Source organism: Methylomonas sp. DH-1, from assembly GCF_046097555.1.
GTDB classification, from domain to species: Bacteria; Pseudomonadota; Gammaproteobacteria; order Methylococcales; family Methylomonadaceae; genus Methylomonas; species Methylomonas koyamae.
In genome coordinates, this window is record NZ_CP143089.1 from 3,320,599 (window position 1) to 3,781,971 (window position 461,373).

Annotated in this window: 420 protein-coding genes, 9 tRNA genes, 4 pseudogenes and 1 CRISPR repeat array (1 of these 434 only partly in view); of the genes and pseudogenes, 147 read left to right on the forward strand and 286 right to left on the reverse strand. The window is 55.7% G+C overall.

Going from position 1 to position 461,373, the window contains the following annotated elements:
- Window positions 1-157 precede the first annotated feature (157 nt).
- The 7 genes from VXJ35_RS15060 to VXJ35_RS15090 all read left to right on the forward strand — a co-directional run bounded on the left by VXJ35_RS15060 (window position 158) and on the right by VXJ35_RS15090 (window position 8,889).
- On the forward strand, window positions 158-310 hold the full coding sequence (locus tag VXJ35_RS15060; protein ID WP_054758538.1) for a hypothetical protein: 153 nt from the start codon (window positions 158-160) through the stop codon (window positions 308-310).
- Window positions 311-319: 9 nt separating this feature from the next.
- Window positions 320-844, forward strand: coding sequence for a cytochrome C oxidase subunit II (locus VXJ35_RS15065; RefSeq protein ID WP_064022193.1), 525 nt, complete (start codon window positions 320-322; stop codon window positions 842-844).
- Window positions 837-2,456 (forward strand): b(o/a)3-type cytochrome-c oxidase subunit 1, encoded by a 1,620-nt coding sequence (locus VXJ35_RS15070; protein ID WP_064022194.1) that lies wholly within the window; start codon window positions 837-839, stop codon window positions 2,454-2,456. The genes VXJ35_RS15065 and VXJ35_RS15070 overlap by 8 nt, the downstream gene beginning before the upstream one ends.
- 2 nt (window positions 2,457-2,458) lie before the next feature.
- Window positions 2,459-3,106 carry a cytochrome c gene (locus VXJ35_RS15075; protein ID WP_064022195.1) on the forward strand — a complete coding sequence of 216 codons (648 nt, stop codon included), beginning with the start codon at window positions 2,459-2,461 and terminating at the stop codon, window positions 3,104-3,106.
- 74 nt (window positions 3,107-3,180) lie between these two features.
- Window positions 3,181-3,972: a hypothetical protein gene (locus VXJ35_RS15080; protein ID WP_064022196.1), complete on the forward strand. Its 792-nt coding sequence runs from the start codon at window positions 3,181-3,183 to the stop codon at window positions 3,970-3,972.
- 231 nt (window positions 3,973-4,203) lie between these two features.
- The gene (locus VXJ35_RS15085) at window positions 4,204-5,745 is read left to right on the forward strand and encodes a P-loop NTPase fold protein (RefSeq protein WP_064022197.1); all 1,542 of its coding nucleotides are present in this window, start codon (window positions 4,204-4,206) and stop codon (window positions 5,743-5,745) included.
- A 3-nt stretch (window positions 5,746-5,748) separates the two neighbouring features.
- On the forward strand, window positions 5,749-8,889 hold the full coding sequence (locus tag VXJ35_RS15090; RefSeq protein WP_064022198.1) for an NACHT domain-containing NTPase: 3,141 nt from the start codon (window positions 5,749-5,751) through the stop codon (window positions 8,887-8,889).
- 59 nt (window positions 8,890-8,948) lie between these two features.
- On the opposite strand, the gene VXJ35_RS15095 is transcribed toward VXJ35_RS15090, so the two are convergent.
- Both VXJ35_RS15095 and VXJ35_RS15100 read right to left on the reverse strand, forming a co-directional pair.
- Entirely contained in the window at window positions 8,949-9,713 is a 765-nt protein-coding gene (locus tag VXJ35_RS15095) for an inositol monophosphatase family protein (protein ID WP_064022199.1), read from the reverse strand.
- A 90-nt stretch (window positions 9,714-9,803) separates the two neighbouring features.
- A complete protein-coding gene (locus tag VXJ35_RS15100; protein ID WP_408953914.1) occupies window positions 9,804-10,967 on the reverse strand; it encodes an ammonium transporter in 1,164 nt (387 codons plus the stop codon).
- Between VXJ35_RS15100 and VXJ35_RS15105 the strand changes: the two genes are divergently transcribed.
- A complete protein-coding gene (locus tag VXJ35_RS15105; protein WP_231879379.1) occupies window positions 10,966-11,139 on the forward strand; it encodes a hypothetical protein in 174 nt (57 codons plus the stop codon). The genes VXJ35_RS15100 and VXJ35_RS15105 overlap by 2 nt on opposite strands.
- Before the next feature lie 89 nt (window positions 11,140-11,228).
- On the opposite strand, the gene VXJ35_RS15110 is transcribed toward VXJ35_RS15105, so the two are convergent.
- The 3 genes from VXJ35_RS15110 to VXJ35_RS15120 form a co-directional block, all read right to left on the reverse strand.
- On the reverse strand, window positions 11,229-11,567 hold the full coding sequence (locus tag VXJ35_RS15110; protein ID WP_054758601.1) for a P-II family nitrogen regulator: 339 nt from the start codon (window positions 11,565-11,567) through the stop codon (window positions 11,229-11,231).
- A 180-nt stretch (window positions 11,568-11,747) separates the two neighbouring features.
- Entirely contained in the window at window positions 11,748-13,151 is a 1,404-nt protein-coding gene (locus tag VXJ35_RS15115; RefSeq protein WP_064023540.1) for an ammonium transporter, read from the reverse strand.
- A gap of 22 nt (window positions 13,152-13,173) precedes the next feature.
- Window positions 13,174-13,512 (reverse strand): P-II family nitrogen regulator, encoded by a 339-nt coding sequence (locus tag VXJ35_RS15120; protein WP_054758519.1) that lies wholly within the window; start codon window positions 13,510-13,512, stop codon window positions 13,174-13,176.
- A 396-nt stretch (window positions 13,513-13,908) separates the two neighbouring features.
- Between VXJ35_RS15120 and VXJ35_RS15125 the strand changes: the two genes are divergently transcribed.
- The 7 genes from VXJ35_RS15125 (at window position 13,909) to VXJ35_RS15155 (ending at window position 22,571) form a co-directional block, all read left to right on the forward strand.
- Window positions 13,909-15,252, forward strand: a complete 1,344-nt coding sequence (locus VXJ35_RS15125) for a porin (RefSeq protein WP_231914755.1) — start codon at window positions 13,909-13,911, stop codon at window positions 15,250-15,252.
- Between the two features lie 150 nt (window positions 15,253-15,402).
- Window positions 15,403-16,812 carry a glutamate--ammonia ligase gene (gene glnA / locus VXJ35_RS15130; protein ID WP_064022201.1) on the forward strand — a complete coding sequence of 470 codons (1,410 nt, stop codon included), beginning with the start codon at window positions 15,403-15,405 and terminating at the stop codon, window positions 16,810-16,812.
- Window positions 16,813-16,917: 105 nt separating this feature from the next.
- Window positions 16,918-17,694: an exodeoxyribonuclease III gene (locus VXJ35_RS15135; protein ID WP_064022202.1), complete on the forward strand. Its 777-nt coding sequence runs from the start codon at window positions 16,918-16,920 to the stop codon at window positions 17,692-17,694.
- 375 nt (window positions 17,695-18,069) lie between these two features.
- The gene (gene glnL, locus VXJ35_RS15140; protein ID WP_064022203.1) at window positions 18,070-19,125 is read left to right on the forward strand and encodes a nitrogen regulation protein NR(II); all 1,056 of its coding nucleotides are present in this window, start codon (window positions 18,070-18,072) and stop codon (window positions 19,123-19,125) included.
- Window positions 19,112-20,533, forward strand: coding sequence for a nitrogen regulation protein NR(I) (gene ntrC, locus VXJ35_RS15145; RefSeq protein ID WP_064022204.1), 1,422 nt, complete (start codon window positions 19,112-19,114; stop codon window positions 20,531-20,533). The genes glnL and ntrC overlap by 14 nt, the downstream gene beginning before the upstream one ends.
- A 148-nt stretch (window positions 20,534-20,681) precedes the next feature.
- Window positions 20,682-22,046: a hypothetical protein gene (locus VXJ35_RS15150; protein WP_064022205.1), complete on the forward strand. Its 1,365-nt coding sequence runs from the start codon at window positions 20,682-20,684 to the stop codon at window positions 22,044-22,046.
- 24 nt (window positions 22,047-22,070) lie between these two features.
- Window positions 22,071-22,571, forward strand: coding sequence for a hypothetical protein (locus VXJ35_RS15155; RefSeq protein ID WP_064022206.1), 501 nt, complete (start codon window positions 22,071-22,073; stop codon window positions 22,569-22,571).
- On the opposite strand, the gene VXJ35_RS15160 is transcribed toward VXJ35_RS15155, so the two are convergent.
- Window positions 22,557-23,381 (reverse strand): DUF2066 domain-containing protein, encoded by an 825-nt coding sequence (locus tag VXJ35_RS15160; RefSeq protein WP_231914756.1) that lies wholly within the window; start codon window positions 23,379-23,381, stop codon window positions 22,557-22,559. The genes VXJ35_RS15155 and VXJ35_RS15160 overlap by 15 nt on opposite strands.
- 80 nt (window positions 23,382-23,461) lie before the next feature.
- On the opposite strand from VXJ35_RS15160, the gene purM reads away from it, so the two are divergent.
- The 3 genes from purM to VXJ35_RS15175 all read left to right on the forward strand — a co-directional run bounded on the left by purM (window position 23,462) and on the right by VXJ35_RS15175 (window position 25,763).
- Window positions 23,462-24,502 (forward strand): phosphoribosylformylglycinamidine cyclo-ligase, encoded by a 1,041-nt coding sequence (gene purM / locus VXJ35_RS15165; RefSeq protein ID WP_064022208.1) that lies wholly within the window; start codon window positions 23,462-23,464, stop codon window positions 24,500-24,502.
- 160 nt (window positions 24,503-24,662) lie between these two features.
- Window positions 24,663-25,001: a zinc ribbon domain-containing protein YjdM gene (locus VXJ35_RS15170; RefSeq protein ID WP_064022209.1), complete on the forward strand. Its 339-nt coding sequence runs from the start codon at window positions 24,663-24,665 to the stop codon at window positions 24,999-25,001.
- A 378-nt stretch (window positions 25,002-25,379) separates the two neighbouring features.
- Window positions 25,380-25,763 (forward strand): hypothetical protein, encoded by a 384-nt coding sequence (locus VXJ35_RS15175; RefSeq protein ID WP_064022210.1) that lies wholly within the window; start codon window positions 25,380-25,382, stop codon window positions 25,761-25,763.
- A gap of 187 nt (window positions 25,764-25,950) precedes the next feature.
- On the opposite strand, the gene trmL is transcribed toward VXJ35_RS15175, so the two are convergent.
- From trmL to secA, 3 genes are all read right to left on the reverse strand, one after another.
- Window positions 25,951-26,433: a tRNA (uridine(34)/cytosine(34)/5-carboxymethylaminomethyluridine(34)-2'-O)-methyltransferase TrmL gene (trmL, locus tag VXJ35_RS15180; protein WP_064022211.1), complete on the reverse strand. Its 483-nt coding sequence runs from the start codon at window positions 26,431-26,433 to the stop codon at window positions 25,951-25,953.
- Window positions 26,434-26,440: 7 nt separating this feature from the next.
- Window positions 26,441-28,942: a glycogen/starch/alpha-glucan phosphorylase gene (locus tag VXJ35_RS15185; protein ID WP_064022212.1), complete on the reverse strand. Its 2,502-nt coding sequence runs from the start codon at window positions 28,940-28,942 to the stop codon at window positions 26,441-26,443.
- Window positions 28,943-29,070: 128 nt separating this feature from the next.
- Window positions 29,071-31,815, reverse strand: coding sequence for a preprotein translocase subunit SecA (gene secA / locus VXJ35_RS15190; RefSeq protein ID WP_064022213.1), 2,745 nt, complete (start codon window positions 31,813-31,815; stop codon window positions 29,071-29,073).
- Between the two features lie 289 nt (window positions 31,816-32,104).
- On the opposite strand from secA, the gene trkA reads away from it, so the two are divergent.
- The gene (trkA, locus tag VXJ35_RS15195; protein ID WP_064022214.1) at window positions 32,105-33,460 is read left to right on the forward strand and encodes a Trk system potassium transporter TrkA; all 1,356 of its coding nucleotides are present in this window, start codon (window positions 32,105-32,107) and stop codon (window positions 33,458-33,460) included.
- Here the strand turns inward: trkA and VXJ35_RS15200 are convergent.
- The 6 genes from VXJ35_RS15200 to VXJ35_RS15225 are packed head-to-tail and all read right to left on the reverse strand — an operon-like array spanning window position 33,448 to window position 37,114.
- Window positions 33,448-33,999 (reverse strand): hypothetical protein, encoded by a 552-nt coding sequence (locus VXJ35_RS15200; protein ID WP_064022215.1) that lies wholly within the window; start codon window positions 33,997-33,999, stop codon window positions 33,448-33,450. The two genes, trkA and VXJ35_RS15200, sit on opposite strands and share 13 nt — an antisense overlap.
- Window positions 33,990-34,523 carry a hypothetical protein gene (locus VXJ35_RS15205; RefSeq protein WP_064022216.1) on the reverse strand — a complete coding sequence of 178 codons (534 nt, stop codon included), beginning with the start codon at window positions 34,521-34,523 and terminating at the stop codon, window positions 33,990-33,992. The genes VXJ35_RS15200 and VXJ35_RS15205 overlap by 10 nt, the downstream gene beginning before the upstream one ends.
- Window positions 34,524-34,527: 4 nt before the next feature.
- Entirely contained in the window at window positions 34,528-34,902 is a 375-nt protein-coding gene (locus VXJ35_RS15210; RefSeq protein ID WP_054758599.1) for a VOC family protein, read from the reverse strand.
- Window positions 34,903-34,933: 31 nt separating this feature from the next.
- On the reverse strand, window positions 34,934-35,731 hold the full coding sequence (locus VXJ35_RS15215; protein WP_064022217.1) for a hydroxypyruvate isomerase family protein: 798 nt from the start codon (window positions 35,729-35,731) through the stop codon (window positions 34,934-34,936).
- On the reverse strand, window positions 35,731-36,609 hold the full coding sequence (locus tag VXJ35_RS15220; RefSeq protein WP_064022218.1) for an NAD(P)-dependent oxidoreductase: 879 nt from the start codon (window positions 36,607-36,609) through the stop codon (window positions 35,731-35,733). Before VXJ35_RS15220 ends, VXJ35_RS15215 begins: the two co-directional genes overlap by 1 nt.
- Before the next feature lie 10 nt (window positions 36,610-36,619).
- Window positions 36,620-37,114 carry a nucleoside triphosphate pyrophosphohydrolase family protein gene (locus VXJ35_RS15225; RefSeq protein WP_064023542.1) on the reverse strand — a complete coding sequence of 165 codons (495 nt, stop codon included), beginning with the start codon at window positions 37,112-37,114 and terminating at the stop codon, window positions 36,620-36,622.
- 222 nt (window positions 37,115-37,336) lie between these two features.
- Between VXJ35_RS15225 and VXJ35_RS15230 the strand changes: the two genes are divergently transcribed.
- Window positions 37,337-39,514 carry a TonB-dependent receptor domain-containing protein gene (locus tag VXJ35_RS15230; protein WP_064022219.1) on the forward strand — a complete coding sequence of 726 codons (2,178 nt, stop codon included), beginning with the start codon at window positions 37,337-37,339 and terminating at the stop codon, window positions 39,512-39,514.
- A 75-nt stretch (window positions 39,515-39,589) separates the two neighbouring features.
- On the opposite strand, the gene VXJ35_RS15235 is transcribed toward VXJ35_RS15230, so the two are convergent.
- Genes VXJ35_RS15235 through VXJ35_RS15250 form a run of 4 tightly spaced genes read right to left on the reverse strand, consistent with a single transcriptional unit; the run spans window position 39,590 to window position 41,309 of the window.
- Complete coding sequence (locus VXJ35_RS15235) at window positions 39,590-39,841, reverse strand: GIY-YIG nuclease family protein (RefSeq protein WP_064022220.1); 252 nt, start codon at window positions 39,839-39,841, stop codon at window positions 39,590-39,592.
- Between the two features lie 13 nt (window positions 39,842-39,854).
- A complete protein-coding gene (locus VXJ35_RS15240; protein ID WP_064022221.1) occupies window positions 39,855-40,127 on the reverse strand; it encodes a hypothetical protein in 273 nt (90 codons plus the stop codon).
- Between the two features lie 21 nt (window positions 40,128-40,148).
- Window positions 40,149-40,592, reverse strand: coding sequence for a ribonuclease HI (gene rnhA / locus VXJ35_RS15245; protein ID WP_054758492.1), 444 nt, complete (start codon window positions 40,590-40,592; stop codon window positions 40,149-40,151).
- Complete coding sequence (locus VXJ35_RS15250) at window positions 40,593-41,309, reverse strand: class I SAM-dependent methyltransferase (RefSeq protein ID WP_064022222.1); 717 nt, start codon at window positions 41,307-41,309, stop codon at window positions 40,593-40,595.
- 296 nt (window positions 41,310-41,605) lie between these two features.
- Here VXJ35_RS15250 and VXJ35_RS15255 point away from each other — a divergent pair, with 296 nt between their 5' ends.
- Window positions 41,606-42,991 (forward strand): LysM peptidoglycan-binding domain-containing protein, encoded by a 1,386-nt coding sequence (locus VXJ35_RS15255; RefSeq protein ID WP_408953915.1) that lies wholly within the window; start codon window positions 41,606-41,608, stop codon window positions 42,989-42,991.
- A gap of 409 nt (window positions 42,992-43,400) precedes the next feature.
- Window positions 43,401-44,333 carry a hypothetical protein gene (locus VXJ35_RS15260; RefSeq protein ID WP_157198196.1) on the forward strand — a complete coding sequence of 311 codons (933 nt, stop codon included), beginning with the start codon at window positions 43,401-43,403 and terminating at the stop codon, window positions 44,331-44,333.
- A gap of 236 nt (window positions 44,334-44,569) precedes the next feature.
- Here VXJ35_RS15260 and VXJ35_RS15265 read toward each other — a convergent pair whose 3' ends face one another.
- The 11 genes from VXJ35_RS15265 to rsxA all read right to left on the reverse strand — a co-directional run bounded on the left by VXJ35_RS15265 (window position 44,570) and on the right by rsxA (window position 53,393).
- Window positions 44,570-45,499, reverse strand: coding sequence for an HDOD domain-containing protein (locus tag VXJ35_RS15265; RefSeq protein ID WP_082409601.1), 930 nt, complete (start codon window positions 45,497-45,499; stop codon window positions 44,570-44,572).
- A gap of 13 nt (window positions 45,500-45,512) precedes the next feature.
- Window positions 45,513-46,808, reverse strand: a complete 1,296-nt coding sequence (locus VXJ35_RS15270; RefSeq protein ID WP_064023543.1) for a sigma-54-dependent Fis family transcriptional regulator — start codon at window positions 46,806-46,808, stop codon at window positions 45,513-45,515.
- Window positions 46,809-47,134: 326 nt separating this feature from the next.
- Window positions 47,135-47,599 carry a bacterioferritin gene (bfr, locus tag VXJ35_RS15275; RefSeq protein ID WP_064022225.1) on the reverse strand — a complete coding sequence of 155 codons (465 nt, stop codon included), beginning with the start codon at window positions 47,597-47,599 and terminating at the stop codon, window positions 47,135-47,137.
- A 28-nt stretch (window positions 47,600-47,627) separates the two neighbouring features.
- On the reverse strand, window positions 47,628-47,825 hold the full coding sequence (locus VXJ35_RS15280) for a bacterioferritin-associated ferredoxin (RefSeq protein WP_054758485.1): 198 nt from the start codon (window positions 47,823-47,825) through the stop codon (window positions 47,628-47,630).
- 2 nt (window positions 47,826-47,827) lie between these two features.
- The gene (locus VXJ35_RS15285; RefSeq protein WP_064022226.1) at window positions 47,828-48,091 is read right to left on the reverse strand and encodes an RnfH family protein; all 264 of its coding nucleotides are present in this window, start codon (window positions 48,089-48,091) and stop codon (window positions 47,828-47,830) included.
- A gap of 12 nt (window positions 48,092-48,103) precedes the next feature.
- The gene (locus tag VXJ35_RS15290; protein WP_064022227.1) at window positions 48,104-48,826 is read right to left on the reverse strand and encodes an electron transport complex subunit E; all 723 of its coding nucleotides are present in this window, start codon (window positions 48,824-48,826) and stop codon (window positions 48,104-48,106) included.
- A 90-nt stretch (window positions 48,827-48,916) separates the two neighbouring features.
- The gene (gene rsxG, locus VXJ35_RS15295) at window positions 48,917-49,660 is read right to left on the reverse strand and encodes an electron transport complex subunit RsxG (RefSeq protein WP_064022228.1); all 744 of its coding nucleotides are present in this window, start codon (window positions 49,658-49,660) and stop codon (window positions 48,917-48,919) included.
- An 8-nt stretch (window positions 49,661-49,668) separates the two neighbouring features.
- Window positions 49,669-50,730 (reverse strand): RnfABCDGE type electron transport complex subunit D, encoded by a 1,062-nt coding sequence (locus VXJ35_RS15300; RefSeq protein ID WP_064022229.1) that lies wholly within the window; start codon window positions 50,728-50,730, stop codon window positions 49,669-49,671.
- The gene (gene rsxC / locus VXJ35_RS15305; protein WP_064022230.1) at window positions 50,727-52,256 is read right to left on the reverse strand and encodes an electron transport complex subunit RsxC; all 1,530 of its coding nucleotides are present in this window, start codon (window positions 52,254-52,256) and stop codon (window positions 50,727-50,729) included. The genes VXJ35_RS15300 and rsxC overlap by 4 nt, the downstream gene beginning before the upstream one ends.
- An 11-nt stretch (window positions 52,257-52,267) precedes the next feature.
- A complete protein-coding gene (gene rsxB, locus VXJ35_RS15310; protein WP_064022231.1) occupies window positions 52,268-52,801 on the reverse strand; it encodes an electron transport complex subunit RsxB in 534 nt (177 codons plus the stop codon).
- A gap of 10 nt (window positions 52,802-52,811) precedes the next feature.
- Entirely contained in the window at window positions 52,812-53,393 is a 582-nt protein-coding gene (gene rsxA, locus VXJ35_RS15315; RefSeq protein WP_064023544.1) for an electron transport complex subunit RsxA, read from the reverse strand.
- A gap of 268 nt (window positions 53,394-53,661) precedes the next feature.
- Here rsxA and nifL point away from each other — a divergent pair, with 268 nt between their 5' ends.
- The 4 genes and pseudogenes from nifL to VXJ35_RS15335 all read left to right on the forward strand — a co-directional run bounded on the left by nifL (window position 53,662) and on the right by VXJ35_RS15335 (window position 59,186).
- Window positions 53,662-55,293 (forward strand): nitrogen fixation negative regulator NifL, encoded by a 1,632-nt coding sequence (nifL, locus tag VXJ35_RS15320; RefSeq protein WP_082880945.1) that lies wholly within the window; start codon window positions 53,662-53,664, stop codon window positions 55,291-55,293.
- Window positions 55,286-56,812, forward strand: coding sequence for a nif-specific transcriptional activator NifA (gene nifA, locus VXJ35_RS15325; protein WP_064022232.1), 1,527 nt, complete (start codon window positions 55,286-55,288; stop codon window positions 56,810-56,812). The genes nifL and nifA overlap by 8 nt, the downstream gene beginning before the upstream one ends.
- A gap of 124 nt (window positions 56,813-56,936) precedes the next feature.
- Window positions 56,937-57,928: pseudogene (locus VXJ35_RS15330) on the forward strand (transposase).
- A 181-nt stretch (window positions 57,929-58,109) separates the two neighbouring features.
- The gene (locus tag VXJ35_RS15335) at window positions 58,110-59,186 is read left to right on the forward strand and encodes an acyltransferase (protein WP_064022233.1); all 1,077 of its coding nucleotides are present in this window, start codon (window positions 58,110-58,112) and stop codon (window positions 59,184-59,186) included.
- A 144-nt stretch (window positions 59,187-59,330) separates the two neighbouring features.
- Here the strand turns inward: VXJ35_RS15335 and fchA are convergent, their stop codons facing one another.
- Together fchA and cysS are read right to left on the reverse strand one after the other, a co-directional pair.
- Window positions 59,331-59,960: a methenyltetrahydrofolate cyclohydrolase gene (fchA, locus tag VXJ35_RS15340; RefSeq protein ID WP_064022234.1), complete on the reverse strand. Its 630-nt coding sequence runs from the start codon at window positions 59,958-59,960 to the stop codon at window positions 59,331-59,333.
- Between the two features lie 109 nt (window positions 59,961-60,069).
- Window positions 60,070-61,443: a cysteine--tRNA ligase gene (cysS, locus tag VXJ35_RS15345; protein WP_064022235.1), complete on the reverse strand. Its 1,374-nt coding sequence runs from the start codon at window positions 61,441-61,443 to the stop codon at window positions 60,070-60,072.
- Between the two features lie 181 nt (window positions 61,444-61,624).
- On the opposite strand from cysS, the gene VXJ35_RS15350 reads away from it, so the two are divergent.
- The 4 genes from VXJ35_RS15350 to VXJ35_RS15365 all read left to right on the forward strand — a co-directional run bounded on the left by VXJ35_RS15350 (window position 61,625) and on the right by VXJ35_RS15365 (window position 65,373).
- Window positions 61,625-62,137 carry a peptidylprolyl isomerase gene (locus VXJ35_RS15350; protein ID WP_408953916.1) on the forward strand — a complete coding sequence of 171 codons (513 nt, stop codon included), beginning with the start codon at window positions 61,625-61,627 and terminating at the stop codon, window positions 62,135-62,137.
- A gap of 39 nt (window positions 62,138-62,176) precedes the next feature.
- Entirely contained in the window at window positions 62,177-62,926 is a 750-nt protein-coding gene (locus VXJ35_RS15355; RefSeq protein WP_064022237.1) for a UDP-2,3-diacylglucosamine diphosphatase, read from the forward strand.
- A gap of 248 nt (window positions 62,927-63,174) precedes the next feature.
- Window positions 63,175-63,954, forward strand: a complete 780-nt coding sequence (locus VXJ35_RS15360; RefSeq protein WP_064022238.1) for a S1C family serine protease — start codon at window positions 63,175-63,177, stop codon at window positions 63,952-63,954.
- 30 nt (window positions 63,955-63,984) lie between these two features.
- Window positions 63,985-65,373, forward strand: a complete 1,389-nt coding sequence (locus VXJ35_RS15365) for a TIGR03013 family XrtA/PEP-CTERM system glycosyltransferase (protein WP_064022239.1) — start codon at window positions 63,985-63,987, stop codon at window positions 65,371-65,373.
- 41 nt (window positions 65,374-65,414) lie between these two features.
- Here VXJ35_RS15365 and VXJ35_RS15370 read toward each other — a convergent pair whose 3' ends face one another.
- From VXJ35_RS15370 to VXJ35_RS15400, 7 genes and pseudogenes are all read right to left on the reverse strand, one after another.
- Window positions 65,415-66,608 carry a glycosyltransferase gene (locus VXJ35_RS15370; protein WP_064022240.1) on the reverse strand — a complete coding sequence of 398 codons (1,194 nt, stop codon included), beginning with the start codon at window positions 66,606-66,608 and terminating at the stop codon, window positions 65,415-65,417.
- A 100-nt stretch (window positions 66,609-66,708) separates the two neighbouring features.
- Window positions 66,709-67,521 (reverse strand): PEP-CTERM sorting domain-containing protein, encoded by an 813-nt coding sequence (locus VXJ35_RS15375; RefSeq protein ID WP_064022241.1) that lies wholly within the window; start codon window positions 67,519-67,521, stop codon window positions 66,709-66,711.
- A 153-nt stretch (window positions 67,522-67,674) separates the two neighbouring features.
- Window positions 67,675-68,337: a DapH/DapD/GlmU-related protein gene (locus VXJ35_RS15380; RefSeq protein WP_064022242.1), complete on the reverse strand. Its 663-nt coding sequence runs from the start codon at window positions 68,335-68,337 to the stop codon at window positions 67,675-67,677.
- Between the two features lie 16 nt (window positions 68,338-68,353).
- Window positions 68,354-69,958 (reverse strand): tetratricopeptide repeat protein, encoded by a 1,605-nt coding sequence (locus VXJ35_RS15385; protein ID WP_197495850.1) that lies wholly within the window; start codon window positions 69,956-69,958, stop codon window positions 68,354-68,356.
- 237 nt (window positions 69,959-70,195) lie between these two features.
- Window positions 70,196-70,428: pseudogene (locus VXJ35_RS15390) on the reverse strand (integrase core domain-containing protein); the annotation flags it as partial.
- 54 nt (window positions 70,429-70,482) lie between these two features.
- Window positions 70,483-71,556 carry a nitroreductase family protein gene (locus VXJ35_RS15395; RefSeq protein WP_064022245.1) on the reverse strand — a complete coding sequence of 358 codons (1,074 nt, stop codon included), beginning with the start codon at window positions 71,554-71,556 and terminating at the stop codon, window positions 70,483-70,485.
- Window positions 71,557-71,594: 38 nt separating this feature from the next.
- Entirely contained in the window at window positions 71,595-72,461 is an 867-nt protein-coding gene (locus VXJ35_RS15400) for a ThiF family adenylyltransferase (protein WP_064022246.1), read from the reverse strand.
- A 311-nt stretch (window positions 72,462-72,772) separates the two neighbouring features.
- On the opposite strand from VXJ35_RS15400, the gene VXJ35_RS15405 reads away from it, so the two are divergent.
- From VXJ35_RS15405 to VXJ35_RS15415, 3 genes are all read left to right on the forward strand, one after another.
- Entirely contained in the window at window positions 72,773-73,843 is a 1,071-nt protein-coding gene (locus VXJ35_RS15405) for an ABC transporter permease (protein WP_197495852.1), read from the forward strand.
- Window positions 73,843-74,586, forward strand: a complete 744-nt coding sequence (locus tag VXJ35_RS15410; RefSeq protein WP_064022248.1) for an ABC transporter ATP-binding protein — start codon at window positions 73,843-73,845, stop codon at window positions 74,584-74,586. Before VXJ35_RS15405 ends, VXJ35_RS15410 begins: the two co-directional genes overlap by 1 nt.
- Before the next feature lie 140 nt (window positions 74,587-74,726).
- Window positions 74,727-75,584, forward strand: coding sequence for an HlyD family secretion protein (locus VXJ35_RS15415; RefSeq protein ID WP_064022249.1), 858 nt, complete (start codon window positions 74,727-74,729; stop codon window positions 75,582-75,584).
- An 11-nt stretch (window positions 75,585-75,595) separates the two neighbouring features.
- Here the strand turns inward: VXJ35_RS15415 and VXJ35_RS15420 are convergent, their stop codons facing one another.
- The 3 genes from VXJ35_RS15420 to cysC all read right to left on the reverse strand — a co-directional run bounded on the left by VXJ35_RS15420 (window position 75,596) and on the right by cysC (window position 78,297).
- On the reverse strand, window positions 75,596-76,534 hold the full coding sequence (locus tag VXJ35_RS15420; RefSeq protein ID WP_157198197.1) for a hypothetical protein: 939 nt from the start codon (window positions 76,532-76,534) through the stop codon (window positions 75,596-75,598).
- Between the two features lie 181 nt (window positions 76,535-76,715).
- Entirely contained in the window at window positions 76,716-77,669 is a 954-nt protein-coding gene (locus VXJ35_RS15425; protein ID WP_064022251.1) for a hypothetical protein, read from the reverse strand.
- Complete coding sequence (gene cysC / locus VXJ35_RS15430) at window positions 77,650-78,297, reverse strand: adenylyl-sulfate kinase (protein WP_064022252.1); 648 nt, start codon at window positions 78,295-78,297, stop codon at window positions 77,650-77,652. The genes VXJ35_RS15425 and cysC overlap by 20 nt, the downstream gene beginning before the upstream one ends.
- Window positions 78,298-78,521: 224 nt before the next feature.
- On the opposite strand from cysC, the gene dusB reads away from it, so the two are divergent.
- The 4 genes from dusB to purD all read left to right on the forward strand — a co-directional run bounded on the left by dusB (window position 78,522) and on the right by purD (window position 82,716).
- Window positions 78,522-79,499 (forward strand): tRNA dihydrouridine synthase DusB, encoded by a 978-nt coding sequence (dusB, locus tag VXJ35_RS15435; RefSeq protein ID WP_064022253.1) that lies wholly within the window; start codon window positions 78,522-78,524, stop codon window positions 79,497-79,499.
- Window positions 79,500-79,763, forward strand: coding sequence for a helix-turn-helix domain-containing protein (locus tag VXJ35_RS15440; RefSeq protein ID WP_054760407.1), 264 nt, complete (start codon window positions 79,500-79,502; stop codon window positions 79,761-79,763).
- A gap of 29 nt (window positions 79,764-79,792) precedes the next feature.
- Window positions 79,793-81,349, forward strand: coding sequence for a bifunctional phosphoribosylaminoimidazolecarboxamide formyltransferase/IMP cyclohydrolase (purH, locus tag VXJ35_RS15445; protein WP_064022254.1), 1,557 nt, complete (start codon window positions 79,793-79,795; stop codon window positions 81,347-81,349).
- A gap of 80 nt (window positions 81,350-81,429) precedes the next feature.
- Window positions 81,430-82,716: a phosphoribosylamine--glycine ligase gene (gene purD / locus VXJ35_RS15450; protein ID WP_064022255.1), complete on the forward strand. Its 1,287-nt coding sequence runs from the start codon at window positions 81,430-81,432 to the stop codon at window positions 82,714-82,716.
- A gap of 68 nt (window positions 82,717-82,784) precedes the next feature.
- On the opposite strand, the gene VXJ35_RS15455 is transcribed toward purD, so the two are convergent.
- Window positions 82,785-83,189, reverse strand: a complete 405-nt coding sequence (locus VXJ35_RS15455; protein WP_054760409.1) for a septal ring lytic transglycosylase RlpA family protein — start codon at window positions 83,187-83,189, stop codon at window positions 82,785-82,787.
- A gap of 158 nt (window positions 83,190-83,347) precedes the next feature.
- Window positions 83,348-83,992, reverse strand: coding sequence for a SirB2 family protein (locus VXJ35_RS15460; protein WP_231914757.1), 645 nt, complete (start codon window positions 83,990-83,992; stop codon window positions 83,348-83,350).
- Window positions 83,993-84,111: 119 nt separating this feature from the next.
- On the opposite strand from VXJ35_RS15460, the gene VXJ35_RS15465 reads away from it, so the two are divergent.
- Complete coding sequence (locus tag VXJ35_RS15465; protein ID WP_054760411.1) at window positions 84,112-84,309, forward strand: hypothetical protein; 198 nt, start codon at window positions 84,112-84,114, stop codon at window positions 84,307-84,309.
- A gap of 10 nt (window positions 84,310-84,319) precedes the next feature.
- On the opposite strand, the gene VXJ35_RS15470 is transcribed toward VXJ35_RS15465, so the two are convergent.
- On the reverse strand, window positions 84,320-84,463 hold the full coding sequence (locus tag VXJ35_RS15470; protein WP_157198198.1) for a hypothetical protein: 144 nt from the start codon (window positions 84,461-84,463) through the stop codon (window positions 84,320-84,322).
- On the opposite strand from VXJ35_RS15470, the gene VXJ35_RS15475 reads away from it, so the two are divergent.
- Window positions 84,449-86,725: a Tex family protein gene (locus tag VXJ35_RS15475; RefSeq protein ID WP_064022256.1), complete on the forward strand. Its 2,277-nt coding sequence runs from the start codon at window positions 84,449-84,451 to the stop codon at window positions 86,723-86,725. The two genes, VXJ35_RS15470 and VXJ35_RS15475, sit on opposite strands and share 15 nt — an antisense overlap.
- 94 nt (window positions 86,726-86,819) lie before the next feature.
- A complete protein-coding gene (locus VXJ35_RS15480) occupies window positions 86,820-87,200 on the forward strand; it encodes an exosortase system-associated protein, TIGR04073 family (protein ID WP_064022257.1) in 381 nt (126 codons plus the stop codon).
- Between the two features lie 46 nt (window positions 87,201-87,246).
- Here VXJ35_RS15480 and VXJ35_RS15485 read toward each other — a convergent pair whose 3' ends face one another.
- The 15 genes from VXJ35_RS15485 to VXJ35_RS15555 form a co-directional block, all read right to left on the reverse strand.
- On the reverse strand, window positions 87,247-90,693 hold the full coding sequence (locus tag VXJ35_RS15485; RefSeq protein ID WP_064022258.1) for an SbcC/MukB-like Walker B domain-containing protein: 3,447 nt from the start codon (window positions 90,691-90,693) through the stop codon (window positions 87,247-87,249).
- Between the two features lie 117 nt (window positions 90,694-90,810).
- The gene (locus VXJ35_RS15490) at window positions 90,811-92,838 is read right to left on the reverse strand and encodes a hypothetical protein (protein ID WP_064022259.1); all 2,028 of its coding nucleotides are present in this window, start codon (window positions 92,836-92,838) and stop codon (window positions 90,811-90,813) included.
- A gap of 81 nt (window positions 92,839-92,919) precedes the next feature.
- Window positions 92,920-93,396: a prepilin-type N-terminal cleavage/methylation domain-containing protein gene (locus tag VXJ35_RS15495; RefSeq protein ID WP_082880949.1), complete on the reverse strand. Its 477-nt coding sequence runs from the start codon at window positions 93,394-93,396 to the stop codon at window positions 92,920-92,922.
- Between the two features lie 200 nt (window positions 93,397-93,596).
- The gene (locus tag VXJ35_RS15500; RefSeq protein WP_231914758.1) at window positions 93,597-95,216 is read right to left on the reverse strand and encodes an asparagine synthetase B; all 1,620 of its coding nucleotides are present in this window, start codon (window positions 95,214-95,216) and stop codon (window positions 93,597-93,599) included.
- Window positions 95,217-95,393: 177 nt separating this feature from the next.
- On the reverse strand, window positions 95,394-96,749 hold the full coding sequence (locus tag VXJ35_RS15505) for a phenylacetate--CoA ligase family protein (protein WP_064022260.1): 1,356 nt from the start codon (window positions 96,747-96,749) through the stop codon (window positions 95,394-95,396).
- Window positions 96,739-97,812 (reverse strand): glycosyltransferase family 4 protein, encoded by a 1,074-nt coding sequence (locus VXJ35_RS15510; protein WP_064022261.1) that lies wholly within the window; start codon window positions 97,810-97,812, stop codon window positions 96,739-96,741. The genes VXJ35_RS15505 and VXJ35_RS15510 overlap by 11 nt, the downstream gene beginning before the upstream one ends.
- Window positions 97,813-97,931: 119 nt before the next feature.
- On the reverse strand, window positions 97,932-99,137 hold the full coding sequence (locus tag VXJ35_RS15515) for a TIGR04063 family PEP-CTERM/XrtA system glycosyltransferase (RefSeq protein ID WP_064022262.1): 1,206 nt from the start codon (window positions 99,135-99,137) through the stop codon (window positions 97,932-97,934).
- A 53-nt stretch (window positions 99,138-99,190) separates the two neighbouring features.
- Window positions 99,191-100,258, reverse strand: coding sequence for a nucleotidyltransferase family protein (locus VXJ35_RS15520; protein ID WP_064022263.1), 1,068 nt, complete (start codon window positions 100,256-100,258; stop codon window positions 99,191-99,193).
- Complete coding sequence (locus VXJ35_RS15525; RefSeq protein ID WP_197495854.1) at window positions 100,255-101,112, reverse strand: HprK-related kinase A; 858 nt, start codon at window positions 101,110-101,112, stop codon at window positions 100,255-100,257. Before VXJ35_RS15525 ends, VXJ35_RS15520 begins: the two co-directional genes overlap by 4 nt.
- Before the next feature lie 372 nt (window positions 101,113-101,484).
- Window positions 101,485-102,270, reverse strand: a complete 786-nt coding sequence (locus tag VXJ35_RS15530) for a hypothetical protein (RefSeq protein ID WP_157198199.1) — start codon at window positions 102,268-102,270, stop codon at window positions 101,485-101,487.
- Window positions 102,271-102,369: 99 nt separating this feature from the next.
- Complete coding sequence (locus VXJ35_RS15535; RefSeq protein ID WP_064022265.1) at window positions 102,370-104,259, reverse strand: XrtA/PEP-CTERM system amidotransferase; 1,890 nt, start codon at window positions 104,257-104,259, stop codon at window positions 102,370-102,372.
- A gap of 21 nt (window positions 104,260-104,280) precedes the next feature.
- Entirely contained in the window at window positions 104,281-105,417 is a 1,137-nt protein-coding gene (locus VXJ35_RS15540; protein ID WP_064022266.1) for a TIGR03088 family PEP-CTERM/XrtA system glycosyltransferase, read from the reverse strand.
- A gap of 4 nt (window positions 105,418-105,421) precedes the next feature.
- On the reverse strand, window positions 105,422-106,618 hold the full coding sequence (locus VXJ35_RS15545) for a TIGR03087 family PEP-CTERM/XrtA system glycosyltransferase (protein ID WP_064022267.1): 1,197 nt from the start codon (window positions 106,616-106,618) through the stop codon (window positions 105,422-105,424).
- 2 nt (window positions 106,619-106,620) lie between these two features.
- Complete coding sequence (locus VXJ35_RS15550; protein WP_064022268.1) at window positions 106,621-107,640, reverse strand: FemAB family XrtA/PEP-CTERM system-associated protein; 1,020 nt, start codon at window positions 107,638-107,640, stop codon at window positions 106,621-106,623.
- Between the two features lie 2 nt (window positions 107,641-107,642).
- Complete coding sequence (locus VXJ35_RS15555) at window positions 107,643-108,092, reverse strand: DUF3473 domain-containing protein (protein WP_231914759.1); 450 nt, start codon at window positions 108,090-108,092, stop codon at window positions 107,643-107,645.
- A gap of 186 nt (window positions 108,093-108,278) precedes the next feature.
- On the opposite strand from VXJ35_RS15555, the gene VXJ35_RS15560 reads away from it, so the two are divergent.
- Window positions 108,279-109,376 carry an IS5 family transposase gene (locus VXJ35_RS15560; protein ID WP_064019980.1) on the forward strand — a complete coding sequence of 366 codons (1,098 nt, stop codon included), beginning with the start codon at window positions 108,279-108,281 and terminating at the stop codon, window positions 109,374-109,376.
- Between the two features lie 153 nt (window positions 109,377-109,529).
- On the opposite strand, the gene VXJ35_RS15565 is transcribed toward VXJ35_RS15560, so the two are convergent.
- From VXJ35_RS15565 to VXJ35_RS15610, 10 genes are all read right to left on the reverse strand, one after another.
- Window positions 109,530-109,865 carry a polysaccharide deacetylase family protein gene (locus VXJ35_RS15565; protein ID WP_082880953.1) on the reverse strand — a complete coding sequence of 112 codons (336 nt, stop codon included), beginning with the start codon at window positions 109,863-109,865 and terminating at the stop codon, window positions 109,530-109,532.
- A gap of 7 nt (window positions 109,866-109,872) precedes the next feature.
- Window positions 109,873-110,997, reverse strand: a complete 1,125-nt coding sequence (wecB, locus tag VXJ35_RS15570; protein ID WP_064022269.1) for a non-hydrolyzing UDP-N-acetylglucosamine 2-epimerase — start codon at window positions 110,995-110,997, stop codon at window positions 109,873-109,875.
- A gap of 8 nt (window positions 110,998-111,005) precedes the next feature.
- Window positions 111,006-112,034: an XrtA/PEP-CTERM system-associated ATPase gene (locus tag VXJ35_RS15575; protein ID WP_054760438.1), complete on the reverse strand. Its 1,029-nt coding sequence runs from the start codon at window positions 112,032-112,034 to the stop codon at window positions 111,006-111,008.
- Between the two features lie 10 nt (window positions 112,035-112,044).
- On the reverse strand, window positions 112,045-113,712 hold the full coding sequence (locus tag VXJ35_RS15580; protein WP_082880954.1) for a TIGR03016 family PEP-CTERM system-associated outer membrane protein: 1,668 nt from the start codon (window positions 113,710-113,712) through the stop codon (window positions 112,045-112,047).
- Window positions 113,699-114,607, reverse strand: a complete 909-nt coding sequence (locus VXJ35_RS15585) for an XrtA-associated tyrosine autokinase (protein ID WP_064022270.1) — start codon at window positions 114,605-114,607, stop codon at window positions 113,699-113,701. Before VXJ35_RS15585 ends, VXJ35_RS15580 begins: the two co-directional genes overlap by 14 nt.
- A gap of 10 nt (window positions 114,608-114,617) precedes the next feature.
- A complete protein-coding gene (locus VXJ35_RS15590; protein ID WP_064023548.1) occupies window positions 114,618-116,174 on the reverse strand; it encodes an XrtA system polysaccharide chain length determinant in 1,557 nt (518 codons plus the stop codon).
- Between the two features lie 57 nt (window positions 116,175-116,231).
- Window positions 116,232-116,906, reverse strand: coding sequence for a polysaccharide biosynthesis/export family protein (locus tag VXJ35_RS15595; protein ID WP_231914760.1), 675 nt, complete (start codon window positions 116,904-116,906; stop codon window positions 116,232-116,234).
- A gap of 27 nt (window positions 116,907-116,933) precedes the next feature.
- Complete coding sequence (locus VXJ35_RS15600; protein WP_064023549.1) at window positions 116,934-119,327, reverse strand: tetratricopeptide repeat protein; 2,394 nt, start codon at window positions 119,325-119,327, stop codon at window positions 116,934-116,936.
- 67 nt (window positions 119,328-119,394) lie between these two features.
- Window positions 119,395-120,132, reverse strand: a complete 738-nt coding sequence (locus VXJ35_RS15605; RefSeq protein ID WP_064022272.1) for a PEP-CTERM/exosortase system-associated acyltransferase — start codon at window positions 120,130-120,132, stop codon at window positions 119,395-119,397.
- A 31-nt stretch (window positions 120,133-120,163) separates the two neighbouring features.
- Window positions 120,164-120,637 (reverse strand): Crp/Fnr family transcriptional regulator, encoded by a 474-nt coding sequence (locus tag VXJ35_RS15610; protein WP_054762477.1) that lies wholly within the window; start codon window positions 120,635-120,637, stop codon window positions 120,164-120,166.
- Between the two features lie 76 nt (window positions 120,638-120,713).
- Between VXJ35_RS15610 and prsK the strand changes: the two genes are divergently transcribed.
- Window positions 120,714-122,801, forward strand: coding sequence for an XrtA/PEP-CTERM system histidine kinase PrsK (gene prsK / locus VXJ35_RS15615; RefSeq protein ID WP_064022273.1), 2,088 nt, complete (start codon window positions 120,714-120,716; stop codon window positions 122,799-122,801).
- Window positions 122,798-124,165, forward strand: coding sequence for a PEP-CTERM-box response regulator transcription factor (gene prsR, locus VXJ35_RS15620; protein WP_064022274.1), 1,368 nt, complete (start codon window positions 122,798-122,800; stop codon window positions 124,163-124,165). The genes prsK and prsR overlap by 4 nt, the downstream gene beginning before the upstream one ends.
- A 23-nt stretch (window positions 124,166-124,188) precedes the next feature.
- Here the strand turns inward: prsR and VXJ35_RS15625 are convergent, their stop codons facing one another.
- From VXJ35_RS15625 to VXJ35_RS15645, 5 genes are all read right to left on the reverse strand, one after another.
- A complete protein-coding gene (locus VXJ35_RS15625) occupies window positions 124,189-124,962 on the reverse strand; it encodes a PEP-CTERM/exosortase system-associated acyltransferase (RefSeq protein ID WP_064022275.1) in 774 nt (257 codons plus the stop codon).
- A 146-nt stretch (window positions 124,963-125,108) separates the two neighbouring features.
- Window positions 125,109-128,420, reverse strand: a complete 3,312-nt coding sequence (locus VXJ35_RS15630; RefSeq protein ID WP_064022276.1) for a DUF2126 domain-containing protein — start codon at window positions 128,418-128,420, stop codon at window positions 125,109-125,111.
- Window positions 128,417-129,673: a hypothetical protein gene (locus tag VXJ35_RS15635; RefSeq protein ID WP_064022277.1), complete on the reverse strand. Its 1,257-nt coding sequence runs from the start codon at window positions 129,671-129,673 to the stop codon at window positions 128,417-128,419. The genes VXJ35_RS15630 and VXJ35_RS15635 overlap by 4 nt, the downstream gene beginning before the upstream one ends.
- A gap of 100 nt (window positions 129,674-129,773) precedes the next feature.
- Complete coding sequence (locus tag VXJ35_RS15640; protein ID WP_064022278.1) at window positions 129,774-130,715, reverse strand: alpha-E domain-containing protein; 942 nt, start codon at window positions 130,713-130,715, stop codon at window positions 129,774-129,776.
- Window positions 130,709-132,136, reverse strand: a complete 1,428-nt coding sequence (locus VXJ35_RS15645; protein WP_064022279.1) for a circularly permuted type 2 ATP-grasp protein — start codon at window positions 132,134-132,136, stop codon at window positions 130,709-130,711. Before VXJ35_RS15645 ends, VXJ35_RS15640 begins: the two co-directional genes overlap by 7 nt.
- A 226-nt stretch (window positions 132,137-132,362) precedes the next feature.
- Here VXJ35_RS15645 and VXJ35_RS15650 point away from each other — a divergent pair, with 226 nt between their 5' ends.
- Window positions 132,363-133,253, forward strand: coding sequence for a PfkB family carbohydrate kinase (locus VXJ35_RS15650; RefSeq protein ID WP_064022280.1), 891 nt, complete (start codon window positions 132,363-132,365; stop codon window positions 133,251-133,253).
- Here VXJ35_RS15650 and VXJ35_RS15655 read toward each other — a convergent pair.
- The 5 genes from VXJ35_RS15655 to VXJ35_RS15675 all read right to left on the reverse strand — a co-directional run bounded on the left by VXJ35_RS15655 (window position 133,250) and on the right by VXJ35_RS15675 (window position 139,197).
- Window positions 133,250-133,984 (reverse strand): DUF5765 domain-containing protein, encoded by a 735-nt coding sequence (locus tag VXJ35_RS15655; protein ID WP_064022281.1) that lies wholly within the window; start codon window positions 133,982-133,984, stop codon window positions 133,250-133,252. The two genes, VXJ35_RS15650 and VXJ35_RS15655, sit on opposite strands and share 4 nt — an antisense overlap.
- A gap of 157 nt (window positions 133,985-134,141) precedes the next feature.
- Window positions 134,142-135,299: an HlyD family efflux transporter periplasmic adaptor subunit gene (locus tag VXJ35_RS15660; RefSeq protein WP_064022282.1), complete on the reverse strand. Its 1,158-nt coding sequence runs from the start codon at window positions 135,297-135,299 to the stop codon at window positions 134,142-134,144.
- Between the two features lie 5 nt (window positions 135,300-135,304).
- Complete coding sequence (locus VXJ35_RS15665; protein ID WP_064022283.1) at window positions 135,305-136,753, reverse strand: efflux transporter outer membrane subunit; 1,449 nt, start codon at window positions 136,751-136,753, stop codon at window positions 135,305-135,307.
- Window positions 136,753-138,330, reverse strand: a complete 1,578-nt coding sequence (locus tag VXJ35_RS15670; RefSeq protein ID WP_064022284.1) for a DHA2 family efflux MFS transporter permease subunit — start codon at window positions 138,328-138,330, stop codon at window positions 136,753-136,755. The genes VXJ35_RS15665 and VXJ35_RS15670 overlap by 1 nt, the downstream gene beginning before the upstream one ends.
- A gap of 18 nt (window positions 138,331-138,348) precedes the next feature.
- The gene (locus tag VXJ35_RS15675; protein ID WP_064022285.1) at window positions 138,349-139,197 is read right to left on the reverse strand and encodes a hypothetical protein; all 849 of its coding nucleotides are present in this window, start codon (window positions 139,195-139,197) and stop codon (window positions 138,349-138,351) included.
- Between the two features lie 122 nt (window positions 139,198-139,319).
- Between VXJ35_RS15675 and VXJ35_RS15680 the strand changes: the two genes are divergently transcribed.
- Window positions 139,320-140,195, forward strand: coding sequence for a LysR family transcriptional regulator (locus VXJ35_RS15680; protein WP_064022286.1), 876 nt, complete (start codon window positions 139,320-139,322; stop codon window positions 140,193-140,195).
- On the opposite strand, the gene VXJ35_RS15685 is transcribed toward VXJ35_RS15680, so the two are convergent.
- Together VXJ35_RS15685 and VXJ35_RS15690 are read right to left on the reverse strand one after the other, a co-directional pair.
- Window positions 140,192-141,178 carry a 2Fe-2S iron-sulfur cluster-binding protein gene (locus VXJ35_RS15685; protein ID WP_064023550.1) on the reverse strand — a complete coding sequence of 329 codons (987 nt, stop codon included), beginning with the start codon at window positions 141,176-141,178 and terminating at the stop codon, window positions 140,192-140,194. The two genes, VXJ35_RS15680 and VXJ35_RS15685, sit on opposite strands and share 4 nt — an antisense overlap.
- 15 nt (window positions 141,179-141,193) lie before the next feature.
- A complete protein-coding gene (locus VXJ35_RS15690; protein WP_054758345.1) occupies window positions 141,194-141,574 on the reverse strand; it encodes a group 1 truncated hemoglobin in 381 nt (126 codons plus the stop codon).
- 198 nt (window positions 141,575-141,772) lie between these two features.
- On the opposite strand from VXJ35_RS15690, the gene VXJ35_RS15695 reads away from it, so the two are divergent.
- From VXJ35_RS15695 to VXJ35_RS15735, 9 genes are all read left to right on the forward strand, one after another.
- Window positions 141,773-142,402 carry a metalloregulator ArsR/SmtB family transcription factor gene (locus VXJ35_RS15695; protein ID WP_064022287.1) on the forward strand — a complete coding sequence of 210 codons (630 nt, stop codon included), beginning with the start codon at window positions 141,773-141,775 and terminating at the stop codon, window positions 142,400-142,402.
- A gap of 128 nt (window positions 142,403-142,530) precedes the next feature.
- Complete coding sequence (locus VXJ35_RS15700) at window positions 142,531-143,694, forward strand: D-alanyl-D-alanine carboxypeptidase family protein (protein ID WP_064022288.1); 1,164 nt, start codon at window positions 142,531-142,533, stop codon at window positions 143,692-143,694.
- Entirely contained in the window at window positions 143,691-144,533 is an 843-nt protein-coding gene (locus tag VXJ35_RS15705) for a D-amino acid aminotransferase (protein WP_064022289.1), read from the forward strand. Before VXJ35_RS15700 ends, VXJ35_RS15705 begins: the two co-directional genes overlap by 4 nt.
- Window positions 144,530-144,796 (forward strand): YbeD family protein, encoded by a 267-nt coding sequence (locus VXJ35_RS15710; RefSeq protein ID WP_064022290.1) that lies wholly within the window; start codon window positions 144,530-144,532, stop codon window positions 144,794-144,796. The genes VXJ35_RS15705 and VXJ35_RS15710 overlap by 4 nt, the downstream gene beginning before the upstream one ends.
- 8 nt (window positions 144,797-144,804) lie before the next feature.
- Window positions 144,805-145,419, forward strand: coding sequence for a lipoyl(octanoyl) transferase LipB (gene lipB, locus VXJ35_RS15715; RefSeq protein ID WP_082880955.1), 615 nt, complete (start codon window positions 144,805-144,807; stop codon window positions 145,417-145,419).
- Window positions 145,416-146,378, forward strand: coding sequence for a lipoyl synthase (gene lipA, locus VXJ35_RS15720; RefSeq protein WP_064022291.1), 963 nt, complete (start codon window positions 145,416-145,418; stop codon window positions 146,376-146,378). Before lipB ends, lipA begins: the two co-directional genes overlap by 4 nt.
- A 238-nt stretch (window positions 146,379-146,616) precedes the next feature.
- Window positions 146,617-146,916 carry a PilZ domain-containing protein gene (locus tag VXJ35_RS15725; protein ID WP_064022292.1) on the forward strand — a complete coding sequence of 100 codons (300 nt, stop codon included), beginning with the start codon at window positions 146,617-146,619 and terminating at the stop codon, window positions 146,914-146,916.
- Window positions 146,917-146,951: 35 nt separating this feature from the next.
- The gene (locus tag VXJ35_RS15730) at window positions 146,952-147,356 is read left to right on the forward strand and encodes a 6-carboxytetrahydropterin synthase (RefSeq protein ID WP_064022293.1); all 405 of its coding nucleotides are present in this window, start codon (window positions 146,952-146,954) and stop codon (window positions 147,354-147,356) included.
- Window positions 147,357-147,358: 2 nt separating this feature from the next.
- The gene (locus VXJ35_RS15735; protein WP_054758341.1) at window positions 147,359-147,805 is read left to right on the forward strand and encodes a DUF1249 domain-containing protein; all 447 of its coding nucleotides are present in this window, start codon (window positions 147,359-147,361) and stop codon (window positions 147,803-147,805) included.
- 216 nt (window positions 147,806-148,021) lie between these two features.
- On the opposite strand, the gene VXJ35_RS15740 is transcribed toward VXJ35_RS15735, so the two are convergent.
- The 3 genes from VXJ35_RS15740 to recQ form a co-directional block, all read right to left on the reverse strand.
- Entirely contained in the window at window positions 148,022-148,315 is a 294-nt protein-coding gene (locus VXJ35_RS15740) for a type II toxin-antitoxin system RelE/ParE family toxin (protein ID WP_082880956.1), read from the reverse strand.
- Window positions 148,300-148,533, reverse strand: a complete 234-nt coding sequence (locus VXJ35_RS15745) for an addiction module protein (RefSeq protein ID WP_064022294.1) — start codon at window positions 148,531-148,533, stop codon at window positions 148,300-148,302. Before VXJ35_RS15745 ends, VXJ35_RS15740 begins: the two co-directional genes overlap by 16 nt.
- A 281-nt stretch (window positions 148,534-148,814) precedes the next feature.
- Window positions 148,815-150,950: a DNA helicase RecQ gene (recQ, locus tag VXJ35_RS15750; protein ID WP_064022295.1), complete on the reverse strand. Its 2,136-nt coding sequence runs from the start codon at window positions 150,948-150,950 to the stop codon at window positions 148,815-148,817.
- Between the two features lie 237 nt (window positions 150,951-151,187).
- Between recQ and gshA the strand changes: the two genes are divergently transcribed.
- The 3 genes from gshA to VXJ35_RS15765 are packed head-to-tail and all read left to right on the forward strand — an operon-like array spanning window position 151,188 to window position 154,212.
- Window positions 151,188-152,774 (forward strand): glutamate--cysteine ligase, encoded by a 1,587-nt coding sequence (gshA, locus tag VXJ35_RS15755; RefSeq protein ID WP_064022296.1) that lies wholly within the window; start codon window positions 151,188-151,190, stop codon window positions 152,772-152,774.
- A 3-nt stretch (window positions 152,775-152,777) separates the two neighbouring features.
- Window positions 152,778-153,500 (forward strand): phosphoadenylyl-sulfate reductase, encoded by a 723-nt coding sequence (locus VXJ35_RS15760; protein ID WP_064022297.1) that lies wholly within the window; start codon window positions 152,778-152,780, stop codon window positions 153,498-153,500.
- Window positions 153,501-153,528: 28 nt separating this feature from the next.
- Entirely contained in the window at window positions 153,529-154,212 is a 684-nt protein-coding gene (locus VXJ35_RS15765; RefSeq protein WP_064022298.1) for a DUF4336 domain-containing protein, read from the forward strand.
- Window positions 154,213-154,288: 76 nt separating this feature from the next.
- Here VXJ35_RS15765 and VXJ35_RS15770 read toward each other — a convergent pair.
- From VXJ35_RS15770 to VXJ35_RS15790, 5 genes are all read right to left on the reverse strand, one after another.
- Window positions 154,289-154,364 (reverse strand) — tRNA-Glu (locus tag VXJ35_RS15770).
- Between the two features lie 72 nt (window positions 154,365-154,436).
- A tRNA-Glu gene (locus tag VXJ35_RS15775) sits at window positions 154,437-154,512 on the reverse strand.
- A gap of 20 nt (window positions 154,513-154,532) precedes the next feature.
- Window positions 154,533-154,608 (reverse strand) — tRNA-Ala (locus VXJ35_RS15780).
- A 50-nt stretch (window positions 154,609-154,658) separates the two neighbouring features.
- A complete protein-coding gene (gene gltX, locus VXJ35_RS15785; RefSeq protein ID WP_064022299.1) occupies window positions 154,659-156,056 on the reverse strand; it encodes a glutamate--tRNA ligase in 1,398 nt (465 codons plus the stop codon).
- A 7-nt stretch (window positions 156,057-156,063) separates the two neighbouring features.
- The gene (locus VXJ35_RS15790; protein WP_054758352.1) at window positions 156,064-156,507 is read right to left on the reverse strand and encodes a tetratricopeptide repeat protein; all 444 of its coding nucleotides are present in this window, start codon (window positions 156,505-156,507) and stop codon (window positions 156,064-156,066) included.
- Between the two features lie 169 nt (window positions 156,508-156,676).
- On the opposite strand from VXJ35_RS15790, the gene VXJ35_RS15795 reads away from it, so the two are divergent.
- Window positions 156,677-157,858: an OmpA family protein gene (locus VXJ35_RS15795; RefSeq protein ID WP_064022300.1), complete on the forward strand. Its 1,182-nt coding sequence runs from the start codon at window positions 156,677-156,679 to the stop codon at window positions 157,856-157,858.
- Between the two features lie 119 nt (window positions 157,859-157,977).
- Complete coding sequence (locus VXJ35_RS15800) at window positions 157,978-158,508, forward strand: hypothetical protein (RefSeq protein WP_064022301.1); 531 nt, start codon at window positions 157,978-157,980, stop codon at window positions 158,506-158,508.
- A gap of 56 nt (window positions 158,509-158,564) precedes the next feature.
- Here the strand turns inward: VXJ35_RS15800 and VXJ35_RS15805 are convergent, their stop codons facing one another.
- The 58 genes from VXJ35_RS15805 to VXJ35_RS16090 all read right to left on the reverse strand — a co-directional run bounded on the left by VXJ35_RS15805 (window position 158,565) and on the right by VXJ35_RS16090 (window position 222,213).
- Complete coding sequence (locus VXJ35_RS15805; RefSeq protein ID WP_064022302.1) at window positions 158,565-159,221, reverse strand: TIGR02281 family clan AA aspartic protease; 657 nt, start codon at window positions 159,219-159,221, stop codon at window positions 158,565-158,567.
- A 133-nt stretch (window positions 159,222-159,354) separates the two neighbouring features.
- Window positions 159,355-162,843, reverse strand: a complete 3,489-nt coding sequence (gene dnaE / locus VXJ35_RS15810) for a DNA polymerase III subunit alpha (RefSeq protein ID WP_064022303.1) — start codon at window positions 162,841-162,843, stop codon at window positions 159,355-159,357.
- 4 nt (window positions 162,844-162,847) lie between these two features.
- Complete coding sequence (rnhB, locus tag VXJ35_RS15815; protein WP_064022304.1) at window positions 162,848-163,438, reverse strand: ribonuclease HII; 591 nt, start codon at window positions 163,436-163,438, stop codon at window positions 162,848-162,850.
- A complete protein-coding gene (lpxA, locus tag VXJ35_RS15820; RefSeq protein WP_064022305.1) occupies window positions 163,413-164,183 on the reverse strand; it encodes an acyl-ACP--UDP-N-acetylglucosamine O-acyltransferase in 771 nt (256 codons plus the stop codon). Before lpxA ends, rnhB begins: the two co-directional genes overlap by 26 nt.
- Complete coding sequence (gene fabZ, locus VXJ35_RS15825; protein ID WP_064022306.1) at window positions 164,184-164,627, reverse strand: 3-hydroxyacyl-ACP dehydratase FabZ; 444 nt, start codon at window positions 164,625-164,627, stop codon at window positions 164,184-164,186.
- Between the two features lie 108 nt (window positions 164,628-164,735).
- On the reverse strand, window positions 164,736-165,236 hold the full coding sequence (locus tag VXJ35_RS15830) for an OmpH family outer membrane protein (protein ID WP_082881104.1): 501 nt from the start codon (window positions 165,234-165,236) through the stop codon (window positions 164,736-164,738).
- A gap of 83 nt (window positions 165,237-165,319) precedes the next feature.
- Entirely contained in the window at window positions 165,320-167,650 is a 2,331-nt protein-coding gene (gene bamA / locus VXJ35_RS15835; protein WP_408953949.1) for an outer membrane protein assembly factor BamA, read from the reverse strand.
- Between the two features lie 201 nt (window positions 167,651-167,851).
- Window positions 167,852-169,141 carry an NAD(P)/FAD-dependent oxidoreductase gene (locus tag VXJ35_RS15840; protein WP_231914761.1) on the reverse strand — a complete coding sequence of 430 codons (1,290 nt, stop codon included), beginning with the start codon at window positions 169,139-169,141 and terminating at the stop codon, window positions 167,852-167,854.
- Window positions 169,142-169,152: 11 nt separating this feature from the next.
- Window positions 169,153-169,443, reverse strand: coding sequence for a c-type cytochrome (locus tag VXJ35_RS15845; RefSeq protein WP_064022309.1), 291 nt, complete (start codon window positions 169,441-169,443; stop codon window positions 169,153-169,155).
- 4 nt (window positions 169,444-169,447) lie between these two features.
- Window positions 169,448-170,191, reverse strand: a complete 744-nt coding sequence (gene rlmB, locus VXJ35_RS15850; protein WP_064022310.1) for a 23S rRNA (guanosine(2251)-2'-O)-methyltransferase RlmB — start codon at window positions 170,189-170,191, stop codon at window positions 169,448-169,450.
- Window positions 170,188-172,506, reverse strand: coding sequence for a ribonuclease R (gene rnr, locus VXJ35_RS15855; RefSeq protein ID WP_064022311.1), 2,319 nt, complete (start codon window positions 172,504-172,506; stop codon window positions 170,188-170,190). Before rnr ends, rlmB begins: the two co-directional genes overlap by 4 nt.
- A 62-nt stretch (window positions 172,507-172,568) precedes the next feature.
- Complete coding sequence (locus VXJ35_RS15860) at window positions 172,569-174,164, reverse strand: hypothetical protein (protein ID WP_064022312.1); 1,596 nt, start codon at window positions 174,162-174,164, stop codon at window positions 172,569-172,571.
- 92 nt (window positions 174,165-174,256) lie between these two features.
- Window positions 174,257-174,580 (reverse strand): hypothetical protein, encoded by a 324-nt coding sequence (locus VXJ35_RS15865; RefSeq protein ID WP_064022313.1) that lies wholly within the window; start codon window positions 174,578-174,580, stop codon window positions 174,257-174,259.
- Window positions 174,581-174,635: 55 nt separating this feature from the next.
- The gene (locus tag VXJ35_RS15870) at window positions 174,636-175,082 is read right to left on the reverse strand and encodes a hypothetical protein (protein ID WP_064022314.1); all 447 of its coding nucleotides are present in this window, start codon (window positions 175,080-175,082) and stop codon (window positions 174,636-174,638) included.
- Window positions 175,083-175,176: 94 nt separating this feature from the next.
- Window positions 175,177-178,155, reverse strand: a complete 2,979-nt coding sequence (locus VXJ35_RS15875) for a DUF748 domain-containing protein (RefSeq protein WP_064022315.1) — start codon at window positions 178,153-178,155, stop codon at window positions 175,177-175,179.
- A gap of 13 nt (window positions 178,156-178,168) precedes the next feature.
- Window positions 178,169-179,929 (reverse strand): hypothetical protein, encoded by a 1,761-nt coding sequence (locus tag VXJ35_RS15880; protein ID WP_331711074.1) that lies wholly within the window; start codon window positions 179,927-179,929, stop codon window positions 178,169-178,171.
- 223 nt (window positions 179,930-180,152) lie between these two features.
- On the reverse strand, window positions 180,153-180,551 hold the full coding sequence (locus VXJ35_RS15885) for an RNA-binding S4 domain-containing protein (RefSeq protein WP_064022317.1): 399 nt from the start codon (window positions 180,549-180,551) through the stop codon (window positions 180,153-180,155).
- Window positions 180,544-180,903, reverse strand: a complete 360-nt coding sequence (locus VXJ35_RS15890) for a rhodanese-like domain-containing protein (protein ID WP_064022318.1) — start codon at window positions 180,901-180,903, stop codon at window positions 180,544-180,546. Before VXJ35_RS15890 ends, VXJ35_RS15885 begins: the two co-directional genes overlap by 8 nt.
- 16 nt (window positions 180,904-180,919) lie before the next feature.
- Window positions 180,920-181,876, reverse strand: coding sequence for a 4-hydroxy-3-methylbut-2-enyl diphosphate reductase (gene ispH / locus VXJ35_RS15895; RefSeq protein ID WP_054758325.1), 957 nt, complete (start codon window positions 181,874-181,876; stop codon window positions 180,920-180,922).
- A gap of 37 nt (window positions 181,877-181,913) precedes the next feature.
- Entirely contained in the window at window positions 181,914-182,399 is a 486-nt protein-coding gene (gene rraA, locus VXJ35_RS15900) for a ribonuclease E activity regulator RraA (RefSeq protein WP_064022319.1), read from the reverse strand.
- 15 nt (window positions 182,400-182,414) lie between these two features.
- A complete protein-coding gene (gene yegQ, locus VXJ35_RS15905) occupies window positions 182,415-183,770 on the reverse strand; it encodes a tRNA 5-hydroxyuridine modification protein YegQ (RefSeq protein WP_064022320.1) in 1,356 nt (451 codons plus the stop codon).
- Between the two features lie 85 nt (window positions 183,771-183,855).
- A complete protein-coding gene (locus tag VXJ35_RS15910) occupies window positions 183,856-184,998 on the reverse strand; it encodes a glycosyltransferase family 4 protein (protein ID WP_064022321.1) in 1,143 nt (380 codons plus the stop codon).
- Entirely contained in the window at window positions 184,995-186,950 is a 1,956-nt protein-coding gene (gene asnB, locus VXJ35_RS15915; RefSeq protein ID WP_064022322.1) for an asparagine synthase (glutamine-hydrolyzing), read from the reverse strand. The genes VXJ35_RS15910 and asnB overlap by 4 nt, the downstream gene beginning before the upstream one ends.
- Before the next feature lie 3 nt (window positions 186,951-186,953).
- The gene (locus VXJ35_RS15920; protein WP_082880958.1) at window positions 186,954-188,117 is read right to left on the reverse strand and encodes a glycosyltransferase; all 1,164 of its coding nucleotides are present in this window, start codon (window positions 188,115-188,117) and stop codon (window positions 186,954-186,956) included.
- Window positions 188,104-188,907, reverse strand: coding sequence for a bifunctional 2-polyprenyl-6-hydroxyphenol methylase/3-demethylubiquinol 3-O-methyltransferase UbiG (locus VXJ35_RS15925; RefSeq protein WP_064022323.1), 804 nt, complete (start codon window positions 188,905-188,907; stop codon window positions 188,104-188,106). Before VXJ35_RS15925 ends, VXJ35_RS15920 begins: the two co-directional genes overlap by 14 nt.
- A 109-nt stretch (window positions 188,908-189,016) precedes the next feature.
- The gene (locus VXJ35_RS15930; protein WP_064022324.1) at window positions 189,017-189,919 is read right to left on the reverse strand and encodes a bifunctional 2-polyprenyl-6-hydroxyphenol methylase/3-demethylubiquinol 3-O-methyltransferase UbiG; all 903 of its coding nucleotides are present in this window, start codon (window positions 189,917-189,919) and stop codon (window positions 189,017-189,019) included.
- Window positions 189,916-191,316 (reverse strand): hypothetical protein, encoded by a 1,401-nt coding sequence (locus tag VXJ35_RS15935; protein WP_064022325.1) that lies wholly within the window; start codon window positions 191,314-191,316, stop codon window positions 189,916-189,918. Before VXJ35_RS15935 ends, VXJ35_RS15930 begins: the two co-directional genes overlap by 4 nt.
- Window positions 191,313-192,434: a polysaccharide pyruvyl transferase family protein gene (locus VXJ35_RS15940; RefSeq protein WP_064022326.1), complete on the reverse strand. Its 1,122-nt coding sequence runs from the start codon at window positions 192,432-192,434 to the stop codon at window positions 191,313-191,315. Before VXJ35_RS15940 ends, VXJ35_RS15935 begins: the two co-directional genes overlap by 4 nt.
- Window positions 192,427-193,677, reverse strand: coding sequence for a glycosyltransferase (locus tag VXJ35_RS15945; protein ID WP_064022327.1), 1,251 nt, complete (start codon window positions 193,675-193,677; stop codon window positions 192,427-192,429). Before VXJ35_RS15945 ends, VXJ35_RS15940 begins: the two co-directional genes overlap by 8 nt.
- 12 nt (window positions 193,678-193,689) lie before the next feature.
- A complete protein-coding gene (gene wecB / locus VXJ35_RS15950; RefSeq protein ID WP_064022328.1) occupies window positions 193,690-194,844 on the reverse strand; it encodes a non-hydrolyzing UDP-N-acetylglucosamine 2-epimerase in 1,155 nt (384 codons plus the stop codon).
- A complete protein-coding gene (locus tag VXJ35_RS15955) occupies window positions 194,844-195,899 on the reverse strand; it encodes an acyltransferase (RefSeq protein ID WP_197495856.1) in 1,056 nt (351 codons plus the stop codon). Before VXJ35_RS15955 ends, wecB (VXJ35_RS15950) begins: the two co-directional genes overlap by 1 nt.
- A 56-nt stretch (window positions 195,900-195,955) precedes the next feature.
- On the reverse strand, window positions 195,956-196,645 hold the full coding sequence (locus VXJ35_RS15960) for a cephalosporin hydroxylase family protein (protein ID WP_197495858.1): 690 nt from the start codon (window positions 196,643-196,645) through the stop codon (window positions 195,956-195,958).
- Between the two features lie 92 nt (window positions 196,646-196,737).
- The gene (locus VXJ35_RS15965) at window positions 196,738-197,646 is read right to left on the reverse strand and encodes an NAD(P)-dependent oxidoreductase (RefSeq protein WP_064022330.1); all 909 of its coding nucleotides are present in this window, start codon (window positions 197,644-197,646) and stop codon (window positions 196,738-196,740) included.
- Window positions 197,646-198,872, reverse strand: a complete 1,227-nt coding sequence (locus VXJ35_RS15970; RefSeq protein ID WP_064022331.1) for a class I SAM-dependent methyltransferase — start codon at window positions 198,870-198,872, stop codon at window positions 197,646-197,648. The genes VXJ35_RS15965 and VXJ35_RS15970 overlap by 1 nt, the downstream gene beginning before the upstream one ends.
- Complete coding sequence (locus VXJ35_RS15975; RefSeq protein ID WP_197495860.1) at window positions 198,869-199,477, reverse strand: dTDP-4-dehydrorhamnose 3,5-epimerase family protein; 609 nt, start codon at window positions 199,475-199,477, stop codon at window positions 198,869-198,871. Before VXJ35_RS15975 ends, VXJ35_RS15970 begins: the two co-directional genes overlap by 4 nt.
- Complete coding sequence (gene rfbG / locus VXJ35_RS15980; protein WP_064022332.1) at window positions 199,416-200,492, reverse strand: CDP-glucose 4,6-dehydratase; 1,077 nt, start codon at window positions 200,490-200,492, stop codon at window positions 199,416-199,418. Before rfbG ends, VXJ35_RS15975 begins: the two co-directional genes overlap by 62 nt.
- Window positions 200,482-201,261: a glucose-1-phosphate cytidylyltransferase gene (gene rfbF / locus VXJ35_RS15985; protein ID WP_064022333.1), complete on the reverse strand. Its 780-nt coding sequence runs from the start codon at window positions 201,259-201,261 to the stop codon at window positions 200,482-200,484. Before rfbF ends, rfbG begins: the two co-directional genes overlap by 11 nt.
- Window positions 201,262-201,414: 153 nt before the next feature.
- On the reverse strand, window positions 201,415-203,196 hold the full coding sequence (locus VXJ35_RS15990) for an ABC transporter ATP-binding protein (protein ID WP_064022334.1): 1,782 nt from the start codon (window positions 203,194-203,196) through the stop codon (window positions 201,415-201,417).
- Window positions 203,197-203,238: 42 nt separating this feature from the next.
- Entirely contained in the window at window positions 203,239-204,111 is an 873-nt protein-coding gene (locus tag VXJ35_RS15995; RefSeq protein ID WP_064022335.1) for a class I SAM-dependent methyltransferase, read from the reverse strand.
- 1 nt (window position 204,112) lies between these two features.
- Complete coding sequence (locus tag VXJ35_RS16000; protein ID WP_064022336.1) at window positions 204,113-205,009, reverse strand: glycosyltransferase family 2 protein; 897 nt, start codon at window positions 205,007-205,009, stop codon at window positions 204,113-204,115.
- Between the two features lie 132 nt (window positions 205,010-205,141).
- The gene (locus VXJ35_RS16005; RefSeq protein WP_082880960.1) at window positions 205,142-206,212 is read right to left on the reverse strand and encodes a FemAB family protein; all 1,071 of its coding nucleotides are present in this window, start codon (window positions 206,210-206,212) and stop codon (window positions 205,142-205,144) included.
- 3 nt (window positions 206,213-206,215) lie between these two features.
- Window positions 206,216-207,259, reverse strand: coding sequence for a pseudaminic acid synthase (gene pseI / locus VXJ35_RS16010; RefSeq protein ID WP_064022337.1), 1,044 nt, complete (start codon window positions 207,257-207,259; stop codon window positions 206,216-206,218).
- A 5-nt stretch (window positions 207,260-207,264) separates the two neighbouring features.
- Window positions 207,265-207,972, reverse strand: coding sequence for a PIG-L deacetylase family protein (locus VXJ35_RS16015; protein ID WP_064022338.1), 708 nt, complete (start codon window positions 207,970-207,972; stop codon window positions 207,265-207,267).
- Between the two features lies 1 nt (window position 207,973).
- Window positions 207,974-208,693, reverse strand: coding sequence for a class I SAM-dependent methyltransferase (locus tag VXJ35_RS16020; protein WP_197495862.1), 720 nt, complete (start codon window positions 208,691-208,693; stop codon window positions 207,974-207,976).
- A gap of 157 nt (window positions 208,694-208,850) precedes the next feature.
- Entirely contained in the window at window positions 208,851-210,383 is a 1,533-nt protein-coding gene (gene pseG / locus VXJ35_RS16025; protein ID WP_082880961.1) for a UDP-2,4-diacetamido-2,4,6-trideoxy-beta-L-altropyranose hydrolase, read from the reverse strand.
- Window positions 210,380-211,669, reverse strand: a complete 1,290-nt coding sequence (locus VXJ35_RS16030) for an aminotransferase class III-fold pyridoxal phosphate-dependent enzyme (protein WP_064022340.1) — start codon at window positions 211,667-211,669, stop codon at window positions 210,380-210,382. Before VXJ35_RS16030 ends, pseG begins: the two co-directional genes overlap by 4 nt.
- Before the next feature lie 5 nt (window positions 211,670-211,674).
- On the reverse strand, window positions 211,675-212,451 hold the full coding sequence (locus VXJ35_RS16035; RefSeq protein WP_064022341.1) for a cytidylyltransferase domain-containing protein: 777 nt from the start codon (window positions 212,449-212,451) through the stop codon (window positions 211,675-211,677).
- Window positions 212,448-213,341, reverse strand: a complete 894-nt coding sequence (locus VXJ35_RS16040; protein ID WP_064022342.1) for an aldo/keto reductase — start codon at window positions 213,339-213,341, stop codon at window positions 212,448-212,450. The genes VXJ35_RS16035 and VXJ35_RS16040 overlap by 4 nt, the downstream gene beginning before the upstream one ends.
- Complete coding sequence (gene pseC / locus VXJ35_RS16045) at window positions 213,338-214,492, reverse strand: UDP-4-amino-4,6-dideoxy-N-acetyl-beta-L-altrosamine transaminase (RefSeq protein WP_064022343.1); 1,155 nt, start codon at window positions 214,490-214,492, stop codon at window positions 213,338-213,340. The genes VXJ35_RS16040 and pseC overlap by 4 nt, the downstream gene beginning before the upstream one ends.
- Window positions 214,489-215,487: a UDP-N-acetylglucosamine 4,6-dehydratase (inverting) gene (gene pseB, locus VXJ35_RS16050; RefSeq protein ID WP_064022344.1), complete on the reverse strand. Its 999-nt coding sequence runs from the start codon at window positions 215,485-215,487 to the stop codon at window positions 214,489-214,491. Before pseB ends, pseC begins: the two co-directional genes overlap by 4 nt.
- 43 nt (window positions 215,488-215,530) lie before the next feature.
- Window positions 215,531-216,079, reverse strand: coding sequence for a dTDP-4-dehydrorhamnose 3,5-epimerase (rfbC, locus tag VXJ35_RS16055; protein ID WP_064022345.1), 549 nt, complete (start codon window positions 216,077-216,079; stop codon window positions 215,531-215,533).
- 31 nt (window positions 216,080-216,110) lie between these two features.
- Window positions 216,111-216,641, reverse strand: coding sequence for a hypothetical protein (locus tag VXJ35_RS16060; RefSeq protein WP_064022346.1), 531 nt, complete (start codon window positions 216,639-216,641; stop codon window positions 216,111-216,113).
- Entirely contained in the window at window positions 216,641-216,940 is a 300-nt protein-coding gene (locus VXJ35_RS16065; RefSeq protein WP_064022347.1) for a nucleotidyltransferase domain-containing protein, read from the reverse strand. Before VXJ35_RS16065 ends, VXJ35_RS16060 begins: the two co-directional genes overlap by 1 nt.
- 30 nt (window positions 216,941-216,970) lie before the next feature.
- Window positions 216,971-217,855 (reverse strand): glucose-1-phosphate thymidylyltransferase RfbA, encoded by an 885-nt coding sequence (gene rfbA / locus VXJ35_RS16070; RefSeq protein ID WP_064022348.1) that lies wholly within the window; start codon window positions 217,853-217,855, stop codon window positions 216,971-216,973.
- Window positions 217,856-217,857: 2 nt separating this feature from the next.
- On the reverse strand, window positions 217,858-218,754 hold the full coding sequence (rfbD, locus tag VXJ35_RS16075; RefSeq protein WP_064022349.1) for a dTDP-4-dehydrorhamnose reductase: 897 nt from the start codon (window positions 218,752-218,754) through the stop codon (window positions 217,858-217,860).
- On the reverse strand, window positions 218,751-219,821 hold the full coding sequence (gene rfbB, locus VXJ35_RS16080; RefSeq protein WP_064022350.1) for a dTDP-glucose 4,6-dehydratase: 1,071 nt from the start codon (window positions 219,819-219,821) through the stop codon (window positions 218,751-218,753). The genes rfbD and rfbB overlap by 4 nt, the downstream gene beginning before the upstream one ends.
- A 77-nt stretch (window positions 219,822-219,898) precedes the next feature.
- Window positions 219,899-220,588 (reverse strand): sensor histidine kinase KdpD, encoded by a 690-nt coding sequence (locus VXJ35_RS16085; RefSeq protein ID WP_231914763.1) that lies wholly within the window; start codon window positions 220,586-220,588, stop codon window positions 219,899-219,901.
- Window positions 220,585-222,213 carry a tetratricopeptide repeat-containing response regulator gene (locus tag VXJ35_RS16090; protein ID WP_064022352.1) on the reverse strand — a complete coding sequence of 543 codons (1,629 nt, stop codon included), beginning with the start codon at window positions 222,211-222,213 and terminating at the stop codon, window positions 220,585-220,587. The genes VXJ35_RS16085 and VXJ35_RS16090 overlap by 4 nt, the downstream gene beginning before the upstream one ends.
- Before the next feature lie 125 nt (window positions 222,214-222,338).
- On the opposite strand from VXJ35_RS16090, the gene htpG reads away from it, so the two are divergent.
- The 3 genes from htpG to VXJ35_RS16105 all read left to right on the forward strand — a co-directional run bounded on the left by htpG (window position 222,339) and on the right by VXJ35_RS16105 (window position 225,140).
- Window positions 222,339-224,276 (forward strand): molecular chaperone HtpG, encoded by a 1,938-nt coding sequence (htpG, locus tag VXJ35_RS16095; protein ID WP_064022353.1) that lies wholly within the window; start codon window positions 222,339-222,341, stop codon window positions 224,274-224,276.
- A gap of 117 nt (window positions 224,277-224,393) precedes the next feature.
- Window positions 224,394-224,855, forward strand: coding sequence for a lysozyme inhibitor LprI family protein (locus VXJ35_RS16100; protein ID WP_064022354.1), 462 nt, complete (start codon window positions 224,394-224,396; stop codon window positions 224,853-224,855).
- A 141-nt stretch (window positions 224,856-224,996) separates the two neighbouring features.
- Window positions 224,997-225,140 carry a hypothetical protein gene (locus VXJ35_RS16105; RefSeq protein ID WP_157198201.1) on the forward strand — a complete coding sequence of 48 codons (144 nt, stop codon included), beginning with the start codon at window positions 224,997-224,999 and terminating at the stop codon, window positions 225,138-225,140.
- On the opposite strand, the gene VXJ35_RS16110 is transcribed toward VXJ35_RS16105, so the two are convergent.
- Complete coding sequence (locus VXJ35_RS16110; RefSeq protein ID WP_197495864.1) at window positions 225,131-226,132, reverse strand: IS110 family transposase; 1,002 nt, start codon at window positions 226,130-226,132, stop codon at window positions 225,131-225,133. The two genes, VXJ35_RS16105 and VXJ35_RS16110, sit on opposite strands and share 10 nt — an antisense overlap.
- Before the next feature lie 342 nt (window positions 226,133-226,474).
- Between VXJ35_RS16110 and VXJ35_RS16115 the strand changes: the two genes are divergently transcribed.
- Together VXJ35_RS16115 and VXJ35_RS16120 are read left to right on the forward strand one after the other, a co-directional pair.
- Window positions 226,475-227,026, forward strand: coding sequence for an REP-associated tyrosine transposase (locus VXJ35_RS16115; protein WP_064022355.1), 552 nt, complete (start codon window positions 226,475-226,477; stop codon window positions 227,024-227,026).
- Window positions 227,027-227,314: 288 nt separating this feature from the next.
- Window positions 227,315-227,791: a hypothetical protein gene (locus VXJ35_RS16120; RefSeq protein ID WP_064022356.1), complete on the forward strand. Its 477-nt coding sequence runs from the start codon at window positions 227,315-227,317 to the stop codon at window positions 227,789-227,791.
- A gap of 280 nt (window positions 227,792-228,071) precedes the next feature.
- Here VXJ35_RS16120 and VXJ35_RS16125 read toward each other — a convergent pair whose 3' ends face one another.
- Both VXJ35_RS16125 and VXJ35_RS16130 read right to left on the reverse strand, forming a co-directional pair.
- Complete coding sequence (locus VXJ35_RS16125; protein WP_064022357.1) at window positions 228,072-229,424, reverse strand: diguanylate cyclase; 1,353 nt, start codon at window positions 229,422-229,424, stop codon at window positions 228,072-228,074.
- A 93-nt stretch (window positions 229,425-229,517) separates the two neighbouring features.
- The gene (locus tag VXJ35_RS16130; protein ID WP_197495866.1) at window positions 229,518-230,168 is read right to left on the reverse strand and encodes a response regulator transcription factor; all 651 of its coding nucleotides are present in this window, start codon (window positions 230,166-230,168) and stop codon (window positions 229,518-229,520) included.
- Window positions 230,169-230,366: 198 nt separating this feature from the next.
- Here VXJ35_RS16130 and VXJ35_RS16135 point away from each other — a divergent pair, with 198 nt between their 5' ends.
- The gene (locus tag VXJ35_RS16135) at window positions 230,367-231,248 is read left to right on the forward strand and encodes an NAD(+) kinase (RefSeq protein WP_064023559.1); all 882 of its coding nucleotides are present in this window, start codon (window positions 230,367-230,369) and stop codon (window positions 231,246-231,248) included.
- Window positions 231,249-231,252: 4 nt separating this feature from the next.
- Entirely contained in the window at window positions 231,253-232,941 is a 1,689-nt protein-coding gene (gene recN, locus VXJ35_RS16140; protein WP_064022359.1) for a DNA repair protein RecN, read from the forward strand.
- Between the two features lie 4 nt (window positions 232,942-232,945).
- Here the strand turns inward: recN and VXJ35_RS16145 are convergent, their stop codons facing one another.
- Window positions 232,946-233,857 carry a DMT family transporter gene (locus tag VXJ35_RS16145; protein ID WP_064022360.1) on the reverse strand — a complete coding sequence of 304 codons (912 nt, stop codon included), beginning with the start codon at window positions 233,855-233,857 and terminating at the stop codon, window positions 232,946-232,948.
- 509 nt (window positions 233,858-234,366) lie between these two features.
- The gene (locus VXJ35_RS16150) at window positions 234,367-235,464 is read right to left on the reverse strand and encodes an IS5 family transposase (RefSeq protein ID WP_064021678.1); all 1,098 of its coding nucleotides are present in this window, start codon (window positions 235,462-235,464) and stop codon (window positions 234,367-234,369) included.
- Between the two features lie 212 nt (window positions 235,465-235,676).
- Between VXJ35_RS16150 and VXJ35_RS16155 the strand changes: the two genes are divergently transcribed.
- The 10 genes from VXJ35_RS16155 (at window position 235,677) to VXJ35_RS16200 (ending at window position 243,552) form a co-directional block, all read left to right on the forward strand.
- Window positions 235,677-236,207 carry an REP-associated tyrosine transposase gene (locus tag VXJ35_RS16155; RefSeq protein ID WP_064022361.1) on the forward strand — a complete coding sequence of 177 codons (531 nt, stop codon included), beginning with the start codon at window positions 235,677-235,679 and terminating at the stop codon, window positions 236,205-236,207.
- A 190-nt stretch (window positions 236,208-236,397) separates the two neighbouring features.
- Window positions 236,398-237,495, forward strand: coding sequence for an IS5 family transposase (locus tag VXJ35_RS16160; RefSeq protein WP_064019980.1), 1,098 nt, complete (start codon window positions 236,398-236,400; stop codon window positions 237,493-237,495).
- Between the two features lie 223 nt (window positions 237,496-237,718).
- A complete protein-coding gene (locus VXJ35_RS16165) occupies window positions 237,719-238,816 on the forward strand; it encodes an IS5 family transposase (RefSeq protein ID WP_064019980.1) in 1,098 nt (365 codons plus the stop codon).
- 177 nt (window positions 238,817-238,993) lie between these two features.
- Window positions 238,994-239,620, forward strand: a complete 627-nt coding sequence (locus tag VXJ35_RS16170; protein ID WP_064022362.1) for a hypothetical protein — start codon at window positions 238,994-238,996, stop codon at window positions 239,618-239,620.
- Window positions 239,604-240,599: a DUF262 domain-containing protein gene (locus VXJ35_RS16175; protein ID WP_064022363.1), complete on the forward strand. Its 996-nt coding sequence runs from the start codon at window positions 239,604-239,606 to the stop codon at window positions 240,597-240,599. Before VXJ35_RS16170 ends, VXJ35_RS16175 begins: the two co-directional genes overlap by 17 nt.
- Before the next feature lie 321 nt (window positions 240,600-240,920).
- Window positions 240,921-241,073, forward strand: coding sequence for a hypothetical protein (locus VXJ35_RS16180; RefSeq protein WP_231914764.1), 153 nt, complete (start codon window positions 240,921-240,923; stop codon window positions 241,071-241,073).
- A complete protein-coding gene (locus VXJ35_RS16185) occupies window positions 241,073-241,393 on the forward strand; it encodes an REP-associated tyrosine transposase (protein WP_331711075.1) in 321 nt (106 codons plus the stop codon). Before VXJ35_RS16180 ends, VXJ35_RS16185 begins: the two co-directional genes overlap by 1 nt.
- A 253-nt stretch (window positions 241,394-241,646) precedes the next feature.
- Window positions 241,647-241,862 carry an antitoxin MazE family protein gene (locus VXJ35_RS16190; RefSeq protein WP_197495868.1) on the forward strand — a complete coding sequence of 72 codons (216 nt, stop codon included), beginning with the start codon at window positions 241,647-241,649 and terminating at the stop codon, window positions 241,860-241,862.
- On the forward strand, window positions 241,859-242,182 hold the full coding sequence (locus VXJ35_RS16195) for a type II toxin-antitoxin system PemK/MazF family toxin (RefSeq protein WP_064022364.1): 324 nt from the start codon (window positions 241,859-241,861) through the stop codon (window positions 242,180-242,182). The genes VXJ35_RS16190 and VXJ35_RS16195 overlap by 4 nt, the downstream gene beginning before the upstream one ends.
- Before the next feature lie 392 nt (window positions 242,183-242,574).
- Window positions 242,575-243,552 (forward strand): IS110 family transposase, encoded by a 978-nt coding sequence (locus VXJ35_RS16200; protein WP_064022365.1) that lies wholly within the window; start codon window positions 242,575-242,577, stop codon window positions 243,550-243,552.
- Window positions 243,553-243,800: 248 nt separating this feature from the next.
- Here the strand turns inward: VXJ35_RS16200 and VXJ35_RS16205 are convergent, their stop codons facing one another.
- The 3 genes from VXJ35_RS16205 to VXJ35_RS16215 form a co-directional block, all read right to left on the reverse strand.
- Entirely contained in the window at window positions 243,801-247,133 is a 3,333-nt protein-coding gene (locus VXJ35_RS16205) for an NAD-glutamate dehydrogenase domain-containing protein (RefSeq protein ID WP_064022366.1), read from the reverse strand.
- A gap of 111 nt (window positions 247,134-247,244) precedes the next feature.
- Window positions 247,245-247,670, reverse strand: coding sequence for an ATP-binding protein (locus VXJ35_RS16210; protein WP_064022367.1), 426 nt, complete (start codon window positions 247,668-247,670; stop codon window positions 247,245-247,247).
- Window positions 247,671-247,685: 15 nt separating this feature from the next.
- Complete coding sequence (locus VXJ35_RS16215; protein ID WP_054763501.1) at window positions 247,686-248,018, reverse strand: STAS domain-containing protein; 333 nt, start codon at window positions 248,016-248,018, stop codon at window positions 247,686-247,688.
- Between the two features lie 197 nt (window positions 248,019-248,215).
- On the opposite strand from VXJ35_RS16215, the gene VXJ35_RS16220 reads away from it, so the two are divergent.
- The 3 genes from VXJ35_RS16220 to VXJ35_RS16230 are packed head-to-tail and all read left to right on the forward strand — an operon-like array spanning window position 248,216 to window position 252,346.
- Window positions 248,216-249,856, forward strand: coding sequence for an alpha-keto acid decarboxylase family protein (locus tag VXJ35_RS16220; protein ID WP_064022368.1), 1,641 nt, complete (start codon window positions 248,216-248,218; stop codon window positions 249,854-249,856).
- A gap of 23 nt (window positions 249,857-249,879) precedes the next feature.
- Window positions 249,880-252,123, forward strand: coding sequence for a PAS domain S-box protein (locus tag VXJ35_RS16225; protein WP_064022369.1), 2,244 nt, complete (start codon window positions 249,880-249,882; stop codon window positions 252,121-252,123).
- A 52-nt stretch (window positions 252,124-252,175) separates the two neighbouring features.
- Window positions 252,176-252,346 (forward strand): hypothetical protein, encoded by a 171-nt coding sequence (locus VXJ35_RS16230; protein ID WP_197495870.1) that lies wholly within the window; start codon window positions 252,176-252,178, stop codon window positions 252,344-252,346.
- Window positions 252,347-252,427: 81 nt separating this feature from the next.
- Here the strand turns inward: VXJ35_RS16230 and VXJ35_RS16235 are convergent, their stop codons facing one another.
- The 6 genes from VXJ35_RS16235 to VXJ35_RS16260 form a co-directional block, all read right to left on the reverse strand.
- Window positions 252,428-252,778, reverse strand: coding sequence for a DUF4186 domain-containing protein (locus VXJ35_RS16235; RefSeq protein WP_064022370.1), 351 nt, complete (start codon window positions 252,776-252,778; stop codon window positions 252,428-252,430).
- A gap of 7 nt (window positions 252,779-252,785) precedes the next feature.
- Window positions 252,786-253,799 (reverse strand): dihydroorotate dehydrogenase-like protein, encoded by a 1,014-nt coding sequence (locus VXJ35_RS16240; RefSeq protein ID WP_064022371.1) that lies wholly within the window; start codon window positions 253,797-253,799, stop codon window positions 252,786-252,788.
- Entirely contained in the window at window positions 253,792-257,424 is a 3,633-nt protein-coding gene (gene nifJ / locus VXJ35_RS16245) for a pyruvate:ferredoxin (flavodoxin) oxidoreductase (RefSeq protein ID WP_064022372.1), read from the reverse strand. Before nifJ ends, VXJ35_RS16240 begins: the two co-directional genes overlap by 8 nt.
- A 316-nt stretch (window positions 257,425-257,740) precedes the next feature.
- Window positions 257,741-258,274, reverse strand: a complete 534-nt coding sequence (locus VXJ35_RS16250; RefSeq protein ID WP_064023560.1) for a hypothetical protein — start codon at window positions 258,272-258,274, stop codon at window positions 257,741-257,743.
- A gap of 71 nt (window positions 258,275-258,345) precedes the next feature.
- A complete protein-coding gene (locus tag VXJ35_RS16255; RefSeq protein ID WP_064022373.1) occupies window positions 258,346-258,822 on the reverse strand; it encodes an SRPBCC family protein in 477 nt (158 codons plus the stop codon).
- Between the two features lie 163 nt (window positions 258,823-258,985).
- Window positions 258,986-260,656 carry a murein L,D-transpeptidase gene (locus VXJ35_RS16260; protein ID WP_231914766.1) on the reverse strand — a complete coding sequence of 557 codons (1,671 nt, stop codon included), beginning with the start codon at window positions 260,654-260,656 and terminating at the stop codon, window positions 258,986-258,988.
- Between the two features lie 260 nt (window positions 260,657-260,916).
- Between VXJ35_RS16260 and VXJ35_RS16265 the strand changes: the two genes are divergently transcribed.
- Entirely contained in the window at window positions 260,917-262,200 is a 1,284-nt protein-coding gene (locus VXJ35_RS16265; protein ID WP_064022375.1) for a hypothetical protein, read from the forward strand.
- Here the strand turns inward: VXJ35_RS16265 and VXJ35_RS16270 are convergent.
- The 3 genes from VXJ35_RS16270 to VXJ35_RS16280 form a co-directional block, all read right to left on the reverse strand.
- Window positions 262,197-262,712, reverse strand: coding sequence for an O-acetyl-ADP-ribose deacetylase (locus tag VXJ35_RS16270; protein ID WP_064023561.1), 516 nt, complete (start codon window positions 262,710-262,712; stop codon window positions 262,197-262,199). The genes VXJ35_RS16265 and VXJ35_RS16270 overlap by 4 nt on opposite strands.
- A gap of 253 nt (window positions 262,713-262,965) precedes the next feature.
- Window positions 262,966-263,262 carry a hypothetical protein gene (locus VXJ35_RS16275; RefSeq protein ID WP_157198202.1) on the reverse strand — a complete coding sequence of 99 codons (297 nt, stop codon included), beginning with the start codon at window positions 263,260-263,262 and terminating at the stop codon, window positions 262,966-262,968.
- Window positions 263,263-263,360: 98 nt separating this feature from the next.
- The gene (locus VXJ35_RS16280; protein WP_231914767.1) at window positions 263,361-263,861 is read right to left on the reverse strand and encodes a hypothetical protein; all 501 of its coding nucleotides are present in this window, start codon (window positions 263,859-263,861) and stop codon (window positions 263,361-263,363) included.
- Between the two features lie 461 nt (window positions 263,862-264,322).
- On the opposite strand from VXJ35_RS16280, the gene VXJ35_RS16285 reads away from it, so the two are divergent.
- From VXJ35_RS16285 to VXJ35_RS16295, 3 genes are read left to right on the forward strand one after another with little or no spacing between them, the layout of a single operon-like run.
- A complete protein-coding gene (locus VXJ35_RS16285; RefSeq protein WP_054763430.1) occupies window positions 264,323-264,538 on the forward strand; it encodes a DUF2905 domain-containing protein in 216 nt (71 codons plus the stop codon).
- Between the two features lie 11 nt (window positions 264,539-264,549).
- A complete protein-coding gene (locus VXJ35_RS16290) occupies window positions 264,550-265,053 on the forward strand; it encodes a YqiA/YcfP family alpha/beta fold hydrolase (RefSeq protein ID WP_157198203.1) in 504 nt (167 codons plus the stop codon).
- 17 nt (window positions 265,054-265,070) lie between these two features.
- The gene (locus VXJ35_RS16295; protein WP_064022378.1) at window positions 265,071-265,244 is read left to right on the forward strand and encodes a rubredoxin; all 174 of its coding nucleotides are present in this window, start codon (window positions 265,071-265,073) and stop codon (window positions 265,242-265,244) included.
- Between the two features lie 40 nt (window positions 265,245-265,284).
- On the opposite strand, the gene VXJ35_RS16300 is transcribed toward VXJ35_RS16295, so the two are convergent.
- The 4 genes from VXJ35_RS16300 to VXJ35_RS16315 form a co-directional block, all read right to left on the reverse strand.
- Window positions 265,285-265,656, reverse strand: coding sequence for a hypothetical protein (locus VXJ35_RS16300; protein WP_064022379.1), 372 nt, complete (start codon window positions 265,654-265,656; stop codon window positions 265,285-265,287).
- Between the two features lie 96 nt (window positions 265,657-265,752).
- Entirely contained in the window at window positions 265,753-266,721 is a 969-nt protein-coding gene (hflC, locus tag VXJ35_RS16305) for a protease modulator HflC (protein WP_064022380.1), read from the reverse strand.
- Window positions 266,718-267,698 (reverse strand): FtsH protease activity modulator HflK, encoded by a 981-nt coding sequence (hflK, locus tag VXJ35_RS16310; RefSeq protein ID WP_054761462.1) that lies wholly within the window; start codon window positions 267,696-267,698, stop codon window positions 266,718-266,720. Before hflK ends, hflC begins: the two co-directional genes overlap by 4 nt.
- A gap of 52 nt (window positions 267,699-267,750) precedes the next feature.
- On the reverse strand, window positions 267,751-270,894 hold the full coding sequence (locus tag VXJ35_RS16315; RefSeq protein WP_064022381.1) for an EAL domain-containing protein: 3,144 nt from the start codon (window positions 270,892-270,894) through the stop codon (window positions 267,751-267,753).
- A 245-nt stretch (window positions 270,895-271,139) separates the two neighbouring features.
- Between VXJ35_RS16315 and VXJ35_RS16320 the strand changes: the two genes are divergently transcribed.
- Complete coding sequence (locus tag VXJ35_RS16320) at window positions 271,140-271,670, forward strand: peroxiredoxin (protein WP_082881105.1); 531 nt, start codon at window positions 271,140-271,142, stop codon at window positions 271,668-271,670.
- 19 nt (window positions 271,671-271,689) lie between these two features.
- Here the strand turns inward: VXJ35_RS16320 and VXJ35_RS16325 are convergent, their stop codons facing one another.
- A complete protein-coding gene (locus VXJ35_RS16325) occupies window positions 271,690-272,091 on the reverse strand; it encodes a hypothetical protein (protein ID WP_054761457.1) in 402 nt (133 codons plus the stop codon).
- Window positions 272,092-272,620: 529 nt separating this feature from the next.
- Window positions 272,621-274,045, reverse strand: coding sequence for an efflux transporter outer membrane subunit (locus VXJ35_RS16330; protein ID WP_064022382.1), 1,425 nt, complete (start codon window positions 274,043-274,045; stop codon window positions 272,621-272,623).
- A 120-nt stretch (window positions 274,046-274,165) separates the two neighbouring features.
- Here VXJ35_RS16330 and VXJ35_RS16335 point away from each other — a divergent pair, with 120 nt between their 5' ends.
- Window positions 274,166-275,530 carry an IS1380 family transposase gene (locus VXJ35_RS16335; RefSeq protein WP_064020516.1) on the forward strand — a complete coding sequence of 455 codons (1,365 nt, stop codon included), beginning with the start codon at window positions 274,166-274,168 and terminating at the stop codon, window positions 275,528-275,530.
- Between the two features lie 290 nt (window positions 275,531-275,820).
- Here VXJ35_RS16335 and VXJ35_RS16340 read toward each other — a convergent pair whose 3' ends face one another.
- The 3 genes from VXJ35_RS16340 to VXJ35_RS16350 form a co-directional block, all read right to left on the reverse strand.
- Window positions 275,821-276,798, reverse strand: coding sequence for an IS110 family transposase (locus VXJ35_RS16340; RefSeq protein ID WP_064022383.1), 978 nt, complete (start codon window positions 276,796-276,798; stop codon window positions 275,821-275,823).
- Between the two features lie 306 nt (window positions 276,799-277,104).
- Entirely contained in the window at window positions 277,105-280,167 is a 3,063-nt protein-coding gene (locus VXJ35_RS16345; RefSeq protein ID WP_064022384.1) for an efflux RND transporter permease subunit, read from the reverse strand.
- Window positions 280,164-281,342 (reverse strand): efflux RND transporter periplasmic adaptor subunit, encoded by a 1,179-nt coding sequence (locus VXJ35_RS16350; RefSeq protein WP_231914768.1) that lies wholly within the window; start codon window positions 281,340-281,342, stop codon window positions 280,164-280,166. The genes VXJ35_RS16345 and VXJ35_RS16350 overlap by 4 nt, the downstream gene beginning before the upstream one ends.
- Before the next feature lie 134 nt (window positions 281,343-281,476).
- Here VXJ35_RS16350 and VXJ35_RS16355 point away from each other — a divergent pair, with 134 nt between their 5' ends.
- Complete coding sequence (locus VXJ35_RS16355) at window positions 281,477-282,508, forward strand: IS5 family transposase (RefSeq protein ID WP_064022385.1); 1,032 nt, start codon at window positions 281,477-281,479, stop codon at window positions 282,506-282,508.
- A 72-nt stretch (window positions 282,509-282,580) separates the two neighbouring features.
- On the opposite strand, the gene VXJ35_RS16360 is transcribed toward VXJ35_RS16355, so the two are convergent.
- Together VXJ35_RS16360 and VXJ35_RS16365 are read right to left on the reverse strand one after the other, a co-directional pair.
- A complete protein-coding gene (locus VXJ35_RS16360; RefSeq protein WP_064022386.1) occupies window positions 282,581-283,177 on the reverse strand; it encodes a TetR/AcrR family transcriptional regulator in 597 nt (198 codons plus the stop codon).
- A gap of 105 nt (window positions 283,178-283,282) precedes the next feature.
- Complete coding sequence (locus tag VXJ35_RS16365; protein WP_064022387.1) at window positions 283,283-284,098, reverse strand: oxidoreductase; 816 nt, start codon at window positions 284,096-284,098, stop codon at window positions 283,283-283,285.
- A gap of 101 nt (window positions 284,099-284,199) precedes the next feature.
- Here VXJ35_RS16365 and VXJ35_RS16370 point away from each other — a divergent pair, with 101 nt between their 5' ends.
- Entirely contained in the window at window positions 284,200-284,643 is a 444-nt protein-coding gene (locus tag VXJ35_RS16370; RefSeq protein ID WP_064022388.1) for a helix-turn-helix domain-containing protein, read from the forward strand.
- 352 nt (window positions 284,644-284,995) lie between these two features.
- On the opposite strand, the gene VXJ35_RS16375 is transcribed toward VXJ35_RS16370, so the two are convergent.
- Entirely contained in the window at window positions 284,996-286,531 is a 1,536-nt protein-coding gene (locus VXJ35_RS16375) for a cation:proton antiporter family protein (RefSeq protein ID WP_082880962.1), read from the reverse strand.
- A gap of 230 nt (window positions 286,532-286,761) precedes the next feature.
- Between VXJ35_RS16375 and VXJ35_RS16380 the strand changes: the two genes are divergently transcribed.
- A complete protein-coding gene (locus VXJ35_RS16380; protein ID WP_064022389.1) occupies window positions 286,762-287,895 on the forward strand; it encodes an aminotransferase class V-fold PLP-dependent enzyme in 1,134 nt (377 codons plus the stop codon).
- A 3-nt stretch (window positions 287,896-287,898) separates the two neighbouring features.
- On the opposite strand, the gene VXJ35_RS16385 is transcribed toward VXJ35_RS16380, so the two are convergent.
- The 11 genes from VXJ35_RS16385 to VXJ35_RS16435 all read right to left on the reverse strand — a co-directional run bounded on the left by VXJ35_RS16385 (window position 287,899) and on the right by VXJ35_RS16435 (window position 298,028).
- A complete protein-coding gene (locus VXJ35_RS16385; RefSeq protein WP_064022390.1) occupies window positions 287,899-288,825 on the reverse strand; it encodes a vWA domain-containing protein in 927 nt (308 codons plus the stop codon).
- Window positions 288,826-288,877: 52 nt separating this feature from the next.
- Complete coding sequence (locus tag VXJ35_RS16390) at window positions 288,878-289,444, reverse strand: hypothetical protein (RefSeq protein ID WP_064022391.1); 567 nt, start codon at window positions 289,442-289,444, stop codon at window positions 288,878-288,880.
- Window positions 289,438-290,421, reverse strand: coding sequence for a vWA domain-containing protein (locus VXJ35_RS16395; RefSeq protein WP_064022392.1), 984 nt, complete (start codon window positions 290,419-290,421; stop codon window positions 289,438-289,440). The genes VXJ35_RS16390 and VXJ35_RS16395 overlap by 7 nt, the downstream gene beginning before the upstream one ends.
- On the reverse strand, window positions 290,418-291,332 hold the full coding sequence (locus VXJ35_RS16400) for a nonribosomal peptide synthetase MxaA (RefSeq protein WP_231914769.1): 915 nt from the start codon (window positions 291,330-291,332) through the stop codon (window positions 290,418-290,420). Before VXJ35_RS16400 ends, VXJ35_RS16395 begins: the two co-directional genes overlap by 4 nt.
- Window positions 291,329-292,210: an MxaS protein gene (locus VXJ35_RS16405; protein ID WP_231914770.1), complete on the reverse strand. Its 882-nt coding sequence runs from the start codon at window positions 292,208-292,210 to the stop codon at window positions 291,329-291,331. The genes VXJ35_RS16400 and VXJ35_RS16405 overlap by 4 nt, the downstream gene beginning before the upstream one ends.
- Before the next feature lie 12 nt (window positions 292,211-292,222).
- Window positions 292,223-292,849 carry a hypothetical protein gene (locus tag VXJ35_RS16410; RefSeq protein WP_054761440.1) on the reverse strand — a complete coding sequence of 209 codons (627 nt, stop codon included), beginning with the start codon at window positions 292,847-292,849 and terminating at the stop codon, window positions 292,223-292,225.
- A 4-nt stretch (window positions 292,850-292,853) separates the two neighbouring features.
- Window positions 292,854-293,873: a MoxR family ATPase gene (locus tag VXJ35_RS16415; protein WP_054761438.1), complete on the reverse strand. Its 1,020-nt coding sequence runs from the start codon at window positions 293,871-293,873 to the stop codon at window positions 292,854-292,856.
- 378 nt (window positions 293,874-294,251) lie between these two features.
- A complete protein-coding gene (locus VXJ35_RS16420) occupies window positions 294,252-294,533 on the reverse strand; it encodes a methanol dehydrogenase [cytochrome c] subunit (protein ID WP_054761452.1) in 282 nt (93 codons plus the stop codon).
- 116 nt (window positions 294,534-294,649) lie between these two features.
- Entirely contained in the window at window positions 294,650-295,126 is a 477-nt protein-coding gene (moxG, locus tag VXJ35_RS16425) for a cytochrome c(L), periplasmic (protein WP_064022394.1), read from the reverse strand.
- A 13-nt stretch (window positions 295,127-295,139) separates the two neighbouring features.
- Window positions 295,140-295,982, reverse strand: a complete 843-nt coding sequence (gene moxJ / locus VXJ35_RS16430) for a methanol oxidation system protein MoxJ (RefSeq protein WP_064022395.1) — start codon at window positions 295,980-295,982, stop codon at window positions 295,140-295,142.
- A gap of 237 nt (window positions 295,983-296,219) precedes the next feature.
- Window positions 296,220-298,028: a methanol/ethanol family PQQ-dependent dehydrogenase gene (locus tag VXJ35_RS16435; RefSeq protein WP_064022396.1), complete on the reverse strand. Its 1,809-nt coding sequence runs from the start codon at window positions 298,026-298,028 to the stop codon at window positions 296,220-296,222.
- A gap of 482 nt (window positions 298,029-298,510) precedes the next feature.
- Here VXJ35_RS16435 and VXJ35_RS16440 point away from each other — a divergent pair, with 482 nt between their 5' ends.
- Complete coding sequence (locus VXJ35_RS16440) at window positions 298,511-299,167, forward strand: response regulator transcription factor (RefSeq protein ID WP_054761450.1); 657 nt, start codon at window positions 298,511-298,513, stop codon at window positions 299,165-299,167.
- A 407-nt stretch (window positions 299,168-299,574) separates the two neighbouring features.
- On the opposite strand, the gene VXJ35_RS16445 is transcribed toward VXJ35_RS16440, so the two are convergent.
- The 4 genes from VXJ35_RS16445 to csrA all read right to left on the reverse strand — a co-directional run bounded on the left by VXJ35_RS16445 (window position 299,575) and on the right by csrA (window position 300,123).
- Window positions 299,575-299,650, reverse strand: a tRNA-Asn gene (locus tag VXJ35_RS16445).
- Window positions 299,651-299,675: 25 nt separating this feature from the next.
- A tRNA-Arg gene (locus VXJ35_RS16450) sits at window positions 299,676-299,752 on the reverse strand.
- Window positions 299,753-299,830: 78 nt separating this feature from the next.
- Window positions 299,831-299,921, reverse strand: a tRNA-Ser gene (locus VXJ35_RS16455).
- A 10-nt stretch (window positions 299,922-299,931) separates the two neighbouring features.
- Window positions 299,932-300,123 carry a carbon storage regulator CsrA gene (gene csrA / locus VXJ35_RS16460; RefSeq protein WP_054758195.1) on the reverse strand — a complete coding sequence of 64 codons (192 nt, stop codon included), beginning with the start codon at window positions 300,121-300,123 and terminating at the stop codon, window positions 299,932-299,934.
- A 256-nt stretch (window positions 300,124-300,379) separates the two neighbouring features.
- Here csrA and VXJ35_RS16465 point away from each other — a divergent pair, with 256 nt between their 5' ends.
- Window positions 300,380-300,868 (forward strand): hypothetical protein, encoded by a 489-nt coding sequence (locus VXJ35_RS16465; RefSeq protein ID WP_064022397.1) that lies wholly within the window; start codon window positions 300,380-300,382, stop codon window positions 300,866-300,868.
- A 27-nt stretch (window positions 300,869-300,895) separates the two neighbouring features.
- Here VXJ35_RS16465 and VXJ35_RS16470 read toward each other — a convergent pair whose 3' ends face one another.
- Genes VXJ35_RS16470 through def (VXJ35_RS16485) form a run of 4 tightly spaced genes read right to left on the reverse strand, consistent with a single transcriptional unit; the run spans window position 300,896 to window position 303,550 of the window.
- On the reverse strand, window positions 300,896-301,234 hold the full coding sequence (locus VXJ35_RS16470) for a DUF2845 domain-containing protein (protein ID WP_054758193.1): 339 nt from the start codon (window positions 301,232-301,234) through the stop codon (window positions 300,896-300,898).
- Between the two features lie 5 nt (window positions 301,235-301,239).
- Window positions 301,240-302,076, reverse strand: a complete 837-nt coding sequence (locus VXJ35_RS16475) for a quinoprotein dehydrogenase-associated SoxYZ-like carrier (protein WP_064022398.1) — start codon at window positions 302,074-302,076, stop codon at window positions 301,240-301,242.
- 20 nt (window positions 302,077-302,096) lie between these two features.
- Complete coding sequence (locus VXJ35_RS16480; RefSeq protein ID WP_231914771.1) at window positions 302,097-302,984, reverse strand: quinoprotein relay system zinc metallohydrolase 2; 888 nt, start codon at window positions 302,982-302,984, stop codon at window positions 302,097-302,099.
- A gap of 23 nt (window positions 302,985-303,007) precedes the next feature.
- Window positions 303,008-303,550, reverse strand: coding sequence for a peptide deformylase (gene def, locus VXJ35_RS16485; protein WP_064022400.1), 543 nt, complete (start codon window positions 303,548-303,550; stop codon window positions 303,008-303,010).
- A 194-nt stretch (window positions 303,551-303,744) separates the two neighbouring features.
- Here def (VXJ35_RS16485) and VXJ35_RS16490 point away from each other — a divergent pair, with 194 nt between their 5' ends.
- Entirely contained in the window at window positions 303,745-304,086 is a 342-nt protein-coding gene (locus tag VXJ35_RS16490) for a hypothetical protein (protein ID WP_054758189.1), read from the forward strand.
- A 42-nt stretch (window positions 304,087-304,128) separates the two neighbouring features.
- Here the strand turns inward: VXJ35_RS16490 and VXJ35_RS16495 are convergent, their stop codons facing one another.
- The 5 genes from VXJ35_RS16495 to VXJ35_RS16515 form a co-directional block, all read right to left on the reverse strand.
- Complete coding sequence (locus VXJ35_RS16495; RefSeq protein ID WP_064022401.1) at window positions 304,129-304,452, reverse strand: iron-sulfur cluster assembly accessory protein; 324 nt, start codon at window positions 304,450-304,452, stop codon at window positions 304,129-304,131.
- 3 nt (window positions 304,453-304,455) lie between these two features.
- A complete protein-coding gene (locus tag VXJ35_RS16500; protein ID WP_064022402.1) occupies window positions 304,456-305,571 on the reverse strand; it encodes a cysteine desulfurase family protein in 1,116 nt (371 codons plus the stop codon).
- Window positions 305,571-306,056, reverse strand: coding sequence for a Fe-S cluster assembly transcriptional regulator IscR (gene iscR, locus VXJ35_RS16505; RefSeq protein WP_064022403.1), 486 nt, complete (start codon window positions 306,054-306,056; stop codon window positions 305,571-305,573). Before iscR ends, VXJ35_RS16500 begins: the two co-directional genes overlap by 1 nt.
- A 128-nt stretch (window positions 306,057-306,184) precedes the next feature.
- Complete coding sequence (gene cysE / locus VXJ35_RS16510) at window positions 306,185-306,937, reverse strand: serine O-acetyltransferase (protein ID WP_064022404.1); 753 nt, start codon at window positions 306,935-306,937, stop codon at window positions 306,185-306,187.
- A gap of 4 nt (window positions 306,938-306,941) precedes the next feature.
- Entirely contained in the window at window positions 306,942-307,673 is a 732-nt protein-coding gene (locus VXJ35_RS16515) for an RNA methyltransferase (protein ID WP_064022405.1), read from the reverse strand.
- 89 nt (window positions 307,674-307,762) lie between these two features.
- Here VXJ35_RS16515 and VXJ35_RS16520 point away from each other — a divergent pair, with 89 nt between their 5' ends.
- From VXJ35_RS16520 to VXJ35_RS16530, 3 genes are all read left to right on the forward strand, one after another.
- On the forward strand, window positions 307,763-308,557 hold the full coding sequence (locus VXJ35_RS16520; protein ID WP_054758186.1) for an inositol monophosphatase family protein: 795 nt from the start codon (window positions 307,763-307,765) through the stop codon (window positions 308,555-308,557).
- 86 nt (window positions 308,558-308,643) lie between these two features.
- Window positions 308,644-309,552, forward strand: a complete 909-nt coding sequence (locus tag VXJ35_RS16525) for an NAD(P)-dependent methylenetetrahydromethanopterin dehydrogenase (RefSeq protein ID WP_064022406.1) — start codon at window positions 308,644-308,646, stop codon at window positions 309,550-309,552.
- A 45-nt stretch (window positions 309,553-309,597) separates the two neighbouring features.
- Window positions 309,598-310,503 (forward strand): NAD(P)-dependent methylenetetrahydromethanopterin dehydrogenase, encoded by a 906-nt coding sequence (locus VXJ35_RS16530; RefSeq protein ID WP_064022407.1) that lies wholly within the window; start codon window positions 309,598-309,600, stop codon window positions 310,501-310,503.
- Between the two features lie 43 nt (window positions 310,504-310,546).
- Here the strand turns inward: VXJ35_RS16530 and VXJ35_RS16535 are convergent, their stop codons facing one another.
- Window positions 310,547-311,185, reverse strand: a complete 639-nt coding sequence (locus VXJ35_RS16535) for a response regulator (RefSeq protein WP_054758184.1) — start codon at window positions 311,183-311,185, stop codon at window positions 310,547-310,549.
- A 161-nt stretch (window positions 311,186-311,346) separates the two neighbouring features.
- On the opposite strand from VXJ35_RS16535, the gene VXJ35_RS16540 reads away from it, so the two are divergent.
- Window positions 311,347-313,092, forward strand: a complete 1,746-nt coding sequence (locus VXJ35_RS16540) for a proline--tRNA ligase (protein ID WP_064022408.1) — start codon at window positions 311,347-311,349, stop codon at window positions 313,090-313,092.
- A gap of 70 nt (window positions 313,093-313,162) precedes the next feature.
- On the opposite strand, the gene VXJ35_RS16545 is transcribed toward VXJ35_RS16540, so the two are convergent.
- Entirely contained in the window at window positions 313,163-313,333 is a 171-nt protein-coding gene (locus VXJ35_RS16545) for a rubredoxin (RefSeq protein WP_054758182.1), read from the reverse strand.
- 270 nt (window positions 313,334-313,603) lie between these two features.
- Here VXJ35_RS16545 and pepA point away from each other — a divergent pair, with 270 nt between their 5' ends.
- Entirely contained in the window at window positions 313,604-314,440 is an 837-nt protein-coding gene (gene pepA, locus VXJ35_RS16550) for a flocculation-associated PEP-CTERM protein PepA (protein WP_157198204.1), read from the forward strand.
- Between the two features lie 78 nt (window positions 314,441-314,518).
- Here pepA and holA read toward each other — a convergent pair whose 3' ends face one another.
- Genes holA through leuS form a run of 3 tightly spaced genes read right to left on the reverse strand, consistent with a single transcriptional unit; the run spans window position 314,519 to window position 318,643 of the window.
- Window positions 314,519-315,532 carry a DNA polymerase III subunit delta gene (holA, locus tag VXJ35_RS16555; protein WP_064022410.1) on the reverse strand — a complete coding sequence of 338 codons (1,014 nt, stop codon included), beginning with the start codon at window positions 315,530-315,532 and terminating at the stop codon, window positions 314,519-314,521.
- Window positions 315,533-315,537: 5 nt separating this feature from the next.
- Window positions 315,538-316,035 (reverse strand): LPS assembly lipoprotein LptE, encoded by a 498-nt coding sequence (gene lptE, locus VXJ35_RS16560; protein ID WP_054758272.1) that lies wholly within the window; start codon window positions 316,033-316,035, stop codon window positions 315,538-315,540.
- A 19-nt stretch (window positions 316,036-316,054) separates the two neighbouring features.
- The gene (gene leuS / locus VXJ35_RS16565) at window positions 316,055-318,643 is read right to left on the reverse strand and encodes a leucine--tRNA ligase (protein ID WP_064022411.1); all 2,589 of its coding nucleotides are present in this window, start codon (window positions 318,641-318,643) and stop codon (window positions 316,055-316,057) included.
- A gap of 89 nt (window positions 318,644-318,732) precedes the next feature.
- On the opposite strand from leuS, the gene VXJ35_RS16570 reads away from it, so the two are divergent.
- A complete protein-coding gene (locus VXJ35_RS16570) occupies window positions 318,733-319,221 on the forward strand; it encodes a zinc ribbon-containing protein (RefSeq protein ID WP_054758180.1) in 489 nt (162 codons plus the stop codon).
- Window positions 319,222-319,279: 58 nt separating this feature from the next.
- Window positions 319,280-320,053 carry a ParA family protein gene (locus VXJ35_RS16575; RefSeq protein ID WP_064022412.1) on the forward strand — a complete coding sequence of 258 codons (774 nt, stop codon included), beginning with the start codon at window positions 319,280-319,282 and terminating at the stop codon, window positions 320,051-320,053.
- Window positions 320,054-320,271: 218 nt separating this feature from the next.
- Here VXJ35_RS16575 and VXJ35_RS16580 read toward each other — a convergent pair whose 3' ends face one another.
- Both VXJ35_RS16580 and phoU read right to left on the reverse strand, forming a co-directional pair.
- Window positions 320,272-320,628: a hypothetical protein gene (locus VXJ35_RS16580; protein WP_064022413.1), complete on the reverse strand. Its 357-nt coding sequence runs from the start codon at window positions 320,626-320,628 to the stop codon at window positions 320,272-320,274.
- A gap of 36 nt (window positions 320,629-320,664) precedes the next feature.
- The gene (gene phoU, locus VXJ35_RS16585; protein WP_064022414.1) at window positions 320,665-321,402 is read right to left on the reverse strand and encodes a phosphate signaling complex protein PhoU; all 738 of its coding nucleotides are present in this window, start codon (window positions 321,400-321,402) and stop codon (window positions 320,665-320,667) included.
- 252 nt (window positions 321,403-321,654) lie between these two features.
- On the opposite strand from phoU, the gene VXJ35_RS16590 reads away from it, so the two are divergent.
- On the forward strand, window positions 321,655-322,449 hold the full coding sequence (locus VXJ35_RS16590) for a UDP-2,3-diacylglucosamine diphosphatase (protein WP_054758177.1): 795 nt from the start codon (window positions 321,655-321,657) through the stop codon (window positions 322,447-322,449).
- Between the two features lie 53 nt (window positions 322,450-322,502).
- Here VXJ35_RS16590 and VXJ35_RS16595 read toward each other — a convergent pair whose 3' ends face one another.
- Window positions 322,503-323,405 carry a proline dehydrogenase gene (locus tag VXJ35_RS16595; RefSeq protein WP_157198205.1) on the reverse strand — a complete coding sequence of 301 codons (903 nt, stop codon included), beginning with the start codon at window positions 323,403-323,405 and terminating at the stop codon, window positions 322,503-322,505.
- Window positions 323,406-323,421: 16 nt separating this feature from the next.
- Window positions 323,422-324,438: a GNAT family N-acetyltransferase gene (locus VXJ35_RS16600; protein WP_064022416.1), complete on the reverse strand. Its 1,017-nt coding sequence runs from the start codon at window positions 324,436-324,438 to the stop codon at window positions 323,422-323,424.
- Between the two features lie 162 nt (window positions 324,439-324,600).
- On the opposite strand from VXJ35_RS16600, the gene VXJ35_RS16605 reads away from it, so the two are divergent.
- The 4 genes and pseudogenes from VXJ35_RS16605 to VXJ35_RS16620 form a co-directional block, all read left to right on the forward strand.
- Window positions 324,601-325,722 (forward strand): GNAT family N-acetyltransferase, encoded by a 1,122-nt coding sequence (locus VXJ35_RS16605; protein WP_064022417.1) that lies wholly within the window; start codon window positions 324,601-324,603, stop codon window positions 325,720-325,722.
- Window positions 325,723-326,151: 429 nt separating this feature from the next.
- Window positions 326,152-328,590: an ExeM/NucH family extracellular endonuclease gene (locus VXJ35_RS16610; protein ID WP_231914772.1), complete on the forward strand. Its 2,439-nt coding sequence runs from the start codon at window positions 326,152-326,154 to the stop codon at window positions 328,588-328,590.
- Between the two features lie 64 nt (window positions 328,591-328,654).
- Window positions 328,655-329,281, forward strand: coding sequence for a hypothetical protein (locus tag VXJ35_RS16615; RefSeq protein ID WP_064022418.1), 627 nt, complete (start codon window positions 328,655-328,657; stop codon window positions 329,279-329,281).
- Window positions 329,223-330,175, forward strand: a pseudogene (locus VXJ35_RS16620) (IS481 family transposase); the annotation flags it as partial. The gene VXJ35_RS16615 and the pseudogene VXJ35_RS16620, both read left to right, overlap by 59 nt.
- A 431-nt stretch (window positions 330,176-330,606) precedes the next feature.
- Here the strand turns inward: VXJ35_RS16620 and VXJ35_RS16625 are convergent.
- Both VXJ35_RS16625 and VXJ35_RS16630 read right to left on the reverse strand, forming a co-directional pair.
- Window positions 330,607-332,865 carry a heavy metal translocating P-type ATPase gene (locus VXJ35_RS16625; RefSeq protein ID WP_064022419.1) on the reverse strand — a complete coding sequence of 753 codons (2,259 nt, stop codon included), beginning with the start codon at window positions 332,863-332,865 and terminating at the stop codon, window positions 330,607-330,609.
- Window positions 332,866-332,911: 46 nt separating this feature from the next.
- The gene (locus VXJ35_RS16630) at window positions 332,912-333,121 is read right to left on the reverse strand and encodes a heavy-metal-associated domain-containing protein (RefSeq protein ID WP_064022420.1); all 210 of its coding nucleotides are present in this window, start codon (window positions 333,119-333,121) and stop codon (window positions 332,912-332,914) included.
- Between the two features lie 119 nt (window positions 333,122-333,240).
- On the opposite strand from VXJ35_RS16630, the gene VXJ35_RS16635 reads away from it, so the two are divergent.
- From VXJ35_RS16635 to mutM, 4 genes are read left to right on the forward strand one after another with little or no spacing between them, the layout of a single operon-like run.
- A complete protein-coding gene (locus VXJ35_RS16635; protein ID WP_064022421.1) occupies window positions 333,241-334,446 on the forward strand; it encodes an EAL and HDOD domain-containing protein in 1,206 nt (401 codons plus the stop codon).
- A gap of 27 nt (window positions 334,447-334,473) precedes the next feature.
- Window positions 334,474-334,911 (forward strand): rhodanese-like domain-containing protein, encoded by a 438-nt coding sequence (locus tag VXJ35_RS16640; protein ID WP_064022422.1) that lies wholly within the window; start codon window positions 334,474-334,476, stop codon window positions 334,909-334,911.
- Window position 334,912: 1 nt separating this feature from the next.
- Entirely contained in the window at window positions 334,913-335,536 is a 624-nt protein-coding gene (gene hflD, locus VXJ35_RS16645; protein ID WP_054761188.1) for a high frequency lysogenization protein HflD, read from the forward strand.
- 9 nt (window positions 335,537-335,545) lie between these two features.
- Entirely contained in the window at window positions 335,546-336,361 is an 816-nt protein-coding gene (gene mutM / locus VXJ35_RS16650; RefSeq protein WP_064022423.1) for a bifunctional DNA-formamidopyrimidine glycosylase/DNA-(apurinic or apyrimidinic site) lyase, read from the forward strand.
- A gap of 8 nt (window positions 336,362-336,369) precedes the next feature.
- Here mutM and VXJ35_RS16655 read toward each other — a convergent pair whose 3' ends face one another.
- The gene (locus tag VXJ35_RS16655; RefSeq protein ID WP_064022424.1) at window positions 336,370-338,043 is read right to left on the reverse strand and encodes a fused response regulator/phosphatase; all 1,674 of its coding nucleotides are present in this window, start codon (window positions 338,041-338,043) and stop codon (window positions 336,370-336,372) included.
- Window positions 338,044-338,172: 129 nt separating this feature from the next.
- On the opposite strand from VXJ35_RS16655, the gene VXJ35_RS16660 reads away from it, so the two are divergent.
- Entirely contained in the window at window positions 338,173-338,538 is a 366-nt protein-coding gene (locus tag VXJ35_RS16660) for a DUF6164 family protein (RefSeq protein WP_064022425.1), read from the forward strand.
- On the opposite strand, the gene VXJ35_RS16665 is transcribed toward VXJ35_RS16660, so the two are convergent.
- From VXJ35_RS16665 to VXJ35_RS16685, 5 genes are read right to left on the reverse strand one after another with little or no spacing between them, the layout of a single operon-like run.
- Window positions 338,535-338,774 (reverse strand): TIGR02647 family protein, encoded by a 240-nt coding sequence (locus VXJ35_RS16665; RefSeq protein WP_054761180.1) that lies wholly within the window; start codon window positions 338,772-338,774, stop codon window positions 338,535-338,537. The two genes, VXJ35_RS16660 and VXJ35_RS16665, sit on opposite strands and share 4 nt — an antisense overlap.
- Window positions 338,775-338,796: 22 nt before the next feature.
- Entirely contained in the window at window positions 338,797-339,570 is a 774-nt protein-coding gene (locus VXJ35_RS16670; RefSeq protein WP_064022426.1) for a DUF3530 family protein, read from the reverse strand.
- Between the two features lie 5 nt (window positions 339,571-339,575).
- On the reverse strand, window positions 339,576-340,643 hold the full coding sequence (locus tag VXJ35_RS16675) for an AI-2E family transporter (RefSeq protein WP_064022427.1): 1,068 nt from the start codon (window positions 340,641-340,643) through the stop codon (window positions 339,576-339,578).
- A 24-nt stretch (window positions 340,644-340,667) separates the two neighbouring features.
- Entirely contained in the window at window positions 340,668-341,303 is a 636-nt protein-coding gene (locus VXJ35_RS16680; RefSeq protein ID WP_064022428.1) for a DedA family protein, read from the reverse strand.
- Between the two features lie 52 nt (window positions 341,304-341,355).
- Window positions 341,356-341,685 (reverse strand): cold shock domain-containing protein, encoded by a 330-nt coding sequence (locus tag VXJ35_RS16685; protein ID WP_054761174.1) that lies wholly within the window; start codon window positions 341,683-341,685, stop codon window positions 341,356-341,358.
- Between the two features lie 52 nt (window positions 341,686-341,737).
- Between VXJ35_RS16685 and VXJ35_RS16690 the strand changes: the two genes are divergently transcribed.
- Window positions 341,738-341,935 carry a hypothetical protein gene (locus tag VXJ35_RS16690; RefSeq protein ID WP_064022429.1) on the forward strand — a complete coding sequence of 66 codons (198 nt, stop codon included), beginning with the start codon at window positions 341,738-341,740 and terminating at the stop codon, window positions 341,933-341,935.
- 21 nt (window positions 341,936-341,956) lie between these two features.
- Here VXJ35_RS16690 and VXJ35_RS16695 read toward each other — a convergent pair whose 3' ends face one another.
- The 6 genes from VXJ35_RS16695 to VXJ35_RS16720 form a co-directional block, all read right to left on the reverse strand.
- Complete coding sequence (locus VXJ35_RS16695; RefSeq protein ID WP_054761170.1) at window positions 341,957-342,319, reverse strand: hypothetical protein; 363 nt, start codon at window positions 342,317-342,319, stop codon at window positions 341,957-341,959.
- Window positions 342,320-342,425: 106 nt separating this feature from the next.
- A complete protein-coding gene (locus VXJ35_RS16700) occupies window positions 342,426-342,836 on the reverse strand; it encodes a ketosteroid isomerase-related protein (protein ID WP_064022430.1) in 411 nt (136 codons plus the stop codon).
- Window positions 342,837-342,898: 62 nt separating this feature from the next.
- Window positions 342,899-343,435 (reverse strand): cob(I)yrinic acid a,c-diamide adenosyltransferase, encoded by a 537-nt coding sequence (gene cobO / locus VXJ35_RS16705; protein WP_054761216.1) that lies wholly within the window; start codon window positions 343,433-343,435, stop codon window positions 342,899-342,901.
- Window positions 343,436-343,545: 110 nt separating this feature from the next.
- Entirely contained in the window at window positions 343,546-343,806 is a 261-nt protein-coding gene (locus tag VXJ35_RS16710) for a SemiSWEET transporter (RefSeq protein WP_064022431.1), read from the reverse strand.
- Between the two features lie 6 nt (window positions 343,807-343,812).
- Window positions 343,813-344,007: a hypothetical protein gene (locus VXJ35_RS16715; protein ID WP_064022432.1), complete on the reverse strand. Its 195-nt coding sequence runs from the start codon at window positions 344,005-344,007 to the stop codon at window positions 343,813-343,815.
- Window positions 344,008-344,012: 5 nt separating this feature from the next.
- Window positions 344,013-346,331 carry a DNA translocase FtsK gene (locus VXJ35_RS16720; protein ID WP_064022433.1) on the reverse strand — a complete coding sequence of 773 codons (2,319 nt, stop codon included), beginning with the start codon at window positions 346,329-346,331 and terminating at the stop codon, window positions 344,013-344,015.
- Between the two features lie 171 nt (window positions 346,332-346,502).
- On the opposite strand from VXJ35_RS16720, the gene trxB reads away from it, so the two are divergent.
- On the forward strand, window positions 346,503-347,459 hold the full coding sequence (trxB, locus tag VXJ35_RS16725; protein WP_054761214.1) for a thioredoxin-disulfide reductase: 957 nt from the start codon (window positions 346,503-346,505) through the stop codon (window positions 347,457-347,459).
- Window positions 347,460-347,609: 150 nt separating this feature from the next.
- Here the strand turns inward: trxB and VXJ35_RS16730 are convergent, their stop codons facing one another.
- Entirely contained in the window at window positions 347,610-348,182 is a 573-nt protein-coding gene (locus VXJ35_RS16730) for an isoprenylcysteine carboxylmethyltransferase family protein (protein WP_064022434.1), read from the reverse strand.
- 84 nt (window positions 348,183-348,266) lie between these two features.
- Here VXJ35_RS16730 and VXJ35_RS16735 point away from each other — a divergent pair, with 84 nt between their 5' ends.
- The 3 genes from VXJ35_RS16735 to VXJ35_RS16745 all read left to right on the forward strand — a co-directional run bounded on the left by VXJ35_RS16735 (window position 348,267) and on the right by VXJ35_RS16745 (window position 352,727).
- A complete protein-coding gene (locus VXJ35_RS16735) occupies window positions 348,267-348,962 on the forward strand; it encodes an ABC transporter ATP-binding protein (protein WP_064022435.1) in 696 nt (231 codons plus the stop codon).
- Window positions 348,959-351,370 (forward strand): FtsX-like permease family protein, encoded by a 2,412-nt coding sequence (locus VXJ35_RS16740; protein ID WP_064022436.1) that lies wholly within the window; start codon window positions 348,959-348,961, stop codon window positions 351,368-351,370. Before VXJ35_RS16735 ends, VXJ35_RS16740 begins: the two co-directional genes overlap by 4 nt.
- 223 nt (window positions 351,371-351,593) lie before the next feature.
- Window positions 351,594-352,727: a methyl-accepting chemotaxis protein gene (locus VXJ35_RS16745; RefSeq protein WP_064022437.1), complete on the forward strand. Its 1,134-nt coding sequence runs from the start codon at window positions 351,594-351,596 to the stop codon at window positions 352,725-352,727.
- Between the two features lie 23 nt (window positions 352,728-352,750).
- Here VXJ35_RS16745 and VXJ35_RS16750 read toward each other — a convergent pair whose 3' ends face one another.
- The 4 genes from VXJ35_RS16750 to VXJ35_RS16765 all read right to left on the reverse strand — a co-directional run bounded on the left by VXJ35_RS16750 (window position 352,751) and on the right by VXJ35_RS16765 (window position 357,914).
- Window positions 352,751-353,155, reverse strand: a complete 405-nt coding sequence (locus tag VXJ35_RS16750) for a hypothetical protein (protein WP_064022438.1) — start codon at window positions 353,153-353,155, stop codon at window positions 352,751-352,753.
- 94 nt (window positions 353,156-353,249) lie between these two features.
- Complete coding sequence (locus tag VXJ35_RS16755; RefSeq protein ID WP_064022439.1) at window positions 353,250-354,746, reverse strand: NAD(P)/FAD-dependent oxidoreductase; 1,497 nt, start codon at window positions 354,744-354,746, stop codon at window positions 353,250-353,252.
- Window positions 354,746-356,338 carry an aldehyde dehydrogenase family protein gene (locus tag VXJ35_RS16760; RefSeq protein ID WP_064022440.1) on the reverse strand — a complete coding sequence of 531 codons (1,593 nt, stop codon included), beginning with the start codon at window positions 356,336-356,338 and terminating at the stop codon, window positions 354,746-354,748. The genes VXJ35_RS16755 and VXJ35_RS16760 overlap by 1 nt, the downstream gene beginning before the upstream one ends.
- 49 nt (window positions 356,339-356,387) lie before the next feature.
- Window positions 356,388-357,914: an NAD(P)/FAD-dependent oxidoreductase gene (locus VXJ35_RS16765; RefSeq protein ID WP_064023566.1), complete on the reverse strand. Its 1,527-nt coding sequence runs from the start codon at window positions 357,912-357,914 to the stop codon at window positions 356,388-356,390.
- A gap of 803 nt (window positions 357,915-358,717) precedes the next feature.
- On the opposite strand from VXJ35_RS16765, the gene VXJ35_RS16770 reads away from it, so the two are divergent.
- Complete coding sequence (locus tag VXJ35_RS16770) at window positions 358,718-359,200, forward strand: hypothetical protein (protein ID WP_157198206.1); 483 nt, start codon at window positions 358,718-358,720, stop codon at window positions 359,198-359,200.
- A gap of 7 nt (window positions 359,201-359,207) precedes the next feature.
- Window positions 359,208-359,588 carry a hypothetical protein gene (locus tag VXJ35_RS16775; protein WP_064022442.1) on the forward strand — a complete coding sequence of 127 codons (381 nt, stop codon included), beginning with the start codon at window positions 359,208-359,210 and terminating at the stop codon, window positions 359,586-359,588.
- Between the two features lie 62 nt (window positions 359,589-359,650).
- Here the strand turns inward: VXJ35_RS16775 and VXJ35_RS16780 are convergent, their stop codons facing one another.
- From VXJ35_RS16780 to fdhF, 5 genes and pseudogenes are all read right to left on the reverse strand, one after another.
- Window positions 359,651-359,887, reverse strand: coding sequence for a phosphopantetheine-binding protein (locus VXJ35_RS16780; RefSeq protein ID WP_064022443.1), 237 nt, complete (start codon window positions 359,885-359,887; stop codon window positions 359,651-359,653).
- 368 nt (window positions 359,888-360,255) lie between these two features.
- A pseudogene (locus VXJ35_RS16785) lies at window positions 360,256-360,919 on the reverse strand (IS5 family transposase); the annotation flags it as partial.
- A gap of 133 nt (window positions 360,920-361,052) precedes the next feature.
- Window positions 361,053-361,481, reverse strand: a complete 429-nt coding sequence (locus VXJ35_RS16790; protein ID WP_064022444.1) for a molybdopterin-binding protein — start codon at window positions 361,479-361,481, stop codon at window positions 361,053-361,055.
- A gap of 104 nt (window positions 361,482-361,585) precedes the next feature.
- Window positions 361,586-362,395 carry a TOBE domain-containing protein gene (locus tag VXJ35_RS16795; RefSeq protein WP_064022445.1) on the reverse strand — a complete coding sequence of 270 codons (810 nt, stop codon included), beginning with the start codon at window positions 362,393-362,395 and terminating at the stop codon, window positions 361,586-361,588.
- 2 nt (window positions 362,396-362,397) lie between these two features.
- Window positions 362,398-365,265, reverse strand: a complete 2,868-nt coding sequence (gene fdhF / locus VXJ35_RS16800; protein ID WP_064022446.1) for a formate dehydrogenase subunit alpha — start codon at window positions 365,263-365,265, stop codon at window positions 362,398-362,400.
- Between the two features lie 571 nt (window positions 365,266-365,836).
- Here fdhF and VXJ35_RS16805 point away from each other — a divergent pair.
- Window positions 365,837-366,100: a formate dehydrogenase subunit delta gene (locus tag VXJ35_RS16805; RefSeq protein ID WP_064022447.1), complete on the forward strand. Its 264-nt coding sequence runs from the start codon at window positions 365,837-365,839 to the stop codon at window positions 366,098-366,100.
- A 960-nt stretch (window positions 366,101-367,060) separates the two neighbouring features.
- Here VXJ35_RS16805 and VXJ35_RS16810 read toward each other — a convergent pair.
- The gene (locus tag VXJ35_RS16810; RefSeq protein ID WP_064022448.1) at window positions 367,061-368,158 is read right to left on the reverse strand and encodes an IS5 family transposase; all 1,098 of its coding nucleotides are present in this window, start codon (window positions 368,156-368,158) and stop codon (window positions 367,061-367,063) included.
- A gap of 440 nt (window positions 368,159-368,598) precedes the next feature.
- On the opposite strand from VXJ35_RS16810, the gene VXJ35_RS16815 reads away from it, so the two are divergent.
- Window positions 368,599-368,979 carry a hypothetical protein gene (locus VXJ35_RS16815; protein ID WP_064022449.1) on the forward strand — a complete coding sequence of 127 codons (381 nt, stop codon included), beginning with the start codon at window positions 368,599-368,601 and terminating at the stop codon, window positions 368,977-368,979.
- A 326-nt stretch (window positions 368,980-369,305) separates the two neighbouring features.
- On the opposite strand, the gene VXJ35_RS16820 is transcribed toward VXJ35_RS16815, so the two are convergent.
- From VXJ35_RS16820 to VXJ35_RS16920, 21 genes are all read right to left on the reverse strand, one after another.
- Window positions 369,306-370,304 (reverse strand): Gfo/Idh/MocA family protein, encoded by a 999-nt coding sequence (locus VXJ35_RS16820; RefSeq protein ID WP_197495872.1) that lies wholly within the window; start codon window positions 370,302-370,304, stop codon window positions 369,306-369,308.
- Between the two features lie 19 nt (window positions 370,305-370,323).
- The gene (locus VXJ35_RS16825) at window positions 370,324-371,055 is read right to left on the reverse strand and encodes an SDR family NAD(P)-dependent oxidoreductase (RefSeq protein ID WP_157198208.1); all 732 of its coding nucleotides are present in this window, start codon (window positions 371,053-371,055) and stop codon (window positions 370,324-370,326) included.
- A gap of 33 nt (window positions 371,056-371,088) precedes the next feature.
- Window positions 371,089-372,222 carry a tetratricopeptide repeat protein gene (locus VXJ35_RS16830; protein ID WP_064022451.1) on the reverse strand — a complete coding sequence of 378 codons (1,134 nt, stop codon included), beginning with the start codon at window positions 372,220-372,222 and terminating at the stop codon, window positions 371,089-371,091.
- Window positions 372,223-372,308: 86 nt separating this feature from the next.
- A complete protein-coding gene (locus VXJ35_RS16835) occupies window positions 372,309-373,133 on the reverse strand; it encodes a hypothetical protein (protein WP_064022452.1) in 825 nt (274 codons plus the stop codon).
- Window positions 373,134-373,323: 190 nt separating this feature from the next.
- A complete protein-coding gene (locus VXJ35_RS16840; protein WP_157198209.1) occupies window positions 373,324-373,509 on the reverse strand; it encodes a hypothetical protein in 186 nt (61 codons plus the stop codon).
- A gap of 169 nt (window positions 373,510-373,678) precedes the next feature.
- Complete coding sequence (locus VXJ35_RS16845) at window positions 373,679-373,906, reverse strand: hypothetical protein (protein ID WP_064022453.1); 228 nt, start codon at window positions 373,904-373,906, stop codon at window positions 373,679-373,681.
- Window positions 373,907-374,187: 281 nt separating this feature from the next.
- A complete protein-coding gene (cas2, locus tag VXJ35_RS16850; protein ID WP_064022454.1) occupies window positions 374,188-374,463 on the reverse strand; it encodes a CRISPR-associated endonuclease Cas2 in 276 nt (91 codons plus the stop codon).
- Complete coding sequence (gene cas1, locus VXJ35_RS16855) at window positions 374,450-375,397, reverse strand: CRISPR-associated endonuclease Cas1 (protein WP_064022455.1); 948 nt, start codon at window positions 375,395-375,397, stop codon at window positions 374,450-374,452. Before cas1 ends, cas2 begins: the two co-directional genes overlap by 14 nt.
- A 178-nt stretch (window positions 375,398-375,575) precedes the next feature.
- A CRISPR array of direct repeats spans window positions 375,576-376,579; the repeat unit is 36 nt; unit sequence GTCTTAATCCCTTCGTGAACAGGGCTGTTATTCAAT.
- Between the two features lie 66 nt (window positions 376,580-376,645).
- Complete coding sequence (locus VXJ35_RS16860; RefSeq protein WP_064022456.1) at window positions 376,646-377,851, reverse strand: Card1-like endonuclease domain-containing protein; 1,206 nt, start codon at window positions 377,849-377,851, stop codon at window positions 376,646-376,648.
- A gap of 18 nt (window positions 377,852-377,869) precedes the next feature.
- The gene (gene cas6 / locus VXJ35_RS16865; protein WP_064022457.1) at window positions 377,870-378,802 is read right to left on the reverse strand and encodes a CRISPR system precrRNA processing endoribonuclease RAMP protein Cas6; all 933 of its coding nucleotides are present in this window, start codon (window positions 378,800-378,802) and stop codon (window positions 377,870-377,872) included.
- 10 nt (window positions 378,803-378,812) lie between these two features.
- Window positions 378,813-379,946, reverse strand: coding sequence for a type III-B CRISPR module RAMP protein Cmr6 (gene cmr6, locus VXJ35_RS16870; RefSeq protein ID WP_064022458.1), 1,134 nt, complete (start codon window positions 379,944-379,946; stop codon window positions 378,813-378,815).
- Window positions 379,943-380,329 (reverse strand): type III-B CRISPR module-associated protein Cmr5, encoded by a 387-nt coding sequence (cmr5, locus tag VXJ35_RS16875; RefSeq protein WP_064022459.1) that lies wholly within the window; start codon window positions 380,327-380,329, stop codon window positions 379,943-379,945. Before cmr5 ends, cmr6 begins: the two co-directional genes overlap by 4 nt.
- 2 nt (window positions 380,330-380,331) lie before the next feature.
- On the reverse strand, window positions 380,332-381,216 hold the full coding sequence (gene cmr4, locus VXJ35_RS16880; protein ID WP_064022460.1) for a type III-B CRISPR module RAMP protein Cmr4: 885 nt from the start codon (window positions 381,214-381,216) through the stop codon (window positions 380,332-380,334).
- Between the two features lie 17 nt (window positions 381,217-381,233).
- Window positions 381,234-382,484 carry a type III-B CRISPR module-associated Cmr3 family protein gene (locus VXJ35_RS16885; RefSeq protein WP_082880968.1) on the reverse strand — a complete coding sequence of 417 codons (1,251 nt, stop codon included), beginning with the start codon at window positions 382,482-382,484 and terminating at the stop codon, window positions 381,234-381,236.
- The gene (gene cas10 / locus VXJ35_RS16890; protein WP_064022462.1) at window positions 382,477-384,426 is read right to left on the reverse strand and encodes a type III-B CRISPR-associated protein Cas10/Cmr2; all 1,950 of its coding nucleotides are present in this window, start codon (window positions 384,424-384,426) and stop codon (window positions 382,477-382,479) included. The genes VXJ35_RS16885 and cas10 overlap by 8 nt, the downstream gene beginning before the upstream one ends.
- Window positions 384,423-385,445, reverse strand: coding sequence for a type III-B CRISPR module RAMP protein Cmr1 (gene cmr1 / locus VXJ35_RS16895; protein WP_064022463.1), 1,023 nt, complete (start codon window positions 385,443-385,445; stop codon window positions 384,423-384,425). The genes cas10 and cmr1 overlap by 4 nt, the downstream gene beginning before the upstream one ends.
- A gap of 71 nt (window positions 385,446-385,516) precedes the next feature.
- Window positions 385,517-386,632, reverse strand: a complete 1,116-nt coding sequence (csm6, locus tag VXJ35_RS16900; RefSeq protein ID WP_064022464.1) for a CRISPR-associated ring nuclease Csm6 — start codon at window positions 386,630-386,632, stop codon at window positions 385,517-385,519.
- Between the two features lie 24 nt (window positions 386,633-386,656).
- Entirely contained in the window at window positions 386,657-386,977 is a 321-nt protein-coding gene (locus tag VXJ35_RS16905) for an STIV orfB116 family protein (protein ID WP_064022465.1), read from the reverse strand.
- 318 nt (window positions 386,978-387,295) lie between these two features.
- Window positions 387,296-388,393 carry an IS5 family transposase gene (locus VXJ35_RS16910; protein WP_064022466.1) on the reverse strand — a complete coding sequence of 366 codons (1,098 nt, stop codon included), beginning with the start codon at window positions 388,391-388,393 and terminating at the stop codon, window positions 387,296-387,298.
- 260 nt (window positions 388,394-388,653) lie between these two features.
- Window positions 388,654-389,751: an IS5 family transposase gene (locus tag VXJ35_RS16915; RefSeq protein ID WP_064019980.1), complete on the reverse strand. Its 1,098-nt coding sequence runs from the start codon at window positions 389,749-389,751 to the stop codon at window positions 388,654-388,656.
- Between the two features lie 81 nt (window positions 389,752-389,832).
- Window positions 389,833-390,498 carry a hypothetical protein gene (locus tag VXJ35_RS16920; RefSeq protein WP_064022467.1) on the reverse strand — a complete coding sequence of 222 codons (666 nt, stop codon included), beginning with the start codon at window positions 390,496-390,498 and terminating at the stop codon, window positions 389,833-389,835.
- A gap of 59 nt (window positions 390,499-390,557) precedes the next feature.
- On the opposite strand from VXJ35_RS16920, the gene VXJ35_RS16925 reads away from it, so the two are divergent.
- Window positions 390,558-391,655 carry an IS5 family transposase gene (locus tag VXJ35_RS16925; protein ID WP_064019980.1) on the forward strand — a complete coding sequence of 366 codons (1,098 nt, stop codon included), beginning with the start codon at window positions 390,558-390,560 and terminating at the stop codon, window positions 391,653-391,655.
- Here VXJ35_RS16925 and VXJ35_RS16930 read toward each other — a convergent pair.
- The 14 genes from VXJ35_RS16930 to VXJ35_RS16995 form a co-directional block, all read right to left on the reverse strand.
- Window positions 391,621-391,959, reverse strand: a complete 339-nt coding sequence (locus VXJ35_RS16930) for a type I restriction enzyme HsdR N-terminal domain-containing protein (RefSeq protein ID WP_082880969.1) — start codon at window positions 391,957-391,959, stop codon at window positions 391,621-391,623. The two genes, VXJ35_RS16925 and VXJ35_RS16930, sit on opposite strands and share 35 nt — an antisense overlap.
- A 58-nt stretch (window positions 391,960-392,017) precedes the next feature.
- On the reverse strand, window positions 392,018-394,012 hold the full coding sequence (locus VXJ35_RS16935) for an ABC transporter ATP-binding protein (RefSeq protein WP_064022468.1): 1,995 nt from the start codon (window positions 394,010-394,012) through the stop codon (window positions 392,018-392,020).
- Entirely contained in the window at window positions 394,009-395,190 is a 1,182-nt protein-coding gene (locus VXJ35_RS16940; RefSeq protein WP_064022469.1) for an ABC transporter permease, read from the reverse strand. The genes VXJ35_RS16935 and VXJ35_RS16940 overlap by 4 nt, the downstream gene beginning before the upstream one ends.
- The gene (locus tag VXJ35_RS16945) at window positions 395,183-396,256 is read right to left on the reverse strand and encodes an ABC transporter permease (RefSeq protein WP_064022470.1); all 1,074 of its coding nucleotides are present in this window, start codon (window positions 396,254-396,256) and stop codon (window positions 395,183-395,185) included. Before VXJ35_RS16945 ends, VXJ35_RS16940 begins: the two co-directional genes overlap by 8 nt.
- 15 nt (window positions 396,257-396,271) lie before the next feature.
- Entirely contained in the window at window positions 396,272-398,119 is a 1,848-nt protein-coding gene (locus tag VXJ35_RS16950; RefSeq protein WP_064022471.1) for a peptide-binding protein, read from the reverse strand.
- A gap of 251 nt (window positions 398,120-398,370) precedes the next feature.
- The gene (locus VXJ35_RS16955) at window positions 398,371-400,239 is read right to left on the reverse strand and encodes a SurA N-terminal domain-containing protein (protein ID WP_064022472.1); all 1,869 of its coding nucleotides are present in this window, start codon (window positions 400,237-400,239) and stop codon (window positions 398,371-398,373) included.
- A gap of 98 nt (window positions 400,240-400,337) precedes the next feature.
- A tRNA-Asp gene (locus VXJ35_RS16960) sits at window positions 400,338-400,414 on the reverse strand.
- A gap of 6 nt (window positions 400,415-400,420) precedes the next feature.
- Window positions 400,421-400,496, reverse strand: a tRNA-Val gene (locus VXJ35_RS16965).
- A 13-nt stretch (window positions 400,497-400,509) separates the two neighbouring features.
- Window positions 400,510-400,782, reverse strand: coding sequence for an HU family DNA-binding protein (locus VXJ35_RS16970; RefSeq protein ID WP_054759825.1), 273 nt, complete (start codon window positions 400,780-400,782; stop codon window positions 400,510-400,512).
- A 206-nt stretch (window positions 400,783-400,988) separates the two neighbouring features.
- The gene (gene lon, locus VXJ35_RS16975) at window positions 400,989-403,388 is read right to left on the reverse strand and encodes an endopeptidase La (RefSeq protein ID WP_305080092.1); all 2,400 of its coding nucleotides are present in this window, start codon (window positions 403,386-403,388) and stop codon (window positions 400,989-400,991) included.
- Window positions 403,389-403,556: 168 nt separating this feature from the next.
- Entirely contained in the window at window positions 403,557-404,834 is a 1,278-nt protein-coding gene (clpX, locus tag VXJ35_RS16980; RefSeq protein ID WP_064022473.1) for an ATP-dependent Clp protease ATP-binding subunit ClpX, read from the reverse strand.
- 104 nt (window positions 404,835-404,938) lie between these two features.
- Entirely contained in the window at window positions 404,939-405,544 is a 606-nt protein-coding gene (gene clpP, locus VXJ35_RS16985) for an ATP-dependent Clp endopeptidase proteolytic subunit ClpP (protein ID WP_054759870.1), read from the reverse strand.
- A gap of 48 nt (window positions 405,545-405,592) precedes the next feature.
- Entirely contained in the window at window positions 405,593-406,885 is a 1,293-nt protein-coding gene (tig, locus tag VXJ35_RS16990) for a trigger factor (protein WP_064022474.1), read from the reverse strand.
- 107 nt (window positions 406,886-406,992) lie between these two features.
- Window positions 406,993-407,076 (reverse strand) — tRNA-Leu (locus VXJ35_RS16995).
- A gap of 69 nt (window positions 407,077-407,145) precedes the next feature.
- Here VXJ35_RS16995 and VXJ35_RS17000 point away from each other — a divergent pair.
- Entirely contained in the window at window positions 407,146-407,631 is a 486-nt protein-coding gene (locus tag VXJ35_RS17000; protein ID WP_082880970.1) for a DUF192 domain-containing protein, read from the forward strand.
- Here the strand turns inward: VXJ35_RS17000 and topA are convergent.
- The 4 genes from topA to VXJ35_RS17020 all read right to left on the reverse strand — a co-directional run bounded on the left by topA (window position 407,628) and on the right by VXJ35_RS17020 (window position 412,631).
- Entirely contained in the window at window positions 407,628-409,943 is a 2,316-nt protein-coding gene (gene topA / locus VXJ35_RS17005) for a type I DNA topoisomerase (RefSeq protein WP_064022475.1), read from the reverse strand. The two genes, VXJ35_RS17000 and topA, sit on opposite strands and share 4 nt — an antisense overlap.
- 16 nt (window positions 409,944-409,959) lie before the next feature.
- On the reverse strand, window positions 409,960-410,427 hold the full coding sequence (locus VXJ35_RS17010; RefSeq protein ID WP_064022476.1) for a DUF494 family protein: 468 nt from the start codon (window positions 410,425-410,427) through the stop codon (window positions 409,960-409,962).
- An 8-nt stretch (window positions 410,428-410,435) separates the two neighbouring features.
- Window positions 410,436-411,482, reverse strand: coding sequence for a DNA-processing protein DprA (gene dprA / locus VXJ35_RS17015; protein ID WP_064023567.1), 1,047 nt, complete (start codon window positions 411,480-411,482; stop codon window positions 410,436-410,438).
- Between the two features lie 117 nt (window positions 411,483-411,599).
- Entirely contained in the window at window positions 411,600-412,631 is a 1,032-nt protein-coding gene (locus tag VXJ35_RS17020; protein WP_054759833.1) for a LysM peptidoglycan-binding domain-containing protein, read from the reverse strand.
- A gap of 240 nt (window positions 412,632-412,871) precedes the next feature.
- Here VXJ35_RS17020 and def (VXJ35_RS17025) point away from each other — a divergent pair, with 240 nt between their 5' ends.
- From def (VXJ35_RS17025) to rpsI, 8 genes are all read left to right on the forward strand, one after another.
- Window positions 412,872-413,378: a peptide deformylase gene (gene def / locus VXJ35_RS17025; RefSeq protein ID WP_064022477.1), complete on the forward strand. Its 507-nt coding sequence runs from the start codon at window positions 412,872-412,874 to the stop codon at window positions 413,376-413,378.
- A gap of 8 nt (window positions 413,379-413,386) precedes the next feature.
- Window positions 413,387-414,313, forward strand: coding sequence for a methionyl-tRNA formyltransferase (fmt, locus tag VXJ35_RS17030; RefSeq protein WP_064022478.1), 927 nt, complete (start codon window positions 413,387-413,389; stop codon window positions 414,311-414,313).
- Window positions 414,310-415,605 (forward strand): 16S rRNA (cytosine(967)-C(5))-methyltransferase RsmB, encoded by a 1,296-nt coding sequence (rsmB, locus tag VXJ35_RS17035; RefSeq protein WP_064022479.1) that lies wholly within the window; start codon window positions 414,310-414,312, stop codon window positions 415,603-415,605. Before fmt ends, rsmB begins: the two co-directional genes overlap by 4 nt.
- Window positions 415,580-416,146, forward strand: coding sequence for a DUF4390 domain-containing protein (locus VXJ35_RS17040; protein ID WP_064022480.1), 567 nt, complete (start codon window positions 415,580-415,582; stop codon window positions 416,144-416,146). Before rsmB ends, VXJ35_RS17040 begins: the two co-directional genes overlap by 26 nt.
- A complete protein-coding gene (locus VXJ35_RS17045) occupies window positions 416,128-418,287 on the forward strand; it encodes an ATP-binding protein (RefSeq protein WP_064022481.1) in 2,160 nt (719 codons plus the stop codon). Before VXJ35_RS17040 ends, VXJ35_RS17045 begins: the two co-directional genes overlap by 19 nt.
- On the forward strand, window positions 418,280-419,641 hold the full coding sequence (locus tag VXJ35_RS17050; RefSeq protein WP_064022482.1) for a sigma-54 dependent transcriptional regulator: 1,362 nt from the start codon (window positions 418,280-418,282) through the stop codon (window positions 419,639-419,641). The genes VXJ35_RS17045 and VXJ35_RS17050 overlap by 8 nt, the downstream gene beginning before the upstream one ends.
- Before the next feature lie 77 nt (window positions 419,642-419,718).
- On the forward strand, window positions 419,719-420,147 hold the full coding sequence (rplM, locus tag VXJ35_RS17055) for a 50S ribosomal protein L13 (protein ID WP_054759837.1): 429 nt from the start codon (window positions 419,719-419,721) through the stop codon (window positions 420,145-420,147).
- Window positions 420,148-420,162: 15 nt separating this feature from the next.
- Window positions 420,163-420,552 carry a 30S ribosomal protein S9 gene (gene rpsI, locus VXJ35_RS17060; RefSeq protein ID WP_064022483.1) on the forward strand — a complete coding sequence of 130 codons (390 nt, stop codon included), beginning with the start codon at window positions 420,163-420,165 and terminating at the stop codon, window positions 420,550-420,552.
- Window positions 420,553-420,616: 64 nt separating this feature from the next.
- Here the strand turns inward: rpsI and VXJ35_RS17065 are convergent, their stop codons facing one another.
- Window positions 420,617-421,315 (reverse strand): 4'-phosphopantetheinyl transferase superfamily protein, encoded by a 699-nt coding sequence (locus VXJ35_RS17065; protein WP_064022484.1) that lies wholly within the window; start codon window positions 421,313-421,315, stop codon window positions 420,617-420,619.
- A gap of 153 nt (window positions 421,316-421,468) precedes the next feature.
- On the opposite strand from VXJ35_RS17065, the gene VXJ35_RS17070 reads away from it, so the two are divergent.
- The 9 genes from VXJ35_RS17070 (at window position 421,469) to waaC (ending at window position 430,471) form a co-directional block, all read left to right on the forward strand.
- A complete protein-coding gene (locus VXJ35_RS17070) occupies window positions 421,469-423,205 on the forward strand; it encodes an acetolactate synthase 3 large subunit (RefSeq protein WP_064022485.1) in 1,737 nt (578 codons plus the stop codon).
- Window positions 423,205-423,696 (forward strand): acetolactate synthase small subunit, encoded by a 492-nt coding sequence (gene ilvN, locus VXJ35_RS17075; protein WP_054759842.1) that lies wholly within the window; start codon window positions 423,205-423,207, stop codon window positions 423,694-423,696. Before VXJ35_RS17070 ends, ilvN begins: the two co-directional genes overlap by 1 nt.
- Before the next feature lie 99 nt (window positions 423,697-423,795).
- The gene (gene ilvC, locus VXJ35_RS17080; RefSeq protein WP_064022486.1) at window positions 423,796-424,812 is read left to right on the forward strand and encodes a ketol-acid reductoisomerase; all 1,017 of its coding nucleotides are present in this window, start codon (window positions 423,796-423,798) and stop codon (window positions 424,810-424,812) included.
- A 67-nt stretch (window positions 424,813-424,879) separates the two neighbouring features.
- Window positions 424,880-425,653 carry an outer membrane protein OmpK gene (locus tag VXJ35_RS17085; protein WP_064022487.1) on the forward strand — a complete coding sequence of 258 codons (774 nt, stop codon included), beginning with the start codon at window positions 424,880-424,882 and terminating at the stop codon, window positions 425,651-425,653.
- 166 nt (window positions 425,654-425,819) lie between these two features.
- Window positions 425,820-426,560: a CDP-diacylglycerol--serine O-phosphatidyltransferase gene (gene pssA / locus VXJ35_RS17090; RefSeq protein ID WP_064022488.1), complete on the forward strand. Its 741-nt coding sequence runs from the start codon at window positions 425,820-425,822 to the stop codon at window positions 426,558-426,560.
- Window positions 426,561-426,563: 3 nt separating this feature from the next.
- Window positions 426,564-427,409 carry a CHAD domain-containing protein gene (locus VXJ35_RS17095; protein WP_064022489.1) on the forward strand — a complete coding sequence of 282 codons (846 nt, stop codon included), beginning with the start codon at window positions 426,564-426,566 and terminating at the stop codon, window positions 427,407-427,409.
- Window positions 427,410-427,508: 99 nt separating this feature from the next.
- Window positions 427,509-428,435: a branched-chain amino acid transaminase gene (locus tag VXJ35_RS17100; protein WP_064022490.1), complete on the forward strand. Its 927-nt coding sequence runs from the start codon at window positions 427,509-427,511 to the stop codon at window positions 428,433-428,435.
- Window positions 428,436-428,441: 6 nt separating this feature from the next.
- The gene (gene waaF, locus VXJ35_RS17105; RefSeq protein WP_157198210.1) at window positions 428,442-429,455 is read left to right on the forward strand and encodes a lipopolysaccharide heptosyltransferase II; all 1,014 of its coding nucleotides are present in this window, start codon (window positions 428,442-428,444) and stop codon (window positions 429,453-429,455) included.
- Window positions 429,452-430,471 (forward strand): lipopolysaccharide heptosyltransferase I, encoded by a 1,020-nt coding sequence (gene waaC, locus VXJ35_RS17110; protein ID WP_064022492.1) that lies wholly within the window; start codon window positions 429,452-429,454, stop codon window positions 430,469-430,471. The genes waaF and waaC overlap by 4 nt, the downstream gene beginning before the upstream one ends.
- Here the strand turns inward: waaC and VXJ35_RS17115 are convergent.
- Together VXJ35_RS17115 and VXJ35_RS17120 are read right to left on the reverse strand one after the other, a co-directional pair.
- On the reverse strand, window positions 430,468-431,622 hold the full coding sequence (locus VXJ35_RS17115; protein ID WP_064022493.1) for an HD domain-containing phosphohydrolase: 1,155 nt from the start codon (window positions 431,620-431,622) through the stop codon (window positions 430,468-430,470). The genes waaC and VXJ35_RS17115 overlap by 4 nt on opposite strands.
- Window positions 431,623-431,665: 43 nt before the next feature.
- On the reverse strand, window positions 431,666-432,889 hold the full coding sequence (locus VXJ35_RS17120) for an HD-GYP domain-containing protein (RefSeq protein ID WP_064022494.1): 1,224 nt from the start codon (window positions 432,887-432,889) through the stop codon (window positions 431,666-431,668).
- A 318-nt stretch (window positions 432,890-433,207) separates the two neighbouring features.
- Between VXJ35_RS17120 and VXJ35_RS17125 the strand changes: the two genes are divergently transcribed.
- The 5 genes from VXJ35_RS17125 to VXJ35_RS17145 all read left to right on the forward strand — a co-directional run bounded on the left by VXJ35_RS17125 (window position 433,208) and on the right by VXJ35_RS17145 (window position 442,479).
- Window positions 433,208-434,665 carry a hypothetical protein gene (locus VXJ35_RS17125; RefSeq protein WP_197495875.1) on the forward strand — a complete coding sequence of 486 codons (1,458 nt, stop codon included), beginning with the start codon at window positions 433,208-433,210 and terminating at the stop codon, window positions 434,663-434,665.
- 63 nt (window positions 434,666-434,728) lie between these two features.
- A complete protein-coding gene (locus tag VXJ35_RS17130; RefSeq protein WP_054759866.1) occupies window positions 434,729-435,004 on the forward strand; it encodes a cupin domain-containing protein in 276 nt (91 codons plus the stop codon).
- A gap of 112 nt (window positions 435,005-435,116) precedes the next feature.
- The gene (locus VXJ35_RS17135; protein ID WP_064022496.1) at window positions 435,117-436,307 is read left to right on the forward strand and encodes an MdtA/MuxA family multidrug efflux RND transporter periplasmic adaptor subunit; all 1,191 of its coding nucleotides are present in this window, start codon (window positions 435,117-435,119) and stop codon (window positions 436,305-436,307) included.
- Window positions 436,304-439,381, forward strand: coding sequence for an MdtB/MuxB family multidrug efflux RND transporter permease subunit (locus VXJ35_RS17140; RefSeq protein ID WP_082880972.1), 3,078 nt, complete (start codon window positions 436,304-436,306; stop codon window positions 439,379-439,381). The genes VXJ35_RS17135 and VXJ35_RS17140 overlap by 4 nt, the downstream gene beginning before the upstream one ends.
- Window positions 439,378-442,479 carry a multidrug efflux RND transporter permease subunit gene (locus VXJ35_RS17145; protein WP_064022497.1) on the forward strand — a complete coding sequence of 1,034 codons (3,102 nt, stop codon included), beginning with the start codon at window positions 439,378-439,380 and terminating at the stop codon, window positions 442,477-442,479. Before VXJ35_RS17140 ends, VXJ35_RS17145 begins: the two co-directional genes overlap by 4 nt.
- Here the strand turns inward: VXJ35_RS17145 and VXJ35_RS17150 are convergent.
- On the reverse strand, window positions 442,464-443,786 hold the full coding sequence (locus VXJ35_RS17150; RefSeq protein WP_064023569.1) for an HD-GYP domain-containing protein: 1,323 nt from the start codon (window positions 443,784-443,786) through the stop codon (window positions 442,464-442,466). The two genes, VXJ35_RS17145 and VXJ35_RS17150, sit on opposite strands and share 16 nt — an antisense overlap.
- Before the next feature lie 500 nt (window positions 443,787-444,286).
- Between VXJ35_RS17150 and VXJ35_RS17155 the strand changes: the two genes are divergently transcribed.
- Genes VXJ35_RS17155 through VXJ35_RS17165 form a run of 3 tightly spaced genes read left to right on the forward strand, consistent with a single transcriptional unit; the run spans window position 444,287 to window position 448,751 of the window.
- Complete coding sequence (locus VXJ35_RS17155; protein WP_231914773.1) at window positions 444,287-445,432, forward strand: efflux RND transporter periplasmic adaptor subunit; 1,146 nt, start codon at window positions 444,287-444,289, stop codon at window positions 445,430-445,432.
- Complete coding sequence (locus VXJ35_RS17160) at window positions 445,429-447,366, forward strand: MacB family efflux pump subunit (RefSeq protein WP_064022498.1); 1,938 nt, start codon at window positions 445,429-445,431, stop codon at window positions 447,364-447,366. Before VXJ35_RS17155 ends, VXJ35_RS17160 begins: the two co-directional genes overlap by 4 nt.
- Window positions 447,363-448,751, forward strand: coding sequence for an efflux transporter outer membrane subunit (locus VXJ35_RS17165; protein ID WP_064022499.1), 1,389 nt, complete (start codon window positions 447,363-447,365; stop codon window positions 448,749-448,751). Before VXJ35_RS17160 ends, VXJ35_RS17165 begins: the two co-directional genes overlap by 4 nt.
- A 93-nt stretch (window positions 448,752-448,844) precedes the next feature.
- On the opposite strand, the gene VXJ35_RS17170 is transcribed toward VXJ35_RS17165, so the two are convergent.
- Complete coding sequence (locus VXJ35_RS17170; RefSeq protein WP_064022500.1) at window positions 448,845-449,330, reverse strand: hypothetical protein; 486 nt, start codon at window positions 449,328-449,330, stop codon at window positions 448,845-448,847.
- Between the two features lie 569 nt (window positions 449,331-449,899).
- Between VXJ35_RS17170 and VXJ35_RS17175 the strand changes: the two genes are divergently transcribed.
- Window positions 449,900-452,254, forward strand: coding sequence for a TonB-dependent receptor (locus VXJ35_RS17175; protein WP_064022501.1), 2,355 nt, complete (start codon window positions 449,900-449,902; stop codon window positions 452,252-452,254).
- A 57-nt stretch (window positions 452,255-452,311) separates the two neighbouring features.
- Here the strand turns inward: VXJ35_RS17175 and VXJ35_RS17180 are convergent, their stop codons facing one another.
- The 7 genes from VXJ35_RS17180 to nifB all read right to left on the reverse strand — a co-directional run bounded on the left by VXJ35_RS17180 (window position 452,312) and on the right by nifB (window position 457,394).
- Window positions 452,312-452,914, reverse strand: a complete 603-nt coding sequence (locus tag VXJ35_RS17180) for a nitrogen fixation protein NifQ (protein ID WP_064023571.1) — start codon at window positions 452,912-452,914, stop codon at window positions 452,312-452,314.
- Window positions 452,915-452,956: 42 nt separating this feature from the next.
- Window positions 452,957-453,307, reverse strand: coding sequence for a 2Fe-2S iron-sulfur cluster binding domain-containing protein (locus tag VXJ35_RS17185; RefSeq protein ID WP_054763156.1), 351 nt, complete (start codon window positions 453,305-453,307; stop codon window positions 452,957-452,959).
- A gap of 19 nt (window positions 453,308-453,326) precedes the next feature.
- Window positions 453,327-453,614, reverse strand: coding sequence for a 2Fe-2S iron-sulfur cluster binding domain-containing protein (locus VXJ35_RS17190; RefSeq protein ID WP_054763155.1), 288 nt, complete (start codon window positions 453,612-453,614; stop codon window positions 453,327-453,329).
- A 203-nt stretch (window positions 453,615-453,817) separates the two neighbouring features.
- Window positions 453,818-455,098 (reverse strand): FprA family A-type flavoprotein, encoded by a 1,281-nt coding sequence (locus VXJ35_RS17195; protein ID WP_064022502.1) that lies wholly within the window; start codon window positions 455,096-455,098, stop codon window positions 453,818-453,820.
- On the reverse strand, window positions 455,095-455,520 hold the full coding sequence (locus VXJ35_RS17200) for an ArsC/Spx/MgsR family protein (RefSeq protein ID WP_064022503.1): 426 nt from the start codon (window positions 455,518-455,520) through the stop codon (window positions 455,095-455,097). The genes VXJ35_RS17195 and VXJ35_RS17200 overlap by 4 nt, the downstream gene beginning before the upstream one ends.
- A 5-nt stretch (window positions 455,521-455,525) precedes the next feature.
- Window positions 455,526-455,810 carry a 4Fe-4S dicluster domain-containing protein gene (locus VXJ35_RS17205; RefSeq protein WP_054763154.1) on the reverse strand — a complete coding sequence of 95 codons (285 nt, stop codon included), beginning with the start codon at window positions 455,808-455,810 and terminating at the stop codon, window positions 455,526-455,528.
- Window positions 455,811-455,900: 90 nt separating this feature from the next.
- A complete protein-coding gene (gene nifB, locus VXJ35_RS17210) occupies window positions 455,901-457,394 on the reverse strand; it encodes a nitrogenase cofactor biosynthesis protein NifB (protein ID WP_064022504.1) in 1,494 nt (497 codons plus the stop codon).
- Between nifB and VXJ35_RS17215 the strand changes: the two genes are divergently transcribed.
- Together VXJ35_RS17215 and VXJ35_RS17220 are read left to right on the forward strand one after the other, a co-directional pair.
- Window positions 457,393-457,665 (forward strand): hypothetical protein, encoded by a 273-nt coding sequence (locus VXJ35_RS17215; RefSeq protein ID WP_064022505.1) that lies wholly within the window; start codon window positions 457,393-457,395, stop codon window positions 457,663-457,665. The two genes, nifB and VXJ35_RS17215, sit on opposite strands and share 2 nt — an antisense overlap.
- 189 nt (window positions 457,666-457,854) lie before the next feature.
- A protein-coding gene (locus VXJ35_RS17220) for an autotransporter domain-containing protein (RefSeq protein ID WP_064022506.1) crosses the window boundary here: on the forward strand, window positions 457,855-461,373 show its 5' portion. The gene runs 639 nt beyond the window's last position; 3,519 of the gene's 4,158 nt are visible here — the first part of the coding sequence; the start codon lies at window positions 457,855-457,857; its stop codon lies beyond the right edge, outside the window.

Consider the following 461,373-nt stretch of genomic DNA (forward strand, 5'->3'; position numbering starts at 1 on the left):
TTGAGTTATCCGATTTTGAGCCGGCCATTCTTTGAGAGTATGATAACCCCAGCAATCGGCTGGTTAAGTCATCAGCAAGAATGACGGAGCCTGTGCTGTTCATGCCGTTGGTTGCCAACTCAATTCCTGTCACAACCGCATACAAGAAAGGAAGGATATGAACAATCTGACTGAAGAAGAACGCAAAAAAATCCTGGAGAGCTCGCCGGTCGGCACCTGGGCCTTGATGTTGATCGTCGGCGGCGGCATGGTGATCGCCTGGTTGCTGATGTATTACGGGGTGTTCCTGCCTCGCGGCCATATCGGTTAGGGGGACACCATGCATATTGACCAACTGGAAAAAAGATGGGCCGGCATCGCCTTGGGCATCGCCGGCTTTTTTGTCGCGGTGATTCTGGGCTCCGCCCTATTTCACGGCATCCACGCGCCGAGCAACGTCGAGACCATCGATTCGGCGAAACTGCACCTGTCGGAAGAATTTGCCGAAGATAAACTCGGCGCCAGCACCAACCCGGACGGCAGCGTCACGGTGCGGATGGTGGCCGGGCGCTACGGTTTTTATCCGAAAACCTTGACCCTGCCGGCGGAAACCAAACTCACGTTCCGCTGGGTCAGCCTGGACGTGATCCACGGCGTGCATATCCCGATGACTAACATGAGTACGATGATCGTGCCGGGTTACGTCGCCCAGGTCCAAACCGAACTGCACCACGCCGGCGATTATCCGCTGCTGTGCAACGAATACTGCGGCATGGGCCACGCGCATATGTGGAGCAATATCAAGGTGGTCAGCAAAGCGCAATGGGAAGCGCTCAACACACAACGGGGAGCAAACCATGGATAACAGCGTAGAGAAAAAATTGGCGCTAACCCATTTCTGGGTTGCGTTCGGCGCCTTCGGGCTGGCCGCGGTGATGGGCTTGTATCAAGTCATCGAACGCAGCGGCTTCTTCGGCTTTTTGGAATCGCGCGAGGTCTATTACGCCTCGGTCAGCACCCACGGCGTGCTGATGGGCTTTGTGTTGACCACCTTCTTCATCATGGGCTTCGGTTACTACGTCGCCACCAGTAGCTTGAAACTGCCGGTGTGGAATAAAACCTTCGCCTGGACCGGTTTCGGCGTGGCGCTGGCCGGCGTGGTGATGGCCGCGCTGCCGTTGCTGTTCGGCCAGGCCTCGGTCCTGTTTACCTTTTACCCGCCGTTGAAGGCGCATCCGTTGTTCTATATCGGCGCTACCTTGTTGGTGGTCGGCTCCTGGTTCTGGTGCGTGTCGATGATTGTGATGTACGTGCAATGGAAAAAAGCCAATCCCGGCGTGCCGGTGCCGCTGGCGATGTTCGCCACCACCGGCAACGCCATCCTGTGGTTGTGGACCAGCGCCGGCGTCGCCGCGGAAGTCTTGTTCCAATTGATTCCGTGGGCGTTGGGCTGGATCGATACCATCGATGCCGGCTTGGCTCGCACGCTGTTCGCCTGGACCTTGCACCCCATCGTCTACTTCTGGCTGATTCCGTCCTACACCGCGTTTTACTGCCTGGTGCCAAAACAGGCCGGCGGCTTTCTGTTCAGCGACGAGATGGCCCGCGCCGCCTTTATCCTGTTGGTGGTGTTCAGCTTGCCGATCGGCTTCCACCATTTGTACATGGACCCGGAACAAGGCCACGGCTGGAAACTGCTGCACGCGGTCGGCACCTTCGTCGTCACGCTGCCGACCTTCATCACCGGCTTTACCGTGATTGCCTCGCTGGAAATCGCCGGCAGACTGAACGGCGGCAAAGGCCTGTTCGGCTGGATCGCGGCGCTGCCGTGGAGCAACCCGCTGGTGCTGGCCTTGATCCTGGGCTTATTGATGTTGATCTTCGGCGGCTTCGGCGGCCTGATCAATGCCAGTTACGCGATGAACGCGATGGTGCATAACACCGCCTGGATTTCCGGCCATTTCCATCTGATCTTCGGCGGCACCACCGTGATCATGTATTTCGGTATCGCCTATTACTTCTGGCCGGTGTTGAGCGGCAAACCGCTGTACTGCCCGTCTCTGGCAATCGCCCAACTGTGGAGCTGGTTTATCGGCATGATCATCATGACCACGCCCTGGCACATTTTAGGCCTGCTCGGCCAACCGCGCCGGATCGACAGCGTGCACTACAACAACCTGCTGACGCTGTCATGGGAACCGTACGAGGTGACGATGATATTCGGCGGCCTGATTCTGCTGGGCTCGGCCGGCTTGCTGGTTTATATCTTGTATAAAACCCAGATTAGCCAGGAAAGCTATCAAGGCGACATCGAGTACGCCGAACCGATCCATGCCGTGAAGGATTTGCCCGGCTATCTGAACAGCTTCGGCTTGTGGAACGCCATCATCGCCGTATTCATGTTGATTGCCTTCGGTTATCCGATTCTGCAATTCTTCTTGATGGAAACCTTTGGTTCAGGCAGATGGGGGGTCTGATCATGAAAAAACTGATACTTACTACAGCCTTGCTGCTGCCGACCGCATTAGCGGCGCAACCTTCGTCGCAAGTGGCCTGGACGGCCGACGAGCTGAATTTTGTCAAAGCCGGCAATCCGCAGAAAGGCCAGGAGCTGGCCAAAAACTGCGGGGGCTGCCACGGCGAAAGCGGCATCAGCACCATGCCCGGTACGCCGTCGCTGGCCGGCCAGTTGCCGACCTACCTGTACAAGCAATTGCGCGATTACGCCGACGGCAGCCGCGACAATCCGATGATGTCCGGCCCGGCCAAATCGTTGAGCAAGCAGGACGCCGCCGACTTGGCCGTTTGGTTTTCCAGCCGGCCGCCGGCGTTCAAGTCGCGCAGCCCCATGGTTTACGAACAGGCGGAAAAGCTGGTAACCCAAGGCAGCAACGACCGGATATTGCCGCCGTGCGAAGTGTGCCACGGCGGTAACGGCCAAGGCCAGGAAATGGATACGCCGGCCCTGGCCGGCCAAAATGCCGAGTATTTGGTCACTACCTTGAAGGCCTTCAAAACCGGCAGTCGCCATAACGACATCTACAGCCGGATGCGTTTAATCGCCGAAGCGCTTAGCGAAGACGAAATCAACGAGTTGGGCTTCTTTTACCAAAACGTCAATAAATAACCGGGCGCCGGGCGGCCGCGACATTGCGGCCGCCCGTTTACGCCCGCTCCGCCAATTCAGCGACCGGATAGCTTATGTCCACCGATTCCAATATTCCCGTTAAGTATGCCTACAAGGGCGCAAACCTGATCAGCTTCGGCACCAGTATCAAACTGTTGTTCACCGGCTACCTGGTCACGATCGGCGCCGGCTACCTGATGGCGCTGACCCAGATTTTATTTACCCACGGCATGGCCGACGGCAAATTCGGTTTGTCGCTGGACGATATCGTCTACAGCTACTACGGCGACCGCTCCGGTTCGGTGTTGGAATCCAAACTCAACGGATCGATGAAAATGAACGCGCCGGACCAGGAGCGGTTCAAGATTATCCAATGGGTGCGCGACGGTGCCGACGAAGCAAAATACAACGCCGACATCAAACCGATCGTCGAAAAGAACTGCGTGATCTGCCACAATGCCAACGCCGGTTCGTTGCCGGACTTTTCCAAATTCGAAGCCTTGAAAAAGGCTTCCGAATCCAGCGAAGGCGCCACCTTTGCGTCGCTGACCCGCTTGTCGCACATTCATTTATTCGGCATCAGCTTCATTTTCATGTTCGTCGGCGTGATCTTCAGCTTCAGTACCGGCGTACCGTGTAAATACAAATATCCGGCTATCGTCATGCCCTACTTGTTTTTGCTGGTCGATATCGCCTCGTGGTGGCTGACTAAACTGAACCCGCACTTTGCCTGGCTGGTCATCGTCGCCGGCGCCGGCCTCGGCATTTCCTTCGCCTTCATGTGGACCGTGTCGATGTACCAGATGTGGATACTGGGCGGCGTGCTGAAACAGTCCGACCGGCGCAATGCGGTGTTGCGGGATTAGCCTTAAATTGTTATTCGGGATGGGTGCGGATAACGCCCATCCTTTTCGATTACCGACCACGACCGTATAGTACCTATCACCGGACTGAAGGATTTGTAACGGCAAATCCGGCCTGCTCCACCGATTTCCCTATTCCCCGACTATCACTTGCCCGCTATCTTCGGGCAACCTCTGCGGCAAACCCAGAATTCTGTATACAATTGGGCCAATCCAAAATCACCGGGAAAGGCAATGCCAGCGACCTATATCAACGACCAATGGGTGCAACAAGACCAACTGGGACTGGGGCGGGCCGGCGACGAACTGGCGCGCATGAGCCTGGAAGTCAATCCGCCTTTCACCATCGGGATTACCGGCAAATGGGGTTGCGGCAAAACCAGCGTAATGCGCAGGGCTTTCGCTACCCTGGGTGGTAAACCGATCAGCCAAGGGTTACGGCTGGGCCAAGACAAAATCGAGTTAAATGAAACCACATTGTCCGAATTAAACAGTTTGCGGCACCGTTTCGAAAATGGCCGGAGAAATTTCGCTCTCGATTGGACCACGGACTTACATAATGTTGCGGACCAGAGTCTAAGCATATGGTATTCCCCTTGGCAGCATCAGGAATCAGCTAACCCATTAATTCCACTGTTACAGGAAATCCGGGCTCAATACCAAGTTAAGCGTCGAATTCTGGAAAACGGCAGACAACTCAACCGGCAAGGCGGATTGGCGGCTTTGACTTTGATAGAGCACGTCATCGACGCCGCGATCAGTTTTACCAGCGGTAAACCCGTCAAAGCCGCCGTCGGCGTTAGCGAAAACGTGCGCAAGGCCTGGAATGAGAACAATCCGGAAAACCTGGCTAAACCGAGCGACGGCCAACGCTTCCATCTATTGTTCGAAGATGCTATCGAAAATTTGTTGGACGACCTGAATGGTTCAAGCCGCAAAAAACTGAGCTATGAAGCCCGCCTGATCGTCTTTATCGACGACTTGGATCGCTGCGAGGAGAAAGCTGTGGTGGCCTTATTGGAAGCGATCAAGCTCTACCTGGGCACCAGCCGCTGCGTATTTATTTTGGGAGTTGACGACGTCGCGGTCGGCGACGCGTTGAAACGCCACTGGCAAGGCCGCAGCGACGACAACAACCGCGAGTATCTGGAAAAACTGTTTCAGGCCACGCTTCCGGTGCCGCAACCGCAACCCAAACAGGTGCGGGCGTTGATCCTACAACAACTGGAAAGCCACGGCTTTCCCGCCGACGCAAGGGAAGCCTTGGCAAACGATATCGAAGCTCTGCTGGAACCCAATCCGCGCAAAGTGAAAAACTTTTTGAACAGTCTCTGCATCAACTGGCAGATGCTGCGCTGCAAGGCCATGAAGGAAGCGGAGAACTGCCGGCGTCTGGTCATGTTCCAGTATTTGCGAGTCAACCATCGCCCGGTATGGCGCCTGCTGGAACGCGAGCCGGTGTTGTTGCAACTGCTGCTTCGCGTATTCACCGATAGCACGGATCCGTTGAACATAGACTCCAAAAGTTTAAGCACGGACGAATTACGTCTAACCCGCGAAATATTTTCCCGCTCCTTCGCCCACGTGTTGAAACACGACGATGGCAAAGACATGAAACTGCATCGCAGCCAATCCCTCGATGCCGCGGTAGACAAGGCCCTGGAGCGCCTGGACCGGCGCCGCTCCGACCAATATTTCGTCGAGTGGATGAAGCAGACTGTTTCTCCCAACGAAAGCCTGCCTGCCATGTATTTGCAAATCACCGATACCGACTAAGCCATGGCAGATTTCAATAGCCCCGCCGAACAAAACGCCAGAATGCAGGCCAGAGCCGGCTATTTTCGTTGGCTCAACAAGCATTACGGTAATGCAGAACTTGCGGAAATAACCGACGAGCCGGAACCGATCAGTTTGCGCCAAATCTTCGTGCCGATGCGGGTCAGCCGTAAGAAGCGTTCGGAAACCAACATGGCGCCGCCGGAAAAAGTCGTCGAATTGGAAACCCCGGACCGGCTCAGGGGCGAGGATGCTTTCGATTTGGTTGCGGAAAGTTCGTTCGTTTGCCTGTCCGGTCTCCCCGGCAGCGGCAAAACCACGCTGACCAAAGCCTTGGTCGGCGAGCTATGCGGCAGCCATCCGAGCCGGCTGCGCACAACGCTGCAAGGGCAACGCGGCATAGCGCCGATTCCTATCGTTCTGCGCGACATTGCCGGCATCGACACTATCCACAGTCTCGAGGAATTGATGGAAGCTTGGTGGCGCAATCTGCAGCGGCAGGCGGCACAGAGCGACAGCCTGGACATTGCCCGGCTGCGCGCCAGTTTCTCGACCGAAGGCGACGCTTTCCCGTTGTTGTTGTTGTTCGACGGTCTGGACGAAACCGGCGGCCCCGACCTACGCCAAGCCCTGCTGGATATGGCAATCGCCGCGCACAACCATGGCGGCCACCGGGTGGTCGTCACAGGCCGCCCGAGCGGCTTCGAGGGCCTGGATATCCCTTATTTGGTATCGAAGGAAGCGGACAATATCGGAAAAATTCGGTGGGCTAAAACCCGGCGCGAAACGGTTGGCATCAACTTAACCAAAGACTGCCTTTACCATTTATTACCGTTGGCCTGGCCGCAAATCGAAAATTTCATCGACAGTTGGTACCGCTTGCGGCCGGAATGGGCAATCAAACGCAACGAAGGCAGTGCCCACTTTCTGGAGGCACTTAAAGATCCGCAGCGCGATTATCTGCTGACGCTGGCTAGGCGCCCGATTTTTTTGACCTTGATGGCACTGGTGCATTGCACCCGTAACGAAATGCCGCACGGCCGGGCGGATTTGTACGAAGCCATCGTCGATCTCTACCTGAACCGCCAGGACCGCCACCGCCAACACGAAAACCGCCGCAATACCCAGGGCCATCAGTTGAAAGACTGGCCGACGCAGGAAAAGCGCCGGGTATTGGCCCGGATTGCCTACCAAAGCCAAGTGATGGGATCGGAAAATGCCGACGCCGGCACACATCCCGACCGGCGCCGGATTGTTTGGCAACGAGCCGACCTGGAAAGCTTTATTGCCGATTACCTGCTGGGGCGCGCCACTCTGGGCGGCATCCCCGCCGAAGACGCCAGCCAATTACTGGATTACTACCTGCACCCCGCCGGTTTACTGATCTCGCCGCGCAAAGGCGAAATTTGCTTTGCCCATTTGAGCTTTCAGGAATACCTGTGCGCGGAAGATATCCAGCGCCGGTTGGCCGGCACCCGCTTTGCCGACGTGTTTCGCGAGGATTTGGTACAACGCCTGGGCCAACCGGGCTGGGACGAGGTCGGCATGTTGTTGCTGGCCATGCAAAAAAGCCGTACAGATCAAGGCCATCTGGAATTGCTGGGAGTGTTGCCGCCGGACCAGGTAGGCGCTGTCGGCTTATTGGTCAGAGCGGTCTGCGGCAAGGAATTGGGACTGACGCCGGAACAGCAACGGGCTTGGCTGCCGGCATTGTTGATGTCTAGCCTCCGCCATCCCTATCTCGGATTAGGTCAACTCATGGGTCAATGCGACAGTCTGGCATCTCCCGGTTTGGAACAATTAATCCAATTATTTTTCCTCGCGGCAACGCCTGAAGAGCAATGGCAGGTCTTAGAATCAAAACTTAAGGAAAACATCTACTTAAACTGGACAGATGAATCAAAATCCGAAATCCGGCAAATTTGGTTAACTCAAGCATGGAACCCGGATGAGCCGGCGCCGGCATTGCGTCTTTACAGCTTGTTAAACCTTATTTCCGATACCAATTGGGGGCTTGGCAAAGAAGCTGATTATCCTCAAAGCATGCCAATCATCGACCCGAACACAGCATTAGAGGAAATATTGATTCCTACAATTAATAATGATCGTTTACTTTGGCAACGGAAGAAACATGGCGATATTGATATTTTCCCTCACCCTACAAGCGCTTGGTTAAAAATTGACGGGATATTGCCGATCACCGGTAGACTTTGGCAACGGATATTAGAATCAATTCCACCTGACTTCTGGTTTCTGCATGTAGAGAATTCTTATAGCGGCATGGCTTCGATACAATCGGCACTGTATCCAAAACAAACATTGCCAGTACGAACTAAATTGTCACTGGGTTTGTTCAATCTTTTGCTGCTCTGTGAATGTTTTCCCTTGATACAAGTTAAATTGGAACGAGCCAACTATCGAGTGGATTTTCTGGCACTTGCAACTAAAAGTGTTGGATCTCGGACAAGGTCACTCATCAGATGGGTAAATATTCTCCGATCAAAGCATCGATCTTGGCTCCGCACTCTGCTACCGATGATGTCATTTTTAAATATCGATTATTTTTCTGAACTACTCACATTTCCTCAAATCCGATCCGATTTTAAAATACTAAGTCACTTAGAAGAATGCAATAAGAAGCTGAAGTCAGGCGATTTGTCTGCTGATGTAAAAAATGCGTTCCATAAAGCTTTCGATTTATACGGCTACCGCTACTCCGCCCACGACTGGTTTACCGAGCAAGCCGAAAGCCCGGATTTGGCCCGCCGCCGCAGTTTGATCCCCGGCGAGCCATTGCCGCGCAGCCTGGGTTTGTTCGACGAGCGCGGGATACCGCTGGCGCGGCAGGATCGGCAATCATGGCTGGCGTTGCAAGCTTGGTTGAACGACGACGATGCCGTGTTGGCCTTCTTCTTCCCGGAAGGCCTCACTGCCGGAGACGACCGCCTGTTACGCAGCGATCTGGCGATTCTGAAACAACAACCCTGGTCGCCGCACGCTTTTCTCAGTGCCGCACTGGCCGAGTGGCCGGAGCAGCAACGCTACCGGGATTTCGGCTTAGAGACCGCTCAGCAAGAAATGTTGATGGCTTGCGAGCAATTTCTGGCGCAAACCGAAAGCGGTCCAGACCGGAACGAAACCTGATCGGACCGGTTATCGCCGATAAACCGACGCAACGGTCGGCGCGCCGCCACCGCGCCGGCTCACATCAACGGCAAGATCTGATCCAGCAATTTGCCGTTGGTGGCCAGGATTTGTTTGGGGAAGACGCCGGGATTGCCGGCGAAATCGGTCAGCGTGCCGCCGGCTTCCATCACGACCAAAGCGCCGCCGGCAACGTCGTAAAGATTCAGCTCCTGCTCCCAAAATGCATCGACTTGGCCGTCGGCGACGGTGCACAAGTCCAATGCCGCCGAGCCCAGGCGGCGTTGGCCGGTGGTGGCTTGGGCGATGCGGGCGAAACGGGCCAGGTTGTTGTCGGTTAAATATTGGCGCAAACAGGCAAAGCCGGTCGAGACCATGCTGGCACCGAGGTCGGTTTCGTCGGAGACGCGGATCGGTTGGCCGTTTTTCCAGGCGCCCTTGCCTTTCTCGGCGCAATAGTAATCGTCCAAGGCCGGGCCGTAGACCACGCCCATGACCAGTTCGCCGTCGATTTCCAACGCCACGCTGATGCCCCAATAATATTGGCCTTTGGAAAAAGAATGGGTGCCGTCGATCGGGTCGACGATCCAACGGCTGCTTTGGTTGGCGGTCTGGCCGCTCTCCTCGCCCCAAAAACCGTATTCCGGGCATCGTTCGGTCAACGCTTGTTTCAGATAGTTTTCGACGGCAACGTCGGCGTCGGTGACTAGATCGCGCGCGCTTTTTTTATTGACGGCCAGATTGGGCAGATCGTTGAAATAATTCATCGCCACGCTGCCGGCGGCGCGAATGATGGGTTCCAAGGCTTGGAGTGTGATTGGCATGGTGGTCTCGGCTTAAAATGTCGGTAGCGGGATGTTGGCACACCCCGCTGGTTTGAATCAGCCGGCTATTTTAACCCGCAATGCCGCCGTTTACAGATTGTGGTAGCCGGTCTCCTCGTGCAGCACGATATCCAGGCCTTGCTGTTCCTCGTCTTCCGTAACGCGCAAGCCGATCAGCAGATCCAGCGTTTTCAACAGGCCGTAACTGAAAACGGCGCTCCAGGCCGCGGTTACCAATACCGCCAGGGCTTGGACCGCCACCTGGTGGCCGATGCTGACGCCGTTCAAACCCAGGCCGCCGAAACTCTCGGCCGCGAATACCCCGGTCAAAATAGAACCGACGCAGCCGCCGACGCCATGGACCGGAAACACGTCCAACGAATCGTCGATTTTCAGACGGCGTTTGACGAATTGGGTGGCATAAAAGCAAACCCCGCCAGCCACCACGCCGATCGCCAATCCGCCGACCGGGCCAACGAAACCGGAGGCAGGCGTGATGGTGCCCAATCCGGCCACCATGCCGGTGACGATACCCAGCACGCTGGGCTTGCCGAAACGCAGCCATTCGATGGCCATCCAGGTCAGCGAGCCGGCCGCGGCGGCGATATGGGTTACCGCGATGGCCATACCGGCCGAGCCGTCCGCTTTCAGGGCGCTGCCGCCGTTGAAGCCGAACCAGCCGAACCAGAGCATGCCGGCGCCGGTCACGACCATCGTCATGTTGTGCGGCGGCATCGCCACGCTCGGGAAGCCTTTGCGCCGGCCCAGTACTAACGCCGCCACCAACGAGGCAACGCCGGCGTTGACGTGGATCACGATACCGCCGGCAAAGTCCTTGGCACCCAGCGCCGCCAACCAGCCGTTACCCCAGATCCAGTGGCAGATCGGCATGTAAACGAATACCAGCCACAATCCGCTAAACCAGAGCATGGCCGAAAATTTCATCCGCTCGGCAAAGGCGCCGACGATCAAGGCCGGCGTGATGATCGCGAACGTCATCTGGAACATGAAAAACACGGTTTCCGGAATGTCGCCGGTCAAGTTGCCGATCCCCATGTCCGGCAGAAATAGCTTGGACGCGCCGCCCAACCACGGTTGCCAGTCGCTGCCGTCGGCGAAGACAAAGCTGTAGACGCCGGCCAGCCAAAGCAGGGATACCAAACAGGTGATCGAAAAACATTGCATCAATACCGACAGCACGTTTTTGCTCCTGACCAGACCGCCGTAAAACAGCGACAGGCCGGGAATGGTCATGAATAATACCAATGCGGTCGAAGTCAGCACCCAAGCGGTATTGGCTTGGTTTAACTCATCGGCGGAAGCCGAAACGGGTATGGCCCAGGTGAAGGCGATGAGCGTCAACGCTCTTATAATTGTTGTCATGGTCTATCACGAAATGGTTGTGTTGTTTTTTGACGGGCTATAAACAACAAAATCGCCCTGGTCTGCGTTTTACCCGCAGACCAGGGCGATTTTTGCCGATCTTACGCCCGATCTTATTGTGTTATCGGTCGATCAAATCGCGTCTTCCCCGGTCTCGCCGGTTCTGATCCGAATGATTTGCTCCAAATTGGTGACGAAGATTTTGCCGTCGCCGATTTTGCCGGTATTGGCGGCTTTGACTATGGTTTCCACGGCCTGATCGACGATCTGCTCCGCGACTGCGATCTCCAATTTGACTTTCGGCAGAAAGTCCACCACATACTCGGCCCCGCGATACAGTTCGGTATGGCCTTTTTGCCGGCCGAAACCTTTGACTTCGGTCGCCGTGACTCCGGCCACGCCGATTTCGGACAGGGCCTCTCTGACGTCGTCCAATTTGAACGGTTTAATGATTGCTGTAATAAGTTTCATGCTATCCCCAATATTCGAATGGTTAACCAGCTGTTTCGTGACAGTTGCCGTCCATGATAAATAATTCCGCTGCATCTCACAATTTAGCTCGGTGCAGCTCTGCCGCGAAACCGGTGCCGGGTTGACGGGCAGCCTGCGAGAAGCTACCCGTCAATGCTCCGGCACCGCGGCGTCTATGCGTTACACGTGGTAAGCGGTCTCGCCGTGCTCGGTGACGTCCAGACCTTCGCGTTCGGTCGCTTCGCTGACGCGCAGACCCAGTGCCACGTCGGCAATTTTGAAAGCAATGAACGATACGACGCCGGACCAAACGATGGCCACACCGACACCCCAGGCTTGGCTGCCGAGTTGGGTCAATATGCTGTAGTCCGGAGCGGTAGCGTTGGTAACGTAATCCCACACGCCGGCACCGCCCAGGGCCGGGCTAGCCACGACGGCAGTACCCAGCGCACCGATAATGCCGCCGATACCGTGAACGCCGAACGCGTCCAACGAATCGTCGTAGTTCAACGCATGTTTCAGATAGGTAACCGACCAGAAGCAGACGGCGCCGACCACCAGGCCCAACGCAATCGAACCCATCGGCCCGGCCCAACCGCAGGCGGGGGTAATCGCCACCAGACCGGCGATCGCACCGGAAGTCGCGCCCAGCATGCTCGGTTTACCGCGCACCAGCCATTCCGCAGCCATCCAGGCCAGCGTCGCGGCGGCGGCGGCCAACAAGGTGTTCAAAAATACCATCGCCGCCAGGCCGTTGGCTTCCAAGTTGGAACCGGCATTGAAACCGAACCAGCCGATCCACAGCAAAGAAGCGCCGATCATGTTCATCGTGACGCTGTGCGGTGCGATGAATTCTTTGCCGTAGCCGATGCGTTTACCGATCATCAAGCAACCGACCAGGCCGGCGATACCGGCGTTAATGTGCACCACGGTGCCGCCGGCAAAATCCAACGCGCCTTTTTGGAACAGGAAGCCGGCGGTGGCACCGGCGGTTTCGGCGGCGGCGGCATCGGTGTAGGCATCCGGACCGGCCCAGAACCAGACCATGTGCGCCATCGGCAGATAGCAGAAACTGAACCACAACACGGTGAACAGCAATACCGCGGAAAACTTAACCCGCTCGGCAAACGCACCGATGATCAGTGCCGGAGTGATTGCCGAGAAAGTCAGCTGAAAGGCGATATAGATGTATTCGGGAACGTAAATGCCTTTGCTGAAAGTTCCCGCCATCGAATCCGGCGTAATGCCGCTGAGAAAAGCCTTACTGAAGCCGCCGAAGAAAGCGTTGCCCTCGGTGAAGGCGACGCTGTAGCCGTAGGTTGCCCACAGTATCGCCGTCAACGAGAAAATCACGAATACTTGCATCAAGATCGACAGCATGTTTTTCGCCCGCACCATACCGCCGTAGAACAAGGCCAGTCCCGGTATCACCATTAACGCAACCAATACGGTCGCCACTATCATCCAGGCGGTATCGCCTTTATTGACGGTGGCCTGTACCGCGGGCGCCGCCACTTCTTGAGCCCACGTTGCACCAGAAAGCCCGAACAGCGCCAGTAGCGCCATGCTTGATAAATATCTCATTGTTTGTTTCCCCATCTTGATGTTAAAGAGCTTCTTCGCCGGATTCGCCGGTTCTGATTCGAACCACCTGTTCCAAATCGGTGACAAAAATCTTGCCGTCGCCGATTTTGCCGGTATTGGCAACCTTGACTATGGCTTCGACGGCCTGGTCGAGCAGCGCGTCCGCAACCGCCACTTCGATTTTGGCCTTAGGTAAAAAATCGACGACGTATTCGGCGCCGCGATACAGTTCGGTATGGCCTTTCTGCCTGCCGAAACCCTTAACCTCGGTCACCGTTACGCCCGACACGCCGATATCCGACAGCGCCTCGCGCACATCGTCCAGCTTGAACGGCTTAACCACCGCTGTGATCAGTTTCATAGTTAAACACCTCGTTGCTTGAGTTAGTAAAATCCCGAAACCGACAAAGCATGATGCATGCCACTATTTATACCCATGATTTATAAGCGGTTGTAAGGATTACGCCTCGGAAACGAGATAGATTCGCACCTCAATGGTGCATTCGCTGAGGCGGCGCACCACTGCGACTCAGATCTTGATACTCCAAGTCAAACATCGTTGCTAAGTGGTCTCATCTGATTGATTTGCCTGCACGAACGGGAGCTGCACCAAAATGGATCGACAAGGCAAAATCGCACCGTTTAGGATCAAAAAAATCGGATATGCCGGACGTATCTTATTGATTTGTGCCAAAAATAAAATTGGCCCCAAAAATGCTAACTTTTATGCAGTAGTCACACACCAAGAGGTAAACCTATGAAAAAAGTCTTTCCATCACTCACGCTTGGCATTCGCGGCTCGTTGGCGGCGGTCATCGCGCTGTGCTGCGGCAGCGCCGTCGCCGAGACCTGGAGCCAGGCTTCCGGCTTGTTGGGCGCGGCTGGCATTGACCCCAACGAAACCAAATTCATGCAGGACCACAATCTGAAGTTGGGCGGATGGTTGAATTCCAGCGTTTCTGCAAACATGAACAGTAACGGCGACGGCTTCAACGGCCCCGTCACCTTCAACGACCGTACCGGCGAATTGCAACTGAATCAGCTTTACCTTTATCTGCAAAAAGCTGTCAACGTCAGCGGCGACGCCTTCGATATCGGTGGACGTTTCGACATCATGTACGGTACCGATGCAATTTTCACCCAAGCCTACGGCACGTCGTGGGCGGATATCGACAGAGGCAGTTGGGACCTGAATCTGAGCGGGCATGGCGAACGCTTCTACGGCTTGGCTCTGCCGCAGGCTTACGCCGAACTCAACCTGCCTATCGGTAACGGCATCGACGTCAAAATCGGCCACTTCTACACCATCATCGGCTACGAAGTCGTCACCGCACCGGATAACTTCTTCATTACCAAACCGTACACCATGCAATACGGCGAGCCGTTCACCCACACCGGGGTATTGGCAAGCTACGCCTTCAACCCGAATTGGAGCGTCTCGGCCGGCGCAGTCACCGGCAGCAATAGCGGCGGCTGGGACGGTAACTGGGACCGCCAACTCGGCAACTGGTCGTTCCTGGGTGGCGTGACCTGGACCAGCGACGATGCCGGAACCTCTTTGGCAGTGACATCCACCGCCGGCAAGACTGCGGAAGGCAATAATTCGTCCTGGGCCATGTACAGCGTGGTCGGCAAACACAACTTTACCGATAAATTGCATTTCATCATGCAACACGACCACGGTTTCGCCGAAAACGCGCCGACCGCGGGAGTAACCGGCGAGTGGTACGGCCTGAACCAATACCTGATTTACGATGTGACGGATAAATTCTCGGCCGGCCTGCGTGCCGAGTGGTTCAGAGACCACAACGGCCTGAGAGTCGGCGGCCCCGGCCGCTGCTTTGCCGCGCAAACCGCGGAACAAGGCACCATCAACGGCAACTATGCCTGCGATACCGCAGCATGGAGCGCCTACACGGCCGACAACGACCTGACCTCCAGCTACTACGGCATTACCGCCGGCGTCAGCTATAAACCGGCCAAGTGGTTGAACTTGCGTCCGAACGTTCGCTACGACATCACTGATGGCGCCAGAGCGTTCGACAACGGCACCCGTCAGAGCCAGTTCCTGTTTACCGCAGACGTGGTCGTGACTTTCTAAGCCGGACAGGCGGGTTTTAACGCGCTTCCAGGGTGGGTTAGGCGCCCTGGAAGCTTTGATTTTTCTGGCCCTTGCTAGCAATTGATGCTATCGTAACTGCCGGTGTTTTTAACCCTAAAACAATAACCATCCACTAGGAGATTTTGGCCGATGTCAGTAGATCACGTTCTTAAACTCATCCAAGAAAACGACGTCAAATTCGTCGATTTCCGCTTCTGCGATACCCGCGGCAAGGAACAACACGTCACCTTCCCTGCGCATACCATCGACGAAGACACCTTCGAAGAAGGCAACATGTTCGACGGTTCGTCGATCGCCGGTTGGAAACACATTAACGAATCCGACATGATTCTGATGCCGGACCCCAGCACCGCCAAAATCGATCCGTTTTTCGACGATAAAACCCTGATCTTGCGCTGCGACATCATCGAACCGAAAGACATGCAAGGCTATGTTCGCGACCCGCGCTCTATCGCCAAACGCGCCGAAGCTTACATGCAATCGACCGGTATCGCCGACACCGCGTTGTTCGGACCGGAAAACGAATTCTTCATTTTCGACGACGTGCGCTGGAGCGCCGGCATGGGCGGCTGCTCATACCAAATCGACTCCGAAGAAGCCGGCTGGAACTCGGAAAAAGTCTACGAAAACGGTAACATCGGCCACCGTCCAGGCATTAAAGGCGGTTACTTCCCCGTCCCGCCAGTCGATTCCTTCCAGGACATGCGCTCCGCGATGTGCTTGGTTCTGGAAGAAATGGGCCAAACCGTCGAAGTTCACCACCACGAAGTGGCGACTGCCGGCCAATGCGAAATCGGCTCCAAATTCAACACCCTGGTCAGAAAAGCCGACGAAGTGTTGGAACTGAAATACGTCATCGCCAACATCGCCCATGCTTACGGCAAAACCGCGACTTTCATGCCTAAACCGCTGGTAGGCGACAACGGCAGCGGCATGCACGTCCACCAATCTTTGGCTAAAGGCGGCGTCAACCTGTTCACCGGCAACCTGTACGGCGGCCTGTCAGAAACGGCGCTGTACTACATCGGCGGCATCATCAAACACGCCAAAGCCCTGAACGCAATCACCAACGCCTCAACCAACAGCTACAAACGTCTGGTTCCCGGCTTCGAAGCGCCTGTGATGCTGGCATACTCAGCGCGTAACCGCTCTGCCTCCATCCGTATTCCTTACGTCAACAATCCGAAAGGCCGCCGTATCGAAGTACGTTTCCCGGATTCAACCGCTAACCCATACTTGGCGTTCTCCGCCATGTTGATGGCGGGCCTGGACGGCATCCAAAACAAAATCCATCCGGGCGATGCGATGGACAAAGATTTGTACGATCTGCCACCGGAAGAAGAAAAAGCCATCCCACAAGTCGCCTTCTCTCTGGACGAAGCGCTGGATGCACTGGACAAAGACCGCGAGTTCTTGACCCGCGGCGGCGTATTCACCGACGACGTGATCGACGGCTACATCGAGCTGAAAAAACAGGATGTTACCCGCCTGCGCATGAGCACTCACCCGGTTGAGCTGGACATGTACTACAGCTTGTAAGATGTAGGACTGTTTCAGACAGTCCCGCATATTCCCAGAACCCCGCAAGCGTCAAGGCTTAGCGGGGTTTTTTATGCCTCTCGCCGCCTCCATCCCCAAACCGCCATGCTCCGCATTATTTCCGCCAACTTGAACGGTATCCGTTCCGCAGCTAATAAAGGTTTTTACCAATGGCTTCGCAACCAGAATGCCGATTTCGTTTGCCTGCAGGAACTGAAAGCTCAAGCCGCCGACCTAACTGCCCAGATGCTGAATCCGGACGGCCTGCACGGCTACTTCCATTACGCCGAGAAAAAAGGCTACAGCGGCGTCGGCATTTATAGCAAAACGCCGGCCGATGCCGTTATCGAAGGCCTGGGATACGCCGATATCGACAGCGAAGGCCGCTATTTGGAGATCCGGGTCGGCAACTTGTCTATCGTCTCGCTGTACCTGCCGTCCGGATCCAGCGGCGAAGAACGCCAGGCGATCAAATTCAGCGTGATGGAGCGATTTTTCCCACATTTGGCAGAGCTAATCGGCAGCGGCCGCGAGGTTGTGGTTTGCGGCGACTGGAATATTGCGCATCGGCCGGCCGATCTGAAAAACTGGCGCGGCAATCAAAAGAATTCCGGCTTTTTGCCGGAAGAACGGGCCTGGATGACGCGGGTGCTGGACGAATTGGGCTGGGTGGACACTTACCGTTATTTGCATCCCGACGCCACCGACGACTGTTACACTTGGTGGAGCAACCGCGGCCAGGCTTGGGCCAAGAATGTGGGATGGCGCATCGATTACCAGATCGCCACACCGGGAATCGGCGGCAAAGCGACGGCCGCGCAAATCTACAAGCAACAGCGTTTCAGCGACCACGCGCCACTGACCATCGACTACCTGCCCTGATTCCAAACAAACGCTCAATCATGAAGGATGCCGCTCGTGCCGTGCCTCGATTAACCCTATCGCACGCAGCCCTCAGAACAAGACCAACAAGGCCAATCGGCGCTCGGCCTAAACCTGCATCGAGCTGATGTTTGCCGAACCCTGAGCGGTCCAGTATCTGCCCGAAAAAATTTCCGCCGCACCGACGAGCCGGTGCTAGACGAATCGGCAAGCACCAGCAGAGCGCACCATTATGGTGCTATTGCTCCAGCATATGCACTAAAATAGCAGGCTCATCGAGCACTTTACCTGAAAAGGCGCGCCGGGCCTAAGATTCAGGGCGTTGGCGTACATATTGCTTTAATTGGTCAGGACTTTTAAGGATATCCGTTTCCAGTGCACAAAAAAATACTCGACCACTTAAACGAAGCAATCCTGCTATTCGATAAGGATTTGCGGCTGATCTACATTAACCCGGCGGGCGAGATGCTGTTGGCGGACAGCGCCAAGCATTTGCTTGGCCATACCGCGCACAAATTATTCAAAACCGCACACAACAGTCTATTTAATGAATTACTGCCGCGCTTGTATATGCTGGAGCCTCTGGTCGATAGAGAACTGATCCTAGAGCGGCTCAACCAGTCGATTACCGTGAACCTCAGTGCAACGCCGTTGTTGGAAGACGGCGAACTCAGCGAGATCTTGATAGAGCTGCAGCAGGTGGACCGGCATTTGCGTATTACCAAGGAAGAGCAATTGCTGGCCCAGCAAAACACCAGTCGGATGCTGGTGCGCGGTTTGGCCCATGAAATCAAGAATCCGCTCGGCGGCCTCCGCGGTGCGGCGCAATTGCTGGATTTGGAATTGCAAGACCCGGAACTGAAGGAATACACCCAAATCATCATCGCCGAGTCCGACCGTTTGCAGGATCTGATGGACAAAATGCTGGGCCCGAACAAGCCGGCCAATAAAAGCTTGCTGAACATTCACGAAGTGCTGGAACGCGTCCGCCATCTGGTGGCGGCGGAATCGACCAAAGGCATCGTACTGCAAACCAACTACGATCCGAGTATTCCGGAGATTTTCGCCGACAAAAACCAATTGATTCAGGCGTTGTTGAACATCGTCCGCAATGCGGTGCAGGCCTTACAGAACGACGGCCGGATTACGATCAAGACCCGGGTGCAACGGCATATGACGATAGGCCGCAAACGTTACCGGCTGACGGTAAAAATAGACATCATCGACAATGGTCCCGGCATCAAACCCGAGCTGATGGGACAAATTTTTTACCCGATGATCACCGGCCGCGCCGAAGGAACCGGGCTGGGCCTGTCGATCGCGCAATCCTTGATCAACCAGCATAACGGCCTGATCGAATGCGAAAGCGAACCCGGCCACACCGTGTTTTCCATCTACCTACCTTTGGAGAAAAATCATGCAAATTCCTGACAAGGTCTGGATTGTCGATGATGACAAATCCATCCGCTGGGTACTTGAAAAAGCCCTGCAGAAAGCCGGAGCCAGTACCCAGAGCTTCTCCAATGCCGGCGAATTGTTGAAATCGCTGCCCCAGGGTTTGCCGCACGTGCTAATTACCGACATCCGCATGCCGGGCATGGACGGTTTCGAATTGCTGCGCAACATACAAAACAGTTATCCCGAGCTGCCGGTCATCGTAATGACCGCGCACTCGGATCTGGAAAGCGCGGTTTCGGCATTCCACGGCGGCGCTTTCGAATACCTGCCCAAACCCTTCGATGTCACCGAAGTCGTCGAAACGGTACAGCGCGCCTGCGCCCATAGCCGGCAACGCCACAGCGACAATAGCCAGGAACAGGACCGGGTGCAGGAGACGCCGGAAATCATCGGCGAAGCGCCGGCGATGCAAGAAGTGTTTCGCGCCATCGGCCGCCTGGCCCGTTCTCACATTACCGTCCTGATCAACGGCGAATCCGGCACCGGCAAGGAACTGGTGGCGAAAGCTCTGCACCGGCATAGCCCACGCGCCGACCAGCCTTTCATTGCGTTGAACATGGCGGCGATTCCGAAAGATTTGATGGAGTCCGAACTGTTCGGCCATGAAAAAGGCGCGTTTACCGGCGCCCAAGCCCGCCGCATCGGCCGCTTCGAACAAGCCAACAACGGCACGCTGTTTCTGGACGAAATCGGCGACATGCCGGCCGAATTGCAAACCCGATTATTGCGGGTGCTGGCGGACAATGAATTTTATCCGGTCGGCGCGCATACTTCGGTCAAGGTCAACGTCCGCATCATTGCCGCCACTCACCAGGATTTGGAGGCGCTGGTCGCCCAAGGCCGGTTCAGGGAAGATTTATTTCACCGCTTGAACGTGATCCGCATCCATATTCCGCCGTTGCGCGAGCGGCGGCAGGACATCGGTTTGCTGATGCGGCATTACCTGTACCAAAGCGCGAAAGAATTGAACACCGAAATTAAGGTGTTAAAACCCGATACCGAGGCCTTCCTCAGCACCTTGCGCTGGCCGGGCAACGTGCGCCAGTTGGAAAACATTTGCCGTTGGCTGACAGTAATGGCATCCGGGCGCGAAATCCATATCGAAGACCTGCCTCCCGAGTTGAGCCACAGCCACGCCGAAACGGCTACTAGCGAATCCGGCAGCGGCGATTGGGAAAGCCAATTCAAGACCTGGATCAAGCAGCAGCTAACGTCCGGCAAAGTCGACATCGCCAAACATGCGATTCCGTCGGTCGAAACCCTATTGATCGAAGCCGCGTTGAACCATACCCATGGCCGTAAACACGAGGCCGCCTTGTTATTGGGCTACGGCCGCAACACGCTGACCCGCAAAATCAAGGAGCTCGATATCAAGGAATAAGCCGCGGCACGGGGCCGCGCTTCATCCATCCCCTGCCCCAGACTTGCCGGCGGCTTCCGGCAGGTTTTTTTCTCCTATTAAGGCCATCGGTGTATACTCCCGCCGTCTGATGAACACCCCACAACCAGCAGCATAAGGTTCACATACCATGGCGGATAAAACGGTAAGCAAGCACCTGACCAATCTCGAACGGCAATTCGCGGCCAACGATCCGATTTTGCAGAAAACCGCAAAAATCTTTCAGGAGTTGGATGAAATCGAATTCGAACTGGGCTTGATCGACCACGACGAAACCACCGCCCGCAAAACCAGTTGGTGGCCTATCGTCAGCACGCTGGGCGGCTACTCTCCCGCTAAGTCCGAATTCATCAACCGTTATCTGGGTGTGCAACTGAACACCTCGCGCCACAAATTCACGGTATTGCAATATACCCCGCAAGCGACGACCGCCACCCTGCCGGGAACCGCTCTGGACGCCGACCACCGCCTGCCGTTCTACCAGATCAGCCGCGTACTCGAACAAACCGTACCCGGCGAAGGCGGCAAAACCAACGCCTATCTGGAGTTGGTGACCGCCAATAGCGCCAAATTGAAAAACAAACTGGTCATAGACACCCCGGTCTTGAATCCGAATCAGGAATCGCCGACGTCGGCACTGTTGCGCAAATACGTGATCGGCATTTCCGATCTGGTATTGGTGTTTACCGATTTGTTCGAGGCCGACGCCGAATTGATCAAAGACACGCTGAGCACCATCGTTGCCCATCAGGATTCGAACAAATTCCTGTTCGTTGTCGACCATTCCGAAATCACTATCGATCCGGCCAAAAGCCAGGAAATCGCCGCATCCTGGCAGCGCCGTCTGGCCGGACTCGGCATCCATACCGGCCAGTTCGCGGTACTGTCCCAAGCCGGCGACACCGCACCCTTCGACCAGCGCTTCGGCAATCTCAATAACGCTCGCTCTTACCGGATCCTGGACTCGCTGGAAAGCAGCATACTCGCCATCGACCAGGTGATCATGCCGGAAGTGGAAGATGCGCTGAATACCTGGAAAGAACGCTCCAATGCGTCGACGCTGATCGTGCTGAGCTTCATCATCATGTTACTGCTGTTTGCCGAAATCGCGGTCGGTATACTCGATCTGCTGTTCGACCCCATCATCGGGCCAATCATGGTGCTGGCATTGATCGCCATCATGACGCCGTTGCACATGATCGTTAGCCGGGTCAATGCCAAATTCGTCATCAAACAACTGCTGAAACGCCAGGCCCAACTCAACCTGACCGAAAACCTGGTGGGTTTATTCGAAAAAAGCCTGGGGTTCTGGCGAACCCTGCTGCCTATCACCGAGCCGGTCGGCAGAAACAAGAAAAACGGGAAACGCCTGCTCGGCCTGATGGAGCAAAGCAAAGATTTGGTGCAGGCTTTGAACGACCAATTCAGCCACGTCCAGCAAGCGGACTACCGCGGCCCTTACGACGCCTATCCTTATCCCGAGACGGAAGAATAAACCACAAGCCGAGGTATCGCTCCCATGGACATCATCAGACAGTATTTTCCGCTGTGCTGGCTCAATGTCTCGGTATTGAACCTGCCGCGATCAACCCGTTTCTTCAAACACAATCTGATTTTCTATTTCACGATCGTGTTCTTCATCCAGTTCAACATGGTTGACGATATCGATTCCATCCTCGAGGTCCTGCTGGAGACCTCGCTAACCTTGGCTTTCATTGCGCTGGTGTTGCTGCTCAACGGGACCATCGACGCTTTCATCCAAGTGTCGTCAGCGGTATTGTTCTGCGAGAACGTGGTGGCGCTGTTCCTGGCGCCGATCTTGTTTTGGGCGACCGTAGCCGAAGACACGCCCAGCTACATGACGCTCGCCCTGTTCCTGTTGTGGGATTTGATTATTGTCGGCAGGATTTTCAAAGACGTATTGCGCGTCAACAACGCGGCCGGCCTGGTCGTAGCTCTCTTCTATTTTTTGACCAGTTACGGCGGTGCTTACGGCCTGTACAGCTTATTGGTTGGCTGACGGCTTGACGCCGTAATAATTGGACAATACTTGGTAGGCCCCTTCGGCACCGGCCACTGCTGCCGCTTTCAACGGCAAACATTCGCTGTTCCATTGCTTGATCTTGCCGTCGAAATAAAACGCCCATTCGCCTTGCCAGCAACCGCCCTTTTTGGCGATGCGACCGGCCATCACCGAAGTCACTTCGTAACGCGCCGAGACGGCTAACAAATTACGCGAATCGGCGCTCAGAACTTCGCTGACCGAAATCTTTTGCTGCTCTTCCAAATCCAGCATCGGGTAAATCATCGGAATACCCTTAATTCTAGCAGCGAAGGCCAACGCGCTTTCCACTTCCGGCATGGCATCGGCGTTATAAAACTGGCGCACGCCGTCCTCGTCGACGACCAGCCAGACCAAGGTTTCCGGCCGAATCTCGCTCCAAATCCCGACATGGCTATCACGCATGACCTGCATCAATTGGTCTTCGTCGAATTGCACCCGAATCAAACGCGCCTCGTTGTCCGGCTGTTCGTCGGCGGAGATCAACGAAAATTGCGATTGTTTGACGTAGTTTTGCGCGCTGGCCAGCGCTTGCTGCACCGCCGGAATTTTAGAAATGTCTTCCGCCACCAGCACCCGGCTCAAAACCGCATACATGGCCTGCTTGATGGCTTGCAGCCGATCCTCGGCAGACTGGCTGCGGGCAACCAGTTCGATTTCGTAAAGGCCTTTCACCTCGACGGCATCGGCAGTAATCGCTGCGCCCAGCAAACCCAATACCAACACGCATAAACGCGCGGATTTACGCTTCGTAAAAACCTTGCTCACTCGCCTACCCTGACTCAGCATTAATCGGAATATAGTACAATATCGGTCGTTTCAACCTGAACTTTAACAAGAGGCCAACATTGAGCGAACAACAAGACCGCCTGAATTACAAGAGCGCCGGCGTCGATATCGAAGCGGGCAACGCTTTGGTGGAACGCATCAAACCCATCGCCGCCAGAACCCGTAACGCAGGCGTGATGGCCGGCCTCGGCGGCTTCGGTTCGCTATTCGAATTGCCTCTGGACCGTTACCAACAACCGGTGTTGGTCTCCGGCACCGACGGTGTCGGCACCAAATTGAAACTGGCCCTGGATTTGGACATCCACAACAGCGTCGGCATCGACTTGGTTGCCATGTGCGTCAACGACATCGTCGTGCAAGGTGCGGAGCCGCTGTTCTTCTTGGATTATTTCGCAACCGGCAAACTGGCAGTCGATACCGCGGCCAGCGTCATCGAAGGCATCGGCAAGGGCTGCGAACAAGCCGGCGCCGCGTTGGTCGGTGGCGAAACCGCGGAAATGCCGGGCATGTACGCCGACGGCGATTACGACTTGGCCGGCTTTTGCGTCGGCATCGTCGAAAAAGAACGAATCATCGACGGCAGCCAAGTCAAAGCCGGCGACAAACTGATCGCCCTCGCCTCCTCCGGGCCGCATTCGAACGGCTACTCCTTGATCCGCAAAATCGTGGCGCGTAGCGGATTGGCCTGGACCGACACCGTAAACGGCAAACCGCTCGGCGAAACGCTCCTGACTCCGACCCGGATTTACGTCAAACCGCTGCTGGAATTGCTGAAAACGGTGCCGGTACATGCCATGGCACACATCACCGGCGGCGGCATCACCGAGAACCTGCCGCGCGTATTGCCGGAAGGATTGCAAGCCGATATCGACCTGAACAGCTGGCAATTACCGGAAATATTCCAATGGTTGCAACAACAAGGCAACGTTGCCCAGGAAGACATGCTGGTGACGTTTAACTGCGGTATCGGCATGATCGTTTGCGTTGCCGCCAGCGACGAAGCGGCCACACTACAAATTCTGCAACAGCAAGGCGAAACCGCTTTTACGATCGGCGAGATTGCCGCAGGCAGCGGCAAGCCGCAGGTCCGCTATCGTTGATACCCCCCGGCCGCGGCCGCCGCAGCGACCGAAGGCCACGGAATTAATCCAAAACCCCAAACCAAGCCCGGCGGATTGCTGATTAGCCCTTCCGTCCGGTCTGTTTTTATCAATCCAAGCTGCCACTCAGCTTTTTACCTGACACGAATCGGCCAAAACAATGAGCGAACTACCCAATTGCCCGCAATGCGGCTCCGAATATACCTACCACGACGGCAGCAATTTCGTTTGTTCGCTGTGCGCCCACGAATGGTCGCAAGACGCAGACGAAAATAGCGACGACCTGAAAGTGGTCAAAGACGCCAACGGTAACGTCCTGCAAGACGGCGACACCATTACCGTGATCAAGGATTTGAAAGTCAAAGGTTCGTCTTTGGTCGTCAAAGTCGGCACCCGCGTTAAAAACATTCGTTTGGTCGAAGGCGACCATGACATCGATTGCAAAATCGACGGTATCGGCGCGATGAAATTAAAGTCGGAATTCGTTAAAAAGGCTTAATCCGGGGCTTTTGCCGGACGCAAAAAAAACGCCCTGCTTGGATGTCCAATTAGGGCGTAGCGTCCACACATGAGAACAGGTAGGAGTAACAACACACACTTTCAATAAAGCAAAGTTAGTGCCAAAACAAAAACAAGCCATTCCAAGCCGCTTTCAACGCTTATCCGACGAATCCCGCATGCCCAATGCACCACAAACAGGCAGAATCGGCCGGCCCTTGCACCAAAACCAATCTTCGTTCCGAGCGAAGTGGCTATTCCCGCATATCGCATATAAATTTGGTAGTGCCGGTTTTGCTTCCGCCTGAGGCCGCACGGCGATTTGGACAGCGCCAGCCGGTTAAATTAATATGGGCGGATATTTCTGACGAGGACAATCATGACCAGAACCGAAGCCATACTGAACAAGGGCCAAACACTTTTCGAAGATAAATCCTACATCCTGTTGTGGACCAAATTTCTGGGCCTGAGCCTGCTGGCGTTGACGTCGTATTATGTTTACGACAAACAAAAAAAGCTTCTGATTAAACTCAACGGCCGGGAAAAGGCCTATCTGATGGGCGTTTCCTATTATCTGACCAATCAGCACGGCCTGAGCCCGCGAGCGGTGATCGACAACACCGGCTTGTTCAAAGATGTTTGCCGGGCAATCGCCGACCGAAACGGCGGTTTTTACAAAAATTTCTTTTCGGAAAATTCTAAAGACCAAGCCAAGAATTACGCGGCGCAAACTTATCGCAAAAATAAAAACGGTAAAGACTAGGGATCGAACGGGATGCCGGCTCAGCACTCCGGCGAGGCCGCGCATCAGGCATAAAGCGCTTCGTAACCGGACCGGCAATGCCGCCGCCTAGCAACAAGGCGCTCCACCACTACAGGCGCCGTCGCACTCCGCTCGCAGACATACCGATCAAAAAAATAGCGGAGACAGTTACGCCGTGGGCCGACGCTCAAACCAGACGCGGTTTGATCACCGCATCCGGAAATCGCAGTTGCTTCATCGCTTCATAAAGCACAACCGCAACCGTATTGGACAGATTCAGGCTACGGCTTTCCTTGCGCATGGGTAGGTAGAGTTGGAGTTGGGCCGGGTGGGCGCCGAGAAACGCGGCCGGCAAGCCGCGGGTCTCGGGACCGAACAACAAGGCATCGCCCGACTGGAAACTCACCTCGCTGTAGACGACCGACCCTTTGGTCGTTAACGCGAACAAGCGGTTGGGCTTGGCTTTTTGCACATAATCCGCCAAGGACGCATACTGGCGGATATTCACCCACTCGTGGTAATCCAGGCCGGCCCGGCGCAAACGCTTGTCGTCCAAATCGAAACCCAGCGGCTGGATTAAATGCAGATGGGCGCCGGTGTTGGCACAAAGCCGGATGATATTGCCGGTATTGGCCGGAATTTCCGGCTCGAACAGGACGATATCCAGCATTGCGCCGTCAGTTTTCCACCTTGACCGGTGCCAGCTTCCAGATATCCCGGTTGTATTCGCTGATGGTACGGTCGGTGGAAAACTTGCCGCTGGCGGCAGTGTTGATAATGCTCATTTTGGTCCAGCGTTCCTGGTCGCGGTAGGCCAAATCCACCCGGCGCTGAGCATCGATATAGCTGCGGAAATCGGCGATCGTCATCCATGGGTCGTGCGGACTTTTGATCGAACCGATAATGTCGTCGAAGATGCCCGGCTCGAACTGGTTGAAATGGCCGCATTCCAGCAAGCGCATCACGCCCTGCAAATCGGTATCCTGATTGATATAGGATTGCGGATCGTAATGCGGGCGCAAGGCTTCGACTTCCGCTTCGGTCAGACCGAACAGGAAGAAATTCTCGGCGCCGACTTCCTCGCGAATCTCGATGTTGGCGCCGTCCAGCGTACCTATCGTCAAGGCGCCGTTCATCATGAACTTCATGTTACCGGTACCGGAAGCTTCTTTGCCGGCCGTCGAAATCTGCTCGGAGAGATCGGCGCCGGGGCAAATTTTTTCCATGGCCGAGACGCAGTAATTCGGCATGAAAACCAGTTTCAGTTTTTCGCCGACATCGGGGTCGTCGTTGATCACGTTGGCCACGTTGTTGATCAACTTGATGATTTTTTTCGCCACCACATAGCCGGGTGCCGCCTTGCCGCCGATCAGCACGCAACGGTCGACCCAGTTCGCGGTATCGCCGCGTTTGATCCGGTCGTACAGATGAATCACGTGCAACACGTTCAGAATCTGGCGTTTGTACTCGTGGATACGTTTGACTTGCACATCGAACAATGCGTCGACGTTGATTTCGATGTCGTGCTCTTCTTTCTTGTAATCGACCAGCCGTTGTTTGCTGGCGCGGTTCAGTTCGTACCATTTCTGGCGAAATGCGGCATCCTCCGCATAGGGCCGTAATTTGGCCAGTTGCGACAAATCGGTGACCCAGGCGTCGCCTATGGTTTCTGTGATCAATTCCGCCAGTTCCGGATTGCAGCCGGCCAGCCAACGCCGCGGCGTTACGCCATTGGTTTTGTTGTTGAATTTATTCGGCCATAATTCGTAAAAGTCCTTGAACAGGCCTTCCTTCAACAATTTGGAATGCAGTTCGGCGACACCGTTGACCGAAAAACTGCCGACAATAGCCAGGAAGGCCATCCGTACTTGTTTTTCCGGACCTTCCTCGATGATCGACATCCGTGCCATCCGTGGGCCGTCTCCCGGCCAGCGCGCCGAAACCTCGGCCATGAAATGGGCATTGATGTCGAAGATGATCTCCATCAAGCGCGGCAACAGGGTTTGCATCAGCCGAACCGACCATTTTTCCAAAGCCTCCGGCAACAGCGTGTGGTTGGTATAGGCCATGGTACTGCGCGTGATGTTCCAGGCCTCTTTCCAGGACAGGCCGTGAATATCCATCAATAAACGCATTAATTCGGCGACGGCGATGCTGGGATGGGTATCGTTGAGCTGAAAACAGTTTTTCTCTGCGAATTTGGCAAAATTGTTGCCGTGGCGGCCGACCCAGTTAGCAATCACGTCCTGCAGACTGGCGGACGCCAATAAATACTGTTGCTGCAAGCGCAAGGCCTTGCCATTCTCGTTGGCGTCGTTCGGATACAACACCATCGTGATGTTTTCCGCGGTATTTTTTTCGGCGACGGCCTCGGCATAGTCGCCGGCGTTGAATTCCTGCAGATTGAATTCTTCTGTGGCTATCGCTTTCCATAGCCGCAAGGTATTGACCGTGCCGTTTTTGTAACCCGGCACCGGCGTATCGTAAGGCATGGCCAACACGTCGTGGGTATCGACCCAACTAGTGCGTTTATGGCCTTTTTCGTCGATATGGCTTTGGGTGCGGCCGCCGAATTTGATCCGGTGCATGTATTCCGGACGCTCGATTTCCCAGACGTTGCCCATCCTTAACCAGTGGTCGGGGCGCTCGACCTGCTCGCCGTTGACGATTTGCTGGGAAAACATGCCGTATTCGTAGCGCAATCCGTAGCCGGTAACCGGCAATTGCAAGGTGGCGCAACTATCGATAAAACAGGCTGCCAACCGGCCCAAACCGCCGTTGCCCAAACCGGCATCCGGCTCGCTTTCCACCAGTTCTTCCATCTCCAGACCCAAATCGTACAAAGCCTGTTTGACGACGGTATCGACGCCCAGATTCAACATCGCGTTGCTCAAGGATCGGCCGATCAGAAATTCCATCGATAAGTAAAAGGCTTTTTTACAATCCGAATCGCGGTAAACGTTGTAGGTCTTTTTCCAACGTTCCACCAAGCGGTCGCTGATGGCCAGCGATAGCGCCTCGTACGCATAATGGGGCGAGCGGCAATTTTCGTCGCGACCGAGCCGGTGGCTGTAGTAATGCTTGAAATCGGCGATGAAATGCTTCTTTTCCATGCCGAGTTTCGGCAGTTTGGTGATATCGGCGGCGGGACTGCTTTTATGAAAAACTCTATGCGGCATAGTGATTACCTTTGGAACTAGTGGACGATTAAGCCTGGTGCCGCGGGATTGGCAACGGCGAGCCGACTTCTAAACTCCGGGCACCGATTCTGAGCGGTGCCGCCACTTAAGCGGCACCGCAACCACGATCAATCGAGCTTACCATGGCACTGCTTGTACTTTTTGCCCGATCCGCAGGGACAGGGGTCGTTACGGCCGACTTTGGCGCCATGGCGAACGAAAGGTTGTTCCGCCGAACCGGTTTCCGGCTCCGGCGCAGCTTGTGTCTCCGAAGTGTCTTCGAATACCGATTGCGCCTCGGCGTGTTCGAAATGCATTTCCTGCGGAGTCTGGCGCTGCTCGTCGATAGCCTGTACGTCCTCTTCCCGCGCAATTTGCACCCGAGCCAAAATCGTCACGACTTCATGCTTGATATGGTCCAGCAAGCTGTTGAACATTTGGAAAGATTCGCGCTTGTACTCCTGCTTCGGATCCTTTTGCGCATAACCGCGGAAATGGATGCCTTGGCGCAATTGGTCCATGGCCGCCAAGTGTTCTTTCCAAGCGTTGTCCAGCACTTGCAACATTACCGATTTCTCGAAATGGCGCATGACTTGGGTGCCGACGGTTTGTTCGCGGCGCAGGCTTTCCTCGGCGGCCTTATCGACGATCAACTGGCGCAATTTCTGCTCGTTCAAGCTGCGGTCGGCATCCAGCCACTCAGCCAGCGGGAATTGCAAATGGAATTCCTGCTGCAGATGAGCTTCCAGGCCGCGCACGTCCCACTGTTCTTCCATCGTTTTCGGCGGGATGAATTGCGTGATCGCGTCGTTCAACACGTCGGCGCGAATCGCGGTGATGATGTCGCTGATATCTTCCGCCGCCATCAACTCGTTGCGTTGGGCGTAAATGACTTTCCGTTGGTCATTGGCAACGTCGTCGTAGGCCAGAATTTCCTTACGGATATCGAAGTTGCGGTTCTCGACCTTGCGCTGCGCGCTTTCGATCGAACGCGTCACCCAGGGATGCTCGATGGCCTCGCCCTCTTCCATGCCCAACTTTTGCATCAGAGACGCTACCCGTTCCGAGGCGAAAATCCGCATCAAATCGTCTTCCAGCGACAAATAAAACCGGGTGGAACCGGGATCGCCCTGCCGACCGGAACGGCCGCGCAACTGGTTGTCGATCCGCCGCGATTCGTGGCGTTCGGAACCGATCACGTGCAGACCGCCGCTGGCCAGGACTTGCTCGTGCCGATCCAGCCAGGCGCCGCGCACGCGTTCCTTGTCGGCTTCGCTGGCATCCGGCCCCAACGCTTCGAGCTCGGCATTCAAATTGCCGCCCAAGACGATGTCGGTACCGCGGCCGGCCATGTTGGTCGCTATTGTCACTGCACCGGGCAACCCGGCCATTTCGATGATGTGCGCTTCGCGCTCGTGTTGTTTCGCGTTCAGAACTTCGTGCTTGATACCCTGCTCGCGCAGCATCGCCGAAATCCGTTCGGAATTTTCGATCGACGTGGTACCGACCAAGACCGGTTGGCCGCGTTTGGTACAATCCTTGATATCTTCGATTACGGCTTTGTATTTCTCGCGAGCCGACAGGTAGACCAAGTCGCCCATATCCTTGCGGATCATCGGCCGATGGGTCGGAATCACGACTACTTCCAAGCCGTAGATTTTGTTCAACTCGAACGCTTCGGTATCGGCGGTACCGGTCATGCCGGACAGCTTGTGGTACAGGCGAAAATAGTTCTGGAAGGTAATCGAAGCCAGGGTCTGGTTCTCGTTTTGAATCGGCACCCCTTCCTTGGCCTCCATCGCCTGGTGCAAGCCCTCGGACCAGCGCCGGCCCATCATCATCCGGCCGGTGAATTCGTCGACGATGATGACTTGGCCGTCTTTGACCACGTAATCGACATCGCGCTGAAACAGCACATGCGCCCGCAACGATGCGTTCAGGTAGTGCATCAAGCGGATGTTGACCGGGTCATACAAGGTGGAGCCTTCCGGAATCAAGCCTTGCTCGTGGAGCAAGCGTTCGACATTTTCGTAACCGGCTTCGGTCAAATGGATTTGCCGCTGCTTTTCATCGACCGCGTAATCGCCCGGCATTTTGTCCTGCTGCTCCGGATCTTCGGCCTTTTCCTGTTTGGTCAGGTACGGGATGATGCTGTTGGTGGTCAAGTAAATGTCGGTACTGCCCTCGGCTTGGCCGGAGATAATCAACGGCGTTCTGGCCTCGTCGATCAGGATAGAGTCCACCTCGTCGACGATGGCAAAATGCAGCTCGCGCTGGACTTTCTGTTCCAGGCTGAACGCCATGTTGTCGCGCAGATAGTCGAAACCGAATTCGTTGTTGGTGCCGTAGGTGATGTCGGCGGCATATGCCGATTTACGCTGTTCGTGAGTCAAATCGCTGACGATGACGCCAGTGGTCAAGCCCAGAAATCCGTATAGCCGGCCCATCCATTCGGCGTCGCGCCGCGCCAGGTAATCGTTGACCGTGACCACGTGAACGCCTTTGCCGGGCAATGCGTTCAAGTACGCCGCCAAGGTCGCCATCAGGGTTTTACCCTCACCGGTTTTCATCTCGGCGATCTTGCCGCTGTGCAACACCATACCGCCGATCAACTGCACGTCGAAATGGCGCATGCCGAACACGCGGGTGGAAGCTTCGCGGACCGCGGCGAACGCTTCCGGTAACAAATCGTCGAGTTTTTCGCCCTGGGCCAGGCGGTCGCGGAACTCCTGAGTTTTGCCTTGCAAAGCGGCGTCGGATAATTTTTCGTACTCGGCGGCCAGCGCATTGACTTTCTTGACCAGCTTGCGTTTCTTCTTGACCAGCCTGTCGTTGCGGCTGCCAACTACCATTTTAACCAGCTTACCCAGCATGATACTTCCAGTGTGAGAGTGAACCAAAGTTTGCGATTATAAACGTTATGCGGCGGCGATGACCAGAAAACAAGGCTAACGCAGTGGACCGGCCGCCGCGATGGATGCGTTTGTCCGCTATTGCGCTTGAGCGCTCGGCCGCGACGCCGGCAGTGAGTCGAACGGACACCTGGCCTCGGTTTTGCCGTGGACATGCCTAGCGATCGGCGTATAATCCGCGGCCTTTAACCCAACAGGCATTCGTTCTCGCGGAAAATATCCTGCAAGCCCATATTTCCGGCGTTGATTTATGAAAATAGTGATACTAGGTGCCGGCGTAACCGGCTCATCCGTTGCCGGCGCCTTAGCCAGCGAAGAGAACGATATTGTCGTCATCGACAAAAACCCCAGCCTGTTGACGGAGTTGAAAGGCCGCCTCGATATCGCCACCATCGAAGGCAACGCCGCCCATCCCAGCATTTTGGAACAGGCCGGCATCCGCGACGCCGATATGGTGATTGCCGTCACCGACCGCGACGAAACCAACATGCTGGCCTGCCAGGTAATCAACACGCTGTACAGCAAACCGAAAACCATCGCCAGGGTACGGGCGATCGACTTCCTGAACCATCCGCAATTATTCGAACCGGGCGGCATCGATATCGTCATCAGCCCGGAGCAAGTCGTCACCGAATCCATCCACAACCTGATCAAATACCCCGGCGCCCTGCACGTATCGGAATTCGCCGACGGTTTGGTCAGGCTATTTTCGATCCGGGTCGTGCCGACCGGCTTCCTGACCGGCAAACGCATTCAAGCCGTCAAGGAGAAATTGGCTGACAGCATGATCCGGGTCGCGGCGATCTTCCGCGACGGCAAGGCGATTCCGGTCAACGGCGAGGCAGTCATTGCCACCGGCGACGAGGTGTTTTTCGTCTGCCCGCGCGAAAAAGTCCTGAAAACCCTGATCGACCTGCACAAACTGGAATCGCCGATCAAGACCATCATGTTGGCCGGCGGCGGCCACGTCGGCAAACGCCTGGGCATTGCCTTGCAGCACAATTACCACGTCAAAATCATCGAGAAGGACATCAACCGCGCCCGCGAAATCGCCAACGATCTGCGCCATACCCTGATTTTGCACGGCGACTGTACCGATGAGTCGTTGCTGCAGGAAGAAATGATCGAAAACATCGATTTGTTCTGCGCCATTACCAATAACGACGGCATCAACCTGATTTCCGCCGGCCTGGCCAAAAAACTGGGCGCAAAAAAGTCGATCTGTCTGGTCAATAACAACTCTTATTTGAAGCTGTTGGACGGCAGCGATATCGATCTGGCGATTCAACCAAAACTGGAGACATTGGGCGGCATTCTGAAGCACGTCCGCAAAGGCGACGTAGTCGGCGTCAGCTCGGTTTGCGGCGGTAGCGCCGAAGCCATCGAAGCCATAGCCCACCGCAGCAAGAATTCGTCGTCGGTGGTCGGCCTCAGGGTGGACCAGGTCAACCTGCCGGACGGCGTGATTCTCGGCGCTTTGATTCGGGAAAAGGAAGTGATTCCGGTGCACCACGACACCGTGTTCGCAGAAGGCGACCACGTGGTGATGTTCGCGTTGAACAAAAAATTGATTAAGGATATCGAGGAATATTTTCAGCCGATTTGACTTTCGAAATCGGCATCGATACAGGCCAACGCCCGTTGTGGCAGACCTTCCGCCGCATCCGACTGCAACGACGCCCGGCTGTCTTCGTGCACGGCCGCCATGAATTGCAGCAATTGCATTTCTATTTTCAATTTCTGCTGCGGATCGTCGGCCTCCCACATCCGGTTCAACAACTGCTTGGCGTGGTGGTGGATCGTGAATGCGACCGCTTCCGGCAAATGCGCATAGCTGCGGCGGAGCGAGTCTTTCAGTTTATCCAGCGATTGCAGATATTGCTGGTAATCCTGCAAGTCCTGCCGGCATCGGGTTTTCAGCATCGCCAATTCGTTATTGTGGCGTGCCTTGTTCAAGGCCAGTTCGTGCGCAAGCTGCTGGCTGCGTTGCTTCAGTTCCGCCACCAGCGCCTGCTCGGCCAAGGCCTGCTCCCGGCGCAGTTGTGCCAGGTCGCCCTGCCTGGACAAGCGCCAGTGCAGATGATCGTCGGCGCTACGCCGGCAAAACCCCATGGCTTCCGCCAACCAGCGCCGCATCACAGACATGGCAATTGGTTGCGCAAAGCCAGCATGGCGGCCGCATCCGCCTGTTTGTAATGGCGCCGCAGCGATTTACGTAGGGATTTATAAGTCGCGGCGGGCAGACGATTGCGGACCGCTGCCAATTCGCCATCGATTGCCTGGCGCAATTGCCGCAGATGCTTGCGGTGGTTTGCAGCCGCGAGCCGGCCGCGTTGGAGTTGCATGCGGTAACGCGATTGCCGAGCCTCCGCGGCGGCACGCAAGCCGGCGTCTCGAACCTGGTTACGCAGCGCAAACCAGCAGCGTAGCTCCGTAGCGTCGCGCCGGAAATAGCCGCACAACTGCCGATACAGCGCTTTTGCCAGGGCAAACAGGCCAAGTAAACCCAGACCGAAGAAGGCCAATAACAGAAACTTGCCGGCTACCGCGTAAAAAAGACCGGCCAGCAAAGCCAAGCCAAGCCGAAAACAAAAAAAACCGGCAACGAATAACAGCATCGCCAAACTGGCTATCGCCAAACCGCCGTACAGAATGCGCCCGGACCGCATACGCTCAAACCCGCTCGATGAACTCCAGCGCATTGCCGTCGCGATCTCGGCAAAACAAAGCCCGCCGCCCGGAAATGCTCAGGGTATAGGCGACGCCGGCCGCATCCAAATCGTTGCGTAACACGTCGACCGAATCGATATGCATCGCCACATGGCGGTCGCGGCCACCGTGCGCCGGCCGGCCGCTGGTCGGGTCGGGGTTTTCCAGCTCCAGCAAATGTATTTGCTGGTCGCCGATCGCCAGCCAGGCGCCCGGAAACGGCAGTGGCGGCCGTTCTATGGGCTGCATGTCGAGCACGTCCCGATAAAATTGCAACGACTGCTCGGTGTCGGAAACGATGAGGCTGGCATGGTGAATCGTGAAGTTATGCTTGGACATACACAGGTCGATCAAAAAACAGGATGCGCGATTATACCGTGCCGCTTCCGCTTGCCGCGTAGCTTTTCAGCCAAGCCAGGCTATCGGCAGTCGCTGAGCCGGGACGGTATTCGGCGCCGGTCCAGCCGGAATAAGCCGAATCGCGGATAATTTGGAACAAAACCGGAAAATCGACGCTGCCGCTGCCGGGTTGCGCCCGCCCCGGACAATCGGCGAACTGGATATGGCCGATCCGGTCGATATGGCAACGCAAAAATTCGGCGCAATCCTCGCCCATCCGGCTCATGTGGTAAATATCGTATTGCAACCGTAAGTGCGGATGGTTCAAGTCATGCAGCACTTGCAGCATCTGTGCGCTGCTATCGAGTATAAATCCCGGCATGTCGAAACTGTTCACGGCTTCGAAAACCGTAACGATACCTTGGCCGGCAAACGCTCGGGCCGCGTAATCCAGGTTTTCCAGAAACGTTGCGCGGTATTCCGCCAGGCGATCGGCGTTTAAGCAACGGCCGGGCAACACGTTTATCGCGCAAGGTTGCAACAGCTCGGCATAACGCAGCGCCTGGTCCACCGCGCGCCGAAAATCCTGCCGCTTTTCCGGCACCGCAGCAAGCCCCTCGCCGCCTTGCAAAAGGGTATCGGCATCGACATTGAACAACACCAGCCGCAGACCGTTGCCATCCAATAATTGCCGCAATTCGGCAGCAGACTGGCTATAGGGAAACTGAATCTCCACCGCATCGAAACCGCCGGCCTTGGCGGCAGCGAACCGTTGCGGCAGCGGATATTCGTTATAGAGCAGACTGAGATTGGCGGAGAATTGCAACATCAGGATTTAAGATACTGCTTGACCAAAGTCGAAGGATCCTGCTCCAGAAACCCGCGGCCGCCGTGCAACTGCATCAATTGCGCCGCCAAACCGGACATCGGCACCGCGTTGCCCTGCTTGGCGGCAAGCTCGACGGCCATATTCAAATCCTTCAGCAAGGTTTTGACCCGCCACTTCACCGGTTCGAAGCGTTCATCAGCCATTTCCGGCCCGACGATTTGCAAGGGTTTGGAATCGGCGAAACCGCCGGCCAACGCTTCCGGAATGTTACCGGCGTCGACACCGGCCGCTTTGGCCAATGCCATCATCTCGGCAATGACCAGCACATTGCAACTGACGATCATTTGATTGCAAATCTTGGTGATCTGGCCGCTCCCGACCGGCCCCATGTGCGTCAAGCGGCTGTACAACGGCCGCAACACTTCACGGGCAATGGCAACGTCGGCGCTGTCGCCGCCGGCCATGATGGCCAAACTGCCTTGCTCGGCTCCGGCCGTGCCGCCTGAGACCGGCGCATCGACCCAAGCCATGCCGCAATAGGCTTTCAATTCGGCGGCCAAGCGGCGAGTGGCCGCGGGATCGATACTGGATAAATCGATCAGCAATTTGCCGACGGCGCCGTTGCCGATCACTTGCTCAGTGACGACTTGATCAACCGCGGCTGTATCCGCCAGACACAAAATCACGACGTCCGACTCGCGCACCAATTCGGCGGCGGATGCGCAAACCACGGCGCCGGCCTCGGCGACCGGCTGCAGTTTAGCCGGGTCGCGATTCCATACCTTTACCTCGCATCCGGCAGCCAATAGGCGCAACACCAGCGGCCGGCCCATCAGACCGATGCCGGCGAAACCCAATTTGTAACGTTGCTCTAGCATCGCTGCTCGCTTATTCGAACAACGCCGGGCTTAAATCGATCCGTACCGCATCGCCCTGGCCGCTCAACAAGTGGCGTTGCAAGATTTGAAAGGCCTGGTCGAAATCGGCGTTGACGAAACGTTGCGCCAGATGGGCGCAGATCGCGTAAAGACCTGAATAGTGCACGGTTTCGCCCGATGCGCATTGGTTGACCTTATCGGATAAAACCCTGACCACCGACAGCACCGAACCGTCCTGGCGCCAGTTCGCCGCAACCGCCACCACATCGTCGCCGCGGGTCGCAATCGCCGCCAACGCGTTGAACGCCAAATCCACTAATCCGGCCAGTATCTTTTCCAGATCGCCGGCGGCTATCGCTTTAAAGGTTTCGCTGGCGCAATCCAGCAGCAAGGCCTGGCGCAGAACGATATCCATGTCCGACACATGGCCGCTATCGCCCTCTTCCGGTTGGGCAATGCCGAAGCTGTCGTGAAAAGCTCTGACTTGTTGTAGATGTTTATTCATCGGTTTCCCCAAACTTAATAAATGACCGGGCATGGTACAGGCCACGCCCAAAAACCGCAAAAATTCCCACACTGACCGGCCCGAAGCGGCACGGCGCCACCAAAAGCAAATAGCAAACAATATGCATTATCATTTACCTTTAGTGTTAGCGACCGTATACTTCGGTTAATTTTTGTAAAGCCCCTACTTAATTTAAAGAAATTTCCAATCCGGACTCATGTCATGTCGAAAATCCATTCACGCTTATTGATACCTGGCCAAATCGCTATGATTCTCGGCCATTCCCCGATATTGCTCGCGGCCGCCGGCACCGAAGATGCGGAGCTGGAAATGCCGGTGGTCGAAATCGTCGAATCCGCCGAAACCCTGCAAAAAATTCCCGGCACCGTCAACGTACTGACCCAGGAAGAGTTATTCGAAAGCCATGTGTTTAACGTCAACGAAGCGTTGCGCAAAATCCCCGGCGTCAACGCCCGTGACGAGGAAGGTTTCGGTATGCGGCCCAACATCGGCATCCGCGGCATCAACCCGACCCGATCCACCAAGACCTTGTTGCTGGAAGACGGCATCCCGCTGTCGTATGCCCCTTATGGCGACAACGCCAGTTATTACCATCCGCCAATCGAACGCTTCGCCAGCATCGAAGTCCTGAAAGGCCCCTCGCAAATTTTGTACGGCCCGCAAACCATTAGCGGCACCATCAACTATCTAACGCCGAATCCGCCCAGCAAACCCGGCGGCTATTTGAGCTTCACCGGCGGTACCCGCGACTTTTACGACGGCCATTTCAATTACGGCGGTACAGTCGGCGATTTCGGCGGCCTGTTCGATATCACCCATAAAGAAAGCCGCGGCGCCCGCGACAATACCCATTCGGATATCAACGACTTCAACATCAAAGGCGTTTACGACATCAACGCCAACAACGCACTGACCATTCGCGCCAACTATTTCCAGGAAGATTCGCAATTGACTTATTCGGGCATCACCGACGCCGAAATGCGCAACTTCGGAATTCGCTACAACCCGTTTAAAAATGACTCGATGAAAACCGACCGCTGGGGCACTTCAGTCACCCACCAGTACAGCATCAATAACAACGCCACGTTGACTACCAACGTCTACTGGTCGCATTTCCACCGAGATTGGTGGCGCCAAGCCAGCACCACGACCGACAACCAATGCGGTTTCAATAACACCAGACTCGCCGGGGTAGAGGTCGATCCGAACAGTTGCAACTCGATTCAGGGCCGGCTGCGCGATTACTACAGCTACGGCGTCGAACCGCGCCTGCATGTCAACCATAAGACTTTGGGCATCGACAGCGAACTCGACATGGGCTTCCGCGCCCATTTCGAAGAACAGCAGCGGACTCAGGAAAATAAGCAATTTTTGACGGGCACGTTAACATCGATCGCCGAACGTAATGAGCGTGAAACCGATGCCTACTCAGGCTTTGCCCAAAACCGGTTCATACTCGGCGATTGGAGTTTGACGCCCGGCGTTCGCATCGAACACGTCGATTTTCGCCGCTTGAATAAACTCACTAACGCTGCCGGCGATACCACTATGACCGAAATCTTGCCGGCGTTCGGCATATCGCACTCGCCGAACGACAAGATCACCACCTTTTTCGGCTTTCACGGCGGCTTTGCCCCCCCGCGCGCCGAGGATACGCTGAGCAATGTCGGCACTGTAGTGGACGTAGGACCGGAAAAAAGCTGGAATTACGAATTGGGGGTCAGGACCAAACCTTATAAAGGTGCCAAATTGGATGCCACCTTATTCCACGCCGACTTCCTGCAGCAAAATGCGGTGGGCAGCATCGCCGGCGGCTCGACGCCGCTGGCGGCCGGACAGGCTTTGTACCAAGGCGCCGAGTTGTCCGCCCGCCAGGATTTCGGCCCCTTGTTCGACAGCGACCATAACGTCTATCTGCAGGCGGCTTACACCTGGGTCGGCACTGCCGAGATGACCTCCGCGTTCCGCTGTTTGGCCACCGGCATCGACTGCAACAACGCCACGGCCATCGCAATGGCTAACGGCAACTTTGTCGGCAACCGTCTGCCCTACTCGCCGGAACACAATCTGACCACAACCATCGGTTATGCCCATGCCAGCGGCTTCGACCTGCATTTGGAGACAGTTTACGTCGGCCAGCAATTCAGCGATTTTGCCAACACCGGTACGGCTCCCGTCAACGGTAACGGTCAAATCGGCAAAATCGACGATTACGTGGTGTTGAACGTGGCCACGACCTACCACGCCAAACCGATCAATACCGATTTCTTCGTCTCGCTGAAAAACCTGCTGGACGAGACCTACATCGTGGATAGAACCCGCGGCATCCTGCCCGGTTCGCCGCGTTTGGTCCAGGCCGGTTTTAAAGTCAATTTTTGATAACGGGCCGGCGGAATTTCGGGGAACAGGGACGTACCCGGCGCAGGATTGCGAGTTTGCCGCAAACTGGTGCGCTTAGCGGGCCGCTTGCAGTATTGCCAGCTTTTCGGCCCGCCCCATGCGTTTGATTTCAGCCTCGCGCCGACTCGCGGTCGCCCTATCGTGCTCGGTTTCCGTGTAGACGATGCGGACCGGTTGTTTGGCTCTGAAATATTTGGCCCCGGTGCCGGCCCGATGCTGGCGAAAACGGCGTTCGACATCGGTCGTGATGCCGGTATATAGGCTACCGTCGCAACACTCGATGATGTAAACCGACCAATCCGCCATCGCCTGCGCCGGGTCAAGCCGCTTTATTCAACCAAGCGTTGATGCTGACTGCCACCGCCGCACCGAAGCCGATGTAGGCGTATTGCACGATGAAGACCAGTACGCCGTTTTGGGTATGGCTGGCGGTATCCTTGATCGCGGGCGTCACGATCAGCGTCCACAACACCGCTGCCAAAAAATACACCACGACACCGGACACGGCCCAGGAAATCGCCGGCCGCCCGGAACGCTCTGCCGTGTTGTAAAACCATATCGCAATCAATGCCGCCGCTACCGAACCTATCATAATACCCCCCGTTTTAGTGTTTTAGTAACCCGGCAACTGGGCGATACCCTGGTTTGCCAATTGGTCGGCGCGTTCGTTGCCGGGTATCCCGGCATGGCCTTTGACCCAGACCCAGTCGATGCGGTGACGTTGAATCGCCGCATCCAGCCGCCGCCATAACTCGACGTTTTTCACCGGTTGGTTGGCTGCGGTTTTCCAGGCGCGTTTTTTCCAGTTGGGCATCCACTCGGTGATACCCTGCAACACGTATTTGGAATCGGTATACAACCTGACGCTGCAGGGTTTGTTTAACGTTTCCAGGGCCTGAATCGCCGCCATCAACTCCATCCGGTTATTGGTGGTTTCGGCTTCGCCGCCGAACAACTCTTTCCGGTGCGCCTTGTAGTGCATGCACACTCCCCAGCCACCCGGGCCGGGGTTACCCTTGCAAGCGCCGTCCGTGTATATATCGACCGTTTCCGCCATCTACTCTCGATCCTCGTGTGAACGCGACTCCAAGCCCGCCGTCGCAGCCGCTAATTTGATTTTCCGCCGTTTTTCCGCGGCCAATGGGATCAGAGTATATTGCCTTTTCACCGCCCTGATGCCATAGGCCATAGCAAACACCGAAGCGAAGCCGAGCTGGAACTTGCCATGGGAAATGGTGTAACTATCCAGGCCGAACTCGGCGGCCGTCAACAGCTCGAAATTCATCAATTTTAACCAATCCAGCATCCGCGCCTTGCTTATAAAGTGAGCGCGCCAGGAATCGGCCAATTTTCTATCCCACAAAAACTGGAAACGCACCGCCAGACTGAACGGACTGAAATTCAGTACCACCAGTTCGCCGCCGGGCTTCAGCACCCGGTTCACTTCACGCAAGGTCTGGAACCGGCGCGCATCGAACTCGAGGATATGCGGCAATATCACCAAATCCATCGATTCGGTCTGGATTGGCAAGTTAAAAGCTTTGGCGGCGACTTTAAGAGCGTCGCCGTCGCCCAGGGCCTTGCCGTCCAGGATCAAGTAATTGCGGTACAGCGAAAAATCGACAAACTCGTTCTCCCACCCCAAGCCGCCGATTTGCAATTGGTTTTGTTTGCAACTGACGGTAATCGAACGCTTCAGGTAACTGGCCTCCATGGTTTGCAACAGCTTACCCCGCGGGGTTTGGTACAACGCAAACAAGAATTGTCTTTTCATCTATTCAACCGATAAGGCTATGTTTTTTTGGCTATTTCGGAAAGCCATGCTAGGATCTAATTTTTTTATTTTAGCGAGTTCAGACAATGCCCCGCTCAATTTCTAAAAAATCAGCCCGTCATCTGTCTTATCTACTACCCATTTTGCTGGTTACCGGCTGTAGTCAACAAGCTCAAAAAGACCATCTGACCCAGTCTTCGACGAGCAAGTTTTCCGTATTTACCCGTAATGGCAAAGGTACAGGCTCATCTAAAAAACAAGAGGCTGCCAAGGAACATAACACGCTGTGGGACAGAATGCTGTCGCTGTATGCGTTGCCGGAGATAGACCATCCCCGCATCGACCGCGAGTTGAACTGGTATCTGCGAAATCCGGATTACCTGTCGCGGGTACAACAGCGGGCGGAGCCCTATCTGTATTTCATCTTGAACGAAATCGAAGCCAAGAATATCCCGGGCGAATTGGCGTTGCTACCGGCCGTGGAAAGCGCGTTCCGCCCGGATGCGATGTCGCCGGCACAAGCATCCGGCTTGTGGCAGTTTATTCCGCCGACCGGCAAGCTTTACGGCCTGAAACAAAATAGCTGGTACGACGGCCGCCGCGACGTGGTCCAATCCACTCAGGCCGCAACCACTTTTCTGAAAGAACTTAGCGAGACCTTCAACAACGACTGGCTGCTGGCTTTGGCGTCTTACAACGCCGGTAAAGGCAACATCAAGAATGCCGTGGATCGGAATGTCGAACGCGGCCAACCTACCGATTTCTGGTCGCTGGATCTGAACAGCGAAACCTCCGCTTACGTACCGCGGCTATTGGCGATCGCAAAAATCTTCGCCAATCCGGAGAAATACAACGTCAACTTGCACCAATTCGCCAACCAACCTTATTTCGAACTGGTCGACGTCAAATCCCAGATCGACCTGGGTAAAGCCGCGGAACTGGCGCAAACCCCGTTGGACGATTTTTTAAAGCTGAATCCGGGCTACAACCGTTGGAGCACCGATCCGAACGGCGCCCAACACTTACTGATTCCGGTCGACAAAGCCGATAAATTCAAGGAAAAGCTGGCAGAACTGCCGCACGAAGAACGCATCCGCTGGGAACACCACACCGTAGGCAAAAAAGAGACGCTGAAAAGCATCGCCAGCAAACACCACACCACGGTCGAAGAAATTGCCAGCGTCAACCACCTGGAAGACGAATCGGTGGCGCAAGGCAAAATCTTGCTGATCCCGGCGTCCAACCAATCGCAAAAAGGCGAAGCGACCAGCCTAGCCGCGTCGACACCGGCTCTCCAAGCCGCCGCGCCAATCCAAGCCGGCAAGCAGGTCTATACGGTTAAGAAAGGCGACACCTTGTCCGGCTTGGCTCAGCATTTCGCCATCGATCAGGACGACATCGTGAGCTGGAATAAATTGCCGAAGAAAGCCGCGTTAAAACCCGGCCAAAAACTAACGCTGAAAAAGACCAGCGGCAGCATCACGGTGGTATCGACGGCTCCAGCCATCAAACAAATCAGTTACACCGTCAAACCGGGCGATACCCTGGGCCAAATTTCGAAAAAGTTTAACGTCAACGTCACCGAACTGCGCAAATGGAACAACGTGCCGCGCAATAAAGCCGACATAAAGCCCGGATCGAAACTGAAAATCCTGGTCGAAACCAGCCATTCTTCAACCTAAGCCTAAAAATCTGTCCGAGAGTTCGAATTTCGAGCACATTCGATGTGCGTAACCGAAGCCGCCCATAGGCAGACCAACGATTGCGCGGATTTCATGTTCTCGGACAGATTGTTTTTCCTCCCCCCACCAACACTAACAAGCTCCAAACTCTTGCTGCGGCGAACGCCGGCAAGCACCTAGGGGACGGCAGTTTACGCTACTGTAACAACATTCGAACAATCTATGCCGGACGGAACGAGCCGCGTTCGGAGCGATTTGGATAAACCCAAGCCTGATTACGCCAATAAAGTAGGGTATTGCACGGCTGGACGCCACCAAAATCCACTCATCTTAAATGCTAACAACCAATATATCGCCCGATTACCGGCTATAATCCTCTGCGCATCATATGAGTTTAGGCCGTCCAATCATGAATCCTGCAAATTCGATTTTGAAAAGTACCCATTTGCTGCTGGCAGGCGCCTGTTACTTAACCGTGCCGACGGCAAAGGCGGACTTGGCGGACATCGTTGCATCCAACAGCCAGATCGGCGCCCAGTTCGTGACGACCGATGTCGACTACACCGAAATCTCGAAGGAAGGCGTTATCGCCGATACCGAACGCGGATACGTTCCAGGTTTCGGGATTTCGTTATCCGTCATGAAAAACTTAATTGTCGAGAATGCCTATTTCGCATTCCAATTCAGCCAGTTGCACGGCGAAACCAACTATATCGGATCGAGCAATCAGTTTCTGCCGGGCATTCTGGGACCGACCGCAGATGCCTACGGCAGCGTCAGGCAAAAAAACAGCGCTAAATTCGTCGATTTTTACGGCCGCTTCGGCAAAGGTTTTGAATTAGGCAATTCGCTGATGGCGACTCCTTTCGTGGAAATAGGCCACCACAATTGGAAAAGGCATATCGATTCCGAGATTCCAATTATCGCGGCATTCTTCCCTGGCAACACGACCTCGAAAGAAAGTTACAACAACTACTATTACGCCTTCGGCTCGATGCTGCAGTATTCGCCGATCAAAAATCTGGTGTTCACGACGACAGCAATGGTCGGCAGCACCTTTTCTTCAACGATGGCTTCTTCGGGTACGCCAGCCCTTTTCGTAACCGGTATCGGCCAGGACGGCGGCCCTGGAACGCTACATCTGGGCGACTCCGTGTTTTATAAAGTCGGTATGGGATTCGATTATTCCTTCTACCAAAGCTGCCATATCAATGCCAGTGCGGAATACATCGGATTCGAGTACGGCCGCTCGGAAATGACCGGACCGAATAAGACTTACTACGAACCCGACAGCGAGACCAATTACCTTACCGTGAAAGCCGGTTTCGGTTATTCATTCTAAGTGCAGGTGGCGATAACTCGATGAGGTCGCGCTGGGCCAAAGCTGAATATTCAACTTGAGCCAGGTTCGCCGAGATTACAGTGCGGCTGGCTTTGTTTTGAGCGCAAGGTTAAGCAAACAACGCATTGCAAAGCGAAAACCTCGTTCCAGCACCACCCGCAAACCGACGCCAGCAATAATTCTTTTGCGGATTCTGCGAATAAACGTCTTCAAGCAACCATGCCGGCCGACTCGAATTAATCCGTAAGTTGCTCCGCAGTGGCCAGAATGTAACTGATCTCGTCGTTTTGGCTATCGAGAATCTGCTGGCAAACCGCTTCGTCCAGACCCAGCAGCGCCGGCACTTCGTCGGGACAAGACTGGTTCGCCGCATCGCCTATACCGAGTTTGCCCAACAGGCAATCGCTGTAAAAGGTCAACAAGTTCAAAAGATGATGTTCGCCGCGGTAGCAAGGATTGTGGTGGTGGTAGACGATATCGGTGATCGCACGCGGCATCGACCAGACATTCATTAACCAAGCGCCGATTTCGGTATGGTTCAAACCGAAGGCGAAATTTTCCAGATTAAAGATCGCCAGATTCGGATTTGCATTGATCAGACCGCTCAGATAATTGAATTCGTCGGGAAAACGGTGGCCCAGCAACGGGAAACCGATATTGTGCATCAAACCGGCCAAAAATAATTCTTGCCCATTCGGCCGCACCGACTCGGGCATCGCCGCCGCCAATTGCGCCATCAAACGGGTGCTGGCCAGTGCGTGTGTCCAAAACATCCGGGTACCGATCTGCCCTTCCTTCGGCGATTTCAAAGGCGCCAACACCGCCAGACCCAACGCCAAGTCCAAGACGAAATTAAAGCCCAGCACCCGGCTGATCGCGTCGTGCACGGTGGTTATCTTACCGCGGTAACCGTATAACGAAGAACTGGCCCAGCGGATGATTTGCGCGGTCAACAGCGGGTCGAGCTCTATGATTTCCGCCAACTTGGCGACGTCGGCGTGCGGGTCGCCGATCAGATTCAAGATGCGCATTGCGCTGCCCGGCAGCGGCGGCAAGGCCTTGATTTGGGCAATCGTTTCCCGCATGTCGCGCGGCGGCGTGAAACCGTTGCGTTGCTGGTTGCCGATGTTGTCTAGCGTCCAGTTGATTAAATTGGATTCCATCATCGTATCCCGAGGCCTAGCTCAAATGCAGCCGGTTAAGTTTACGGTACAGCGTTCTTTCGCTGATATTCATTTCGGCGGCAATCAGTTTGCGGTTGCCCTGATATTTTTTCATCAAACTGCCGATAAATTCGGCCTCGTATTGGGCAAGGCCGGCCAATGGCGCCGTTTCCCGCTGCCAGCCGACGACGCTGCCGGATTCGCCGTTCCCTACCGGGCGCTGCATAAAGTGAATGTCGCTATCCTGAATCTGGCGCTCCTTGCACAGGCCGGCGGCCAATTGCAGACAATTGCGCAACTCGCGAATGTTCCCCGGCCAGTCGTATTGGATCAGTTTCACCAACGCCGGTTGCGTTAGGCTATAACCGGCGCCTCCGGCAGCGAGTTGCCCCAGAAAATGGTCGATCAATATCGGCAAATCCTGCTTGCGCTGGCGTAACGGCGGCGCCTCCACCGGGAATACCGAAAGCCGGTAGAACAAATCCTCGCGAAACTGGCCGTTCTTGACCATTTCCGCCAAATTCCGATGCGTAGCGCAAACCACCCTGACTTTGGCTTTTTGCATCGCGGTGCCGCCCACTCGGCGAAATTGGCCGCTTTCCAGTGCGCGCAACAGCTTGGGCTGTTGCGACAACGGCAAATCGCCGATCTCGTCGAAAAACAAGGTGCCGTTGTCTGCCAATTCGAACAGGCCCTTTTTCGCCGCGGTGGCTCCGGTGAACGCGCCTTTTTCGTGGCCGAACAATTCGCTTTCGAACAGGTCTTCGCCCAAGATTGTGCAGTCGACAATGACGAATTCGCCATGCGCCTGCTTCGAATTCCGGTGCACAAACTCGGCGGCCAGTTCCTTACCGGTACCGGTTTCGCCGAGCAGCATCACTGCCGCTTGAGTTTCTGCGGCTTGGCACAAGCGGGTTCTAAATTCGTTGAATACCGCCGACTTGCCGACCATCATCGCCGCGGAATCGGCGGACGGGCATTTGTGCAGCGGCGTCTGCACTTCGCCTAGGTATAGCATGGCGTCGGCATCCAGCAGCGGAAAACCGCGCACATTCAACGAATACGCCGCATCCGGGTCGCTGTAATCCGGATAAACCCCGGCGTACGACTCCAAGGTCCTGAACATTTTCCGGTGGCGGCAATCGCGGTTGTCTGGGCAGCAAGGCTTACCCACCCTGCTCTGCCGGGAAGCGCCAAAACCGGTTTCCCAAGCACGATTGACCGCAACCACATTCAATTCGGCATCTACAATGACCAGCGGCAAGTCGTGAGTTTCCAGCAAGGATTCCAGGGTAAAGGCACTGTGCGGCATACGCTCCATTCCGGCGATAGGGATTGAAAAATCGGCAACCATTAGCGGCGATAGGCCAACGGCCGGGATGCGATACGCCACGACATCCTCGATTCGACCGGACTTAAGGCGCCTCGGCTAACCGGAATAAGGATAACCTATTAGCGCCAACTGTTGGCAACGCGCGGAAAATATTCGCCTGCCCTGCCGGATATTTCGGCAAAGCGGCATGGCAAACGGCGGTAACGGGATTTTAGAGCAAGGCGTGCGAGGAGGCTTAATTGGAGTGGATCGGCTGCGCCGGCAAAAGCCAGACGGCCCAGGCCGATCCATGGGAATAACGGAAATTACATTTGCGATTGCAAATAGTTCTGCAAGCCGATTTTTTCGATCAAATCCAACTGGGTTTCCAGCCAATCGATATGCTCTTCCTCGCTTTCCAGGATATGTTCCAACACTTCGCGAGAAATATAATCGTTGACCGATTCACAATAAGCGATCGCTTCTTTCAACAGCGGCAACGCCAACTGCTCCAGCTTCAGGTCGCACTCCAGCATCTCCCGCGGATTCTCGCCGATCATCAACCGGCCCAGGCTTTGCAGATTGGGCAGGCCCTCCAGAAACAAAACCCGCTCGATCAATTTGTCGGCGTGTTTCATTTCGTCGATCGACTCGTGGTATTCCTTTTCGTTGAGTTTTTGCAAACCCCAGTTTTTGAACATCCGGGCATGCAAAAAGTATTGGTTGATCGCGGTGAGTTCGTTTTCCAATACCTTGTTCAGGTACTCGATAACTTTTTTGTCCCCTTGCATGTCTATTCTCCTGGGTTATGGTGTTTGGTCACTGCCGATCGTTAGCCGCTTGGCGCAAGCGTCCGGCAGATTTATCGGTCAAGATCCTGGCGATATCCTTGTTGCATTTGCCGCAGTCGCCGCCAACGCCGAAACAATGGAATAACTGCTTGCGCGAACACAGCCCTCTGGCAATCGCCGCGTCCAACTGGCTATCGGTCACCGCTTTACAAACGCAGACATACATCGTTACGCCACCCGCCGTCGTTGAACCTGCGTAGGATCGGCGGTAATTTTACGGTAGATTTCTACCCGGTCGCCCTCCTTGACCGGCGCATCCAGCTTGGCTAGTTTACCGAAAACACCGACTTTTTGCGTTTCCAGATCGATCTCCGGAATTTGCTTCAGCACGCCCGACAACTCGATAGCATCGGCGATGGTGCTGCCTTCGGGCACTTCCAGACGTAACCAAATTTGCCGATCGGCCTGCGCGTAACATACCCCGACGTTCATGTTCGATTCCTCCTATTCCGCCACGACCGCGTCCTCGTCCGCTATGTCCGCCGCCGGTTGGATTAGCGGCGCCGGCCTGGCCGCGATTCGGCGGTCCAACAACCGCTTCAGCGCTACCATGAACCCCAGCATGATGAATCCGCCGGGCGGCAATGCCATCAGTAAAAAACCTTTATATTCCGGTATCAATACCGTCTCTAGAAAGCGGAAACCCTCGCCGAGCAAAACCGAGGCATTGGCAAACAGGGTGCCGGCCGAACTGATTTCGCGCATTGCGCCCAACACCACCATCGCCCCGATAAAGCCAACGCCCATCATCAGCCCGTCCCACATCGACGGCATTACCGGCTGTTTGGAGGCGAATGCTTCGGCGCGGCCGAGAATCACGCAGTTGGTTACGATCAACGGGATGAACAAACCCAACACCTTATGCAATTCGTGCATCCAGGCATTCAGAAAAATATCGACCAGCGTTACCAGGGCCGCGATTAATAGCACGAAAATCGGAATCCGAATCTCCGCCGGTATCAAATGCCGGCTGACCGAGACCGCAGCGTTGGACGCCACCATCACCGCCATCGTCGCCAAGCCCATGCCCAAACCGTTGGTGGCGGTGCCGGTCACGGCCAATAGCGGACATAAAGCCAGATTTTGCGTCAGCACCACATTGTTGTCCCACAACCCGTCGCGGGCGATTTTTCGATATTGTTCAGAGAATAGAATCGACAGATTCATGACAGCTACGCTCCCAAATAAAAACTGTTGCCGCTGCGGGTACAATTGGCATCGGGGCTACCCCACATGGCAGACTGGAACCATTGCAAGCTAATCGGCACCCAGCAAAGCCACCCGGTGCGACTTATAAAAGTCCAGACCGCGTTTGATCGCCTGCACCACTTTGCGCGGCGTGATCGTCGCGCCGCTGAATTGGTCGAACACGCCGCCGTCTTTCTTCACGGCCCATTGTTCGACGGTCAGGTTATCCAGCGACTTGCCGTTGAAACCCAGCACCCATTTCGATTTGGTCACTTCGATCTTGTCGCCCAGGCCCGGCGTTTCGACGTGAGAGATGACGCGCACGCCGAGGATTTCGCCAGTGCGGTCGACGCCCATGACTAGGCTAATCGGCCCGGCATAACCGTCCGGCGCGATGAATTTGAAACAGACGGCATTGACGATTCCGGCCTTTTTCGCCAAATACACTTCGATTTGCTCGCTTCCCAAATTGTTGTCCTTGGCATCCAGCATCACGCTATCCTGCAGCAGATCGTTGTCGTGCAGTTCCGCCGGAACCACCTGCGCCAGATTGGCTTGCAGATCTTCGCGCAGCCGCAACTCGATCACGCCGCGGGTGGCCAAGTCGGCCACACCCAACAATATTGCAGCCAACAACGCAAACCCGGCCAGCACACCGGCCTGAAATTTTACTTGCGGCCGCAATTGCTGCAGGTTGTCGGGTTGCAGCCACTGCGCCAACTGCTGGCGAAACCTAGCCCAGCGTAGCAACGCCGACTCGAGTAATTCGCCGGCTTTCGGCTTAGCCTGCGGTTTTACGGGTTCGGAACTCATGGCCGGCCTCAGGGGTTGGAAATGTCTAGCGGCTTGCCGTTACGGTAACGGCCGTAGATGCGCGGACGGATGTAATGGTCGATCAGCGGCGTCACCGCATTCATCAGCAAGATCGCAAAGCCGGTGCCTTCCGGATAGCCGCCCCAAGTGCGGATCACGTAAATCAACAGGCCGCAGCCGGCACCGAAAATAATTTGCCCCAGCGGCGTATTCGGCGACGTGACGTAATCGGTGGCAATAAAGAACGCCACCAGCATCACCGCGCCGGAATTCAAATGCACCCATGGCCCCAGATAGTGCGTGGCGTCCAGCAAGTGAAACAGGCTCGACAGCAAAAAAATGGTCAGCAACAGCGATAACGGAATGTGCCATTTGATGACACCCTGGCGTATCAGCCAGATACCGCCGGCCAGAATTAGCAGCGAAGAGGTCTCGCCCAGACTACCCCGTTCCCAGCCGATAAAGGCCAGGAAGCCGGAATATTCCAAAAGGCTGCCGGGCAGCAGGCGGCCTTGGGAAAATTCGGTTTTGACGTAACCCAAGGTGGTGGCGCCGGTCACTGCATCGGCATTTTGCAAGCCGCCGAAGGTGATGGCCAGACTATCGATCACGCCGGGACCGGTAAATAACGGCGAAACGTTGGCCCAAGTCGTCATCTCGATCGGAAACGAAATCAGCAAAGCCACCCGCGCCAACATGGCCGGATTGAACAGGTTCTGCCCCAAACCGCCGTAGACGTGCTTGCCCAACACAATCGCGATCGCCGCGCCGACCACGCCTATCCACCACGGCGCCCAAGGCGGCAACGTCATCGCCACCAGCAAACCGGTGACGATGGCCGAGCCGTCGCGCACAAACGGCATTGCCGCTACGCCTTTCAATTTCAAACTGAATGCTTCGAAAAACACTGCCGCCGCAACTGTGGTTGCCAACAAGTACAAGGCCGGCCAACCGAATAGGAATAGGCCGCAGGCGATAGCAGGCGCCATGGCCTTGATCACCAGCCACATAATCTGATCCACGCGGCGGCTGGCCGCAGTATGCGGCCCGCTGATCGGTTTGCTGCTCATGCGGTCTCCTCGGCGGCAACGCTCTGCGTAGTTTTATCGATGCCGTCGGCTTTGGCCTGCTGCTGGGCGGCCAGCCGCGCGGCGCGGGCCTCGGCGGCGCGCTGAGCTTCGGCTTCGGCTTCCAGGCGCATGCGTTCCATCCGGTTATTGCGGTCCTCAATCAATCGCTTGGTTTGCTCGGCTTTATGTTCGGCTTGTTGGCGCTTGACCAACTCGCCGGACGCGAATTTGAAGTAATGCACCAACGGGATGTTCGACGGGCAGACATAGGAACAACTGCCGCAACTGATGCAATCCTTCAAGCCCAAATCCACCGCGGCATCGAGTTGGTTGACCTTGATCCGACTGGCCATCTCCAACGGCAACAGTCCGACCGGACAGGCCGTCACGCAGCTCGAACAGCGAATACAGGGCTGCACTTCCGGTTCTTCGATATCGGCGTGAGACAGCGCCAATATGCCGTTGCAGGCTTTTACTACCGGCACTTCCGCGATAGGCAACGCGTCGCCCATCATCGGCCCTCCCATCACCAGCCGCGCCAGTTTGGCTTTGTCCAGCCCGCAGTAGGCCAATACTTCCGACATCAAGGTGCCGATCGGCACTTCGACGTTCTGCGGCTTGGCCAGTGCCGCACCGGACACCGTTACCACCCGGCTGATCAAAGGCTGACCCAAGCAGACGGCGTTATAGACCGCATAAGCAGTGGCGACGTTATGCACCACAACGCCGATGTCGGTGGCCCTGCCGTCGGCCGGAATCTCCTGGCCGGTCAGATAACGCAGCATTTGCCGATCCCAACCCATCGGATAGCGGGTCGGTACCTGCGAAACGACGATATTGGAAAACGCCCGGCTGGCCTCACGCATCGCCGCAAAAGCGTCCGGCTTGTTGTCTTCGATGCCGACCAGGGCTTTCGGCGCATCCATGCCGCGCAACATCAAGCGGATGCCGGCGACGATTTCGGCCGCCCGCTCCTGCATCAAACGGTCGTCGCAGGTCAGGTAGGGCTCGCATTCGCCGGCGTTGATCAGTAAGGTATGTATCTTGTTCTTCCGCCCCAGATTCAGCTTCACCGCCGACGGAAACACCGCACCGCCCAGTCCGACCACACCAGCCGCGCCGACCCGCAGGCAGATTTCTTCCGGATCGAGTTGAAACGGGTCGCCCGCAACATTCAATTCGGCCCATTGCTCCAGACCGTCGCTTTCCAATACCACGGTGCGGATCGGCAGGGCCGACGGGTGCGGCGCCGGAAAGTCCTTGACGTCGACAATAGTACCGGAGGTCGGTGCGTGTACCGGCGCCGAAATCGTGCCCTGGCTATAGGCCAGCAACTGGCCTTTCAACACCTTGTCGCCGACCATAACCAAAGGCTCGGCCGGCTTGCCGACGTGCTGTTGCACCGGGATATACAGTTTCTTCGGCAACGGAAAATCGGTCGCAATCGGCAGTGCCGAGGTCTCGGTTTTGTGTTCTTCGGCGTGAATGCCGCCGCGCAAGCGCGGATTTTCGAACAATGCGAACATGGGCATCTCCGTCAGGCCACCAGCGGCTTAGGCCAGCGCCAATTGCGCAGGGTTACCTCTATCGGATGCATCTGCAAGCATTCGGTGGGGCAGACTTCGACGCATTTTTTGCAACCGATACAAGCATCGGCGACGACGGCATGGATTTGTTTGGGCGCGCCGACGATGGCATCGGTCGGGCAGACTTTGAAGCAGCGGGTGCAGCCGGTGCAGGTTTCCTCGCTGACCCGAGCCACCATCGGCTCCTGGTCTTGGGTCTGGCTCAAATCGACTTCCACACCCAATAATTTGGCTAATTGTTCCACCAACGAGGTGCCGCCCGGCGGGCATAACGTCAGCGGCGCGCTACCGGAGACGACGGCTTCGGCAGCCGGGCGGCAGCCGGGAAAACCGCATTGGCCGCATTGCGATCCGGGCATCAGCGCCTCCACCTTTTCGATCAGCGGATCGGCCTCGACTTTCAAATACTTCCCGGCAATCCCCAGCGCCAGCCCCAGTAATAACCCCAGCGCAGTCAACACAACGATGGCGGACAATACGTACATAATGCGCCTCTTATTTAGTATAAAGACCCGCAAATCCCATGAATGCCAGCGACAGAATGCCGGCAGTGATAAAAGCGATGGGCGTCCCCGAAAAAAGCGCCGGTACCGCCATGAGCGCTAAGCGTTCACGCAGACCGGCGAAGAGCACCATCACCAGGGTAAAACCCATTGCCGAACCAAAGCCGAACAGCAGGCTTTGTACGAAATCGTATTTCTCCTGGATGTTGAGCAAGGCCACACCCAGCACCGCACAATTGGTCGTAATCAGCGGCAAGAAAATCCCCAGCACCTGGTACATGACCGGGCTGGTCTTATGAATCACCATTTCGGTAAATTGCACCACGGCGGCGATCACCAAAATAAATCCCAGCACCCGCAAAAAGCCGATATCGAACGGTATCAGCAAGCGGTGTTCCAACACCCAACTGGCGGCGGAGGCCAGCGTCAACACGAAAGTGGTTGCCAAACCCATACCCAGTGCCGTGTCGAGCTTATTGGACACCCCCATGAACGGGCACAATCCGAGAAACTTGACCAGTACGACGTTGTTGACCAACGCCGTACCCAATATCAGAAGTAAGTATTCGCTCATCGCTTGGAACCTGGTGTTTTGTTTACTCTGCAGCATCATTTGTGCCAACGCTGCAAACGCCCGCCAGCTCACCGTTTTAGTGCAAAAACGCCAAAAACGGCTCCGAAAAACTCTGTGCCAAAAAACACAGAGGCGAAACAACCGGGTTTAAAATTGTCGCAAACCGCACAAATCGTCTGGATTTAGTCGGCGGTGCCGGGCAATTTCTTATTTGGCGCTCAAATTGCATACATTTTGTGTATTCATAAAACAGCCGAGACCCCTGCGCATGAGCAAATCGACTCCAGACTTTCTGCAAAGCCAGATCGGTAGCGAAACCGCCGAGCTGCTGACGGCCGGAAACGGTCCGGCGCCGGCGGCCGCTAACAAGCCGAGTAAAACGCTGCCGTTTTCGTTGTTCGTCAAAGCCGTCGAGCAGGCGCCGGTGGCGATTTCGATTACCGACAAGAAAGCCAATATTCTTTATATCAATGACGCGTTTACCGAAGTAACCGGCTATAACGCAGCGGAAATTCTCGGCAAGAACGAATCGCAGCTATCCGACAAGTCCACGCCCCGACAAATCTATTACGACTTGTGGCATACCATTTCCCGCAAACAGGTCTGGCACGGCCAGTTGGTCAACCGGCAAAAGCTGGGCCAGCGTTATTTGGCCGATTTGACGATTGCGCCAATGTTGGACGAAAGAGGCGCGATCAGCCATTACATCGGCATGCACCGCGACGTCACTCAGGCACACTATGCCGAGCAACAAGTCAATAACCAGAAGCAGTTGATCGAATCGGTGCTGAACGCGTCGCCGGTGGCGATGGCGGTACTGGATAGCGACAAACGGGTGGTGCTGGACAACCAGATGTACAAGATGCTGATCAGCGAACTGGACAAGGACGAACCGGCGCTGTTTTTTTTGGAGGCTTTGGAACAGGAAATGGGCGATTTGTGGGGCAGCAACGTCAACCGCCAACACGGTTTCGCCAACCGGGAAATCCGCATCGAAGGCAGCGGCCTGCGCGGCGCCCGCTGGTTCTCCTGCTCCGGCAACTGGTTTATCGAAAACGACGTCTGCGCCGACAGTTTTTTCGCCCGCCAGTCCAAAGATTACTTACTGTTGACGATCAACGACATCACGACGCTCAGGCGGCAGCAGGAAAAACTGCAGGTACAGTCGCTCAGAACCATACTGGCCGAAGAAGAACATATCCGCAGTATTCGCGAGACCTTATTGGGAGCGATGCACCAAATCCGCCAACCATTGAATCAGATCAATGCGGCGATCCAAATCATGGGCCAACGCAACGACGCCAGCAACCGCCCGCTACGCGATTTGCTCGGACAAGTGCAAAAGATGGGCGAAGAAACCCTGGAAACGCTGCAGCGCTGCGTGCCGGAAATTCCGGAAGCGGCCGTAGTGCCGGTCAATCTGAACCAACTGTTGCACGAAGTCATGCTGCTGCACAGCAATAAATTCCTGGCCAACGGCGTCGTGGTCGATTGGCTGCCGAATCCAGTATTGCCCAGCATATTGGGCTCGGAGAACAAACTGCGGATGCTGTTCAAACAACTGATCGATAACGCAGTCGATGCGATGAACCGCGCCGGCAGCCGCGAGCGGCTGATCAAAATCACGACCGCGGCCGACCGCGACTGGGTCAACGTCAGTATCGCCGACAGCGGGCCGGGGATTCCGGCTCACCAGCGCAGCAAGGTGTTCGAACCGTTCTTCACCACCTCGCAGAATCTGAAGGGTGCGCAGGCCGGCATGGGCTTGGTGATGGTCAAGGAAATCGTCAACCAGCACAGCGGCATGATCGAGATCGATCCGGATTACCAACACGGCTGCAGTTTCAAACTCAGTTTTCCCTGTCAAAAAAATTCGGCCATGGTGAACATCCATGAGTGAACGATTATTACTGGTCGAGTCGGAGCTGGACACGCTCTATATGGTCAGCCAGTTGCTGAACAGCACCCACGAGTTACGCAGCAAACTGAAAGGCATTCTGGAGATTTTGCATAAACGCAGCGGCCTGCGCTTCGGCATGATCACCCTGCGCGACATCGAAGACGACAGCATGGGCATCTGCGAGATTTACGGCGAAGGTATCGACCGCTCGGTACGTTACCAGCCCGGCGAAGGCCTGGTCGGAGCTATTCTCGACGAAGGCAGCACGATTGTGGTCGAACGTATCGCCGACGAGCCTCGTTTCTTAAGCCGCCTGGGCGTTTACGACCCCGACCTGCCGTTCATCGGCTCGCCGCTGGCAGTGGAACAAGGCGAAGTAGTCGGCATTCTGGCGGCGCAACCCTGCGACGCCAGCTTTCTGGGCGAACGCGCCCGCTTCATGGAAATGGTCGCCAACCTGATCGCGCACAGCGTCAACATGCTGCGGGTCATGGAGCGCAAGCAAAACGAACTGGTAAACGAACGCGATTATTTGAAGCAAACCCTGGTCAAAAACTATCGCTTCGAAAACATCATCGGCCACTCCGAACCGATGCTGAAAGTGTTCGACATCATTCGCCAGGTAGCGAAATGGCACACCACGGTGTTGATCCGCGGCGAATCAGGTACCGGTAAGGAAGTCGTCGCCAGCTCGATCCATTTCAATTCGGCCTGCGCCAACGGCCCGTTTTTGAAACTGAACTGCGCGGCGCTGCCGGATACCTTGCTGGAATCGGAATTGTTCGGCCACGAAAAAGGCGCGTTTAGCGGCGCGATCGGCCAGCGCAAGGGCCGGTTCGAATTGGCCGACGGCGGTACGCTGTTTCTGGACGAAATCGGCGAAATCTCGGCATCGTTCCAAGCCAAGTTGCTGCGGGTGCTGCAGGAAGGCGAATTCGAACGGGTCGGCGGCGTGCGCACGCTGAAAGTCAACGTCCGCATCATCGCCGCGACCAACCGCAATCTGGAGCAGGAAGTGGCCGACGGCAATTTCCGCGAGGATTTGTATTACCGGCTCAACGTCATGCCGATCAATATGCCGCCGTTGCGGGAACGCATCGAAGATATTCCGGAACTGTCGGCGTTTTTATTGAACCGGATTTCCAAACAACAGGGCGGCCGGCCGCTGGAAATCAAGGAAAGCGCGATCCGTATCCTGATGAAGCACGACTGGCCCGGCAACGTGCGCGAACTGGAAAACCGGCTGGAACGCGCCGCGATCATGAGCGCCGACGGCATCATCGACCGCGACGTGATCGCCAGCACCGGCCTGGAAAACGAAATCGGCATCAGCCGTACGCCGCAATCGATCAAGCATATCGACCTGCACGACGAGAGCATGGACGAACGGGAACGGGTCATCGCCGCGCTGGAACAAAGCGGCTGGGTGCAAGCCAAGGCCGCCCGCCTGTTGGACATGACGCCGCGGCAAATCGCTTACCGGATCCAGACGTTGAACATTAACGTTAAACAAATCTGAACCAATGCGAATGCAATTGGTAGGTCAGACGGATAATGAAATATTCTAGAGGGTGTAACAATTTTTGTGTAAACGGCTATTAGGCAGGAAACTGCTATTCCTTAAATGGAGAAAAAATGACCGTATCAAAACCCATTCTCTCGAACTGCTCGACAGCCTACTCGCGGGCTACCAAACGCCTGAAGACCTGATTGGCGAAAACTGTCTGCTGAAGCAACTGACCAGAGCGTTGGTCGAGCGGGCGTTGGTAGCTGAAATGACCGAGCATCTCGGCCACGGCAAGCATTAGCCTATCGTCAAGCCAGCGGTAATGCCCACAATGGCAAGAGCCGTAAGACACTGAGAGGCGATTTTGGTGAAGTGCCGATTGAAATCCCCCGTGATCGTCACGGCCAATTCGAACTGCAAATCATCGCGAAGCATCACTTACGGCTTTTGGGTAGACGCGTTGGACAGATTTCGACGACAAGATCATTTCGCTTTATGCCCGAGACCTGACGGTGCGCGAAATCCAGAGCCATCAGGAAGAGATGTATGGCTCTGAATTGTCGTCAACGCTGATTTCATCGGTGACCGACGCTGTGATAGATGAAGTCAACGCCAGGCAATCGCGACCACTGGAATCGATTTATCGCATCGTCCACCAGGTGCGTAACAGCCTGAATTATGACGGCTGGAAAATACGCAAACAGGTGGCTGACGATCTCAAGCGCATCTATCAACCGGCGACGGCTGAGGAAGCCCATCAATAGCTAAGTGAGTTTGAGCTGCATGGAATGACGCTTACCCCTCTATCGCCCAGATTTGGCAACGTAACTGGGATCGGATGATTCCCTTCTTCGATTACCCGCCGGAGATACGCCGGATTATCTTCACGACCAACGCCATTGAACCGGTCAAATGAGCCTGAGAAAAATCACCAAAAATCGCGACTGGTTCCCCAGCGATGAGGCATTGTCAAAATTGTTCTATCTGGCACTGATGAATATCAGTGAAAAATGGACCATGCCGCTGCATGACTGGAAAGCTACTTTAAATCGGTTTAGCATTCAGTTTGAAGAACGGATGCCAAGCCTTTTACCAACCCGTTTACACAAAATTCAGGACAGGCTCTAATAGTGGATTTTTAGAGACTCCCTTAGTTATAAAGTCATGCCAATCAAGGTGCTTGAATCGGCGTAAGGCCTGGGTAGTATTATATTTCTAGACTTCTCCAAAACTAAAGTTTGGCTCAGGGCGTTACACTAGCTTATCTTTCCGAAGAATAAATATTCACATTTTATATCAAACAACATTCATGAACTGGCCCAAAAACCCATTTACGTTAACCCATGCCGGCCATAACACGATAGCTTCCATGGAAGGTATTCGCGGCTTCGCGGTATTTTTAGTTTTTTTAGTTCATTACACCACTCTTGCAAAACCCTGGATTAACCAGGATAGTTTGACTTTTACGGCTTCGAAATATCTGTTTTGCATAGGGCATACCGGTGTCGATTTATTCTTTGTGTTGAGTGGATTTCTAATATATGGCATGCTGATAAAAAAAAGAAAGCCCTTTTTAACGTATGCCAAACGCCGAATACAACGGATCTACCCGACATTTACCGTAGTATTTATTATTTACCTGTTATTGTCTGCAGTTTTTCCTAATGAATCGAAAATACCGCACGGCTTGCTGCCTGGCGCGATTTATATTGCCCAAAACTATTTATTAATTCCCGGCCTATTCGACATTCAGCCGATAATTACCGTTGCCTGGTCGCTAAGTTACGAATTTTTCTATTATTTCATAACCCCACTGATTATCTTTTGCCTAAACCTAAGATCCTGGCCAAGCAAACTCAGGATTACCTTATTTTTACTGCTGAGCGTTTTGTTTTTCTTTTATTTCAGCCGCTATTCCGGCCATGTTAGATTGCTAATGTTCGTTTCCGGCATATTGCTCTACGAAACGGTCAGCTACCATCCCCCGAAAAAAAACTTCTGCTTCGGCATTCCGGCACTTTTTCTGGCAATAGGCTGGGTTGCGATGGTCGAGTATTTAAATATCAACGACTACTGGCGATATCCGATAATTTTTGTATTTTTTTATATTTTTTGCCTGGACTGCTTTTCTCAGCCCAATTTTAGCGCCAGAATGTTTTCATTAAACCCCATACGCTGGCTAGGAAACATGAGTTATTCCTATTACCTGCTTCACGGACTGGCATTAAAATTCATATTCCTAATTATCAAATATGCTTACCCCCCGCTCAGCCAACATACTTGGCTGTTTTGGACATTTCTTCCGCTAAGCTTTTGCCTCACTTTAATTCCGACAACATTGTTATTTGTTTTCGTTGAGAAACCCTACTCGCTGAATACCAAGTAATACTAAATCTAATCAAACTTTTGACCGACGGCGCCAAAGGCGATACAAACCGAGCTTCCCCGAAATAGCTCCAGTCCCCTCTATTTCGTATTTGATAATTCAACAAGTAACGGAAGATATAGGGAGGATAATATCCATATACGATTAAAGTTTATCCTTAACGGTTTGGTAAACCTGTGCGGCTGCGTTTTCAGCCAACTCCAGCAAGCCGTCGAGCTCGGCCAATTGGGCTTCGGCAAAAGTTCGGTCTTTCAAGCCGGCCGCATTGATCTGGACGTTCAACGCCGCACTCTTCAGGCCGGCGTAGGCGGCCATCACCGCTACGCCCGCATCGCTGATCACGCCGAGATTGCCTTTTTCGGCGGCAATGCGGCTTAGCTCGATGGCCTGCGCACAAGCTTTGGCACAAGCCAACGGCACCAATGTCGCTTCTTTCAGCACAGTTTGGATTTGCTCGCCACGGTAAAGCTTTTCCTGCTCGTTAGTTTTCGGTAGTCCGTAACAAGCCATCAGTTTGTCGAATACGTCGACATCGGCTTTGACCATCCCGAGCAGCGTTTGCCGCAACACTTCGGCTTCGCCGAGCAGATCGCGCAATTCCGCCTCCACTTCGGCATATTTGGGTTTGCCTATCGTCAGATTGCAAACCATACTCACCAAGGCTGCGGCTTGCGCCCCCATCACCGCCGCCGCACTACCGCCGCCCGGCGTGGCTTGCTTGCTTGCCAGTTCGTCGAGGAAAATTTCGAGTGATTTATCTTTAATTTCTTTCATGTCCTGTTTGTACGTTGTAGGCCGGAACGAACCGATAGGCCTTTCCGGCGGAAGCAGATTGGCGGAAACGCTAAGACTTATCGGACCAGGCGATAGCCTTATTTCATCGCTAATTTTCCCGGCGCCAGATGGTGCTGCCGCCGGCCACGTCTTCCAGCAAAACGCCTTGCGTTTTTAGCTGGTCACGAATCGCATCGGCTTGCGCCCAATCTTTTTGGGCCTTGGCGGCTTTGCGCATTTCTATCAGCCGTTCGACTTCCGCTGCGTCCAAACCGCCCTGCCCGGCTCCGCCTTTCAGAAATTGTTCCGGATCGTCTTGCAACAAGCCTAAAATTGCCGCCAACTTTTTCAAGGTCACCGCCAACACCGCTTTATCTTCGGCTTTATTCAATTCCCGCGCCAAGTCGAACAACACCGCCAAAGCCACTGGCGTGTTGAAATCGTCGTCCATCGCCTGCTCGAAGCGGTGCTTGAACTGGGCATCCATCGGGGCATCGGCGATATCCACTCCTCTAAGCGCGGTATACAGCCGAGTCAAGGCAATGCCGGCTTCGTCCAAATGTTCGTCGGAATAATTCAACGGACTGCGGTAATGGCTGGACAAAATGAAAAAACGGACCACTTCCGGACGATACTGTTTCAACACTTCGCGCACCGTGAAAAAATTGCCCAACGATTTGGACATTTTCTCCTCGTTGATCCTGACGAAACCGTTGTGCATCCAGTAGTTGACAAAGGTTTCCCCGGTGGCGCCCTCGGATTGGGCGATTTCGTTTTCATGATGAGGAAATTGCAGATCCATGCCGCCGCCGTGAATGTCGAAATGGCTGCCCAGGCAGCAGGTCGACATCGCCGAGCATTCGATATGCCAGCCGGGGCGACCGGCGCCCCAGGGCGAATCCCATGCCGGTTCGCCGGGCTTAGCCGTTTTCCACAGCACGAAATCGAGCGGATCGCGTTTGGCATTGTCGATATCGACACGCTCGCCGGCATTCAGGTCTTCGATGTGTTTCCCGGATAACTTGCCATATCCGGCAAACTTAGCGACGGCATAAAACACGTCGCCGTTCGCGCCGACGTAAGCGTAATCCTTTGCGATCAGCGCTTCGATCATGCCGATGATGTCAGAAATCGACTGCGTCGCCCTGGGCTCGCGGTCGGGCGGCAATACCGCCAGCGCCCGTTCGTCTTCGTGCATCGCATCGATGAAGCGCGCGGTGAGTTCGGTAAACTCCTCGCCGTTCTGGTTGGCACGCTGAATAATTTTGTCGTCGATATCGGTGATATTGCGGACGTAGGTCAATTGGTAACCGGAATGCCGCAGGTAACGCGCCACGGTATCGAACACAACCATGACCCTGGCGTGGCCGATATGGCAATAATCGTAAACGGTCATTCCGCAAACGTACATGCCGACTTTGCCAGGCTGTTTCGGCACGAATTCTTGTTTACTACGGGTTAGAGTATTGTAGATTTTTAACATGTACGGAGGCGTAAAGGCGGCAAAACACCGGGCAATCTACCAAGATTCGAACTTCTCTTTCAAGATAAAAACACATAGAATTCAAGGCTTGCAGCTAATTTTGGGAGCGGTCATGCGCGCAACTCTGGTTTACTTGATGCTGTTTTCAATCTCAACTCTTTCATTTGCAACAGAAAATAAAATGTCCAACACACATACCAAAGTCAAATTAACCACTTCTCTCGGCACTATTGCCATCCAGTTGGAGGACGAAAAAGCCCCGGCATCGGCCGCTAACTTTGTTGCCTACGTTAAACAAGGTTTCTACGACGGCACGATTTTCCATCGGGTGATTCCAGGTTTCATGGCCCAAGGCGGCGGTTTCGACACTTCGTTTAACCAGAAAACGACCAATTCTCCGATCAAAAACGAGGCCGACAACGGCCTGAAAAACAAACGCGGCACGCTGGCAATGGCGCGCACCAGCGATCCGCATTCCGCCACCGCGCAATTTTTCATCAATTACAAAGACAACTCCTTCCTGGACCACACCAGCCCGACACCGAGCGGTTGGGGCTATGCCGTGTTCGGCAAAGTCGTCGAAGGTATGGACGTGGTCGACGCGATGGCTAAACAGGCAACCGGCAATCGCGGCATGCACCAAGACGTACCTAAGACCGATATCGTGATCGAGAAAGCCGAAATTGTCGAATAAGGAACTCGCCGCTCCACCTCCGTCGGTGCGGCATTCTTCGTGAAAGATATACTGTTCATATCCGACCTGCATCTGACGCTGGAAAAACCTGAAATTCTCCGGCGCTTTTTTCATTTTCTGCGGCAGCGGGCCAGCAAAGCGCAAGCCTTATATATATTGGGCGACTTATTCGACGCCTGGATAGGCGACGACGATAACACCCGGCCCGCCCGAGACATCAAACGCGAGCTAAAACAGCTTACCGCTTCCGGCGTCAAAGTCTTTATCCAGCAAGGCAACCGGGATTTTCTATTAGGCAATGCCTTTTGCACCGACACCGGTGTTTCGCTGCTGGGGGATTTCGCCGTGATCGAGCTGGACGGCCAACGGGTGTTATTGACCCACGGCGATTTATTGTGCAGTGACGACATAGCTTATCAGGCATTCCGAATCAAATCGCGTAGCCGAGAATGGCAGGACGCAGTATTGCGCAAACCGGTTTGGCTAAGGCTTATAGCCGCCCGCTGGTACCGTTTGCGCAGTTACTTTCACAAACGTGAGAAATCCTACGACATCATGGATGTCAACCAGGACACCGTCATCGCCGCCATGCGCGAATATGACTGCCGGATACTGGTTCACGGCCATACGCATCGGCCGGGCTTCCACGAATTTATGTTGGACGGTTTGCCGGCTAAACGTTACGTGCTGGCGGATTGGCGCCCCGAATCGGCGGGGTTGTTGTGCTGGAAAAACGGCAGTTTTATTGAAGAAAACATCGAAGCAAAAAATCCGGCAGCTCGTCGTTAATCGTTGCATGGAAAGCGATTCCCGCATTTAGCGTCGAACCACCGGAAACGGATTACTATCTCCGCTTGCATCGACCGGTAAATTGGCGACAAGTTCAACCGCCAGCCGCGAACGAACAGTTTAACCCTCTGGCAGCAAGGCCTTGACCGCAAGCTAAAACGAATACAGTCCAAGCGCAATGCCAATCCCAGTAAGTTGCGCTACACTCTAGTGAAAACATGTCCCGCGGGGCTAAGTATCCATTGACCATGAAAAACTGCATACCGTATTTCCCGATCGCTTTGCTGGCATTCTTACTAATTCCCAACGGCGGCTACGCAAGCGAATTTAACCTACCGGAAATATTGGGTCGGATAAAACCCGGTATTGTGGCGATCGGCACCTATATGCCCAGCCGTAATCCGCGTGGCGTGTTTCTCGGGACCGGTTTTGCAGTGGGCGATGGCAAAAAAGTAATCACGAATGCCCATGTCACCGCCAAAAAACTGGACGACGGTCATTTGGAACGCTACGCGGTGTTTTACCGGGAAGATCAAAAAGAACAAATGCAAATCGCCGAGCTTCGCGCGACCGACGAGGACCACGATCTGGCGTTGCTTAGCATAGAGGGCCGCTCGCTGCCGGCATTGGAAATCGGCGATTCGCAGCGTGTCCGCGAGGGCGAACAATATGCCTTCACCGGCTATCCGATTGGCATGGTCTTGGGCCTTTACCCGGTGACGCACCGCAGTATTATCGCCGCAATATCCCCGAATGCCATCCCGGCCATTGCCAGCAACCAATTGAATGTCAATATGTTAAAGCGCTTGCAAACCCCCTTCGACGTGTTTCAATTGGACGCGACTGCCTATCCGGGCAATAGCGGAAGCCCACTATATGACATAAAGTCGGGTAAGGTCGTCGGCATCATTAACAAAGTGTTCGTCCAGGGCAGCAAAGAAAACGCGATTTCCAACCCCAGCGGCATTACTTACGCAATTCCTTCCGAACACATCAAGACACTGTTGAACCAAAACGCGGCCCAATAACCTTTCCCTGAAAGCGCGAAAGCTCGAACCATGATCAGAATATTTCGGCATTACATATCGACTGCATACCTATGGCTGCTGTTCGCTGAAGCTTTGGTGTTCTACTCGGCGATGTACATCGGCGCTACGGTCCGTTTTCTCTATACTGCTGCTTGGTATTCGCAAACGGAATTAGCGTCTTCCGCATCAGTATTTTCACTGATCATGGTAACCAGTTGTTCCGCATTAGGTCTTTATCGCAAAACATTGGATAAAGAGGAATACAACATACTGCAACGGATCAGCGTCAGCTTTGCCGTCGCCGTTTTTATCCTGGCTTTTACTTACTACATTATCCCGGAACTGATGCTGGCCCGCAGCGTATTGATTTCGGCGATCTTATTTTCGTTTGCCGGCTTGCTGCTCACCCGCTATCTGTTCTACCGCTTTGTAAACCTGGAAAACCTAAAACGCAGAGTGCTGGTCATCGGCTGCGGGGAACGGGCCGGCGAGTTAAGCGTCGTGAATTCCAGTTACGTTTACAAAGGCTTCGAAATCGTCGGTTACATAACGCTGGAGGACGAGCCGGTTGCCGTGCCGCATGCCATCGCGCTAAACGACAAAATCAGACTAAGCGACATCGTTGAAGCGGCGAATGTCGACGAAATCGTCATCGCAGTCGACGACAGGCGCAAAAAGCTGCCCGTAGAAGAACTGTTGGACATCAAAATGTCGGGGGTGCAAATAATGGACTTGCAAACTTTCTACGAACGGGAACAACGCTTGGTGTTTCTTGCCGCCCTTAGCCCAAGTTGGCTGATGTTTTCCGACGGTTTTGTCAATAACGGTATGCGCCCCATCGTCAAACGCAGTTTCGATATTATCGCTAGCCTGTTGTTGCTCGCCGTGAGCTGGTGGCTAATGCTGCTGACCGCACTGGCCATCTATATCGAAAGCGGTTTCGGCGCCCCCGTGTTTTACCGGCAAAAGCGCGTCGGGTACCGCGATGTGCCATTCGACGTCATCAAATTCCGCAGCATGCGTGTGGATGCCGAGAAAAACGGCGCGCAATGGGCCAGCCAAAGCGACGACCGCGTCACCAAAGTCGGCAAGTTCATCAGAAAGTACCGGATCGACGAACTACCGCAACTGTTGAATGTGCTGAAAGGCGATATGAGCTTCGTCGGCCCACGCCCGGAAAGGCCAGAATTTGTAAAAGGTTTCGAAGAAACCATCCCATATTATAAGGAACGGCACCGGGTAAAACCCGGAATCACCGGCTGGGCCCAGCTTTGTTACCCTTATGGCGCCAGCGAATTCGACACTCGGCAAAAGCTGCAATATGATCTGTACTACGTGAAGAACTACAGTCTTTTTCTGGATTTGACGATAATGCTGAGTACGGTTGAGGTGATTTTGTGGGGAAAGGGAGCCAGATAGCGCTGAAGACATCGGTCAGTAACTGTTCCCCTCTCGCACCTCTAAATGGCCATTTTTCCATCGATCAAGTCGATAATTTTATCGACATGCAAATGACATTCGTCGGCCAGATTCTGCGAAACATTTGTCAGGGCTTGCTCGACGACTCTTCTAATGGTTAGAGGATTTGCTTGGCCTGAGCGGATTAAGTGCCCCCTACCGCTTTGCCGCAGAGTTGCCATCATCAAGTATTGATCAAGATTGCTCGGAAGGCCAAGCACAGGTTTGTTACATGCCAAACTCTGATACACCATCGGGCTGCCGCCGTTACAAACTACTAAATCACACCTACTCACAGCGTGTTCCGCTGGCAAAAAATCGGCAATAAACACGTTCGGATAGCGGACTTCTATATTACCTTTTTGCGCCGTCGCGCAAATTACGGTCAACGGCATTGTAGATAACGTTTCAAGTATCATCGGCAGTAATGCCGCGTTGCCAGAGCTACCTAAAGTCACAAAAACGATCGGTTTATCATCCGGCACATTCCGCCACCAGCCAGGCAAATCAACATCCGCCGACCACAAAACCGGACCGATAAACAAATGACTTGTTGGCAAATCCTGCATCGAAAACAAAGATTCAATATCCGCATATAGCGTGAAATCGGCATGGGTATAGACTTCTCGCATGTCGTATGCTACCGGAGGCAAGCCGAATTTTTTACGTGCTCGATTAAAAGCTAAGGAATGCAATGCAAACACAGCCGGACGGACAAAATCGAACATTTTCTGTGCGACAGCTTCGCCGAAAATTTTTGTTATCGGTAATTCAGGAATCGGATAAGAAGTCTTAATGTAAGGACTCCAATAAGCATTGGTTACCGTCGCATAAGGTATTTCAGCAAGCCTGCAGCTAATCGCTAGTGACAATCGGAAATCGCCGATGACGAAATCGGGACTAAGTCCACTGAAGATTTTAAGCTCTTCCTGTACGTATTTTTCAAGAGTGTTGGCACTATATAGCGGCGAACCCTTATTTAGTTTGTTCAGAAACTCGTCGGTTGAAACGGATTCAATCCTTACGCACCGATATTTTGCATGCCTAGAAACTGCTTGAAAACGTTCGTCTACCGCCAAAATCACTTCATATTTGCCTGATGCGGACAGCTCATCTGCAATGGTGATGCAACGGGCCACATGTGCCAAAGTCACAGCTTCGGCAAAAATCAATACACGTTTGGCACCAGATTTCATTGATAAACCATTGATCCGTTCCAGAAAAACTCAAAGCATAAAAAAGCGGTGCCTCCCAGAGGAGGGCACCGCTTCAATACTAAATCAGCTAAGCTAAAACTTAAACAGCCAATTTAGCTTTTTTGCCGCGAGAGTAACCAGCAGCCAGTAAACCGATACCCATCAAACCCAACACAGAAGGTTCTGGAACAGTAGTTACTTGATCCAAGGTCAAATCCAAAGAGGTTTTTTGACCCAATTGGTCAATATCGACCACCAATGCACCCAGTTTAGTCAAATCACCACCAGCACCGTTTTGCTGAATTACTACAGTACCACCCAGATAGCTGCCTGACGCCAACAAAAAAGCGCTAAAAGGGATAGTGGTTGTAGTGGGTACCAAGTGCTCGTTAGCCGCGATGGTGACTTCTGTGTAATTAGCCGCGTCAGTGTAAGCTGTAATTTTGAAGTTAAAACCGTTATCCGAAAACACAACACCGATAGCAAATGCATTTTGGGTGCCACCAAAAGTCAAGTCGAACGCACCTAAACCGGTGAAATCGATTGCGTTGGTACCTTCCGCACCGTCCCATTGGATTTGAGCACGACCAGACGCTCCGGTATCGGTACTAAAATCAAACTGACCTCCAGCGATGTTTACCCGTGCTTCTCTACCAGAAGCATCTCCAGCAGGACTGCTATCACTAAGTTTACTTACATAAACATCCCTATTGCCACCCAGAATAGTAGGATCCCCGATTCCAGCTGTCCCTCCCACACCGTTGTTAACTATAGGACCAACATCTCCTGCTGATGTAGTACCGTCTCTGTATATTCCTTGAGAAGTACTAAACAAATCAACAGGCGCAGCGTTGGCTCCAAAGCTAAGAGCCAGCAAAGAGGCTCCGCCGATAACTTTCATTTTGCTAAACATGACATTGCTCCAAATTTAAGGTTAAACAGGTATCACTCGGTGATGCCATAACAAAGCAATATGAGTGCCAAATTTATTTATTTATATTTTTCAAAAAGTTAAAATAATAAACACTCACGAGCGCGAACAACTGTAAAATTTCGCGACACCCGACTACAACGATTTGATTTTTTTTACCGGAATACCTCCCCAGAGTTCGTTTGCAGGAATGCTAGTATCCGGCGGCACCACGGAACCAGCCGCAACGACAGCTCCCTCTCCCACGCTTACTCCAGACATTAACACTGCATGCACACCAATTGTCGCTCTGGCACCAATAACCACTGGCTTTAGCACGATGGTTCCACTGTTTATAGTATGCGCCGAGATGACTGAATCGTGACCGATAATAGCTTCATCGCCAATCTGGATCAGTTGCGGGTCAACCAAATGTCCACCCAAGGCGATATCACGCCCTATGCTTGCGCCGAATAACTTGGCAATAAGCGGCTTTGCGAACACCGTTGTAAACGGCAATAAAGCCCCTTTGCCAAACTCGTAAATCACAGTAAATAATTTCCAGTAAGTGAACAAGCGATCATCCATAGAATACTCTCCCGGTGGAAACGGTTTGAACACCATCATTAACCTGAGAATCGCTGCCGACCACAACCCATACAGCAAGAGAAACAATAGCGAATCGATCACGATGTGATAATCGCCAAAAGCAGGTGCGGTAAGAATCCTGCTAAAAACTGACATTGGAAACAAACTCAGGCTGAAAATCAAAATTGTAAAAAACCCTGACAAGATAAAATCAACGGGACGGGTCTTCATAACTGGCCCCCTAGAATCAATTTACCGAGAGCGACTTCAGCAACTCTTCAGCTTGCGAGCGTTCGTCAAAATTACCTTTTTGAGCCAGCAATTCGGTCAGGAGCTTTTTGGCTTGGTCGCGCTTGTTCAACTGTAAGTAGGCTTCCGAGAGATGCAAGCGAACGCTATTGCTGTTCGGTAATGCTTCGTAAGCTTTAAGCAAAATCGCTTCCGCTTGGGCAAATGCTCCTTTTTTTAGCAATAGCTCCGCGTATGTGTCGGCAATGTTCGGATCTTTAGGAGCCTTCTCGTAAGCGATCTTAGAATGACGCAGACCTGAATCGATATCGCCTTTTTGACCTAACATCCATGCCAAATTGTTATGCACGGCGATGTTATCGGGATTTTGTCTGACAATTTCTTCATACTGCAGCAAGGCTTCGTCAAAGGCTTTATTTCTGCGCAATTGCTCTGCGTAAAAAGCCCGCAAACTTACATTAGTAGGCTCGCTGTTGATGCGGGTTCGCAACACCGCTAGCGCGTCATCAGTCTTACCTGCCCGTATCAGAGCAACAGCCAATTCGATTGCGAGTGGCGTATTGTCGTTAAGCTTTAACGCCTCTTGAAATAAAACCACTGCTTCATCCGGCTTGTTTTGCTCCAAAGCTATACGCGCCTCTAATTCGCGGGAGTTGGCAGACTTCGGATAAGTAGCTGACAACTTGCTCAAAATGTCTCGCGCCGCATCAAGCTGCCTGTCGGAAGCCAATAGTCGCGCTTTAGCAAACAGCGTATAGCCGTCATCCGGTTGAATTTTAAGCGCTTTATCAAGCTCGCCAATTCCTTGCGAATAGTTTCGAAGAACTTCGTATATTTGGGCGAACTGATTATGAGTTTCAAGATCATCGGCCGCCTTGCGCAGGGCATCCGCAACCAACGCCTCGACCTCCTTGGTATCCCCGGAATTTTTATCTAACCCCGCGAGCAAAAATAAAGTTCTGGTATGTCCGGGATTATATTTCAATACGTCCAAATACAGCGATCGAGCTCGCTGCGCATCCTTGGTACGCAATGCATATTCGGCTAGTGCCGCAGATGCTGAAGGTTCACCCTTACCTAAGCTAAGAGCTTTTTCAAAAGCGGCTATAGCTTTTTTATCGTCGCCCAAAGTTTGATAAGAAAAACCCTCGATAATAAAACCGTGAGGAACGCTTGGCTGAGCTTGCTGAAGCTTTTTAGCAATATCGAGCGAATTTTCTACTTTTTTATCTTTAAGATAAATATTGGATAGAGCAACGGCAGTTGGTATTTGATTTGGCGCCAGTCTCCAGGCCTTTTCTAAATCCTTTACGCCTTCCTCTTTATTCCCTTCTTGCAAATGCTTTAAACCGCTATAGTAGAATTGTTTGACGAGTTCACTATTATCTTGAAAGAAAATTCCCGGAGTATTACGGTAATAATCCTGCCCCGGCACTTGGCCAAAACCTAATCCATCCAACCCGAAACCCTGCTCGATAAGAGGATCGCTCTTATGTTCGGGATAAACAGACAAGGCCCAAGCCTGAGAAATAGAAAAACCACATGTCAACACAGCTATTGCAAACCTATTAGAACAATAATAGCTAGTTTTTTTTATTAACACGACACCCTCCTGGGCAGGATTTATGGATAGAAAAGAGAATTCATATATTCCCACCGCGAGTGGGGACGAGCTATAACTAAATCTGGTGCACAGCCTGACTTGAAAAAAGGTTGCGCCCTCTGCTGAAATAACAGCAACAATGAGAGACGCCATGAACAAAAATAATGCAAAAGAGAGGAGTGGCCCCGTTGATTTGAACAAAAAATCGGTGATTTAAAGTAAAATCCCTGCCATGATTTAGGCGGCCAACTTGAGGATTGGCAGCGAATCGTTGTAAGCCTGGTGCGGCGTTTTTCGGTTCAAGCTGGAATGGGGCCTTCGGTGGTTGTACCGCTCGAAATAATCCAGGATTGAGTTGCGGGCTTGGCCGACAGAATCGTAAGCATGCAGGTAAACCCGCTCGTATTTGACCGATCGCCATAGCCGCTCGACAAAGACATTTCCCACCAAGCGCCGCGACCGCCCATGCTGGGCGGGCGGCCTTGGTTCAGGGTTCTTTCCACAAACAGAGAAAAATAAATAACTTAGTAAGAATGAATTGAAACGGGTTTTCTCAGGGTTTTACCTCCAACCCGCAAAGTTTTGCCAATCCTAAAACCGATTACTAACTCTTCAGATGACCCTACGTTGAGTAATTCCCTTAATTTTGCTTCAGCTTGAAAAAGCTGCTTCTGACGTTTTTCAGGGAAAGCTGACAAGTCCGCAGTCTTCCCACGATAAAAAAGCAAAGGCAAGCCGACAAGTGGCTGAAAATCCAATCCCTGTCTAGTAGCCTCCAGCCAAACTCGCTGCATGGCTCGGCCTGCTTGAATAAATCCAACTCTATCAGTTTTTTCCACGCACAACATACCAATGACGGGCACATTACGAAAGTTGTACCAACACTTGAGGCCAACCACTCGTGACAATCCGAGATAATTGGCCAATTTCACAAACCGCCAAAAGCGTAATATCGGAAATAATAGTTTCTCGGGCCAACTCAAGCCTAAAACATCCAATGTCATACCATCTCCAGCATTCATGCTTTGCTCCCGATTCCAGCGTATTTGTCTAAATAGAAAGCTATGTATAGCTTTATTCTCAAAGACTAAACTATCATTTATCATAAATGCCCTCGCTAGTTTATCTATAATGCTCGGATCCGTTACAAAATGACTAACAACATTTGGAATTTCCTTGACTGACTCTACCAATAAATTTAAGTCGTAAATGGTGGATTTAGAAGATTGATATCTAAATCGGTTAGTCGAACGTTTAAATATGGATTCATAAAGCGGATCAAGAACTGGAAAACTTTCTTCGGACCTAAAATCAATAGCTGCAACCTGATGAAAGTTACTCGAATTTGGAAACAAACTGACGTTAATAGACAAACCTAAATGTCGCGACGCTACACTAATGTTTTCTATTACTGCACCATGTGCAATATAAGAAGCCACCTGTTGATAATTATAATAAGAGTCATCCTTTTCGGGAAGGTTATAAAGAACTATTCTCGAGTAATCGTCTGTAACGTCAAAACGCCACGGCTGCGAGTTGTCTCCCGATGGAGCCCGAATAGCGGCATCCAATATTGTTTCTATTTTTGTCTTTTCCATTGTAGTTTTGGCCAATCAGCGACGAGGAACAAATCCTATTATTGAATCATCTCAATAAACTGCTTCTTAGCCAGCAGAATACTTAACTTCTGGATCAGATTGTTGTTTCCGCCTGGCCGCCAAGTCGTAACTAACTTGTTACAGTAAGCGTCGAAATGGAGCCCTGTCGGCGCAGCAATAACCCTACCTCGATCCAATAAAATTTTTAGAGCTTGAGTCGCTACAACACCAGCACACAACTCGCACGCCATTGGAGTAGATGGGCCACGATGATTTAGCAAATCGACTGCATTTCTATCCATCAAATACCCTCTCTGCAGCATAGCCGGGGATAATCCCAATAAGAAATGCAGAATTTTCTCAGTTCGCGACTTACCACTAAGTTGAAAGTACTGCTCGAAAGTCATTTTGCCTGGCATAAAGTTCAGCAGAGCGACCCCCATTCCTAAAGGAGCCGCCGTAACTGCAGGAATACCATGCTCTGCACAGTAGTCAAACACCATTTCTCTGGCTTCGAAAGCGAAAAAATCGAGTGAATCAACATATAAATCTACCCCGCTAAAAAATTTGGCGAGATTGCTTGCAGTAACGCCGTCTGAATACTTTTCGATGGTCAACTCAGGATTAATATCGTGCGCCATGTCTGCCATCACATCAACTTTGGGCTGATTCAAATGTGACATTGTAGCCCCCACCTGACGATTAAAATTGGCGAGTTCAAATTTATCAAAGTCCGCTATGTGAAATCTGCCGATACCTAAACGGGTTAGTGTTAGCAAATGACTACCACCGACACCGCCCAAGCCCGCAATCGCTATTTTTTTACCACGAAGTTGCGCCTGTTCATCTTGCGTGATCCAACCTATATTGCGGGAAAACGCCAGTTCGAAATTGAATGCGGTCATGGATCTGCTCCTGATAGATGTCAGTGGTTTTACTAAGTATTATGCTACACTGTCAACAGGCTTTTTTACCTGCCGTTTAGCTAGCTACTATAAATGTATTTACCGTTATCCTGCCAAACGAACACCCTGGACCTAAATCTCAATCTGAAGACTGTCCACTTTAAACCAGCCTCTTCCCTTGCGCTACCCAGCTATAAAGTCGGCAGAATTCAAATGTCCCACATCGGAAAAAATCATTCAATTCAACGATGAATTCGGTAGTTTTCCTCCTTTCCACCCAAATGCTAATTCACAAACGCCTACGCTTTGCGATGACCGTGATCGGCATAGCGCTGGCATTCTTCTTGGCGGCCGCCCAAATCGGCCTAATGGTCGGCTGGGTAAATACTAATAGTGCCATAATAGAACATGCTGGGGCCGATATATGGGTTATGGCAGAAAACACACGAACATTCGACTTCGGCACAACGATACCCCGGCACCGAGTTCAGCAAGTCAGCAGCGTTGACGGAGTCAATTGGGCTGAGGGTATGTTGGTAATCTGGATCAACTGGCAACATCCCGATGGTAAACGAATCACTGTCGAGGTCATTGGCTTGGATTCCAGCAACGCAGGAGGCCCTTGGAATATCGCGGTAGGAAGTATCGAATCGGTGCATTTGCCCGATACGGTTTTAATCGATGAATTATCAAAAAGCGCCTTGGGCGTGAATTCAATCGGGGACGAAGCCGAGATGGAAGGAAAACGGGCCATCATTGGTGGCTTTTCCAAAGGAGTGCGCACCTTTACCGCCGCCCCATTTGTGTTTACTTCGATCGATAACGCTCTCGGATACGTACCCGCGCATCGAGAAGACGACATAACCTACGTCCTCGCTCGCGTCGCACCAGGCGAAGATCCAATAGCCATCCGAGATCGAATCTCGAGCGAATTATCCAATGTCGAGGTGCTGACTACAAAAGAATTTGCGACCCGCTCTGTCAAATACTGGATGCTGGAAACAGGGGTTGGCATCACTGTGATCATAACGGCTGCACTTGGATTGTTAGTTGGCGTTATTATCATGAGCCAGACATTGTTTTCAATCACACAAGACCATATCGCTAATTACGCAACCTTGCTCGCCTTGGGCTTCCATCAAAAAACGCTGAGGCAGATCATCCTTACTCAAAGCATAACACTTGGTGGACTTGGCATTATCTTAGGCTCGCTGCTGTTTTTAGTTGCCTGCAAATTCACTGCGCTGAGTCCTATCCCATTAGAAACCACACCATCAGTTTCCGCTTGTCTTACACTATTCTCTCTACTTTGCTGCATCGCCGGCTCCTGGTTTTCGATCCGTGCCGTTTTTAAATTGGACCCTGTCTCGGTATTTCACTGATGAAAAACGTTTTAGTCTGCCGGGGCATTACCAAGAGTTACGGCAGCGGCGACCTGGTCGAGCAGGTGCTAAAGCGCGTGGATCTCGAATTTTCCCAAGGGCAAGCCTCCGTATTAGTTGGCCCGTCCGGTTCCGGAAAAACCACGTTGCTGTCGATCTTGGGATGCCTTTTGGCGCCAAGTAACGGGGAATTATTGGTCGAAAACAACCCTGTCAATTTTTCCGACAAGAGCAGCCTGACCGAAGTCCGCCGGCAGAAATTGGGTTTTATATTCCAGCAAGCGCAGCTGTTACCGTTTCTGACGATCGATGATAATTTATCGGTCATCGGACGCAATGCCGGCATGGCGCAACCCGATATTGACCAACGCGTCAACATGCTATTGGATAGATTGCAACTTCAACCGCTTAGACACAAATACCCTAGTCAATTAAGCGGCGGCCAACGCCAACGTGTCGCCATCGCCCGGGCACTACTGCATCGTCCTTCTATCGTTTTGGCCGACGAACCCACCGCTGCGCTCGACTGGAATACCGGTAAAACTGTAGTCGAGCTATTACTCGAACAAGCCCGTATAGAAAACGCAGTCCTGGTCGTAGTGACTCACGACACCAGAATGCTGCCGTTGTTCGATAGAATCCTATCGATTGCCGACGGCCTACTGGTCGAGCGCCAGCAGACTGCGGCAACGGAAAATACTTTCTATACTGAAACCAATTTGGACCACCCTCCCGGATTTTGAATATGCGACGCCCCGCCTCATTGATTACTGCTTTGCTGATTACTCTCGGCAGCCCTTTGCTTCAAGCCGATCAGTCCGGACCGGAACCACGGAGGATACAAGGAATAGGCTATATCGAGCCGGCCAACGAAATTCGCCGAGTGGCATTCAAACATCCTGGAATTCTCGGCGAATATAAAGTAGAACTGGGCCAACAGGTTAAAGCTGGCGACATCCTTGCTCTTCAAAAAAACGCCGAAGAGCAACTCGCGGTTACGGTAGCAGAAGCGCAATTGGCAGTTGCCAAAGCCGATTTGGAAAAAGTCATGGCCGGCATCAATCCCTACGAAATCGAAGCCAAAAAAAACGCGCAAAAGGTATCTGCCTTGGACGCGGAATATGCGCGCCGTAAACTCGAACGGATCGATCGGCTGCAAAATAGCAAATTTGCCTCGGAAGACGAACGCGACTTGGCGGAAACCAGCGCAAAACTCAAGCAAGCAGACAGCCTGCGTTTACTATCGGAAACCCGCTATCTGACAAACTACGTCCGCGATGTGGACAAACAAGCGGCACTAGCTCAAGTGGCGGTTGCCGAAGCGCGGTTAAAAGCGGCTCAACAGAGTTTCGCTGAAACATTTCTGGTTGCGCCGATCGACGGAACCGTACTGGAAAATATCTTGCGCGTCGGCGAGTCTACATTTTCGACCAGCAGCCCAGAACCGGTATTATTACTGGGCGATCTGAGCAAATTGCGGGTGCGGGCGGAAGTGGATGAGAACTACGCCTTATTGTTGCGCGCCGGGCAAAAGGCGATTTTGTTTGGCCGCGGACTGGGCGATAAAGAAATTCCTGCGCGCGTGTCTTTAGTGAAACAAATCATGGGCAAAAAGACCGTTTTCGCCAAAACCGCCACCGAACGCAAGGATATCGACGTCATTCAAGTATTTATCGATCCTGAATCGCCTTTACATGCTCCGGTCGGACTTGAAGTCAACGTTAAAATCGAACTAAATTAAATAACTGTTATTCAACTCAGATCTTGCTTGATAAAAAACCTGAAGAGCCGCAAGAGCAAGCCGCTTAGAAAAACAGCCAACATGGCATATATAATATTCGTTATTGTCATAATCCTTAGGATTAAGGCGAAATAACTGTTATCAATAGTATCATGTTCGATATTTCCAAAATTTTGCTCTGGAATATTTAACACCGCCTTCTCGTTACTACCCGACACCGCTTTTACCATATCATCCTGGAACATGGCGTTTCCGTTCGATACGCCTAGTGAATTGCCCACCATAATGCTCGCACCGAATTGATGGTTCAGCCCTTTAATTCCCCTATATCCTTCGGCGACGACACTGCGACTAAAATCGTATTGCGCCATTTTTGCATAAATTAAGTTATCAATCTCCTTGATATCGTAATACGTCCACAAGAGTTTGCTGTATACCGTATCGCCTATAGTATCGCGAACCGAATCGAGTACATCTTCATAAAAAGTTCCCACGCCTGACTGAAAATAAGGCGGGACACCAAGGCCGCTTTCCCTAGCAAATCCAGCCTGATACGCGGAAGGCCTAGTCATTCTGCCGGCAAGCACCGAATCTATCGTTACATATCCTTGTTGCGGCAAAGCGACCCGACTTAGCGAAGCATTCTGAACGGGCCCGGACTCTCCCTGTTTATCAGCCCCATCTTTATGTGAAACCTGATTATTTAAAGGGTCGGCAGCGTTATTCTTAACATCATTTGCCGGATTTTTCACTTCCGCGTTTTCTTTATACGATGTCGGTTTAACGGTTTGATTATTGGCTTCTAATCCAAACGAAACCAAAATTCCCATAAAAACCCAGCAACAGCGCTTACCGGAACAGGCATTGATAAACGCTCGACGACAATTATCAAACCGGCGTAGCCAAAACACCAGGCAATAATCGGAAATATAATAAAGAAAATAGAACATTGTTCTCCGCACGGAGGCAATAAAAAGTCATTTAAAGCGTGAGAACTCAACCCGCCATCCTCACAGCGACAACCACGATGGCCATATAGAAACTTAGTTTAAGTATATCGAAATCTTGTCACGCTATTGGAAAGCCGCCCCCAAGATGATTTAGGCTTTTTCAAAGCACTATCGGCTTGGATTACGAATATGTAGTTTGAAAAGCCGAAATAAAGTTATCGATATACTCTGCACGCAGATTGTCAATACCGGCAGCAGCCTTGCGCCCCCCGCCCGAGAATTGTCTGCACAACTCATCCGCTCCCGTTTTATTGTTTAAAGGAGCCCGTACACTTACCTGAAACCCACCGTTCCGATTCCGGTTCAAAACGGCATGCGCCCTGTCCGGATAGCGATTCGCCAATTCATTCCCCCAGACACCACTGACGCGCCGAGCCCATTTTTGATCGGGCAACACGAATACGGCAACGCTATCCGTTGCAAAATATGCTTGGACTTGCGCTACTGAATCCATGTCCTGGGCATAGCCCTCCAGTAGCTGTCGATACAAATGCGGTTTATCGCCGATAAACTCCAATGGCGAACGATAGCCAACCAGCACTTTGTACAACAAATCGGGAGGTATATGCAGATCGCAAATATCGTCACCGTATGCGTTGTAATTGATACAGATTCCCAATTGCTTTAAATCATGCAATTCTTGAGCCGACATATTCAGCGCCCCGGCCGCCCGATAGGCTGCGGCATCCAAATTGTCGCCGAAAGCCCCAGTTACCGCCCACGCGGTGTAGCGCGCACCCAAAAAACGGTCCATCAATAGGCTAGTGCAAACATTGGCATCGGTATCGATTTCTGCCGTCAAACCAGAATAGCGCGGTATCTCGCCGGGAAAATGGTGGTCCATGTAAAAAATTCCGACGCCTTTATCCAGCAACCTCATCAGCGCATCTCGGTTTCGGTCCAGGGATACGTCCAGCACCACCACCTCGTCGCCGGGCGTTGCCTCCACCCGAGTAAGCAATCCGATATCGCGTTTAACTCCGGTCACCAGCAAAGACTCTCTCGGATATGCCAACCGCAATTGAACCAGACTGCAAATGCCGTCGGCATCTCCGTTAAAAACGTCGATATTCATCGGTCAGCGATCTTGTCGTTGGAAGCTCGATCACTCCCCGCACAGCCAAAAATTCCATGACTCTGTCCACGCAATCGTCCAAACTATCCCGACCGGTTTCTACGATTAAATCCGGATGCAACGGGACTTCATAAGGTGACGAAATTCCGGTGAACCATTTGATTTCTCCCTGTCTGGCTTTTTGGTAAAGGCCCTTAGTATCGCGCTGCTCGCAAACAGCCAAATCGCAACTGCAATAAATTTCGATGAAATCGTTGGCAGCCACTAGTTGCCTGGCTTGCAGACGTTCCACCTGGAACGGAGAAATAAATGCCGTCAACGTGATGATGCCGGCCTCCAACATCAATTTGGCAACCTCGGCGATGCGCCGGATATTTTCTCTGCGGTCTTGATCGCTAAACCCCAAATCTGCGCACAGCCCCTGCCTGACGTTGTCTCCATCCAAAACGAACGTACGACAGCCAAGCTCGTGCAAGCGCTCTTCGACCGCGTGCGCCAATGTCGACTTGCCGGCGCCGGATAAGCCGGTGAACCACAAAATCGCCGAGCGGTGGCCATTCAAGGCCGCCCTTTGTGCTCGATTAATCCGGGCGTGATGCCAAACCACATGTTTATCCACGCTTTCCATAACTACTCGCTTTCTCCATAAAAAATTCCGACTGATCCAGCCCGATTAAGCCAACAAACAGACCTATCTCCAATCTTCAATCGCGATTGCCCCGCCGCCGCCAAGCCCCGCCTCCGAAAAACCTTTGGTCCGAGAAATGACCGATATTGTCGATTCCCTCAAATTTCGCGAGTGCCGTGTTTTAAGGTATCATTTGCGGCCTTTTTCGGTCAGCTCGGCGATTCATGAAGATCGGCCCACATCCACTTCCCAACAACGTAATTCTGGCCCCGATGGCGGGGATCACCGACAAACCGTTCCGGCAATTGTGTAACGAATTCGGCGCCGGTTTAGTCGTGTCGGAAATGCTGATTTCCAATACAACCCTGCAAAACCACCCACGGACACTGAAAAAAGCCGATCTTTCCGCAGAAGCCGGACTTCGCTCGGTACAAATTCTGGGGGCCGACCCGGCACAAATGGCCGCGGCCGCCCGACTCAATCAACAGCGCGGCGCCCAAATCATCGACATCAACATGGGCTGCCCAGCTAAAAAAGTCTGCTCGACGGCAGCGGGGTCGGCGCTACTCAGGGATGAAGCGCTGGTCGCTCGGATTCTGGACGCCGTCGTCGCCGCGGTCGAGATACCGGTGACCTTAAAGATTCGGACCGGCTGGGATCCGCAAAACCGCAACGCCTTGCAGATTGCAAGGATAGCCGAGCAAAGCGGAATTCAGGCGCTCACCATACACGGCCGCAGCCGGGCTTGTAAATTCGAAGGCCATGCCGAATACGAGACTATCAAAAGTGTAAAACAAATAACCACGATTCCTATCATCGCCAATGGCGACATCGATAGCGCTGAGAAAGCCAAACAGGTCCTGGACTATACCGGTGCCGACGCGGTGATGATCGGTCGCGCCGCCCAAGGCCGGCCCTGGATTTTTAGAGAAATTAGCGCAACCCTGCAGGGTTCTGCGCCGATTACGCTGAGTTTGACCGAAATCAAAACCGTCGTCGCCAGGCACCTGGAGAATTTATACAGCTTCTACGGCAAAGACACTGGTGTTAGAATCGCCCGGAAACACATCGGTTGGTATTTCGATCGCCTAGGTGCATTGCCGGCCGCACAAAAGGCGGCGATCAATCGGGCTCAAGATACCAAGCTACAACTCAATCTGGTCGACGCATCTTTCAATCTAATTTCGCCAAGAGCCCCCTAGATGGTAACACCACCTTCCCCAACAGATGCCGGTAGCGACCGCACCCTGTCCGACCATGTCCGCGATTGCGTCGAAGAGTATTTCAAACATCTTAACGGTCACGATTCCTCCGGTTTATACCATTTAGTCTTAGCCGAAGTCGAAAAGCCGCTACTGGAAACCACACTGAAACATTGCGATTTCAACCAAAGCAAAGCCGCAATTATTCTGGGTCTGAGCCGCAGCACCCTGCGCAAAAAGCTCGACCATTACGGCATCAGTTAACATCTTCTTTTTCCTTTTTTGAGGTTTGCATGAACAAAAAAGTGACCCGTGCGTTGGTCAGCGTCTCCGATAAAACCGGCATTCTCGAGTTTTGCCGCGGCCTGAACAGCCTGGGAATCGAATTGCTCTCCACCGGCGGTACTGCGAAATTGCTGGCCGAACATAATATAGCCGTCACCGAAGTATCGGATTACACGGGTTTTCCGGAAATGATGGACGGCCGGGTGAAAACCCTGCACCCTAAAGTGCACGGCGGCATCTTGGGCCGCCGCGGAATCGATGACGCGGTGATGGCAGCAAACGCTATCCGACCTATCGACATGGTCGTCGTCAATCTTTACCCCTTCGAACAAGCCATCGCCAAGCCGGATTGCGATTTGGAGACCGCGATCGAAAACATCGACATTGGTGGCCCGACCATGATCCGCGCCGCCGCAAAAAACCATGCCGATGTTGCAATTGTGGTCGATCCGGCCGACTACGCGGCTATTTTGGAAGAACTGCAAACGGGTAACGCAACCCTGAGCCACGAGCGCCGGTTCAAACTGGCCTTGAAAAGCTTCGAACACACTGCCCGCTACGACACCGCAATCTCGGCTTATTTAGGAAAAATACTGGACAGCGCTTTTCCGGAAACGCTCAATCTGCAATTTCACCGCTTACAAACCATGCGTTATGGCGAAAATCCGCATCAGAACGCTGCGTTTTATCGAGAAAAAACGCCGCCTGCCGGCAGCATCGCCGCGGCAAGACAACTACAAGGCAAGGAATTGTCTTACAACAACATCGCCGACGCCGATGCCGCCTTGGAATGCGTAAAAGCGTTTTCCGAACCGGCCTGCGTGATCGTCAAACACGCCAATCCCTGTGGCGTGGCAGTCGGAACCGATATTTACGACGCTTACAATCTGGCCTACGCAACCGATCCTACCTCGGCATTCGGCGGCATCATCGCCTTCAATCGCGAACTCGACCCAACCGCCGCCGCCGAAATCGTCGGCCGCCAGTTTGTCGAAGTCATTATCGCGCCGGCAATCGCTGACGAGGCGAAAGCCGCTTTGGCCAAAAAGCCGAATGTCCGAATATTGGACTGCGGTTATTGGCACGACTCAGAAAGCGCGCAGTTGGATTTCAAACGGGTCGGCGGCGGCCTATTGGTGCAGGACAAAGATACCGGCAATATTGCCGCGGCGGATCTGAAAGTCGTCAGCAAGCGCGCACCGACCGCGCAGGAATTGGCCGATTTGTTGTTCGTCTGGAAGGTTGCCAAATTCGTCAAATCCAACGCTATCGTTTACGGTAAACACGGCCGGACCATCGGTATCGGCGCCGGCCAAATGAGCCGGGTCTATTCGGCAAAGATCGCCGGCATTAAAGCGGCGGACGAGGGCCTGGATGTAGCAGGTTCGGTCATGGCATCCGATGCCTTTTTCCCTTTCCGCGACGGCATCGACGCCGCGGCGGCAGCCGGCATTACCGCGGTGATACATCCCGGCGGCTCAATGCGCGACGCCGAAGTCATTGCGGCGGCTGACGAGCACGATATTGCAATGGTATTGACCGGCATGCGCCATTTTCGGCATTGATGCGCCGCATCGAATCCGATTCGTGTCGAGATGGGCCGGTCACTGCGGCCCTTTTTCCCAACTGATCTCCGGTAAATCCTATGAAAATCCTGATTGTCGGTAGCGGCGGCCGTGAACACGCCCTGGCCTGGAAAGCCAAACAATCCCCAAAAGTCACCCATGTCTTCGTAGCCCCCGGAAATGCAGGCACTGCATTGGAAGCCGGTATAGACAACGTCGACATTCAAGCTGACGACATTGACGGTTTGCTGAACTTCGCCCAGGCACGCTCCATCGATTTAACGATTGTCGGCCCGGAAGTACCGCTGGTAATGGGCATCGTCGACCAATTCCAAGCCGCCGGCTTAGCCTGTTTCGGACCCACTGCAAAAGCGGCGCAATTGGAAGGGTCGAAATCGTTTTGCAAAGATTTTATGGCTCGCCACGGCATTCCCACCGCCGCCTACCAAACCTTTACCGACACCGAACAGGCCATTGCCTACATTCGTAGCCAGGGCGCGCCAATCGTGGTCAAAGCCGATGGCTTGGCTGCCGGGAAAGGCGTCATCGTTGCCCAGACCGAAGAACAAGCGATCGATGCGGTACGGGATATGTTGTCCGGCAACAGTTTCGGCGAAGCCGGGCATCGAGTGGTGGTCGAGGAGTTTTTAGCGGGGGAAGAAGCCAGCTTTATCGTGATCGCCGACGGACAACACGCGCTGGCTATGGCAACATCGCAAGACCACAAAGCCCGCGATAACGGCGACCAAGGACCGAATACCGGCGGCATGGGCGCTTATTCTCCGGCTCCGGTGGTTACTCCGGAAATCCACCGGCGCGTTATGGACGAAGTCATCATGCCGACGCTACGCGGCATGCGCGAAGACGGCAACGAATATACCGGCTTCCTTTATGCGGGTCTGATGATCGGCAAAAACGGCACCGTCAAAGTATTGGAATACAACTGCAGGTTTGGCGACCCGGAAACACAGCCGATCATGATGCGTTTGAAAAGCGATCTGGTCGAACTGTGCCAGGCGGCATTACAGAAAACGCTGGATAGAATCGATACCGAATGGGACCAACGCGCGGCTTTAGGTGTCGTGTTAGCCGCAGGCGGATATCCCGACGCTTATGCTAAAGGCCATCCGATCAATGGCTTGCCAACTGAAAACGCCGCCGATTCGAAAGTATTTCACGCCGGCACAAAGATGGAAGGCCAAAAAATCGTCACTGCCGGCGGTAGAGTGCTATGCGCATGCGCTTTAGGTGCAGATATAGCGGAAGCCCAACGTAAAGCCTATGCCTTGACTCATGAAATTGACTGGCAGGACGTATATTACCGGGACGATATTGGTTTTAAAGCAATTCGCAGTACGGAAAACTAGCTGGTAATAAATTAGGATAGCCTGCTACCCGGCAGCAAAGCTGCTCGGGTAGCAAGGAATTTGAACAACTAAGCGTCGCCGAAACGTAATACTTCCAGCTTCACTTTAGCTAAGCCGGCCTGCACGAAGCCAAGCTCTTTTGCAGCCTGCTTGGACACATCCAACAGTCGCCTGTTACGGTGCCCTGCCCGGCTATTAATGCGTAGTTCTACACTACGGTTGTTGGACAAGTTAACAACTCGTACCAACGAACCGAAAGGCAACGATGGGTGCGCCGCTGTAAGCGCATTTTTATCGTAAACCTCACCGTTCGCTGTCCGCTGACCATGCATTTTGTCGCTGTAGTACGACGCAATGCCGCTTTGTTCAATGGAAAGCAAACCGTGCTTCTCTGTTTTCGCATAACTAACAGAGCAAACAGACGCTAGGCTAGCTGATAGCGTTAAAAAGGCTATCCGTTTCGCATTTCGCATCCTACCCTCCTTTCGTTAAGTATTGACAGGAGGTTCAGAGACTAACCCAACGGGTGTGGCATGACAAGCTTTTTTCGTTAGTGCTCAGTATTTTTCTCCTGTCAAGACTTATTTTCACGCACCACAAAATCACCCTAACAGATTGATATTAAATAACTTCATAAAAAGAAAAACGCCTGCTTATGCACCGCCACCCCGGCGATATAAAACAAAACCAGCATTGCGCCGGAAAATGCCAACCAACGTTGCTGCCCACTTTGCCGAATCGCAACCATTCCCAGCCCGATAAAAACCGGTAGCGCCAGCACTTTGGCGACAATCCAGCCAAAACTCCCGGCCAACCAACCGCCTTGAAACACCAGAACGATGCCGCTAATCAGCAATAGGCTAGCCAACGCGTGCGGAGCAATCTTTAATAACGGACGCTGTAATAATTCGGGCTTGACCTGTGTCGCAAGCACTCTGGCGATAAAACTGACTGCTACCAATGCCGCTAAAAGCAAATGTAAATGTTTGACCACTGTTTCGTCCTTCAATGTTCTGCTGGAAATTAAGCACCGGCCGACAGACTCGATGCCGTTGTGACGTAAGGAACTAATGCTAACATGCGATCCCGGATAGCAATAATGAAACAACGGTCTCGATTCGCCGAATGTCGCGTGGAAATCACGGCCTTGAATGCCCTCGCCCCGATCACTGAATCGATTCGCTGCGCCCACTGGACCATCGAAATCGGCTTGGAATGCGCTAAATCCGCTGATACCGCACAAAAATTTTGCCGCAGAAAAATATTGTTTTGACACAAAACAAATTTAAGTGTAAAAAATGCCCCGTCGACTAACAATAATACTAAATTCGACATACAACTCGAGTTGCCCCTGTTTAGGGCTAATTATTACAACAACAAGATGAGGATTAGAAAATGGCTGAACAAGAAAAAGACAATACCTTTACCGTAGTTGCTGTTGTTACTGCGATCGCTATTGCCGGCGTCGTAATGTTGAAACAAGACGAAACCAAACACTTGAAATACAGCGGTGAAACCAGTGCTGCTGCTGAAGCTCAAGTTTTGGCTAAGCATAAAGATTTCAACAACGACGTACTGAGCCAAGCAAAATAATTAATTTGCTTTAGACTTCAAGCGCCAGTTGCTCAGCAACTGGCGCTTTTTTATGCCTGCCATTTTCCTCCTGCACAGCTTTTTCATCCGCTACCGCTACGATAAAATCATCGGTTTTACCTAATCGAGTAAAACACTGATGGATGTCATCCAAGTTATCGCAGCAGAACTCTCCGTAAAACCGCAACAAGTCGCCGCCGCCGCCGCTTTGCTGGACGAAGGCGCCACCGTTCCGTTCATCGCCCGTTACCGTAAAGAAGCCACTGGCGGCTTGGACGATACCCAACTAAGAAATCTGGAAGAACGCTTGGTTTACCTACGGGAGCTCAACGACCGCCGCGACTCCATTCTCGACAGCATCCGCTCCCAAGGCAAACTGACGCCCGAATTGGAACAATCCATTCGGGATGCCGACACTAAAACGCTGCTGGAAGACTTATATCTGCCTTACAAACCCAAACGCCGCACCAAAGCACAAATAGCCCGAGAGGCAGGACTGGAGCCATTAGCGGACGCCCTGTTGCAAAACCGCGATTTGATTCCGGAGCAAGCCGCCGCCACTTACATCGATCCGGAAAAAGGCGTTCCGGATGTAGCAGCCGCTTTGGATGGCGCACGCCAAATCGTTATGGAACGAATCTCGGAAGATGCCGAGTTACTGGCCGAACTGCGCGAACGCATCTGGAATAAAGGCATCCTGCACGCCAACGTCGTATCGGGCAAAGAAACCGAAGCCGCCAAATTTAAAGATTATTTCGATTACAGCGAAGCGATCAATAAAATTCCGTCCCACCGGGCCTTGGCGCTGTTCCGCGGCCGAAACGAAGATCTACTAACACTTACGCTGAAACCGGCCGAGCAAGACCAAGACGAACACCAGCTTTGCACCCAGTTCGTCTGCCGCCGTCTACAGGTCAGCGACACCGCTAAACCCGCCGACGCCTGGTTGGCAGAGACCGCTCGATTCGCCTGGAAAATCAAATTGTTTACCCGGATCGATATGGATTTGAAGCTGCGCCTGCGGGAAGCCGCGGAGCACGAAGCCATAAAAGTCTTTGCCGGCAATCTGCGCGATTTGTTGCTGGCAGCACCGGCCGGCCCAAAAACCACGATGGGGTTGGATCCCGGTATTCGCACCGGCGTAAAAGTTGCCGTTGTCGACCCGACCGGTAAATTGTTGGCCACCGACACCGTTTATCCGCACCAACCCAAAAACCAATGGGACCAATCGATAGCGGCGCTGGCCAAGCTGATAGCACAACACAGCGTGCAGTTGGTCAGCATCGGCAACGGGACCGCTTCGCGAGAAACCGATCAACTGGTAGCCGATTTAATCAAACGCCACCCGGAATTGCATTTCCAGAAAATCGTCGTGTCCGAGGCCGGCGCCTCGGTATATTCTGCTTCGGAACTAGCGGCCAAGGAATTTCCCAACCTCGACGTTTCGCTACGCGGCGCGGTATCGATTGCGCGCCGGTTACAAGATCCATTGGCGGAGTTGGTTAAAATCGACCCCAAATCCATCGGCGTTGGCCAATACCAGCACGATGTTAACCAATCGCAATTGGCGCGCATGCTCGATACTGTAGTCGAAGACTGCGTTAACGCGGTCGGCGTCGACGTCAATACCGCGTCTGCCGCATTGTTGAAACAAGTTTCCGGCCTGAACGGCACTATCAGCGAAAATATTGTGGCATTTCGCGACGCCAACGGCCCATTCGCCAACCGCAGCCAATTGAAAAAAGTGCCGCGCTTGGGCGACAAAGCATTCGAGCAAGCTGCAGGATTTTTACGGATCATGAACGGCGACAATCCGCTGGACGCCTCGGCGGTGCATCCGGAAGCCTATCCGGTGGTCAATGCTATTTTGGACGACACCGGAAAATCGATCCGCGACTTGATCGGCCAAAGCCAATTCCTACGCGGCCTGAATCCGGCAAACTACACCAATACCGACTTCGGCTTACCGACCGTCAGCGATATTCTGCAGGAACTGGAAAAACCGGGACGCGATCCGAGGCCGGAATTCAAAAGCGCTCAATTTAAGGAAGGCGTGGAAAAGATCACCGACCTACTGCCCGGTATGAGTCTGGAAGGGGTGGTAACCAACGTCGCCAACTTCGGCGCCTTTGTCGACATTGGCGTTCATCAGGACGGGCTGGTACATATTTCCCATTTAGCGGACGAGTTCGTCAAAGATCCGCGCAGTGTCGTCAAAGCCGGCGATACTGTGAAAGTGCGGGTACTGGAAGTCGACGTTGCCCGCCAGCGCATCTCATTGAGCATGAAAAAAGACATAGATAGCAGCGACTTCGTGCGTAGCGAAAAGACAGCCAAACACAATCAGAAACCGAAGCCGCAACCTGCCTTACAGAACTCGATGAGCTCGGCGTTCGCTAAGGCCTTGAAAAAGTAATCCGGTCAAGCTCTGCTATAATTTTGCCTGACCCGCGGCGGGCCTAAACACAACACCCGCCGCAACGCAAAATGGGATTTTTACAGGACATACCATGAAACAAGCTACCCGTAACGCAGCAGTGTTGTTGTTATCAGCCAGCGCTTGCTTTAGCCTCCCGGCGAAAGCCGACGAACCGGAAAGTTACGGCCAAACCTTCGGCCGGAAACTGAGCACCGGGCTGGCCAATATCGCCACGTCGTCCCTGGAAATCCCAAAAAACATCATCATCATCAATAATCAAAGCAACGTAATTTACGGCTTTATCGGCGGGACTTTGAAAGGCTTGCTGAACATGGGCGGCCGTATCGGTGTTGGCGTAGTGGATCTGGTGTCCGCACCGATACCGACCCAACCCATCGTTTACCCGCTGTATGTCTGGGAAAATTTCGATGCCGAAACCACTTACGGTAAAGCTTTTCGCCCCAACCGATAAACCGATCCGATTCCGGCGGCTTTGAAAATACGCGATTGCCGCCGGTTTAAGCCACCATCTTCAATTCGCTCAACCCGTTGGCTTTTTTCACCAACTCTATTTGCGTTTTAATGCGTTTTTTCACGGCATCGACATGGGAGATCACCCCAACTGTCTTGCCTTGGGTGGACAACCCTTCCAGCGCGCTCATTGCCAAATACAGCGCCTCGGCATCCAGATTGCCAAAGCCTTCGTCCAAAAATAAGGAATCGATAGCCTTGCCGTTATTGGCAATTTCCGCCAACGCCAACGCCAACGCCAAACTGACGACGAAACTTTCGCCGCCCGATAACGTTTTCGGCAAGCGGTGCAGGTTTCTCTGCTTGGTATCCTCGATTTCCAACGCCAAACCATGGTCGTTTACTGTGCTGCGGACGTAATATCGGCCGCTGAGTTTCTCCAAAATCTGATTGGCCTTGGACATCAACTTGTCGACCAACAATTGTTGAATGCGCCTGCGCAACCCGCCCGGTTCGTCGGCAATCAATTTCATTTCCGCTTCAGCCTGACTGTACAGCGCCAGTTGTTCGCTCAACCGAACTTGTAATGCCTGGAGTTTCTCCCTATAGGCTTGCTGTTTATCCAGTTTGTTTTCAACAGTTTGGACTTCCTGTTCAGCGATTTCAATTTGGCCTGCCAACCGCTGCAATGAGATCAACATGCTCTCTTCGTCGGTATAGGCCAACATCGCTAACGCGGCGGCTTCCCGCTGCAACTCATCGCTTAGCTTATCCAACGATTGCGCGACCGACGCTCTGAGGCCGTCCTGATACTCCAACGCCGCTTCGATTTGCTGGCGGTTATCGATTAGCGTCAAAGCGGCACGTAAATCGTCGACGTCGGCAAAGTCACTGCCAACCAACTTGCCGGCCAGCAAGCGGTACATCGCCTCGAACTCAATTTGTTGCGCCGACAACATCTTTTCGCACTCAACGATCAATTTTTGCTTTTCAACTACCGCCAAATGCAGACCCACGGACTCTTCACTCTGCAATCCTGTTGCATAGTCGGAAAGCTTGTTTTGGTACTCGATGATTTTCGCCTGCGCCGCCCGCAACTTTTCCTGTAAGTCGGATATTTCCTCAGACAAACCATTTTTTCGCATATCCCTGATCTGATAATCCTGACGCCGGGCATTGAGTTTATCGAACAGCAAGTTTTCCTTACCTTTTGCCGGCAACTTCTCGCCCAGTTGTTGAAGTTGCTGCTCCAATTTCTCGAGTAACGCTTTTTCCTCGGCTTTCAGACCGGTAAAACGTTGTTCGACCTCCACAAATTCGGAGGGTCGATTATTCCAGGCCTCTTCCAATTGCCCGACAGACACGGCCAGTTTTTGCAAAGCCAGTTTTTTGCCTTCGATGTCAGCCAACCATTTCGCCACATTGCGCTGTAATTGGGCATATTGCTCCAGCAAATTCTTTATTTTCTCCAATTCCTCAGTCTCGTTAGCCAGCAAACGTTTCTGCAACGAAAGATTATCGATCGTTAGTTCCGGGCTAAACACATTCAGCCGATTAATCAGCACCTGCCAATCGGAGCGCATTTGCTGCAAGCGCTGCTCGCGGGCAGAGACCTGCGCCCCGCGCTTTTCCGCCGCCGCCAGTTGCGCGGACAATGTTTCGATCGTGGCTTTTAATGCCTGCATCTTGCCGCGCTGGTCGACCAAAGCTTTTTTTGCGTTAGTCTGCGCCGGCGGTTTGGTCGAATACGGGTGATGCAACGACCCGCATAAATAACACGGCTGCCCCTCCACCAGCTTGCCGCGCTCGCCGGCAAACCTCTTCAACAGCGCCTCGTTGGCAACCGCCTGCTCCAACGCTTTCCCGATATTGTCTTCCCGGCTTAACTCTTCGCGCAGTTCGTCCAAACGCGCCTTTAACTGATCGGTTTCGGGCAAATCTATTTGTTTACCACTTCCTGAAAACCAATGAAAAAAACCCTTTTTGCTGAACTTGGCGTTGACGTCGGCAATCGACAATAGCTCCCGAAAATCGTTAACCCTTACCTGCTGCTCCGCCGCCAATTCTTTCAGCTCATCGAAACTTTTGCCCTGCGCAAGTTCGCCCATAACTTTACGCGCATCGTCGACCTTGATTTCCAATTCAGAGATATCTGCTTTGGTGGCGCTCAATGCCGACTTATTCTTTTGCAAAGACGTCGTAGTGGTCTTGGTCCAACTGGCTTGGTTCTTCTGCTTACCGGACAATTCCGCCAGCTCCGCACGCAGATTGCGCAAGCGTGGAATATCCGGAAAATCGCTGAGCAGTAGCGCATCGCGACTCTGCTGTTGCAGCCAAGCTTCGACTTCCGCCAACGCGGTTTTCTTTTCAGCCAGTTGCGACTCCAGCGCCTGCGCCTGCTCCGATTCGCTGGGCAAAAGTAATTTCAAGTCGCTAATCTTCAATTTCAGCGTATCGATAGCCTGCTTTTGCGTTTCCACGGACTTGCCATCCATCTCGAAAGCCGCGACGCTCGCAACCTCTTCCCCCAATTGCCGCCGCAGCATTTCTAGCTCCTGGCGATAGGCCGCAAGACTGGCTTGGCTTTGTTCGAGCTGGATTTGTTTCGCATCCAACGCATTCAGTTCTTCGCGAAACTGGGCCGCATCCTGCAAGCCGGCAACTTCCTGCAAAGCCAACTGCAGTTGCTGTATCTGGTCATCGATTTGGCGCAGTTGGCTTGTTAATTGAATTTGCCGATTTTGCAAAACCTGGACATTTTTCACGTCACGCAATTGCTTGTCGACCGACTGGTGCTGAGCCTTCAACTCGTCCACCTGTTGCTTGAAATCCTGCAAGTCGTGTTCGGCAGCTTCAACAGCCTGCGGACTCAACACCGGAATCAATTCAATATCCTGCTGCAATTGGGCTAAGCCGGCACGGGCCGATTGGTAATTGGCTTCAGTTTGCTGCCGATACTCCAGGTAGATATCCGTACCGCTGATTTTTTCCAGAATGTCCATGCGCTCGCTATCCAGCGCATTCATAAATGCAGCAAAATCGCCTTGCGGTAATACCATGGACTTACTGAACTTATGAAAATCCATGCCGGTTAATTCAGCAATACGTGCCCTGACCGAATTCGGCGTGTCGGCCAAGACCTCCTGCTGCTCTCCATCTAACCGGGTTAGGGCCATGAAAGGCTGTAACGCGGAATCGCCGATGCGTTCCACACGCCAACTGGAACGAAATCGTGCATCCCCGAGCATGAATTCGACTTGCGCCAGACTATCGTTAGTTTGCTTGGTCATCACGTGCTCGGCCGGCTTATCCAAGCGAAAAGTCTCGCCGTATAGTCCTAGCGTAATCACGTCGAGAATACTGGTTTTGCCGGAACCGTTCGGCCCGGTGATCGCAAACACGCCGCTATCGGCAATAGGTCCTTGGTCAAAATCGATCCGGCCTTCGCCCTCGAGGGAATTGATGTTTTTGAAGTTGATATTGAGTATTCGCATGATCCCAGGCCACGGGCAGACAGTGGTAATTCGCTACAACCGATTCGCAAACAGCAAATCGGTAAAACACTAAGCGGCTATTTTAGTGAATTCGGCCGGTAACCGCAGAAGAATAATTCACGGCCGCTGACCTTGTACCAACGATTTTTTGTAGGCTATCGCGTCTCTGAGCTTCTGGAACTCTTTGGCGTCAAAACCGTTGACCACCCCCAACGATTCGGCATGCCGAATCACCTGTTCGGCCGTATCGTATTGTTCTAAAGCGATAAAAAGGTAGGCTTTTTCCGCATGCAGATACATCCTATTCGGATCCAGTTCAAGCGCTTTATCCATTTCCCGGTGAGTTTTTTCGGTATTCCCTTGGGTTAAATACACTTTGGCTTTTATCAGATGCATTATCGGCTTATCGGTAAAATTAGGCTGTGCTAACGCAGCATCCGCCCACTCCAGAACATAAGCCGCAATGGTTTTGCATTCGTAATCGCCGTTGATCAAACACGTGGCGGCAGAGCGTATGGAATCCATGGTGCGTAGCGGGTGAGAACGGTAAACCACCCGACGTATAATCTCGCGGTGGACCAACTCTCTTAATGCCTCCATATATCTGCCATCGAGAATTAGCGGATCGTCGTAACTAACCGGTAACGCCACATCATTTTTATCGTTCCCGGAGCCATGAAAATATATCAATCGATTTAACTCTTTGAACATCTCGATCAAAGTAGAAACTTCAAACTCATTCAGCTTGGATGCATTAAGATAATATTGATAAGTTTCCGCATTCGGTCCCCGCCTCAATTCCAAATTGTTGGCGTAAACGCTATTGGCTCTGACCGAGCCCGGATGGTTACGCACTTCAAAATAACTAAAGCTATCCAGATTCGACCACACTGCAGCGCGGGTATAGGTCGCCAGCGCAAGGCTGCCGACGATACCGGCATACAGAGTATTCAGCAAACCTTTGCCGATGCGTCCGGCTAAGGCTTGATACGAAAGGACAACCAGTGCAAATACCACGCCCATGCTTGGCAAATAGTTCCGGTGCTCATATACCAACTCCAATGGAAATATGGTTGATTCCATGGCTTGGCCGACAAAAAACCACAGAATGGCGAAACTCGAAAATCGGTACTTTTTGTGCCAACAGCTATGAATAGCAAACCCAATCAAGCCAAGGATACCTGCTATCGCTGCCAGGGTTTCAATCGGCTTTAACAGCCCTTTACTTAGAGTAAAGTCGTCATGTGCCAAGCTTAGTTCGGTATTGTCCGGATAAAGCAACAATCCCAGGTAATAAAATAAAACTCTGGATTGCGTCATCAACCTTTCCGGCAAATCAAACTCGCGCGACAAATAGCCATTCAGTATATAGTCGGGATGAGTCAATAGGTACAAACTACCAAACAATGCCGGCAATATTGCAGTGGCCGCGTAATAGACGTTTACCTTAAACCGCGACGCAGGAGGTATAGCGGGCAATAAAGTCAATTCGGTGACAAAAATGAGTAGCGGTAACAGCAACGCGTTTTCCTTGCACAAACTACCCAAGCCGGTCCCGAAAACGCAGCCCAAAACCATCAGAATAATTCCAGATGGTTTTTCGAGTTGCAACCTACCCTTCAGGAACACTAGAAACCCGGCCAACATAAACATGGTGGCCATGCTATTCATACGCTGAACTACATACAGCACAGAAGTCAGTTGCAGCGGATGTAAGGCCCAAATTAACGCCGCAACAAATGCCAATTTTCCGGCAGGATAAGTCGGCGCAGCCGTTGAGAATAATTGGCAGCCCAAAAAAAACACCAGAAAACTGTTGGCAATATGAATGCCAATATTGGTCAACTTGAAAGCGGATGGATTAAAATGCTGACCAAAAAGATAATAATTGATTGCAAAACTAAGGCTGGCAATTGGTCGTTTGAATGGGCCACTGGTGTTAGCGCTCCATGCCGAAGCCAATCCCTGCTCATTCAGATTCTCCAGCGCAATCCCGTTGTTATCAATAATGTTGGGGTAATCGTCACCTAGAAACGGGCCGCTTCTGCCGGGAAAATAACTGAAGAAAATGATCAATGCCAATAGCACCAAAATAGCCCAACCACCCAACTGAAATTGCTTGGCAACAACTCGTACAAAGCCCATTGTTTATTCTTCGGATAAAAGATGCTAAAAATACAAAAGGGGCTATACAGCCCCTTTTGCGATTGCCTTAAATTAAGTCAATTAGGTTTTAGGTTGGAATTTCTGAATCACGGTATTTGTAGCTGAGCCATTTATGGTCCATCTCATACCGGAGCCGGTAGAACATGCTCCTTGATATTCCAATATATTGTTAGTCCCCGGTACTACTGAACTACCGATGGTGTTGTATGCGATAGATACCGTCGCACTATTAGCACTTGAAGATGTCAGCGTGACCGATTTGACGTACTTACCGATAATAGCCGTTGCAGTAGATAGCCCGTAAGAACCGTTAGTTTTGGTAGTAGTAGCGCTCCCCAAGTCTTGCTCGCTACATGCCACACCTGCGGCGGTGAACGCCGGAGATGCCAAACTAGGGCCTTCGGAGATTTTCGATTTAACAGTATAGTCTTGATAAGCAGGAATAGCGATTGCAGCCAAAATACCAATGATCGCGACTACGATCATTAATTCGATCAAGGTAAAACCTTGTTGTGATTTTTGTAATTGTATATTCATAAAAAATTCCTTCAAAGTTAACGGGGTTTAAACTCGGTGGGTGTAATACAATTTGCGTGCCAATGTTTTTAGCACTGTAGATTTGCCGCGGCTCGGGGGATTGCCCGGTACTTTCCCCTTGCCCTGATTCGTTACGCCTAAAAGACAACCTGCATTTTTGGCTAAAACTGACGTTTTTTGTCACTTCCCCGAGCAGCCATTCAATAGCCTTTACCGACAAACCAGAATTCCAGCATCATCAGTATCCAGATCAGCTCCCCGTAGTAAGCGGCGTGAACACTTTGATGCATCTTGATCGCGTGCTCCAGAAAATCCGGCTGAAAAAATTCCCGTTTTCCCAGATCGCGAACGGCTTGATATGCCATTTGTTTCAAAGGCTCGTGGTCTTTCAGCCAAATGCCGAACGGCAAACCGAAACCGTGTTTGGATTTATTGATAATAGGTTCCGGCAGAAAACCGGCCATCGCTTGTTTGTAAAACCAGCGTAGTTTCTGGCCGCGCAACTTGTCTGGCGACGGAACTCGGCAAGATAAGTCGATTATGCGTTGGTCGAGCAGCGGATAACAGACTTCTATACCTGCCATTTCGCACATACGGTTGACCTTCACTAGGTCGTTGTCGTGCAAGGTAGTCTTCCAGTCCATGTACAACATGCGGTTCAAAGTGCTGGCGTTTGCCGGCCGCCAATAATTTTCCCGTAGGGACGATAACGGCGCCTTAGGATCGACTTGAGCCAGAAAATCGGCCTGAAAAATATCGGTAGCGGCATGCCGGTGCAAAAAATTGTAATCTTGCAAACGATCAGGCATCGCCGCATTGGCCTGTTCGACATACCTTTTTATTTTGAAAGGAATTTTTTGCTTAGCAACCGCATCGGGCAAGCAACCCAAAACGCCTTCCAAACCGCTTGCCATGAATTTCGGCAGTCGATGGTAAGCCTCGAACAACATTTGCTTAGCGTAGCGCTCGTTGCCGGCAAAAATTTCGTCGCCGCCGTCGCCAGCCAATAACCGATTAACGCCATTTTCCTTTGCCAGCTTCGCGCAGTAGTAAGCTGCGAGCGCGGACGAATTACCGAACGGCTCGTCATAGTAGGCGGCAATTGCCGGCACGGCACTAACGGTATCTTCCGGAGTAACGTAATAAGTATGCGAACGGGTGTTATATGCGGCAACGGCAATGTTGGCGTATTCGATTTCATCGTATCCGGCGACTTGAAAGCCCATCGAAAACGTCTTGGCCTGCCCCGGGAATACTCGTGCTAACGCTCCGGCGACACTGGAACTGTCTAAGCCGCCACTCAGAAAAGCACCGGTATTTTCTTCGGCACCGACCCGCTGTTTGACGGCTTCGATCAAAGACTGCTGTAAATCCCGTCCGGCTTGGTGTAAGTCGCAATCGCTTTCGGAAAACTCCGGTTGCCAATAGCGTTCGATTTCGATTTGACCATTGTGGTAGCGCAGACACTGTCCGCCCTCTAATTTTTTTACCTGCCGATAGATCGTATTCGGGCTGGGACAATGGTTGAAATAGACGTAGTCGAAAACCGACTGCGGCAATATGGTATTGCTAACATCAGGGTGGCGCACAACGAAATCAGCGCTCGATCCAAACACCAGCCTATCTTTAGTTTCCGCGAAGTAAATATGGCTCAGCCCAATCGGATCAGTGACCAAAAACGCTTTTTGTTGGCGTTCATCGATCAATAATAGGTTGACGATATCCGGCCGTTTTAGCAAACCATCGATACCTTGGCTTAGATAGGCATCCAGCAATAACGCTAAGCCGTCGGCAGGATAAGCTGTTTGTAAAACGAGCACTAATACGCCGCCGCTTCGCCGGCAATTCGCCGAGTCGGTCAGCAAAGCCCAAGCGGACTCCGTAAAGGGAGCCCCCCGAATGTCTCGCGCCATTTGGCCGAGTGTTGCTGCCGCCGCTCCCGTATTGGAAGCCGCCCCCATCCATCCCGCAAATTTTGTCATAGTTGCCGTTGAAAATTATGGTTTTACATGGCTGATCACATACCGAAATTTGCCGGAACGCTCTTTGGGAATGTAATCGGTGTATTCGACATTTATCGTTACCGTCTGGCCGAGGCGTTTTTTAAATTCGGCGACTATTTTTTGCTCGGCATCTTCTCGGTAGCTTGCCGATTTAACGATATGCACAGTCGTTTTTTCCAAACTTTCTTGAGTAATTTTGAAAGCCTCGACGCCTTCCAGATCGCGCAATACGTAAATCAGAGCCAAACCGTGTAGCACGGTGCCGTCGAGCGCAACCACGAAGTCGGTCGTCCGCCCCTGTATCTCTTCCAACAACGGTAAACCGCGTCCGCATCCGCAAATCATTTCCGACAAAATCCCCATGTCCCCGGTACGGTAGCGAATGAATGGAAAGTCGCGGGTTGCTAAATGGGTAACGACGATTTCACCCAGCTCTCCATTGGGCAACGGCTTACCATCCTTATCCACGATTTCAACGATAATGTCTTCCGCCGTGATGTGCATGCCGCCGTGCGGGCATTGGTGAGCAATAAACCCGGCATCTCTTCCACCATAACCGTTTGCAACCGGACATGCGAATACGCTTTCTATTTTTTCGCGCTGATGATCGTACAAGCGTTCCGAGGTAACGAACGCGACTTTGACACCCAAATCGTCCAACCTAACCCCGGTTTGTTGCGCGCGGCTGGCAATATGTGCCAAAGCCGAGGGATAACCGAACAACATTTTGGGCCTGATCTGCTGTAACTGGCGGATAAAACCGTCGACTTTTTCCGCGGACATTTCGAACGCCGGGATCAAATGCGTCCGCAACAACTTATCGCGTAACAGACGGACTTTGTCTTGCGCGCCCAACTCTATCGGGGAGCCCCAAATCACCGCCTCCGGATCGCCGATATCGACGCCCCACCAGCGAGTTGCCCGCCACTTGGCCGCCACATCGTGGCTGACGCGACTCCTGCCGATGTAAAAAATCAGCGGCTCTCCGCTCGAGCCGCCGGTGTTGAACCTTGCCAAACCAGTCGCATTGTCGGCCTTAAGCTCATCTAAATAAGCTCTTATATCCGACTTGGTCAATAGGGGTAATTGCCTTAACTGGTCTATATTGCTGAAATTAGCAACATCGAAATTTAATCGTTCGAATAAACGACGATAATAAGGAACGTTGATATTGACATCATTCAAAAATCGCCGCAGCCTTTCTAGCTGCCTGGCTTGAATTTGATCAACCGGTAGCCACTGGCTAACCTCCATGTTTTTTCTTAATATAACGGTATCGTGTCTTTTAAAGGCTTCATGAACAGGAAAAATAATGTTCGAACACAGCCAAGTGTAGCCTTCAGCTTGCATCAACCAGCTCCTTATACAACCCAAGCCATTGCTCCTTAACTACGCACCAGCCATACTGGTTCGCGACAGCGAAGCCGTTAACGGCCAGTTTATTATATAGATCAGAATCATTAACTAATTTTAGTATTGCATCAGCGAGCATTTGGGCGTTGTTCGACTCAACCATTAACGCACTTTCATTGTCCTTAACAATAAAAGGTATCCCGCCAACGTTAGTTGTTATCACAGGTAACCCGCATGCCAACGCCTCTAGAACTGAATTTGGCATATTGTCTACAGTTGCCGGATTCAACATTATATCTGCATCATAATAGAGTTTAGCGATCTGTTCCGGCTCTAATTTTCCCACAAACTCAACACTATGGGATAATTCCAATGTTTCCGCCAATCCTTTCAATTCATCCTGCAATGGGCCGGAACCTGCTATCACCAGTTTCACATCAATTAATATTGATTTTAAAATAGCTACAGCATGAATTGCGGCATCAATACCGTATATTTTTTCCAAATTGCGCGTAATTACCAAACGAAGCGATCTATTATTGGAGATCAAGTGAGGTTTGAATTTAAACCTTTCTAAGTTTATGATATTTGGAATGACTTTTGCCTTATATCCAAACAGTTCAAACACTTGAAATAAAAACATTGACGGCACCACTAATACAGTAGCTTTGTTCAACGAGGGCGCAACCCAACGTATTGAAGACTTAAAATAACGTTCGGCATCTCCACCACGATAGTTCACTACAACCGGTACTTTTCTGATCCAGCCGATCCAAATTGCCGGAGCCGCGTAGAGTTGCCAGGACCAACCAGAATTAGCCATGACATGCATACATTCTACATTTCCCGCCACTCTCCAAAGCTCCAGCAAATAAGGCAGCAAGCGAGCCAAGGCCCTTATCCCTTTTAAATCCGTGACCCAATGCCATTTATAATCCGCGTTCGTCCGAACCAAAGTTACTTTTAAGCCTTCGGAAGTTAGCAACTCATTCAATTGCTTAGTTTGATTTGCCATCCCTCCAAAAGGTGGAGGCAGCGGTCCAATCAATCCAATATGCATATACGTTATCGGTTAAATAGGGATTGTGAATAGAGATTAACTGCTTCTGTGAAGCTATCTAATTTGGCCTTTTTAAGATAGTGCCAGAATTTTATATAATCAGACATGGCTCAGCCCAATCACGCCCCCGCCCGGACCTTGCTATATACGTCAGAGTAATGCGCCACACTCTTAATCCAACTGCGCTCTTCCTCGACAAACCTTCTGGCATCCCGACATATCCCATCAATATCGGCAAGTTCCATTACGTTAATTACAGTCTGGGCAAGATCCGATTTATCGCCAGATATAAACAAGTATCCAGTCTGGTGATCTCGAATCAGCTCTTTGTGACCTCCAACGTCAGATGCAATCACTAAACGACCTTGGGCCATCGCCTCCAAAGGCTTAAGTGGAGTAACCAGATCGGTTAACCGCATCGATAATCGCGGGTAAATAAAGATATCCACCAAGTTGTAATAGCTCTGCACCTGATCATGCGGAACGCGCCCCGGCATCACGACCCATTGTTGTATACCGAGCGCCGCAATTTTTTCGGCAATTTGCTGTTGTTGAGGCCCACCCCCCACCAACAGCAAACGAACATTCGGTTGTTGCTTGGCAATAGCCGGCAACGCGTCCAGCAGTAACAGCAAGCCCTCATAGGCATAAAAAGAACCGATAAAACCCAAAACGGTGTTACCGCTTAATCCCAAGTTTTGCAACAACTCTGGGTCTGCGGGTTCGCCGTAACTGAACTTCTCGATATCTACGGCGTTAGGGATGACGGTAATTTTATCCGCGTCGATCCCGCGCTTAACAATATCGCTACGCAACCCCTCGCAAATAGTGGTCACCGCGTCCGCACGGTTGAATACATAGGTTTCCAGATACTGGGTCAAGCGATAACGGAGACTGCCTTCATGCGTGGTGCCGTGGTCTACCGCGGCATCTTCCCAAAACGCTCTGCATTCGTAGACTAATGGTAACCGATATTTTTTTGCCGCTCTCAGAGCCGCCAGGCCATTCAACGCCGGCGAGTGGGCATGCAAAATATCCGGTTTGATTTGCGGGATTATTTGATCCAGACGCCGGTACAGCGTTTCAACAATCGCCCACTGGTTGATTATCGGCAATGTCGCCAACCATCCACTGGGTGAAGTCGAACGGAAAAAAGTCAAACCGTCAACGTCTTCCAATTCCGCGGTAGCACCCAGATGTTTGGCGGAAGTGATATGGTAAGTGTCCCAACCCAGTTTGCGCTGCTGCTCCAAAATAGCCCGAGTCCGAAAGGTATAACCACTGTGTAATGGAATGGAGTGATCCAATATATGCAATATCTTCATGATTTATTTTTATTATTAGGAGCCATTTGCAAACAACCAAGATCGCAAGCAAACTAATGCTTTTCTTTGCCCAACAGCCTAAGCCAAGCCTTTCTTGACAAATGCGGAAGCAACAAATACCAAGGCATTTTTAGCCAATGGGAACGAACGTATAACAGCCATCTGGCCACTCCGCTCCAACGATCGCCGCAACTGGAATGCTCAGGCATAAGCGCCCTTAAAAACAAAAAATCCATTAGCCGCAAGCCGTAACCGCTGGGGGCAGCTTGCCTAATTCGCTCCAGTGCACCGGCTGAAATTGGAGTACGTAGGATCATATGTAGATATCTGAATGCATAAAAAATGCTGCGCTGCAGCCCTAATTCATAGGCTCGCTCGACTACAAGCATAGCAACATCTTCGGAACTGTTTCCGAGCAGACTGTCTAGATCCACCAAATCCCGCAGACCGTGATTCAGCTCACCATCGTAAAAAAGATGGGCCGCACTGTGAATAATCATGTCCGGCAATTGCAATACTCGAATTAGCGGACTGTCTCCCACGCTAACCGCCGCTTCGATGAGTAAATCAGCATTCGGACAAACCTTAGACGTGAGCGGCAAAATATTATGGTGCAAATCAATAACGCTGCCGCGAAAAACATGCCGCAACGGCGGTATTTCGTGCATCCATTTCCGATAGTAATACTGATCGTAGGTATTCTGCAAACTACTTACCCAACCATGGGCCATTAATTTTTTTTCAGTTTCTGGAATATGTTGCTTCTGCACCAACAAGTCAATATCCGAAAAAAAACGGCCTTTTGCTGCCGCGTAATCGGAAGCGACGTAGGCAGCGCCCTTGAGCAAAATCAATGGCAACCCCAACTCTGCGGCAACCTGCTTAAGCTGCCGTATTTCCCAAAGCAAATCGTTGAATTGCTTATCGGAATGAATGCGTGCCGATTGAAAATGGCGCAACGCCTGACTCGGAATCGAGGCTCCATCCAAGCGATAACACAAGGTACCCGCGAGCATCGAAGCTTGAGCTTGGCGGATCAACAATTCCCATTGCTTTAACGTCAATTTGGCCGCCGATACTTCACCGGTCAAGACATTTACAATAAGGGGAAGCTCGATCATCGCTTTGAATTGGCTAAACTATCGAACGCCGCTATTGCTTGATCCAGCAAACTGTAGCGGTATCGGTAACAATCAGCTCGTTCGACAATCTGCGTCAGTATGTTGAAACCGGCCTTAGCCAACAAGTTATAGTTGAATGAATTATCCGCCAACGCCATAACGGTCGAGGCTTTACCGATATTTGAGAGTTCGGCCTCTATCCCCGGCTCGTACTTGGGAAACACCACCCAGCCAATTGGACAGGCTTGATGCTGCATTTCGACGCTGGCAGAAGGCGGTTTAATATGACAAACACTGCCTTTTACGGTATCCGAACTTAATGGACCGAATACTACATCAGGATAGCGATGTCGAATCAGATCAATAGATGCATTTTTTAAACTGACTGGCCGGGGAAAAGGCGTAACGTAGCCGGTCTGAAGGTCGAGCAAGGCCAGTTCGTCGGATAGCAATCTCCAACCTTCCTGAATCAGACTGGCCGTCAACGTACTTTTGCCGGAACCTGGCGGCGCCGGCATGACCGCTGCGTAACCATTTTTTTCGACAACGGCAGCATGAATGATTAAAAAGGTATTTATCTGGCTGGATACGCACCAGTTCATTCCCCATTCAAATAAAGCCGGAGCATGCTGATGTGGGAGAGGATCGAACGGGGCGAAGCCATCTGCCAGAAAAACGGCTTTCTTTCGAAATAGAATGGCGTTTAAATGATTAACGACGTTTAAGTCGATGTGGAAATCAATTAATGCGCCGTCCGATAACTCATAGTCTCCATAAAGAGAAGATATGGAGGCCGCTAGAGGCTTAATTCTTGAATTAATTGAAAATACGAAACAACCAAGTTGAAGGTTCAATCCATTCCCGGATATGGCTTGGTAAACAGCAGATGAATTTAGCTCTCGTACTCGCAACAGACAGGTTCGATAAGGTTAATATTGGATAATTTTTTTAAAGCCAGTATTAAATCATTTGGCAACAGTTCATAGCTGTTCCCATTGTTATCTTCACGTCTGGCCCAACCAGCCAAATCGTCCAAACCGAATATAGTTCCCGAACAGCAATAGTCAAGAAATTGCTTTGAGATGCCGACAAGAAGGTGGGTCTCGCCCGAGCTTTCGTGATAAACCAACAATCCGTCGTCAAAATCTCGAGAGATAGCCTTTCCTAAACTACGCCACCGCATGATAACTAACTACAGAGCTAAAATTTAGCTCCAGCAAAATACATTAACAGTTACTGATAAGATGCTTGCAAAATTGAATAACCGTTTCTTCATCATAATCCGAATAACATCTTCTGACGTCCGCTGGAGTTGTTCCGATAAAATTCTTGTCATCGCAAGCATTTACGAACAACCAAGCGAAACAATTATCCCTTGTATACGATCCAGCATTCAAATCCTTGATACAATCATGCAAACTTCTGTCGTCTGGCACACCGTTATTCCGAGCGTATTCCAGCGTGATAAAGGTCGTAGCATTTTCCAATTGCCTTACGGCGGAGTGTTTGTATTGAGCTACTTTATTATATTCATATTCAGTGGATTCACCTTCAGTTGTCACCCAATAGTCTCTTGTCTTCCATTTCCCTTTTCTGGAGCTTGATTTGGCCGGAACAGCATCACTTACAGCCCTATCGCGGAGACAGTATCCCCCTTCTAACCCGGTATTGTTCTCGTGGTACTTAGTAAAAGGTCTACATTTTATCGGCTTAGAAACTGGCCAATTTCCTGCTGTACCCGGTCCGCAATAGTGGCTTGGAGGATTGGGCTTTGGAGGCACATAAGTTCCTGTCCCGGACGGATCAACATTTCCGGCCTTCGCATAGGATTGAAATCCGGAAATGGTGCCACAACTTCTTTTGCCTCCGCCCCATGCTGAACGATTGGCTAAAGTCATGATTACCGGAGCCACAACACCGGCTTTTGCAAATGTGCGCCGCGATTTATCTACTGCCACATTTTCCGTTGATTGCTCGCTATGCTCGGGCAATGTGTTATTTGCATCGCTCATTTCTGCTCACCCTCGATCTAACTTTGAATTACATCACACTTTAGCAAAACGCTTATCCTCTGTCTATTGCACAGTTGTACAAGGGATATTGAACTAAGACTAAGCCAACTTGTTCCTGGCAAATGCTTCAAACATCAATAACGACCAGATTGCAGAGCTATAATCGCGCAGGCCCGATTGATGTTGGCTGACAATATGTTGCAAGTAATTGCGGTCAAACCAGCCGGTGTTCTGTAGCGTTTCGCCCAGCAAGGTATCTTGCACGCGCTGTTTTAAAGGACCTCTGAACCAAGCGGATAGCGGCACCGAAAATCCCATTTTCGGCCTATACAGAACATCATAGGGCAGATAGGGTTCCAATGCTTTCTTGAAAATGTATTTGCCTTCCCGTCCTTTTAACTTCAAATCCGGCGGCAAAGTAGCCATCCATTCCACTAATTTATGATCCAACAGCGGCACTCTTACTTCCAGAGCATGCGCCATACTGGCTCTGTCGACTTTGGTCAGAATATCCCCAACCAAATAGGTTTTTAGATCGAGATATTGAACCATCGACAATGGATCGTCCGGAGCAGTCTCACGGTAACGATGAAAGACTTCAACCGCTTGATAACCTTGCAAATCGCGCTTCAACCGTTCACTGAACAATTCGGCGCGCATCGCATTCGGCAACACCGAGACGCTATGAAAATAACCCGCCATCGAATCACGACCGATAGATTCCAACGTCGTCTTGGCGCGCAATATCTTCGGTGCCCAATCCAGTTTCGGGTACACCTTGCCAAGAGTCGAAAATAACGGCACGCGTAGGGCGTCCGGCAATATCGAGCGCATGCGTTCTTCGTAGGTGTGCCAACGGTAGCGACGATACCCGGCAAGATTCTCGTCGCCCCCGTCGCCAGACAACACGACGGTAACCTGTTTTTTGGCTAATTCGCACACGCGATAAGTCGGCAAAGCCGAACTGTCGGCATAAGGTTCGTCATACAAACCGGAAAGCCGATCGATCAAACTGAAATCATCCGGATCAACCTGCTCTACGCGATGGGAAGTATGGTAGCGCTCGGCCACTCTGGCAGCGAACTCCGACTCATTAAATTTTGGATCACCAAACGAAATTGAGCAGGTATTCACCGGATCTGCCGACAATCCGGCCATCAACGCCACCACGCCGCTGGAATCAACGCCACCGGATAAAAACGCACCTAACGGCACATCCGCAACCATCCGAATTTTTACCGCTTCTCGTAAGCGGGAGATTAATTCCTCGCCGACATCGGTGGCATGAGCCGAAGTAACGGGTTTAAACGTCACGTCCCAATATTGTTTCGGGCGAAAATTTGCATCACCCCGCTTAATCGCCAAGCAGTAACCAGGCTCCAATTTGTAGACGCCGCGATAAATGGTTTTCGGATCAGGAATATAGCCAAAACTGAAATAGTCCTCTATCGCTGTTGGATCGGGATCTTTCGGCAACAATGGGTGCTGGGTTAACGCCTTTAATTCCGAACCGAATATAAAATGCCCATTCGGTAATTCCGCATAAAACAGGGGCTTGACGCCAAGGCGATCACGCGCCAGGAACAAGGTTTGCTTAGCTCTGTCCCAAATGGCGAAAGCAAACATGCCGCGCAAACGTTCGACACAAGACTCCCCCCAGGCCTGCCAAGCATACAAAATCACTTCCGTATCGCAATGCGTTCTAAAGCCATACCCCAACGCTTCAAGCTCCAATCGCAATTCCGGAAAATTGTAAACTTCGCCGTTATAAGTCAAGACGACGTTTCCGTCCTGACTGTGCATCGGCTGTTGGCCGCTGGACAGGTCGATGATCGATAACCGGCGGTGACCAAAGCCCAAACCTGGCTCGGTATGTAGGCCCCCCTCATCGGGCCCGCGATGAAACTGAGATTCGTTCATGCGCGACAACAGACTGCGGTCTATTTCGTTCAATCCCCGAATATCGAAAATCCCCACTATGCCGCACATATAAAATCTCTCCGCCCCAAATTATTGTCCGTCATACACATGCTGGTAGCGAGCCACCATACTGTCGATAGAAAACTCCGCCAGAATCCGTTTTAACGCAGCCTCTCCGAAGCGACGGCGACGCTGTTCGTCTAACGCCAACTCATTCAGAATCGAAGACAAGCTCGCGGCATCCCGCGCCGGAACCAATCGCCCTGTCTCGCCATCCGCCACCAGTTCCGGATTACCGCCGACATCGGTGGCAATAACCGGCAAACCGCTGGCCATGGCTTCCAGAATCGTATTGGAGATGCCCTCGGCCGCCGACGGCAATACAAAAATATCCATGCCACGCAGTATAGCCGGAATGTCACTTCTCTCCCCCGGCCCCCAAACGCTATCCGCCAAATTTGCGGCAGCCAACAGATCCATAGCCTCAGCCCTTAACGGACCGTCGCCGATCAGAAACAAGCGGCAACAAGCGGCGAATTCAAGCGACTGCTGACAACTTCTTATGAAGGCGCGAACCAAGGTAATTTGGTCTTTGACCCCATGCATCCGGCCCACGGTACCTATAACGACCTTGTCTCTCAATGCCAAACCGCAACCATCGGGAATTATTCTCTCGCCGCCAGCAGGATAAAACACGGATGTGTCGACGCCATTGCAAATGCGGGTAATCTTATCCGCAGGAATCCCTACCCTATCCCGTAAGTAATCCTGCAAGTGTCGGGACAATGGAATAAAACGATGGATAATCGTCCCGATGATTCTGCGTAACCACTGATACTTAATTTTGCTGCCATCGGGGTCGAACACATCCCATCCGTGCTCGCCATGAATGCGATATCCGACGCCCGCTAACAAGGCGCAAATCTGGTACTCGATCGCCGCTAAATTGCGAGTATGCACAATCGCCGGACGTAATTGTTTCAACAACCGATAAACGGCATAGAAAGACCGCCAGTCTTGGCCGGGCTGTTTGTGCAGTTGAAAGATATCGACATCGTTCCTGCCGATGCGTTGGCTGAAATCGGTGCTTTCAGTCAAACAAATAATAGCGTGGCGATAGGCGTTTTCTGGCAATTTGTTAATCAGATTAACCAGACCGTTCTCGAGGCCGCCGACACCCAATCGGTAAATTATATGAACAATCAAAGGAGGTTTCGCGTCGGCCATACGCTTACGTCCCAGCTAGAATTTGCAGCAACCGGCGGCCGCTTTCCACCCAGCCAAAATAATTCCGCACGTAGCGACGGTTAGCCTCGCTGCAACCGGTTTGGTTTTCTAAAAGCGCTAAAACATGCTTAGCATAATCGTCAGGAGTATCCGCTATCGCCAAATGCAAATCCTGCTCCGGCGGAATACCTTCCATTGCTGCTGAGGATGCGACGACAGGCTTGTTCATTGCCAGCGCCTCTAAAACCTTATTTTGAATGCCTCTGGCAATCCGTAATGGAGCCACAATCAAATCGGCATAAGCCAAATAAGGGCGGACATCGTCTACGCGGCCGGTAACAACCACCGCAGGGTCGTTCTCCGCTAGTTGCAGCACTTCTCGCGCCGGTTTGGACCCCACTATATAAAAGCGTACTTCCGGACATTTCGCCGTAATCAAGGGTAAAACCAATTCAGCAAACCACTTCACTGCATCGACGTTGGCCCAATAATCCATCGCTCCGGTAAAGACAATGGATTTCTTATCCAAAGAGAATGGACGCTGGTAATCGAGTGCAGGATCGAAGCGCTCCGTGTCGACACCGTTATTGACAAACGTAATTTTTTCGGCGGACTCCGGTGCCAGAGATTTGAATAGATCGGCTTCCTGCTCGGAAACGAATAAAGTGGCTTTCGCGCGAGCTGCAATTCTCCGCTCGAATCGCAGCAATTTTTCGGCTTCCCGCCGATAAATCCAGCTAGCCGGCCAAGTCTTACTCAAAGCATATTGGCACCACTTGTCGGAATCGACATCGACAAAATCGGCGACAACTTTCAGCGAAGGGTATCCCGCAACGTACTGCGCCATTGGCGATGAAAAAATCAGCGCCCGATCTATCGATTGTTCACGGATAGTATCGTCCACCCAAGTTTGCAGTCTGGCACTACGGTAATACGGCAAGCTCAATGCTTCATTGGTCAGCAACCCGACTAAGCTCTGGACTTTTGCCAGACGCGGCACAAGATTGATACAACAGACCTGATTACAAAGACCGGCCAAGGTGTCGACGTACTGGCGATCGTCGGGGTCGTCGATAAAGGTACCCAGAAAAATTTCGTATTCGGCTGCCAAAGCCCTTAGAAAATGGTACGAACGAATCTTATCGCCCTTGTTGGGCGGATAGGGTATCCGATGAACCAAATAGAGCAATTTGGGCTTCATGCTTAACCCAAATCTTTGGCTAACCAAGGTCCGAGCCATTGGCTCACTGGCAGCGGCAGTTTTTTCCAGGCTGCTATAAACAATTGGTATTTAGGATTCAAAGGATTGATTTCCGGAATTTGTTTTGCAGCCACCAAATCGATTTCATAGAATAGTGGCTCCTGCTCGAATCCCCAGTGTTTTTTAAACCGATACGATCCGGTACCGATTTTGCTTCGGCCGTAATCGAAGACTTTGCAGCCTTTTTCGACAGCCCGACGCATAACTTCCCAATACATGAAATCGTTGCCTTTCAAATCGCGGGCGGCGTCGACACCGCCTCCGTAGTACGGCAAAACCTCGTCCTTGAAATAAAAACTCATGACGCTGGCAATTAAGCGCCCTTCGTGTTCCACGCTCAGCACTTCGCAACTTTTACCAAAAACTTCTTTTAGTATTCGAAAGTAATTTTTTGGAAAAACAGGCGTGCCTAAATTTCGAACGCTCTCCGAATAGGCCGCGTATAACCTATCCACGTTATCATCTATTACGCTAACCAAACCTGCTTTGATACCGGCTCGCACCATTGCCCGTTGTTTACGCGGGATCGCGTTCAAATTCTTTTCAACATCGGTATCGAGTTCTTTTCTGAATGTGACGTAAAGTTCTTTATGTGGCCATTCGGGATGCGCCTGATGGCGGTTTCGCATCTCTAAACAATCGACGCCTAAATCCCTGGCTAGTTGCTGGGCCTGCGATTGCAAAGCCTTAAAAGACTGATCGTTGCTGGCAAGAATGCCGCCGTAGACACAAAATGCGTTGGATACCAACGAATTTCCGAACAACAGGCTTTTAACATGTGTTAATGGCAAAACCCCGGTAATTTGACCATCCTGCTCGAAATAATAGTAATAAGTCGGATGCCCGAACGCCCGTTGTATTACTTGTTGCCAAGCCGCCAAATGAAAAAAACTACCGTCGGCCGCCGCCATGACATAGTTATCCCAACGCTCTGCTTGGGCAGGCTCTAGCAATTTGATCATGGTTAATGATGACAGTCTGTTTTGTTTAGAAAGACATTGCGCATTGTATCCCAGGCAAAATCGGTTATCAGGTTATCCAACCTGTCGTGCATTTTGCTGAGATTCAGATAATGCCTGAAGCGGGTCTTGAAAGACAAACCCTGTTGCTTGGGTTGTTCAGGATCAATTTCCCATGGATGAAAATAGAAAATTCCGGCTTGTTGCTCCTTATTATTAATGTAGCGGTACGCCCATTTGGAGAACGAATAAGGATATAAGCGGAAAAAGCCGCCGCCACCGCACGGTATATTCCTCCGGAACAGATTCAAAGTCGTTATCGGAATTTCCAACAAATCGGGAGCGTTAGTCGGCCGGTAAGCGAAACGCGGCGCATCAGGCATGCCGTACAGATCGTGCTTTACCGGATAGATGCTGGAACTATATGAAAATCCCTCCTCCTGCAAAATTTCCAAAGCCCATAAATTCTTGGCACCGATCGAATAACTGGCGGCACGGTATCCGATAACGCTCTGTCCCGAGACATCCTCCAGAATCCGCTTACTTAGCAGGCTGGTGAAAAACTCCCAAAGCTGCAGTCATCAAGGCGCATAGCCTCAGCAAACAAGTAAAATAGCGCATCTAAATTGGAGAAGCCCCCCATGCGCGGACACGATGCCATTCAAAGTAGCTGGTTCAGCTACGTTAGCCTGGAAGAACGTATTCCCAAACAGCATCCGTTGCGTCGTTTACGTCTACTCGTCGATGGCGTATTGACCTCTATGAATGCCGTCTTTGCCGAGCGTTACTCGCACACTGGCCGCCCGTCGATTGCGCCCGAAAAACTGCTGCGCGCCTTGCTGTTGCAAGTGCTGTACACCGTTCGTAGCGAACGCCAGTTGATGGAACAGCTGGACTACAACCTGCTGTTTCGCTGGTTTGTCGGTCTGGGCATCGACGATGCTGTCTGGGAACGCAGCGTGTTCAGCGCCAACCGCGAACGGCTGCTGTCCGAAGCGCTGAGTCGCGAATTTTTTGAGCGGGTACTGGCCATAGCCGAATGGCAAAACCTGGTGTCCGACGAACACTTCAGTGTCGACGGCAGCCTCATTGAAGCCTGGGCCTCGCACAAAAGCTTCGTTAAGAAAGACGGCAGCGGCCCGGACAAACCCGCTGGCCGCAATCCCGAGGTCGACTTCAGCGGCGAAAAGCGCAGCAACGCCACCCACCAAAGCACGACAGACCCGGAAGCGCGGCTCTACAAGAAAGGCGAATACACCGAGGCCAAACTGCGTTACATCACCCATGCCCTATCCGAGAATCGTAACGGCCTGATTGTCGATGTCGAAACCACCCAAGCCACCGGCACCGCTGAAATCGAAGCCGCGCAAACAATGATCAAACGCCGTGTGCCCAAAGGCGGTAGCGTCGGTGCCGACAAAGGCTATGACCAACCGGCTTTCGTCAACGGACTCAAGGCGCAAGACATCAAAGCCCATGTGGCCCGGAAAAAGACCGGCAGTGCCGTCGATGGCCGCACCGCGCGCGGCAAAGGTTACGCCCAAAGCCTCAAGCGCCGCAAAATCGTCGAAGAAGCCTTTGGCTGGGTCAAAACGGTCGGCGGCCTGCGCAAAACCCGTCACATCGGCTTAGCCAAAGTCGCTGGCCAAGCCTTGTTTTGCTTCGCCGCCTACAACCTGACGCGCTTGCTCAACCTATTGGTGTTCACGCCGAAACCGGCGTGGAGTGCGCCCACCTAGGGTGAAGTACGCCTGAAAACCGTCCACAGACGGCTTCAGGCGAATAAAAAGCCCTTGAAACAGGGGCAAAACGGTTGAAACTCGATGTCATGACCGATTTCAACACGAAAAAATCACGGAAACCGTGGGTAAGGGGAAATATCGGTGGGTTTTTCACCAGCCTGTTAGGCGCAGGTCTTCTCGAAACTGGTCCGGCGTCTGTTCGGTAACCCTTGTGTGCTGGTAACCATGGGACGCAAGCTCATGCCCTTCGGCAACGATTCTACGCACTAAGCCAGGATAACGTTCGCCGACCCAACCCAAAGTAAAAAAAGTGGCTTTTACTTGCCGTTGCTGGAATAAATCCAGAATTCGGCCAGTATTTTGCTCGACCCGATGCGGCAGCTTATCCCAGCGGTCACGCATTACATGTTGCTCGAATGCAGAAACCTGAAAATAATCTTCGACATCCACTGTCATTGCATTGATTGGTTTGATCGTTACATTCATCGATTCGTCATCCTGCCTGCAAATAATGCCGCAAAATTTCATCGACTATTCTGACTGCCGCCCGACCATCCCAGTATTCAGGGACTCGGCCGGTTTTACCGCCGGTAACCATAATGTCGTCGACACACGCCATAATTTTCTCAGGGTCACTTCCCACGATAGTATTGGTACCTTCCGTTACGGTTATGGGCCGCTCGGTATTCTCCCGTAACGTAACGCACGGCACACCCAGAGCGGTAGTTTCTTCCTGCAACCCGCCCGAATCAGTCAAAACCAGTTGCGCGGACTGCATTAATCCCAAAATCTCTAGATATCCCACTGGCGGAAGTAAGGCTACTTGCCGACCAGACAACTCGGATAACAAACCGGCATCGCTTAATTTTTGCTGGGTCCGCGGGTGCACAGGGAACACTACCGGCACTTTATTGCTAATATCCGCAATCACTGAAATCAAGCGCGACAGGGTATCGGGATCGTCGACATTCGACGGCCTATGCATTGTTAACAACGCATATTTTTTTTCGTAGATTGGTAATGCGACACCGTAGCGCTGCAGAATTTGGTCTAAAGAATCCGCTTGCTTACAATTAGCAAGCAGAGTATCGATCATGACGTTACCACTGAATTTGATGCGTTCGGGAGCGATTCCTTCTCTGACTAGATTGGCCTCCGCCGCCCGCTCAGTAGTAAACAATAAATCGGAAATTTGATCCGTCAACACCCGATTGATTTCTTCCGGCATTTCACGGTCAAAGCTCCGCAATCCCGCTTCCACGTGAATCAAAGGAATGTTTTTTTTAACGGCTACCAGGCCGCATGCAATAGTGGAATTGACATCGCCGACGACCAAAACCGCAAATGGCTTGACTTCGTCCAAAACCGACTCGAAACGTAGCATAACGTTAGCGGTTTGAACCGCGTGCGTACCGGAACCGACACCCAAATCGCGATCCGGCTCCGGTATGCCCAATTGCCGAAAAAACGTGTCCTTCATCGTTTGATCATAGTGCTGCCCGGTATGCACGAGGTAAGGTACGACCCGATCTTTTACTAGTTGCAGCTGACGAATAATTGGCGCCATCTTCATGAAATTCGGCCGCGCGCCGACGACACAGACTATCGTTTTGGACATTATTAAACCTATTCGGAATCCGTTGTTTCGCCGTAAACGCTATCCATATCCAACTGCAACAGGATCGCCTTTCTGAGCAAGGCTTTTTCTTTACTTACGCTGTTTCTCAGGTTATCCACGATGGCTTCCAATCTGTCCAATCTTTGCTCAAAACTAGCATCGTCGTTCGAAATGCGGCCGGCAACCAAGGTCTGTGTACGAGTGTCTTCGTCGCCCGACTCCAGTAGCATTTCTTCTTTGACCTCAACGATCACTTTTCTAACGGCTTCTTCATTCAATAGCGCCAGCTCTTCCAAATAACCGAACAGCAATAACCGATCGCACAGCGAGTTAATCCTCCGTGGAATGCCGCCGGTAAACTCATGAATCACATCGAAAACGCCCGGCCCGAATTCCGGCGTTCCGCCCCAACCGGCCGTCTGCAGACGAAACAAAATATATTCTTTGGTTTCTTCCAAATCCAGCGGATCGAGCTGAAATGTCGACACGATACGTTGCTTTAATTGCTCCATATCGGCAGCATAAATCGTCCGCTTCAGTTCGGTTTGACCAACCAGGAAAACTTGAAATACGGGGTTGCCGTTTACATCTAAGTTAGTCAACATTCGAAGCTCTTCCAGCGACTGCTTCGGCAAGTTTTGCGCTTCGTCGACGATCAATAGCAATCGCCGCCCCTCTCTTGCTTTCTCAACAATAAATTTTTCAAAACCCGAAAGTAAACTGGCTTTGTCCGTTAACGAAAAGGTGAAACCGAAAGTCGATGCCGCCATTCTCAATGTATCCTCAGGACCGACCTGTGAGGTCATCATCACACCGATCAACAATTTGTCTTTATTTAAATTTTTGATCAAGCTTTTTACCAGCATGGTCTTACCGGTACCGGGAGAACCGATGACCAACACAAAGCCCTCGCCCTGCGTTAAGCCGTAATGCATGTAAGCCAAAGCCCTTTTATGCACAGAGCTTTGAAAGAAAAAATCAGGATCGGCGCTAAGCTGGAAGGGCTTTTGCGTGAGATTGTAAAAACCGTCGTACATTGTCTATTATTCAGAATCGAACGTTAAAGTTGGCTGATGCACGGTTTTCAGTATAGTCGAAAGTGGAGGTGTCTGAACTTTGGCTGATGTGGCGAATCTCGAAACGGGTATCCATCAGCAAAGGACGTCCAAGATTGATCGGGATGGAACGATTGAGGCCCAAAGCCAAGTCGTATCGAGTGTTGTCCGCTAATTGACCCTGGTTATGCTGCCAAGATGGGCGAAGATAAAAATTCAACCTTGGCTCGACTTGCCACTGCCAACCTCCCGAGATACCGTAAGACATATCCTCTCCGGCTCTTAGCTCGTAAGATCGCCTTTCGTTATACACGGAAGCGTTGTAACTGCTTTTGCCCGTCTGGTAACTAAATGATAAAGCCCCTCTTTTTCTAATAATAACGTCGTTGACCAGATCAAAAGGATTTGAAACAAGCCGAGAATTGTTAAAATTAGGACCGGGAATTAACCGAGTGCCAGCGGGATCAGATGGGTCCAGCATCAAAAAACCCTGAGCTATTAAATCTTGCGTATTTATCACTTGGCTCAGGTTACCGGACGCATCCCTGATAAAGTATCCCTGCTCGGTCAACAACTGCTGTGTAGTAGTAGTTTCCTGATTATAATTAAATCCGAAATTAGCTTGTTTGAATTGGTATCTTAGACTGGCGTCCCAAGAATCGCCGGTATTAAGCCCCACATCTTTATTACGGTATGTAATGGTAGAACTGAAATTGCTTGACGGATTGAATTGCACCGTAGCGTGTTTGTTATTGCCCAAACCGACTTCCAATGAATACCATCGACTAGGATTCCAGCGTCCGCCCAGCGTATAAAAAAAACCATTTCGAATATTATTCTGGGTGGTCTGATAATCATTATTTTCGAAACCAGCAAGCCCGAAAACACTAAACTTTCTATTCAAAAAATAGCGCATATCTCCCTGGTATTGTTCAAACCGAACGTCCTGCCCGGTTCCCCTGGTTTGCTCATTCGATGAATAATTCAGAGCCCAATTCATACTACTAAAAAACGAGCCGCTCGCCAAACGGGCTTGGCGCGTAAAAGTATCGGAATCGGTTACAAAATTATCCGGAACCAAACTCGCGGCCTGAGAAGAACTGGAAGTGTCGAAAGTAGATCGGCTGTAACCGACTTTGAACAACCCACTCCCAAACTGGCCGAACCTTGGCGTCCAGTACGGAGAAATACTGAAATTTGTATTTTCAGTGCGTCCGCCGACTCCGGAAATATTATCGGTAGTAACTAGCGTATTACTAATATTTTGCTGGCTAATCGAGCTGCTGGTCTGAATAAAAAGGGTATTCCTGACGGCTTGGTACAAAGAGGTCATGTTCAACTGGTGATTAAAATCTAAATCATCACGCCCGCCGGCATTGTGCAAGCCTTGTAAGCGATAATTCAGATTAAAATTACTCCAAGGTGACGAGCCATTTATAGAGAGCCCTGGCGCCACCTCGGTGACAAAACCGCTTTTTTTTTCGATATTAGAAAGGTTTATATTATCAGTAAACGTCTCGGTAGCCGACAAACTTGGAGTAAGACGCCAATCGAGCCCATAACCAATTCCGGGACAGCAAAAACAAACTAAAAAACTAGAGAAGACGAGCTTACAGGGAACTACCTGAAACCGAGAAGAACAAGAATCAAAAATGCCCATATTTACCATAACTGTAGTTATGACCATATATATCTATTTCTTTTCTTGTCTTGTTTAGCAGCGTCATAACCACATCGCAATTGCTCAACTTGGAAACCGATTCATTAACAACGCTTTGTGGAGTAGCCTCCGCGGCAATCACGAGCACAACCTGACCGACAAGTTCAGCCAAGATCTGAGCCTGAGTCGCCACCAACAGAGGGGGGGAATCGAAAATTACGATCCTGTCCCTATAGCGGCGGCTTACTTCTTCCGCGAACAAATACATTCTTTGACTGGACAACAATTCGGTTGAATATTTATGTCGCTTACCTGCGGTAATGATACTTAAATTAGGCAGATCAGTTTTTAACAAAATATCCGAAAAAGTGACTTTGTCATCCTCCAAATACTCTATCAACCCACGAGAATTATCAATTCCAAGCTGCTTAGCAATATTAGGCTTTTCAACATCGGCATCAATAAGCAGAACACTTTTATCCCTTTCATTAGCAATACTCAACGCCAAGTTAATGGAGACAAATGTTTTACCCTCCCCCGGCAAACTACTGCATATTAAAATCAAATTCGAACGATTAATCCCATTGCTTTCAGCCCCTTGAATATTATTAACCAAAGGCCGCTTAATCACTCTAAACTCTTCTGCGAGTTGAGACTTGGCATTATTACTATCGATAAAACCATTTTCAGAAAGCGCCTGCCAATCGATATTTACAACCCTATCTGGAACAGCCTTGCTTGCTAGGTCAACAGCCGACTTCTCTCCTACGAAAGAATTAGCATCAGAAATTTTGCGGTCTCTAGCGCTATCCAATTCAACTGAATCGGTTCGCTCGCTAGTGATTATAAGCCCTTGCTTGGCGGCTTTATTCAGCGCATTTTCAATAATACTCATAATTTACGCCTTACTTAAGTATTTCCAGCGCCATAATACCGATATAGCCAGCCACCAATAAGAGCAAAGTAGAGACCAGTATCCAGTCAATATTCGTGGTTTTATTTATACCCTGAGAAGTTAGGGATACACTCCCTAGAGAAGGCAAGCCCGTTACTACTCGAACTTGCCTTGCAGACATAAATACCGGGCGTATAAAATAAATCAAAAAAGCAACACAAAATCCAATTACAATACTGACCAATAAAACCAATGAATAAAATAATTTTCTATTAGGGAAGCTGGGCTTATCTGGCTTGCTCGGTGGATCGGCAATTTTGAATTTCAGCCTTGAAGTTTGATCATCCACCCGCTCTGTAATGTGGGCTTGTTCTCTTCTTTCCAATAATTCAGAATACTTGCCACTGATCGTTTCATAATCGCGATTTAGATTTTTCATCTCGGTCTCGATAGTCAACCTTTCGTTCAAGCCTTCTTCCAGCTTAGCAATTCTTTTGCGGATAGACTCCACCAGAGCTTCATTTGAAGCAACTTCAGCTTGGGCATTGTCAAAGCCCATTTTAAGGGCTTGAACGTAGGGATTTGTCATTTTGGCAGGTGCTATCGAAGTTTGATCTTCGACTTTATTTTCTTTATTAGCCAATTCTTGCTTACTTGCTAACTCCTGTTGTTCTTGACTCTTTAATGTATCTATCAATTTATCAATTTCAATGATGGAGGGGTGCTTTTCGGTATATTTCAATAATAACTCTGTCCGTTTATCCTTGAGCGATTCGATTCTAGCGCTATCAGCGGAAGATGATACTTCTTGCGATGCAGTCGGAATACCCCAATCCTCGTCTGAGTCGCGCACTTCCGCTACCTGTTCTGCCAGAACATCTCGGCGAGAGATGGCCTGTTGGAGAGCAGTATTAGCGTCCTGATACTGCTCTTTCATCTTTTGCAACGCCTGAAATTGATCTGCGTCGTTCAATAAATCCATATTAGTTCGTTTAAATTCCTCTTTTGCCTTTTCCGCATCCTGCAACCTGATTTCGTAGTCCCGAATTTGTTGCTCTATGAATCTTTGTGCGTCGCTGGCATCCGCCAAGGCTTTACCTTCAGTTTGCTCTGAAAACACCGTTAAAACTGCTTGTACGACACTTCTAGCGACTTCTGGATCTCTGGCGCTAAAAGCGATGTCAAAGATATCTCCACGACCACCCGCAATGGTAATATCTTTCTTAAGCCTCTCGATTAAATCCGACTTGCCGCCAAACTCATCCTGAATACGACTTAACTGCGATAACTCGATAATTTTCTCCAAATTTGGCCTAGTGAACATTAACTGCTGAATTATTCTTATTAACGCGGATATATCCGGTTCGATTACCATCCCTCTCATAAGCGGTCTAATCACAGTTGCAGAGTCTATATGCACTTTTGCTTTGGACTCAAACCTATCAGGCATTAAAAAAATATAAGTCCACGCACCTATACAAACTGCAAGCGCAAATAAAATCGCTACACGCTTGTACTTAAGTGTGCCTTTTAAATAAAAATAAACTTCGGACAGATCTTGCTGCATAATTAAAAGACCCAAAATTACCCACAATTAAAACCAGCCAGCACACCGAAAATGACACTAAAAATACGCATCTGGGATAATTAAAATATCACCGGGCATCATCAAAACATTGGCTGTCAAATCGGCGTCATCAATAAGATCATTAATTCTCACCGCATAAGGCTTAAGCTCTCCATTAATATTCCGAATAACACTGGCTCTATTTCCATCGGCATACTGATCAAGCCCTATTTGGATAATAACATCCAACAATGTCATACCCCTTTCGTAAGGTATCGACTTTCCTTGGTAGCGACCAATTCCACCGCCACCGCCACCGCCACCGCCACCGCCACCGCCACCGCCACCGCCACCGCCACCGATTCTACCTATAATTCGAATTTGCTGATCCCTAACACCTTTGAATCCTCCGACCATAACTACGACCTGAGGACTTTTGACATAGGTAGACAGCACCTTCTCAATATCTCTGGCTAGCTCGAAAGGTGTTTTACCGCTCGCTAAAAGCTCCTCAACCAACGGAACAGTAATTTTGCCATCAGGTCTTACCGCTGCAGATGTCGATAATTCAGGATTTCCCCATACGAATATGTTGACACTGTCTCCGGGTCCGATTCGATAGGTATAGTCAGAAGCTTGCTGTATGTCTTCAAGCAAAGGCTGCGCACACCCGCCAACGAACAAACTAGCAAGCACCGCAACCCAGGCAACAAAGAATTTTTTGAAAATCATCAACATGGCCTATTATGAATTTCTAATTTATTTAATTGTAGAATGTTCAATCTCGAACAACATCTTCTTCGCAACATCCTGTCCAGCAAAGCCTTTCTTCTGCCTATCCGATAAAGCGATAGCCTGCTTTAATTCGGATAATGCAGTTGCTTTATTGCCACTTTGGTAGTGGGCAACCCCCAAATGGTATCTGAATTCAGGTAGTTTTGGCTCCTTGATGATGAGTTCTTCCAGTAATTTTAGTCCATCCGTAACCCTGCCGGACCTTACAAGCGCCCACGCATAGGTATCTTGAAAATAAGGGTTATCGGAGTTTTTAAACCTCTCGGCAAGCGCCATACCCTTGACCAAGTTATCTTGGTCATCCGACTCTACAAGCAAAGCCGACAAATTATTCACAACAACGTCGACATCCGGATGCCTTTCAAGCAATTCTTCGTAAATTTTCTTTGCATTCTGTTTTTCGTTGACTTGCTCGTAGAGCCCCGCCAAAGCCAACGCTAGCTGAACGTCGTCCGGATTAACTTGCAAACCTTTCAAATATATTTGCTTGACTGATTCCACATTTTCACCGGATAAGGCTTGGACTTTAGCCAAAGCCAAATAACTGGAAACTGATTTAGGAAATTTATCGACATGCCCAGAAAGTAGCTTTTTGGCTTTGCTGTAATCTTTACTGACCAAGTAAGCATCCGTCAAAACACCAACAATCGCAGAGTCATCCGGATGCTTATCATGGTGAATTTCCAAATAAGAAACAGCTTTTTCTTTCTGTCCGGACGCATCAAAGCTTCGCGCCAGGTTTACCATAGAATTAAGATGTCCTGGAAATTCTTGAAGAATCTTGTCATATAATGCTATCGCATCAGAATATTTTCCTTTACCCTGCAGTACGTTGGCTTGAAGATAAACCGGCACAGCTTTCTCTTTGGAAAATAAAGCTATTTTATGCACAACATCCTGCGCCTGATCCCAACGTTTTTCTAAAATATCAAGCTCTGCCTGGCTAATAAGAAAATTAATTTGATTTGGCTTTAATTTAAGAGCTTTGTCTAAAACTTGTCTTGCAGTATCTCTTTGCCCCGCTTGGATATAGGAACTAAAGGTATTATTAAAAGCAACCAAGTTGACCGGATTTACTTCCAGCGCTTGCTTGAAATATTTATCAGCAGCCTTACGGTCCTTTTTAACTTGGTGCACTTGCCCCAAAAGAGCATATACCTCGTCTAAATTTGCCTTATCCCATACAAGCTTGTTCAGTAAAACCAAAGCCTCATCGGGATTGCTTTCGGCCAAGAATAACCTTGCTCTTAAGAGTTTTGCAGGAACGAACTCAGGATTCGACACAAGCACTTGGTCAACAATATTTTTTGCGACATCGTATTGCTTGGCGAGCATGGATGTATCTGCGATCAAAACTTTCGCTGTTAGCCCTAAGTCGCCATCTCCTTCTAATTCAACAACTTTCTGTAATCCATTTTTGGCCGCGTCGATAAAGCCATTCGCCATCATCCACTTCGACAATTCCAATATTGGGGCACCCTGCCGCTGATGACGATTTACCATGACCTCATACTCGACAGGCACCCTGTCTTTAGCCCTAGCATTAAGAAACTCTAACAGAGTAATTTCGGAATCGGGCTTATAGCCTTCCTTTTCGATAACAACCCGGAGCAAAGATTCTGCCAAATCCAGTTTGTTCGTCATGGAATAAATTGAAGCCAAGCTCAATTTAAAATTATTGTTCTCTGGGTATAAATCAACAAGGCTTTTATAATCTTCAATTACTTTGTCAACCTGGTTGTTAGATGCATTTATCTTCACCCTAAACAAACGCAAAGCTATATTCTTGCCGTCTTTATCTAAGCCTTTCCCAATTAAATCCAAAGCATCAGCCGGCCGATTGGCCTTGTAAGCTAAAGCGGCAGCTAAAGACAATACATCGACGTTATCTTGGTTATCCTTCAAAATTTGCTGGACAATTTGACTGGCTTGATCGGACTTCTCCTGTTTGGCGTAAACGGAAGCCTCAATAATTTGAGCTTCTAAATTGCCGGGGTCACTAGCCAAGGCCGCTTTTGCCAGCTCCAAAGCCTTATCCAAATCGCCAGATAAAACATTTAGCTTGCCCAGCTTGATTTTAGCGTCAAGTAAGCCGTTATCTAATTCCAACGCCCTGGTCAAATTCTGCTTCATAGCTTTGTAATTATTGGATTTTTCATCCAGCAAGGCCATGTAATAGTAAGTTTCCCCTCTTTTGTCGTCACTCTGATTGGCGCTTTTCAACTCCAAGAAAGCTTTATCCAATTCGCCTTTCTCGATAAAGTCTTTTCCTTTTTGTAGATGACTATCGGCGGTTTCTACCGGTGAATTACATCCGAACAAAAGTAGCGCACAAACCAGCGCAAAACCTTTATCCACGTTATCCTTATATTTTCTTATCACCACTTAGAAGTACTCCAAAAATGCCATTACAATTTCGTGCGCGTCATTCAGCGATGCTTTGTTTGATCCATGCATATAGCTCCCGCAACTCCGCATGCATGTTTGCCAACACCGATTGCGTTGTAATGAAGTAAGGCGCGCGAATGCCATGATAGTCGATGTCTTTTCCGACTCTCTGAAAATCAATTCCTGATCGATGCATCATTCGTGGTAAAAACGGCTCCATCATTGCAAACACGTTAGTCCGTCTATCGATTTCGGTCAAAACCGTTGCCGCAAAAAAACATGCAACCGCAATAGTCGAAAAAGTCCTCTGCTCTTGCGCGGAGAAATGTAATCCGTTGATTTCGCCGAAACGAGTCAGACTCTCACCAGTCCTTCTGCGAAAAGCGCCATCAACAGCCAACCTGGATATTTCACACACCGTGTTTCTGTCAAGCTGCAGACTAGCAAGCGTATTGCGATCCAGGCTGTTGCTGCAGTACCTTTCTAAAGGTAACGGTGCCTCAGATTCCGCCCCCAATGCAGGAACTAATCTGACACAGCCAGCGGGCAAACCAGTGTGTATATGGGTAATCAAACAATGACGGGAGAGTTGATCATACTCGTCAATCTCAAGCTGATCTTTAAAATGCTCTTGCGATTCATATTTGAACTCTTCGCAATACACCCTATACCTTATTCGAAAAACCTGCTGTTTTTGCGCAACAGTTTCCGCTAGGGAGACCTTAAAATAGCGACTAAAGCTTTCCGCTAATGACAGCTTTTGTGCGACGTCCATTCTATGCGCTCTCTGATAAATTGCTTATCAACTACAAATACTTATCGATATCATGAGCTTTTATACCCCACGCCAATAAATGTTCGATACGATCGTTCGCCAAACCTAAACGTCTGGACATAGTTTGAAACAACTCTTTCAAAAACAAATACCCTTGAATAGGATGATCGTCCATATACACGCTCAACATATCGCTACGAATTTCCAGCAATTGCACGTCTGTCACCGAAATAACCGAAGCCGTGCGTTCCCTCGACTCATAAAGACACACATCTCCGAAGACTGCGCCGGCCTCCAAATCGCACAACCCCGGACTAACCCGTTTATTACCATCCAACTCGGCCCCACCCAGAACCCTGACAAGACCTTCTTCCAAATAAAACAAAGTTTTTCCCGGATCGCCCTTCTTGACGATAGTGGCACCCGCACTCAGTCTGTATCGTCGCCAAGCGCAGCCCTCTTGAAACAGCGGATTCTTCAGAACGTCACTAAGTATTTCTATCATCAGGCCAAACCATATCAATAACACTGACTCGCTGGTTATAATGGCAAAGTAAGCGTGCGGCCACTAACGACCAAACATGGAAAACTACATTTATTACAGCTACTTGACTGCTAGTGTCGCGTACGTAACCTTATTCGTTTTTGTTGTCTTCAACAAAAACCGGCATTACCCTTTCATAATAGCAGTTCTGTGCTCAGCCATATGGTCAACGAGCGTGACGTTTGCAACAAAAAGCAGCCACTACTTTTATGCCGACACCCTAGCTCACGAAACCATACGCAATGGCGCTTGGTTTTTTCTGTTAGGCGCTTTGCTTTCCAAGCAACGTTACAATAACTACAAGCAACTGTTTAAGGGGCACACCAGCATTGCGATTACAACATTTGTCTTAATAATTCTGTGTTTGGAGTCTTTTCCGGAATCGTTAAAGTTGGTCACAACTGTTATAGATGCCGACCCCAGATTTGCCGGACACGTCGTGTTTGCAGTTCTCGGCTTAATCCTGGTGGAGCAACTCTACCGAAGCACCCCCTTAAAACAACGGTGGAACTTGAAATTCCTGTGTATCAGCCTTGGAGCGGTTTTTGCTGTTGACTTGCTGGTTTATAGCAAATCTTTATTATTCAACCATCTAGACTTCGCACTCTGGCAGTCACGGGGCGTTACAAACGCCATGATAACCCCATTTTTGGCAATCACAGCTACCCGCCTTAAGCTTAACAGTGACGGCCAGGACCTGACAACTCCCCGCAAGACTATTTTTTACACCACGATCCTATTCGGATGCGGTGTCTATTTAATTTTAATGTCATTCGCCGGGTTTTATATCAAACGCGCCAATACCGAATGGGGCGAGACTGCGCAGGCCGTGTTCATATTTTTGGCGTTGTTGTTACTGGTCGTACCGTTTACATCCGGCAAGATCAGGGCCTTAGTCAAAGTTTACTTTAGCAAGCATTTCTTTCACTACAGTTACGACTATCGCGAGGAATGGCTCAAAATCAGTAAGGCGCTGGCCAAACTTGAATCCCTGGAGGAATTGAAAGGCTTTATTATCAATACCTTGACCGATTTGGTGGAAAGTACGGGCGGCGGATTGTGGTTAAAAAACGATCAAGGTAGATTTTTTCTGGCCGCCGAACAGAACTTGAGGTTAACGGCGCAGGAAATCGATTACCTGCATAACGTTGGCGACCTCCCGCTCTACTTGGCTAATAAGCAATGGGTGATAGATTTCTTTGAACTGTCCCATGCCCCCGAGGTTTACGATGACATCGACCTATCGCCCTGGTGCTATGAAGACAGCCAAGTCTGGCTGATAGTACCGTTATTTCACCTGAACAAACTGGAAGCTTTTGTCGTATTGACCCAAGCCAGAGTACCCAGAAAACTGAATTGGGAAGACCATGACTTACTAAAAACCGTCGGCATGCAACTCGCCAATGCATTAGCTCTAAACCGAGCCAGCGAAGAATTGGCTAACAACCGCCAATTCGAAACCTACCACAGGCTCTCCGCGTTCCTGGTACACGATTTGAAAAATTTAGTGGCGCAAATCTCGTTGATTGTCAGAAACGCCGAAAAACACAAACATAACCCGGACTTTTTCGACGACACCATCGATACGCTGAATAACGTCGTCAAAAAAATGCACCATATCGTGGAACAGTTAAAGCAGGGCGAACCGCAAGCCGCTGCCAATAGTGTGGTCAACCTCGCCGCGATCGCCCGCTCGATTGCCCAACAACACCTGGGATCGCCGCCGGTTACCCTGGATACCGATTTAGACGAATGCCCGGTCTCTGCAGATAAGATCAAACTAACCAATATACTCACCAACCTGGTACAAAACGCTCAGGACGCCACCCGGAACAGCGGCGGCTGGGTGAAGCTTGAATTAACAAAAAACCAGGACTATGCTCAAATCAAGATCATGGATAACGGCGTAGGCATGGACCAGCAGTTCATAGCCGAACGCCTGTTCAAACCGTTCGACACCACCAAAGGTAACGCCGGCATGGGTATAGGTGCCTATGAAGCTCGGGATTACATTACCAAAAACGCCGGCCAGATTCATGTCGACAGCAAACCCGGCCAGGGCACCACGTTCACAATAAAACTGCCGTTAGCGAAACTCATTTCCGATAAACCAAGGACTCAATGACCCAATCAAGAATATTGCTCGTTGTCGAAGACGACCCGGGGTTGCAGAAACAGTTGAAATGGAGCTTCGAACAATACGAAGTCGTGATTGCCGGCAACCGGAACGAAGCCATCGCCGCGATCAGAAGATATACGCCTAGCGTTGTGACGCTGGATTTGGGGTTACCGCCGGATCCGACCAATGCCAGCGAAGGCTTGGCGACATTGCGGGAAATACTGGCGCTGGCTCCGGCCACCAAAATAATCGTCGTTACCGGTAACGACGATCGCGCCAACGCAATTCACGCCGTCGCACTGGGCGCCTACGATTTTTACCAAAAACCGGTCGATCCCGACATTCTCGGTTTAATCATCGAACGCGCCTTTCATTTGGATGCGCTGGAACGCGACTACCAAAATCTGCAGCAGCAAAAGCCGCTGCACGGCGTTATTGCCACCAGCCCGCAAATGCAGGCGGTGATGCGGATGGTCGAGAAAATTGCCCCTACCCAAGCCACGGTTCTACTGCTCGGCGAAAGCGGGACCGGTAAAGAACTGCTAGCCCGAGCGTTGCACCGGCTAAGCACGCGGTCAGAGCAGCCATTTGTCGCAGTGAATTGCGCAGCGATACCGGAAACGTTACTGGAAAGCGAATTGTTCGGCTACGAAAAAGGCGCGTTTACCGGTGCGGTCGCCCAAACCAAAGGCAAAATCGAATATGCTCAAGGTGGTACCTTTTTCCTGGACGAGATCGGCGACTTGCCTTTCGCCTTACAGGCCAAATTGCTCCGCTTCATCCAGGAGCGGATAATAGAAAGGCTGGGAGGCCGTAAAGAGATCCCAATCGACGTCCGCATTATCTGCGCGACTCACCGGAAATTACCCGACCTGATCGATCAAGGCACATTCCGCGGCGATTTGTACTACCGGCTGAGCGAAATCGTAGTCGACATCCCGCCGCTACGCGACCGCGAAGGCGACGTTACCACCATTGCCAACGCCTTGCTGCAACGCTACTGCCGGGAAAACAACCTGAAGGAAAAACATTTTTCCCACGATGCCGCCCAAGCGATGGAAGCCTACCACTGGCCGGGCAATATCCGGGAGATGGAGAATAAAATCAAACGGGCAACGATTTTGTCCGACGGCAATTTCGTCACCGCGGCCGACCTGGAGATTGGTCAGCCGGCAGAAAATACTATGCCTTTGAACCTGAAATCGGTACGGGAAGCGGCCGAGACGGTAGCCATCAAGCGCGCCCTGAACTATGCAGACAACAACGTATCGGAAGCAGCGAAATTGCTCGGAGTAACCCGACCTACGCTATATGGTTTGTTCGAAAAATACGGCTTACAAGGCTTGGTCCGTAACCATTCCGAAGACTAACCGAAGGCTTCGCAGCGAATAGATCAGGCGCCGGACACGAAGGACACTACCCCGATTTGCCGCAAATCTCGGCCGCCGTAGCGGACCGCACGGGTTTCGGCAAATTCCGAATACAAGCGGTAATCTTGTTGGTAATCCTGCTGCCATAACGGATTTTGCAGGATATGCTTGACGCTCAAACGGTAGGGCGTACGCTGTCCTCGGTGATCGCAAGCATCGCCGATTTGGCGCATGCGAAAGCCTTCCTTGCTAACAAAATACGCCAACGCCGGTGTTACCAAAATAAACCAATCGTCGATACCGCTTCGAGCCGAATAAACCGTCGCCGCCCGGTAAAGCCCCCACATGATACTTCTATTCAGGTTCCGATAATCATGTAAAAAACTGACATTCCCCGGCCTACCGTCTATCGGGGAATGGTGTTTTCGCAATGCGAACCGTCTGGCTTCCTTAACAACGCAAAGCCTCGAAATCTCTACCGCACGACTGTAACTGGCTTTGGCAAGGCCTCGGTATGGCGCGCAGTGCTCTTCGAACGGAAAACGCTGCCGTTCCGGCCTAACCAACCTCAGGGCGCCGAGCCATTCGCCGCTGAATTTGTGCCGGACCAGGAAATGTACCGCGTTGGCGTCCCACTCGTCGCGCTCGAGTCCGTCCGGAAAAAGCTGCTTGTCTTCGAAGCCCAACTCGTCGCAATAGACTCGATAACGAATGCGGTAATGGATTTCCTCTGCCTCGGGGGTATCGGCTAAAAACACCTCGAAACAACTATCGAAAGAATGCGGATTCTGAGTCACGCGACACCACACTTAATAAATTTGTTTAACAAGTTCAAATAACTATGGAAACTTTTTCACAAGCCATTTCAAGATGGTATATCAATTCTATTAATTTTAAAACCGCTTGACAAAAAACCTTGGCCTCCACCGAGACGGCAAGTTAGCTAGCGGGCATTCCAGCGCAAATCCAAAGTCAACGGATAGTCCCTGTTCGTTTCTTCGGCAGGCAATTCGGCAGAACCGGTACTCGGCGTATAACCATGTCGCAAAAACCGGCTGACCCGCCGGCCTTCGGCTTCATAAGCATTCACCGGCAAGGTATCGTAATTGCGCCCGCCGGGATGACTGACATGGTAGGTGCATCCGCCAACCGAACGCCCGTTCCAGGTATCGATCAGATCGAATACCAAGGGAGCCTGTACGCCGATGGTTGGATGCAAAGCCGACGGCGGATTCCAGGCCCGGTAGCGAATCCCGGCCACCATCTCGCCCTGCTTGCCCGTCGGCTGCAGCGGCACGCGCCGGCCGTTACAACTCAATAGATAACGCTCGCCCATCGCCCCGTTCAGCGAAACTTGCAGCCGTTCGACCGAAGAATCCACATACCGTGCGGTGCCGCCGCTGGTGATTTCCTCGCCGAGTACATGCCAGGGCTCGATCGCTTGATGTAAATCCAACTGCAAATCGCCGACGCGCAAACTGCCGATATGCGGAAACCGGAACTCCAAAAACGGCGCAAACCATTCGCTTTTGAAATCGTAACCGGCCGTCTGTAGATCGCGCGCCACATCTTGAATATCGCTGGCGATAAAATGCGGCAGCATGTATTTATCGTGCAATTGCGTACCCCAGCGCACCAGCGGCTTCCGGTAAGGCTGACGCCAAAACCAAGCCACCAGGGTTCTGAGCAGCAACATTTGCATCAGACTCATCCGCGCGTGCGGCGGCATTTCGAAAGCCCGCAATTCCAGCAAGCCCAACCGCCCGGCATCGCTGCCCGGCGCATACAGCTTATCGATGCAAAACTCGGCGCGGTGGGTATTTCCGGTCATATCGACCAACAAATTGCGCAACAGCCGGTCCACCAACCAGGGAGCCGGCACTTCGCCGTCGGGCATTTGTTGAAACGCTATCTCTAGCTCGTACAAACTGTCGTTACGGGCTTCGTCGACCCGCGGCGCTTGGCTGGTTGGGCCGATGAACAAACCCGAGAACAAATACGACAAAGCAGGATGATGTTGCCAATAAGTGACCAAACTGCGCAGCAAGTCGGGACGCCGCAGAATCGGGCTGTCCGCCGGGGTAATACCGCCCAACGTGACATGGTTGCCGCCGCCGGTGCCGGTATGGCGGCCGTCCAGCATGAACTTCTCGGTACTCAACCGGGTCAGGCGGGCATCTTCGTAAAGCGTCGCCGTATTCTCGACCAACTCGCGCCAACTCGCCGCGGGATGGATATTGACCTCGATCACACCGGGATCCGGCGTCACCGGCAAGCGGTTCAAGCGCAAATCGTGCGGTGGCTGGTAGCCTTCTATCACGACCGGCAGCTTCAATGCCGCCGCAGTGGCCTCAACCGAGGCGATGAGATCCAGATAGTGCTCCAATTCGTTGGTCGGCGGCAGAAACACATACAACCGCCCTTCCCTGCTCTCCACCACCAGCGCGGTATGCGGTATCCACAGCGGATCGCTCGAGTCGCGCTCGTCCACGGCCTCCATTTCGGGCGGATGCCATTCCTGCTTCGCAGTTTGGCTGTAGCGCCGACTGACTTCGGAATCTATATCGCCCAGCGGTTCGACGCTATCGTACAAACTGCGCTCGACCGGCTGCTCCCGGCGCTCGAACGGCACCCACGGCAGGCTATTCAACGGCAAACGCAGACCCATCGCCGAATCTCCGGGCAACAAATACATCTCGCCGCGGCGGAAAGACCAGAGCGCGCTGTTCCAGGACCGGGTCTTGTAACGCCAATGCAACGGCAACGCGTAACCTACCGGAGCGCCCAAATCGCCGCTCAGAATCCGCGCCAGCCGCTGCCGTTCCAATTCGTCGGTCAAATCGGCCCGCTTCGGGTCCAGATTGGCCGGCAATAAACTTTCCTGGTGCAAGTAATGTAACGGGTCCTCGTAGCCCGGCACGATAAACGAACTCTTCAAGCCCAGCCGCTTCGCCAAATCGCGTACAAACGAGTCGGCCTGCTCGCGGGCGAATCCGTAATCCCGGCTTTCGTCGGCCAGCAAGCCTGGGTTTTTCCAAACCGGCGCGCCGTCTTTGCGCCAGAAACACGCCAACTGCCAGCGCGGCAACGGCTCGCCCGGATACCATTTGCCTTGGCCGAAGTACAACAAACCGCCCGGGGCAAAACTGTCGCGCAAGCGCCGAATCAATTTCCCCGCCAATTTGCGTTTTTCCAAGCCGTCGGCTTCCGTGTTCCATTCCGGCGCATCCATGTTATCGATCGAAACGAAGGTCGGCTCGCCGCCCATCGTCAGCCGGACGTCGCCGGCCAGCAGTTCGGCGTCGACTTTCTCGCCCAACGCATCGATCTCGGCCCATTGCCGTTCGGTGTAAGGTTTGGTGACGCGCGGATCCTCGTGTATCCGGCTGACGCGGTTGGCAAATTCGAAACGCGTTTCCGCCTGGCCGACAAATCCGCCGCTAACCGGTGCCGCACTGACGTAATCGGCGGTGCAGGCCAGCGGAATGTGACCCTCGCCGGCAAACAACCCCGAAGTCGGATCCAGGCCGACCCAGCCGGCGCCGGGGATATACACTTCGGCCCAGGCGTGTAAATCGGTGAAATCGTGATCGGTGCCGGACGGCCCGTCCAAGGCCTTAACGTCGGCCACTAATTGCACCAAATAGCCGGATACGAAGCGCGCCGCCAAACCCATGTGGCGCAACACTTGCACCAGCAGCCAGCCGGAATCGCGGCAAGACCCCAACTTCTTCGTTAAGGTTTCTTCGCAGCTTTGCACGCCCGGTTCCATCCGGATCGAGTAAGCCACCGTTTGATTGACCGCCTGGTTGGCCGCCACCAGAAAATCGACCACACCCTGCTCGCTGCGCGGCAAAGCTTTCAGAAATTCGGTCAGCAACGGTCCCTGCTCCCTAACTTCCAAATACGGCGCCAGCTCCTTGGCTAATTGCTCAGGATATGCGAACGGATATTTCTCGGCATATTCCTCCAGGAAAAAGTCGAATGGATTAATCACCGTCATTTCGGCGATCAAATCCACCTCGATCGAAAACTCCCGGGTTTTTTCCGGAAACACCAGCCTCGCCAAATAGTTGCCGAACGGGTCTTGCAGCCAATTGATAAAGTGCTTTTCCGGTTTGACCCGCAGCGAATAGGCCGAAATCGGCGTCCGCGAATGCACGGCCGGCCGTAGCCGCAACACGTGCGGCGTCAATTGCACCGGCTTATCGTAGAAATAGCTGGTCTTGTGGTTTATCGCGACACGAATACTCATGCATTCACCAATGGATTGGCGGCTTCGCTTTCAGCCTGTAATAGCCGCAAGTTTTCCTCCACGCCGGCGGCATGGGTCAATTCGGCGACGTTTTGCTTGGTAAAAAAACCGTCGAAATCGCCGAACCGCTGCACGTATTCGATAATCAACGACGAGTGTTCGGATGCGCTGGAAAAAATCTGCTTCAAACCTTCTTCGCGCGAACCGATTACATCCAGCAGGAAATCCTTACCCCGAGCCCGAATCGCATCCACCACGTAATCGATGTTGGCCTGGTTGCCGGTCTCGCCGTCGGCGACTGCCAGAGCCAGATGGTGCAGGCGCGGCCCGTAATTGCGCACGAAATTTTCGGTCGGCGACGGCAAGCCCACCAAATGGTTGACGAAATAGGGCTGGTTCGCCGCCGTAAAGACTTTGGCCGGGCTGATCCGCTCATCGGCGTAATGGATGCTTTTGGTGACGTTGGTCGACGAATTCTGGTTGGCGATATCGTACGACCCCCAATAGTAGTAACTGGACAGGGTCAGATACTCCAGTATCGCCACTTCCCGGTTCTGGCTGTAAACGCGGGTTGCCAAATGGTCGATAGGCCGGATCAGTTTATCCAGCCCCAAGTCTTCTTGAATGGCCTTGGCGGCATGGTAACCGCGGTTGACTTCGTCCAGAATCACGCTGTTGCCTAATGCATACACCCGCATATCTTCCGGCGGCCGCTCCCAATAAGCGACGACGTTGTGCGTATACGGCGACGGCTTGACGATCGCCATATTGCCGGGCAATTCCAGTTTGCGGATTTGGTCCTGATTGAAAAAGCGGATTTCCCGGCCTTTTTGCTGCTCCACCACTTCGTGCAGATTGCTGACCCGGAAAATCTCGCCCATGTAGCGCGAGTTGGGTTTATGCGCCCCGATCGGATACACCTCGTTCAAGCTGCGGAAAATATCGCCGCGCCCCGGATCGCGCACCTCGCGCACCAACAAATCCGGCGACTCCATATCGATGCGCAGGATATGGGTCCAATGCGACTCCGATTCCAACGTGACCAAGTAGTGGTAAGGCGTCATCAGAGCCAACTCGCTGACGTAAGCCGCCGAACATCCGGGCTCGACCGTGATCATCAACGCATCGATTTCGCGAATCATGTCGCTCAACCCGGTGCGGTCGCGGTTTTCCAACAACCGGACCAAAAACTCCTCGAACCAAGCCGAATTGGCCTTATCGCCCTGCTTGGGGTGAATCAATGAATTAACCATCCTGTTTCCTCTAACGCTTTCTATCCGTTACCTGCATTGGGTTTGGCCGTACTGGCCGCCGCCGCGCTTAGAAACGCTGCGGACGGCCGGGCCAAACCGGCTAATCCGGGCTATTCAGAAACGCCCGTTGAATCTCGATGCCGAGCGCATTGTTACGGGCGATGAAATCCTGCAAAAACTCGTGCAAACCGCTGTTGAAAATGTGGTTGATGCGTCCGAAATGCAGCCGGGCATGGTTCTCGCCGGCCAATCGTAAACACTCGCAGCCGGGCTGGCGGCAAAGTTGCTCCAAAATCGGCGCCAACTCGTCGTAACAGGCATGCAGCGAACGCGGCATGTCGTCGCGCAATACCAGTAACTCGGCCACTTTGGTCGGTTCTATCGTATCGCGGTAGACTTTCTGGTAGGCCTCGAACGCCGACACCGAACGCAGCAACGAACTCCACTCGTAGTAATCCATTTCGGCAGTCGGGTCTTCGTTAGGCAACAGCAACTGAAACTTGGCATCCAGCAAGCGCGCGGTATTGTCGGCACGTTCGACGAAACTGCCCAAGCGGACGAATTTGTAGCCGTCGTCGCGCAACATGGTGCCGAAGGTCACGCCGCGGAACAGGTGCGAGCGCGACTTGACCCAATCGCAGAACTCGCCGATATCGGCTTCGCGCAGGCCCTGCCGAATCCGCTGCCGCAATTCCAACCACAGCGCATTGACGGTTTCCCACATCTCCGACGACATCGCCACCCGCACCGCCCTGGCGTTCTCCCTGGCCGCGCCCAGCGCGCTGACGATGCTGGACGGATTGCGTTCGTCCAAAGCCATGTAATGCATCACGTTCGCCGCCGTGTAGCTACCGTAATCGCGCTCGAACGCGGCAACGTCGTCGGCGATCAAAACCGGCGGTTTCCAGCGCGCCGCTTCGTCGTAGGCGCTATTGGCCACCAGCGACATGCGGTCGGTCACGTCCAGCACCCGAGCCATGTTTTCGGCACGCTCGATATAGCGCGCCATCCAATATAAATGATCGGCGGTACGGCTCAGCATGGTTTATCTCCGTTCAACACCCAGGTGTCTTTGGTACCGCCGCCTTGCGAGGAATTGACCACCAACGAACCCTCCCGCATCGCCACCCGGCACAATCCGCCCGGCACCAGCGTCACGGTCTTGCCGGACAGCACGAACGGCCGCAAATCGACGTGGCGCGGCGCCACGCCTTGCTCGACCAAGGTCGGACAGGTCGACAACGCCAACGTGGGCTGGGCGATGTAATTGTCCGGTTCGGCCAGAATCCGCGCCCGAAACTCTTCGATTTGCTGCTTGGACGCAGTCGGGCCGACCAGCATGCCGTAGCCGCCGGAACCCTGTACCTCTTTCACCACCAGTTCGGCCAAATGTTCCAGCACGTATTTCAAATCGTCCGGCTTTTCCAACTTGTAGGTCGGTACGTTCGACAATATCGGTTCCTCGCCCAGGTAAAAACGCACCATTTCCGGCACATAGGTATAAGTCGATTTATCGTCGGCGACGCCGGCGCCAATCGCATTGGCCAAGGTCACCCCGCCGTTGCGGTATACCGAAACCAGCCCCGGTACGCCGAGCATGGAATCTTCGCGGAACGCCAACGGATCGAGGAAATCGTCGTCGATGCGGCGGTAAATCACGTCGACCCGTTTCGGCCCTTCGGTGGTGCGCATGAACACTGCGTTGTCTTTACAGAACAGATCCTGGCCTTCCACCAGTTCGATACCCATTTGTTGCGCCAGGAATGCGTGCTCGAAATAGGCGCTGTTATAGGCGCCCGGCGTCAACAACACCACCACCGGATCGTGCACGCCGGGCTGCGCCACCGCACGCAAGTTGTTCAACAACACCTGCGGATAATGCTCGACCGGCGCCACCGCGTAACGGCGGAACAGTTCCGGAAACAGGCGCATCATCATTTTGCGGTTTTCCAGCATGTACGAGACGCCGGACGGGGTACGCAGATTGTCTTCCAGCACATAGAACTGGTTTTCCGCGGTACGCACGATATCGATACCGGCGATGTGGGCGTAGATGCCGCCCGGCACGTCCACGCCCTGCATTTCCGGCCGGTACATTTCGTTTTCCAGGATAGTCGCCGGCACGATGCCGGCCTTGATAATTTCCTGGTCGTGGTACAAGTCGTTCAGGAAAGCATTCAAAGCCGCGACGCGCTGAATCACGCCGGCCGAAAGCTGGCGCCACTCGTTGGCCGCCAGGATGCGCGGAATCACGTCGAACGGAATCAAGCGCTCGGCGCCGGCTTCCTCGCCGTAAACGTTAAACGTGATGCCGACCCGCCGGAACAGCATTTCCGCTTCGCGGGATTTCTGCATCAGTTGCGCATGATCGACGCCTTTCAGCCATTCGGAAAACGGTTGATACAGCAGCCGCACCTGGCCGTCTCCGGCCCGCATTTCATCGAAAATATTTTGTGTATTCATGACTTAATCCAGTGCAAACCACATGCCAAACAAATTAATGCTGATTTATCAGCCGGTTAAATACCGCCCCGCACACCAGCCGAAATAGACGCACCAAATCGGTGCACAAGACACCAGCCACCGCCCCTAAAACGAACGCCGCCCCGTTTGCCAGCCGCAATCGATTGCCATTTTCCGGCCGATTGGCTAAGGTTGCCGCCCCACACCTTTAATTCAGGCGGACACCATGCCGGCAGATTCGATAACCATTTTCGGCGAAGCGCTGTTCGATTGTTTCCCGGACGGCAGCCGGATTCTCGGCGGAGCACCGTTCAACGTTGCCTGGCATTTGCAAGGCTTGGGCGCCGAACCTTTATTTGTCAGCCGCATTGGCCGGGATGCGGCGGGGGCGGAATTGTTGGCGGCCATGCAAAACCACGGCATGCGTCAAAATGGGGTGGAGATAGACGCTGCCCGTCCGACCGGCAGTGTCGCGGTCAGCATCGACAACGGCCAGCCGAGTTACCGTATTCTGGAACAACAAGCCTACGATTACATCGCGGCCATGGAATTACCCGCCGGCAGCGAGCTGGGCTTGCTCTACCACGGCAGCCTGGCGCTGCGGCATGGCGTATCCCTCGCAACATTCGAACAGATCAAACGCCAATGGCGCGGCCCGGTGTTTTTCGACGTCAATTTGCGCGCGCCGTGGTGGGATGCGGATGCCGTCCATCAGTGGATGAGCGCCGCCGATTGGTTGAAACTGAACGATGAAGAACTGGCCTTATTGCTGCCGGAGGAGCATGCCATCGACAGCAAGCTGCGGCTATTGCAGCAACGTTACGATTTGCAGGGTGTGGTGGTGACTCGCGGCGAGCATGGCGCCTTGGCATTGACCCAAACCGGCGAATTCGCCGAAGTGCAACCGGCTGCAAGCGTTGAGGTGGTCGACACGGTCGGCGCCGGCGACGCCTTCGCCGCCGTGGTGTTATTGGGAATCGACCGCGGCTGGCCGTTGCGGTTGACGCTGGCACGCGCTCAAGATTTCGCCTCGGCCATCGTCGGACGGCGCGGGGCCACGGTGCGCGACCCCGAATTTTACCGCCAGTTCAGCGCCGCCTGGAGTTTGATCGGCTAGGACTGTTGCCGCGCCGGCACGCCATCGGCCGCATCCGCGACCCGGCCGATAAAGATTTTTTTGAACCAGGGCATGAAGCTGGCGGTAATCGGAATCGAATAGAAGCAATACATCGCCGCCGCTTCGCCGGTACTGACGCCGAACAACCACTGCGGCACAAACAAGGTCATCAAGGCGCCGAAGCAATGGTAGGTGCCGATCCGCCAATTGTTTTTCCAGACAAACCCGCTCAAAGCCAACGCGAACAGCGAGCCGTGGGTAACCAGCAAGCCGAAGGCGCTCGAAATCGCGTAACCGATGTGGTAAATCCCCATGAACAGGCAGGACTGCATGCGGCCGATGAAATTGGGATCGATCCCGAACAACTGCCAATCGTTGGGCAGCCGGGTAAAGATCAGAAACAGGCCACTCAGGCTGCTACCGACGAAAAAGGCTTTGCGTAACGCGCCGGGATCGGTCGAATAGGTGGCCAAGGCCGGCATGATGGCAAAGGCTTGCAAGCTGATATGCACCGACGACAATTCGCTGAGCAGTAAATTGGTGCCGTAGCCGCACTGGTCGGCGACCGGATAGGCGAAATACTGGATGAACTCCATCAACGAAAAATGGAAAATCGCATAGGCCCGAGCCAATCTGACCCAAAAGGTTTCGTCCTTATCCAAAAAAGTGACGCTGGACGCGACCAGCCCGGCCACTCCCAATCCCAAAGACATATTGGCGCTAAAACACATGGTTAATCCGTGAGCTAAATATTCGACAAAGCCGCCCCTGTCGGGCTGGCGGTTAAATTTATTGTTATGGTTATGTTAACCAACGGGCAAAGATACACGGACAGCCCACGAATTGCAGCATTTTTTGTAGGTTTTCCAGCCAGCGGCAACGAATCGGTCAGGAACGGTTGGCCGCGATAATCTCGCGGATTTTGTCCTCGACGCCGTCCAGTTCGTGCTGGTAAATATCGGTGCGGTAGGCGGCATCAGCCAGATTCACCTTAGAAGCCAACGCCGACGCGGCGGTGTCGGCGATATGCACCCGGGTCAATGTCGATAAACCGGGCTGCAACGGCGCGGCGCGCAATTCTTCCGGCGCCAGCGCAATCCGCACCTGCACCCGCTCGGCGATATGAATGAAATTGCCGGTGGCGTTGTCGGTCGGCAACAGCGCAAAACTGCTGCCGGAACCGGGATTCAAGCCCTGCACCAAGCCATGGTAAATGCGCTCGCCGCCAAAGGCATCGACCCGAATCTCGGCGGCCTGGCCCGGGCGAATATCGGCAATCTGGGTTTCCAGAAAGTTGGCTTCGATCCACACTTGGTCCAACGGCACCACCACCATCAGCGCCGCGCCGGCATGCAGATTGTCGCCGACCTGCACCTTGCGCTTGGCGACGAAACCGGACACCGGCGCCCGCACCTCGCGCCGCTGGTAATCCAAATAGGCCCGGCGCAAACGGCTCTTGGCCTGCTCCACCGCCGGATAGTCGTCCACGCCGGAATCGCGCAACTGGGCGGCCACGCCGTCCCGCTCCGCGCTGGTCTCGCGAATCGCCGCGGCCAACTCGCGCAATTTGTCTTCGGCATTCTGCACTTGCTGATCGGACACCGCACCGTCGCCGGCCGCGGCTTTGAAGCGCTGCAAATCGTGTTCGACTTGCATCACTGCCGCTTGCTTGGCGGCCAAACGTTGGCGCAAACTCTCCAGCCGGGCTTTCAACATATAAAACTCGCGCACGGTTTTGGCCAGTTCGGCTTCGGCCTGTTGCATCGCCACTAATGCGTAATTGCCGTCCAGCCGCACCAGCACGTCGCCCTTTTGTACGGCCTGGGTATTCTCGGCCAGGATCTCGACCACCGTCCCGTCGACCTGGGCCTTGACGCCGACCAAATGCCCGGCGACGAAAGCGTCGTCGGTCCGCACCCACTCGCGCTGGGTCAGCCACCAATAGCCCAGATAGCCGGCGGCGGCCAGCAACAATAAAATCGTGACCCAGCGCAGCCGGCGCCGGCGTTGGCGAAGAATTTCGCGGGGATACACTTTTTTCTGCATGGTGTTCAGGGTTGGGGTGCGGATTCTACGGCCGCCTGGTAACCGCCACCCAAGGCTTTGATCAGACTGACCGCGTTCTTACGTTGTTCGGCCGCCAAGCCGGCCAGCAGCAGGCGCTCGCGGTTGGCTTCGATCCGCGCCAGCACTAGCTTCCCGTTATCGTGCAAACCGTTGCGAATCAGGCTATCGCTGAGCCGGTTTTGCGCCTCGGCGGCCGCCAAGGCTTGTTGTTGTTCATCGGCTTTGGCGGCCAGTTCGTGCCAGTGGCTCAAGGCGTCGGCGACATCCTGCACCGCATGCAGCAAGCCGGCGTTGTAGCGCTGCACCGCCAAGTCGTAGGCGGCTTCCCGGTAACCGAGTTGGGCGCGCAAGCGGCCGCCTTCGAAAATCGGAAATTCGATCGACGGGCCGACGGCATAGGCCAAACTCGAGCCTTGCAAGGCAATATCGACCAGGCTGACGCTATGGAAGCCGGTGAAAGCCAGCAAATTGACGTCCGGATAAAACGCAGTTTTGGCGACATGAATATCCTCGGCGGCGGCATTCGCCTGCAAGCGGGCGGCATGCAGGTCCGGCCGCCGCGCCAGCAACCGCAACGGCAGATCGGCCGGCAAGGCCAGCACTTGCGGCACCACCGAAGCGTCAAGCGCTATCCGCATCCCCCAATCGGCGCCCTGCCCGGCCAACGCCGCCAACTGGTTGCGGCGCAATTCCTGTTCGGCGCGCAAACCGGCCGCCGTCTGTTTGGCCGCATGCCAATTCCGTTCGGCTTGCCACAGCGGCGCCTCACCGATCAAACCGGCGGCGCGGCGACTCTGCTCCAAGCGGAACAGCGTCTCCAAATCGGAGACGATATGTTCCGCCAGTTGCCATTTTTCCGCGGCCGCCAGCAAATCGAAATAGGCTCCGGCCACGGCCGTGGCCAACAACAAGCGGGCGTCGGCCAATTCGGCACTGGCGGCCAGCGAGCGATCGACGGCACTTTGCAGACTGGCTTCGTCGCGCCCCCAAAAATCCAGATGGTAGCGCAGCACCAGCGGATTAATCAGTAAATGGCGGAAATGCTGGCCGGCCAATTTGGCCTGCACGCTATCGGCGGAAAAGCGTTGCGCGGTAAAGCTGACGTTGGCGTCTATGGTCGGATACAGGTCGGCGGCTTCGAAATCGGCCAAGGTTTCGGCCTGGCGCAGGCGCGCCTCGGCGACTTTCAGATTCGGATTGGCGGCCAGCGCGGTTTCGATTAAGCCGTTCAACGTGGCGTTGCCGAACGCCGTCCACCAGCGCTGTTCCGGCCAACGGTCTTGCGTGGCAATCTCGTCAGTGGTGCGCGCCAGGGTTTGTTCGATTTCCGGTAGCGGTGCCATTTGTGCGCGCTGGCTGTCTGCGCCGAATAAAGCACACCCCTCGATTGTTATTACCAATACAGCCAAGCCAAACCGACGTAGCGCAGCCATCAGGCATCCTCCTCCGCCAACGTCTCTTCCAGCTCTCGCTGCATGGCCGGCGCGGAACGAACCGGGGCCCGAGTCGGTTCGGCCAGCCAAACCAAGGCCGCCAAACCGAGAAAAATGCAACCGGCCAACCAAAACGCATCGTTCAAGCCGCGAATAGCTTGGGCCTTGCCGGCCAGTTTGGCGAATTTGGCCAGCGCGGCGTCGGCTTCGAAGCCGCTAGCCAGCAAGGTTTGTATCGCCTCCGTACCGGCATCCGACCAGGCATCTCGATTCTCGGCGAAACGGGTCATATGCAACGGCGTACGCCGGTAGAAAATCACGCCCTGCAAGGCAATACCGATCGCGCCGGCGGCAATGCGCAACAGATTGGCCAATTCCAGTGCCCGCCAATGCCTATCGGCCGGAATACCGTGCAACAACAACGCCGTCAACGGCACGAAAAAGCTGCCCAAACAGGCACCTTCCAGCAATTTCGGCCAGAACAACTGGGCAAAGCTGTCCGGGTCATCGAAGCGGCTCAGCCAGAAATAGGTGGCGGCAAAGCCCAACAAATTGGCACTGGCCAGCAAGCGGGCATCGACCCGTTTGGCGATCTCGTGAAACACACCGGCCATCGGTTTGGCGAAAATCGCCATCGGCAAAAACACCAGGCCGGCCAGAAACGACGAGTAACCCAACGCCAGTTGCAATTGCACGATCAGCAGCGACAACAGACCTTGAAAACACAAAAAGCCGGCGAACAAGCCGATCACGCCGATCGTAAAATTGCGCCGGCCAAACAAGCGAATATCCAGAAACGGCCGCCGGCTACCCCATTCCCAAATCAGCCAGTACAGCAGCATTACGCCCACGCCGATGCTTAGCCCCCTGATGTAGCCGGAATTGCCCCAATCCCAGTCGTTGCCCTGGTTCAGCAGGGTTTGTATGCCGAATAAAATCAGTATCGCCATGACGCAACCGGGAATATCCAGACGTTGCCGCAAGTGCGGCCCGCCGCGGCCGTACAGCAAGGCCCCCAGCAGTCCGGCAATCGCCAACGCCAACGGAATGTTGCCCCAAAACAGCCAGCGCCAACCCAAATTGTCGGCCACCCAACCGCCGAGCGGCGGACCGAAGGTAAACGGCGTCAAGGTAAACAGACTCCAGACGCCGATACCCAGCGACTTGCGTTTGTCCGGATACTCCTTGAGCAACAACGCCTGGCCCAAGGGCAAGGTCAGTCCGCCGCAGAAACCCAGCACCACCCGCGCGGCCAGATACAGATGAAAGTCATCGGCCATCGCGCACAGCCAGGATGCCGCAGCAAAGCCGGCAAAGGCCCAGATCAAGGGCCGATATTCGCCGAACCGCCGCCCCAACCAGCCGCCCAGCGGCAAAGCCAAGGCCAGCGCAATCATGTAGTCGGTCTGGGTCCAGGTGCCGAAACTGGGCGGCACGCCCAAACCGGCCGCCACCCTGGGCAGCATCGCGATGTAGGCGCCGGCGTTGAAAATCACCAAGGCATGGCCGCCGCCAAGCAACAGGTTGAATAAATTGAACCGCCAACCGCGCAGGCGTTTCGGGAAATCGGCGCTCATCTCTGATCCGAACCGGCCTCAACTCTCGTCCGCGACCGGCAAATCGCGCAGCCCCAAATCGCCCAGACTTTGCCGCAACAGCGGCGCCGCCATATTGCCGATCAATCGTCGGAACGCCACGCCGTCCCGCTCGAGCGAAGCCAATGCGGCATCGTCGACCCGGAAACTCTCGGAATGGGTCCGGGCCAGCACGTGGCCGGAGGCCGGATCGATCAGCTTCAGCATCAGTTGCAACGAGGTTTGCCCTTCGAAGATCCGGTAACGGCCGACGCCCAACTCGATCACGGCGTCGTAGCGGCCGCGATTGGCGTAGGCGCCGGTGCTGTTATCCTGGCGATACCAAGCCTGAATCGCTCGATGCCAATCATGCAGGCTGGCGTCGTTGGTTATCACTAAGGGGTAATCTTCGCGACTCAATACCGCAACCCGGTTTTCGAAGGCCAGCAGATTTTTCAGTTGCTCGCCAACGGTTTTCGCCGGAGTCCAGACGCTGGCGCCTGCCTCGCCACCGACCGCAGTCGGCGGCAAAGTCCCGAGCGTCTCGGCGTCGCTTGGATTGCCGGCGACCATGCCAACGACGACAATGCCGCCAGCGGTGCGATAGCGCTGTTTTTCAAGGTCCAGATTCATCGCCATATTTCGCACATGGCGATAGGCTGCATCGTGTTGTTCCAGCAAATCCGGAATCACTTCCAGCGGCGGCGCCGTAACCGGCACAATCAACACGGCTTGGTATTGCTTGCCGGGAATTTGCACCGCTTTCAGAGCCGGCGCGGAGCATGCCGCCATCAAACCGGTTAAGGCCAGACCGACCAGCCATCTGGGTGTAGCGGCAACGAATTTTGTCAAATCGATTAAAGTCTTCATGGTGCCCTCCAAGTGTAATAGATACCATCGAATCGATACAGCTCTACTATAAAAACCGATTTGATATAAGACAAACGATATTTATTGGACTTTAATATCGAACTTATCAATACTACGCCACCATGGATATCGATCAGATCAGAACCTTTTTAAGCGTCGCCGCCAACGGCAGTTTTTTGGAAGCCGCCAACCGCCTGTATGTAACCCAATCGACGGTCAGCACCCGGATCCAGCGCCTGGAAGCCTACTTGGGCGTCAGCTTGTTCGTGCGCAACCGGGCCGGCGCCAGCCTGACCCAACCCGGCCAACGCTTTTTGCGCCACGCCAAAGCTCTGCTGCTGACATTGGAACAGGCCCGCCACGATATCGGCCTACCCAGCCGCTTCCGCGACAGCGTCAGCATCGGCGCCCGCATCGCCTTGTGCGAAGGCTTGTTGCCGGAATGGATAGGCGCGATTCGGCGACAGATGCCGGATGTTTCAATCCGCACCGATATCGGCTTCGAGGAAGACTTGATGCGCAGCCTGATTTCCGGCGCGCTGGACATAGGCATGATGTATACGCCGCAACACAGCCCGGGGCTGCTGGTGGAGCACATATTCGACGAAACGTTATTGCTGCTGAGCACCGACCCCGACCGGCCCTGGCCCAACGACGACTACATTTTCGTCGATTGGGCACCGGGTTTTTACGCCCAACACAGCAATGCCTTTCCCAATCTGGAACGCTCGGCGCAAGTGGTCAATATCGGTTGGATGGCACTGCAATTGATCCTGGCGCAAAACAGCGGCTCCTGCTTTCTGCCGATCCGATTGGCGGCACCGCTGTTGCAATCCGGCCGCTTGCATCCGGTGGCGGACAGCCCGCGCTTCACGTTGCCGGCTTACATGGTGTCCGGCCGCGACAACGACTCGCCGGTGCTGCAACAAGTCCTGGCTCAACTGCGCGGCCTGGCAACCGCCGAACGGCAAAAGGATTATTCCGCGCTCGGCAGTTAGTCCAAGGTGGCCGACGCCACATGAAACGCGTCGGCATAAATGTCGTCGAATTTGGCGCCTTTCAGGAAAGCCTGGCGTTTGCTCTGCTGCACCATGTCCGGGTGGCCGCACAAGTAGACCCGCCAACCCTGCAAATCCGGCAATCGCTGCATCGCCACGTCGTTGGCCCGGCCGCTGGCGACGCCATCTGCCGCAACGCCGCGCGATACGCAGGGCGTGTAATGAAAATTGGCGTATTGCGCTGCCAGCTCGCGCATTTCGTCGATCCAATACAAACCGTCCATTTCCCGGCTGCCGTGGTAGAGATAAATCTCGCCGGCGTGGCCGTGGTGCAGCGCCTCGCTGACGATGCCGGCCAGCGGCGCCAGGCCGCTGCCGGTGCCGATCAACAATAAATTGCGCAGCTGATTGCTGGGCAGGTAGTAACACAGGCCTTGCGGATCGGAAACCTCCAACAGGTCGCCAAGCTGCAGTTCGTCGTGCGCCCAGGCGCTGAAGCGGCCGCCGGCCAAGCGGCGGATATGGAAGGTCAAGTTGTGGGCGTGGGTCCGGTTGTTGGCTATCGAATAACTGCGTTGCAAACCGTCGCTGCGCTTCAAATTGACGAACTGGCCGGCGTAATAGTCGAGCGCTTCGTCGGTACGCAAAGTTAGCAACAAGGTCTCGGCATTGAGCAAGCGCTTACCGGTCACCGTAGCGTGGCAAAAACGCTGCTCCGGCGAACCGATACCGATCTCCATATCGCGTTCCGGGTAGCACAGGCAGGCCAGGAAGTGGTTTTGATGGCGCAACACGTCTTTCAAGCCGGCTTGGGCCGCAGCCGGCGGCGCCCCGTCCAGACTGCGGGCGATGCAGCTCTGGCAAGCCCCCTGCCGGCAGCCGTAAGCAATCTCGACCTGCTCCCGCAGTAAAGCGTCCAACACCGACTCGCCAGGCTGGCAAATCAACTCGCGCCGGCCCAGGTTGATCTTGTGCGTCTGCATGGCCTGCATCTCCGCTTAACGGTCCAGTACGTCGTTACGCGTACTTTCGGCAATCGCTGCGACTTGCTGAATCAAGGCATCCGGCACGTTCAATTCCTGCAAGGTCGTCGCCAGATTTTCGACCACCGCATCGAAATGGGAGTCGTCCAACCCCAAGTTCTTCACCAGATGGGCATGGGCCCGGCGCATATCGGCCCCCGAATAATTGTTGGGACCGCCGAAGGCCATCGTCAAAAAGGCTTTCTGCTTGGCAGCCTGTTTGTCCATGTCGGTGTTGTCGAAGAAGCGGTTGATGCGGTGGTCGTTTAGCACTTTACGGTAGAAGATATCGACCGCAGCATTAACCGCGGCTTCGCCGCCCAATTGTTCGTACAGAGTTGCAGTGGTTTCGCTCATATTGTTCCGCCTATATGGAGTGGATGAATCGGTTACGGCTTGTAGCAGCCGGGAGCAGAATAAGCCAATCATCCGCCTTTTGCAATATTTGTATTATAAAACTTATTTATATTAGCTATCGGCCTTTCCGATACTTTGCCAAGCCCGGATTCCGGCATAGAATTACCCCATCTCCAGCCTACGATTCGCAGCAGCGCCATGACCCAAGCCAACGGCACCCGCCAAGACCAAATCCTGAATTTACTGCTAGCGGCGGCAAACGGGCTGAGCATCGACGAACTGGCCGCCGCAATGCAGATTTCGCGCAATGCGGTGAAGCAGCATTTGGTGGGGCTGGAAAAAGCACAACTGGTCGCCGAAGCGGCGTTGAACAGTACCGGCGGCCGGCCGGCGCGCAGCTACAAGCTGACGGAACAGGGACGCAACCGCCTGCCCAAGCAATACGGCTGGTTCTGCCAATTATTATTGGCGGAACTGAAGACGGAACTTGGCGAAACCGCGCTAAGGCAAATGCTGGCGCGGATGGGCGTTAACCTGGCGCAATCGTTGGCACCGCAATTCAGCGGCAAAACTCCGCAGGCGAAACGCCAGGCCCTGGTCGAATTGATGCAAACGCTGGGCTACCGCGCCGAGTTGGAAACCGATGACGGCCAGCCCAGCCTGAAAGCGGTGAATTGCGTTTACCACGACTTGGCCCAGCAAATCCCCGAGCTGTGCGAATTCGACCGGGCGCTGATCAGCACATTACTGGGCAGCACCATCGAACAAACGGCGTGTATGGCACAACAGGATTGCGCCTGCCGCTTCAAAATCTGCGCCGAACGCTGAGCCCCAGCGAACGCCGGCGGTCCGGGGCTTGCCGACGCGCACCGCTGGCGCAACGCTCGGGTTTTTCTAAGCGCGAGCCGGGGGTGGTACAATGGCCGCTTCCCGAACGACTTTTGAATACCGCAATCATGAGCCAACCTCTTCGCATGACATTCGGCCTGTTTGGCGGGCTGCTGTTACTGTTCACCAGCCTGTCTTTGCCGGCCGCCGGACCGATCTTCACCCCGGCCGCCCCCAGCGCCGCCGCCTCCAGTTACTTCCTGCTGGATTTCAACAGCAGCCGGATTCTGGCCGAGAAAGACGCCGACAAACGCGTAGCCCCGGCCAGTCTGACCAAAATCATGACGGCCTACGTGGTGTTCCGCGAATTGAAGGCCGGACATTTAACGTTGGACGAGAAAGTCACGATCAGCCAGAACGCCTGGGAAACCGGCGGCTCGAAAATGTTCGTCGAGGTCAACAAACAAGTCCGGGTCGAAGACTTGCTGCAAGGCATGATTATCCAATCCGGTAACGACGCCAGCGTGGCCTTGGCCGAACACGTCGCCGGCAGCGAGCAAACCTTCGCGACGATGATGAACGAACAAGCCAGCCGCCTGGGCATGGCCAACAGCCATTTCGAAAACGCCACCGGCCTGCCCAGCCCCAACCATTACAGCTCGGCGCGGGATCTGGCGCTGCTGGCGCAAGCGATGATCCGCGAGTTTCCGGAATACTACCGCTGGGATTCGCAAAAAGAATTCACCTACAACGGCATCACCCAACAAAACCGTAACCTGCTGTTATGGCGCGATCCGTCGGTCGACGGCTTGAAAACCGGCTTTACCGACGACGCCGGTTACTGCATGGTCGCTTCGGCCAAACGCGAAGACATGCGCCTGATCTCAGTCGTGATGGGCACCGCCAGCGCCAATGCCCGTTCCAACGAAAGCCAGTCGTTGCTGAATTACGGCTTCCGCTTCTTCGAAACCCACCGCCTGTACGAGGGCGGCAAGCCTTTGGCCGAAACCCGCATCCGCAAGGGCGTGACTTCCAAATTGGCGGTCGGCTTGGCGGAAGACCTTTACGTGACCGCGCCGCGCAAACATTTCAACGAACTGAAAGCCGAAACCCAGATCGACAAAGGCGTATTCGCCCCGCTTAACAAAGGCGACACGGTGGGCAGTTTGAATGTCACGCTGGCTGGCGATGCGATCGCCAGCAAACCGCTGGTGGCATTGGATAGCGTGGCCGAAGGCGGCCTATTCCGCCGCCTGTACGACGCCGCGATCGGCTTACTGGAGAAAGAATGACGCAACAAGTCTATTTGAACGGCGAGTACCTGCCGCTGGCAGACGCCAAAGTCTCGGTGTTGGACCGCGGATTTTTATTCGGCGACGGCGTTTACGAAGTGATTCCAGCCTATAAAGGCCGCCTGTTCCGGCTGGAAGACCACATCGCCAGGCTGAACAACAGCTTGGCCGGCATCCGTTTGCCGCTGGCGCACAGCGTGGCCGAATGGGAAGCGATATTCCGGCCTTTACTGGCCGACGACGGCCGCGACCAATACATTTATCTGCAAATCACCCGCGGCTGGGCGCCGAAGCGCGACCACGCCTTTCCGCAACAGACTACGCCGACCGTGTTCGCAATGTCTGCCGATATCCAGCCCTTCCCCGGCCGCAGCGAAGGCATCGAAGCCATTACGCTGGACGATACCCGCTGGCAATTGTGCGACATCAAAGCCATCACGCTGCTGGCCAACATTCTGCTGCGCCAGGAAGCGGTCGACCGCGGCTGCGCCGAAGCGATTCTGGTCAAAAACGGTTACGTCATCGAAGGCGCCGCCAGCAACGTGTTCGCCGTCATCGACGGCGAACTGATCACGCCGCCGAAAGGCCACGACATTCTGCCCGGCATCACCCGCGACGTGATTCTGGAATTGGCCGAAGCGCATCGAATCCCGTACCGGGAAGACATCATCGCGCTGGAAGCGCTGCAACAGGCCAGCGAAGTTTGGGTGGTCAGTTCCACCCGAGAAATCGTGCCGGTGGTAGCCCTGGACGGCGCGGCAATCGGCGACGGCAAACCCGGCCCGCTGTGGCAACGCATGGACCAATTGCTGCAAGCTTATAAGAACTCCCTGTCATGAGCGAATCCGATTCATTACTCGAATTTCCCTGCCAGTTTCCGATCAAGGCGATGGGCAAAAGCCGCGACGATTTCGACGCCATCGTCGTGGAAATCATTCGCCGCCACGTACCCGACATCCGCGAGGGCGCCGTCACCAGCCGACCCAGCAAAGGCGGCAATTACACGGCGGTCACGGTCATTATCGAAGCCACCAGCCGCGAACAATTGGATGCGATTTATCTGGGCCTGACCGCCTGCCCGGACGTATTAATGGCGCTGTAACGGTAGCAGTGAACCGGAATATCGAACTGCGCCAGTTGGGCCTGCGCGACTATGTCGCGGTCTGGCACGACATGCAACGCTACACGGCGGAACGCACGCCGGACAGTGCCGACCAAATCTGGATCGTCGAACATCCACCGGTTTATACGCTAGGCCTGAACGGCAAACGCGAACACCTGCTGGCCAACAACGGCATACCCATCGTTGATTCCGACCGCGGCGGCCAAATCACCTACCACGGCCCCGGCCAGTTGGTGGTATACCTGCTGGCCGATTTACGCCGCTTGAACCTAGGCCCGCGGCAGACGGTCAGCTTGCTGGAAAACGCCGCCATCGCCACGCTGAGCCAGTACGGCATCTCCGCCGCCGCACGCCCCGATGCGCCGGGGGTGTATGTCGCAGGCCGCAAAATCGCTTCGCTCGGCCTGCGCATCAAACGCGGCTGCTGTTACCACGGCATCAGTATCAACAACGCTATGGATCTTGGCCCGTTTCGAGACATCAATCCCTGCGGTTACCCCGGACTGCAAGTCACCCAACTTGCCGACCTGGGCGTTAACATAGCGAACCACGAACTGGCGGTACCGCTGGTCCACCAATTGCTGAAGGCTATCGAACCATGACATTCAACGCCCCGTCCCGTACCACGCCGCAAACCCACCAACGCAAGGCCGACAAGCTGTCGCGGATACCGGTCAAAGTCGAACAGACCGGCGAACCGCCGCTGCGCAAACCGGATTGGATCCGGGTCAAGCTGCCGAGCGGCGACCAGGTCAACCGGATCAAACAATCGCTGCGCGAACACCGCCTGCACAGCGTTTGCGAAGAAGCCGCCTGCCCCAATCTGGGCGAATGCTTCAGCCACGGCACCGCCACCTTCATGATTATGGGCGATTTGTGCACCCGGCGCTGCCCGTTCTGCGACGTGGCCCACGGCAAACCCCAGCCGCTCGATTCGGAAGAACCGGCCAATCTGGCCGAGACCATCGCCGCGATGGGCTTGAAATACGTCGTCATCACCTCGGTCAACCGCGACGACTTGCGCGACGGCGGAGCCGGCCATTTTGCCGCCTGCATCGCCGAGGTCCGGGCCCGTTCGCCGCAGACCACGATCGAAATTCTGGTACCGGATTTTCGCGGCCGGATGGACACCGCATTGGACATTCTGCAACAACAGCCTTGCGACGTGTTCAATCACAACCTCGAAACGGTGCCGCGCCTGTATTTGCAAGCCCGCCCCGGCGCCGATTATCCGACTTCCCTCAAATTGCTGGAGCGGCACAAACAGCGCTTGCCGCAGGTACCGACCAAATCCGGCCTGATGCTGGGCATCGGCGAAACCGAGGCCGAAGTGGTGCAAGTGATGCGGGACTTGCTGGCCCATGGCTGCAGCATGCTGACGCTGGGCCAATATCTGCAACCCAGCAAAGACCATCTGCCGGTACGCGAATACATCCACCCGGACCAATTCGCCCGTTATGCCGAGATCGCCCGCGAACTCGGCTTCCGCCAGGTCGCCAGCGCGCCGCTGGTCCGCTCGTCCTACCACGCCGATCTGCAGGCGGCCGGTCTGGCCGAATAAACGGATTGGGGACACCCTGCCCTGGTACCGCCGCTCCCAACGCATCGGTGCGTAGTACAAAACTCGCAGAATCCCAAGCCGAGCCGGCACGGGCAAGCCAAATTCCGGAGCCAGCCGGCAAAACCCGAAGCTCGGCCGCTGCTGCCGTGTTTTCCTGCCCTGGACCGGATTTTTTTATAGTAAACTCCCGCCAATAGTTCGCTTACCCGCAACGCTCACTTCGAATCGGAGGAACTCAATGCTGACTCATGATGAAAAACGCGATTACATCCGCATGGATGTCGACTGTGACATTACCTACCGGCTCGCCGATTCGGATCAAGTCAGTACCGGCAGATGCACCACGCTCAGCGGCGCCGGCGTCTCGTTCATCGCCAATCGCCCATTCGAGATCGGCCTGGCGCTGGAAGTCAGCATTCTGCCGAAAACGCCGATCACGCCGCCGATGACCGCGTTCATCGAAGTGGTGCGTAGCGTCAAGCAAGGCGACGGCAATTACGAAATCGCCGCCTCGATCAAAAGCATCAAAGGCAATTAAGGATTCCACAGATAACGACAAGGACGTGGCACGCCATGTATATCATCACCAAAGAAGTCTATTTTTGTTACGGCCACCGCCTGATGAACCATCCGGGCAAGTGCCGCAACCTGCACGGCCACAGCGTCAAGGCCAGTATTTCGATCCGCCAGGAACAACTAAATCCGCAAGGCATGGTCTGCGACTTTTCCGACGTCAAAGCCTGCGTCGAGAGCTTTATCGACGACGTGCTGGACCATAACTTTCTGCTGCACAAAGACGACCCCATCATTCCGGCCCTGATCGCCAATAACGAACAATATCTGGCGATAGACGAGCACCCCACCGCCGAGGTGCTGAGTAAAATGATTTACCAGTACGTCAAACAGCAAGGTTTCAACGTAGACCAAGTGGTGCTGTGGGAAACCGCCAGCGCCAACGCCTGCTACCGGGAAGATTGACAATGAGCCTGGTGCAGCCGGTCAACACCGCGTTTTGCCTGGAACAGCTATGCGAATCCAACTACCGGAAATTGTTTAAGCTGATTCCGAACTTGCGCTCTTTCGACCGGGCCGCGATCGGTGTGACGCAGAATAAGCCCGCTTTATATCTCGACGTTCTGGAACGCAATCCCTACACGCTGACCATAGAACTGACCCATTGCTTCAACCAGCAACGCTCCGAACTGCTAGTACCGGCCGTCAAAATCCGGATCTATCTCGACGCCCAACTGGCCGAAGTCATCCGCGACAACGACCGGCCGACGGTGGACAAGGTCTACCAGGACCCGGGCGATCTGATCGAAATCCGCGATTACAAATGGCGCTTGAACTATTTTCTGCAGAAATGGCTGGACCATTGCCTGAAAACCGAATACCGCTTCCAACGGACCGAGACGGCGCAAGCCTGATATAGCGTCCCGCACAAAACCTTGGTTTTGGCAACGCCTAGCTGGTGGGCGCATGCTGTCGAGGGCGACAATCTGCGCAGGGAGTTGCTGCATCAGTGGACTAATCAGCATGGTGCCTGCTCATCTGGCTGTGGAGTACATCATTAATGCGCTGCCCTCGCCTTTTGAAACTTCTCCAGAATCTGGTCGGGTGCGCGCATCCGTTTGAGCGCATGGTTAGCTTTTAGGCCAACGATGCGGATTTCTGGCATCATGTAATACTGCCAAGACATGAACCAAATTGCCACGCACCACATAAAACAAGCCGAATGGAAAACGTGGTAGAAGTGCGCGGCGAACACCTGGAATCACTTCGGCAAATAGCAATGGCGCTTGCTCCAGCCGTTTTAGTTGCAGTTCCATAGCGGCGATAAATTCTTCACCAAGGCCCGGACTCTGTGATTCGTACCATTTTTGGGCTTCGCCAGTCTCGCGTAATGCGCGAGCAGAAAACTTCAAGCGGTACGCCATGAGCCATCTTTAAGGCGAGATTTTACTTGATCCCAGGAATAACCAGATTCCGGATTCCTCTCAAACTCGATCAGGCGTGATTCCAGTTCAGCCTTAAGTTCTGGCGAAACTTCCACGGCTTCAGGTACTGCGGCGACGCTGTCCCAAATAAGCTCAACAAGCTGAATGCGCTGCTGTACCGGAAGTTCAAGAATATCGGCAATAGAGATAGTGCTCATGAGGGACTCCGTATAACTTTTAGTTAAAAATCAAACGCTTAATCTAAAAAAACCCGAGAATGAAAATATCGGATCGGCATTACTGATGCTGAGTCCGACGATTTCAGATGCGACAACTCCAAGAACGCCAATATCACAGGGATACCGCAATTTAGCAATTTCCGTTTGATTTTCCGCATCTCAATTAGTTTTTGATCTTCGTGCACGATCATCCCAAAGTCTCTGCACCACGATATTTTCACAGGCTATGCCGAAACTAAGGTTTTGTTCAACCCACTAATCTACCCAGTCTGCCGCTGTAACGCGGCGCGGACGCAGCGCAGTATGCCGTAGCTGTAGGCTCCGGCCAGTTGTTCGTAGACCGGCTTCAACGCATTGCGTTGCTCGTGCGGCAAGGTCAACAAAGCGGCTTCGATGTCGCCGAGTTCCGCCGGCGACAGGTTTAACACGTCGCCCAGTTCCACCAAGCCGGATTCCAAGGCTTTCGCCATATGGTTGTAAACCGTATCCTCGGTTACCCCCCGCTGCCGCGCCACCTGCTCCACGCTATAGCCCAAGCGAAACAAATCCAGGCTCTCGGCAACGGTATCGGAGCGGGAACCGGGCTCGGCTGCGGTATCGAACTCGGCCAGAACGGCCAAAAACTCGTCGCCGTACAGTTCCAGCTTGCGCTGGCCGATGCCGGAAATCATCCCGAGTTGTTCGCGGTTGTGCGGTCTCGCCTCCACCATCGCCATTAAGGTGGCATCGTGAAAGATCACGTACGGCGGCACATCCTGTTCGTCGGCCAACTGTTTGCGCTTGGCCCGCAACGCTTCCCACAAGGCACTGTCCGCCGCACCGCCCGGCTGGCGCTTTTCGTACTTATCGCGCCGGGTCTTGGCGGTTTGCACGTCCTTGCGCAGCATCAAGGTTTGCTCGCCGCGCAGCACCGGCCGGCAGGCGTCGGCCAAGCGCAGGCTGCCGTGGCCTTCGAAGTCGATCTCTACCAGCGATTTGGCGACCAATTGCCGGAACACGGAACGCCAGCGTTTTTCGTCGAGGGCCTTGCCGATGCCGAAAGTCGATAGCCGGTCGTGGCCGAATTGCTTGATGCGCTCGTCGTCCTTACCGAGCAAGACGTCGATCAAGTAGGTGGCGCCGAAGCGCTGGCCGGTGCGGTAGATGCAGGACAAGGCCTGCTGCGCGGCCAGACTGCCGTCCCAGGTTGCAACCGGTTCCAGGCAGGTATCGCAATTGCCGCAGCCCTGCTCCAGCGCGTCGCCGAAATAGCCGAGCAAGGCCTGGCGCCGGCAACCGACTGTTTCGCACAAGGCCAACATCGCATCCAATTTGTGCAATTCGACCCGTTTATGGGCGGCGTCGGCGTTGGATGTGCCTAGCATCTGCCGCAAGGTCAATACGTCCTGCAAGCCGTAAGCCATCCAGGCATTGGCCGGCAAGCCGTCGCGGCCAGCGCGGCCGGTTTCCTGGTAGTAAGCCTCCACGCTCTTCGGCAGGTCCAGATGCGCGACGAAACGCACGTTCGGTTTATCGATGCCCATGCCGAAGGCGATGGTGGCGACGATAATCAGGCCATCCTCCATCAAAAACTGATGCTGGTTTTTCTGCCGCTGCTGGTGGTCCATACCGGCGTGGTAAGGCAACGCCCGCAAGCCTTTTTGGCTCAACCATTCGGCGGTTTCCTCGACTTTTTTGCGCGACAGGCAATAAACGATACCGGTATCGCCGGGATGCTCGCTGCGGATAAAGCTCAGTAACTGTTGGCGGGCATTGTCTTTTTGCACGATCCGGTAGCGGATATTGGGCCGGTCGAAGCCGCTGACAAAGACTTGGGCTTGTTCCAAGGCCAAGCGGGCGATGATTTCCTGGCGGGTACGTTCGTCGGCGGTTGCGGTCAAGGCAATGCGCGGCACGGTCGGAAATTGCTGGTGCAACACCGATAACTGCAGGTAATCGGCGCGAAAGTCGTGGCCCCATTGCGATACGCAATGCGCCTCGTCTATCGCAAACAAGGCAATCTTGCAGCGGTTGAACAAGGCTTGAGTTCTGGGATTGGACAGCCGTTCCGGGGCGATGTACAACAAATCCAAGTCGCCGTTTTGCAACTGTTGCTCAATGTCGCGCACCTGCTCCAACGATAAGGTGGAATTCAGGTATGCCGCTCTGACGCCGAGTTGGTGCAACGCGCTGACCTGGTCTTGCATCAACGCGATCAACGGCGAGATGACGATGCCGACGCCGTCCATCACCAGCGCCGGAATCTGGTAACACAAAGACTTGCCGCCGCCGGTCGGCATCAGCACCAAGACGTCGCGGCCGGCAATCAGTTGTTCGATGATGTGCTGCTGCTGGCCGCGAAAACTGTCGTAGCCGAATACGCTGCGGAGCGTGTCGAGCGCTGGATTATGGGTCATTTGCCGAATGGTGAAGCTTCGCTGGCGCGGATAAGCGGTTACTGATAACCGTTATTACACCATAGATGGCGGCGCGACTGCAGCGCTGAGCGCGCCAGTCCTTGCAGCCGGTCTTGAAATAGTCGGCGACGCGCCTTATCTCGACTGGACAGCACTGCTGCGATTTCAATAATCCGGGTACCAGCCCTTATAATGGCCCGCTAACTCTCGCCGCCGTCGGCGCCAACCTTTTCTTCTATGATAACGAACTACTGCTGCCTACCCGACCGCCTGAAATATTTGATAGCGCGCGATCAACAGTACTTGCTCAAGCAAGGCCTGAAAGGCATAGAGAAAGAAAGCCTGCGCATTTCCGAACAAGGCGCGATCTCGCAAAAGCCACATCCGCGCGCATTGGGTTCGGCCTTGACCCATCCGTATATCACGACCGATTATTCGGAAGCGTTACTGGAATTCATTACGCCGCCGTTTGCCGACATCAAACAAACGCTGGATTACATGCACCAGATTCACCAATTCGTTTACCCGCATCTGGGCGACGAAATGCTGCTGGCCACCAGCATGCCGTGCGGTATCGACGGCGACCTGAGCATTCCGATTGCCGAATACGGTACCTCCAATATCGGCAAAATGAAACATATCTACCGCAAGGGCTTGTGGCACCGTTACGGCCGCACCATGCAGGCGATTGCCGGGATCCATTTCAATTATTCGGTACCGCAAGGGTTGTGGCCGGCGCTGCACGGTTACGACGGCGGCGACTTATCGCTGGAAGACTTTATTTCCAAGTCGTATTTCGGCCTGATTCGCAACTTCCACCGCCAAGGCTGGCTGATTTTGTATCTGTTCGGCGCCTCGCCGGCCATCTGCAAGACTTTTTTCAAGAGCCGGCCGCAACTGATGCAACAGTTCAAGGAATTCGACGACCATACCGTGTTCCACCCCTACGCGACCTCGCTACGGATGAGCGATATCGGTTACAAGAGCAAAAATCAGGCAGGCTTGAAAATCGACTACAACTCGCTGGAAGGTTATGTGCAAAGCTTGAGCGCGGCGATCAACACACCTTACCCGGAGTACCAGGCGATCGGTGTCAAGGTCGACGGCGAATACCAGCAGCTGAATGCCAACATTCTGCAAATCGAGAACGAGTTTTACAGCACGATGCGGCCGAAGCAGATCGCCAAATCCGGCGAGAAGCCGACTTTAGCCTTGAAACGCCGCGGCGTGCTGTATGTGGAAATGCGCTCGTTAGATTTGAACCTGTTGAATCCGATAGGCATCGACGAAAGTACGGCCCGTTTCGTCGAGGCGTTCTTGCTTTACTGCTTGCTGCACGACAGCCCGCCGCAAGGGCCGGACGAATTTCAGATCAACAACAGCAACCAATTGCTGGTCGCCAACCAGGGCCGCCAACCCGGACTGGAATTGAACCGTAACGGCACGCCGGTAACGCTGCAAAATTGGGCGCACGACATTTTGTGCGCAATGCAACCGATCTGTGCCGTGCTGGACCGCGGCAGCCTGGACCGCCCTTACCAATTGGCCCTGCAACACCAGCTCGCCGTGGTCGACAATCCGGCGCTGACGCCGTCGGCCAGGATACTGGCTTGCATGCGCGAAAACGGCCAGGAATTCGGCTGCTTTGCCAGCAATACGTCGGCCTTGCACAAACACTATTTCAACGCCGAACCGCTGGATGCGGACAGCCAGCGCCAATTCGAAGAACTGGCCGCTACCTCGCTGCGGAAACAAGCCGAAATCGAAGCCGGCGACACTCTCGACTTCGACGAATTTTTATCCCGTTACTTCGCCCAGAGCTAATTTATGACCGCATTCGATCTGAACACCGCCCAAACCGAACTGCAAGGCAAAAATCCGCGCACAATTCTGAAAGCGGCGCTGGCCAATTTCGACAACATCGCCATTTCTTTCAGCGGCGCCGAGGATGTGGTGTTGATCGATATGGCGATAAACATTCGGAAAGACATTCAGGTATTCTCGCTGGATACCGGCCGCCTGCATCCGGAAACCTACCGCTTCATCGAAAAAGTCCGCAAACATTACGGCATCGCCATCGATATTTTGAGCCCGGACCGGGATCAGTTGGATGCCTTCGTCAAGGAAAAGGGTTTGTTCAGCTTTTACGAAGACGGCCACCAACAATGTTGTGCGATCCGTAAAGTCGAACCGCTGCGGCGAAAACTGGCCGGGCTCGACGCCTGGATCACCGGCCAACGTAAGGACCAAAGCCTGGATACCCGCGGCGACATCCCGGAAGTACAGCTCGACGCCGGTTTCTCCGGTCCGGGCAAACAACTGGTCAAATTCAATCCGTTGCTGAACTGGTCCTCGGCCCAGGTCTGGGATTACATCGAAGCCTATCGGGTACCGTACAACGATTTGCACCAGCATGGCTACATCAGCATCGGTTGCGAGCCGTGCACCCGGCCGGTGCTACCGAACCAACACGAGCGGGCCGGGCGCTGGTGGTGGGAGGACAGTGCGAAGAAGGAATGCGGCCTGCACGGCGGCAACATCGACAAATAACCCCGAAAAGCAGCGGCCGGATCGACCGATGAACTTGGAAACATTGGTTCCGGGCCAAATCTGGCATGTGCGGCAGCCGCTTAAGTTCGGTCCGCTCCAGTTGACCACCCGATCCACTATCGTCAAGCTGGCCGGCGGCGAAGTCTGGGTACATTCACCGATATCGCCCGCGCCGGAATTGCTCAGCGCAATCGCCGAAATCGGCCCGGTTAAATACGTAATCGCGCCAAATAAAAGCCATCACTTGTTCTTCTTGCCTTTTCTGCAGACCTGCCGCAACGCACGGGGATATATTGCTCCAGGGCTGGCCGGTAAGCGGCCGGATTTGGCGGGTTTTCCGACTATCCCTGCAGCGGATTGCGCACCGTGGGCGGCTGAATTGGATAGTCTGTTTATCGACGGACTGCCGGTTATCAATGAAACGGTGTGGTTTCATAAACCAAGCGGCACACTGATTTTGACGGACTTACTGTTCTGTTTCGGCGACGACAATAGTTGGGCGACACGAATCGCCGCCCGCTTACTTGGCGTCTATCGCAGATTGGCGATGTCGCGCAGCATGAAGCTGCTGATAAAAGACCGAGCCGCCCTGTCTTGCTGTGCCCAACGGATTCTCGCCTGGGATGTGCGGCGCATTGTCGTCGCCCACGGCGAAATCATTGACGCGAACGCCAAGCAGCACTTGGTAGAAGCATTCAGGCATTTGACTTGAATTGCGGCGCGGATCGATACAAACCGATGCAATGCAGCGGTAACTAAAGCGCACTGAAGGAAGAAATCAAGAGAATTGGCGTCCCCACGGGGGTTCGAACCCCGGTTACCGCCGTGAAAGGGCGGTGTCCTAGGCCACTAGACGATGGGGACTCAGGACTGTGCGCAGAAATTCTGCAGCTTTTTTGATTAGCGGTTGCCGGTGGCTACCGGCTTTAGCCAGATTGGCGTCCCCACGGGGGTTCGAACCCCGGTTACCGCCGTGAAAGGGCGGTGTCCTAGGCCACTAGACGATGGGGACTTAGGACTAAATCAACTATTTGGTGGAGCCAAGGAGGATCGAACTCCTGACCTCTTGCATGCCATGCAAGCGCTCTCCCAGCTGAGCTATGGCCCCGTAGTTGAGTCCTCGTATTATACGGATATTTAGATCCTTGTCCAGAGAATTTATAATTTTTTTATAAACTCGATCGCTCTATCCAACCGATTCAAGGTTTTTTCGCGACCCAGCAGCTTCAAAGTCACGTCGATGGCCGGCGACACGCTGCCGCCGCAGACGGCGACGCGCAACGGCTGCGCGACTTTGCCCAAATTAAGTTGCAACCGCTCGGCGCTATCCAATACCACCTGATGCAGCGCATCGGCCTCCCAGTCCGCCAATGCACCGAATTGGTCCCGCAAATGCTGCAACACGTCATCGACGCCGGCCTTGAAATTCTTCTTCACGGCCTTATCGTCGTACTCCGCAAAGTCGCGGTAGAAATAGACGCTGTCGTTGGCCATATCCACCAAAGTCTTGCAGCGCTCGCGCTGGGCTTTGACGACCTCGCTCAGAGCGGGCCCGGTCGCCGGATCGATGCCGCGCTCGCCCATGTGCCAAGCCAAATGCCGAGCGACGTGAGCGGGATCGGAGTTCATGATGTATTGGTGATTCAACCAGATTAGCTTATCGGTATTGAACGTGGACGCCGATACGTTGACTTTCTCCAATTCGAACAGCTCGATCATTTGCTCGATCGAAAACAACTCCTGATCACCGTGCGACCAACCCAATCGCACCAGATAGTTCAACAACGCTTCCGGCAAATAGCCGTCGTTGCGGTACTGCATCACGCTGACCGCGCCATGGCGTTTGGACAGGCGCGCGCCGTCCGGGCCCAGAATCATCGGCACGTGGGCGTATATCGGCAACGGTGCGCCTAAAGCTTGCAAAATATTGATCTGTCTGGGCGTATTGTTGACGTGGTCGTCGCCGCGGATGACGTGAGTGACGCCCATGTCCATATCGTCGACGACGACGGTCAGGTTATAGGTCGGCGTACCGTCGGAACGGGCGATGATCAAATCGTCCAATTCTTTGTTGGCAACGACGATGCGGCCTTTCACCAGATCGTCGATCACCACTTCGCCGCTCTCCAGATTCTTGAAGCGCACCACCGGCTCGCCGCTCGGATTCGAGACGCCATGGCGGCATTTGCCGTTGTAACGCGGCTTTTCCTTGTTGGCCATTTGCTGTTCCCGCAACGCGTCGAGTTCCTCGCGGCTGCAATAACAGTAATAGGCGTCGCCTTGATCGAGCAACTGCTGAATCACTTCTTTATAGCGGTCGAATCGCTGGGTTTGGTAAAACGGGCCTTCGTCGTATTCCAAGCCCAACCAGGTCATGCCTTCCAGAATCGCGTTGACCGATTCCTGGCTCGAGCGCTCCAGGTCGGTGTCCTCAATCCGCAAAATAAAACGGCCGCCGTGTTTGCGGGCGTACAGCCACGAAAACAACGCGGTTCTAGCGCCGCCGACGTGTAAATAGCCGGTGGGACTCGGAGCAAATCGGGTTCTTATACTCATTATCGGATTATTGGGTTATTAAAAATTTCTTAGCGTATTCGCCGGGAATCGAGCGCGACGCGCTCAGCCGCATCGCCTGGTAATTGAATTGCACGCTGCCCTTGGCGGCATCGTTTTTGCCCAGAATGGCCAAAGAAGTACCATGACCCTGGGCCGCGGCCTTTTCGTACCATTGGGTGGCTTTGTCACGGTCGCTGGTAACGCCCAAACCGCGATCGTACATCGCCGCCAGCGCCACTTGAGCATCGACCAAACCTTGATTGGCCGCCTTTTCCATCCAGTGAGCGGCCTGCTGCTCGTCTTTTGGTTCGCCGTCCCGGCCTAGTAGGAATCGCGACGCCAGCTTGGCTTGCGCCAAAGCGTTGCCTTGTTCGGCCGCCTGTTTTATGTTGTCGGCAAAAGCCGGATTCATCTGAGCCATGAGCAGGCACAGCCATAGCAACTTACGCATCAAATACCCCCTGAAAAAAATCGATGGCACGGCCAAACCGCTATTATTTCACGGCGCTTGGCCCATTTGAATGAACTATATAAAAATAAGGGATTGATGTTAGACTTTGCCTATCAAGGCAAACACTCCAGCCTTGCCGCCCAAGAATAACAACCAGGAGACTTGAGATATGAAAACAAACCTAATGATTACGGCCGCACTGGCCGGCGCGGTATTATCCGGCTGCGCCACCCAGTCGAGCAATAACTTCCCACCGTTCCAGGCCGAAGATCTGAATGCGTTGGTCAAATCGGGCAGACTGGTACAAAAAACCAACAGTTTCCTGGTGGTCAACGACTCCTCCTCGTCCATGAGCCGAATTTACCTCAATTCCCAAGACTACAGCGGCACCAAGCTCGATGTCGAAAAGGCATTGCTGAACAAATTCAACAAATCCATTCCGTCCATTCCGTTGATGTCCGGCTTGCGCAGCTTCGGCTATGGCCCCTGCCTGGACTGGAGCGCCACCAAATTGAACCAGCCGGTGCAAAACTACACCCAAGCCGGCTTCGACAGCGCCATCACCTCTTTGCAATGCTCCAGCGGCGGTACGCCTTTAGCCGATGCACTGCAAGAATCCAGCCGCGATTTGGCTAACGCCTCCGGCAACATTGCCATGATCGTGTTAAGCGACGGTATCGAAGAAAGCTCTCCGGCTCCGACCGCGGCAACCCTGAAAGCCCAATACGGCGACCGGCTGTGCATATACACGGTTTGGGTAGGCAACGACCAAGACGCCGCCGGCCAGGCCGTGCTGCAAAGCATCGCCGACGCGTCCGGTTGCGGCTTCTCGACAACCGCCGACGCGATCAGCACTCCGCGCGGCATGAGCGACTTCGTCAAAAACGTTTTCTTCAAAGCCGGAACGCCTGTCGCCGACTGTTCGAAACTGGACGATGACAAAGACGGCGTCAACAATTGCGCCGACAAATGCGCCGATACGCCGAAGGGTGCCATCGTCGATAAAAACGGCTGCTGGGCATTCCGCGGCGTCCTGTTCGATTTCGACAAAGCCGACATCAAATCCAAATACAGCCCGCTGATCCAAAATGCAGTGGACGTGATGAAACTGAATCCCGGCCTGACCGTGGAAATTCAAGGCCACACCGATAGCTACGGCAGCGACGCCTACAACGAAAAACTGTCGGAGCGCCGCGCCAACGCCGTCAGAAACGAACTGATCAAACAAGGCGTTGACGGCAAACGCCTGACCGCAGTCGGCTTCGGCGAATCCAAACCGGTGGAAAGCAACGACACCGACGAAGGCCGCGCTTACAACCGCCGAGTCGAGTACAAACGTACCGACCGCTAGCCGCTGCCTTAGCGTGTAGTCCAAGAAGGGAGGCTCAGGCCTCCCTTTTTTTTGCCAAGCCGCGACGCAACTTAACCGGCGAGTGCACGCAGACAGGCAAAGCCAACCAGGAGCAACGTATGAAATACATTATCAAGCAGATCGGCGACGACTTTATTTTCGAGGAACTGGAAGCCGCGCGCCGGCAATTTATCGAGTCGCTGAACTACTCGATGGAAAGCGCGAAATTTGTATTCGACAAAAACGCCAAAGACCCGCTGGACTTTTACATTGCCTACGATTTCCAGCAGAAAGACGGCGAACCGGTGGTATATGGCTTTAATCTGCGCGACGAGTTAATCAAAGCTTTCAAGCTGGACACCGACAAAACCCATAACTCGACATTACTGCTGAGTATCGGCCAAAACCTGAAATCGTTAGCCGACGAACTGACAGAACGTTACGACCCGGAACCGCCCAAAACCATTGCGGAAGAAATCGGCAAACAAGAAGACGCATACGCCAAGAGCGTCAACCGCTCCTACCGCGACGTGTTGAAAGAAGCCAAGGCCAAGGATGCAGCGGAACGCGAAGCCGCCGGCATGTCGGATTTCGGCCGCGGCGACCGCCACCTTTGGCAAACCCTGCTGTTAAAAGGCCGTTTTAAGTGACACTCTAATGGAAGAGCCAACTTTGAAAAAATCGGCCGAAAGCGGGCGACGAGCGGTCAATTGCCGAACTTGGTGACGCAATGCTTTTGCGCATCGCACTCCACCGACTTGGTAATCGGGTTGGGCGAAACGTAATAATCGGATTGCGGCCGGCTGTCGATATCCGAGGGCGGCGGCATTGCCACCCGGTCTTCCAGATGATTCTGCTCGATCAATTGTTCATTCAAACGCAAGGTCAGCGTGTCGCCGGATTGAGTCATTTTGAAGAATCTCAAGGTATTCATACCCAGCAAAATCTCGGTCAGATGCTGATTCAGCGCCGCTTCGATGTGCTTCAATTCAGTGTTGCCGATAGCCAGGCTGTCGATAACCGTCAGTTTGTCGAAAGTTCTGCCGCCGGCCGTAGCCGTATCGACTTGCCTGCCGAACGGCAAGCGCGCCTCATGAGCGAATTTCATCGGTATTACCGTCAAGGTCGCTCCGGTGTCGATCAGGAACGGCAACTCCCTACCGTTAATCGATAATCTTCCGCGAAAATGGCCGCTATCGTCGGCTCGCAGGGTAATATCGCCGGACCGGTCGGCGTTGCCGACTAGCGTTCGCCGCTTTTCCGAGATTGTCCCGGCCTCGGCCTGCACGGAGAAAACAGACAATAACAGTAACAGGTAAACGGCGCCGGCTCTGCGGCGGATAAACCCAATCGAGTCGGCCATGTTTCCCCCTTAAGAATTCGGCCGGATGCTTGGTTTCCCCCGGCACACCGAATCAGCCTAGCACTATCAGGGCAAATTCCAAATGTTCGTTAGCGTCGATTACGGCAGACTGCGGTTGCAGAAACCGCTGCGATCAATAGCGGACCGCGACCTTCTCCGCGCTCAACAACCGGCGTAACCGGATCAAAAGTTCGTCGGCCGGTCGCACCCGCCATTCGTCGCCCAATTTCAACGCGGCCTTATCGCCAGCCGTGCGGTATTCGAGTTCGACCGGACATTGCCCGCCGCGGAACGGCAATAATGTTTCCTGTAATCGCCCCAACCAGTCGCTCGGCAGCTCGGGGTTGGCGGCATCGATCTGCAACGTAATGCCTCGCGCAAACACCTCGCGCGCCTCTTCCATGCCGTACAGTTTTTCGGCGGTCATGCGCAGGCTATTGCTGAAATCGTCCATCGCCAGCGAGCCCTCCGCAACCAAAATCGTATCCTTGTTCAGCAGGTTGCGGTATTTATCGAAAATACCGCTGAAAGCGGCGACCTCCAGCCGGCCGGTGCGATCGTCCAGCGTGGCGAAGCCCATCATCTTGCCCTGCTTGGTCTGGCGGGTACGCATTTCGACGATCAGGCCGGCAACGCGCGCTTCCATCTTGCCGCGGCTGCGACCGGCGTCGACTTCCAGACTGCCCAGCGTGCCATGGGTAATGTGTTTCAGTTCCGGCAGGTATTCGGCAATCGGATGGCCGGAAAGAAACAAGCCCAATGTCTGTTTTTCCGCTTCCAGCTTTTCTTTTTCGGTCCACGGCTCGACCACGGTGGAATAAGCGTCGGCCTCGTTGTCGCTCTCCTCGACTTCCACGCCCAGCCCGAACAAGTCGTTCTGGCCGGCCAGCGCCATCTTGCCGTGCTGTTCGGCGACCCGCAGCGCGGTGGTCAACTCGGCCATGTGTGCGGCGCGGTTCGGGTCGATGGAATCCAGCGCCCCGGCCTTGATCAGCGCTTCCAGCACCCGGCGGTTGACCTTGCGCAAATCGACGCGCTTGCACAAATCGTAGAGGCCGGAATACGGCCCGTTGGCGTTGCGCTCTTTCAGCAAATCGTCGATGGCGTTTTCGCCGACGCCTTTGATCGCACCTATGCCATAGACGATTTGGCCCTTGTCGTTGACCGTGAAGCGAAAGTCGGACAGGTTGATGTCGGGCGGGCAAATTTGCAACTTCATTTCCCGACATTCCTCGATCAACACCACCACCTTGTCGGTGTTGTCCATGTCCGACGACATCACCGCCGCCATGAAGGCGGCCGGGTAATGCGCTTTCAGCCACGCGGTCTGGTAGGCCACCAGCGCGTAGGCGGCCGAGTGCGACTTGTTGAAACCGTAGCCGGCGAACTTCTCCATCAAGTCGAACACGTAGGTGGCGATGCCGGCGTCGATTTGGTTGGCGACGGCGCCGGACATGAATTTCTCCCGCTCCTTAGCCATTTCCTCGGGCTTTTTCTTACCCATCGCCCGCCGCAACATGTCGGCGCCGCCCAACGTGTAGCTGGCCAGCTCGCGGGCGATTTGCATCACCTGTTCCTGGTAGAGAATGACGCCGTTGGTCGGTTTCAGGATCGGTTCCAGCAGCGGATGGGCGTACTCGGCCTTGGCGCCGTGCTTGACGTTGATGTAGTCATCGACCATGCCCGATTCCAGCGGGCCGGGTCGGAACAACGCCACCAGCGCGATGATGTCGTCGAAGCAGTCGGGCTTCAGTTTCTTAATCAAGGCCTTCATGCCGCTAGATTCGAGCTGGAACACCGCCGTGGTCTGGGCGTTTTTCAGCAATTCGTAGCTGGCCTGATCGTCGCGCGGAATTTGGCTAATGTCGACCGGCGGTTCGCCCTTGGCGGCGCGCTGGCGGTTGATGGTCTGCAAGGCCCAATCGATGATGGTGAGGGTTCTAAGTCCCAAAAAGTCGAACTTGACCAGACCGACCGCCTCGACATCGTCCTTGTCGAACTGGGTGACCAGATTGCCGCCGCCCTGCTCGCAATACAGCGGCGAAAAGTCGGTCAGCTTGGTCGGTGCGATGACGACGCCGCCGGCGTGTTTGCCGGCATTGCGGGAAATACCTTCCAGCGCACGAGCCATGTCGATCAATTGCTTGACGTCTTCCTCGCTGTCGTACAGGTCTTTCAATTCCTGGCTTTCTTTCAGCGCCTTGTCCAGCGTCATGCCGATCTCGAACGGAATCAGTTTCGCCAGCCGGTCGACGAAGCCATAGGCGTGGCCCATGACCCGGCCGACGTCGCGAATCACCGCCTTGGCCGCCATCGAACCGTAGGTGATAATCTGCGACACATGGTCGCGGCCGTAATGGCGGGCCACGTAGTCGATCACCTCGTCGCGGCGTTCCATGCAAAAGTCGATATCGAAGTCCGGCATCGACACCCGCTCCGGGTTCAAAAAGCGCTCGAACAGCAGGTCGAATTCGATGGGGTCGAGGTCGGTGATCTTCAACGCGTAGGCCACCAGCGAACCGGCGCCGGACCCCCGGCCGGGCCCGACCGGAATATCGTTATTCTTGGCCCACTGGATAAAGTCGGCGACGATCATAAAGTAGCCGGGAAAACCCATCTGCACGATGACGTTCAGCTCGATTTCCAGACGCTCGTCGTAAACCTTGCGATTCTCCTCGAAGCTGCCCTTGCCGACCGGCGGATGCTGCTGCAGGCGCTCCTCCAATCCTTCGCGCGAGGCTTGCTTGAAATAGTCGGCCAGCGTCATGCCTTCCGGCACCTCGAAATCGGGCAGGAAGTTTTCGCCCAGTCGCAATTCGACGGTGCAACGTTTGGCGATTTCGACGCTGTTTTGCAACGCTTCCGGGATATCGGCGAACAGCTCGGCCATTTCCTCGGCGCTGCGCAGATATTGCTGATTGGTATAGTCTTTCGGCCGCCGGCTATCGTCCAGCACCCGGCCCTGGTGAATGCAGACCCGCACTTCGTGAGCGTCGAAGTCGCTTGGATTCAAAAACCGCACATCGTTGGTGGCGACGACCGGCAAGTCCAATTCGGCCGCCAACTCCACCGCCAAACCGATATAGCGTTCTTCGTCCGCCTTACCGACCCGTTGCAATTCCAAATAAAAGCTATCCGGGAATAAACCGCTCCAAAACTCGGCGCAGGCTCGAGCTTGTGCGCGATTTTCCGCCAACAGCGCGGCGCCTATGTCGCCCTGCATTGCCGCGGACAATGCGATCAATCCGACATGGTTTTCGGCGATCCACTCTTTCTGCAGCATCGGAATACCTTGATGCTGGCCTTCCTGATAGCCGCGCGACACCAATTCGGTCAGCGTCACATAGCCTGGCTGGTTACGAGCCAGCAAGGTCAGGCGATGCGGCGCGGCGGGTTCTTCCGGGTTGTAAATCCAAACGTCGGCGCCGGCAATCGGCTTGATGCCAGCACCCTGGGCGGCCTTATAGAATTTGACCAACGAAAACAGATTGCTCTGTTCGGTAATGGCGGCAGCCGGCATTTGGTATTCGCCGAGTTTTTTTACCAGCGGCTTGATGCGGACGATACCGTCGACCAGCGAGAACTCGGTGTGGATGCGGAGATGGACGAAGTTCGGATTCATCGGCTTAGAGGAATTTTTTCACCGGGGCGTAAGAGCGACGATGCTGCGGCGTCAGGCCGTGTTCGGCTAATGCGCTCAGGTGAACCTTAGTCGGGTAGCCTTTGTGGCCGGCGAAATCGTAGCCTGGATACAGCCGATCCAGCACCGCCATTTCGCTGTCGCGCGCCACCTTGGCCAGGATCGACGCCGCCGAAATTTCGGCAACCAACGCGTCCCCGCCGACCACAGCTTCGCCGGGACACGCTATGCCGGGCAGGCGATTGCCGTCTACTTTGATGAAATCGGGCTTGATCGGCAATTGGGCAAATGCGCGCCGCATCGCCACAAAGGTGGCTTGCAGGATGTTGATGCGGTCGATTTCGCTGGCTTCCGCGCGAGCCACCGCCCAAGCCAAAGCATTGGCTTTGATCTCTTCGGCCAATACGGTACGGCGTTTTTCGCTGAGTTTTTTCGAATCCGTCAAGCCGGCGATCGGCTTGGCCGGATCGAGAATGACCGCCGCGGCAACGACCGGGCCGACGATACAGCCGCGCCCTACTTCGTCGATGCCGGCGATCAGTATTGGGGAGTTATCGGAGGATGCCGCGAGTGACATTACGCAAGAAACTGACCATATTGGAAAGTTCGTTGCTTTCGCCGGCCATGCCTTCCATTTCTTCGATCGCGTCTTCCAGGCGCAAATTGCTCTTGTAGAGAATTTTATAGGCCTGACGGATTTGGCGGATTACTTCCGGGGACTTGCCGTTGCGCTCCATGCCGACCGAGTTGATGCCGTGCGGCCGGGTCGGCCTGCCGCCGACCATCACATAAGGCGGAATGTCCTGGGTAATCGCGCTACCCATGGCCGAGAAACTGTACTCGCCGATCTGGGTAAACTGGTGCACCAGGGTAAAGCCGCCGAGAATGGCGTGGTCGCCCAAGTGCACGTGGCCGGCGATGGAGGCGCCGTTCGCCATGATCACATGGTCACCGATCACACAGTCGTGAGCGACATGGGTGTACGCCATGAACAAATTGTCGCTGCCGATCAAGGTCAAGCCCTGATCCTGCAGAGTGCCGCGATGCATCGTGCAAAACTCGCGGATCACGTTGCGGTCGCCGATTTCCAAGCGGGTGATTTCGTCGGCGTATTTTTTGTCCTGTGGATCTTCGCCGATGGAAGAGAACTGGTAAATCCTGTTGTCGCGGCCGATCGCGGTCGGCCCCTTGATCACGACGTGGGGACCGATTTCGGTACCGGCATCGATTTGCACGTCGGGGCCAATCACAGTAAACGGACCGACGCGAACGTCGTCGGCCAAATCGGCGTTCGGGTGGACTATGGCTCTGGAATCGATCATTTAAGCCACCGACACCGCGCACATGATCTGCGCGCTGGCCGCCAGTTCGCCGTCGACCTCGGCCCGGCAGTCGAACGACCACAAATGGCGCTTGTGCTTCAGGTAAGTAACCTGCAAGCGCAATTGGTCTCCAGGCACCACTTGGCGTTTGAAGCGGGCATTGTCGATGCCGGCCAAATAATAGACGGCACCCTCGCCCAGCTTGTCGTCGCTTTGCGAAGTCAGCAACGCCGTAGCCTGCGCCAGCGCTTCCATAATCAATACGCCGGGCATGATAGGCTGGCTGGGAAAATGGCCCTGAAAAAACGGCTCGTTGAAGGTGACGTTTTTTAAAGCCGTCAAGCTGGCGCCGGGCTCGCAAGCGACCACTTTATCCACTAACAAGAATGGATAACGATGCGGCAATAATTTCTGAATCTGCAGAATATCGAGTGTTCCGGCCATAACGATTTTGAACGACGGAGGTGGACTTGGAAAGCCTGCCGAAAGCCAAGCCTCCCGCGAAAACGGAGCGGCGGCTTTCCGAGAATAAACGGGGAAGCCGCGAAGAAGTTACTGCGACAATGTTTCCAGCTTTTGTTGGACGCGGCTGGTCACGTCGATTTGGTCGTTGGCGTAAATCACGCCGTCGGTCAGCAACAAGTCGAAAGACTCTTCCTTAGCCAGGGCCCTGACCGCCTCGACGATGCGTTTTTGCAGATTGCCCAACTCTTCGTTACGGCGCATGTTGAAGTCTTCGCTGAATTCTTGCTGCGCTCTGGCGGCGTCGCGTTTTTTATCCAGTACGTCTTTTTCCAGTCTGCGGCGTTCGTCTTCGCTCATCACGGCGCTGTCGCGGCTCAATTTTTCCTCAAGGGTTTTAATTTCCTTTTGTTGACTCACCAAGGCTTTGTCCCGGGGTGAAAACTCGGTTTCCAAGCGGGTTTTTGCTTTCGCTGCCTGCGGGGCTTTCTCCAATACTTTAGCCACGTTAACAAAGCCGATTTTCAGCTCCGCGTGACTGATGCCGGCAAAAATCATCAGCATTAAAAACAAAGAAATTCTATTTTTCATGGTTAAAACCATCTCCGGTTAAAAAATTTTAATTTAAGACGAAACGCAGCGGCGATTATAGGGCAAAACCGGCTTGAACTGAACTAAAAACCGGAACCGAAGGTGAACTGGAATGCCTGGGTTCTATCGGTATCTTCGGTGTTCATCGGCTGAGCCACACTAACGGCCAAGGCCCCGAACGGCGACAGCCACTCGCCGCTCAATCCGACCGAATAACGGAAATATTTTTTCAGGTCGCCGGTATTCAGACCGGGCGCCAAGGTGCCGGCGTCGATAAACGAGCCGATCCGGACCGACTTGACGTCGCTCAAAAACGGCACCGGGAAAAACAGCTCGGCCTTGCCGATCATTTTGGTGGAACCGCCGACCGGACGATTAAAGGCATTGGGATTTAATAGTTTAGTATCGACTATACCGAGCGTGTTCTGCATGAAACCGCGCACGTCGTTGGTGCCGCCGGCAAAATAGTTTTCGAAGAACGGCAACCCGGATGCGCCGCCGTAACTGTCGCCGTGCGCGACCTCGCCCAGCAAGCGAAAGGTAAAATCGTTGGACAGCGGGAAATAATGCTGGTGTTTGTAACCGATCTTGAAATACTCCAGATCGCTGCCCGGTACCGTGATCAAACCGGACACCCGTTGCTGGCCGCCGCTGTGGGCGAAGGTAGCCCGGTCCAGCGTATCGTGAGTCCAACCGACCGAAGTCGACAAGGTATTGAAACCTTTCGTTCTGGTTACCAGCGGATCGCCATTGTTAAAGCCCAAAAACTTCAAAATCGTATCCGACGACAGCGTGGTGTTTTCGATTTCGGTCCGCTTCAATTCGACGTCGAAACCGATCCGATCGAACTCGTTCAACGGAATACCGAAATTGACACCGGCATTGGTGATGTTGGTGTTGTAACTGGCCAAGTTGGCGGCATAGGCGTTGCGTGAGGTGTAACCCAGGTTGTAGCCGAGCGCCACGCCGTCCAAGGTGTAGTAAGGGTCGGTAAAGCCCAGATTGTAACGGGTCAAGATGCTGCTGTTGTTGAAGGCGAAATCGACGCGTTTGCCGGTGCCGAAAATGTTGTCCTGCGACACGTTGGCATTGAAGATGATGCCTTGCACCTGCGAATAACCGATACCCGCCTGCAAGTTACCGGACGCTTTTTCCTTGATCGTGTAATTGACGTCGATCTGGTCCGCGGCACCGACCACCGGCGGGGTTTCGACACCGACTTCCTCGAAGTAACCCAAACGGTCCAACCGGGTTTTGGTGCGTTCGATCTTGCTGCTGGCGGCCCAACTCGACTCCATCTGCCTGGCTTCGCGGCGAATGACCTCGTCGCGGGTCTTGGTATTGCCTTTGATATTGATGCGGCGGACGTAAACCCGCTTGCCCGGATCGACGAAAAACGTCATCGCCACGGTTTTGTTTTGTTCGTTGATCTCCGGCACCATGTTGACGTTGGCGAAAGTGTAGCCTTCGTCGCCTAACCGGTCGGAAATGGCTTTGGAGGTTTCGGTCGCATTCTTGCGCGAGAAAATCTCGCCGGGACCGACCTTGACCAGCTTGACCAACTCTTCCGGCGGCACGATCAAATCGCCGGACAATTTGACCTTGTCCAGCATGTAGACGTCGCCTTCCTTGACGTTGATCGTGATGTAGATTTCTTTTTTGTCGGCCGTGATATCGACCTGGGTCGATTCGATCGAGAAATTGATATAGCCGCGGTCCAGATAATACGAGCGCAGCTTTTCCAGATCGGCCGAGAGTTTCTGTTTCGAATATTGGTCGTCTTTCGAGTAGAAAGACAAGAAATTGGTGGTGCTTAACTCGAATTCCTTGCGCAATACGTCGTTGGAAAACGATTTGCTGCCGACAATGTTGATCTGCTTGATCTTGGCGACCCGGCCTTCGGAGATGTCGATGCGAATGCCGACCCGGTTGCGGGTCAGTTCGGTGACTTCGGTCTTGATTTTCAGCCCGTATTTGCCATGGCTGAAATACTGGCGGCGCAGTTCCTGCTCGACCTTATCCAGTATTTGCTTGTTGTAAACCTTGCCCTCGGCCAGGCCGATCTTCTTCAAGGCTTCGGTCAGATCTTCTTTTTTGATGTCTTTATTGCCCTCGATCACCACTTTGGCGACGGAGGGCCGCTCGACTACGCTGACGATCAAAGTACCGCCGTCGCGTTCCAGCGCGATATCCTTGAAAAAGCCGGTATTGAACAAGGCCCGGATCGCCTGGGCCTGTTTGTCTTCGGTGAAGGTTTCGCCGACATTGACCGGCAAATAGTTGTAGACGGTACCGGCCGAAATCCGTTGCAAACCCTTGACCTTGATGTCTTCGACTACGAAACTGCTCGCCTGGACAGCTTTGCCGGTCAGCATGCTCAACAACAGGATTTGCAAAAGCGGGTTTTTCTTCACGCAGTCAACCAGGATCGATAAATGCCGCGATTGTAACATGCTGTTTTGCTATTCCCGCGCCTTCCAGGGTAAATACTGGCTAATTTTGGCCGAAAAATTGCTTTCTTATTTGGTTTCAAATGCAAAGCCAAACATTAGAAACCAAACCGCAAAAAGTCGCTTATAAAACATTGAATTAAAAAAACTTTCACCGCAAAACGCTCAAACAAAACTGTCCGCGACCAAATTGCGGTAAACGATTTGCGCATACTCGGCTTCCGCTCGCTCCGCTTCGGCGTCTTTAGCCACACTGACCCCACCCGCCCCTGCGACCGGACTGATGGTACCGCCGCTATCGGCCTTGTAGACTCCGGCCACCGAAATGCCATGTTCCGGCGCAACCAGACTGTAACAGGTATTCAGCCAATGCGCTTCGGCCAGCGGTTGCTCCCGCAACAAAGACACCACCGCCAACACGCAGGCTTTGGCTGCGGAATTGGCTGCAAAGGCCGATTTCGGAATCGGCGCATAGTTGGCGGCGTCGCCGATTACATGCACAAAGTCGTCGAACCTCGATTGCGCAGTAGCCGGCCTGACCGGACACCAACCGCCGGCGTCGGCCAGCCCGCTTTGTAGCGCAAGCGAACCGGCCGTTTGCGGCGGAATGATGTTCAATACATCGCCGGAAAAACGGTCGCCGAACTCGCTGACCAGCGTCTTCGAATCGGCATGCAATTCCAGCAGCGGATTGTCGGCCAGACTATGCCATTCGATCAGACTCTGCGGCGTGCCATAGCCGTAATGTTTGGCCCAGCCGGCTTCGAACAGCGCTTGCTTGGAAAAACTGCGCTTGGCATCGAGGATCAGAATCTTGGCGCGCGGTTTATATTGCTTCAGCCAATAGGCCATCATGCTGGCTCGCTCGTAAGGCCCCGGCGGACAGCGGTACGGGTCGGCCGGCACTGCGATCAGCACGACGCCGCCGTCGGGCATCGCCTGCAATTGCCGCAACAGGGTTAAGGTCTGCGGTCCGGCCCGCCAGGCGTGCGGGAAATGTTCGGCAGCCGCCGCATCGTAACCCGCAATCGTATCCCAGCGAAAATCGATACCGGGCGCCAGAATCAGGCGATCGTAAGACCGTACCTCGCCACTTTGCAGATGCACCCGCTTGCCGGACAAATCCAATGCCTTAGCGGAATCGGCCACGACGGCCACGCCGTAACGGCTTTGCAACGAACGATAATCGACGGTCAGCCGCGCCATATCGCCCAGTCCGGCAAACAACCAGTTGCTGGCCGGACAGGTGATATAGCCGGCTTCGGGTACGATCAGAGAGACATGGATGGCGCCATCCAGAATTTTCAGATATTTGGCCGCGGTGGCGCCGGCGAATCCGCCGCCGACCACCACCACCCGCGGCTTGGAAGAATCCGACAACGGCAAGCGGCTGCAGGCTGCCAGCAGACCGGCACCGAATCCGGCACAATTTTTCAGAAATCTGCGCCGCGACAATCCGCGTGCCATTAATACCGGGCCAGATAGACGGCCACGGCGGCCAACTCGGCGTCGCTATACGCCTTGGCCAGCCGCGGCATCAACGTCGCGGCGCGCCTGTCGTATTTGAAGGCCAATAAGGCCTGCTCCAATTCGGCGGCGCTGAGACGGCCGATATCGGGCAAAGGGCTCGCCGCGGCCTGGCCGCTAGCGTGGCAATTCAGACAGTTCATGGCTATGGCCCGGGCGGACAAATCGGCATGCGCCTCCTGTACCGGAATAAGCGCCAGAACGTAAACGATGCCGCGCAGCCGCCGCATAGCGCTAGCCCGAATGTTTTTGCCGAAAAATCTCGTACAGCAACACCCCGGCAGCGACCGAAACGTTGAGGCTTTCCACCTGGCCGAGCATCGGAATTTTGACCAGAAAATCGCAGTGTTGCCGGGTCAGATGGCGCATACCGCAGCCTTCCGCCCCCATCACCAAAGCCAGCGGCATATCCAGTTTCATGTCGTAAATGGTCTGCCCGGCTTCGCCGGCCGCGCCCATGATCCAGATATTCTGTTCCTTCAGCCAGCGCAAAGTCCGAGCCAGATTGGTCACCTGGTAGACCGGCACCGTTTCGGCTGCACCGCTGGCCACCTTGCATACCGTGGGCGTGATGCCGGCCGCATTGTCCTTGGTGACGACGACGCCGTGGGCGCCGACCGCGTCGGCCGTGCGCAGGCAGGCACCGAGATTATGCGGATCCTGGACTTGATCCAAAATCAGATAGAAGGCCGGCTCGGTTAGCGCCTCGACATCGCTCTTCAAGCGGTCCTCGTTGCGCATCGCCGGCAATTCGACGGCGATAACGATACCTTGATGGTTCTTGCCGTCGGCCAACTTGTCCAACTTCTTGCGCTCGGTTTTCTCTGGACTGACGCCAAGCGCGCCGAGTTCGTCGAGCAAGGGTTTCAGGCGGGCGTCCTGCCGCTGGCTATCGACCCAGGCACGGCGGATTTTTTGCGGCGAGTATTCCAATGCGGCTTGAGCCGCGTGGATGCCGAACAGATGCGTCAGATTCATGAGCGGCGGCGTTTTCTGGATTTGGCTTTAGCGTTGGATTTTGCCGGCTCGGCTTTGGACTTCTTGGCCTTCTTCTTGCCGCTTTCCTTGGCGGGTGGGGCTTTAGTTTTGGCTTTTTTGCCGGTCTGCACCAACTCGAAGTCGATTTTCTTATCGTCCAGACTGACGCGGATCACGCGGATGCGCACGCTATCGCCCAAACGGTAGCGGATACCGCTGCGTTCGCCGTAAAGCTGGTGTTTGCCGGGGTCGAAATTGAAATAGTCGTCCTGCAGCGAGGCGATATGCACCAAGCCTTCGACATAGATGGCCTGCAATTCGACGAAGAAGCCGAAGCCGGTTACCGCGGAAATCACCCCGGCAAACTCCTCGCCGATCTTGTCCATCATGTATTCGCATTTCAGCCAACTAACCACGTCGCGGGTGGCGTCGTCGGCCCGGCGTTCGTTGGCCGAACAGTGCTCGCCCAGTACCACCATATCGTCATGGCTGTAATGAAAGGTGTCCGGTTTATGGCCGGCCAGACAATGCCGAATCGCCCGGTGCACCAACAGATCGGGATAACGCCGGATCGGCGAGGTGAAATGGGCGTAGGCATCCAGCGCCAAGCCGAAATGGCCTTTGGTTTCCGGACTATAGACCGCCTGCGACATGGAACGCAGAAGCAAGGTCTGAATCAGGTGGGCGTCCGGGCGTTGCTGCACTGATTCCAGCAGATGCATATAGTCCAACGGCGTCGGCTCGGCCTTGCCGCCCAGATGCAGGCCCAATTCGTTCAGAAAGGTTTTCAGCGCCAGCAATTTTTCCGCGCTCGGGCCGTCGTGAATCCGCAACAGCCTGGGCATTTTCTTGCGGTTCAGGAAGCGTGCCGCCGCGGTGTTGGCGGTGATCATGAATTCTTCGATCAGTTTATGGGCATCGTTGCGCACCAACGGCACGATCTCGGCAATCTTGCGCTCGGGACCGAACACGATTTTGGTTTCCTGTGTATCGAAATCCATCGCCCCGCGCAGTTCGCGCTGCTGGCGCATGACTTTGTACAGATCGTATAAAGTCTGCAGATGCGGCATCAGTTCCTGATGCTTTTTGATCAGCTTTTGATCGCCTTCGACTAACATTCTGGCCACAGCACTATAGGTCAAACGGGCGTGGGAGCGCATCACCGCTTCGAAGAAGCGCGTGCGCAATACCAGGCCTTCGCTGCTGATCAACAGCTCGCAGACCATACACAAGCGATCCACGGCCGGGTTCAACGAACACAGGCCGTTGGACAGGATCTCCGGCAGCATCGGAATCACTTTTTCCGGGAAATACACCGAAGTACTGCGGCTCTTCGCTTCGTCGTCCAGCGCGGTGCCGACTTTGACGTAATGCGACACGTCGGCAATCGCCACCAGCAACTTCCAACCTTTCGGCGTTTTTTGGGCGTAAACCGCGTCGTCGAAGTCGCGGGCGTCTTCGCCGTCTATCGTCACCAGCGGCAATTGGCGAATGTCTTCCCGACCCTGCTTGGCTTCTTCCGGCACTTCCGGCTTCAAGCCCTTGATTTCCGCTAACAGGGCTTCCGGCCACTGGTTCGGCAAGTCGTAGGAACGAATCGCCATTTCGATTTCCATGCCCGGCGCCATGTGCAGACCCAACACTTCGGCGATGCGGCCGATGGGTTGGCAATGCGCACTGGGCTGCTGCAGGATTTCGGCGACGACGATCTGGCCGTTCTTGGCGCCGCCGACGTCCTCCTTGGCGATCAACACTTCGTGATTGATCTTCTTGTTGTCCGGCACCACGTAGGCGACGCGGCCCTCGCTGAAAAAACGGCCGACGATTTGATGCGTATTGCGTTCGGTGATTTCGATCACCGCGGCCTCGCGCCGGCCGCGACGGTCGACGCCGCTAACGCGGGCGATCACCCGGTCGTTCGGCATCAACGGCTTCATTTCCCGCGGCGACAAGAACAAGTCTTCGCTGCCGTCGTCCGGCTTCAGGAAGCCGAAGCCGTCCGGATGGCCGAGGATTCGACCGGCAATCGTGTTGTGCCCGGAACCGATACAATATTTTTGCCGGCTGTTAAAGCTCAATTGGCCGTCGCGTTCCATTGCGCGCAGCCTACGGCGCAAGGCCTCCTGGGCATCGGCCGATTCCAGGCCGAATTGCTGGGCGATTTGTTGGCGTCTTAACGGTTTGCCGGCCTGCTGAATCAGCTCCAGAATCAGTTCGCGGCTGGGAATAGGGTTCTCGTATTTTTCCGCTTCGCGCTCGGCATGCGGATCGACGAAAGTCGAAAAATCAGCGGGTTGATCGCTATTGGTGGTCATTGAATCCGTCGCTTGGCAGCCACGCCCCCGCAATACGGTGTATCGGACGCTTGTGGCATGGGTTAGATAAAGTCATAGCCTTTCTTCTTGGGCTGTTGCGGTATGGTGGATTCGTCGAGAATCCGCCGGCACTCGAATTGCCAATAGCCCAGGCCGATGTTACGCCGGCCGTTGAGGATGATCGGAAAATTCTCGTTGCCCATGTACATTCTAAGCAGGTCGCCGTCCTTCAAACGAAAAGAATCCATAATGATATAACTCTTCTCGCCTTCGTGGTCTTTCGCGCCGTAAATCAAGGCTTTCTTGCGTTCGTCGCCGGGCGATGCGTCCAGCGCCTGATAAGTCACCGCATAGGCCTGGGCGGCGATAACCATCAATTCGAAGATCAGCTTGCTGTCCTGTTTGGGCACCAGTATCTTGCAAACCACGCCCAACGCCCGCTGCTGGGGCAAGGCATCGATCTTTCTGAAGCTGACCAAACTACCGATGGACAGCACTCCTTCCTGATCGAAGTTGCACGACAGCGCGCGCTCCGAATCGGTTTCTGCGCGTTTTTCCAAGCCGGAACCTGAGCCGGCGCGCGCGGTATCGAGCAAGTCGAAAGTGGCCTCCAGGCCAATCGCCACGTAGCGATCGAGCCGGTCGCTGAAATACACCGAGCCTTGCGGTTCCTGGCCCTGCCAGCGCTGCAGCAGATAATCGAACAATTCCGCCGGCAGACGTTGCTGCTGGCTTTTTTCCATTTCCAGCGAGCTGAAGCGGGCTTCATCCTTGCTAGAAAATTTGTCCGGATGCTTGAATACCTTGGCCAACTTGCTCAGATTCAGATACAGCATCGCCGAATCCGAGCGGCGGTCGCTCTGCCCGCTATTGGCCAGAAAGGCCGGCGGCAAATCCTCGTCCATCAGAATCGAGCACTGCACGGCTTGACCGGCGACCGGCTTGGTTTCGATCTCCAGCAAATCGGCGATTTTTTCGATGAACTCGTAAACCAACTGGAATTCCTTTTGCATCAAACCGGACGGATACGCCAGGCTCAGCAACAGGATTTGTTTGTAACTATCCTCGATCGACGACTGCTTGCTGAAAATTCCGCCCTGGTCGGCCACCTTGACGTCGGCCTTACCCAACTTCACGGCCAGCTTGTATAACGAATGCAAGTCGATCCAGATCCAATCCGGGATCGGATAACTCATCATGTAATGGGTGACGACGATACGGCTCAAACCCTTGATCGTGCGCTGGATGGCCAACACAGTGGGTTTGGCCTGCAACCAGCCCACTTCGCGGCGGGTCAATTCGCGGGCCACGCTCCAGTAACCGATCGTGAATTGGCGCTCGATGCTGCAAGTCAAGCCGAAAATCTTCTTCTCGTTCTCGCCTTTCGGGAAGCCGGACCGGGTCAGGCGGGAGCGCAGATAGTCGTCGATCAGAAAGAAACTGTCGCGGAGCATCTCCAACGCGTGCAGGCGTTTTGCCGCCGGCATTTCCACTGTAACCAATTCGCCCAACAATTCATAGAATAAGCGCGCCGCCAAGCCCGGGTTGGCGGCGGGAAGCTCGGCAATCCATTGTTTCAGCGCGTCGTCGCCGAACGAAGCCAGCAGTTGCGGATCGCTTTTTTGCTCGGGAATGACTAGAAAGAACGAGTTTTTCACAAACAGCCCAAAATATGTACGCGCTCGGCGCGCTCTCGGTACCGGTGCAGCCACGGCAAACCGGCAACGTTAACAACTATAGACTCCATTTTTTAGAAAAGCGCCTCGTCGTCAACCACCGGATTCTGCAATGCGTTCATATCGTTTCTTAGCTGCTTTCTGGCCAACAATTTGGATTGCACCCGTTCCGGTAACTCGGTAAAGATCAATACTTGCTTGGCCACCAGCAAGTCCACCAAATCGTCTATCACCCGCACCATCTCGCTGTCGGTGTCGGACAACGCTTGGCGGGCATCCTGCTCGGACCGGAGTTTGGCGTATGCCAGCCACTCCGGATCGTCGGCCGCCAGCCATTCGCCGCCGCCCGCGCTTACGCCGGAAATGGTCCCGTCGGCACCGCGCCGGACGAAAGGCATGCTTAACCGGCCTCTGCCGTTAATGATGCGCCAAAACAGTCGCCGCCGGACGGCATCAGCGCGGCGAGATTGTCAGTGCCCCCAAGGTCACGCCGATATCGATCCCGCGCCCCTTGCCCGACAATGCCAGCGAGATTTCGCCGCGGGTCAGCACTTGGGCATCCACCGACTTGGTGGCGCCGGCATGGCCTTCCAAAGCGACATAATTGCCGTAAATTTCGTTTAAATTCTTCACTTCGGAAAACACGCCGGTGCCTTCGATTTCCGATTTGCCGATGGTAAAACCGATACTTTTCGAGGCCAAAGCCACCTGCGCGCGCTGGCCGTTACTGCAACTGATATTGCCGATACCGTCGTATTGCTTGTAGACAAAAGACCAGCCGCTGAGTCTATACGTCATCGTACAGGATGCTAACGATTGCGCCGCTACCGGAGCCGGAGCAAACACGCCCGCCGCGCAAACGGCCAACACCGGTATCGTTCGAAAAAGCTTGGTTTTCATGGCTACTCCATTGGTCAAAAACGCTTAACAAAGGCCGCCGCATGCCTGTCTCGGCGGTAAAAAATAGGCCTATCTTACACCGCCGGGCCGACTTTTACGGCGCGGCGTTCAATGTCAACATCGCGCTGATGCCGTCGGCGGCTTCGTCCTGGCTCAACTCGGTGGCCAGAATGTAGACTCGGTCCCGGCTGATGCCGCCCGACTCGGTCACGTATTGGGCGATGTGGTTGGCCCTGGCGACGGCCAAATCGTTGAGCTTAAGCGGGTCGGGCTGAAAAATCCCTTCCAGCCGTTCGCGCGCCAAGGTGTAGAAATCGGCGTCGGGATTGCTTTTGATGCGCGGCTTGCCAAGCAGGCTGCGCTCGATATCCTGCGGAAACACTTCGGCGAAAAATTTTGCCAGCAAGCGTTTGTAATCGTCGTCGGATAGCTGAATGTATTCGTGGCGAATCTTCTGGCCCTGATCGCGCAGTTCGCCGGATTTCATCTTTTTCAATACGTCCTGCAACGCCGAGAACCGCATGGCCGGCCAATCCTGGTTTTGATAGGCAATGCCCTTGATTTCCAACGTCAGTTCCGGCTTGCTGAGTAGAGCCTTGCTCAATTCGCCCAATTTGTCCGCCTGATCCTTGGCCAATTCGGCGCTGCCCGGGGTAAATTGCACGCTGCTGAAGTCCTTGTCGTCGCTCAACAACGAGGCGATGGCCTTGAACGGCGACATTGCCACCTTCTTAACCAGATTGACCAACACATCGCGCACCAGCGCTCCGACGCTGAATTGCGGATCTTCCAGGCTGCCGGTAATCGGAAAATCCAGATTGATTTTGCCGTCGGCATCTTTCAGCAAGGCAATCGCCAGATGCAAGGGCAAGGACACCGCATTCGGATTCTCGACCTTGTCGCCCAAGGTCAATTGGTCGATGAACAGTTTATTCTGCACCTCGAGCTGGCCGCGCTTGATCTTGTAATGCAGATCCAGCGCCATCTGGCCCTTCTCGATCCGGTAGCCGGCGAATTCCGCCATATACGGCGTAATCAACGGCAACGGCATATGGGTAAAATTCAGAGCGATATCGGAATCGCCGCTCTGGAACTGGTATTTGCCCTTGATACCGACCAAGGCCATGTCGTAAACCTTGCCTTTCAAGGCCATCGTCGCCGCGGCATCCTGATCCGAAGAAAAGCCGCGGACTTCGCCGTTCAAGCCGTTCATCTCGGCGACGAAAGGCAAGATCAACGAATAGTCGGCAAAATCGGACTTGCCGTTGCGCATTTCTATCTTGCCGATGCTTAAACTCGGCTCATCCGCCTTGGCTTTCGCCGCGGCCGGCTTGGCGGCCGTTTTAACGGGCTTGGCGGTTTTTACCGGTTCCGCTTTTGGTTCGACCAGAATCTCGTCGATATTGGTAGTACCGTCCTTTTTGATGTTAAAGCGCACATAAGGGCGTTCCAACAACACTTTCGCCAGCTTAAAGTCCTGCGCGGCCAAATCGACGGCAATGCCGTCCAGCGCCAAATTCGACCACTTCAGAAAATCCTTGTTTTTCAGTTGGTCGCGGGTCAATAAATTGTCGATGTCGGCATCGCCGTTAAACGTGAGTTGAAACGGCTCGGCCATGGCCAGATGCAGTTTGCCGATAAGGTTGACATCGCCGTCGACCAGTTCCAGTTTTAAAAACGGATCCAGATAGGGCTGGAAAGGTTTTAACTGCAGATTTTTGATTTGCACGTCCCAATCGGCCGCAAACGGTTGCAACAGCATATCGCCGTTCAACGCCAGACTGCCGGTTTGGTTCAATCGGGTACTGAATTGCAACGGCACCTTGCCGGCCAGATCGGAACTGAAATTTTGCAGTTTGCAATTCAACTCGCTGAGTTTGAATTCGGCGGGTTTGGCTTGGCTAAAATCGGTGAAATGGATTTGGTAATCGTGCAATGCCAGTTCGCCCAAGCGAACCGACCAGGGCTTGCCAGACTCGGCGGCAGCCGCAGCGCCGGCGCCAGTTTGCGCCGAACCTGCCGTAGCAGCGGCGGCGTCTTCGCCGAACAAGGCTTGGTAATTGACGGTACCGTCGGCCTGCAACCAAGCCTGTATCGCCGCATTGCGGCTAGTCAGCGCAGCCACGTTCACCGTCTGTCCCTCGACATCGACGCCGATGCCGTCGACGGCCAGCTCCGGCAGGTCGATTAGTGGTTTGCCGCTGTTTTTTTCGACGACGGCCAATTGCTGCAAAGCCAGCGCGCCGTTATGCAATAGCACGGCCACTCCGGAATCGGCCGACGTTAAATCGTAATCGATTTGCAGACCGGCCCGGCCGGCCGTTATCCGTATCGGCAGTTGCTGCAAAAACAACTGCCAAACTTTATCCAAGCCGATGGCGTCGAGCTGCAGGTGGCCTTTGGAAGCCAAAGGCTGCAGACTAAAATCCCCGCTCCACTCGATGCTGCCGCCGGACTCGATGCCCAGCGTCAACTTGCCGTTGCCGGCCTGTCCAGCCTGAGTACTGATGTCCTGCAGCATTAAATTGACCGGCACCAGAGTTTCGGCCAAGGCTTGGCCGGTCGAGGCATCCAGCCAGGCAAGCTTGCCGTCGGCGATTGCCGCGTGACGAATCAACAGTTTGAGCGGGCCGGTATCGGCCTCCGGCGCCGCCGGGACAGCCTCTGCTTCGGCCTGTTCCGGCTGCAGGTCGGCGAAATTAAAACGGCCGTCGGCGCGGCGGGTGACATTGAGTTGCAGCTTGGACAGCTCGATGCTGTCGACGACTACACCGCCCAGTTTGATGGACTCCCACGCCGCCAGATCGATCCGTAACGCTTCGAACCCGGCCAGCAGTTGGCCGTCGCCGGCCGGTAACGAGAATTCCCGCAACTCCAGCACCCAACTGAACGGATTCAGCCGAATCTGTTGCAACTGCGGCGTCTGCCCGGTTTGTTGCTTGACGATTTGCGGAAGTTTGCTCAGCGCAATTTTCGGCAGCAGATAAAAACCGGCTAGCGCATACGCCGCCGCGCCAGCGGATACTGCCGCGACGGCAATCAAGGTTTTTTTCCGGTTTAGCGTGATCGGCATCGCTTATTTCAGGTCAATGTAGCCGGTTGATGAATTCGGCGTCTATCCGGCAGCCGCCCAGATCCGGATAATCCGCCAGATTTTGTTCGAAATCGCGAAACGACGGGTGTTGAAACGCTAAGCGGCCGATCTTGCCCTGCACCAGCTCGAATTCCAGCGCTCCACCCTTTTCGCGCGGGCTACCCGGTTTGGTTGCGAACAGCATGATGCCGATATTCGCCAGCGGTTGGCCTTGTTCCTGCGCCGGCCGGGCACAACTGAAACTGTCGACGTTCAGCGCTGCGAACACATTGGCCAACTGCGCTGCGGTGACCACGACGCCGTCGTCGGCAATATTCGGCACCTGCAACAAGGCCTCCAAGCCGAAGTTGCTTAAATGGTTCTGCAGCAATACCGAACCGTTGCCGGATTTTTCGGTATTCAGCAGCGGATACAGTTGCCGGGCGGCTTCGTCCTTATTCGGATTTTGCAAAGCCGACAAAAATTGGCGTGCCGCCGACTGGATCGGACTGATTACGCCTTCCTTCTTCTGCCGGGAACTGGTCAAATTATCCCAGTCCTGCCCGGTGTTAACCGGCAAGCGCATGCTTTTCATAGCCGCATAGTCCTCAGCCGCCAGACAGGCGGAAAAATCCTTGGCGCGGTATTGCTCGAGCAGTTTCGGCCGAATTTCGTCGGTCATCGCCTTCTGCGCGGAGATATTGAAATTTTTCCAGTCGGGCGATTTGGCTAGAAAGTAATACAACACGGCATTGCGGTCGAATTTGTTGAAACCCAAATCCTTCATCACCAATTTCAGCCGTCGGCATTGGCTCTCCACTTCTTCGTAATTACGCCAGTCCGGTTGCAAATTGGGCTTGGCGGCAGGATCGACCTGGTTGACCAATTGCAGCAGGCTGACTTCGCCGTTGGCGGTCTGGATCGGCGCCCGCCATAATTCGTCCAAAGACAGATCGTGGGCATCCGGCGTGGTTTCTCCGGCGGTTTTTAACAACAGCGACGTAGCGACTTCCGGGTAAATCCGCAGTTCGCCCAGCAATTTGGCCTCCGAACTCCAAGCCTTCAACCCGCCTTCGACCACTTCGTACACAGCCAATCGGCTCTGGTTGAAATTGCCGCTATCGCCGGCTAACACCACGCTAGCCGGCAGGGAATGACTCTCGGAACTGTATTTTCCGCTCGCCGCCGGGGTTTTCGCCACGACCTGCGGGCTGGTTTCCACCCAATTGCCGGCCAGTTTGCCCATCACCGCCATACCGGCGCCGACACCGGTCAACGCGAACAAGCCGCTGGCGGCATTGACATCCTCGACCAACTGGGAAAGATTGGCTTCGTGGCTGTTGCTGGTCAGAAAGTTGTAATCGATCAGCGTATCCTTGCTGGTATCCAGCCTCAACCACGGCGTCAGGTTGGCTTTTTTGGTCTCCAACTTGAAATTGCACTTGCCGGTGGTGGCCTGATAGAGGAAACCGCTGACTTCCCGTTTCAACTTCAAGGTTTCGTTGTGGACGCTGAACACCAAAGCCGCCGACAGGTCGCCGTTCTCGTAATGGCCGCCCATCTCGTTGCAACCGCCTTTCAAAGCGCTGTCGCCCTTGAATTCGAAATCGGAAACCAACTGCACGTAGTAATCGTCGCCACCGACCGCGCTCTGGCCGCGCAAGGGTTTGATCGCTACCGTTTCGGTTTTGGGGTAGTCCACCGCGATCTGCCGGGTCGTGGCGCAACCGGCGAGCAAACTGCCGGCAATAAGCGTAACGGGTAGAGTTGACAAGCGGCTGATCGGCATTAATGGTCCTAAAGAAGTGTGGCGACGTTCGACGGCCGGGCGGCACCGGCGTTTTCAAGCTAACGGCTGGCGCTTAGGCCTTACTTAACGGAATCTAAGCCGCAAGTTTAGGCAATACTTGCGCGCTTAATTCACTACATTCAGCCGGGAATAATAAATTGAAGTCGGCGATGTGGCTATCGTTTTATCCGACCGCGGCGACGTCCGCTTACAACGAGTCCTGCTTGAAACGGTGGATTTGCCGGCGCTGCTTTTTATTGGGTTTATGCTCGCGTTCGGAAGGGTGCTGCTGCGCCTGTTGCTGTTTGCGCAATTCGATTTGCTGCCGGCGTTTTTCCGCACTGGTTGCGTCTTCGTGATAAAGCCCGGCCGCTTCCTGGGCGGGACGCCGCTGCTTGTTCAGATCGGTGACCCGCACCTCCCAGGTATACTGATCCTTGGTCACCGTGACGAGGTCGCCGATTTTGACGTCCTTACCCGGCTTGCAACGCTGGCCGTTGACATGGACTTTGCCGCCGTTGACGGCATCGGCCGCCAGACCGCGCGTTTTGAAGAACCGCGCGGCCCACAGCCATTTGTCGATGCGGATTTGGCCTAGCTCATTCAACCTTGAGCCCGCTCTCCGCCCAAGCCTTAAAGCCCCCGGCCATGCTGACCGCGCCGGAATATCCCAACTGGTTCAGGACTTGGGTTGCCAACGCCGAGCGGCCACCGCCCTGGCAGTACACGACAATGCCGGCATCCTGTTTGCCTTGAAAGGCCGGATGGCCGCCGATTTGAAATTCCAATACGCCGCGCGGAATATTGACCGCCCCCGGCAAGTGGCCGGCAGCGAATTCGGCCGGCTCGCGCACGTCCAGCAGCAAGGAGCCGGACAGCCTGGCTTGGGCCGCCGCGACGTCGATTTCGGTAATCTGCTGCTTGGCGGCAGCAACCAGTTCCTGAGCTGTGATTGGCATAAATTTCTCCTAAAAATCAGGCTTCCATGGCTTTTTTCAATTCCTTAGGAATCGAAAACACCACTTTTTCCTCGATACCTTTGTTTTCGCGCACGGTGGTATTTTCGCCACCCCACTCCTTCAATTGGTTGATCACTTCCTGCACCAGCACTTCCGGTGCCGAGGCGCCGGCGGTAACGCCGACCACATCGATACCGTCCAACCATTCCTGTTTCAAGTCCTTGTAAGTATCGATCAGGTGGGCCGGTTTGCCCAGTTGCTCGGCAATTTCCCGCAAACGGTTGGAATTGGAACTGTTCGGCGAACCTACCACCAGGATCAAATCGGAGATTCTGGCCAGATCGTGCACCGCGTCTTGCCGGTTTTGCGTGGCATAGCAAATGTCGTCTTTCTTCTGTTCCTTGATCGACGGAAATTGTTCGCGCAGTGCGTCGACCATGACTTTGGTGTCGGTCATCGACAACGTGGTTTGCGTGACGTAGGCCAGATTGTCAGGATTGTTGACCTTCAGGTTTTTGACGTCTTCCGGCGTTTCCACCAGATAAATGTCGCCGTGTTCGGTGCATTTATCGTACTGGCCCATGGTGCCTTCCACTTCCGGATGGCCGGCGTGGCCGATCAGAATCACTTCCCGGTCTTGTTTGGCGTGTTTGGCGACCTGCATGTGCACCTTGGTCACCAACGGACAGGTGGCATCGAATACCGTCAACTGACGTTCCTCGGCTTCTTTCTGTACCGCTTTGGATACGCCGTGCGCGCTGAAAATCAGATACGATCCGACCGGCACGTCGCTGAGTTCTTCGATAAAAACGGCACCCTTTTCTTTCAAGCCATCGACGACGGTGCGGTTGTGCACCACTTCGTGGCGCACGTAAATCGGCGCGCCGAAAGTGTCTATCGCTTGATCGACGATTTCGATGGCCCGGTCGACGCCGGCACAGAATCCACGGGGGTTAGCGAGTACTATTTGCATATTCTTGACTTTTTTACTAGGTTAAGACGAGGCAATTCTAATCCAATTTCGCATCCGCGACGATAATTCCGTCGCCATCGGCATATAAATAATGGTCTTTTTTGAAATTGACGCCGGCAAAAGTGATCATCACGTCGCGGTCGCCGTGGCCGTGCTTGTTGCTGCGCAACGGATTGGTGTTCAGCGCCATCACGCCGATCGGCAGTTGCCGGATCAGTTCGGAGCCGCGGATGCTGCCGTAGACCACGATACCCTGCCAACCGTTATCCAGTGCCAAGCCGGCCAGGGTATCGCCGATCAGCGCGCAACGCTTGGAACCGCCGCCATCGACCACCAGCACTCGGCCGTCGACTTTTTCCGCCAAAGTGGCGCGGACCAGCGAATTATCCTCGAACACTTTTAACGTCGTGATTTGGCCGCAGAACCGGCGCGAGCCGCCGAAGTGGCGCAGCACGGGTTCCGCGACCTGAAAACTGTCGCTTTGGCCAAAACGGTCGCATAAATCCGCCGTATCGAAACTCATGCTCGCCTCCGCGAATCAGTAATAACGCGCCAACAAACCGAAATCGCAATCCGCGGTCGGTAGCGGAATCTTCACTTCGTAGCCGCCGCCGGCCGCTTCCTGCATCGGCTGGCCGTACTTATCGACCATGCGTTCCACGACGATATCCCGATTGCCGCTCGGCAGAATCAGTTCCAATTTGTCGCCCAGCGCAAACTTGTTTTTGACGCTGACGTCGGCCATGCCGGTCGAGGTATCGAAGCCGGTAATCTCGCCGCAGAACTGTTGCTGGTGGCTTTTGGAATAACCGGACAGGTAGTTTTGGTGTTCGTGGGTATGGTGGCGCTGGTAAAAACCGTCGGTGTAACCGCGGTTAGCCAGATTATCCAGTATGCCCAGCAATTCCGGCTGGAACGGCCGCCCGGCCAGCGCATCGTCGATGGCCTGGCGGTAAGTCTGAGCAGTACGCGCTACGTAGAAATGCGATTTGGTGCGGCCCTCGATCTTTAAACTATCGACGCCGATTTCCACCAGCCGCTGCACGTGCTCGATGGCACGCAAGTCTTTCGAGTTCATGATGTAAGTGCCGTTTTCGTCCTCCATCACCGGCAATAACTCGCCCGGCCGGCCTTCTTCCTCCAGGAAGTAGATATTGTCGGCCAAAGGATGGCGCTCGGCGCCACCGCAACTGGCGGTGTTTAGCCCTTGGTTCAAATCGTTCATGGAAATAACTGCGCTATCGGCCAACAAATAATCGCCTTCGGCATTTTCCACCGCCGACTTGGTATCGTATTTCCAGCGGCAGGAATTGGTACAAGTGCCTTGGTTAGGATCGCGATGATTGAAGTAGCCGGACAACAGGCAACGGCCGGAATAGGCGATACACAATGCGCCATGGACGAACACTTCCAGTTCCATATCGGGGCATTGCTGGCGAATCTCGGCGATCTCGTCCAGCGACAGCTCGCGCGACAGAATCACCCTTTCCACGCCCATGCTTTTCCAAAATCTGACGCTGGCATAGTTGACGGTGTTAGCCTGTACCGACAAATGAATCGGCATCTCCGGCCATTGTTCGCGCGTCATCATGATCAAACCCGGGTCAGCCATGATCAGCGCGTCGGGCTGCATCGCGATAATCGGCGCCATGTCCTTCAAAAAGGTTTTGATCTTAGCGTTATGCGGAATCACGTTGGCGGCCAGAAAAAACTTCTTGCCCAACCGGTGCGCCTCGGCAATGCCTTTGGCCAGATTTTCAGATAGGAAATCGTTGTTGCGCACTCTGAGACTATAGCGCGGCTGCCCGGCATAGACCGCATCGGCGCCGAAGGCAAAAGCGTAACGCATGTTGCGTAAGGTACCGGCCGGGGAAAGGAGTTCGATGTGTTTCATGTCAACTACAAAAAAGGAAATAGCGGCCATTCTAGCAAAATTTCGGGCAAAATCAGGCCACTACATGACGCCCAATCGCACGAAGCTATCCAACGGCGCCGCTGGCGGCCAGCAATTCACGGTAAATCGCCAGATGAGCGTCGACGATGGCGGCGACGGCATAGCGCCGTTCGGCCAGTTGCCGCCCCTGCCGCCCCATCTCCCGCCGCAACTCGCCGTCCTCCAACAAACGCCGGATCGCATCCGCCAGGCCAGCGGCGTCTCGTACCGGGACCAACAGCCCGCTGACATTGGCTTCTATCGCATCGCGGCAGCCCGGCACATCGGTGGTGACCACCGCCCGCCCGCAGGCGGCAGCTTCTTCCAACACTCTGGGCAAGCCTTCGCGGTAGGACGGCAACACCACGATATTGGCAGCGGCCAACAGTTGCGGCATATTCGTTTGAAAACCGAGGAATTCGATATTCGAATCGGCGCGCAACGCCTCGACCTCCTGCCGGCTCAGGCTGGATGGATTGCCGTCATCCCGGTCGCCGACCAGTACAAAGCACGCGTCTACGCCCTGCTGTCGCAACAAGCGGGCGGCCTCGACATATTCCCTGACGCCTTTATCGTAAAGCAAGCGTGCCGCCATTAAGACCTGCAGCCTGCCGGCAGGCTCCGGTGCGACTGCGAAGCGCTGCAAATCGACTCCGGAGCCGCGCACCAAAACAGTTTGTTCCGGAGAAACGACACCGAGTTCGAGCATCAGATCGCGGTCGGTCGGATTCTGAAAGATCACGCGAATATCGCGATGCCCCAGCGCCAAACGGTAAAGCCGGGACACCAAGGCTCTGACTATCCGGGTTTTAAGCCGGGTATCGGTAAACAGGTAGCCCATGCCGAATACCGCCGCAACCACGGCCTTGACTCCCGCCAAGCGCGCGGCGATACCGCCGTACAAAATCGGCTTGACCGTCATCAGGTAAACCAGGTCGGGTTGCACCCGCTTGAATAAGGCATACATCGCCCGCAGCGCCGCCAATTCGGCTAACGGATTTTGCCCGCTCCGAGTCAATAGCAATTCGTGGTAAATAAAACCGAGCTTGCCGATTTCCGCCGTGCGCGCTCCGGGCGGCGTCGCGACATGGACCTCGTAGCCCTGTCTCAGCGCACCGCTGGTTTCCGGCAGTCGGTGCAGCAGAAAAAAATCCAGGTCGTTGCAGACCACCAATAATTTGTAACTCATTGCTGATCTAACCAGGCGTTGAACATCAAAACATCCCACAACAAAAATCGCCAATTGCGTCGGCCGGACAGATGTTCGGCCCATTTGCGCCTGATCGGCTCCGGATCGAAATAACCGTCGCGGCTCAGCCGGGAACGGTCGAGCAAAGCTTCGGCCCAATCGCGCAACGACCCGCGCAGCCACTGCTCGAGCGGCACGGCAAAGCCCATTTTCGGCCGTTCGATCAACTCGCGCGGCACATGCCGGTACAACACCCGGCGTAACAGCCATTTGGCTTCGCCGTCCCGCACTTTCATCTGCCGCGGCAATTTCCAGGCAAACTCGAACAAGCGGTGGTCGAGCAGCGGCACCCGGGTTTCCAGGCCGACGTTCATCGCTGCCCGGTCGACCTTGACTAAAATGTCGTCCGGCAGATAACTGCAGCTATCGAACAACATCATTTGTTCGAACAACTCCGGCAAATCCGGCCATTGTTGCAGCAAGCCCGTTCCCGGATCGTTGCAGAGCACCACCTGGTCCGGTTGCCAATGGCTGATCAAGTTCAAATACAACTCGGCCGGATTGGCGCTATGCAACAGGCCGGCCCCTTTATGGATTTTATCCCCCGGAAAACCGCTACGCATGCCGGCCGGCAACAACGGCTGGGCAACGCCGTATAAAGCATCCCAACCGTTGACCGGCACGCTGCGTAACATGCCGGCCAGCGCTTTGCGTAACGGCAAAGGCACCGCTGCCAGCTTGGCCCAAAGCCTCTGCGCCATCCGATAGCGGTCGTAGCCGCCGAACAATTCGTCGCCGCCGTCGCCGGACAACGCCACGGTAACCTGCTGCCGAGCCATGCGCGAAACCAGGCAAGTCGGCAATTGCGAGGAATCGGCAAACGGTTCGTCATAAATCGCCGGCAATTCCGGAATGACGGCCAATGCGTCATGAGAGGTAACGTAAAGCTCGCTGTGCTCGGTACCCAAATGCCGGGCCACCGCCTGCGCATAGCGGGCCTCGTCGAACGCATCCTCGCCAAAGCCGATGGTAAAAGTCTTGACCGGCGGCGCTCCACCAGCCCGCGCCTCGGCCTGCATCAATGCGACAATCGCCGAAGAATCGACGCCGCCCGACAAAAATGCGCCCAACGGCACATCCGCCATCATTTGGCCGCGCAACGTGGCGCGTAACTTTTGTTCCAGCGCGTCGGCCGCCTCGTCCGCGGAACTAAACTGCAGCGGCTCGATCAAGCCATTTTTGGCAGCGGCCGCAGCGGACCAAAACCGCTCGGGTTCCGGAAAATTGCCTGAGGCAATGTGTTGGCGGTTGAACGTTACAAGACTACCTGGAATTAGCTTGTCGATTCCGGCATAAATGCAGAACGGGCCGGGAACATAATTGTGGCGCATATACAACGCCAAGGCTTGTCGATTAACTTCGCCGACAAAGCCCGGGATTACGCGCAAAGCCTTCAGTTCGGAAGCAAAGGCCAAACCGCCGGCGACGCGGCCGTAATACAACGGCTTTTCGCCCAAGCGATCCCGCGCCAGCGATAACTCGCGCTTTTCCTGATCCCACAGCGCCAGCGCGAACATGCCTACCGCCGACTCCAGCGCTTTGCGCAAGCCCCAGGCGGCGATGGCGGCCAATAAGGTCTCGGTGTCGGAATGTCCGCGCCAAACCGGTGCTTGCCCGGCCCGCTCGAGTTGCTCGCGCAACGCCGGATGGTTGTAGATCTCGCCGTTGAAAACGATGACGTAGCGCCGACACGACGACTGCATCGGTTGATGCCCGGCCGGCGACAAATCGACGATGGACAGCCGGCGATGCACCAAGCCGATACCGTCCTCAGCACTCCGGAAAATTCCGCTGTCGTCGGGGCCGCGGCTGCGAATCCCATCGCCCATCGCTTGCAGAACCGCATCGGGGGCGGACAGGCCGATGCCAAAAAAACCAGCTATGCCACACATGCCTTACGCATCCTCGGTTGCCGTCAACCGCAGATAAAGTTCCTGGTAGCGCTCGACCACCGCTTGAATCGAAAATTGCGCCAACACCCGCTGCCGGGCCTGCATACCAATCGCCTGCCGCCGGTCTCCGGATAAATCGAGCAACTCGCATATCGCATCAGCTAAGGCTAGCGCGTCCTCGGGCGCCACAACGCGGCCGCCCTCGCCCAAAACCGCTGCGGAATCGCCGACGTCGGTCACCACGCACGGCACCGCGCAACTCATCGCTTCGCCGATCGCATTGGCGAAGCCTTCCGAAACCGAAGGCGTGACGGCGATATCCAACGCGGCAGTGATGTTTGCAATATCCTGGCGCTCGCCCAATAGATGCAACCGACCTTGCAAAGCGGACGCGCGTTCGGCATCGGCAAACAAGCGGGTTTGCGAGTCGACGCCGCGGCCAACTAACACAAAATGCACATCGTTGCGCCGCTCGGCCAATAGCTGGGCGGCCTTTAGAAAATTGGCATGGCCTTTCATCGGATCGTAGCGGGCAACCATGCCGACCAACGCCGCTTGCGGCTGCAAGCCAAGTTCTTCCCGCAATGTAGTCCGCGTTGTCGGGTCCGGCCGGAATAAGTCGGTGTCGAAACCGTTCGGCAACCAATCGCCGCACTCCGCTGCGTAGCCTAAGTTTTCATGGTGTTGCCTAGCCGTTTGCGAGTTGTATAGGATTTTGGTCGCCGCCCCGGACAACCAGGCGCACAGTCGGATGACTTTTGCGGTGCCCGGCTTTTCTTTATTGATGTCGTAAAGGCTTTGCCGCACGCCCCAGATCAACGGTACCCGCCGACCAGCCAGCCAGCGACAGACCCAGGCCGCGAAATTGCCGTGGTACATCCAGCCTTGCAGAATGTCGGGCCGTGCCGCGCGCAAATACCGGCGCAAGCGTCCGAGCGCCTGCAAACCTCCCGCCGGCGATTGCGCTCCCAAACACAATACCGGTATGCCCAAGGCACGGATATCGTCCGCGACCGGCCCGTCGCCGATCAGGCAAACCACCCGCATATCGAAACGCTGCCGGTCGGCATGTACCAGCAATTTCCACAGCATGCGCTCGGCCCCGCCAACGTTGAGGCCGGTGATGACATGGACGACGACGATGCGATTGGCGTTAGCGGCTGGCAAGGCGGAATACGAATTCGTTACAACCCATGCGGCCGCCGCAAGTCGTCATCTCGGTCAGCGTAAAACCGCGGTCGCGGAAATACGCGAAGACTTGTTCCGGCTTGGCCACCTCGAACGGGTACCCGCCCAGCCAATCGATCATGTCGTACCAAATCGTCATGCCGCGCTCGATCGACAGCCGACCGCTGATTGCCCGCACCAGCCAGCGTAAACCCAGCAAATAGGGGGCGTGGCACGCAATCAATACCGGTTTGGCGACATTGCTGCGGTTGTACAAACGTTTGACCCAAGTCCAATAGCGGCTGACCCAGCCTTGGTCGTTATAGATCGCGACAAACAGCAAACCGCCCGGTTTGACGCAACCGGCAATGTTGGCGAATGCCCCGGCCATATCGCCGGTATGGTGTAACACACCCCAGGAATAGACCACGTCGAAAGCGCCCAACGCCGAGACATAGCCTTGATCCAGTACCGATCCGCTCTCGATACGCCAACGTTCGCAATCCGGAAATTTAAGCTGCTTGATCCGTTCGGTGCATTTAACCGAACTCGGATCGAAATCGAAGGAATGCACCGTCGCGCCTAGACGTGCCGCCGCCAGCGAAAACAAGCCACTGCCGGAGCCCGCATCGAGAAAGGTCTTGCCTTGCAAGGACTCGACGCCCAGCATCCGTTTCAGCGACGCTTCCGCCGCAGCGATTTTTTCGTCCGACAGTTCGGACAAGAAACGCACCCAATTCTCGCCAAATTCAAAACGTTGTCCGGACTCGACCTCAGCCGCGTGCCCCATGCCAGTTCTCCCCTAATCTCAAAGCGGCGCGGACCGACCGCACCCCAAATTTGCCGACTCCGGCCACTGGCCGGATATCCGAATTGCCATCGCGCTCAAGTACGCCAAACTATTTCCGCAACAGCTTTTTCAACCTATTCACCAAGCAGCGATACGGCCGGCCCAACAATTTGAAGCGCCAGGCCTGACTCATATGCAGCCAGTAGTCGCGGCGCGGAAACGCCCGCGGCGCCGCGGCTTCGCCCCGTTTTGCCAAGATCATGATCGAACCTTTCATAGAGCGGCGCGCAATCACGACGAAGCCTTCCTGCTGCAACAAGTAAACCAGCGCATCGGCGCTCGGATACCAAGTGTGAGCGTAACCCGGACAACTGTCGCTCAACGACGACAACAAATCGCTAACGATAACGGCGAACAGGCCGTCGGGTTTCAGCATCGCCGCAACCCGCTGCACGAACTGCCGCGGCCGGCTGACGAAATAAATCGCATGCGCGATCGAAATCACATCGAAAGCCGCACCCGGCTGCAAGTTTTCCACCTGCCCTATCGTCACCGCGATCCCGGCTTTCTCGTGGAATTGCCGCGTGTTCGGATCGGCGTCGACCCCCTCAGCCTGCCAGCCTTTGTCGCGAAATAGTGCCACGGTTGCACCGAGCCCGCAGGCGACATCGAGAAAACGCCGCATATCCGGGCGCAAAAACGGTGCGAGAAAATCGTATGTGCGCTGCGCCCAGACTTGGCTGGCCTGCCATCGGCTTTGCCAGACTGTCTCGGTGTCGGCCGCAGGCGTATCTTCAATGACCCGGTTGCGGTCCCAGTATTGCTGCAGTTCCGCCAACGAAACGGTCTGCGTCGGGAAGGCGTTGCCGCAATTGCCGCATAAACGCCAATGGTAACCGGCAGATTTTAATACCCGTAGCCCGGAGTCGGGGTCCCGGAACGGTATAGGCCTGGACTGCTCGGCAGCGCAAATCGGACAGGTCAGATTCTGCTCTAGCGGCGCCGTATTCATTCGTTCGCTCCGTCGATAGCCCGGCAATGTTGCATAAAGCCTTCGGCAAATGCGGCAACATTGCGCTCGCGCAATACCGGTTCGCCGGCCATGCCGGGCGAACCGAACACGATCTGTTTGCGTACCGAGAACACGCGTGCCAGAAAATCGATAATGTCGGCGTCGTCGATTTTGCTATCCAATTGTTCGGCAATTTTCGCGCGCAGATCGTGTAGCTTACAGACGCCGCCCAAAGCCTCGGAGAAAAAGGCATTGCCCAAGGTAACCGACGGCCGGCCCAGCAGATAGGCTTCGAAGGTGGCGGTGCCGGTCACCGAAATCGTAACGTGCGCCCGTTTTACGATTTCCGCCGACGGCAACGCGTAATGCGCCACTACCACGCCGGACTTATGCAGCAACTCGCGGACGAAACTGCCGCGTCGCAGCAGAATGCAGGCCGGATGTTCTTTAATCAGCAGAACCACGTCGCTGGGCAACGCGTGCCGAATTGCATCAATCGCCCGCATCTGATCGACGAAATACGGTGCCGGCGTATTGATCGACGACTCGGGCGAATACTGCAACGGATAAAACACGAACTTGTCCGGCAACTGTTCCAGGCCGGTAATGTCGCATAACCGTTGGTTTTTCCAACGCCGCAAGTTCCAAATAGCATCCCGCAACCACGGCAAATTATTCAAAAAGGCCGCACGCAGGTAATCCCATTCGAAAGCTTCGCTGGCGTCGAAGCGGCGTTGTAAGGCCGCACCCACACGTTGCAGGAAAGGCTTTTGGAAGCCGGACAGAATAGGGTCTTCAGCAAGACCTTGGCCGACTGCCGGCGCTTTCGGCGCCTGCCGGAACTCGCGAAGAAAGCTTGCCGCAGCCTGCCGCGCCGCGGAGTCGGCGGCATTTGCATAAGGCGGCAAGGATTCGCAATCGTCCGGCGAGAAAAATATCCCGCCCAAATTGCGGCAATGGGTCGGCACGACGACCGGTATCCCCATCTGCTTGGCGCAGGCCAGAAACACCTTGCCGTCCAGACCTTCCACCTGCGAAACCAAGGCGTGGCTGGGCTTAAACCTGGCCATAAAGCGTCTGGCGCCGCGGTACAAATTCATCGCCCTTTGCAATTGGATATGCGAGCGGGCGAATTTGAAATTGCGCTTTTCGCTGTCGATATCGCGGTGCAGGCTGCCCGGATACAGCCAATCTTTCTCTGCCGCCGAGCAAGAGCCATCATTGGCGTTCAGTACAAACACATTGTCCCGGCCGAGCAGCGACACCATCAACGCCTCGTGGTGCGGCGAAGACAAGATGATCGCCCATTCCACTTCCGGATAGCGGCGCCTGGCGTATTCGATCACGTGGTAAAACAGAATCGGGAACGAGCCGAACCCGTGCAAAATCACCCTCATTTCAGGTATTCCTCGATTGGGCCGAAATTTTCCGCAGACAAGGCTTGCCAGGAGGCAAGATTGGCACTATCCAGCATTCGCCCCGCAGCGCCCACTATGGTCTCGGCGATCTGGCCGGCGTTGACGTCGGCAAGCGATAAAAACGGCATACCGGCATCCTGGCAAAAGTCCAAAAGCTTACTGTCGCGGCCGATCCCGACAAACGGCAGCCCCAGCAAAGCCGCCATGACCAGGCCGTGAAACCGCATACCGACAACGATATCGAGTTCGGCGAATTGCCGGCACAATGCCTCGGGATCGGACGATACCCTTTGCAGTTCGACGCGCTCCCCCTCGATACCGATGGCCTGCAGCAATTGGGTGTCGGACACGCCGGCCTGCGGATCGTCCAATTCTTGAAACGACAACAGCCGGATCGACCAGCCGTTGTCGCGCAAAGACGCCAAATCCGCGGCAAGGGCGGTAAAAAACTGGGGGTAGGCGCCGATCGCAGAGCCAATATCGCTGGCCGCCAACGTGACGCCGATGGTTTTGCCGGCCGAGGTTGCCGGCACCGCCGGCAACTGCAATGAAAACACCAGATCCGCCGTGCGCCGGACATGCTTGCCGCCGAAAACCTGCCGGCAATGGCGCCACGACGAGGCATCGCGCACGGCAAAATCGTCGCTTAGCGCCAAAATCGCCGCCATCAGTAATCTGGCCGCGATGCCCGGCATTTCAGCGACACCGGCCCCAAGCACAAACACCCGGACGCCCCGCAACCGCGCTTGAAGTACCGCCAGAAAAATCAACAGCAGATTGGTCAACGCGCCGCCACGCGCATGAAACAGCGTACCGCCGCCGAAAACCATAGCCCGGCAACCGGCCAGCGCCCGCCAGTTGGCAAGCAGATAGTCGAGCAAGCGCCGCCACTTCGGCAGATTTGGATTCAACAGAATCCGCTCCTGGCAAGTAAATTCAATGTCCCGGCTTTGCAACTCGGCTACCGGGTGCAAGCTACGCACAGCAAAACTCGCACCCGGCACCGCCGCGCGCAAGCGCCGGATAATCGCCGCCAACAGTAGATCGTCGCCGACGTTGCCGAAGCCGTAATAGCCGTACAGAAAAAGCTTATTCATCCGCACCGCTGCCGGCCAGTTCACCAACGATAGAACGGAACCGCTCTGCCACCGCATCGGCGCTATAAGCCGCGCGCACTTCCGGATTACCCCAAGCCGGACCAGTTCCCGCCGCTCTGCGCTCGCGAATATTGCGCAAAGCCTGAGTTAGAGATTCGGCGATTTCCGCCGGCCGGCGCGGATTGGCAACGCCGCCGCCGAGTTTGGAAATTAACTGCGCCGAAGCGCCGGGCGGCACGATGCCGAAAATCGGCACACCGGCGCCCAAATAGTCGACCAATTTACCGGGCAGAAACACGCTCAAATCGTCCGGCGCATCGATTACCAACAACAAATCGGCTTGTTTCATCAATGCCAGCGAAGCCGAATAATCGACGGTCGGCACCAATTTCAGCAGCCCATCCGGCAAAGATCGGAAGGCTGCCGATTTCAGCATCCTGGGCGGTACTCCGCCGACCAATTCGATCCGCACGCCGTGCAGTTCGTCCGGCCGCTCGCGCAGAATGGCCGCCAAAGCCTCGAACAACGGCTGCGGCGAACGGTGGCCGTAGAAATTACCCAAATAACGGATCAGCAGCGGCGCATCCGGATCGCGCGGCGAGTCGCCGTAAGCGTCGGGCTCGAAACCGTGCGGCAGGACCCTGGCTTTTTGCCGCCACGCCGCGGGATATTTGGCCATCACCAAATCCACGGTTTCCTGCGAGGTGAAAATGATGCGGTCGGCGTTGGCAATCACCTCGCGTTCCAATTGGCGGTTACGGATATTGGCCAAGAAAAATCGGCGCCGAAACGGGTTATCGGCCCAAGGATCGCTGAAATGCGCCACCCACGGCAATCCGTAGCGGCGCTTCAGGCGCAGGCCAAGCAGATGATCGGACATCGGCTCGCCGAAAGTTAGTAAAACGTCGGGCGCGAAATCGCCCTGGGCCAAACGCTCGACTACGGCGCGCTCCGCCAGCGGCACCCAACCCAGAAATTCGTCGGGCGCTCGCGCATACAAGGGCAACAGGTTCGCCGCAATTCGGTGCATGAGGCCCGACACCGGCGCGCGGTAAGCTACCGGCAATCTGAACAGCAGACGGCTGTCGAAGTCTGGATAAACATCCAGACCGTTTGCCAAGGCCTCCACTTGGCCGGTAACGGCGGCCATCGGCAATCGAGCGTGGTAAAGCAGGCGGCCGATTTGGATGGCCTGCGAATACAAATTCGGCGGCAGCACGTAAGATACGGCAAGTACTTTCATAGCAAAATGCAGTTAAAGCGGGGAATGGGCGGCGATAGCGTCGATTATGCGTTCCGACGCCCGGCCGTCGCCGTAGACATCGGCACTGTCGGCGAGCGGCCATCGTCCCTCCAGCGCGTCCAGCGCAAAACCGACCACTTTCTCGGGATCGGTTCCGGCCAAGCGAATCAATCCGGTTTCGAGACCTTCGGTTCGCTCGGTCTCGTCTCTCAACACCACGACGCGCTTGCCTAGGCTCGGCGCCTCCTCCTGCACGCCGCCGGAATCGGTCAAAATCAATTCGGCTTCGGCCATCAGGCGCACGAACGGCAAATATTCCAAAGGCTCGATCAATTGCACATTGGCGATGCCGGTAGCCAACAGCCTGTTTACCGTCTCCCGAACCCGCGGGTTCGGATGTACCGGATAGATAAAATCGTAGCCCGGAAACCGGTTGGCAAGCCGCAAAACCGCCGTGCAAATCGCCTCGAGACCGGCGCCGAAACTTTCCCGCCGGTGGCAGGTGACCAATACATAAGGCCGGCCCTGCGACCAACTCCCGGTTTTCAAACCGGCCGCATTCAGTAAATTGGCCGCCCTATCCCGCAGCATCGCGTCGTCCGCCAAGCGCTTGACCAAGCCTTTCAAGGCATCGATGCCGGTGTTTCCGGTCACCAACATGCGGTCTGGAGCGATCCCTTCGCGCAGCAGATTTTCCGCGGCCGACTGAGTCGGCGGAAAGTGCAGCGTCGCCAATTCCGACACCAGGCGCCGATTCATTTCTTCCGGCCACGGCGCATAGATATTGCCGGTGCGTAAGCCGGCCTCGACATGCGCCACCGGAATCTTGCGGTAAAACGCCGCGAGCGCCGCGGCGAAACTGGTCGTCGTATCGCCCTGGACAACGACCCAATCCGGCCTGCAGCGGTCCAGACAATCTTGCATCCGCGTCAGGATATCGACCGTGATACCGGTCAGCGTTTGTTCGGCTCGCATGACATCCAAATCGAAATCGGCCTGCAAACCGAACAAATCCAGCACCTGATCCGACATCTGCCGGTGCTGGCCGGTGTTGCAAACCAAAAAATCGAATTGCTTGCGTTGTTTGCCGGCCAAAACCAAAGGCGATAACTTGATCGCCTCCGGCCGGGTGCCCAAAACCGCCAAAACCGTTTTTTCGGCTGACATTAACGTCTCCGCAACTTGGAGAACCGCAGCAGAAACCGCGGCTCATGAACTTTGCAAAACCGTCCCGACGGCAGCTCGACCAGGATGTAACTCAGATAAGCCACCCACGTCGATACCACCACCACGGCGGCAACGGCGATCAGATTGCTGGCGACGGTCTGTTGCCGGCCGATCCATTCAAACAGCGAATAGCCGACCAAGGTATGGTACAAATAATTGCTATAGGACACCTTACCGAAAAAGGCCAGCAACCCCAGCGAGAATCCGGATTGCAACAGCCCTACCATGGCGGCAGCCCCCCCGAGGATATAGGCTATCGACCAAAGCGGATAAATGCCGTCGAACAAGGCAATGTTAAGTCCGGCCAGCAGACCGGTCGACACCAAGCGCAACAGGTTCGATCTCGCCCAGCCCGATTTCTCGGCCAGCAACACCTGAATACCGACAAAAAAAACCGGAAAAAACGTCAATAACTGGCTGGCTTGGCCTCTGAGCGCAAACACCGTAGCGTTGGCCACGGTAAACAATAACGGCACCGCGGAAACGAAACGGATTCCGAACCAGTGAAAATAGCAAGCGATAAACACGTAAAACTTCACTTCGATCAACAAAGTCCAATACACATTGCTGACATTGGCTACCCTAAACAGGTCGGACAGCATGGCAAAATTCGCCAAGTAGGTTGCATTGGAGTGGCTCGCCAAACCAAAACCCAGTTGCCCGGCAATGAACAAGACCAGCAGGTTCAACCAATAGGCCGGGAAAATTTTGAAAAACCTCCGGCATAGGAAAGCCCCGATAGAGCACCCCTGCAAACTCCGGATAATCAAATAGCCGCTGAGCAAAAAGAATACGATCACGCCGCCCCTGCCCATGGTCGCAAACGATGCTGCCAAATCGCCGAAGACCAAGCGCTGCGGCAGAAAATGGCCGCAAATCACCATCAAAATGGCGATGCCGCGAAAAAAATCCAGGGTTTGGATGCGCTCGCCGCGTTGCACCGCAACCGCAGGACCGGCGTCGAGGCCGACAGCCGCGGGAAGAGCGTGAGGCATGGATACGGGCAGACCGGAAAAACGGGGCATCGGCAAGGCCGGCGGTCGGACTGCGCTTAGCGCAGGCGTTTCAAAAAGCCGTCCGGGGCCACCGATATCTGCAGTTTATGGTCCAGGCCTTTATCGATCTCGAATTCGGGATGCGACTGCAAATATTGCCTGACCGCGGTTTTCGGATTGTCGCCCGGCCCCCAGGGGCGGTCCGGGAACAGGTCGGCCGGCATGTCTTCGACCATGGTATCGAACACGACGCAGTAACTGCCTACCGTGGTTAGCGGCGCATAGGCTTCCAACTCGGCCAGCACGTGGTCGTGGGTGTGGTTGGAGTCCAGGCACACCAAAATCCGTTGCGAACCTTCTGCGCGAGCTCTAACTTGAGCCACGGTTTCCGGAGCGATGCTGGAACCCTGGATCATTTCGATCCGCGCACTCATCGGATGGGCTTCGATCGCGGCCCGGTTATGGGCGCGAATGTCGATATCGATGCCGATCACCTTACGGCGACACTCGCGCAGATTCAGCGTCTGTTCGCCGGCTTCGATCGCGTCGGCCATGTCCAGCAACGCCAGCATCGACGCGCTGAAAATCAACGAGCCGCCATGGGCGATACCGGTCTCGACGATCAGGTCGGGCTTGACCGACCAAATCAACTCCTGCATCGCCACGATGTCTTGCGGGTACTGAATGATCGGCCGCCCCATCCAGTCGAATTGGTATGAATATTTGCCGGCTTGAGCGAAATTCATCCAGGCGCGAGTTAGCCGTTCGCCCTCATTGTTTGCCGCGAAAGCCTGGCGGATTGACTCTCTTTCAAGCGCAAACTGTGTTACCGGATCCATCATTCACTCCCCTTCAATTCGTTAATTTTAATTCGGTAATCGGCAAGGCCGTCGCGGATCGATATCCGCGCAGCCCAACCGGTTGCGGCCAGCTTGTCCGCGCAGCCGACCAGCATCAGCGGATCGTATTCGGCCACCGGTACGGCGCCGAATTCGACAGCCGGCTCGGCTTCGAACAACCCGGCGCAGATCGCCACGATATCCGCCAGTCGCATAGGTTCGCCCGAGGCGATGTTAAACACTCCGGTCGCCGGCGTGTTTGCCGCCAAATGGGCGAAAGCCGCCGCCACATCGCTGGCGTGCAGAAAATCGCGAAACTGCCGGCCGTGGCTGCATTTCAAAACTTCGCCCCGGCCCATGGCCGATAGCACGGATGGCACGAATCGCCCCGCCGGCTCACCCGGCCCGTACGGCGTAAAAATCCGCCCCCACACCCACTCGATGCCGTTGTCGCGGCAAAAATGTTCGGCAAATTGCCGGGCGGCATCTTTGCACTTGCCGTACAGCGTCGCCGGCACGGTTGGCGTTTTACCTTCAACGCAATAGCCGTAGTTCCAATCGTATTCGGCACAGGTTCCAGCCAACACCGCCCGCTTACCGCCAAACTCGTTAAACGCCGCCAATAGAACGGCCGTCGCATCGCACCAGGCAAAGTTTTCGGCCGCGGTCCAAAATCGGCCGTGCTCGACAAACCAGGCCAAGTGGATCAAGCACTCGGCCTCGGCTTCGGCCATCGCTTGCCTGACTTGCCCGGCATCCAACAAATCGGCCTGCAACCAGCTCAGGCCGGGCTGCGGCAAGTGGCCGGCCCGCCTGGAAACGGCGGCGACCTGGTGACCCTGCGCCAGCAAGATCGGCAGTAGATAACGGCCGATGAAGCCGTCGGCGCCGGTAACCGCGATTCTCATTAGAGAACCGTTAACTCCGGCACCGCGATGGCGAAGCGGCCGCCCCAATCCCGTACATAAGCCAATTGCGCTATGACTTCGCGCTGTAAATTCCAAGGCAGAATCAACACATAATCCGGCTTATCGCGTTGCAAATGCGGCTCGTCGACGATAGGTATCCGGCTGCCGGGCAGCCATTTCCCCTGCTTCGCCGGATTGCGGTCCACGACGTAGCCAATCAAATCCGGACGCACACCGGCATAATTCAGTAAGGTATTGCCTTTCGCCGCTGCGCCGTAAGCTGCGACTTTTTTGCCGTTGCGGGCGGCTTCCAGCAAAAAGCTTAGCAGATCGTTCTTTAGCGCATCGGCTCGCTTCTGGAAGCCGGCGTAAAAAGCGGTAGCGGCCATGCCGGCCTGGGCCTCGCGCCGCAACAGTTCGGCAACGCTAGGCTCAACCGGCTGCGCGCCATCTGCAGTGCGCTGGGCAAAAACCCGCAAGCTGCCGCCGTGGGTCGGCAATTCCTCGACGTCGAACAGCGTCAAACCGTTTTCGGCGAATATGCGTTGTACCGCCGTTAACGACAAGTAGGAAAAATGCTCGTGGTAAATCGTATCGAACTGATTGCTTTCGACCAAATTCAGCAGATGCGGAAACTCGAACGTCGCCACGCCGGCCGGTTTCAGCAACAGCGCAAAGCCGCGGACAAAGTCGTTGATGTCGGGTACGTGCGCCAGCACGTTGTTCGCCGCCATCAAATCGGCTCGAATGCCGTCGGCCGCCAGCCGCTCGGCCAACTGTGCGCCGAAAAACTCCTCTATCACTTGCAGGCCTTTTTCGCGGGCGGCCTGGGCGGTACTCGCGGTGGGTTCGATCCCCAAAGCGCCGATCCCGCGCGCCTGCACGTATTGCAGCAGGTAACCGTCGTTCGACGCGACTTCCACGACTAAAGAGCCGGCATCCAAATCGAAACGCCGAACCATTGCCGCGACGTAATTTTCGGCGTGCTGCAGCCACGTCGTCGAGAACGAACTGAAATAGGCGTAATCGGCCGAGAAAAATTCGGCGCAATGCGCGTAGTCCTCGGTCTGTACCAGCCAGCACTGCTCGCACACCAAAACCCGTAGCGGATACCAGCGTTCCGGCGCATGCAAAGTGTCTGCGGTCAGATAGGAGTTCGAAGGCGGAGCGCTACCCAGATCGATCAAGGGCAGAGAGAGTTCGGAACCGCAATGACGGCATTTCATAGCTCGATACCTTGAAAATCGGATGTTAAGTTGGGGTGCTGCCGGTCGCGCTCCGACATTTCGGTAATCGCCAACGGCCAGTCGATAGCCACTCTCGGCTCCAATGCATGCAACGCCCCCTCCGCAGCCGGCGCATAGGCGGTACTGTGCAGATAGAGCAATTCGCAGTCGTCCGCCAAGGTCTGGAAACCGTGGGCGAAACCTTGCGGAATCAACAGCGACTCGCGGTTCTGCGCCGACAATTCCACGCCGAACCAGTGCAGAAAGGTCGACGATCCGCGTCTCAAATCGACCGCGACGTCGAATATCCGTCCGCTGAGACAACTGACCAATTTGATCTCGGCGTGGGGCGGAGCTTGAAAATGCAGGCCTCTGACCGTACCGCAACGGCGAGTCAGAGTCTGGTTGATCTGGGCGACCGGCGCGGAAAAGCCGGCAGCGTTCAATTCGGCCGCGCAGAAAAACCGGGAAAAATAACCGCGGCTATCTTCCGAGCAGCGCCGCCGAATCAATTTCAATCCGGCCAGCGGCGTCGCGATGACTTCAAATTGCGCCAAGACCGTCTCCATGCGGTGCTTGCCGGTAATCGCGAATTTGTCCGGCACTGAACTCCGCCATGTCCTCGCCATTGCGCCAGGCCTGATGCCAGGCAGCCGTTTTTTCGATAGCGATCCGCAAGCGCCAGCGCGGCTGCCAATCCAAACGCTGCCGGGCTTTACTGCTGTCCAGACTCAGAAAATGCGCTTCGTGCAGATCGCTCGGCTCGGAGCGCCAATTCAGCGCCGGGAAGCACTTCGCCAATTCGCCCAGCAACCAAGCCACCGGTTTGGCGTCCTGTTCCCGCGGCCCGAAATTCCAGCCCTCGGCGAATGATTCGCCATGCTCGAATAAATGCTCGGCTAACGCCAGATAACCGGACAGCGGCTCCAGCACATGCTGCCAGGGCCGCGTCGCATTCGGCGCCCGAATCACCAATTCTTCGCCGCGGTCCAGCGCGCGCAGGGCGTCCGGAATCAAGCGGTCTTCCGCCCAATCGCCGCCGCCGATCACGTTGCCGGCGCGGGCCGATGCCAGATGAACCCCGGCCTGCGCCAGAAACGACGCCCGGTAAGCGGCCGTCACCAATTCCGCGCAGCCTTTGCTGGCGGAATAAGGATCGCGGCCGCCCATGGCTTCGTTTTCCCGATAGGGCCACAGCCACTCGCGGTTTTCGTAGCATTTATCGGTGGTAACGTTGACCACCGCGCGAACCGTGCTCTGCCGGCGCACGGCCTCCAGTAAATTTACCGTCCCCAACACGTTGACCTGAAAAGTCTCGACCGGCTCGCGGTAGGAATAACGCACCAGCGGTTGCGCAGCCAGATGCAGGACGATATCGGGCCGGGCTTGGTCCAGCGCCGCCGTCAAACGCGGCAGATCGCGGATGTCCGCCAACACATGCGCGGCGAGCAACGACTCTACCCCGGCCTCCTCGAATAAAGACGGTTCGGTGGCCGGAGGCAACGCATAGCCGTAAACCTCCGCACCCAACGAATGCAACAGCATCGTCAACCAAGCGCCTTTGAAACCGGTATGGCCGGTGACGAACACTCGCTTGCCGCGCCAGAACTCAGGATTCATGCCAAACCTTCCACGGGGCGGCCCCGGATTGCCACAACTCCTCGAGCTGATTCTTGTCGCGCAACGTATCCATCGGCTGCCAGAAGCCGGCGTGCTCGAAAGCCATCAACTGCCCCTGCTGCGCCAGACGGGTCAACGGCTCGGCTTCCCAGTGGGTTGCATCGCCGTCGATGTATTGCACGCACTCCGGAGATAACACGAAGAAACCGCCGTTGATCCAGCCGCCGTCGCCTTTCGGTTTTTCCATGAAGCCTTTGACCTGGGTCCCGGCCAAATCCAATGCGCCGTAGCGGCCGGCGGGTTGCACCGCGGTCACGGTAGCCAGTTTGCCGTGGCTATGATGAAATCGAATTGAAGCTGAGACATCGACGTCGGCGACGCCGTCGCCGTAGGTGAAACAAAACGCCGTTTCGTTTTGCAGATAGGCCGCGACCCGTTTCAAGCGGCCGCCGGTCATGGTGTCGTCGCCGGTATCGACCAGCGTTACCCGCCACGGTTCGGCATAGCGGTGATGGACTTCCATTTCGTTTTTTTGCATGTCGAACGTCACGTCCGACATATGCAGAAAATAATTGGCGAAATACTCCTTGATCACATAGCCCTTGTAACCGCAGCAAACGATGAACTCGTTAATGCCGTGGGCGGAGTAAATCTTCATGATGTGCCACAAAATCGGCTTGCCGCCGATTTCGATCATCGGTTTGGGTCGGGCAACGGTTTCTTCGCTGATGCGGGTACCGAGCCCGCCGGCCAGAATGACTGCTTTCATGAATCTATTTTAAAAAGGTCGGCAGCCAATCGGCGGGACTGTAACGGGCGCACCATTTTATTTTTCAACGCGAGCGAGCCAAACAAAAAACGGTGGATGATACACGATAGGCCGACGGCTTTCACCTGCGAAATTTGTGGATACCCGAGCCGGTCAAACTTCGGCCGGCTCGCGCTTGCGCAACTCGTCAACCAGCGGCGCGACCTCGGCGTAGCTGCCGATTGCGACCAATCGGCCGGAGTCCATCAGGACAATTTTATCGAAACCGGGCAAGACGTCCCAGTTATGGGTCACCGCGACCACCGTTTTGTTAAAGCCGGTCGCGCACAATTTTTCGAACAGACGGGCCGACAACACCGGGTCCAAGGCGCTGGACGGCTCGTCGAGCACAACGATTTGCGGATCGTGGTACAGCGCGCGAGCAATCGATATGCGTTGGGCTTCGCCGCCGGAAAGCGCCACACCGTCTCCGCCCAGGACCGTGGCCATACCGCGCGGCAAATTGGCGACCACGTCGCCTGCCATTGCAAAATCGGCGACCTCGCGGCAGCGGCGTTCATCGATCATGTCGGCCGGAATTCCGAACGCGATATTCTCGGCCACCGATGCGCCCAAAATCAGCGGTGCTTGCGGCGCGTAGCCGACCAATTCGGTCGCCCAGGACAAACGCTGATCGGCAAGTTCGACCCCGTCGATCGCAATGCTGCCGCTCGCCGCCGGCACCAATCCCAGGATCAAATCGAGCAAGGTGCTTTTTCCGCTCCCGGAAACGCCGACGATCGCCACCTTTTCGCCGGCAGCGATCGCTAACGAGACGCCGGCCAGCGCCGGAGCGTCGCTGGCCGGATAGGTGTAAGCGACGTTTTCGAAGACGATGCTCTGTCCGAACTGTTCTATGCGAGTGGCGGACGCCGACCGCGCCCTGGCTTCCGCCAAACATTGGCCGAGATACTCGACCGCCGCAGCATTGAATTTCAGTATGCTCAAACTGGCGTAAACCTGTTGCAAATTGGGCAACAGGCGGTAGCCGGCGTAGGCGAACAACGCGATAAACGGCACCAAGGAACGGTATTCGCCGCCGCTCCAGGAACGGTAGATCGGCAACGACAACAACATCGAGAACGCCAACAGCTCGATCAGGTATTTCGGCACCATCGGATACACCCGGGAAACCTGATCGGCATGGTGGTATTCATCCAACCAGCCGCACAGACCGTCGACGAAGTAATTCAGGTTACCGCGCACCAACACTTCCTTGGCCGACGCGAACAAATCGGTCGCGGCGCGGGTGGCATTGCCGGTAGCGTGCAAAATGGCTTCGCCGGCCCCGGCCATTTTCTTTCTCAACACGCGAAAGAACAACGAGTACATGACGATGGCCGCCAAACCGAAGACCGCGGAAAACAGCGGCGAAACCAATGCCAGCAGCACTACGACCAAGGCCACCTGAAAGGTTTTACTGACGATCAGGCACAATTGCAGAATGCCGCCCGAGACGGCCCGATCGATTTCTCTGACCACATAGTTGGCGTGAATCGTCGGATTCTGCGACCGCAAAAACGGCAAGCCCCTGGCGAAAAAGCTCAGCGATAATTCGCCGGCCAATCTGACGCCCAACCGCGCCGAAAACCGGATCGACAACCACATCGACGCCAAGCCTAGCACGTTGCCGAACACGAATAAAAACAGCACGACCAAGCCCACCACGTGTACCGGTATTTGCTCCAGCGGCACGGGGCTGACCAGTGCGAACAACTGGCCGGTCGAGGATTTGGCCAGCGCGGCCGGATCGGACAATAAGGCGACAAAGGGCATGATCGAGGCGACGCCGAGCATCTCGAATACGCCCAACAGCAGATACAAAGCGACCAAGCCAAAAAAACGCCGATGCCAATTTTCCGGAATGATCCTGAAAACCAGCATTAAAAAACGCATCTTTGCTCCTTAAAACGGTATCCCATCGGCTCGCTTCCGCGATTAGCGTTTAAAGATCAGCGCTTGCCCGGTAGGCAACGGCAACAACGTACCGTCCTTGCCTTTCAACCATTGCAGGATCAGATTGCGGGTGTCTTCGTAACCGGGCCAGGCGTAATCGTCGAATAACACGACCCCGCCCGATACCATGCGCGGCCAGAAAAAATCGAGCGCGGCGATGGTCGGCGTCGCCGAATTCAAATCGATATGCATCCAAACAATGGCCTCGGGATTCTCGGAGCCGGCAAACGATTCCGGAATGTAGCCCTTGTTGAAGCGCACCCGCTCGCCGAACATGGCCAGATTGGCCCGAGTCACGTCGACGTTCAAATACGCATATTCGCCTTGGTTGCCCTTCTCGCTATCCAACAACAAATCGCCGCGCATTGCCTCCCAGGCGTCGTACAAGTAAGCCCCCCAGTCGGAGCCGCCGCGGGATGCCGCATTCAATGCAAAAAACGAAGTCAGGCCGTCGCAAACCCCGCATTCGACGAAATTATGCGTCCCGCGCGGTGCGTATTTGGCGGCAAAAGTGGCGCTCCAAAATACGATGTAATGCCGCCACATCAACGAATTCAACATACTCAAGCGTTCGGCCGGCTTGAATTGGGTCAGTTTGAAACCGTCGCTTTTAACCAATTCTGTTAACTGGCTACAGGTTTCGTTGAACGCCTGCTCTATGTCGCCCAAATCGGTCGCGCTGCCCCACGGCGTATGGGTAAACGTCGACATGCCCCAGCCCTGAAAAGTTGGGGTAAAGCCGACGCGTAACAGTTTCCGCAGCAGCGGCGCATCGGCAAAGAAGTTTTCCACTTTTTGCTTCGATCCCGGATAGTTTGTATACAGCCAATCCTTGAATTTGGTTTTTACGCTCATTTCAGACCTTTTTCAGTGTGTTTAATCTTTGGCTCAAAATCATGCCGAGCCGGCGGCAAAACAAGTAACCCACAGCAACCGGCGAGAACAGCACGCCAGGCCAACTGGCGGCGGAATACGCGGCATGGGCAAACCGGCCCGCCATTTGCAGGTGAACCGAGACGTACATCAGAAACAACCACAAATGGCGCCAACCCAGCGTGGGCGAATGTGGAAACGGCGCCCTGCCGCCGACGAAATGCACGGCATGTTCGCTACTGGCATTGCAATATCCGCCCGAACTCAACAGGCCGAAAATAAAGGCGTAACTGACGAAATTATATTCAAGAAACGGCCAAGCCGCGGCCAGCTTCGGCGGTATTCGCCAAAATCGCAACAACCCGGCCAATCGCTGGCCCAATGCGGTAGGAAACAAACCGTAAAAAACCGCATCGGTGTCGAGACGCACGAAATTGGCCATCGCCGCCAATCTGCTCGAAGCCGTCGCCATTTCCTTGACCACACGGTCGTCGCTACCCTGCTCGGCATCGATGATCTCGCAACGGCCGTAAGTCAATGCCGCGCCGCTCTGTCCGGCTTGGACCGCGATATGCGCCAAATACTCAGAACACCAATAATCGTCGTCGGCCAGCCAGATGAAGTAACGGCCGGTGGCGGCGTTCAACGCCTCACGAAAATTGAAAAACGCCCCCTGGTTGACCGAATGAAACAGGCATTTGATGCGCGGGTCGTTAGCGGCGAAATGTTCGATGATGTGCCGAACTCGCGGATCGGTACTGCCATTATCGCTGATGATAATTTCCAGATCGCGGTAGCTTTGCGACACGGCCGATTCAATGGCCCGCTTCAGCAATTCCGGCCGGTTATACGACACGATGCCGACGGAAACAGTTGCCATCAACGCCCCCCTTGCCGGCTAGGTAAACTGCGGCCGCTGTTTTTGCCACGCAATGGGCTGAATGTTATCGAGTGCATATGGACTGGCGATAGGCGAAATCTTGAGCGCAGGACGGGTTCCGGGACGCAGAAATCAATGGCATATGCTGGAGGTCAAGCGGTAGCACGGAAAAATATGCGAGGCAAAGCCCTGTTTGAATTCGGCAATCCGCAACTCCTTTGCGCTGGGCGGCGGCTGATCGCCCGGATAGGGCCGGGCGCCGATTTTGTACCAACGGATGCCGCGATTTTTCATTTCCTCTACGGCCCGATACTGCACCGCATGCCCCAAGGGCTTGTCGAATAGAGCCCTATCGTAAGCGGCCACGGCATAGACGCCTTCGTCGCGGGTCACCTGAAAAAATCCGCCGCCGACCATGCGTTGCTCAGCGTCGCGCAGATACACCAAAAACGCATCGCCGGACGCTATGGCTTCGTGTTGCAAGCGCCAACTATCGTCGCTGCGGGTAACCTTGCCGGCGACTTCGCGATGCAGATTCTTAAATTCGCTCCAAACATTATCGTCGCGGCTGTTCAAAACCGAAATCTGCCACAGTTTGGTGCCGAGCGACACCAGGGGCCGGTAGCTCTTGCGAAAGCCGGATTTGATCTCCGTTACGGAAGGCTGCAAATCGATAAACAACTCGTGGCTACAATTTACGCTGGCACCGCGGCACAACGCCAAGTGCTGCCATTCGCTGATGCCGGACAGATTGCTGAACGCATCGACCGATTGCCATTGGCCGATATCGAATTTCCGCGCCAACATATCGATGATTTCCAAACAACCTTGCAACAGCTTTTTCCTGACATTTGCCGTCAATCCGGCAACGAACAGCGGCGGCAGCAGCGCATCGCCGTTACTGCCGATGCGCGCACTAGCGGCGACGGAAAGGCTTAGCGGCCATATCCCGCAGGGATGCTTGTCCTGGTAAAGCACTAGCGACAAGTCGAATATTTCCTGCGCGCTGTCGCGCCAGTAAGCCAACTGGTAGTCGGTCATGGCTCTACTGTAAGCCACCGGCACATATTCAGCGCGATCGGCCGCACTGCGCCAGCTATCGCGATCTACTGCATAAAGCCTGGCCTTCAAATTCGCAGCGGCCAGCGTTGTATCGAGGTCGAAAGGTAAGCGCGTACCTAAAATGTGTTCGCTTTCCGCCATCACTCAGCCGAGCAAGTCCCAGGACATCGGCGTGCCCATTTTCACATCGCGGTTGACCTTACGCCCCAGCAAGGTTTCGTAGTATTTGGGCGGCAAGCCCAGACCGGGCCTGACGCAGCGCAAATTCTCGCTAGTCAAGGTTTCGCCGGCGGCGATATCGTGGGCAATGTAAATAGAACGGCGAAATTGCAGCGATTTTTTCTCGGCTTCCGTTACGCCGTAGCTGATTGCGCCCAGGGCCTGCCACGCGCGTTCGGTTTCGACCACTAATGCCGCCATTTCCGCCGGCTCCAATGAAAATGCGCTATCGACGCCGCCGTCGGCGCGGCACAGCGTAAAATGCTTTTCGATGACGCTGGCGCCCAACGCAACGCTGGCGACGGCAACGCCGGTGCCCATGGTATGGTCGGACAAACCCACCTCACAGCCGAATAATTCGCGCAGGTGCGGAATGGTTCGGATATTGGTGTTTTCCGGAGTGGCCGGATAGGAACTGGTGCACTTCAACAACACGATATCGTTGCAGCCGGCCTCGCGCGCCGCCCGCACCGTATCGTCCAATTCCGCTACGGTTGCCATGCCGGTGGAAACGATCATTGGCTTGCCGGTGGCCGCGACTTTCCGAATCAACGGCAGATGGATGTTTTCGAACGACGCGATCTTGTAGCAAGGCACGTCCAGCTCTTCCAGGAAATCGACGGCAGTCTCGTCGAACGGCGTCGAAAAGCCGATCATCCCCAGTTCGCGGCAACGGTCGAAAATGGCTTTATGCCATTCCCACGGCGTGTAGGCTTGCTGATACAGCTTATGCAGCGAGGTTCCTTTCCATAACGAATTCGGGTCGGAAATGAAAAACTCGCCTTCACCGACGTCCAATGTAATGGTATCTGCGGTATATGTTTGGATTTTCAATGCATGCGCGCCGGCTTTGGCCGCAGCGTCGACGATTTCCAGCGCCCTTTCCAGCGACTGGTTGTGGTTGCCGGACATTTCGGCGATCACGAAAGGCCGATGGCCTGTTCCAATAGGTCTATTTGCTATTTGCATATGCGTTAACGATCCGCTTTGTGAATGTATCGGCCCAATATAAACGCCTCGGCCGCGGCAACGCCTATCGTTGCCCCCCGCCAGCGGGCCAGATGTTCCAGCGCCTGCACGGAACGGGCGTGAGGCCAAGGCCGCATCTCGCCGGCATAGGCATTCAAGGCTGCGAGCTTCGATGACAAATGGGCGGAAATATCGACGAACCAATTCGGCGCAAATACCGGTGCCGATACCGGCGGCTGCCATTCGGTGCTGGACGCCACTTCGAAGAACAGCAAGGTCGACACGCGTTGGCCGGGGATCGGCCGGCAAGCAGTGACTACGGCCTCGTGAATACGGCGGTGATCGATATTCACGTCGCCGGCATGGTGGGTATAGACGATCGTGGACGAATTGGCTTGCACGAAGGACTCTACCATTTTAATCACATCCAGCCTATCCAGCGAATCCATCCTGTTGTCGGGCAGGTTTTGCAGGGTAAGCGACGTAACCCCCAAGATATCGTTGGCCTTATGGGCGGCTTTGGCCAACTCGGATAAATCGGCCTGGCATTTGCCGCGATCGGCCATACCGTCCCGGCTGGTAATGCCTTCTGCCAGAATCAGCACATGAACCTGGTCGCCTTTGGCGACGTGGCCGGCGATGACACCGCCGCATCCGAGAATTTCATCGTCCGGGTGGGCGGCGATAACCGATACGATCTGCGTTTTCGCCATCTTAAAATTGCGACTGGCCGATAATCAGATAGCCATTCTTCTCGTATTCGAAAAAGCCGTTCTCGGTGATTTTATTCTCGACCACCGCTCCCAACTGTTCTTCGACTGAAGCGTTGTAATAAGTAGTCGAACGGTAAAAACTGACGAAATCGGCGACGGTTGGAATTCTGACCACGTTATGGAAAAAATGCACTGTCACATCCCAGAAATGCTTTCTGAAATACGGTTCCAGCACATTCGGCCCGAACTCCATGCATTCGTCGACCCCGCCCGGTATATCGGCAAATTGCCGTACGAACTCGACCATGCCGTGCGGCGCGTTTGGCGTAAACACCGCCAAGCGGCCGTTGGGTTTTAGGTGTTTACGCATCGTGTCCAGCACCGCCATACGTTCGGCCGAGTAATACAGCGCATAACTGGACTGGGCCAAATCGTATTGTTTGACGGCAAATTGCCGGTCGACCACGTCCGCCAGTTTGCCCATATCGGAAACCGCGGCCGATAAATTGGGGCTGTTCCCCGATTTACGGATCAATTCGGCTACCGAATCCGCGGCAATATCCAACGCCGAAACGCTGCCTTCCGGCCCAACGTTTTTCAGGAACGGTATCGACTGTGCACCGGTGCCGCAACCAACGTCCAGAATATCTTCGCCGGCTTTCGGATTTAACCGCGCCATTAGCCAGGAGTCGAAATCGGTGGACTGAAATTTTTTATTCATATCCAACCTTGTTTCCAAGCTGGCCGTCGAAACGGCACGCCCCATTAATTGATTGTCGTAAACTTGTTCAGCCATATTAATTATTCGCCACTTTACATTTTTAACCGGTAATCGATCACCGTTGAAAACCAAAAACCAAAACCGTTATTAGTTAAACCTAACCGCCACTCAAAACTTTACTAAAAGTTAAAACGGATTCTTCGAAGCCGGCCTTAACGAAGGCCCGCTTCGATGCAATATTTTCGGAAACGACTTCCGCTTTCAATTCGGTTACCAGCGGCCGATGCTGCTTAAGCCAGAGTTCGCCTGCCGCCAACAAAGCCGAACCGTATCCTAAGCCATGCTTTTGCGGATCGAGATATATCGAAACCGTCGCAACTTGTTGCCTGATGTCGTAGCGCAAAACACCGATGGCATCGTCGGCGTCTTGGCCGATCAACAACACGCAGTCCGCTGCTGCCAACTTGGCGGAAAACCATTCGCGATGGCGTTCCCAAGCAACCAATTCGTTATTGAAGAAGAATTTTCGCGTGTTTTCGTCGTTACGCCAACCGAATACCTGCTCGCAATCGCTTGGCGCGGCCAAACGCACCTGCAACCGGCGGCGGATAAGTTGATTGCAAACCCTGACGGCGCCGGAGCCGTCCACGACCGAAGCCGCCGCTGCACTGAGGTTGGATAATAACCATGGCGAACATAACACCACCCGCAACGCACTTGCCACTTGCTCAGCCGAAACCCGTTCGGCTGCGCCCAGGTAAAGGATCGCCCCTTGCTTGGCCATGGCTTCGCATCCCGGCTGTTGGTTGGCGGCCACGCTGATCGCGATGGTCGGCAAGCCCAGGCAACTGCGTTCCCACATCGCGCCGCCGCCGGCTCCGACCGACAGATCGGCATCTGCCATCAACTCCGCCATATTGCCGACTTGGCGGTACAGGTTACATCCGGGCAATTGTACGGATAATTCGAGCAATTGCGGGTAATGCGGATTGGCGCCGCCGACCACGACGTCGATGGCCAAGTCTTCGCACGCCAGACTCTTTAACGCCAACAATACTTTCCCAGTTTCGTTGCTGGGATCGCCGCCGCCGAAAAAAACCAGCACGCGCTTGACCGCGCCGGTTCTGGTCCGCGCCGTCGCCCTTAACGATTTAAACTCGGGACGCAGCAATGCATATTCAGGCCCAATCAGCTTGATTGCCGTGGCCGGCAGCAAACCGTCGTAGCGGGTTTGCCCGGTTTGGTCTTGCAGATTTTGGTCCAACAACAAGTCGCAATCGTGCCGCCGATCCGCCAAATCGTCGATCACCATGATGCTTCCAGCCAATGGCCGCAACGTTGCCTCCCATTCTTCATCAATCGCGTAATGGTCGACGATCAGCCAATCCGGGTCGGCAAACTGCCGTAAAGCCGTAACGGTTTGTTGGGCATCCTCGGTTTGCGTTGCTCCCAACCATGCGGCGTGGGCCAGCCGAGCATCATCAGCAACGGCCGTCGGTTCCGGCAGGCGCAATAAACGGTGGCCGGAAGCCTCGATCAGCGCAAATAGGTTGCCGGGATGTTCGCGGCTGATAAACTCCACCTCGGCGCCGCGCTCGCGCAAGGCGTCAGCCAAAGTCAGGCAACGCATGACATGGCCGCTGCCCATCTGCATCGAGGCGTCGGCGCGAATCGCAACTTTCAAACTCATCTGACCTTGAACAGCGGTTCCAACGCCTGGCAACGCAGCATTTTCGGCAACGAACGCTCCTTGACCGCCGCAACCAGCAACGGAATCACTGCATCGTAGGCTGCAAACAATTGATCCAGATCATCGTCGCGATGGCTATAACTCATGTTGTGGGAACCGAACGCCAGAATGCCGCGCTCCAGCATTTCTTGCATGAACAGGGTTTTTAACTGCCAAGACGTGTATGGCTCGGCATCCTTGATCAACAAAAAGCTCCAGGCAGGATGGCCGGAGACGCTGAGGAATTGCTCGGCACCCTGTTCACTGATGACGGCATTCAAGCGCTGGATAATTTTTTCGCCCTGCCGGTGCATCGTCGCCACGACCGGTTCGCGCTGCAATTTCTGCATCGTCGCCAATGCCGCCGCCAAGGACAAGGTTTCGCCGCCGAAGGTAAACGAGAAGAACACTTCTTCCATCAGTTGCATCAAGTCCGCCCGTCCGGCGACGGCGGAAACCGGATAACCGTTGGCCAAACCTTTGCCGAAGGTCGCTAAATCCGGCGTCACCCCGAAATATTCCTGGGCGCCGCCGTTGGCATAACGAAATCCGGTAATGGTTTCGTCGAAAATCAACACCGCGCCATGTTTGTGGGTCAATGCTTTGACATTTTCCAAAAAACCGTCTTGCGGCTCGACTACATTCATCGGCTCCAGAATCACTGCGGCGATTTGGTCCGGCCATTGCTTAAACAAGCTGTCCAGCGAGGCAATGTCGTTATACGCGAAGGTATGCGTCAAATCGCGGGTGGCTTGCGGCACACCGCGGTTACGCAGCGTGGAACCGATATACCAATCTTGCCAGCCATGGTAGCCGCACACCGCGACATGGTCGCGGCCGGTATGGGCGCGCGCCAGGCGAATCGCACCGGCCGTGGCGTCGGAACCGTTTTTGCCGAATCTGACTTTTTCCGCGCAAGGCACCAATTCGCAGATTTTTTCCGCGACCTGCATTTCGATCGGATGCGGCAAACTGAAAATGACGCCGTCTTCCAATTGCGCCTTGACGGCCTCGGTGACGTCCGGGTCGTTGTAGCCTAGGGTGACGGCGCAAAGTCCGTTAATGAAATCGACGTACTCGTTGCCGTCGACGTCCCAAACGTGGCTACCGCGTCCGCGCTGGATGAAATACGGCGACACGCCGTGCGGGTACTGGGTTTTACTCTTGCTGAAAGTTTGAGAACCGAGCGGAACGGTTTTCAGCGCGCGTTCCAGTAGCGTTTCGGAGTTACGGTAACGTTCTGACATAAGGGCTATTCACTCGCTGGGTTAGACGGTTGCGGCGCATCGGCGGCCAGGGATTTAAGATAACCCTCGTTGCGCTGATGCTGCGTATTCCAGTTAGCCAGTTCCGGCCGCTCGGCCAATAAGCGCAAGATATCCGGCGTCGCGAAATCCGGATTTGCCGGGTACAAAGCGGCATAAATCTGCGAAACCAATTCGAAATCTCGGGGCTCGTCGACGGTCCAGCGCAGATGCGACAAGTCTTCGCGATTGAGAAAATGGCCAATATTGAAGCGTTCCGGCTGCTGGTGAATGAACGGCATGACGTGTTCGCGTTGCGACGGCAGCCCGGCCTCGCGCCAAGCCTGCTCCAGGCAGGCAAATCGGCAGATTTCCACGTCCAAACCGTCCGGAAAGGTCGGCTGGATCGCATTACTGGCGTAGTCGTAACCGCCGGCCAGATAAAATTCGATGACTTGGTCGATCAATCCGGGATCGGCCAACGGGCAATCTGCAGTCAAGCGCACGACATGATCCGGGTGGTGACTTACTGCCGCCTGATAGAACCGGTCCAATACGTCGTTCAGGTTGCCGCGAAAGCAGTCGATAGCATGCCGTTTACACAAGTTCTCTATCTCATCGTCCGCCGTCTCGGCGCTGGTAGCAACCAGCAACCGGTCGATGTTACGCACTTTTCGCAGCCGCTCGATTTGCCTGAGCAACATCGGTTCTCCCAACAAGGGCAGCAACACCTTGCCGGGCAAGCGGGACGACGACATCCGAGCCTGCAATATCGCTAATATCATGGTTTTCCTGGTTCCAGTCGCCACAAAGCCGGATTGACTATCGCTTCTTCGCCGATTGCGAACTCGGCAAATTCTGCGCAATCGAGCTCGATGTCGGCAGCGTCGCAAATATCGCGCAATTGCTGCACGTTGTTCACGCCGCAGATGATTCGATCGATTTCGCTTAAGCCGGACACGAAGCCCAGCGCGGCCTGCAGCGGCGTCAATCCGCGTGCGCGAATAAATTGGTGGTAGGACTCGAGAGTATTCCGCACCGGAGCGAAGTAAGCCGGAATTTCGGACAAGTCCATCAGCAACAGGCCCTGCAAAAATACCGAGCGGGCATGTACCTCGACTCCGGCAGATTTGAGTTTCCGCAAATGGCCGCTACGCAGCAAGCGTTGGTCCAAAACGCTGATCGGCAATTGCACCAAATCGATGGCAAACCGATCCAGCACTTGGTCGATCTGCTCTGCGTTATAAACCGAGACGCCGATCTTGACGACCAAGCTTTGCTGCTTCAAATCGGTTAACGCGGCCATCAAACGTTCGCCGCCGGGCACGAACAGATCGTCCGCCCGATGCATCAATAAGCCATACACCGAAGCGCAGTTCAGCTTTGTTAACGACTCGTAAAAAGCTTGTTGCAATCGTTCGGCGTCATCGACATCCAAAACCGGTTTGGCGAACTGCGGGGTTTTAGTCACGATATCGAACCCGGCCGCCGCCGGCAAACAATTACCCAAAACCTGTTCGCTGTCGCCGTAAAGGCTGGCGGTATCCAGCACTCGAACCTTCAACTCCCGAGCGACCGCCAAAATCGATTCGACTTCGCCGGCCGGCGTTTTGCCGTCCTTATTCGAAACGCCGTAATCGACGCCGAATTGTACGGTGCCCAAACCGATCTTCATTGTAATTGTGCGCTCAGCGCTGCGACGACGCGGTCTTGGTTGGCTTCGGTCAAGGTCGCATAGAGCGGTAGGCTAATTGCTGCGCGGTAATAACGCTCCGCTTCCGGAAAGTCTCCCGGTTGGAAACCCAGCTTCCGGTAATACGGCTGCAAATGCACCGGGATGTAGTGCACGTTGACGCCGATACCGGCTGCGCGCAAGCCTTCGAACACGGTCAATCTAATGTTGTCTGGAACCGTAATCGGGTACAGATGCAACGCGGAATAGTTGTCCGGGTGCTGCCAAGGTATGCCGACCGGCAACCCGGCCAACGAGCTGTCGTAACGCGCCGCCAAGTGGTGCCGGTTTTTCACGAATTGCTCCAGCCGCGATAACTGGCTCAATCCGAGCGCGGCCTGAATATCGGTCATGCGATAGTTGTAACCGAGCGCGATCTGTTGGTAATACCAGGGGCCGTCCGCCTGATGCGTCATTTGCGACGGGTCGCGGGTGATGCCGTGGCTGCGCAACAGGGCCAACTTCTCCGCCAACTCGGCATCGTTGGTCAACGCCATACCGCCCTCGGCGGTCGTGATGATCTTGACCGGATGAAAACTGAATACGGTGATATCGGAATAACGGCAATTGCCGATCGGCTGGTCCCGGTATTTTCCGCCGATCGCATGCGAGGCATCTTCGATGATTTTAAAGCCGTACTGTTCGCTTAAGGCATGAATCGCCGCCATCTCGCAGGATTGCCCGCACAAATGCACCGGAATCACCACTTTGGGCAGCCTTCCGCTGCGTTCTGCCGCTTGCAGTTTTTCTGCCAATGCCGTGACGCTGAGGTTATAAGTGCGCGGGTCGATATCGACGAAATCGACAGTAGCGCCGCAATACAACGCGCAATTGGCGCTGGCGACGAAGGTGATCGGGCTGGTCCAGACCAGATCGCCCGGACCGACGCCCAGAGCCAGACAGGCGATATGCAAGGCCGAGGTCGCACTGTTCGCGGCAAAGGCATGGCGCGCGCCGCAATAATTGGCGACCGCGGTTTCGAAAGCCGGAACTGCCGGGCCTTGGGTCAGGAAATCGGATTGCAAGACATCGATGACCGCCTGAATGTCGGCGGCGCCGATATCCTGGCGGCCGTAGGGAATAAACTCGGTCATATTTTGCCGACTTTATCGCGGTTTTGTTCCAGCCAAGCCTGCAACTCGGCCACGCTCATCCATTCCGTGTTGTTATCGGAGCAATAGACAAAATCAGGGGCAACCCGCACGCCCCGGTTGATACGCTCGGGGTCGGAACTCCAGTTATGAATCGCCGGCAGGATTTTGTAGTAATCGCCGTATTCGTAGGTGTAAGGCGCGTCTTCCAGCCCTATCATTTGTTCGTGAAGTTTTTCGCCGGGGCGAATGCCGACAATTTCGTGCTGCGCATCGGGAGCCACGGCTCGGGCGATATCGACGATATTCATCGACGGGATTTTTTTGACGTAAATTTCACCGCCGACCATGTCGTCGAAGGCACGCCAGACCAAATCAACGCCTTGCTCCAGCGTGATCATGAAGCGGGTCATCCGGACATCGGTGATCGGTAGTACGCCTTTGTGGGCGATGGATTGGAAAAACGGAATCACCGAACCGCGCGAGCCCATCACGTTGCCGTAACGCACCACGGCAAACCGGGTTTCGTTTTTGCCGGAGTACGAATTGCCGGCAACGAACAACTTATCGGAGGCCAGTTTAGTCGCGCCGTACAGATTGGCCGGACTGCTGGCTTTATCGGTCGACAAAGCCACCACCCGCTTCACACCCTGGTCGATACAGGCGTCGATCAGGTTCATCGCACCGATGATATTGGTCTTGACGCATTCGAACGGATTGTATTCTGCAGTCGGCACGATTTTGGTCGCCGCAGCGTGAACGACATAATCGATACCGTTCAAGGCTCTGGCCAAGCGGTCTTTGTCGCGCACGTCACCGATGAAAAAACGGACGCGCGGGTCGTCGCCGTACAATTTTGCCATTTCCCACTGTTTCATTTCATCGCGGGAAAAAATCACCAAGCGGCGCGGATTGTATTTGGCCAAGGTCAACGGCACGAAAGTATGGCCGAAAGAACCGGTACCACCGGTAATCAGTATGGTTTTATCGCGAAGCATATTAATCAAAAAAGAGTTTTATAACGCCGGCCGCCGGCCGGGTTTAAGCGAATAGCTCGGCCTCGGCCAATGGCACGGCGGCTTGATCCTTTCCGGACAAAAACGGCACACCGCTATAAGGCCAATTCACCTTCACCGCCGCGTCGTTCCAGGCAATAGACCGCTCGTACTCGGGCGCATAGTAATTGGTGGTTTTATACAGGAATTCCGCAGTATCGGACAACGTCACGAAACCGTGGGCAAAGCCTTCCGGAATCCACATTTGCCGCTTGTTGTCGGCAGACAATATTTCGCCGACCCATAACCCAAACGTCGGCGAGCTTTTCCGGATATCCACCGCAACGTCGAATACCTCGCCCTGCACGACCCGAACCAGCTTGCCCTGGGCCATCGGCGGCAGTTGGTAATGCAAGCCGCGCAATACGCCCTTTTGCGACTTGGAATGGTTATCCTGCACGAAGTTGGCCTCGGCTCCGGTCAATTCTCTGAACAACCTTGCGTTGAAGCTTTCGAAAAAAAAGCCGCGCTCGTCGCCGAACACTTTAGGCGCGAATAGTACGACATCGGGAATGGCTAGACGGGTGGCTTGCATGGCTTACTGTTATTGGTCAAATCGTCAAAGATTAGATATCGGCGATGGCGCTGAAGTCGAGAGAAAAATCATCGGCATTGGCTTCGATCGCTAAAGTGTCTCGGCAATAGGCGACAAAGCGGCCGGCGGTTCGATACAGAGTTGGGCTTAGTTCGTAAAGCGAGTTAAAGTGTTCGGCAATCTCGAAATAATCGGTTTCGTAATCGTGTGCGGCCAAATTGCGCGTAGCTCGACATAATTGCCAGACTTCCAGCGATTCTATCACTCCCATTTTTTCGTAAAAACTCAAAACCTTAAGAAAATTATCGCTGGGCTCGCCCGCTAACAACGACGCATGCCGCATCGCGGCAGCCAAGGTATCCTGCAACTTGGCGAACCGTTCGTTGATTGCCGCCAAAATTTCGAACAAGCCAACATCCTTTTTCTTTGCGGCTAGCAGATCGGCGCCGAGCGGCCAATCCAGTTTTTCGCTGGACGCATGCAAAAAAAAACTACAACGCTGTATTGCTTGAATCAATTCGGCCAGATGCTGTTTCTGTAACTCCAAAGCCGTTTTCGCCATCAGCAATTACCCAACTTTACCGCCCGGCTTTTGGCGATGGCCTGAAACGGACTCGCGTCGTTACCCCCGGTTTTACAAATCAAATCGACCGGCAAACCCAACATCGCTTCCAAACGCCATTTCAGTTGCGCGCGTTGCAGGAACGACACAGGCCTTTCAGCTTCCAAGAACAAATCGACATCGCCGCCCTTAGCCCCGTCATCCAGCCTGGAACCGAACAGGTAAACATCCACGCCCTCCCCGGCAACCCGATTGACCGTCTCCAGAATGAGCCGGCGTTGCTCAATCGTCAAACGCATTGACTCGGCTCAATGCCGCAAAAAATCATCCTAAAAAACCTGCTTGTTCAGCAAGCCCAACAAATATTGGCCGTAACCGTTCTTTGCCAGCGGTTTGGCCAATTTTTCGATCTGCTCGTCGCCGATCCAGCCGCTACGCCAGGCAATTTCCTCCGGGCAGGAAATTTTCAGACCCTGCCGGGACTCGATGGTTTCGATGAAATTGCTGGCCTCGATCAAGCTGGCGTGGGTGCCGGTATCCAGCCAGGCGTAACCGCGCCCCATAATCTCGACACTCAATTGCTGCTGCTGCAGATAGACCCGGTTGACGTCGGTAATCTCCAACTCGCCACGCGGCGACGGCTGCAAATTGGCGGCGATATCGACCACCTGGTTATCGTAAAAATACAAGCCGGTCACGGCGTAGTGGCTTTTCGGCTGCGCCGGTTTTTCCTCCAGCGACAAGGCCTTGCCCTCGGCGTCGAAGCTGACGACACCGTAACGCTCCGGGTCCTGCACGTGGTAAGCAAATACCGTTGCCCCGGAAGTCCGCCGGTGCGCAGTCCGCAATTGCTGGTACAAATCGTGGCCGTAGAAAATATTATCGCCTAAAACCAAGGCGCTGGGATTGGCACCGACAAAATCGCGGCCGATGATAAAAGCCTGCGCCAAGCCGTCCGGGCTGGGTTGCACTGCGTATTGCAAATTCAAGCCCCAATCGCTGCCGTCGCCGAGCAACTGCTGAAACAACGGCGTATCTTGCGGCGTGGAAATCACCAGAATGTCGCGAATCCCGGCCAGCATCAGCGTGCTGAGCGGATAATAAATCATCGGCTTGTCGTAGATTGGCAGCAACTGCTTCGATACCGCTTTGGTGACCGGATACAAGCGAGTACCGGAACCTCCGGCCAGAATAATGCCTTTACGGTGAGTCATAGTTACCTTCCGTACAATTCGGACAACATGCGCTCGACCCCGTCTTGCCAGGGCGGCAAGCGGAAATCGAATGCGGTTTGCAATTTCTCGGTATTCAACCGCGAATTCAATGGCCTCTTGGCCGGCGTTTGGTAGGCGCTGGTCGGGATAGCCGTTACGGCCTGCTTCGGCGTGTTCAGTGCGACACCGGCCTGGCGGGCGAAATCCAGCGCAAAGTGAGCATATTCGTACCAACTGGTCTCGCCGGCCGCGGTCAGATGGTAGACGCCGGCGAGCTCGGGAGCTTGCAATGCGCTGCGGATGGCGTGCGCTACGACGTCGGCCAACAATTCGGCGCCGGTCGGCGCGCCGAATTGGTCGTTTATCACCGACAACTGCTGGCGTTCCTGGGCCAGGCGCAGCATAGTCTTGGCAAAATTGTTACCGCGCGCGGCATACACCCAACTGGTGCGGAAGATCAAATGTCGGCAAGCGCTGGCTTGGATCGCGCATTCCCCGGCCAGTTTGGTCTGGCCGTAGACGCTCAGCGGCCCGGTCGCATCGTCCTCGCGCCAAGCGCGGTTGCCGCTGCCGTCGAATACATAATCGGTGGAATAATGGACCAGCCAGGCGCCGCATGCCGCCGCCGCATCGGCCATCGCCCGCGGCGCCGCGCAGTTTACGGTATTGGCCAGTTCGATCTCGGACTCGGCCTTATCGACCGCGGTGTAAGCCGCGGCATTGACGACCACGTCCGGCCGCACGGCGCGGACCGTTGCCGCGACACCTTCCGGATTGCTCAAATCGCCGCAATAGTGCCGGTCGTGGCGGTCCAGGGCCAGCAATTCGCCGAGCGGCGCCAGACTTCGCTGCAGCTCCCAGCCGACCTGTCCGTTCTTACCGAACAATAAGATTTTCACCCGGCCCGCCCGGCGTAGTTTTTGTCCAGCCAAGCCTGGTAATCGCCGGACAGCACATTGTTGACCCAGGCTTGGTTATCCAAGTACCACTGCACGGTTTTGCGAATTCCGGTCTCGAAGGTTTCGGCCGGTTTCCAGCCCAATTCCCGCTCCAGCTTGGTCGCGTCGATCGCATAGCGGCGGTCGTGTCCGGGCCGGTCCTTGACGTAAGTAATTTGCTCCGCGTAAGACTTGCCGTCGGGGCGCGGCTGCAATTCGTCGAGTATCGCGCACAGCGTGTTGACCACATCCAGATTGGCTTTCTCGTTCCAACCGCCGACGTTATAGACCTCGCCCACCTGGCCGGCCGCCAATACCCGCCGAATTGCACTGCAATGGTCTTTGACGAACAGCCAATCGCGGATTTGCTGGCCGTCGCCGTAAATCGGCAGCGGCTTGCCGGACAAGGCATTTTGGATGCAGAGCGGTATCAATTTTTCCGGGAAATGGTATGGGCCGTAATTGTTCGAGCAATTGGTGGTCAAAACCGGCAAACCGTAGGTGTGGTGGTAAGCGCGGACCAGATGGTCGCTGGCGGCCTTGCTGGCCGAATACGGGCTGTTCGGCTGGTATTGGTTGGATTCGGCGAACGGCGGATCGGTTTTTTCCAGCGAGCCGTAAACTTCGTCGGTCGAAACGTGCAGCAAGCGAAAGGCCTGTTGCTCGGCCGGTTCCAGATTGTTCCAGTATTCGCGGACCGCTTCCAGCAAACGAAAACTGCCGACGATATTGGTTTGGATAAAATCTTCCGGTCCGTGAATCGAACGGTCGACATGGGACTCGGCGGCAAAATTGACCACAGCCCGCACCTGGTGCAGTTTCAGCAGACTCAAGACCAAATCGTAATCGCCGATATCGCCGTGCACGAACACGTGGCGGGCATCGTTTTGCAGCGAAACCAGATTTTCCGGATTGCCGGCGTAAGTCAGCTTGTCCAGATTGACGACGGTTTCGTCGCTTTGCGCCAGCCAGTCCAAAACGAAATTGCTGCCGATAAACCCGGCACCGCCGGTGACTAAAATGCTCATATGCAACGGATCTTGTAATTGTAGTTTTATCGGCGCTTAGCCGTACTATCGGCTATTGTAACTTAGTAACGGCCGCATCAAGGCAAAAACAGCCGAAACCGGGCTCCGCCCAGCCGGCTCGCATTGTCAATCGTGACGTAACCGCAACGGCCAGCGTTTTTGTGCAACCCGGCAATCACCGACACGAAATACAGGCCCAAGCCGGTATTGCCGTTGACCCAATCCAGGTCGGCGGCGTTGTTCAAATCGGCTGCCAAAAAATGCGGCGGATAACCGGCGCCGTCGTCCTCTATCGCGATGCGCAAATAGCCGCCGTCCTGCTCGGCCGAAACCAATACCGCATGCCGAGTATAGCGCAAGGCGTTGTTCAACACGGCGGCCAGGGCATTGGCGATATTAGCGAAATCGCAATAGGCCGGCAGATCGTCCGCACAATCCACCTGCAATTCGACATTGTTTAAGGTCGACAGCCGCGCCTGCTGATGCACGGCTTCCTGCAGCAGATCCAGCGCCGGATATTCGTCGACGGCCAAGCTGAATTTATTGGCGCCCACTTTATACAGCACCAGCAATTGCATCAGGCTGTGGTTGATCCGGGCGGCCTCGAATTCCAACAGGCCCAAATCGCCGGTTTCGCCCTGCAGTTTGGCGGAGAACTGGCGAATCAATTCCAACAACGTACCTAACGAGTTTTTGATGTCGTGTACGGTAAACGCCAGAATGGTCGGAAACAGCGTATCGTTATCGAAACGGCCGGACATAGTCATGCCTTGGCCGCGGCCGGCCGATGCAATTTACCGAATTCCATTTGCAGCACGCCCAATTTATGCTGCTCCACCCCCAATTGCCTGGCCTTCTTGAGCAGCGATCTGGCGCGGCGCTCCTTGTCGGCATCGGCCGGGTTCGCTTTCAGGTCGTGGATAATGATCTTCAACATATTCAGGATGATGGTCTTGTTTTCCGGCATCGTCGCGATGGCCTGCTCGAATAAATCCAACGCCTCCTTGAATTTACCCTGCTTGTACAGCGCCACGCCTTTGTTATTGGTGGCGATCAAGGCCTGCCGGGTTTTTTGAATCTGAATTTCGGAATAATTGTGCATGCCGACCCCGCTTTGCATGGCCCGCAAATTGTTCAGAAATTGCTCGTCGTCGATATGGTTCTGAATCAAGCCATGCAAGATGGCTTCGGCTTTGTCGTGCTGTTGGTTCAAAAAACACGAGCGGGCCACTTCCAACTGCAACTCCCGCGGCGCCTTGCTGCCCAAGCGGCCGCAAAGATCCAAGGCTTTGTCCAAAGCCTGCTGCGCCGCCTCGTCGTCGCCTTGCGCCCGGAACAGGTCGGCTTCCAGCGTTGCCGCCCGTAGCTCCGCTTCCGGCTGGTTGGCGTATTCCTGGCGCATCTCGTTCAAGGTCTTCAAGGCTTCTTCGCCGGCGTTGGTTTTGGCGTACAACTTGGCCAGGCCGGCATAATCGCTACAGGACCGGTGCACCGAGTGCTTGCCCAGCTTGAGCGCCGCCTTGTAGGCTTTCTCGGCCGCCTCCAGATTACCGTTCTTGTCGGCGGTTTCGGCGAACTTCTTCTGCCGCAAGATCGATTGCGGCGACAATTCCAAAGCCTGCTGCAACACCTGCTCGACCTCCTGATGCCGGTCCAGCGCTTCGTAGGCGCGAGTCAGCCAGTCGTAACCCTCCATCAACATCGGATTTTCCGCGACCAGACTTTGAAAACCGGCTATGGCCTGTTCGATATTGTTGTTTTGTAAATCGATGATGCCCAAGCCCAGGCGGGCCCACGGCAAATCGCGGTGCTGCAACACCTCCAGGTAAATCCGCCGCGCCGATTCGAAATCGCCGGCGGCGATGGCCAATTCGGCGCGCATTTTCGAAAGATGCAGCCGCATCTTCACGTCGCCGCGCTCCAGCAGCGCATCGCACTGCCGGATCGCCTGCGCCAAATCGCCCTTGGCCATGGCTTTTTCGATGCCGCCCAGATAATCGCGGCGGGCAAAATGCCGGCTCAGGCGGCTGATCAATTGCTGGGCATTGAACGGTTTGGTCAGGTATTCGTCGGGCTTGCTGTCCATCGCCCCCAATACCGCGCTGGTGGATTGTTCGGAACTGATCAGAATGAAAATACTGCGGTAATCGATCAGCTTGCGGTGCCGCGCTTCCTCCAACACTTGCTGGCCGTTCTTGCCCGGCCCCAGGTTGTAATCGCACAACACGATCTCGAACGTGGTTTTCGCCATCGCATTGATGGCGGCCACGCCATTGTCGGCTTCGGTAATCGTATCCGCATTCAAGCTGTACAACATGTCGCGTATCGACTTACGAATCACCGGATTGTCCTCGACAATCAGAATCGGCTTACTGGCTAGACTCAATTTCATGGGCGTAAATCAACTAACGAAACCATAAACCCCGCTTGCCCCGAATGCCGCAACCGCGGCCTTGAAAAATTTAACGGCCATCCCCAACTTGCCCAAGTCCACTTTACAACCAAAAGAGTATAGACATGACTGTTGAGGCAAACAAACAAACCCTAGGTTTTCAAACCGAAGTAAAGCATTTGCTGCACTTGATGATTCACTCCTTGTACAGCAATAAAGAAATCTTTTTGCGCGAGTTGATCTCCAACGGCTCCGACGCCGCCGATAAATTGCGCTTCGAAGCCCTGGCCAACGACAGCCTGTACGAAGGCGACAGCGAATTGAAAATCCGCGTCGATTTCGACGAAGCCAAAAAGACCATCACCATCACCGATAACGGCATCGGTATGAGCCGCGAAGAAGTGCAGGACCATATCGGCACCATCGCCAAATCCGGTACCAAGCAATTCTTCGAACGCCTGACCGGCGACCAAGCCAAGGATAGCGAACTGATCGGCCAATTCGGCGTCGGTTTCTACTCGGCCTTCATCGTCGCCGACAAAGTCACCTTAACCACCCGCAAAGCCGGCGCGCCGCACGACCAGGGTGTGCGCTGGGAATCCGACGGCCTGGGCGAGTACAGCATCGAATCGGTCGATAAAGCCGGCCGCGGCACCGAAATCGTACTGCACCTGAAAGAAGGCGAAGAAGAATTCCTCAGCGAATGGAAACTGCGTTCGATCATCAAAAAATACTCCGACCACATCTCCCTGCCGATCATTATGAGCAAGGAAATTCCGGCCGAAAAAGACGACGAAGGTAACGAAACTGCGCCGGCCCGCGTCGAAGACGAAACCGTCAACAGCGCCTCTGCCCTGTGGACCAAGTCTAAAGACGACATCACCGAAGAACAGTACAACGAGTTCTACAAACACGTCGGCCACGACTTCCAAGACCCATTGGCTCACGTTCATAGCAAAGTAGAAGGCACCAACGAATACACCTTGCTGCTGTACGTACCGGGCCGCGCGCCGTTCGACTTGTGGGACCGCGATGCCAAACACGGGGTGAAACTGTATATCAAAAAAGTCTTCATCACCGACGACGCCGAGCAATTGATGCCGCGCTATCTGCGCTTTGTTCGCGGCGTGATCGACACTGACAGCCTGCCGCTGAACGTCTCGCGGGAAATCCTGCAACAAAGCAAACAGATCAACACCATCAAAGGCGGTGCTGTTAAAAAGGTCTTGGGATTGCTGGAAGACCTGGCCGAAAACGACGCCGAGAAATACCAAAAATTCTGGGAGCAATTCGGTAACGTCATCAAGGAAGGTCCGATCGAAGACCACAAAAACAAGGACCGCATTGCCGGCCTGTTGCGTTTCTCATCGACCCATACCGACGACAAAACCCAGAACGTATCGCTGGCCGACTACGTCAGCCGGATGAAGGAAGGCCAGGAGAAAATCTATTTCATCACCGCCGACAGCTTCGCCGCCGCGAAAAGCAGCCCGCATCTGGAAGTGTTCCGCAAGAAAGGCATCGAAGTGTTATTGCTGACCGACCGCATCGACGAATGGCTGGTCTCCAGCCTGACCGAATTCGACGGCAAGCACATGCAATCCATCGCCAAAGGCGAACTGGACCTGGATAAATTCGATACCGAAGAAGAGAAAAAACACCAGGAAGAAGTCAGCAAAGACTTCGAATCGGTAGTTAAACAACTCAAAGAAGTACTGACCGACAAAGTCAGCGAAGTCAAAATCAGCCACCGCCTGACCGACTCTCCGGCTTGCCTGGTCACCGGCGCTTACGACATGAGCCTGCACATGGAACGGATCATGAAAGAAGCCGGCCACGCCGGCGGCATGTTCGGCATGGGCGGCAACAGCAAACCGATCTTCGAAATCAACCCGGACCACGCCATCGTCCAAGCCCTGAAAAACGAGCAGGACGACGCCCGGTTTGCCGACATCAGCCATATTCTGTTCGACCAGGCCATCCTCAGCGAAGGCGGCCAGTTGGACGATCCGGCAGCGTTTGTGCATAAGTTGAATGGGTTGTTGCAGGGGTTGTTGAAATAAGCTGTTTGATTTTAAAAAGGCCGGGAAACCGGCCTTTTTTGTTATTGTTAAGACTGTGTATCGTGTATTTTTGGGAAATATACAGATCTGGTTAATTACTTGTTAGGCTACCTCCTTATGAACAAGATATTTGGATTTCTGTTTTCTCTATTTGCCACCACAACATTTGCTGCAGATTCCGACGACAGAGCGCTCTGCATCAAAGAGTTGAAGAAATACCACGAGGAAAAATGGTGTGACACTGAAGAACGGAAGACCTGTTTCAAAAATGAAGGCGAGTTATGTTTAGAAACTTTAGTTAATACTCTAGAGCTAGAGTTCTTGGATAAGAAGCTCAACAACATTTATAAAAAAGTCATAAAAAAGGCAGACGAACGGCAGCAAAAGTCGATTCGCGAGACCCAAAGAGCGTGGCTTAAGTACTATGGGCTAGAGTGCTTGTCGCGTCTCAATATGATTGAAGGGGGAGCTTCGCAGATTCGATTCAATATGACTGGGGCATGTCAGCAAGAGCTAATGCAATTGCGCATCAAAGAATTAGAGCAGAACTACTGTCAATGGATCGATGGTGACTGCTGATATGAGTGGTCCAACCAATTATTTCTGTGCACCGCCGCGGAGAGTGTAAGAATTTTTGTGTAAACGGTCATTAGGAGGGTGTAAGAATTTTTGTGTAAACGGCCATTAGGCAGGAAACTGCCCTTACTTTGAGGAGTAACTATGACCTTACCAAAAGCCATCCCAAGCGACCTAATTGATACCTTATTGTCAGGCTATCAAAAACCTGAAGACCTGCTGGGCGAAAATGGCCTGCTGAAACAACTCACCAAGCTGCGTAGATACCGTCTTAAAAGTCAACTTTGAAAAGCGTAATCGCCCCGGTAAGGCTCGCGAGTTTTCAGGACACCAAAGCACAAATGTACGAGTTTACGCATAGCACCACCGAGAGCGGACATTTTGGTTTTTCCACGTGCCTGCAAACGCAGATAGAGTGCTTTGAGATGAGGGTTGTATTGAACGCCGACTACGGCAGCCATATAGAGGATGGCCCGCATACGGGCCGGCCCGGCTTTAGATAGTCGGGGCCGTCCTTGAATCGAGGAACCGGACTGTCGCTCCACGGGCACCAAACCCAGGTAAGCGGCCAATTGTTCAGCGGATTGAAAGTGATGATTGTGCATTACCGCTAACAAGTGATTGCTAACCTGGGGACCGACGCCGGGAATACTGATTAACAGCGTCCGGTCCGCCTTCAGTTCAGGGTGCTGATCGATATGGTCGTCGATGTCGATCTGGAGTTTAGCGAGTTGAGTTTCCAGGAAAGTAATAGAGTCGAGTAGGGATTGGTGAATCAGTGCCGGAGTATCGGTGGCCTGGGCTTTTTCCAGGCGGTTGCGCTCGCGTTGCAAATCCTGGGCGATCGCTTCACGGCGGGATAACAGGGCTTGCAAGGTGCGAGCTTCTGGAGTTGGAGGTGTCCAAGGCCTGGGGTTCAACAACGCGCCGTAACGGGCCAACACCAGACTATCGACGCCGTCGGTCTTGGTGCGCACACCCAGGCTGCGGCCAAAGTCTTTGACTTGAGCGGGATTTACAATCGAGACCGTGACGCCTGCATCGCTCAAGGCGAGTGCAGCCTGTTCGTGATAAACGCCGGTCCCTTCCAGGATAGCGTGTAGCGTGTCAGGTGTGGCCTGTTGCTTTACACACCAAGCTAGCAGATCGTCGACGCCCGCTTTGGAATTGGTAACGGATTTCGCACGGCGTTTGGCAGTGGCAACATCCAATAACAGACTGCAATCAAGTTTGGCTTTAGAAACATCGATACCGATAAAAAACATAGAGTGATTCAGCATGAAGAAACAAAATAAACCAACCGAGCCCACTTGCCTTGTGCATACAGGGTCATTGCCCTTGGCTACCGTTCAGTGTCTTCGTTGGCATCAGAAGCGAGACAGAAGGCTTAATCTACATGCCAAGGTCGAACCTTAAGGGTACGCACAAGCTCTTTCTGTCTCAGTGCCAAGGTAGCTAACCATGGCGACAAGCAAGATACAAGGGTACGCAACGCGTACCTTCTGGCTTCCAACGTTGGGACGCCCCTCTTTCGGTACGCGGTGCGTACCCTACCTTGAATTGCCGATTGGTTTAAACCGGTCCACAATTCCCAACATGGGTTTCTACAAACGGGGTTTGCGATGGCGAATTATAGGCGCTGTTATATACCGGGCGGCTCGTACTTTTTTACCGTGGTCACTGAACGACGCGCGCCGATTTTGGCGAACGATGCGGCCCGGGATTTGCTGAGATCGGCTATTCGTGCTTGCCAACAACAATGGCCGTTTGCGGTTGATGCACTGGTATTGTTGCCGGATCACCTACACGCGATTTGGGCACTGCCACCTGACGATGCCGATTATTCCAAACGCTGGGGCTTTATCAAAAAACACTTCACCCAACATTGGTTGGCGGCGAACGGCCCTGAACAATCAATATCTCTATCAAAACAACACCAACGGCGGCGCGGCGTCTGGCAACGTCGATTCTGGGAACATGCATTACGCGACGAACGCGACTACGCAAAACATCTGGATTACTTGCATTACAATCCGGTTAAACACGGCCTGGTGACCTCGGTGGCTAATTGGCCTTATTCGTCGTTCCATCGCTTCGTAAACGAGGGGCTTTATCCTGCGAAATGGGGCTCGGATATGGCCGGAAAATTTGATACGTTCGATGGTGGTGAATGAAACCAAAGGTACGCGGGCTTACCCTACTTTGAATTTTCCTCGTTCCCACGCGCCGCGTGGTAATGCAAGGCTCGGCCGCGCTGCGGCACAAATCCACCGTGCCACGGTACGTCTGCGCTCCCACGTGGCAGATAGCCACGTAGAAGGTACGCACCCTGCATCCGTATCCGTAAAAATCAATCCGATCTATCCGAACATTTCCGCCGTTAATTCGCTAACATAGCCGGCCGGCTTACACCGCCGCCGAACCTTACCTTAAATCTACCGAAAATCTACCGAGAACCGCATATGATTCACCATTTGTCGATTTCCGCTCATGACCCGGCCCGAGTCGCGGCCGTCGTTGCCGAATTGATCGGCGGCAAGGCTTATCCGTTTCCGTCCGCGCGCGGTAGCCATATCGCAATCTGCGACGACGGCCATGCCACGCTGGTCGAGGTCTATCCGCTGGGTACCGTCATGCTGCCCGGCGCAGATGGGCAGGACGTGCAATTTCAATACGACGCCGACCGGCCGGATTACGTGCCGACCCACGCCGCGCTCTCCGTGGCCTTGGACGAAGCGTCGATCAAAGCGATAGCCGCGCGCGAAGGCTGGCGGGCGCTAACCTGCGACCGCGGCGGCATTTTTCAGGTGGTGGAAGTTTGGTTGGAAAACCGGGTATTGTTCGAATTGCTCACCGCCGAAATGGCTGCAGCCTATTTGCAGGCGGTGACAACCCGGAACTGGGAAAGCTTTTTGGCCCAGAACGGCGGCAATGGTTAGCCCAGGGATTTAGCGGGCGAGGCGCCTATCGCCAGTGCGCTGCGGCTGCTTTATCCCGCAACGAGGCGCGCAAGCCGCGAATGCGCCGATCAGCGTCCGCAACGCCCGGCGCTGGTTGCCCTGCCATTGCCTGCGTCCCCTGAACGGTTAAAACAAGGCTCAGCCCAGCAACGCGGCGGCTAATTACGGCCAATCCGGGTAGACCGGGCCGGCTCCATAACCAGCAAGCGCAAGTCAGCGCCTATGCCGCGTAGGTCAAAACGGTATCCGGCCCTTCATGTCAGACACCCTCCGGGCCGGCGTCGGCCACGACGCAATTGCGGCCGTTGCGCTTGGCCCGGTACAGCGCTTTATCGACCCGTTCGAAGAACGCCTGCTCGGTTTCGGCGACGGCAAACTCGCCGGCGCCGATGCTGATGCTGACTCGTATTTGCCGCGGCAGTGCCAAATTCTCGATGGCCAGCCGCACGCGGGCGGCAAATTCGGCTGCGGCGGCAATCGGCGTATGCGGCAGCAGCAGCGCAAATTCTTCGCCGCCCCAGCGGGTGACGTCGTCGACAGTCCGCACCAGGCCGCGCAGCGTCGCCGCCACCAGTTTCAAGACTTCGTCGCCGACCAGATGGCCGTGACTGTCGTTGACGCGCTTGAAGTGGTCGATGTCGATCAACAACAACGAAAACGGCGACGACCGGTAACGCCGCATGCGCTGAATTTCCTCCTCCAAGCGTTGTTGCAACATGCGCCGGTTGCCGATGCCGGTCAACGGATCGGTCAGCGCGGACTTTTCCAAACCCAGCGCCTTCGATTCCAAAATGCCGACCAACTCCTTCAATTCGCTGGCGTGGTGTTTGACCAAATCGATCCAGGTGCCGTAAGCGAATCCGACCAGCTCGCTCTGGGTGACGACGCCGACCAGATGCCGGTTCGCATCGACCACCACCGCGCGTTTGATCTTCAAGGTTTTCAGTTGCATCAAGGCGTCGTGTATCGTCGCATCGGTATGGGTAGTCGCGACCGGGCTGGTCATGTACTCCGCCAGCGGCAAATCCGTGGCGCTGCCGGACGACAAAATCCGGAAAATATCCTTGGTCGTGATGATGCCGACCGGTATTCCAGCCTCGACCACGATAATGGAATCTTCCATTTTGCGCAGGTGGCTCAATACGTCTTCCAGAATCCAATCCGGCGAAAACGTGACCGGTTCGGTGCGGGAAATCAGCTCGCCTATGGTTTTTTTCTGGACCAGCACGGTCGGATCGACCGCCGACAAAATATCGGTATAGGTCAAAATGCCGACCAGCTCGCCGCCGCTGCCGACCACGCCCAAATAGCGGTCGCCGCTCTTTTCCAGCTCGTCCAGGCCGGCCAGGATATGTTCGTTTTCGCCGATGCAGGCAACTTTGCGGATCGGCAGGTCGCCCAGTTTGGCGGATGTTTGGCCGCCCTCGTGGACGTGGACCAGCAAGTCTTCGACCGAAAACACATAGTGTCCGTCGGCTTGCTCGATTACGACGCTGCTGACGTTGTAGCGGCTCAGCAGTTCGGACACCTCGCGCATGCTGGTCTCGAGCGTGGCGCGCAAAATTTCGCGCTGGGCAATCGTGCCGACGGTGGGAAACAAAGTCAATTCCATGGATGCTGAATGCGGTTAGCGGTTGGGTTTAAGCCGGGATGGCGGAAGGTTTGGCTGGAGATTAGGTAAGCGCGAATGCGGGCGGTCGCTGCCTCATGTGTCGGCGGAAAACTTTTTCGCCGCGCCATGGGCGCCGTTACCCGAGGCCTTGAATTCGTCGTAGCCGCGCAACAGCTCGGTGACCGATTTGGCGCGCACCTTGCGCATTAGGTTGGCACGGTGGACCTTGACCGTTTTGATGGAAATGTCCAATTGTTCGGAAATTTCCCGGTTGGTCAGGCCGCTGACCACCATCTCGCACGTCTGCAATTCTCTGCGGGTCAGCGTCTTGAATTCGCTGAGCCGCCGGGTATCGCGTTCGAAGGTATCCAACGCCCGTTCTAAGGCCAATCGCATCTGGTCCAGCCGAAACGGCTTCTCGATAAAATCGAAAACGCCGGAGTTGATCGCCTGCAGTGCTTTGGACATGCGTCCGGCCCGGCTGATACAGATACGCGGCCATTGGCCGAAAACATCGTCTCCCGGCTTACGCTCGAAAACGTCCAGAAACTCCGGATCGAACACCACGCACAACGCCAGATTGGCAGGGCCGAAACGCAAGCGCTTGTCGCCGGCCCACCGGTTTAATTCGCTGCTACAGGCAAAATGCACGACCTCGGCCGCCAGCCGTTCGGCCATCCGCAAAATGCCTTTGTATGAGGAGATGTCGGCATCGACGACTAGGATCACTCTGTCGAATTTCATGGAATCGGATTGAATCGGTTGACTTTCGTTAACGCGGCGCGCCGGAAAATTTTCGGATTCTAGCCGCATCCTTTGGTTTGTCTATAGGCCCAAATACCTAGACCGGCACCGGCTGCGCGCGGCCGCCAAAACTTGCGCGAAGACTTTCGGCCTACCTGTTTGTATAATCCGGCCAACACAGCCAATTCAACCTATTCCATGCCAAGCCCATTCCAGCGCATCGGCCTCGTCGGCAAGTTCGGCGACCCCGGCATCGCGCCGACGCTGAACCAACTTTACCGCTATCTGCTGCGCCGGGGTTTTCAAGTGACGGTGGAAAGCCAAAGCGCCGAATTGATCGACAACGCCGATCTTACCGGCGTCTATATCGAGCGTTTACCGGAACATTGCGACCTGATGATCGCGTTGGGCGGCGACGGCACCTTCCTGGCCGCGGCGCGGGCGGTGGCAGATTACGAGGTGCCGTTGCTCGGCGTCAATCTGGGCCGGCTCGGTTTTTTGGCCGATATCTCGCCGGAACAGCTCTCGGGCAGCCTGGAACAGATTCTGGCCGGCCACTACATTACTGAACAACGCCATTTGTTGAATGCGGCCATCATCCGCGACGGCACGCTGATCCACCAGCAAACCGCCGTCAACGAAGTCGTGATACACCGCTGGGTGACACCGAGCATGATCGAGATCGTCACCAGCATCGACGGCGTTTATCTGAACACGCAACGCTCGGACGGCCTGATCGTCGCCACGCCGACCGGCTCCACCGCCTATTCTTTGTCGGCCGGCGGCCCGATTCTGCATCCGGCCTTGCACGCGCTGGTGTTGGTGCCGCTGAACCCGCATACCTTATCCAACCGGCCGCTGGTGATCGACGACAACGTCACCATCGAAGTCCGCTTCAGCCGCGCCAAACAAATCAATGCGCTGGTCACTTGCGACCATCTGGAAATTCCGGACGTGCGCATCAACGACAAGATCGTGATCAAGAAGGCCGAGAAACCGATTAAAATCCTGCATCCGGCAGACCACGACTATTTCCACATCCTGAGAAGCAAACTCAACTGGAGCGGCTACCCCGCCTGAACCCATGCTGCTAAACCTGAACATTCTCGACCTGGCCGTGGTCGACGCCTTGGATCTGGATCTGGACCCCGGCATGTCGGTGTTGACCGGCGAAACCGGCGCCGGCAAGTCCATCCTGTTAACCGCACTGGGCCTGGCACTCGGCGACCGCGCCGATTCCGGCTACGTCCGTCCCGGCAGCAAGCGGGCCGAGATCAACATCGAATTCGATTTGAGCAAAGCGCCGCTGGTCAAACAATGGCTGGCCGACCACGAACTGGACGACGACAGCCAGTGTCTGATCCGCCGCACCGTCAGCGAGGACGGCCGCTCCAAAGCTTACATCAACAACCGCCCGGTCAATCTGCAAACCCTACAGGCGCTGAGCCGGCAATTGGTGGAAATCCACGGCCAGCACGCCCATCTGACCTTGCTGGACGGCGAAGAACAACGCCGGCTGCTGGACGGTTTTGCCGGCAACCAGGCCTTGCTGGAACAACTCAACGCTTGTTACCAAAACTGGCGCCAGGCGCACAAAGAATTGCAGCAACTGTTAAAGGCCGGCAGCGACCAGGCCGAGCGCGAGGAATTGCTGCGCTACCAATTGGAGGAACTGCAGCAATTGGACCTGGAAAATTTCGATTACCAGTCCCTGGCCGACGAACACCACAAACTGGCCAACCTCGGCAAAATCCTCGGCGTCGGCCAGCAACAACTCGACATACTGTACGACAACGACCAGCAATCGGTCGCCGACATGCTGGGCCACGTGATCCACGCGCTGCAGGAGCTGAGCCAGTACGCTGCCGAATTGAACGGCGTGGCGGAACTGCTCGGCGACGCCGAAATCCAGATCGGCGAAGCCACCCAACAATTGCGCCGCTTCCTGGAAAACCAGGAAGCCGATCCGCAGCAACTGGCCTGGCTGGAAAACCAGATCGGCGTGATTCAATCCTTGAGCCGCAAACACAAAGTCCAGCCCGAGGAACTGCCGGCACTGGCCGGCCGCTTCAGCGCAGAACTGCATAACCTCAGCCACAGCAGCGAGCGCATCGAAGCGCTGCACGCCGACTGCGAACGCTTGCTGAACCAATACCGCCAACTGGCCGCCGACTTGTCCGCCAGCCGGGCCCAGGCCGGCGCCGAATTGCAGCAACGGATTTCCGCCGCGATCAAGGAATTGGGCATGCCGCACGGCGAATTCATCGTCAAACTGCAAACGCCGGAAAACGCCGAACCGCAACGCAACGGCCTGGACCAGATCGAATTTTTGGTCAGCACCAACCCCGGCCTGCCGGCCAAGCCGCTGGCCAAGGTTGCCTCCGGCGGCGAATTGTCGCGCATCAGTCTGGCGATCCAGGTCACGACCAGCACCGACAAAACCACGCCGACCATGATATTCGACGAGGTCGATTCCGGCATCGGCGGCGGCATCGCCGAAATCGTCGGCCAAAAGCTGCGCCGGCTCAGCCGCAACCGCCAGGTACTGTGCGTAACCCACCTGCCCCAAGTCGCGGCGCAAGCCCACCAGCACTTGTTCGTCGCCAAAAACCAAAAGGCGGCCGTCACCTCGTCCAGCGTGCGCCGGCTGAGCGAGGAGGAACGGGTGCAGGAAGTGGCGCGGATGCTGGGCGGCGTCACCATCACCGAAAACACGCTGGCCCACGCCCGGGAAATGCTGGCTTCGGGCGGGGCCGCCGACGCAGCCGGCTAAGGCGTTATTTGCGCGACAGGCTCAACACGCCGATCAACACCAATCCAGCGCCGGCCATTTGCCCGGCGCTCAATTGTTCGCCGAGAAACACATTGGCCAGAAACAGCGTCGCTACCGGCCCCAGCGCACCGATCAGCGAGGCATGGCCGGAGCCGATGATCCGGATCGCCGCCGATAGCATGAACACCGGCAACACGGTCGACACAAGCGCCATCCACAAACTCAATTGATACACCCGCGCCGAGACCAACAGCGCCTGCGGCGGATGGGTCAACAGGAATTGGATCAGCGTTGCCGCGCACGCCACCAACATCGCATAGGCGGTAAAGCGCGACGCGCCTATCCTGGCCACCGTTTCGCCGGTACCGATCAGATAAGCCGCGTAGGTTAGCGTGCTGGCGAACACAAACCCGGCTCCCAGCCACAAATGCTCGGCCTGCAAGGTCACTTGATCGCCGAACACCACGCCGATGCCGGCATAACTGAGCAGCAACGCCACGACTTCTTTACGGCCGAACGGTTTATGCAACAGTAACGCCGACAACACCACGACCAGGGTCGGGTACAAAAACAAAATCAGGCGCTCCAGACCGGCGGATATGTATTGCAAGCCGATGAAGTCGAACAGGCTGGACAGGTAATAACCCAACAAACCCAATAGCAACAACGCCACGTAATCGCGCCGACCCAAGCTTTGCGCCGGTTTTTGCCAGGCATGGCGCAAAGCCACGACCAGGAAAAACGGTGCCGAAAACAGCATCCGCAACGCCAGCAAAGTCACGGCGTCGACCGCCTCGCTGTAAGCCAATTTGACGAAAATGGCTTTGCCGGAAAAACCGATAGCGGCCAAAATCGCCAAGCCGAAGCCGAGCCAGCGCCTGTGTTCTGTTGAGTGGGTGGAAACGGGTGTTGCCATCAGACCTCCTGGGTTGGTGCGGGCCTGGGGCAAATGGCAAAGCAACTGCGGCAAGCCCGCGGTTGCTTGAAAGTTTTTTTAGAAAAACGCAAACACCGCAGCGATAGGTAAGCCCCATAGCCAGCGGCGTTTATTGGCGAGAAAAAGCGGATTAGCGAATAACATGGGCCGTGATAGTAGCCTGGGTAGGTGCGTTAGTACAACAAAAATTGGCTATTTGCATTCCCAGGTTGGAATGAAAGCCGCTGGGTTTAATGTTGAGCCACGTTATTTTGGCTGGCTTTCGGTTCTGAGGAACTTCGCCGTTTGTTAGGGCAAGGCGTGATTGTTTTGTTACGCACCTAACAGGCTGGTGAAAAACCCACCGATATTTCCCCTTACCCACGGTTTCCGTGATTTTTTCGTGTTGAAATCGGTCATGACATCGAGTTTCAACCGTTTTGCCCCTGTTTCAAGGGCTTTTTATTCGCCTGAAGCCGTCTGTGGACGGTTTTCAGGCGTACTTCACCCTAGGTGGGCGCACTCCACGCCGGTTTCGGCGTGAACACCAATAGGTTGAGCAAGCGCGTCAGGTTGTAGGCGGCGAAGCAAAACAAGGCTTGGCCAGCGACTTTGGCTAAGCCGATGTGACGGGTTTTGCGCAGGCCGCCGACCGTTTTGACCCAGCCAAAGGCTTCTTCGACGATTTTGCGGCGCTTGAGGCTTTGGGCGTAACCTTTGCCGCGCGCGGTGCGGCCATCGACGGCACTGCCGGTCTTTTTCCGGGCCACATGGGCTTTGATGTCTTGCGCCTTGAGTCCGTTGACGAAAGCCGGTTGGTCATAGCCTTTGTCGGCACCGACGCTACCGCCTTTGGGCACACGGCGTTTGATCATTGTTTGCGCGGCTTCGATTTCAGCGGTGCCGGTGGCTTGGGTGGTTTCGACATCGACAATCAGGCCGTTACGATTCTCGGATAGGGCATGGGTGATGTAACGCAGTTTGGCCTCGGTGTATTCGCCTTTCTTGTAGAGCCGCGCTTCCGGGTCTGTCGTGCTTTGGTGGGTGGCGTTGCTGCGCTTTTCGCCGCTGAAGTCGACCTCGGGATTGCGGCCAGCGGGTTTGTCCGGGCCGCTGCCGTCTTTCTTAACGAAGCTTTTGTGCGAGGCCCAGGCTTCAATGAGGCTGCCGTCGACACTGAAGTGTTCGTCGGACACCAGGTTTTGCCATTCGGCTATGGCCAGTACCCGCTCAAAAAATTCGCGACTCAGCGCTTCGGACAGCAGCCGTTCGCGGTTGGCGCTGAACACGCTGCGTTCCCAGACAGCATCGTCGATGCCCAGACCGACAAACCAGCGAAACAGCAGGTTGTAGTCCAGCTGTTCCATCAACTGGCGTTCGCTACGAACGGTGTACAGCACTTGCAACAGCAAGGCGCGCAGCAGTTTTTCGGGCGCAATCGACGGGCGGCCAGCGTGCGAGTAACGCTCGGCAAAGACGGCATTCATAGAGGTCAATACGCCATCGACGAGTAGACGTAAACGACGCAACGGATGCTGTTTGGGAATACGTTCTTCCAGGCTAACGTAGCTGAACCAGCTACTTTGAATGGCATCGTGTCCGCGCATGGGGGGCTTCTCCAATTTAGATGCGCTATTTTACTTGTTTGCTGAGGCTATGCGCCTTGATGACTGCAGCTTTGGGAGTTTTTCACCAGCCTGCTAAGGCGACAGTCGGTTGCGCTTTACAATAACCGCAAATGGATAATAAGCTGAATCCGCGTTTGTGGAAGTAGGCTGGGTTGAATGATAATGAAACCCAGCTTCTAAGGGAAACGCTGATGCGTACATACATTCGTAGTCATTTAAAAGGCGGCGCATATTTCTTTACCGTCAATCTTGCTCAAAGACACCAAAATGATTTACTGATTAGGTGTATCGACGAATTACGCAATGCGTGTCGCTATACCAAGCAGAGCCATCCCATGGTTATTGAAGCTATGGTGGTACTGCCGGAACATTTACATTGCATTTGGCGCTTACCCGAAGGTGACGACGATTATCCGATGCGTTGGCGCTTGCTTAAATCACATTTTTCCAGACAGATTCAAAAGAACGAATTCGTTTCCGATAGTCGATTACGGAAAAACGAACGTGGGGTATGGCAACGGCGATATTGGGAGCACCAAATCCGGGACGAAACGGATTATCAGCGACATTTGGATTATATTCATTACAATCCGGTGAAACATGGTTATGTCGATAAAGCAGTGGATTGGCGTTATTCTTCCATCCACCGCTGGATTAAATTAGGGATTTACACCGAAAATTGGGCTGCTCTGCCGGACTTAATCGAACAAAACTGGGAATGATCGCTGGGTTTCACGTTGTTCAACCCAGCCTACGGCCCTGGAATACGCATCATCCTCTAGCAGGCTGGTGAAAAACTCGAAAAGCCAAGTAGGCTAACAGGCTGGTGAAAAACTCCCAAAGCTGCAGTCATCAAGGCGCATAGCCTCAGCAAACAAGTAAAATAGCGCATCTAAATTGGAGAAGCCCCCCATGCGCGGACACGATGCCATTCAAAGTAGCTGGTTCAGCTACGTTAGCCTGGAAGAACGTATTCCCAAACAGCATCCGTTGCGTCGTTTACGTCTACTCGTCGATGGCGTATTGACCTCTATGAATGCCGTCTTTGCCGAGCGTTACTCGCACACTGGCCGCCCGTCGATTGCGCCCGAAAAACTGCTGCGCGCCTTGCTGTTGCAAGTGCTGTACACCGTTCGTAGCGAACGCCAGTTGATGGAACAGCTGGACTACAACCTGCTGTTTCGCTGGTTTGTCGGTCTGGGCATCGACGATGCTGTCTGGGAACGCAGCGTGTTCAGCGCCAACCGCGAACGGCTGCTGTCCGAAGCGCTGAGTCGCGAATTTTTTGAGCGGGTACTGGCCATAGCCGAATGGCAAAACCTGGTGTCCGACGAACACTTCAGTGTCGACGGCAGCCTCATTGAAGCCTGGGCCTCGCACAAAAGCTTCGTTAAGAAAGACGGCAGCGGCCCGGACAAACCCGCTGGCCGCAATCCCGAGGTCGACTTCAGCGGCGAAAAGCGCAGCAACGCCACCCACCAAAGCACGACAGACCCGGAAGCGCGGCTCTACAAGAAAGGCGAATACACCGAGGCCAAACTGCGTTACATCACCCATGCCCTATCCGAGAATCGTAACGGCCTGATTGTCGATGTCGAAACCACCCAAGCCACCGGCACCGCTGAAATCGAAGCCGCGCAAACAATGATCAAACGCCGTGTGCCCAAAGGCGGTAGCGTCGGTGCCGACAAAGGCTATGACCAACCGGCTTTCGTCAACGGACTCAAGGCGCAAGACATCAAAGCCCATGTGGCCCGGAAAAAGACCGGCAGTGCCGTCGATGGCCGCACCGCGCGCGGCAAAGGTTACGCCCAAAGCCTCAAGCGCCGCAAAATCGTCGAAGAAGCCTTTGGCTGGGTCAAAACGGTCGGCGGCCTGCGCAAAACCCGTCACATCGGCTTAGCCAAAGTCGCTGGCCAAGCCTTGTTTTGCTTCGCCGCCTACAACCTGACGCGCTTGCTCAACCTATTGGTGTTCACGCCGAAACCGGCGTGGAGTGCGCCCACCTAGGGTGAAGTACGCCTGAAAACCGTCCACAGACGGCTTCAGGCGAATAAAAAGCCCTTGAAACAGGGGCAAAACGGTTGAAACTCGATGTCATGACCGATTTCAACACGAAAAAATCACGGAAACCGTGGGTAAGGGGAAATATCGGTGGGTTTTTCACCAGCCTGCTAAGGCATAGATGAGCCGCCAACTGTTAAAATAGGCTACCTAAATTTGGAGCCTTTCAATGCGCGGACACGATGCCATTCAAAGTAGCTGGTTCAGCTACGTTAGCCTGGAAGAACGTATTCCCAAACAGCATCCGTTGCGTCGTTTACGTCTACTCGTCGATGGCGTATTGACCTCTATGAATGCCGTCTTTGCCGAGCGTTACTCGCACACTGGCCGCCCGTCGATTGCGCCCGAAAAACTGCTGCGCGCCTTGCTGTTGCAAGTGCTGTACACCGTTCGTAGCGAACGCCAGTTGATGGAACAGCTGGACTACAACCTGCTGTTTCGCTGGTTTGTCGGTCTGGGCATCGACGATGCTGTCTGGGAACGCAGCGTGTTCAGCGCCAACCGCGAACGGCTGCTGTCCGAAGCGCTGAGTCGCGAATTTTTTGAGCGGGTACTGGCCATAGCCGAATGGCAAAACCTGGTGTCCGACGAACACTTCAGTGTCGACGGCAGCCTCATTGAAGCCTGGGCCTCGCACAAAAGCTTCGTTAAGAAAGACGGCAGCGGCCCGGACAAACCCGCCGGCCGCAATCCCGAGGTCGACTTCAGCGGCGAAAAGCGCAGCAACGCCACCCACCAAAGCACGACAGACCCGGAAGCGCGGCTCTACAAGAAAGGCGAATACACCGAGGCCAAACTGCGTTACATCACCCATGCCTTGTCCGAGAATCGCAACGGCCTGATTGTCGATGTCGAAACCACCCAAGCCACCGGCACCGCCGAAATCGAAGCCGCGCAAACAATGATCAAACGCCGTGTGCCCAAAGGCGGTAGCGTCGGTGCCGACAAAGGCTATGACCAACCGGCTTTCGTCAACGGACTCAAGGCGCAAGACATCAAAGCCCATGTGGCCCGGAAAAAGACCGGCAGTGCCGTCGATGGCCGCACCGCGCGCGGCAAAGGTTACGCCCAAAGCCTCAAGCGCCGCAAAATCGTCGAAGAAGCCTTTGGCTGGGTCAAAACGGTCGGCGGCCTGCGCAAAACCCGTCACATCGGCTTAGCCAAAGTCGCTGGCCAAGCCTTGTTTTGCTTCGCCGCCTACAACCTGACGCGCTTGCTCAACCTATTGGTGTTCACGCCGAAACCGGCGTGGAGTGCGCCCACCTAGGGTGAAGTACGCCTGAAAACCGTCCACAGACGGCTTCAGGCGAATAAAAAGCCCTTGAAACAGGGGCAAAACGCTTGAAACTCGATGTCATGACCGATTTCAACACGAAAAAATCACGGCAACCGTGGGTAAGGGGAAATATCAGTGGGTTTTTCACCAGCCTGCTAGAGATAATCGATGGACATAGACTCGTTCTTTGAAGACTTACATAAAAAGTCATCTGAAGAAGAAATATTAGACTTTTGTAGAAAGTTCATTCTGCATGGAACCCCTTACGTGTTCGGATCAAAAGATGAAGACTTTTATGAATTTCGCAAAAGAATCGGCGAAAAATTTAACGTTCCTTTCTACGAAATATACATCACTGGATCAGCAAAACTTGGTTTCAGTCCTTTTAAGGATAAGATATTTGATTACGATTCAGATATTGATGTTGCACTAGTTTCTCCTCAGTTATTTGAAAGAATAATGTTTGACATTGGTTATTATCAGATGCAATTCCGAAAAAATAGAGCGGTAGTCCGTGAAAGAGAGTTGAGAATGTATCATGAGTTTCTGGAGTACGTAGCTTTAGGTTGGATAAGACCAGATAAACTTCCTGTCTCATTTCAGATGAGAACATTCAAGGATGACTGGTTTGATTTTTTCAGAAGTATATCTAATGGAAAATCAGAGGTTGGAAATTACCAAGTAAACGCCGGCGTATTTAAAAGCTATCACCACTTAGAAACTTACACATTTTTAGGCATCAAAGATTTAAAAGGACAAAGGTCCATCGAGAGAGTCAATGGCACATCAAATTAAACCATCTGTAACTAATCCTACAATTGCTGACATTTACGAAAAAATTGATAATAACCGATTGATTATTTCCCCGGAATTTCAGAGAAAGTTTGTATGGACGCAGGAGCACCAAGAAGAGTTTCTAGACACCATTTTGAATGGTTATCCATTTCCTGAGATCTATGTTTGTCAAGGAGAAACCGACACTAAAAAACTTAGAACATCACAAAAAGTTATCGATGGGCAGCAACGCCTTACCACGATAAAAAATTATATAGAAAATAATTTCAAAAAAGAGCTAAAAATTGTCCGTCCATTTGATTCGCTAGATGAGAATGAACGAGATCATTTTCTGTCTTATCAGGTTGTTGTGCGCGACATTGGAAGGGTTAATGATGACTTGGTAAGAGAAATATTTAGAAGAATAAATCTTACTAAATTCAAGCTTGAAGATATTGAAATACACAACGCAATTTACGACGGCCATTTTATCCAAGTGGCAAAAGAGCTTGCGAATGAGGTTTCGCTTGAAGACTTTGAGATTTTCTACGAATCTGAACTCACACGAATGGCTGATGTGCACTTCTTTTTATTAGTGATGTCAACTATTGAGCGTCAAGGCTATTTCCCTAGAGATAATGAAGTTGAAAATTGTATTGCAGAATTTAACGAAGAATACCCTAATGCTCATAAAGTAAAATCTAAGATACTAAAATCAATATCTTTTATACAGAGCTTCAATCTTCCTCTTGACTCTATATGGTTCAGAAAGTCTTGTTTTTTCACAATGGTAGTAGAGCTATCTGAAGTGGATAGCCTACCGGGCAATATTGTTGACCGATTAAACGAGTTTGACGCAATGGTAATTGCTAAAAAAAACGAAAAAAACACAGACCATGGAGTTTTTTACCACGCAATGTATTCAGGCACTAATGATAGAAAAAATAGAATTATCCGTTCAGAGAATTTTAAAAGGTACATTCTTGGGAAAGGTCTTTAACAGGTTGTTGAAAAACAGTTGTATAGACGTTAGCTTGCCTGACGGCCGTACGACGGATAAACGGTTGGCGTAAGGTGGATTCGCGAAGCAATCCACCATGGATGACTTTCGATATATCCGCCCTGCTTGATCTTGCGATTGAATAGGGTTTTCGCGGATTGTCGCTGCGCTCCAAATCCGCCCTACGCTAACCCCTTGATTTGGGTTGGTGAGTTGTTGGATTAACCATTTTTGTTGGCGGGGGGTGGCGGTGCCAAATTATCGACGTTGTTTTGTTGCGGGTGTTGTTATTTCTTCACGGTGAATCTGCTGGAACGACGCTTGACGTTGCTGACCGACCATATCGATTCGGTGCGCCGGGTCAAACGGTTGTATCTATTTGAAATCGATGCTTGGGTAGTGCTGACGGATCACATGCATATGGTGTTGACCTTGCCGTGGATGCCGACGATTTCCCTGTTCGCTTACGGCTGATGAAATTATTGTTCGCCAAAGGTTTGCCGCACACCGAACGTTTATCGGCGACGCGTCGTAAACGCCAGGAACGTGGCATCTGGCAACGGCGTTTTTGGGAGCATGCAATTCGCGACAATCCCGATTATTCCAAGCATATCGATTACTGCCATTGGAACCCAATGAAACACGGTTACGTTAAACAATTGATAGATTGGCCTTATTCGACCTTTCATCGATACGTTCGCCATGGGCTTTTGCCAGAGAATTGGGCGGGTGTCGGCGAATTTTTGGATCAAGAACTTGGTGAAAGCAATGAATCGATATTGGTGAACACTTAGCCTGGATGGAGAGTCAGCGAAATCCGGGGTGGACGATGATGGAATGCTACGACGAAACCGAGCGGCACGAAGCTTGTAACCCCGTCCCAAAGTTTGCAAATTAGTCTGGAGGTAATGAAACCGTACAGACAGATTGAGAATCCTTCGGACCTGCTGAATATCAGGTTCAGGTAATTCTGTTCCTATGCGCAAGTCTGTTGCATGTAACGTGAGTGGTGTTTATGATGCGCTTTGTTACATGCAACGGGAGATTATGATGAGTATCAGTACTTCGGCACGTGTGCAAAAACATCGCCAGTCATTAAGGGAGGCGGGGTTGCGCCCCCTGCAAATTTGGGTGCCCGATACCCGGCGTAATGGTTTTGCCGACGAATGCCGGCGGCAATCCTTGCTGATTCGTGATGATGCCGCGGATCAGGAGACTTGTATGTGGCTGGAAGCGGTGGCTGACCACGACGGCTGGCAATGAGGCGCGGCGATCTAGTGACGGTCGCGTTACAGGGCGATCTTGGCAAACCCAGACCGGCGCTGCTGATTCAGTCCGACTTGTTCGACGCGCACCCATCCGTGACGATTTTGCCGGTTACCGGCGAGTTACGCGATGCACCGTTGTTTCGAATCCCCTTGGCGGCCAATGAACATACCGGGCTTAGCAAGCCTTCGCAAGTGATGGTGGATAAGCCGCAATCCGTGTCGCGCAGTAAAATCGGCGCCGTTATCGGACATGTGGATGACGAAACCCTGTTGGCGGTCAACCGAGCATTGGCGGTATTTTTGGGGTTTGCCTAGGCCGGCATTGGTTTTGCCGGCTCCGAGCCCGCTCAATTTTTACAACTGGGAAAAATGGTCTTCCATCCACCGCTAGAGTAAATATCCCCCGGCAAAGCCGGGGGCTTTATGTTGTGAACCGCTCAAAGCCACCATGACGGCTTTTTAATGGTACGCGATGCGTACCCTTGTATCTTACTTGTCGCCATGGTTAGCTACCTTGGCACTGAGACAGAAAGAGCTTGTGCGTACCCTTAAGGTTCGACCTTGGCATGTAGATTAAGCCTTCTGTCTCGCTTCTGATGCCAACGAAGACACTGAACGGTAGCCAAGGGCAATGACCCTGTATGCACAAGGCAAGTGGGCTCGGTTGGTTTATTTTGTTTCTTCATGCTGAATCACTCTAGTTTTTTATCGGTATCGATGTTTCTAAAGCCAAACTTGATTGCAGTCTGTTATTGGATGTTGCCACTGCCAAACGCCGTGCGAAATCCGTTACCAATTCCAAAGCGGGCGTCGACGATCTGTTAGCTTGGTGTGTAAAACAACAGGCCACGCCTGACACGCTACACGCTATCCTGGAAGGAACCGGCGTTTATCACGAACAGGCTACACTCGCCTTGAGCGATGCAGGCGTCACGGTCTCGATTGTAAATCCCGCTCAAGTCAAAGACTTTGGCCGCAGCCTGGGTGTGCGCACCAAGACCGACGGCGTCGATAGTCTGGTGTTGGCTCGTTACGGCGCGTTGTTGAACCCCAGGCCTTGGACACCTCCAACTCCAGAAGCTCGCACCTTGCAAGCCCTGTTATCCCGCCGTGAAGCGATCGCCCAGGATTTGCAACGCGAGCGCAACCGCCTGGAAAAAGCCCAGGCCACCGATACTCCGGTACTGATTCACCAATCCCTACTCGACTCTATTACTTTCCTGGAAACTCAACTCGCTAAACTCCAGATCGACATCGACGACCATATCGATCAGCACCCTGAACTGAAGGCGGACCGGACGCTGTTAATCAGTATTCCCGGCGTCGGTCCCCAGGTTAGCAATCACTTGTTAGCGGTGATGCACAATCATCACTTTCAATCCGCCGAACAACTGGCCGCTTACCTGGGTTTGGTGCCCGTGGAGCGACAGTCCGGTTCGTCGATTCAAGGGCGGCCCCGACTATCCAAAGCTGGCCCCGCCCGTATACGCGCCATCCTTTACATGGCCACCGTGGTCGGCGTTCAATACAACCCTCATCTCAAAGCACTCTATCTGCGTTTGCAGGCACGTGGAAAAACCAAAATGTCTGCTCTCGGTGGTGCTATGCGTAAACTCGTACATTTGTGCTTTGGTGTCCTGAAAACTCGCGAGCCTTACCGGGGCGATTACGCTTTTCAAAGTTGACTTTTAAGACGGTATCTACATCTGGATTATTAGACAAATCAGATAATTGACTGGATACAGATGGTTTGCCGCCATTGGTTGGCGTGCATTCTAAGGCTGTAAATGGCCGGTATCCAACATTGCCCCCAACCAAGTTTTGCCTAAAACCGCCCAGATTAAAAACAGGAACCGATCTGCGTTCCAACCCTAGAATGCAAAAACCGCAAAAAATCGGACTGTCGGCAGCCGACGGCGGTCAACGGACGTTTTCAGCCCGAATTGACTTGCGCCGGTAACACCGCGCCCAGCGCCCGCACCAGCACGACATAACTGAGCAGATTCAACGACATCAATTTACGGCTTTCCGCATGAATTTTGCGGTAGCGGTTCAAGCCGGGCCGCAATTGCTTCAGTTCCACATACTCGGCACAAGAACTGCAACCGTGCGCCAGCATTTGCTTGACCCATGCACCGGCGCAGCGGCGCAAATCCGCCTGCAGCGCGGCGCACACGCTTCTGACCCAGTAGTCGCGTTGCGGGATCTGCGCCAATTGCTGCGCCAACGGGCGGATGGCCAAGGTTTGATCGACCGATTGCAGCAAGCGGTCGACGCTGGCGAAATCGCGTCCACTCTCTTCGACCAATCCCGCCAGCCACAAAAAATTCGGCAGATTTTCGACAAAGCCGATCTCCGCCGCCAACTCGGCCGGCATGCCGGCTTGTACATATTTGGCCGCCTGCGGAATCTCGCCGTCGGCAAACTGGTAACGCCGGTATTCGGCCAATAGCCCGCGAAAAAGGCTTACCGTGTCGGCGTCGGCCGCGACGGCGGGCTGCCGGGCTGCCGCCCACAGGCAAAATCCGGACAAGGCCTGCTCCAACTGCAGCAAGCATTGGTAACGGAGTTCGGCAGCCAGCTCCGGCCCCACCGCCGCCAGCCTTGCCCGCAACGCCTCGGCAGCCAAAGCCTGGTCGAACGCCAGGTAAGCGTCGACGACACCGAGAATGCCGCCGTTTTCGCCGTCGTCCAAGGCCAGAAAACCGCTGCCGGCCTGGTTGACGATCCGATTGGCAATCACGGTAGCTTTGATCTCGGCGGCCAGCGGGTGTTCGGCCAGATTCGCGCCGAACCGCTCGCGCAGCGGCGCCGGAAAATAGGCCGCCAAATAAGGCTGGTAGCGAGCTGCATCGAGATGCTCGGGCCGCTTTTGCAACTGCCGCACCAGAAACATTTTCGCCGCCGCCATCAGTACCGCCAGCTCCGGACGGGTTAAGGCTTGGCCGGGCCGGGCCATCACGTCTTTGGCCTCCGGAAACGATTCAACGCTCCGATCCAGGAAACCGGCCGCCTCCAGCCGTTCCGCCACCTGCATGAACAGGGCCGGATCGGCCTGGCAGCGGATTTGATCCAGCGACAAGCACAGGCTTTGCTCGATGTTGTCTTGCAAGACATCGGCGCAGACCGCCTCGGTCAAGCTTTCGAATAAGGTTTGGCAGTCGTCGACCAGGTTTTGCTTGTGCAGACCGGCCAGCAAGATTTTCAAATTGACTTCATGGTCCGAGGTGTCGACGCCGGCGGAATTATCCACCGCATCGGTGTTGATCCGGCCGCCGCGTAAGGCGTACTCGATTCTGGCGGCCTGGGTAAAACCCAAGTTGGCGCCCTCGCCGACCACCAGCGCCCGCAATTCGCCGGCATCGACCCGCACGTTGTCGTTGCCGCGGTCGCCGACGTCGGCATGGCGTTCGGCAGCGGCCTTGACGTAGGTACCGATGCCGCCCAGCCACAACAATTCCACCGGCGCCTTCAGCAGGTACTGAATCAGCGCTTCGCCGTCTATGCTGCGGTAGCGGATACCCAGCCAGCTCTTCAGCTCCGGCGACACCGGAATGTCCTTATCGCTGCGGCTATAGACGCCGCCGCCGGCCGAGATCAAATTCCGGTCGTAATCCTGCCAACTGGAACCGGGCAGTTCGAACAAGCGTTTGCGCTCGTTGAACGCGGTTTCGTCGGCCGGCGGATTCGGGTCGATGAAGATGTGCAGGCCGCTGAACGCCGCCTGCAAGCGAATGCAGGGCGACAGCAACATGCCGTTGCCGAACACGTCGCCGTCCATGCTGCCGATGCCGACCACGCTGAAAGCTTCGGTTTGAATATCCTTGCCCATTTCCCGGAAATGGCGTTTGACGCATTCCCAGGCGCCGCGGGCAGTAATCCCCAATGCCTTGTGATCGTAACCGTGCGAGCCGCCGCTGGCAAAGGCATCGCCGAGCCAGAACCGGTATTCGGCGGCGACGGCATTGGCGATATCGGAGAATTTAGCCGTGCCTTTATCGGCCGCCACCACCAGATACGGGTCGGGGTCGTCGTGCACCACCAACTGCGGCGGACTGGCGGCAATGCCGTCCTGCAGGTTGTCGGTCAAATCCAGCAAGCCACAGATCAAGCGGCGATAGGCCTGCTGCCCGGCTTGTTTGGCATCCAGGCCCGCCGCACCGGGCTTGACGACGAAACCGCCCTTGGCGCCGGTTGGGATGATCAACGCGTTCTTGCTGATTTGGGTCTGCATCAGATCCAGGATTTCGGTACGGAAATCGTCGATCCGGTCCGACCAGCGAATGCCGCCGCGCGATACCCGGCCGCCGCGCAGATGGATGCCTTCCATATCGGCGGCGTGCACGTAAATCTCGTATTGCGGCCGCGGCGCCGGCATATCGATCACGCCCAGACTGTTGAGCTTGATCGCGATAAAGTGATCCGCGGCCTCGCGCCGCAAGTGGAAATTGCTGCGCACCGTGGCGTCGATCAGATTGAACAGGCCGCGCAAGATCCGGTCGTGCTGGATATTCGCCACCGCCGCCATGGTTTGCAGCAGTTGCATGCGCAACGGAAACAACATCTGTTCGTCTCTGACCGCATAATCCTGCCATTCCGGATTGGGGCGAAACCGGGCTTCGAAATAGTTGAACAAGCCTTGCGCGGCCGCGGGATTGGCGGCCAAGGCCTGGTGGATGGTGGCTTTGCTGGCCCAGTTATGCAGTTGCAGGAAATAGTTGCGGTAGGTACGCAATAGGTCGCAGTCGCGCCAATCCATGCCGGTTAAGGTCACCAGCCGGTTCAAGCCGTCGTTCTCGACCCCGCCCGCCATCACCGCTTGTATCGTCGCCAGCAACTGCGGTTTGACCCGCTCCAGCGGCGCGCAATCGGTCGCGGCCGGCTTGACGCTGAAACTTTTCAGATAAACCGTTTGCCGCTCCAGGCCCAACACGAACTGGACCTGGTCCAACACCCGCAAATTCAGGTTCTCCAGCACCGGTATGAACTCGTCCAGATAACGTTGCCGGGTGCCGTAAAAATGCAGGCGGTAGGCGTCGGCCGCGTTGGCCGGTTCCAGCAACTCGGCGGTTTGCGCCGCCGGCCCGGACAAGCGTTCCAGATTCAGCAGATCCCGGACGGCATGCTGCGGCGCGATTAGCGCCTGGTAATCGAACGGAAAGGCGGCGGCATAGTTGCGCCACAGCGCCGCCGCGTGCTCGCCACCGAGCGCCTGTTGCAATGCGCCGAAAAGCTCTTCGTTCCAGGACCGGTCCTGATTCTGCATGGTCGATGTCCTACGGTTGGCGGCGGCTGCCGGTTAGAGAGGGGAGTTAGGCCGGACGCCGCGCAGGCCAACGCGGTTCGGCTCGATGATCCAGGATGCCACGGCACCGGATCATTTCAAATATTTGACCAGTTCCAGCACGTTGTAGTCGGCTTGGCGGGTGTAACTGACCTTATCCATCACCGACCGGATCAGAAACAAGCCCATGCCGCTTTCCGGCGCGGCAGCGAAATCGGGGCTGGGTACCGTATCCAAATCGAAGCCCTGGCCGTGGTCGTAAACCTTCAGCGTCAGCGTATCGTCCAGCAGTTGGATCGTGACCCGCACTTTATCTTTGCTGGCGGCGTCGTGAGCGTGCTTGATCACGTTCGCCGCCGCTTCGGTCAATACCAGGTTCAATTGGTAGGCCAAGGCTTCCCGGTCGCCGGCAAAGCCGTCCAACTCCTTGACGACGCGCTCGCCGATGCTACCGATCAGATCGAGATATTTGGTGTGAGTCGGGATGACGACATCGATTTGGATGGAGGTGTGACACATAGGCAACCTCGTCGGCTAATTCGGGGCCACGTCCTTGGCATCGGCGTAAATTTCGAACACGCGGTTCAGCCGGGTAATTTCGAACATCGACAACACCTGCGGCTGCACGTTGCTCAGCGCGAACTGCCCGGCATCGGCCGCGGTTCTTTTGTAGGCCGACAATAGCGCGCCCAGCCCGGAGCTGTCGATGAAACGGACTTCGGCCAGTTGCACCAAAATTCGGTTTTCGCCGCTCTCGATCAATTGCGCCAAATAGTCCTTCAATTCCGCCGAGTTGTGGGCGTCGACCCGCGGCTCGCGGATGGTTACCACGTTAAGGCCATGCTGTTTTTCGAGTTCTAATTTCATAAATAACGCTGGGGATTTACGTTTTCGCGCGCCGGTTCGGCCGCAGTCTAGCAGCAATTGACGGCTACCGAATATCGGGCCGCGATTGCCGCCGCGGAAACTTCGATATTTAATCTAGTCTTACGTTCAAACTTTACCCGGATATTTCGGCGCCGGCGCCGGAAACACTTTCAGCCAAACCATTACGGGAGGCCACCATGTCCAGCCAATCCGCCGAAAGTATCGGCCAATACCTGCTCGAGCGGCTGTACGCCCTGGGCGTCAGAGACATTTTCGGCGTACCGGGCGATTACATCCTCGGTTTCTACGACCAAATGGTGCACAGCCCGATCCGCCACATCGGCACCACCCGCGAGGACACCGCGGCCTTTGCCGCCGACGGTTATGCCCGCTGCTCCGGGTTGGGCGCGGTCGCGGTGACATACGGCGTCGGCGCGCTGAATACGGTCAACGCCGTTGCCGGCGCCCATGCCGAGTCGTCGCCGGTGGTCGTAATCAGCGGTGCGCCGGGGGTGGAAGAACAACGCAACGACCCGTTGCTGCACCACCGCTTCGGGCCGTTCACCTTTCAGCGCGAAATCTTCGAACGCATCACTTGCGCCAGCGTGGTGCTGAACGACCCTGTGATCGCCTGCCGCCAAATCGACCAGGCGCTGGCCGCCGCCCGCCACTATTCCAAACCGGTCTACATCGAAATTCCGCGGGACCGGGTCAGAGTGGCCGGCTACCCGATTCCTGAGCCGGCGCAGGAAGCGTTCGGCAGCGACGAAACCGCATTGGCCGAAGCGGTGGCGGAAACGATGGAGTTGGGCGAGAAATCGCGCTCGCCCATCATCGTCGCCGGGGTGGAAATCCACCGCCGCGGCTTGCAAGGCGTGCTGGTCGATTTGGTGAACCGCTCCGGCCTGCCGGTTGCGGCAACGCTGACCGGCAAATCGGTGATCGCCGAACGGCACCCGGCCTATCTCGGCATCTACGAAGGCGCCATGAGCGCCGAATACACCCGTTATCTGGTCGAACAAGCCGATTTGTTGCTGATGCTGGGCGTGACGTTGAACGACGTCGATACCGGCATTTATACGGCCAAGCTCGACCCGCAGCATATGGTCAGAGCGGCGCAGGACGAAGTCGTGATCAGCTCGCACCGTTACCCGCGGGTATTGTTGAAGGATTTCCTGCACGCGTTGGCCAAGTCGGTACCGGTGCGGCCGGAAAAATTCGTTGCCGCACCGGCGGCGGTGACCGCGCCGGATTTTCCGGCGCCGGATCGCGCCATCACCACCTCCCGTCTGGTCGGCCGCTTGAACCAAGCCCTCGGCCCCGAATTCATCGTGGTCTGCGACGTCGGCGACTGCCTGTTTGCGACGATAGACCTGCAAGTGCACGAACAGTCGGAATTCCTGTCGTCCGCCTTTTACACCAGCATGGGCTTTGCCGTGCCGGCGGCGCTGGGCGCCCAAATCGCCCGCCGCGACCGCCGGGCCCTGGTTTTGGTCGGCGACGGCGCGTTTCAGATGACCGGCACCGAACTGGCCACTTTCGCCCGCCTGGGCCTGGACCCGATTGTGGTCGTCTTCAACAACCGCGGTTACAGTACCGAGCGCTTCATTCTGGAGGGCCCGTTCAACGACATCGGCGATTGGCGCTTCGACCGGCTCGGCGAGGTGTTCGGCCCGCTGCAAGGCTACGCCGCGAGCACCGAGGAAGCGTTCGAGGCGGCGCTGGTAGCGGCACTGGAAAACCGCAGCTCGCCCAGCATCATCAACGTCCGCCTCGATCCCGCCGACGCCTCGGCCGCGATGCAGCGGCTGGCGGCGCATTTGCATAGCCGGGTCTGAGGCCTGGCGCTACCGGACTAACCATGCGGCAACTGATCGATAGCCTGACCTTCAATCTGCTGCTTGTCGGCTACCCGACAGGCGACGGCGAACCGGCGAGCCCGACCATCGACAGCGCGAATCGGGCCGCCGCCGGGCTGCTCGGCTACGGCGCCCACGAGCTGGCCGGTTTGCCGCTGGAGCGGATCCTGGCACCGTCCAGCCTGGCGCTTTGCCGGGCGGCGTTGACGCGCGCTCGGCAACGAGATGCCGCCGAATGCTTCGAAGCGGAATTGGTGGCCAGAAACCATAGCTTTCAGGCCCTGGTCACGGCCAGTTCGCTACCGCCACGGCCGGGCACCGCCAAAGCCATGTTGTTGATCCAAGCCATCGATCCGGCCAGCGACTTTTTGGTGATGCGCCGAGTCATCGAGCAGAGCGCCAGCGCAATGATGGTGACCGACCACAGCGGCCGCATCGTCTACGTCAATCCCCGCTTCTCGGCGCTGAGCGGTTATACCGAAGCCGAGTTGCTTGGCCAAAACCCCAATTTGCTGCAATCCGGCAAGATGTCGCAACAGGATTACCAAGAGTTGTGGCGGCAATTGGCGGTAAGCGGCGAATGGCAGGGCGAAATTTGCAACCGCCACAAAAACGGCCGGGAATACTGGGTCGCGGAAAGCATCAGCGCGATCAAGGACAGCCAGGGCAACACCACGCACTATTTGGCGGTCGCCGAGGACATTACCGGGCGCAGAGCCGTGGAATCGGCCCTGGCCGAAAGCGAACAGCGCTTCCGGCAAATGGCCGATTTGTCCGGCGAATGGCTGTGGGAACAGGACCCCAAGGGTTACTACCTGTACAGCAGCATCGCGGTCGAACAAATTCTGGGGCTGACGCCGGCGCAAATCATCGGCAAACATTACACCGAACTGCTGACCGCGCAAGACCAGCAAGCCCATGTCGGCATGTCCTCCAGCCAGCAGTCGTTTCACGCCCTGGTCAACCATTACCGGCATCGGGACGGCCATCCGGTCATTACCGAATCGACCGGATTGCCGTTGCTCGATGCCGCCGGCAATCTGGTGAAATGGCGCGGAGTGGATAGGGACATTACTGCCAGGATGCAGTTTCAGAATGCCCTGATCGAATCGGAAAAACGCACCCGGCTGATCATCGAAAGCTCGATCAACGCTATCATCATCATGGATGCCCACGGTATCGTCACCGATTGGAACCGGCGCGCCGAACAAATGTTCGGTTGGCCGGCGGATGCGGCAATCGGCGCTCGCCTGGACGATTTGATCATACCGCCCCGGTTTCGCACCGCGCACCGCAGCGGTATGCGCCGGTTTCTGGCAAGCGGCAGCGGCCCGATTCTAAACCGCCAGACCGAGCAGGTCGCGCTCAGGCGCGACGGCAGCGAGTTTCCGGTCGAACTCAGCGTTGCGCCGTTGAAACTGGGCAACAGCTACATTTTCAGCGCTTTCATCCACGACATCTCCGGCCGCAAAGCGGCGGAACGGCAAATTCGCCAAGCTCAGGTGGAATTGGCGGTGGCGCAGAACGAGCTGAAAATCGCCCAGCAAATCCAGGCCGGCCTGTCGCCGGCCGCGCCGTTGAAAACCGGCGAATTCGAGATCACCGGGGTTTGCCTGCCGGCGGACAAGGTCGGCGGCGACTATTTCGATTATTTTTACCGCGACGGCGGCCGGCTCGACATCGTCATCGCCGACGTTTCCGGCCATTCCATCGGTCCGGCCTTGTTCATGGTCGAAACCCGTAGCGCGATCCGGATGAAAAGCAGTAGCGAAGCGGCGCCGGAAGCGGTGCTGTCGGCCCTGAACCGGTTTTTATTCAACGATTTGAATCGGGCCGATTACTTTCTGACTTTGTTTTACCTGCAAGTCGCCCCGGAACGCCGGCAACTGCACTTCGCCAATGCCGGCCACCCGCCGCCACTGTTGTTCAACCGCCATAGTCGGCAGTTCGCCGAATTGGATGCCGACGGCCTGATCGTCGGTTTGCGCCAAGACGTTCGCTTCGAACGCAAAACCGTCGAATTGGCCGCGGGCGACATGGTTGTGCTTTATACCGACGGCCTGGTCGAAGCCGAGCATAGCGAGCACGGCTTTTTCGGTCTGGAACGGGTCAAATCCGAAATTGCCGCCAACGCCGACTTGCCGCCGCAAGGGATAATCGACGCCTTACTCGACTCCTTGCGCAGATTCTGCGGTACCGAAAAATTCGCGGACGATATCACCGTATTGGTATTTAAATGGCGTTAACCGCCCGGCTTAGCGGAGAACAAATCCGGAAGCCGTTTCGTAGGAGATCATCATGAATACAGCCCCCTTCTTTCCGAAATTGCTGGTTTGCTGCTTGGTATTGCTGGTTTTGATCGTGTTGCACATCATCCCGCTGCCGATACTGGAACTGACGATTTTGTACGTGATGCTGTTTCGGCCGGCGTGGTTTAAAGATTTGGTCGATCAGCTTTACGGCCGTTAGATTGCCGGTCGTGCCGTAGCGGGCATTAGCCGGGATTCTCGCCGGCGGCAGGCCCCGGCAAAACGTTGCGCTTCGGCGCCGTCACAATCGGTCGCGCAACCAGCGCTCCAGTACGCGGCGAATATAAGCGCGTTGCTCGGCATCCAGTGCTTTTCCCTGCGCTATCCGGTGCCATTTTTCCAGGCAGCCGCGGCAGCAGCAGGCCGTCGCGTGTTGGGCGACAAACACTGGATGGCCGCGGTAAGGGGTTTGTTGGCCGTCGTTCAGCGGTTGGGCTGGGGCCAGGCGCTTACCGATGAAATCGTCGGCGTGGCTGAGGATGGTTTCGATGCCCTTGGTTTGCAGGTACTGCAAGTCTTTGGCATTCAAGTTAAACCGGCTGCGAAACCGGGATTTGGCCAAGCCGGCGAACAGTTCGTCCAAATCCCGCATCGCTGGGCTAACGCAACACGCCCGGCGCCGGGGTATAACTGTCCAGTACGTGGATGTAATTGGCCCGTTCGTAAGCGCCGGGGTCGATGGCGTGCTGGCGGCTGACGCTGCCTTTCATTTGGGCGACCGACTCGTATTCGTGTTCGATCAACCAATGCGCCAGCTCGTTACGAATCTCGTCCAGTTTGCCGACGCCCTGCGCCAGCAACACGCTGCACAGATGCACAACGTCGGCGCCGGCCAGCAAGGCCTTGATCACGTCTTCGGCCTGATGGAAGCCGCCGGTCACCGCCAGCGACAATGGCACCCGGCCATACATCAATGCGGTCCAGCGCACCCGCAACAAGGCTTCGGCCGGGGTCGACAATTGCAGTTTCGGCACCACTTCCAACGTTTCCAGATCGATATCCGGCTGGTAAAAGCGGTTGAACAAGGCCACGCCGTCGGCGCCGGCCTGTTGCAGGCGTTGCACGAAATGCAGCGGCGAGCTGAATTGCGGCGACAGTTTCACGGCCAGCGGAATGTTGATCTGCCGTTTCAATTCGCGAACGATGTCCAGATAGCGGTTTTCCACCGTCTCGCTGCTTTCGGCGATGTCGGCCGCCAGATGGTAGATATTCAGTTCCAAGGCATCGGCGCCGGCGTCCTGCAAGGCTTTGCCGTATTCGATCCAGCCGCCGACAGAAGTACCGTTCAGGCTGGCGATCACCGGAATTTGCAATGCGCCTTTCAGGCGTTGCAGGTGTTCCAGGTATTGTTCCTGGTAGGTCAAAATTTGCGGCGGCAACGGATGAAACGAGTCGGCCTCGCCGTAACCTATGCCCTGTCCGAATAAAAAGCGCTCCATCTGCTGTTGCTCGGCTTCGATTTTTTCCTCGAACAACGACGGCAACACGATGGCTGCCGCGCCGGCATCTTCCAGACGGCGGGCGCCGTCCAAGTCCTTGCTCAACGGCGAAGCCGACGGCACCAGAGGATGCGCCAGCTTCAGGCCCAAATATTCGGTGGCTAAATCAACCATTGCTTTGCTCCTGGGCCAGATCGGCTTTGACTTGGGCTTTGGCGGCGGCCACGCTGGTCGCGTCGCTCCAGTCCAAAGCCGCCAATTGTTGGTAATAACGGTAGCGGTTTTTGACGTCGTGCTGGGCTTGTTTCAAGAAAGCCTCGGCATGGTCCGGATGGCTCTGCCATAACATGCTGAAGCGGGTTTCGGTCATGACAAAGTCGCGGTAAGGAATCGACGGTTCGGCCGAATCGAGTTGCATCGGGTTCTTGCCCTGCTGAATCTTGGCCGGGTTGAACCTAAACAACGGCCAATGCCCGCTTTTCACGGCCAGGTTTTGCTGGCGGTGGTTGTTGGATAAATCCACGCCATGGGCGATACACGGCGAGTAGGCGATGATGATGGACGGGCCGTTGTGGGCTTCCGCCTCCAAAAACGCGCTCAGCGTCTGGGTATCCTTACCGGCATAGGCGACGTGGGCGACGTAGACGTTGCCGTAGTCCATCGCCAGCAAGGCCAGATCTTTCTTGGCGGTCGGCTTGCCGCCGGCCGAGAATTTGGCCACCGCCCCCATCGGCGTCGATTTGGAGGTCTGGCCGCCGGTGTTGGAATAAACCTCGGTGTCCAACACCAGGATGTTGACGTTGCGGCCGCTGGCCAGCACGTGATCCAGGCCGCCGTAACCGATGTCGTAAGCCCAGCCGTCGCCGCCGATGATCCAGACGCTTTTCTTGCACAGGTAGTCGGCCAGCGGCAACAGCATTTGCGCCTCCGGCTGGCTTAACGACGGCAGCTGCTGTTTGAGCGCGGCAACGCGTTGACGCTGTTCGTAAATTCCGGCTTCGTCGGCTTGGTCGGCGTGCAGAATCGCATCGACCAACTCGCCGCCCAAGGTTTCCCGCAGCGACACCAACAGTTCGGCGGCATGCTCGGCCTGCTTGTCGATGGCCACCCGCATCCCCAAGCCGAATTCGGCGTTGTCCTCGAACAGCGAATTGCTCCAGGCCGGCCCCCTGCCCTCGGCATTTTTGGTCCACGGCGTAGTCGGCAGGTTGCCGCCGTAAATCGACGAGCAGCCGGTGGCATTGGCCACCACCATCCTGTCGCCGAACAATTGCGACACCAGTTTGACGTAAGGCGTTTCGCCGCAGCCGACGCAGGCGCCGGAGAATTCGAACAAGGGCTGCAACACCATCGAGCCTTTGATGGTATTGGTTTTCAATAGTCGGCGGTCGTATTCCGGCAAAGACAGAAAATATTCCCAGTTCTTGCTTTCCGGGTCGCGCAGCGGCGCTTGCGGCGCCATGTTCAAGGCCTTGCGGCTGGCGTTGGTTTTATCGCGAATCGGGCAAATGTCCGCGCACAAGCCGCAACCGGTACAGTCTTCCGGCGCCACCTGGTAACTGATCGACAAGCCGGCCGGGAAATCCTTGCCCAGCATTGAGGCATGTTTGAACGTGGCCGGCGCGTCGCTCAAGGCTTCGTTGGGCACGATTTTGCTGCGGATCGCCGCGTGCGGGCACACCATCGGACATTTGCCGCACTGGGTGCACAGATCGGTTTCCCAGACCGGAATTTCCAAGGCCAGATTGCGTTTTTCGTAAGCCGCGCTGCCGGTCGGAAAGGTGCCGTCGGCCGGCATGGCGCTGACCGGCAGCGCGTCGCCGCGGCCGGCGATGATTTCGGCGGTGACGCGTTTGATAAAGTCCGGCGCGCTATCGCCGATCCGCGACACGATGTCGAAGGCACTCGTAGCTTGTTTCGGCAACGGCACTTGCTGTAGTCCCGCCAACGTCTCGTCGATGGCTTTGAAATTCAAATCGACGATGCGCTGGCCTTTTTTGCCGTAGGTTTTTTGCACGGCGTGTTTGATCGCGTCGATGGCTTGTTCCTGCGGCAACACCCCGGAAATCGCGAAAAAACAGGTCTGCATGATGGTATTGATGCGCTTGCCCATGCCGGACTTCTCGGCCACCGCATTGCCGTCGATCAGGTAAAAACGGATGTTTTTATCCAGCATCTGCTGCTGCATCTTGCGCGGCAACGTTTCCCAAACGCGGTCGACCGGGGCCGGGCTGTTCAATAAAAACACGGCATTGGCGGCCGCATTGGCCAGCATGTCGTAACGCTCCAGAAACACCGCCTGGTGGCAGCCGATGAATTGGGCGTCGTTTTCGCCGATCAAGTAGCTGGAGCGAATCGGCTGCGGTCCGAAGCGCAGATGCGATACCGTCACCGCGCCGGACTTTTTCGAGTCGTAGACGAAATACCCCTGGGCGTACAAATCGGTTTCTTCGCCGATGATTTTGATGGTGTTCTTGTTGGCGCCGACCGTACCGTCGCTGCCCAAGCCGTAAAACATGGCTTGAAAGGTTTGGTCGTGGGCGTCGGTGCGGTAAGCGGCATCCCAGGCCAGGCTGGTATGGCTGACGTCGTCGTGGATGCCGATCGTAAACTGGTTTTTGGGTTTGTCTTGTTTCAGCTCGTCGTAAACCGCCTTGACCATGCCCGGCGTGAATTCCTTGGACGACAAGCCGTAGCGGCCGCCGACCACGCGCGGCATCCGGCTGAATTTTTCGCCCTGGCTGAAGGCTTGCGCCACCGCAGCCAGCACGTCTTTATACAGCGGCTCGCCGTCGGCGCCGGGTTCCTTGGTGCGGTCCAATACCGCGATGTTACGGACGCCGACCGGCAACGCCGCGATCAAATGCTCAGGCGAAAACGGCCGGAACAAGCGCACTTTCAGCAAGCCGACCGCTTCGCCCTGCCGATTCAAATAATCCAGAGTTTCCTCGACCGCCTCGGCGCCGGAGCCCATCAACACGATCACCCGTTCGGCATCGGCGGCGCCGACATACTCGAACAAACGGTATTGGCGACCGGTCAGGCCGGCGAAACGGTCCATCGCTTGCTGGGCAATTTCCGGTAACGCGGCGTAAAACGGGTTGACCGACTCCCGCCCCTGAAAATACACGTCCGGGTTTTGCGCCGTGCCGCGCAGCACCGGTTTATCCGGCGTCAAGGCTCGGCCGCGGTGTTCGGCAACCCAGGCGTCGTCGATCATGGCGCGTATCACGCTATCGTCGATTTCGACGATTTTGGCGACTTCGTGCGAGGTACGGAAACCGTCGAAAAAGTGCATGAACGGCACCCGGCTCTGCAAGGATACCGCGTGGCTAATCAAGGCCAGATCCTGCACTTCCTGCGGCGAATTGGAACACAGCATGGCAAAACCGGTCATCCGCGCCGCCATCACGTCGCTGTGGTCGCCGAAAATGGACAAGCCTTGGGCCGCCAACGAGCGGGCGGCGATGTGGAACACGGCCGGGCTGAGTTCGCCGGCGATTTTGTACATATTCGGCAGCATCAACAACAGCCCTTGCGAGGCGGTGAACGTGGTCGCCAGCGTGCCGGCCTGCAACGCGCCGTGAATGGTACCGGCGGCGCCGGCCTCGCTCTGCAATTCGACCACTTGCGGCACGGTACCCCACAAGTTGGGTTGGCCGCGCGAGGCCCATTCGTCGGCCCATTCGCCCATCGGCGAAGACGGGGTAATCGGGTAGATGGCAATGACTTCGTTGAGTTTGTAGGCGATGCTGGCGGCGGCCTGGTTGCCGTCGATGGTCAGGGTTTGCTTGGGCATGGCGCGACCTTTTCAGTGTGTTACGAACGGCCGTTCGGGGCCAACCGACGGCTCTTGTGCTCTATAGGGAATAAGCATAGCCAAAAATCGGCTGGCTAAATTTTATCCAATTTAAAAACGTTACAAATGGGACGGGCTTTCGGGCAGTTTGCCCACGACTTGGCCACAACTTTATCCACAGTTTCTGTGCATAACTGTACTTTCGTCCGATAGGTATGCTACGGACATCCCGTGTCCGAATCCAACTAAAACGGACTCGCCGCTGGGCAAACCGACCGCTAAGCCTTTGACTAAGCGGCAGTATCGCCAAACGGGCTTATTCGTCGCGGAGTAGGATAGGCATGATTTTTTGCTCGACGCTGATCACGGCTTTATTCAGTACGAAAAAATGTTTGTCTTCGACAAACTGCACGCCCAGCATGTAAAAAATCGGCCCCCAGAACGGGTTGATCATCAGCCCGCCCAAAATGCTTTTCCAAGTGCGTTTCAGGTTTTTCAGCGGATTGAAAGCGACGGCCAAGGTTTGCTGGGGGTGGTCTTCGAACACCTGGGCAATCGGCTTCAGCTTCGCCTGTTCCGAATATTCCAATACCGCCATGGCATACGCCAATTTACGCGCCATCTTGTAGAAATGCCAACGCGCGGCGCTGGCCGAAACGGCAAAGGTAATCGCCATCAACGGCAACAGAATACTGGGCGGCAGCAGCGGCGCGAAGGCCGGCGCCAATAGCACCAGGCCGTAGCCCAACATGATGGTGTCTTCGCCGCGCTCCACGTCGCGGTCCAGATTCTGCACGATTGCCGCGACCCGGTCGCCGGATGGGTCCAAATAACCTGATTCTTCAGCCATATCAGCCTCCTGTAGGTTGAATTTGTAGTCGGGATTAAATGCTTGGCCGGGGTAAATGTCAATTAGGCGAATCAGCGCGGTTCGGCCGCGGCAACGCCCCAATGCCGCTCCAGATAATCGCGCCGGGTATCGAAAATTTGCCGCAATTTGCTGCCGATCAACAAACCGTGCATCAGCCTGCCGAACCAGCCCCACGGCATCGCATAAAACACGATGTCTTCCACCTCGACCCCGCCGGCCGCTTCGCTGATTGCCACTTCGTGGCTCCAGAACGCGAACGGCCCCACCTTTTGCTGGTAAACGAAGCGGCGCGGTTTGTCGCAATGGCTGATTTCCGATAACCAAACCATCGGCCAACCGAACACCGCCCGCATCCGGTAACAAATCAGCAAGCCGCCGTAAATGTCGTCGGGCACCGGCGAAGCGATGTCGACATGAAAAAAATCCGGCGTGATGCGGTTCAAGTGGTGCGGGGACGAAAAAAACTGCCAGGCCTGGTCGGCGGATAAAGCCAAGGCTTGTTTGCGGTAAAGATAATAGACTTTCATGACGGTCCGAAGACAACGAGCGCGGCGCCCCGAACCCCTGAATTTACCGCAAAATTTTTGTTGTGGAAGTGTCAAGCGCGGCGAAGCGACGCCTGCGGCATACGCGGATATGCCGCAGCGGATTGCGGCGCGGCGCGGCCGGCGCTATCGCCGCCCAGCCGGCTTAACCGCCCGAGGTGGCGTTGCCCTTGCTGGTCAATTGCGCGCCATTTTCCGGCGCCAGCTTGTTCAGCGCATTGCGTAGCGCGGCGTCGTAACCGTAGATATCCGGATAAAAGCGCGGCTGGCCGTCGCGGTCGACGAATGCCGTGGCGTAGAAAAACAAAACCGGCACCGACTTTTTCAAGCTGACGCGCTGGGTTTTGGGGCCGGCCATCGCTTGCCTGATGCTTTCCAGGCTCCAGCCTTCCTGGCCGTCCAACACGAACTCGGCCAACTTTTCGGCTTCGGCGACGCGGACGCAGCCGTGGCTCAGGTCGCGCCGGTCGCGGTTGAACGCGGCCTTGCCCGGCGTATCGTGCAAGTAAACGTCGGCCTTGTTCGGAAACACGAACTTCACCCGCCCCAATGGGTTTTTCGCGCCGGGACGTTGCCGGGCGCGGAGCCGGCCTTGGCGCAGATCGGCGACGATATCTTCGGCCTGTTCGTCGTCGCTGAAACGCTCGACCAGCTCGATGTCCTGGTCGTCCAGAAAGGCTTCGTCGCCTTCCAGTTTCGGCAAAATTTCCTTGTCCATGATGCTTTTCGGAATATTCCAATACGGCATGAACTCCAGATATTTCATGTCTTCGGCCAGCATCGGCGTCAAATTTTCCGGTGCCTTGCCGACGATGACCTTCATCCGCAGCGGTTGCTGGTCCTGGGTATCCTTGAACGCCCAAAGCTGGAACGCCGGGATATTGACCACGATATGCGGTCCGCCGGCGGACTTGGGCAGCCAGCGAATCCGTTCCATCGCCAATTCGATGGCGGCAATTTTTTCCGGCACCGATTGGTTCAGCAAAGCCAGGGTTTGCCGGCCGATAACGCCGTCCGCCTTCAAGCCTTGCTGGTCCTGAAGCTGCATGATTGCGGCGACCGTGGCCGGGTCGTATTCATCGCCAGTCTGGCCGGCATCGGCCGCAGCCGGACTGCCCAATAGGCTCAGCTCGCGTAGCCGCCGGCGCAGTTCGGGCAACTGGGCGTCTCGGTCTCCGGGATGCAAGGATCTGGCGAAGGCCAAACCGGCTGCGGCATTCGGCGTTTGCCGGCGAAAATCGGCCAAGGCCCGCTTCAGCAATCGATATTGTTCGTTATCCGGCGCCAGTTCGGCGGGCAGTTTCGCCAGACTTTGCATGTGCAAATGACGCTGCAACACCGCGGCCAAATCGGGTTGCGGCCGCAATGTGCCGAGTTGCGCCGGGTAATCCAGTTTCCGCGGATCGACCCGCCCGGAATGCAGGTCGTCGGCATAACGCAGCAACGCCACGGTCAACGCCACATCGTAACCGGCCACGGCATCTGCCGGGGCGGAGCCGGCCTGGCGGGCGTATTCGGCCAAGCGTTCCGCGTCGTAATGGCGCGGATCAAGCCCGTCGTCGGCGGCATTGCGCAACACGGCCAGCGCCTGTTCCCGATTCTGCGCCGGATTGGCGGCGCCGAACCACAATGGCCGGTTGCCGTTGGCGCCGTACAAGCGGGCCAATGCCGGGCGTTGCTCGGAAAAGTCCGCTCGGGCCAGCAACGGCAGGCGGCCGCTGTTCAGCAAGGTCTCGATTGCCTTGCCGGCGTCGGTTTCGTCCGCGCCGGCAACGGCCCAATGGCAAATTAGCAAAACCGCCAATAAACGCGGCATAAAACGGAACAAAGAAATCGGACAATACATGGCTGCAGTGCAATAGGTTAAGCGGGCCGGAGCCGAATTTCGGCTCTGCGCAAGCGTTATCGCCCGCTGAGGCATTTTCATCAATTTACATTTTCTCACACAAGTTTTGCAGCCGGCCAAACTCGGCACAACGGCGGGCGCGATGGGTTTGCCGCCGCCGAAACTTTTCCGGGCCTCGCCGTTGGCCGCGTTAAAATAGCGCTAACCAATTCGCCATCGCCGCCCATTTCATGACTATTACCCCCCTGCCGCAACCGGCCGCCAGCGCCGAACAACTCAACCGAAGCTGCCGTTGCGCCTCGCTGAGCAGGGATCTTTTACGCCGGGAACTGGCCGATTGGGACGCTACCCACGATTTATACCGCATGGTCGGCGAGGAAAGGCCTTATTTGTTTGCCGAGGCGCCGGTATTCCTGGACCGGGCCAACTTGCAGGCGCAATTGGCCGTCATCGCCGCCGCCGAAACGGCCATCGCCAACCCGGCGTTTCAGGAACGGGTGTTGCGCTATGCGCCGGAATCGGCACGCTTTCCGGTCAAGGCACACGGCGTGTTCGTCGGCTACGATTTTCATTTAAGCCCGGACGGCCCCAAGCTGATCGAGATCAACTCCAACGCCGGCGGCGGGTTGTTGAACGCCGTCGCGATCCGGGCGCAACTGCGTTGCTGCGAAGCAGCCGACAGCCAACGCCCCGGCGACGGACCGGCGGCGGCCGGAACCGCACCGGAAACCTTGTTCATGCAAATGTTCGCCGAAGAATGGCGATGCGAACGCGGCGCGCAAGCCTTGCAAACCGTCGCCATCGTCGACGAAGACCCGCAAAACCAATACCTATGGCCGGAATTTCTGCTGTTTCAGGCGCTGTTCGAGCGCCACGGCATCCGGGCGCTGATTTGCGATCCGGCCGAATTGAGCTACCGCGACGCGGCGTTATGGCACGGCGATATCAAGATCGATCTGGTTTACAACCGGTTGACCGACTTCGGTTTGGAACACGCCAAACAACAGCCCTTGTTGCAAGCCTATCTGGCCGCAGACGTGGTGCTGACGCCGCATCCGCGCAACCATGCGCTGTATGCCGACAAACGAAATCTGGCCCTGCTCGGCGATGCGGATTTTCTGGCCGAAATCGGCATAGCCGCTGCCAGCCGCGATATTCTCCGCCGCGGTATCGCCGAAACCCGCATCGTTGAAGCGCAAAACGCCGAGTGGTTCTGGCAGCAGCGCAAGCAGTTGTTCTTCAAACCGGCCAAAGGCTACGGCAGCAAGGCGGCCTACCGCGGCGACAAGCTGACCTTGCGGGTGTTCGACGAGATTCTGCGCCACGATTATGTGGCGCAGGCGCTGGTCAAGCCCAGCGAGCGGCAACTGGATGTCGGCGATTTGAAACTGGATTTGCGCCATTTCGTCTACTGCGGCCAAACCCAACTGGTTTGCGCCCGACTCTACCAGGGCCAGACCACCAATTTCCGTACGCCGGGCGGCGGTTTCGCCCAGGTGGTGGTTACGCCTTAAACCGGCCGCTTCAGCAAGGCGCGGTAGATTTGCAAATCCGCTTCCGAGAAGCAGCAAAAGGTCACGGCCAGCCGATGCGCTTGTCCGTCTAAAAACCCCACAACGCTATCGACCGCAATTGCGGCAGCCTCGCGCGGCGGATAACCGTAAATACCGGTACTGATGCAAGGAAAGGCCAGACTCTGAAGCCGATGCGCCAGCGCCAGCCGCAGCGAATTTCGGTAACAGGCCGATAACAGCGTGGCCTCGTTTTCCCGGCCGCCGCGCCAGACCGGCCCCACGGTATGAATCACGTATTTGGCCGGCAAGCGGTAAGCTTTGGTCAACTTGGCGTCCCCGGTCGCACAACCGCCCAGGCTCCGGCACTCGGCCAATAATTCCGGTCCCGCCTGACGATGAATCGCCCCATCCACCCCACCGCCGCCGAGCAACGATGAATTGGCGGCATTGACGATGGCATCGACGGCCAGCTCGGTAATGTCGGCGTGAATGGCGGAGATTTTGAGGGGCATGAAATTTGGGCGATGTTGGGTTTGGCTAGGTTCGGCCATTTACAGTCATAGAATGCACACCAACCAATGGCGGCAAACCATCTGTGTCCAGTCAATTATCTGATTTGTCTAATAATCCAGACGTAGGGTACGCATCGCGTACCATTAAAAGGCCGTCATGGTGGCGAAAGCCAGAAGGTACGCGTTGCGTACCCTACTTAGCTGGACGAAAATGGAGCGCAGCGGAATTTGCGGTCCGAGTTAATTTGCCTTGTTATGTGCTTAATTGTTCGAGCCAACGCCTTGCCTGCTCCCGAGTTTCCGCTGAAACTTTTGGTGAATCCGACGAAATTACAGTTTCCAATGCTTTTTTGGATAACCCTGCATTAATAATGCTTCGTGCATGGCCTGTGCGAGAGACACAAGAACCTTCCGTGTAGTTAGTTTCAGACTTCAGCTTTTCAATGATGCCTTCACGTGAAAGTGTCTTGGAAGAAAATTCACCAAAGAATCTCACAAAGCATGTTTGTCCTACAGATTGAAGAGTTCGAGAAAATTGCTCATCGTTCACGATTTGTCTCCAATGACACATAACGTAGAGGTGACCGGCGCTGCGCGGCTTTATCGCGCAGCGTCCAGCGACCGAAGGGAGCGAGGTCGACCGCCATGTTAGACCTCGTTGGCATTGAGCACCTCGTCGTTTTCCAAAGACTCAAGGTAGCACTCAAGATTTCCCGCGATTTTCTCAAGAACGCGGGGCAGATACGGAACAAGATCTTCAAAACGTTCGGCGGCAGGAGCGGGGCCGCCGTGGTAGTAACGGCAGTATTCCAAGATGTCCCTGCGCTCCTCGGTAGGTAGTTGTGACAGCGGATCGCGGTCGTTGTAGTCGTGAAGGCCAGACAGATGGATAAACGCACACCCGAATTTGTACACGGACTGTGTCCAGCCTTGAAGCGCCTGAGCAAGCTCAACCATTTCTTTATCGGTGACCTTCGCGCGCGAAGCTTCCTGCGACCATTTCTCGCCGCGCACTGAAGCGTCGATGAGTAGTTCCCGACGCTCTGGACTTTGCGTGAGCAAGTAAATCACGCGAACCATTGAATCCAGCTCTTGCCGCAACACAGAGACCATTTGCCCTGCAAGTCTGGCACCGGCGAGAAGATCCATTGCTCGCTGATGCTCAAGCGAACGGCTGCGGACTTGGCGGAGAAAGATGGCGAGATTCGACATAAGAGGTCTAACAACGAATTAGATAGTTTCTGTATATCTACAGAAAAATGATCTTTGGCACGATAATTTATTGATCAGCATATGATCTTCCTTTCTGCATATCATCCTACAGTGAAATAATGAGTGGTAACGGCTAGAATGCTGCCATTGAATCAAATCGAGCGATAGTCAGCAACGGGTCGGCTTTAGCCAATCGAACTTGCATGCAAGTTTATCCTAACCGATTTTCCCCACCACGCACGCTTCAAACAACAATGACCTCCCGGTCGGGTTCGGGCGCATTCCGCACAACTCGTTATTTTAGCCTTTCCTGGAACGACTCCATCCGCGCTTGACGCTGCACGACAAGCCCGGACGGCATAGAATAGACCCCGTGCGTTTTAAAAAGAGGAGCAAGCATGGAACCCGGCAAAGCCTTGATAAGCATAGGCGCTCTGCTTCTGGCCGTGGGCTTGGTGCTTAACTACGCGCCGTGGCTGGTCAGTTGGTTCGGCAAATTGCCAGGCGACATCCGCATTCAGAGCAAAAGCAGCTTTGTGTTCATTCCGATCACGTCGATGATCGTGGCCAGTGTGCTGATCACCGTGCTGGCGAATCTGTTTTTTCGAAAATGAAGGAGGAAGTGGTGAAGAACCTGGTGGTATACAATCACGGCAAGGACAGTATTCCGTGGGGCGAAAAAGCCTTGGCCTTGGCCGAAGTAGCCAAAGGCCGCGGTTTCGAGTTCGTCAGTCCGGATTATCAGGCCAGCAACGATCCGGATTGGCGGGTCGAACAACTGCTAGCGCTGGATTTGCGCGGTTACGAGCGGATCGTACTGGCCGGCTCCAGCATGGGCGCTTACGTGGCGACCGTCGCCGCCGAAACGATCAAGCCGCAAGGCCTGTTTTTGATCGCGCCGGCTTTTTACCTGCCCGGTTATGCCCGCGACCGCTTCGCCCCCGGTACCGAAAACATCGAAGTATTTCACGGCTGGCAAGACGACGTGGTGCCGCCCGAAAACGCCTGGCGCTTTTGCCGCGAGCATCGCGCCCGCTTGCACATGCTGGACGCGGACCACCGTTTACTCAGCATTCTGCCGCAGATGGCGGCGGCCTTCGACCGCTTGTTGCGGGATTTAACACGTTGACCGGGAGAGAACAACCTATGGCCGATTACAAAAAATACCATTGCCGCGAATGCGAACACATTTACGACGAAGCCGAAGGCGACCCGGACAGCGGCATCGCCCCCGGCACGCGCTGGGAGGACATCCCGGACGACTGGCAATGTCCGATCTGCGGCGCGCCGAAAAGCTTTTTCCAACTGCTTACTTATTAAGGCCACGGTCGCTGACGGCCGAGCGGACCCGGCAGCCGGATCAGTACATGCCGTTACCTAACAGCGCGCCGGCCGCGGCGCCGATGCCGGCCGCCAGCGGATCGCCGCCGCCGAAGTGGTAGCCCATCGCACTACCGACCATGCCACCCACCAAACCTTGTGGGTTGCGCTGGTCGTATTGGTAATAACGCGGCTGCGGAGCCGGCGCGTAATAGGCCGGTGCCGGCACGTATTCCACCACCGGCGGCGGGGCGGGTTGGTAATAAATCACCCGCTCCCGGTATTCCGGGTAATGCCCATGGTGGTGATGGTGGCGGTGATGGCCCCCATGGTGGCCCCAGTCATCGTGATCGGCCAATGCAGCCGACGAAAACGCCAAACTCAAAACGGCAATTAGGGTTTTATTCCACATATCAAAGCTCCTTTTCGCAAAATGATCGTGTCGGGCTGCATGATGCGAGCGGCAGCTTAATTCCAACTTAACCGCGGCCGGCGGCCGTTAGCGCGGTCAACGCCCTTTGGTTTCCGCCCGTTTCAACCAACCGAATAACTCGCTGTCGGTCGATAGCACCAGACTGGCCTCGCTGCCGATCACGCTCCGGTAAGTCTCCATGCTTTTCAGGAATTTATAGAACTCGGCCGCTTCCGGCTTCTGCGCGTAAGCTTTGGCGTAAATTTCGGCGGCCTTGGCATCGGCCTCGCCTTGAATTTCCTGCACCCGCTTGTACGCCGCGGATTCGATCTCGTTGATATCGCGCTCCTTGTTGCCGTGGATGCGCGCGGCTTCGCCTTCACCCTCGGACCGGAAGCGTTGCGCGATTTGCAGGCGTTCGCTGATCATGCGCTGGTGTATCCGTTCCAGCACCTGCCGGTTGTAGTTGATGCGTTTGAAACGGACATCCAACAGTTCGACGCCGAACTCGGCCAGTTTCGGCGCCGCTGCCGCATAGACGTCGTTTTCGATGGCGGCCCGTCCGACCCGAATCGGCCGCAACACGCCGATTCCGGCCTCCTCGCCGGCCAGACCGGCCAAGCTCTCGTCCTGCAACGGTTTCCGCTGCTTATCGTTACGCACTACCTCGATCAACTCGTGGCGAGCAATCGCGGTGCGGGTTTCGCTGCCCAAAATGTCTTCCAGCCGCGACTGGGCGCTGCGTTCGTCGCGCAAGCGCAGGTAATAGCGCATCGGATCGGTGATGCGCCAGCGGGCGAAGGTATCGACCTGGACATAGGTTTTGTCCTTGGTCGACATCTCCACCATCGGCCCGTCCCAGGCCAGGTAACGTTTGTCGAAACTATTGACCTGTTGCACGAACGGCAACTTGAAATGCAGGCCGGGATCGGTAATCGGCAACCCTATCGGCCGACCGAATTGGGTGATGATGACTTGCTCGGTCTGGTTAACGGTGTAGCTGCAAGCAAGCAGCAAAAATAGCATTATGGCGATGACGCCTATCGGCTTGCCGAAACCATTCATTTTGCCACCTCGACAACTTGCGGGCTGGGCGGCGCCAGCAGCGGCAGAATCTGTTGCACCGAATCGTCGACGATGATTTGCTGTTTGGCTTGCGGTATCACTGCGGCCATCGTCTCCAGATAAATCCGGGTGCGGGTGACTTCCGGCGCTTTCAGGTATTGTTCCAGCACCTGGTTAAAAGCCGTGACGTCGCCTTCGGCTTCGTTGATGCGTTTGAAGCGGTAGCCGTCGGCGGCGCGTATCCTTTGGTCCGCCTCGCCGCGCGCTTTCGGCACGGCTTTGTTGTATTCGCCGTTAGCCAGGTTGATCACGTTCTCCCGGTCCTGCTGCGCCCGATTGACTTCGTTGAACGAGGGCTGTACCGGTTCCGGCGGGTTGACGTTTTTCAGCTGCACTTGGTTGATCGTCACGCCCAAGCGGTAGCGCTCGGCCAATTCGCGCACCCGCGCCAGCACGGTTTCCTCGATTTCCTGGCGGCCGATCGTGATGATTTCGTCGACGGTACGGTCGCCGACCACTTCCCGCATCGCCGCTTCGGAAATGTCGCGCAAGGTCAGGCCGGGATCGCGCACATCGAACAGGTACTTCTCCGGATCGGTAATCCGGTATTGCACGATCCATTCCACCAAGGCCGAGTTCAAATCGCCGGTCACCATGGCCCGTTCCAGCTCCGGTTCCTGGCCGGCCTGATCCGGATTGGTAAAACCGGGCGAGGCAAAGCCGAACTCCAGCTTTTGTTGGCGCTGGGTCGGCACTTCGATCACCTCGTCGACCCCGAACGGCAGTTTGGCGTGCAAGCCGGACGGCACCTTGTCGGTAAATTCGCCGAAGCGTAACACGATGCCTTCGGATTCGGCCGGGATGGTATAGAAGCAGGTACTGGCGGCAATCAGACCGCCGATGCCCAACAGTACCGCCAACGGCGGAACCGGCAGCGGCTGCGGCCAGCGTTCGAAAATGGATCGGGAATCGTTCATCGGTAAGCTCCGCAGCGCAGCGGCCGCAACACAGCGGCCCATGGCGACAAGCTTAGCGCAAAAACTCCAGCAATTGGCTGGCGGTCAACGGCCGGCTGAACAGATAGCCCTGCATTTCGTCGCAACCTTGCTGTTGCAAGAAGGCTTTCTGCTCCGACGTTTCGACGCCCTCGGCGATGGTTGCCAAGCCCAGGCTGTCGGCCAGGCTGATCACTGCGCTGACGATTGCCTTGTCTTCGGCGTCGGTACTGATATCGCGCACGAAGGACTGGTCGATTTTCAGTTTGTAGACTTTGAATTTCTTCAGGTAGCTCAACGACGAATAGCCGGTGCCGAAATCGTCGATAGACATCCGGATGCCGCGCCGGTGCAGATTATCCATCGCCGCAATCGCGGCATGCGGTTGGTTCATCGCCACCCGTTCGGTCAATTCCAGTTCCAGATATTCCGGCGGCAACCCTTCCTGGTCCAGAATGCTACCCACCAAATCCGGCAATGTCGGTTGGCTGAATTGCACCGCCGACAAATTCACGGCCATAACCAGCGGCTCCAACCCGTCCGCCATAATCTGCCTGGCTTGGCGCACCGCGGTTCTGATCACCCATTCGCCGATAGGCAGGATCAAACCGCTGTCCTCGGCCACCGGAATGAATTCGGCCGGCGACACCTGGCCCAACTCCGGATGCCGCCAACGCAACAAGGCTTCGGCACCGGTCACCTTGCCGGTTTTCAGCGACAATTGCGGCTGGTAGTGCAACTCCAGTTCGCCGCGCTCCAGCGCATGGCGCAGGCCGTTGACCAACTGCAGATTGCGCGCCGAATTGGCGTGCATTTCCGGCGTGAAGAAGCGGCAACCGTGGCGGCCTTCCAGCTTCACCCGGTACATTGCGGTATCGGCGCTTTTCGATAAGGTTTCCAGATCCTCGCCGTCGTTCGGATACAGCGCGATGCCGATCGATGCGCTCATGTTCAAATCGTAATGCTCGATGCGGAACGGTGCGGAAATCGCGTCCAGCAATTTTTGGGCAATATAGGCGGCAGCGTTGGCGTTGGCTCCGGGCAACAAGACGATGAACTCGTCGCCGCCCAGCCGGGTGACGATATCCTCGGCCCGCAGCGCGGCGCGCAACCGATTGGCCAATTCGACCAGCAAGGCGTCGCCGATGCTGTGCCCCAAGGTATCGTTAACGTCCTTGAAGTGGTCGATATCCAGAAACATCAGTGCCAGTTGGCCATTGGTGCGCCTGGCCAGACCCAACGCATACTTCAAATGGTTATTAAGCTGGCCGCGGTTGGGCAGTCCGGTCAACGGATCGTAATTGGCCAACTGGTAAATGTGTTCCTCGGCCTGCTTGCGTTCGATAGCCAACGCCACGAAATGGGCAACCATATCCAGCAGGCGTAAGGCGAAATTGTCCGGGGACGCCGGATAGCGCTGGTAAATGGCGAAGGTGCCCAGCACCTTTTTGGCGGCACCCAAGATCGGCTCGGACCAGCAAGCGCCGAGTCCGGCTTGCTCGGCCAGGGCTTTATAATTCTCCCAGTACGGATGCCGGGCGATGTCGGCGACGACGGTACGTTGCCCGGTGAATGCGCTATTGCCGCAAGAACCGACTCCCGGCCCGATCTCGGCGCCGTCGATCGCCCGGTTGTAAAAATCGGGCAACCCGGGTGCCGCGGCAACGCGCAAATGTCGCCCGCCTTCGTCCAGCAGCAATACCGAACAAATACAATCCGGCATGGCGCTTTCCAGCTTGCGTACCACCTCGTCCAGTAATTCCCGCAACGAACCGCCGCTATTCAGCCGCTCCAGCATGAAGGTGCGCAAGATTTCCATTTGCAGGGCGTGCCGGCGCTCGGCCTCGCGTTCGAAACCCTTCAAGGCGTGGTCGATGTCCATCGCCATTTCCAGCAGCAAGTTGCGGGCGGCAAAATCGAAAGCGTTTACGCTATCGGCGTATAAATTCAGCGTTCCGACCGGCACGCCGTTTTTGTGCAACGGCAATGCCGCCGACGCCCGCCAACCGAATTGGGCGCCGCGCTCGTGCCAAGCCGCCGTAGTCGGATCGTGCAGATAATCCTGGCACCAGTAGGCCTTATCCTCCCGCAGCGCGGTTCCGGTCGGGCCGCAACCGTTACCGTACTTGGCATCGACACCGATCGCGATGCCGGCCAGATATTCGACGCCGCTACCGTAACTCGCCACCGGCACCACCGTTTGCCCGCTGGGGTCGAGCATGCCGACCCAAGCCATTTTCATGCCGCCGAACATGACGGCATCGCGGCAGATTTGCGGAAACAACTCGGCTTCGGAATTGCAACGCACAATCGCCTGGTTGCATTGGCTCAACGCGGCGTAAAGCTGGGTCAGGCGCAGGGTTTTCGCTTCGGCGCTTCTGCGGTCGGCGTCGATTCGGGCCAATTGGCGCTGGGTTTCCGACAACCATCCCATCACGCTATTGTGCAAGTTGGCGGGCACCGCTACGGGCTGGCTAAAATCGCCGCGGCCCAATTCGGCGATTTGCTGGTGCACTTGTTCCGGCGATGCACCGAGGATGGCGTAGACGGTGCGGTAGACCCACCACAAACCCAGCACCAGCAGCAGACCGGCGACGGCGATACTAATCCGCAGCAGCCAAGCCATTTCGGCCTGTTGTCGAGCCGAGCGCTCGCTGCGCATCTTCACCATGCCGCGCGCCTCGCCGATGCTGCGAGCCCATTCCGCATTGGCCCGACGGTAAGCCGGGTTATCCAGCATAGACGCCGCCCGGAAGCGGTTGGCGGCATCCGCCGGGTCGGCGGTTTCGGCCAGTTGCATCGCGGCGAGCTCGATGGCCGCCAGTTCGCCGGCTTTGGCTTTCGCTTCGGCCAGTTTCGCCAGTTCTTCGACGGTAAACCCGGCGTCTTGCCACGCATCCGGCCGGTCGCCGCCGCGCAATTCCGCCGCTTCCCGGTATCGGCGCCGGTACTCCGGATCGGCGCTGACGATGTAGCCGAGCGCCATCCGCCAAGCTTCGCCGGATGCCTTATCCAACTCGTCGACCAGACGGTATGCGTCCAGCCCAAGCCGGTAGTCACGGCCAATCCGGTTTTCGTTGCCGATGCAATAGAAAACCGAACCGGCAAGCAACAGCAAGGCCAACGCGCTGAGCCAGAGGCTATTCGATAGGCGGGAATGACGGCGCTGCCAAATCATAGGCTTATTCCTTAGTGGTAATCCCTGCGACACTGGGCGAACCCAACGCCGCCGGCGGGACTTGTACTGCGAACGAGGCGATTATTCCACACTGCCGGCTACGCCGCCGCGTCTCCGCTCCCGGTTTTTAGCCGCGAGGCACAACTTTTTTGGGCGCCGGCCAACAAATGCTACCGTAACCGCATTGATTGATCGACAATGGCCGACGCCAACCCCAGCTCCACCAGACTTCCGAGGACGATCAGATGAAAACCCCCATTACCGTGTTGATCCCGCTTCTGCTGCTGTTATGCCGGCTGCCATCGGCGGCTGCCGAGCAATTGCAGGTTGGCGATTCCGCCCCGGCGTTTCAAGCCAAAACCCACAGCGGCGACGATTTCGATTTGAATGCGCGACGCGGCAACGGCTGGACCGTATTGTATTTTTATCCTAAAGCCGGAACGCCGGGGTGCACCGCCCAAGCCTGCGCCTTCCGCGATGCGATACAAGCCATCCGCCAGCAGGGCGCCGAGGTTTACGGCCTGAGTACCGATAGCGTGACCGAACTGGCCAACTTCCACCGCGAACATAAACTCAGCTTCACGCTGCTGTCCGACCCCGACGCCAAGGTCACCGAGGCTTACGGCGCGAAAATGCCGGTGTTAACCATGGCCAAACGCTGGACCTTCATCATCGATCCGGAGTTGAAGGTGCGCCGCATCGACGACGACGTCGACCCGGCGCTGGATGCGCAAAAAGTGGCGGCGGCACTGAAGCAGTTGCAGGCCAAGCCCTGAGAACCGGCCGGCTGGCGACTTATTGAATCCTGACCAGATAGCCGTCGGTTTTCTCGCAGCCCGGCTTGCTGTGGGCCGTGACGCTGACCCGGACGAAACCGTGCTCGATCGGCCGCTCTATCTTGCCGCGCACCTCGTAGCGTCCGCTCTTGTGCTGGCTAATGTATAACTCCTTGGCCGTGTATTCGTATTTGATATCGCCGGCACCGACATGCACGACAATGGACGTCGGCGTCGTGTTGGCGGAAGCCGACAGCGAAAACTCCTGAAACGACTGCAAATATTTGTTGGCCGCCGGTTGAAACTCGGAAAACGTCGGCTTATCGCAGTGGCTCGAACTTTGGCTGCTGCCGTAGGCGTAAGCGATATCGGCGCTCAGGCTTAACAAACAGACAGCGGTAAGGCGAAAAATCGTAGTCATCTTTATCTCCGTTGGCACGCGTTGGTTGAAATGGCTGCATAGCTTACCAAGAAAAACCGCGCAGGCCGGAGAGGGAAAACAACCATTCGCCTCGATGCCGTACAAACCGCGATTCCCCTGGCCGTCCACCAAGCAGCGCCGTCGAGTTCCATTCGAGACATACATTGCCTCGCGGCTGGGTGCAGTTACATTGGCTTTCGCCGAAAGCGAGCCGCTATCGTCAAAAATGCACATCGTAAACCGTCCAGTTTGAGGATTCAGCGAATTCATAACATTCGGATTCTTTGCGTTCAACGTTCTAATTTAGTGCTTCTGCGATAGCTACCGTGCACCGAATCTTTAAGCGAAAACAAACGATAAACGCTGTTTTATCCTTTCGGAAAAGGTCAAATTAACGATTAAAACATGCGGTGATCGCCGCGATTGGCTTGGGTGCATAAAACGCTGAATACTTGATGAATGCGGAACCCGGCGATGGTTTTGATTGCTTTTCCAAGTACTTTCAGTGCAGTCCTGTATGCTGCGCCGATCAAGGCATAAAGGCTGTATCGACAGCGCTGTTCGCCGAATTAGCCATCCAGCCGCCGCCGAATGCCCGGTACAACGACACCATCGCCACGCTGACCGCCGTTTCGGCTTTGGCGCGATCGTCACTGACGGCCAGCTTGCCGCGTTGAGCATCCAGCACCGCCAGATAATTCGCCGCTCCGCGACTATACAAGGCATCGACCAGCCGGTAGGCTTTTTCCGCCGAGGCTTCCGCTTCGCTCAATCGTCCAAAGCTATCGCTAGCGGAACGATGGGCGACGAAGGCGTTTTCCACGTCCTCCAGGGCCAGCAAAAAAGTCTTCTCGTAATTGGCGGCGACTTGCTCCAGCCGCGCATCGGCGGCGGTAATCTGGGCGCGGATGCGGCCGGCGTTGAATATCGGCGCCGAAAGGCCGGAACCCAACGCGTAAACGCTCTCGGCCAGACTCGGAAAACCGCCGACCGCTATCGCGCCGAGACCGCCGCTGGCCGACAAAACGATCTTGGGATAAAGATCGGCCCGCGCCGAACCCAGACTGGCCGCCGCCGCGCTGACTTCGGTTTGCGCCAGACGTAAATCGGGACGTTGCGCCAGCAAATCGGCCGGCAGCAGCTTGGGCATGGCCGGCGCTTGCTTCGGCAACGGGCCGGCGGCGGCCAGCCGCGTTCCCAAGTTTTCCGGCGGCTCGCCCAGCAATACGCCCAAGCGATGGATCAGGTTTTGCTCGGCGTTAGTCAGTTGCGGCAGCGTCGCTTCGGTGCCCTGCAACAGCGTTTGCTGGCGGGCAAGGTCCGCCTCGTTTGCCAGTCCGGCTTTAACAAATGCCTGCAAAGTCCGCAGTCGTTCGCGCTGCAAATCAATATTTTTTTGCAGAATGCCGATGCGTTGCTGCACGCCGCGCAGCTCCAGATAGTTGGTCGCCACCTGGGCCAACAGGCCGACTTGCGCCGCATGCAAGCCTTCCTGGCTGCCTTCGGCTTGCGCGGCGGCTGCTTCTGCTTCCAGATGCCGGCCGCCGAACACGTCGATTTCCCAGCGCGCCGCCAAGCCGCCGCTGACGGCATCGGCGGTCGGCGTAATCAATTTCATGCCTTGTCCGTCCGGTACGCCGACGATGCGGTCGATGCGCTTTTCCCGGCCGCCGGACAGCGAGAAATCCAGGCTGGGATACAACGCCGCTTCGGCGACGGTCACCATCGCGCTGGCTTCGCGGACCCGAGCGGTGGCGATTTTCAGATCGTGGTTGGCGGCCAAGGCTCGGTCTATCAACTCGTTCAGCAAGGGATCGTTGAAACCTTGCCACCAGGTTTTCAGGTCCGCTGTTTCGGGGGTTTGGGCACTGGGCGCATGTTGCCAGGTTGCCGGGCTATTGAGCGCCACCTGGTCGCCGACGCGGGTTGGCGTGCAGGCGATTAGACTAGCCATGGATAGAATGGCTAGCGGTGTTAAATATTGCCTAAGTCCGTGTTCTCGCCCAACAAAAGCCGGATAAATGGCTGATAAAAAAGGGATAATAGGTGTCTTATTTGTTCACCCAAAATAATCATGCGTCGCTTCAAGCTGAAAGCTTCCAAAAAGGAATTCACCTCGTATGCGGGTTTGGCCTTGGTGGGTCAATGTCTGGACATCATCAATGTTGAAGCGGTTGTCGATGGGCGGATACCGGTTTCGCAAGGCATCAAGACGTCCGACCTCGTGAAATCGGCGACGGGCCTGCTCAGCATCGGCAAGAGCGACTTCGAGGCGATTGAGCCGTTTCGGGAAGACCGTTTTTTCAAGCAGGCGCTCAACCTGCGCAAAGTGCCGGGCAGCGTTTGGTTGCGGCAGCGCCTGGACCGCGTCAGTGACCCGCTGCGCGAGCCGTTGGACGAGATGTCGGTTCGCCTGCTCGAAGGCGCCGCCGCGCCGATTACGCCGCACAAAGGTTACGTCTGTTTGGACATGGATACCTTTGTGATGGATCAAAGCGGCAGCCAGAAGGAAGAGGTCAGCCGTACTTATCAGGGCGTGGACGGTTATACGCCGGTGGCAGCCTATCTGGGCAACGAGGGCTGGTGCGTTGGCCTGGAGCTGAGGCCCGGGCGCTGGCATTCGTCGCTGGGGATCGAGTATTTTCTGGAACGGCTGTTGCCGCGCGTCGAACGTCTGGTGCCAGCCGAACAAGCGGTGCTGATGCGCAAGGACTCCGGGTTCGACAGCGCCAAGCTGTTATTCAAAGCCGCCGAGGAAAAAGACCGCTGGGCCGCGATGGGGCGGTCGTTCGATTATCTGGTGAAATGGAATCCGCGTCGGCAGGACAAAGACCAGTGGGTGGCGCAAGCCGAAGCGGTGGGTGCCTTCGTCGAAAAACGTGCAGGCAAACGCGAAGCACTCTGGTCGATCAACGTTGAACGCCGCTTTGGCAAACAAACTCGCCCGTTTCGTCTGGTGCTACGCCTGATCGAACGCACCATCGACAAGCGCGGGCAGCACTTGCTGCTGCCCGACATCGAACTGGAAGGCTGGTGGACCAGTCTGGACGACGAGGAAGCCATGGTCATCGAACGCTACCGCGACCATGGCACCCATGAGCAATTTCATTCCGAGTTCAAGACCGACCTCGACCTGGAGCGGCTACCGTCCGGCAAATTCGACACCAACGACGTCATCCTGCGCTTAGGCATGCTGGCCTACAACTGCTTACGCTTGTTGGGCCAACTGGGCCTACTCGGCGACTTGGCGCCGATCCGACACCCCGCCAAGCGGCGGCGCATCAGAACCGTGTTGCAGGAAATCATGTATCGCGCCGGGCAAGTCATCCACAAAGCCCGGCAGTGGTGGCTGGATTTGGGGCAGGCTTCGCCAGTCGCCCGGCTGTTTGAGTATTTGCAGCAGCGGTTGGTGGTTCAGCCGAACGCTACGCCGGGATAAACGCGGACCGAAACACACAATGACTCGGCTCACTCCCGGCGGATTACCCCCCCGGGCTTGCCGCCCTTTGGGGTATTGCCCACTCAAACGGGCTAATCGAGCCTGGGCGGACCGCTTTTGGGCGAAAAAATCGTCCGCTGGATGATAAAAAACAACGTTGCAAGGATGCGGCATGTAAAAAAATGCACTCATGCGCATTTGGAGGCGTTTACGTTAGTGCGAACACGGATTCAGGTATTGGTTATTCATTGTAAAACTCCGTGGGCGTCGCGTAGATACCGTCTTAAAAGTCAACTTTGAAAAGCGTAATCGCCCCGGTAAGGCTCGCGAGTTTTCAGGACACCAAAGCACAAATGTACGAGTTTACGCATAGCACCACCGAGAGCGGACATTTTGGTTTTTCCACGTGCCTGCAAACGCAGATAGAGTGCTTTGAGATGAGGGTTGTATTGAACGCCGACTACGGCAGCCATATAGAGGATGGCCCGCATACGGGCCGGCCCGGCTTTAGATAGTCGGGGCCGTCCTTGAATCGAGGAACCGGACTGTCGCTCCACGGGCACCAAACCCAGGTAAGCGGCCAATTGTTCAGCGGATTGAAAGTGATGATTGTGCATTACCGCTAACAAGTGATTGCTAACCTGGGGACCGACGCCGGGAATACTGATTAACAGCGTCCGGTCCGCCTTCAGTTCAGGGTGCTGATCGATATGGTCGTCGATGTCGATCTGGAGTTTAGCGAGTTGAGTTTCCAGGAAAGTAATAGAGTCGAGTAGGGATTGGTGAATCAGTGCCGGAGTATCGGTGGCCTGGGCTTTTTCCAGGCGGTTGCGCTCGCGTTGCAAATCCTGGGCGATCGCTTCACGGCGGGATAACAGGGCTTGCAAGGTGCGAGCTTCTGGAGTTGGAGGTGTCCAAGGCCTGGGGTTCAACAACGCGCCGTAACGAGCCAACACCAGACTATCGACGCCGTCGGTCTTGGTGCGCACACCCAGGCTGCGGCCAAAGTCTTTGACTTGAGCGGGATTTACAATCGAGACCGTGACGCCTGCATCGCTCAAGGCGAGTGTAGCCTGTTCGTGATAAACGCCGGTTCCTTCCAGGATAGCGTGTAGCGTGTCAGGCGTGGCCTGTTGTTTTACACACCAAGCTAACAGATCGTCGACGCCCGCTTTGGAATTGGTAACGGATTTCGCACGGCGTTTGGCAGTGGCAACATCCAATAACAGACTGCAATCAAGTTTGGCTTTAGAAACATCGATACCGATAAAAAACTAGAGTGATTCAGCATGAAGAAACAAAATAAACCAACCGAGCCCACTTGCCTTGTGCATACAGGGTCATTGCCCTTGGCTACCGTTCAGTGTCTTCGTTGGCATCAGAAGCGAGACAGAAGGCTTAATCTACATGCCAAGGTCGAACCTTAAGGGTACGCACAAGCTCTTTCTGTCTCAGTGCCAAGGTAGCTAACCATGGCGACAAGTAAGATACAAGGGTACGCACCGCGTACCTTCTGGGCTTAAATAATTGCAGAGGTTTTAAAAGGGTACGCAATGCGTACCCTACGGCCTTCTTTATGATGCATCCGCCGCCACACGCTCCACCCTGAACCAAGCCGCATACAGCGCCGGCAGGAAGAACACCGTCAACACAGTCGCCACCGTCAGGCCGCCCATGATGGCGATAGCCTGTGGGCCGAAGAAGTCGTTGCGCGACAACGGGATCATCGCCAGGATGGCCGCCGCCGCGGTCAGCATGATTGGCCGGAAACGCCGCACCGTCGATTCGACGATGGCCGACCAGGTGTCGAGGCCTGACTGTTCATCCTGATCGATCTGATCCACCAGAATCACCGAGTTGCGCATGATCATGCCGGCCAGCGCCAGGATGCCGAGCAGCGCCACGAAGCCGAACGGCGCCCGAAACAGCAGCAAGGCGAAGGCCGCGCCGATCACGCCCAGCGGCGCGGTGCTGAACACCATGAAAGTCCTCGACAGATTCTGCAATTGCATCATCAACAAGATCAGCGTGACGATCAGCACCAGCGGAATCCAGATCAGGATGGACTTTTGCGCGTTCACCGCGTCTTCCTTGGAGCCGCCGGTTTCGATGAAATAACCGGCCGGCAAGCTGTCCTGTATCGGTTTAAGTTTCGGGACGATTTCGGCCGCCACGTCCGGGGCCATCTTGCCGTCGGCCACGTCGGCGCGCACCGAAATGGTCGGGAAGCGGTTGCGCCGCCAGCGCACGCCGTCTTCGAACACGGTTTCGAACTTGACGAACTGCGACAGCGGTACCGACTTGCCATTGGCCGTGCGCACCGCGACATCCGGCAATTCGTCGGCGGCAGTGCGCAGCTCGGGGCTGGCCCGCCAGACGATGTCGATCAATTTATCCTGCTCGCGCAGTTGTCCGACCGGGATGCCGGTGTAATGCGCCTGCAAGGCTTGCGACAGGCTGGCTGTCGAAACACCCAGAGCCCGCGCCTTGTCCTGATCCAACATCAGCCGGAACGAAGGCATGCGGTCATGCCAGTCGTCGTTGACGTCCACGGTGCCGGGATGGTTGCGCACGACCTCGGCCACCCGCTCGGCAATGCCGCGCACGATGTTGGGGTTTTCGCCGAGTACCCTGAACGCCAGCGGATAATCCATCGGCGGCCCGACATTCAGCCGCTTGACCCGGCCCCTGACATTCGGAAAGTCGGTCTCAAGAATCTGGCGGACGCGCTGCATCACCCGTTCGCGCGCCTTGTTATCCTTGGTCATCACTACCAGTTCAGCCAGATTGGTATTCGCCAATTGCTGCACGATCAACATGAAAAACCTCGGTGTACCGCTGCCGACATAGCTGGCGACGTGTTCCACGTCTTCGTCCTTGGCTAACAGCGCTTCCATCCGCTTGGCGGCGGCTTCGGTTTGCTCGAAGGCACTGCCCTCCGGCAGCCACAGGTTGATGATGACTTCCGGCCGGTTGGACAGCGGGAAGAACTGTTCGGGAACGTGGGTTAACGCCACGACGCCGAGGCCGAACAAAGACAGCGTGGCGATAATCACTTTCGTGCGGTGCGCCACGCAGGCATCCACCCAGCGGCGCAAGCGGTTGTAGAACGGCGTATCGAACAAATCGTGAATCGGGCCATCGGCGTTGGCGTGTACTTTGAGAATCAAGAATCCCAAATACGGGGTGAACACCACCGCGCCTATCCAGGACAGTATCAAAGATATGCCGACCACCTGAAAAATCGCCACGGTATATTCGCCGGCCGAGGATTGCGCCAAACCCACCGGCAGGAAACCGGCAATCGTGATCAAGGTGCCGGTCAGCATCGGAAAGGCGGTGGCGGTATAGGCATAGGTCGCGGCGCGCATCCGGTCCCAGCCTTCTTCCAGCTTGCGCGCCATCATCTCGACGGCAATCATCGCGTCGTCCACCAGCAGGCCCAGCGCCAGAATCAAAGCGCCCAAGGAAATCCGTTGCAAATCGATGCCGCACAGCAGCATGACCAACAAAGTCGCGGCCAGCACCAGCGGCACGGTCAGCGCCACTACGGAACCGGTGCGCCAGCCCAAGCTCAAGAAGCTGACCACCAACACGGTGGCTAAGGCTTCGAAGAAGGTTTGGCCGAATTCCGCCATCTGGTTTTTCACCACATGCGCTTGATTGGCGACTTGCTCCACGTCCATACCTAGCGGCAACTCGTTTTTGATGCCGGCCAACGTGTCGCCCAAGTTTTTTCCCAGGGCTATCACGTTGCCTTTCTTATTCATCGTCACGCCGAGACCGAGCGCCGGTTTACCGTTGAAACGCATCTTGAATTCTGCGGGATCGACATAGCCGCGCGTCACCTGGGCGAAATCTTTGACCTTGAAGGTTCGATTGCCGATGCGTACCGCCATATTGGCGACGCTGTCTTCCGACTCGAACGAGCCGGTCAGGCGTATTGGCAGATTGCGCTGCGGGGAAAACAACGTGCCGGCCGGCGCCATGCCGTTCTGAGCCTGCAAGGCCTGAGCCACCGCAGCCGTATCCAGACCCAGTTCGGCCAACTTCTTGTCGGAAAACTCGACGAAAATCTTTTCATCCTGGACGCCGATCAGATCGACCTTCTCGACATCCTTGACCCGCAACAGCTGCTGGCGCACCGAATCGGCCGCCAGTTTGAGGTCGGCATAATTAAAGCCGTCGCCGGAAAAGGCGTAGATCAGGCTATAAGTATCGCCGAATTCATCGTTGAAGAACGGCCCGATGCTGCCGGGCGGCAGCGTCATCCGAATGTCATCGACCTTCTTGCGCACCTGATACCAAAGTTCGGGGATTTCCTTGGGCGGCGTATCCTCGCGGGGCGTGACGAAAATCACCGATTCGCCGGGTTTGGAATAACTGCGCAGATAATCCAGGTCGGGCAGCTCCTGGATTTTCTTTTCCAGCCTGTCGGTCAACTGCTGCTCGACTTCCAGCGCGGTGGCGCCGGGGTAAAGGGTTTTGACGACCATGATACGGAAGGTAAACGGAGGATCTTCTTGCTGCCCTAGCATGTGATACGCGAACACCCCGCCGAGCACCACCAATGCCAGCATGAAGCCGGTGAAGGAACGGTGTTTGAGCACCCATTCGCTGAGGTTGAACGCTTTCATAGTTGTCCCTCTTTTGCACCATGCTTAGCCAAGGCATTTTCTTCCGGCAAGCGGACAGACTGCCCTTCGGCGAGACGCTGAACGCCGGCACTGACCAGCAATTGACCAGCGGAGATGCCCTCGACGGCAATGCGTTCGCCGGGCAGCGTTTCGCCCAACTTAACCGGCATCGACTTGACGGTGGCCGCCTGCTCGTCGATCAGCCAGACCAAAGGATGCTCGGGCTGGTTTTGCGGGGTATAGACGGCGGAAAGCGGGATGGCGATGCCGGAAGCGGTGTGAGCATCGATATGAACAGTCGCCGTCATGCCCAATTGCGCGGCCTCCAGACCTTCCAGCAAGCTGGCTTTGACCCGGTAAGTACGGCTAGCCGGATCGGCGGCCGAGGCGATTTCGCGGATTCTGGCTTTGAACCGCCGTTCGTCGTCGGACCACAACGCGACATTAACTTCTTGTTGGCGCTGAATTTCTTGTAGACGATGCTCGGGAACGTCGAAATGGATTTCCTTTTCGTCGAGCTGGGCCAACGTCACCACGGCCTGACCGGCAGCCAGCACCTGCCCAGATTCGACAGCCAAGGCCGTGACCACGCCGTCGCGGTCGGCATGCAATTCGGTATAGCTCAGCTGGTTGTTTGCTTCGGCCAATTGCGCTTCCAGCGCCGCCGTCCGCTCCCGCGCCGTGGTATAAGCGGTTTCATGCCGTTCGAACTCCGGCGGACTGATGACTTGCTGAGCCAGCAAGTCGCGGTATCTCGCCAAATCGTCGCGCAGGAAATTGCTGTCGGCCTGGGAGGAAGCCAACTGAGCCTTCAGGGCCTGCACGGCGAGGCGGTAATCGTTGCCGTCCAGTATCGCCAGCAGTTGGCCTTTACGCACGGAGTCGCCAACGTCCACTTTTCGCTCCAGCAGTTTACCGGCCACCCGGAAGGATAAGGGCGTCTCGATTCTGGCCCGGACTTCCCCGGCAAAGCTTCTGGCACCGGCTACCGCGCTCTGCTCGATGCGAAACACCTTCACTGGACGGACAACCGATTGCGTGGGTTTGTCCTGGTCGCTGCAGCCGGCGTTCATCATAAGCGGCAACAACCCAGCCAGTAGCCAGCCTTTGTTGGTGAATCGAAATTGCAGCCGGTCAAGGGCGTTCGATCTAAACGGAGTTTTTGGTTTCGGCATGTGGCTGCCTCCTTCGGTAAAAGGTTCGGTGATATTTGAAATAGTCATTCGATGCTGTTTTTGATCAGGGAACCTCTAAAAATTGCGCCCGGCGAGTAAAATGAGTCGGAGCTAAAGACCTTTGGAGAGCAGAGATGACGGTGGCACAAGACGACCTTTTCGGTTCCCTGTTTGAACATCGAGATCGTCGAATCGATCGTTTGGGTAATCCGTTGTTGGAATTAGAGGCGCAAGTGGATTGGGAAGCGTTCCGTCCGTTGCTGGATCAAGTGCGTCACAAAGTCCGCAAATCGTCTGCCGGGCGAAAGCCCTGGGATGGAGTGTTGATGTTCAAGGCATTAGTGCTGGGCAGTCTCTATAACCTGAGCGACGAGCAATTGGAGTTCCAAATCGAAGATCGGCGCAGTTTTCAGCGTTTTATTGGGTTGTCGGATGCCAAGCACGCGCCGGATCGCAACAGTTTCTGGCTATTTCGTGAGTCACTCAAAGAACTGAAACTCACCGAGACGTTATTCAACGAATTCAACCGGCAATTGGATCGCGCCGGCCTGATTGCCCGCAAGGGCCAGCTGATTGACGCCAGCTTCGTCAAGGCGCCGGTGCAGCGTAATACCCCGGACGAGAACGCCCGGATTAAAGCTGGCGAAACCGTCGAGGACTGGTCAGCCTCCAAACGCTGTCAGAAGGATACCGATGCGCGCTGGACCAAGAAAGGCGACAAGAGCTATTACGGGTACAAGAACCACGTCAACGTTGATAATGCTCACAAGTTAGTGCGCAAATACACGGTCACCGATGCCAGCGTCCACGACTCCCAAGCCCTGAACGGCTTGCTCGATAGCGGCAACACCAGCCACGCGGTGTGGGCCGACAGTGCGTACCGATCCGAAGCCACGGAAGCCAGCCTTAAAGCGCAAGGTTACCGCAGCCGAATTCACCGCAAAGGGGTTCGCGGCAAGCCGCTGACCGACCGGGAAAAACAGGGCAATCGCACGCGCTCCAAAACCCGTTGCCGGGTCGAGCACGTGTTTGCCTGGATGGCGCAATGGGGTGGCAAGACGGTCCGTTGCATCGGCTTAGCTCGTGCCGAAGTGCGTATCGGCTTCATGAATCTGGTGTACAACATGCGACGTTTTTGTGCCATTCGCAGGGTAGCTGCGTCTTGATGACGCCCATCGGAGCTGAAAAGCTTCGAGTTGAAGGTAGTCCGCTTGGAAATGTCAGCTTTCGAGCGCGTTTTACGCCCCGAATCTGATTAATCGTGGATTTTTAGAGGCTCCCATCAGTATCTCGGCGGCCAACCTGGCATCGACGCCCGCGCCGGAATGGCGCGGCAATTGTGCGGAGACGACGGCACCCTGGAACAAGGCACACAGTTGCCCGGCCAGCCGTTCCGGCGACCACGCGCCGGCCCGTGCCGAAAGATCGGTCATATGGTGTTGGAGCCTGCGGTAAAACGCGGCGGATGCTCGATTCACCGCATGGCTTTGCTCGGGATATTCCGCGGCTGCCTTGATCAATGGGCAGCCTTGGAAATCAGGACTGGCCAACCATCCGGCATGGACATCGAAAATGGCTAACAGCTGGTCTTTCGGCGTCTGCGCTTTGCGTTCAATTTGCGCGACGAACCAAGCCCAAAATTTGGCACTGTGTTTGTCTAAGTAAGCAACGATTAGCGCTTCCTTGGAGCAGAAGTGCTTGTAAAGCGTCATCTTGTGGGTATTGGCCGATTTGACGACGCTATCGACACTTGTAGCTCTAATGCCTTGGCTGGAGAAGAGCGTTTTAGCTGCCAACAAGATTCGTTCGCGAGCGTTTGCGGTTTTAATCGACATCGTTGTTCATAGCTCCCAAGGAATGGCCTGCACTTAGCTTGTCGCCCGAATAGCAACGGCGCCGATGGTGCCGAGGCATGGTTCATGGCGTTATTTTTCTAATATTCAGACTATCGGCAGCTGGTTGAACTGGCGCAAACTCTTGTCCACCAAGGCTTCCGGCATGAAACGGCGCAGGAAACGCACCTGGCTTGCCTGTTTTCCGGCGGTATAGCGCCTGTTGGGAACCGAGGCGGCCGCGGCTTTCAACACCGTATCGGCCACCACGTCCGGGGCGTCGCCCGCATTCACGCCATTGCGCATCAGCACTGCCATACCGGCACGCACCGAGTCATAGACGGCAAGCGGCTGATCGGGCTTGGTTAGGCTGGCTTCGAAGGCGGTGCGGGTGAATGCCGGTTCAACCAGCACCACCCGGATGCCGAAGCCGCGCAGTTCGTGGTCCAGCGATTCGGAATAGCCCTCGACCGCATGCTTGGTCGCGGCATACAGCGCGTTGTACGGCGCCGGGATCAAGCCCATTACCGAGCTGATATTGACGATTCTGCCTTTTCCTTGGTTGCGCATGGTCGGCAGCACGGCATTGGTGACGCGGGTGATGCCGAACAGGTTGACGTCGAACAAGGCCTGGGCCTGCGCGGTAGACGATTCTTCCGCGGCGCCGAGTAGGCCGACGCCGGCATTGTTGACCAGCAGATCAATGCGCCCGGCCTGTTGCAAGACCTCGGCGACCATGTCGTTTACCGACGCTTCGTCGGTTACGTCGCAGCTCAGCATCGTGATGCCGTCAGGGCTTGCCCCTGCCCTGCGGCTGGTACCGAATACCCGGTATCCCGCTCGTTGCAGGGCCTTGGCCGTTACCAGCCCAATGCCCGAGGATGCGCCGGTAATCAAAGCGACGGCATTGTCTTTATTGTTCATATCAAGTCTCCCGTGGGGTGGATTGTCTATCGTCTAAGTGTTACTATCATTTCGATAGCAATGTTACTATCAATTTAATATTAAGTCACTACTAAAAACGTATGAACGATAAAAATATTTGCGCCGACCCTTGCCCGATAGCGCGTTGCCTGGCTTTTCTCGGCGACGCATGGAGCTTGTTGATTTTGCGGGACGCCCATATTGGTCTGACCCGTTTCGACCAATTTCGAAAAAGTCTAGGTATCGCGCCGACGATGTTGACCCGGCGCCTGGCGACGCTGACGGAGGAAGGCATGTTGGAAAAGCGGCTGTATTCGGAGCGGCCGCCGCGCGAGGAGTATGTGTTGACCGCCGCCGGCCGCGATTTTCTGCCGGTGCTGGTCATGCTCGGCGCTTGGGGCCATCAGTATCGCGGCGGCGGCCCGTTGGTGCGCATTCAGGATGTCGAAACCGGAGAGGATATTAAACCGGTGGCCATAGACGCGGTCACTGGGGCGAAGATTGGAACTCGTCCGCTACGATTTGTGCTGCCGGATGGCGGTTGATGACCGGACTGCTTGATCCGGCCAACTAGGTGGAAACACGGCCTTTAGAATCGAAATAATCTGCCGATCGTTCGTAACCCACTGAATAAATTGCGAACAATTAGCGGATTGAATTCCGCTCTTAGCCCAGGATCGATTTCGGAGAGGCTAATTCACCCGCAATACGCGGACAATGCGTCGGTCGAAATGGACCTGTGCAATTCGGTGAATTGCACAGGGATGTACCTAGACGGGGTCTGCGTTACGAATGCGAGTGAGGCGCGATGCTGCGGTCTGCCAATAGCGGTTTATACATTGAGCGGACATGGGCATTGCGGAATACATCCGTCGCGTTGGATCGACTTGCCTCCGCTCAATTTCCGACCCCCAGCATATGCTTGGCCAATTGGTTGCCGGCTTCCACCAAAGGATGGATTACATAATCGGCGCCGACCCGCTTCAGTTCCTGCTCTTCCTCGTAGTGGTAGCACAAGGTGCCGATCTGGCCTTTGAAGCCGCGTTTGCGCAACTGGGCGATCGCCAGCAAGCGGGTTTCGACGTCCGGTACCGTGATGACGATGCCTTTCATCCGCTCCAGGCGCAATCCGCTCCACAGTTCGCTATCCTCGGCGTCGCCGTAGACCACGCGCCGGCCTTCGGCCAACAGATTTTCCAGTACGGTAGGGTCGGCATCCAGGCCGACCACCCGCTGCTCCTGAGCCGACAAGGCTTGGTAGGCCGAGACGCCGGTCCGGCCCATACCGATCACCAGCCATTCGGCGACGCCGAAGGATTCCGGCAGCCGGTCGGGATTGCCGGTTTTCTTCTCGAAGCGCACCAGAAACGGTTCGAACCAAGAGAACAAGACATGCGAATAGCGGTTCAACGGCGCCGCGATCGCCAACGAACCGGCCACCGCCAGGCTGATCACCGCATTCCATTCGGCCGGCAGCAGTTTGGCATCGACCACGGCGCGGGTGGTAATCAAGGCGAATTCGCTGTAGGTGGTCAAGGCCAGCGTCGAGACAAAGGCGGTGCGGGCGCGCAGGCCGGCGAACAGGAACAACCCGAAAAACAGCGCACCTTGAACCGGCAGCAAGGCCAATAACTGCAGCGCCTGGAACACCTGCTCCTGGCTCGGCAAATCGCTGACGCCGATCTGCAGAAAAAACGCCACCAGGAACAATTCTTTCAGCCCCCATAAGCGGTCGGTCAATTCGTTGATTTTGGTGTGGTTGGCCAGCATCACGCCGGTCAGTAGCGCGCCGATGTCGGCGGAAATCCCCGAATTTTCGGCGGCAACGCCGCCGGCCAAGGCCAACGTCACGCCCAACAGCAGCAACAGCTCGGAAGAACGGCTGGCAGCCAATATCCGATGCGCCAGCGGCCGCAGCAACGGCAACAGGAATAAGGCCAACGCCCATTGCGTCGGTTGCTTGCGCTCCGCCACGGCCAACAGGCCGATGGCGACGATATCCTGCAAAATCAAAATACTCATCACGTCCCGGCCATGTAACGACGACAGTTCGCCGTTGTCTTCCAGCACCTTGATCGCCAGCACGGTGCTGGAAAAGGCCAAACTGACGCCGAGCACCAAGCCGCCGGTGATATGTTGTTCCAGCCAGAAAAACACCAGGGCCGAAATCAGGGTCGTCATCAGTAAGTGGGCGCCGCCGACGCTGACCACTTCGCGCCGGATCAACGACGCCGGTTTCAACTTCAATCCCACCGAAAACAACAGCAACTCTATGCCGATCTCGGCAATGTGGTTCAGATCGGCCAACGGCGCGACGCCCAGCGCATTCAGGGCATAGCCGGCAGCCAAATAGCCTACCAAGGGCGGAAAAGACAGCCGGCTGGCGAGCAGGCCGGTCAGATACGCTGCACTGATCCAAATTAATTCCATCATCTCTAAAATTACGAAAAATAAATTGACACGATTGGCGGCGGCCTCGATGCATTTGCCGCAACGCCTGTATGTTTTATAACACGGCTTGGCCGATATCTGCTGTTTGCGGAGGCCGGCCGCAACGGATTATCGATTGAATTTGCGGCGCCGGCCCCGTTATGATTGGCCGTAAGCCAAGCGCCCCGTAGCCCGTTCGCGAGGCATTTTTACCTCCAGCCGGAATGCCTATCATGAAACATCCCGAATTTCCGCTCAGCTACGAGTTGATTTACTTGAACCATGCCGCCGTGGCGCCGTGGCCGAAACGCACCAGCGCCGCCGTGATCGCCTTCGCCGAACAAAACCGCGACTGGGGCTCGCATTACTACCCGGATTGGCTGAAAAAAGAATTACTGATTCGGCGCCAGCTAAGGGACTTGCTCAACGCCGCTTCCGCGGACGATATCGCCCTGGTCAAAAATACCTCGGAAGCGCTGTCCTTCGTCGCCTGCGGCCTGCCCTGGCAAGCCGGCGACAACATCGTCTCCAGCAACGAGGAATTCCCCTCCAACCGCCTGCCCTGGCAAGCGCTGTCGGCCCAGGGCGTGGAATTCCGCGAGGCCGACCTGCGCAGCGCGGCCACGCCGGAAGACGCGCTGTTTGCGCTGGTAGACCAAAACACCCGGCTGCTAACGGTCAGTTCGATCCAGTTCGGTTCCGGCCTCAGAATGGATTTGGTGCGCATCGGCGAATTTTGCAAGCGGCACGGTATTTTATTTTGCGTCGACGCGATTCAGAGCCTGGGTGCGGTGCAATTCGACGTGCAGGCCTGCCAGGCCGATTTTGCGATGGCCGACGGCCATAAATGGCTGTTCGGCCCGGAGGGATTGGGCGTGTTCTATACCACGCCGGACGCCAGGGAGCGGCTGAAACTGAGCCAGTACGGCTGGCATATGATGAAGGACATCCACAACTACGAGAACCGGCCCTGGGAAATCCATCCCGGCTCGCGCCGCTTCGAATGCGGCAGCCCGAACATGCTGGGCATTCAAGCCTTGTCGGCCAGCCTGTCGCTGTTGCTGGAAACCGGGATGGACACGGTCGAAGCTCTGGTGCTGGAACGCAGCGACTTTTTACGCCAAGCCATTCGAAACCAGCCGAATCTGCTGTTACTGTCCGAAGCCGCGCCCAGATTAAAGTCCGGCATCGTCGTGTTCAAGCACCGTCAGGCCGGCAACGAAACGCTGTATCGGCATCTGCAGCAACACGGCGTGGTCTGCGCGTTGCGCGGCGGCGGCGTGCGCTTCTCGCCGCATTTTTACAATTCGCTGGACGAAATCGGCCGGGCCTTGGCGATTGCCGCCGACTGCCCGCCGGCAGACTAAACCCTAACGCCGCCAGTACAGAACCGATACGAGCAAAACGGCCAGACCGGCGAATTGCCAGGCGATAGCCGTCTCGGCCCGGCCCGGTTCGGCAAATTCGGAATCTTGCAATGCAAGGCCCAGACTGTCGGCGTCGGTCAGCCGCCGGTAGCGCAAGCCGCTGTCGCCGGCCAGTTTGCGCAGATAGTCTTCGTGCAAGCGGCTCAGATGCTCGTCGCCGGTCGCGGCCCGGCTACCGAACGGCGCGTTGCGAGCGTCGTAACCTTCGATTTTTTCCGGGTTCAGGTCCGACTCGCCGAACGTGGAACGGTGCGGCACGTCTTCCGGCCGGTAAAATCCCAAACGCTTGCCGTTGGCGTCGAACTTGGGAATCGGCGTGGCTTGATCGCCGCCGACACCGACAAGCAAGCCTTTGACCTGGCCTTTGAATGCGGTCAAATCCGGCTGGTAACGCGGATTCGGCGGCGGAGCTTCCTGGCCGTCGCTGAAGAATACCAAAGCATCCCGGCTGTTTTTGAACGTTGCCAGCGTCGTCGCCAGTCCGGCAGCGATTCGGCTGTCCGCGGCCCAAGCCATACGCCAATCCAATGCCGCGATGGCCGCATCGATTTCGGCAAAGCCGGCACAGACTTCGATAGGCTCGAACAACACCACTGACCGCCGCTCGGTAAACACCCCCAAACCGACGTGCGATTGGCAAGGCAGCGCCAGCAACTGCCGGCGTAGCGCCTGCTTGACGTAGTCCAGCCGGCTGACGGCATGGCCGCCGATTTGGTAATCCTCGGTGTTCATGCTGCGGGTAATGTCGACGACGAACACCAGCCGATACAGCGGCTGGCGCACGCCGCGGGTCGGCCCGGCCGCGGCGATCAGGGCCAACGCCAACGCCGCGGCCAACAGCCAGAAGCGGAAGTCTTTCAATAGCGTCATGACCGATAGCTCCGGCGCGGAAACGGCGCAGACGGGTTAGCGGATGCCATGTTTACGGCAAACCGCGCGGGAATCCGGGCAACGTGGTCCACAGCTCGGCCTTTTGCGAGCCGTCGTCTTCCTGGTTGCCGCTGTCGATCCGGTCCATTTCCGGCAGCAAGCGCATCGCCACTTCCAGATTGTATTTGGCATCCCAAAAACCGGGATCGGCGCCCAGCGCTGCGCGGTAAGCCTGTTTGGCCAATGCGACCAGCGGCGTCGCGCTATCCACACTGCCCTGACCGAGTTTTTCCTGAGCTTGGGCCAGATACAGATTGCCCAGGTTGTAACGCGCCTGGGCGCGCAAGGCCGCCGGCGCTTGCTGCAACAACAGGTTCAAGGTCGCCAACGCATCGTCGTAACGCCCGGCTTGGCGTAAATACACCGCCCGCGCCAAGCGCACCGCCGGATCGGAATGGGCCAAGTCCTCGACCGCAACGTCGCGCCCGGCCAGCAATTGGCCGATCAGCCGGTTTTGCCCGGCAATGCCGGCCCAGAGCCAGGCCTGGCTCAGCGCCACCAACAATGCGGCGGCCAGCGCGGTCCACCAGAAACCGTGTTTGATACGTCGGATTAACATTTGGCCTCGCAAGCTTTCAGCCCGATCAGTAGCAACAGCAGCAGCGCCGCGCTCCGGTAGCACAGCGGCGCCAGATCCTGTTTCGGGATCCGTTCGAAATAATGCAGCGGTTGCTGCTCCAGCCGATTGATGTCTTCGATCGCCTGCCGCATCGCCCCCGGGTCTTCCGCCTGGTAGGCCTGGTAAGGGATATGCAGGCTGGAAAAAAACAAATGCAGATAGCGCTCCGGCATGGCCTGGGCATTGTCGTCGCGCGGATCGTTCGGCACGTCGTACAAGCCGGGGCTATTGGCGGTACGCAAGAATACCCAGTACAGGCGCACTTGCTGGCGCTGAAACAACTCTCTGAGCTTGGCTTCGCTGTCCGGATCGATCACCGCGGCGCCGTCCGACACCAACAAGACGATGCGGGCGCCGACCGCCGGGCGTTGGTCGAAATAAGACAAGGCCAGCGCCAAGCCCTTGCTGACGTTGGTATAGGCCAGCGCCGGCCGCGCCGTGGCGGCGATGGCCGCGGCTACCGCCTGCTTGTTTTCGGTCAGCGGCGTGACGAACAGCGGCGAGGTGCTGTAGGCGGCGACGCCGATCAAGTCGTGCGTGCGGCGTTCGACAAATTGGCTCAGCAAGCGCCGGGCCGCGGCGGCCTTACTCTCGGCGCCGCCGGCCTCCGCCGAGGTCCCGGCAAAGGTCTGGTCCATGCTGTTGCTGCGGTCCAGCAGCAACACGATATGGGCGCCGTGGCCAATGCGTTCGACCTGCTGTTCGGTGCGGTACATCCCGGCCATACCCAACACCAGGGCGGCCAGCGCCAATGCGCCCAGCAAGCGGATCAGAGCGTCGGCCAGCAGCGACAGCCGGTCCGGCGGCAACAGGGCCAAGGCCGGATGGCCGGCCAGACGTTGGCCGTATCTGAGCAAGGGCAAGCCGCACAGCAGCAGGCCGGCCAACAGCCAGGGCTGTTCCACCGCCAAATTCATCGGCTCCCCCGCTCTATCGCCCGGCACAGGCTGCACAGCTTTTGCAGGCGCACTAAGTCGGTGTCGGCCTCGTCGCGCTGCCCGGAGAAAAAATACCGGTTGGAATAGTCGAAAAACCAGGCCAGCTCGGCGCTAGCTTGGCCGAATTCAGGATGTGCGCTCAGAAAATCCTGCAAGCGGTGGCCGAACACCGGCGTTCCGTGAGTCGCATTCAACGCGCTGTGCAGTGCGGCCAACCCGGCGGCCAATTCGCCCGGCGGCAACTGCCGCAAGCGCCTTTCGGCGGTTTTGAACGGGCTGCGCCGGGCAAACCATGGCAGATAACCGTACTGTCGCGCCAGCTTCAAGCCCAACATCGCTGCGGCCAACAGCGACAATGCCAAGTTGGTGCGCACGCTAGCGGTCGCCAACAACGCCGGCGCCTGATCCGGCCGCAGATATTCGCCGGCCTCGCCCTGGCGGGCGATCAATTCGCGCAGCGGCGCGACGGTGAATTGCCAGGGCGGCACGCTCTCCTCGACGGTTTGGCCGTATTGGCTGAAGCGCAGGGCAAAACCCGGTATGGTCAAGGCTTTCACTTCCAGCGGCGCGTAAAACGCTTGGTATTCCAGCTCGATCCGGTACTCGCCGTCGCCGGCGTCGGCCAGCTCGATCCGACGCAGATTCAGCCACCGGTTCAGCGGGCCGGGCTTAGGCAGGCTGGCCGGCTGCAATTGCACGCCGGGCCGGGTCTGCACCACGACGCGCATCGGAATGGTATCGCCGATCTGGTAACCGAACGGCCGCGGCGTTTCCAGATTGAAGGCCTCGACCGGCCGACTCGGACCGCCGGCACATGCCGCCGCCAACGTTGCCGCAATCGCCAACGCCGCCAAACGCGAGACTTTGACTAGGTGTCGGCGCCGCGTCACGCTGTCCGCTCCAGGAAATAGCGATTGAATTGTTCGACCCGGTAACCCTGTTCGATGAACATCGGCTCGCAGCCGGCGGCACGGAACAGGCGGCGCAGTTGTTCGCGCCGTGCGCTATAAGCCTGTTCGATGCGCCGTTTCAGGGCAGGCCGCAACCATAACCGCCGGCGGCGACCGCTTTCCAAATCCTGTAGCGCCAATAAGCCCCAATCGGGCAAGCCACGGTATTCGGCTTCGTCCCAAATCAATAACGGCACCGGTTGGTGGCGGCCCAAGGTCGCCAACAAACCGGGCAATCGGGCTAACGGCCAATGGCCGTCGCCAAGCAAAAACAACAAGGCCCGCCGCTGCGGCAGGTACGCACCGGCCTGCCACAGGCCGGCGCAGCCGCGTTGCTGCGGTAATTTTTTCAGGAGGCCGCTCAGAGAAGGCAACCAGCTCAAGTCGGTGCCGGGCGGCGCATACAACAAAGGCTTTTCGCCGTCGCCGAAACCGGCGAAACCGACCCGGTCGCCGCAAGCCAGCGCCGATGCGGCAATCGCTTTAACCAGGTCGGCCAATACTTCGCGCTTATCGAAGCGGCCGGCGTAAGCCAACGACGCCGACAGGTCCGCCAGCACCATGACTTCGACCCGGTCGTGTTCCTGGTAGGCCCTGACCCGGTATTGGCCGAACGGGTCGAGCACGCTGGCGCGCAAATCCAGCCGGCGCGGATCGGGCCGCGCCAACAAGGCCTCGTGGCGTTTGAATAACTGGCCGTTGCCGACCATCTGGCCGGGATGGGCGCCGGGGTAGACCTCGACGGCCGGCCTGGGCAAGCGATAGGAAAAAGGTTCGATGCGGGAGGCCATGGTGCGCTTAGCCGGAGAATTGTTCAAGGAATGCAGCCGCTACTGGGCGACGACGACCTGCACCACCAGCCCGGTCACCAGCAAATAGCCCGGTATGGCATATTTCAGCGGTGCATTGACCAGCATTTCGACCACGCCGGAGTAACCGCGCTGATTCTGGCTGTAAATCGCTTCGCCGAACAGCCACAGCAGCGAGTCCAGAATCAACAACGCGATAATCGTGAAGAAGCCGACGTCGCTGAATAAAAACGACTTGCTGGCCAGCAACGAGATGCGTTCGTTGGTATCGAAAAAGTTGGCGGTCAAGATGCCGATCATCAACGCCCCTTCGTCGAAGGCGACCAGGAAGAAGGTGTAGGTAAAGCGGCGCAAACGCAGCGAAAACCCGGCCAGTTGCGGCAGCCGCAAGGACAGGTACAACACCGGCACGCTGGCGCAAAACAACAAAATGCCGATCACCGACAACAAGATCCAGAACTTGAAGCCGACCGCGTCGTTCAGTGCGCTGGTGTAATAGGCGGCGTAGGGAATTTCCGAATACGCGTCCAACGCGCTGGCAATCAGCGAACTGATGATGCCGACCCCGGACCAGGTCAAATAGGTTTCCAGCAGATGGCCAAGCCCGGCATGCGGGACCAGCGCCCGTAAAAATCGTTTCCAATCCATAAGTTTAAGGTGCGGCGATGCGCTGCAAGATTTGGTTGACCAGTTCCGGAAGCAAAACCTCCCGGCGATAGGCGTAAATCGGGTTTAAGAACAGGCGGTGGCTCATGGTCGGCGCATAAACCGCTTGCAAGTCCTCCGGCCACAAATTGTCGCGGCCTTCCAGCCAGGCTCTGACCTTGGCGGCGCGAATAAGGTAGCTCATACCGCGCGGACTGGCGCCGGACTGCAGCAGTTGGCCGATGTCGACGTCGCTGACGCTGATGCCGTAAGCCTGCGGCTCGGCCGTCGCTTGCCACAGCTCCAGCGCGTATTTGTGCAGCGCCGGCGCAGCCTGCACCCGCTGTTGAATCGACTCGGCCAGCGCGTTCAGGTTTTGGTAGCCGATGGCCGATTCCGGCATCGTTCCGATCAAGGCATCGACGTCGTGGAAACGCGGATCGAACATCAATTGGTCCAGTACCGCGTCGTCGCCGGGGGCAGCGATGTTGATTTCCATCAGAAAACGGTCGCGGGCGGCGGCCGGCAATTCGAAGGTTTCTTCCCGCTCCACCCGGTTGCGGTCGGCGAATACCAGCATATGCGGCATCCGGTATTCGCGGTTGAAGGCGCCGACGGCGCGCTCGGCCATCACCCGCAGCAGCAGCGAATGCACTTGCGGTCGGGCGCGGTTGATTTCGTTGAAGAAGAATACCGCCAGTTCCTCGCCCTGCTTCAGCAACGGTCCGGGGTCGACCCGCGGCCGGCCGTCCTGATCCAGATAGGTGTAGTACACCAGGTCGGACGGCATCAAATCTATCGTGCCTTCGATACGCTGGTAGCGGCCGCCCAAACCCTGGGCCACGGTACGCAGCAAGGTGGTTTTGCCGACGCCGACCTGGCCCTCCAATAACACGTGGCCGCGAGCGAACACCGCGATGATGAGATTGCGTACTGCGGCCTGCTGGCCGATCACGATGCGGTTGATGTGCCGCTCGAAATTGAGGGCCTGTTCGCAGCGGTCGCTGAGTTGATGTTCTGAATTCATAATCGTAAAAAAGCCCCGGCGCATTGCTTTGCCGGAGCGGAGTATTTCTATCCTCTAGGGATGCATTTGCCGAACATTCCGTTGCCGAAAACGCTTGGGGAGGCCGGCCGGAATCAGCGTCGCGTTTCGGACTGTGCCGAAATGCCGGAAACGCCTGGCGGCTTATTCCGGCCTACGGCTGCTCGCTACGCTCAGCCTGAACCGGATAACAGTAACCGGCTTAACAGGTTTATGATCGGCAATCGCGGGAATTAGGCCCCGCCGTCCCTGGCGGCTTCCTAAGGGTTCGTTAAAGCCCGCCGTTTTGCCGGCGGCCTGCGCGATGAACATGCCGACAACGCTTATCGGCCTAAATCGGCCTGCGGTTCATCGTTGAGCTCATTGACCTTCCACGTCGTAAACGAATTTTCCGGTTTTAGCCAGAACTTCCGTCCGCTTGGCGTTACGCGCTTCCATTTCCTTGATCGACTGGGCTTGCTTGTTCAGCTCGTTCGGATCGTGTTTGGGGTCGTATTTGCTGCCCGCCACTTGTGCCGGATAACCCGGTTTCGGTTCCCAGCAGTTGCCGGCTTCTTTGCATTTGGTGCCGTCATAGGCTTTAGCGGTGCCGGACAAAGCCAATGCCAGTAACACAGTGCCTAACAATACTAATTTGTTCATGTTGATCTCCTGATAATTTATTGGATAACCGTCGTGCTCTAGCGGCCGTAGGGTACGCATTGCGGACCCTACCAACCTTCCCTCTCCCTTTGGGCGAGGGGCCGCGGCGAGGGTGATTATTTCAACCACTCCGCCTTTTTCGGATCGCCTTTATAAATGCTGCGCAAGAAGGACATGATGTGCAGCATGTCGTCGGTGCTGAAGTTGACGTACTGCGGACCCATCATGCCGTTGGCGCCGCCGAACAGGATTTCGAACAAGCCCTGGTCGGTCAGGCCGCGCGGATAAGTCCAGTAGTCGTCAGCCAGACCGGGGCCCAATTTGCCTTCGGCTTCGTGGCCGTGGCAACCGGAACAGCCGGTCATGTACAGACTCTCGCCTTTCTTGGCGGCTTCGGCGTCGCCGTTGTACGGGTTCTTGCCGGTTTGCATGAATTGCTTGAATTTGTCGGTATTGCCGCCCTTCTTGGCGAAGCTCAAATCCAGCGTTTCCCCGGTCAAGGCGTGGCGCAGGGTAATGTCGGCCTGGGCTGCGGAAATCGCGGCCAGCGACAGAGTCAGTGCAACGCCGTTGAAAAATGTCTTCAATTTCATTTAATGATTCCTGTTAGTTCATGGACAAGGCGGTTTCGGGTTGGTCCAGCAGCGGAATACCCTCCGCTTCCAGCAGCTCCTCGATATCGTCCTGTTTGTCGCGCACGATTTTGTTCAACTGTTCCAGTAATGCGGTATCGCCTTTGCGCACGCCGATTGCGGTGCTGTAGTGGAACCCGACTTTTTCGCCGTCGGCGCGTTTGGCGGAGTCCGGAATCAGCGTCATCGTCAGCGGCGTCGCCGCGGCTTTGACGTAACGCGCCGCCGCCGGCCCCCACAGAATGGCGATTTCGGCTTTGCCGGAAGCGACTTCGTTGACCAGTTTGTCGTTGTCGTACTTGACGTATTGGTTACGCTTGGACTTGAAACCGGCCAATTCCTGCTGGTAGTTGAACATGTCGTTGTAGCGGCCTATTGCCCTCAGCATGGTTTCAGCCGGGCTGCCGGGCGCGAAGGCGATGCGTTTGGCGGTCTTCAGCGCCGGACTGTCCCAGTTCTGCAAATCCAAACCGTCCTGCTCGCGGCTGATGAAAACGTAGCCGGAGCGGTAGTACGGCGCCGTCGTCAGCAAGCGCGGGTCGCCGGCATCGACGCCCATCACCACGTCGCACAAGCCTTTATCCAGGTAATCGCGGATGAAGTAGCGCGGATCGGTCCAGCTTACCGTTTCCAGCTTACGGCCCAACTGCTCGGCGACATATTGGGCCAGTTTGTTTTCGAAACCTTCGCCGTTTTTATTGGAATAAGGCATTTCGTTTTCGGCGGTGCAGACTTTCAACGCCGGTTGCTCGGCTTGGGCCGTTGCGAAACCTATACCCAACGCCAAAGCGGTAAAAATGTGTATCTTTTTTTTCACGGATATATGTCCAGTTGTAGGGTACGCATCGCGTACCTTGTTCGACTTAACAATCACAATATCTAAACCGGTACGCGATGCGTACCCTACCTCTCTCAGTCCCCTCACCCTCTCCCAGCGGGAGAGGGGTGCTTTAGGCACTCGTTTCGCCGGAAATAGTGGCTGAATGAAAACGCCTATCAGCAACCGAGGATTGAGCCCCTCTCCCCCAGGGAGAGGGGTTGGGTTGAGGGTGATTTACAGCGAGAACACCATCACGCCGCCGCCCATTTGGGTGTAATGCGCCAACTCTTTAAACGCACCCACCGCGCCCAAGCCAGCGGTCGGGTCGGCCAGGTCGAACACCAAGCCAACGCCGGGCCAGCCGCCGACACCGTAATAAATCGCAACGTATTGTTTGTTGTTGTGTTTATAGGTGATCGGGTGGCCGATGACGCCGGAAGGCAGTTTGAACTTCCACAGCTCTTCGCCGGTTTTGGAATGGCGGGCTTTGATGTAGCCGTCCAGGGTGCCGTAGAACACCAAGTCGCCGGCGGTGGCCATGGTGCCGCCCCAGACCGCGAATTTCTCCTGAACTTCCCATTCCATTTTGCCGGTCACCGCGTTCATCGCTTTGACTTGACCCAGCGTGCCTTTAGGCCCCGGATACATGTTCAAAGTCGCGCCGACGAAGAACTGACCCGCGCGGTAAGGCAACATGAACGGTTCCCAATCCATGCAGATGTGGTTGACGCCCATGAAGAACAATTGCTTGTTCGGATCGTAAGACTCGATACCCTGGTTGTGGTAACCCATCGCCGACGGGCAGATACCGGTGGCTTGGTGGTCCATGTGGGTCGAATATTCCGGATCGCGCACCGGCAGGCCGGTTTTCAGATCGACTTTCTTGACCCAGTTGACGGTGTCGTCGATTTTGAAGGCATTGATCAGATCGCCGTTCTCGCGGTCCAGGGTGTAGACGATGCCGTTGCGGTCCGGGTGAGTCAGCAGCTTGCGCTTTTTACCGTCCACTACTTGCTCGGACAAGCCCATATAGTTGACGCCGGCATAGTCCCATTCGTCATGCGGGGTTTTTTGGTAGCCGAATTTGGCTTCGCCGCTATTGATGTCGCGGCCCCAGATGGTCATGGTCCATTTGTTGTCGCCGGGACGCATGGTTTCGTTCCACGGTGCCGGGTTACCTGAGCCGTAGTACAGCATTTCCAGGTCGCTGTCGTAAGCGTACCAGCCCCAGTTGGTGCCGCCGCCGATTTTCCAGGCGTCGCCTTCCCAGGTTTTCAGGCCCAGACCGAACTGGCCGTAATGCGGGTTGGCTTTGTTGAAGTCTTTGGACAATTTGATGTCTTCGTCGGGACCGGTGGCATACACCCGCCACTCTTGTTTACCGTCCTTGATGTTGAAAGCGGTAGCGTAACCGCGCACGCCCAACTCGGCGCCGGAGGAACCGACGATGACCTTATCCTTGGCGACGAACGGCGCCACGGTCAAGGTAGAGCCCATGGCGATGTCGGAGTTTTCCATTTTCCAGCGCAGCTCGCCGGTTTTGGCGTTCAGCGCGACGACATGGCCGTCCAACTGGTTCAAAAAGATCGTGGCCGGATAATCCTTGCCGGCCGGCGCATAGGCCAAACCGCGGTTGACCACGTCGCAACAGGCGACGGCACGGGCCGCCGGGTTTTGCTTGGGCTTGAATTGCCACAGGATTTTGTCCGGTTCGTTCAAATCGATCGCGAACACATTGTTCGGATACGGGGTATGCACGTACATGATGCCATCCACCACCAGCGGGCCGCCTTCGTGGCCGTTCAGTACGCCGGTCGAGAAAGACCATGCCACTTTCAGGTTTTTGACGTTATTGGCGTTGATGTCGATCATCTCGCTGAAATGGGTAGAGCCGTAATCCTTGGTCTGCATCACCCAATTGGTGTTTTGTTTGGAAAGTTGCTCCAGCTCTTTATTCGCTTGCGCCGACTGCGGCACGCTCAACGCTGCCCCGGTCAATACGGCCGATGTCGCCACGTGCTTGGCAAACCGTGAAATTTGCATGAATCCTCCTAAGTTGTTTATTAGAGTGCATGGCCCGGCAAATCGGTTGGTTAGGGGAGCCTTCCGTTAAAAGCGGATACGCACCCGGCGTATCCGGGCAAAATCAATAGCAAGATGCGCATTGATTTTGGCGTTTATCCGTTAACGCGAGATGCCGCAATCCGGCAATCTCCTGACTTTTTCAGATCAGCAGTCTCGATCAATTCGCACACATCATTGACTTAGACCTACCGGGCCATGCTGGCGGGAAATGGTAAAGAAACCGCCCGGCCCGGCGTTACGGAATAATCCATGAAAAACACGGGAAAATCGCGGAAAAACGCCTGGAATCTTTCCCAGAACGCGGCAGCGCCGCAAACGGCATATTCGGGAAAAGCTCCCATGGTTTCAGGGGCGAAAACGCGGCATTATGAAAAGCAGGTCCGCCCCATCGGGTTACCGGACCAGCTTTTACACAATCCGCGAAAGAGGAAGTATTGCCTGTGGCAAACAAAATCAGCGTGTTATTGGTCGACGACCACGCCGTGGTCCGAGCCGGTTACAAGACCTACCTGTCGCTGTCCGAACGCATCGGCGAAATCTACGAAGCCGACCGCGGCGAAACCGCCTGCCAGATTTACTCCCGGCATACGCCGGATGTCGTCGTGATGGATTTGTCTATGCCCGGCCTGGGCGGCCTGGAATCGGTAAGGCGCCTGCTGAGCCGGCACCCGGCCTGCCGCATCCTGATCTTTAGCATTCACAACGAACTGGTCTACGTCACCCGCGCCATCAAAGCCGGCGCCAGGGGCTACATCACCAAAAACAACGAGCCGGACACGCTGGTCACCGCGGTATGCGCCATCGCCGAAGGCAACACCTACATCGACCCAGACCTGGCCCAGCAATTGGCGGTAAACATGGCGGTGGGCCAGGACGAGTCCTACAAGATCAAATCGCTTTCACCGCGCGAATTCGACATTTTCTGCCTGCTGGCCAACGGCCTCAGCACCCGCGAAGCGGCGGAGAAACTATGTTTGAGCTACAAAACCGTCTGCAACCACAGCACGGCGATCAAAGAAAAGCTGGGCGTGAAAACCATGTCGGAAATGACTTTGCTCGCCAGCCGGCAGGGGATTATTAAAAGTACGGCGGCTTGAGGTGCGCGGCGGCGATCCCCACCATCAAAAACGGACAAATCAAGACGCGAGAACAGAAAGGCGCCGTATCTCAGACGAAAACGGCGGGTAATCCTGCCGGAGCGGGATCAAGGAGATGATATCGGTATGAAAGCGATGAGAATTACGGTACAGCTTTGAACTCGTAATACAGGTATTTTTGAAAACCGCTGAACACCTTGCCGATCTCACCAATGCTGGCTACATCGACGATTTATCTAAACAAAGCGATAGCGGAGGGTGTGAATAGGTAAGGTTCATCATAGCCAGTCAATTTAGGCACACAGCCAAATGTTATGAATTTCTATGATTTGTTGCCAATAATTGTCCCACCAATGTCCCGAGCGAACAAAAAAAAGGCCTGCATCGCAGCAAGCCTTTGATTTATTTGGCTCCCCCGGACGGGCTCGAACCGCCGACCTAGTGATTAACAGTCACCCGCTCTACCGACTGAGCTACAGGGGATTAATATCTTTAAACTTCTCAATAATGGCGCGCCCGGAGAGATTCGAACTCCCGACCGCTCGGTTCGTAGCCGAGTACTCTATCCAGCTGAGCTACGGGCGCTTTGTTGAGCCGCCTATTATTATTTTTTTTAAACTCCGTGTCAAACTTTATTTTCTTGTTACTTACTTTCTTAATTAGTGGCGGAGAGAGAGGGATTCGAACCCTCGATGCGCTTTTGGCACATACTCCCTTAGCAGGGGAGCGCCTTCGGCCTCTCGGCCATCTCTCCTAAAACTGCATCAACCCTCGACGCTGCCCGCCTCGGATTGTTCTTTCTTAATTCTTTCGTAAATCTCTTCCCTGTGAACCGAGATGTCTTTGGGCGCATTAACCCCAATTCTTACTTGGTTACCTTTTACCCCGAGAACCGTAACAGTAACATCGTCACCAATCATCAAGGTCTCTCCCACTCTACGAGTCAAGATAAGCATACTATCTCCCTACATTGTTAATGCGCTTGTTACTGCCACATACTCGAATCGACAATTATATTCTTTTTCCCGAAAAATGGAAGCAAAATATATTAGCGCTTTTATATTATCCTTTCGTTCATGCCGGAAAAGTATCGCTTGTTAACCAAAGCTCTCTTTCTCCGGCTGACCGGCTCGGCACACACTCTAACCGCTCGGTTATCTTAATCCAAACTTCGGGCTTTGTCCGATACCTTTGCACAATGGAGCGAACCACATGCATATTATTCCAAACGCTACGAAGCAACTGACGCACTTGTTAGCAGCATGCCTTTTAGTTTCCGCGCCCGGTGTAATCGCAGAAAATGCCAGGCATGGCCGCGGCCATCCCCCCCACACCAGTACACATCAACATGCCAAAGACCGCTCAGGCGGACACGAAGCCTACCAATATCAAGGCTACCGATTCAGCGACGCCGATCGCCGGGCCATAAGGGAATATTACGCGCAACAATACCGTAGCGCCAATTGCCCGCCGGGGCTCAAGAAAAAACGTAACGGCTGCTTACCGCCCGGACAAGCAAAAAAATGGGCCATTGGCCGGCCGTTACCCAGAGATGTGATCTATTACGAAGTACCGCCACATCTGATCGGCCCACTACCGACAGGTTACAGATTGGCTCGAGTAGCGTCCGATATTTTGATGATCGCAATCGGCAGCGGAATGGTAATCGACGCGATCACCGATTTAAACCAAATCCCTTAGATTGGCTGGGAGTGCTTGCTCCAGCAGTTAATAACCGTATCCCAAGTCGCGAATTTTCTTTAACTCGCCATCTTCGAACTCCAACAATTTCTGGAATTTTCGCCGGCCGAAGTTATATGTCCACTCTTCGATCAACACCTCTTCGAACTGGTCTATCTGCAGCGCGCCGTAAGGATGGCGCAAACGGCTACCGCGTATCGCCCGACGCTGTTCCACCGAGTCGGGCTCGCCGCATTTTTCCAATACTTCCGTTTTGTAATCGCCGACTTGAACCAAACGGTGTCCGCAGCGCATTGCCAGGACATCGCCGGCAACCAGCAGAGCGAACGCGGCGAAAAGCATCGGCTTGATATGCACGTAACGCATTGCTGTTAAGGATTCACGGCGTAACTTTGCGAATAACCGCTACCTTTGCTACAGACATTGCGGCTGGTCGGGGATTCGCAGGAAATATCGCTAAATTCGGCCTTCAATTCTCCCGCCTTATCCGGAACAAAATAAAATCTGAAGTTCGGGTCGGCGCTGATAGCGATATCGATTTTGGCGTTGAGCACCGGCTTGTTGTTGAACGTGACTTTCAACTGGTCGATGAAGTGCGACTTCCGGATAAACCGCGTCATCTGATCCATCTGCATACCGGTCAAATTGGGATGGCTGATCATCAATTGGGTTTGGGCCGGCTGGCCGGCTTGCAGAGCGTCGTCGATTCGGAACTTGACCTTGCCTAACCGCTTCATCGCCTCGTCGAGGTCGGCTCCGATCGGCGCCGAGCAACCGCCGCTGGCTTTAACGAATTTTTTGGTCATGGTTAATTTGCCGTCGTTGGTTTCGGCGATGGCACGGATATTACTGTAAGTGTTGACCCGTATCCGCATTGCCAGATCGGCTTTGCCGCTTTCCGGGAAAAACTCGAATTCGCCGACGAACGGAAACGGGTTCTTATCGACGAATAACCAGACCTTGCGGATGTATTTGTCTTTGCTCTGCGGGAACTTGCTGACCACCTTGACCGGCACGATCGCCGGATCTTCCGCCCGGTAAGGCGCATCCAATTCGATCACGGCGTTGTTCTCGTCGATGGTTTTGCCTGCGAAAAACTGGCTTTTCAACACCGCATTCCAGGTTTCGTCGTCGCCCTCGGCGCGGACTCCCGGCGCCAGCAGCGCCATGGCAATGCTCAAACACAACAACGCTATAAACTTATGCATGCATCAATCTCCCGATAGATTTAATCTTCCCATTCCAGCTCGGCAAACGCCGTCGTCACGTTCTTGCGATGGAATTGCTCGAATAACTGCCAACGGTTTTTTGCGGCCAAACCGACCTGCTCCACGGCCTGTTCCAAGGTTTTGCCCTGCTTGACCATGGCACGGATCTCGGTAACCAACTCCGACAAATACGCTTTCTGCGGCAACATCGCCGCCGGCCAATCTCTAACCAGGCGCCCATGCCCCGGAATCACCAACTTATAGTTATTTTTTTCCAGCTTCTCCAATTCAGCCAGCCAGCCCTTGATGCTGCCGTCGATGACCGGAATATGCTCCAGAAACAATAAATCCGCCAGCCAAAGCGTATCGGTAGTTTTGTCGTAAACGCTTAAATCGTTGTCGGTGTGGGCGCTCGAATGTGCCGTCAGCAACAACTCGCGATTCCCCAAATTCAATGCCATGGTCTGTTTGACTTGCAAGTCCGGCGGAATGATGTTGTCCCGGTTGACGTGGATATCCAACAGTTCGGCAGCTCGGCTCAAGTAATGGTCGCCGCGGGCCGCCATTGCTCTGGCCAGTTTATGGTGGCCGACGAATTGCACCCCGGGTTCTTTAAAAGCACGATTGCCGTAAATATGGTCGGGATGCACATGGGTATTGATGACGTAACACACCGGCTTTGCAGTAGTCTGCTTGATCGCATTGCGCAAGGCAATGCCCTGCTGCGGGCTGCCGCCGCTATCGATCACCGCGACGCAACGGTCGCCGACGATGAAACCGATGTTGGCGATTTCGCCGTGGTTTTCGCGATCCGGCCAGTGATGTTCCGATAGATGCAGATAAATGCCGGGAGCAACCTGTTCCACTTTCAACAACGGCGCGCACTGCGCCGCGAAACTCAATGCCATTCCGCATACAAGGCCAAACCATCTCATGCCGCTTGCTCCTGACCCGCTATCCGCTTAAAAAACTCGGCTTCGGCAATGATGTCGCGGTTGGTTTCCACCCGATCCAAGTAAACCAAGCCTTGCAAATGGTCGAACTCATGCTGGAACACCCGCGCCGGAAAATCTTGTAGCGTCAAACGGCAGGATTGGCCGGATTCGTTGCAAAACTCCACTTCGACCGCACGGTAACGCGGCACCAAGGCTCTGACGCCCGGCACGCTCAAGCAGCCTTCCCAATCTTTAACCATCGCAGCGTCCACCACATCGAAACGCGGATTAACCATCACAACCGGCGCCATTTCCGGTGCCAACGGGTAACGCGCCGTCGGGCGCGAGGCGACGATGACCACCCGCTTCGATTCGCCCAATTGCGGCGCAGCAATGCCTACGCCATTGGCGGCCAGCATTGCACTACGCATATTTTCTATGAGTTCGCGGAACTCAGAGCTGTTAAAGTCGTCAATCGGCGCGGCCTGTTGGCGCAACACTTCGGCTCCCAACTGTTGTATCTGTCTATTTTCAGTCATAACTGCGGCAAATTTGGCCCTGGTATCTGGCGGAACAGGTTTATTTCGAGCCCAAGTATACTGCTGTTGATGGGAATCCACTCGTCTTTACTTTGCAGGGCTTTTTTGTGATATTACCGACGAGCCCGAGCCGAAAGATCGAGTTTCCGGCTATTAGCCATCAAACAAAACCACGCTTTCCCACTGGAGATACTATGAAAAAATTAAACAAAACCCCGTTGGCCGTAGCAATGGGCGCCAGCTTACTGCCCACTCTGGCCGGCGGCATTGCGCAAGCCGACAGCAACCCGTTTGCGTTGTCAGAATTGAGTTCCGGTTATATGGTGACTGCCGAAGCCAAACCTGAGGCCGGCGCCGACAAGATGAAAGACGGCGCTTGCGGCGAAGGCAAATGCGGCGCGGCGATGATGAAAAAAAGTACCGACACCAAAGCCGCTACCGAAGGCAAATGCGCCGGCAACAAACCCGCACCGGCTGCCGACAAAGCTGCGGAAGGCAAAAAAATGGAAGGAAACTGCGGCGCCAATATGAAGTAAGCGCCGGCGGCGCCGGTAAATCGACACCGGCGCCTTCAACTTTCAAACCGAAAAACTTTCCCCGCAACCACAGGTTGCCTTGACGTTGGGATTGCTGAATTTGAAGGCTTCGTTGAAACCTTCTTTGGCATAATCCAACTGAATACCAGCCAATTTATCCAAATCCGCCTGCTTAACCAGCACTTTCACGTCGTGTTGGTCGAATACCACGTCATCGGCTTCGGCTTGGTCGGCGTAATCCAATACATAAGCGTAACCGGAACAACCCGACGCCTTGACCCCCAAGCGCAAGCCCACGCCAGTGCCACGCTTTTGCAACTGTTTTTGAATTTGCCTTGCGGCATTCTCTGTAACGGTAATGCTCATGAATTAACTCTCCTGTTGTCTTGCCAGCGAGGCGTTCAACGCCTCGACAAAGCGATCGATCTCGGTTTCGTGATTATCCTTGCCCAAACTGACCCGTATCGCCGATTTGGCCAAATCGGGCGCTATGCCCATGGCCGCCAAAACCGGGCTGGTTTCGCCTGACGCCGCCGAACACGCCGAGCCGCTGGATACGGCGATGTTGTGCTGATCCAATTGCATCAACAGCATTTCGCCGTTTAGTCCGGCAATGCCGAATTGCACGGTGTTCGGTAATCGTTCGGCTGTTTCGGCGAAAACTACCAACCCGGGTATCGTTTTTAAGCGCTGCTCCAGGCGCTGCCGCAGCATTGCCAGCTTGGCCGAACGCGCCTCCATTTCCGCTTTTGCCAATTCGGCCGCCTTACCGAAACCGACGATGGCCGCGACGTTTTCGGTGCCGGCGCGCCAGCCACGCTCCTGGTCGCCACCGCGTTGCAACGCGGTAAGATCGAAATCTTCGGCGGCAACCAGCGCCCCGCAACCTTTAGGCCCATAAATCTTATGGCTGGACACCGTTAATAGCTTGACGCCAAGTTGCCTGAACGATATCGGCAACTTGCCTAAAGCCTGCACGGCATCGGTGTGCAGGTTGACTCCGAAACGGCCTAATCCCTGCACCGCCTCCGCGACTTGTTGCAAGGCCCCCGTTTCGTTATTGGCCAGCATTAGCGACAAAAAATCGCCCGGCTGCCAATTCAAATCCAATAGGCTACCAATCGGGACCTGGCCGTTGGCGCCGACGGCGACGGTTCGCAATTCCGGGTAGTGCAGTCTGTTTGCAGTTGCATTCTCGAATACCGACGGATGCTCTATCGCCGAAATAGTCAAGCGGCGGCCGCGGGCATTGGCCAAAGCCAAGGCGTTGGCTTCGGTACCGCCGCTGGTAAACACAATGCGCTCTGCAGGAGCATCGATCAACGCCGCCAATTGCTCTCGGGCGGTGTCGATTGCAGTGCGGGCGAAACGCCCGAGCTTATAAAGACTGGAGGGATTGCCGTACATGGCGCCCAGATAGGGCGCCATAGCCTCGACGACGCGTTCGTCGCAACGCGTCGTCGCGTTGTGATCGAAATAAATCATCAAGCGCTGCGTTTTTCCTGGCGAGTTTGCAATTCGATCACGTGTTCGACTTGCCGGCCTTGGCGCTTGGCGACGTCGCTGACAAAGTCCCGCTCCAACAATTGCCCCAGACTGATTTCTTTCAGATAAGCCCGAATTTGCTCGCTGAGACCCATCCACAAATCGTGAGTCAAGCAGGGTTGGTCGTTATGGCAATTGGCTTTACCGCCGCATTTGGTCGAATCGACCGGCTCGTCGACCGCTTCGATAATTTCGGCGATGTTGATGTCGCGGGCGCCGCGGCTCAGCGTGTAGCCGCCGCCCGGCCCCCTGACGCCTTTGACCATACCGGCTTTGCGCAAGCGGGCGAACAGTTGCTCCAGATAAGACAACGAAATGGTTTGCCGAGTCGCAATGTCGGTCAACGTGACTGGATTGGACTGGCTGTGGTAAGCCAGATCCAACATCGCGGTAACCGCGTAACGCCCTTTTGTCGTGAGCCGCATGCCAAACCCCTTATAAACTAATGAAAATAAAGGCGACTATAAATAAACCCACTAAATTGGTCAAGTATTTGTCTGCAGGCTGTTTTTAGCTGCGCTTCCGCCCCCGGCAGCTCCGCCCGGCAACGCGGCTAGGGTTGATCCTTGATTTCGCAGTCGTCCAGCTTCGGCACCTGGTGGCGGCGGCAATCGATACCGGCATCGCTCAAGACTTTCTGCATGTCATCCAACTGCTGATCCAGATGATGAATATGGTCCAACATCAAATTGATGGCATTGGCAATCGGGTCCGGCATATCGGCCGTGGCACCGTAAGCATCGAAGCCGATTTTCTGCGCCATCGCATCTCGACGCGCCTTGTCTTGCTTGGCCTTGGCATCGACGATATGCGCCGGAATGCCGACGACCGTGACGCCGGGCGGCACCGGCTTCACCACCACCGAGTTCGAGCCGACTCTGGCGCCGTCGCCGATGTCGATCGGCCCCAACACTTTGGCTCCGGCCCCGATGACGACGCCGTTACCCAATGTCGGGTGGCGTTTGCCCTTATCCCAACTAGTACCGCCCAGCGTAACGCTGTGGTAAAGCGTGCAATCGTCGCCGATCACGGCCGTCTCGCCGATCACTACGCCCATGCCGTGGTCGATAAAAAAACGCCGGCCGATTTGAGCGCCGGGGTGAATTTCGATCCCGGTCAACCAACGGCCGAGGAAAGAAACATAACGCGCCGCCCAGCGAAAACCGCGCCCCCATAGCCAATGGCTGAGACGGTGGATCAGCACCGCATGAAACCCGGGATACGTGGTAACGACTTCGAACACCGATTGTGCGGCGGGGTCGCGCGCAAACACGCATTGGATATCTTCTTTTAGTCGGGAGAACATACGCCTACTTGGTGTTATGGTTTTGCGAGAACCGCAGAATACCCCGCAGGATATCCAACTCCTTGGTATCGAGCTGAGTCCGGTTGAAAATCCGGCGCAACCGGCGCATGATCGAACGCGACCGTTCCGGATGCAAGAAACCGATATCGGCCATGGTTTGCTGCAGGTGTTCGTAAAACGCTTCCATTTGCACCGCTGTGGCCAGGGGCGCTTCGCCGCGGTCGCCGATCGTACTGGCGGATTGCCTGCCGCCAGCCACAAACAGCTCGTAACACACCACTTGCACCGCCGCGGCCAGATTCAACGAACTGTAGTCGGGATTACACGGAATCCGCAAAAGGTAATGGCATAAATCCAGTTCGTGGTTTTTCAAGCCGGAATTTTCCCGGCCGAACACCAAAGCGATGTTAGGCTGCGCAACATCGTCGGTTGCCGCCCAGGTTTCGGCCAGCTCGCGCGCGGTCAGACTGGGCCAACTGATGGTTCTGTCTCTGGCACTGGCGCCGAAAACAATCTGGCAATCGGCCAACGCCTCTGGCAACGAAGCAAAACAACCGGCATGGCGCAACACATCGTCGGCTCCCGAGGCCCTGGCGGTGGCATCGGCATGAGGGAAATACTTGGGCGACACCAGACGCAACTGATCCATGCCCATATTTTTCATGGCGCGCGCCACGGCACCGATGTTGCCGGGATGGGAAGTCTCGACCAAAACCACTTTGAAATTAGACAGCAATGCCCACCTGCCGCACTTGAAAAAGCGGCGATTCTAGCAAAGTTTGCTATCCTATCGGCGTTTTCCAACTGCTCATTTTCAACTCGATTATGCATCCGATGCTCAACATAGCCGTCCGCGCAGCGCGGAACGCCGGCGATCTGATCCAACGCTCCTCACTCAATATCGAAAAGCTCACGATAGACCAAAAAAGCCGCAACGACTACGCCTCGGAAGTGGACCGCGCAGCCGAGCAGGAAATTATCAAAGTCATCCGCACTGCATTTCCCGACCACGGCATCCTGGCGGAAGAAAGCGGCGAGACTAAAGGTAACGATTACACCTGGATCATCGACCCGTTGGACGGCACCACCAATTTTTTACACGGCTTCCCGCACTATGCCGTTTCGATCGCATTGAAAAACAAGAATAAATTAGAGATCGGCGTTATTTACGACCCGACCCGCGACGAACTGTTCACGGCCGAACGCGGCGGCGGAGCGATGCTGAACAACCGGCGCATCCGCGTTACCAAACAAAACACGATGCGCGGGGCTTTGATCGGCACCGGCTTTCCATTCAAGACCATGGAAAACATCGAGCCGTATCTCGGCATGTTCAAGGCCGTCTGCGCCGACGCCGCCGGCATCCGCCGCGCCGGAGCCGCCGCGCTGGATATGGCTTATGTCGCCTGCGGCAGGCTGGACGCTTACTGGGAAATCGGCGTCAAGGAATGGGACATTGCCGCCGGCGTGTTGCTGGTACAGGAAGCCGGCGGCGTCGCCACCGATTTTTCTTTCAACGACAAATACTTACAGTCCGGAAACATCATCACCGGCAATCCGAAAATGCACCAATTGATGTATCAAATCATCGAGCCGCATGTACCCGCCCGCCTGAAATAAGGCGTAATTTCGCATTTAGCCTAAAATTGTTATCGCTTCGCCTTTTCTTTTATACTTACCGGCTAATCAAAATCTAAGAGGCCACCATGGAAAAACCGTTCATTCTACACATGCTGACAACAGCCAAAAACCTGAGCCCGTTCGACGTCAATATGGCGATGGATGCAGGCTGGATTTCAGCGGTGCCTTATATTAACGTCGAACCGAGCGAAGTCCGGGGCTTGGTTCAAGACGCTATTTTCTCGCGCAGCCCGAAAGGCTTGTTGCGCACCGCGATTTTCATTGGCGGCCGCGAAACCAAACAAGCCATGGACATGCTGAAAATGGCGAAAAACTCCATGGTTCCGCCGTTCGAAGTCTCGGTATTCGCCGATCCCAGCGGCGCCTTCACCACTGCCGCCGGCATGGTAGCCGCCGTCGAAAAAGAACTGGCCGATAAATTCGGCACGACGCTGCAGGGCAAAAACGTTCTGGCCCTGGGCGGCACCGGCCCGGTCGGCCAAGCCGCAGCGGTGATCGCTGCCCAGGCCGGAGCCAACGTCCGAATCATCGGCCGCCAACTGGATAGAGCCGAGCGCACTGCCGAGTTGTGCAGCGAAGAATTCGGCGACGGTAAGATCTCGATTGCCGCCGGCGCCGATTCCGATAAAGCCGAATACATTAAAACCGCCGACGTCGTGTTCGCCACCGGCGCGGCCGGTATCGAGCTGCTCAGCGCCGAAATGATCGCGAGCGCGCCGCAACTGAAGGTCGCGGCTGACGTCAACGCAGTGCCGCCGTCCGGTATTGCCGGAGTCGACGCGTTCGATAACGGCAAACCGATCGCCGGCTCGGCCAGCGGTGCGGTCGGCATCGGCGCATTGGCAATCGGCAACATCAAGTACCAGGCGCAAAGCCGCTTGCTGAAACGGATGCTGGAAAGCGACCAGCCGCTGTTTTTGCACTTCGAGCATGCATTCGAAGTCGCGCGCGAATTCATCAAAACCAGCAAGTAACCGACTCCAAGTCCAGTCCGCCACCATACACAGGGTAAGGTACCAATGGCAAAACGCAGCATACTCCACATGTTCGACCCAATGCCGAACAACAGCCCGTTTGACATCAACATGGCGCTCGACGCCGGTTTTGACGTGCTCGTTCCTTACGCCAACGTCAAACTGGAGAACATACACAATTTGACGCAGGATGCGGTATTTTCGCGGAGTCCGGCCGGCAACAAACGCACCGCGCTGTTCATCGGCGGCCGCGATATGGGGCTGGCCATCGACATGCTGCAAGCCACCAAACCGGCGATGGCTCCGCCGTTTCAAGTCTCGGTATTTGCCGACCCCAGCGGCGCCTGCACCACCGCCGCCGCGCTGGTGGCCTGCGTGGAAAAGGCGCTGAAGGACCACCATAGCCGGGAATTGAAAGGCCTGAAGGCGTTGGTATTCGGCGGCACCGGCCCGGTCGGGATCGCCACCGGCGTCATCGCTTCGCTACAGGGTGCCGAAACCTTGCTGGTGGACCATTTGTCGATCGATAGCGCCAAGGACGCAGCCAAACAATACAACCGGCGCTTCGGCGCCAGTATGGGTGCGGCCGTGGCGCGCAACGACGAAGAGAAGGCCCAACTGGTTGCCGATGCCGACATCGTGTTCTGCACCGCGAAAGCCGGCATCCGCGTCATCAACTCTGCCGTGCTGGCGCAAGCCAAACAACTCAAAGTCGCCGGCGACGTCAACGCGGTACCGCCGCTGGGCATCGAAGGCATAGAATTGAACGATTTCGCGGCGCCATTGGCTGCTGCGGCGCATTCGCCGAATGCGGTCGGCGTCGGTGCCTTGGCCGTCGGCAACGTTAAGTACCAACTCCAGCACGAACTGTTGAAACTGATGTTGGAAACCGAAACCCCGCTGTTTCTGGATTTCCGCGAAGCCTTCGTCAAAGCCCGCACTCTGGTCTGAACGCCGCCGAGGGTTGGGCCAACGACCCAACCCTCGCCATTCCTCAGACGGCGTCCAGATAATTGAATTTCACCGCCAGTCTGGTCAATTCCACATCGTTTTTGATCTGCAATTTCCGGTATACCCGGTAGCGGTAGGTATTGATGGTTTTGTCGCTGAGCGCCAGCGCTTCCGACATTTCCTGTATGCTTTTGCCGTTCAGAATCATCCGCACCACTTCGGCCTCGCGCTGAGACAATTGCAAAAACGGCGAAACGTCGGCGCCCGGCAAAAATTGAAATGCCAGATTGCTGGCCACATCCTGGCACAAGTAACGTTTCCCGGACATGACAGTTTTAATCGCCGCGACCATTTCGTTGACCGGCGACGCTTTAGACACGAAACCGACCACGCCCAGTTTCAGCAATTGTTGCGGAATCGGACCGTCGTTATGTACCGACAATGCAATGATCTTGGCGTTCGGCTGGGTTTGCAACAGGCGGCGGCAAGCTTCGAACCCGCCCATGCCCGGCATGTTGATATCCATCAAAACCACGTCCGGTGGGTCCTGAGCAACCAGTTGCAACGCCTGTTCTCCGCAATTGCATACGCCGACCACGGAAATATCCTGCTCCGCAGCCAACAGCGCCTCGATACCGCTCCTGACCAATTCATGGTCGTCAACGAGTAAAACTTTAATCATAACTTCCTTTGCAACGATCTTTATCCGGTCAAGTTTCCCAAATTTCCTTTCCAACGGCAACGGCAAGCGGCATCTAAAAGAGTTAATCCCGCTCGCACCTGCGTCGTTTCCCCGAATAACCGTTAAAATAGCGCTTTTGATCAACCAAACCAAAGGTCGCCATGCGCACTTCCCAATTTCCTCTCAGCACTGTAAAAGAAATACCCGCCGACGCCGAAATCGCCAGCCACCAGTTGATGATACGCGCCGGCCTGATCCGCAAACTGGCCGCCGGAGTCTACACCTGGCTGCCGCTGGGATTACGGGTACTGCGCAAGGTTGAACACATCGTCCGCGAAGAAATGAACAAAGCCAGTGCTTTGGAAGTATTGATGCCGGCCCTGCAACCGGCGGAGCTCTGGCAGGAAACCGGGCGCTGGGAAAAATACGGCCCGGAACTGGCACGAATGAAAGACCGCCACGAGCGCGACTTCTGCCTCGGCCCGACCCACGAAGAAATCATTACCGATTTGGCCCGTAACGAATTGCGCAGCTACAAGCAACTGCCGATCACCTACTATCAAATCCAAACCAAATTCCGCGACGAAATCCGTCCGCGCTTCGGCGTAATGCGTTCGCGCGAATTCGTCATGAAGGACGCTTATTCCTTCCATCTCGACCAGGAATCGCTGCAAGCCACTTACGATGTGATGTATCAAACCTACACCAACATCTTCAACCGTTTCGGCTTGAAATTCCGCGCCGTGATGGCCGACTCGGGCTCCATCGGCGGCGCGGTATCGCATGAATTCCACGTTCTGGCGGCCTCCGGCGAAGATGCCATCGCCTTTTCCGACGCCAGCGATTACGCCGCCAACATCGAAAAAGCCGAGGTGCGCCGCCCGCCGCTGAATCGGCCAGCACCCAGCCGCAATCTGGAAAAAACGCCAACGCCGGGCAAAAAAACCATCGCCGAAGTCTGCGAATTCTTAGGCGCCAGCGCCAGCAACGTGCTGAAAACCCTGATTTTGGTACAACGCCCTGCCGATCCGCAAAACAGCGCAGCGCGAAACGTGTACTACATGGTGTTACTGCGCGGCGACCACGAATTGAATGAAATCAAATTGAGCAAAATCATCGGCAACTTCGATTTTGCCAAGGACGATGAAGTCGAGGAAGCCCTAGGCTGCCGTGCGGGTTACATCGGACCGATCACCGAACGAGACAAACCTTTCCTCGGCCGAATCATCGCCGACTATGCGGTAGAAAACATGAGCGATTTCGTCTGCGGCGCCAACGAAGCCGGCCACCACTATACCGGCGTTAACTGGGAACGGGATTGCCCCTTAATGGACGAATGGCTGCACGACATTCGTCAAATCGGCGAAGGCGACCCCAGCCCGGACGGCGTCGGCAACATCACCATCGCCCGCGGCATCGAAGTCGGCCACATCTTCCAGCTCGGCACCAAGTACAGCGAAGCGATGAACGCCGCCATCGTCAACGAAGCCGGCAAGAACCAAATCATGGTCATGGGCTGTTACGGTATCGGCATTTCCCGCGTCGTCGCCGCAGCGATAGAACAGGGCCACGACGAGCGCGGCATCATCTGGCCTAACGAGTTGGCACCGTTCCAGGTCGCGATCTGTCCGATGAACATGTACAAATCCGATCGCCTGGTCGATACCGTAGAAAAAGTGTACCGGGAGCTGACCGAGGCCGGCATCGAAGTCTTGCTCGACGACCGCAAGGTGCGGGCCGGCTTTATGTTCTCCGACATGGAATTGATCGGCATTCCGCACCGTATTGTCATCGGCGACCGCGGCCTGGACTCCGGTACGGTGGAATACCAGGGCCGCACCGACCACGACAGCCAGGAAGTGCCTTTTTCAGAATTGGTCGGTTTTATCAAAGCCAAACTGGCGTAAAACCGGGCCAATTCCAGCCAACAAAAAAGGGCGCCCTGGCGCCCTTTTTCTTACCTGCTGGTGTACGCCGTTAGCGCATTAACGTGAACATCGCTTTGATCGCGCCGCACTTCGGGCAACCCCAATCTTCAGGCACGTCTTCCCAACGGGTGCCGGGGGCAACGCCGTTACGCGGGTCACCCAGCTCCTCGTCGTAAATATGTCCACAGGTTTTGCATTTGTATCTTCTGAATTCTGCCATTGTTTAATCCTCGGTTGTAACGACGTTTAATAAACGGGCGAAATTGTAGCCTATGCTCGCCCGGCAAAAAACCACGAATATTGGAAGGAATCACCCCGGTTTCTCGGCTTACCGCCGCCAACTTTCCGCCGACAAACGCCGATGGCCGGCGCCGAAAATGCCATGGCCCGCGAGCTAGGTAATTGAATTGTAATTTGAATTATTTCACAGAAACGAGTATAAACGCGGCGCAAGGGGGAACGATATTTTTTACTTTATTGAGGGACTGAAATGAAACACTACGCAATCTCGCATCATGTTAAACAAAGCCTTTTGCTGCTCGGTTTGGCAATGGCAACGCCTATCGCATCGGCGGCATTGCCATGGAGCGGCATGGCCGACTACACTGCTGCGCCGGGAGCCGCAGGCGACGAAGCCGTGGTCGGCCAGTTCGACACCTACGATTTCGGTTTGGGTGTCGGCTTGGTAAAAGTCAACAACGACGGTACGCTGAACGGTTATTTTCAGACCTATGTCAACGACCACATTCTGACCAATTCCGGCGGCATCAACGTGCCGCAATTGAACGTCAGCGGCGCTTCCGGTAGCGGTAGCGGCTTCGAACTGACCGTGGTCGCCAGTTTCAGCGGCACCTATTCCGTCCTGCCGGGCGGCTTGCAAAGCTTCTCGCTGACTGCGGGCAACGTCGGCCTGTATTTCGACACAACTCCGGACTTCAACTTCGGCGCCGACAACGGATTTAACGACGGCTCAGCAATTCTGACCGGCACTATAACCGGCGGCGGCGGCTTTATATCCTTGGCGTCAGGTACCGGCATAGAGCAACTGGATCTGAATTTTTCCGGAATTTTCGGCAATTCGGACGCCAATGTTTATAGCCAGGCAATCGGCGGCGGCAGCGCGTTGTTCTCTATCGACTTGAAAAACTCGACCTTGTTGCCCGGCATCGATAGCGTCCTGGGCCACAACAAAAGCGAAGGGGCGTTGGCGGCCGTCGATGGCTCCATCAACCTGACCGCGGTACCGTTACCGCCGGCGGTATGGATGTTCGGCGCAGGTCTGGCCGGCTTATTGGGCGTTGGCCAACGCAAAAAAGCCAGCGCGTAATTTGCGGCGCTAGCGCTTACCGAGCTAAGTTCCCGGCCCCTACGCCGGAGAACTTAGCTTACTTAGCAAAAGGCGCGGTCACAGCCCCGCCATTCCCGAAAACCGCACACACAAACCGAACAAACCTTCCCACTCGTCCCCGGCGGATTGCCCCTTTATACTGCGGTCGATTTCCGCCCCGGCCCGCAGAATCGCTTGCAACTGCTCGGTTTTCAAACGCTGGACGGCTTCTTGCACCAGATGCTTGCGTTTATCCCAAACCTGATATTTCTTAAACACCGCGTCCGGGTTGCCGCCGCGGCCTAACTCGCTTTTGACGTGCAGCAACATCCTGGTTTCCCGGCTCAGCGCCCACAACACGATGGAACTGGCGGTTCCTTCGGCCCGTAAGCCATTCAGTATTTTTAACGCTCGGTTCAATTTTCCGGCCAGCAAGGCCTCGGTCAATTTGAACACGTCGAAACGGGCGCTGTCGGCAACGTCGTCCTCGACCATGGCTTTGCCGACCAAGGTCGCACCGTGCAGGATATAAAGCTTTTCGATCTCCTGTGCGGCCGCCAACAGATTGCCCTCGACCCGGACCGCCAAACTTTTCAAGGCATCTTGGTCCAGCCGCATGCCTTTGCGCTCGGCGCGGCGTTGCAACCACTGCCGCAATTCCTGCCCTTGCAATGGCCAAACCTGGACGATGACGCCAACGCCGTCCACAGCCTGAAACCACTGCGACTTTTGCGCCGCTGACTCTAGTTTGCCCGCCGTCACAAGCAACACGGTATCTTCCGGTAAACGCTGGCAATAGGCGATCAGGGCTTTGCTGCCTTCCGTTCCCGGCTTCGCCGAAGGCAGGCGCAAATCGATTAATTTTTTGTCGGAAAAAATCGACAGCGAATCGGCTTCCAGGCCAAGTTGCGGCCATTCGTGGCCGGACTCGACCGAAATCACTTCGCGGGTGGTGTAGCCGGCCGCTCGCGCTGCCTTACGGATGTCGTCGGCGGCTTCGCCCAACTGCAAAGGCTCGTCGCCGCTGACCAGATAGACAGGAGCCACGGCTTTTTGCAACGCCGCGGCCAACTGCTCGACTTTCAAGCGCACGTGTTTTACTTCTGGTTGTCGATCGCCACGCGGGCGCGGGCCAAGATCATCCGGGCCGCCTGCTTATAAATTTCGCTGCGTATCAACTGCTCTTCGTTGGTTTTCGCCAATACGGCGGTCTGGTCGTTGAAGAATTCCCGGGACAATTCGATGACCTGTTCGTCCATCATCGCCGTCTCCTTCGCGTCGAAGAACTGGAAGCGCAGATAATATTCCAGCTCGGACTCGCTGGATTTACCGGTGGAACCGATAGACAACACCCGGCTGCGCATGTCTTCCTTCAACACTTTGATGACGACGCCGGCATCGTCCGGGGTCGGCGCCAATTTGCCTTTAGACGCCCGCATAATCTGCTGCATTTCGTTTTGCAACGGTCCGGAAGCGCCGAATATGTAAAGGCTTTTCAACGCTGCAGGCATCTCTATCGAGCCGCGCAAATGGTAGCCGCAACCGGCTTGCATCAGCACGGCCGCCAAGACCAGGAATCGGGACCAGCGTTTCATCGGCATTACACTAACCCAGTTAAACAACGATATTGACCAGTTTTTGCGGTACCACGATTAGCTTTTTCACCGGCTTACCCTCAAGGAAACGCTGCACGTTGGCATCGGCCAGCGCCAAGGTTTCGATCTGCTCCTTGGAAGCAGCGACCGCAACCGCCAACTTGCCGCGCAATTTGCCGTTGACTTGCACCACCATTTCGATGCTGTCCTGCACCAACGCCGACTCGTCCAATTCCGGCCACGCCGCGGCGACGATGTCGCTGTCGCGGCCCAGGTCGTTCCAGAGTTGCTGCGCGGCGTGGGGAATGATCGGCGCCAACATCAGCACGATGGCTTCCAACACTTCCTGGCGCACCGCCCGGCCGTTGGCGCTGTCGTCCTCGAATTTGTTCAAGGCGTTGACCAGCTCCATATTCGCGGCGATTGCGGTGTTGAAGGTGTGGCGGCGCGCCATATCGTCGGTCACTTTCTGCAAGGCTTGGTGCAACTGGCGACGCAAGGCTTTTTGATCGTCCGTCAGCGCCGCTTTATCCAGCGCCGTTTGCGGCAAACCGGTCTCGATATGCAAGTAAACCTGGCGCCACAAGCGTTTCAGGAAACGGAATGCGCCTTCGACGCCGGCGTCGTTCCATTCCAAGGACTGGTCCGGCGGCGAAGTAAACATCGTGTACAAGCGCACGGTGTCGGCGCCGTATTTGTCGATCAGCACCTGCGGATCAACGCCGTTGTTCTTGGATTTGGACATCTTTTCGATGGCGCCGACCGTGACCGGCGAGCCGTCTTCCAATAATTTGGCGCCGACGATCTTGCCTTTGGCGTCGCGCTCGACCTCGATCTGGGTCAGGTTGAAATATTTTTTATGGCCGTGTTCGTCGAATTGGTAAAACGTCTCGGCGACGACCATGCCCTGGGTCAGTAGGTTCTTGAACGGCTCGTCGCAAACCAGCAAGCCTTCGTCGCGCAGCAATTTGTTGTAGAAGCGCGAGTACAGCAAATGCAGAATCGCGTGCTCGATACCGCCGATGTAATGGTCGACCGGCAGCCAATAATTGGCGCGCTGGTCCAGCATCGCCGTGTGGCAATCGCTGCTGGCATAACGGGCGAAGTACCAGGACGATTCCATGAAGGTGTCGAAGGTGTCGGTCTCGCGTCGGGCCGGTTTGCCGCATTTCGGGCAGTCGGCATGCGGGAAGGTCGGATGCGCGGCCAGCGGCGATTGCGAGCCGTCCAGCACTACGTCGCGCGGCAAGGTCACCGGCAGTTGCTCGTCGGGTACCGGTACCGTACCGCAGTCGTCGCAATAAATCACCGGAATCGGCGCGCCCCAGTAACGTTGGCGCGACACGCCCCAGTCGCGCAATCTGAAATTGGTTTTGCGCTCGCCTTTGCCCAGGCTGGCCAGTTTGGCGGCAATGGCGTCGAAGGCTTGTTTGAAATCCAGACCGTCGAATTCGCCGGAGTTTTTCAGAACGCCTTTGTCGGTGAAAGCCTTGTCGGCCACACTGTCGTCGCTACCGTCCGCTGAGGCAATGACTTCCTTGATGGCGATGCCGTAGCGTTTGGCAAACTCGTAATCGCGCTGGTCATGGGCCGGGACCGACATCACCGCACCGGTACCGTAGCTCATCAACACGAAGTTGGCGATCCACACCGGCACCGACTCGCCGGTCAGCGGATGAATCGCGCTGTAACCGGAGGCGATGCCGCGTTTTTCCATGGTTTCCATCGCCGCTTCCGAGGTTTCCATCTGCTTGCAGGATTCGATGAACGCGGCAATCGCGGGATTGGTTTTGGCGGCTTTCAGTGCGACCGGATGCTCGGCGGCGACCGCGACGTAAGTCACGCCCATCACCGTGTCGGGACGGGTGGTGTAAATTCGAATCGGCGACTCGAAACCTTCCACGGCAAAATCCATCTCCACGCCTTCGGAACGGCCGATCCAGTTGGCCTGCATCGTCCGCACCTGTTCGGGCCAGCCCGGCAGTTTTTGCAGGTCGTCCAGCAATTCCTGGGCATAAGCGGTGATTTTCAAAAACCACTGCGAGATTTCCTTTTTCTCGACTTGGGTGTCGCAACGCCAGCAGCAGCCGTCGATCACCTGTTCGTTGGCCAGTACGGTTTGGTCGTGCGGGCACCAGTTGACCGGCGCGGTTTTTTTGTAAACCAGGCCCTTTTCCAGCAGACGGATGAAGAACCATTGTTCCCAGCGGTAATACTCAGGGTCGCAGGTCGCCAGCTCGCGGCTCCAGTCGTAACCGAAGCCCAGGCGTTTGAGCTGGTCGCGCATGTAGTCGATGTTGGAATAGGTCCAATCGGCCGGATGCACCTTGTTTTGCATCGCAGCGTTTTCCGCCGGTAAACCGAAGGCATCCCATCCCATCGGTTGCAACACGTGCTTGCCTTGCATGCGCTGGAAGCGGCTGATCACGTCGCCGATGGTGTAGTTGCGGACGTGGCCCATGTGCAGCTTGCCGCTCGGGTAGGGGAACATCGACAAGCAGTAGTATTTTTCCTTGCCGGTATCCTCGGTTGCGGTAAACACGCCTGATTTTTCCCAATCGGCTTGGACTTTTTCTTCGATCGCCGCGGGGTTGTAATGCTCTTCCATCCTGTTCGTCTTTTGCTGTAAAAAGGCGCTAGAATACCTTACAGGCGCTTAAATCTAAAGCGCGAATACTATAAATACCGGGAGTAAGCATGGGCGAAAATAAACTGATCAAAGCATACGACGACTTGATGGGCCATCTCTACGAAGCGATGGACGACACGCTGCATTCGGTGGCCGACGCTTTGGAAATCGCCAAAGAGAAAACCGCCGCGCTGGGTGGCCACACCCAGGAAGAAATCAACAAAATCGCCGACTATGTGATGCGCGACGTCGAACACGTCGCCACATCGCCAGACCTGAAACACGAAAACGACTCGCTATCGGAATGGCTGAAGTTCGACATCGAATTGATCGAAAACTTCGCGCTGGAAGCCTTTCTCGACATCGCCGACAAAACCCGGGTCAAACTGGCGGCGCTGGAAATGGAAGCCAAACTGTACCACCCTTACCAAAGCGGCGAAGTGGCCGGCCCCGGCACCTTCACCTGCGACGCTTGCGGCAAGCAAATCGCCTTCAAATCCACCAGCATCATCCCGGCCTGCCCGGAATGCAAAGGCAGCAGTTTCAGCCGTTGTTGATATTGCGGGCTCAAACCTTATAATGCGGGCTTTATTTTTTCCTTGATCGAGGGCGATTATGCGCAGGGTGATTTTCAATCAGAAAGGCGGCGTCGGTAAATCCACCATTACCTGCAATTTGGCGGCGATCAGTGCCGTCGAAGGCAAAAAAACCCTGGTGATCGACCTCGACGTACAAGGCAACTCGACGCAATACCTGCTGGGCAGCAAGGTCGCCGATTCCGATAAAACCATTGCCCACTTCTTCAAAGACAGCCTGGGACTGGGCCTGTTCGGCGGCGGCAAGGAAGGCTTGGACGGCCTGATCCACGAAACGCCCTTCCCCAACCTGTACGTGCTGCCGTCGCATTCCGACCTGGAAGGCCTGCAAAGCCGGCTGGAATCCAGGCATAAAATCTACAAACTGCGCGAAGCGCTGGAACGGCTGGAAGGCTTCGAACACATCTATATCGACACGCCGCCGATTCTGAACTTCTACAGCCTGTCAGCCTTGATCGCCGCCGAAAAATGCCTAATCCCATTCGACTGCGACACCTTCGCCCGCGAAGCCTTGTACACGCTGATGCGAGCGATCACCGAAGTCAAGGCCGACCACAACCCGCATTTGGAAGTGGAAGGCGTCGTCGTCAACCAATACCAAAAACAAGCCAACCTGCCGCGGCAATTGGTCGAAGACCTGATCGCCGAAGGCTTGCCGGTGCTGGAAACCAAAATCTCGACCTCGGTCAAAGTCCGCGAATCGCACAGCGATGCCCAACCGCTGGTGCACTACGCCCCATCGCACAAACTGACCGAAGAATACCGCGCCTTGCATTTGGAAATTCACCAATAGCTGCCGCTGCGCCATCGAACCTAAAAAAGCCAGGCCTAGCCTGGCTTTTTTGTATGTGTCGGTTAAGCTTAAAATCCAGCTCTCATTACGAATGAAATGTCATAAAAGTGGCTTCGGCATTCCGGCCTACAAAATAAAATTGGCCAAACCGGAAGCAAGCAAACTCTCACTCGCCATCGCCAGCATGCAGACTATGCAACCGGACAAACTCACCGCCCTCACCCCGCCATATCCAACACCGCATGGTCCAGCTTCGCGTTCAAGCGGCTGAAGGCCTTGTGCAGGACTTCCCAGCCGGTAAACGACACGACCAGCCAACCGGTGGTATGCCGCTCCCATTCGGTGTCCACTAGCACACCGGCTTGCACCAAATCGACGAACGCCGCGTCGCTGGGGGCTTCGATATAGGCCAGCGCCGCCGGCAAATGCTCGGCCGGCACCAATCTGGCGCTAGGCTGGCCGTTGTTGGCGTGGCGGTCGGTATACATCACGTAGCCGGGATCGATACCCAAAGCCTTGAGCTCGTTGCAATAATCGGCAAACCCGTAATACGGAAACGGCAATGTCGGCCCCATGGCTGGACTCCGAATCGTAATTGTAAAAACGGCCGGTCAGGCGTTGCCCTGGCTAGGCGTTTGCTGGCGCAGCAGACCGCCGTGGCGGATATCGACGCCGTCCAGCATGAACACGGCATGCTCGGCGACGACCCGGCAATGCTCGGCGCAACGCTCCAAAATCTTCATCATTTGCATGATATCCAGCGCCCGGCGGATCATGCGGGCGTCGTGCAGCACATAGGCCAATTGGTGCTTGATCCCTTCCTGCAATTCTTTCTCGCACAGTTGGTCGCATTGCAACAGCGCATAAGCCTGTTTGGAATCGCGGTTCTCGAACACCACCATCAGCTTGTCCAGAATCGCCTTGACCAAGCCGCCCATTTTGACGATATCGGCCAGCAATTTTTCGTTCGGGTCGCTGGTGCTCGGATCGAACAACACCGTGACCAGCCGGGCGAATTCGCCGATTTCGTCGCCGATTTTGGAAAACTCGGCCGAAATTTTCGATACCGACAACACCAGGCGCAGATCGTTGGCCACCGGGCAATGCCGGGCAATCACGCTCAACACGCCGTCGTCGATTTTGCTTTCGTAATGTTTCAGCTTCTTGTGGCGGGAAATGACTTTCTGCGCCAGCTCGGCGTCGCCGTAATCCATGGCTTGCATGGCCTGCTCGAACTGGTAAATCAACAAGTCGGTAACTTCCAGCAGCAGGCCGTACAAATGGCTCAGCTCGTTGTCGTATTCGTGCAGCGTATGCGGATTGCCGCCGGTGTCTGTCGGAGTGATCATAACCAAGTCTCTATCGGGTTAACGCGCAAGTTTTTAGGCCCGGAGTTTAACGGCCCAAAGTGACAGGAATGTGACATGGCAGCAGCTACAAGCCAGCTCCGGCCGGGCCGCACGCCGGGGATGACGGAATTGTGACAAGCGGACGCGGGCGGCAAAATCGGCTTGTCCGCCACCCGCTTGCGGCAAGCGTCATACTGCTGTCATAAACAGCCAGAAAAATACCCCCATCCGCTATCCATACCCAGCGTACTTATGACTGCCTCTACATACCGAACCATCTGGATTTCCGATTTGCACATCGGCTCCACCCAATGCCACGCCGACGCGCTGCTGGATTTTCTGAAACACAACGATAGCGAAAAGCTGTATCTGGTCGGCGACATCATCGACTTTTGGGCGTTGTCGAAAAAGATGTACTGGCCGCGGGAGCACAACACCATCATCCAGAAAATTCTGCGCAAAGCCCGGCACGGCACCCAAATCATTTACGTGCCCGGCAACCACGACGAAAACGTGCGCGAATACGACGATTACGTATTCGGCGACATCGTGGTCAAGCGTTCCGACATCCACACCACCGCTGCCGGCAAACGCTTTTTGATCGTGCACGGCGACGAATACGACACCATCGCCAGGCACCACCGCTGGCTGGCCAAGATCGGCAGCGTCGGCTACGACTGGCTGATCGAGATCAACCGTTTCCTACGCCTATGCCGGAAACTGATCGGCTACCAATCGCATTTTTCGTTGGCCGCCTTCGTCAAATTCAAAGTCAAAAATGCCGTGCAATTTATTTCGGACTACGAGGAAAGCATCGTCCGCACCCTCAGAAACCAGGGGCTGGACGGCGTGATCTGCGGCCACATCCATCACGCCGAAATCAAGGACATCGAAGGTTTCACCTACGTCAACACCGGCGACTTCGTCGAGAGCTGCACCGCCATCGTCGAACATAACGACGGCCGCCTGGAACTGGTGCACTGGTTGAAACAGGAAAAACCGAGCCCGGAAACTCAAGCCGAAACCGGCCTGCCCCACCCCGGCTGAGTCTGAATACCGCCAAGTTAGCAAGATCCGCCGACCGGCAAGGCGGGATTCGGTTAACTCCAGATTCTGCCCGGCAAGCGCCGCAGCGACAGCAATAAGCCGACGACGCTGTCGCGGATTACCCACCACAGCAGGCGCGGATTGTCGGCGGCCTTGGCCAATGCATACGGCCGCCAGGCGATACCGAACGGGATGTAAACCCGGACCGGCACCGAAAATTCGCGGGCCAGCGCCAGCAAACGGCGCTTGGGCAAACCGTGCAGCAATTCGATTTCGCAAGGGGTGCCGGCCGCGCGCAAGCGCAGCAAGGCTTCGCGCACCAACCATGGATCGTGGCTGGCCAGCGCCACCGACGCCGCCCGGCCGGCCAGCCGCTCGACCACGCGCAGAAAACCCTCGCGCATATCCATATCGGCGTCCAGCGGATCGGGCCACTCGCCCTTCACCACCCGCACCCGCACTCCCAACTCGCAGGCCAGATCGGCGTCGGCCAAACTGCGCCGCCAGCGCCCCGGTACACTCAAACCCACCGCCGCGCCCTCGGCCAGCGCGTTGCGCACGCAGGCCAGTGTCGCATCGGCCGTCAACGGCTCGTGCGAATCGAAATGCAGCAGCATTCCGGCGTCGCGCGCCGCGCCGGCGATTTGGTCCAGTAATCCGGCATCGTAAGCCAAGGCCGGCGCCTTGACCGACAAGTAAGCTTGGCCCGGCAATTCGGCAATGGCGGCGATAATCCGCCGGCAGACCGCGGCAACCTGTTCCGGCGTTTCCTGGCGTTGCGGTTCCAACCAATTATGAAAGTAGCCCAGCGTGCACGCGAGCTGCTGCGCCGACAGCCGGCGCGCCACCCGCATCGCGTCCTCCAGCCGGGAGCCCGGCACGTATACCCGGCCGGCTATCCGCAATACCAGGCGCAAGCCTTTGCCTACGATGCGCCGTCCCCAAGTCTTAACCATCAATTCCCCCAATCGGTTACAAACGGCCGCGCAATGTGCGCACCGCGCTTTTCGCCGCCATTTTCATTGCCGCCAAGCCGAACGGCGCCGCCCGCACCTGGCAATATTCGCGCACGTCGCGGGTCCATAGCCGGGTCCAGCCGTCCATGCCGCCCATGAATTCGTAAGCATGCAATCCGCCGCCAGCCGCGTATTGCAGCGTATGCCGCATCAATAATTGGCCCGGCGAACAGTCGGCAAAAGCCAAATCGTGGCTGATCTTGAACAGCCAGAAGCGTTGCCGCCACTCGCAGGCAATCTGCATCGCCGCGGTGCGGTCGCCGAGACGCAGCAAGGCGATGCGCAACATACCTTCCTGCATCGCCGCCCGGCAGAAGCGCCGGAAAAATTCGCCCGGGACCCAGTCGGTGCTCAAGGCGGTGCCTGCGGCGGCCTTCCAACTTTTCGCCTCCATCGCGTAAGCCTCGGCCAATAGCCGGGTCAACTCGGCCGCGTCGGCCGGCGCCTGGATCTGGTAGCGCAAATCGCCGAATCGGGCCGCCCGCCGTTCCGCACGGCGAAAATCCGCCCGCCGCCGCGCGTTGAACAGCGCATCGACATCGGCAATCTGCCGCTCCAACCGGATCAGCGGCGTCGGCATGGCCGGTTGGATCTGCACCAGACCGCGCCGGCGGTAGGCCCGGCGCAAAGCCGGCAGCGTCGGCGAGTCCAGCGGCAGCCGTTCCAGATACAGCGGCAAAGGCTGCGCCGCCAGCCCGTCCGCCAGAACGGCCAAACCGGGCTCATCTGCGGCAATCAGATCGCTGGGTTCGAACATGGCCGGCAATTCGCGCAGCCAGCCACCGGCAGCGCACAACGGCGCCAGCGCCTGCAATCGGCCGCCGGATTCGATCGCATACAATCTGATAGGCAAACCGGGCGGCAACAAACCGGCCCGGGCCTGCATCCAGGCGTGAGTCTGGGTCGGCATGCCGCCCGCAATCTGCGGCCATCGCGGCAAGTCCGGAAATTCGGCCAACTGGCAAAGTTTCATCTAAACATCGGTAACGGCGGACTCGGTCCGCTCTTATGAAAAAGGTCGCCGCTCGGCCGGCGGGTATTGCGCGATCGCGCCTGTGCTTATAGATTGGCAGCGCCGCGGCTATCGCGGCGATGTTACTGTAACCGCTCGCCGATTGGAACCGTTGCCCCAACCATGTATACGATCGAACACTACCCAAACTTCGCCGAACTCCCACAGGACTGCACCTGGCTGCACGATTGCGGCTTCTTTTACCGGCCGCAGTGGTTCGAAATCCTGCAACGCAGCCTGTTTGCCGACACGGACACCTTGCGCATCTACGCCGTCGCCGATGCCGGCTGCGGCCGCACCCTATTGTTGGCAGTGTTGCGCCACACCGTGCTCGACTCAGCCGCGACCGGCGCCGACACCTTGGCCGCGCTCAGCCATCCGGAAAACTTCGCCGAAACGCCGTTGCTGTTTCATCCCGCCGCATCCGACCGCCAGGGATTATTGACTGCCCTGTTCCGCCACCTGCAGGCCACGCCGCTAGGCAACGGCCGCGGCCGCTGCGACGCGCTGCGTCTGTGGCCGTTGGCGGACGGTGCGGAACTGGAGCAAGCTCTGGTTTCGGCTTTACAGCAAGCCGGCTTCCGTTGCCAACGCTACGCCAATTCCTACAATCGCTACGAAACCACCGCCGGCCTGGACTACGCCGCCTATTTCGCCGCGCGCAGCGCCAACTTGCGTTACAGCGTACGCCGCCGGCAACGGGCCTTGGAAAAAACCGGCCAACTCAAACTGGAGTTGTACACCACGCCGGAACAGTTGCAGCAAGCGCTGTCCGACTATATCGCCGTGTCGATGACTAGCTGGAAACGGCCGGAAACCATGTTCAACAAAGAAATTCAGGACATGATGCGGCTGGCCGCGGAGTTGGGCTGCCTGCGGCTGGGTATTTTGCGCCTGGGCGAACAGGCCGCCGCGGTGCAATTCTGGCTGTTCGACCGCGGCGTCGCCCACTGCGTCCGCCTGGCTTATCGGGAAGAGTACAAGCATCTGGCGGTCGGCGTGGTGTTGACCAACTTCATGATCGCCCACGCGTTGGACCGGGACCGGGCGGCAAGCATAGACTTCGGCTTCGGCGTCGAGGATTACAAGGGCGGCTGGATGAAACAGGCCCGCGACTATTACGGCGTGATGGCGTTCAACCCGGCCACGGCCGCCGGCAATTACCACGCCGCCCGCAACATCCTCGGCCAACGCCTGAAACGCGGCGTCAAAACCCTATTGCGAACCGCCGGACTGCGCAAGTAATCGCGTCTGTGGCTGCGGATTCGCAGGGAATCTCCGATCCACCGAATGCCGTTAAGTTAAGGATGGCCTGCCCCTACAGGATTCGCAAAAGCCGGTTGGTTGCTTAACTTAACCGCATTACCCAGCCGCCCCGGTGTAATACGTTTCACCAAAACGTCCGCAAACCGTCACGGTTTCTTAACCTGCCGCTCCGGCCTATCCCGCAAAATGTGACCGGACTTGCAGAATCGGTTGCCAAAACCGGTCCCGCCTCGGCGCTACCCCCTTGAATCGGCGGCGGGATTTTTCTGCGGGTCGGCCAGGCTTTCGGCCTGTTCGCTGTTTTTACCATTACAGAGACTCTCCGACCATGATCGCAAACCAATTTGGCCGCTTGCCGTTGCTGGCGGCAATGGCGGCAATCGGCGCTAACGCCGAAGCCGCAACGCCGTGTTTATCAACGAAATCCATTACGACAACGCCGACAGCGACAGTGGCGAAGCCGTCGAAATCGCCGGACCGGCCGGCACCGACCTCAGCGGCTGGAAAATCGTGCCCTACAACGGCAGCGGCGGCGCCAGCTACACCCCGGTCTGCAATCTGAGCGGTAGCATCCCCAATCAAAACAACGGCTTCGGTAGCGTCAGTTGCGCCATTTCCGGTTTGCAAAACGGTGCGCCGGACGGCATCGCCTTGGTTGACGCCGGCAACGCCGTAGTGCAGTTCCTCAGTTACGAAGGTACGTTTACCGCCAGCAACGGTCCGGCTAACGGCATGGCCAGCGTCGACATCGGCGTCCTCGAATCCGGCAGCGGCGCGGCCGGCCAGTCGCTGCAACTAAAAGGCAGCGGCTCGAATTACGAAGACTTCACCTGGGCCGTCGAATCGGACGCGTCGTTCGGCAACATCAACGCCGGCCAAACCTTCGGCAGCGTGACACCGCCACCACCGCCGGTATCGCAATGCGGCCAGCCGGCAACCTTGATTAGCGCCATCCAGGGCAGCGGCGGCGTCAGCCCACTGAACGGCACTGTGCAACACGTCGAAGCCGTGGTCAGCGCCGACTTTCAAGGCAGCGGCAACTTGAACGGTTTCTTTGTTCAGCAAGGCAGCGATGCCGACGCCAATCCGGCGACCTCGGAAGGCCTGTTCGTGGCCGCCAACACGCCGGTCAACGTTGGCGACCGGGTCCACTTGGTCGGCAGCGTCGCCGAAACCTACGGCATGACCCGCCTGGAAAACCTCAGCAGCGTCGAGATCTGCTCCAGCGGCAACGCACTGCCCGCGGCGGTAGAAGTCAATCTGCCGTTCGATAGCGCCGGCAACGACCCGGAACGCTGGGAAGGCATGCTGGTACATTTACCGCAACCCCTGACCGTCACCGAAAACTACAATCTGGCCCGCTACGGCGAATTCCTGTTGTCATCCGGCGGCCGCTTATTAACACCAACTCAAGTCGCCACGCCCGGCCAAGCCGCCAACGACGTTGCCGCGCAAAATGCCTTGAACCAGCTATTGGTCGATGACGGCAGCAATCAGCAAAACCCCGATCCGGTGATCTATCCGCAACCGGCGGGTTTGAGCGCGGCCAACAGCCTACGCTCCGGCGCTACGGTAGCCGGCGCCAGCGGCGTGTTGGCTTACGATTTCGGCGTCTACCGTTTGCAACCGACTCAGCCGTTGACGTTTACCGCCGGCAACCCGCGCCCGGCCAACCCGGCGCCTAACGGTCCGGGCTCGCTGAAAGTTACTAGCTTTAACGTGCTGAACTATTTCAACGGCAACGGCCTGGGCGGCGGCTTCCCGACTGCGCGCGGCGCCAATACCCTGGCGGAATTCAACCGCCAACGCGCCAAAATCATACCCGCCATCCATGCGTTGAATGCCGATGTGATCGGCTTGATGGAAATCGAAAACGACGGCTACGCCGGCACCAGCGCGATTGCCGATCTGGTCAACGGTTTGAACCAACTGGCCGGCGCCGGCAGTTACGCCTTCGTCAATCCTGGCCGCGGCAAAATCGGCAGCGACGAAATCGCGGTGGGTTTGATCTACAAACCCGGCAAAGTCGGCTTGGCCGGCGCCGCCGCTATCCTGGACGGCAGCGTCGACCCGCAGTTTCTGGACACCAAAAACCGGCCGGCATTGGCCCAGACCTTTTTGGATAAAGCGTCCAACAAGCTGCTGACCGTCGCCGTCAACCATTTGAAATCCAAAGGTTCGGCTTGCGACGACATCAACGACCCGGACACCGGCGACGGCCAGGGCAACTGCAACCTGACCCGCACCACCGCCGCAACGGCGCTGGCCAACTGGCTGGCCGGCGACCCGACCCAGCAAGGCGCCGCCAACACGTTGATCATTGGCGACCTGAACAGCTACGCCCAGGAAGACCCGATCAGCGCACTGAAGAACGCCGGCTACCGCAACCTGCTGGAAACGATGGTCGGCAACCAAGCGGCGTATAGCTACGTGTTCGACGGCGCGGCCGGCTATCTGGATCACGCCTTGGCTGGATCGGCTTTGGCGGCGCAAGTCAAAAGCGCAACCGAATGGCACATCAACGCCGACGAGCCGCGCGCGCTGGATTACAACACCGAGTTCAAAACCGTCGGCCAAATAGCCGGATTTTACGCGGCGGATGCCTATCGCTCATCGGATCATGATCCGCTGCTGATCAAGTTATTCGTGCCGGGCGACCTGGATAACGACGGCGATGTGGACGGCAACGATGCCAATTCGATCAAGGCTCAAGTCGGCAAATGCAACGGCAAGACCGGTTTCAATCCGGAAGCGGACTACGACCGCAGCGGCTGCGTGACTTACGCCGATTATCGAATCTGGTACGGCCATTTCACCGGCTACACCGCGTCCTTAACCGCTCAATAACCTTAACTTAGCCACCGGCAAACCGTGTGCCGGTGGCTATGGATACATTTTTTAGGATAACGATATGAAAAATTTGATTCATGTTCTGGCGCTATCGTGCGCCAGCTTGCTGCTGACCGCAGCCGATTGCCAAGCTGCGGCCATCTCTTTCAGTCTGGAAACCACAGCCAATCCAATCCGTGTCGGCGATGTATTCGAGATCGACGTGGTCGTGCACGACCTGTTCGCCGGCGACAACAGCGATGAGCTACTGGCTTTCGGCTTGAACGCCGCCAGCTCGATTTCAGGCCTATTGCAATTTCAAGGCAGCACGGTCAATCCGCTGTTTTCCGACGACAGCTTGCTGGTCGACCTGCAGGCGGCCGGCTCGGCCTTTCCCGGTATAACCAGCGATCCGTCGACCGCGCTGTCGTTCAATTTGGCGACATTACATTTCAAAGCCCTGGCTGCCGGCCAAGTTACGTTGGCGATCGCATCCGATTTGTCCGACTTCAATCAGGGTCTGATCTTTTTGAACCAGGGGCAGGTGGCGATTAATGCCAGCCGTGGGTTTGAGATTACCGCGGTGCCGGTGCCGGCTTCCTTATTGCTGTTTGTTAGTGGGGTGGTGATGGGTTTTGGGGGGATTCGGCGGACTGCCACGCGATACGTTCTATCGCTACAAGGCGGCGGTAGAATCTGGTGGCATTGAAAACCTATTCGACAAAAGCCGTCGGCAGCTTAATCTGAAAAATCGCGTTGACGATGTCACGGAGCAAGCGGTGTTGGCTTATGCGCTCGATTTTCCTGCGTACGGTCAATTACGCGTCAGTAACTAACTGCGTAAAGGCAGTATTTTCGTTTCGTCCAGCGGGGTGCGCAGCATATGGCTGCGCCATGGTCTGGCTAGTTTTAAGGATCGCCTCAAAGCTTTGGAAGTTAAAGTGGCCGAGCAAGGCTTGATTCTGACCGAAGCCCAAGTCGTGGCCTTGGAAATACCCATAGGGCGCAAGAGAAAAAACAGGATGATGAATTTAGCGGTGAAATTGAAACGGCGCACCCTGGCTATCTGGGCTCGCAAGATACCTTCTATGTCGGCACCTTCAAAGGCGTGGGTCGGGTTTATCAGCAAACCTTTGTCGATACCTATTCCAAGGTGGCGTTTGCCAAACTCTACACCACGAAGACGCCGATTGCGGCAGCGGACTTGCTCAACGATAGGGTTTTACCGTTTTTCGCCGAACATGATTTGCCGATGTTGCGCATTCTGACGGATCGAGGCAGCGAATACTGTGGACGCGCGGAAACTCACGATTATCAGCTCTATCTGGCAATCAACGACATCGAACACAGCAAGACCAAGGTCAGATCGCCGCAAACAAATGGCATTTGCGAGCGTTTCCATAAAACCATCTTGCAGGAGTTTTACCAGGTGGCGCTGCGAAAAACCCTGTACGAGGACTTGCCCTCATTGCAACGCGATTTGGACAACTGGCTGGATGAGTACAATAATCATCGAACCCATCAGGGCAAGATGTGCTGTGGACGAACACCCATGGCCACATTGATCGATGGCAAACAAGTCTGGAAAGAAAAAAACTTCTAGGCTGAATTTAACCTAACAGACACTTCTAAAAATCCAGTAACTGTCAGATCAGGTTTGACGTTCTACACAGCCCCTGGTCCTGAATCATCTTGACCACTTGCAGCTTGAACGCCGCATCAAAACTTCGCCTTTCTCGTTTCATTGTGTCCACCTTGAGGGATTGATAGTTTATCAACCTATTCCGGTGTCCAGTTTTATTAGACCACTACACTATGGGTCCGAAATAGGGTTGCCAACCTAAACACCCGTCGCATATTTTCGGACCCTGCAAAAAACAATTAAGCTAATGTTCTAAATAAAGAATTCTATTTTTCGTTCCAGAATAATTTTTTCGTTATCAGGGGGAGATTATTTAACCCCCCTCCCATCCCCATCCTGTTCCCAGGCTATTCGTGCTCCGAGGCTACTTTTAGGCTATTGGGGCGAGTTCCTTAACCGCCACTGTCCAATTTGATCCAGCGCAAGCGGTTGGCGTTGCTGACCACCGTGACCGAAGACATCGCCATCGCTGCACCGGCGATCATCGGATTCAACAAAATGCCGAACAAGGGGTACAACAAGCCGGCTGCCACCGGAATGCCGATGGTGTTGTAGATAAAGGCGCCGAACAAGTTCTGCTGGATATTGGCGACGGTCAATTGCGACAGCGCGATCGCCTCCGGAATTTTCAGCAAGGAACCTTGCAACAGGACGATATCCGCGCTTTCGATTGCCACGTCGGTACCGGCACCCATCGCAAAACCGACATTGGCCTGGGCCAGGGCCGGCGCATCGTTGATGCCGTCGCCGACCATACCCACCAACTCGCCCTGCTGCTGCAAGGCTTTGACCGTTTCGGCCTTATCCTGCGGCAACACCTGGGCGCGAAATTCGGTTATACCGGCCTGGGCGGCGATGGCCTTGGCGGTGATTTCGTTATCGCCGGTCACCATCAGCACCCGCACGCCGCGCCGTTTCAGTTCGCGCACGGCCTGGGCCGAGTCGGGTTTGATCGGGTCGGCTACCGACACCACGCCGACCACGGCCTGATCGACCGCCAGCATCATCGGCGTCTGGCCTTTTCCGGCCAACTCGGCCAGCTTGTCCCGGCACACGCCGGTATCGATGCCGTGCTCGGCCATCAGCGCGGCATTGCCGAACAGCCATTGCCGGTCGCCGATGCGGCCGGTAACGCCGTGCCCGGCCACGGCCTGAAACCGGCGAACTTTTTCCAAAGCCAGTCCGCGTTGTTCGGCAGCCGCCAAAATCGCCGCGGCCAGCGGGTGCTCCGATCCGGATTCCAGACTGGCGGCGAACTGCAGCACTTGGCTGCCGTTATAGTCGCCGAACGCCAGCACTTCGGCCAAGGCCGGCTTGCCGGCGGTTACCGTGCCGGTCTTATCCAGTATCAGACAGGTCAATTTACCGGCCGTCTGCAGGGCTTCGCCTTTGCGGATCAAAATTCCGATCTGCGCCGCGCGGCCGACGGCGACCATCACCGAAATCGGCGTCGCCAAACCCAAAGCGCAAGGGCAAGCGATTACCAAGACCGTCATCGAGGTGACGAAGGCATATCCGAAGGCCGGATCCGGCCCTATCGCCCACCAGACCAGGAAGGTAAATACCGAAACCGCAACGACCGCCGGCACGAATACCGCAGAAATTTTATCGGCTAATTTGGCAATGGCCGGCTTGCTGTTTTGCGCCTGGCGCACGCTCTGAATGATATGCGCCAAGGCGGTATCGCGGCCGATATGGGTGGCCGTGAACAAAAAACTGCCTTGGCCGTTGATCGAACCGGCGGCGACGCTGGCGCCGACGTTTTTCTCGACCGGCATCGATTCGCCGGTCAGCATCGATTCGTCGACGCTGGAATGGCCTTCCGCGACCGTGCCATCGACCGCGATCTTTTCGCCCGGCCTTACCCGCAGCGTCTCGCCCAAACCGACCTCCTCGATCGGCACGTCGATCTCTTTGCCGTCGCGCACGACTCTGGCCGTGCGCGGTTGCAGGCCGATCAAGGCTCTGATCGCCGCCGAAGTCTTGCCGCGCGCCCGAGTCTCCAAGGCGCTACCCAGATTGATGAAGGCCAGAATCACGGCCGAGGCTTCGAAATAAGCGTGGGCCGACAGCGGCGGCAATTGTGCGGAATAATCGATGACGATGCAGGAATAAAACCAGGCCGAACCAGTGCCCAACGCAATCAGGGTATCCATGTTGGCCTGCTTCACGGCCAGCAGTTTCAATGCGCTATGAAAAAAATGGCCGCCGGAGTAATACAACACCGCCAGGGTCAGCAGCGCGACTTCGGACCAAAACACCGTACCGGCTGCGGTGCCCATCGCCGGGAACAGGTCGATATGGGCGCCCAGCATCAGCGGCAGACCCAACGCGCCGGCGACCCCGGCTTTACGCATCAAATCGCGGTAACGCTGTCCTTCCTGGGCCTCCTCTTCCGCCGGGTCTTCCAAGCCTTCCATCACCGCCGCGTCGTAACCGGCGTCTTTCAAGGCTTGCTTCATCTCCTGCCGATCCGGATCGCCGACCACCGTCGCGGAATGGTCGGCAAAGTTGACCGCGACCGAAACCACGCCCGGCACGCCTTGCAAGGCGGTTTCGACGGCGCTGACGCAACCTGCACAGCGCATGCCCAATATCGATAGGCGTATCTCCCGGGTTTGGCTGATTTCTGGGTGTTGGGCGTCTGTCATGCTGCCTCCTCGAGCGCCGGCAGCGTCGCCTGCTGCCAGTAGAAAATTATTCGACCTTGAAACCGGCGTCGACGATGGTGTCTTCGATCTCGTCGAGACTGGTCTGGTCCGGATCGAATTCGACGCCTACCTGCTTGTCCTGGTGCGATGCCTTGACCGATTTGACGCCGGGCAGCGCCGAAACCTTGCTGACGATGGTATTTTCGCAACCGCCGCATTTCATGCCGGTGATGGTTAACGTTGCTGATTCGGACATTGTTCCTCCTGTGGTTGGTAAAGACGCGTCCAGCCTCAATCTCGACTAAATCTCGGCTTACGTGATATAAGGCGCGACGTAGCAGCATCATAGTGCAATGATCGGGAGCCCGTAAATAAATGACAGATTTTCTGATTGGCCGGCAACAGATACTGGACCGGCAACTGAATACCTTCGCTTACGAAATTCTGTTCCGCGGCACCGATTTCGACCTCAACTTGAAAGATGGGGCCGCCAACGCCACCAAACAAGTCATCAGCGACACGCTACTGGAAATCGGTCTGAACGACTTGGTCGGCCCGCACAAGGCCTTCATCAACTTCACGACTCAGAATATTCTGGATAAAGTGCCGTTGCATCTGCCGAAAGACCGCATCGTGGTCGAAGTGCTGGAGAGCGTGGCGGTCGACGCCGAGATCGTCGCCAACTTGCGGGAACTGTCGCAACTCGGCTACACGCTGGCGCTGGACGACTTCGTGCTGGCGCCGGAATGGCTGCCGCTGCTCGAATTCGCCGACATCATCAAGATCGACGTGATGGCCGACACGCTGGAGGCGACCCGCACATTGATAGACCAGCTCCGACCTTACAACCTGACCTTGCTGGCGGAAAAAGTCGAAACCCACAGCCAGTTCGAAACCCTGCGCGATTGGGGTTGCCAGTTATTCCAGGGTTTTTTCTTCAGCAAACCCAATCTGGTGGAAGGCAAACGCCTCGGCGTCAGCCAGACCGCAACCTTGCAATTGCTGGCCACGGTCAATAAACCCGATGTCAGTTTCGCCGAAATCAGCGGTATCATCTCGCAGGACGTCAGCATGAGTTTCAAGTTGCTGCACTACCTGAACTCGGCGTTTTTCGCGCTGCCGCAGAAAATCGAGTCGATCCAACACGCCGTGGTCTGTTTAGGCCTGGTCGAAATCAAGCGCTGGATCAACATCCTGACCTTGTCGGCGTTGTCGGACAAGCCGTCGTCGGTGCTGCAGAACGTGCTGATCCGGGCCAAAATGTGCGAACTGCTGGCCAAGGAAGCCAAAGACGACAGCGAACATTATTTCTTGATCGGCATGCTGTCCGGCCTGGACAGCCTGATGGATTCGCCTTTGCCGAAATTGCTGGAACAATTGCCGCTGGCGCAGGAAATCAACGACGCCGTGCTGCACCATCGCGGCCCCGCCGGCGAAGCGTTAAAATTCTGCATCGCGTACGAACGCTGGGAACCCGGCCTGAGCGCTTACCGCAACATCGCGCCGGAGCGCATCGCCAACATTTATTTGGAAAGCATCGACTGGTGGGCGACCCACATATCGCCGTTACTGGCCGGATAACACTTCATTGACTGGTATGTATCGACTATGAAACGCAAATTACCCCTGTTCTGCCTGGCCGCGTTGTTGTCGGCCAGCCTGCACGCCGCCGAACTCGGCGAACTCGACACCGAACAACTCGGCGCGATGCAACAAAACCAAAGCGCGCTGGTGGTAGACATCCGCACGCCGCAGGAATGGCAGGCCACCGGCCTGATTCCGGGCAGCCACAAGCTGCAATCGTTCGATGCCGACGGTAAATTCGACCAGGCAAAATGGCTGGCCGACCTGGAGAAATTGAAAACTTCGCCCGACCAACCGGTGGTTCTGGTGTGCCGCTCCGGCAACCGCAGCGCCAAAGTCGGCAAAATGCTGAGCGAACAGCCCGGCATGGCCAAGGTTTACCATTTGAACAACGGCATCCAGTCCTGGATCCGTTCCGGCCGGCCGGTAGCGCCGGATTGCCTAGCCAGCGCCTGCAACTGATATGGCGCTGTACACGCTCACCAACCAGACCATCGCGCTGGCCGGCATCGCCCAGACCTGTTCGCTGGTACAGCAACTGGCGACGGCCGGCGCCTGCCAAAGCACCGCTTTGGAAGCCAGCATCGGCAGCCTGTTGAAAATCGACTCGGATAGCGTCGCCGATGTTTACGGCGGTCTGGCCGGCGTCCGCCACGGCCTGGAGCAATTGCAGACCCAATTGGGCAGCAGGGCCTTGGCCAATCCGGAACAAGCCCGCTATGCCGCGCAACTGGTCTACCTGCAAAAGCGGCTGGCCGGCAAGCCGGAGATGTTGGACAGCATCCGGGCCGGAGTCGGCCGGGCCCAGGCCCAGGCCGAGCATTTCGGCGTATTGCACGAAAACGTACTGGCCAATCTGGCCGACGTTTACCACAGCACGATCAGCACGCTGCAGCCGAGGATCATGGTCCAGGGCGATCCGCAGCATTTGGGCAACCAAGGCACCGTCAACAAAATTCGCGCCGTGCTGCTGGCCGGCATCCGTTCCGCTCACCTCTGGCGCCAGTGCGGCGGTAGCCGCTGGAAATTGTTGTTGGCCCGGCAGAAAATCCGCCACGAAGCCCAATTCCTGTTAACCCAAATCTGAAGCGCCGCGATGCCGGAATTACCCGAGGTCGAAACCAGCCGGCGCGGCATCGCGCCGCATATTCTGGGCAAAACGTTCAAGGCGGTCGAGGTACGCGAGCCGCGCTTGCGCTGGCCGGTTTCGGCCGAAATCGGCGCGGTTCTGCCCGGCCAAACTCTGCGCTCGGTCGAGCGCCGCGGCAAATACCTGTTGCTCGGCGCCGAAACCGGAACGCTGATTCTGCATCTGGGCATGTCCGGTAATTTGCGGATCACGGCGCCCGACCAGTTGCCCGGCAAACACGACCACGTCGATTTCGTATTTGCCGACGATACGGTGTTGCGGTTCAACGACCAGCGCAAATTCGGCGCGGCGCTGTGGACTTCTGCCGATCCGCTGCAGCACCCGCTGCTGGCGGAGCTGGGGCCTGAGCCGTTATCGGCCGAATTCGACGCGGCATATTTGCAACGGCGCGCCGGCCAACGCTCAGCGTGCATCAAAAGCCTGATCATGGACAGCCACATTGTGGTCGGCGTCGGCAATATTTACGCCAGCGAATCGTTATTTCTGGCGGGCGTGCTGCCGACGCGCGCGGCCGGAAGTTTGCAAACGGCAGAGTTCGAACGTCTGGCGGCCTCGATCAAAACCGTACTGGGCAAAGCCATCGAACAAGGCGGCACCACGCTGCGCGACTTTACCAACGCCGAGGGCAAACCCGGCTATTTCAAACAGGCATTGGCCGTCTACGGCCGCGGCGGCGAACCCTGCCGAACCTGCGCCGAACCGGTCCGGCATTTGAAAATCGGCCAACGCGCCAGTTATTACTGCGGCCGCTGCCAGTGCTGAGCTTCGGCTTAAGCCTGCCAATCGAACACGGCCGTGACCCGGTTACCGCATCCGTGGTAGGTCACGCTGCTGCAAAGCTTTTCCAATAGGGCAATGCCGCGCCCGCTGTAGCCGAAATTGTGTTGCAACTCGGTACGGCACCGGCGCCAGTCGAAGCCGCTGCCGCTGTCGGCGACCTTGATCGTCAGCCGCCCGCCGGCCGCGGTGGGTTGGTGGGCAAACAACAGGCGAATTTTGCCGTGCGCCTGGGTTTGCAAGCGTTGCTGTTTCAATTCGTAAAAGCGCAGGAAACCCTCGGGACTATCCTTGTCGGCGGAATCCAGTTGCAGCAGGCCATGGTCCAAAGCGTTACTGAACAACTCGTTGACGATCATGAATATCGCCTGGCGATGGGCCTGCAAGCACTGAAGCTCCAACAAAGTATTGACCAGCAGCGGAACCGGGTTGCTGCTGCGCAGGCTGTCGATATCGAACTCCATCATCTGTTTCCAGGCCATCGCCGCCAATCTATTGCCGGCAGTGCGGTCCCGGCTGCTACGCCACGGTGCGCTGTCGACCGCGCAATGCAGAATCGCCATCGTGTTGTCGTCTTTCCGCAGGCCGCCGCCGGTATGTTCCGACAGCCGGCTTTGCAGCAGTTCGAAGTCGCCGGCCGGACTTTGCAGGATGGCCTGCAATACGCGTTCGGCGCCGAACAATTCGCCCAGCGCGTTTTCCGCCTCGAAAACGCCGTCGGTCAACAAATACAAACTTTCGTGCTCGCCGACCCGGTGCAGTTGCGGATTGGGCCGGATCGCCGGCTGGATCCCGAGCGGGATATTGTTGGAGGTTATGGTCCGGTAACTTTTATCGATACGGTTGACCAGATAATGGTCCGGCAAACCGCAGGCGATGGTTTTTAGCGTCGAACCCTCGGGGTACAGTGCGACCAGCGTCGCCGCCAGGAAGCGATTGGCCGGCAGCAACCGATACAGTTTCGCGTTGATCTCCGCGGCGATGTCTTCGATATCGAAGCCTTTGCGGGACATGCCGTAAAACATGTCCGCCAGCGGCGGCGTTGCAATCGACGCCGCCAAGCCGTGGCCGGTGAAATCGCCCAATAGCAGGTGCAAATGGTCTTCCGGCGTTTTCGCCACCAACACCAGATCGCCGTTGAACAGGGCCATCGGCGACATCGACACGGCAACCGCCTCGGTTTCCAGAAAATCGGCTTTAAGCACGTTGTTGAACAATTTGGCGGCCACTTCGTGCTCGAGGTCGGCGGCCTGCCAGTAGCCCAACAATTGGTTTTTTTGCTCGCGCTCGCGCCGGTACAGTTCGCGCAAACGTAGCGAAGAGCGGATTTTGAACAACAACAAGCCGAAGTGGACCGGCCTGAACAATACCGTATCGACGTCTGCGGCGGCGCACTGCTCCAGGACGGTATCGCTGATCGATTCGCTGATGCGGACGATAGGCAGATAGCTGTCGGCCGCTTCGCGAAGCTCGGCCATTTTCCGCCAAGGCCAATCGCGGCAACTGGCGATCAATAGATCGGCCGGCCGCGCTTCGACCAGAGCCAAAGCCTCCTCGACCGATGTCGCCGGCCAACAGGCGTAGCCTTGGCCGGCCAGCAGGCGTTGTAAATTATCGGCCTCCGCATCGGCGCCGGCATCCCGGAAAAACACGATTGCTGTTTGCATGTTCGGCGAAAATCGAACGTATCGTTTACATTTCGGCCAATTCGGCGGGAACGGCGTATTGCCATTCGCAACAGGCGCGGGTTTACGGCTGGCTTATAATGGCAGCCCCTAAACCCCGACCCAGCAGCCATGGCGATACTATTTTTTTCACTCCGCGGCGTCCCGGCCGACGAAATCGAGGAAGTCCGGCAACTGTTGGCCGATAACGCCATCGAATTCTACGAAACGTCGGCCGGCACCTGGGGCACGTCGCTGGCGGCGATCTGGCTTCACCACGCCGAGGATCTACCGGCGGCGAACGAATTGTTCGACCGCTACCAGACCCAGCGCGCATTGACCCAGCGGGCGTATTACCAAGCCCTGAAAAGCAGCGGCGCGGCGGTCGGGTTTTGGCGTCACAATCTGGCGCGGCCGCTACGTTTCGTCGGATTGAGCATAGCCATAGCGCTGGTCGCTTTCGTCTCGCTGAAATGGCTGTTCGAGTTGGGCCTTTAAGGCGCCGTCGACAATATCGCCAAAGCCCGCTGAGCGTGTTCGGCGGCTTCGATGCCGAGGTCGGTCAAATAACCGCCGTCGGCCTGCGAAATCAAACCCTTGCCGAACAGGCGCCGGGCAGCCTCGATCAATTCCGGATCGGCATTGCCGTGCACTTTGACGCCTTCTTGCGCGCTGGCCAAGTTGAACAGCGATAAAAATCGGATTTCCGCGACCAGTTCTTCGTTGAATAACATGCTGATTCCCCTGTTGTTATGGTTATTTTTCGTTGGCTGTTACGGCCAGCCAAGCATAAATCCGCTTCAGCAGCAGATTGTGTTCTTGTAGATATGCATGCCCCTCGCCTTCGACGCGGATTTGCCGGTACACCGGGTTATCCTTGCCGGCCATGCGCCGTTGCCAGGCGCTGCCGAGCACGGCGGGCAGGTCGAATTCGGCATACACATCGAGAAACGGTAAGCCGATCCGTTTGATCTGCTCCAGGCTTTGCCCCTGAGGCAGAGGATAGTCGGCAACCGGCAGGCTGATTGCGGCGAAAGCCATGACGCCGTCCGGTTTGCCGCTGAGCCGGTAAAGCGCCATCGCCGCACCGACGCCGTAACCGACCACGGCGATCCGTTTGGCACCGCCCTGCTGCAAGTAGGCGACGGCCGCATCGATCCGCGCTGCCGCTTCGTCGAACAGTGCAAAGTATTCGTCAAGACCGGCGCCGGTCTCCCGCACCGGCATTTGTATGGCCAACACCGCCCAGCCGTGTTGCGGCAAACTCGAGCGCAGGCCGCACACCACCGGACCTTGGTCGGGATGGCCGCCCATATCGTGCAACACGATAACGGCATCGCGGTTGTCGGTTTTTTCGGCGTCGCTATAAAGCCCCAGGAAAGTCCGGCTCTCGGCCTGTAGCCAAACCGCACGGCCGGCTGCCAACTGACGTTGGATTTGTTCGGCGTAATCCTGTTCGCGGCGCGGGTCGCCGGTGGCGGGCAGCGCCGCCGCCAAGCAGAAAATCGCGAACGCCGGCCCGAAACGCAAGACGGCTAACCGTTGCTGTAGAAACCGCTGAAGGTGTAACGCTCGTGGATGTGGCGCAACAGCACCATCACCACCGATGCTACCGGCAAAGCCAATAACACTCCCAAAAAACCGAACAGCCGGCCGCCGGCCATGACCGCGAACATCACCGCGACCGGATGCAGGCCGATCTTGTTACCGACCAGCCAAGGTGTCAGCAACATGCCTTCGATGCTTTGGCCGACCGCAAACACGGCAACCACCGGTAACAAGTGCATCGCGTCCTGGAATTGCAGCAAGGCCGACATGCAGGCAAAGACGATGCCGGTGATCGCTCCCATGTAGGGCACGAAACTGACCAAGCCGGCCATCATACCGATGACCAAAGCCAATTCCAGATCGACCAGCCATAAACCGAAACTGTAGATGCCGCCCAAAGCCAGCATCACGTAAAACTGGCCGCGCATGAAGGCGCCCAACACGTCGTCGGCTTCCGCGGCCAATTTCGCCACGGTGCCGGCCGCGCGGCGCGGAAACAAATCGTGGATTCTTCTGACTAACTCGTCCCAATCGCGCAGCAGGTAAAAGGTGATGACCGGAATCAGCACCAAATTCATGATCCAGCCGATCAACACCGCGCCGGAATGCGACACCGATTCCAGCAGATTTTCGCCGACGCCGCCGTTTTGCCAGTGGTTCTTGATCATGTTCAGCAACTGTTCTTCGCGCAGCGGGCGGATGCTGCGGCCAAAGTATTTTTGCAGATCGGGAATCACCGCCTTGTTGATCCAATTCAAGTAGGACGGCAATTTATCGATGAACTCGCCGATCTGGTATTCCAACGCCGGAATGATGACGACCAGCAGCGCCGCAATCGTGAAAATGATGCCGGAAAACACGACAACCACGGCCAGGGTACGATTCAGGCGCCAGCCGCGTAATTGCAAAGTTTCCAGCCGGTCGACCAAGGGGTCGCCCAGATAAGCCAGAATCGCGGCGACCGCGAACGGCATCAATACCGGGGCCAGCAAATAGAGCAAAGCGCCGAATACGGCAACGAAAGCCAATAACAACCACTTCTGCGAATCGCTCATTTCCACACCGTTTCTCCGCTGGATTTAATTTTCCGGTTGTTTGCGCGCTTTCCAGAGCTCGATTGCAATAGGCGTGACCGACATCAGTACGATGGCCAGAATCGCCAGCTCGAAATTCTGTTTGACGATCGGAATGTTGCCGAAAAAATAGCCGGCAAACACGCAAATCAAGACCCAAGCCAAGCCGCCCACCACATTGTAAAGAATGAAATAAGCGTAGGGCATGCGGCCGATGCCGGCGACGAACGGCGCAAAGGTGCGGACGATCGGCACAAAGCGCGCCAGCACGATGGTTTTGGCGCCGTAGATTTCGTAAAAGCTTTGCGCCCGCCCCAGATGTTGCCGGTTGACCCAGCTCAACGAGTAAGCGCGTTTGCCGATGCTGCGGCCGATCCAGTAATTGACGGTGTCGCCCAACACGGCGGCTACGCTCATGATGCCGAGCAGCATCGGCAGATTCAGCGCATCCACCGCAACGAAGGCGCCGGCGGCAAACAGCAAGGAATCGCCGGGCAGAAACGGCATCACGACAAAACCGGTTTCGACAAAGATCACGGCAAACAAGATCGCATAGGTCACGGCGCCGTATTCGCCGATCAACTCGGCCAGATGCTTATCGATATGTAACAAAACGTCGAGCAGGTAATGTAGCCAATCCATCTGTAATCTCTGAAATCCTGGAAATAGTGCAGTAATACGCCGGCCGGCCGAGTTACCGGTAGAAATAAGCCGCGGCCGCCGCGCTGATCAAGCCCAGCAACAGCGCAACCAGCCAACGCCAGACTTTAACGGGCTTGGATGGGGCTGCCTCCTGATAGGCCACGCCTTCGATGCTGGCGTCAACCGCCTTCAATTTGCCATCGGCTTCGCGAGCCACCCGGTAGACTATCACGTCACCCCTTAACGGCCGCCGCGCCATGCCTTTCAGCGAAGAGATATGGATAAAAATGTCCTTGTCGCCGCTATCCGGCTGAATGAAGCCGAAACCTCTGTCGTCTTTCCAGGTTTTTAAAACACCTTTGTGGACGGTGCTATCCGCCATATCGATTCACCTCTTAAATTACGAACTGGATTTGTAGGGAACTCCGCTGCCGATGCAGCAGATTAACGTCGCCCGTATTTTGGGCGAAATGCGCGACAATGCGGTTAAGCCGGATCGATCCGGCCGCAAGCGCGAAAATGGAATAGGGTCGCAAGGCTGGCAAATTCGCAAAGTGCAAGTCACCGTCCCGGTCTGCCTCGGCAATAATCCGCGCAGAACCTACCGAGACGAAAACGGCGTTTACGCTTAAGCGCATAAACGCCGTCTGCACTCAAATTTTCTTGTCGATCAAAACCTTATCGTCTATGACCAACTTAGATACGCCGCCCAGCGACAAATGCAGCGTGCAGGACGCGGTTTTAAAGTTGGAGCCCGGTTCGCCCACCCATTCCATCGTCACGTAAGTGGCTTTATCGGTATCGGTCTTGGACGGGAAATAAACCTGGGTGCCGGTTTTGTTTTGAATCAATTTCGGGCATTTTTGGTTGGCCATTTCCTGCATGGCGACCAAAGAACGGATCTGCGACGCGGCTTCCTTCTCTTCGTTGCTTTGCTCCTTGCTGGCGCCAACCAGAATGAAACCGATCACAAATACACCCAGTACAGCGATCATAGCTTTTTGTATTTCACCCATTGTTGCTCTCCTCTGTTTGTAGTTATTCTCAAAGCAAATCCGAAACCTCAGGTTTCGGATTCTAAGCTAAATGGCCGGTAGCGGCAATGAGCCGGCAACGGAGCGTTTAGGCCTGCGGATCGACCTGGGCAATCCAGTCGCCGAGATTGTAGTAATTGGTGATGCGGGCGACTTTACCGTCGCGGATTTCGAAGAACGCGCCGGCCGGCAGGCGGTAAGTCTGGCCGTTGGCTTCCGGCAGGCCTTCGTCGGTATTCAGGTATTCGCCCAACACGACGAATTCGGCGGCGCCGCGGCTACCGTCGGCATTGGCCATGACCACCATGTCCACCAACTGCTCCTTATAGTGGTGATTCATTTTTTTCATGAATTCGGCAAACGCGGCCTTGCCCTGTTCGCGGCCGCCTTGATTGATGTCGTGCACCACGTCGTCGGTCAACAAGCTCAGGAAAGTCTCCATGTCGCCGTCGTTGAATGCTTGATAGTACTTTTTGATCAATTCGATTGCTTGTTGCATAGTGGTCTGTGCCTGAATGGAAAAAGGCGGCAATTTTGCCAGAAGCCCGGTTTTTTTTCAGCTTAAAATTCAACGCCCTGCTCGGCTTTGATTCCGGCTTGAAAGGCGTGTTTGACCCGGGTCATTTCGGTGACGGTGTCGGCGATCTCGACCACTTCCGGCGCCGCGTTGCGCCCGGTCAACACCAAGTGCAGCCAGCCGGGCTTGTGTTGGCGGATGAAATCGGCGATTTCCTGGCCGCTGATCCAGCCGTAGCCGCAGCAGTAATTGATTTCGTCCAAAACCACCAAATCGAATTGTTCCGACAGGATTTTCTGTTTGGCAAATTCCCAAATCTCGCGGCTGGTCTTAATGTCCTGCTCTGGATTTTTGGTATCCCAGGTAAAGCCGTCGCCCAGGGCGTGCCACTCGATTTCCTCGAAGCGGGCGGCCGCTTTCTGTTCGCCGGTCTGCCACTGGCCCTTGATGAACTGGATCACGCAAACCTTCATGCCCCAACCCGCGGCGCGAAACACCATGCCGAACGCGCTGGACGATTTGCCCTTTCCCTCGCCGGTATGTACCAATACCAGGCCGTGTCGTTTTTCTCTTACTTTCATGCTGCAGCCTTCGCCATCCCTACGGTTAAAGGGCGCGCATTGTAACAAGTAATTGTTGCCGCTACCGGTTTCCGCCAAACCGATTGCGGCGGTAACGAAAAACTCCGGTTCTATTTCCGCAACGAATTATGCAACTTAACCGCCAGTATCGCTGCGGCCAATAAAAACGTCACGGCGTTGGCGACGATGATCGCCCAGTTCGCCAGCAACACGCCGTAAATCAACCAGCACAGCACGCCCAGCGTGAACAGGCTGTACATGCCCAAAGACAGCGACGAAGTATCGCGGGTTTTGACGGTCATGACCGCCTGCGGCAAAAACGAGGCCGTCGTCAGCGCCGCGGCCAGATAGCCTATCCAATCGGAATTCATAAAAAATCAAACGCCAAAACGTTGCCAGCCCAAATAGGCCAACACCGCCAATATCAGTAAAGAAAAAGCCAGCCCCCAAAAATAACCGACGAACAGCATGACTTTAACCGGTTTTTCGACGGGCTTGTTGCGGCACAGCAGCCAACCACCCAAGGCCGATACGGCAAGAATAGCCAGCAAAGCACCGATGGCCGGATTCATACGCGTCAGCGCGGCGGCGGCGCCAACACTTCGCGCGAGCCGTTGGTTTCCGGCGGACTGACCACACCGGCGTTTTCCATGTCTTCGATAATCCGCGCCGCACGGTTATAGCCGATTTTGAAGCGGCGCTGCACACTGGATATAGACGCCTTGCGCGACTCGGTAACAAAAGCGACTGCCTCGTCGTACAACGGATCGGACTCGCTCTCGTCGCCGTCCGCACTCGCCACTTCGCCGCTGTCGGTACGCTCCTGGGTAATCTCGTCCAGATAGTCGGTCGGGCCGGTCTTTTTCATGAACTCGACTACCCGATGCACTTCGTGGTCGTCGACGAAGGCGCCATGAGCGCGCAGCGGAATGCTGGTGCCCGACGGCAGAAACAGCATGTCGCCATTGCCCAGCAAGGCTTCGGCGCCACCTTGGTCGATAATGGTCCGGGAGTCGATCCGCGACGACACCTGGAACGAAATCCGGGTCGGCACGTTGGCCTTGATTAAGCCGGTCAAGACGTCGACCGAAGGCCGCTGGGTCGCCAACACCAAATGGATGCCGGCGGCACGAGCTTTTTGCGCCAGCCGGGCGATCAGTTCCTCGACCTTCTTGCCCACCACCATCATCATGTCGGCCAGCTCGTCGATGATAATGACGATACTGGGCAACGTAGTCAGATAGGGATAATCGTCCAGCGGAATCGGCGTTTGCGGGTTGAACAGCGGATCGCGGATCGGCTGGCCGGCCGCATCGGCTTCCTTAACCGCATGGTTGTAACCGGCCAGATTGCGCACGCCGACTTTGGACATCAATTTATAGCGCCGCTCCATTTCCGCTACGGCCCAACGCAACGCGTTTTGGGCGTCCTTCATGTCGGTGACGACCGGGGTCAGCAAATGCGGAATGCCTTCGTACACCGACAGCTCCAGCATTTTCGGGTCGATCATGATCATGCGCACGTCTTCCGGCTTGGCTTTGTACAGCAAGCTCAGAATCATGGTGTTGATCGCGACCGACTTACCGGAACCGGTGGTACCGGCCACCAGCGCATGCGGCATTTTGCCGAGATCGGCTACCACCGGCGTACCGGAAATATCCTTACCCATCGCAATGCTGAGTTTGGACTTGGCCCGCTCGAATTCGTCCGACACCAATAGATCGCGCAGCGACACCATCTCCCGCTCTTGGTTCGGAATCTCCAAACCGATTACCGATTTGCCTTCGATGATTTCGACGATGCGCACGCTGGTCACCGACAGGCCGCGCGCCAAGTCTTTGGCCAGACTGCTGATCCGGCTGACCTTGACCCCGGCCGCCAAACGCAATTCGAACCGGGTAATCACCGGTCCCGGCAGCACCGCTTCCACTTCGGCGGCGATGCCGTAATCTTGCAGCACGTCCTCGACCTGGCGCGAAATCTCTTCCAGCTCGGTTTTGGAATAGCGTTTGACCTTGATATCGCGCTTGTCGAGTAACGACAACGGCGGCAAGGCATTCAGGAATGCGCTGTCGTCCAGATTTTCCAGCACCTTGCTGTCCTTGCGCCGCGCCGGCCTGATGACCTCGGCCGCGCTGGCGTTGGCCTGCACGGTTTCCACAACCTGAATTTGCGGCTTGTTGCGCGGCGCCTCGTCGGCTCTGGCATCCGCTTTGGTTTCGGGTTTGCTGCGCACTTTTTTGGCTTCGGCGCGAACCGGTTTCTCGATGCTGCGGTAACGTTCGGCACCGGTGACAGCCTGGCGGCCGACCACGGAACAGGCGCTCATCGCGCATTTTCCGATCAAACTCATCACCATCAGCCAGGACAAGCCGGTGAACATCGTCACCCCGGTCATGAAAATGGCCAGCAGCAACAGCGTCGAGCCGGAGTTGCCTAACAAATGCACCAAGGCGTCGCCGATTTCCCGGCCCAGAATGCCGCCAGGACTCTCCGGCAAATCGACTTTGGTACGCAAAAAATGCAAGTGCAAGAACAAAATGGCCGAACCGGAAACGACGGTCGCCAGAAAACCGACCGAGCGCGCCGCGACCAACCATTGGCTGGCTTGCTGTTGGCTGGGACCTTGATAGACCATATAGCCGTACCAAAACACCATCACCGGGATCAGATAGGCCATCAAACCGAGAAAACTCAACACGAAATCGGCCAGCCAGGCGCCGAACACGCCGCAAGCGTTGCTGATCGATTGGTAGGACGTGCTGTGGCTCCAACCCGGATCGTTGGAGTTAAAAGTCAATAAGGCAATCAAAAAGAACAAGGCAAAACAGGAACAGCCCAGCAATGCGATTTCGCGATATCCTCGCGCGTCTTTCTCTTCCACAACAGCAACCATGGGTGACGGCTCACAATAAAAGTGTAACGAAAACTGGATTATAGATGATAAAAATCGATTTCACATTAGCTCAGTCGGCGCAGCCCGCAAAATCCCGGCATTCCGCCGGTTTAATCCGCGGGGGATTGCCCATATAATCTTTTCATCCTAACCCGCATGGAGATCGTGAAAATGGCTGCTGCCAAGCATTGCAAACTTTTAATCCTAGGTTCCGGCCCGGCCGGCTACACCGCAGCCGTTTACGCCGCGCGCGCCAACCTCAATCCGGTCATGATCACCGGCATGCAGCAAGGCGGACAATTGACCACCACCACCGAAGTCGACAACTGGCCCGGCGACGTCGACGGCGTCCAAGGCCCGGAATTGATGGACCGGATGTTGCGCCACGCCGAGCGTTTCAACACCGAGGTTATTTTCGACCACATCCACACCACCGATCTGTCGCAAAAACCGTTTACCTTGACCGGCGACGCCGGCGTTTACACCTGCGATGCGTTGATCATCGCCACCGGCGCCTCGGCCAAATATTTGGGGCTGGATTCCGAAGAAGCCTTCAAAGGTAAAGGCGTTTCCGCTTGCGCCACCTGCGACGGTTTTTTCTACCGCAACAAACCGGTCGCGGTGATCGGCGGCGGCAATACCGCGGTAGAAGAAGCCTTGTATCTGGCCAATATCGCCTCGGAAGTCATCGTCGTGCATCGGCGCGATAAATTCCGTTCCGAGAAAATCCTGTCCGACAAATTGATCGAGAAATCCAAATCCGGCAACGTGCGTATCGAATGGAACCACGAACTGGACGAGGTGTTAGGCGACGACATGGGCGTCACCGGCCTGCGCATCAAAAGCACGCAGGACGGCTCGACCAAGGAACTGGACGTACACGGCGTCTTTATCGCGATCGGCCACACGCCCAACACCGACATTTTCGCCGGCCAATTGGAAATGGACCACGGGTACATCGTGGTTAAAAGCGGCATCCACGGCAACGCCACCGCCACCAGCGTGCCGGGCGTATTCGCCGCCGGCGACGTGATGGACTCGCATTACAAACAAGCCATCACCTCGGCCGGCGCCGGCTGTATGGCGGCATTGGATGCAGAGAAATACCTGGACGATTTGTTCGGTTAAACCCTCCGCTGCGTTGCGGCCCGGCGCCGCAACGCCGTTTCAAGCCCCCTGACCAATCCGCTCAGCGGCCCGCCAAGTCTTAATGGCCCGAAACGCCCCATCCGCAGCGCCCAGTTCAGCGCCAATCCCAAGGTAAAACTTCGGCTTGTTTCAATAAAACCAGGGCAGCAAGCGCCAACGGTTGTTCCGGTACGCCCGGTATGCGTCGCCGAATTGCCGCTCCAACAAACGCTCTTCGATCTCGATCCGCCGCGCCAGCGCCCAAGCGGCCGGCAGCAACACACTGAGCAATGCCAGGCCGTCGCCCATGGCCAATCCGGCCGCGGCCAAAGCAATCAACAAACCGGTATAAGCCGGATGCCGCAGCACACGATAGGGCCCGTCCTCGACCAATCGATGGCCGTGCAAAATCGCTACATTCGTCGTAAAAAATCGGCCCAGACCGACCACCGCCGCATAACGCAAATACAAACCACCGGCAAATATCGCCAACGCCAGTATCTGCCGCGGCAGATAATCCAGCGGAATCGGCAGCCAGGCCAGTTGTTTGAACACCAGCGCCGACAACAATCCCAGCGTCACAAACAGCCACAGCCGGCGTTGCGAACGCCGCTCGCCGAAGGCGATTTCGCTATCCGGCGAACTCCGCCGCCGGGCCAGCCCGATCTCGGCCGCTACCCAAGCCAGAAACACCAAAAACCAGAAAACCCTCACCCAAACCATCGCCTGCCCTCCTCCGGCTAGCGGCAGAATCCTTTGCCTCGCGTCGCGTTACCTCGTGTAACATACCCCAATTTGCCTAGCGCCATGCAGCCGATTATCGAACTGAACCAGGTTTACAAGGATTACCCGCAAGCCGGCGGTCGGCAAACGGTCTTGCACGGCATCGATTTACGCATTGCCGCCGGCGAATTCGTCGCGATCGTCGGCCCGTCCGGTAACGGCAAATCCACGTTATTGAACCTGATCGCCGGCATCGACCACCCGAGCCGCGGCGAGATCATCGTCGCCGGCCACGCCCTGCAAAACCTCGGTAACGAACGGCTGGCGCGCTGGCGCGGCGAGCATGTCGGCATCGTATTCCAGTTCTTCCAACTGCTGCCGGCGCTGAGCCTGCTGCAAAACGTGATTCTGCCGATGGACTTCCTGGGCCGGCTGCCGAAAAGGCAACGCCGCGAGCGGGCACTGCAATTGCTGGACAGCGTCGGCTTGCTCGGCGCAGCGGACCGGCTGCCGAGCCAGGTATCCGGCGGCCAGCAGCAACGGGCCGCCATCGCCCGCGCCCTGGCCAACGACCCGCCGCTGATCGTCGCCGACGAGCCGACCGGCAATCTGGACAGCGCCAGCGCCGACTCGGTGTTCGATTTATTCAGCCATCTGCGCGACCGCGGCAAGACGCTGTTGATGGTCACCCACAACGAGGCGCTGGCCGACGCGGCCAGCCGCAAACTGGAAATTCGCGGCGGCCGGCTGCACGCCGACAGCCACCGGGAACCGCGTTGAGCGCGCTGGCCTACAAATTCCGCGCCGATTTGTGGCGCCATAAAGGCCGCAGTCTGCTCGCCGTCGCCAGCATCGCCATCGGCTTGTTTTGCGTCGGCACCATCTTCGGCATGATCGATTTATTGCTGGCAAAAATGGATGCCGCTCACCGCCAATCGCAACCTTCGCATATCAATATGCTACTGCGCAGCGCCGCCGATTCGGCGGTACTGGAGCGGATCGCGGCGCTGCCCGACATCGCCGGCGTCGAAGGGGTAAATCCGGTGGCGGTGCGCTTCCGTTCGACGGCGGACGCCGCTTGGCAAAACGCCAGCCTGATCGTCAGAACCGATTATGCCCACCAGCTTTACGACAGGACGGCCTTGGTTTCCGGCGACTGGCCGGCTGCGGGCAGACTGGCCATCGAAAACCTGTCGGCCCAACATACCGGGCTTGGCAGCGGTGCCAACCTGCAACTGCAAATCGAACGCGCTGAACTCAATTTTCCGCTCGATGGCGTGGTCCGCCACCCCTTCGTCAAACCCCCCAAATTCGGCGGCCAGACCGTGTTTTTTGCCTCCGCTGCGGATGCGGCCTTATTCGGGCTGGCCCCGCGCAGTTTTCGGCAATTGCTGGTACAGGTCAAGCCGCCTTACAGCGAGGACAAAGCTCGCGCCGCCGCGTCCCAAATCCGCAGCCTGCTCGCCGAACGCGGCGTCGCGGCCAACGCCACTTTATTGCAAGACCCGGACCGGCACTGGGGCCGGCCGTTTCTGGCCGGCATCAACGGCGTGCTGGAAATCATGGCTTTGGCGGCGTTGGCGCTGTCCGCCAGCCTGATCGCCAACACCGTCTCGGCCCATATCACCCAACAAACCGATCAGATCGGCGTGATGAAGGCGATCGGCGGCAGTAATCTCGCCATCGCCGGCTTGTACCTGAGCGAAACCTTGTTGCTGGCGATTGCCGCAATCGCGCTGGCCGCGCCGCCGGCGGCGCTGGCCGCCCATTTTGCTTCGTGCCGGCTGCTGGCCATCTTCGATATCGGTTGCGGCACATTCGAACTCCCCAACCGGGCACTGGCGTATCTGGCCGCCGGCGGCTTGCTGGTGCCGCTGGCCGCCGCCGTCGGGCCGGTGTGGCGCGGCGCGGCGATGACGGTGCGCGCCGCGATCGCAAGCTACGGCCTCGGCGCCGATTTCGGCAAAAGCCGGTTCGACGCCCGGTTACAAGGCCTGGCCGGCCGTTGGTTGCCTACCGTGTATGCCGCAGCGCTCGGCAATCTGTTCCGCCGCAAAACCCGGTTACTGTTGACGCAGAGCGTATTGGCCGTGGCCGGCGTCGCGTTTTTGAGCCTGGCTAGCCTGATCGCGTCGCTCAACCTGACCTTGGACAACGAAATGGCGCGCAGCCGGTATGCCTTGAAATTAGGCTTGGCCAGCGACCAACCCCGGCAAATACTGCAGGATGCGATCAAAACCGCCGATCCGGCCTGCAGCGTCGAAACCTGGCGCCGCCTACCGCTGGAACTGAGCGGCGACCAGGGCGTTTTCCGCCAGAAAGGCAGCCTGGGCCTGCAATTGCTGGCATTGCCGGCCGGCAGCGAGACTTACCGGCCGCGGATCGAGAGCGGCCGCTGGCTGCAAACCGACGACGCCGGCCGGGCAGTATTGGTGCTGAATGCCGAAACGGCGGCCTTGAACGGCATTAAAACCGGCGACACGGTCGCAGCGGCGATCGGCAGAGACCGCCAAACTTGGCAAGTCGTGGGTTTGTACCGCTGGCTGGCCGGCAGCCAATATGCCGTGGAACCGGTATACGCCCCGCTGGAAACGATAGAAAAAAACCTGGGCGGCGATACCGCATCGTTGGCGCTGGTCACGGCGCCGGTCGCCACTCTGCAGGACGAAACCGCGCTGCTGAGCCGGCTCAGCGAGATACTGCAGCAACGCGGCGTCGCGGCGGACATTTACAACACACACGGCCGGCTGGAACAGCGCGGATACGCCCGCAACCAATTTAAACCGGTGATTGGGGCCTTATCCGGCCTGGCGGCGATGCTGGCCGCGGTCGGCGGCATCGGCCTTTCCGGTACGCTGGCGATCGGCGTGCTGCAACGCAGCCGGGAAATCGGCGTGTTAAGGGCAATCGGCGCCCCATCGCCGACCCTGTTCCGGCTGTTCATGCTGGAAGGCTTGTTCCACGGCGTTCTGGCCTGGCTGATCAGCGTACCGCTGGCCTACCGGGCCGGCGCACCGCTGGCGAAACGGCTCGGCGAAACCATGTTCGGCCTGAGTCTGGACTATCGCTTCGACTTCGCCGCGGCCGGCTATTGGCTGGGCCTGATCTTACTGCTGGCCGCCGCGGCCTCGTGTTTCCCGGCGCGGAAAGCGGCAAAAATGGCGATCCAAGACTGCCTGTCGCATTGAGCGCCGGCTGCGGCCGTTCCAGGCACCTGCTTGCAGTTCGTAGCCCGGCTTGCGACCGCCGAAAAAGCGGAACTCGGCAGCAAAACGCCGGACCGTGGCGGTCGCGGCGGCTGCAGAAAGCGGCCGGGTAGCCGATAATGATGAATAACGACGAGCCGCAGCGACTGCTCGATCAAACCCATTTGCTACCGTAACTCAAGCTTTTATTACTCTCACCCGAATTATGTTCTCAATATTCAGCCGCAAACGCGAAATAGAAGAATTACAACAACATCTGGCTAAAGCGGAACAGCGCATCCAACTACAAAACAGCGAACTCGAACAACTGCGCCAGCGTGTGCAAGCAGCCGACAAAGCCAATTCCAGCCTGGAGCAGCAGTTGAACAGCCAGAACGGCACCGTGCGCCATTTACAGAATTTCGGCCAGTCGCTGGTGACGATGCAGGCCAGTTTGCTGACACTGGCCAACCGCCTGCGCGACGAAAAAGACAATGCCGTCGAAGCGCAAGGTATCTCGCTGGACAGCAGCAACGCCATCGAGCGCATTTCGAAAAACCTGGCCAACCTGGCCGACGCCTCCAGTTCCGCCGCGCAGCAGGCCGGATCGCTGGACCAAAGTTCGCGAGAAATTATCGGCGTCGTCAAACTGATTCACGATATTGCTGACCAAACCAATCTGTTGGCGTTAAACGCATCGATAGAATCGGCCCGTGCCGGCGAACAAGGCCGCGGTTTTGCCGTCGTCGCCGACGAAGTGCGGACGCTGGCGCAAAGAACTGCCGAGGCCACCAACAAAATCGCCAAACTGGCCGAGTCGATCCGCGTCGCCAGCGGCGGCACCCGCGACCAGATGAACTCGCTGGCCGAACAGTCGCGCAGCTTCAGCGAAGACGGCCAGCGCGCCACCGGCACGATGCGCGAATTGCTGGATTTTTCGGTGACGATGGAGAAAGTGGTCGCCGCGTCGTCGTTACGCAGCTTTTGCGAACTGGCGAAACTGGACCATCTGATTTACAAGTTCGAACTGTATAAAGTGCTGTTCCATTTATCGCAAAAATCGGTGCACGATTTTGCCCAACACACCGAATGCCGCTTGGGTAAATGGTATTACCAGGGCGAAGGCAGGGCCTGTTTTTCGCAATTGCCCGGTTACCACGACATCGAACAACCGCATATCGGCGTACACAGCAGCGCTATCAATGCGCTGAAAGCCCACGCCGCCGGCGACGTCGACACCATGTTGCGCGAGGTCGGCAATATGGAAGACGCCAGCTTGTTGGTGTTGTCGAATTTGGAAAAGATGGCGCACAGCGCCGAAGCGAACAGCAATTTGCTGTGCCAAGCCAAGCACGCCTGAATCGGCGGCGGTTGACCCGACCGCTAAAGCAAAGGGTCGGGTGCGAAGAAAATATTCGATAAATCGATGAAAATTTCGATCCGGTCGCCGCGCCGGCGTTCACGCTGCCTTTGCTCGGCAGCGACATCCTCTTCGCAGCCGCGGCGGCGGTCGTTCAGATCGTCCCGGAAATTGTAGGGCCGCACTAAGATTTCGCTGCCGTTGAAGGCTTTGCCGTTGAGCCGCTCTATGGCTCTGAGGCCGGACTGTTCCGAATCGAGCATGGCCAAACCGTGGTGTTCCAGCGCATTGGTGGTTTTGTCCCGAATCACCATGACCTCGGCTTTCAACACCTCGCCGCTGTCCGCTTCGCCACCGGCCGAGGCAATCAGGCTGTACAGTTCGTTGGGCCGGGAATTAACCGGAATATCTTTAAAAAACAAAATCATAAAGCGCTCGATGCCGTTGCGGCAGACTGGTTATGGGCCAAGCCGGCGACGACAACCGGCCCCGGCCGCATTTTAGCCCGTTGCCCGGCTAACTTTAAAGCCCCATGTCGGCCAGGATTTTGTCGCGCACCAATTGCCCGGACAGCGTTACCATCGGCATGCCGCCGCCCGGATTGACGCTGCCGCCGACAAAATACAGATTGGCCAACTGGCTGCTGCGTTGCGGCGCTTTGAAGCCCAAATTCTTGTTGCGGTCGGCCACCACGCCGTAAATCGAGCCCTGGTTCGAATAGTAACGGGCCTGGATATCCAGCGGCGTCCAGTACTCCTCGGTAACGATGTGCTTACGCAGATCGGTCAGACCCATCCGTTCCAGCTTCAGCAAGACCCGTTCGCGCAGCGCCCAATAATCCTCCGCGGTTAACGGCTTGTCCGGGTCCAAATGCGGAATGTGCGGCAGAATTTTGATGATCTCGCAACCGGCCGGGGCCTGCTCCGGATCGGTTTTACACGGCGCGACCAGATAAATGGTCGGATCTTCCGATAACCGGTGGCTGTGAAACACCGCGTCGAAATGCGCCCGCGAGTCGGCCGAATAAAAGAAGTTGTGGTGCGCCAATTGCGGATAAATCCGGTCCACGCCCAAGTGCAACACCAGGCCGGAACAGGTTGGCTCGAAACGCTGCATTTTTTTCAGTTCGGCCGGTGTGCTGTTTAGCAATTTCTGCATCGCCGGGATCACTTCCATGTTCGATACCACGATATCGGCCGGCAACAACTCGCCGTCGGCCAAACGCACGCCGGTTGCCCGGCCGTTTTGGCATTCGATTTCGGCGGCTTCGGCGTTCAAGCGGATCGTCACGCCGAGTTCCAAAGCCAGTCGTTCCATGGCTTTGGCCAAGCCGTACATGCCGCCTTTGACGTACCACAGACCGTAGCCGTATTGGATGTAAGGCATCAGATTCATCAAAGCCGGCGCATCGTACGGTGAGGAACCGACGTATTTAATGAAGTAATTCAAAATGTCGGCCAGTTTCGGATCCGAAACGAAGCGCCTGACGCCCTGGTCCATGGTCCGAAACACATCGAATTTCAGACTGCGCAACGGGCCGTAAAACTTCAGCAATTCCCAAAAGCCGTCCAAGCCCTTGGCAAAATACCCGGCTTCGGTTTCTCTAGTCAGCTCTTGCGAATAGGCCATGAAGCGTTGAAACTCTTGGTAGACCTGCGGCCCGAGCTTATCGAGTTCTCGGCGCTGGTTGTCCGGATCTTCGCATAAATCGACGACGGTGCCGTCTTCGAAAAAATTGCGCCAGTGCGGTTCGACTTTTTCGATCGCGACGTAATCGGCCATGCGTTTGCCGGCCCGCTCGAACAACGCCTCGAACACGTGCGGCATGGTCAGAATCGACGGCCCCAGGTCGAAGGTGAATCCGGCTTGGGTCATGATATTCAGCTTGCCGCCGACTTTGTCGTTCTTGTCCAGCAACTGTACCCGAAAGCCTTCTGTGGCCAACGAGATCGCCGCCGACAAACCGCCCAGGCCGGCACCGACCACGACGACGTTTTGATTACCAAGGTTTTGCTTCATCAATAATTCCTATGCCAAGTCAGCAGTAATTTCAGGTTATGCCAGCGCTGGGCCAGATCGAAAGCCGAATACTCGCGAAACGCCTGCAAGGCCGGCCAATTGCGCTTTATGCGTTGCCGCAGCGAACCGCTGCCGTAGACGAAATCGAGGTAGCCTTGTAAAGCCCGGTAATGTTGTGCCGAATACGGGAACCAGTTGGGTTCCTTGGGCAAGTGGCTACGGCTGGTCAAGCCCGACACCGGATAACTGAACGCCAGCAAGCCTTCCGCACCGTGGTAACGACCGAAACCGCTACGTTTGACGCCGCCGAACGGCAAGCCGGCGTGGCCGATGTTTTTGATCACATCGTTGACCGCCCAATTGCCGACCTGCAATTGCCGAGCGACCCGCTCGGCTTTGGCGATGTCGCGGCTCCACACCGAAGCATTCAAGCCGTATTCGCTGTCGTTGGCCAGCCCGACTGCATCGGCTTCGCCGTCGAAACCCATCACCGGCAGCAAGGGGCCGAAGGTCTCTTCCCGCATCAGCCGCATGCCGTGGTGCACGTTCCACAACACCACCGGCCGAACGAAGTTGCCGTCGCAACCTAACGGCCCGGAGGCTGCCGCGCCCTGCGCGATGGCGTCGTCGTACTGCGCCTTGATCAGCTCGATTTGCCGACCGGAAACCATCGCCCCCAGCTCGGCATCGGCGCCGACTCCGACCCGTAGCGCCGCCACAGCGTCGAGCAAGCGCCGCAAAAATTCGTCGTGGCAGTGCCTCTGCAAGTAGAGCCGTTCGACCGAGACGCAGACCTGGCCGCTGTTGCTAAACGCACCGTAAACCGCGGCAGCTGCGGCCCGATCCAAATCGGCATCGGCGAACACCAACATGGCATCCTTGCCGCCCAATTCCAGCAATACCGGCAGCGGATGCTGCGCAGCCTGGTGCATTACCGCGCGGCCACCCGCCAAACTGCCGGTGAAAAAAACCAGATCCGGACCGGCGTCGATCAACTGGGCGCCAACCGAGCCGTCGCCAGCCAGCCATTGCACCAAGTCCGGCGGCAGCTCCAGGCGTTGAAACAGATCGACAATGAGTTGGCCGACCGGCAGGCTCAACTCCGACGGTTTCAAAATCACGGCATTGCCGGCAAACAAGGCGGTCAGCAGCGGCGCTACCGACAATTGAAACGGGTAATTCCACGGCGAAATTATCGCCGCGACGCCGACGGGCCGGTAGCGAATACCGGCGGTGGCACCGGGAAAGGCAAACGGCGAGGTCGCCACACTACGATCGGCCAAAATATCCGGCGCCCGTTTGCGGTAATACGCCAGCAAATCCAGCAACGGATAGATCTCGCCAAGCAAGGCCTCACACGCCACCTTGCCGGTAGCCAGACGCAGGCAATCGACGATAGAGTCGATTTCGGCCAGGACCAGTTCGCCGAATTTCGCCAGAATACGGCAACGCTCCCGAACCGGCGTTTGGCCCCAAATGCCGGCAGCGACACGGGCGCGCTGCAGCTTAAGGGCTATCTCGTCAGCAGTAGCGGCAGGATACTCGCCGAGCAAACGGCCGTCGAGCGGAGAAATGGCTGGTAATTTCGCCACGGCAGGGGCAATCCGGTTAGCGGAAATATTGAAATAACATGGTCGAGGCTTACGACTTCAACCAGCGGCTGTGCTGGATGTCGGCAAAGTCTGCACCGTGTTTTCGGGAAATCATGTTGGCGGAGATCCGCGCCGACTCGTAAATCGTCGGCAAGCCGCTGCCGGGATGGGTACCGCCGCCGACCAGATAGCAATTGTCCAGTTCTTCGAAGCGGTTATGCGGCCGCCAGTACAGCATCTGGCTGAATTTGTGCGCCAGACTGAAAGTGGCGCCTTTGTAAACGTATTCGTCGCGCTCCCAGCCGCCCGGCGTGATGATTTTTTCGCATTCGATATGGTCGCGGATATCGCTCAAACCCAGGCGGGCGCCCAAGCTATCCAACACCTGCTCGCGTACCGCCTGGAAATGGGCATCCCAATCCAAGCCGCTGTCGTTGTTCGGCATCGGCGCCAACACGTACAAGGCCGACTTTCCGGCCGGCGCCAGGCCGGGATCGTTGACCGAAGCGTTTTGCACGTAAAACGACAAATCCGCGCTCAGCGTCTTGTTGGCGAAGATATTGCTGATGTTGGTCCGGTAATCCTTGGCGAACACGATGGTGTGGTGCGGCAGGTCGTAAAGCTTGTCCAGCCCCAGATAGAGCATGAAGGTGGAACAGGAATAATCCAGCTTTTGCAATTTGTCCGGCGCATATTTCTTTAGGCTGCCGGCCGGCGCCAACCGGCTCATCGCATGGGCGAAATCGGCATTGACCACCGTTTCGTCGCCGCTTACTTCAGTGCCGTCGTCGAGCCTGACGCCCTTGACCGCGCCGTCTTCGACCCATAACGACGCCACGCCGGTCGAGGTGTGAATTTCGCCGCCGTTTTCGACGACGACTTTGGCCATCGCCGCGGCGATGCGGTTCAATCCGCCGGCCACGTGGTAGATACCGTATTCGTGTTCCAAATACGGCAACATGGTGAACAGTGCCGGACATTCCCACGGCGACATGCCCAGATATTTGGACTGGAAACAAAAGGCCAGGCGCATTTTTTCCTGGGTGAAATAGCGACCCAGATTGGCGAACACGCTTTTCGGAAACGCCAGCCACGGTAAGGCTTTAATCAAGTCCGCCGACAAAAACGAACTCAGGCTGGAATAGTCGCGGGTGATGCAGGGATAGAGTGCGTTAAAACGCTTGCGCTCGACTTGTAAGAACGCTTCGTAACCGGCCGCGCCTTCGTCGAACACCCGGTTCAACTCGGCCCGCATGTTTTCCCGATCGGAATACACCTCGATCTGGCGGTCGTCGTACACCAGCCGGTACATCGGCGACAGCGGCAGGAACTCCAGATAATCCGAACTACGCCGGCCGCACATTTCGAACATTTCATCCAACACACCTTTCATCAACAAAAAGGTGGGACCGGTATCGAAGGTAAAACCGTCGAGCCGAATCGGCCGGTTGCGGCCGCCGACTTCTGGATGCTTGTCGTAAATCGATACTTTGAAACCGCGCTGGCTCAGGAGCATGCCTGCGCACAAGCCTCCCGGGCCGGCACCGACGATAATGATGTGTTTGGACTGGCTCATGTTTCCGATTGAGTTTTCGTAGCTATAGCTTTGGAATATGCCGGTAATGTAACAGTAAAACTCGAAAAAGCGATTTTTGATCGGCCTTGCAGCGTATTCGGATCTGGCAGCGGATTGGCAGGAAACGCAGCCGAGAGGGCCTGGCGCAGCCGGATTGCGGGAATTGCAGGGCCTGGCCGCGTGGTGAAAGATGGCCAACGAAGTTGCCGCGCCCATTACCACGGCGGATGATTTGTTCGCAGGCATAAAAAAGCCCACCTAAGTGGGCTTCGTCCGGTTTTATTTGTTATGTGTTGGACGCCTACCGCGCGATACGGCAGGTTAATGGCTTGCGTTTATTATTGTTGTTCTACCAGATAACTGGTCGCTTTCCTCCCTCCCCCTATTGGCAGGTAGCGCCTCTTGCGAAGCGGCCAACCTACTCAAGGTGGACGCATTGTAGGGGATAAAAAAACCGATGTCCAGAAAAACTGCGACGTTTTGTCGCATACCCTGCCACACCTTGAATCTTAAGGCTTACAGCCGTTCGGAGCGGATGAGTTCGCCGTGTATTTGCCCGGTTTCGAATCTTGGCCTGGCCGTCGCTGCCTGCAAAAAAAAGCCCCGGAGAACCGGGGCAAATGTCAAAGAGGGGGGAACTCCGCTTCAGGCTGCGCCGGGTATTCGCTCCAGAATACGCCGTCGTGCCGCTCCGCTCATAGTTCGGAAACAGTTATAGAAGAGTCTGCCGAAAAAACCTGAACGGCAATCACAGATACAATATTGCGCGGCAATCGGAGCCGAACGCTTGCTACCGAAAAGCTGTGGCCGTCACAAAATTACCCAGCAACCCAACGCATGCCGCCGATCAGGCGCACGACACCCATACGACTTCGATGATCGCGGAATTCATACACTACCTGGGTACACGGACCAATCCCGGCGCGCGACGATTGGGTTACGCCGGCGAAGCAGCCGCCTTGGAAGCCCGCCACCGCCGCTGCCGGGAGGCCTGGTTACCGCATTTGGCCGCCACCCGAGCCGCCTTGCTGCGCGCCGCCGAACTGGCCCATCCGAATTCGGGCGACGCTTTGCTGGTCGGCGGCGGCAGCGTCCACGATCTGCCGCTCGCCGAGTTAATGGACCGGTTCGACCGCATCGTGTTATTGGACATTGCTTTCGGCGTCGAGGCCCGGCGCTTCGGCCAAACGTTGGCCGAAGCGGTTGCGGCTATGCCGCCACGACGTCACCGGCATCGTCGATTGGCTGGCAAAACACCGCAGCCTGCCGCCCGCCGAATTGCTTAGCCGCCCCGTGTTGCCGCAACTTGACATACCCCCCGGCTGGGTCGCGTCGGTGAACTGCCTGACGCAATTGCCGCTGCTGCCGCTAAATTACCTAGCCGGCCGCATAGTCGACGAATCCGCGCTCGAGGCATTCGGCCGAGCGCTGGTACAAGGCCATTTGCATTGGTTGCAAGCGTGGCGCGTGCCGATTTGCCTGGTCACCGAAGTCGAGGACCGGCAGTTCGACCGGGACGGGGTGTTGACGAGCGGCACCGACTACCGCGCCTTGCTGCAAGGGTTTACAACCGATGCCGCACGCATCGGCCGCTGGCCGTGGCTGATTCATCCGCCGGGCGAATTGGCCGACGGCCGCCACGAAAGCCGAATTGTCGAAGCTTGGTGCCTTTGACGTTTGGCCGCTCGAAAAAAAGCCGGCGCGAGGCCGGCTTGGTTGAGCGGGTTCGGAATGGTTCAGTGAACTGTCACTTTGGCGATCTGCTGAACCACGTCGCGCACGGTATTCGCCCGACTGAAGTCGACCTGAAAATTGTTAAACATCTCCATGATCGATTGGTCCAGTTCGTGCTGAACCGCGGATGTCATACCTAAATCCTGCTTCAGGTTGCTGTCGGGGTAAATCTCGTCGACATCGATATCCAATGTGTCGGCGATCACCAAATAAACCGCCATGGACATCATATTTTCCATACTCTCAATCTCGTTCTCACCCATTTTTCCGCACATTTGCTGGAATCTCCATGCTGTTATAGATGGAATAATTGTCAGAAAATTCTTACAAAATATCCGTGAATAACTACATTTTTCCTTACCCGAATTGAGAAATACCGGACAAATAAAGCGATATTGCGTCCGGACCGCCCCAAACCGCTTCGCAACGGAATCTCGCCATCTCATTATATTTTTTAGAGACCACCGTTTTTCGCCAATTTCCTCGTCAAAAAAACTGTTTCTAAAAAACGCACTAATAAATCGAAAATCACCACATTGGCAGCAAACGAGAGGCTTTGTTGCATAAATCGATTAGCCAGCAAATCGGCCCCTTACCCCAAGCCACAAGGCGGATTTAGGATAATGGCCTCTGCGTTCCGTTCGGCAATCGCAGTGTGATCGCGCTTGGTATCGTAGGCACCATCTCCGCTGACGGAATCGATCCGTTCATCTTGAGGAATCTGGTTGAGCAGATCCGGCAATACCTGGACATCACCGATACGATTCGATGTGACTTCAATCGCTCGAATTTCCAGCGTTTCGGCGTCGATACCCAATGAACCTTGCGCCACTGGCGACGATACTCGGCACCATGCTTCTTGGTTTTCCACTTGTGCCCTTGGGTATCACCCAGCATTTTCACGCCGGTATTATCGACCAGCAAATGCAAGCCATTTGGATCAGGGCGATAGGCAATGCAAACCTGCAAACGCTGCTGGCGACGACATAATGTGGAGTAATCCGGCGTCGGCCAATCCAGGCAGGACAGTTTCAATAAGCTCTCCACCATGCCGGTGACTTGCCGTAGTGCCAACCCAAATAGATTCTTAACCATGAGGCAAAATTGAATAGCGGGATCAAAAAATTTCTCGGCTCGCCCCCGCTTTCCGCTGGCAAGGGCTAACCAGTCCATCTCTTTATCTATCCAGAGTAAAAGCGAGCCTGCTTCAAGTATCGGTTGTAGTCTCGCCAGCTCGTGGTTCGGTATTTGATGGATTGGGGCTTTGGCATTCGGGGCGTTAGGTTAACAATTTGACCTTAACACGGGGTTTCCATCGGATTTATGCAACAAAGCCCCGCACATAAAAAGGGCCGCGGTTGCGGCCCTCGGTTTATCCGCCGGTTGCGGCCGGGGATTGCCTTATCAGGCTTTTGTCGCCAACAACACGGCGCCGGCTTTGAATACCGCGGTAACGGTCTGACCCTTTTTCAAACCCAGAGACGACGCACTTTCGTTGGTGACGGTCGCCGAAATTTGCTGGCCGCCGGCGGTATCCAAATCGATTTCGGTGTTGACTGCGCCCGGTTTGACCTCGGTAATGGTACCGGCCAGTTGGTTTCTTGCCGAAATTTTATAGCCGCCGAAATCGGCAACAATGACGATTTGCGGGGCTTTTATCAAGGTAATGACTTCGCTGCCCGGTTTGACGCTCAGCGCCTTGACTGATTCCTTGGTGATCGACGCCACCACTTTTTCCCCGCCGGCCAGTTCGACGATGACTTCGGCGTATACGGCGCCATCGATGATTTCGCTTACTTTGCCGCTGAATTGATTTCTTGCACTGGTTTTCATGGTTACTCTCCTTAGTGGTTCGGAAAGCTGCAGTGTAGCCTTGTTGAACCGCACGGTCCTTTATTCGATTTCGAATAGCGCCACCCGACAGCAACCGGTCCCAGTCAGCAAGCCAAGGTTGCCAGCAATACCGCATTGGCTTTGAAGATGGCCCGGCATTGCAAACCGGGTTTCAACCGCATGCGTTCCGCACTCGCCCGGGTCATGACGGCCGACAAGGTTTCTTCGTTGCCTTTCAGATTAACGATAATTTCCGCTTCGACCTGGTCCAGCTCGATTCTGCCGACCGATCCCCACAGTTGGTTTCTGGCCGACAAACGCAACTTTTCCGGTCCGGTCGCCAGCGTAATTTCGGTGTTGTTGATCAATACCGCGACTTCGGTACCAACCGCCAGTTCCAACGCGTGCGCCTCTTGCCGGCTCAAGTTGGCGCAGACGTATTCGCCGCCTTTGAGTTTGACCACGGCTTCCGAGCCGACGATGCCGTGTCTGATTAGCCAGACTACCCCGAACATTTGATTGGCTGCGGTCGTCCTGATCGTCAACGGTTTCAGCAGCCGCAACGCTTCGGTGTCGGATTCGACCGCGCGATTCAATTCCACCAGCAATTGGGCATGTTTCTGTTCCAGCGATTCGAATAGTTTGAGCAGGATTTGGCCGGAGCCGGTCAACATGGTGCCGCCGCCCTTTTGGCCGCCGGTTTCGGAAACCACCAAAGTCTTGGCCGACTTGTTATTGGCGCGTTCGATCAGGGTCCAGGCGCTTTTGTAACTCAGCCCGACCAGCTTGGCAGCGGCGTTGATGGAACCGGTGCGGTCGATGGCGCGCAGCAATTCGAACAAATGCCGGTCCAGGCCGTTGCCCAACCGGATGTCGCCTTGTACGCACCAAGAGCGTCCATCGCGCTGCCACATACTTAAGTGCCGGCCGCGGCTTTGGGTTGCTTCAGAAAGTTCTCCTGCGCTTCCTTGAATTGCAAATAGCGCTGTTGCCATTCCGACGGCAACGCAACTTTGACCACCTGCACTGCGGTGACCTTGAATTCCGGGCAGTTGGTGGCCCAGTCGGAATTGTCGGTGGTGATGACGTTGGCGCCGGAAAACGGATGGTGGAAGGTGGTGTAGACCACGCCGGGCTGCATCCGGGTCGAGACCTGGGCGTGCAACACCGTTTCGCCGGCCCTGCTCTGAATGCCGACCCAATCGCCGTCGACGATGCCGCGTTCCTCGGCGTCGTGCGGATGAATTTCCAGAATGTCTTCCGGATGCCAGGCGGTATTCTTGGTGCGCCGGGTTTGGGCGCCGACGTTGTACTGCGACAGGATGCGGCCGGTGGTCAAAATCAGCGGGAAGCGGCGGGTGATTTTTTCGTCGGTGGCGATGTATTCGGTCGCCATGAAGCGGCCCTTGCCGCGCACGAAACCGTCGATGTGCATGGTCGGCGTGCCGCCGGGCGCATTGTCGTTGCAGGGCCATTGAATGCTGCCCATTTCTTCCAGCTTTTGGTAGCTGACGCCGTTAAAGGTTGGCGTCAGTGAGGCGATTTCGTCCATGATTTGCGACGGATGGTCGTAGTGCATCGGGTAGCCCATCGCGTTGGCCAGCATCATCGTTGCTTCCCAGTCGCCGTAACCGCCCAGCGGTGCCTTGACCTTGCGCACTCTGGAAATCCGCCGTTCGGCATTGGTGAAGGTGCCGTCCTTTTCCAGGAACGACGCGCCCGGCAGCAGTACGTGGGCGAATTTGGCGGTCTCGTTCAGGAACAAGTCCTGGACGACGATGCATTCCATCGCTCGCAACGCGGCTTCGACGTGCTGGGTGTTCGGGTCGGATTGAGCGATGTCTTCGCCCTGGCAATACAGGCCCTTGAAAGTACCGTCGAAGGCGGCTTCGAACATGTTCGGGATGCGCAGGCCGGGTTCGCTTTGCAATGCCACGCCCCAGGCTTGTTCGAACGTGGCCCGCACCGCATCGTTGGACACGTGGCGATAGCCCGGCAATTCGTGCGGGAAGGCGCCCATGTCGCAGGAGCCTTGGACGTTGTTCTGGCCGCGCAACGGATTGACGCCGACGCCGGGCCGGCCGATATTGCCGGTTGCCATCGCCAGGTTGGCGATAGCGATCACCATCGTCGAGCCCTGGCTGTGTTCGGTGACACCCAAGCCGTAGTAAATCGCGCCATTGCCGCCGTTTGCAAACAAGCGCGCCGCGCCGCGTACCAGCTCGGCCGGCACGCCGGTAATCGCCGCCATTGCCTCGGGCGAATTGCGCGGGTCCAGAATGAAGCCCTTCCATTTGGCAAATTCGTGGCTGTCGCAACGTTCATTGATAAAATTTTCGTCGTACAAACCTTCATTAATGATGACGTGGGCCAACGCATTAGCCATCGCCACGTTGGTGCCGGGGCGCAGTTTGAGATGGAAATCCGCCTTGATATGCGCGGAATTGGCCAAATTGATCTCGCGCGGATCGACCACGATCAACTTCGCGCCTTGACGGATGCGCCGTTTCAGTCGCGAGCCGAACACCGGATGGCCGTCGGTCGGGTTGACGCCGATCAGCATCACCACATCGGCATCCATCACCGAATCGAAGGTTTGGGTGCCGGCCGAGGTGCCGAAAGTCGCGCTCAGGCCGTAACCGGTCGGCGAATGGCACACCCGCGCGCAAGTATCGACATTGTTGTTGCCGAACGCCGCGCGCACCAGCTTTTGCACCAAGTAGTCCTCTTCGTTGGTGCAGCGCGACGACACCAAGCCGCCGATCGCGTTTTTGCCGTATTTGGCCTGGATGGCCTTGAATTTGTCCGCCGCAAACTGGATGGCTTCTTCCCAGCTGGCTTCCTGCCAAGGGTCGGTGATTTTTTCGCGAATCATCGGCTTGGTCAGCCGGTCCGGATGGTTGGCGTAACCCCAGGCGAAGCGGCCCTTGACGCAGGCGTGGCCGTGGTTGGCATGGCCGTCCTTATTCGGGAACATGTTGACGACTTGGTCGCCCTTGACCTCAGCGACCAGCGAACAACCGACGCCGCAGTAAGCGCAGGTGGTGACGATGTGGTCGTCGGTCTGGCCGTGCTCGATCAGGTTTTTTTCCATCAAAGTCGCGGTCGGGCAGGACAGCACGCAGGCACCGCAGGACACGCATTCCGAATCCAGAAACGGTTGATTCTGTCCCGCCGATACCCGCGATTCGAAACCGCGGCCATCTATCGTCAAGGCGAAAGTGCCCTGGATTTCTTCGCAGGCGCGTACGCAGCGGTTACAGACGATGCATTTGGAGGGATCGTACGTGAAATACGGGTTGGATTCATCTTTAGGCAACGACAAATGGTTATGACCTTCATAGCCGTAACGTACTTCGCGCAAGCCGACCCGGCCGGCCATAGTTTGTAGTTCGCAGTGGCCGTTGGCCGGACACGTCAGGCAATCCAGCGGGTGGTCGGAAATATACAGCTCCATCACGCCGCGCCGAATGTTGGCGAGTTGCGGCGTTTGGGTCTTGACCACCATGCCGGCTTCGGCCGGCGTGGTGCAGGATGCCGGATAGCCGCGTCGGCCTTCGACCTGGACCAGACACAGGCGGCAGGAACCGAAGGGCTCCAGGCTCTCAGTCGCGCACAATTTGGGAACTTCGATACCGGCCATCGCGGCGGCGCGCAGCAACGAGGTGCCCTGCGGTACGCTGACCTTGATGCGGTCTATTTCCAATTCAACCAAGGTGTCCGAGACTTTTTCAGGGGTTCCGAAATCGCTCCCGCATCCGCAGTTACCACATTTGTGCGCCATTCAATTTTCTCCAAAATCCGATCCGGAGCTGTTTATCTCCGGCTTACAAAAACAGTGACAACGAAGCGCTCCGGTTAACAGAACGAAAGCGGCCGCTGAACTGCGCGCCGGGAACGGGCGAACCGATATGCACTCACATTATGTATCCACAAGTATATAACGAAGTACAAGCACCTTCCATCCCTGGCCACGGCGGCCATGCTTTATTCCAACCACTGGAAAATGGCTCAGATCTCACAGGCAACGCCCGTTCAACCGCGTTCGGCCCTAGCGCATCCAGCAAACCGCCGCCGCCAACGACACAGACCGAATCCGATATCTACTATTTTTTAAGGACTTTCCGGCATTATAATCGTCAACGGTGCCCCGCCGCAGCATAGTGGATTCGTGCAACCAGCCGGCCTCCGACGCGCTAGGCGTTAACATCGATAAACAATAAATTTCCGCAAAGTGAGCAAACGCCCTGCCGGTTTAAGCTGGTTTATATCCGGCGTTTGGCCCTATAATCCGACAAACGTTATATATATAAATGCATAACGAAATACACGAGCCATGGAGGAGGACGCTGACTATGCGACACGATCTGTACGAAATATTGATTTCCGCGCCGGCGGCGAGTAAAGGGCTGGAACAACTGCTGAACAATCTTAACGATGTCGGCCGGTTTTACGAGGCCTACCCGGAGGAGGAAGCGGTTCAGGAAGTGATGGCGCATATTAAGGCATTCATAGCTCCCAGTCTGCGCCGCCAAATTGTCGCCCATCTGCAGCAAGGCGGGATCGGCATGAAAGGTATCGTACAACTTGCCGTCGGCAGACTAGCGGAAGCGGCCTAGGCGAGGGGAACTATCAGCGGGTTGTTCACCAGCCTGTTTAGAATTGCAACGCGTCGCTGAACTACTTCGCGTCGGGAATGGCAAAGTAGTTCGACTGATCTCGCCAGAAACTACGATGTTCGGGGCGAAATAACAGGACCGAAACCATCCGAAGTTTTAAAAGAAATCTCGAAAAAACGTAGAGTGAGCAACGCTTTTCTGGCCACCGTTAGCGGAAATTATTCAATGCCGCGTGGGCACAAAAACCGTGCCCACCCGGCTCTCCGCGAATTCGGGATGGTTTTCTCCCCTGATGCCGCGCCGAGCACCGGGGATTTTGGCGAGATCAGCCCGCCAGGGGAGCGGCAGGGATGCCGCTCGTTTTCGGAGGGCTAGGACAGCCCTTCCGAAAACCCTCGCCAAAATCGCCGGCGCGCAGGATGAAGCGGCATGGGGTGGCCTACTGACTCGTGCCATCCAGGCACTCGCACTCCGTGCGCCGATGGCGTCCAAATCTGCTCCTGGCAGATTTGTCTTTGGTTTCTTTCTTTTAGAAAGAAACTCGGCTGTCGGACCGACAAATCGGCAGGATTGCCGATTTGCATGCGGAGCACCCGAAGGGCGAAACACATGGATGTGTTTCGTGAACCCGACATTAAAACAAGTCATGGCAATTTAAACATCATGCGTACGATTCGCGAACGATGCGCTTCACTCTGTTCAGCACATCCTACGGACCTAATCGTACCTACGCGGGCCGTTTATTAACTGTCCTTTCTATTAAAAAAGCTACTAGCAGCCATACCCAGAACGCTAACAGGCTGGTGAAAAACCCACCGATATTTCCCCTTACCCACGGTTTCCGTGATTTTTTCGTGTTGAAATCGGTCATGACATCGAGTTTCAACCGTTTTGCCTCTGTTTGAAGGGCTTTTTATTCACCCGAAGCCGTCTGTGGACGGTTTTCAGGCGTACTTCACCCTAGGTGGGCGCACTCCACGCCGGTTTCGGCGTGAACACCAATAGGTTGAGCAACCGCGTCAGGTTGTAGGCGGCAAAGCAAAACAAGGCTTGGCCTGCGACTTTGGCTAAGCCGATGTGGCGGGTTTTGCGCAGGCCCCCGACGGTCTTGATCCAGCCGAAGGCTTCTTCGACGATTTTGCGGCGCTTGAGGCTTTGGGCATAGCCTTTGCCGCGAGCGGTGCGGCCATCGACGGCACTGCCGGTCTTTTTGCGGGCCACATGGGCCTTGATGTCTTGGGTGTTGAGTCCGTTGACGAACGCCGGTTGGTCATAGCCCTTGTCGGCACCGACGCTGCCGCCTTTGGGAACACGGCGTTTGATCATTGTTTGCGCGGCTTCGATTTCGGCGGTGCCGGTGGCTTGAGTGGTTTCGACATCGACAATCAGGCCGTTGCGATTCTCGGACAAGGCATGGGTGATGTAACGCAGTTTGGCCTCGGTGTATTCGCCTTTCTTGTAAAGCCGCGCTTCCGGGTCTGTCGTACTTTGGTGGGTGGCGTTGCTGCGCTTTTCGCCGCTGAAGTCGACCTCGGGATTGCGGCCGGCAGGTTTGTCCGGGCCGCTGCCGTCTTTCTTAACGAAGCTTTTGTGCGAGGCCCAGGCTTCGATCAGGCTGCCATCGACACTGAAGTGCTCGTCGGACACCAGATTCTGCCATTCGGCAATGGCCAAGACCCGTTCAAAAAACTCGCGACTCAGTGCTTCGGACAGCAGGCGCTCGCGGTTGGCGCTGAACACGCTGCGTTCCCAGACAGCATCGTCGATACCCAAACCGACAAACCAGCGAAACAGCAGGTTGTAGTCCAGCTGTTCCATCAACTGGCGTTCGCTACGAACGGTGTACAGCACTTGCAACAGCAAGGCGCGCAGCAGTTTTTCGGGCGCAATCGACGGGCGGCCAGTGTGCGAGTAACGCTCGGCAAAGACGGCATTCATAGAGGTCAATACGCCATCGACGAGTAGACGTAAACGACGCAACGGATGCTGTTTGGGAATACGTTCTTCCAGGCTAACGTAGCTGAACCAGCTATTTTGAATGGCATCGTGTCCGCGCATGGGGGGCTTCTCCAATTTAGATGCGCTATTTTACTTGTTTGCTGAGGCTATGCGCCTTGATGACTGCAGCTTTGGGAGTTTTTCACCAGCCTGCTAAACAAAATTTTTTCCTGAAAAGCCCGATTTTCATGCCCACTAACAGCTTAAAACGGGCAATTTTTGTTTGGTTAGTTAGTTGACCTCACCGGCAGCGCGACCATGATCGATGGCCTATGCCTTCGATTTAACCCATCGCTATCGGCGGTCATTGGCGATTCGACGCCAACCGGGTTAGGGTCAGAACCACCGGCTCGGTCACTTGTCTCCCTGGCGAAAGACTTAGCTCCGATACTGTTCCAAAAAAGTCCTGATGATATGGCGTCTGCACACGCCTCGTTCGTATCGGCTCATCAACACGCACTGAATCGATACGTGTCTAATTTTTTTTGGAGATCCAAACCATGTTTAATAACGGCAACAACAATGCTAGAAATGATAAATTTGCTCGCCTTAAAGCCATTGCAGCGGGTGAATCCGAACCCGCCGCCGCTTCATCCTTTCCGGAAATCTGGAAACATGAGGTCGACAAACCGTTGATCGGTACCTTCCTGGGTTATGGCAACTTCGAACATGAGCGCTTCGGTCTGCAAGAAACGGCGATTGTGCAAACGGAAAACGGCCAACGCGTGTCCGCAATTCTGAACAACTATCTCAGCAACGGGATGCAGTATCAACAAGCCGAACCCGGCGACCTTGTGTTGATCAGGTTACTCGGAAAGGAAAAAAGCACGAATGGTTCCGTATACAACAAGTTCGAATTGGTTGTGCAAAAAGAGCAGTAACAACGTGAACAAGGCACTGGCTTTGGCCGGTGCCTTGTTTTTTGTCTGAAACAATAGCTAAATGGCAGGGCGTCATCGTTGGCCGGCATTAGGAAAATTTTGTTGAAAAAGTCCCTTTTGCGCGAAAGGTGCGATTCGATATAAAATCTTTATCAAAAAATACAATAACTTAAAGGTATAGCTGCTGGCACAATCAGCCTGATTTTGCCAAAAACCGACATTTTCAACATAATCGGAAATTTTTAGACTCTCGGAACGCCGTATCTCGAAAGTCAAATGTAAAATTCATTTCTGAAGCAGAATTTTTATGACTTACCTACTGATAATCAATAATGATGTGCTGTTTTATATGCATGCTCTATCAATTGCATCGCTGGTAACTGATCCCAAATATCAAAGTCGCTCCAATTTCCGCTCTGAATATTGCGAGCAAACTGATTAAGTTGGTTCGCCATGGCTACACGCCATTCTTTGTCATGATTTTCAATCAGAATTCCATTCTGGTACACCCCTTGCCGGTCGGCAAAAAATATCCCTTGATCGGTTAATAGGCTGATACCTTCGGATTTTCGATAACCACTACCGTTAGCAGTATATGGCTCACCTGCAAGGTGAGACTCCAACATGATCCAAGTTTGTTCAGCTCGACCGATTACATAGGCCTCATCTTCAATTTCCTGTGCATTCAATGCCTTCCCGTTTCGCCACAACGAAGCCGCTACCAAATCAAAAGGGCCAATCAAATAGTGCAATAAGTCAACCATGTGATAACCAGAATCAAGCAACACACCGCCGCCAGCCATGCTTTGCCGGCCACGCCAGCTATCATCTTCACCTCGCGGGCTAAACCCGAGGTGGAGATGGGCATGGGCTTCTTTAACGACTGCACCTTGTTCGGTCAATCTTCGTTTCAGTGCCAGGTAAGTTGGATGATGACGGCGCTGAATAGCCGTTTGCAATGGGCATTCCTGCATGCGAGCCTGTGCCAGTAATTCGCGAGCCTCATCCAAAGTGCGCCCCAACGGCTTTTCTTTAAGCAATGGACATCCCAACGCCAGGATCTCTTGCCAAACGTCGATATAACAGTGATGGGGTAACGCTAAAATGAGTCCGTCTAAACCGTGTCGATGTAAGGCACTAATCTGATCATGGAGAGCAAGATTCAAATGCTCATAACTGGCCTTGACCTGTTCCAATCTGCAAACATCGCTATCCACAACGGCAACTAGCTCGACATCCTTCGAAAGAGAAATGGCCTTCAGATATTCTTGACCTTGATTGCCCAATCCAATGAGCGCCAACCGCTTAGGTGTTTGATTAGACATAGAAATAATCGCCATTTGCTTAATGACCGAACATGGAGCCTGCTGTCATATCAACGGTACTCCCTGTTAAATAACTGCTATCTTCACTCAGAAGAAAAGCAATTACACGAGCGATTTCGTGTGGCTGACATAGCCGTTTCAGGAAACTACCTTCGGCTATTGAGCTTTGCCGTTCTTGGCTCCAATCGCTCGTCATGTAAGTAATCGTAGGTCCCGGCAAAAGCAAGTTAACTCGAATATTTGCCTCACCCAAACTGCGCGCGCAACTTAACGTCAATCCATGTAATGCTGCTTTACTGGCAGAATAGCTCGCTTTCCGAGCACCGACTAATGCTACAGGCGAACTAACATTGACAATACTGCCACCCCCATTTTCGCGTAACAATGGACTCAAGGCTCGAATCAGCCGCATAGCAGGTGTTACATTAACCGCGAAAGAGCGTTCCCACGCTTCGTCGTCCAATCGTTCAATGCTATCGCCATAAGAAATGGCGGCAAGATTCACCAAGCCTTTCAGAGGAGGTGAGTTCCGTGTTCGACCCAGCACTGTGTCAATTAAGCAAGGATCTGTTAAATCCATAACGACTGAATGAAAATTTACGTGATCGTTGGCCAGTGCTTTCATTCTTTCCTGGTTATGATCAATGCCGATAACCGACCATTCTCGTTCCAGAAAATGCTCGCATATTGCTTTTCCCATGCCACCGGCTGCCCCAGTAATAACAACAGTCTTGTAATTGGATTCATTCACTATGATTTATTCCTTAGTATTGGATTTGATGGGTCAAATGAAAAACAGGTATCGCGCGGTCTGCAAGGATTCAACGTCATGCTTTTCACTTGCCAAAGACATAAAACCATTTGTTTCCGACAAATGAAGCCGCTGCCAACTCATATCTAATACATTCGGCGACGCTGGCGAAAATACAGGATTTAGCGCCAACAACTTCTGGCACCCAGCATCAGTCACGCTCGAGTTTCCCATCAAAAACGCTTCCAACTGTAAAGCCCACCAATGCTCAAAAGGAAAACGTGTTTCGAAAAACGATTTAGCAACTTGAATTTTAGCCAATGCTTCCGCTTGATGACCACTACGACAAGCCAACAAGGCTTGCCCTACACGTAAAAAGCCCAAGGCAATCGAGTTATTGTCCGTCTGAGGCACATAGTCTCGAAGCACGTCTGTAACATCGTTAAAGTGCCCTTTCGAGCTGCGATTATCGTCAATACACAGGAATTGCAAACGGGCCAGCGCATGCCAGACACTATCGCTATCACCCTTATCATGGGCTAAATGTATGCTGGTCATAAGTAATGATTCTGCTCGTAAGGTTTCTCCACACCTAAGCAATGCGCTCGCCAAATAATTCAATTGACGGGGGCGCTGTCCGCTACCTGGCGGCAATATATGGTATGCCGTGCTAAGGCAGGTATATGCCGCTTGAGGATGGCCTCCGCGCAACAAAAGCTCACCCAATGCACCATAGCCCTGAACGATGTCGAAAAGACGGTTTTGTTGTCGCCCAATGGCCAATGCTTTCAACAACCAATCCCTGGCAGCCCGCCAATGTCCTGTGCGGGTATACACCTTGCCAAGTCCCAGGGCGACATCAGCCTGGCCCATGGACAAAAATTTGTCGCTCATTACTCGCCATGCTTCGATGAAATGTTGTGCAGCCTGAGAATAATCGCCCTGATAATAGACTCGCCAGCCTCGCCATTGTTCAGCATAGTGGACAGGCAACTCCGCTTCGACCTCCTCATTAATGTCTTGACGCAAATGCATACGTAACCAGATGCCCACTGGGTCATTTGTTGGTATTGACTGTATGGCATCCATAACAAACTGATGTTGACCAATTAAAAGATACTGCTGAAAGTAATTGAGTCTTTCCAACTGTTGAAAATCTCTAACCATTTTGAGTACCGGTTTATGTCACTGAAAATAAAGTTTAGGTGGCGCAAAAAAATGCGCCCAAGATAAAGACTTCCAGACAAGCAAGGTCAATCGAAAATCGAGTCCCACAAGCTTGAAACAGTCAAGCCAACCCCCATCGCAACAGCAACCGGAGCCGCAAAGGTTACCGCCGATGCCGCGAGTCCAACACTGGCAATAGCGGACGACGCCGCAACGATAGCCGGACCTGCGGCTGTCACAGCCGCAGTAGCGGCTGCACCGGTAACATAACCCTTTGCACCGGCTTTGGCGGTGGACAACGCGACATCCGAAAATTCGCGCTCACCATTAACCAAACCAATGATACCGCTAGCGGCTTCAATCCCCGCACCAATGCTAGCCCCCAGCGCACCGCCAGCCTTGGCTGATTGCAAAACGGCATTCTGCAATGTACCGGAACCCGATGCGCCGGCACGTTGCGCTAACGTGGTCGTGGTTTTGGATGACACCCCCGAACTAGTCATCCTTTTGGCCGAACCGGCTTTTTCCAAAGCCTTGTTAACCAGCTCCGTGGTTTCTTTGGTGCCCACCAACTGGGTACTACGGTATTGACCATTCAGTACCTGCTTGACGGTTTTGTCTACGCCGGACTGCGACAGCATATCCTTCAGTTGCAGGCGCTCCACCACTTTACCGCCATTTTTGGTGACGAGATCAACCGTCTTCGCCGTCGTGCTTTTGGTCAGCTCAGTCGTGTTACCGTTGAAAAGGTTGCGCAAGTTTTTGGCATCCTTGACCATAATCTCATGGATGTGGCCCTTCAGGTGAGGATTGCTACCCGCACGCTCGACAGCGCGTTTAATCACGCTGGTTTCGTAAGTGGTTTTTCCGGAAATAGTGGTGATGGTTGATTTTTGGGCGAATTTTTTCATGAGATTTCTCCGTATATCAGTGACAAATAGTATGTTTAAAAATTAAATAGTTTAATTAACAGAAATTGTTAACGCTTATATATGGTGAAGAAAAATCATTGCAAAAACTCATGACCACTCCCGATATATTAATTCTCATGCCTTTTTAAATTGGGGGAGCGGTGCCAAATCCCTGGCACCGCTCCCACGGCTAATCGAATAGCCGCCTGACCAACGATCGCGCCGCGTAAACGGTGGCCCCTGCCACAACCACGGGGAGGATGACCGTGGGCGGTAACGGCAGAGTCGGCAACGGCGCGCCGGAAAAATGCTTGCCAGGCAAGCAACCGCCGACCACCTTCGCCACGGATGAAACTACATTATTGATGTCAGACATAATCAAATCTCCTAAATAAAAAATAAATAACCACTATTAGCAATACCCCGGTTTTAAAACGCCGGCATCGGGCGTTTAACAATCAGCTCGCTATTATTTCCGACGAGTCCGATCGCTCCGTTTTCGGCAGCGCGCCGTTGTCCTTCGTTGGGGACAACGGCGCTCAGGGCTAATCGAATAGCCGGCCCAGCAACTTACATGCCCCGTAAGTCGCCAAACCCACGCCCAAGACAACCGGCAGACTGGCCACCGCCACTGGCGCCATGACCGGTGCTAGCGGGAACACCGTTCCGCCGACAGTCACCAGCGAGGCCGCATGGGCCGCAGTGGCGGCGGCGCCGACGTGCTTGGCTTCCTTGCCGACGCGAGAAGAAAATGAATAATTTGAATTTGACATGATTAATCTCCGATGAAAATGAATAAAAACTCTTGCGCCTAATTTGAATAACGCCGGTAGCAGCGTGGTAACTATTAAATCTTAAATTTAACGATAATGCCGGTTTAACAAATTTGTCTAGCCAATTAGAAAAATTGAAGTTAACGCTAAATAATTCGGATAAACAATAACAACAAATACAATAAAAGACTCATTTGACAAATTTGTTGCAATTGCGCCGGTTAGGTTGAAAATATTAAAACAGATATTTTTTTATTCGTGCTACTTAACAAATTTGTTATTCAAACCAGAATCAATCCATCCAGGATCGGGCCTTTTCCCAATTGGATTTTTTGACACTCCGGCGTCAACGAATAACAGCTGACGCTATCCAACTGGGCATCAATCAACTCGCCCAGTTTTTCCAGCAAGGCCTGTAATTCGCCGGCATTCAATTCCGCCTCGAATACCGAAAATTGAATCGGCTCGCCAATATCCCGCATCGCGCGATGCACACGCCGCAAACGCCTAGCATCGCGAACGTCATAACAAATCAAATAGCGTCTAACGTGACTCATCGGCCGTCACCAAGTGCTCCGCCGCCCTTGCGTACTGCCTCAGCAAGCGTCTGAATGCGCGTGCCCGGATTTGATAAGCCTCGTAAAAGCGTTGCTTGCCGGCAGCGTGAAGCAAACAGGCATCGCCTTCGCGATGAAAATCCTCGGCGCGGAGTTGCCGGCCATGAAACAAGCCATGCACCCAAGCGTCTATCCATGGCCGCAATGGCTCCAACACATCGCACGCCAACGAATCGCGCTGGTAATACACATCGTGCAGACAGCCCAACGCCGGGTCCAACCCCACCGCTCGTAAGGCGTTTGCTGCCTCGTGGTGCAACAAGGTGTAACTCAGCGATAAACAAGCATTGACGGGATCGCTGGGAGGACGGCGATGGCGGTGTTCAAACCCCAGTGCGGCGGGAAACAAACGACTGAACGCCGCGAAATACGCAGCTCCGGCGGCCCCTTCCACGCCGCGCAGTCGCTCCAATTCCCATGCGCCGGTTTGCAAATCCGTTAATAACGTCGCCAGGGTTCGCATCGCTTTCAGCAGATCATGACGAAGATCCGGACGTAAGGCCATTTGCCGGTGCAGGTAGCGGTATTGGCGCGTCAGTTTCAGTTTGACCAGGCATAGCGCCTGACGGGCGCGAAAATCCTTATCAAGATACAAGGCATATTGACGCATGCGCCGATGCACATCGCCGTGCATTGGCGTACTCAGGTAGGCCGAACGTTCCGGGTGGCGGTGATTGATGACTAACAAAGCGATGCCGCGTTCGTTCAGCACGCCCAATACCCCGGCAGCCAGGGCCACTTGCGGCGATACCACAACCCGTTCTAGCACTTTCAGCGGCACGCTACCCACCACCTTGCCATCCTGGTAAAGCAATAGACAGGCACGTTCGTAGCGCAATTCCGCGCCGGCTTTTTCAAGAAATAAGGTTTGCATATCGTTCTCCGTTACTTAACTCGGAACAGATTGCAACACAGCCGCAAGAAAAAGCGGCAAACAACAAATTTGTTATGAGGGAGTAAACCTTCTCACGAGACACCTTAAAAATCGGCTCGACTGCGGAATTTTATATTGATGTATTGAATTGGTACCGCAAAGGACGACAAACAAACTATATAAAATCCCTTCGTAAACAGGGCTGTTATTTAATAACAATCAAAGCTATCCGAGGTAACTCAATTCGGTCTTAATCCCTTCGTGAACAGGGCTGTTATTCAATTAAACACGCCGAAATAATGCGGCAAATGGCCGAGTCTTAATCCCTTCATGAACAGGGCTGTTATTCAATCTTTCAAATCTGCTGAAAGAGGTACAGGGTACACGTCTTAATCCCTTCGTGAACAGGGCTGTTATTCAATCCTAGAAACTAAGGAAGTAGATGGCGTAATTGGTCTTAATCCCTTCGTGAACAGGGCTGTTATTCAATACACGGTGTGATGTGGTCCAAGCCTTTTATAAAGGTCTTAATCCCTTCGTGAACAGGGCTGTTATTCAATTCATTATGCTACAGAGACGACTACGGCGTGTTAGGTCTTAATCCCTTCGTGAACAGGGCTGTTATTCAATCGATACTAAAGACTGACCTTTACGGATATCTATGTCTTAATCCCTTCGTGAACAGGGCTGTTATTCAATCTATGATGACGGTAGTTTTGTCGTTCCAGAAGTGTCTTAATCCCTTCGTGAACAGGGCTGTTATTCAATTTCAGGCACCACCCTGGTTGTACAGATATGAAGTCTTAATCCCTTCGTGAACAGGGCTGTTATTCAATGGAAGCTGCTCCGGCGGTTATCCATAAGTGGGATGTCTTAATCCCTTCGTGAACAGGGCTGTTATTCAATAAAGAATCCATTTGGATACCTCAAGATTTATTGTCTTAATCCCTTCGTGAACAGGGCTGTTATTCAATCTGGAAAGAATCATTTTGCATCGCAGCCGGAAGGTCTTAATCCCTTCGTGAACAGGGCTGTTATTCAATCTACTGTTGGTATCGCTACCCCAGTTACTTATTGTCTTAATCCCTTCGTGAACAGGGCTGTTATTCAATAAAAAAATACTTTACTTTTTTCTGATATGCGTTAGTCTTAATCCCTTCGTGAACAGGGCTGTTATTCAATGGCTTGCAGCCAAAAAATAGCTTGGAATCAGCGGGTTATACAGACAGTTCCCAAGCGGTGTCACACTCATGATTGAAATTTACCGTTCATCCAATCTTGAATGCGTGTTTTCAGGTTTTTGATGTCTCCTCCTTCAATGATTTTGATTTTATATTCCCGTGCCCGATTCCGGGTCGCATCGTCCAGCCGTCTAGCCGATACCAGCCAGGCGTCGCCGAATAATCCACCGGTGCGTCGCTCCAGGGTATCCAATTTATACACGATGCCGTCGCTTTTGGCATTGTCGGCGTTGAATATGCTGGTTTTGCACTCGATCATTAACAGGCGGTTGTTGTGCAGGATCAGGCCATCGATTTCGTTGCGGATGTCGTTGCGGGAATTACCGGTTTCGGTGAAGTAAACATTGGCGTAGACCTCGTCGCAGCCCAGTTCGCTAGCGGTAAGCCAGGTGTATTCCTCCAGCCAACCGCCACTAAGATATAGCGCGCCGTCGGCATCGTTGAAATACAAACGTTCGGGATTTTCTTTGTCCCAGTCACAAATGCCGATTTCGCTACATTTTTCCAGGGCGGTTTTCCAGTAGCCAAAAGGGGTTTTGCCTTTGAGGAACCACTGCTCCGAGTTAGCCAGTTCCGGGGCTTGACCGCGTTTCTGTTCCGCCAGGGCTTCGTGAGCCAATTTGTTGATGACGCTCCAGTAGCCTTCCAGCTTTTCGGCGTTTTGCGCCAACCAAAAACTCAATGACCGCCGCCGTTTGGCATTATCCTGCCAAATGCTGTCGGCCGACTTGCGAAATTGCTTACCCATCGAAAACAAATAACTGTCCAGGCTCAACACCTTGCCGATGGCGAGCGGCTGGTTCTTTTCCGGATACAGCACTTCAATTTGGCCGTGTTCGGTATCGGTATAGAGCACGGTGTTGGGCGCGCGGTGAAACACGTCGTAAAAACCCAGCGCCATCAATTTGGTGCCGCCGGTGGCGTGGTAGGTAATGGGGACGTCGGGAAAGCGTTGATTCAGTTCGTCTTCGATTTCCATGGCCCGGTCCTTGATGGCCTCTAGGCCGACGTCAGGTACATCGTGAAATTCGAGAATATTATCCGGTTGAATGCTGGCTAGGCTGGTCAGTAATTTGACGAACTGCTTGGCATTGGATTTCATGGCTTCGGAAATGGCGAGCGCGACGATTTCCGGCTTGAGTTTCATCACCGGAATCAAGTTAGCCTGGGCTTGTCCAGTGACGATCAGTAAGTGAATGGCTGGTTTTGACATGTGAAATCCGCTGTCGGGTTAGGAGGTTGGCATAATGGCATAATGTCCCATGCCGAAACTGGTTTTACTGCCGACGTGCAGCCACTGCCCTTGCAGCAGCAAGGGCAGGAATGGCATCAGGTCGCCTTGGAGCCACAGCGTCCCGGTCACGCCGCCAAAAGTCATTTTTTGTTGTTGGCGATGCGAATAGCGCTCCCATTGGCACCAATTCAATTGGTGGCTGGCTTCGATACCTTCGGCGGCGGTGGCCAGGGCTTTGAAGTCCGGCGCTTGGTAGTCGTGGCCGTGAAACTCTTGCAACAGGTAGTAGCGGCGCACCAGGGCCAGTAAAAAATCCTTGCCGCGCAAGGCACCGGACAACACTTTGCCGTGGCGTTTGATGCGTAGCGGCGTTTGCAACTGCAACATGATGCTATCACTGGGCGGCAGGGAGTCGGGACTGAAAGGCGGCGATGGCGCCAGGCGGTGGTCGGCGTCGGCCGGATAAATCAATTGTTCCGCAGGCTGGCCGGGCTCGAATATCACACCTGTCAATTCCGCTTCGGCATGCCGGGCACCCAGCCCGGCTTTCAGCGCCCTTTGCCAGGCGTGAATGACAAGGGCTAAGTCATCCAGCGCCCGGCCGATCAACACCATATTGAAGCTGAAGCAGTCGCCGGCTTGCAACTGGCGTCGTCCCATCGGCGGGGGTTCGATGACGAAGGCGTTGGGAATTTCGCTGAAGGCTTGAAAAGCGGCGTTGGCCGGCGGTGGTGTTTCGAAGATTTTGGGATAACTGCATTGCCGGTACAGCAAGCAGGCTTTGCAGTCGTCGCCCCGCGTCACGCATACACTTTTACGCAAGGCCCGGCCAAACGCGCCGCGCAGCATGGAGCCGGAATACAGGTTGAGATTCAATGACTGCAATACCCGGCAATTGAATTGGTAGCGGTGGGCGGGGAGATGATTCATGACTGGTGGCTCACTGCAACTGTTTGAGTAGGTCTTTGGCCTTGGCATTTTTCTGAGCACCGATAAATTCGACCAATGCTTTTGCCACTGTGAGCAACTCCAATTTGGCTTCTGCCGGCCAATCTGTGGTTTGGGCAACCAGTTGGCGTAATTCGGTATACAGTGGCCCACCGATTAGTTCGCTGGCTTTGCTGTTTTTCTTTTGCTGAAGCTTCTGACGCAAGGCGTCGATTTGTTGTTGCTCTGAGCTCATGGCCGACAGCCTTTGTTGTTGAGCGATACGTTCGGCGTCTTGGGCTTGCTCTTGGAGAAACCGCTCATCAAGACTCATGTAGCCGTAACCCGTAGCGGTTTTGGCGCCGGCGCCCAGCCATTCCAGGGCGCTGGTCAAGGCAGTAAACACCTGTGCCAATTGTTCGGCAAATTCCGGTTGCCGGGGAGCTATGCTAAAGACCAGTCGGGCGTTTTTGACCGCCAAGAATGGTACAAGCAACGGCTCGTGCCAGTCAGCGGGAATCGCTTTGGGGTTTTTCAGGTCACCTTGGCCGCCGTCGCTGTACCAGTCGCCCATGTGCGGGGTCATGATGTCGCACAGCAGATGCGGGCGTTGATCGGGAATGGCGTCGAAGAACATAAACCCGCCGGCCTGTTCGGCGACTTCGTCCTTGCTTGCGGTGCCGAACCAGCTTTTTAGGCGGGCTTTTTGCTGTGCGATTGACAGTCCATCCTCGTTGCTTTCCACCCATGCCCGCACCAGGCCTTTGACGGCAGAGCCGGCCAGATACGGCACGCCCAAAGTTGGGTGCCAGCTAAAACCGTTTTCCACTGGGTGTGGGTTGCCCATACCGGTGACGAAATGCCAGTCGGTGGTATAACGTTGGCTACGGCCGCCCAGATGCTTGACCAGGCAATCCTTTCGCTCGGCATAAGTTTGTAATTGTTCGGATGAGCCTACGGGGCCAGCGACGGTTTTGATCCAGTCGCGTTTGGCGTCCTGATTATCATCCGGCTTGGGTATGATCCAGTCGGAACCGGTTTGCCGGAAGCCATTAAAGAATCTATCGAACCATAATCCGGCATGGGCATGAGGATAATCGAGCTTTTTAACCGGACTGTGGTCACTATGGTAAAGCGGCGCGGTCATTGAGCACCCTCCGCTAAAAAGGCTTTGGCAAATTTCTTGACCCAGCTCATCAAAACCAGGGCTTCGGCTTGAGCCAGTTGATAATGAGCCATATCGGCTTGGGTGATGCCTTCAAGGACATTGGCTTTACCGGCATAGGGTTGGCCAAGCTCCCTTAGCCAGTCGGAAACCAACTGATAAAGCTGATGGTAGGATTCACGGTCTTTGCCTTTGACCTTGCAGAATGCCATGGCTTGGCCCAATCCGTTCATGTGTATCATGGCAGGTAGGCCACTGGCGTAGCTAATGAACTCTTTTTGTTCATCTGGCTTGAGCTTTTTAGGCAAATTGTTGATGCGTTCCAGGGCAAAAGCCGCCCGTTGCTGTTGAATGGTTTGCGTCATGATTAAGCCTCGCGACCTTGGGTGACCGTGACTTTACACCAGCCCATACCGACGGTTTCGTTGCCGCCCAGTTGTAGGTAAGGAGATGGGCCCAACAGGTCTTGGGTGATGCTGTTGAGGATGGCATTCGCCGGCATGCCGTCTTGTTTGTCGCGGGCGCGATAGGCACTGAGGGCGACATACAGCACGGTTTCCGGCGGCAGGGTTTCTTCGTACCAGAGCGCGCCGTTTTTAACCATTTTGCGCTCGTTATCGATGGCGATATGCGCCGCCACGGCGGTGGCATAACGAGACAAGTAGTTGAATTGGTCGTTATGCACGATGACCAGTTGCTGTTTGAGGGTAGCTTCGGCGATACCACTGAGGTTACCGAGGCATCGAACCAGTGCCGTGAGATCGCTGCTTTGGGTTTTGAAGCGATATTCTTCCAGAAATAAATCTTCGCCCGCTGTTTCTGGAAGCATCGCTTGTTCCTTGCCGGGTTGTTGCGGTAACGAGAAATCCAGGCCGATGCCTAAACGTGTGGCGTCTCTTTGCAAGCGCTCCAGTAAAGCCGGGCAAGTCACCCATTTGAAGTGGCTGTTCAGGGAGCGTACCGGCAGCAGTAACAATCGGGCGTCGCCCACCAGCAAGGCCCCGGCATGCTCCGAGGCGTTCTCTTTATCGGAATCGGGGCCGAAGACCCATTTGATGCTGGGTTTGTCCTTGCCCAGTTTGTCTTCGGCTTTGGCGCGTAAGGCGCCCTTTACAGCCGAACCGTAGACACAGGGCCAGCCACTATGCGATTCCCGTTGTATAGGTAGGTCGATGCCATCCACCGAACTGCCGGCACCTGCATGGAGTGAAGTTTCCGCCCAGAGGCCAATGAGTGCGTTTGTGCTTGTCATGTTGATGTCCTTTGTCCTTATATATTCGATGAGTCTTGCCAATGGCCCAGTACGATGTGTCCGCGCCCCCAAGCGGTGTCGTTACCGACACAGAGTCCATGGAGTTTATCGCTGAGGATTTGCCAATCGGTTGCTTGTGACAGGCGGCAATACCAGGCGCTACCAGCCGGGATATAGCTTTTCACCGGCCGAGGTTGGTGGTTTTTCATGTCCCAGCCGCCTTCACGGTGAACTTTGCCGATCACCGCCGATTCGATGCTGAGTTCGATGCCGTTTAGTTGACCTTGCCACACGGTTTGGCTATTGCGTTCGGTTTTGCTGAAGCCGGCCGGGTATGGTTGGCCGTCAAAATCCGCTGGCGTCAGGAAGTGAATCAACAAAGTTTCGACAGTTTTGGGCTTGGCGAACGGCAGAACTTCGTGTGTGGTGACGGGCTCGATACTGGCCATGCGGCCTTCGCCGCCCAGGCGTATCAGCTTTGTGGCCTTCAAGTGGGGGAATAGTGCGGCATCCAGTCCTTTTGCGTCGAGCTCGATTTGCACTTCGGGCAGTATGCGTAGATGACGGGTTTGATAGAGCTTGCCATCCTGTACCTTGCGCTGTTTGTTGTCGCGGGCTATACCGAGTCGGGCTTCGTGGCTAAACAATTGCGCCGGGTTGATGATTTCTGCTGAAGCAGGCGCCTGTCCGTTGAGGCACTTAGCCATCCCCGCTGCAGTCAACCAGCGTTGCTCCACTGTTTTGTAACCTGATAAGCCGGCTGGGAGCTCGGGTAACCGTACACGCCCTAAATCGCAGCGTACGGGTTTGCCGACTTGCAAGCGTTGAATGTCGGTTTCCTTATGCATCAGATACAGCGGCGCGGCATACAAGCGTTGGCCTTGGTACACGATCCACGGGCCATTCAGTTGCAATCGGCCTAAATCATCGGCGCCACCCAGTGCGCTACTAAAATCGAAATCAACTAATCGGCTGGTAAGACTTTTCCAATCGATGTCAATTTGTTCGCCAGTATACGTGCGCAAGGCGCCGGCCAAAGTACGAACAGGTGGCGGAAACAGACTGGCCAATTCACTGCCGCCGACTGCGTCATGCGGACGGGACTCCCGAAAAAACCAGGTGTCGCAGGCTTCGAATCGTAGGGTGAGTTCATCCTCGGCGCAAAGGCTTTGTATGTGATTCGATGCGCCGGTTGTTGGCGTTGCCATGGTCTGTTTGTTCATCAGATCAACTTTGGGTTGTTGGCTTCCATGTTTGTGTTTAGCCAAGTTCCACTCCTTTTTGCGCCAAAAAACGTACCAGTTGCAGTGCGCTTAGGTTTAATTTTTGGGTTTTCTCTATACGAGCCGGTTTGTGTTCCGTGATGCGTTTGGCGATAAAACATTGGCTTAGTAAATTAGCCATTCGGTCGCGGGCAGCGTTGAGGGTGATCTTTAGCTCGCCACGATTAACGCCGGAATTGAGGTATTCGGCGGCAATCAACTGGGTCATGGTGTCCTCGCCAAAAGCTGAGTCGATCTGAAATTCTCCATGATGATTTTTACTTTGCAGGCTGGCGAACCGCTCTTCCACATTGAAGAAAAAGCTGTTGGAAAACGGCATGTTTTGTTGGTCTTTTTGAAAGTCATCGGCCAGACAATGAATGATCACTTCCCCCGTATTTTGGTCTATGGCCTTTTCCCAGGGCATGGCCCATTGCAGATGTTGACCGCCGGGTTTCCACACCCTCACGGCAATGGCATCGCGGCCGGTTTGCTCCTTGGCGATGTCGTCCAACAGGTGGTGGGCGTCGCTTAATACTTTACCCAATGGCATGCGGATATGGGCATACTCGATGGCACCGGACAGGGTAGTGTCTATCTTCTCCGGCAAGTTCTTGAAGCAATCCAGGTAGTGATCGCGCAAGGCCTTGGCACAGTTGAGGGCGAATTCCAACGGCAGTAAAGCCAGTACGTCATCGCCGCCGGCATACACCAAAAATCCGCTATGCTCATCGACGATGGCTGGCACGCCGTTGGTGAAAGTTTCCAGACCAGTGCTGATATGGGCCTGTTTTTTGGGGTCGCTCATGTGGCTACCCAATGAATCGCCATCCATCATTAACACCGCATAGAACGGACTAACCGGCTCCAGGGGTTCGCTGACCGAGCGCCGCAGGTCTTTCAATGCACGCTTGACGGCTTGGGCCTGGGTTTGATCTTCGTAAATATTTTTGTTGTCGAGTGCGGCTTCAAAAAACACATTGCCGTCCAGGCTTTTGGTGTTCCATAACAATTTGTCGTCTTGCCGTTGGTTTAAAGCACTGTCGATACAATCCAAACGGGTGTCATATTCTCCGTAGCTTTCAGTAAGTTTTTTGGCGGCATCGTGAAATGCCTGTAATTTATCCTCCGGCGCTTGTTGCAGCACCGTGGCCAACCAAGGAGCAGCAGCCATATAAGCCACTGAAGGCACTGCGGCATTGACTTCCCAGCCATTCAAGATCCAGCCTCCCGGCATCGTGGCATGCAGGTCGGCAAAATAACGAGCAAAGCGGCGTTTGATGAAGGCGATGGCGCACAGGTATTCGTGTTCGCGCAAATCGGTTTGCATACCCTTTTTGCCGATTTGCCGCAGTTGGCCCCAAAACTGTTCCAAGCCTTTAGCGTTGGGTGTGGCGATACCCGATAGCTCCTGCCAGCCGTCCATCATCATGCATTTGACGCCAGCTTCCGCAGGCGGCAAGTAAGTGCGCCAGTTTTTGCGCCGATCCAGCAAATTGCTTTCGCTGTTGTTATCTGACAATGCCCAACTGATTTCCCAGAAGTTATTCACCTGCCGATCCCAAATATCGCGCGTAATGGACGTACAATGAGTTAAATCCTGTTCCCAAACCTTGTTGGCTAACTCTCGCCAAGCGTGTTTAATGCTTTCGGTGACCAAGTCCGGATTGAATTCTGCGGGGACTTTTGCCAATCCGCCTTTGAACCGATTGGGTACGCAGCCTTGTTGCGGCGGCTTTCCCCTACCTGGTTTTTCCAGCCAGTCAAGGTAATCATCGCTGACTTTTGGGAAAATGATCTCGCCGCCTTGCTTTTTCACCGCCAGCATGGCGACAGCTGAGAGCCAGGACAGCAAAAATGAACCCGCCCAAAAATCCCGCGTGCGTCGCGCTTGGGCGACAAAGCCTTGCACGGGGCCCAGGGTAAAGTGGAAGTATTGTGCTGTCATGGATAAACCTTCTCCAATGTGTCCATAAAACGATGAATAGGGCGATAAAAGTCGGATTGCTTTCCTTTAGGGTAGTCGGGGTGAAAGTGTGCGGGAATAAACGTCACTAAAGCTATATACTCGTTGGCAATGGGATGAATGTGCATCAGCAATGGACTGCCGCGACGATTTTTTTCGTCGGATTCGCCCCTGTTACCAGAGAGAGGAAGTCCAAATGGCAATTTGGCCATACCTTTACCTGCTTGCTTACGTGCCTCCCGATATTGCCCTCCCAATCTGTCCATCAATCGTCTAGGATCTTGCGCTTGCCCTGCTTTAGCTATGGCGATAGCTTCATTGAGTGCAGTGTAAATGGGCATCTCAGGGGCTAACTGTATATTAGCGATAACTGTTTTTATGGCAGCAAAATAACCGTCACTGCTACTAAACTTAAATGTCTGTTCGTCCGATGTTTGTTTGTTCAATGTTCGGTCGTTCAAGGTTTGGATAGCGATAGAGCCAAATCCTCTTCTGGCTCGACTCCCTAATCCCCCCAGAAGCCCCCAGATCGTCAGAGCGTGTTTGAGTTGCTGGATTTGCTCGTCGCTGGCTTTTGACCTGATTCCGAGACAAACAGTAAAATGTCCTTGCTTAATGGCAGTACGATGTTCAGGTTTTTTGCGAGTACCATCTAGACCGTAACCTAAAAAGCCGGCGCCTGCATCGTTGTTCTTGGGCCAGGCATTTTCAGTGCCTTGGGTGGCAATAGCTTTTAATTTGAGCTGGAATAAGCCCTGCCCACATTTATCATCTCTATTCGCAGCGCCAAATAGAATAGATTCTTGTTGATGAAGCAACTTTAGAGCCTGATGCGTGTCTTCCTGGCTTTGCTTCAGGCACTCGCCCCATTGTGAAGCTCGCCACCAGAAACGCAACGCACCTTTGATAGAAGGAGCTCTAATTTCCGGATCATCGTTTTGATGAGCGCCACCGATAAACATTGGCGTGATGATTTCGTATTGCGCTTCCAAAATTTGCATGGGTAGTCCTGTGTGTGAAATTTAGATCGAAACTATCGTTGGACCGGTCATAAGCGGCTCGCACTTATCCGCTAATCTTCTATTTGAATTTGCTCTTCCGTTAAATCGATACGGTATTGTTTGTTGTTATTTTTGCCGACACTTTTGATTTCGAACGACTTAGCCGCATTTTCGCCCAGCGCTTGTTTAAAGCCTTTATTCGCCCGGCTGATGCGTTCGGACATCCAGTTAGTATTCATGCCCTTCTCTAACGCTTGTAAGGTGCGTTCCACTCGCTCTCTCGTCTTGAAATATTTCCGATATAATTGGGTAAACTCATCGGCATACTCAAGATTGTCAGTGTATTGATCTCGATGAACCGGCTTACTGTCGAGCGAGCGTTGTAGCATCCATAAATAAAATACAAACTCCACACCCGGCAAACGAATTTCAATATTGCCCACCCGAAATAGATGTTGCTGGCTATCGATATGCAATATCGGATCGGTTTCTATCTGCCGGGCGATAGCAACGGTTTCGCTAAAACCGGCCTTTCCGTCCAACAACCGATCTGGTATGCCACCGCGTAAGCGCACGAAGGGAATTTCGGCCATCATCACTTGCGCATCCTTGGCATCAAGGGCATGATTATCCTTATCGTAAATCACCTTACTAGCCGGCGTTGGGTAAAAAAAGTCTTTCAGGCTTTCGTATCGGTCGGTCACCAGGACATGAGACAACCTGTCTTGTGGCCGTCCGTATAAGCTGAGTGCATAGCCCAAGTAATAGCCCATAGTTTTACGACCGCCAGCAATTGAGACATGGATCGCTGCATTGTTGTTGCCGGTCAGTTGGCTAACAATAGTAGTAATAAAGTCCGCTGCAGCCTCGTTTTGTTCCGGGGTCTTGATGTCCTCCAGCGCCAAGCCTTGTCTATCTTCTATGACGTGAATGTTTTCCTCCGGAAAACTGATGTCGGACAAATCGTAATCCCGGCACAATTGCCAAAATTGCCCACTGCCTTCGGCCTGTAGTTGCAATTTGGCCTGCCGCGCGCCGGATTGAGTGGTGATCAAATGAATTTCAGTCGGCACAAAGGGCTCTGTTGGGCTCACCGCCAACGCGTATACTGTTTCGGTAACGATTTGGGGTGACATGCCACTAACTGCCAGCAGAATTCTTTTCGGATATTCATGGGGTTGCGTCATAAGTAGGTTCCATTTTTAGTATTGTTATTTCAATCGCTTCAGAAAACCGAGTTCAAACTCTAGTGAGTTGAGTTCTGTTTCGTCAAGCACCTTACCTTCCGGTAAGCGTTGCAGTAGTCGCAAAATAATGGCCTCATCGCCTGCTTGCATTCTGATAGAAACACGGTTAACAGGAATTAAGATGTTCAAAATCTGGCTGAGCACTTTGGCGCTGGCATCATGGCCGATCGCTGAAACAAACCCCCTCCCAAGAATTTCCTTTACATCGGAAACTGTTAATGGTCCTGTAAATTCCCATAACCCGTATTCCGTCAAAACAGGAGCGTTGATAACATATAAAGTCATTTTCTTTGAGTTGCTTAGTATTTATAATTGCCGAAGTTTGGTCTGCCCAGTTGAGTGGCATCAATTTAACCAGACTCACCAAGATAAAACAGGTCTAACAAATTTGTTAGACTCGGAGCTGATAACTCGCGTTTGGAGTGTCGATTGCTCCTAGCAGGCTGGTGAAAAACCCACCGATATTTCCCCTTACCCACGGTTTCCGTGATTTTTTCGTGTTGAAATCGGTCATGACATCGAGTTTCAACCGTTTTGCCTCTGTTTGAAGGGCTTTTTATTCACCCGAAGCCGTCTGTGGACGGTTTTCAGGCGTACTTCACCCTAGGTGGGCGCACTCCACGCCGGTTTCGGCGTGAACACCAATAGGTTGAGCAACCGCGTCAGGTTGTAGGCGGCAAAGCAAAACAAGGCTTGGCCTGCGACTTTGGCTAAGCCGATGTGGCGGGTTTTGCGCAGGCCCCCGACGGTCTTGATCCAGCCGAAGGCTTCTTCGACGATTTTGCGGCGCTTGAGGCTTTGGGCATAGCCTTTGCCGCGAGCGGTGCGGCCATCGACGGCACTGCCGGTCTTTTTGCGGGCCACATGGGCCTTGATGTCTTGGGTGTTGAGTCCGTTGACGAACGCCGGTTGGTCATAGCCCTTGTCGGCACCGACGCTGCCGCCTTTGGGAACACGGCGTTTGATCATTGTTTGCGCGGCTTCGATTTCGGCGGTGCCGGTGGCTTGAGTGGTTTCGACATCGACAATCAGGCCGTTGCGATTCTCGGACAAGGCATGGGTGATGTAACGCAGTTTGGCCTCGGTGTATTCGCCTTTCTTGTAAAGCCGCGCTTCCGGGTCTGTCGTACTTTGGTGGGTGGCGTTGCTGCGCTTTTCGCCGCTGAAGTCGACCTCGGGATTGCGGCCGGCAGGTTTGTCCGGGCCGCTGCCGTCTTTCTTAACGAAGCTTTTGTGCGAGGCCCAGGCTTCGATCAGGCTGCCATCGACACTGAAGTGCTCGTCGGACACCAGATTCTGCCATTCGGCAATGGCCAAGACCCGTTCAAAAAACTCGCGACTCAGTGCTTCGGACAGCAGGCGCTCGCGGTTGGCGCTGAACACGCTGCGTTCCCAGACAGCATCGTCGATACCCAAACCGACAAACCAGCGAAACAGCAGGTTGTAGTCCAGCTGTTCCATCAACTGGCGTTCGCTACGAACGGTGTACAGCACTTGCAATAGCAAGGCGCGCAGCAGTTTTTCGGGCGCAATCGACGGGCGGCCAGTGTGCGAGTAACGCTCGGCAAAGACGGCATTCATAGAGGTCAATACGCCATCGACGAGTAGACGTAAACGACGCAACGGATGCTGTTTGGGAATACGTTCTTCCAGGCTAACGTAGCTGAACCAGCTACTTTGAATGGCATCGTGTCCGCGCATTGAAAGGCTCCAAATTTAGGTAGCCTATTTTAACAGTTGGCGGCTCATCTATGCCTTAGCCTACTTGGCTTTTCGAGTTTTTCACCAGCCTGTTAGCAGGCTGGTGAAAAACCCACTGATATTTCCCCTTACCCACGGTTGCCGTGATTTTTTCGTGTTGAAATCGGTCATGACATCGAGTTTCAAGCGTTTTGCCCCTGTTTCAAGGGCTTTTTATTCGCCTGAAGCCGTCTGTGGACGGTTTTCAGGCGTACTTCACCCTAGGTGGGCGCACTCCACGCCGGTTTCGGCGTGAACACCAATAGGTTGAGCAAGCGCGTCAGGTTGTAGGCGGCGAAGCAAAACAAGGCTTGGCCAGCGACTTTGGCTAAGCCGATGTGACGGGTTTTGCGCAGGCCGCCGACCGTTTTGACCCAGCCAAAGGCTTCTTCGACGATTTTGCGGCGCTTGAGGCTTTGGGCGTAACCTTTGCCGCGCGCGGTGCGGCCATCGACGGCACTGCCGGTCTTTTTCCGGGCCACATGGGCTTTGATGTCTTGCGCCTTGAGTCCGTTGACGAAAGCCGGTTGGTCATAGCCTTTGTCGGCACCGACGCTACCGCCTTTGGGCACACGGCGTTTGATCATTGTTTGCGCGGCTTCGATTTCGGCGGTGCCGGTGGCTTGGGTGGTTTCGACATCGACAATCAGGCCGTTGCGATTCTCGGACAAGGCATGGGTGATGTAACGCAGTTTGGCCTCGGTGTATTCGCCTTTCTTGTAGAGCCGCGCTTCCGGGTCTGTCGTGCTTTGGTGGGTGGCGTTGCTGCGCTTTTCGCCGCTGAAGTCGACCTCGGGATTGCGGCCGGCGGGTTTGTCCGGGCCGCTGCCGTCTTTCTTAACGAAGCTTTTGTGCGAGGCCCAGGCTTCAATGAGGCTGCCGTCGACACTGAAGTGTTCGTCGGACACCAGGTTTTGCCATTCGGCTATGGCCAGTACCCGCTCAAAAAATTCGCGACTCAGCGCTTCGGACAGCAGCCGTTCGCGGTTGGCGCTGAACACGCTGCGTTCCCAGACAGCATCGTCGATGCCCAGACCGACAAACCAGCGAAACAGCAGGTTGTAGTCCAGCTGTTCCATCAACTGGCGTTCGCTACGAACGGTGTACAGCACTTGCAACAGCAAGGCGCGCAGCAGTTTTTCGGGCGCAATCGACGGGCGGCCAGTGTGCGAGTAACGCTCGGCAAAGACGGCATTCATAGAGGTCAATACGCCATCGACGAGTAGACGTAAACGACGCAACGGATGCTGTTTGGGAATACGTTCTTCCAGGCTAACGTAGCTGAACCAGCTACTTTGAATGGCATCGTGTCCGCGCATTGAAAGGCTCCAAATTTAGGTAGCCTATTTTAACAGTTGGCGGCTCATCTATGCCTTAGCCTACTTGGCTTTTCGAGTTTTTCACCAGCCTGTTAGTGCGGTCTCAAGTGCAATTAGTTTATTTGATAAAATAGTTAGGTCTGCTGAGATTTTGCTAGCTTCGATTTTCCATCCAAGCCCATCAGGTACAGTGGAAACAGACTGAAGGCTTTTGTCTAAGGAAGACAACTCAAGCTTCAGCGATTTTATCTCGTTTTCCAGATGATTTTTTTGCGTATCCAGTAAAAATAGCCTTTCTGTTAATTCACTATTATTTAGCGCCTTCTTTTCATCGAAAAACAAACTAGTTGCCATCGCAATGGTTATCGCAACGGCTATTGAAGAACTCATTCCAGCTACAATAGTTGACCATGCCTTAGCTGAGTTCTTTGCTCTTGAGTAAGAGGCTCCCACACTTTCTCTATTTTTGGATGACTTCACACTTTTTAAGGAATCGTATGCTGGTAGATCATAAACTTGTGAGACGTCATTTTTCTTTGGGTTTATCGAATATATTTCTTCTAATTCCCCATTGAGGCTATAAATAAATGCTTGAACATCATCAGGCATTGATTTGGCATAAGAAAACACCTGTTGTACAGCCATATCAAAATTCGATGTATCACGCTTCACTTCGAATATTGCTAATACTTTGTTTGTATCTGGATCTTTAACAGGCTGGTGAAAAACTCCCAAAGCTGCAGTCATCAAGGCGCATAGCCTCAGCAAACAAGTAAAATAGCGCATCTAAATTGGAGAAGCCCCCCATGCGCGGACACGATGCCATTCAAAGTAGCTGGTTCAGCTACGTTAGCCTGGAAGAACGTATTCCCAAACAGCATCCGTTGCGTCGTTTACGTCTACTCGTCGATGGCGTATTGACCTCTATGAATGCCGTCTTTGCCGAGCGTTACTCGCACACTGGCCGCCCGTCGATTGCGCCCGAAAAACTGCTGCGCGCCTTGCTGTTGCAAGTGCTGTACACCGTTCGTAGCGAACGCCAGTTGATGGAACAGCTGGACTACAACCTGCTGTTTCGCTGGTTTGTCGGTCTGGGCATCGACGATGCTGTCTGGGAACGCAGCGTGTTCAGCGCCAACCGCGAACGGCTGCTGTCCGAAGCGCTGAGTCGCGAATTTTTTGAGCGGGTACTGGCCATAGCCGAATGGCAAAACCTGGTGTCCGACGAACACTTCAGTGTCGACGGCAGCCTCATTGAAGCCTGGGCCTCGCACAAAAGCTTCGTTAAGAAAGACGGCAGCGGCCCGGACAAACCCGCTGGCCGCAATCCCGAGGTCGACTTCAGCGGCGAAAAGCGCAGCAACGCCACCCACCAAAGCACGACAGACCCGGAAGCGCGGCTCTACAAGAAAGGCGAATACACCGAGGCCAAACTGCGTTACATCACCCATGCCCTATCCGAGAATCGTAACGGCCTGATTGTCGATGTCGAAACCACCCAAGCCACCGGCACCGCTGAAATCGAAGCCGCGCAAACAATGATCAAACGCCGTGTGCCCAAAGGCGGTAGCGTCGGTGCCGACAAAGGCTATGACCAACCGGCTTTCGTCAACGGACTCAAGGCGCAAGACATCAAAGCCCATGTGGCCCGGAAAAAGACCGGCAGTGCCGTCGATGGCCGCACCGCGCGCGGCAAAGGTTACGCCCAAAGCCTCAAGCGCCGCAAAATCGTCGAAGAAGCCTTTGGCTGGGTCAAAACGGTCGGCGGCCTGCGCAAAACCCGTCACATCGGCTTAGCCAAAGTCGCTGGCCAAGCCTTGTTTTGCTTCGCCGCCTACAACCTGACGCGCTTGCTCAACCTATTGGTGTTCACGCCGAAACCGGCGTGGAGTGCGCCCACCTAGGGTGAAGTACGCCTGAAAACCGTCCACAGACGGCTTCAGGCGAATAAAAAGCCCTTGAAACAGGGGCAAAACGCTTGAAACTCGATGTCATGACCGATTTCAACACGAAAAAATCACGGAAACCGTGGGTAAGGGGAAATATCGGTGGGTTTTTCACCAGCCTGTTAACAGCTAAATCAACTCTTGCCCTTTTATTCCCTCCGACCCTAATACCTACCTCTAAGACAATGGAAGATTTCGGATAACCTAACTCAATAAGCCTTTCAATTAACTTTTGTCGTACTAGTTCTTCTGAAACTTGCACATTGACTCCTGGAACTTAACGCGAAATTTGATATTTTGTATATCGCCATAACAATACCCTACACCACCAACCTCGGCACCGCTCCCAACAACCTCTGCGTATAAGCATGCTGCGGCGCCCCACAAACCTGCGCAGTCGCCCCTTGCTCGACCACCTTCCCTTGATACATCACCACCGTCCGATCGCTCAAATACTCGACCACGCCGATGTTATGGGTAATGAACAACAAGGTCAGATTACGGCGGCGGCGGATGTCCAATAGCAGTTGCAGGATTTCCGCCTGCACCGACACGTCCAGCGCGCTGGTGATTTCGTCGCAGACGATGAATTCCGGGTTCAAGGCCAAGGCCCGCGCCAAGCCGATGCGTTGGCGCTGGCCACCGGAGAATTCGTGAGGGTAGCGCCACAGCGCCTCGCGGCCAAGTTGCATGTCGTCCAGCAGTTGTTCTGCCAGCGCGATGCGCTCGTCGCGGCTGGCGCCGATGCCGTGCACCTGCATCGGTTCGGTCAACGTGGTTTCGACCAGCAGGCGCGGGTTCAACGACGATTGCGGGTCCTGGAAGGCGATCTGCATTTGCCGGCGCATCGGCCGCAATTCTTTAGCCGACAGGCCAACTAGCTCGCGGCCAGCAATCTTGATGCTACCGGCGGTCGGCGGCTCCAATTGCAACACGGCACGGCCCAGCGTGGTTTTGCCACAGCCGGATTCGCCGACCAAGGCGACGATTTCGCCGCGCGGAATGTCCAGGCTGACGTCGTCGACGGCTTTGACGTGATCGACCACCCGACGCAACAAGCCCTTGCGCACCGGGAACCAGACTTTCAGGTTGCGGATTTCGATCAACGCGGCGCTTTCACCGGAGGTTGACTGCTTTGCCCCGTCAAATGCGGCGCCCCGATCACTCACCGTATTCTCAGGCAAATGAAACGGCACAGAAGGTTCGTAGACGGGCGATGATATTTCGCCTGGCTTTGGAGTAGCCGTTCGATCTAAATCCGGAGCAGCTCCCTCTTGCGCCGGGTCGGGGTTGGATTGCGCTAAATTATTCTCGGCATCCAATGCTGCTTGCAGTTTCAGACCGGCCCTCTCCATAATCGTCGCCCGCTCAGTCTCAACACGCCCCGCTTCCACGGCCTGCTTCCCCCTTTGCAAAAGAGGGATCGAGGGGGATTCATTCGATAAATCTCCCCCCTGCCCCTGTTTTTCAAAGAGGGGTGATGGAGACGCAACAGGTTTGCATCCAAACTCCGGCTTGGCCAAATTCTCAGGCAGCGAAGCCAGCAGTTTTTGCGTGTATCGATGCTTTGGACTGCCCAGCACCTCGCGACAGCGGCCGGCTTCGACCAGGCGGCCGGACTGCATAACGCCGACCCAGTGTGCCATCTGGGCGACGACGCCGAAGTCGTGGGTGATGAACAGCATGCTCATGCCGGTGTCGTCCTGCAACTGCCGCATCAGTCTTAGAATCTCCGCCTGGACGGTCACGTCCAGCGCGGTGGTCGGCTCGTCGGCGATCAATAGCTTCGGCCGGCAGGCCAAGGCCATTGCGATCATCACCCGCTGGCGCTGGCCGCCGGACAGTTGGTGCGGGTAGTCGCGAAAGCGCGAACCGGGATTAGGGATTTGCACCTGAGTCAGGGCCGTGACCGCGTGTTGCTCGGCCTCGTCTGCGTTCATGTCCGGATAATGCAATTGCAAGGCTTCGATAATCTGCTCGCCGACGCTCAGCACCGGGTTTAGCGAAGTCATCGGTTCCTGGAAAATCATCGCGATTTGCGCGCCGCGCACTTTGCGGATATCGGCGTCCGGCAATGCCAACAAGTCGCGGCCGTCGAACAGAATCTCGCCGCTCGGATGGCTGGCAATGCCGTCCGGCAGCAAACGTATCACCGACAACGCGCTGATCGACTTGCCACTGCCGGATTCGCCGACCAGGCAAAAGGTTTCGCCTTGCGGAATATTGAAGCTGACGTCTTCGACCGCCTTGACCGGTTCGGCGCCGGTTTGCAGATAGGTGCGCAGATGTTTGACTTGCAGTAACGGCTGGCTCACGACTTGCCTCCGTTACGGCGCGACAATTTCGGGTCAATCGCATCTCGGAACGCTTCGCCGATCAGGTTGTAGGCGAACACGGTCATGAAAATCGCCCCACCGGGAAACACCGCCATCCACCAGTTGAAGGTGGATGACTTGACCGCCTGGTCCAGCATCGCCCCCCAGGACGGCGCATCGACCACACCCAAGCCGAGAAAGCTCAGGGTGGCTTCCGACAGAATCGCCCCAGCGACGCCGAAGCTGACCGCCACTAGCAGCGGCGCGACGCCGTTGGGCAGCATGTGCCGAAACAATATCGACGGCAGCGGCAAGCCGCTGGCAATCGCAGCTTGCACGTAATCCTGCTTGCGCAATTTCAGAAACTCGGTACGCACGTAGCGGGCATAGCCCGACCAGCCGGTAACGCCGATGATGACCATCATCATGTACAGGCTGCGGCCGAAAAAGGCGACGAAGGTCAGCAGTAAAAACAAAGTCGGAATGTCCTCGAAGATTTCCACCAAGCGCATGCCTAGCATATCGACCACGCCGGAGAAATAGCCCATCAGCCCGCCGACCACGATACCGATCGCCAAGGCGATGCCGGTGGCGATGAAGCCGATGCTTAGGGCGATACGGCTGGCGTGGATCATCCGGCTCAACACGTCGGCGCCGTTTTCCTCGGTGCCCAGCCAATGCCTGTGGCCTTCGCTGGCAAACGGCGCTTCCAGGCCCTTGCTGCCCAGGTCGCGCAGATAATCGCCCGGCGCGTAGGGAATCGGCGGCATGATTTTCCAATCGACTTGCGTGTACTCGGGGCCGCGAAAGTCGTCGTAAATCACCAAGGCCGGCGGCTGGACGGTCAGGTTGGCAATCAACGCGGCGACGGCGGTGCCGGTCAAAAAAATCGCAAATTTAGCGCCGCCTTGTAACGGCAATCGCGACACCGCTAGCGCGATGAAAAACGCCGCCAGTATCCAGGCATCCTCAATCGACAGATAGCGCAATACAGGAAAAGTGATTTCGCCGTTCTTGCTCATCAGCAATGGCATGGAGTTGGCGAGGAATGGCGCGAATACCGCGAATAACACCAGTACGCCGACCCAGGCCAGACCGAACTTGACGCCGACGCCGTCCAGGGTACGACGCCAGATGCGGGCGGCGAAGGATTGCCGGCTGACAACAGGCTTAGTCATAGCTCACCCTCGGATCGGCCAGGGTGTAACAAAAATCGGCGATCAGATAGCCGATCAGGGTCAGAAAGCCGCTGATCCAGGTGATCGACAATACCAGCTCGCGGTCCCTGCCCTTCACCGCCTCGACGGCCAATTGGCCCATGCCGTTGATGCTGAAAATGTTCTCGACGATCAACGAGCCGGCCAGCAGGCTGGGCAGCAAGCCGGCCGAGACGGTAATCAACGGCAACAGGCTGTTGCGGAACACATGTTTCCACAGCACGTCATTTTCGGCCAAGCCCTTGGCGCGGGCGGTGCGGGCGTAGTCGGCGTGCAGGTTTTCCAGGATCGAGGTGCGGGTCAATTTCGCCAACGCCGCGAAACCGCCGTAGGACAGACAAATCACCGGCAACACCAGATGCCAGATGCGATCCAGCAGAAAGCCGCGCACGAAACCGCCCTCGTCCCAATGCGGCAGAAACGGCATGTCCAGCGCCTCGCGAGCGCTGAGACCGGCGGTCGGGAACCATTGGAAGTATTGAACATTGGCGAAGAAACCGAGCAGCAACACGCCGGCCAGCATAGTCGGAATCGACCACAGACCCAGCATCGCCAGACTGGAGCCGACGTCGAAAGCTCCGCCGCGCTCGGTCGCCGATTTCATGCCGATCCAGATCGCCAACGCGTAGGTAAACGGAATGGTCACCAAATTGAGCAACAAGGTGATCGGGATGCGCTCGGCGAGGATGTCGGCCACCGGCCGGCCGTATTGAAAGCTGGTGCCCAGGTCCATGCCCTTGCTGAATGAAAACGACTTATGCCCTTGTTCATCGGTGACGAAACCGACCGGCGACACGTTATTCAGCCAGCGCAGATATTGCAGCGGCGCCGGCTGATCCAGGCCGTAACGCTTGTTGTAGTAATCCAGCAAAGCCTGCTTTTCCTGTGGCTTCATGTCCATGCCGCCAACCAGCGTCTGCGCGCTGATGCCGCCCGGCGAGGCGGCCATCACGGTGAATACGACGATGGTGATGCCGAGCAGAGTCGGCACCATCAACAGCAGGCGGCGCAGCAGATAAGTCAGCATCCGGCGTCCTCCGGCTTATTGCGTGTATTTTTGCTGGGCCAGCGGCACGTAGTTTTCCAGCGGCAGCGAACCCAGATTCAAGCCCAGCTTGGTCATTTGCAGGTTATGAATGCGCTTGTCTACGAACAACAGGCTTTTGCGGCGCATCAGGAAGGTATAGGGTTGATCTTCATAGAGAATGCGCTCCGCCTGTTGCCACAGCGGCATGCGTTTGCCTTCGTCGACGGTGCGGCGGGCGGCGTCGATCAATTTATCCAATTCAGGGTTTTGGTAGCCGATGAAATTATCGCCCTTGCTGATTGCCTGCGAGCTGTGGAAGGCTTGGTATAGGTCGGTTTCGATGCTGCTGGTCCAACCCAGGGTAATGGCGTCGAAGTCCTTTTTATCCAGGTTCTCCAGCATCACCGGCCATTCTTGCGGAAACGGCACCAGCTTGACGCCGGCCTTGGCGTACAGGTCTTTCAGCAGCAACACCATGCGACTGGTATCTTCGTTGGCCTGAAAGTAAGTCAGTTTGAATTCGAACGGCTGGCCGGCCTTATCTTCCAGCACACCGTCCTTGTTGCGGTCTTCGTAGCCTGCATCTTTCAGCAAAGCCTTGGCCTTATCCAGATTAGCCTGGTAAGGCTGCAACGCACCGTCGTGCTGCTTGCTGGCATTGCCGAACGGGCTGACCGCCGGCTCGGCATAACCGAGGAACACGTCCTTGATGATGCGACCGGTATCGGTCAGATAGCTCATCGCCTGGCGCACGCGTTTGTCGGCGAAACGGGTCGGCTTGCCGGCGCGCATCTGGTTCCAGCCAATGTAGCTATAGCCGACCACCGGCGGCATGTATTCGAAGCTCTGGCTCTTGGCCTGAATCTGGGCGTCGGTTTGCAGTTGTTTATATTCCGATGCCCGCGCCGAGTAGGAGTCGATATCGCCGTTGCGGTAGGTGGTCAAACGGGCGCTGTCGTTCTGAATGATTTTCCACAAAATACGGTTGTAGGTCGGCTGCACGTCGCCCCAGTAGCGTTCGTTGCGCACCAGCTCGACGTTGCCTTGGTCCGGCGTCCAGCTTTTCGGATCGGCCAATTTATACGGGCCGCTGCCGAGCAACAGGCCCTTGGATTCGTTGAATTTTTGCGATTCTTTCAAATAAGGTTCGTAGAAATGCTTGGGCATGATGTTCATACCGCCGGCCAACGACAGCGCTTCGAAATACGGTTCTTTATAAGTGAACACCACCCGGTATTTGCCCTCGGCCTTGACCGACTGGATCTTCTGCAAGTAGGCACGTTCGCGCGGCGCCTGAATCGCCTCGGTCATGATGAAATTGAAGCTGAACACCACGTCGTCGGCGGTCAACGGCTGGCCGTCGGAGAAGGTCACGTCGTCGCGCAACTCGAAGCTGATCGTCAAGCCGTCGTCGCTGACCGCCCAGCTTTTGGCAATCAGCCCTTCCCAGGCCAGCGTGTCCGGATTGCGGCTGATCAGGCTTTCCTGCACGTAGCTTTGCACGTTGGAGGCGTAAGCGTCTGTCGAGACCAGCGGGGTGATGGTTTTTAAGTTGGTGCCGAAGGCTTCGACGCTCCAGTCGCCTTGGGCGTAATCCGGCATTTTGCTGGCGGCATGGGCACGTTGGAAGGCCGGCGCGATGCTAGCGGGTTGCGCGTTCGGCGTCTGCGCCGCCAACGCGCCGCTGCCGGCCAATGACCGCAATTCGCGCATCGCCTGAGCTTGTTCGGCCAATGCGGCCTGCATCTCGCTGAGCTTCAGCCATTGCCGGTCAATTTGGTACATGGTCAGCACGATCAGCACGAGCGCCAAGCAAACCAAGCTGTAAAGCGTCCAATCCCGAGAAGCGAATGGTTTTTCCATGAGTTGTCTGTCCGAAAGTTTCGATGCGAAAGAACGGGCTATTTACCGGCCGGAGCCGGCGACTTGCGCCGATGCCCGGAACCGTCCTTAAACCGGGTTTACTTTAACCGCAGGCCGGCAATTTGCAAAATGGCTTCGACCGCCCAAAGCCAACGATTCGCCGAACTTGCCGCCGACGCAGCCGGGGTTAGGCCGGTTGCAGGCATAAAAAAGGGAGCTCGACGCTCCCTTTCCAAGTCCGGCCAGCCAGATTATTGCTTCTCTGGCCGAATTTCGATCTCGGCTTTGGCCTGCAACGCGTTCAACACCGCTTCGAGTTGCGCCTTGCCGAAAGCCGCGGCGATGTTTTTCGAGATCGCAGCTTGCTTGCTTTTGTCGGCCTCGGACATCACGCCTTCGTTGACTTTGTGAATGGCCAACACCAACTTGCCGCCGCCGGCGTCATCCAGCACGGAGATACTCGGTTGGCCGGCTTGCGGCTTGGCGGTTTTGAAGATTTCCTGCACAACCGGTGCCGGTAGTTGAATGGAATTCCGGGCCAAACCGTCCACCTTTTTTGACACCAATTTTCTGGCCTCGGCCGCTTGGGCCAGGTTTTTTCCGGACGCCAGGTCCTGTTTGACTTGATCCGCAACAGCAATAGCTTGCTGGCTGGCCTTGTCGCGCTGAATCGCCGCAATCACCTCTTTTTTAACGTCTTTCAATTCCTTGATCGCCGCCGGTTGATGCGACGCTACCCGCAGCACTACCAACTTATCGCCGCCGACTTCTATCGGTTCGCTGTTGCCGCCTTTCAACACGTCTTCCGAGAACGCGGCCGCACGCACTTTTTCTTCAGCGGCGATGCCGGCGCCGTTTGCCCGGGTAAATTCGCCGGTTTTCTGTGCCGGGCTACCCAGCAAATCGGCCGCGGCCGCCAGACTGTCCGGATTTTCATAACTGACTTCGGCTAACTTCTCGGCCAAGGTATTGAATTTGGCTTCGGCTTGGCTCTTTTGATAAGCCTTGGCGACTTCGGCTTTCACCGCTTCGTAGGGCTTGATTTCGCCGGGAACCAATTCGGTAACTTTGATCAGGTGGTAACCGAAGGCCGACCGGACCGGTTCGGAAACTTCGCCCAGCTTCAGCTTGCTGGCAGCGTCCTCGAAGGCCTTTTCCATGACCCCGACGTTGAACAGACCCAAATCTCCGCCGTTTTTCGCCGTTAGTTTGTCGTCGGACACTTCGGCCGCCAACGCGGCGAAATCCTTGGCTTGCAAATCCTGCTTGGCTTTTACGGCTCTTTGCAGCGCCTGGGCGTCGGCATCCTTGTCTTTGCCGAATGCGAACAGGATGTGGCTGATTTTGCGGCGCTCCTGAGTCGTGAACTGCGCTTTCTGATCTTCGTAATAGGCTTTCAACTGATCGTCGGCGGCGGCAATGCCGGATGCCAGTTTATCGACCGACAATTCGACATACTCGACTGAAACTTGTTCGTCGGTACGGTAATCGTCCTGGTGTTGCTGGTAATAAGCGGCAATTTCGTCTTCACCGGGCTGCTGCGAGACGGGAACCAACGGCACCGTGACGTATTCGATATCGCGGGTTTGGTTTTGGATTTTGAAGAATCCGGCGATTTCGGCCGGCGTCGCGAAACTGCTGTCGACGATCGCCCGCTGGAACTGCTCCATGACCAAGGCTTTTTTGATGCGGCTGACGAACTCGGCGGAAGACATGCCCTGAGAACCCAACAAAGTCTGGTACTGGGTTTTATCGAATTTGCCGTCTTTTTGGAAATACTCCAGCGATTGAATGAAATCGCGGGCGGTGTCGTCGCTGACGATCAGGTTTTCAGCCTGAACGTACTGCAACAATACTTCGTCGCGCACCAATTTTTCCAGCGCCTGCTTTTTCAGCGTTTCTTCATCGAATTTCATGCCCGCCAAGTTTTGGGCATATTGCTGGTAGGCCTGATTGACGTCGCGCTGGAAAAACTCCTTGCCTTCCACCGTGACGACCGGCGCTTCTTTACCGCCGCCGAGATAATTTTGAATGCCCCATAATCCGAACAGCACGCAAATAAATATCAATATGATCGATGCAAAAACCCCATGCACCTTTTCTCTTATTTCTAAAAGCATAAACGCTTTCCTTAAACAGAATTAAACCCGATCGCTAAAGGCGATAAAAATTACACGCAAAAAAAAACCTCGAACCGTACGGCCCGAGGTTTCTGTTTTGGCGGAGCGGACGGGGCTCGAACCCGCGACCCCCGGCGTGACAGGCCGGTATTCTAACCAACTGAACTACCGCTCCAAAGTCTGGTGGGTGCTGAGGGGTTCGAACCCCCGACCCTCGCCTTGTAAGGGCGATGCTCTCCCAGCTGAGCTAAGCACCCGACTAAAGAGCGGCTAGTTTACAGCATCTTTTAAAGATTTGCCAGCTTTAAATGCAGGAATTTTTGCGGCCTTAATGGTGATCTCTTCACCGGTTTGCGGATTGCGGCCTTTGCGTTCCGCTCTTTCTTTAACATCGAAAGTACCGAAACCAACCAAGGCAACGGAATCGCCTTGTTTCAATGCGTCTTCTACAGCTTTGATAAAACCATCTAAAGCCCTACCAGCATCGGCTTTTGTCAACTGTGACGCACTGGCGATAGCGTCAATAAGTTCCGATTTATTCATTTATTTCCCCTTAGGATGTCGTTGTATTAATTATGCTCGGCAAACAAACGCAAGCTTTGCCCGCCAACCGGTATTTTCCACCAACCCGATTACAGCCTCTCCTCTGCGAGAGGCCGACATTTATATCAACGGGCTGTAATCGGTGTCAAGCGTTGGAAACCTTGGAAACCGTGATTTTTGCGGTTTCCAAGGATTTTAACCGAGCCTTAATGCGCCACGACTCCGGGCTGTTTTACTTCGACTTTTGCGGCCGCAGCATCGGACAGTTCGGCTGGAGAGAGAGGGGTTGGAATCCGTTGCAAGGCCAGTTCCAAGACTTCGTCGATCCAACGGACGCACTTGATCGCCAGATTGCGTTTGATATTTTCAGGAATTTCAGCCAGATCCTTTTCGTTCTCGGCCGGAATGACCACGGTAGCGATGCCGCCGCGATGAGCCGCCAGCAGCTTTTCCTTCAAACCGCCGATAGGCAGCACTTCGCCGCGCAACGTAATTTCGCCGGTCATGGCCACGTCAGCCCGCACCGGAATCTTGGTCAGAGCCGAGATAATCGCCGTACACATGCCGATACCGGCGCTCGGCCCGTCTTTCGGGGTCGCCCCTTCCGGAACGTGGATGTGGATGTCGCTCTTCTGGAACACTTCGCTGTCTATCCCCAGAATATTGGCCCTACTGCGCGCCACGGTCACTGCGGCTTCGATCGATTCTTTCATGACATCGCCGAGCTTACCGGTGGCCAATTGCTTGCCTTTGCCCGGCATCACCGCGGTTTCGATCGTCAACAATTCGCCGCCGACTTCGGTCCAAGCCAACCCGGTCACTTGGCCGATTTGGTCGCTATCCTCGGCCATGCCGTAGCTGAAACGGCGCACCCCAAGATACTTGTCCAGGTTCTTTTCGGTGATCGAGGTGCGCGACTTTTTCGACTTCAACAACAAATCCTTGACCACCTTGCGGCAAATTTTCGAGATTTCCCGTTCCAACCCGCGCACCCCGGCTTCCCGCGTGTAATAACGCACGATATCCTTTACCGCCCCTTCCGAGATATGGATCTCCGACTCGGCCAAACCGTTACTCTTGATTTGCTTCGGGATTAAAAACCGGATCGCGATATTGATTTTTTCGTCTTCGGTGTAACCGGCCAAACGAATGATTTCCATCCTGTCCAGTAAAGCCGGTGGGATATTCATCGTGTTGGCGGTAGCGACGAACATCACGTCGGACAGGTCGAAATCGACTTCCAGATAATGGTCGGCGAATGTATGGTTCTGTTCCGGATCCAGCACTTCGAGCAGCGCCGAAGCCGGATCGCCGCGAAAATCGGCGGCCATTTTGTCGATTTCGTCCAACAGGAACATCGGATTGCGGGTTTTGATCTTCGCCAGATTTTGCAGGATCTTGCCCGGCATCGAACCGATATAGGTGCGGCGATGGCCGCGAATCTCCGCCTCGTCCCTAACTCCGCCCAAAGCCATCCGCACGTATTTGCGGTTGGTGGCGCGGGCGATCGACTGGCCTAGCGAAGTTTTGCCAACCCCCGGAGGCCCGACCAAGCACAAAATCGGCCCTTTCAGCGCTTTAACCCGCTGCTGAACCGCGAGATATTCGAGAATACGTTCCTTCACTTTCTCCAAGCCGAAGTGCTCGGCTTCCAACACTTCTTCCGCCACCTTTAAATCGTGGCGAACCTTGGTTTTTTTCTTCCAAGGCACGTTGACCATCCAGTCGATGTAATTGCGCACGACCGTCGCTTCGGCCGACATCGGCGACATCATTTTCAGTTTGTTCAATTCGGCGGTCGCTTTGGTTTTAGCTTCGGCAGACATGCCGGCCGCGGCGATTTTCTTCTCCAGCTCTTCGATTTCGTTGCTGGCCTCGTCCATTTCGCCCAGCTCTTTCTGAATCGCCTTCATCTGCTCGTTCAGATAGTACTCGCGCTGGTTTTTTTCCATCTGTTTTTTGACGCGGCCGCGAATTTTCTTTTCCATTTCCAGGATGTCGACTTCGCCTTCCATCAGCGTCATCAGATTTTCCAAACGCTTGGCCACATCGACCATTTCCAGCATGGCCTGCTTTTCCTCGACCTTCAGCGCCATATGCGCAGCCATCGTATCGGCCAGACGACTGGGGTCGTCTATGCCGGACAGCGAATTCAATACCTCCGGCGGTATCTTGTTGTTCAGCTTCACGTACTGGTCGAACGAATTGATCGCGGTGCGTTGCAGCACTTCCGCTTCCTGTTCGGAAATGTTCAGTTCGTCGTCCAATTCAACGACACTGGCGGCGCAATAACTGTCGACTTCGCAGTATTGGATTACCGAACAGCGCTGGCTGCCCTCGACCAATACCTTAACGGTGCCGTCCGGCAATTTCAATAATTGCAAAATATTGGCCAGAGTGCCGACTTTGTACAAATCGTCGAAGCCAGGCTCGTCGACATCGGCTTGTTTTTGGGCGACCAGCAGCACCTGCTTATCCTGCTTGATCGCGGCGTCGAGTGCGTCGATAGACATGCCTCGGCCGACAAACAATGGGATTACCATATGCGGGTAAACCACCACGTCCCGCAAAGGCAGGACCGGAATCAGTTCGTCTTGGTTTTTCAAATCGGTCATTTCAATGGCTCCCGGAGCACGTCAATACACACTCAATCCTATATGAGGACGATCCCGGAGAAAACAAGTATCTTAAATTCGGCGCAAAAAAAAGGAGCTTAGCACCGGCAAAGCTCCCTGAATTTCCGTTTCGGCTCAACGAACAGCCGAATGTTACCGCTACGAGGCGTCGGACACGGCCAATTTCGGCTCGGTTTCGTAGACCAAAATCGGTTCGGAGTTGCCCAAAATTACGCTTTCATCGATCACGACTTTCGCAATTTTGTCGTTGGAAGGCAATTCGTACATGGTATCCAGCAATACATTTTCGACGATAGTACGCAAACCGCGGGCACCGGTTTTGCGCTCCATCGACTTGCGGGCAATCGCCGCCAACGATTCGTCTCTGAATTCCAATTCGGCGCCTTCCATCTCGAATAAATGCTTGTATTGCTTGATCAGAGCATTTTTCGGCTGCGTCAGAATTTGAATCAACGCCGCTTCGTCCAATTCGTCCAAGGTCGCGATAACCGGCAAGCGGCCGACGAACTCGGGAATCAGACCGTATTTGATCAAATCTTCGGAGCGCACATCGGCAAAAATCTCACCGACGTTCCTGTTGTCGTCCTTGGTTTTGACTTCGGCAGCAAAACCGATCCCGCCTTTTTCGGTGCGGTTCTTGATGACTTTATCCAGACCGGCAAAAGCGCCGCCGACAATAAACAGGATGTTCGCGGTATTGACTTGCAGAAAATCCTGTTGCGGATGCTTTCTGCCGCCTTGCGGCGGCACCGAAGCCACCGTGCCTTCGATCAGCTTCAGCAGCGCCTGCTGCACTCCCTCGCCGGACACATCACGGGTAATCGACGGGTTGTCAGCTTTGCGGGAGATCTTGTCGATCTCGTCAATGTAGACGATGCCTGTTTCGGCCTTCTCTACGTCGTAGTCACACTTTTGCAAAATCTTCAGAATGATGTTTTCGACGTCCTCACCGACATATCCGGCTTCGGTCAAGGTCGTCGCGTCGGCGATCGTAAACGGTACGTCCAGCAATCTGGCCAGCGTTTCCGCCAGCAGGGTTTTGCCGGAGCCAGTCGGACCGATCAGCAAAATATTGCTTTTCGCCAGCTCCACATCACTTTTCTTACTGTTGCTGCGCAGGCGCTTGTAATGGTTGTAAACGGCCACCGCCAGAATTTTCTTGGCGTTTTCCTGACCGATTACATAATTATCCAATTCGGCTTTGATTTCTTTGGGTTTGGGCAACGCACCGCCGGATACCGCCATTTCGTCTTCGAGCAATTCATCCCTGATGATATCGTTGCAAAGCTCGACACACTCGTCGCAAACATAAACGGATGGCCCGGCAATCAGTTTCCGCACTTCATTTTGGCTTTTACCGCAAAAAGAACAGTAAAGAAGCTTTTCGTCGTCTTTACCTTTCTTGTCTCTACTCATAGACTGACTCCACCGTTTCACTTCGCTTCATCACAGAGATGAAATACTTCAAAAACCAATAGTAAACTCCCCCGCTCATCGCGGCAACCGGGGTGCGCCGTTTTTTAAACGCTACGGCTGGTCAATACCTTATCGATCAAGCCGTAATCCACGGCCTGCTCCGCGCTCAGGAAGTTATCCCGGTCGGTATCCTGCTCGATCTTTTGCAGGGACTGGCCGGTATGGTGAGCCAATACCTTGTTCAACCGGTCCCGAATCTGCAGAATTTCCCGAGCATGGATATCGATATCCGAGGCCTGGCCTTGGAAACCGCCCAGAGGCTGGTGAATCATGACCCGGGAATGCGGCAAGCAATAACGCTTGCCGGCCGCGCCGCCTGCCAACAACAAAGCCCCCATACTGGCAGCTTGACCGATGCACATGGTGCTGACATCCGGCTTGATGAACTGCATTGTGTCGTAAATGGCCATGCCTGCAGTTACCGATCCGCCCGGCGAGTTGATGTACAGGTGAATATCCTTATCCGGGTTTTCCGACTCCAGAAACAACAATTGGGCCACGACCAGATTGGCCATGTAATCCTCAACCTTGCCCACCAGAAAAATCACCCGTTCTTTCAGTAAGCGGGAGTATATATCAAACGATCTTTCCCCACGGGCTGTTTGTTCAACCACTATCGGCACTAGACCGCCCGCCGCTTGCGGCGCCATCATTTCGCTAATCACATTTTGGTTAAACACGTTAAGCCCTCATTGTCACTATCGTTCCATTACCTGATCAAAACCGACGGTCACGTCGGCGACTTTAGCCTGGCCTACGATCCATGCCACAGCCTGGTCCTCGAGAACCATTTGTTGCACGTCGTTCAACCGAGACTTGTCCGCATAATACCAGTTCACGACATCTTCGGGGCGTTCGTAGCTCTTCGCCATATCCTCGATGACCGAACGCACTTTATCGGCATCGACTTTCAATTCGTTTTTATGGATCACTTCGCCCAAGATCAAGCCCAATGCCACGCGGCGCTTGGCTTGCTCTTCGAACATATCGCGCGGCAGATTCAGGTCCTCCAGTTTCAAGCGCATGTTCTTGGCCCGTTCCGCGTAAGGCTTCATCAACGCTTGAATTTCCTGGTCGACCAGCGCATTCGGAATCGAGACCGGAACATGCTCGACCAACGCATCCATTACCGCAGTTTTCAACTTGGTCTTCAGGCCTTGCGCCAGTTCGCGCTCCATGTTGGCGCGAACATCGGCGCGGAACGTTGCCGCGTCGCCGTCTTCTACCCCGTAAGCCTTGATGAAGTCGGCATCGACTTCGGGCAGCACCGGCTCTTCGACCTTAACTAATTCGACTTCGAACTCAGCCGGTTTGCCGGCCAGTTTTTCGCTGTTGTATTTTTCCGGAAAAGTCACGCTAAAGGTTTTGCTTTCACCCGCGCTGAGGCCTGTCAGTTCGTCTTCGAAACGGGGAATCATTTGCTTGCCGCCGATTTCGACCTGATAATTTTCGACCTTGCCATCGGTGAAGTTTTCGCCTTCGCAAACGCCGGAGAAGTGGATCAGGACTTTGTCGCCTTCTTGAGCGGCGCGCTCGACGCCGTTCCAGGTTTTCTTCTGCTGCCGCAACTTCTCGATCATGTTATCGACATCGCTTTCTTCGACGGTTGCATTCGGCCGCTCGATTTGCAGGCCGCTGACACCATCCAACGCTATTTCCGGATAGACTTCGAATTCGGCAACGTATTCGAAACCTTCGGTTTTTTCGCTGGGATGAATGTGGGGATGACCAGCCGGGTTCAGTTCCTGCTGTTGCAAAGCTTCGAAATAAGTCGATTGAATCAAGTCGCCGGTCACTTCGTTTCTGACTCGGTCGCCGTAAAGCTTTTTCACCATGCTGGCCGGCACTTTACCGGGACGAAAACCGTCCACTTTGACGGTGCGCGCCAGGGTTTTAAAGCGAGTTTCCATTTTTTCCTGAACTACGGCGTCAGGAATACTGACGGTCATTTTCCGGCTTAATTCTGATGTCTTCTCGACAGAAACTTGCATTGCTTTACCTCAATAACTAAAAAATAGGAATTTATGATTCGGGGGAACGGTAGACGATGTTCAAATCCGGGGAGCTTACAGTCGTATGGCGACGCATGAAGCGGGTATGGTGCGAGCGGAGAGACTCGAACTCTCACGGGGTTACCACTGGAACCTAAATCCAGCGCGTCTACCAATTTCGCCACGCTCGCAAAACAAAAGAACGCGGCATTATAATCAGCCGCCCCTGCAAAAACAACACCGGTTTAACCGCTTCCAGCATGAACAATCGACTGCGCGGCGCAATCGCCGCTTTGATACTAACCGTTGTGCCAACGGCAAACCCGGCATTGGCCGAAGAGCAAAACCCGTTTGCCCACAAACTGGTTTTTGAAAATCAACAACATCCGGTCTACGTGGCTATTGCCAATACCGCCGAACAACGGGAATTGGGGTTGATGTTCCGCCGCGAACTGGGGCCGGACCAAGGCATGCTGTTCGTTTATGCGGACCAACGCCCGCGCAGCATGTGGATGAAGAATACGTTGATCGCCCTGGACGTACTGTTTGTTACCGCAGATGCCAGAATCGCCGCCGTATTGAAAAACCTGCCGCCCTGCAGAAAAGACCCTTGCCGAATCTACGATTCACAGATCCCGGCGCAGTACATGCTGGAATTACCGGCCGGGTTTAGCGACCGGCACGGAATCGCCGTCAGCCAGAAACTTGGCTTACCCGCCGGCGTGGCAACTGCCGACGCGGATTAAGGCCCGTTAGCATCCTCGGCATCGCCTTCGTAAGGGGTTGCATATTTGCATTCCTTCTGCGGACAGACTTTTTCGGTGCCGCGGCGCTTGGTGGTTTTCAAGGTTAAAATCGGCCAGTGGCAATCGGGGCATTCTTCCTTGATCGGCGCATCCCATAACGCATAATCGCATTTGGGGTACTCCGAACAGGAATAGAAAATCTTGCCGCTACGCGCCTTCCGCTTCAAAATCGCACCTTTCTTGCATTGCGGGCATTCGACACCGGTGTCCTGCGGTTTTTCCAGCGGCTCGATGTGCTTGCATTTCGGATAAGCGCTACAGCCGACGAACTTGCCGTAACGTCCGGTCTTGATCACCAAAGCCGATTCACACTTCGGGCAAACCCGGCCTTCAACCACTTCCGGTTCGCCGGCCGCCACGGCATTGTCTTCGCCCAGATTACGGGTGTACGAGCAGGTCGGATAATTGGTACAACCGATGAAGCGGCCGTTCCGGCCCAACCGAATCGACAAGGCGCTGCCGCATTCCGGGCATTTCTCGTCGATACTCTCCTGCGTGACGTCCTTGCGTTGCACGCTCTCTTCTTTCTCGTTGATTAACTGGGTAAACGGCCGCCAGAAGTCGTTCATCAACGGAATCCAATCCTTTTCGCCGCGCGACACGGCATCCAACTCGTCTTCCAGATTGGCGGTGAAACTGTAGTCGACGTATTTGGTGAAATGCTCGGTCAGAAACTTATTGACGATCCGACCGACGTCGGTCGGATAGAAACGCTTGTTTTCTATCGTTACGTATTCGCGGTTTTGCAGCGTGGAAATGATGGCGGCATAGGTCGAAGGCCGACCTATACCGTATTCCTCCAACGCCTTGACCAGACTGGCCTCGCTGTAGCGCGGCGGCGGCTCGGTGAAGTGCTGGGTGGCGACGATCTCTTGTAATTTGACCGGCCGCCCTTGTTCCATCGGCGGCAGGATACTCTCCTGATCGTCGGCGGCCTCCTTGCTGTCGTCGACCCCCTCCAAATAAACCATCATGAAACCGGGATTGGTCACCGTGGAACCGGTAGCGCGGAACACATTTCGGTCGCTGCCGCAGTTCAAATCGACGGCAACCTGGTTCAACGTGGCATGAATCATCTGGCAGGCCACGGTACGCTTCCAGATCAGATCGTAGAGCTTGAACTGTTCGACCGTCAGCCGGCCTTTGACCTGATCCGGCAAGCGCTGCACCGAAGTCGGCCTTATCGCCTCGTGCGCCTCTTGCGCGTTTTTGGATTTGGTTTTGAACTGGCGCGGCTCTTTCGGCACATTTTCGGCGCCGTATTTTTCGGCGATCAGCCCGCGAATATCGGCAATAGCCTCCTCGGCCAGATTCACCGAGTCGGTACGCATGTAAGAAATCAAGCCCACGGTTTCGCCGCCAAGATCGATGCCCTCGTACAATTGCTGAGCGACCATCATCGTACGCTTGGTGGTAAAACCCAGCTTCCGCGCGGCTTCCTGTTGCAATGTCGAAGTGATAAACGGCGGCGCCGGATGTCTGCTGCGCTGCTTCTTTTCCAGTTTGGCGACAATCAATTCGCCATCGGCCGCATCCAACAACGCTTGCCGCACCTGATGCGCTTGCGCCTCGTCGGTAAAACTGAACTGGTTGAGTTTCTCGCCGTTGAAATGGGTCAATTTGGCTTTGAACGCTTGCCCTTGGGCGTTGGCCTCGGCGGTATGCGACCAGTATTCCCGGGTCTTGAACGCCTCGATCTCCATCTCGCGTTCGACGATCATCCGCAGCGCGGGGCTTTGCACCCGACCGGCGGACAAACCGCGGCGGATCTTTTTCCACAGCAACGGCGACAGATTGAAGCCCACCAAATAATCCAAGGCCCGCCGCGCCTGCTGGGCGTTGACCAAGCTGTTGGACAACTCGGTCGGGTGGGCGATGGCTTCGGTTACGGCCTTTTTGGTGATTTCGTGAAACACCACCCGCCGTACTTCCTTGTCTTTCAGCAATTTTTTTTCTTTTAAATGCTCGAAGACGTGCCAGGAAATCGCCTCGCCTTCCCGATCCGGGTCGGTCGCCAGGTACAACGTATCGACGTTTTTGATCGCCTTGCCGATTTCCTGCAAATGGCGCTGATTGCGGTCGATCACTTGATATTTCATGGCGAAGCCGTTGTCGGGATCGACCGCGCCTTCCTTGGGTATCAAATCGCGCACATGGCCGTAGGAGGCAAGCACCTGGAAATCTTTACCCAGGTATTTTTCGATGGTTTTGCATTTTGCAGGCGACTCTACAATGACTAAACTTTTGCTCATACAGTCGGTAAAAGCCTCAGTGTAAAGAATTCGGTATCAGATCGTAGACGATGTCTTCCATTCTGGAAAAAGCGGCACTGTCGCCGGGTTGGCTCAACAACACCATCAACACAATCCACTTCAGCTTGTCGATGGTGATATTTTCGTCTTTCAAGGCCATCGCCCGGTCGATGGCGATCTCGCGGTTACCCGGCGTCAGGATGCCGGCGTGTTCCAAGTACATCAAAAAGTCGCGGCATTCCAAATCGAAAACGGCGATTTCCTGCTGACTGAAAATTCGGAAAGACGACGAAACTGCCGGAGCGATGCTGTCCATCTCCGCCAGCGATTCCAGCCAATCGAAGGCTTTATTGACATCCGGCTGCTGAAAACCGGCATCCAACAATTCGCTGGCAATGATTGAAGTATCGGGGTAGTTATCGCTGTCGCCATCCAGATAGTTTTCAAACAGATATATCAGCACATCAAAAATATCTTCTTTCATTAGAACCTTTATTTGATTCGAAGGTAGCTACCGCCGGCAATACCGGCCACGTAGCCCTGCAGCTCCAACACCAGCAACATCGAAGAAACCTCTTCGACCGACCAGATACCTGCCTGAACCAGCGCATCTACCGTTGTTGGGCTATACGGAATCAAATTCAATAGATTTTGTTGTTCCAGGTCAAGCACAGTCTGCGCCGTTTCCGGTTCGGTTCGCATACTTTGTTGATTATATTGGCCTAATTCTTCAAAAATATCCTCGGCGGTTTCCACCAGTTTCGCGCCTTGCCGGATCAGCGCGTTACAACCGCGCGCCAGCGGATTATGAATCGAACCCGGAATCGCAAACACCTCCCGGTTTTGCTCCAGCGCCAGACGCGCCGTGATCAGCGACCCGCTCTGCTGCGCCGCTTCGACCACCAGCAAGCCGAGACATAGGCCGCTGATAATCCGGTTCCTGAGTGGGAAATGGCTGGCCTTGGCCCCGGTTCCGGGCGAAAACTCGGACACCAGCGCGCCGTGCTCGACGATTTGCATCGCCAAGTCTTTGTGCCGGGCCGGATAAACCCGGTCCAGACCGGTGCCGGCTACGGCGACTGTACGGCCGTTGGCGTTCAAAGCGCCCTGGTGGCTGGCAGCGTCGATACCCAACGCCAAACCGCTGGTAATGACCAAGCCGGCGGCAGCCAGCGCTTCGGCAAATTGCAGTGCGGTGCTGACGCCGACCGGCGACGGATTACGGCTGCCGACGATCGCCAACTGCGGTTCGGCCAATACGGCCGGATCGCCTTTGACGAACAACACCGGCGGCGGCCGGTCGATTTCTTTTAATTGCGGGGGATAATCCGGGTCCAGCAGCGTGAAGGCATGGTTACCGGTTTGAACGAGCCAAGCCAAATCGGTTTCGACGGCTTGCCAGTCGGGCGCTTGCAGCACCGAGATTAATTTGTCGCTGAATCCGAGCGCACCGAGGCTGGCGCGGGACGCGGAAAAAATAGCTTCGGGTTCGAAATGTTCCAATAAGCGCTGGATCGTCCGGCCGCCGACTCCCGGCATGCGCTGCAACGCCAACCAGTATTTCAGCTCGGAATCGGGCGCCAGGTCCAATGCAGTCAACCGATCGAGCCGTTCAACCCTGAGCCGCCAAGCCCGGACACGGCCACGCCTCAGCGGTCAAGGCGTCTGCACCCTATCCAAAGTGTGCATCGCCGCCGACGCTTTCATCACCAATGCGTAGCTGACCCGCTCGAAGGTGCGGAACACCATCAATTCGCCGGCGATTTCGTCCGGCATTTTCACCGCTACCCCTTCCGGAGATTGGTAGCGGTCCAGCACGAAATTGCCGCGCCGGTAAACATCGAACACATGGCCGACTTCGATGCCGTCGGCAGTGCCTTTATCGATCACGACCACGTCGTGCTGGCCGATTTGGGACACGCCGCCCATGACGCGAATGATGCTGCCGATGATTTGTTCTTTCGGCGGCCGCGGAAAATAGTTCAGCGCCAATTCGCCCTCGGAGGTCAACATCAAGCGGTCGCCGCGCTGTACCTCCAGATCGGATTTATTGATCACCAGCGTCGCCGGATCGCCAGGCTGTTGCAAGGTGGTATCGGCGATGAACTGGGCCTCGTAACCCAAAATTTCTTTGGTCACCGGACTGACGTAAGGCTTGCCCTGCCTATAGATGGTATAACCCAAGCCTTCCGGTTCCTCGATCGCCCGGACGTAAATTCCGTCTCCGGCACCGGCGATCAGATGCTCGCCGACGAACCCGATCACATAAGGCGCCCGTTGCAATTCCTCCGCCGTCACCACTTTCGGCGAATTCAGAAACTGGATGATCGCATCGCTGGGCACCATGCGCACGGCTTGTTCGATCGACGACTCGCGCACCCGCGGCAACACCTTTTCTTCTACGGCATCGCCCGGCGTCAAACTAAGCCTGGGTTTGCCGTCGACGTAAGAAAAATACAAGGTGTCGCCCGGATAAATCCAGTGCGGATCTTTCACTTGCGGATTGTTATGCCAGAGTTCGGGCCATTGCCACGGATGTTGCAGAAATTTGCCGGAGATATCCCACAGCGTATCGCCCTTCACCACCGTGTACTGGTCGGGATGATTGGGGTTGATCTGCAATTCGTCGGCCCGCGCGGCGGCAACCCATAGCGAAAACGCGATACCCAGAGCGGTGCGAAGCAACATAAATTTGTCCTGCCGAAGCCAGTAATGAATCTACCCGGCAGCAACAACCGGCACCGGGCGTGATATGGTCCGGCCGGCGCATTTGCCGCCGGCCGCCAATGGAATTTGCCGCACAGTTTAGATGAATTGGCGCAGATTGCCAGCGCTGCGCCGCAGCCGCTCCGCCCGGCCACAGCATGCAAACCCGAGCCGATTTCGGATAGAATCCCTGCCATCGATTTCAGCAATGCGGAGTAAAGCGTGAGTATTCTTACGATTTTGGAGTTCCCCGATAAGCGTTTGCGCACTGTCGCCAGCGAGGTGGAACAAGTCGACGCCGGCATCAAAAAGCTCGTCGACGACATGATCGAAACCATGTATTCGGCCAAGGGTGTGGGCTTGGCCGCCACCCAGGTCAATGTTCACAAGCGAGTGATCGTGATGGACGTCTCCGAAAACAAGGACAATCCCATCTGCCTGATCAATCCGCAGATCGTCGCGCGCGACGGCGTCGAAGAATCCGAAGAGGGCTGCCTGTCTGTGCCGGGTTTTTTCGAAAAAGTCAGCCGTGCCGAGCACATTAAAGTCAAAGCGCTCGACCGCAACGGCGACAGTTTCGAACTCGAAGCCCGCGACCTGTTGGCGGTGTGTATTCAGCATGAGATGGACCATCTGGAGGGCAAGCTGTTCGTCGATTATCTGTCGCCGTTCAAACGCAACCGGATTAAAGCCAAACTGGACAAAATCCACCGCGCGCAGGGCGCATAAGGACAATCATGAAAATCGTTTTCGCCGGCACCCCGGAATTCGCGGTTCCGACCTTGCAAACTCTGATCGATTCGCCGCACGAAGTGGTCGCAGCCTATACCCAGCCGGACCGGCCGGCCGGCCGCGGCCGCAAACTGACGGCCAGCCCGGTCAAAGACTTGGCCCTGACAGCGGGCATTCCGGTCGCCCAACCGGAAAACTTCAAAGCGGAGGAAGCCGTCCAAGCCTTGGCCGATTTGCAACCGGAGCTGATGGTCGTCGTTGCCTACGGCCTGATCCTGCCGCAAGCCGTACTGGATATTCCCAAATTCGGCTGTATCAACGTGCACGGCTCGTTGTTGCCGCGTTGGCGCGGTGCGGCGCCGATCCATCGCGCAGTGATGGCCGGCGACAGCAAAACCGGGGTCACCATCATGAAAGTCGTCAAAAAACTCGACGCCGGCGACATGCTTTATAAAGTCGATTGCCCGATTGGCGCCGACACCACCTCCAGCCAGCTGCACGACCGCCTGGCCGAACTCGGCGCCGAGGCGTTGTTGAAAGTCGTGAATATGATCGAAACCGGCACGCTACAGGCCGAAACCCAGGACGAGAGCCTGGTCACTTACGCGCATAAACTGGAAAAACAGGAAGCGGTGCTCGACTGGCGGCAATCGGCGGTCGAATTGGACCGGAAAATCCGCGGCCTCAACGCCTGGCCGGTGGCGCAAACGACATGCAACGGCCAAGTATTGCGCGTCTGGCGTAGCGAAGTGTTGAACCGGCCTGCCGCCGCTGCACCCGGCACGATAGACAGTTCCGCGCAGACGTTGGACGTCGCCACCGGCGCGGGCATGCTCAGGCTGCTGGAGGTGCAACTGCCGGGCGGCAAACGCATCAACGGCAAGGATTTTCTCAACGCGCATCCGGCCGCCGGCGTCGTACTCGGCTCATGAACCTACGCGGCTGCGCAGCGCAAATTCTGGCTAAGGTCATCGGCGACGGCCAATCGCTGACCGCCGCCCTGGATCACGGCCTACCCAAGCTGAAGGACACCAAGGACAGAGCCTTCGTCCAAGCCCTGTGTTACGGGGTGGTCCGCCACTACTACGCGCTGGATTTCGCGTTAAGCAAACTGCTGGGCAAGCCCTTGAAAGCCAAAGACGGCGACATCAAAGCCCTGTTGCTGGTCGGTCTTTACCAACTGCAACACATGCGGGTTAAAGCGCATGCCGCCGTATCGGAAACCGTTGCCGCCACCAGCCACAAGCCCTGGGCTAGGGGTTTGGTCAACGGCGTGCTGCGCCAGTATTTGCGCGAGGCGGAAAACCTGCTGCAAGCCGCAGAGCAAGACCCGCAGGCCCGGCTCAACCATCCGCAGTGGATAGTCGAAACGCTACGCCGCGACTGGCCGGAACGTTATGAAAAAATCCTGCACGCCAACGACCAGGCCGCACCGATGTTTTTGCGAGTTAACCAACGCCAAACCGGGCGCGACGCTTACCTGGACCAACTGGCTGCCCAGGGCATAGCCGGCCAGCCGCTCGATTGCTGTAGTACGGCGATCCGGCTGGACCAGGCCGTAGCAGTCGAGCAATTGCCCGGCTTCGGGGAGGGCCGGGTCTCGGTGCAGGACAGCGCCGCGCAACTGGCTGCGGAACTCCTCGACGCCCAAGCCGGCGACTGGGTATTGGACTTGTGCGCGGCACCGGGCGGCAAAACCGCGGCAATTCTGGAACGACAACCGGCACTGGCCGGGCTGGTGGCGATCGATGTCGACGCCCAGCGCCTGCAACGGGTCGACGCCAATCTGGCGCGTCTGCATTTGCAGGCCGAAACCCTGGTTGCCGACGCCGGCCAACCGGCCGACTGGGCCGGGCAACGCCGTTTTCAACGGATTCTATTAGACGCCCCCTGCTCCGGTTTCGGCGTGATCCGCCGCCACCCGGACATCAAATTGCTGCGCCGGCCGGAAGACATCGCCGCATTGCAGGCGACACAAGCCCGGATTCTGCAAGCCGCATGGCAACTGCTGATTCCCGGCGGCATCCTGCTCTACGCCACCTGTTCGGTGGTGAAAGCGGAAAACGAGCAGCAAATCGCCGCGTTTCTGGCGGCCCATAAGGACGCCGAAGAACTGCCGATAGACGCGCATTGGGGCTTGCCCCGCCCGCACGGCCGGCAAATCTTGACCGGAGAACGGCAAATGGACGGCTTTTATTATGCCAAGCTGCGCAAAGCGGTTTAGTCCCAGCCTGTTTGCGCTATGCCTGGCGCTCGCTTCGGCGCCGGCCGAGGCCGGCAACTACGCCGCCCGGATCGAGTACGCCGAACTGCAAACCGAAGGCGATACCGCGACCATCGCCAGCCAGATCGAATATCGGCTGAGTCCGGTCGCCAAAGAGGCGCTGGACAAAGGCGTGCCGTTGACCTGGGACGTGGTGATGGAATTGCGCGAGCCCGGCTGGCTATGGGACAGCGTCGCCTACCGCAGCAAGCAACGCTACCGGCTGCAATTTCATGCGTTATTGAACCAATATGCGGTGCAAACCCCGCAAAACCACAGCGAGATGTTTTTGACGCTGAGCGCCGCGCTGCATTTCATGGCCAGCGTGCGCGACCAGCAACCGATCCCGGCCGCAGCGCTGCAAACCGGCCGCTATTACCAACTGGCGGTGCGCAGCCAATTTAACCGCGAGGCGCTGCCGATTCCGCTACGCCCGGTGGCTTATCTGGATCACCGCTGGTTTCTTTCCAGCCATTGGAGCTTATGGCCTATTCAAAAATGAAGCTGCCGGCCAGCGCGTCCATCGTCATTCTGTTCGGTTTCGTGCTGCTTTCGCTGCAACTGATGAGCAGCGCCACCCAAGAGTCTTCGGAACTCGGCGAGCTGTATTCCTGGCTGCTGGTGATCAATACCCTGGGCTCGATCATTCTGCTGGGCCTGGTCGTCGTCAACGCCTACTCGCTGGTGCGGGAGCTGAAGAAAAAGGAAGCCGGCTCCAGACTGACCACGCGCATGGTCTCGCTGTTCGTATTGCTGGCACTGGCGCCGGCGGCGATCGTGTTCTATTTTTCCGTCCAATTCCTGCATCAGGGCATCGACAGTTGGTTCAACGTCGAAATCGACCGGGCCATGGACGACGCGCTGGAACTGAGCCAATCGGCGCTAAACCAGCGCATGAATTGGCACATCAAGCAAACCAAGCAAATGGCCGAGCAACTGCAGCGCAAATCGGAGACATTGATTGCGCTGGAAGTCGGTTCGCTATGGCGGGAATCGGGTGCGCTGGAATTGGCGGTATTTACCAGCCAGGGCCGGATTCTGGCCTCGAGCAGCATCAATCCCAGCGATATCTTGCCGCATTTGCCCGACGAGCAAATTTGGCTGCAGTTGAAGCAAAACAAAGAATATTTCGCCTTCGATCCCGGCGACAACGACGAAATGCTGGTGCGCATCATCGTCGCCATCGAAGCCGACCAGAGCCGGTTTTTGCAGGTACTGTATCCGATTCCGGTGCGGGTCACCGATTTGGCCGATTCCATCGAATTCGCCTTCATCCGCTACCAGGAGATGAACTTCCTGCGCGACTCGCTGAAAACCAGTTTCTCGCTGATCCTGCTGTTGGTATTGCTATTGAGCTTGCTCGCGGCAATCTGGGTCGCCTTTATCAGCATTCGCAACATCGTCGCTCCGGTCCGGGAATTGGTCAAAGGCACCCAGGCGGTCGCCGACGGCGACTACCAACAACAACTCCCGGTCATGAGCCAGGACGACCTGGGTTTTTTGGTCGAATCCTTCAACCAGATGACCCGGCGCATCGCCCGTTCCCGCGACGAAACCCGCGCCGCCGGCCTGGAGGTGGAAAACCAGCGCGCCTACCTGGAAACCATACTCGCCAATCTGACCGCCGGCGTGATCAGCTTCGATGCGGCTTATTTCATCCGCACCGCGAACCAAGCCGCCTACCGGATTTTGCATATTCCGGTCAGCCATTTCGTCGGCCAGAATCTGCCGGCCCTGGCCCGGCTGCACCCTGAATTAGCCGACGTGTTGACGGCGATTCAAAGCCTGCTGGAAAAAGCCGACGACATCTGGGAGCAGCGCATCGTGTTTCTCGGCCCGAACGGCCGCCAGGAATTGCTGTGCCGCGGTACGCCGCTGTTCTCGCAACACGGCGCCCGCACCGGCGCCGTGGTGGTATTCGACGACGTCACCGACTTGATCCAGGCCCAGAAAAACGCAGCCTGGGGCGAAGTGGCGCGACGCTTGGCGCACGAAATCAAAAACCCGCTGACGCCGATCCAACTTTCCGCCGAACGCTTGCAACATAAACTTTCCAAAGAGCTGCAGGACGGTTCGGCCGAATTTCTACAGCGCGGCACCCGCACCATCGTCCAGCAGGTGGAAGCGATGAAACGCATGGTTGACGATTTCTCCGAGTACGCCCGCCCGTCGAAAAAACAGGTCGAAAAAATCAATCTGGTGGACTTGATCCAACAGGTCACCACGCTGTACCTGCCGTCCGGCATTACCTTCGCGATGGCCGCCGCCAGCCAGCATGTCATTGTCGAAGTCGATCCGGTCAGCATTCGCCAGGTGTTGCATAACCTGATCAAGAATGCTCAGGAGGCCACCGCGGAAAAATGCCACATCAGTATCAGAATCGGCAAAGTGACCCGCAACAACACCGATTACGTGGAAGTGGGCCTGTACGACAACGGCAGCGGCCTGAACTCGGAACAGATCGAGACCATTTTCGAACCGTACGTGACCAGCAAAGCCAAGGGCACCGGCCTGGGTCTGGCCATCGTCAAAAAAATCGTCGAAGAACACGGCGGCGTGATTTGGGTCGATACGTCATATAATGGCGGGGCGGGTTTTTTGCTCCAGCTACCGGTTTTTGAATTTGGAACGATCGATGAATAAACAAACGCCTTACATTTTGGTGGTCGACGACGAACAGGACATTCGCCAACTGGTGTCGGAGATTTTGGAGGACGAAGGCTATCAAGTCGCGATGGCAGAGAACGCAGCGGAAGCCAAGAAGCTGAAAAGCCAGCGCCAGCCCAATCTGATTTTGCTGGATATCTGGATGCCAGACAGCGACGGCATCACGCTGTTACGCGAATGGGTCGGCGAAGACAGCGCGCTGTGTCCGGTGGTGATGATGTCCGGCCACGGCTCGGTGGAGTCGGCGGTAGAAGCCACCCGCCTCGGCGCTTACGATTTTCTGGAAAAACCGTTGTCGATGGCGAAATTGCTGTTGATCGTCGAGCGCGCTCTGGAAACCAGTTCGTTGCAACGGGAAAACGCCGGCCTGAAACAGCAATTGATGATAGGCGTCGAACCGGTCGGCAAAAGCGCCGTGGTCGAGCGCACCAAAGATAAATTGAAACGCCTGGCACAACACGATGCCCGCCTCCTTTTGGTGGGCGAAGCCGGCGTCGGTAAGGAAATGTACGCCCGCTACCTACACAACAACAGCTCCCGCCGCGACGGTGCATTTGTCGACGTCTCGGTTGGCAGCATCTCCCCGGAAAACGCTGCGGTCGAGTTTTTCGGCCGCGAAGACAACGGCCGCGTTTACCGCGGTCTGCTGGAGCAAGCCGACCGCGGTACGCTATTCCTGGGCGAAATCGGCGGCATGGACCCGGAAACCCAAACCCGTTTGCTCAGCGCGTTGGAATCGAGTTCGTTCCTGCGTGTCGGCGGCAGCCAAGCCGTGCGGGTCGACGTGCGCGTGGTCGCCTCCACCCGGATGGCACTGGAGGAAGAAGTCAACAGCGGCCGCTTCCGCCAGGACTTGTATTATCTGCTGAATGTGGTGACGCTGGAAATTCCACCGCTACGCGAACACAGCGAAGACGTGCCGAGTTTGCTGAATTTTTATGTCGACCATTTCGTCGTGCACGAAAAACTGCCGTTCCGCCGCTTTTCGATGGCGGCGCAGAATTATCTGCGCAATTACAGTTGGCCCGGCAACGTCCGCGAGTTGCGCAATCTGGTACAGCGCCTGATGATTCTGGGCGCCGGTGACGACATCGAACTGGACGAAGTCAAGGCGGCTCTGGGCTCGATCGCCGAGCAACCCAAGCTGGGGTTAAACGTGCCCGAGTTTTTCAACCTGCCGCTGAAAGAAGCCCGCGACCATTTCGAAAAATCCTATCTGGAATACCATTTCGAAAAAAACGGCGGCAGCGTCGCCAAGTTAGCCGCTGCGATCGGCATGGAACGCACCCACCTGTACCGGAAACTGCATTCGCTAAAAATCAAGCTGTAATTGCAACTTGAAGTTAGCGGCCGCTTTAAGTAGAATGCCATGCTTTTACAGCTTCAACCGATTTTAAGAAAGCAACGATGAAAACATTTAGTGCAAAGCCCGCAGAAGTTAAGCGCGATTGGTACGTGATTGATGCAGAAGGAAAGACATTGGGTCGCCTTGCTACTGAAATTGCACGACGTCTTCGCGGCAAACATAAACCCGAATACACTCCACACGTTGATACCGGCGACTACATCATCGTCGTCAATGCCGAAAAAATCGGCGTTACCGGCAACAAAGAAAAAGACAAAATGTACTACCGCCACACCGGTTATGTCGGCAACATGAAGTCCGCCTCTTTGGGAAAATTGAGACAAACCTTCCCCGACCGCATCATCACCACCGCCGTGCAAGGCATGCTGCCTAAAAATCCACTGGGCCGGGCGATGTTCAAAAAATTGAAAGTGTACGCCGGTCCGGAACACAATCACCAGTCTCAACAACCTAAAGTTTTAGAATTCTAAGCAGGTAGATAGTTTATGGCAGCTCAATACTACGGAACCGGTCGCCGCAAAAGCTCTGTGGCGCGTGTTTACGCCACCGTCGGCTCCGGCAAATTCACTATTAACAGCCGTCCGGTTAGCGAATACTTCGGCCGCAAAACCGACGAAATGATCGCCAGACAACCACTGGAACTGCTCGGCAAAACCGGCGATTTCGACATCAACATCATCGTTTCCGGCGGCGGCCCGTCCGGCCAGGCTGGCGCGATTCGCCACGGCCTGACTCGCGCACTGATGGAATACGACGAATCATTGCGCTCTCCATTGAGAAAAGCCGGCTACGTCACTCGCGACGCCCGCGAAGTCGAACGTAAAAAAATCGGCTTGCACGGAGCCAGAAAACGTCCGCAATACTCGAAACGTTAAGCGACCGCCGACGAAAAAAAGCCGCTTACCAGCGGCTTTTTTATGCCTGCCGCATTTTGTGACCTCACCCGCCCGGTTCGAGTTTGCGGCAACTGAATGCGTAGGGTTTGTTCGGCACCACCAATGCGGCGGCGGCATTGGCATCGCCAAGCTGCAATTCAACCGCCGACCAATCGCCGGCGACACCGAATTCGGCTGGGATCGCAGCGACCTGCCCACCCGGCTCGACAGCAAATTCGCATAATTCCAAACCCGCCGCGATACCGCGGCCGACCGCCTTGACGAAGGCCTCCTTCTTTACCCAGAGACGGTAAAAACCCGGCAATTGCTGATCAGCCGGCAATGCCGCCCAATCCCGATACTCCCGTCCGGAAAAACAGCGGCCGGCAAGCGCATGCAGATTGCGCCCAGCCCGAACTGTTTCCACATCAACCCCCACAGGGCCGAAATCGGCCACCGCAATCAGCAAATGCGCTCCGGAATGGGAAATATTGAAATACAGCTCCGCCGCCTGAAGCGCGGGCTTACCGAACTCGCCCAGTTCGAACACCAATTCCTGCGGCTCGACACCCAAATAGCCGGCCAATGTGCGCCGCAACAAGCCACGCACCGCAACGAAGCGATGGCGCTGTTCAAGGCGCTTATAGGCCTGAACCAGACCACGCTCCCGATCCGGCAACAATGCGTCCAAAGCGCGTAAAGCTCCCAAATCCAGCCGCTCCAGGTCGGCATACCAAACATCAACAAAATTCGCCCGCAACACATCCCTCACTTTTCGAAGCCGGTCGCCGCGTAACGCGAAACCGAGTAAAACCCTTGGTTTTCCTTGACGAAACCGGCCAAAGACAGTAGCTTATCCAACCTTTTTTGTAAAATCCGCATTTCACGGTTTGGTTAGCTTTTCGAGGGCATAAAATTGGAACTCAGTGGCGGACAAATTCTTGTCCAATGTCTTAAAGATGAAGGTGTCGAATTTGTATTTGGCTATCCGGGTGGCTCTGTTTTGCACATCTACGATGCCATTTTCCATCAAGACGACGTAAAACATATTCTGGTGCGGCACGAACAAGGTGCCACCCATTCGGCCGACGCCTATGCGCGCGCCACCGGCAAACCCGGCGTGGTGCTGGTGACTTCGGGCCCCGGCGCTACCAACGCCGTGACCGGTATCGCCACTGCCTATATGGACTCGATCCCGATGGTGATCATTTCCGGCCAGGTACCTTCGCCGGTGATCGGCAGCGACGCGTTTCAGGAGGTTGACACGGTCGGCATCACCCGCCCCTGCGTCAAACACAATTTCTTGGTTAAGGACGTTAACGATCTGGCCGAAACGATCAAAAAAGCCTTCTACGTGGCGACCACCGGCCGCCCCGGACCGGTATTGGTCGACGTACCGAAAGACATCACCGATCCCAACATCAAGGTACCCTACAAGTACCCGAAAAAAGTCAGCATGCGCTCCTATAACCCGGTTGTGACCGGCCACAAGGGCCAGATCAAACGTGCGGTGGAAATGCTGTTGAACGCGCAACGGCCAATGATTTATTCCGGCGGCGGTGTGATTTTGGGCGAAGCGCACGAAGAGCTGACCGAACTGACCCAATTGCTGGGTTACCCGATCACCAACACCTTGATGGGCTTGGGCGGTTACCCTGCCACCGACAACCTGTTCGTCGGCATGCTGGGCATGCATGGCACTTACGAAGCCAATATGGGCATGCACGAAAGCGACGTGATCCTGGCAGTTGGCGCGCGTTTCGACGACCGGGTGACCGGCAAATTGGCCGAGTTCTGCCCGTACGCCAAGATCATTCACATCGACGTGGATCCGGCCTCGATTTCCAAAACCGTTAAGGTTGACGTGCCTATCGTTGGCGAAGTCAAACCGGTATTGCAACAGATGCTGGAATTGGTCAAGGAGAGCAAAATCAAGCCGTCCAAAGCCGCACTGGAATCCTGGTGGCAATTGATTCAAAGCTGGCGCGATGTGAATTGCCTGGAGTACGACCGCGAAAGCCGGATTATCAAGCCCCAATACGTCGTCGAACAACTGTATGAAGTGACCAACGGCGAAGCGTTCGTGACGTCCGACGTCGGCCAGCACCAGATGTACGCGGCGCAATACTACAAGTTCGACAAACCGCGGCGCTGGATCAACTCCGGCGGCCTGGGCACGATGGGCTTCGGTTTGCCGGCGGCGATCGGCGTCAAACTGGCGTTTCCGGATGCCGACGTCGCTTGCATCACCGGCGAGGCCAGCATCCAGATGTGTATACAGGAACTGTCCACCGCGTTGCAGTACAACACGCCGGTTAAGATCGTCAACCTGAACAACCGCTACATGGGCATGGTCCGGCAATGGCAGGAATTCTCCTACCAAAGCCGCTACTCGCACTCGTATATGGACACGATTCCGGATTTCGTCAAACTGGCCGAAGCTTACGGCCACGTCGGCATCCGCGTCGAGAAGCCGGAAGAAGTGCGCGACGCCTTGAAACAAGCATTCGAATTGAAGGATAGAACCGTGTTCCTCGATTTTATTACCGACAGAACCGAAAACGTATACCCGATGATTGAAGCCGGCAAAGCCCACCACGACATGAAACTGCGCGTCGCGCCCGGTACTCCGGTCGAGAGGGAGTTGTCCTGATGCGCCACATCATATCTATTTTGATCGAAAACGAATCCGGCGCCCTGTCGCGCGTTGCCGGCCTGTTCTCGGCGCGCGGTTACAACATCGAGTCGCTGACCGTGGCACCCACCGAAGACCCCAGCCTGTCGCGGATGACTTTGGTCACCAGCGGCAGCGACGAGATCATCGAGCAGATCACCAAGCAACTGAACAAACTGATCGATGTGGTGAAACTGATCGATCTGGCCGAGTCGGCGCATATCGAACGCGAATTGATGCTGGTCAAAATCAGAACCACTCACGACACCCGCGAGGAAGTCAAACGCATGGTCGACATCTTCCGGGGCAAAATCATTGACGTGACGCCGAACAGCTACGTCGTCGAAATGACCGGCCAATCCAACAAGCTGGATGCCTTCATTCACGGCTTCGAGGAAGGCAGCATCATCGAAGTGGCGCGCTCCGGTCCGACCGGCATTTCCCGCGGCGAGAAAGGCTTACATCTGTAAAAATCGTCGGGGTACAAACGTGGCTTGTGCCCCGCAAGATAGCTAGTTCCCTGCTAGCAAAATAATTTTTAATTCACACCAAGAGTAACGAGAAACACTATGCAAGTTTATTACGACAAAGACGCCGATCTCTCGATCATCCGCAGCAAAAAAGTTGCCATCATCGGCTACGGTTCGCAAGGCCACGCCCATGCCAACAACCTGAAAGACTCCGGCGTTGACGTCGTGGTCGGCTTGCGCGCCAACTCAGCGTCCGTCGCTAAAGCCACCAACAGCGGCCTGACCGTAAAAGACGTACCGGAAGCGGTTGCCGGTGCCGACGTGGTCATGATTCTGACCCCGGACGAATTCCAATCCAAACTGTACAAGGAAGAAATCGAGCCGAATATCAAACAAGGCGCAGCACTGGCCTTCGCCCACGGTTTCTCGATCCTGTACAACCAAGTCGTGCCGCGCGCCGACCTGGACGTGATCATGATTGCCCCGAAAGCGCCGGGCCACACCGTGCGCTCCGAATTTACCAAAGGCGGCGGCATCCCTGACTTGATCGCGATCCACCAAAACGCTTCCGGCCAAGCCAAAGAACTGTGCTTGTCCTACGCGTCCGCGATCGGCGGCGGCCGTTCCGGCATCATCGAAACCACCTTCCGCGACGAAACCGAAACCGATTTGTTCGGCGAACAAGCGGTACTGTGCGGCGGCGCGGTGGAACTGGTCAAAGCCGGTTTCGAAACCCTGACCGAAGCCGGCTACCCGCCGGAAATGGCGTATTTCGAGTGCTTGCACGAACTGAAACTGATCGTGGACTTGATGTACGAAGGCGGCATCGCCAACATGAACTACTCGATCTCGAATAACGCCGAGTACGGCGAATACGTCACCGGTCCGCGCGTGATCAACGAAGAAAGCCGTTGGGCGATGAAGCAAGCCCTGGAAGACATCCAACAAGGCAAATACGCCAAGCAATTCATTTTGGAAGGCCAAACCGGCTATCCGGAAATGACCGCCCGCCGCCGCCTGAACGCCGAGCACCCGATCGAAACCGTCGGCGCCAAACTGCGCGCGATGATGCCTTGGATCAAAGCCAACCAAATCGTCGATAAAAGCAAAAACTAAGCTTATCGGCTAGCATTAAAGCCCATCTTCACGATGGGCTTTTTTTTGCCCGCAGGATTTCCACGATATGCCCGTTTCGCCGAGCCCGTTGCGGCTGGCTTTGCTGCTTACTGCCCTGCCCGCGAGCGCCAGCGCCGACTCCCTGCTGTGGAGCAACAGCGAAATCCAATACCTGCACGGCGCCGGCTACAACGAGCCTTTCAATCCCAACCCTGTGGCGCAATCCATCGTCACCGTCACCCACAGCCACGGCTGGGCCTACGGCCGCAATTTCTTTTTTATGGATACGCTATTCACCGAGTCCGGCCAGCCGCCGCAAACCAACTTGTACGGCGAAGCCTATAGCACTTTCAGCCTGAGCAAAATTAGCGGGCTGGATTTGTCGTACGGTATTTTTAAGGACTTCGGCCTGACCGCCGGCATCAACCTGGGCGAGAACATGGACAGCAAGCAAAGCGGCTTTCGCGCCTGGTTGTATGGCATCAGCGTCGACTTCGATTTGCCCGGCTTCAATTATTTCAACGTCGATTTCCTGCGCCAGCGCGTCACCGAACCCGCCGACATCGGCACCTCCTGGCAAATTACGCCGGTCTGGCAATTGCCGTTCGAAATTGCCGGCAGCAAATGGAGTTTCGAAGGCTTCGCCGACTTCATCGGCCGCAACCAAACCGCTGCCCGCCAGGCTTTGGCTCAACCCCAGCTCAGGTTGGATATCGGCGATTTTTGGGGCGATGCCGGCCATCTGTTTATCGGCCTGGAATACCAATATTGGCATAACAAATACGGGATTAAGGGTTTACACGACAATGTGCCGCAGGCTCTACTGGTTTGGAAATTCTAAGCGATTCAACGCTTCAGCCTGATCAAAGCCCGGTTGACCCGAATGCCGGGCCATTTATCTCTAGCCCGCGAGACCGCGATCAATCCCGCCCTGTCACGCAATCGCAATAGCACGCCCCGGACCGAGCATGTAAAATGCCGCCAACTTGTTACCGCTTGCGAACGCCATGCTGAAAAATCCTCAACCGAAACGCCACCGCGGCATCTACCTGCTACCCAATCTTTTCACCACGGGTGCGATGTTTGCCGGTTTTTACGCGATCACGTCGGCCATCAACGGCCGCTTCGAAACTGCGGCAATTTCGATGTTCATCGCGATGGTGCTCGACGGCCTCGACGGCCGCGTCGCCCGCTTGACCAATACCCAGAGCGAGTTCGGCGTGCAATACGACAGCCTATCGGACATGGTCTCGTTCGGCGCGGCGCCGGCCATCGTCATGTATCTGTGGACCTTGTCCAGCATGGGTCAAGCCGGCTTGTTCGCCGCTTTCGTGCACATGGCCGGCGGCGCATTGCGGCTGGCGCGCTTCAACACCCAAGTCGAGGTGGCCGATAAACGCTACTTCCAAGGCCTGCCCAGCCCGGCGGCGGCGGCGATCCTGGCCGGCGGCCTGTGGTTTTGCGTCGAGAACGGTTACGACGTGGAAACCTTCAAGTATCTGGTATTGCTGACCACCATTACCACCGGCCTGCTGATGGTCAGCAATTTCCGCTATTCCAGCTTCAAGGAAATCGATCTGAAAAACAAAGTGCCGTTCATCGTCGCCATTATTGCGATGCTGTTCATCAGCTTCGTGATGGCCCAGCCGCAACGCATGCTGTTCCTGCTGTCGGTCGGTTACGCCGCTTCCGGCCCGATCATCACGCTGGTCATGCGCAAACGCCGGCTGCAAAGCCGTAAAAACTGAACGATGGGCGACGCCGGCGGTAACTTGCCCGGCGCCGCGCTTAACCGCCATTGGCGCTCATATCGCAAACGCCTGAAAGCCTGCTGCCAAACTTGCAGCGAAGAGCATGTCCACAACTTGCGTACCGGCATCCGCCGCTTATTGAGTACGATCGGGCTGTTACGGCAAATCGCCCCTTGCGGGGCGCTGACACCGTTACGGCAAGCGCTGAAGCAGCAACTCGACGGTTTCGACGAACTGCGCGACGTGCAAGTCATGCTCTACGAAGTAGCCGGAAAACTGCCGCAACTGCCGGAGCTGAGCGATTTCCTGGATCATCTGCACCGGCGCGAGCAACAACTATTGCAACGGCTACCGGCCTTCGTCGCCGGCCTACGCCAAGCCAAACTGCGCCGAAAAGTCGATAAGGCACTACGCCAATTTCGGCACGCCGTACCCCGCCAGGACCAAGTTTCCACCGCAATACTCAGTGCGCTGGACCAAACCTATGCGGAAGCGGCGGCGCGCTACGCGGCGGTTGCGGCCGACGACCTGCACAGCATCCACCGCCTGCGTATCGCCGTCAAAAAGCTGCGTTATGCCATCGCCGCCTTCGCCGACACCGTCCCGCACTTGCCGGCCGACCACGACAAACGCCTGCAAAGCTATTTGACCGCCATGGGCGACCTCCAGAACAGCGTCGTCATGCTCGACGCGCTGCACGCCTTCTACAGTGGAAATCCGCCGGAATTCGCGTCGCAACACTACCGGCAACAGCAAAACCAACTGCTTGGCGAATTTATCGCTCGCCGCGAAGAACTGTTCGATTTCTGGCGCCCGGCTCCCGACCGGGCCTTTCCCTGGCGATAAACGCCGCCGGTATTGCCGCGGGCGGCTTTATAGTACAATTTCAGCCAATTTTCGGCCGCAACGGCAGCGCACGATTTTTTAACAGAACGGGTTCAACACATGGCAACGATGGATGATAGAGACGGGTTAATTTGGCTAGACGGCAAATGGGTTGACTGGCGCGACGCGAAAGTCCACGTCCTGACCCACACCCTGCATTACGGCTGCGGCGTGTTCGAAGGTCTGCGCGCCTATAAAACCGATGCCAGCACCGCGATTTTCAAATTGGCCGAGCATACCGACCGTCTGTTCCGTTCCGCGCATATCATGAACATGAAAATGCCGTATTCCAAAGACGAGATCAACCAGGCCCACCGCGACGCGGTCGCCAAAAACAATCTGGACTCGGCCTACATTCGCAGCATGTGCTTCTACGGTTCCGAAGGCATGGGCTTGCGCGCCGATAACCTGAAAGTCCACGTCATGGTCGCAGCCTGGACTTGGGGTGCTTATTTGGGCGCGGAAAACATGGAAAAAGGCATCCGCATCCGCACCTCGTCTTACACCCGTAACCACGTCAACAGCACGATGTGCAAGGCCAAGGCCAACGGTAACTACATCAACTCGATTTTGGCCTTGCAGGAAGCCTTGTCCACCGGTTACGACGAGGCTTTGCTGCTGGACCACGAAGGTTTCTGCGCCGAAGGCAGCGGCGAGAACCTGTTCATCGTTCGCAACGGCAAGCTGTACACTCCGGAAACCACTTCGGCGCTGGAAGGCATCACCCGCGATACCTTGATCACGATTGCCCGCGAACAAGGTTTTGAGGTGATCGAAAAACGCATTACCCGCGATGAAGTGTATGTCGCCGACGAAGCCTTCTTCACCGGTTCCGCCGCCGAAGTCACGCCGATCCGCCAATACGATAACCGCGATATCGGTTGCGGCAGCCGCGGCCCGATTACCGAAAAACTGCAAGCCCTGTATTTCGACTACGTCCATGGCCGCCGCGCCGACCACAAGGAATGGTTGTCGTTGGTTTCCTAAGCCCGCGTGTCTTCCCCGCATAGCATCCTGGTCGTCGGCCCGTCCTGGGTCGGCGACATGGTGATGGCGCAAAGCCTGTTCATCGCCCTCAAGCAACAAACTCCCGATTGCCTTATCGACGTGCTGGCTCCGGCCTGGTCGTTGCCGTTATTGGCAAGAATGCCGCAAGTGCGGCAAGGCATAGCGATGCCGTTGGGCCATGGCCAATTCGGTTTCGGCGCACGTTTGCGTCTGGGCCGCCAACTACGCGGCCGTTACGACCAAGCCATCGTCTTGCCTAACTCCTGGAAGTCGGCGTTGGTGCCGTTCTTCGCCGGCATCCCGATCCGCACCGGCTATCTCGGCGAATTACGCTGGGGCTTGCTGAACGATGCCCGCCGCCTCGACAAAAAACGGCTGACCATGACGGTGCAACGTTTTGTCGCGCTGGGTTTAGCTGGCGACGCCAAGCTCTCGCCGGACTATCCGATCCCGCAATTGGCCATCGGCACAGAGCAACGCCAACAAGCCCGCGAAAAATTCCGGATCGATGCCGAAAAAAAAGCGCTGGCGCTGTGCCCCGGCGCCGAATACGGTCCGGCCAAACGCTGGCCGGCCGAGCATTTTGCCGCCGTTGCCAAGGCCAAAATCGGTGAAGGCTGGCAGGTCTGGTTGTTCGGTTCCGACAAAGACCGGCCGGTCGCCGACGCCATCGTTGAATTGACCGGCGGCGTCTGCCGCAATTTCGTAGGTGAGACCACGCTGGCCGAAGCGGTCGATTTGCTGGCGCTGGCCGACGCGGTGGTCAGCAACGACTCCGGCCTGATGCACGTAGCCGCAGCATTGGATAAAAAAATCGTCGCGGTTTACGGTTCGTCCGATCCTGGATTCACCCCGCCGTTAAATCCGGCCGCGCAAATTCTGAGCCTGAAACTGGCGTGTTCGCCCTGTTTTAAACGCGACTGCCCTTTCGGGCACACGCGCTGTCTAACCGAACTCGGCCCCGAGCAGGTCCTGGCTGCACTCGAAGCCGACAGATGAAAATCGCAATCGTCAAATTGTCGGCATTAGGCGACATCGTGCATGCGATGGTGGCCTTGCAATTCATCAAAGCCGCGTATCCGGAGCTGCAGATCGATTGGGTAGTCGAGCAGCGCTTCGCCGGGCTGCTGGCCGATAATCCGCATATCGACCACGTGCTGCCGGTTAATTTAAAGGCGGTGAAAACCGATAAACTGCGCCTATTCGGCGAAATCGGCAAAGTCCGCGGTTACGCCAAACACGGTTACGATCTGGTGATCGACGCGCAGGGGCTGATTAAATCGGCCTTGGTCAGCCGACTGTTGGCAGCCAATTGCGCCGGCTTCGACCGTAATTCGATCCGCGAGAAGTGGGCAGCTTGGTTTTACGCCCAAACGGTCGCCTACCCTTACGATGCCAATACGATAGACCGCAATGTCGCGGTACTGACCCGGCCGCTCGGACTCAAGGTCGGCAGCGAACAAATTCTGGCAAAACGGCCGTTTCTATTTTTTCGGCCGCCGCAAATCGAGCTGGCGGATTATTTTTCCGACACACAAGCCAATATCCTGCTGGTGATCGGCTCGACCTGGCCCAGCCGCAATTATCCGCTGGAAAAACATTTGCAGGTCATTTTCGGCGTGGAAGCCAATTTTTTGATCTGTTGGGGTAACGAAAAGGAACACTGGATGGCGCAGTGGCTGGCGGAACGCAGTCTGGCGCGGGTGTTGCCGCAAATGAATCTGAACGACTTGAAAGCGGTAATAGCCAAATCGGATTTGGTTATCGGCAACGATACCGGGCCGACGCACATGGCCTGGGGCATGAACCGGCCTTCGATTACCTTGTTCGGTCCGACGCCGATCAGCCGGGTCTACCAGACCAAAACCAACAAAGTGTTGAAGTCGCCGTCGCCGGTCGATCCGCTCAAACTCAACAAAAACGATTTTTCGATAGGCGAAATTCCGGTATCCGCAGTGGTGGCACTCGCTAAACAATTGCTGCCGGCGCCCGCGGCCGAAACTCCGCAGCCTTAAAGCCGTTCCAGCGCGGCAAAAGTAGCCAGCAATTCGATAAACGGCTCGTCGCGCGCCAGCACCCGCGCTATGGCGAGATGCTTATGCGCGGCGTCGCTCAAATCAAGGCGTTGTTCCTGAAACAGCAACTGCTTGTTGGCATCGGCAATCAAGCGGCACGGCGGCCGGCTTAGGTCGTTAGCCGGTTCGGCGCCGACCAACGCCAACTCCCCGCTGGCCAATTCGACGATACAACCCGGCGGATAGGCGTGCAACACCTCGATCAAACCGGCCACCAAGGCGGCGTCGAATTGTGCCGGACTGGCCGCGTACAAATAACCGAGCGCTTCGAGCTTGGTTTGCGCCGGCCGGTCGGCGCGATCGCTAATCAACGCTTCGTAAACCGACGCCACCGCCACCAGCCGGGCCGGCAGGCCGATTTGCCCGGCGACCAAGCCGCGCGGATAGCCGGCGCCGTCCGGACGTTCGTGGTGATCCCCGACCGCCTCAAGCACTTCGGTGGGCAGGCCCGGCACGCCATGCAACAATGCCAGGCCGGCAGAGACATGTTGCCGTAGCGCCGAACGTTCCGCGCCGGTCAGCTCGGCGGCTTTGCCGATAATCGATTGCGGCAGGCCGAGCAGCCCCAAATCGTGTAGAAGCGCGGCGATTGCCGTGTGCCGCAGTAGATCCGGCGCCACGGCCAAGTGCCGCGCCAAGCCCAGCGCCAGCAAGCAGACATTGACCGATTTGTGCACCAACGCCGGATCGGCCAGACTCCGCCCGGCCACCCGGTCTAGCGACACAGCGCCGTTATCCAGCGCAAACGTGAGGTCGGATGCGATTTCCGCGGCAGCGCCGAAGTCGATGCCGCCACCGGCGCGAACCGTCTCCAGAACCGACTCGAAGCGTCGGTAAAATTGCGGCAACGGCCCGGATTCGGCCTCGGCCGCCAGCACGCTGGCGGGTTCGTTATCGTCCGGTGCTGCAACATCCAAGCCCTTTGCCAAATCGATGAACACTTCGCGGCAATACTCGCGTAAGGTCTCGATTTCGGCATCGGAGCTGATCAGAAACTTGGTGGTTAAAAACGGTATGTCCCACCATTTGCGGTCGGTGCCGCACAGGTACATTCCTTGGCGAAGTTGGCTGACGCAGATTTTTTTTACCATGGGAGACATTGCCTAATACAAGCCGAGCCGCCGCGAGCGGACTTCAGGAAACCACTGGGTAAGCTTGGCTGAATTTACCGTCCCGGCAGTATTGGCTCAAATCGATAGCGTAATCCTGCGGCCGGATAACCTGCTTGATCCCGTAACGGTTACCGTTCATGTCGGTGCCGGTCACCGCCAGATCGAGGATGCGTTCCGCCATCGGCTGATTGTTATGGTCGCGGATCAGCAGGATTTTCGGCTTCAGCCGGTCGGCCTTGTTTTGTTCGACGACGATGCCGGCTTCGCCGCTGCTCAGTTCGACCAAATTGCCTTGCGGGTAAAACCCGATGCAGTTGATGAATTGGGTAACGAAATTGGCTTCGTAATGCTGGTTCATGCCTTTTACCAAAATGCCCAACGCCTCCAAATGCGGCTTGCCCTTTTGGTAGATCCGGTCGCTGGTAATCGCGTCGTAGGTATCGACCACCGCCACCAAACGCGTGAACAGCGACAACGCGCTCTTGCCCAGTCCGCGCGGATAGCCGGTACCGGCCAAATGTTCGTGGTGGGCATAGGCCACGTCCACCGCGCCGGGATAGGCGTTGCGTGCCGACATCAGCACGTTGCGGCCGTGCAGCGTATGTTGGCGCATGACGGCCATTTCGTCGTCTTCCAACCGCCCCGGTTTGTTCAGAATTTCCAGCGGAACTTTCATTTTGCCGACATCGTGCATCAAGCCGCAGAATCCGAGTTTATTCAGTTCGTCGAGCGAAAGTTTCAACTCGCGTCCGAGCAATATCGACAACACGCAGACATTCATCGAATGCTGGGCGGTGTATTGGTCTTGATCCTTGAGCTGGGTCAGCAACAGCATCGCATCCGGATTCTCCATGACTTTGTCCACCGTTTCGGCCACGGCTTGTTTCACCGCGCTGACGCTGAACTGGTTACCGAAGCGAATGTCGTCCAGTACGGTTTTGATCAGATTGCCGGTCCGGTGAAAGGTATTCGCGGTCTGGTTGAACGAACGGGCGAAACTCAGATGCTTGATGGAATCGGTGCCCCGGGTCGGAATCGCGCCGGCCGACGCCTTCTGCCACTTCACATCGATATAAACGTAATCGCAAAGATCCTGCAGCGTTTTGATATCGGCCTGGTTCTCGATCACGATGCGGTCGAACAGGAACGGCGAGTCTTGCCGCGGATCTTCCAACCGGCATACGCACATGCCGACTCTCAGTTCGTAGACGTGAATCCGCAACCAGCCGTCGTCTTTATCTTTCATATCCGCCAAAACGTCCCGATGTTTCGAAAATTAATCAACCGCTAAAGCTTAATACAGTCCGCCGCCTTACCCTATAGCCATTCGCCACTTAACCCGCAAAATTGCGCCAATAACTATGCGGCCAGTCACAATTAGCGCCCGATTTTTCGGGTAGCGCCGGCGGTAATAATTCAATTGCCAGATTTTCAGAAAGGTTTACACTGCATCCGCCGACATGCAGCAACCTCCCGGCCGCCGCTGCGTACGGCGACTCGGCGCGGTATGCCCGCGAATAATAAGAACAGCGCCGCACCGGCCAATTCCGCGGAGAGAATCGTTATGCTGCTGAACCACAACGATTTCCACATCGACACCGACGATTTTTTCATTCCGGAACCGGCACCGAAACGATTGCGGCGCCGATACCTGTTTTTTTTGGTGTTGCTGCCGGCGTTGGCAGCCACCGAAACCTACGTCTTTCTGCAACCGCCGGTCTACCAGAGCCAGGCGCTGGTACTGACCACGGCGGCGGGCGAGATCGATCAAGCCCACGCCGCGGCGGATCTGGAGCACGTCAATATCCAGAAACAGGTATTGCTGGGCCAAAACGTGCTGGAAACCACCGCGGCAGTCTTGAATAAAGCCGAAAACGCCGAACCCATCGGCGTCAACCAACTCAAAGCGCTATTTCAGGTCAGTCCGGTCGCCGATACCAACCTGGTACAGCTCAGCGCCGAAGGACAGGATCCACATTTTCTGCAACTGGCCTTGAACACCTGGATCAGAGCCTACCAACAAAGCCGTAGCGAATACATAGCCGAAATCAGCGACAAAGCCACGGCCGACATCAACGCCGAATTACAGCGCCTGGACCGGCAAGTGCAAGACCAGCGCCGCGGCGTCGAAGCCTTCCGTCGCGAGCACAACATCGTCTCGCTGCAAAGCACCGATAACGAAGCCCACGCCCGACTGCAAGGGTTGAACAACGCCTTGAACGCTGCCGGGGAGGAGGAAGCCAAGGCCAAAGCCAAACTCGAAGCGATCCGCGACGCACTGGCGGCCGGCAAGACCGTAGTGGCCGACGCCGATTCGCAAAGCCTGGCGGTGTTGACCGCTCAAGCCGAAAAGTTGCGGGAAACGCTGGAACGCCAACGCAGCCAATACACCGACGAATATATCGATTTCCATCCGACCTTGCGCACGGTGAAATCGCAATTGGCGGAGCTGGAACGTAAAATCGCCGAAAAGGAACAAGCCGCCAGCCGCTTCGCCGAACAAGAGGCCGAGAACGCCTATAACGCGGCCCGCGGCGCCGTAAAAAACCTGCGCCAGGACCTGGAGCGCCACCAACAGCGGGCGGCCGATTACACCAACCGCTTCGCCCAGCACCAAACCATGCTGGAAGAACTGGCCAAACTGGAGGAATTGCAACGTCAAACCCGGCAACGCCTGGTCGAAATCGAAGTCAAACAGCGGCAAAGCAATCCGCAACTGGATGTGGTGGATTGGGCTTCGTTGCCGGATAGCCCGATCCGGCCGGATTATCCGCTGCAAGCCGCAATCGCCGGCGCGGGCTGCCTGGCGCTGGCCTTGCTGGTCGTCTGGTTACGCGATTACCTGGCTAAAGAACCGGAGCTGGCGACCATCAACAGCGTCACCGAATTCCAGCTCTACCAGCATGCCAGTCCGGAACTGGCCGAGCAGCACGCCCCAGCCCACGTCGAGTTCGACGAAGTCAAACAGCTCAGGCGCTGGGACGACCCGAAACCGTTGCCGGACGATCCCTCCCATTCCTAGGCGGCACCGGCGCATCAATGCTAGAATCCGGCATTCGTTCAACTTAAGCCAACAAGGAATTTCATGAGCCTGATTACCGTAGAGCACAACCCCAGCGCAGAGCGTTTGCAAGAACTCGGCGTCGCCAGCTGGCCGATCTGGGAAAAAGAGATCTCTACCTTCACCATCGATTTCGACGAAACCGAAACCGCCTACGTCCTGGAAGGCGAAATCCTCGTCACGCCGGTCGGCGGCGAGCCGGTCAGAATCCTGCCGGGCGATTTGGTCATGTTTCACGCCGGCCTGGATAGCCAGTGGGAAGTCGTCAAACCGCTGCGCAAACATTACCACTACGATTGACCCTCGCCGCCAGCAGGCATGGTTCGAAAAGGCATCCTAGGATGCCTTTTTGCTTTGAACAGGCCCGAGCGAAGCTCCACACCGGACAGGCACTCAAGCACGACCGAAAACAATGCAACAGACACCACACAATCCGGATCGCCGGCGTAGAAAAACCGTCTGGCTATTAGCCACGGCCCTTGGCGTGGCCGGCGCCGCCTACTGGCTGGCGGATCGCCCCGGCCGGCAGCAGGAATCCGGCCAAACCGGCAAACTCGAGCCGCAGCCGGTCAGCGTCGCCACCGGACAAACCCGACGCGGCGACATACCGATTTACCTGCACGGCCTCGGCAGCGTCACGCCGCTGCATACCGTAACGCTACGCTCGCGCGTCGACGGCGAATTGGTCAAAGTCGCGTTCAGCGAAGGCCGCAACGTGAGCCAGGGCGAATTGCTGGCCGAAATCGACCCGCGCCCGTTTCAAGTCCAGTTGGAGCAGACCCAGGGCCAATTGCTGCGCGACGAGGCGCTACTGAAAAACGCCGAACTCGACCTGGCCCGCTACCAGACTCTGCTGGAACAGGATTCGATCGCCGCCCAACAAACCGCGACCCAGGCGGCCCTGGTCAAACAGTACCGCGGCACGGTCGAAATCGACCGAGCTCAGCTCGAAAACGCCAAATTGCAACTGGCTTACACCAAAATCAGTGCGCCGATTTCCGGCCGCATCGGCTTGCGCCTGGTCGACCAGGGCAACATGGTCCGCGCCAGCGACGCCAACGGTCTGGCGGTGATCACGCAAATGCAACCGATTTCGGTAGTGTTCACGCTGCCGGAAGACCAGGCTCCGGCCGTGATGGCGCGTTGGCGCTCCGGCACGGCGCTGGAAGTGGAAGCATACGACCGCGCCGGCCAGCAACGACTGGCCGTCGGCAAACTGCTGGCGATAGACAACCAGATCGATCCGGCCACCGGCACCTTGAAACTGAAAGCGATCTTCGACAACCCGGACCATACCCTGTTCGCCAACCAGTTCGTCAACGTCAAAATGCGGCTGGATATACTGCGCGATGCGGTGTTGGCGCCGAATGCGGCTATCCAGCAAGGTGCCGGCGGCGCTTACGTCTATGTGGTCAATGCCGACAATACCGTGACGGTACGGCAAGTCAAAACCGGGGCGGCGTCTGGCGAAACCGTCTCCATCCTGGATGGTCTCGATGCCGGGCAAACCCTGGTGGTCGACGGCGCCGATCGCCTGCGTGACGGGGCGGCGGTCAAAATTGCCGAGCGGCCGGCGCCGGCCGGCGCCGCAACCCGGCCGTGAGCGAAACCGGCGGTTTCAATCCGTCGCGCCGGTTCGTCGAACGCCCGGTCGCGACCTCGCTGATCATGCTGGCGCTGCTGCTGGCCGGCGTGCTGTCTTACCGGCTGCTGCCGATTTCGGCCTTGCCGCAAGTCGACTACCCGACGGTACAGGTTACGACGCTATACCCCGGCGCCAGCCCGGAAGTCGCCACGTCGGCGATCACCGCGCCGCTGGAACGCCAATTCGGCCAAATACCCGGCCTACGGCAAATGTCGTCGTCCAGTTCCGGCGGCGCCTCGCTGATTACCTTGCAATTCGACTTGAGCCTGGCGCTGGACATCGCCGAACAATCGGTCCAGGCCGCGATCAACGCCGCAAACAACTTTCTGCCGACCGACCTGCCTTTGCCGCCGATTTATAACAAAGTCAATCCGGCCGACGCGCCGATCCTGACGCTGGCGCTGAGCTCGCGCAACCTGCCGTTGATCAAGGTCCAGGATTTGGCCGATACCCGGCTGGTACAGAAAATATCGCAACTGCCGGGCGTCGGCGCGGTCACCATCAGCGGCGGCCAGCGGCCGGCGGTCAGAATCCAGGCCAACCCGCAAGCGCTGGCGGCTTACGGCCTGAGCCTGGACGATCTGCGCCAAGCCGTCGCCGCCGCCAACGTCAACCAACCCAAAGGCCTGTTCGACGGCCCGACCCGCTCGGCCATCATCGACAATAACGACCAATTGCGCTCGGCCGCCGAATACCGCGACTTGGTGGTCGCCTACAAAAACGCCGCCCCGGTCAGACTGGGCGATGTCGCCAGCGCGGCAGACGCCGCCGAAAACGCCAAATTGGCGGCCTGGGCCGACGCCGCCCCCGCCGTCATCGTCAACATCCAACGCCAGCCCGGCGCCAACGTCATCGAAGTCGCCGACCGCATCGTCCGGTTGTTGCCGCAATTGCAGGCGACGCTGCCGGAAAGCGTGGAACTGAAACTATTGAACGACCGCACCGCCACGGTGCGGGCTTCGGTGCGCGACGTGCAATTCGAGTTGATGCTGGCGGTGGCGCTGGTGGTGATGGTGATTTTTCTGTTTCTGCGCAATCTGCCCGCCACCGCGATTCCGGCCGTTGCCGTGCCGCTGTCGTTGGTCGGCACCTTCGCCGCAATGCATCTGGCCGGTTTCAGCATCAATAACTTGACGCTTATGGCGCTGACCATCGCCAGCGGCTTCGTCGTCGACGACGCCATCGTCGTCATCGAAAACATCTCCCGCTACCTGGAGCGCGGCGCTTCGCCGCTGCAGGCGGCATTGAAAGGCTCGGCCCAGATCGGCTTTACCATCATCTCGCTGACGGTTTCGCTGATCGCGGTATTGATTCCGCTGCTGTTCATGGGCGACGTGGTCGGCCGCCTGTTCCGCGAATTCGCGATCACGCTGGCCGTGGCGATTCTGATTTCAGCCGTGGTTTCGCTGACGTTGACGCCAATGATGTGCGCGAAAATGCTGCGGCCGCTGCCGGCCGAATCCGGCAACGGCCGCGATCCGATCGGCAGAACCATCGGCGCCTACGGCCGCAGCCTGGAATGGGTATTGCAGCGCCAAGGCTTGACGCTGTTGGCCGGCGGCGCCACGCTGGCACTGACCGTCGCGCTATACCTGGCGATTCCGAAAGGCTTTTTTCCGATTCAGGATACCGGCCTGATCCAAGGCGTTTCCGAAGCGCCGCCCAGCATTTCGTTTTCGGCGATGGCGGAACGGCAAACGGCGCTGGCCCAACGGATTCTGGCCGATCCGGCCGTCGCCAATCTGGCTTCGTTCATCGGCGTGGACGGCAATAATCCGACCTTGAACAGCGGCCGGTTTTTAATTGCATTGAAGCCGCAAGGCCAACGCGACAGCGCCGCCGAAGTTATCGGCCGGCTGCAAGCCGGCGCGGCCGGCGTCGCCGGCATCGGCTTGTATCTGCAGCCGGTACAGGATATGACCTTGGAAAACCGGATCAGCCGCACCCAGTTCCAGTTCACGCTGCAAACCGTCGATGCCGGCGAGTTGGCGCTTTGGACGCAACGCCTGCTCGACCGCCTGCGCAGTAAGCCGGCGTTGGCCGACGTTGCCAGCGACCTGCAAGAGCGCGGCTTGCAAGCCTATCTGGAGATCGACCGCAGTAGCGCCGCGCGTTACGGCGTCAGCGTCGCCGCGATCGACAGCGCCCTGTACAACGCCTACGGCCAACGCCTGATTTCGACCATTTTCACCCAGTCCAACCAGTACCGGGTGGTGTTGGAAGCCGCGACCGTAGAGTCCGGCGGGCCGGAACAATTGCTGCAACTGCGGGTGCCGTCCGCCAGCGGCGAACAGGTACCGCTGACAGCGCTGGCCCGGCTGTCGGAGCGGCAAGCGCCGCTGGCCGTCAACCGCCTCGACCAGTTTCCGGCAACGACAGTGTCGTTCAACCTCGCGCCCGGCGCCGCTTTGGGCGACGCGTTGCGGGAGATCGAAGCCGCCAAACGCGAAATCGGCCTGCCGCTGGCGATCCAGTTCGATTACCAGGGCGCGGCCCTGGCCTTCGATGCGTCGCTGGCCGATACGCTGTGGCTGATACTGGCGGCCGTGGTCACGGTCTACATCGTCCTCGGCGTGCTCTACGAAAGTTACATCCATCCGCTGACCATCCTGTCGACGCTGCCGTCGGCCGGCGTCGGCGCCCTGTTGGCCTTGCTGCTCGCCGGCGACGATCTCGGCATCATCGGCGTGATCGGCATCGTACTGCTGATCGGCATCGTCAAGAAAAACGCGATCATGATGATCGACTTTGCCCTGGACGCCGAGCGCAATCAGGGTTTGCCGGCGCGGGAAGCGATTTTCCAGGCCTGTCTGCTGCGTTTCCGGCCGATTCTGATGACCACGCTGGCCGCTCTGCTCGGGGCGTTACCGTTGATGTTGGGCGGGGGCGTCGGTTCCGAACTGCGCCAACCCTTGGGCACCGCCATGGTCGGCGGCCTGCTGCTCAGCCAATTGCTGACCCTGTACACCACGCCGGTGGTCTACCTGAGCCTGGACCGCTGGGCCCGCCGCCTGCGCGGAGACGACCGGTGAATATTTCGGCAGCGTTCGTGCGCCGCCCGGTCGCCACGACCTTGTTGACGCTGGGCTTGGCGCTGGCCGGCCTGCTGGCCTTTTGGCAATTGCCGGTGGCGCCGTTGCCGCAGGTCGATTTCCCGACCATTTCGGTCAGCGCCAGCTTGCCCGGCGCCGCGCCGGAGACCATGGCGGCAACGGTGGCGACGCCGTTGGAGCGGGCGCTGGGCCGGATAGCCGGCATCAACGAAATGACTTCGGCCAGCTCGCTCGGCAACACCCGCATCACCTTGCAATTCGATTTGAGTCGCGACATCGACGGCGCTGCCCGCGACGTGCAGGCCGCGATCAACGCCGCCGCCAGCCTGTTACCGAGCAATCTGCCGAACCGGCCGAGCTACCGCAAAGTCAATCCGGCCGATTCGCCGATCCTGATTCTGGCGCTGACCTCGACCACGTTAAGCCGCGGCCAAATGTACGACGCCGCCTCAACCGTGTTGGCGCAGAAAATCGCGCAATTGCCCGGCGTCGGCCAGGTCACGGCTGGCGGCAGTTCGCTGCCTGCGGTCAGAGTCGAGTTGAATCCGGATGCTCTGGCCAAATACGGCATCGGCCTGGACCAGGTCGCCGGCGCCATCGCCGCCGGCAACACCAACCGGCCCAAAGGCGCGCTGGAAATCGGCGGCCGCCACTGGCAAATACAAACCAACGGCCAGGTCGAGCACGCGGCGGATTATCTGCCGTTGATCGTCGCCTACCGCAACGGCGCGCCGGTACGGATTGCCGATCTGGGCACAGCGGTGGATTCGGTAGAAGACTTGCGCAGTACCGGCCTGAAAAACGGCGAGCCGGCGGTATTGTTGATCGTCAACAAACAGCCCGGCGCCAATATCATCGAAACCGTGGATAGGGTCAAAGCGATGCTGCCGCAACTGCGCGCGCTGCTGCCGGCCGCGGTCGAACTGTCGGTGGTCTCCGACCGCTCGCAAACCATACGCGCCTCGGTGGCCGAAGTGGAGCACAGCCTGCTGATCGCCGTCGCGTTGGTAATCATGGTAGTGCTGTTATTTCTGCGCCGCCTGCGCACCGCGCTGATTCCCATCGTCGCGGTGCCGGTGTCGCTGATCGGCGCCTGCGGCGTGATGTATTTGTGCGGCTACAGCCTGGATAATTTATCGTTGATGGCGCTGACCATCGCCACCGGATTTGTGGTGGACGATGCGATTGTGGTGCTGGAAAACAGCAACCGCCATCTGGAACAAGGCCTGCCGCCACTGCAGGCCGCGTTGCGCGGCGTCGGCGAAGTCGGCTTTACCGTACTGGCGATGAGTTTGTCGTTGATCGCGGTGTTTACCCCTATCCTGCTGATGGGCGGTATCGTCGGCCGCTTGTTCCGCGAATTCGCCGTGACGCTGTCCGCGGCGGTTTTGGTGTCGCTGGTGGTTTCGCTGACGGTGACGCCGATGCTGTGCGCACACTGGCTGCAAGCGGAACCGCCGCGGCCGCCAAGCCGAGCGTCGGCGGCGACGGCGGAACTGTTCGACAAAATCCGCGCCGGCTACCGGCATAGCCTGGCCTGGGCGCTGCACCACCCGCGGCTGATGTTGGCGTTGCTGGCGGCCTGCATCGCCGCCAACGCCTATCTGTACGTCATCGTACCGAAAGGCTTTTTTCCAGTGCAGGACAACGGCCGGCTCAGCGGCACGATCCAGGCCGACCAGAGCATTTCCTTCCAGGCCATGCAGCGCAAGTTGCGCGATTTTGCCGAAATCCTGCACCAGGACCCGGCGATCAACGACGTGGTCGGTTTTGCCGGCGGCATGCAGAACAGCAACAGCGGCCTGATGTTCGCGATCTTGAAGCCGCCGGAGCAGCGCGACCGCCCCATCGCCGAAATCAACCGCCAGTTGCGGGAAAAGCTGGCCGACGAACCCGGCGCCAGCCTGTTTCTGCAACCGGTGCAGGACTTGCGCATCGGCGGCCGCGGCTCGGCGGCGTTGTACGAATTCGCCTTGCAATCGGACGATCTGAATCTGCTGCGGGAATGGACGCCGAAGATCGTCGCCGCGTTGGCGGCGCTGCCGGAACTGGCCGATGTCAACACCAACCAACAAGACAAAGGCCGGCAAATCGCACTGCAGGTGGACCGAGACAAGGCCGCCCGGCTCGGCGTCAGCCAGGCGGCAATCGATAGCGCGCTGCACAACGCCTTCGGCCAGCGCCCGGTATCGGTGATTTACAAACCGTTGAACCAATACCGGGTGGTGATGGAACTGGCGCCGCAGTATTGGCGCGATCCGCAGACCTTAAGGCAACTCTATGTCGGTTCCGCTAACGGAATCCAGGTGCCGCTGGCGACGCTGGCCGAGTTCCGCCCCGGCAACACGCCGCTGACCGTCAACCACCAAGGCCAATTCGCCGCGGCAACGGTATCCTTCAATCTGAAACCCGGCGTGTCGTTATCGGACGCCACCCGCTTGATCGAGCGCACGCTGCGCGACATCGGCACGCCGGCGCAGGTGCGCGGCAGCTTTCAGGGTTCGGCCAAGGCGTTTCAGGAATCGCTGCGCAACCAACCCTGGCTGATCGCCGCGGCGCTGTTCAGCATCTACATCGTGCTGGGCATTCTCTACGAAAGCTACATCCATCCGCTGACCATCCTGTCGACGCTGCCGTCGGCCGGCATGGGCGCGTTGCTGGCGCTGATGGCCTGCGATACCGAATTCAGCATCATCGCGCTGATCGGCGTGATTTTATTGATCGGCATCGTCAAGAAAAACGCGATCATGATGATCGACTTTGCGCTGCACGCACAACGCGAACAGGGCTTGGACCCGGAACAAGCCATCTTCGCCGCCTGCCTGCAACGCTTCCGGCCGATTATGATGACGACGCTGGCGGCACTGCTCGGTGCGTTGCCGTTGGCGCTGGGCTCGGGTTACGGCGCCGAATTGCGCCAGCCGCTGGGGATTTCCATTGTCGGCGGCCTGCTGGTCAGCCAACTGCTGACGCTGTATACGACGCCGGTGGTGTATTTGGCTCTGGACCGGCTCAGCGGCCGGCGGCGGAAAAATCCGGCGGTCTCAGCCAGCCGGCCATCTCAAAATTTGGCGTGAGCGAAGCCTTTTTGCAATACGCCCTGGCGGTAGTATTTGCCGATGTCGATACCGTAATCCTGCGCCCGGACGATGCTCCTGATGGTTAACACCTGGCCGCGCCGATCCAATTCCATATCGGCCAGATTGACCACTCTTTCCTCGACCGGCTGCCCTTCCGGATCCAGCAAAATGATGATTTTAGGCCGCAGCCGCACCAGTTCGTTGACTTCGACCACAATCGCCACCGCGCCGTTGGTCATCTGCACCAGACTGCCCGGCGGATAAACGCCCAAAGCTTCGATGAATTTTACGACCAGGCGCCCGTCCAACTGGCTGCCGCTCAAATCGGACAGAATGCCGGTCGCATCGAGATGGGTGCGGCCTTTCTGGTACACCCGGTCGCTGGTCATCGCGTCGTACATATCCACTATCGTCACGATCCGGGTAAACAGCGAGATACCCTTGTCCTTGATCCGCCGCGGATAGCCTTTGCCGTCCAGCGTTTCGTGGTGGGCCAGCGCCGTGTCGATCGCTCCGGTGTACATATCCGTGCTGGATTTCAGCAATTCGTAGCCGAGCGAGGTATGCGAACGCATGATTTCCATTTCGGCATCGTCCAGTTTGCCCGGTTTATTCAGAATCTCCAGCGGAATCAACATTTTGCCCATGTCGTGCATCATGCCGCACAGGCCGACCAGATTCAGGTTGGAGACAGAAAAATTCAGGTGCCGGCCCAACACTATAGCCAAGGCGCAAACGTTCAGACTGTGCTGAGCGGTATATTGGTCCCTGTTTTTCAGTTGGCTCAACCACAAAAACGCATCCGGCGAATGCAGAATGCTATTGACGCATTCGGCCACCGCCGCCTTGGCGGCCTTGGTATCCACGCCCTCGCCGCGGGCGATGCGCTCCATGAAATCGGAAACCAGCACGCCCATTTCCTGATACACCGCTTCGGCGCGTTCGATCTCTTTTTCGAATACGCTCAATTTCGGCGGAGGCGGAAAATCGGCGATGCTGTCCAACGACAGGTTGTCTTGGCTGCCTTTGTACTCGACCACCTTCTTCCGGCTTTTGGTGACGTCAATGTACACGTAGTCGCAGACCTCGCGTACCTTGCGGATGTCTTCCTCGGTTTGCAGCTCGAACCCCTGGAACAGAAACGGGCTGTCCAGCCAGGGCCGGTCCAGTTCGATCACGTACATGCCGAGCTTGAGCTGGGCCACCGGCGTATAAACCCGCTGGTTAACGTCGTAAACGTTGACGTTACTCTGCAGCGATTTTTTCTTGCGGCGGCGGAACGGCCACCAGTCTGCTATAGCCATGCGATTCGATTCATCCAAACGTTTAGAGTAAGCTTCTTTGCCACCGGGGCGGGCCGATAAACGGGCGGCGGCAGGACAGCGGTTGGCACAATGATAGCCAGTTTCCCGCATTCGAAAATTGCCGCCGCACCCCAAGTCCGGTTTCCGCGACCCAGTTCCAACATTAAACAAAAGCCCTCCCCTTGCAGCCGGCAGCATCTCCAGAGCCAAACCGAGGCCCTACCGGCAAACTTTACCAAGCTTTACCTAAATTAAGCTTTCCCCGGCTTGCCAAGCAAAAATCCGGATAATACACTGAAACCCGTCTGCAGCCGCAGCTTGCCACCAGCCGCTTCGGTTGGACGGAACCGACGACACAGCCCCAGCCCTGCGCGGTCTCAGCCATCGCCACTACTGCCCGGCCGGAAACCGCCACGTTATTCAAAACCTGACCTTTACCCCGCATGCTTTGGCCCGTTAAATCGAAACCTGGTTCCGCCCGCCGGCGAACCGCTATTTTGGTGTTGGCGGCAGCAGTAGCCGCCGGCGCAGCTTACCGCTATCTGCAGCCGGAACAGAAAGCCACGGAGCCGGGCGAAACCGTCAGCGTCAGCCTGGGCGACATTGAAGAAAACGTCACGGCTCAGGGCAAACTGGAACCCAAAGAATACGTCGATGTCGGCGCTCAGGTTACCGGCCAATTGCAAAAAATCTACGTCAAGATCGGCGACGACGTCCGCGCCGGGCAATTACTGGCGCAAATCGATCCGCGGATTTATGCGGCGCGGGTCGCGGCCGACGAGGCCAATATCAAGAATCTGCAGGCGCAACTGGCCGGCCAGCAAGCGCAAGTGGTGTTTGCCCAGCAGCAATACGACCGCAACCGTGAGCTATTGCAAAGCCAGGGCGTCAGCGTCCAGGATTTTCAAAACAGCGAATTCACTTTGAAAAACGCCAAAGCTACCGCCGCCGCGATCCAGGCGCAGATCGAACAAGTGGAATCGACCTTGAACGGAGACAAGACCAATCTCGGCTTCACCAAAATCTTCGCTTCGATGGACGGCACCATGGTCGACCAGAAGGCCCGCGAAGGCCAGACCCTGAACGCCAACCAAACCACGCCGACCATTCTGCAACTGGCCAAACTCGACACGATGACGGTGCGGGCCCAGGTAGCCGAGGCCGACGTGATGCGGCTGAGCCGGGACATGGCGGTGTATTTCACCACGCTGGGCTCCGGCGAGCGGCGCTGGCAAGGCAAGGTACGGCAAATCCTGCCGACGCCGGAAGTGATCAACAACGTCGTGCTGTACAACGTCCTGGTCGACGTCGACAACCGCGACCGGCAATTGATGACCGGCATGAGCACGCAGATGTTTTTCGTACTGGGCAAGGCCGAGCAAGTACCGTTGCTGCCGGTCAACGCGCTGGGCCAACGCCTGCGCGGCGAGGACCAAGGCCGAGGCCAGGCCTACAAAGTCAAACTGGTTAGCGGCGCGGACGTGCAGGAAAAAACCGTGCATATCGGCCTGCGTACTCGCCGTTTTGCCCAGGTGTTGGACGGCCTGGCGCTAGGCGACCGGGTACAGGCCAATAGCGACAATGGCGACAAGTCCAAAAACCGGCGCAAAGATCCGCTGCCCGGCGGCGGAGTGCCCCGGCTATGAGCGCCGAACCGCTACTCGAACTCCACGGCATCCGCCGTTTTTATCCGAACGGCGACAACGTGGTTCGGGCGCTGGACGACGTGTCGCTGAGCGTCTGGCCCGGAGAATTCGTCGCCATCGTCGGCCAGTCCGGCTCCGGCAAATCGACGCTGATGAATCTGATCGGCTGTCTGGACCGGGCCGACACCGGCAGCTATCGGGTGTTGGGCCGCGACGTGGCCGAGCTCGACCCGGACCAACTCGCCGCCTTGCGGCGGGAAAGCTTCGGCTTCGTGTTCCAGCGTTACAACCTGCTGAATAGCGCGACTGCCGCCGAAAACGTCGAAATTCCGGCCTTGTACGCCGGCTTGGCCAAGGCCGAACGCCACCGGCGGGCGCTGGAATTGCTGGCCAAACTGGGCCTGGCCGAACGCGGCGAACACAAACCGATGCAGTTGTCCGGCGGCCAACAACAACGGGTCGCGATAGCCAGAGCCTTGATGAACGATCCGCCGGTAATCCTGGCCGACGAACCGACCGGGGCGCTGGATAGCCAAAGCGGCATGGAAGTCATGGCGCTGCTAAAACGGTTGCACGGCGAGGGCCGGACGATTTTGCTGATCACCCACGACGACAAAGTCGCGGCCCACGCCCAGCGGGTCGTGCATATCGCCGACGGCAAAATCGTCCACGACGGCCCGGCCCGGCGCGACGGTCGCTGGCTGACGCCGCCGGCCCAGCGCGGTATCGGCGGCGCCGGCTTGCTGGCGGAGTTGGCCGAAGCCGGCAAAACCGCACTGCGTTCGTTGCGCGCCAACTTGTTCCGTACCGCATTGACCTTGCTCGGCATCGTGATCGGCGTCGCCGCTGTAGTGACGATGCTGGCGGTCGGCCAGGGCAGCCAGGAAAAAGTGCTGGAACAGATGCGGGCGATGGGCACCAACATCCTGTCGATTCGCCCCGGCGTCCCCGGTTTTCGCGGCGGCGGCGACGTTGCCACTTTGACGCTAGCCGACGCCGAGGCGATCGCCGAACTGGACAACGTGGCCTGGGCCTCGCCGGAGCGCAGCAGTCGGCTAACCGTGCGTTACGGCGCGGTCGATTACGCCACCAGCGTGCAAGGCGTGGCGCCGAGCATGCCGCAGGTGCGGGACTGGCCGCTGGCGCTCGGCGACTTTTTCGACGAACGCGACCAACGCCGCTACGCGCCGGTCATGGTACTGGGCGAAACGGTGCGCAAACTGCTGTTTAGCGACGGCGAAGACCCGCTCGGCCGCTACGTCATGATCGGCAACATTCCATTCGAGGTGATCGGCGTGATGGCCGCCAAAGGCGCCGACGCCCAGGGCAGCGACCGCGACGACGGCGTGTTCGTGCCGATCAGCACCGGTTTGGTCCGTTTGTTCGGCCAGAAATACCTGGGCGGCATCACGGTGCGGGTCGAGGACGTGGCCCAAATCGACGCTACGCAACAGGCCATTACCGATTTATTGGTCGCCCGCCACCAAACCGAGGATTTCCGGATACGCAACATGGCATCGATCATCGAATCGGCCACCGAAACTCAGAATACCTTGACGCTGATGCTCGGCATCGTCGCGGCGATTTCGCTGTTGGTCGGCGGCATCGGCGTGATGAACATCATGCTGGTCAGCGTCACCGAGCGCACTCGGGAAATAGGCATCCGCATCGCCACCGGCGCCCGCCGCCGCGATATCCTGCTGCAATTCAATACCGAAGCCGCCGTGGTCTGCACCTTGGGTGGCGTGATGGGGGTTTTGCTCGGCTTCGCCGCCGGCCAGGTTTTGGCCTACTTCGGCATGGCGGTGTTGTTTTCGCCGCTGCCGGCTATCTTGGCGTTTTGCTGCGCCTTCTCCACCGGCCTGCTGTTCGGTTACTTGCCGGCGCGCAAGGCGGCGCTACTCGACCCGGTCGTGGCGTTGGCGGCGGAATGAAAAGGCAGGCACGAATCGGCGGATTGGCGATGGCGCTGGCAATTGCCGGCTGCAATTTGCAAACCGATTACCGCCGGCCGCCGGTCGACACGCCGGAGGGTTGGCGTCAGGCCGCTGCCACCGGCGCAGCCCAGGTCGATCCGCAGTGGTGGCGGGCATTCGCCAGCGCGGAGTTGGACCGGTTGATGGCACAGGCCCTGGCCTACAACAACGATCTGGCCGCCGCCGAACAACGCATCGCCCAGGCCCGCGCCCAGGCCCGGATTGCCGGGGCCGGGCTGTGGCCGGCGGCCGGCCTCAACGCCAGTTATACCGACAACCGCAACGAGCTGACCGATAGCCAGAAAGCCAGCGGCCAGTTCGACATTGCCTACGAAGTCGATTTATGGGGCGCCAACCGCGCCCGCCGCGATGCCGGCAGCGCCCGGATGCTGAGCCGAATATTCGCCCGCGATGCGTTGCAACTGGTGGTGATGGCCGATGTCGGCCAAACTTATTTCACGCTGCTGGCGATCCGCGAGCGCCGGCAAATCGCCAGCGATTTTCTGGATACGGCCACGGCCATTCTCGGCATCATCGAAGCCCGCCAGCGCGCCGGCGCCGCCTATGCGCTGGAAGTGGCCCAGCAAAAAACCGTGCAGGCCAACGCCCGCGCCAGCCTGGACTTGCTGGTGCAACAGCAGATTCTGGCGGAAAACGCGCTGGCGATATTGCTCGGCCAAGCGCCGCAGCAACTGGCGTTGGCGCCGGCCGCGTTCGCCGATTTACAGATACCGCAGATCGGCGCCGAACAACCGGCCGCACTGCTGCAACGCCGCCCCGACATCGGCCAGTTGGAAATGGAATTAATCGCTGCCAACGCCGACATCGCCGCCGCCCGCGCCGCGTTCTATCCGAAACTGCAATTGAGCATGAACAGCTTGCTGTCCTCGCCGCAGCCGGGCGGCGTGGCCGTGGCATTGGCGGCCGGCCTGGCCCAACCGCTGTTTCAGGGCGGCCGCCTGCAAGGCGCTTTCGACAACGCAGTTGCCGTGAACGCGGAATTGGCGGAAACCTACCGCAAGACGGTGTTGACGGCATTCAAGGAAGTGGAGGACGCCGCGGCGACCTACGCCAACTCCGGCCGCCGGCTCGAAGCGCTGCAACTGGCTACCGAACAAGCCAAGCTGGCCTTACAAATCTCCCGCGACCGCTACCGCCTGGGCGCGGTGGACTACCAAGCCCTGCTCAATGCGCAAAGCAGCTATTTGAACGCCGAAAACAGCCGGGTGCAGGCACGGCTAGAAGTCCTGCTGGCGCAAGTGCTGATGTACAAAGCCCTCGGCGGCGGCTGGTCCTTGGCAAACCAAAATACCGACCTCGCCGACCGCGCACCGGGGCCTTGAACGCCCGCACCCAAGGCGGGGCCTCGCGGCGAATTGCAGCAGCCCCGGCCGGCTCCATCGGTTTAGCATCGGCGCCGCCGGCGATAGACCGGTTTAAATTTTCAGCTTGCCGAGCTTGGCTTCGAATTCTTCCAGCGTCATCGCTCCGCTTTTGGCTTCGCGTTGGTGGGCGGCGTCGAAAAAATAGGTTCTGGGTAGTTCGCCGTACCAGGCCGGATCGATTTCGTAACGCAGTTTTTCCGGGTTATCGCCGCTAAAGGCCCAATTTTCCAGGTTGCCCAGTTTATGCGTGTCGACGATGCGTTGAATCTCCGGCATCGCTTCCGCCTCGTCGGCCGCCAACATCACGATCTTCAACGTGGGGTGTTTGTCGTGCAATTGGTTGATGACCGCCATGTCCTTCAAGCAGGACGGGCAATCCACCGACCAGATTGCCAACATCAACGGTTTGCCGGCATTCGCCGCCAGAATTTGCTGGTAGCTGCCGGGGACGAAAGGTTTTATCGGGGTTTGGTCGGCCTGGGCGGCGTCGTTCAGACTGGCGGCAACCAAACTTAAAAACAGGATCAGGATTTTCATCTTTGCTCTTCCGAAAATTCAAATTTTGGGCCGGGCACATTAGCGCCTATGGCGCCGCCATTCAAGTTGAGACTGCAGCGGCCAGCAGCGGAGTTGTCGCAATAGGTCATTTAACATAGTTTTTACAGCGAAACGACCAGACCTGGTTGCCGGATTACTCGAAATTTCCCCGATTCAGGCCACAGAACGGGCGGTCCCAGCCAGCGTTATGTGCTTGGATAACGGCGAAGCATTCACGAACAAATCCATCGCACAATAACCCGCTACCCAAGCGCAGCCACCCGATTCAGGCAGCTTAGCCCCGAATATCCTGCGACCCGGCACGCATTTTCGGCAGTATGAACCGACGCTCTACCCCAGACCGCAAACGCAAAACCGAGGTAAACGCGGCATATCCCCCATGTCTTTAATGGAATCAAGCCATTTAACATAGTTTATTTTATTTAGAAATAGAAATAACCAATAAAATCAATATCCTAATTCCTGGCGCCACTCTTGCTGCACAAAAAGATTACACTTAACCGGTTTTGCTTCCTGCCGGATTGGCAGCCTTCAGACTTTTCGAACCCATGCGCAGAAAAACTAAAATAAAGTCAGCCTTACTGTTATTCCCCGGCTTCGTCGCCTTGCCGGCTAGCCTGCTCGCAGCCGAAACCGCTACGACGTTATCGGATGTCGTGGTGTCCGATGAATCCGAAGACGGCCGCCCGGAAACGCCGTCCAAGACCGATTTCGCCACGCCCAAAACCAAAGTGACCAAAGCGGCTATCGAGAAAACCAATGCGGTAACGACGGTGGACGCGGTGAAATTCGAATCCGGCGTGTTTGCCCGGCAACGCTACATCGGCGACCAAAATGCGCCTATCGGTATGCGCGGTTCCAACCCTTACCAAGGCGGCCGGGTCATGGTATTCATGGACGGCATGCCAATCTGGAATCCTTTGCAAATCAGCTTCAACGGTTCGCCGCGCTGGGGCTTGATCGGACCGGGCGAGGTCAAATCGATAGACGTACTTTCAGGGCCGTTTTCCGCCGAATACAGCGGCAACGCGATGGGCGGTGTGCTGAACTACACCACATTGATGCCGCAAAAGCGCGAAATCTATACCGAAGCGACCTATTTCGTGCAGCCTTACGAATTCGAAGGCACCAAAACCAATCTGCAAGGATTTAAAACGTTTGCCTCTTACGGCGACAAATTCGGCGATTTCAGCACTTACTTCTCGTACAACCACATCGAGAACGAAGGCCAGCCGATGACGCCGCAACATACAGTTGACAACCCTATCGCAGCAGCTGGAGCTAGGCTCGCTAATACAACTACTGGAGCCAATCTTGAGAGAAATCCGAGAACGGGCAATTTAAGGTACAACTATGGCGATGACGGCATTCAACATTCGACTGACAATCTGTACAAGTGGAAAGCGAGTTATGCCATCAATGCCGAGCTGGACACAATGTTCACCGCAGCTTACCAACAGTTTGAGAGAACAAATGTTGGTCAATCTTTCTTACGAGACGTTAATGGTACAGTTATTTACCCATCTCAATTCGTCAACTACAGTACAGATGGTCGAATTCTCAGAACTTCTTCAACCAGCCCCACCGCGGCACCTACTACCCTTGGCGTAAGTACACAAAACAGGGAAACACTGACCTTAGGGTGGGGATTAAAAGGACGAGTTGTCGGCAACTGGTATACCAATACCAATATTAGCTTCTTCGATATCCTGAAAGACCAAACCATCAGTTCAAATTACAACCCAGAAGACCCCAACCAAAATAAATCTGGTAGAGATAGTTCATTTGACGATTCCGGCTGGTTTAGCATTTCAACGAAGTTCAATAACGAGCAATTTCTTGGGCGAAAAGACCTATCATTCGCGACTGGTTACGAATTCCAACACTCCAGAATTTTGTTGACTCAATCCAATTTGACCAATTACGAAAACAACACCCAAGCGGCCAACTGGCTGAACTCGAAGAGCGGCGGCACCACCGATGTCCACGCCTTGTTCGGTCAATTGAGCTGGCGATTCATGCCGGATTGGGATGCCACGGTCGGCACCCGGCTGGAACGTTGGAACAGTTACGACGGCATCAATCTGAGCAGCACCCAACAAACAGGCCTTTTGAATCCAGCCGACCGGCAAGTGTCGAGATGGTCGCCGAAATTCTCGTTGGGCTACGAGCCGGGCCGCTGGAAATTCCGTTATTCGGTCGGCAAAGCCTACAAGTTTCCGTTACCTGAAGAACTGTACGGCAACTCCAGCGGCGTCAGCGGCAACGTATCGCTGGCGGATGCGACCTTAAAGCCGGAGGACGGCACGCACCACAACTTGCTGGCCGAATACGACTTCAATAACGGCTACGTGCGCTTGAACCTGTTCCATGAAAACGTGCGTAACGCCATCTACAACCAGTCGATTTACCTACCGGGCAGCGCGGTGCTGAGTACGCTGGTGTCGTCGGTCGGCGAAGTGGAAACCGACGGTTTGGATTTTACGATCAACCACGACCGGGTGTTCGGTTCCGATTTCGACGTCAAATTGAATACCACGATTTTGAATGCGGAGATCATCGCCAACGAGCGCAACCCGGCCTATGTCGGCAAGCAGTTCCCGCTGATGCCGAACTACCGCGCGAATCTGTTGACCACTTACCACTACGGCACCGACTGGGATTTTTCGGTCGGCACCCGCTACTCGGGCAGACAGTTTTCGCAATTGGATAACTCCGATCTGCAACTGCCCTACTACAGCGCCTTTACCGAATCGGTCTACGTCGATTTGAAAGCCACATACCGCTTCAACAAAGCCGGCCACGTCTCCGCCGGTATCGACAACATCAACGACTACCAAGCGTTTTATAACCACCCGCTACCGCAAAGAACCTTCTTTGCCCAGGTCGGTTACAAATTCTAGCCCTACGCCACCGCTTGCGGGGCCGGTTATCGACACCGGTTTCGCAAGCCGAAAACTTTAATCCTCCGGCCCAAAGCACTGCTGGTAGTCCTTACAGACCTCGCAGGACGGCGCCCGGCAGACGTACAAGCCCTCGGCTTCGCAGAGTTGTTTGTACAAAAATTTCTTCCATTTCATATCCTTGCTGTTACGTGCGACCAGGTCGGGAAAGTTGTAGGCCAGCATCGCCGACAGGTCTGCGCGCGACCACAAACCCAAGTCCTGCCACAAATGGTCGCTGCCCAGGCAGGCGGCGACGATCAGCGCAATCAGCCATTCGGTATCCGCGCCCGGTTGCGCGGCGAATTGGCGCAATAGCGTTTCCAGATCCTGTTTTTCCAGCATCCGGCTGTAATCCAGGGTGTGGCCCGAAACCGCGGTTTCGGCCAACGCGTAGCCGGGGAAATGGCTGGCCAGCAACGCGGCGAATCGCTCCGGCGCCAAACCCAGCCGGTCCGGCAACGCGCCCTCTCCCACCGCCCAACTGGCGATGATTTGCGCCAGCCAGACGCTGTTGGGCGACCAGCCGGCGCACGCCGCGAGTTCCTGATAAATCTGCTGCCGTGGCTTTGGCGTAACCGCTAGACTCGGAATGGTTTGGTTCGGTTCTATAGCAGGCATGCAATTCATCTTCGGTCCTCCGGCGTTTAGTGGCGGAACGGATTAATACTCGACGCGGATGTCTTCGTCCCTAACGATCATCTGGCAAGCCAGACGCCATTCGCAGGGCAAATCGTCGACGATCATTTTTTCCAGCTCTTCGCCGGTGACCTTGCCGAGCTGTTTCAGCACCGCTTTTTCCTTCTCGGTCAACGGGCCGCCCATGCGCTGGTTTTTTTTGTCGATGCTGGTGACTTTAACCAGACAGGTACCGCATTCCCCGTCTTCGCACTCGAAGTTGATGGGGATTTTGTTCTCCAGCGCCAGCTTCAATACGGTTTGGGTGTGGCTGCCGGCGACGGCGTAAACGGTTTTGTCCCGGTATTCAGGGCTTGAAAATGTGACTAATGCCATGTGGGTCTCCTTGAACGGCTTACACCGGTTTGACGGAAATCTCGCCGCCCAACACCTGCGCCTGACAGGCCAGACGGTTGTGCTTGCCGGCCATGTTTTCCCGCAGAATTTTGTCTTCCAATACCGAAGGTTCGGTCAGATGATTCCAGCCCGACGTCACTTTCATGATGCAGGTGCCGCAATCGCCCTCTCGGCAGCCGTAGGTAATGCCGGAACCGACCTTCTCGGACACTTCGATGATTCGAGTGCCGGCGGGTACGGTGACGGTGACGTTGATGTCTTCGAATGTAATGGTCGCTTTGGCCATTGAAAAAACTCCTTACGCTATTTAAGTGTCATCTCGGCAACCTCCAATCTGAGGACTGCCGTGTTGGAATCCGCAAAGATTCCCGATTCCCGCCCACTCGAAAGCCGACGGGGTTCGCCTATCCGTCCGGGGATCGGCTTAGCCGGCCTTACTGCACCGGCTCAACGCGTGACGTATGTCTAAAACTGTTGCTGCGGTCCGGCTCAGGCCAGATCCGCGAAATTAAGCACTTTCGATAACCGGGCGCCGGTCAACTCTTGGGCCAACTCCAAACCGAAGGCCGTGCATTCCAATATCTCGTCGTCGGTCGGAATCAATTTCACCCGCAAGCCCGGAATCGGCACCCGCAATTTCAGGCCGCGCAGGCGGTCCTCGACCAGACGCACGCCCTCGCCGGTCCAGCCGTAGGAACCGAACACGCCGCCCAGTTTGTTCTTCAAATTGACCACCGCCAACGACGACAGCAAATCCCAAATCGGCTTGACCGCATCGCCGTTGATGGTCGGCGTGCCCAGCACCAGGCCGTCGGCTTCTTCGATCAAATCGACGAACGGCCCCACCTCGCCGCCTTCCAGGTCGTACAGCGAGACCCGCACGTCCTCGACCTGCATCGCGCCCTGATAAATCGCCTCGGCCATGCGCCGGGTGTTGCCGTAGGAACTGATGTAAAAAATCAGCAGGGTTTTCTGGTTGGGGCTGAGTTCGTTGTGCAAAGCCGGGCTGGAGAGTTGCCGGTAGCGCTGGATGTAATGCTGCGGCCGGTCGCGCAAAATCGGGCCGTGGGTCGGGGCGATCAGCGTCAGCGGCAACGGTTCGATCAATTCCAACGCCCGCACCACGTACTCCTTGAACGGCCGCATGATGTGGGCGTAGTAATATTCGAACGAGAAGCGGAAATCGCCGACGCGGTCGTTGAACAGGCGTTTGTCGCAGAAATGGCAGCCGAACACGTCGCCGGAAAACAACATCCGTTCCTCCGGCGCGTAAGTGCATTGGGTATCCGGCCAGTGCAGATAGGGCGTGTGCAAAAACTCCAGGCGGCGGTCGCCCAGCGACACCGAATCGCCGGTCACCACCGGCGTAAAGCTCAACGCGTCCTGCTTCAGCAGGCCTTTCAGCATCGTTTGGGCTTTTTGGGAGATGAACAACTGCGCCTGCGGCGCCCGCCGCATCAGCTCCGGCAACGCGCCGGTGTGGTCCGGCTCCAGGTGGTTCAACACGATGACTTTGATTTCGCTGTAGTCGGCGACGCTTTCCAGCCGGGCAAAAAAATCGGCGGCGAAGCCTTCCTTGACCGTGTCGATCACCGCGACGCCTTCGCTGCCGCGGATGACGTAGGCGTTGTAACTGGTGCCGTTGGCGGTTTTTAAAATGATGTCGAAGATGCGCAGATTGGGATCGAAGGCGCCAACCCAATGCACCCGCTCGGACAGTGGCACGGCAAGCGGCGTGCCGTCGTCGCCTTCCAGCTTGACGCCGTTCATGGCCCGCCCGCCTCGGCGCGGGCTTGGCGCGGACAGGTTTCCAGGTCCTTGGCATTCGCCGGCAATTTCAAGCCCAGCCAGGCATCGACTTCGTTTTCGTCGAAACCCGACACCCGCCGCTGGTCGGCTTCCATCAGCGGCCGCCGGATCAACAACGGCTGCTCGACCATCAAGGCAATAGCCTGATCTTCGTCCAGCATTTCCGGATCGACCAAGCCCTGCTTGATCGCCGGCGCGCTGCGGTTAAACCATTCCGCGACCGGCTTGTCGCCGAAAAACGAACGCAGTTTGGCCTGCTGCTTGGCCCAGGGCTGTTGCAACAAATCGTAGACCACCAGCAAATGGCCGGCCGCGCTCAATAGCTGTTTCTGCCGGGTGTTGTTCAAACATCCCGGCTTCTCGTAAAAGTGGACGGTAGCCATAGCCGTCAGTGGGCTTGGAGTTCCGCCATGACCTCGGCCATTCTTTCCGGTGGAATGCCGGTCAACGAACCGGGCGGATTGACGGCGATACCGTTCGCATCCAGGATCGCGCCCTCGATCGGGCAGATGCTGGCGCATTGGGTATCCTGGTAATCGCCTTCGCATTCGGTGCATTTGTTCGGATTGATCCGAAAATGCCCGGCTTTGCTGGACATAAAAATCGCCTTGCTCGGGCACAACGGCTCGCAGGCGTAACAGTTGACACAGGATTCTATGATTTGTAGAGCCATGACGTTCGTCCTATGCAGGCCGGGTTACGGCCGTAACCCGGCATTGGATTCGATGGCCAGGTTTGCGTCGCCGCAACCCGGCCGGGGTTGTTAAGCGGTTGCGCGCTGCTCGGCGTTGCTCTCATCCAGCTTGCCGGCCGCGGCCATTTCCTTGTAAACCGCCATGACCGCGTCCTCGATCGGTTCCATCGCATGCTCGCCATTGGGCTGGATACCGGCTTGCTCCAGCATGTCCCAAGGCTCGTAACCGATCTTGGAACACAGCACCACTTCGCAGCCTTCCAAGGCGCGGATCGTGCGCTGCAACACGCTCTCGCCATCGCCGCAAGTATCGTCGCCGCTGCAGTACAGGTCGGTTTTTCGGTGGCTCATGAAACGCACGCCATCCGGCGAGGCTTCGTAGATCAAAAATTCTTTGGCATGGCCGAAGTGTTGGTTGATGACGCCTTGGCCGCTGGTGGCGATGGCCATCAACACCGGGCGGGTGTTCAGCTTGGGCTCGTCGGCATGGCTGGCGGCTTTTTCGACTTTGGCGGCGCGCTTGCTGTGCATTTCCTCGGCAATCGCTTCGTGGATGACCTTGCGTTTTTCCATCGCCGATTGGTAATCGATCTCCATCGCTTCGATTTTGTCCATCGTGAACTCGTCGCCGCGGTCTTCGCCCAGCAGACCGACCGCGTCGGCCCGGCACTGGCGGCAGTGGCGCATCATGTTCATGTCGCCGGAACAGGCGTCCTGCAAGTCCATCAACTCGTCCTGAGTCGGGCCGCGTTGGCCCATCACGCCATAGAACGTGCCGTGTTCGGCTTCGGCGATCAACGGCATCACGTTGTGCAGGAAAGCACCCTTGGCTTTGACGATTTTGCTGACTTCCGCCAAGTGCTTGTCGTTGACGCCGGGAATCATCACCGAATTAACTTTGACCAGGATGCCTCTGGCGGTCAGCATTTCCAGGCCTTTTTGTTGCTGCTCGATCAAAATCTTCGCGCCTTTCACGCCCTTGATCCGTTTGTTTTCCCAGAAAATCCAAGGATAGATTTGGGCGCCGATCTCCGGATCGACACAGTTGATCGTGATGGTGACGTGGTCGATGTTGTGTTTGGACAATTCCTCGACCGATTCCGGTAGGGCCAGACCGTTGGTGGAGACGCACAGTTTGATGTCCGGCGCGTCCTGACTCAGACGGCGGAAGGTTTCGAAGGTGCGTTCCGGGTTGGCCAGCGGGTCGCCGGGGCCGGCGATGCCGAGCACAGTCATTTGCGGGATGTTGGCCGCCACCGCCATGGTTTTCTTGACCGCTTGTTCCGGCGTCAGCAATTCCGAGACCACGCCCGGCCGCGATTCGTTGGAGCAATCGTATTTGCGGTTGCAGTAATGGCACTGGATGTTACAGGCCGGCGCCACTGCCACGTGCATGCGAGCGAAGTAATGATGGGCGTCTTCCGAGTAACACGGATGGTTTTCCACCTTGGCCCGTATTTCGTCGGACAAATGGCCTAATTGGTCGTCCGATGAACCGCAGGAGTGGGAGGAGCAGCCGCCTGCGCTGGCGGCGGGAGTTTCGTTCAAAACTGGCAATTCCATGATCTTCACCTCGCTTAAATGGGTTGCAAGAGAGGTAGCACAGGCCATGCCAGTTATTTTTTACAGACAAGCCTATGATTTTTATAGGCTTTACAATCCGACGCAGGCCAACTTGTCGGATATATCACATGCCGATGTTTGTAAGAGTACAAACCGCCGCGCCGAATTGTCGAAATTTCGGAAAAAATGGCCGCTCGTTATCGAAAATCGCCAGGGCGGACACGGCGGCTTCGCCCTGAAAACCCTACTGTTTTTAAGCATGAGTCTATAATGCGTGTGATAGACTTCACATAAATCAACATTTTCTCTGCCAGTGCAGCGGGCTGCGCCGCAGCCCAACGGATAACGCGTCTTAGACCTTAAATATGGAGCTGGGCCAACGCTTATGAACAGGTTTCGTTCTCCCGCCGCGATTAGCGTTTTACGATTTTCCTTTCGGTTAGGCCTAGCGTTTCTCTCCGTGCCGGAGCCGGCCACTGCTGATGTCTGTAATTGGGAAGGCGGCGACTCGGTCTGGTCCAGCGACGGCAACTGGAGCTGCAGCGCCGTGCCGGGCAACAGCGACAACGCCGTGCTGAATACCGACGACAACCTGGATCTGGACGTTGCCGCCGGCGTCCAAAAATTCACGCTGTCTTCCGCCAACGCCTTGCTGCAAGGCGCGGGATCGTTGACCTCGAATAGCGCATTCGACTTGCAATCCGGCACGGTCAGCGCCATTCTGGCCGGCAGCAACGGTGCCGACAAAACCACGGCCGGCACTGTTACGTTGAGCGGCAGCAATACTTACACCGGCACCACCACAATCAGCGCCGGCACCCTGGCCTTGGGCGCCAACAACGTATTCGACAATAACTCCAGCATCGTCGTGGACGGCGGCACGCTGGCAATGGGTACGTTCAGCGATACTGTCGCCGGCGTCACGCTGCAATCCGGCACGATCAGCGGCAACGGCGGCGTGCTGACTTCGGATAGCAAGTTCATATTGCAATCCGGTAGCGTCAGCGCCGTTCTGGCCGGCGACGACGGTGCCGATAAAACCACAGCCGGCACCGTCACACTCAGCGGTGCCAATACTTACACCGGCACCACCACGATCAGCGCCGGCACCCTGGCCTTGGGCGCCAACAACGTATTCGACAACAACTCCAGCCTCGTCGTCGACGGCGGCACGCTGGCAATGGGCGCGTTCAGCGATACCGTCGCCGGCGTCACGCTGCAATCCGGCACGATTAGCGGCAACGGCGGGGTGCTGACGTCGGATAGCAAGTTCATATTGCAATCCGGCGAAGTCAACGCCATTTTGGCCGGCACCCAAGGCGCCGAAAAAACCACAGCCGACACCGTTACTTTAAAAGGCACCAATACCTATACCGGCGCGACCACAATCAGCGCCGGCACCTTGGCCTTGGGCGCCAACAACGTATTCGATAACAACTCCAGCCTCGTCGTCGACGGCGGCACACTGGCAATGGGCACTTTCAGCGACACCGTCGCCGGCGTCACGCTGCAATCCGGCACGATTAGCGGCAGCGGTGGGGTGCTGACGTCGAATAGCAAATTCGTATTGCAATCCGGCGAAGTCAACGCCATTTTGGCCGGCACCCAAGGCGCCGAAAAAACCACAGCCGACACCGTTACTTTGAAGGGCGCCAACACCTATACCGGCGCCACCACGGTCAGTGCCGGCACGTTGGCGCTGGGCGCCAGCAACGTATTGGCCGACGGCTCCAGCATCGTCGTCGACGGCGGCACGCTGGCAATGGGCACTTTCAGCGACACAGTGCTTGGCGTGACGCTGCAATCCGGCACAATCAGCGGCAGCGGGGTTTTAACCTCCAACACCACCTACAATCTGCAATCCGGTTCGATCGATGCCGTGCTGGCGGGTAACTTCGGTATCAACAAAACCACCGCCGACACGGTTACCCTGAACGGCGACAACACTTATACCGGTACGACCCAAGTCAATGCCGGTACCTTAATTTTCAACGGCAGCGGCAACCACACCCTTACCGGCAGCTATACCGGGGCAGGCACGTTGGAATTTGCCGACGGCACCAACCAGTTCGCGACCGGTGCGACCATCGCCACCGCCAACCTGATCTTGAGCGGCGGTACCAACCAGATCACCAGCGGCGCCAGCGTCACCTCTTCCAACGTGACCTTGAGCGGCGGCAGCAACACCATCGACAAAGCCTTATCGGTTACCTCGTTTGCTGTTAGCGGCGGTAGCAACACCCTGAACGCGGCGCTAACCGCCACCAACGCTACCTTCGACGGCGGCCTCACCGATACTACCGATATCAATGCAAGTTACAACGTCAGCGGCACCACCACAGTCAACGGCGGCAACGTCAATTTCGCCTCATCGACTCCGGCGGTATTGGGGCAGACTCTAGTGATTAACGGCGGCCAGGTCAGTTTCGCCGCGGCCGTCACCGAAGTCGACGAGTACATTCAAACCGACGGCATTTTGTCCGGACCGGGGGAACTCAGAGTGTCTTCCGCCACGTTGTCGGGCGGCTCCATGCTCGGCCCCGGCAAATTTATCATCGACGGCAACGGCGGCACCTCGACCAATCTGCTGCTGAACGGCAATTTCCAGTTGGACAACCAATCCACATTGATTAACAGCGGCAACGTGGTAGTCGCCGCCAATGCCGCGCTGCAAGGTAGCGGCACTTACCGGCAGACCGCCGGCACCACCCGGGTCGACGGCAACTGGAGCCAGGCCCTGACCGAGATCCAGGCCGGAGTTTTTCGCGGTAACGGCAGCATCGGCGGCGACTTCGTCAACCAAGGCACGGTCGGCGCCAATGGCGACAACCTGATTTTGAACGGGCCGGTCGTCGGCAGCGGCGCCTACGCCGGCGGCGTGCAGTTCAACAATAGCTTTGCCCCCGGCCCTGCGCCGAGCGGTGCCGGCATCGCCCAAATCGACGCCAGCAATGCCGACCTGGTATTCGGCAGTAGCAGTAAATTGATTATCGAATTCGGCGGCGACCAAAACGGCCAATTGGTTTCCGATTCGATCACCGCCCGCAGCATTGCGCTGCAAGGCGCATCGTTGGACTTGCGGCGCCTGGCGAGTCAACCCAACTTCACCCCGCAGCAGTTTTTCGCCCAAACCGCCATTCTGACCACCACTACCGGTAACATCAGCGGCGCCTTCAACAGCGACGTCGACTGCCCGACCGGCTCCGACGACCTGTACGTGTTGTCCCAACAGGAAAAGCAGTTTTTGCTGACCATCGTTCCGCGGTTGCCGAATCTGGTTCCGGCCGACGTGCAGTCGCTGGCCGGCGCCCTGCAACAAGCCGATTGCAACCCGAACACGCCGGCCAGCCTGCAAAACCTGCTGAACGGCCTGAAGCCGTTTCTGTCCGCGGGCACCTCCGAAACCGACAAAGTCAACCAATTCGTCAATGCCTTGCGCCAGATCAGTCCGAAACAACTGGCGGCCGAGCAGACCCTGACCAACCGGGTCGGCAAACTGCAGGTTGCCAATCTCAGCCAGCGCATGGACAACCAACGCCAATTTAGCGCGGTCGGCAGCGCCGCGCCGCAAACCAACTTCTCCGCCAACGTCGGCAGCCCGGCGCCGTCGGCTCCGCCTACCTCCGGCGTATCTCCCGGCGGCGCTGGCGCCGCACCGGCAACCAGCGGCGAACGTTCCGGCCAGGCACCCGCCGCCGCACCCAGCTCCGGAGCGCTGTCGATCAATTTGCAAAGCGACCCGGACAGCCCGCCCGATCTGTTGTCGTCGTTCAAGAATCTGGGATTTTTTCTGAACGGCCAGTTCGAATGGGTGGACCGTACTTCGACGCTGGTGCAGCGCGGCTACCGCTCGGCGCTTTACGGCGTCACGGCCGGGGCCGACTACCGTTTCAGCCAACGCTTTTTATTGGGCACTTCGCTCGGATACGGCAACACCTACGCCGAAATCGCCAACAACGGCGGCGACCAGTCCATCGGC

Bases quoted from the DNA above. Each gene is read 5' to 3' on its own strand.
- VXJ35_RS15060 (WP_054758538.1), top strand. From the start codon at position 158: ATGAACAATCTGACTGAAGAAGAACGCAAAAAAATCCTGGAGAGCTCG.
- VXJ35_RS15065 (WP_064022193.1), top strand. From the start codon at position 320: ATGCATATTGACCAACTGGAAAAAAGATGGGCCGGCATCGCCTTGGGC.
- VXJ35_RS15070 (WP_064022194.1), top strand. From the start codon at position 837: ATGGATAACAGCGTAGAGAAAAAATTGGCGCTAACCCATTTCTGGGTT.
- VXJ35_RS15075 (WP_064022195.1), top strand. From the start codon at position 2,459: ATGAAAAAACTGATACTTACTACAGCCTTGCTGCTGCCGACCGCATTA.
- VXJ35_RS15080 (WP_064022196.1), top strand. From the start codon at position 3,181: ATGTCCACCGATTCCAATATTCCCGTTAAGTATGCCTACAAGGGCGCA.
- VXJ35_RS15085 (WP_064022197.1), top strand. From the start codon at position 4,204: ATGCCAGCGACCTATATCAACGACCAATGGGTGCAACAAGACCAACTG.
- VXJ35_RS15090 (WP_064022198.1), top strand. From the start codon at position 5,749: ATGGCAGATTTCAATAGCCCCGCCGAACAAAACGCCAGAATGCAGGCC.
- VXJ35_RS15095 (WP_064022199.1), bottom strand. From the start codon at position 9,713: ATGCCAATCACACTCCAAGCCTTGGAACCCATCATTCGCGCCGCCGGC.
- VXJ35_RS15105 (WP_231879379.1), top strand. From the start codon at position 10,966: ATGAATAATACCAATGCGGTCGAAGTCAGCACCCAAGCGGTATTGGCT.
- VXJ35_RS15100 (WP_408953914.1), bottom strand. From the start codon at position 10,967: ATGACCATTCCCGGCCTGTCGCTGTTTTACGGCGGTCTGGTCAGGAGC.
- VXJ35_RS15110 (WP_054758601.1), bottom strand. From the start codon at position 11,567: ATGAAACTTATTACAGCAATCATTAAACCGTTCAAATTGGACGACGTC.
- VXJ35_RS15115 (WP_064023540.1), bottom strand. From the start codon at position 13,151: ATGAGATATTTATCAAGCATGGCGCTACTGGCGCTGTTCGGGCTTTCT.
- VXJ35_RS15120 (WP_054758519.1), bottom strand. From the start codon at position 13,512: ATGAAACTGATCACAGCGGTGGTTAAGCCGTTCAAGCTGGACGATGTG.
- VXJ35_RS15125 (WP_231914755.1), top strand. From the start codon at position 13,909: ATGAAAAAAGTCTTTCCATCACTCACGCTTGGCATTCGCGGCTCGTTG.
- glnA (WP_064022201.1), top strand. From the start codon at position 15,403: ATGTCAGTAGATCACGTTCTTAAACTCATCCAAGAAAACGACGTCAAA.
- VXJ35_RS15135 (WP_064022202.1), top strand. From the start codon at position 16,918: ATGCTCCGCATTATTTCCGCCAACTTGAACGGTATCCGTTCCGCAGCT.
- ntrC (WP_064022204.1), top strand. From the start codon at position 19,112: ATGCAAATTCCTGACAAGGTCTGGATTGTCGATGATGACAAATCCATC.
- VXJ35_RS15150 (WP_064022205.1), top strand. From the start codon at position 20,682: ATGGCGGATAAAACGGTAAGCAAGCACCTGACCAATCTCGAACGGCAA.
- VXJ35_RS15155 (WP_064022206.1), top strand. From the start codon at position 22,071: ATGGACATCATCAGACAGTATTTTCCGCTGTGCTGGCTCAATGTCTCG.
- VXJ35_RS15170 (WP_064022209.1), top strand. From the start codon at position 24,663: ATGAGCGAACTACCCAATTGCCCGCAATGCGGCTCCGAATATACCTAC.
- VXJ35_RS15175 (WP_064022210.1), top strand. From the start codon at position 25,380: ATGACCAGAACCGAAGCCATACTGAACAAGGGCCAAACACTTTTCGAA.
- trmL (WP_064022211.1), bottom strand. From the start codon at position 26,433: ATGCTGGATATCGTCCTGTTCGAGCCGGAAATTCCGGCCAATACCGGC.
- VXJ35_RS15185 (WP_064022212.1), bottom strand. From the start codon at position 28,942: ATGCCGCATAGAGTTTTTCATAAAAGCAGTCCCGCCGCCGATATCACC.
- secA (WP_064022213.1), bottom strand. From the start codon at position 31,815: ATGCTGGGTAAGCTGGTTAAAATGGTAGTTGGCAGCCGCAACGACAGG.
- trkA (WP_064022214.1), top strand. From the start codon at position 32,105: ATGAAAATAGTGATACTAGGTGCCGGCGTAACCGGCTCATCCGTTGCC.
- VXJ35_RS15200 (WP_064022215.1), bottom strand. From the start codon at position 33,999: ATGTCTGTGATGCGGCGCTGGTTGGCGGAAGCCATGGGGTTTTGCCGG.
- VXJ35_RS15205 (WP_064022216.1), bottom strand. From the start codon at position 34,523: ATGCGGTCCGGGCGCATTCTGTACGGCGGTTTGGCGATAGCCAGTTTG.
- VXJ35_RS15210 (WP_054758599.1), bottom strand. From the start codon at position 34,902: ATGTCCAAGCATAACTTCACGATTCACCATGCCAGCCTCATCGTTTCC.
- VXJ35_RS15215 (WP_064022217.1), bottom strand. From the start codon at position 35,731: ATGTTGCAATTCTCCGCCAATCTCAGTCTGCTCTATAACGAATATCCG.
- VXJ35_RS15220 (WP_064022218.1), bottom strand. From the start codon at position 36,609: ATGCTAGAGCAACGTTACAAATTGGGTTTCGCCGGCATCGGTCTGATG.
- VXJ35_RS15225 (WP_064023542.1), bottom strand. From the start codon at position 37,114: ATGAATAAACATCTACAACAAGTCAGAGCTTTTCACGACAGCTTCGGC.
- VXJ35_RS15230 (WP_064022219.1), top strand. From the start codon at position 37,337: ATGTCGAAAATCCATTCACGCTTATTGATACCTGGCCAAATCGCTATG.
- VXJ35_RS15235 (WP_064022220.1), bottom strand. From the start codon at position 39,841: ATGGCGGATTGGTCGGTTTACATCATCGAGTGTTGCGACGGTAGCCTA.
- VXJ35_RS15240 (WP_064022221.1), bottom strand. From the start codon at position 40,127: ATGATAGGTTCGGTAGCGGCGGCATTGATTGCGATATGGTTTTACAAC.
- rnhA (WP_054758492.1), bottom strand. From the start codon at position 40,592: ATGGCGGAAACGGTCGATATATACACGGACGGCGCTTGCAAGGGTAAC.
- VXJ35_RS15250 (WP_064022222.1), bottom strand. From the start codon at position 41,309: ATGAAAAGACAATTCTTGTTTGCGTTGTACCAAACCCCGCGGGGTAAG.
- VXJ35_RS15255 (WP_408953915.1), top strand. From the start codon at position 41,606: ATGCTGTCGCTGTATGCGTTGCCGGAGATAGACCATCCCCGCATCGAC.
- VXJ35_RS15260 (WP_157198196.1), top strand. From the start codon at position 43,401: ATGAATCCTGCAAATTCGATTTTGAAAAGTACCCATTTGCTGCTGGCA.
- VXJ35_RS15265 (WP_082409601.1), bottom strand. From the start codon at position 45,499: ATGATGGAATCCAATTTAATCAACTGGACGCTAGACAACATCGGCAAC.
- VXJ35_RS15270 (WP_064023543.1), bottom strand. From the start codon at position 46,808: ATGCCGCACAGTGCCTTTACCCTGGAATCCTTGCTGGAAACTCACGAC.
- bfr (WP_064022225.1), bottom strand. From the start codon at position 47,599: ATGCAAGGGGACAAAAAAGTTATCGAGTACCTGAACAAGGTATTGGAA.
- VXJ35_RS15280 (WP_054758485.1), bottom strand. From the start codon at position 47,825: ATGTATGTCTGCGTTTGTAAAGCGGTGACCGATAGCCAGTTGGACGCG.
- VXJ35_RS15285 (WP_064022226.1), bottom strand. From the start codon at position 48,091: ATGAACGTCGGGGTATGTTACGCGCAGGCCGATCGGCAAATTTGGTTA.
- VXJ35_RS15290 (WP_064022227.1), bottom strand. From the start codon at position 48,826: ATGAATCTGTCGATTCTATTCTCTGAACAATATCGAAAAATCGCCCGC.
- rsxG (WP_064022228.1), bottom strand. From the start codon at position 49,660: ATGAGTTCCGAACCCGTAAAACCGCAGGCTAAGCCGAAAGCCGGCGAA.
- VXJ35_RS15300 (WP_064022229.1), bottom strand. From the start codon at position 50,730: ATGAGCAGCAAACCGATCAGCGGGCCGCATACTGCGGCCAGCCGCCGC.
- rsxC (WP_064022230.1), bottom strand. From the start codon at position 52,256: ATGTTCGCATTGTTCGAAAATCCGCGCTTGCGCGGCGGCATTCACGCC.
- rsxB (WP_064022231.1), bottom strand. From the start codon at position 52,801: ATGTACGTATTGTCCGCCATCGTTGTGTTGACTGCGCTGGGGTTATTA.
- rsxA (WP_064023544.1), bottom strand. From the start codon at position 53,393: ATGAGCGAATACTTACTTCTGATATTGGGTACGGCGTTGGTCAACAAC.
- nifL (WP_082880945.1), top strand. From the start codon at position 53,662: ATGAGCAAATCGACTCCAGACTTTCTGCAAAGCCAGATCGGTAGCGAA.
- nifA (WP_064022232.1), top strand. From the start codon at position 55,286: ATGAGTGAACGATTATTACTGGTCGAGTCGGAGCTGGACACGCTCTAT.
- VXJ35_RS15335 (WP_064022233.1), top strand. From the start codon at position 58,110: ATGAACTGGCCCAAAAACCCATTTACGTTAACCCATGCCGGCCATAAC.
- fchA (WP_064022234.1), bottom strand. From the start codon at position 59,960: ATGAAAGAAATTAAAGATAAATCACTCGAAATTTTCCTCGACGAACTG.
- cysS (WP_064022235.1), bottom strand. From the start codon at position 61,443: ATGTTAAAAATCTACAATACTCTAACCCGTAGTAAACAAGAATTCGTG.
- VXJ35_RS15350 (WP_408953916.1), top strand. From the start codon at position 61,625: ATGTCCAACACACATACCAAAGTCAAATTAACCACTTCTCTCGGCACT.
- VXJ35_RS15360 (WP_064022238.1), top strand. From the start codon at position 63,175: ATGAAAAACTGCATACCGTATTTCCCGATCGCTTTGCTGGCATTCTTA.
- VXJ35_RS15365 (WP_064022239.1), top strand. From the start codon at position 63,985: ATGATCAGAATATTTCGGCATTACATATCGACTGCATACCTATGGCTG.
- VXJ35_RS15370 (WP_064022240.1), bottom strand. From the start codon at position 66,608: ATGAAATCTGGTGCCAAACGTGTATTGATTTTTGCCGAAGCTGTGACT.
- VXJ35_RS15375 (WP_064022241.1), bottom strand. From the start codon at position 67,521: ATGTTTAGCAAAATGAAAGTTATCGGCGGAGCCTCTTTGCTGGCTCTT.
- VXJ35_RS15380 (WP_064022242.1), bottom strand. From the start codon at position 68,337: ATGAAGACCCGTCCCGTTGATTTTATCTTGTCAGGGTTTTTTACAATT.
- VXJ35_RS15395 (WP_064022245.1), bottom strand. From the start codon at position 71,556: ATGGAAAAGACAAAAATAGAAACAATATTGGATGCCGCTATTCGGGCT.
- VXJ35_RS15400 (WP_064022246.1), bottom strand. From the start codon at position 72,461: ATGACCGCATTCAATTTCGAACTGGCGTTTTCCCGCAATATAGGTTGG.
- VXJ35_RS15405 (WP_197495852.1), top strand. From the start codon at position 72,773: ATGACCGTGATCGGCATAGCGCTGGCATTCTTCTTGGCGGCCGCCCAA.
- VXJ35_RS15410 (WP_064022248.1), top strand. From the start codon at position 73,843: ATGAAAAACGTTTTAGTCTGCCGGGGCATTACCAAGAGTTACGGCAGC.
- VXJ35_RS15420 (WP_157198197.1), bottom strand. From the start codon at position 76,534: ATGTTCTATTTTCTTTATTATATTTCCGATTATTGCCTGGTGTTTTGG.
- VXJ35_RS15425 (WP_064022251.1), bottom strand. From the start codon at position 77,669: ATGAATATCGACGTTTTTAACGGAGATGCCGACGGCATTTGCAGTCTG.
- cysC (WP_064022252.1), bottom strand. From the start codon at position 78,297: ATGGAAAGCGTGGATAAACATGTGGTTTGGCATCACGCCCGGATTAAT.
- dusB (WP_064022253.1), top strand. From the start codon at position 78,522: ATGAAGATCGGCCCACATCCACTTCCCAACAACGTAATTCTGGCCCCG.
- VXJ35_RS15440 (WP_054760407.1), top strand. From the start codon at position 79,500: ATGGTAACACCACCTTCCCCAACAGATGCCGGTAGCGACCGCACCCTG.
- purH (WP_064022254.1), top strand. From the start codon at position 79,793: ATGAACAAAAAAGTGACCCGTGCGTTGGTCAGCGTCTCCGATAAAACC.
- purD (WP_064022255.1), top strand. From the start codon at position 81,430: ATGAAAATCCTGATTGTCGGTAGCGGCGGCCGTGAACACGCCCTGGCC.
- VXJ35_RS15455 (WP_054760409.1), bottom strand. From the start codon at position 83,189: ATGCGAAATGCGAAACGGATAGCCTTTTTAACGCTATCAGCTAGCCTA.
- VXJ35_RS15465 (WP_054760411.1), top strand. From the start codon at position 84,112: ATGGCTGAACAAGAAAAAGACAATACCTTTACCGTAGTTGCTGTTGTT.
- VXJ35_RS15475 (WP_064022256.1), top strand. From the start codon at position 84,449: ATGGATGTCATCCAAGTTATCGCAGCAGAACTCTCCGTAAAACCGCAA.
- VXJ35_RS15480 (WP_064022257.1), top strand. From the start codon at position 86,820: ATGAAACAAGCTACCCGTAACGCAGCAGTGTTGTTGTTATCAGCCAGC.
- VXJ35_RS15485 (WP_064022258.1), bottom strand. From the start codon at position 90,693: ATGCGAATACTCAATATCAACTTCAAAAACATCAATTCCCTCGAGGGC.
- VXJ35_RS15490 (WP_064022259.1), bottom strand. From the start codon at position 92,838: ATGGGCTTTGTACGAGTTGTTGCCAAGCAATTTCAGTTGGGTGGTTGG.
- VXJ35_RS15495 (WP_082880949.1), bottom strand. From the start codon at position 93,396: ATGAATATACAATTACAAAAATCACAACAAGGTTTTACCTTGATCGAA.
- VXJ35_RS15505 (WP_064022260.1), bottom strand. From the start codon at position 96,749: ATGCAAGCTGAAGGCTACACTTGGCTGTGTTCGAACATTATTTTTCCT.
- VXJ35_RS15510 (WP_064022261.1), bottom strand. From the start codon at position 97,812: ATGCATATTGGATTGATTGGACCGCTGCCTCCACCTTTTGGAGGGATG.
- VXJ35_RS15515 (WP_064022262.1), bottom strand. From the start codon at position 99,137: ATGAAGATATTGCATATATTGGATCACTCCATTCCATTACACAGTGGT.
- VXJ35_RS15520 (WP_064022263.1), bottom strand. From the start codon at position 100,258: ATGATCGAGCTTCCCCTTATTGTAAATGTCTTGACCGGTGAAGTATCG.
- VXJ35_RS15530 (WP_157198199.1), bottom strand. From the start codon at position 102,270: ATGAGCGATGCAAATAACACATTGCCCGAGCATAGCGAGCAATCAACG.
- VXJ35_RS15535 (WP_064022265.1), bottom strand. From the start codon at position 104,259: ATGTGCGGCATAGTGGGGATTTTCGATATTCGGGGATTGAACGAAATA.
- VXJ35_RS15540 (WP_064022266.1), bottom strand. From the start codon at position 105,417: ATGGCCGACGCGAAACCTCCTTTGATTGTTCATATAATTTACCGATTG.
- VXJ35_RS15545 (WP_064022267.1), bottom strand. From the start codon at position 106,618: ATGAAGCCCAAATTGCTCTATTTGGTTCATCGGATACCCTATCCGCCC.
- VXJ35_RS15550 (WP_064022268.1), bottom strand. From the start codon at position 107,640: ATGATCAAATTGCTAGAGCCTGCCCAAGCAGAGCGTTGGGATAACTAT.
- VXJ35_RS15560 (WP_064019980.1), top strand. From the start codon at position 108,279: ATGCGCGGACACGATGCCATTCAAAGTAGCTGGTTCAGCTACGTTAGC.
- VXJ35_RS15565 (WP_082880953.1), bottom strand. From the start codon at position 109,865: ATGAATGTAACGATCAAACCAATCAATGCAATGACAGTGGATGTCGAA.
- wecB (WP_064022269.1), bottom strand. From the start codon at position 110,997: ATGTCCAAAACGATAGTCTGTGTCGTCGGCGCGCGGCCGAATTTCATG.
- VXJ35_RS15575 (WP_054760438.1), bottom strand. From the start codon at position 112,034: ATGTACGACGGTTTTTACAATCTCACGCAAAAGCCCTTCCAGCTTAGC.
- VXJ35_RS15580 (WP_082880954.1), bottom strand. From the start codon at position 113,712: ATGGGCATTTTTGATTCTTGTTCTTCTCGGTTTCAGGTAGTTCCCTGT.
- VXJ35_RS15585 (WP_064022270.1), bottom strand. From the start codon at position 114,607: ATGAGTATTATTGAAAATGCGCTGAATAAAGCCGCCAAGCAAGGGCTT.
- VXJ35_RS15590 (WP_064023548.1), bottom strand. From the start codon at position 116,174: ATGCAGCAAGATCTGTCCGAAGTTTATTTTTATTTAAAAGGCACACTT.
- VXJ35_RS15595 (WP_231914760.1), bottom strand. From the start codon at position 116,906: ATGATTTTCAAAAAATTCTTTGTTGCCTGGGTTGCGGTGCTTGCTAGT.
- VXJ35_RS15605 (WP_064022272.1), bottom strand. From the start codon at position 120,132: ATGGACGTCGCACAAAAGCTGTCATTAGCGGAAAGCTTTAGTCGCTAT.
- VXJ35_RS15610 (WP_054762477.1), bottom strand. From the start codon at position 120,637: ATGATAGAAATACTTAGTGACGTTCTGAAGAATCCGCTGTTTCAAGAG.
- prsK (WP_064022273.1), top strand. From the start codon at position 120,714: ATGGAAAACTACATTTATTACAGCTACTTGACTGCTAGTGTCGCGTAC.
- prsR (WP_064022274.1), top strand. From the start codon at position 122,798: ATGACCCAATCAAGAATATTGCTCGTTGTCGAAGACGACCCGGGGTTG.
- VXJ35_RS15630 (WP_064022276.1), bottom strand. From the start codon at position 128,420: ATGAGTATTCGTGTCGCGATAAACCACAAGACCAGCTATTTCTACGAT.
- VXJ35_RS15635 (WP_064022277.1), bottom strand. From the start codon at position 129,673: ATGGTTAATTCATTGATTCACCCCAAGCAGGGCGATAAGGCCAATTCG.
- VXJ35_RS15640 (WP_064022278.1), bottom strand. From the start codon at position 130,715: ATGCTGAGCCGTACCGCCGATCATTTATATTGGATGGCGCGCTATATC.
- VXJ35_RS15645 (WP_064022279.1), bottom strand. From the start codon at position 132,136: ATGAATACACAAAATATTTTCGATGAAATGCGGGCCGGAGACGGCCAG.
- VXJ35_RS15650 (WP_064022280.1), top strand. From the start codon at position 132,363: ATGCCGGCAGATTCGATAACCATTTTCGGCGAAGCGCTGTTCGATTGT.
- VXJ35_RS15655 (WP_064022281.1), bottom strand. From the start codon at position 133,984: ATGTGTTTTAGCGCCAATATGTCTTTGGGATTGGGAGTGGCCGGGCTG.
- VXJ35_RS15660 (WP_064022282.1), bottom strand. From the start codon at position 135,299: ATGCAGAAAAAAGTGTATCCCCGCGAAATTCTTCGCCAACGCCGGCGC.
- VXJ35_RS15665 (WP_064022283.1), bottom strand. From the start codon at position 136,753: ATGGCTGCGCTACGTCGGTTTGGCTTGGCTGTATTGGTAATAACAATC.
- VXJ35_RS15670 (WP_064022284.1), bottom strand. From the start codon at position 138,330: ATGAGCGCCGATTTCCCGAAACGCCTGCGCGGTTGGCGGTTCAATTTA.
- VXJ35_RS15675 (WP_064022285.1), bottom strand. From the start codon at position 139,197: ATGAAGACTTTAATCGATTTGACAAAATTCGTTGCCGCTACACCCAGA.
- VXJ35_RS15680 (WP_064022286.1), top strand. From the start codon at position 139,320: ATGGATATCGATCAGATCAGAACCTTTTTAAGCGTCGCCGCCAACGGC.
- VXJ35_RS15685 (WP_064023550.1), bottom strand. From the start codon at position 141,178: ATGCAGACGCACAAGATCAACCTGGGCCGGCGCGAGTTGATTTGCCAG.
- VXJ35_RS15690 (WP_054758345.1), bottom strand. From the start codon at position 141,574: ATGAGCGAAACCACTGCAACTCTGTACGAACAATTGGGCGGCGAAGCC.
- VXJ35_RS15695 (WP_064022287.1), top strand. From the start codon at position 141,773: ATGACCCAAGCCAACGGCACCCGCCAAGACCAAATCCTGAATTTACTG.
- VXJ35_RS15700 (WP_064022288.1), top strand. From the start codon at position 142,531: ATGAGCCAACCTCTTCGCATGACATTCGGCCTGTTTGGCGGGCTGCTG.
- VXJ35_RS15705 (WP_064022289.1), top strand. From the start codon at position 143,691: ATGACGCAACAAGTCTATTTGAACGGCGAGTACCTGCCGCTGGCAGAC.
- VXJ35_RS15710 (WP_064022290.1), top strand. From the start codon at position 144,530: ATGAGCGAATCCGATTCATTACTCGAATTTCCCTGCCAGTTTCCGATC.
- lipA (WP_064022291.1), top strand. From the start codon at position 145,416: ATGACATTCAACGCCCCGTCCCGTACCACGCCGCAAACCCACCAACGC.
- VXJ35_RS15725 (WP_064022292.1), top strand. From the start codon at position 146,617: ATGCTGACTCATGATGAAAAACGCGATTACATCCGCATGGATGTCGAC.
- VXJ35_RS15730 (WP_064022293.1), top strand. From the start codon at position 146,952: ATGTATATCATCACCAAAGAAGTCTATTTTTGTTACGGCCACCGCCTG.
- VXJ35_RS15735 (WP_054758341.1), top strand. From the start codon at position 147,359: ATGAGCCTGGTGCAGCCGGTCAACACCGCGTTTTGCCTGGAACAGCTA.
- VXJ35_RS15740 (WP_082880956.1), bottom strand. From the start codon at position 148,315: ATGGCGTACCGCTTGAAGTTTTCTGCTCGCGCATTACGCGAGACTGGC.
- VXJ35_RS15745 (WP_064022294.1), bottom strand. From the start codon at position 148,533: ATGAGCACTATCTCTATTGCCGATATTCTTGAACTTCCGGTACAGCAG.
- recQ (WP_064022295.1), bottom strand. From the start codon at position 150,950: ATGACCCATAATCCAGCGCTCGACACGCTCCGCAGCGTATTCGGCTAC.
- gshA (WP_064022296.1), top strand. From the start codon at position 151,188: ATGATAACGAACTACTGCTGCCTACCCGACCGCCTGAAATATTTGATA.
- VXJ35_RS15760 (WP_064022297.1), top strand. From the start codon at position 152,778: ATGACCGCATTCGATCTGAACACCGCCCAAACCGAACTGCAAGGCAAA.
- VXJ35_RS15765 (WP_064022298.1), top strand. From the start codon at position 153,529: ATGAACTTGGAAACATTGGTTCCGGGCCAAATCTGGCATGTGCGGCAG.
- gltX (WP_064022299.1), bottom strand. From the start codon at position 156,056: ATGAGTATAAGAACCCGATTTGCTCCGAGTCCCACCGGCTATTTACAC.
- VXJ35_RS15790 (WP_054758352.1), bottom strand. From the start codon at position 156,507: ATGCGTAAGTTGCTATGGCTGTGCCTGCTCATGGCTCAGATGAATCCG.
- VXJ35_RS15795 (WP_064022300.1), top strand. From the start codon at position 156,677: ATGAAAACAAACCTAATGATTACGGCCGCACTGGCCGGCGCGGTATTA.
- VXJ35_RS15800 (WP_064022301.1), top strand. From the start codon at position 157,978: ATGAAATACATTATCAAGCAGATCGGCGACGACTTTATTTTCGAGGAA.
- VXJ35_RS15805 (WP_064022302.1), bottom strand. From the start codon at position 159,221: ATGGCCGACTCGATTGGGTTTATCCGCCGCAGAGCCGGCGCCGTTTAC.
- dnaE (WP_064022303.1), bottom strand. From the start codon at position 162,843: ATGAATCCGAACTTCGTCCATCTCCGCATCCACACCGAGTTCTCGCTG.
- rnhB (WP_064022304.1), bottom strand. From the start codon at position 163,438: ATGTCACTCGCGGCATCCTCCGATAACTCCCCAATACTGATCGCCGGC.
- lpxA (WP_064022305.1), bottom strand. From the start codon at position 164,183: ATGATCGATTCCAGAGCCATAGTCCACCCGAACGCCGATTTGGCCGAC.
- fabZ (WP_064022306.1), bottom strand. From the start codon at position 164,627: ATGGCCGGAACACTCGATATTCTGCAGATTCAGAAATTATTGCCGCAT.
- VXJ35_RS15830 (WP_082881104.1), bottom strand. From the start codon at position 165,236: ATGAAAAATAGAATTTCTTTGTTTTTAATGCTGATGATTTTTGCCGGC.
- VXJ35_RS15845 (WP_064022309.1), bottom strand. From the start codon at position 169,443: ATGCGGCGGCTGCGCGGCATCGTTTACGTTCTGGCGCTTATTCCGGTA.
- rlmB (WP_064022310.1), bottom strand. From the start codon at position 170,191: ATGAATCTGACGCATCTGTTCGGCATCCACGCGGCTCAAGCCGCATTG.
- rnr (WP_064022311.1), bottom strand. From the start codon at position 172,506: ATGACCACCAATAGCGATCAACCCGCTGATTTTTCGACTTTCGTCGAT.
- VXJ35_RS15865 (WP_064022313.1), bottom strand. From the start codon at position 174,580: ATGCCTTTCGTCCGGCGCGGTGCCGACGGGACCATTTCCGGCGTAAGC.
- VXJ35_RS15870 (WP_064022314.1), bottom strand. From the start codon at position 175,082: ATGAAAACCAAGCTTTTTCGAACGATACCGGTGTTGGCCGTTTGCGCG.
- VXJ35_RS15875 (WP_064022315.1), bottom strand. From the start codon at position 178,155: ATGCCGATCACGCTAAACCGGAAAAAAACCTTGATTGCCGTCGCGGCA.
- VXJ35_RS15890 (WP_064022318.1), bottom strand. From the start codon at position 180,903: ATGCCAATCACAGCTCAGGAACTGGTTGCTGCCGCCAAGCAGCAGATT.
- ispH (WP_054758325.1), bottom strand. From the start codon at position 181,876: ATGCAAATAGTACTCGCTAACCCCCGTGGATTCTGTGCCGGCGTCGAC.
- rraA (WP_064022319.1), bottom strand. From the start codon at position 182,399: ATGAGTTTCGATACGGCGGATTTATGCGACCGTTTTGGCCAAAGCGAC.
- yegQ (WP_064022320.1), bottom strand. From the start codon at position 183,770: ATGAAACACATCGAACTCCTTTCCCCGGCCGGTACCTTACGCAACATG.
- VXJ35_RS15910 (WP_064022321.1), bottom strand. From the start codon at position 184,998: ATGAGTTACAAATTATTGGTGGTCTGCAACGACCTGGATTTTTTTCTG.
- asnB (WP_064022322.1), bottom strand. From the start codon at position 186,950: ATGTGTGGCATAGCTGGTTTTTTTGGCATCGGCCTGTCCGCCCCCGAT.
- VXJ35_RS15925 (WP_064022323.1), bottom strand. From the start codon at position 188,907: ATGGGGCACGCGGCTGAGGTCGAGTCCGGACAACGTTTTGAATTTGGC.
- VXJ35_RS15930 (WP_064022324.1), bottom strand. From the start codon at position 189,919: ATGAATACGGCGCCGCTAGAGCAGAATCTGACCTGTCCGATTTGCGCT.
- VXJ35_RS15935 (WP_064022325.1), bottom strand. From the start codon at position 191,316: ATGAGGGTGATTTTGCACGGGTTCGGCTCGTTCCCGATTCTGTTTTAC.
- VXJ35_RS15940 (WP_064022326.1), bottom strand. From the start codon at position 192,434: ATGAATAAGCTTTTTCTGTACGGCTATTACGGCTTCGGCAACGTCGGC.
- VXJ35_RS15945 (WP_064022327.1), bottom strand. From the start codon at position 193,677: ATGAAAGTACTTGCCGTATCTTACGTGCTGCCGCCGAATTTGTATTCG.
- wecB (WP_064022328.1), bottom strand. From the start codon at position 194,844: ATGTCAGCCGAAAAAACGGTTTTGGCGGTTTTGGGCACCCGGCCGGAG.
- VXJ35_RS15955 (WP_197495856.1), bottom strand. From the start codon at position 195,899: ATGCCTCACGCTCTTCCCGCGGCTGTCGGCCTCGACGCCGGTCCTGCG.
- VXJ35_RS15960 (WP_197495858.1), bottom strand. From the start codon at position 196,645: ATGAATTTCGCTCAAGCCGGCAAATATTCATACCAATTCGACTGGATG.
- VXJ35_RS15965 (WP_064022330.1), bottom strand. From the start codon at position 197,646: ATGAGAATCGCGGTTACCGGCGCCGACGGCTTCATCGGCCGTTATCTA.
- VXJ35_RS15970 (WP_064022331.1), bottom strand. From the start codon at position 198,872: ATGAAATGCCGTCATTGCGGTTCCGAACTCTCTCTGCCCTTGATCGAT.
- rfbG (WP_064022332.1), bottom strand. From the start codon at position 200,492: ATGAATCCTGAGTTCTGGCGCGGCAAGCGAGTGTTCGTCACCGGCCAT.
- rfbF (WP_064022333.1), bottom strand. From the start codon at position 201,261: ATGAAAGCAGTCATTCTGGCCGGCGGGCTCGGTACCCGCATCAGCGAA.
- VXJ35_RS15990 (WP_064022334.1), bottom strand. From the start codon at position 203,196: ATGCGTTTTTTAATGCTGGTTTTCAGGATCATTCCGGAAAATTGGCAT.
- VXJ35_RS15995 (WP_064022335.1), bottom strand. From the start codon at position 204,111: ATGAGCGTAAAAACCAAATTCAAGGATTGGCTGTATACAAACTATCCG.
- VXJ35_RS16000 (WP_064022336.1), bottom strand. From the start codon at position 205,009: ATGGCAACTGTTTCCGTCGGCATCGTGTCGTATAACCGGCCGGAATTG.
- VXJ35_RS16005 (WP_082880960.1), bottom strand. From the start codon at position 206,212: ATGGCGGAAAGCGAACACATTTTAGGTACGCGCTTACCTTTCGACCTC.
- pseI (WP_064022337.1), bottom strand. From the start codon at position 207,259: ATGCAAATAGCAAATAGACCTATTGGAACAGGCCATCGGCCTTTCGTG.
- VXJ35_RS16015 (WP_064022338.1), bottom strand. From the start codon at position 207,972: ATGGCGAAAACGCAGATCGTATCGGTTATCGCCGCCCACCCGGACGAT.
- VXJ35_RS16020 (WP_197495862.1), bottom strand. From the start codon at position 208,693: ATGAATAAAAAATTTCAGTCCACCGATTTCGACTCCTGGCTAATGGCG.
- pseG (WP_082880961.1), bottom strand. From the start codon at position 210,383: ATGAGTTTGAAAGTTGCGATTCGCGCCGACGCCTCGATGCAGATGGGC.
- VXJ35_RS16030 (WP_064022340.1), bottom strand. From the start codon at position 211,669: ATGTCAGAACGTTACCGTAACTCCGAAACGCTACTGGAACGCGCGCTG.
- VXJ35_RS16035 (WP_064022341.1), bottom strand. From the start codon at position 212,451: ATGATATTAGCGATATTGCAGGCTCGGATGTCGTCGTCCCGCTTGCCC.
- VXJ35_RS16040 (WP_064022342.1), bottom strand. From the start codon at position 213,341: ATGAAGATCGGTTTGGGCACCGTACAATTCGGCGTCGATTACGGCGTT.
- pseC (WP_064022343.1), bottom strand. From the start codon at position 214,492: ATGACCGAGTTTATTCCCTACGGCCGCCAGGATATCGGCGCCGCCGAC.
- pseB (WP_064022344.1), bottom strand. From the start codon at position 215,487: ATGCTTCGCGATAAAACCATACTGATTACCGGTGGTACCGGTTCTTTC.
- rfbC (WP_064022345.1), bottom strand. From the start codon at position 216,079: ATGCAAGCCACCCGTCTAGCCATTCCCGATGTCGTACTATTCGCGCCT.
- VXJ35_RS16060 (WP_064022346.1), bottom strand. From the start codon at position 216,641: ATGGCGAAAACGGCTTTGGAGTTACAGAAACAGCATCTGGCCGAATTG.
- VXJ35_RS16065 (WP_064022347.1), bottom strand. From the start codon at position 216,940: ATGCGTTTGACGATTGAGCAACGCCGGCTCATTCTGGAGACGGTCAAT.
- rfbA (WP_064022348.1), bottom strand. From the start codon at position 217,855: ATGACTCACCGTAAAGGCATTATTCTGGCCGGAGGTTCCGGTACTCGC.
- rfbB (WP_064022350.1), bottom strand. From the start codon at position 219,821: ATGAGCATTTTAGTCACCGGCGGTGCCGGGTTTATCGGCAGCAATTTC.
- VXJ35_RS16085 (WP_231914763.1), bottom strand. From the start codon at position 220,588: ATGACTATGTCCGGCCGTTTCGATAACGATACGCTGTTTCCGACCATT.
- VXJ35_RS16090 (WP_064022352.1), bottom strand. From the start codon at position 222,213: ATGAAATTGAGTCTAGCCAGTAAGCCGATTCTGATTGTCGAGGACAAT.
- htpG (WP_064022353.1), top strand. From the start codon at position 222,339: ATGACTGTTGAGGCAAACAAACAAACCCTAGGTTTTCAAACCGAAGTA.
- VXJ35_RS16100 (WP_064022354.1), top strand. From the start codon at position 224,394: ATGAACAAGATATTTGGATTTCTGTTTTCTCTATTTGCCACCACAACA.
- VXJ35_RS16105 (WP_157198201.1), top strand. From the start codon at position 224,997: ATGACCTTACCAAAAGCCATCCCAAGCGACCTAATTGATACCTTATTG.
- VXJ35_RS16110 (WP_197495864.1), bottom strand. From the start codon at position 226,132: ATGCTGAATCACTCTATGTTTTTTATCGGTATCGATGTTTCTAAAGCC.
- VXJ35_RS16115 (WP_064022355.1), top strand. From the start codon at position 226,475: ATGGCGAATTATAGGCGCTGTTATATACCGGGCGGCTCGTACTTTTTT.
- VXJ35_RS16120 (WP_064022356.1), top strand. From the start codon at position 227,315: ATGATTCACCATTTGTCGATTTCCGCTCATGACCCGGCCCGAGTCGCG.
- VXJ35_RS16125 (WP_064022357.1), bottom strand. From the start codon at position 229,424: ATGGAATTGACTTTGTTTCCCACCGTCGGCACGATTGCCCAGCGCGAA.
- VXJ35_RS16130 (WP_197495866.1), bottom strand. From the start codon at position 230,168: ATGAAATTCGACAGAGTGATCCTAGTCGTCGATGCCGACATCTCCTCA.
- VXJ35_RS16135 (WP_064023559.1), top strand. From the start codon at position 230,367: ATGCCAAGCCCATTCCAGCGCATCGGCCTCGTCGGCAAGTTCGGCGAC.
- recN (WP_064022359.1), top strand. From the start codon at position 231,253: ATGCTGCTAAACCTGAACATTCTCGACCTGGCCGTGGTCGACGCCTTG.
- VXJ35_RS16145 (WP_064022360.1), bottom strand. From the start codon at position 233,857: ATGGCAACACCCGTTTCCACCCACTCAACAGAACACAGGCGCTGGCTC.
- VXJ35_RS16150 (WP_064021678.1), bottom strand. From the start codon at position 235,464: ATGCGCGGACACGATGCCATTCAAAGTAGCTGGTTCAGCTACGTTAGC.
- VXJ35_RS16155 (WP_064022361.1), top strand. From the start codon at position 235,677: ATGCGTACATACATTCGTAGTCATTTAAAAGGCGGCGCATATTTCTTT.
- VXJ35_RS16160 (WP_064019980.1), top strand. From the start codon at position 236,398: ATGCGCGGACACGATGCCATTCAAAGTAGCTGGTTCAGCTACGTTAGC.
- VXJ35_RS16165 (WP_064019980.1), top strand. From the start codon at position 237,719: ATGCGCGGACACGATGCCATTCAAAGTAGCTGGTTCAGCTACGTTAGC.
- VXJ35_RS16170 (WP_064022362.1), top strand. From the start codon at position 238,994: ATGGACATAGACTCGTTCTTTGAAGACTTACATAAAAAGTCATCTGAA.
- VXJ35_RS16175 (WP_064022363.1), top strand. From the start codon at position 239,604: ATGGCACATCAAATTAAACCATCTGTAACTAATCCTACAATTGCTGAC.
- VXJ35_RS16185 (WP_331711075.1), top strand. From the start codon at position 241,073: ATGAAATTATTGTTCGCCAAAGGTTTGCCGCACACCGAACGTTTATCG.
- VXJ35_RS16190 (WP_197495868.1), top strand. From the start codon at position 241,647: ATGATGAGTATCAGTACTTCGGCACGTGTGCAAAAACATCGCCAGTCA.
- VXJ35_RS16195 (WP_064022364.1), top strand. From the start codon at position 241,859: ATGAGGCGCGGCGATCTAGTGACGGTCGCGTTACAGGGCGATCTTGGC.
- VXJ35_RS16205 (WP_064022366.1), bottom strand. From the start codon at position 247,133: ATGCAGAATCAGGACCGGTCCTGGAACGAAGAGCTTTTCGGCGCATTG.
- VXJ35_RS16210 (WP_064022367.1), bottom strand. From the start codon at position 247,670: ATGTGTCACACCTCCATCCAAATCGATGTCGTCATCCCGACTCACACC.
- VXJ35_RS16215 (WP_054763501.1), bottom strand. From the start codon at position 248,018: ATGAAATTAGAACTCGAAAAACAGCATGGCCTTAACGTGGTAACCATC.
- VXJ35_RS16220 (WP_064022368.1), top strand. From the start codon at position 248,216: ATGTCCAGCCAATCCGCCGAAAGTATCGGCCAATACCTGCTCGAGCGG.
- VXJ35_RS16225 (WP_064022369.1), top strand. From the start codon at position 249,880: ATGCGGCAACTGATCGATAGCCTGACCTTCAATCTGCTGCTTGTCGGC.
- VXJ35_RS16230 (WP_197495870.1), top strand. From the start codon at position 252,176: ATGAATACAGCCCCCTTCTTTCCGAAATTGCTGGTTTGCTGCTTGGTA.
- VXJ35_RS16235 (WP_064022370.1), bottom strand. From the start codon at position 252,778: ATGCGGGATTTGGACGAACTGTTCGCCGGCTTGGCCAAATCCCGGTTT.
- VXJ35_RS16240 (WP_064022371.1), bottom strand. From the start codon at position 253,799: ATGGTTGATTTAGCCACCGAATATTTGGGCCTGAAGCTGGCGCATCCT.
- nifJ (WP_064022372.1), bottom strand. From the start codon at position 257,424: ATGCCCAAGCAAACCCTGACCATCGACGGCAACCAGGCCGCCGCCAGC.
- VXJ35_RS16250 (WP_064023560.1), bottom strand. From the start codon at position 258,274: ATGGCTGAAGAATCAGGTTATTTGGACCCATCCGGCGACCGGGTCGCG.
- VXJ35_RS16255 (WP_064022373.1), bottom strand. From the start codon at position 258,822: ATGAAAGTCTATTATCTTTACCGCAAACAAGCCTTGGCTTTATCCGCC.
- VXJ35_RS16260 (WP_231914766.1), bottom strand. From the start codon at position 260,656: ATGCCGCGTTTATTGGCGGTTTTGCTAATTTGCCATTGGGCCGTTGCC.
- VXJ35_RS16265 (WP_064022375.1), top strand. From the start codon at position 260,917: ATGACTATTACCCCCCTGCCGCAACCGGCCGCCAGCGCCGAACAACTC.
- VXJ35_RS16270 (WP_064023561.1), bottom strand. From the start codon at position 262,712: ATGCCCCTCAAAATCTCCGCCATTCACGCCGACATTACCGAGCTGGCC.
- VXJ35_RS16280 (WP_231914767.1), bottom strand. From the start codon at position 263,861: ATGGATCTTCTCGCCGGTGCCAGACTTGCAGGGCAAATGGTCTCTGTG.
- VXJ35_RS16285 (WP_054763430.1), top strand. From the start codon at position 264,323: ATGGAACCCGGCAAAGCCTTGATAAGCATAGGCGCTCTGCTTCTGGCC.
- VXJ35_RS16295 (WP_064022378.1), top strand. From the start codon at position 265,071: ATGGCCGATTACAAAAAATACCATTGCCGCGAATGCGAACACATTTAC.
- VXJ35_RS16300 (WP_064022379.1), bottom strand. From the start codon at position 265,656: ATGTGGAATAAAACCCTAATTGCCGTTTTGAGTTTGGCGTTTTCGTCG.
- hflC (WP_064022380.1), bottom strand. From the start codon at position 266,721: ATGAATGGTTTCGGCAAGCCGATAGGCGTCATCGCCATAATGCTATTT.
- hflK (WP_054761462.1), bottom strand. From the start codon at position 267,698: ATGAACGATTCCCGATCCATTTTCGAACGCTGGCCGCAGCCGCTGCCG.
- VXJ35_RS16315 (WP_064022381.1), bottom strand. From the start codon at position 270,894: ATGATTTGGCAGCGCCGTCATTCCCGCCTATCGAATAGCCTCTGGCTC.
- VXJ35_RS16320 (WP_082881105.1), top strand. From the start codon at position 271,140: ATGAAAACCCCCATTACCGTGTTGATCCCGCTTCTGCTGCTGTTATGC.
- VXJ35_RS16325 (WP_054761457.1), bottom strand. From the start codon at position 272,091: ATGACTACGATTTTTCGCCTTACCGCTGTCTGTTTGTTAAGCCTGAGC.
- VXJ35_RS16330 (WP_064022382.1), bottom strand. From the start codon at position 274,045: ATGGCTAGTCTAATCGCCTGCACGCCAACCCGCGTCGGCGACCAGGTG.
- VXJ35_RS16335 (WP_064020516.1), top strand. From the start codon at position 274,166: ATGCGTCGCTTCAAGCTGAAAGCTTCCAAAAAGGAATTCACCTCGTAT.
- VXJ35_RS16345 (WP_064022384.1), bottom strand. From the start codon at position 280,167: ATGAAAGCGTTCAACCTCAGCGAATGGGTGCTCAAACACCGTTCCTTC.
- VXJ35_RS16350 (WP_231914768.1), bottom strand. From the start codon at position 281,342: ATGCCGAAACCAAAAACTCCGTTTAGATCGAACGCCCTTGACCGGCTG.
- VXJ35_RS16355 (WP_064022385.1), top strand. From the start codon at position 281,477: ATGACGGTGGCACAAGACGACCTTTTCGGTTCCCTGTTTGAACATCGA.
- VXJ35_RS16360 (WP_064022386.1), bottom strand. From the start codon at position 283,177: ATGTCGATTAAAACCGCAAACGCTCGCGAACGAATCTTGTTGGCAGCT.
- VXJ35_RS16365 (WP_064022387.1), bottom strand. From the start codon at position 284,098: ATGAACAATAAAGACAATGCCGTCGCTTTGATTACCGGCGCATCCTCG.
- VXJ35_RS16370 (WP_064022388.1), top strand. From the start codon at position 284,200: ATGAACGATAAAAATATTTGCGCCGACCCTTGCCCGATAGCGCGTTGC.
- VXJ35_RS16375 (WP_082880962.1), bottom strand. From the start codon at position 286,531: ATGATGGAATTAATTTGGATCAGTGCAGCGTATCTGACCGGCCTGCTC.
- VXJ35_RS16380 (WP_064022389.1), top strand. From the start codon at position 286,762: ATGAAACATCCCGAATTTCCGCTCAGCTACGAGTTGATTTACTTGAAC.
- VXJ35_RS16385 (WP_064022390.1), bottom strand. From the start codon at position 288,825: ATGACGCTATTGAAAGACTTCCGCTTCTGGCTGTTGGCCGCGGCGTTG.
- VXJ35_RS16390 (WP_064022391.1), bottom strand. From the start codon at position 289,444: ATGTTAATCCGACGTATCAAACACGGTTTCTGGTGGACCGCGCTGGCC.
- VXJ35_RS16395 (WP_064022392.1), bottom strand. From the start codon at position 290,421: ATGAATTTGGCGGTGGAACAGCCCTGGCTGTTGGCCGGCCTGCTGCTG.
- VXJ35_RS16410 (WP_054761440.1), bottom strand. From the start codon at position 292,849: ATGGATTGGAAACGATTTTTACGGGCGCTGGTCCCGCATGCCGGGCTT.
- VXJ35_RS16415 (WP_054761438.1), bottom strand. From the start codon at position 293,873: ATGAATTCAGAACATCAACTCAGCGACCGCTGCGAACAGGCCCTCAAT.
- VXJ35_RS16420 (WP_054761452.1), bottom strand. From the start codon at position 294,533: ATGAACAAATTAGTATTGTTAGGCACTGTGTTACTGGCATTGGCTTTG.
- moxG (WP_064022394.1), bottom strand. From the start codon at position 295,126: ATGAAATTGAAGACATTTTTCAACGGCGTTGCACTGACTCTGTCGCTG.
- VXJ35_RS16435 (WP_064022396.1), bottom strand. From the start codon at position 298,028: ATGCAAATTTCACGGTTTGCCAAGCACGTGGCGACATCGGCCGTATTG.
- csrA (WP_054758195.1), bottom strand. From the start codon at position 300,123: ATGCTTATCTTGACTCGTAGAGTGGGAGAGACCTTGATGATTGGTGAC.
- VXJ35_RS16465 (WP_064022397.1), top strand. From the start codon at position 300,380: ATGCATATTATTCCAAACGCTACGAAGCAACTGACGCACTTGTTAGCA.
- VXJ35_RS16470 (WP_054758193.1), bottom strand. From the start codon at position 301,234: ATGCGTTACGTGCATATCAAGCCGATGCTTTTCGCCGCGTTCGCTCTG.
- VXJ35_RS16475 (WP_064022398.1), bottom strand. From the start codon at position 302,076: ATGCATAAGTTTATAGCGTTGTTGTGTTTGAGCATTGCCATGGCGCTG.
- VXJ35_RS16480 (WP_231914771.1), bottom strand. From the start codon at position 302,984: ATGGCATTGAGTTTCGCGGCGCAGTGCGCGCCGTTGTTGAAAGTGGAA.
- def (WP_064022400.1), bottom strand. From the start codon at position 303,550: ATGACTGAAAATAGACAGATACAACAGTTGGGAGCCGAAGTGTTGCGC.
- VXJ35_RS16490 (WP_054758189.1), top strand. From the start codon at position 303,745: ATGAAAAAATTAAACAAAACCCCGTTGGCCGTAGCAATGGGCGCCAGC.
- VXJ35_RS16495 (WP_064022401.1), bottom strand. From the start codon at position 304,452: ATGAGCATTACCGTTACAGAGAATGCCGCAAGGCAAATTCAAAAACAG.
- VXJ35_RS16500 (WP_064022402.1), bottom strand. From the start codon at position 305,571: ATGATTTATTTCGATCACAACGCGACGACGCGTTGCGACGAACGCGTC.
- iscR (WP_064022403.1), bottom strand. From the start codon at position 306,056: ATGCGGCTCACGACAAAAGGGCGTTACGCGGTTACCGCGATGTTGGAT.
- cysE (WP_064022404.1), bottom strand. From the start codon at position 306,937: ATGTTCTCCCGACTAAAAGAAGATATCCAATGCGTGTTTGCGCGCGAC.
- VXJ35_RS16520 (WP_054758186.1), top strand. From the start codon at position 307,763: ATGCATCCGATGCTCAACATAGCCGTCCGCGCAGCGCGGAACGCCGGC.
- VXJ35_RS16525 (WP_064022406.1), top strand. From the start codon at position 308,644: ATGGAAAAACCGTTCATTCTACACATGCTGACAACAGCCAAAAACCTG.
- VXJ35_RS16530 (WP_064022407.1), top strand. From the start codon at position 309,598: ATGGCAAAACGCAGCATACTCCACATGTTCGACCCAATGCCGAACAAC.
- VXJ35_RS16535 (WP_054758184.1), bottom strand. From the start codon at position 311,185: ATGATTAAAGTTTTACTCGTTGACGACCATGAATTGGTCAGGAGCGGT.
- VXJ35_RS16540 (WP_064022408.1), top strand. From the start codon at position 311,347: ATGCGCACTTCCCAATTTCCTCTCAGCACTGTAAAAGAAATACCCGCC.
- VXJ35_RS16545 (WP_054758182.1), bottom strand. From the start codon at position 313,333: ATGGCAGAATTCAGAAGATACAAATGCAAAACCTGTGGACATATTTAC.
- pepA (WP_157198204.1), top strand. From the start codon at position 313,604: ATGAAACACTACGCAATCTCGCATCATGTTAAACAAAGCCTTTTGCTG.
- lptE (WP_054758272.1), bottom strand. From the start codon at position 316,035: ATGAAACGCTGGTCCCGATTCCTGGTCTTGGCGGCCGTGCTGATGCAA.
- leuS (WP_064022411.1), bottom strand. From the start codon at position 318,643: ATGGAAGAGCATTACAACCCCGCGGCGATCGAAGAAAAAGTCCAAGCC.
- VXJ35_RS16570 (WP_054758180.1), top strand. From the start codon at position 318,733: ATGGGCGAAAATAAACTGATCAAAGCATACGACGACTTGATGGGCCAT.
- VXJ35_RS16575 (WP_064022412.1), top strand. From the start codon at position 319,280: ATGCGCAGGGTGATTTTCAATCAGAAAGGCGGCGTCGGTAAATCCACC.
- VXJ35_RS16580 (WP_064022413.1), bottom strand. From the start codon at position 320,628: ATGGGGCCGACATTGCCGTTTCCGTATTACGGGTTTGCCGATTATTGC.
- phoU (WP_064022414.1), bottom strand. From the start codon at position 321,402: ATGATCACTCCGACAGACACCGGCGGCAATCCGCATACGCTGCACGAA.
- VXJ35_RS16590 (WP_054758177.1), top strand. From the start codon at position 321,655: ATGACTGCCTCTACATACCGAACCATCTGGATTTCCGATTTGCACATC.
- VXJ35_RS16595 (WP_157198205.1), bottom strand. From the start codon at position 323,405: ATGGTTAAGACTTGGGGACGGCGCATCGTAGGCAAAGGCTTGCGCCTG.
- VXJ35_RS16600 (WP_064022416.1), bottom strand. From the start codon at position 324,438: ATGAAACTTTGCCAGTTGGCCGAATTTCCGGACTTGCCGCGATGGCCG.
- VXJ35_RS16605 (WP_064022417.1), top strand. From the start codon at position 324,601: ATGTATACGATCGAACACTACCCAAACTTCGCCGAACTCCCACAGGAC.
- VXJ35_RS16615 (WP_064022418.1), top strand. From the start codon at position 328,655: ATGAAAAATTTGATTCATGTTCTGGCGCTATCGTGCGCCAGCTTGCTG.
- VXJ35_RS16625 (WP_064022419.1), bottom strand. From the start codon at position 332,865: ATGACAGACGCCCAACACCCAGAAATCAGCCAAACCCGGGAGATACGC.
- VXJ35_RS16630 (WP_064022420.1), bottom strand. From the start codon at position 333,121: ATGTCCGAATCAGCAACGTTAACCATCACCGGCATGAAATGCGGCGGT.
- VXJ35_RS16635 (WP_064022421.1), top strand. From the start codon at position 333,241: ATGACAGATTTTCTGATTGGCCGGCAACAGATACTGGACCGGCAACTG.
- VXJ35_RS16640 (WP_064022422.1), top strand. From the start codon at position 334,474: ATGAAACGCAAATTACCCCTGTTCTGCCTGGCCGCGTTGTTGTCGGCC.
- hflD (WP_054761188.1), top strand. From the start codon at position 334,913: ATGGCGCTGTACACGCTCACCAACCAGACCATCGCGCTGGCCGGCATC.
- mutM (WP_064022423.1), top strand. From the start codon at position 335,546: ATGCCGGAATTACCCGAGGTCGAAACCAGCCGGCGCGGCATCGCGCCG.
- VXJ35_RS16655 (WP_064022424.1), bottom strand. From the start codon at position 338,043: ATGCAAACAGCAATCGTGTTTTTCCGGGATGCCGGCGCCGATGCGGAG.
- VXJ35_RS16660 (WP_064022425.1), top strand. From the start codon at position 338,173: ATGGCGATACTATTTTTTTCACTCCGCGGCGTCCCGGCCGACGAAATC.
- VXJ35_RS16665 (WP_054761180.1), bottom strand. From the start codon at position 338,774: ATGTTATTCAACGAAGAACTGGTCGCGGAAATCCGATTTTTATCGCTG.
- VXJ35_RS16675 (WP_064022427.1), bottom strand. From the start codon at position 340,643: ATGAGCGATTCGCAGAAGTGGTTGTTATTGGCTTTCGTTGCCGTATTC.
- VXJ35_RS16680 (WP_064022428.1), bottom strand. From the start codon at position 341,303: ATGGATTGGCTACATTACCTGCTCGACGTTTTGTTACATATCGATAAG.
- VXJ35_RS16685 (WP_054761174.1), bottom strand. From the start codon at position 341,685: ATGGCGGATAGCACCGTCCACAAAGGTGTTTTAAAAACCTGGAAAGAC.
- VXJ35_RS16690 (WP_064022429.1), top strand. From the start codon at position 341,738: ATGCAGCAGATTAACGTCGCCCGTATTTTGGGCGAAATGCGCGACAAT.
- VXJ35_RS16695 (WP_054761170.1), bottom strand. From the start codon at position 342,319: ATGGGTGAAATACAAAAAGCTATGATCGCTGTACTGGGTGTATTTGTG.
- VXJ35_RS16700 (WP_064022430.1), bottom strand. From the start codon at position 342,836: ATGCAACAAGCAATCGAATTGATCAAAAAGTACTATCAAGCATTCAAC.
- cobO (WP_054761216.1), bottom strand. From the start codon at position 343,435: ATGAAAGTAAGAGAAAAACGACACGGCCTGGTATTGGTACATACCGGC.
- VXJ35_RS16710 (WP_064022431.1), bottom strand. From the start codon at position 343,806: ATGAATTCCGATTGGATAGGCTATCTGGCCGCGGCGCTGACGACGGCC.
- VXJ35_RS16715 (WP_064022432.1), bottom strand. From the start codon at position 344,007: ATGAATCCGGCCATCGGTGCTTTGCTGGCTATTCTTGCCGTATCGGCC.
- VXJ35_RS16720 (WP_064022433.1), bottom strand. From the start codon at position 346,331: ATGGTTGCTGTTGTGGAAGAGAAAGACGCGCGAGGATATCGCGAAATC.
- trxB (WP_054761214.1), top strand. From the start codon at position 346,503: ATGGCTGCTGCCAAGCATTGCAAACTTTTAATCCTAGGTTCCGGCCCG.
- VXJ35_RS16730 (WP_064022434.1), bottom strand. From the start codon at position 348,182: ATGGTTTGGGTGAGGGTTTTCTGGTTTTTGGTGTTTCTGGCTTGGGTA.
- VXJ35_RS16735 (WP_064022435.1), top strand. From the start codon at position 348,267: ATGCAGCCGATTATCGAACTGAACCAGGTTTACAAGGATTACCCGCAA.
- VXJ35_RS16745 (WP_064022437.1), top strand. From the start codon at position 351,594: ATGTTCTCAATATTCAGCCGCAAACGCGAAATAGAAGAATTACAACAA.
- VXJ35_RS16750 (WP_064022438.1), bottom strand. From the start codon at position 353,155: ATGATTTTGTTTTTTAAAGATATTCCGGTTAATTCCCGGCCCAACGAA.
- VXJ35_RS16755 (WP_064022439.1), bottom strand. From the start codon at position 354,746: ATGAAGCAAAACCTTGGTAATCAAAACGTCGTCGTGGTCGGTGCCGGC.
- VXJ35_RS16765 (WP_064023566.1), bottom strand. From the start codon at position 357,914: ATGAGCCAGTCCAAACACATCATTATCGTCGGTGCCGGCCCGGGAGGC.
- VXJ35_RS16780 (WP_064022443.1), bottom strand. From the start codon at position 359,887: ATGGAAAATATGATGTCCATGGCGGTTTATTTGGTGATCGCCGACACA.
- VXJ35_RS16790 (WP_064022444.1), bottom strand. From the start codon at position 361,481: ATGAAAACCAGTGCAAGAAATCAATTCAGCGGCAAAGTAAGCGAAATC.
- VXJ35_RS16795 (WP_064022445.1), bottom strand. From the start codon at position 362,395: ATGTGGCAGCGCGATGGACGCTCTTGGTGCGTACAAGGCGACATCCGG.
- fdhF (WP_064022446.1), bottom strand. From the start codon at position 365,265: ATGGCGCACAAATGTGGTAACTGCGGATGCGGGAGCGATTTCGGAACC.
- VXJ35_RS16805 (WP_064022447.1), top strand. From the start codon at position 365,837: ATGCGACACGATCTGTACGAAATATTGATTTCCGCGCCGGCGGCGAGT.
- VXJ35_RS16810 (WP_064022448.1), bottom strand. From the start codon at position 368,158: ATGCGCGGACACGATGCCATTCAAAATAGCTGGTTCAGCTACGTTAGC.
- VXJ35_RS16815 (WP_064022449.1), top strand. From the start codon at position 368,599: ATGTTTAATAACGGCAACAACAATGCTAGAAATGATAAATTTGCTCGC.
- VXJ35_RS16820 (WP_197495872.1), bottom strand. From the start codon at position 370,304: ATGTCTAATCAAACACCTAAGCGGTTGGCGCTCATTGGATTGGGCAAT.
- VXJ35_RS16830 (WP_064022451.1), bottom strand. From the start codon at position 372,222: ATGGTTAGAGATTTTCAACAGTTGGAAAGACTCAATTACTTTCAGCAG.
- VXJ35_RS16835 (WP_064022452.1), bottom strand. From the start codon at position 373,133: ATGAAAAAATTCGCCCAAAAATCAACCATCACCACTATTTCCGGAAAA.
- VXJ35_RS16840 (WP_157198209.1), bottom strand. From the start codon at position 373,509: ATGTCTGACATCAATAATGTAGTTTCATCCGTGGCGAAGGTGGTCGGC.
- VXJ35_RS16845 (WP_064022453.1), bottom strand. From the start codon at position 373,906: ATGTCAAATTCAAATTATTCATTTTCTTCTCGCGTCGGCAAGGAAGCC.
- cas2 (WP_064022454.1), bottom strand. From the start codon at position 374,463: ATGAGTCACGTTAGACGCTATTTGATTTGTTATGACGTTCGCGATGCT.
- cas1 (WP_064022455.1), bottom strand. From the start codon at position 375,397: ATGCAAACCTTATTTCTTGAAAAAGCCGGCGCGGAATTGCGCTACGAA.
- VXJ35_RS16860 (WP_064022456.1), bottom strand. From the start codon at position 377,851: ATGTCAAAACCAGCCATTCACTTACTGATCGTCACTGGACAAGCCCAG.
- cas6 (WP_064022457.1), bottom strand. From the start codon at position 378,802: ATGAATCATCTCCCCGCCCACCGCTACCAATTCAATTGCCGGGTATTG.
- cmr6 (WP_064022458.1), bottom strand. From the start codon at position 379,946: ATGACCGCGCCGCTTTACCATAGTGACCACAGTCCGGTTAAAAAGCTC.
- cmr5 (WP_064022459.1), bottom strand. From the start codon at position 380,329: ATGACGCAAACCATTCAACAGCAACGGGCGGCTTTTGCCCTGGAACGC.
- cmr4 (WP_064022460.1), bottom strand. From the start codon at position 381,216: ATGACAAGCACAAACGCACTCATTGGCCTCTGGGCGGAAACTTCACTC.
- cas10 (WP_064022462.1), bottom strand. From the start codon at position 384,426: ATGACAGCACAATACTTCCACTTTACCCTGGGCCCCGTGCAAGGCTTT.
- cmr1 (WP_064022463.1), bottom strand. From the start codon at position 385,445: ATGCAAATTTTGGAAGCGCAATACGAAATCATCACGCCAATGTTTATC.
- csm6 (WP_064022464.1), bottom strand. From the start codon at position 386,632: ATGACGCAACCCCATGAATATCCGAAAAGAATTCTGCTGGCAGTTAGT.
- VXJ35_RS16905 (WP_064022465.1), bottom strand. From the start codon at position 386,977: ATGACTTTATATGTTATCAACGCTCCTGTTTTGACGGAATACGGGTTA.
- VXJ35_RS16910 (WP_064022466.1), bottom strand. From the start codon at position 388,393: ATGCGCGGACACGATGCCATTCAAAGTAGCTGGTTCAGCTACGTTAGC.
- VXJ35_RS16915 (WP_064019980.1), bottom strand. From the start codon at position 389,751: ATGCGCGGACACGATGCCATTCAAAGTAGCTGGTTCAGCTACGTTAGC.
- VXJ35_RS16920 (WP_064022467.1), bottom strand. From the start codon at position 390,498: ATGACTGCAGCTTTGGGAGTTTTTCACCAGCCTGTTAAAGATCCAGAT.
- VXJ35_RS16925 (WP_064019980.1), top strand. From the start codon at position 390,558: ATGCGCGGACACGATGCCATTCAAAGTAGCTGGTTCAGCTACGTTAGC.
- VXJ35_RS16940 (WP_064022469.1), bottom strand. From the start codon at position 395,190: ATGACTAAGCCTGTTGTCAGCCGGCAATCCTTCGCCGCCCGCATCTGG.
- VXJ35_RS16945 (WP_064022470.1), bottom strand. From the start codon at position 396,256: ATGCTGACTTATCTGCTGCGCCGCCTGCTGTTGATGGTGCCGACTCTG.
- VXJ35_RS16950 (WP_064022471.1), bottom strand. From the start codon at position 398,119: ATGGAAAAACCATTCGCTTCTCGGGATTGGACGCTTTACAGCTTGGTT.
- VXJ35_RS16955 (WP_064022472.1), bottom strand. From the start codon at position 400,239: ATGCTTTTAGAAATAAGAGAAAAGGTGCATGGGGTTTTTGCATCGATC.
- VXJ35_RS16970 (WP_054759825.1), bottom strand. From the start codon at position 400,782: ATGAATAAATCGGAACTTATTGACGCTATCGCCAGTGCGTCACAGTTG.
- clpX (WP_064022473.1), bottom strand. From the start codon at position 404,834: ATGAGTAGAGACAAGAAAGGTAAAGACGACGAAAAGCTTCTTTACTGT.
- clpP (WP_054759870.1), bottom strand. From the start codon at position 405,544: ATGGCGCCGCAAGCGGCGGGCGGTCTAGTGCCGATAGTGGTTGAACAA.
- tig (WP_064022474.1), bottom strand. From the start codon at position 406,885: ATGCAAGTTTCTGTCGAGAAGACATCAGAATTAAGCCGGAAAATGACC.
- VXJ35_RS17000 (WP_082880970.1), top strand. From the start codon at position 407,146: ATGAACAATCGACTGCGCGGCGCAATCGCCGCTTTGATACTAACCGTT.
- topA (WP_064022475.1), bottom strand. From the start codon at position 409,943: ATGAGCAAAAGTTTAGTCATTGTAGAGTCGCCTGCAAAATGCAAAACC.
- VXJ35_RS17010 (WP_064022476.1), bottom strand. From the start codon at position 410,427: ATGAAAGAAGATATTTTTGATGTGCTGATATATCTGTTTGAAAACTAT.
- dprA (WP_064023567.1), bottom strand. From the start codon at position 411,482: ATGCCGGGAGTCGGCGGCCGGACGATCCAGCGCTTATTGGAACATTTC.
- VXJ35_RS17020 (WP_054759833.1), bottom strand. From the start codon at position 412,631: ATGTTGCTTCGCACCGCTCTGGGTATCGCGTTTTCGCTATGGGTTGCC.
- fmt (WP_064022478.1), top strand. From the start codon at position 413,387: ATGAAAATCGTTTTCGCCGGCACCCCGGAATTCGCGGTTCCGACCTTG.
- rsmB (WP_064022479.1), top strand. From the start codon at position 414,310: ATGAACCTACGCGGCTGCGCAGCGCAAATTCTGGCTAAGGTCATCGGC.
- VXJ35_RS17040 (WP_064022480.1), top strand. From the start codon at position 415,580: ATGCCAAGCTGCGCAAAGCGGTTTAGTCCCAGCCTGTTTGCGCTATGC.
- VXJ35_RS17045 (WP_064022481.1), top strand. From the start codon at position 416,128: ATGGCCTATTCAAAAATGAAGCTGCCGGCCAGCGCGTCCATCGTCATT.
- VXJ35_RS17050 (WP_064022482.1), top strand. From the start codon at position 418,280: ATGAATAAACAAACGCCTTACATTTTGGTGGTCGACGACGAACAGGAC.
- rplM (WP_054759837.1), top strand. From the start codon at position 419,719: ATGAAAACATTTAGTGCAAAGCCCGCAGAAGTTAAGCGCGATTGGTAC.
- rpsI (WP_064022483.1), top strand. From the start codon at position 420,163: ATGGCAGCTCAATACTACGGAACCGGTCGCCGCAAAAGCTCTGTGGCG.
- ilvN (WP_054759842.1), top strand. From the start codon at position 423,205: ATGCGCCACATCATATCTATTTTGATCGAAAACGAATCCGGCGCCCTG.
- ilvC (WP_064022486.1), top strand. From the start codon at position 423,796: ATGCAAGTTTATTACGACAAAGACGCCGATCTCTCGATCATCCGCAGC.
- VXJ35_RS17085 (WP_064022487.1), top strand. From the start codon at position 424,880: ATGCCCGTTTCGCCGAGCCCGTTGCGGCTGGCTTTGCTGCTTACTGCC.
- pssA (WP_064022488.1), top strand. From the start codon at position 425,820: ATGCTGAAAAATCCTCAACCGAAACGCCACCGCGGCATCTACCTGCTA.
- VXJ35_RS17095 (WP_064022489.1), top strand. From the start codon at position 426,564: ATGGGCGACGCCGGCGGTAACTTGCCCGGCGCCGCGCTTAACCGCCAT.
- VXJ35_RS17100 (WP_064022490.1), top strand. From the start codon at position 427,509: ATGGCAACGATGGATGATAGAGACGGGTTAATTTGGCTAGACGGCAAA.
- waaC (WP_064022492.1), top strand. From the start codon at position 429,452: ATGAAAATCGCAATCGTCAAATTGTCGGCATTAGGCGACATCGTGCAT.
- VXJ35_RS17115 (WP_064022493.1), bottom strand. From the start codon at position 431,622: ATGGTAAAAAAAATCTGCGTCAGCCAACTTCGCCAAGGAATGTACCTG.
- VXJ35_RS17120 (WP_064022494.1), bottom strand. From the start codon at position 432,889: ATGAAAGATAAAGACGACGGCTGGTTGCGGATTCACGTCTACGAACTG.
- VXJ35_RS17125 (WP_197495875.1), top strand. From the start codon at position 433,208: ATGCTGCTGAACCACAACGATTTCCACATCGACACCGACGATTTTTTC.
- VXJ35_RS17130 (WP_054759866.1), top strand. From the start codon at position 434,729: ATGAGCCTGATTACCGTAGAGCACAACCCCAGCGCAGAGCGTTTGCAA.
- VXJ35_RS17135 (WP_064022496.1), top strand. From the start codon at position 435,117: ATGCAACAGACACCACACAATCCGGATCGCCGGCGTAGAAAAACCGTC.
- VXJ35_RS17150 (WP_064023569.1), bottom strand. From the start codon at position 443,786: ATGGCTATAGCAGACTGGTGGCCGTTCCGCCGCCGCAAGAAAAAATCG.
- VXJ35_RS17160 (WP_064022498.1), top strand. From the start codon at position 445,429: ATGAGCGCCGAACCGCTACTCGAACTCCACGGCATCCGCCGTTTTTAT.
- VXJ35_RS17165 (WP_064022499.1), top strand. From the start codon at position 447,363: ATGAAAAGGCAGGCACGAATCGGCGGATTGGCGATGGCGCTGGCAATT.
- VXJ35_RS17170 (WP_064022500.1), bottom strand. From the start codon at position 449,330: ATGAAAATCCTGATCCTGTTTTTAAGTTTGGTTGCCGCCAGTCTGAAC.
- VXJ35_RS17175 (WP_064022501.1), top strand. From the start codon at position 449,900: ATGCGCAGAAAAACTAAAATAAAGTCAGCCTTACTGTTATTCCCCGGC.
- VXJ35_RS17180 (WP_064023571.1), bottom strand. From the start codon at position 452,914: ATGCCTGCTATAGAACCGAACCAAACCATTCCGAGTCTAGCGGTTACG.
- VXJ35_RS17185 (WP_054763156.1), bottom strand. From the start codon at position 453,307: ATGGCATTAGTCACATTTTCAAGCCCTGAATACCGGGACAAAACCGTT.
- VXJ35_RS17190 (WP_054763155.1), bottom strand. From the start codon at position 453,614: ATGGCCAAAGCGACCATTACATTCGAAGACATCAACGTCACCGTCACC.
- VXJ35_RS17195 (WP_064022502.1), bottom strand. From the start codon at position 455,098: ATGAACGGCGTCAAGCTGGAAGGCGACGACGGCACGCCGCTTGCCGTG.
- VXJ35_RS17200 (WP_064022503.1), bottom strand. From the start codon at position 455,520: ATGGCTACCGTCCACTTTTACGAGAAGCCGGGATGTTTGAACAACACC.
- VXJ35_RS17205 (WP_054763154.1), bottom strand. From the start codon at position 455,810: ATGGCTCTACAAATCATAGAATCCTGTGTCAACTGTTACGCCTGCGAG.
- VXJ35_RS17215 (WP_064022505.1), top strand. From the start codon at position 457,393: ATGATCTTCACCTCGCTTAAATGGGTTGCAAGAGAGGTAGCACAGGCC.
- nifB (WP_064022504.1), bottom strand. From the start codon at position 457,394: ATGGAATTGCCAGTTTTGAACGAAACTCCCGCCGCCAGCGCAGGCGGC.